The organism is Paenibacillus sp. 1781tsa1 (genome assembly GCF_024159265.1).
In the GTDB taxonomy this organism is placed as follows: domain Bacteria; phylum Bacillota; class Bacilli; order Paenibacillales; family Paenibacillaceae; genus Paenibacillus.
In genome coordinates this window covers 807,397-1,268,769 of the sequence record NZ_JAMYWY010000001.1, presented here as the reverse complement: position 1 = coordinate 1,268,769, position 461,373 = coordinate 807,397, and the positions used below count along the sequence as shown (strand labels likewise).

364 protein-coding genes, 3 rRNA genes, 3 pseudogenes and 1 riboswitch (1 of these 371 only partly in view) are annotated in these 461,373 nt (G+C 46.8%); of the genes and pseudogenes, 96 read left to right on the top strand and 274 right to left on the bottom strand.

Annotated features, from left to right (window positions below; translation table 11 throughout):
- The first annotated feature begins 603 nt into the window (after positions 1 to 603).
- From NKT06_RS05555 to NKT06_RS05540, 4 genes are all read left to right on the top strand, one after another.
- Positions 604 to 2,334: an AraC family transcriptional regulator gene (locus tag NKT06_RS05555; RefSeq protein WP_253431043.1), complete on the top strand. Its 1,731-nt coding sequence runs from the start codon at positions 604 to 606 to the stop codon at positions 2,332 to 2,334.
- A 99-nt stretch (positions 2,335 to 2,433) separates the two neighbouring features.
- A complete protein-coding gene (locus NKT06_RS05550) occupies positions 2,434 to 3,507 on the top strand; it encodes a FecCD family ABC transporter permease (RefSeq protein ID WP_301289862.1) in 1,074 nt (357 codons plus the stop codon).
- Between the two features lie 2 nt (positions 3,508 to 3,509).
- Positions 3,510 to 4,526 (top strand): FecCD family ABC transporter permease, encoded by a 1,017-nt coding sequence (locus tag NKT06_RS05545; protein WP_253431040.1) that lies wholly within the window; start codon positions 3,510 to 3,512, stop codon positions 4,524 to 4,526.
- 66 nt (positions 4,527 to 4,592) lie between these two features.
- Entirely contained in the window at positions 4,593 to 5,540 is a 948-nt protein-coding gene (locus tag NKT06_RS05540) for an iron-hydroxamate ABC transporter substrate-binding protein (protein WP_253431037.1), read from the top strand.
- A gap of 131 nt (positions 5,541 to 5,671) precedes the next feature.
- Here NKT06_RS05540 and NKT06_RS05535 read toward each other — a convergent pair whose 3' ends face one another.
- The 4 genes from NKT06_RS05535 to NKT06_RS05520 form a co-directional block, all read right to left on the bottom strand.
- Positions 5,672 to 6,094, bottom strand: coding sequence for a macro domain-containing protein (locus tag NKT06_RS05535; protein ID WP_253431034.1), 423 nt, complete (start codon positions 6,092 to 6,094; stop codon positions 5,672 to 5,674).
- A gap of 242 nt (positions 6,095 to 6,336) precedes the next feature.
- Positions 6,337 to 7,209: a TIGR02452 family protein gene (locus NKT06_RS05530; RefSeq protein ID WP_253442402.1), complete on the bottom strand. Its 873-nt coding sequence runs from the start codon at positions 7,207 to 7,209 to the stop codon at positions 6,337 to 6,339.
- Between the two features lie 112 nt (positions 7,210 to 7,321).
- A complete protein-coding gene (locus tag NKT06_RS05525) occupies positions 7,322 to 7,807 on the bottom strand; it encodes a riboflavin biosynthesis intermediates N-glycosidase (RefSeq protein WP_253431031.1) in 486 nt (161 codons plus the stop codon).
- A gap of 91 nt (positions 7,808 to 7,898) precedes the next feature.
- Positions 7,899 to 8,837, bottom strand: a complete 939-nt coding sequence (locus NKT06_RS05520; protein WP_253431029.1) for an NUDIX domain-containing protein — start codon at positions 8,835 to 8,837, stop codon at positions 7,899 to 7,901.
- A 214-nt stretch (positions 8,838 to 9,051) separates the two neighbouring features.
- On the opposite strand from NKT06_RS05520, the gene NKT06_RS05515 reads away from it, so the two are divergent.
- The 3 genes from NKT06_RS05515 to NKT06_RS05505 all read left to right on the top strand — a co-directional run bounded on the left by NKT06_RS05515 (position 9,052) and on the right by NKT06_RS05505 (position 13,202).
- Complete coding sequence (locus NKT06_RS05515; RefSeq protein ID WP_253431026.1) at positions 9,052 to 9,486, top strand: MarR family winged helix-turn-helix transcriptional regulator; 435 nt, start codon at positions 9,052 to 9,054, stop codon at positions 9,484 to 9,486.
- 103 nt (positions 9,487 to 9,589) lie between these two features.
- Complete coding sequence (locus NKT06_RS05510) at positions 9,590 to 11,377, top strand: ABC transporter ATP-binding protein (protein ID WP_253431024.1); 1,788 nt, start codon at positions 9,590 to 9,592, stop codon at positions 11,375 to 11,377.
- A complete protein-coding gene (locus tag NKT06_RS05505; protein WP_253431022.1) occupies positions 11,370 to 13,202 on the top strand; it encodes an ABC transporter ATP-binding protein in 1,833 nt (610 codons plus the stop codon). The genes NKT06_RS05510 and NKT06_RS05505 overlap by 8 nt, the downstream gene beginning before the upstream one ends.
- A 765-nt stretch (positions 13,203 to 13,967) precedes the next feature.
- Here the strand turns inward: NKT06_RS05505 and NKT06_RS05500 are convergent.
- Positions 13,968 to 15,539 (bottom strand): ATP-binding protein, encoded by a 1,572-nt coding sequence (locus NKT06_RS05500; protein ID WP_253431019.1) that lies wholly within the window; start codon positions 15,537 to 15,539, stop codon positions 13,968 to 13,970.
- A gap of 258 nt (positions 15,540 to 15,797) precedes the next feature.
- Here NKT06_RS05500 and NKT06_RS05495 point away from each other — a divergent pair, with 258 nt between their 5' ends.
- Complete coding sequence (locus tag NKT06_RS05495) at positions 15,798 to 16,133, top strand: hypothetical protein (protein ID WP_253431016.1); 336 nt, start codon at positions 15,798 to 15,800, stop codon at positions 16,131 to 16,133.
- Between the two features lie 278 nt (positions 16,134 to 16,411).
- Here NKT06_RS05495 and mglC read toward each other — a convergent pair whose 3' ends face one another.
- The 7 genes from mglC to NKT06_RS05460 all read right to left on the bottom strand — a co-directional run bounded on the left by mglC (position 16,412) and on the right by NKT06_RS05460 (position 26,203).
- Positions 16,412 to 17,431, bottom strand: a complete 1,020-nt coding sequence (mglC, locus tag NKT06_RS05490) for a galactose/methyl galactoside ABC transporter permease MglC (protein WP_222215963.1) — start codon at positions 17,429 to 17,431, stop codon at positions 16,412 to 16,414.
- 15 nt (positions 17,432 to 17,446) lie between these two features.
- Positions 17,447 to 18,952 (bottom strand): sugar ABC transporter ATP-binding protein, encoded by a 1,506-nt coding sequence (locus NKT06_RS05485; RefSeq protein ID WP_253431013.1) that lies wholly within the window; start codon positions 18,950 to 18,952, stop codon positions 17,447 to 17,449.
- Between the two features lie 74 nt (positions 18,953 to 19,026).
- Positions 19,027 to 20,088 carry a galactose ABC transporter substrate-binding protein gene (locus NKT06_RS05480; protein WP_036672480.1) on the bottom strand — a complete coding sequence of 354 codons (1,062 nt, stop codon included), beginning with the start codon at positions 20,086 to 20,088 and terminating at the stop codon, positions 19,027 to 19,029.
- A 162-nt stretch (positions 20,089 to 20,250) separates the two neighbouring features.
- Positions 20,251 to 21,423, bottom strand: coding sequence for a substrate-binding domain-containing protein (locus NKT06_RS05475; protein WP_253431010.1), 1,173 nt, complete (start codon positions 21,421 to 21,423; stop codon positions 20,251 to 20,253).
- Complete coding sequence (locus tag NKT06_RS05470; RefSeq protein ID WP_253442401.1) at positions 21,404 to 23,197, bottom strand: cache domain-containing sensor histidine kinase; 1,794 nt, start codon at positions 23,195 to 23,197, stop codon at positions 21,404 to 21,406. The genes NKT06_RS05475 and NKT06_RS05470 overlap by 20 nt, the downstream gene beginning before the upstream one ends.
- A gap of 26 nt (positions 23,198 to 23,223) precedes the next feature.
- Positions 23,224 to 24,963, bottom strand: a complete 1,740-nt coding sequence (locus NKT06_RS05465) for a response regulator transcription factor (RefSeq protein ID WP_253431007.1) — start codon at positions 24,961 to 24,963, stop codon at positions 23,224 to 23,226.
- A 349-nt stretch (positions 24,964 to 25,312) separates the two neighbouring features.
- A complete protein-coding gene (locus tag NKT06_RS05460) occupies positions 25,313 to 26,203 on the bottom strand; it encodes a tyrosine-type recombinase/integrase (RefSeq protein WP_253431003.1) in 891 nt (296 codons plus the stop codon).
- A 168-nt stretch (positions 26,204 to 26,371) separates the two neighbouring features.
- Between NKT06_RS05460 and NKT06_RS05455 the strand changes: the two genes are divergently transcribed.
- The gene (locus tag NKT06_RS05455; protein ID WP_017690333.1) at positions 26,372 to 26,572 is read left to right on the top strand and encodes a cold-shock protein; all 201 of its coding nucleotides are present in this window, start codon (positions 26,372 to 26,374) and stop codon (positions 26,570 to 26,572) included.
- A gap of 100 nt (positions 26,573 to 26,672) precedes the next feature.
- Positions 26,673 to 26,945 (top strand): HU family DNA-binding protein, encoded by a 273-nt coding sequence (locus tag NKT06_RS05450; RefSeq protein WP_169480336.1) that lies wholly within the window; start codon positions 26,673 to 26,675, stop codon positions 26,943 to 26,945.
- A 295-nt stretch (positions 26,946 to 27,240) separates the two neighbouring features.
- Here NKT06_RS05450 and NKT06_RS05445 read toward each other — a convergent pair whose 3' ends face one another.
- The 11 genes from NKT06_RS05445 to NKT06_RS05395 form a co-directional block, all read right to left on the bottom strand.
- Positions 27,241 to 27,885 (bottom strand): Vat family streptogramin A O-acetyltransferase, encoded by a 645-nt coding sequence (locus NKT06_RS05445; protein WP_253430983.1) that lies wholly within the window; start codon positions 27,883 to 27,885, stop codon positions 27,241 to 27,243.
- A 34-nt stretch (positions 27,886 to 27,919) separates the two neighbouring features.
- A complete protein-coding gene (locus tag NKT06_RS05440) occupies positions 27,920 to 29,608 on the bottom strand; it encodes a methyl-accepting chemotaxis protein (protein WP_253430980.1) in 1,689 nt (562 codons plus the stop codon).
- Positions 29,609 to 30,165: 557 nt separating this feature from the next.
- Complete coding sequence (locus NKT06_RS05435; protein WP_253430977.1) at positions 30,166 to 34,497, bottom strand: alpha/beta hydrolase fold domain-containing protein; 4,332 nt, start codon at positions 34,495 to 34,497, stop codon at positions 30,166 to 30,168.
- Between the two features lie 86 nt (positions 34,498 to 34,583).
- On the bottom strand, positions 34,584 to 36,134 hold the full coding sequence (locus tag NKT06_RS05430; RefSeq protein WP_253430974.1) for an extracellular solute-binding protein: 1,551 nt from the start codon (positions 36,132 to 36,134) through the stop codon (positions 34,584 to 34,586).
- A gap of 141 nt (positions 36,135 to 36,275) precedes the next feature.
- Positions 36,276 to 38,684, bottom strand: a complete 2,409-nt coding sequence (locus NKT06_RS05425) for a DUF4962 domain-containing protein (protein ID WP_253430971.1) — start codon at positions 38,682 to 38,684, stop codon at positions 36,276 to 36,278.
- Between the two features lie 34 nt (positions 38,685 to 38,718).
- On the bottom strand, positions 38,719 to 39,486 hold the full coding sequence (locus tag NKT06_RS05420) for an SDR family NAD(P)-dependent oxidoreductase (protein ID WP_253430967.1): 768 nt from the start codon (positions 39,484 to 39,486) through the stop codon (positions 38,719 to 38,721).
- A 36-nt stretch (positions 39,487 to 39,522) separates the two neighbouring features.
- Complete coding sequence (locus NKT06_RS05415; RefSeq protein WP_253430964.1) at positions 39,523 to 41,361, bottom strand: cache domain-containing sensor histidine kinase; 1,839 nt, start codon at positions 41,359 to 41,361, stop codon at positions 39,523 to 39,525.
- On the bottom strand, positions 41,358 to 42,395 hold the full coding sequence (locus NKT06_RS05410) for a response regulator transcription factor (RefSeq protein WP_253430961.1): 1,038 nt from the start codon (positions 42,393 to 42,395) through the stop codon (positions 41,358 to 41,360). Before NKT06_RS05410 ends, NKT06_RS05415 begins: the two co-directional genes overlap by 4 nt.
- Positions 42,396 to 42,437: 42 nt before the next feature.
- On the bottom strand, positions 42,438 to 43,316 hold the full coding sequence (locus NKT06_RS05405) for a carbohydrate ABC transporter permease (protein WP_124117211.1): 879 nt from the start codon (positions 43,314 to 43,316) through the stop codon (positions 42,438 to 42,440).
- A gap of 12 nt (positions 43,317 to 43,328) precedes the next feature.
- Positions 43,329 to 44,246: an ABC transporter permease gene (locus tag NKT06_RS05400; protein WP_253442400.1), complete on the bottom strand. Its 918-nt coding sequence runs from the start codon at positions 44,244 to 44,246 to the stop codon at positions 43,329 to 43,331.
- 56 nt (positions 44,247 to 44,302) lie between these two features.
- On the bottom strand, positions 44,303 to 44,512 hold the full coding sequence (locus NKT06_RS05395) for a tautomerase family protein (RefSeq protein ID WP_253430959.1): 210 nt from the start codon (positions 44,510 to 44,512) through the stop codon (positions 44,303 to 44,305).
- Positions 44,513 to 45,094: 582 nt separating this feature from the next.
- Here NKT06_RS05395 and NKT06_RS05390 point away from each other — a divergent pair.
- On the top strand, positions 45,095 to 46,831 hold the full coding sequence (locus NKT06_RS05390; RefSeq protein WP_253442399.1) for a methyl-accepting chemotaxis protein: 1,737 nt from the start codon (positions 45,095 to 45,097) through the stop codon (positions 46,829 to 46,831).
- Positions 46,832 to 46,958: 127 nt separating this feature from the next.
- Here the strand turns inward: NKT06_RS05390 and NKT06_RS05385 are convergent, their stop codons facing one another.
- Entirely contained in the window at positions 46,959 to 47,327 is a 369-nt protein-coding gene (locus NKT06_RS05385; protein ID WP_253430956.1) for a hypothetical protein, read from the bottom strand.
- Between the two features lie 307 nt (positions 47,328 to 47,634).
- On the opposite strand from NKT06_RS05385, the gene NKT06_RS05380 reads away from it, so the two are divergent.
- Both NKT06_RS05380 and NKT06_RS05375 read left to right on the top strand, forming a co-directional pair.
- Complete coding sequence (locus NKT06_RS05380; RefSeq protein WP_253430953.1) at positions 47,635 to 48,213, top strand: TetR/AcrR family transcriptional regulator; 579 nt, start codon at positions 47,635 to 47,637, stop codon at positions 48,211 to 48,213.
- Positions 48,214 to 48,290: 77 nt separating this feature from the next.
- The gene (locus NKT06_RS05375) at positions 48,291 to 50,477 is read left to right on the top strand and encodes a YhgE/Pip family protein (RefSeq protein WP_253442398.1); all 2,187 of its coding nucleotides are present in this window, start codon (positions 48,291 to 48,293) and stop codon (positions 50,475 to 50,477) included.
- A 128-nt stretch (positions 50,478 to 50,605) separates the two neighbouring features.
- Here NKT06_RS05375 and NKT06_RS05370 read toward each other — a convergent pair whose 3' ends face one another.
- From NKT06_RS05370 to NKT06_RS05345, 6 genes are all read right to left on the bottom strand, one after another.
- Complete coding sequence (locus tag NKT06_RS05370; RefSeq protein WP_253430950.1) at positions 50,606 to 50,947, bottom strand: DUF4190 domain-containing protein; 342 nt, start codon at positions 50,945 to 50,947, stop codon at positions 50,606 to 50,608.
- Between the two features lie 263 nt (positions 50,948 to 51,210).
- Positions 51,211 to 51,966 (bottom strand): amino acid ABC transporter ATP-binding protein, encoded by a 756-nt coding sequence (locus tag NKT06_RS05365; RefSeq protein ID WP_301289845.1) that lies wholly within the window; start codon positions 51,964 to 51,966, stop codon positions 51,211 to 51,213.
- Between the two features lie 33 nt (positions 51,967 to 51,999).
- On the bottom strand, positions 52,000 to 52,659 hold the full coding sequence (locus NKT06_RS05360; RefSeq protein WP_253430947.1) for an amino acid ABC transporter permease: 660 nt from the start codon (positions 52,657 to 52,659) through the stop codon (positions 52,000 to 52,002).
- Between the two features lie 112 nt (positions 52,660 to 52,771).
- On the bottom strand, positions 52,772 to 53,542 hold the full coding sequence (locus NKT06_RS05355) for an amino acid ABC transporter substrate-binding protein (protein ID WP_036672520.1): 771 nt from the start codon (positions 53,540 to 53,542) through the stop codon (positions 52,772 to 52,774).
- 243 nt (positions 53,543 to 53,785) lie between these two features.
- On the bottom strand, positions 53,786 to 55,291 hold the full coding sequence (gene melA, locus NKT06_RS05350) for an alpha-glucosidase/alpha-galactosidase (protein WP_253430944.1): 1,506 nt from the start codon (positions 55,289 to 55,291) through the stop codon (positions 53,786 to 53,788).
- 135 nt (positions 55,292 to 55,426) lie between these two features.
- Positions 55,427 to 56,440: an AraC family transcriptional regulator gene (locus NKT06_RS05345; RefSeq protein WP_253430941.1), complete on the bottom strand. Its 1,014-nt coding sequence runs from the start codon at positions 56,438 to 56,440 to the stop codon at positions 55,427 to 55,429.
- A 180-nt stretch (positions 56,441 to 56,620) separates the two neighbouring features.
- Here NKT06_RS05345 and NKT06_RS05340 point away from each other — a divergent pair, with 180 nt between their 5' ends.
- Positions 56,621 to 57,235 (top strand): histidine phosphatase family protein, encoded by a 615-nt coding sequence (locus NKT06_RS05340; RefSeq protein WP_253430938.1) that lies wholly within the window; start codon positions 56,621 to 56,623, stop codon positions 57,233 to 57,235.
- A 142-nt stretch (positions 57,236 to 57,377) separates the two neighbouring features.
- On the opposite strand, the gene NKT06_RS05335 is transcribed toward NKT06_RS05340, so the two are convergent.
- The 8 genes from NKT06_RS05335 to NKT06_RS05300 all read right to left on the bottom strand — a co-directional run bounded on the left by NKT06_RS05335 (position 57,378) and on the right by NKT06_RS05300 (position 70,281).
- Positions 57,378 to 59,789: a rhamnogalacturonan lyase gene (locus NKT06_RS05335; protein ID WP_301289841.1), complete on the bottom strand. Its 2,412-nt coding sequence runs from the start codon at positions 59,787 to 59,789 to the stop codon at positions 57,378 to 57,380.
- Between the two features lie 735 nt (positions 59,790 to 60,524).
- On the bottom strand, positions 60,525 to 62,966 hold the full coding sequence (locus NKT06_RS05330; protein WP_253430935.1) for a glycoside hydrolase family 6 protein: 2,442 nt from the start codon (positions 62,964 to 62,966) through the stop codon (positions 60,525 to 60,527).
- Positions 62,967 to 63,490: 524 nt separating this feature from the next.
- Positions 63,491 to 64,567, bottom strand: coding sequence for an efflux RND transporter periplasmic adaptor subunit (locus NKT06_RS05325; protein ID WP_253430932.1), 1,077 nt, complete (start codon positions 64,565 to 64,567; stop codon positions 63,491 to 63,493).
- Positions 64,568 to 64,595: 28 nt separating this feature from the next.
- Positions 64,596 to 65,966: an ABC transporter permease gene (locus NKT06_RS05320; RefSeq protein WP_253430929.1), complete on the bottom strand. Its 1,371-nt coding sequence runs from the start codon at positions 65,964 to 65,966 to the stop codon at positions 64,596 to 64,598.
- Positions 65,967 to 65,984: 18 nt separating this feature from the next.
- Positions 65,985 to 66,668 (bottom strand): ABC transporter ATP-binding protein, encoded by a 684-nt coding sequence (locus NKT06_RS05315; protein WP_253430927.1) that lies wholly within the window; start codon positions 66,666 to 66,668, stop codon positions 65,985 to 65,987.
- Between the two features lie 270 nt (positions 66,669 to 66,938).
- Positions 66,939 to 68,108, bottom strand: coding sequence for a hypothetical protein (locus NKT06_RS05310; protein WP_253430924.1), 1,170 nt, complete (start codon positions 68,106 to 68,108; stop codon positions 66,939 to 66,941).
- Positions 68,105 to 69,571 (bottom strand): sensor histidine kinase, encoded by a 1,467-nt coding sequence (locus tag NKT06_RS05305; protein ID WP_253430921.1) that lies wholly within the window; start codon positions 69,569 to 69,571, stop codon positions 68,105 to 68,107. Before NKT06_RS05305 ends, NKT06_RS05310 begins: the two co-directional genes overlap by 4 nt.
- Positions 69,568 to 70,281: a response regulator transcription factor gene (locus NKT06_RS05300; RefSeq protein ID WP_253430918.1), complete on the bottom strand. Its 714-nt coding sequence runs from the start codon at positions 70,279 to 70,281 to the stop codon at positions 69,568 to 69,570. Before NKT06_RS05300 ends, NKT06_RS05305 begins: the two co-directional genes overlap by 4 nt.
- Before the next feature lie 211 nt (positions 70,282 to 70,492).
- On the opposite strand from NKT06_RS05300, the gene NKT06_RS05295 reads away from it, so the two are divergent.
- Both NKT06_RS05295 and NKT06_RS05290 read left to right on the top strand, forming a co-directional pair.
- The gene (locus NKT06_RS05295) at positions 70,493 to 70,969 is read left to right on the top strand and encodes an RNA polymerase sigma factor (RefSeq protein ID WP_253430915.1); all 477 of its coding nucleotides are present in this window, start codon (positions 70,493 to 70,495) and stop codon (positions 70,967 to 70,969) included.
- Between the two features lie 220 nt (positions 70,970 to 71,189).
- Positions 71,190 to 73,976: a DUF5689 domain-containing protein gene (locus NKT06_RS05290; protein WP_483311609.1), complete on the top strand. Its 2,787-nt coding sequence runs from the start codon at positions 71,190 to 71,192 to the stop codon at positions 73,974 to 73,976.
- 1,127 nt (positions 73,977 to 75,103) lie between these two features.
- On the opposite strand, the gene phnE (NKT06_RS05285) is transcribed toward NKT06_RS05290, so the two are convergent.
- From phnE (NKT06_RS05285) to NKT06_RS05270, 4 genes are all read right to left on the bottom strand, one after another.
- Complete coding sequence (gene phnE, locus NKT06_RS05285; RefSeq protein ID WP_253430912.1) at positions 75,104 to 75,910, bottom strand: phosphonate ABC transporter, permease protein PhnE; 807 nt, start codon at positions 75,908 to 75,910, stop codon at positions 75,104 to 75,106.
- Positions 75,907 to 76,758 (bottom strand): phosphonate ABC transporter, permease protein PhnE, encoded by an 852-nt coding sequence (gene phnE / locus NKT06_RS05280; protein ID WP_253430909.1) that lies wholly within the window; start codon positions 76,756 to 76,758, stop codon positions 75,907 to 75,909. The genes phnE (NKT06_RS05285) and phnE (NKT06_RS05280) overlap by 4 nt, the downstream gene beginning before the upstream one ends.
- Complete coding sequence (gene phnC / locus NKT06_RS05275; RefSeq protein WP_253430906.1) at positions 76,755 to 77,552, bottom strand: phosphonate ABC transporter ATP-binding protein; 798 nt, start codon at positions 77,550 to 77,552, stop codon at positions 76,755 to 76,757. Before phnC ends, phnE (NKT06_RS05280) begins: the two co-directional genes overlap by 4 nt.
- 178 nt (positions 77,553 to 77,730) lie before the next feature.
- The gene (locus tag NKT06_RS05270) at positions 77,731 to 78,711 is read right to left on the bottom strand and encodes a phosphate/phosphite/phosphonate ABC transporter substrate-binding protein (RefSeq protein ID WP_253430903.1); all 981 of its coding nucleotides are present in this window, start codon (positions 78,709 to 78,711) and stop codon (positions 77,731 to 77,733) included.
- A 273-nt stretch (positions 78,712 to 78,984) separates the two neighbouring features.
- On the opposite strand from NKT06_RS05270, the gene NKT06_RS05265 reads away from it, so the two are divergent.
- Positions 78,985 to 80,640 (top strand): bifunctional metallophosphatase/5'-nucleotidase, encoded by a 1,656-nt coding sequence (locus tag NKT06_RS05265; protein ID WP_253430900.1) that lies wholly within the window; start codon positions 78,985 to 78,987, stop codon positions 80,638 to 80,640.
- A gap of 94 nt (positions 80,641 to 80,734) precedes the next feature.
- On the opposite strand, the gene NKT06_RS05260 is transcribed toward NKT06_RS05265, so the two are convergent.
- The 4 genes from NKT06_RS05260 to NKT06_RS05245 all read right to left on the bottom strand — a co-directional run bounded on the left by NKT06_RS05260 (position 80,735) and on the right by NKT06_RS05245 (position 83,784).
- Positions 80,735 to 81,049 (bottom strand): hypothetical protein, encoded by a 315-nt coding sequence (locus NKT06_RS05260; protein ID WP_253430897.1) that lies wholly within the window; start codon positions 81,047 to 81,049, stop codon positions 80,735 to 80,737.
- A 122-nt stretch (positions 81,050 to 81,171) separates the two neighbouring features.
- Entirely contained in the window at positions 81,172 to 82,185 is a 1,014-nt protein-coding gene (locus NKT06_RS05255) for a Gfo/Idh/MocA family protein (RefSeq protein ID WP_253430894.1), read from the bottom strand.
- Positions 82,186 to 82,246: 61 nt separating this feature from the next.
- Entirely contained in the window at positions 82,247 to 83,092 is an 846-nt protein-coding gene (locus NKT06_RS05250; RefSeq protein ID WP_253430891.1) for a sugar phosphate isomerase/epimerase family protein, read from the bottom strand.
- 50 nt (positions 83,093 to 83,142) lie between these two features.
- Positions 83,143 to 83,784, bottom strand: coding sequence for a carbohydrate-binding family 9-like protein (locus NKT06_RS05245; RefSeq protein WP_253430888.1), 642 nt, complete (start codon positions 83,782 to 83,784; stop codon positions 83,143 to 83,145).
- Between the two features lie 187 nt (positions 83,785 to 83,971).
- Between NKT06_RS05245 and NKT06_RS05240 the strand changes: the two genes are divergently transcribed.
- A complete protein-coding gene (locus NKT06_RS05240; protein WP_253430885.1) occupies positions 83,972 to 84,877 on the top strand; it encodes an AraC family transcriptional regulator in 906 nt (301 codons plus the stop codon).
- 245 nt (positions 84,878 to 85,122) lie between these two features.
- Entirely contained in the window at positions 85,123 to 85,539 is a 417-nt protein-coding gene (gene arr, locus NKT06_RS05235) for an NAD(+)--rifampin ADP-ribosyltransferase (RefSeq protein WP_253430881.1), read from the top strand.
- A 59-nt stretch (positions 85,540 to 85,598) separates the two neighbouring features.
- Here arr and NKT06_RS05230 read toward each other — a convergent pair whose 3' ends face one another.
- The 5 genes from NKT06_RS05230 to NKT06_RS05210 all read right to left on the bottom strand — a co-directional run bounded on the left by NKT06_RS05230 (position 85,599) and on the right by NKT06_RS05210 (position 91,201).
- On the bottom strand, positions 85,599 to 86,627 hold the full coding sequence (locus NKT06_RS05230) for a LacI family DNA-binding transcriptional regulator (protein WP_253430878.1): 1,029 nt from the start codon (positions 86,625 to 86,627) through the stop codon (positions 85,599 to 85,601).
- Between the two features lie 305 nt (positions 86,628 to 86,932).
- A complete protein-coding gene (locus NKT06_RS05225) occupies positions 86,933 to 88,282 on the bottom strand; it encodes an ABC transporter substrate-binding protein (protein ID WP_253430875.1) in 1,350 nt (449 codons plus the stop codon).
- 70 nt (positions 88,283 to 88,352) lie between these two features.
- Positions 88,353 to 89,186, bottom strand: coding sequence for a carbohydrate ABC transporter permease (locus tag NKT06_RS05220; RefSeq protein ID WP_253430872.1), 834 nt, complete (start codon positions 89,184 to 89,186; stop codon positions 88,353 to 88,355).
- A gap of 12 nt (positions 89,187 to 89,198) precedes the next feature.
- Positions 89,199 to 90,089 (bottom strand): carbohydrate ABC transporter permease, encoded by an 891-nt coding sequence (locus NKT06_RS05215; RefSeq protein WP_253430869.1) that lies wholly within the window; start codon positions 90,087 to 90,089, stop codon positions 89,199 to 89,201.
- Positions 90,090 to 90,100: 11 nt separating this feature from the next.
- The gene (locus tag NKT06_RS05210) at positions 90,101 to 91,201 is read right to left on the bottom strand and encodes a Gfo/Idh/MocA family protein (protein ID WP_253430866.1); all 1,101 of its coding nucleotides are present in this window, start codon (positions 91,199 to 91,201) and stop codon (positions 90,101 to 90,103) included.
- A 638-nt stretch (positions 91,202 to 91,839) separates the two neighbouring features.
- On the opposite strand from NKT06_RS05210, the gene NKT06_RS05205 reads away from it, so the two are divergent.
- A complete protein-coding gene (locus tag NKT06_RS05205) occupies positions 91,840 to 93,831 on the top strand; it encodes a DUF4832 domain-containing protein (protein ID WP_253430863.1) in 1,992 nt (663 codons plus the stop codon).
- A 713-nt stretch (positions 93,832 to 94,544) separates the two neighbouring features.
- Here NKT06_RS05205 and NKT06_RS05200 read toward each other — a convergent pair.
- The 13 genes from NKT06_RS05200 to NKT06_RS05145 form a co-directional block, all read right to left on the bottom strand.
- Positions 94,545 to 96,383, bottom strand: a complete 1,839-nt coding sequence (locus tag NKT06_RS05200; protein ID WP_253430860.1) for an ABC transporter ATP-binding protein — start codon at positions 96,381 to 96,383, stop codon at positions 94,545 to 94,547.
- Entirely contained in the window at positions 96,364 to 98,172 is a 1,809-nt protein-coding gene (locus NKT06_RS05195) for an ABC transporter ATP-binding protein (RefSeq protein ID WP_253430857.1), read from the bottom strand. Before NKT06_RS05195 ends, NKT06_RS05200 begins: the two co-directional genes overlap by 20 nt.
- A gap of 338 nt (positions 98,173 to 98,510) precedes the next feature.
- On the bottom strand, positions 98,511 to 99,149 hold the full coding sequence (locus tag NKT06_RS05190; protein ID WP_253430854.1) for an RraA family protein: 639 nt from the start codon (positions 99,147 to 99,149) through the stop codon (positions 98,511 to 98,513).
- A 22-nt stretch (positions 99,150 to 99,171) separates the two neighbouring features.
- Positions 99,172 to 100,494: an LLM class flavin-dependent oxidoreductase gene (locus NKT06_RS05185; RefSeq protein WP_253430851.1), complete on the bottom strand. Its 1,323-nt coding sequence runs from the start codon at positions 100,492 to 100,494 to the stop codon at positions 99,172 to 99,174.
- The gene (locus NKT06_RS05180; RefSeq protein ID WP_253430848.1) at positions 100,491 to 101,846 is read right to left on the bottom strand and encodes an LLM class flavin-dependent oxidoreductase; all 1,356 of its coding nucleotides are present in this window, start codon (positions 101,844 to 101,846) and stop codon (positions 100,491 to 100,493) included. Before NKT06_RS05180 ends, NKT06_RS05185 begins: the two co-directional genes overlap by 4 nt.
- Before the next feature lie 32 nt (positions 101,847 to 101,878).
- A complete protein-coding gene (locus NKT06_RS05175) occupies positions 101,879 to 102,871 on the bottom strand; it encodes an ABC transporter ATP-binding protein (RefSeq protein WP_367399848.1) in 993 nt (330 codons plus the stop codon).
- Positions 102,868 to 103,851 (bottom strand): ABC transporter ATP-binding protein, encoded by a 984-nt coding sequence (locus tag NKT06_RS05170; RefSeq protein ID WP_253442392.1) that lies wholly within the window; start codon positions 103,849 to 103,851, stop codon positions 102,868 to 102,870. The genes NKT06_RS05175 and NKT06_RS05170 overlap by 4 nt, the downstream gene beginning before the upstream one ends.
- Positions 103,852 to 103,908: 57 nt before the next feature.
- On the bottom strand, positions 103,909 to 104,826 hold the full coding sequence (locus NKT06_RS05165; RefSeq protein WP_253430845.1) for an ABC transporter permease: 918 nt from the start codon (positions 104,824 to 104,826) through the stop codon (positions 103,909 to 103,911).
- Positions 104,827 to 104,860: 34 nt separating this feature from the next.
- Positions 104,861 to 105,148, bottom strand: a complete 288-nt coding sequence (locus tag NKT06_RS31870) for a hypothetical protein (RefSeq protein WP_367399847.1) — start codon at positions 105,146 to 105,148, stop codon at positions 104,861 to 104,863.
- A 51-nt stretch (positions 105,149 to 105,199) separates the two neighbouring features.
- On the bottom strand, positions 105,200 to 106,396 hold the full coding sequence (locus tag NKT06_RS05160; protein WP_367399846.1) for an ABC transporter substrate-binding protein: 1,197 nt from the start codon (positions 106,394 to 106,396) through the stop codon (positions 105,200 to 105,202).
- A gap of 93 nt (positions 106,397 to 106,489) precedes the next feature.
- Complete coding sequence (locus NKT06_RS05155) at positions 106,490 to 107,410, bottom strand: ABC transporter permease (protein WP_253430840.1); 921 nt, start codon at positions 107,408 to 107,410, stop codon at positions 106,490 to 106,492.
- A 4-nt stretch (positions 107,411 to 107,414) separates the two neighbouring features.
- Entirely contained in the window at positions 107,415 to 107,975 is a 561-nt protein-coding gene (locus tag NKT06_RS05150) for an OsmC family protein (RefSeq protein ID WP_253430837.1), read from the bottom strand.
- Between the two features lie 219 nt (positions 107,976 to 108,194).
- The gene (locus NKT06_RS05145; RefSeq protein WP_253430835.1) at positions 108,195 to 109,064 is read right to left on the bottom strand and encodes a LysR family transcriptional regulator; all 870 of its coding nucleotides are present in this window, start codon (positions 109,062 to 109,064) and stop codon (positions 108,195 to 108,197) included.
- Positions 109,065 to 109,292: 228 nt separating this feature from the next.
- Between NKT06_RS05145 and NKT06_RS31865 the strand changes: the two are divergent.
- Together NKT06_RS31865 and NKT06_RS05140 are read left to right on the top strand one after the other, a co-directional pair.
- Positions 109,293 to 109,546 (top strand): annotated as a pseudogene (locus tag NKT06_RS31865) (CotH kinase family protein).
- A 14-nt stretch (positions 109,547 to 109,560) separates the two neighbouring features.
- Positions 109,561 to 109,827: a CotH kinase family protein gene (locus NKT06_RS05140; RefSeq protein WP_253430832.1), complete on the top strand. Its 267-nt coding sequence runs from the start codon at positions 109,561 to 109,563 to the stop codon at positions 109,825 to 109,827.
- A gap of 805 nt (positions 109,828 to 110,632) precedes the next feature.
- Here the strand turns inward: NKT06_RS05140 and NKT06_RS05135 are convergent.
- The 23 genes from NKT06_RS05135 to NKT06_RS05025 form a co-directional block, all read right to left on the bottom strand.
- Positions 110,633 to 111,199, bottom strand: coding sequence for a hypothetical protein (locus tag NKT06_RS05135; RefSeq protein ID WP_253430829.1), 567 nt, complete (start codon positions 111,197 to 111,199; stop codon positions 110,633 to 110,635).
- 138 nt (positions 111,200 to 111,337) lie between these two features.
- Complete coding sequence (locus NKT06_RS05130) at positions 111,338 to 112,441, bottom strand: toxic anion resistance protein (RefSeq protein WP_036606281.1); 1,104 nt, start codon at positions 112,439 to 112,441, stop codon at positions 111,338 to 111,340.
- 11 nt (positions 112,442 to 112,452) lie between these two features.
- The gene (locus NKT06_RS05125) at positions 112,453 to 113,205 is read right to left on the bottom strand and encodes a hypothetical protein (protein WP_253430826.1); all 753 of its coding nucleotides are present in this window, start codon (positions 113,203 to 113,205) and stop codon (positions 112,453 to 112,455) included.
- A gap of 83 nt (positions 113,206 to 113,288) precedes the next feature.
- A complete protein-coding gene (locus NKT06_RS05120; RefSeq protein WP_253430823.1) occupies positions 113,289 to 114,338 on the bottom strand; it encodes an ATP-grasp domain-containing protein in 1,050 nt (349 codons plus the stop codon).
- Positions 114,339 to 115,187: an HAD family hydrolase gene (locus NKT06_RS05115; RefSeq protein WP_253442391.1), complete on the bottom strand. Its 849-nt coding sequence runs from the start codon at positions 115,185 to 115,187 to the stop codon at positions 114,339 to 114,341.
- Complete coding sequence (locus tag NKT06_RS05110) at positions 115,187 to 116,338, bottom strand: cysteine protease StiP family protein (RefSeq protein WP_253430820.1); 1,152 nt, start codon at positions 116,336 to 116,338, stop codon at positions 115,187 to 115,189. The genes NKT06_RS05115 and NKT06_RS05110 overlap by 1 nt, the downstream gene beginning before the upstream one ends.
- Positions 116,335 to 117,768: a phosphoribosyltransferase family protein gene (locus tag NKT06_RS05105; protein ID WP_253430817.1), complete on the bottom strand. Its 1,434-nt coding sequence runs from the start codon at positions 117,766 to 117,768 to the stop codon at positions 116,335 to 116,337. The genes NKT06_RS05110 and NKT06_RS05105 overlap by 4 nt, the downstream gene beginning before the upstream one ends.
- Positions 117,698 to 118,918: an HpcH/HpaI aldolase/citrate lyase family protein gene (locus NKT06_RS05100; protein ID WP_301290277.1), complete on the bottom strand. Its 1,221-nt coding sequence runs from the start codon at positions 118,916 to 118,918 to the stop codon at positions 117,698 to 117,700. The genes NKT06_RS05105 and NKT06_RS05100 overlap by 71 nt, the downstream gene beginning before the upstream one ends.
- Positions 118,919 to 119,033: 115 nt before the next feature.
- On the bottom strand, positions 119,034 to 120,290 hold the full coding sequence (locus NKT06_RS05095) for a TerD family protein (protein ID WP_253430811.1): 1,257 nt from the start codon (positions 120,288 to 120,290) through the stop codon (positions 119,034 to 119,036).
- Between the two features lie 26 nt (positions 120,291 to 120,316).
- Positions 120,317 to 120,898, bottom strand: coding sequence for a TerD family protein (locus NKT06_RS05090; protein ID WP_253430808.1), 582 nt, complete (start codon positions 120,896 to 120,898; stop codon positions 120,317 to 120,319).
- A 93-nt stretch (positions 120,899 to 120,991) separates the two neighbouring features.
- Positions 120,992 to 121,567 (bottom strand): TerD family protein, encoded by a 576-nt coding sequence (locus tag NKT06_RS05085; protein ID WP_091015801.1) that lies wholly within the window; start codon positions 121,565 to 121,567, stop codon positions 120,992 to 120,994.
- Positions 121,568 to 121,656: 89 nt separating this feature from the next.
- The gene (locus NKT06_RS05080) at positions 121,657 to 122,250 is read right to left on the bottom strand and encodes a TerD family protein (protein ID WP_091015803.1); all 594 of its coding nucleotides are present in this window, start codon (positions 122,248 to 122,250) and stop codon (positions 121,657 to 121,659) included.
- 41 nt (positions 122,251 to 122,291) lie between these two features.
- Complete coding sequence (locus NKT06_RS05075) at positions 122,292 to 122,738, bottom strand: tellurite resistance TerB family protein (RefSeq protein WP_253430806.1); 447 nt, start codon at positions 122,736 to 122,738, stop codon at positions 122,292 to 122,294.
- 326 nt (positions 122,739 to 123,064) lie between these two features.
- The gene (locus NKT06_RS05070) at positions 123,065 to 123,955 is read right to left on the bottom strand and encodes a hypothetical protein (protein WP_253430804.1); all 891 of its coding nucleotides are present in this window, start codon (positions 123,953 to 123,955) and stop codon (positions 123,065 to 123,067) included.
- Positions 123,956 to 124,288: 333 nt separating this feature from the next.
- On the bottom strand, positions 124,289 to 125,020 hold the full coding sequence (locus tag NKT06_RS05065; RefSeq protein WP_253430802.1) for a nuclease-related domain-containing protein: 732 nt from the start codon (positions 125,018 to 125,020) through the stop codon (positions 124,289 to 124,291).
- A gap of 276 nt (positions 125,021 to 125,296) precedes the next feature.
- A complete protein-coding gene (locus tag NKT06_RS05060) occupies positions 125,297 to 126,190 on the bottom strand; it encodes an NAD(P)-dependent oxidoreductase (RefSeq protein WP_253430799.1) in 894 nt (297 codons plus the stop codon).
- A gap of 113 nt (positions 126,191 to 126,303) precedes the next feature.
- Positions 126,304 to 128,637 (bottom strand): helix-turn-helix domain-containing protein, encoded by a 2,334-nt coding sequence (locus NKT06_RS05055; RefSeq protein WP_253430797.1) that lies wholly within the window; start codon positions 128,635 to 128,637, stop codon positions 126,304 to 126,306.
- 54 nt (positions 128,638 to 128,691) lie between these two features.
- Positions 128,692 to 130,782 carry an alpha-amylase family protein gene (locus NKT06_RS05050; protein WP_253430795.1) on the bottom strand — a complete coding sequence of 697 codons (2,091 nt, stop codon included), beginning with the start codon at positions 130,780 to 130,782 and terminating at the stop codon, positions 128,692 to 128,694.
- Between the two features lie 10 nt (positions 130,783 to 130,792).
- Entirely contained in the window at positions 130,793 to 131,686 is an 894-nt protein-coding gene (locus NKT06_RS05045) for a type 2 periplasmic-binding domain-containing protein (protein ID WP_253430792.1), read from the bottom strand.
- Positions 131,605 to 132,324 carry an extracellular solute-binding protein gene (locus NKT06_RS05040; RefSeq protein WP_253430789.1) on the bottom strand — a complete coding sequence of 240 codons (720 nt, stop codon included), beginning with the start codon at positions 132,322 to 132,324 and terminating at the stop codon, positions 131,605 to 131,607. Before NKT06_RS05040 ends, NKT06_RS05045 begins: the two co-directional genes overlap by 82 nt.
- 82 nt (positions 132,325 to 132,406) lie before the next feature.
- Positions 132,407 to 133,288: a carbohydrate ABC transporter permease gene (locus tag NKT06_RS05035; protein ID WP_076332971.1), complete on the bottom strand. Its 882-nt coding sequence runs from the start codon at positions 133,286 to 133,288 to the stop codon at positions 132,407 to 132,409.
- Between the two features lie 40 nt (positions 133,289 to 133,328).
- Positions 133,329 to 134,282 (bottom strand): ABC transporter permease, encoded by a 954-nt coding sequence (locus NKT06_RS05030; RefSeq protein ID WP_253430786.1) that lies wholly within the window; start codon positions 134,280 to 134,282, stop codon positions 133,329 to 133,331.
- A 4-nt stretch (positions 134,283 to 134,286) separates the two neighbouring features.
- Positions 134,287 to 136,305 carry an alpha-amylase family protein gene (locus tag NKT06_RS05025; RefSeq protein WP_253430784.1) on the bottom strand — a complete coding sequence of 673 codons (2,019 nt, stop codon included), beginning with the start codon at positions 136,303 to 136,305 and terminating at the stop codon, positions 134,287 to 134,289.
- 278 nt (positions 136,306 to 136,583) lie between these two features.
- Here NKT06_RS05025 and NKT06_RS05020 point away from each other — a divergent pair, with 278 nt between their 5' ends.
- Genes NKT06_RS05020 through NKT06_RS05010 form a run of 3 tightly spaced genes read left to right on the top strand, consistent with a single transcriptional unit; the run spans position 136,584 to position 140,339 of the window.
- Positions 136,584 to 137,705, top strand: a complete 1,122-nt coding sequence (locus NKT06_RS05020) for an endospore germination permease (protein ID WP_253430781.1) — start codon at positions 136,584 to 136,586, stop codon at positions 137,703 to 137,705.
- Positions 137,677 to 139,179 (top strand): spore germination protein, encoded by a 1,503-nt coding sequence (locus tag NKT06_RS05015; RefSeq protein WP_253430779.1) that lies wholly within the window; start codon positions 137,677 to 137,679, stop codon positions 139,177 to 139,179. The genes NKT06_RS05020 and NKT06_RS05015 overlap by 29 nt, the downstream gene beginning before the upstream one ends.
- The gene (locus tag NKT06_RS05010; RefSeq protein ID WP_105600966.1) at positions 139,176 to 140,339 is read left to right on the top strand and encodes a Ger(x)C family spore germination protein; all 1,164 of its coding nucleotides are present in this window, start codon (positions 139,176 to 139,178) and stop codon (positions 140,337 to 140,339) included. The genes NKT06_RS05015 and NKT06_RS05010 overlap by 4 nt, the downstream gene beginning before the upstream one ends.
- Before the next feature lie 126 nt (positions 140,340 to 140,465).
- Here the strand turns inward: NKT06_RS05010 and NKT06_RS05005 are convergent, their stop codons facing one another.
- Entirely contained in the window at positions 140,466 to 140,795 is a 330-nt protein-coding gene (locus NKT06_RS05005; RefSeq protein WP_253430777.1) for a hypothetical protein, read from the bottom strand.
- 128 nt (positions 140,796 to 140,923) lie between these two features.
- Between NKT06_RS05005 and NKT06_RS05000 the strand changes: the two genes are divergently transcribed.
- The gene (locus NKT06_RS05000; protein WP_253430774.1) at positions 140,924 to 141,457 is read left to right on the top strand and encodes a hypothetical protein; all 534 of its coding nucleotides are present in this window, start codon (positions 140,924 to 140,926) and stop codon (positions 141,455 to 141,457) included.
- 152 nt (positions 141,458 to 141,609) lie between these two features.
- Here NKT06_RS05000 and NKT06_RS04995 read toward each other — a convergent pair whose 3' ends face one another.
- From NKT06_RS04995 to NKT06_RS04985, 3 genes are all read right to left on the bottom strand, one after another.
- The gene (locus tag NKT06_RS04995) at positions 141,610 to 141,888 is read right to left on the bottom strand and encodes a hypothetical protein (protein ID WP_253430771.1); all 279 of its coding nucleotides are present in this window, start codon (positions 141,886 to 141,888) and stop codon (positions 141,610 to 141,612) included.
- Positions 141,889 to 141,924: 36 nt separating this feature from the next.
- Positions 141,925 to 142,206, bottom strand: coding sequence for a hypothetical protein (locus tag NKT06_RS04990; protein WP_253430768.1), 282 nt, complete (start codon positions 142,204 to 142,206; stop codon positions 141,925 to 141,927).
- A gap of 228 nt (positions 142,207 to 142,434) precedes the next feature.
- Positions 142,435 to 143,733, bottom strand: coding sequence for a galactokinase (locus tag NKT06_RS04985; protein WP_253430765.1), 1,299 nt, complete (start codon positions 143,731 to 143,733; stop codon positions 142,435 to 142,437).
- A 276-nt stretch (positions 143,734 to 144,009) separates the two neighbouring features.
- On the opposite strand from NKT06_RS04985, the gene NKT06_RS04980 reads away from it, so the two are divergent.
- From NKT06_RS04980 to NKT06_RS04965, 4 genes are all read left to right on the top strand, one after another.
- Complete coding sequence (locus NKT06_RS04980; RefSeq protein WP_253430763.1) at positions 144,010 to 145,266, top strand: MFS transporter; 1,257 nt, start codon at positions 144,010 to 144,012, stop codon at positions 145,264 to 145,266.
- 59 nt (positions 145,267 to 145,325) lie between these two features.
- A complete protein-coding gene (locus NKT06_RS04975) occupies positions 145,326 to 146,252 on the top strand; it encodes a DUF2268 domain-containing putative Zn-dependent protease (protein ID WP_253430760.1) in 927 nt (308 codons plus the stop codon).
- Positions 146,227 to 146,994 carry a MerR family transcriptional regulator gene (locus NKT06_RS04970; RefSeq protein WP_253430757.1) on the top strand — a complete coding sequence of 256 codons (768 nt, stop codon included), beginning with the start codon at positions 146,227 to 146,229 and terminating at the stop codon, positions 146,992 to 146,994. The genes NKT06_RS04975 and NKT06_RS04970 overlap by 26 nt, the downstream gene beginning before the upstream one ends.
- Before the next feature lie 68 nt (positions 146,995 to 147,062).
- A complete protein-coding gene (locus NKT06_RS04965) occupies positions 147,063 to 147,734 on the top strand; it encodes a metal-dependent hydrolase (RefSeq protein ID WP_253430754.1) in 672 nt (223 codons plus the stop codon).
- 70 nt (positions 147,735 to 147,804) lie between these two features.
- Here NKT06_RS04965 and NKT06_RS04960 read toward each other — a convergent pair.
- The 8 genes and pseudogenes from NKT06_RS04960 to NKT06_RS04920 all read right to left on the bottom strand — a co-directional run bounded on the left by NKT06_RS04960 (position 147,805) and on the right by NKT06_RS04920 (position 154,859).
- Positions 147,805 to 148,120: pseudogene (locus tag NKT06_RS04960) on the bottom strand (nucleoside triphosphate pyrophosphohydrolase).
- Between the two features lie 522 nt (positions 148,121 to 148,642).
- Positions 148,643 to 149,155, bottom strand: a complete 513-nt coding sequence (locus NKT06_RS04955; protein WP_253430752.1) for a hypothetical protein — start codon at positions 149,153 to 149,155, stop codon at positions 148,643 to 148,645.
- Between the two features lie 307 nt (positions 149,156 to 149,462).
- Positions 149,463 to 150,062 carry a hypothetical protein gene (locus tag NKT06_RS04950; RefSeq protein WP_253430750.1) on the bottom strand — a complete coding sequence of 200 codons (600 nt, stop codon included), beginning with the start codon at positions 150,060 to 150,062 and terminating at the stop codon, positions 149,463 to 149,465.
- 661 nt (positions 150,063 to 150,723) lie between these two features.
- The gene (locus tag NKT06_RS04945; RefSeq protein WP_253430748.1) at positions 150,724 to 151,209 is read right to left on the bottom strand and encodes a hypothetical protein; all 486 of its coding nucleotides are present in this window, start codon (positions 151,207 to 151,209) and stop codon (positions 150,724 to 150,726) included.
- Positions 151,206 to 152,399 carry a WXG100 family type VII secretion target gene (locus NKT06_RS04940; protein WP_253430746.1) on the bottom strand — a complete coding sequence of 398 codons (1,194 nt, stop codon included), beginning with the start codon at positions 152,397 to 152,399 and terminating at the stop codon, positions 151,206 to 151,208. Before NKT06_RS04940 ends, NKT06_RS04945 begins: the two co-directional genes overlap by 4 nt.
- A gap of 255 nt (positions 152,400 to 152,654) precedes the next feature.
- Positions 152,655 to 152,939: a DUF4183 domain-containing protein gene (locus NKT06_RS04935; protein WP_091034485.1), complete on the bottom strand. Its 285-nt coding sequence runs from the start codon at positions 152,937 to 152,939 to the stop codon at positions 152,655 to 152,657.
- Between the two features lie 82 nt (positions 152,940 to 153,021).
- Positions 153,022 to 154,017 (bottom strand): DUF4183 domain-containing protein, encoded by a 996-nt coding sequence (locus NKT06_RS31640; RefSeq protein WP_301289791.1) that lies wholly within the window; start codon positions 154,015 to 154,017, stop codon positions 153,022 to 153,024.
- A gap of 368 nt (positions 154,018 to 154,385) precedes the next feature.
- Positions 154,386 to 154,859, bottom strand: coding sequence for a DUF4362 domain-containing protein (locus NKT06_RS04920; protein ID WP_253430744.1), 474 nt, complete (start codon positions 154,857 to 154,859; stop codon positions 154,386 to 154,388).
- Between the two features lie 169 nt (positions 154,860 to 155,028).
- On the opposite strand from NKT06_RS04920, the gene NKT06_RS04915 reads away from it, so the two are divergent.
- Complete coding sequence (locus NKT06_RS04915) at positions 155,029 to 155,478, top strand: hypothetical protein (RefSeq protein WP_253430742.1); 450 nt, start codon at positions 155,029 to 155,031, stop codon at positions 155,476 to 155,478.
- Positions 155,479 to 155,584: 106 nt separating this feature from the next.
- On the opposite strand, the gene NKT06_RS04910 is transcribed toward NKT06_RS04915, so the two are convergent.
- From NKT06_RS04910 to NKT06_RS04870, 9 genes are all read right to left on the bottom strand, one after another.
- Positions 155,585 to 159,070 carry a glycoside hydrolase family 2 TIM barrel-domain containing protein gene (locus NKT06_RS04910; RefSeq protein ID WP_253430740.1) on the bottom strand — a complete coding sequence of 1,162 codons (3,486 nt, stop codon included), beginning with the start codon at positions 159,068 to 159,070 and terminating at the stop codon, positions 155,585 to 155,587.
- Between the two features lie 319 nt (positions 159,071 to 159,389).
- Positions 159,390 to 161,237, bottom strand: coding sequence for an IucA/IucC family protein (locus tag NKT06_RS04905; protein ID WP_253430737.1), 1,848 nt, complete (start codon positions 161,235 to 161,237; stop codon positions 159,390 to 159,392).
- On the bottom strand, positions 161,197 to 162,552 hold the full coding sequence (locus tag NKT06_RS04900) for a type III PLP-dependent enzyme (protein ID WP_253430734.1): 1,356 nt from the start codon (positions 162,550 to 162,552) through the stop codon (positions 161,197 to 161,199). The genes NKT06_RS04905 and NKT06_RS04900 overlap by 41 nt, the downstream gene beginning before the upstream one ends.
- On the bottom strand, positions 162,549 to 163,325 hold the full coding sequence (locus NKT06_RS04895) for an HpcH/HpaI aldolase family protein (RefSeq protein ID WP_253430732.1): 777 nt from the start codon (positions 163,323 to 163,325) through the stop codon (positions 162,549 to 162,551). Before NKT06_RS04895 ends, NKT06_RS04900 begins: the two co-directional genes overlap by 4 nt.
- On the bottom strand, positions 163,322 to 165,334 hold the full coding sequence (locus NKT06_RS04890) for an IucA/IucC family protein (RefSeq protein WP_253430720.1): 2,013 nt from the start codon (positions 165,332 to 165,334) through the stop codon (positions 163,322 to 163,324). Before NKT06_RS04890 ends, NKT06_RS04895 begins: the two co-directional genes overlap by 4 nt.
- A complete protein-coding gene (locus NKT06_RS04885; RefSeq protein WP_253442388.1) occupies positions 165,309 to 167,096 on the bottom strand; it encodes an IucA/IucC family protein in 1,788 nt (595 codons plus the stop codon). The genes NKT06_RS04890 and NKT06_RS04885 overlap by 26 nt, the downstream gene beginning before the upstream one ends.
- A complete protein-coding gene (locus tag NKT06_RS04880) occupies positions 167,074 to 168,507 on the bottom strand; it encodes an MFS transporter (RefSeq protein ID WP_253430718.1) in 1,434 nt (477 codons plus the stop codon). Before NKT06_RS04880 ends, NKT06_RS04885 begins: the two co-directional genes overlap by 23 nt.
- Positions 168,501 to 169,856: a diaminobutyrate--2-oxoglutarate transaminase gene (locus tag NKT06_RS04875; protein WP_253430716.1), complete on the bottom strand. Its 1,356-nt coding sequence runs from the start codon at positions 169,854 to 169,856 to the stop codon at positions 168,501 to 168,503. Before NKT06_RS04875 ends, NKT06_RS04880 begins: the two co-directional genes overlap by 7 nt.
- A 170-nt stretch (positions 169,857 to 170,026) precedes the next feature.
- A complete protein-coding gene (locus NKT06_RS04870; protein WP_253430713.1) occupies positions 170,027 to 171,049 on the bottom strand; it encodes an ATP-grasp domain-containing protein in 1,023 nt (340 codons plus the stop codon).
- 898 nt (positions 171,050 to 171,947) lie between these two features.
- Between NKT06_RS04870 and NKT06_RS04865 the strand changes: the two genes are divergently transcribed.
- Together NKT06_RS04865 and NKT06_RS04860 are read left to right on the top strand one after the other, a co-directional pair.
- Positions 171,948 to 172,526, top strand: a complete 579-nt coding sequence (locus NKT06_RS04865; RefSeq protein WP_253430711.1) for a hypothetical protein — start codon at positions 171,948 to 171,950, stop codon at positions 172,524 to 172,526.
- A gap of 267 nt (positions 172,527 to 172,793) precedes the next feature.
- Positions 172,794 to 174,566, top strand: coding sequence for an alpha-glycosidase (locus NKT06_RS04860; protein WP_253430709.1), 1,773 nt, complete (start codon positions 172,794 to 172,796; stop codon positions 174,564 to 174,566).
- Positions 174,567 to 174,931: 365 nt separating this feature from the next.
- On the opposite strand, the gene NKT06_RS04855 is transcribed toward NKT06_RS04860, so the two are convergent.
- Genes NKT06_RS04855 through NKT06_RS04845 form a run of 3 tightly spaced genes read right to left on the bottom strand, consistent with a single transcriptional unit; the run spans position 174,932 to position 179,099 of the window.
- Positions 174,932 to 176,311: an ANL family adenylate-forming protein gene (locus NKT06_RS04855; protein ID WP_253430707.1), complete on the bottom strand. Its 1,380-nt coding sequence runs from the start codon at positions 176,309 to 176,311 to the stop codon at positions 174,932 to 174,934.
- On the bottom strand, positions 176,305 to 177,723 hold the full coding sequence (locus NKT06_RS04850; RefSeq protein WP_253430693.1) for a BtrH N-terminal domain-containing protein: 1,419 nt from the start codon (positions 177,721 to 177,723) through the stop codon (positions 176,305 to 176,307). Before NKT06_RS04850 ends, NKT06_RS04855 begins: the two co-directional genes overlap by 7 nt.
- Positions 177,720 to 179,099 (bottom strand): alpha/beta hydrolase-fold protein, encoded by a 1,380-nt coding sequence (locus NKT06_RS04845; RefSeq protein WP_253430691.1) that lies wholly within the window; start codon positions 179,097 to 179,099, stop codon positions 177,720 to 177,722. Before NKT06_RS04845 ends, NKT06_RS04850 begins: the two co-directional genes overlap by 4 nt.
- Before the next feature lie 446 nt (positions 179,100 to 179,545).
- Here NKT06_RS04845 and NKT06_RS04840 point away from each other — a divergent pair, with 446 nt between their 5' ends.
- Positions 179,546 to 181,702, top strand: coding sequence for an alpha-amylase family glycosyl hydrolase (locus tag NKT06_RS04840; protein ID WP_253430675.1), 2,157 nt, complete (start codon positions 179,546 to 179,548; stop codon positions 181,700 to 181,702).
- Positions 181,703 to 181,799: 97 nt separating this feature from the next.
- Here NKT06_RS04840 and NKT06_RS04835 read toward each other — a convergent pair whose 3' ends face one another.
- The 4 genes from NKT06_RS04835 to NKT06_RS04820 all read right to left on the bottom strand — a co-directional run bounded on the left by NKT06_RS04835 (position 181,800) and on the right by NKT06_RS04820 (position 186,766).
- Positions 181,800 to 183,086 (bottom strand): MFS transporter, encoded by a 1,287-nt coding sequence (locus NKT06_RS04835; RefSeq protein WP_253430657.1) that lies wholly within the window; start codon positions 183,084 to 183,086, stop codon positions 181,800 to 181,802.
- A 150-nt stretch (positions 183,087 to 183,236) separates the two neighbouring features.
- Positions 183,237 to 184,073 carry a sugar ABC transporter permease gene (locus tag NKT06_RS04830; protein WP_091015889.1) on the bottom strand — a complete coding sequence of 279 codons (837 nt, stop codon included), beginning with the start codon at positions 184,071 to 184,073 and terminating at the stop codon, positions 183,237 to 183,239.
- A complete protein-coding gene (locus tag NKT06_RS04825) occupies positions 184,070 to 185,425 on the bottom strand; it encodes a sugar ABC transporter permease (RefSeq protein ID WP_253430654.1) in 1,356 nt (451 codons plus the stop codon). Before NKT06_RS04825 ends, NKT06_RS04830 begins: the two co-directional genes overlap by 4 nt.
- A 54-nt stretch (positions 185,426 to 185,479) precedes the next feature.
- The gene (locus NKT06_RS04820) at positions 185,480 to 186,766 is read right to left on the bottom strand and encodes a sugar ABC transporter substrate-binding protein (RefSeq protein ID WP_091015892.1); all 1,287 of its coding nucleotides are present in this window, start codon (positions 186,764 to 186,766) and stop codon (positions 185,480 to 185,482) included.
- Between the two features lie 445 nt (positions 186,767 to 187,211).
- Between NKT06_RS04820 and NKT06_RS04815 the strand changes: the two genes are divergently transcribed.
- Positions 187,212 to 188,246, top strand: a complete 1,035-nt coding sequence (locus NKT06_RS04815; protein ID WP_253430652.1) for a LacI family DNA-binding transcriptional regulator — start codon at positions 187,212 to 187,214, stop codon at positions 188,244 to 188,246.
- 167 nt (positions 188,247 to 188,413) lie between these two features.
- Here the strand turns inward: NKT06_RS04815 and NKT06_RS04810 are convergent, their stop codons facing one another.
- Positions 188,414 to 189,172: an SDR family oxidoreductase gene (locus tag NKT06_RS04810; RefSeq protein WP_124117309.1), complete on the bottom strand. Its 759-nt coding sequence runs from the start codon at positions 189,170 to 189,172 to the stop codon at positions 188,414 to 188,416.
- Positions 189,173 to 189,364: 192 nt separating this feature from the next.
- Here NKT06_RS04810 and NKT06_RS04805 point away from each other — a divergent pair, with 192 nt between their 5' ends.
- Positions 189,365 to 189,964 carry a TetR/AcrR family transcriptional regulator gene (locus NKT06_RS04805; RefSeq protein ID WP_253430649.1) on the top strand — a complete coding sequence of 200 codons (600 nt, stop codon included), beginning with the start codon at positions 189,365 to 189,367 and terminating at the stop codon, positions 189,962 to 189,964.
- A 249-nt stretch (positions 189,965 to 190,213) separates the two neighbouring features.
- Here the strand turns inward: NKT06_RS04805 and NKT06_RS04800 are convergent, their stop codons facing one another.
- From NKT06_RS04800 to NKT06_RS04775, 6 genes are all read right to left on the bottom strand, one after another.
- Positions 190,214 to 190,981 carry an SH3 domain-containing protein gene (locus NKT06_RS04800; protein ID WP_253430647.1) on the bottom strand — a complete coding sequence of 256 codons (768 nt, stop codon included), beginning with the start codon at positions 190,979 to 190,981 and terminating at the stop codon, positions 190,214 to 190,216.
- Between the two features lie 277 nt (positions 190,982 to 191,258).
- Positions 191,259 to 192,398: a toxic anion resistance protein gene (locus NKT06_RS04795; protein ID WP_017690481.1), complete on the bottom strand. Its 1,140-nt coding sequence runs from the start codon at positions 192,396 to 192,398 to the stop codon at positions 191,259 to 191,261.
- An 18-nt stretch (positions 192,399 to 192,416) separates the two neighbouring features.
- Positions 192,417 to 194,105 (bottom strand): vWA domain-containing protein, encoded by a 1,689-nt coding sequence (locus NKT06_RS04790; RefSeq protein WP_253430645.1) that lies wholly within the window; start codon positions 194,103 to 194,105, stop codon positions 192,417 to 192,419.
- A gap of 12 nt (positions 194,106 to 194,117) precedes the next feature.
- Entirely contained in the window at positions 194,118 to 194,849 is a 732-nt protein-coding gene (locus NKT06_RS04785; protein WP_367399887.1) for a hypothetical protein, read from the bottom strand.
- Between the two features lie 678 nt (positions 194,850 to 195,527).
- On the bottom strand, positions 195,528 to 196,094 hold the full coding sequence (locus tag NKT06_RS04780; RefSeq protein WP_253430640.1) for a Uma2 family endonuclease: 567 nt from the start codon (positions 196,092 to 196,094) through the stop codon (positions 195,528 to 195,530).
- A gap of 80 nt (positions 196,095 to 196,174) precedes the next feature.
- Positions 196,175 to 198,496 (bottom strand): beta-L-arabinofuranosidase domain-containing protein, encoded by a 2,322-nt coding sequence (locus tag NKT06_RS04775; protein WP_253430636.1) that lies wholly within the window; start codon positions 198,494 to 198,496, stop codon positions 196,175 to 196,177.
- A gap of 182 nt (positions 198,497 to 198,678) precedes the next feature.
- On the opposite strand from NKT06_RS04775, the gene NKT06_RS04770 reads away from it, so the two are divergent.
- Positions 198,679 to 199,443, top strand: coding sequence for a helix-turn-helix transcriptional regulator (locus NKT06_RS04770; RefSeq protein WP_253430633.1), 765 nt, complete (start codon positions 198,679 to 198,681; stop codon positions 199,441 to 199,443).
- A gap of 129 nt (positions 199,444 to 199,572) precedes the next feature.
- The gene (locus NKT06_RS04765; protein ID WP_253430630.1) at positions 199,573 to 200,085 is read left to right on the top strand and encodes a GNAT family N-acetyltransferase; all 513 of its coding nucleotides are present in this window, start codon (positions 199,573 to 199,575) and stop codon (positions 200,083 to 200,085) included.
- 187 nt (positions 200,086 to 200,272) lie between these two features.
- Here the strand turns inward: NKT06_RS04765 and NKT06_RS04760 are convergent, their stop codons facing one another.
- Positions 200,273 to 201,316, bottom strand: coding sequence for a 2,3-butanediol dehydrogenase (locus NKT06_RS04760; RefSeq protein ID WP_253430627.1), 1,044 nt, complete (start codon positions 201,314 to 201,316; stop codon positions 200,273 to 200,275).
- Between the two features lie 331 nt (positions 201,317 to 201,647).
- Between NKT06_RS04760 and NKT06_RS04755 the strand changes: the two genes are divergently transcribed.
- A complete protein-coding gene (locus tag NKT06_RS04755; protein ID WP_253430623.1) occupies positions 201,648 to 202,553 on the top strand; it encodes a LysR family transcriptional regulator in 906 nt (301 codons plus the stop codon).
- 172 nt (positions 202,554 to 202,725) lie between these two features.
- Here NKT06_RS04755 and NKT06_RS04750 read toward each other — a convergent pair whose 3' ends face one another.
- The 6 genes from NKT06_RS04750 to NKT06_RS04725 all read right to left on the bottom strand — a co-directional run bounded on the left by NKT06_RS04750 (position 202,726) and on the right by NKT06_RS04725 (position 209,017).
- Positions 202,726 to 204,480 carry a methyl-accepting chemotaxis protein gene (locus tag NKT06_RS04750; protein ID WP_253430620.1) on the bottom strand — a complete coding sequence of 585 codons (1,755 nt, stop codon included), beginning with the start codon at positions 204,478 to 204,480 and terminating at the stop codon, positions 202,726 to 202,728.
- 250 nt (positions 204,481 to 204,730) lie between these two features.
- The gene (locus NKT06_RS04745; protein ID WP_253430617.1) at positions 204,731 to 205,741 is read right to left on the bottom strand and encodes an anti-sigma factor; all 1,011 of its coding nucleotides are present in this window, start codon (positions 205,739 to 205,741) and stop codon (positions 204,731 to 204,733) included.
- Entirely contained in the window at positions 205,738 to 206,229 is a 492-nt protein-coding gene (locus NKT06_RS04740) for an RNA polymerase sigma factor (protein WP_253430614.1), read from the bottom strand. The genes NKT06_RS04745 and NKT06_RS04740 overlap by 4 nt, the downstream gene beginning before the upstream one ends.
- A 395-nt stretch (positions 206,230 to 206,624) precedes the next feature.
- The gene (locus tag NKT06_RS04735) at positions 206,625 to 207,977 is read right to left on the bottom strand and encodes an amino acid permease (protein WP_301289778.1); all 1,353 of its coding nucleotides are present in this window, start codon (positions 207,975 to 207,977) and stop codon (positions 206,625 to 206,627) included.
- Between the two features lie 137 nt (positions 207,978 to 208,114).
- Entirely contained in the window at positions 208,115 to 208,396 is a 282-nt protein-coding gene (locus NKT06_RS04730) for a hypothetical protein (RefSeq protein WP_253430611.1), read from the bottom strand.
- Between the two features lie 165 nt (positions 208,397 to 208,561).
- A complete protein-coding gene (locus NKT06_RS04725) occupies positions 208,562 to 209,017 on the bottom strand; it encodes a GNAT family N-acetyltransferase (protein WP_253430608.1) in 456 nt (151 codons plus the stop codon).
- Positions 209,018 to 209,272: 255 nt separating this feature from the next.
- On the opposite strand from NKT06_RS04725, the gene NKT06_RS04720 reads away from it, so the two are divergent.
- Both NKT06_RS04720 and NKT06_RS04715 read left to right on the top strand, forming a co-directional pair.
- A complete protein-coding gene (locus tag NKT06_RS04720) occupies positions 209,273 to 209,848 on the top strand; it encodes a GNAT family N-acetyltransferase (RefSeq protein ID WP_253430591.1) in 576 nt (191 codons plus the stop codon).
- Complete coding sequence (locus tag NKT06_RS04715; protein WP_253430588.1) at positions 209,845 to 210,192, top strand: DUF1801 domain-containing protein; 348 nt, start codon at positions 209,845 to 209,847, stop codon at positions 210,190 to 210,192. The genes NKT06_RS04720 and NKT06_RS04715 overlap by 4 nt, the downstream gene beginning before the upstream one ends.
- Before the next feature lie 652 nt (positions 210,193 to 210,844).
- On the opposite strand, the gene NKT06_RS04710 is transcribed toward NKT06_RS04715, so the two are convergent.
- From NKT06_RS04710 to NKT06_RS04690, 5 genes are all read right to left on the bottom strand, one after another.
- Positions 210,845 to 212,149: a DUF1963 domain-containing protein gene (locus NKT06_RS04710; protein WP_253430584.1), complete on the bottom strand. Its 1,305-nt coding sequence runs from the start codon at positions 212,147 to 212,149 to the stop codon at positions 210,845 to 210,847.
- 153 nt (positions 212,150 to 212,302) lie between these two features.
- Positions 212,303 to 213,478 (bottom strand): alanyl-tRNA editing protein, encoded by a 1,176-nt coding sequence (locus NKT06_RS04705; protein WP_253430582.1) that lies wholly within the window; start codon positions 213,476 to 213,478, stop codon positions 212,303 to 212,305.
- A 559-nt stretch (positions 213,479 to 214,037) separates the two neighbouring features.
- Positions 214,038 to 215,093 (bottom strand): hypothetical protein, encoded by a 1,056-nt coding sequence (locus NKT06_RS04700; protein WP_253430579.1) that lies wholly within the window; start codon positions 215,091 to 215,093, stop codon positions 214,038 to 214,040.
- 499 nt (positions 215,094 to 215,592) lie between these two features.
- A complete protein-coding gene (dhaK, locus tag NKT06_RS04695; protein ID WP_253430576.1) occupies positions 215,593 to 217,359 on the bottom strand; it encodes a dihydroxyacetone kinase subunit DhaK in 1,767 nt (588 codons plus the stop codon).
- Positions 217,359 to 218,501 carry a glycerol dehydrogenase gene (locus tag NKT06_RS04690; protein ID WP_253430573.1) on the bottom strand — a complete coding sequence of 381 codons (1,143 nt, stop codon included), beginning with the start codon at positions 218,499 to 218,501 and terminating at the stop codon, positions 217,359 to 217,361. The genes dhaK and NKT06_RS04690 overlap by 1 nt, the downstream gene beginning before the upstream one ends.
- Positions 218,502 to 218,806: 305 nt before the next feature.
- Between NKT06_RS04690 and NKT06_RS04685 the strand changes: the two genes are divergently transcribed.
- Positions 218,807 to 219,841 (top strand): PocR ligand-binding domain-containing protein, encoded by a 1,035-nt coding sequence (locus tag NKT06_RS04685; protein ID WP_253430570.1) that lies wholly within the window; start codon positions 218,807 to 218,809, stop codon positions 219,839 to 219,841.
- 107 nt (positions 219,842 to 219,948) lie between these two features.
- Positions 219,949 to 220,938 carry an aldo/keto reductase family protein gene (locus NKT06_RS04680; RefSeq protein ID WP_253430566.1) on the top strand — a complete coding sequence of 330 codons (990 nt, stop codon included), beginning with the start codon at positions 219,949 to 219,951 and terminating at the stop codon, positions 220,936 to 220,938.
- 197 nt (positions 220,939 to 221,135) lie between these two features.
- Here NKT06_RS04680 and NKT06_RS04675 read toward each other — a convergent pair whose 3' ends face one another.
- Genes NKT06_RS04675 through NKT06_RS04660 form a run of 4 tightly spaced genes read right to left on the bottom strand, consistent with a single transcriptional unit; the run spans position 221,136 to position 224,572 of the window.
- Positions 221,136 to 222,023 carry a LysR family transcriptional regulator gene (locus tag NKT06_RS04675; protein ID WP_253430563.1) on the bottom strand — a complete coding sequence of 296 codons (888 nt, stop codon included), beginning with the start codon at positions 222,021 to 222,023 and terminating at the stop codon, positions 221,136 to 221,138.
- A 30-nt stretch (positions 222,024 to 222,053) separates the two neighbouring features.
- Positions 222,054 to 222,515: an SMI1/KNR4 family protein gene (locus NKT06_RS04670; RefSeq protein ID WP_253442384.1), complete on the bottom strand. Its 462-nt coding sequence runs from the start codon at positions 222,513 to 222,515 to the stop codon at positions 222,054 to 222,056.
- 41 nt (positions 222,516 to 222,556) lie between these two features.
- Positions 222,557 to 223,663 carry a threonine aldolase family protein gene (locus NKT06_RS04665; protein ID WP_253430560.1) on the bottom strand — a complete coding sequence of 369 codons (1,107 nt, stop codon included), beginning with the start codon at positions 223,661 to 223,663 and terminating at the stop codon, positions 222,557 to 222,559.
- A 48-nt stretch (positions 223,664 to 223,711) separates the two neighbouring features.
- The gene (locus NKT06_RS04660; protein WP_253430557.1) at positions 223,712 to 224,572 is read right to left on the bottom strand and encodes a LysR family transcriptional regulator; all 861 of its coding nucleotides are present in this window, start codon (positions 224,570 to 224,572) and stop codon (positions 223,712 to 223,714) included.
- 181 nt (positions 224,573 to 224,753) lie between these two features.
- Between NKT06_RS04660 and NKT06_RS04655 the strand changes: the two genes are divergently transcribed.
- The 4 genes from NKT06_RS04655 (at position 224,754) to NKT06_RS04640 (ending at position 227,649) form a co-directional block, all read left to right on the top strand.
- Positions 224,754 to 225,743 carry a quinone oxidoreductase family protein gene (locus NKT06_RS04655; protein WP_253430554.1) on the top strand — a complete coding sequence of 330 codons (990 nt, stop codon included), beginning with the start codon at positions 224,754 to 224,756 and terminating at the stop codon, positions 225,741 to 225,743.
- Positions 225,744 to 226,433: 690 nt separating this feature from the next.
- Positions 226,434 to 226,652: a hypothetical protein gene (locus tag NKT06_RS04650; RefSeq protein ID WP_253430552.1), complete on the top strand. Its 219-nt coding sequence runs from the start codon at positions 226,434 to 226,436 to the stop codon at positions 226,650 to 226,652.
- Positions 226,653 to 226,678: 26 nt separating this feature from the next.
- Positions 226,679 to 227,194: a hypothetical protein gene (locus tag NKT06_RS04645; RefSeq protein ID WP_253430549.1), complete on the top strand. Its 516-nt coding sequence runs from the start codon at positions 226,679 to 226,681 to the stop codon at positions 227,192 to 227,194.
- Positions 227,191 to 227,649: a hypothetical protein gene (locus NKT06_RS04640; RefSeq protein ID WP_253430547.1), complete on the top strand. Its 459-nt coding sequence runs from the start codon at positions 227,191 to 227,193 to the stop codon at positions 227,647 to 227,649. The genes NKT06_RS04645 and NKT06_RS04640 overlap by 4 nt, the downstream gene beginning before the upstream one ends.
- Positions 227,650 to 227,672: 23 nt before the next feature.
- Here the strand turns inward: NKT06_RS04640 and NKT06_RS04635 are convergent, their stop codons facing one another.
- Both NKT06_RS04635 and NKT06_RS04630 read right to left on the bottom strand, forming a co-directional pair.
- Positions 227,673 to 232,016, bottom strand: a complete 4,344-nt coding sequence (locus tag NKT06_RS04635; protein ID WP_253430543.1) for an Ig-like domain-containing protein — start codon at positions 232,014 to 232,016, stop codon at positions 227,673 to 227,675.
- A 36-nt stretch (positions 232,017 to 232,052) separates the two neighbouring features.
- Positions 232,053 to 234,458, bottom strand: a complete 2,406-nt coding sequence (locus NKT06_RS04630; protein WP_253430540.1) for an S-layer homology domain-containing protein — start codon at positions 234,456 to 234,458, stop codon at positions 232,053 to 232,055.
- Between the two features lie 386 nt (positions 234,459 to 234,844).
- Here NKT06_RS04630 and NKT06_RS04625 point away from each other — a divergent pair, with 386 nt between their 5' ends.
- Positions 234,845 to 235,633 (top strand): formate/nitrite transporter family protein, encoded by a 789-nt coding sequence (locus NKT06_RS04625; RefSeq protein WP_017690511.1) that lies wholly within the window; start codon positions 234,845 to 234,847, stop codon positions 235,631 to 235,633.
- Positions 235,634 to 235,898: 265 nt separating this feature from the next.
- Here the strand turns inward: NKT06_RS04625 and NKT06_RS04620 are convergent, their stop codons facing one another.
- The 8 genes from NKT06_RS04620 to NKT06_RS04585 all read right to left on the bottom strand — a co-directional run bounded on the left by NKT06_RS04620 (position 235,899) and on the right by NKT06_RS04585 (position 249,581).
- Complete coding sequence (locus tag NKT06_RS04620; protein ID WP_253430537.1) at positions 235,899 to 236,885, bottom strand: WXG100 family type VII secretion target; 987 nt, start codon at positions 236,883 to 236,885, stop codon at positions 235,899 to 235,901.
- A 46-nt stretch (positions 236,886 to 236,931) separates the two neighbouring features.
- Positions 236,932 to 237,396, bottom strand: a complete 465-nt coding sequence (locus tag NKT06_RS04615) for an acetyltransferase (RefSeq protein WP_483311561.1) — start codon at positions 237,394 to 237,396, stop codon at positions 236,932 to 236,934.
- Between the two features lie 155 nt (positions 237,397 to 237,551).
- Positions 237,552 to 239,117, bottom strand: a complete 1,566-nt coding sequence (locus NKT06_RS04610; protein ID WP_253430531.1) for a glycoside hydrolase family 30 protein — start codon at positions 239,115 to 239,117, stop codon at positions 237,552 to 237,554.
- A 145-nt stretch (positions 239,118 to 239,262) separates the two neighbouring features.
- Positions 239,263 to 241,974, bottom strand: coding sequence for a beta-glucosidase (locus NKT06_RS04605; RefSeq protein ID WP_253430528.1), 2,712 nt, complete (start codon positions 241,972 to 241,974; stop codon positions 239,263 to 239,265).
- 663 nt (positions 241,975 to 242,637) lie between these two features.
- On the bottom strand, positions 242,638 to 247,608 hold the full coding sequence (locus NKT06_RS04600) for a DUF4132 domain-containing protein (protein WP_253430524.1): 4,971 nt from the start codon (positions 247,606 to 247,608) through the stop codon (positions 242,638 to 242,640).
- Positions 247,609 to 247,632: 24 nt separating this feature from the next.
- Positions 247,633 to 248,058 (bottom strand): hypothetical protein, encoded by a 426-nt coding sequence (locus tag NKT06_RS04595; protein WP_301289777.1) that lies wholly within the window; start codon positions 248,056 to 248,058, stop codon positions 247,633 to 247,635.
- Between the two features lie 481 nt (positions 248,059 to 248,539).
- Complete coding sequence (locus NKT06_RS04590; protein ID WP_253430518.1) at positions 248,540 to 249,277, bottom strand: SDR family oxidoreductase; 738 nt, start codon at positions 249,275 to 249,277, stop codon at positions 248,540 to 248,542.
- A gap of 19 nt (positions 249,278 to 249,296) precedes the next feature.
- Positions 249,297 to 249,581: an Atu4866 domain-containing protein gene (locus NKT06_RS04585; RefSeq protein ID WP_253430515.1), complete on the bottom strand. Its 285-nt coding sequence runs from the start codon at positions 249,579 to 249,581 to the stop codon at positions 249,297 to 249,299.
- A gap of 165 nt (positions 249,582 to 249,746) precedes the next feature.
- Between NKT06_RS04585 and NKT06_RS04580 the strand changes: the two genes are divergently transcribed.
- Positions 249,747 to 250,679 (top strand): AraC family transcriptional regulator, encoded by a 933-nt coding sequence (locus NKT06_RS04580; RefSeq protein WP_253430511.1) that lies wholly within the window; start codon positions 249,747 to 249,749, stop codon positions 250,677 to 250,679.
- Between the two features lie 79 nt (positions 250,680 to 250,758).
- Here the strand turns inward: NKT06_RS04580 and NKT06_RS04575 are convergent, their stop codons facing one another.
- The 3 genes from NKT06_RS04575 to nirB form a co-directional block, all read right to left on the bottom strand.
- Positions 250,759 to 251,499, bottom strand: a complete 741-nt coding sequence (locus NKT06_RS04575) for a hypothetical protein (RefSeq protein ID WP_253430508.1) — start codon at positions 251,497 to 251,499, stop codon at positions 250,759 to 250,761.
- 147 nt (positions 251,500 to 251,646) lie between these two features.
- Positions 251,647 to 253,779 carry an assimilatory nitrate reductase catalytic subunit NasC gene (nasC, locus tag NKT06_RS04570; protein WP_253430504.1) on the bottom strand — a complete coding sequence of 711 codons (2,133 nt, stop codon included), beginning with the start codon at positions 253,777 to 253,779 and terminating at the stop codon, positions 251,647 to 251,649.
- Between the two features lie 41 nt (positions 253,780 to 253,820).
- The gene (nirB, locus tag NKT06_RS04565; protein ID WP_253430500.1) at positions 253,821 to 255,989 is read right to left on the bottom strand and encodes a nitrite reductase large subunit NirB; all 2,169 of its coding nucleotides are present in this window, start codon (positions 255,987 to 255,989) and stop codon (positions 253,821 to 253,823) included.
- A gap of 426 nt (positions 255,990 to 256,415) precedes the next feature.
- Here nirB and NKT06_RS04560 point away from each other — a divergent pair, with 426 nt between their 5' ends.
- Positions 256,416 to 257,645 (top strand): nitrate/nitrite transporter, encoded by a 1,230-nt coding sequence (locus NKT06_RS04560; RefSeq protein ID WP_253442383.1) that lies wholly within the window; start codon positions 256,416 to 256,418, stop codon positions 257,643 to 257,645.
- 122 nt (positions 257,646 to 257,767) lie between these two features.
- Here NKT06_RS04560 and fabF read toward each other — a convergent pair whose 3' ends face one another.
- The gene (gene fabF, locus NKT06_RS04555) at positions 257,768 to 259,006 is read right to left on the bottom strand and encodes a beta-ketoacyl-ACP synthase II (RefSeq protein ID WP_253430497.1); all 1,239 of its coding nucleotides are present in this window, start codon (positions 259,004 to 259,006) and stop codon (positions 257,768 to 257,770) included.
- A 138-nt stretch (positions 259,007 to 259,144) separates the two neighbouring features.
- Here fabF and NKT06_RS04550 point away from each other — a divergent pair, with 138 nt between their 5' ends.
- Positions 259,145 to 260,008: a helix-turn-helix transcriptional regulator gene (locus NKT06_RS04550; RefSeq protein ID WP_253430494.1), complete on the top strand. Its 864-nt coding sequence runs from the start codon at positions 259,145 to 259,147 to the stop codon at positions 260,006 to 260,008.
- A 135-nt stretch (positions 260,009 to 260,143) separates the two neighbouring features.
- The gene (locus NKT06_RS04545; protein WP_253430492.1) at positions 260,144 to 260,818 is read left to right on the top strand and encodes a response regulator transcription factor; all 675 of its coding nucleotides are present in this window, start codon (positions 260,144 to 260,146) and stop codon (positions 260,816 to 260,818) included.
- Between the two features lie 21 nt (positions 260,819 to 260,839).
- Here NKT06_RS04545 and NKT06_RS04540 read toward each other — a convergent pair whose 3' ends face one another.
- From NKT06_RS04540 to NKT06_RS04480, 13 genes are all read right to left on the bottom strand, one after another.
- Positions 260,840 to 264,061, bottom strand: coding sequence for a hybrid sensor histidine kinase/response regulator (locus tag NKT06_RS04540; protein ID WP_253430489.1), 3,222 nt, complete (start codon positions 264,059 to 264,061; stop codon positions 260,840 to 260,842).
- Positions 264,062 to 264,255: 194 nt separating this feature from the next.
- Entirely contained in the window at positions 264,256 to 264,561 is a 306-nt protein-coding gene (locus tag NKT06_RS04535; RefSeq protein ID WP_036672654.1) for a PAS domain-containing protein, read from the bottom strand.
- Positions 264,562 to 264,632: 71 nt separating this feature from the next.
- Entirely contained in the window at positions 264,633 to 266,630 is a 1,998-nt protein-coding gene (locus tag NKT06_RS04530) for a methyl-accepting chemotaxis protein (protein WP_483311560.1), read from the bottom strand.
- A 347-nt stretch (positions 266,631 to 266,977) separates the two neighbouring features.
- Entirely contained in the window at positions 266,978 to 267,817 is an 840-nt protein-coding gene (locus tag NKT06_RS04525; protein WP_483311559.1) for a MetQ/NlpA family ABC transporter substrate-binding protein, read from the bottom strand.
- Positions 267,818 to 267,901: 84 nt separating this feature from the next.
- Positions 267,902 to 268,573 carry a methionine ABC transporter permease gene (locus tag NKT06_RS04520; protein WP_253430486.1) on the bottom strand — a complete coding sequence of 224 codons (672 nt, stop codon included), beginning with the start codon at positions 268,571 to 268,573 and terminating at the stop codon, positions 267,902 to 267,904.
- Positions 268,570 to 269,379 (bottom strand): methionine ABC transporter ATP-binding protein, encoded by an 810-nt coding sequence (locus NKT06_RS04515; RefSeq protein ID WP_253430483.1) that lies wholly within the window; start codon positions 269,377 to 269,379, stop codon positions 268,570 to 268,572. The genes NKT06_RS04520 and NKT06_RS04515 overlap by 4 nt, the downstream gene beginning before the upstream one ends.
- 131 nt (positions 269,380 to 269,510) lie before the next feature.
- The gene (locus NKT06_RS31860) at positions 269,511 to 271,814 is read right to left on the bottom strand and encodes an outer membrane protein assembly factor BamB family protein (protein ID WP_253430479.1); all 2,304 of its coding nucleotides are present in this window, start codon (positions 271,812 to 271,814) and stop codon (positions 269,511 to 269,513) included.
- Positions 271,815 to 271,914: 100 nt separating this feature from the next.
- Complete coding sequence (locus tag NKT06_RS04505) at positions 271,915 to 272,709, bottom strand: energy-coupling factor transporter transmembrane component T family protein (RefSeq protein ID WP_253430476.1); 795 nt, start codon at positions 272,707 to 272,709, stop codon at positions 271,915 to 271,917.
- Entirely contained in the window at positions 272,684 to 274,255 is a 1,572-nt protein-coding gene (locus tag NKT06_RS04500) for an ABC transporter ATP-binding protein (protein ID WP_253430472.1), read from the bottom strand. Before NKT06_RS04500 ends, NKT06_RS04505 begins: the two co-directional genes overlap by 26 nt.
- On the bottom strand, positions 274,256 to 274,849 hold the full coding sequence (locus tag NKT06_RS04495) for an ECF transporter S component (protein ID WP_253430469.1): 594 nt from the start codon (positions 274,847 to 274,849) through the stop codon (positions 274,256 to 274,258). It lies immediately after the preceding gene.
- Between the two features lie 564 nt (positions 274,850 to 275,413).
- A complete protein-coding gene (locus NKT06_RS04490) occupies positions 275,414 to 276,082 on the bottom strand; it encodes a pectate lyase (RefSeq protein ID WP_253430466.1) in 669 nt (222 codons plus the stop codon).
- Between the two features lie 346 nt (positions 276,083 to 276,428).
- Positions 276,429 to 277,304, bottom strand: coding sequence for a radical SAM/SPASM domain-containing protein (locus tag NKT06_RS04485; RefSeq protein WP_253430463.1), 876 nt, complete (start codon positions 277,302 to 277,304; stop codon positions 276,429 to 276,431).
- 131 nt (positions 277,305 to 277,435) lie between these two features.
- Positions 277,436 to 278,134 carry an aspartate/glutamate racemase family protein gene (locus NKT06_RS04480; RefSeq protein WP_253430459.1) on the bottom strand — a complete coding sequence of 233 codons (699 nt, stop codon included), beginning with the start codon at positions 278,132 to 278,134 and terminating at the stop codon, positions 277,436 to 277,438.
- Positions 278,135 to 278,420: 286 nt separating this feature from the next.
- Between NKT06_RS04480 and NKT06_RS04475 the strand changes: the two genes are divergently transcribed.
- The 12 genes from NKT06_RS04475 (at position 278,421) to NKT06_RS04420 (ending at position 291,071) form a co-directional block, all read left to right on the top strand.
- The gene (locus NKT06_RS04475) at positions 278,421 to 279,563 is read left to right on the top strand and encodes an iron-containing alcohol dehydrogenase family protein (protein ID WP_253430456.1); all 1,143 of its coding nucleotides are present in this window, start codon (positions 278,421 to 278,423) and stop codon (positions 279,561 to 279,563) included.
- Positions 279,560 to 280,615 (top strand): ABC transporter substrate-binding protein, encoded by a 1,056-nt coding sequence (locus NKT06_RS04470; protein ID WP_253430453.1) that lies wholly within the window; start codon positions 279,560 to 279,562, stop codon positions 280,613 to 280,615. Before NKT06_RS04475 ends, NKT06_RS04470 begins: the two co-directional genes overlap by 4 nt.
- Positions 280,616 to 280,643: 28 nt before the next feature.
- Entirely contained in the window at positions 280,644 to 281,429 is a 786-nt protein-coding gene (locus NKT06_RS04465) for an ABC transporter permease subunit (RefSeq protein ID WP_253430450.1), read from the top strand.
- A 24-nt stretch (positions 281,430 to 281,453) separates the two neighbouring features.
- On the top strand, positions 281,454 to 282,230 hold the full coding sequence (locus tag NKT06_RS04460; protein WP_253430446.1) for an ATP-binding cassette domain-containing protein: 777 nt from the start codon (positions 281,454 to 281,456) through the stop codon (positions 282,228 to 282,230).
- 24 nt (positions 282,231 to 282,254) lie between these two features.
- Complete coding sequence (gene hisC, locus NKT06_RS04455; RefSeq protein ID WP_253430443.1) at positions 282,255 to 283,376, top strand: histidinol-phosphate transaminase; 1,122 nt, start codon at positions 282,255 to 282,257, stop codon at positions 283,374 to 283,376.
- A gap of 108 nt (positions 283,377 to 283,484) precedes the next feature.
- A riboswitch (TPP riboswitch) is annotated at positions 283,485 to 283,587 on the top strand.
- Positions 283,588 to 283,763: 176 nt separating this feature from the next.
- Positions 283,764 to 284,531, top strand: coding sequence for an ABC transporter ATP-binding protein (locus tag NKT06_RS04450; RefSeq protein WP_253430440.1), 768 nt, complete (start codon positions 283,764 to 283,766; stop codon positions 284,529 to 284,531).
- Complete coding sequence (locus tag NKT06_RS04445) at positions 284,518 to 285,330, top strand: ABC transporter permease (protein WP_483311558.1); 813 nt, start codon at positions 284,518 to 284,520, stop codon at positions 285,328 to 285,330. Before NKT06_RS04450 ends, NKT06_RS04445 begins: the two co-directional genes overlap by 14 nt.
- Before the next feature lie 154 nt (positions 285,331 to 285,484).
- Positions 285,485 to 286,558 carry an ABC transporter substrate-binding protein gene (locus tag NKT06_RS04440; protein WP_253430437.1) on the top strand — a complete coding sequence of 358 codons (1,074 nt, stop codon included), beginning with the start codon at positions 285,485 to 285,487 and terminating at the stop codon, positions 286,556 to 286,558.
- Between the two features lie 1,109 nt (positions 286,559 to 287,667).
- Entirely contained in the window at positions 287,668 to 288,480 is an 813-nt protein-coding gene (gene thiM / locus NKT06_RS04435) for a hydroxyethylthiazole kinase (RefSeq protein WP_253430434.1), read from the top strand.
- Entirely contained in the window at positions 288,477 to 289,289 is an 813-nt protein-coding gene (gene thiD / locus NKT06_RS04430; RefSeq protein ID WP_253430431.1) for a bifunctional hydroxymethylpyrimidine kinase/phosphomethylpyrimidine kinase, read from the top strand. Before thiM ends, thiD begins: the two co-directional genes overlap by 4 nt.
- Positions 289,289 to 289,954, top strand: coding sequence for a thiamine phosphate synthase (thiE, locus tag NKT06_RS04425; protein WP_253430428.1), 666 nt, complete (start codon positions 289,289 to 289,291; stop codon positions 289,952 to 289,954). Before thiD ends, thiE begins: the two co-directional genes overlap by 1 nt.
- A 373-nt stretch (positions 289,955 to 290,327) precedes the next feature.
- Positions 290,328 to 291,071 (top strand): MerR family transcriptional regulator, encoded by a 744-nt coding sequence (locus NKT06_RS04420; RefSeq protein ID WP_253430425.1) that lies wholly within the window; start codon positions 290,328 to 290,330, stop codon positions 291,069 to 291,071.
- A 564-nt stretch (positions 291,072 to 291,635) separates the two neighbouring features.
- On the opposite strand, the gene NKT06_RS04415 is transcribed toward NKT06_RS04420, so the two are convergent.
- The 15 genes from NKT06_RS04415 to NKT06_RS04345 form a co-directional block, all read right to left on the bottom strand.
- Positions 291,636 to 292,118: a hypothetical protein gene (locus NKT06_RS04415; protein WP_253430422.1), complete on the bottom strand. Its 483-nt coding sequence runs from the start codon at positions 292,116 to 292,118 to the stop codon at positions 291,636 to 291,638.
- Between the two features lie 218 nt (positions 292,119 to 292,336).
- Positions 292,337 to 292,993: a deoxynucleoside kinase gene (locus NKT06_RS04410; RefSeq protein WP_253430419.1), complete on the bottom strand. Its 657-nt coding sequence runs from the start codon at positions 292,991 to 292,993 to the stop codon at positions 292,337 to 292,339.
- Positions 292,990 to 293,613 (bottom strand): deoxynucleoside kinase, encoded by a 624-nt coding sequence (locus tag NKT06_RS04405; RefSeq protein WP_017690540.1) that lies wholly within the window; start codon positions 293,611 to 293,613, stop codon positions 292,990 to 292,992. The genes NKT06_RS04410 and NKT06_RS04405 overlap by 4 nt, the downstream gene beginning before the upstream one ends.
- A gap of 185 nt (positions 293,614 to 293,798) precedes the next feature.
- A 5S ribosomal RNA gene (gene rrf, locus NKT06_RS04400) occupies positions 293,799 to 293,915 on the bottom strand.
- 80 nt (positions 293,916 to 293,995) lie between these two features.
- Positions 293,996 to 297,043: ribosomal RNA gene (locus tag NKT06_RS04395) — 23S ribosomal RNA — on the bottom strand.
- Between the two features lie 309 nt (positions 297,044 to 297,352).
- A 16S ribosomal RNA gene (locus NKT06_RS04390) occupies positions 297,353 to 298,904 on the bottom strand.
- The 16S, 23S and 5S rRNA genes sit together here, the layout of an rRNA operon.
- A gap of 699 nt (positions 298,905 to 299,603) precedes the next feature.
- Positions 299,604 to 300,779 (bottom strand): YhgE/Pip domain-containing protein, encoded by a 1,176-nt coding sequence (locus tag NKT06_RS04385; protein WP_253430416.1) that lies wholly within the window; start codon positions 300,777 to 300,779, stop codon positions 299,604 to 299,606.
- An 80-nt stretch (positions 300,780 to 300,859) separates the two neighbouring features.
- Entirely contained in the window at positions 300,860 to 301,291 is a 432-nt protein-coding gene (locus NKT06_RS04380) for a MarR family winged helix-turn-helix transcriptional regulator (RefSeq protein ID WP_253430412.1), read from the bottom strand.
- Positions 301,292 to 301,456: 165 nt separating this feature from the next.
- Positions 301,457 to 301,624: a DUF3934 family protein gene (locus tag NKT06_RS04375; RefSeq protein ID WP_076333364.1), complete on the bottom strand. Its 168-nt coding sequence runs from the start codon at positions 301,622 to 301,624 to the stop codon at positions 301,457 to 301,459.
- A gap of 137 nt (positions 301,625 to 301,761) precedes the next feature.
- Positions 301,762 to 302,982: an MFS transporter gene (locus tag NKT06_RS04370; protein WP_253430409.1), complete on the bottom strand. Its 1,221-nt coding sequence runs from the start codon at positions 302,980 to 302,982 to the stop codon at positions 301,762 to 301,764.
- A gap of 32 nt (positions 302,983 to 303,014) precedes the next feature.
- Positions 303,015 to 303,614, bottom strand: a complete 600-nt coding sequence (locus tag NKT06_RS04365) for a TetR/AcrR family transcriptional regulator (RefSeq protein ID WP_253442376.1) — start codon at positions 303,612 to 303,614, stop codon at positions 303,015 to 303,017.
- 125 nt (positions 303,615 to 303,739) lie between these two features.
- Positions 303,740 to 304,888 (bottom strand): S1C family serine protease, encoded by a 1,149-nt coding sequence (locus tag NKT06_RS04360; protein WP_253430406.1) that lies wholly within the window; start codon positions 304,886 to 304,888, stop codon positions 303,740 to 303,742.
- Positions 304,889 to 304,902: 14 nt separating this feature from the next.
- Positions 304,903 to 306,030, bottom strand: a complete 1,128-nt coding sequence (locus NKT06_RS04355; RefSeq protein WP_253430403.1) for an FxLYD domain-containing protein — start codon at positions 306,028 to 306,030, stop codon at positions 304,903 to 304,905.
- Between the two features lie 561 nt (positions 306,031 to 306,591).
- On the bottom strand, positions 306,592 to 306,768 hold the full coding sequence (locus NKT06_RS04350; RefSeq protein WP_253430401.1) for a hypothetical protein: 177 nt from the start codon (positions 306,766 to 306,768) through the stop codon (positions 306,592 to 306,594).
- A 58-nt stretch (positions 306,769 to 306,826) separates the two neighbouring features.
- Positions 306,827 to 307,243, bottom strand: a complete 417-nt coding sequence (locus NKT06_RS04345) for a VOC family protein (RefSeq protein ID WP_253442374.1) — start codon at positions 307,241 to 307,243, stop codon at positions 306,827 to 306,829.
- Between the two features lie 278 nt (positions 307,244 to 307,521).
- Here NKT06_RS04345 and NKT06_RS04340 point away from each other — a divergent pair, with 278 nt between their 5' ends.
- On the top strand, positions 307,522 to 308,292 hold the full coding sequence (locus tag NKT06_RS04340; protein ID WP_253430398.1) for a class I SAM-dependent methyltransferase: 771 nt from the start codon (positions 307,522 to 307,524) through the stop codon (positions 308,290 to 308,292).
- Between the two features lie 69 nt (positions 308,293 to 308,361).
- Here the strand turns inward: NKT06_RS04340 and NKT06_RS04335 are convergent, their stop codons facing one another.
- From NKT06_RS04335 to pbp4, 3 genes are all read right to left on the bottom strand, one after another.
- Entirely contained in the window at positions 308,362 to 308,988 is a 627-nt protein-coding gene (locus NKT06_RS04335; protein ID WP_253430395.1) for an HXXEE domain-containing protein, read from the bottom strand.
- 24 nt (positions 308,989 to 309,012) lie between these two features.
- Complete coding sequence (locus tag NKT06_RS04330; RefSeq protein ID WP_253430392.1) at positions 309,013 to 309,594, bottom strand: TetR/AcrR family transcriptional regulator; 582 nt, start codon at positions 309,592 to 309,594, stop codon at positions 309,013 to 309,015.
- Between the two features lie 329 nt (positions 309,595 to 309,923).
- The gene (gene pbp4 / locus NKT06_RS04325; protein WP_253430387.1) at positions 309,924 to 312,014 is read right to left on the bottom strand and encodes a penicillin-binding protein PBP4(5); all 2,091 of its coding nucleotides are present in this window, start codon (positions 312,012 to 312,014) and stop codon (positions 309,924 to 309,926) included.
- A 177-nt stretch (positions 312,015 to 312,191) separates the two neighbouring features.
- On the opposite strand from pbp4, the gene NKT06_RS04320 reads away from it, so the two are divergent.
- Entirely contained in the window at positions 312,192 to 312,596 is a 405-nt protein-coding gene (locus tag NKT06_RS04320; RefSeq protein WP_074093601.1) for a CBS domain-containing protein, read from the top strand.
- Between the two features lie 100 nt (positions 312,597 to 312,696).
- On the opposite strand, the gene NKT06_RS04315 is transcribed toward NKT06_RS04320, so the two are convergent.
- From NKT06_RS04315 to NKT06_RS04285, 7 genes are all read right to left on the bottom strand, one after another.
- A complete protein-coding gene (locus tag NKT06_RS04315) occupies positions 312,697 to 313,137 on the bottom strand; it encodes a hypothetical protein (protein ID WP_253430384.1) in 441 nt (146 codons plus the stop codon).
- The gene (locus tag NKT06_RS04310) at positions 313,134 to 313,583 is read right to left on the bottom strand and encodes a hypothetical protein (protein ID WP_253430380.1); all 450 of its coding nucleotides are present in this window, start codon (positions 313,581 to 313,583) and stop codon (positions 313,134 to 313,136) included. The genes NKT06_RS04315 and NKT06_RS04310 overlap by 4 nt, the downstream gene beginning before the upstream one ends.
- 220 nt (positions 313,584 to 313,803) lie before the next feature.
- The gene (locus NKT06_RS04305) at positions 313,804 to 314,952 is read right to left on the bottom strand and encodes an effector binding domain-containing protein (RefSeq protein WP_253430377.1); all 1,149 of its coding nucleotides are present in this window, start codon (positions 314,950 to 314,952) and stop codon (positions 313,804 to 313,806) included.
- A gap of 149 nt (positions 314,953 to 315,101) precedes the next feature.
- The gene (locus tag NKT06_RS04300) at positions 315,102 to 316,169 is read right to left on the bottom strand and encodes a hypothetical protein (protein WP_253430374.1); all 1,068 of its coding nucleotides are present in this window, start codon (positions 316,167 to 316,169) and stop codon (positions 315,102 to 315,104) included.
- A complete protein-coding gene (locus NKT06_RS04295) occupies positions 316,166 to 317,041 on the bottom strand; it encodes an ABC transporter ATP-binding protein (RefSeq protein WP_253430371.1) in 876 nt (291 codons plus the stop codon). Before NKT06_RS04295 ends, NKT06_RS04300 begins: the two co-directional genes overlap by 4 nt.
- Positions 317,022 to 317,870 carry a hypothetical protein gene (locus tag NKT06_RS04290; RefSeq protein ID WP_253430367.1) on the bottom strand — a complete coding sequence of 283 codons (849 nt, stop codon included), beginning with the start codon at positions 317,868 to 317,870 and terminating at the stop codon, positions 317,022 to 317,024. The genes NKT06_RS04295 and NKT06_RS04290 overlap by 20 nt, the downstream gene beginning before the upstream one ends.
- Complete coding sequence (locus NKT06_RS04285) at positions 317,845 to 318,417, bottom strand: RNA polymerase sigma factor (protein WP_253430364.1); 573 nt, start codon at positions 318,415 to 318,417, stop codon at positions 317,845 to 317,847. The genes NKT06_RS04290 and NKT06_RS04285 overlap by 26 nt, the downstream gene beginning before the upstream one ends.
- A gap of 241 nt (positions 318,418 to 318,658) precedes the next feature.
- Between NKT06_RS04285 and NKT06_RS04280 the strand changes: the two genes are divergently transcribed.
- Positions 318,659 to 319,261: a hypothetical protein gene (locus NKT06_RS04280; protein WP_253430361.1), complete on the top strand. Its 603-nt coding sequence runs from the start codon at positions 318,659 to 318,661 to the stop codon at positions 319,259 to 319,261.
- Positions 319,262 to 319,547: 286 nt separating this feature from the next.
- Here the strand turns inward: NKT06_RS04280 and NKT06_RS04275 are convergent, their stop codons facing one another.
- The 4 genes from NKT06_RS04275 to NKT06_RS04260 form a co-directional block, all read right to left on the bottom strand.
- On the bottom strand, positions 319,548 to 320,537 hold the full coding sequence (locus NKT06_RS04275) for a phosphotransferase enzyme family protein (protein ID WP_253430359.1): 990 nt from the start codon (positions 320,535 to 320,537) through the stop codon (positions 319,548 to 319,550).
- A gap of 403 nt (positions 320,538 to 320,940) precedes the next feature.
- Complete coding sequence (locus NKT06_RS04270) at positions 320,941 to 321,489, bottom strand: hypothetical protein (protein ID WP_253430356.1); 549 nt, start codon at positions 321,487 to 321,489, stop codon at positions 320,941 to 320,943.
- A gap of 4 nt (positions 321,490 to 321,493) precedes the next feature.
- The gene (locus NKT06_RS04265) at positions 321,494 to 323,077 is read right to left on the bottom strand and encodes a glycosyltransferase family 39 protein (protein ID WP_253430353.1); all 1,584 of its coding nucleotides are present in this window, start codon (positions 323,075 to 323,077) and stop codon (positions 321,494 to 321,496) included.
- 205 nt (positions 323,078 to 323,282) lie between these two features.
- The gene (locus NKT06_RS04260; RefSeq protein WP_253430350.1) at positions 323,283 to 323,486 is read right to left on the bottom strand and encodes a helix-turn-helix domain-containing protein; all 204 of its coding nucleotides are present in this window, start codon (positions 323,484 to 323,486) and stop codon (positions 323,283 to 323,285) included.
- A gap of 142 nt (positions 323,487 to 323,628) precedes the next feature.
- Between NKT06_RS04260 and NKT06_RS04255 the strand changes: the two genes are divergently transcribed.
- The gene (locus NKT06_RS04255) at positions 323,629 to 323,916 is read left to right on the top strand and encodes a DUF6809 family protein (RefSeq protein WP_253430347.1); all 288 of its coding nucleotides are present in this window, start codon (positions 323,629 to 323,631) and stop codon (positions 323,914 to 323,916) included.
- 98 nt (positions 323,917 to 324,014) lie between these two features.
- The gene (locus tag NKT06_RS31855; RefSeq protein ID WP_367399886.1) at positions 324,015 to 324,095 is read left to right on the top strand and encodes a putative holin-like toxin; all 81 of its coding nucleotides are present in this window, start codon (positions 324,015 to 324,017) and stop codon (positions 324,093 to 324,095) included.
- A 182-nt stretch (positions 324,096 to 324,277) separates the two neighbouring features.
- On the opposite strand, the gene NKT06_RS04250 is transcribed toward NKT06_RS31855, so the two are convergent.
- Entirely contained in the window at positions 324,278 to 324,811 is a 534-nt protein-coding gene (locus tag NKT06_RS04250; protein WP_253430345.1) for a cysteine hydrolase family protein, read from the bottom strand.
- A 46-nt stretch (positions 324,812 to 324,857) separates the two neighbouring features.
- A complete protein-coding gene (locus NKT06_RS04245) occupies positions 324,858 to 325,244 on the bottom strand; it encodes an iron chaperone (protein ID WP_253430342.1) in 387 nt (128 codons plus the stop codon).
- Positions 325,245 to 325,428: 184 nt separating this feature from the next.
- On the opposite strand from NKT06_RS04245, the gene NKT06_RS04240 reads away from it, so the two are divergent.
- Both NKT06_RS04240 and NKT06_RS04235 read left to right on the top strand, forming a co-directional pair.
- Positions 325,429 to 325,749 (top strand): ArsR/SmtB family transcription factor, encoded by a 321-nt coding sequence (locus NKT06_RS04240; RefSeq protein WP_017690570.1) that lies wholly within the window; start codon positions 325,429 to 325,431, stop codon positions 325,747 to 325,749.
- Positions 325,750 to 325,848: 99 nt separating this feature from the next.
- A complete protein-coding gene (locus NKT06_RS04235) occupies positions 325,849 to 326,931 on the top strand; it encodes a Rossmann-fold NAD(P)-binding domain-containing protein (RefSeq protein WP_253430339.1) in 1,083 nt (360 codons plus the stop codon).
- 117 nt (positions 326,932 to 327,048) lie between these two features.
- On the opposite strand, the gene NKT06_RS04230 is transcribed toward NKT06_RS04235, so the two are convergent.
- Positions 327,049 to 327,711, bottom strand: coding sequence for a M48 family metallopeptidase (locus NKT06_RS04230; protein WP_253430336.1), 663 nt, complete (start codon positions 327,709 to 327,711; stop codon positions 327,049 to 327,051).
- A gap of 153 nt (positions 327,712 to 327,864) precedes the next feature.
- On the opposite strand from NKT06_RS04230, the gene NKT06_RS04225 reads away from it, so the two are divergent.
- Positions 327,865 to 328,632, top strand: a complete 768-nt coding sequence (locus tag NKT06_RS04225; protein ID WP_253430332.1) for a GNAT family N-acetyltransferase — start codon at positions 327,865 to 327,867, stop codon at positions 328,630 to 328,632.
- A gap of 112 nt (positions 328,633 to 328,744) precedes the next feature.
- Here NKT06_RS04225 and NKT06_RS04220 read toward each other — a convergent pair whose 3' ends face one another.
- On the bottom strand, positions 328,745 to 331,123 hold the full coding sequence (locus NKT06_RS04220; protein ID WP_253430329.1) for a GH36-type glycosyl hydrolase domain-containing protein: 2,379 nt from the start codon (positions 331,121 to 331,123) through the stop codon (positions 328,745 to 328,747).
- 129 nt (positions 331,124 to 331,252) lie between these two features.
- On the bottom strand, positions 331,253 to 331,672 hold the full coding sequence (locus tag NKT06_RS04215; protein ID WP_253430326.1) for an ester cyclase: 420 nt from the start codon (positions 331,670 to 331,672) through the stop codon (positions 331,253 to 331,255).
- Positions 331,673 to 331,976: 304 nt separating this feature from the next.
- On the opposite strand from NKT06_RS04215, the gene NKT06_RS04210 reads away from it, so the two are divergent.
- Positions 331,977 to 334,484, top strand: coding sequence for a transglutaminase domain-containing protein (locus NKT06_RS04210; protein WP_253430323.1), 2,508 nt, complete (start codon positions 331,977 to 331,979; stop codon positions 334,482 to 334,484).
- A gap of 111 nt (positions 334,485 to 334,595) precedes the next feature.
- Here NKT06_RS04210 and NKT06_RS04205 read toward each other — a convergent pair whose 3' ends face one another.
- Together NKT06_RS04205 and NKT06_RS04200 are read right to left on the bottom strand one after the other, a co-directional pair.
- On the bottom strand, positions 334,596 to 335,498 hold the full coding sequence (locus tag NKT06_RS04205; protein WP_124118614.1) for an SDR family oxidoreductase: 903 nt from the start codon (positions 335,496 to 335,498) through the stop codon (positions 334,596 to 334,598).
- Positions 335,499 to 335,993: 495 nt separating this feature from the next.
- A complete protein-coding gene (locus NKT06_RS04200; RefSeq protein ID WP_253430320.1) occupies positions 335,994 to 337,373 on the bottom strand; it encodes an amino acid permease in 1,380 nt (459 codons plus the stop codon).
- Between the two features lie 366 nt (positions 337,374 to 337,739).
- On the opposite strand from NKT06_RS04200, the gene NKT06_RS31850 reads away from it, so the two are divergent.
- A complete protein-coding gene (locus NKT06_RS31850) occupies positions 337,740 to 338,105 on the top strand; it encodes a DUF6713 family protein (RefSeq protein WP_367399845.1) in 366 nt (121 codons plus the stop codon).
- A gap of 62 nt (positions 338,106 to 338,167) precedes the next feature.
- Positions 338,168 to 339,160 carry a DUF4003 family protein gene (locus tag NKT06_RS04195; RefSeq protein ID WP_253430317.1) on the top strand — a complete coding sequence of 331 codons (993 nt, stop codon included), beginning with the start codon at positions 338,168 to 338,170 and terminating at the stop codon, positions 339,158 to 339,160.
- 111 nt (positions 339,161 to 339,271) lie between these two features.
- On the opposite strand, the gene NKT06_RS04190 is transcribed toward NKT06_RS04195, so the two are convergent.
- The 3 genes from NKT06_RS04190 to NKT06_RS04180 form a co-directional block, all read right to left on the bottom strand.
- Positions 339,272 to 340,267, bottom strand: coding sequence for a phosphotransferase (locus NKT06_RS04190; protein WP_253430314.1), 996 nt, complete (start codon positions 340,265 to 340,267; stop codon positions 339,272 to 339,274).
- Positions 340,268 to 340,438: 171 nt separating this feature from the next.
- A complete protein-coding gene (locus NKT06_RS04185) occupies positions 340,439 to 342,214 on the bottom strand; it encodes a SulP family inorganic anion transporter (protein ID WP_253430311.1) in 1,776 nt (591 codons plus the stop codon).
- A 166-nt stretch (positions 342,215 to 342,380) separates the two neighbouring features.
- On the bottom strand, positions 342,381 to 342,710 hold the full coding sequence (locus NKT06_RS04180; RefSeq protein ID WP_017690603.1) for an ArsR/SmtB family transcription factor: 330 nt from the start codon (positions 342,708 to 342,710) through the stop codon (positions 342,381 to 342,383).
- A 132-nt stretch (positions 342,711 to 342,842) separates the two neighbouring features.
- Between NKT06_RS04180 and NKT06_RS04175 the strand changes: the two genes are divergently transcribed.
- Positions 342,843 to 343,565, top strand: coding sequence for a suppressor of fused domain protein (locus NKT06_RS04175; RefSeq protein WP_253430308.1), 723 nt, complete (start codon positions 342,843 to 342,845; stop codon positions 343,563 to 343,565).
- Positions 343,566 to 343,638: 73 nt separating this feature from the next.
- On the opposite strand, the gene NKT06_RS04170 is transcribed toward NKT06_RS04175, so the two are convergent.
- The 9 genes from NKT06_RS04170 to NKT06_RS04130 all read right to left on the bottom strand — a co-directional run bounded on the left by NKT06_RS04170 (position 343,639) and on the right by NKT06_RS04130 (position 356,944).
- The gene (locus NKT06_RS04170; RefSeq protein WP_253430305.1) at positions 343,639 to 345,213 is read right to left on the bottom strand and encodes a glycoside hydrolase family 43 protein; all 1,575 of its coding nucleotides are present in this window, start codon (positions 345,211 to 345,213) and stop codon (positions 343,639 to 343,641) included.
- Positions 345,210 to 346,109, bottom strand: a complete 900-nt coding sequence (locus tag NKT06_RS04165; RefSeq protein ID WP_367399844.1) for a carbohydrate ABC transporter permease — start codon at positions 346,107 to 346,109, stop codon at positions 345,210 to 345,212. Before NKT06_RS04165 ends, NKT06_RS04170 begins: the two co-directional genes overlap by 4 nt.
- Positions 346,110 to 346,124: 15 nt before the next feature.
- Positions 346,125 to 347,099 carry an ABC transporter permease gene (locus NKT06_RS04160; protein WP_253430302.1) on the bottom strand — a complete coding sequence of 325 codons (975 nt, stop codon included), beginning with the start codon at positions 347,097 to 347,099 and terminating at the stop codon, positions 346,125 to 346,127.
- Between the two features lie 137 nt (positions 347,100 to 347,236).
- A complete protein-coding gene (locus tag NKT06_RS04155) occupies positions 347,237 to 348,910 on the bottom strand; it encodes an extracellular solute-binding protein (protein ID WP_253430299.1) in 1,674 nt (557 codons plus the stop codon).
- Positions 348,911 to 349,067: 157 nt separating this feature from the next.
- Entirely contained in the window at positions 349,068 to 350,660 is a 1,593-nt protein-coding gene (locus NKT06_RS04150; protein ID WP_253430297.1) for a response regulator transcription factor, read from the bottom strand.
- An 11-nt stretch (positions 350,661 to 350,671) separates the two neighbouring features.
- A complete protein-coding gene (locus NKT06_RS04145) occupies positions 350,672 to 352,474 on the bottom strand; it encodes a cache domain-containing sensor histidine kinase (RefSeq protein ID WP_253430294.1) in 1,803 nt (600 codons plus the stop codon).
- 194 nt (positions 352,475 to 352,668) lie between these two features.
- Complete coding sequence (locus tag NKT06_RS04140) at positions 352,669 to 353,517, bottom strand: GNAT family N-acetyltransferase (RefSeq protein ID WP_253430291.1); 849 nt, start codon at positions 353,515 to 353,517, stop codon at positions 352,669 to 352,671.
- Positions 353,518 to 353,730: 213 nt separating this feature from the next.
- Entirely contained in the window at positions 353,731 to 355,911 is a 2,181-nt protein-coding gene (gene gnpA / locus NKT06_RS04135; protein ID WP_253430288.1) for a 1,3-beta-galactosyl-N-acetylhexosamine phosphorylase, read from the bottom strand.
- A 13-nt stretch (positions 355,912 to 355,924) separates the two neighbouring features.
- Positions 355,925 to 356,944: a glycoside hydrolase family 88/105 protein gene (locus tag NKT06_RS04130; protein ID WP_253430285.1), complete on the bottom strand. Its 1,020-nt coding sequence runs from the start codon at positions 356,942 to 356,944 to the stop codon at positions 355,925 to 355,927.
- A gap of 171 nt (positions 356,945 to 357,115) precedes the next feature.
- On the opposite strand from NKT06_RS04130, the gene NKT06_RS04125 reads away from it, so the two are divergent.
- Positions 357,116 to 358,063, top strand: a complete 948-nt coding sequence (locus NKT06_RS04125) for an AraC family transcriptional regulator (RefSeq protein ID WP_253430282.1) — start codon at positions 357,116 to 357,118, stop codon at positions 358,061 to 358,063.
- A gap of 111 nt (positions 358,064 to 358,174) precedes the next feature.
- On the opposite strand, the gene NKT06_RS04120 is transcribed toward NKT06_RS04125, so the two are convergent.
- From NKT06_RS04120 to NKT06_RS04110, 3 genes are read right to left on the bottom strand one after another with little or no spacing between them, the layout of a single operon-like run.
- On the bottom strand, positions 358,175 to 365,866 hold the full coding sequence (locus NKT06_RS04120) for an S-layer homology domain-containing protein (RefSeq protein WP_253430279.1): 7,692 nt from the start codon (positions 365,864 to 365,866) through the stop codon (positions 358,175 to 358,177).
- A 21-nt stretch (positions 365,867 to 365,887) separates the two neighbouring features.
- Positions 365,888 to 371,053: a hypothetical protein gene (locus NKT06_RS04115; RefSeq protein WP_253430276.1), complete on the bottom strand. Its 5,166-nt coding sequence runs from the start codon at positions 371,051 to 371,053 to the stop codon at positions 365,888 to 365,890.
- A 23-nt stretch (positions 371,054 to 371,076) separates the two neighbouring features.
- Positions 371,077 to 371,787, bottom strand: coding sequence for a S1 family peptidase (locus NKT06_RS04110; protein ID WP_253430273.1), 711 nt, complete (start codon positions 371,785 to 371,787; stop codon positions 371,077 to 371,079).
- Positions 371,788 to 372,027: 240 nt separating this feature from the next.
- On the opposite strand from NKT06_RS04110, the gene NKT06_RS31845 reads away from it, so the two are divergent.
- Both NKT06_RS31845 and NKT06_RS04100 read left to right on the top strand, forming a co-directional pair.
- Positions 372,028 to 375,159, top strand: a complete 3,132-nt coding sequence (locus NKT06_RS31845; RefSeq protein WP_253430271.1) for an ATP-binding protein — start codon at positions 372,028 to 372,030, stop codon at positions 375,157 to 375,159.
- The gene (locus NKT06_RS04100) at positions 375,156 to 376,274 is read left to right on the top strand and encodes a response regulator (protein WP_253430268.1); all 1,119 of its coding nucleotides are present in this window, start codon (positions 375,156 to 375,158) and stop codon (positions 376,272 to 376,274) included. Before NKT06_RS31845 ends, NKT06_RS04100 begins: the two co-directional genes overlap by 4 nt.
- 118 nt (positions 376,275 to 376,392) lie before the next feature.
- Here the strand turns inward: NKT06_RS04100 and NKT06_RS04095 are convergent, their stop codons facing one another.
- Positions 376,393 to 377,577, bottom strand: coding sequence for a DUF4317 domain-containing protein (locus tag NKT06_RS04095; RefSeq protein ID WP_253430265.1), 1,185 nt, complete (start codon positions 377,575 to 377,577; stop codon positions 376,393 to 376,395).
- Positions 377,578 to 377,803: 226 nt separating this feature from the next.
- Positions 377,804 to 378,511, bottom strand: a complete 708-nt coding sequence (locus NKT06_RS04090; RefSeq protein ID WP_253430262.1) for a DNA alkylation repair protein — start codon at positions 378,509 to 378,511, stop codon at positions 377,804 to 377,806.
- A gap of 514 nt (positions 378,512 to 379,025) precedes the next feature.
- On the opposite strand from NKT06_RS04090, the gene NKT06_RS04085 reads away from it, so the two are divergent.
- Positions 379,026 to 380,189, top strand: a complete 1,164-nt coding sequence (locus tag NKT06_RS04085; protein WP_253430260.1) for a glycoside hydrolase family 27 protein — start codon at positions 379,026 to 379,028, stop codon at positions 380,187 to 380,189.
- A gap of 206 nt (positions 380,190 to 380,395) precedes the next feature.
- Here NKT06_RS04085 and NKT06_RS04080 read toward each other — a convergent pair whose 3' ends face one another.
- Complete coding sequence (locus NKT06_RS04080) at positions 380,396 to 381,205, bottom strand: helix-turn-helix domain-containing protein (protein WP_253430257.1); 810 nt, start codon at positions 381,203 to 381,205, stop codon at positions 380,396 to 380,398.
- A 115-nt stretch (positions 381,206 to 381,320) separates the two neighbouring features.
- On the opposite strand from NKT06_RS04080, the gene NKT06_RS04075 reads away from it, so the two are divergent.
- Entirely contained in the window at positions 381,321 to 382,856 is a 1,536-nt protein-coding gene (locus NKT06_RS04075; protein ID WP_253430254.1) for a carboxylesterase/lipase family protein, read from the top strand.
- 160 nt (positions 382,857 to 383,016) lie between these two features.
- Here NKT06_RS04075 and NKT06_RS04070 read toward each other — a convergent pair whose 3' ends face one another.
- The 12 genes from NKT06_RS04070 to NKT06_RS04015 form a co-directional block, all read right to left on the bottom strand.
- Positions 383,017 to 384,348, bottom strand: a complete 1,332-nt coding sequence (locus tag NKT06_RS04070) for a glycosyltransferase (protein WP_253430251.1) — start codon at positions 384,346 to 384,348, stop codon at positions 383,017 to 383,019.
- Entirely contained in the window at positions 384,311 to 385,354 is a 1,044-nt protein-coding gene (locus NKT06_RS04065; RefSeq protein ID WP_253430246.1) for a glycosyltransferase, read from the bottom strand. Before NKT06_RS04065 ends, NKT06_RS04070 begins: the two co-directional genes overlap by 38 nt.
- 22 nt (positions 385,355 to 385,376) lie before the next feature.
- Complete coding sequence (locus NKT06_RS04060) at positions 385,377 to 387,086, bottom strand: ATP-binding cassette domain-containing protein (protein WP_253430242.1); 1,710 nt, start codon at positions 387,084 to 387,086, stop codon at positions 385,377 to 385,379.
- The gene (locus tag NKT06_RS04055; RefSeq protein WP_253430239.1) at positions 387,086 to 388,852 is read right to left on the bottom strand and encodes an ATP-binding cassette domain-containing protein; all 1,767 of its coding nucleotides are present in this window, start codon (positions 388,850 to 388,852) and stop codon (positions 387,086 to 387,088) included. The genes NKT06_RS04060 and NKT06_RS04055 overlap by 1 nt, the downstream gene beginning before the upstream one ends.
- The gene (locus tag NKT06_RS04050) at positions 388,849 to 390,138 is read right to left on the bottom strand and encodes a hypothetical protein (protein WP_253430236.1); all 1,290 of its coding nucleotides are present in this window, start codon (positions 390,136 to 390,138) and stop codon (positions 388,849 to 388,851) included. Before NKT06_RS04050 ends, NKT06_RS04055 begins: the two co-directional genes overlap by 4 nt.
- Positions 390,139 to 390,220: 82 nt before the next feature.
- Positions 390,221 to 390,463: a 4Fe-4S binding protein gene (locus NKT06_RS04045; protein ID WP_253430233.1), complete on the bottom strand. Its 243-nt coding sequence runs from the start codon at positions 390,461 to 390,463 to the stop codon at positions 390,221 to 390,223.
- Positions 390,451 to 391,191 (bottom strand): S24/S26 family peptidase, encoded by a 741-nt coding sequence (locus NKT06_RS04040; RefSeq protein ID WP_253430230.1) that lies wholly within the window; start codon positions 391,189 to 391,191, stop codon positions 390,451 to 390,453. The genes NKT06_RS04045 and NKT06_RS04040 overlap by 13 nt, the downstream gene beginning before the upstream one ends.
- Positions 391,161 to 391,457 (bottom strand): PqqD family protein, encoded by a 297-nt coding sequence (locus NKT06_RS04035; RefSeq protein ID WP_253430227.1) that lies wholly within the window; start codon positions 391,455 to 391,457, stop codon positions 391,161 to 391,163. Before NKT06_RS04035 ends, NKT06_RS04040 begins: the two co-directional genes overlap by 31 nt.
- Positions 391,429 to 392,787 carry a radical SAM/SPASM domain-containing protein gene (locus NKT06_RS04030; RefSeq protein ID WP_253430225.1) on the bottom strand — a complete coding sequence of 453 codons (1,359 nt, stop codon included), beginning with the start codon at positions 392,785 to 392,787 and terminating at the stop codon, positions 391,429 to 391,431. Before NKT06_RS04030 ends, NKT06_RS04035 begins: the two co-directional genes overlap by 29 nt.
- Before the next feature lie 492 nt (positions 392,788 to 393,279).
- Complete coding sequence (locus NKT06_RS04025; RefSeq protein ID WP_253430222.1) at positions 393,280 to 394,356, bottom strand: glycosyltransferase; 1,077 nt, start codon at positions 394,354 to 394,356, stop codon at positions 393,280 to 393,282.
- A gap of 300 nt (positions 394,357 to 394,656) precedes the next feature.
- On the bottom strand, positions 394,657 to 395,817 hold the full coding sequence (locus tag NKT06_RS04020; RefSeq protein WP_253430219.1) for a cobalamin-independent methionine synthase II family protein: 1,161 nt from the start codon (positions 395,815 to 395,817) through the stop codon (positions 394,657 to 394,659).
- A 167-nt stretch (positions 395,818 to 395,984) separates the two neighbouring features.
- Positions 395,985 to 396,554 (bottom strand): SF0329 family protein, encoded by a 570-nt coding sequence (locus NKT06_RS04015; protein WP_253430216.1) that lies wholly within the window; start codon positions 396,552 to 396,554, stop codon positions 395,985 to 395,987.
- A gap of 300 nt (positions 396,555 to 396,854) precedes the next feature.
- On the opposite strand from NKT06_RS04015, the gene NKT06_RS04010 reads away from it, so the two are divergent.
- Complete coding sequence (locus tag NKT06_RS04010; RefSeq protein WP_253430213.1) at positions 396,855 to 397,910, top strand: ankyrin repeat domain-containing protein; 1,056 nt, start codon at positions 396,855 to 396,857, stop codon at positions 397,908 to 397,910.
- A gap of 406 nt (positions 397,911 to 398,316) precedes the next feature.
- On the opposite strand, the gene NKT06_RS04005 is transcribed toward NKT06_RS04010, so the two are convergent.
- Positions 398,317 to 399,309: a tRNA dihydrouridine synthase gene (locus NKT06_RS04005; RefSeq protein WP_253430209.1), complete on the bottom strand. Its 993-nt coding sequence runs from the start codon at positions 399,307 to 399,309 to the stop codon at positions 398,317 to 398,319.
- Positions 399,310 to 399,700: 391 nt separating this feature from the next.
- Here NKT06_RS04005 and NKT06_RS04000 point away from each other — a divergent pair, with 391 nt between their 5' ends.
- Both NKT06_RS04000 and NKT06_RS03995 read left to right on the top strand, forming a co-directional pair.
- Positions 399,701 to 399,907: a DUF2536 family protein gene (locus NKT06_RS04000; RefSeq protein ID WP_253430206.1), complete on the top strand. Its 207-nt coding sequence runs from the start codon at positions 399,701 to 399,703 to the stop codon at positions 399,905 to 399,907.
- A gap of 261 nt (positions 399,908 to 400,168) precedes the next feature.
- A complete protein-coding gene (locus NKT06_RS03995) occupies positions 400,169 to 401,050 on the top strand; it encodes a GNAT family N-acetyltransferase (RefSeq protein ID WP_253430188.1) in 882 nt (293 codons plus the stop codon).
- Between the two features lie 406 nt (positions 401,051 to 401,456).
- Here NKT06_RS03995 and NKT06_RS03990 read toward each other — a convergent pair whose 3' ends face one another.
- Positions 401,457 to 403,421: an ABC1 kinase family protein gene (locus NKT06_RS03990; protein WP_253430185.1), complete on the bottom strand. Its 1,965-nt coding sequence runs from the start codon at positions 403,419 to 403,421 to the stop codon at positions 401,457 to 401,459.
- Positions 403,422 to 403,725: 304 nt separating this feature from the next.
- Between NKT06_RS03990 and NKT06_RS03985 the strand changes: the two genes are divergently transcribed.
- Positions 403,726 to 405,603, top strand: coding sequence for a leucine-rich repeat domain-containing protein (locus tag NKT06_RS03985; protein ID WP_253430182.1), 1,878 nt, complete (start codon positions 403,726 to 403,728; stop codon positions 405,601 to 405,603).
- A 277-nt stretch (positions 405,604 to 405,880) separates the two neighbouring features.
- On the opposite strand, the gene NKT06_RS03980 is transcribed toward NKT06_RS03985, so the two are convergent.
- Positions 405,881 to 407,554: a GTP-binding protein gene (locus tag NKT06_RS03980; protein ID WP_253430179.1), complete on the bottom strand. Its 1,674-nt coding sequence runs from the start codon at positions 407,552 to 407,554 to the stop codon at positions 405,881 to 405,883.
- Position 407,555: 1 nt separating this feature from the next.
- Positions 407,556 to 408,455 carry a sulfate adenylyltransferase subunit CysD gene (gene cysD / locus NKT06_RS03975; RefSeq protein ID WP_253430176.1) on the bottom strand — a complete coding sequence of 300 codons (900 nt, stop codon included), beginning with the start codon at positions 408,453 to 408,455 and terminating at the stop codon, positions 407,556 to 407,558.
- A 212-nt stretch (positions 408,456 to 408,667) separates the two neighbouring features.
- Here cysD and NKT06_RS03970 point away from each other — a divergent pair, with 212 nt between their 5' ends.
- The gene (locus NKT06_RS03970; RefSeq protein WP_253430173.1) at positions 408,668 to 408,808 is read left to right on the top strand and encodes a protein phosphatase 1 regulatory subunit 42; all 141 of its coding nucleotides are present in this window, start codon (positions 408,668 to 408,670) and stop codon (positions 408,806 to 408,808) included.
- A 139-nt stretch (positions 408,809 to 408,947) separates the two neighbouring features.
- On the opposite strand, the gene NKT06_RS03965 is transcribed toward NKT06_RS03970, so the two are convergent.
- Positions 408,948 to 409,529, bottom strand: coding sequence for a TetR/AcrR family transcriptional regulator (locus NKT06_RS03965; RefSeq protein ID WP_253430170.1), 582 nt, complete (start codon positions 409,527 to 409,529; stop codon positions 408,948 to 408,950).
- 148 nt (positions 409,530 to 409,677) lie between these two features.
- On the opposite strand from NKT06_RS03965, the gene NKT06_RS03960 reads away from it, so the two are divergent.
- Entirely contained in the window at positions 409,678 to 410,619 is a 942-nt protein-coding gene (locus tag NKT06_RS03960; RefSeq protein WP_253430167.1) for a ketopantoate reductase family protein, read from the top strand.
- Between the two features lie 221 nt (positions 410,620 to 410,840).
- On the opposite strand, the gene NKT06_RS03955 is transcribed toward NKT06_RS03960, so the two are convergent.
- The 15 genes from NKT06_RS03955 to NKT06_RS03885 form a co-directional block, all read right to left on the bottom strand.
- The gene (locus NKT06_RS03955) at positions 410,841 to 411,875 is read right to left on the bottom strand and encodes a hypothetical protein (protein ID WP_253430164.1); all 1,035 of its coding nucleotides are present in this window, start codon (positions 411,873 to 411,875) and stop codon (positions 410,841 to 410,843) included.
- Between the two features lie 46 nt (positions 411,876 to 411,921).
- Positions 411,922 to 412,875 carry a class I SAM-dependent methyltransferase gene (locus NKT06_RS03950; RefSeq protein ID WP_253430162.1) on the bottom strand — a complete coding sequence of 318 codons (954 nt, stop codon included), beginning with the start codon at positions 412,873 to 412,875 and terminating at the stop codon, positions 411,922 to 411,924.
- A gap of 2 nt (positions 412,876 to 412,877) precedes the next feature.
- Positions 412,878 to 413,729: an FkbM family methyltransferase gene (locus tag NKT06_RS03945; protein ID WP_253430159.1), complete on the bottom strand. Its 852-nt coding sequence runs from the start codon at positions 413,727 to 413,729 to the stop codon at positions 412,878 to 412,880.
- 40 nt (positions 413,730 to 413,769) lie between these two features.
- Positions 413,770 to 414,582: an ABC transporter permease gene (locus tag NKT06_RS03940; RefSeq protein ID WP_253430156.1), complete on the bottom strand. Its 813-nt coding sequence runs from the start codon at positions 414,580 to 414,582 to the stop codon at positions 413,770 to 413,772.
- A gap of 4 nt (positions 414,583 to 414,586) precedes the next feature.
- Positions 414,587 to 415,396, bottom strand: coding sequence for an ABC transporter permease (locus tag NKT06_RS03935; RefSeq protein WP_253430152.1), 810 nt, complete (start codon positions 415,394 to 415,396; stop codon positions 414,587 to 414,589).
- Positions 415,374 to 416,378 (bottom strand): ABC transporter ATP-binding protein, encoded by a 1,005-nt coding sequence (locus tag NKT06_RS03930; protein WP_253430149.1) that lies wholly within the window; start codon positions 416,376 to 416,378, stop codon positions 415,374 to 415,376. Before NKT06_RS03930 ends, NKT06_RS03935 begins: the two co-directional genes overlap by 23 nt.
- A 32-nt stretch (positions 416,379 to 416,410) precedes the next feature.
- Positions 416,411 to 417,589: a radical SAM/SPASM domain-containing protein gene (locus NKT06_RS03925; protein WP_253430146.1), complete on the bottom strand. Its 1,179-nt coding sequence runs from the start codon at positions 417,587 to 417,589 to the stop codon at positions 416,411 to 416,413.
- 43 nt (positions 417,590 to 417,632) lie between these two features.
- The gene (locus tag NKT06_RS03920; protein WP_253430143.1) at positions 417,633 to 418,727 is read right to left on the bottom strand and encodes a radical SAM protein; all 1,095 of its coding nucleotides are present in this window, start codon (positions 418,725 to 418,727) and stop codon (positions 417,633 to 417,635) included.
- A 27-nt stretch (positions 418,728 to 418,754) separates the two neighbouring features.
- Entirely contained in the window at positions 418,755 to 419,870 is a 1,116-nt protein-coding gene (locus NKT06_RS03915) for a UDP-glucuronosyltransferase (protein WP_253430140.1), read from the bottom strand.
- Positions 419,871 to 419,914: 44 nt separating this feature from the next.
- Complete coding sequence (locus NKT06_RS03910) at positions 419,915 to 421,273, bottom strand: ATP-grasp domain-containing protein (RefSeq protein WP_253430137.1); 1,359 nt, start codon at positions 421,271 to 421,273, stop codon at positions 419,915 to 419,917.
- Positions 421,270 to 421,521 (bottom strand): acyl carrier protein, encoded by a 252-nt coding sequence (locus NKT06_RS03905; protein ID WP_253430134.1) that lies wholly within the window; start codon positions 421,519 to 421,521, stop codon positions 421,270 to 421,272. Before NKT06_RS03905 ends, NKT06_RS03910 begins: the two co-directional genes overlap by 4 nt.
- Positions 421,522 to 421,534: 13 nt before the next feature.
- Complete coding sequence (locus NKT06_RS03900; RefSeq protein WP_367399885.1) at positions 421,535 to 422,464, bottom strand: NAD-dependent epimerase/dehydratase family protein; 930 nt, start codon at positions 422,462 to 422,464, stop codon at positions 421,535 to 421,537.
- A 389-nt stretch (positions 422,465 to 422,853) separates the two neighbouring features.
- Positions 422,854 to 423,909, bottom strand: coding sequence for a hypothetical protein (locus NKT06_RS03895; protein WP_253430131.1), 1,056 nt, complete (start codon positions 423,907 to 423,909; stop codon positions 422,854 to 422,856).
- A gap of 47 nt (positions 423,910 to 423,956) precedes the next feature.
- Positions 423,957 to 425,450 (bottom strand): class I adenylate-forming enzyme family protein, encoded by a 1,494-nt coding sequence (locus NKT06_RS03890; RefSeq protein ID WP_253430129.1) that lies wholly within the window; start codon positions 425,448 to 425,450, stop codon positions 423,957 to 423,959.
- Complete coding sequence (locus tag NKT06_RS03885) at positions 425,447 to 425,689, bottom strand: phosphopantetheine-binding protein (RefSeq protein WP_253430127.1); 243 nt, start codon at positions 425,687 to 425,689, stop codon at positions 425,447 to 425,449. Before NKT06_RS03885 ends, NKT06_RS03890 begins: the two co-directional genes overlap by 4 nt.
- Before the next feature lie 223 nt (positions 425,690 to 425,912).
- Here NKT06_RS03885 and NKT06_RS32000 point away from each other — a divergent pair.
- A pseudogene (locus NKT06_RS32000) lies at positions 425,913 to 426,065 on the top strand (IS256 family transposase); the annotation flags it as partial.
- Between the two features lie 428 nt (positions 426,066 to 426,493).
- Here NKT06_RS32000 and rlmD read toward each other — a convergent pair.
- Positions 426,494 to 428,239, bottom strand: coding sequence for a 23S rRNA (uracil(1939)-C(5))-methyltransferase RlmD (gene rlmD, locus NKT06_RS03880; protein WP_253430123.1), 1,746 nt, complete (start codon positions 428,237 to 428,239; stop codon positions 426,494 to 426,496).
- Positions 428,240 to 428,877: 638 nt separating this feature from the next.
- On the bottom strand, positions 428,878 to 429,759 hold the full coding sequence (locus NKT06_RS03875) for a diacylglycerol kinase (protein WP_074093499.1): 882 nt from the start codon (positions 429,757 to 429,759) through the stop codon (positions 428,878 to 428,880).
- 523 nt (positions 429,760 to 430,282) lie between these two features.
- Here NKT06_RS03875 and NKT06_RS03870 point away from each other — a divergent pair.
- A complete protein-coding gene (locus NKT06_RS03870; RefSeq protein ID WP_253430120.1) occupies positions 430,283 to 430,999 on the top strand; it encodes an NPP1 family protein in 717 nt (238 codons plus the stop codon).
- Between the two features lie 181 nt (positions 431,000 to 431,180).
- Here the strand turns inward: NKT06_RS03870 and NKT06_RS03865 are convergent, their stop codons facing one another.
- Complete coding sequence (locus NKT06_RS03865; protein WP_253430117.1) at positions 431,181 to 431,597, bottom strand: DUF4395 family protein; 417 nt, start codon at positions 431,595 to 431,597, stop codon at positions 431,181 to 431,183.
- 71 nt (positions 431,598 to 431,668) lie between these two features.
- Positions 431,669 to 432,595 (bottom strand): ketopantoate reductase family protein, encoded by a 927-nt coding sequence (locus NKT06_RS03860; protein WP_253430114.1) that lies wholly within the window; start codon positions 432,593 to 432,595, stop codon positions 431,669 to 431,671.
- A 169-nt stretch (positions 432,596 to 432,764) separates the two neighbouring features.
- Here NKT06_RS03860 and NKT06_RS03855 point away from each other — a divergent pair, with 169 nt between their 5' ends.
- A complete protein-coding gene (locus NKT06_RS03855) occupies positions 432,765 to 433,334 on the top strand; it encodes a TetR/AcrR family transcriptional regulator (protein ID WP_253430111.1) in 570 nt (189 codons plus the stop codon).
- A 145-nt stretch (positions 433,335 to 433,479) separates the two neighbouring features.
- Here NKT06_RS03855 and NKT06_RS03850 read toward each other — a convergent pair whose 3' ends face one another.
- Positions 433,480 to 434,265 carry a sirohydrochlorin chelatase gene (locus NKT06_RS03850; RefSeq protein WP_253430108.1) on the bottom strand — a complete coding sequence of 262 codons (786 nt, stop codon included), beginning with the start codon at positions 434,263 to 434,265 and terminating at the stop codon, positions 433,480 to 433,482.
- 1 nt (position 434,266) lies between these two features.
- Entirely contained in the window at positions 434,267 to 434,557 is a 291-nt protein-coding gene (locus NKT06_RS03845) for a YerC/YecD family TrpR-related protein (RefSeq protein ID WP_017690665.1), read from the bottom strand.
- Positions 434,558 to 435,009: 452 nt separating this feature from the next.
- Here NKT06_RS03845 and NKT06_RS03840 point away from each other — a divergent pair, with 452 nt between their 5' ends.
- A complete protein-coding gene (locus NKT06_RS03840; protein ID WP_253430105.1) occupies positions 435,010 to 435,645 on the top strand; it encodes a tyrosine protein kinase in 636 nt (211 codons plus the stop codon).
- A gap of 133 nt (positions 435,646 to 435,778) precedes the next feature.
- A complete protein-coding gene (locus NKT06_RS03835) occupies positions 435,779 to 436,876 on the top strand; it encodes a DNA alkylation repair protein (protein ID WP_253430102.1) in 1,098 nt (365 codons plus the stop codon).
- A 215-nt stretch (positions 436,877 to 437,091) separates the two neighbouring features.
- Here the strand turns inward: NKT06_RS03835 and corA are convergent, their stop codons facing one another.
- From corA to NKT06_RS03815, 4 genes are all read right to left on the bottom strand, one after another.
- Positions 437,092 to 438,051, bottom strand: a complete 960-nt coding sequence (gene corA, locus NKT06_RS03830) for a magnesium/cobalt transporter CorA (RefSeq protein WP_253430100.1) — start codon at positions 438,049 to 438,051, stop codon at positions 437,092 to 437,094.
- A gap of 348 nt (positions 438,052 to 438,399) precedes the next feature.
- On the bottom strand, positions 438,400 to 439,389 hold the full coding sequence (locus NKT06_RS03825) for an inorganic phosphate transporter (protein ID WP_062836232.1): 990 nt from the start codon (positions 439,387 to 439,389) through the stop codon (positions 438,400 to 438,402).
- A 14-nt stretch (positions 439,390 to 439,403) separates the two neighbouring features.
- Complete coding sequence (locus NKT06_RS03820; protein WP_062836231.1) at positions 439,404 to 440,021, bottom strand: DUF47 domain-containing protein; 618 nt, start codon at positions 440,019 to 440,021, stop codon at positions 439,404 to 439,406.
- Positions 440,022 to 440,337: 316 nt separating this feature from the next.
- The gene (locus tag NKT06_RS03815; RefSeq protein WP_253430097.1) at positions 440,338 to 441,414 is read right to left on the bottom strand and encodes a DUF3048 domain-containing protein; all 1,077 of its coding nucleotides are present in this window, start codon (positions 441,412 to 441,414) and stop codon (positions 440,338 to 440,340) included.
- Between the two features lie 337 nt (positions 441,415 to 441,751).
- Here NKT06_RS03815 and NKT06_RS03810 point away from each other — a divergent pair, with 337 nt between their 5' ends.
- Complete coding sequence (locus tag NKT06_RS03810) at positions 441,752 to 442,291, top strand: DoxX family protein (protein ID WP_253430094.1); 540 nt, start codon at positions 441,752 to 441,754, stop codon at positions 442,289 to 442,291.
- Positions 442,292 to 442,446: 155 nt separating this feature from the next.
- A complete protein-coding gene (locus tag NKT06_RS03805) occupies positions 442,447 to 442,659 on the top strand; it encodes a hypothetical protein (RefSeq protein WP_253430091.1) in 213 nt (70 codons plus the stop codon).
- Between the two features lie 166 nt (positions 442,660 to 442,825).
- Here NKT06_RS03805 and NKT06_RS03800 read toward each other — a convergent pair whose 3' ends face one another.
- The 3 genes from NKT06_RS03800 to NKT06_RS03790 all read right to left on the bottom strand — a co-directional run bounded on the left by NKT06_RS03800 (position 442,826) and on the right by NKT06_RS03790 (position 445,033).
- Positions 442,826 to 443,611, bottom strand: coding sequence for a DODA-type extradiol aromatic ring-opening family dioxygenase (locus NKT06_RS03800; RefSeq protein WP_253430088.1), 786 nt, complete (start codon positions 443,609 to 443,611; stop codon positions 442,826 to 442,828).
- 103 nt (positions 443,612 to 443,714) lie between these two features.
- Positions 443,715 to 444,545, bottom strand: coding sequence for an alpha/beta hydrolase (locus NKT06_RS03795; RefSeq protein WP_253430085.1), 831 nt, complete (start codon positions 444,543 to 444,545; stop codon positions 443,715 to 443,717).
- 254 nt (positions 444,546 to 444,799) lie between these two features.
- Positions 444,800 to 445,033, bottom strand: coding sequence for a hypothetical protein (locus NKT06_RS03790; protein WP_133387380.1), 234 nt, complete (start codon positions 445,031 to 445,033; stop codon positions 444,800 to 444,802).
- 412 nt (positions 445,034 to 445,445) lie between these two features.
- Between NKT06_RS03790 and NKT06_RS03785 the strand changes: the two genes are divergently transcribed.
- Positions 445,446 to 446,258: a DUF1129 family protein gene (locus tag NKT06_RS03785; RefSeq protein WP_253430082.1), complete on the top strand. Its 813-nt coding sequence runs from the start codon at positions 445,446 to 445,448 to the stop codon at positions 446,256 to 446,258.
- Between the two features lie 28 nt (positions 446,259 to 446,286).
- On the opposite strand, the gene NKT06_RS03780 is transcribed toward NKT06_RS03785, so the two are convergent.
- Positions 446,287 to 447,186, bottom strand: a complete 900-nt coding sequence (locus tag NKT06_RS03780; protein WP_253430079.1) for an AraC family transcriptional regulator — start codon at positions 447,184 to 447,186, stop codon at positions 446,287 to 446,289.
- A 223-nt stretch (positions 447,187 to 447,409) separates the two neighbouring features.
- Positions 447,410 to 450,580, bottom strand: a complete 3,171-nt coding sequence (locus tag NKT06_RS03775; protein ID WP_253430076.1) for a stalk domain-containing protein — start codon at positions 450,578 to 450,580, stop codon at positions 447,410 to 447,412.
- 316 nt (positions 450,581 to 450,896) lie between these two features.
- On the opposite strand from NKT06_RS03775, the gene NKT06_RS03770 reads away from it, so the two are divergent.
- Positions 450,897 to 451,865, top strand: coding sequence for a hypothetical protein (locus tag NKT06_RS03770; RefSeq protein ID WP_253430073.1), 969 nt, complete (start codon positions 450,897 to 450,899; stop codon positions 451,863 to 451,865).
- Between the two features lie 126 nt (positions 451,866 to 451,991).
- Here the strand turns inward: NKT06_RS03770 and NKT06_RS03765 are convergent, their stop codons facing one another.
- The 8 genes from NKT06_RS03765 to NKT06_RS03730 form a co-directional block, all read right to left on the bottom strand.
- Positions 451,992 to 452,579, bottom strand: coding sequence for a GNAT family N-acetyltransferase (locus NKT06_RS03765; protein ID WP_253430070.1), 588 nt, complete (start codon positions 452,577 to 452,579; stop codon positions 451,992 to 451,994).
- A gap of 50 nt (positions 452,580 to 452,629) precedes the next feature.
- Positions 452,630 to 453,922 (bottom strand): threonine ammonia-lyase IlvA, encoded by a 1,293-nt coding sequence (ilvA, locus tag NKT06_RS03760; RefSeq protein ID WP_253430067.1) that lies wholly within the window; start codon positions 453,920 to 453,922, stop codon positions 452,630 to 452,632.
- Between the two features lie 64 nt (positions 453,923 to 453,986).
- Positions 453,987 to 454,877, bottom strand: a complete 891-nt coding sequence (locus tag NKT06_RS03755; protein ID WP_253430064.1) for an alpha/beta hydrolase — start codon at positions 454,875 to 454,877, stop codon at positions 453,987 to 453,989.
- A gap of 361 nt (positions 454,878 to 455,238) precedes the next feature.
- Complete coding sequence (locus NKT06_RS03750; RefSeq protein ID WP_253430061.1) at positions 455,239 to 457,530, bottom strand: beta-glucosidase family protein; 2,292 nt, start codon at positions 457,528 to 457,530, stop codon at positions 455,239 to 455,241.
- A gap of 332 nt (positions 457,531 to 457,862) precedes the next feature.
- Complete coding sequence (locus NKT06_RS03745; protein ID WP_253442369.1) at positions 457,863 to 458,468, bottom strand: alpha/beta hydrolase; 606 nt, start codon at positions 458,466 to 458,468, stop codon at positions 457,863 to 457,865.
- Between the two features lie 14 nt (positions 458,469 to 458,482).
- Complete coding sequence (locus tag NKT06_RS03740; RefSeq protein WP_301289712.1) at positions 458,483 to 459,433, bottom strand: ring-cleaving dioxygenase; 951 nt, start codon at positions 459,431 to 459,433, stop codon at positions 458,483 to 458,485.
- A 260-nt stretch (positions 459,434 to 459,693) separates the two neighbouring features.
- On the bottom strand, positions 459,694 to 460,776 hold the full coding sequence (locus NKT06_RS03735; protein WP_253430058.1) for a hemolysin family protein: 1,083 nt from the start codon (positions 460,774 to 460,776) through the stop codon (positions 459,694 to 459,696).
- A 240-nt stretch (positions 460,777 to 461,016) separates the two neighbouring features.
- On the bottom strand, positions 461,017 to 461,373 hold the end of the coding sequence (locus tag NKT06_RS03730) for a hemolysin family protein (RefSeq protein ID WP_253430055.1). 981 nt of this gene lie beyond the right edge of the window; the window shows 357 of its 1,338 coding nt (coding positions 982-1,338); its start codon lies off the right edge, out of view; the stop codon is at positions 461,017 to 461,019.

Below are 461,373 nucleotides of genomic sequence, written 5' to 3'. Positions count from 1 at the left end.
CCAACAGGTTATCCCCTTTATTTTACCAAAAAGAAAGGCTTACGTCAGAAAACGATTTCGATTATGTACTCTCATTAGAATTCCAGCTCATCAGGGACTCGAACATCTCTGTGTACATTTCAATTCTCCAGTAGATTTGCTAAGATTATCAGCAGACTTGGGTCAAGAGTTCTTGTCCCTAAGCTGACTTGTAACTAGGGCGTGTCTGAAAACTCCGAAGGAAACAGTCTTTGCTGAATTTTCGTTCCAAGCAAGAAAGGTTTTCCGTAGGCGTGCCGGGGCACGTCAAAGGGAAGTGACGCTGTGTGGGGCGAAAAGGCGGTAAAAGATGCACATCAACGAGTTTGGAGACACGTCCTGGGGACAAACCGGTTACATTATCCATCCCTTCTGATCAACATATCCTATACCCGTCTTACATGTATAAAACATCTAACTATACCGCAAACGTGCTTTTGATAAGGCAGCCAGTAATCATAACATCATGCGAAACGCATCAATAGATGTTCAAGAAAAACGTTCAGGTTCGAGCGAATATAGTCCCGTTCCAGATTCAATCATTACCCAAATAACTTTTCATAAGAGAGGAGGTCGCATAGCACCATGACTACCATCCCTGGTACCGACCACAGCGGCATGAATCCACATCTGTTGCATCAGCAGACAAATGCCAATGCAGAAAAGGAACCCTTAAACCGGGCAAATCTGGATGCATTCCTGGATGATACCTTGATCGAACTTCGTCAGGCAGAACATATAATATCTCGTGGTAAATGGCGCTGGTCCACTACTGAGCTTGCTCATCATACCTTTATATACATGCACAAATTCACAGGCCAACTGATCATGAATGGGACCGAATCCCTCGTGGTTCGCAAATCAGCTTGTCTGTGCACACCAGGAACTGCAATTGAACTGATCGGAGATGCAGACCATGATATTGAACTATATATCATTCACTTCGATCTGTATCGGGCTACGGAGAAGACCAAAGCCAGACGAATCTACGAACGTGAGCTCAGTTCACCTGTGACAGGCTGGATTCAGGGCCCCTTTTACGGTATACAGCGCATTGCCGTACAGCTTACACAACTTAACAACGATAATTCGCAAAAAGACTTGAAAGCACAGCTCTTCCTGACGGAACTGTTACATATGCTCTGGCCTCAAGAAGACCCGACTGACGTAGCGGCTGGGCAGGATGAACCCGAACAGTGGCTCAGGTCCACCCTGCAATACATGCGCGAAAACTATATGAACGAGATCAAGCTGGAAAAGCTGGCTGAACTGGCTGACATGCACCCGTCCTATTACTCACAGCTATTCAAGAGTCGCATGCAAAAGAATCCGATTGAATACATCACGCATCTGCGTATGAACCGGGCCAAGGAATTGCTGCTCACTTCCGATCTGCGTATCCGTGATGTGGCCCGCAAAGTGGGTTACCGTGACGAATTCTATTTCAGCCGACGTTTCCGGAACCATGCTGGTTATGCGCCAACTTCCTATTCGAAGCAAGTCCACCGGAATATCGTGTCACTCTCCTATCCATACACGGATCACCTGATGACACTGGGTATCACGCCATGTGCAGCTCAGATTCAGGGCCACCTGCCTCATATGCCCAAATCGTTGGCACTGCCCTTCCACGCTTATGAACCGTGGGAACAGGGACGTCAGGCATTCCTGGATGTGAATCCTGAATTGATTCTGACCAAGGACAATGCAGCAGCAAAAGCCATGGAGCACATTGGCGATGTCGCCCCTATCATCACGATTCCCTGGAACCAGACAGACGTCTTTGGTCATCTGCATCAGATTGCATCCATTGTGGATCGTACCCAAGCAGCCACAGATTGGCTCGATCGACATGAGCGCAAAGCCGAGCGTGCACGCAAAAAAATCAAGGAATTAGCCGGGGATATTACCGTTGCCGTTGGCACGTTAACGCCTAAAGGTCCACGGATGTACAGCCATCGCAACTTCGGACATGTCTTTTACCGCAGTCTGCAATTGGCCGCTCCTCAGCGCATTCAGACCGAACTGGCTGGCAAACCTGCCGGCGTCGGATTCAACTGGCTGCCCTTCACACCAGGAGAATGGGACGGACTGGAGGCAGATGTGCTGGTGCTGGCGGTTAATTCTATGCATGAAAAGGCAACACTGTTGAAAGAGATGGCTTCGAATCCGCTATGGAACAGCCATCATGCGGTAAAAAACGGACGTGTACATCTCATCGACTGGAACTCATGGGTCGTATATGCTCCATATTCCATCAACATCCAGCTCGATGAAGCGCTCTCTATGTTGACGAACAAACCTTCACTTATGTAATCTAAAAAATGTCCATCTCCAGAATCTTAATTTATGCCATGTACGGGCCTGAATTAAGATTCTATAATGATCACTAATTGATAATGATAATCAATAACAATGAAATGCGTTGTTGGTACCAAAGGAGTGACCCGTATTCAACATCCGGGACTGCCACATCGTCCGTCTAATTCAAAAAAATCTGCAGTGACCGTTGGGCTGACGTTTTTGTCTGCCGTCGCCATACTGCTGCTAAGTATGTTTGTCGCCATCTCTTTAGGTGCCAAAGGGCTAACGCTGGAAACTGTATGGGCTGCCATATTTCAGTACAACCCGGCTTTGACACCACATCAGATTATTCATGAACTACGGCTGCCTCGTGTCCTTGCCGCGGTTATGATCGGCGCTGCCTTTGCCGTTGCAGGAGCTTTAATGCAAGGTATTACGCGTAATCCGCTGGCAGACACGGGCATTCTGGGCATCAATGCTGGAGCCACTTTTGTCGTAGCACTGAGCTTTGCCTTTTGGCCCGGACTGTCATATGGCTGGATCATGGTTTTATCATTCGTGGGGGCTGTTCTGGGCACACTGCTTATCTTCCTGCTTGGCATGGCAGCACCTGGTGGTCTGAATTCCATCAGACTGACCGTTGCCGGGGCCGTTATTGCAGCCATGTTAACCTCGCTCAGCACAGGCGTTGCCATTTATTTTGACCTGAGTCAGGATCTGGCCTTCTGGTATGCTGGTGGGTTTGGCGGAATTGAATGGCGGCATCTCAAGCTGATTCTTCCCGTGCTGCTCGCCACACTCGTACTGATTATGCCACTCGCCCGGCGTGTATCGCTGATGTCACTCGGTGAAGAAGTAGCGATTAATCTCGGGATCAACCTGCGCTGGACGAGGTTTCTCGCCCTCGCAGCGGTTGTTGTGCTGGCTGGTGTGTCCGTGTCGGCAGTGGGCTCGATTGGATTTGTCGGACTCGTCATCCCCCATATCTCACGCAAACTGGTGGGTGTGGATTATCGACTCATCATTCCGATGTCTTCTCTGCTTGGAGCGATATTACTGGTGCTCGCCGATCTGGGCTCACGCATCGTGAACCCGCCCGAGGAGCTCGCCGTAGGCATTATGGTCGCCTTTGTTGGTGTACCGTTCTTCCTCTATCTGGCCCGTAAAGAAAGGAGGGCCTTGTAGCGATGAATTTCAATACACCTTCACGAGGTACACGTTCGATAGTCGTCAGTATCACGCTGATCTGCATCGCCATTGCCGTTATTGTGATCAGCCTGAACACGGGGACCATTCGCCTCTCCCCAGCGGCTGTGTTACAGACCTTGTTTGGTCATGGCAGTTCGGATGATCAGATTGTACTGTTTGATTACCGACTGCCTCGCATCCTGGTCACGGTACTGGCCGGAGCAGGACTTGGTATTGCCGGAGCAGCCTTGCAAGGGATCACCCGCAATCCATTGGCGGACCCAGGCATATTGGGATTGCATGCAGGGGCAGCATTTGGACTAATGGTGTTTGTTAGTCTCTCCTTTACGATGGATGGCTCTGTGGCCTTGCTGATCCCGTTGTTTGCTTTTGCAGGCAGTGTTGCCGCAGCCCTGATCATCATGCTGTTATCTTATGATCGCCATAACGGCGTATCACCTATTAAGCTGATTCTGGTGGGAATCGCGGTAGCGGCCGGGTTCCATGCGTTGACCCTCTACCTATCCCTGCGTCTGGATGAAGACACCTATTCCTTTGCCGCTCGCTGGCTGGCAGGAAGCGTCTGGGGCCGGGACTGGATTCATGTGCAAGCGTTGCTTCCTTGGGTGGTGCTATGTATCTCGTACATTTGGAGTCGATCCAAAACGCTCGATGCCTTCAATCTTGGAGATGCTGCCGCAACCAGCATTGGGACGCCTGTTCGATCCCAGCGTGTTATTTTGCTGCTCTGTTCCGTAGCCTTGTCTGCCGTTAGTGTATCGATGGCTGGTGGCATTGGCTTTATCGGTCTGGCAGCGCCGCATCTGGCGCGTAGACTTGTCGGTCCGATGCATCGGCATCTGATCCCTGCTGCCGGGCTCATCGGTATGGTTATTCTGGTGACCGCCGACACGATCGGTCGCACTATTTTTCAGCCTAATGCCATTCCGGCAGGCGTGGTTGTTGCTGCGATTGGTGCACCTTACTTTTTGTACCTTTTAGTACGAAGCAAGTGATCTTTTTTTTCAAAAAATAAAACAATAAAGACATCCAAGAGATGTTCAAGGAGAATGTGACTACCCATGTTAAAGAAAAACCTTATGCTTGTCATGAGTATCTGTCTGGTGCTTGTGCTCGCTGCCTGTGGAACGGCCAATAATTCATCATCTGCTTCTAGTGGTTCATCCACGGATACTTCAACCAAGAATCAGGACAACAGTGCAAGTTCAGGAGAGCCACGTATTGCCTCCATGTCGATCCATCTGACCAATGATCTGCTGTCTCTCGGAATTACGCCGGTTGGTTCTGTTATCGGTGGCGAAGCCAAAGGCTTCCTGTCCCATGTTGCTGATCGCCTTCAAAATACAACGCCACTTGGTCCGGTTAAAGACCCGGATATGGAAGCTTTGCTTGCCCTGAAACCCGATGTGATCTATCTGGACGAAGAATTCTCCGGTGATGATATTGCCAAATTCGAAAAAATTGCTCCAGTGCATGTCTTCAATCTGGATGACGGTACATGGCGTGATCATCTGAAAGACATTGGCAAACTCGTGAATCGCGAGAAGGAAGCCGAGCAATACATTCAGGACTACGCGACCGAAACAGAAGAAGTGAAATCTCTGATTCATGACACGATTGGTGATGGTACAGTGATGGCAATCCGTGTTACTGCCAAAGAATTACGTGTGTTCAGTACACGCCGTCCCATGGGTCCCATTTTGTATGAGGATCTCGGTCTGACGCCTGCCAAAGGCATCACAGATATCGATTCGACTAAACCGTATCAAGTCGTCTCCCGTGAAATCTTGCCGGACTATGATGCAGATGCGATCTTTGTGGTTGTGAATTCGGATGATGAAGCCCAAACCATGTTTAAGGAGCTGCAAAACAATCCGATCTGGCAAGGTCTGAAGGCAGTCAAAGCCGGTCATGTCTACCCGATTGGTGCACAACCTTGGCTGGATTACTCATCTATCGGTAATAAAATGGCCATGGATGAAGCCAAAGAAATGTTCTCCAAAAAATAACAAAAAACCTCACTTTGAAAGCGGAACAGCGTTCGTATGAATCATACTTACGCTCTATCCCCTCAAAGCTGAGGTTTTTGTGCTTTGGATCTGCCACCAAGCTGCATTTCATCCTCTTCCACTCTGCGTACTCACACTGTACAGACAACAATCTCAACATCCGTATCAGCAAAAGTTGCCTGGATAATTGGACTGACCTTCTCCCACTTCAGTCTGTCCAACCCGCATCCAATCCGGGGCATCGCCAGTTTCGTAATACCTTCCACCACACATACGTCCCGCATGGATTCTACCGCATTCGTCAACGATTGGTACGTTGGCTTATTGGAGAACTTTGCCTTGGTGACCAGATTGAGCGTCCGTCCTACCGGATAACATCGTCCAATCTCAAGCGGCTCTTGATTGGCCTGCTCTTGAAGATTTTCCAAACCGAATCGCTCGCGGAACTGTACCGCAATGCCCTTGCCCATCCTTGCATCAGCTGATATGCAGTGCGCAAGCGAGTATTCATCCCCCAGTTCAAATAAATCCTGTTGTCTCTCATGAAACTGCATGCCATCTCTCTCCTTTAACTTATTTACACTGACACTACGATGACAGAACAACCTTCCAATCGCTGTTATCCCCAGATTTTTCGATTCCCTTTTCCAAAGGAGAAAATCCGGGGAAAGCATCTGCTTCCGATGTAGCTTTCTTTAGAAAGCTTTTAGGCGAACGCTTCGCTTTTTCAGGTTTTTTCTGTCCTCTCCGTTATCGTGCAAAACAATAGTTCAACATATGTAGATCCCTTTTTAATTTAAGCCTCTGCCAAAAAACGTTGAAACGCCTTTAATGTTCTCTGACCTGCTGATCGATCATATACAGCAAATACAATTCGTTCAAAGGCGTCCTTATAAGCCTCTCCCACTAACACATCATGAAAATACTTCGCCACCACTGCCGGTTCGTTACGGAATACGCCGCAACCGTACGCACCCAGAACAATCGTGCGGTGACCGTTGGAAGCAGCCACGTCCAGAATATAACGAATGCGTCCCTTCATCACCGACTCAATCTGTAGATCATCCGCTTCTCCACGCTCTTTCACCACACCCGCATTTACCGCTGGCGCAGTAATGAATGAGGATACATAATATTTGTCCAGCAGACGGTCTTCATCATCACGGATCACTGGAACATCCGGCGAATAGATCATATAATCCGAATAGAGAGCCGATCGCTGTTTGCGATTGTACTCGTACATTTCATCCATCTGGGCGATGCACGGGTATAGTCCTGTCGCTCGGGCCAGACTCTCTTCCTGTGCCTGACTTCCGCCAAGAAAGCCACCGCCAGGATTTTTCGCCGATGCAAAGTTTAGACAGACCACATCTTCTCTTCCTTCAGCTACCGCCAAACGTGAAGCGGCTCCAAGTGTAGTCTCGCCAGTAACTTCAATACGACCCGGTGAAGCCTCAACTCCAGCGGATGGGGCCGCGGGTTGAATTCCAACGTGAGCTTCTGTACGAAGCTTTTCTCTGAGCGCGGACAATGCTGCTGGACGGTACAACACCGAATTTCGGATGGCTTGCTGCACATCGGTACCGATCCCAACCTTGCGATCATACCCATTTACGTAATGCCCTTCATCCAAAATAGCCAACGTCTGCTGTGCGATATTAGCCCGCATGGAACGTGAATTGGAGCCGGCATTCCCAGTTGATCTACCGAGTTTATTATTGTTGTTATAACGCCCACTGCTATTTTTGTTATTGCTGGTATTATTTTTATCCTGTTGTTGGTCACTCATCTGAATCACTTCCTATATCTTCTCTTAGACGGGTCAGAATCTCACCCAGCCAGTTGGTTCCTCGCCATGTTCTTCTATTGCGAATACGCGGGTCTTCCTCCGCCAGTCCCACACCCCAGATGCGATCATCCGGACTTGCTTCCACAAGGGTCGTTCCACGAGTGGCACGCAGCGCGGTTAACAGTTCTTCATTTTGTGTAAATTTAGCCCAATTCCCCTCGTAAACGATGCGCTGGCACTCAGCTTCCCATAACGTCTGGTCGAAACCTGCGACCTGTCTGCCCAGCTTTTTTTGTACCGAAGCAGAGCTTGCCTTCAGAATCTTGTCTGCGATGGTCTGATCCCCAAACAGCAGTGCTTTCTGGTGCATCATGTATTGCTCCGCACTCGTGTAGCGAACCCCGTTCACGGTAAAATCCGCCGGGTGCCACTGTGAGAACGGCGATGCAGTCCGCCAGAAAAACGTAAACTTTTCCATCCATATCCCCTCTTTACTTGCTCCTCATGTATGCAGTGATCGGGCCCCTGGCCTGAATCACTTCGTACATGTTCTTTGATTCTTACCGTTTCTACGGTGTATGCCTCTCTGGGTTCAATCTGTATAAACGTGATGGTCGATGACCGGCACTGCTCGCATAGTCTCCCGTCTCAATGACCCAATCGGCGATTTTGCGCCGGAAAGCAGCAGCCAGCAGCTTTTTGCCACTGATGATCTCATGTACTTTCTGAAGCGCAGTCAATGTGAACGTCTCTGGCATCAGATTAAATGCAATATCCGTATACTCGATCTTGGACCGCAGACGCTCAAGTGCATAATGAATGATTTTGGCATGATCAAATGCAATCCCCTGAACCTCACCCAACGTCACATGATGGCTCCGCACTTTTCCTTCTATCGTTTCTTTCGTCTCAACAATGGCCGACAACTCTTCTGTTCCATTGGTCAAAATCAATTGCAGCCTGCGTTCTGTCACACGTCCACGCTCATGGATATGGCGCTTCTCTTCCAGAAGACGCTGCTCCACACGAAACCAATTGGCCTCACTGGCATCATCACCGGCCTGAAGCTCCAGCTCGCTGCTATCCACCAGCGCCATATAGGAACAGCTGATGACCCGTGTACGCGGATCTCGCTCCACATCTCCCCAGGTGTACAGTTGCTCCAGATAAATATCATCCAGCCCCGTCTCCGTTAACAATTCCCGCCGAGCAGCATCTTCCAATGATTCCTGCATGGAGACAAATCCGCCCGGTAACGCCCACTGTCCCAGATAGGGATGACCGCCTCGCCGGATCAGCAGTAGCTGGAGTTCGGGTTCCGCGAGCTTGCGATAGTTCTCCTGAGCTTCACTGCGGATCGTAAATACCAACATGTCCACGGTGACGGAAGGACGTTCGTAATCACCCGCATTATACGTTTGCAGAAACTGTTGTTCACTGAGATGTGCCTGATCCTGATGCTCCTGGTAATCGGGAGCATTTCCTCCAGAGGAACCTTCGTTAGTCATACGATATAAACCCCATTCTGTTATTAACGTTTTGTTATTAACAATTAGATAATATCAATTTATCACATCGTTTTATCTCAGGTCAATATTTCCAATCCAAAATAAATGATCTGTATTCACTTGACGATATGTCAAATCAAACTTAAAATTTAGTTAGTCGACTAACTAAATGGTGTGTTCAAAAAGTCTAAAGGATATGAATGGAGCGGATGATATGAACCCAGTCCACAATGAGCGGTTAATGGGACAGCTATCCGAGCTCGTGAAACTGAAACGTTACAAGGTTCATGAGAAACTTGTAAACCATCCCGAGTTATACCCGGGGCAGCCCCCTTTGCTGTTCCAGCTTGAACGGGAGGATGGCCAATCCCAGAAAAATCTGGCCGAACAACTTCAGCGGAGCCCCGCAACAGTAACCGTCATGCTCAAGCGCATGGAAACATCCGGTTATGTGAGACGCGAAGCAGACCCGAAGGATCTGCGAAGTCTGCGGGTATACCTGACCGATCAGGGGCGCTCCGCGCTACAAGAATTGAGGATCGTGATTCAGGAGTTGGAACAACAGGCTCAGAAAGATTTTACACCGGAAGAATCCCGGATCATGTCTCTACTTGCACAGCGTATGCTCCAAAACCTGCGTGAATCCTGAGGTGATGTAAACTTTCGACATCGCTAACAACAACTGGCTTGAAGCAGCTAAAGGTATGATGAAATTGATTCACTTATGCAATTAAAACTGAGGTGATTTCCTATTGTGGACGTTAAAACGATTCTTGACGCCGTATAAGTCAGCGGCAATCATCGCCCCACTGCTCATGGTACTTGAGGTAACCATGGACCTGCTCCAGCCCAAACTGATGTCCAGCATCGTGGATGATGGTGTACTTGCAGGGAATCTGTCCCATATCGTAACTACAGGTCTGATCATGCTGCTTGTTGCGTTAATCGGCTGGGTTGGCGGCGCAGGCTGTACACTCTATTCAAGTAAAGCTGCGGTGGGATACGGCACGGATCTGCGCCAGGAACTGTTTGACCATATTCAGACCTTCTCCTTCCGTAATCTGGATACGTTTCAGGAAGGATCTCTGATCACTCGTCTGACTAGTGATATTACCCAGATGCAGACCTTTGTGCAGATGCTGCTGCGGATGTTTATCCGTTCACCAATGCTGATCATCGGTAGTATCATCATGGCGTTTACGATCAGTGTGAAGCTGGCACTCATTCTTATTCTGACTGTACCGGTACTGTTTATTATTTTATTTATCCTGATAAAAGCATCCTATCCGCTGTTCGCCAGTGTTCAGAGCAAGCTTGATCAGGTCAACGCTGTCCTTCAGGAGAATCTTGCCGGTATCCGTGTCGTCAAGGCGTTTGCACGTGCACGTCTGGAGAAAAAGCGGTTCAAGCAATCCAACGAAGATTACACGACAACCGCTGTCAAAGCCTGGCGTATTGTAACGCTGAATGCACCCGTGCTCAGCTTAATGCTCAACGCTACCATTGTAGCGGTACTGTGGTATGGAGGTTTCCAGGTAGTAGGAGGCGATATTGCTGCCGGAGATCTGATTGCTTTTATCAACTATGTCACGGTTGTCCTCTCGTCCCTCACGTCGATCGGCATGATGATGATGAGCTTCTCCCGCGCCAAGGTATCTGCCGCCCGGATCAACGAGGTGTTACATACACAGCCGGATATTCAATCAGGAAGCGATAACTCCAGGAATGTACAGTCACCCCCGTCTACCCGTGACCACCAGAGATCATACCAACCATCTCCTGTCGTGTCGCGCACAGCTGGTCAAGTGGAGTTCAGGGACGTGTCTTTCCGTTATGACGGAGACCATGCACTCTCTGGCATTAACCTAATCGCTCGCCCGGGTGAGAAAGTGGCCCTGATCGGTTCCACAGGTTCAGGCAAAACATCGCTGGTGCAGCTGATTCCCCGTCTGTATGATGCTTCGCAGGGTGAAGTGCTCGTGAATGGAGTGAACGTACGCAACTGGGATCTTCAGGATCTTCGCAGCCGTGTGTCCATTGTGCTCCAGGAATCCATTCTGTTCAGCGGCAGCATCCGGGATAACATATGCTTCGGCCGACCCGGTGCAACGGATGCTGAATTGCGTGCTGCGGCACAGGCTGCGGCTGCGGATGATTTTATTATGAAACTGAAAGACGGGTATGACACGGAACTGGGCCAGCGCGGGGTCAATCTGTCCGGTGGGCAGAAACAACGTATATCCATTGCACGTGCCCTGCTCATGCGACCGGAAGTGCTGATTCTGGATGATAGCACCAGTGCTGTGGATCTGCGTACAGAAGCAAGTATTCAGAAGGCTTTACAGTCCTTAATGAAAGACAGCACCAGCTTTTTGATTGCACAGCGGATCTCCTCCGTGAAGGATGCAGACTGTATATATGTTATCGATGAAGGACAGATCGTTGCCAGGGGCACACATGATGATCTTATGGCTCATTCATCTCACTACCAATCGATCTATTATTCGCAGCAACGGAAGGAGGATGTTCAATTTGGCTAAACCTGCCTCTTCCTCCATACAACAAACGGTCGTGCCTCCCATCGGAAGACCCGGACCTGCGGGCAGAGGACCTGTTCCCAAAGTCAGAGCCAAAAATGCTCGCCACGCCCTAATCCGGGTATGGTCATACATGGGACGTCATCGCAAAGGAGTCATTGCTGCATTAGTGCTGACGGCTCTTGGAACACTGCTCAATCTGGCAGGACCTTACCTTCTCGGCCGCGCCGTTAACGAACATATCGTTCCCAAAGTAACAGCGGGTTTGCTGAAAGAATGTCTCCTCTTGCTGAGTGTTTATGTCCTTGGCTCACTCCTGATGTGGGCTCAATCCTATGTCATGATTGGTGTGTCCCAACTGACCGTTAAAGATCTGCGTCATGCGTTGTTCTCCCGACTGCAAGAGCTGCCTGTTAGCTTTTTTGATAAAAATCAAAGCGGGGATCTGATGAGCCGGGCCACCAATGATATCGATAACGTATCTACAACGCTGAATCAAAGCGTAACCCAATTGATGTCCAGCGCCATCCTGCTCGTTGGCTCTTTGTCCATTATGTTTGCACTCGATGTTCGGCTTACCCTGCTCAGTCTGGTGACCGTACCCTTGATTACCATCGCCACTCGCCTAATCGCGTCAAGAACACGCAAACACTTCACCGCTCAGCAGAAATTACTTGGTGAGCTTAACGGGTTTGCTCAGGAAACCATTGCTGGACAGAAAGTCGTAGCGGCTTATAACCGTCAGGATCAGGCACATCAACATTTCAAGAACCTGAACGAGAAACTTCGCACATCCAGCACCCAGGCCCAGACTGTTTCGGGTTTGGTTGGACCTACGATGAACGTGATGAACAATATTGGTTTTGCCATACTGGCTTCTGTAGGTGGATGGATGGCTTATCATAATCTGACATCCATCGGACTAATCGTCAGTTTTCTCGCATACTCCCGCCAGATTGAGCGGCCGCTGAACGATCTGGCCAATCAGTACAATCTGATTCAGGCTGCAATTGCTGGTGCTGAACGTGTGTTTCACATCATGGATACGCCTGGCGAATATGTGGAGGAACAGAAGAAACAACTGGATCAGATTCAAGGTAAAGTTGTATTTGAGGATGTGTCCTTCGGGTACAGTGCGGAGCGAGACATTCTGAAGAAGGTCAGTTTTACTGCAAAACCTGGCGAGATGATTGCACTTGTTGGACCCACCGGTGCAGGCAAAACGACCATTATCAATCTGTTACCCCGTTTCTACGAGATTACAGGCGGACGGATTACCATCGATGGATGTGACATCTCAGAACTGGAGAAGGATCAACTCCGTCGGCAACTCGGCATTGTACTTCAGGATGCCTACCTGTTCTCGGGTACCATTCGCGACAATCTCGCCTATGGCAAGCCGGACGCAACCGATGAACAGATCAGGCAAGCAGCTATGCTTGCGAATGCACACTCATTCATCCGCAAACTGTCGCAGGGCTACGACACCCCCATCATTTCCGGGGGAAGCAATCTGAGCCAGGGACAACGACAGTTGTTGACCATTGCCCGGGCAATTCTGGCTGATCCGGCCATTCTTATTCTGGATGAGGCAACGAGCAGCATCGATACGCGTACAGAGATGCAGATCCAGGAAGCGATGCGCACATTAATGAAAGATCGTACCAGCTTTGTCATCGCCCACAGACTGAGCACGATTCGTGAAGCGGATCAGATTCTCGTCATTGATGATGGACAGATCGCCGAACGGGGAAGCCATGATGAGCTGATGCAGCAACAAGGATTCTACTATCAGTTACATCAGGGACAGTTGAATAAGTCGAACTAAAACGTGTCTGCGAAGCTACTGCATGCCCAAGCGGATCTTAGCCCGTTCGGAGCATGCAAGTTCGCTGTATCCTGAACGCTGAATGTGCGAGGTCATTTCCTTTGTATGCGAACAAGCGATTAATACGCTACGAGAGCGGATTTTCTCCATTCCACATGAAAAACTCCACTTCGCACCAAACGGGATTGGAGGAATCTCCCGCTTGGTATGGGCCGGAGGAATTTTCCCGCTTGGGGCGGACCGGAGGAGTCTTCCCGCTTGGGGCGGGCCGGAGGAATCTTCCTGCTCGCAGTTGAGCAGAGTATGGGGCGAGCTCTAACGAATCTGAGGCGTCTTATTCAAGCTTTTGAAGCTCCTTCAGAAATCTAAGGAACCAGAGCCACGTTATATCCGAGTAAACAGCCGTTTTCAGCGTTTTTTTCATGTTTTTTTAGGAAATAACGTTTCTGAAGTTTCTTACAAATTAAAGTAAGGACCTAAGGGCCAAATAAGACGTCCTCTGTTCCTTAGAAAATCGACTCCCCCTTCGCCCGGGTCAGCTGGCTTAAACTTCAGACTTTTTAGACGCTGACATCCAGCATCATATCGCTTGCTTTATTTTGATTCACACTCCTAGATAGCTGAAATAAACTGAATCGATGTGGATTCTGCACGTTAGTTTAATCGAAATACTAAACGCCGCACGGGTTTCTTCAGGACCCATGCGGCGTTTTTTTGTTTTGATTAATGACTATTTTGCTGCTGCCCCTGAGTCTGTAATACGCGTTACAGCTCCATGGGCAGATGAAGCGTGAAGGTGGAACCAACCCCCATTTCGCTATGGACGGTAATTTTACCATTGTGATCTTGAACGATTTTCTGGCAGAGTGCAAGCCCCAGTCCCGTACCTTCTTCTTTGGTTGTATAAAAGGGGTTAAAGATTGTGGATAGCGAATTTTCCGGAATGCCGCTACCTGTATCTGTAATGGAGATGAGTACGGCGTCTCCGTCCTGCAACAGATCCATATGAACCTCACCGGGGTCTGTCATCGCTTCAAAAGCGTTACGAATCAGATTAATCAATACCTGCACAATCTTATCCCGATCCATGTTGATCACGACTGGTTCATTAGTCATTTCAAGCGTAATTCGATGCCCACGGGATGCCGCATCTGACTCGGTCAAAGACATCACCCGCTCAAGGCAGTGGCCCAATTGTTCCGGCTTCATGTGATTGGCATGTGGTTTGGAAAACTGTAAAAATTCAGCCGTCAGATCGGTCACTCTCGTCACCTCACCCATAATCACTTCATACCATGGCGCTATATTAAACGCTTGTCCACGTGACAGCTGCAGGAATCCCCGAATTGCGGTAAGCGGGTTTCGAATTTCATGAGCCATTCCCGCGGCCAGTTCACCTACGGCCCTTAGTCTTTCGGAACGAAATACTTCTTCTTCATTTTTCAGCCATTTGCTGCGCTGTTGTTGAAGCAGTCTATCCTCTGCCACCGTCATAAAGTGCTGCAACGAATCCGACATTTCCGGGTACAGAGAGATACTGTAGCTTACCTGGAGTCCTTGCAGCTGAACGGATAGCAAAGACGACATTCGTTCTTCCACATCCTGTATCTCCGGCAAAACGACCGCAAATCGGTCTCCTGCATACCGGGATATGCCATAGGCCTCGGAGAAATGATTGCTAATCATCTGGCCTGTACCTGTGATTACCGTACACCAAGGATCTTCTGAAGCTTTTTTAAAACCGCTAAAGTTATTAACGTTCAAAAGGATAAGCAAAAAAGAGCGTTGTTCTTCTACTGTCTTATTTAGCACCTCCATGTAACCTTCGTAATTCAGCAGTCCGGTAAGCGGATCATGGAGGGTGAGGAACCGATTTTTTTCCCGAAGTCTGCGCTTCTCGGTCTCACTGTTAATCAAAGTATGATATAAAAATATGATGACAACCGAGGTTAACAAATCAAACAGGGATACCAGCAATGTGTACGCATCTATAGGCACATAGGAAAGGCGAATCAACGTATATTCCAACATAAACAGCAGTGAAATGGGCAAGGTCTGCGCTACACGCTGTTTACCCTGGATCATGGAAAGGATGAGCATATAATACAACATGTTGCACCAGTTCAGCTCACTGAAATAATGGAATATTCCAAGAAAAATCCATTGGAACTTTCGCAGTACAGGATATCTTCTCTCCCCATAAATACTTGCTACCAATAAAATCCCCGAAAGCAACATGATTGCCAAATGAGGGGTGAGCCTTAGAACATAAGAGGACAGAATGACAAGCAAACAGCCCAGTGGGAAAATTACCATTTTCATCGTGTAACTTAGCAAATAGCCTCGCCCCCTTTGACATAAAACTCACATCAAACAACTTATGTACATGTATTATATCGATTATGATTAGCTGATGTTGTCGATTAATGGAGGCTGGTCAAATTCGCATGAATGTATAAGTTATGAAGGCAATAGGACATATGATGTAATTGTAATCGTCAAAAGTGAAACAATTCCTCTACGTATGGTCATTATTGTGTTACAATACATTAATGGATTAATTTAGGTTAAATTCTTGGTTATGGAGGATATCACATGACAACACAACGCAAACCACTGGGCTTCGGGACGCTGTCTCTGCTCGTACTGACGATGGGCCTTGCCTTTAACTTTCCATGGGGCAAAGCCAATTTTATGATCAGTCATTACCTTTTCAACTTAATAAACATGCCTATTTATAGCAATGGAACTCAAGGACTTCACATTCCATTTGTAGTAGCAGCCCTCTTCTGGATTCCAGCCTTCCTGATCGCCAAAAAATATCGTGCGCATTTCGGTACCCGGCTATCTTATAACGTCGCCGGATTTATGTTGCTTTTGTGCATGATAGGGCCATTTATCCCCGTTATCGATTGGATGGTCAATGGTTAAACACTTAAAGCCAGCTCTCTATATTACGAGGGCTGGCTTCTTTGCTGCTTTTTCCATATAAGATGAACAAATTGTTTACACGATAACGTAGAGGACAGAAATAACCTGAAGAAGCGGAGCTAAAAGCTTTCTGAAAGAAAGCTACATCGGAAGCATACACCTCGCCTTTATCCCCGGATTTTCACTTCTTTAGAAGGGAATCAAAAAATCCGGGGATAACAGCGATCAGAAGGTTGTTCTGTCATCAGAGTGACTGGTGTAACCTCTTGAGGCTCATCTTATTTTTTCGCCATATACTTACGGATGTCAAAAGCCACCGCAGCAACAATGATCAATCCTTTGATAATCAACTGCCAATACGGACTTACACCGATAAATGTCAGACCGTAGTTAATGACCCCGAAGATCAGCACACCCGCCATAACTCCAGGTACCGTTCCAATACCACCCGCTGTCGATACGCCGCCTACCACACATGCGGCAATCGCATCCAACTCATACATATTACCGTAATTGTTTGTTGCTCCACCCGTTCGGGCTGCCTCAAGCACACCACCCAGGCCATACAACGCACCCGCAATGGCATACAGCGCAACCAGATTGCGTGCTACATGAATTCCGGATACATGCGCTGCCTGAATGTTGCCACCGATGGCATACATGTTTTTGCCGAGACGTGTTTTGTTAAAGATCACCCAGCAGATTAAGGCCACCGCAATAGCAATCAGGACAATATACGGGATGGAATAACCCCCGCCCAGATCAATGTATCCAGAGCCAATGACGGTAAAATCGGGTCTCAATCCTCCGATCGGCTGTGACTGATTGGGTTCCGTATCGAAATAAATGGAGTTCAGTCCATACACGGCAACCATTGTACCCAGCGTTGCAATAAAAGGAGGCACATGTAATTTGGCTACAATAAGTCCATTGACCAATCCCACAAATAAACCCGCAGTAATCCCGACAAGGATCGGCAGACCCACCCATAAGTGGGGCAGATCAGGGAAGAAGCGGTTCGCATACTCATCAATTTGCAGCATCGAAGCCGATACAACAGCCGTCAGCCCGACCACCCTTCCAGCGGACAGATCGACCCCACCCGTGACGAGGATAAAGGCTGCACCGAGTGCAATAATGGCCCGTGTGGAGGATTGCTGTAAGATGTCCCGCAGTGTAGAGAAGGCAAGAAAATTCGGATCGGCAATAGCTATACCAATGATGAGCAGAATCAATACGATAAAGATGGCGCGTTGTGTTACATAATTTTTCACTTGATTGATCATCTGTGTGTTCATCTGTTTCCCTCCTGACTAAGCCATCCGCTGCTGCGCGGCCAGCCTCATAATATCCTGCTCTGTTGCCTCGGCTCCGTCCACGATTCCGGTTAAACGCCCTTCGCTCATCACCATAATGCGATCCGACATACCGAGCAGTTCGGGCATCTCCGAACTAATCATGATAATGCTTTTGCCCTGACGAGCCAGTTCCGTAATAATGGTGTAAATCTCGAACTTGGCCCCTACATCGATTCCACGTGTTGGTTCATCCAGCAACAGAATCTCCGGATCGGTCAGCAACCAGCGGGCCAGCAGAACTTTCTGTTGATTACCGCCAGACAGGTTTCGAATCAGCGTGTTAACTGAAGGCGTTTTGGTTCTGAACTTCTGCGTCTGTTCCCGTGCTTCTTCCCGTCCCTTTTTCTCATCCAGCAAGCCCACGCGATTTTGGTAGCGCCCCAGACTGGCAATGATCGTGTTCTCATACACCGACAATACTGGGAATATCCCTGTAACTCTTCGTTCTTCCGTGAGCAACGCAATATTATGACGCTTCGCTGCTGCGGGGGAGTTAATCTTCACCTTGTGCCCATGAATCGAAATCGTACCTGAAGCGAGTCCGCGTAGCCCGAACAAGGACTCCATCAGTTCTGTCCGCTGTGCTCCAACGAGGCCACCAATGCCGAGCACTTCACCTTTTCGCAGCTCAAAGGATACATCACGAAATGATTTGGACTGGTTGGATGTCAGACCCTCGGCCTTTAATATCACTTTACCAGGTACGTTGGTGCGTTCCGGGAAACGTTCATCCAGATCACGACCCACCATGCGCGTAATAATCAGATCGGTCGTTAAATCCGCAGCATCCCAAGTCCCGACAACGAAGCCATCACGCATGATCGTCACTTCATCCGAGATCGTCAGGATCTCCTCCATCTTGTGGGAAATGTAGATTATGGACACGCCGCGACTGCGCAGTTCATTAATAATGGCGAAGAGCTGATCCACTTCCTTGCCCGTCAGGGAGGAGGTGGGTTCATCCATGACAATAACTTTGGAATTGAACGAGACCGCCTTGGCGATTTCCATCGATTGAATCTTGGAAACAGATAGTGTTCCAGCTTGAGCCTTCGGATCAATATCCAGGTTCAAGTCCTTGAACAGAGCCAGTGTATCGGTATACATCCGTTTCTCGTCCACCAGTATTCCCCTCATTGGAAAACGACCCAGCCAGATATTCTCCATCACCGGACGATGCGGGACCGGATTCAGCTCCTGATGAATCATGGATATGCCTTGCTGAAGTGCCGCTTTGGAATTCGGAATATCTACATCCTTTCCTTCGATGCGTATCGTTCCTTCATCCGGGTGATACATGCCGAACAGACATTTCATAAGTGTGGATTTGCCCGCTCCATTCTCTCCCATCAAGGCGTGAACCGTTCCCGGCTTCACTTTCAATGTGACCTGACTTAGTGCCTGCACACCTGGAAATGCTTTCGAAACTCCATTCATCTCCAGCAAGTAAGGTGACTCCATCTTGGTTCCTCCCTTCCATATGACCGGCAAAAAAGGGACGCTACCCGAATGTCGGACGTCCCTGTCTCGTGCTGTTATTGGGCGTCGGCAATGTTGTCTTTGGTAATCTTTTTGTATGCAATCCAGACGTATTTACCATCGGTAATATCGTATTTGGTATTTTCCTTCGTTGGAGTTTCACCTTTGGCTAGTACGGAAGCCAGTGCCACCGTAGCTGCACCCTGATTCTTGGCATCATTGAGCACCGTGCCTAGCATCGTTCCATCCTGTAGAGCCTGAATGGCTGGAGCTGTTGCATCCACACCTACAACCGGCATCGATTTGCCATCCTTGAAGTAACCGGCTGCTTTCAATGCCTCAATGGCTCCCAGGGCCATGTCATCATTGTTTGCGAGAACGGCTTCAATCTTGTCGCCATGGGATGCCAGGAACGCCTGCATTTTCTCCTGCCCCTTCACGCGGTCCCACATCGCCGTGTCTTCCGCCAGCGCTTCCACTTCAATACCGGCATCCTGGATCGCCTGAACCGAATATTTGGTCCGAAGCTCTGCATCCTGGTGACCCGGTTCCCCTTTCAGCATGACGTATTGCAGCTTGCCATCGCCGTTTTTGTCTGCTTCCGGATGTGCTTTCCAGTAATCCACAATCAGCTGTCCAGAGATCGTACCGGACTCCTCTGCTTTTGCTCCTACGTAGTACACCTTATCCCACTTGTTCATATCTTCAGCTACGGGCTCACGGTTAAGGAATACCACTGGAATGTTCGCTGCCTTGGCCTTGTCAATGATGACACCTGCCGCCGTCCGGTCCACCGGATTCACGGCCATGGCATTGTATTTCTTGGACACAAACAGATCAACCTTTTCGTTCTGGGTTGGCTGTGCATTCTGGCTATCCACGATATCCAGAGTCGCAATGCCTTCCGCTGCTGCGGTCATCGCATTACGCACACCCGTCATGAAAGTATCATCGAATTTGTAGATAGCGACACCAATCTTGGGCGTTTCCGTACCGGCTGCTGTTTGGCCTCCTGTATCTGTTCCCGTACTTCCACCCGCGCTGTCTCCACCGCTGCTACACCCCGCCGCCACAACCATACATGCTGTAATCAACAGTGTCATCCATGTTTTCTTCATATCCTAATGACCTCCCCCAAGTTCATTCGGCTTCACCGATATCTTTATTATGAAAGGGTTTACATTAAATTCGAATACAATATCTTCACCTGTTCTATCGAAATCTTCCTCAAGTTAAAAAACGGCTTAATTTCTTCATCCACCATTCGTTCCAGCATGCGTTCATTGTACAAAAGGAAACAACAGCTTCTGGTTATCCATCCAGAACATATTGTCTGTACTAACCAGCTTCGTCTCAAGTAGAACTCTCGCTTGCACCTGTTGATTGTTCAGCCGCGCAACGGCTTGATTCAATCCCAGATAACCTGCGCTATATCCATTCTGAACGATAAGATGATCAAAGACCCCTTCTTGCAATTGCTCCAGTTGCTGTTGTTCACTGCCGAATCCAACAATCCTTACCTTGTCCGCCGATTTGCGTCGATTCAGTTCATCGGCTGCTCCCAGAGAAGCCGGTTCCTGAAGAGTAATGAAGCCATCCAACTTCTGCTGATCCAGCAATTGCTTCGCAGTCTGCCAACATCCATCCCGTGTATTACATATCGATTTGGTTTCCACTTGAATATTAGGATACTGCACCAGGACTTCCATAACCCCCTGCTCTCTCTGAATCAGACCGGAATTAACGGGATCTGGACCCAATAAAGCAACACGCCCTCGCCCTTCCAACAGCTCTGCCATGGCCTGACCCGCCTGTCTGCCTGCCTCGACATTATCCATGGAGATGATACTGGTTATGCCTTTCACGGGAAATTCATCGTTAAGCACAATGACAGGAACGATGATTCCATCGGAATTCGATGTCTGTGCCTCCTGAATGATATCGCTAAGTGCCTTCTCACTCAGGGGATCAACCATTAGAGCCGATGCACCCTGCTTCAGAGCCAATGCGGCGGCATCCACCTGTGCCTGCTCTCGCACACTGCGAGACAACGTTTGGCTGTTCGGATTTGCCTGTTTGACCTTCATCTGACTACCCACGGAATCCGGAATGGTAGGCGTGTACACATGACCATCGGAAGGGTATGCTTCCACGGTCATCAGCTCTGCCCCACTCTCTTTGGCAGCCGCTTCGGCACCAAGCCGGATGGCTTCCGCAAGTTCGCCAGTTCCAGCTGGTGTAATCAGCGCAATACGTGATGGTAATACCCTAGCCTCCGGACTCGAAAGGCCACAGGCACTGCTTATAAGCAGACAGAAGCTTGCAACTGTCAGAGTTAATAACCGATGTTTCCGAATTCCAGGGAAGTTTGCAGCAATTTTTTTCCAAAATGTACGTACACTCAATCCTTTACCTTCATAGGTATCGTTCCTATTAAATTGGTTGTCTGTCATCAGGCTCGCCCTCCTTCTGCTGCGATTGAATGGGGATCCGAACCCAGACCGTGGTGCCTTCTTCCAGCTCACTTGCAAACTCAAGACCGTAGCCCTCCCCATAATAAAGCCGGATTCGGTCATGTACATTGCGTACCGCTACGCCTGAGCCTGCACCGCTTTTGACCACAGGACGGCCACTTAATAATCCCGACATCTGTTCTTCCGTCATACCAACCCCATTATCTGTAATCCGAAACACCAGCTTGTTGTGCTCCCGATAAACATCGACCTCAATACTTCCTTCGTCCATGTGGTACTCGATGCCATGTACAATGGCGTTCTCAATCAGGGGTTGAAGCACCAGCTTTAATGTCAGGCATTCCAGGAGCGTCTCATCTGCCTTGATGTTAAAGTTGAATTTGCGCTTGAATCTCATCTGTTGAATCGTCAAATAATGCTGCGCATGCTCCAGCTCTTCCCTGATCGTGATAATCGTTTTACCTTGACTGAGACTGATGCGGAACAGGCGCGAAAGAGACGTGATCATCGTGATCACTTCCTCATTGCGGCTCATGCCTACCATGCGCACCACGGAATTCAGCGTATTATACAAAAAATGCGGGTTGATCTGCGCCTGCAAGGCTTCCAGCTCCAGACGACGCTTCTGTTCCTGTTCATGGATGATCTCATCCATCAGGGTTCGGATTTTGTTGACCATCAGGTTGAAGCGACGGGATAGACGTTCCACTTCAAGCGGCCCAGTCGTAGGCAACTCCACGTTGAAATCCCCGCGTTCCACAGCCTTCATCTTACGTTCCATTCGCCGGATCGGACGAGTCAGACTGGAGGAAAGAAACAGCGATACGAGAATGACCAGCACCAGCACAACGATCAATACACGAATGAGATATCCATTGACCTCCTGGCGCGTTGTCATAATCTCATCCAAATAGGCAACACCGACGATTTTCCACCCGATATTGGCAACGGACTTTACGGTATTCAGCCTTTTCTGTCCATCTGCCTCATCTTCATAACTGCCGGAAGCCACCAAAGCCTGTTCGATATTCTCGCTTTTGAGTCCCATATACATCAATTGCTGCTGCGGATGGTACACGATATTGCCCGCGCTCTCATCAATGATATAGACGTATCCCCGTTGCCCCAGACTGACCCGACGGCTCAGTTCATCCATCTGTTTGAAATTGATATCGACCAGCAAGATAACCTGTCGATCCTGACCATTTTTCCGTATCGTTATGCCTTTGCTCATGGAAACGACCCATTTATATGGGCCTGTGTACATGTTCTGAATATGAGGTAACGAGAAACTCAGGTGATCCGGCACACGAAGCGCAGACTGAAACCACCCTTGCTGTGTCACATGGGCACTCGGTTTTAGTTCAGCTGTAGGTCGGTTCTTGAGCAATTTCCCCGTGGAATCGAGCAGAGTAATCGAGATGATATCTTCACGACTGCTGAGCAGTGTGTCGAGCTGTTTGTCCACCAGTTCCCCTTCCCATGTCCCGTCACGCAGCATATGTTCCTCAATGGCACGGTACAGATGAGACATACTGCGCACGTAATCCTCCAGGTTATAACTGACCTGATCCACAATCTGTCTCGTCGTCAGTTCCGCACTTCGCTCGGCAGCCTGCGTGAATTTGTCATGCAGAAGCATTGCCATGATGGTCAGCACCAGAACGATGAAGACGGAGAAAGACCACGTAATAATAAACCGGATACTGCTGACCCTGGACGAACGTAGACGAGTGCGCGCATGAACTCCCATGGATTTCACCCATCCGGCAAAAGATCTCATCGGAGTGAACCTTCACTTGCTGCCTGGGAAGCCTGTTTACGATATTCTTTGGGCGAGACGCCAATATGTTTTTTGAAACAAAAACTGAAGTAATTGGGTTCAGCAAAGCCAACTTGCTCCGCAATCTCAAACGACTTCAGCTCTGTCGAGCGAAGCAGTTCACGCGCTGCCTCCATTCGGATCTGCATCAGGTATTGCAGGAAGGTAAGTTGCACTTCTTTTTTGAAAATGCCGCAAAAATAACCGGAGCTGATATGCAAATGCCCGCACACCTTCTGAATGGACAGGTCCGGGTCGGCATAATGCTCTTTGGTAAAAACTAACGCCTGCTCGACAATATCCTTGTATACATGCTGCCGTCCGCTCGCAATGCGATGTTGTACGAGTAGACAGACCTCCTGTACCTTCTTCTGTGCCTCAGTAAGACCCGGCAATCGGAACAAATCCGCATACAACTGGAACCCTGCACCAAAGATGTCTTCCATCTCTTCTCCTGATGCCTGTGCTGCCTTCCATACTGTTGTTAATACTTCAATTAGATAGAGCTGAATATCACTTCGCCCATGTTCCACTGTAATTTCCCGGAAAATGATCGCAAGTGCTTCCTCCAGCTCCACTTGTGTACCCGCCTTTAGGCAACGTGTCAGCGTCTGCTGCTTCAACTCGTCGAACCGCAGCTTGCCCGCAGTCTGTCGCTCTACATCCGCGATATATATGATAGAATCCGTTCCGGGCACAAGCCGATAATCCAATGCCAACAGGGCATCTTCATAGGCCTGATTCACCTCCGCAAGTGTATCCACAATCTGACCAGATCCCACCGTAGCGGGGATACGTAAGTAGTGATTGATGCTTCGCATCACATTTTCCAAAGCCTTCTGTTGCCGCTTCGCTCCATCTATACCGCCCGAGCGATCCACATAGAGCAGGACAATCGTCTCCTGATGCATAAAGGCATGACCAGCCCCGTGTTCCGCCCAGACCTCTGCCGCAATGTTAAGTGCCGCAAAGCGTTTCAGTTCAGCATCTTCCGATTGACGCAATGAGCTTCCGGGAACGGATACCTCAGACTGATACTGATCCGCTTCCTCAGATGTTGTTAGGTTATGTCGCTGCGGAGGCTCGTTGAATGCTCCCTCAGGTTTCTCCTTTTGCACATCTCCTTCCATGTGCAGTGTCAATACGGACACCCCATAGCGTTTTCCCGTCAGATCCAATCCGCATTGTTTAGCTTTACTATGAATATATGTCGAGGATTTCTGCCGATGGAGCAAGGTCGCCATCAGATCTGCCTGCAATAACGGCAAGCTGGTATGATAGTGCTCACGCAGTTGCTGTACATCTTCACGCTCGGCCACTTCAGCCGCCATCTGGGCGCGCAGTCTTGTGAGCAGTTCGGTGAGATGTCCTGCCGAGAACGGCTTCAATAGATATTCATCCACACTTAACGAGATGGCTTGCCTCGCATAATCAAATTCATCATATCCAGTCAAAATGACTACCTTCACAAGTGGATTTCGCTTCCTCAATCTTTGCGCGAGTTCCAAACCATTCATGAAGGGCATGCTGATATCGGTCACCACAATATCCGGCTCCACCCGCTCCGCCATCTCCAATGCTTCCCGCCCATTCTCAGCCAAACCGACAATCCGCAGATCGAGCGCTTCCCAATCGACCTCTACAACAAGTCCTTCGCGCACATCTTCTTCATCATCCACCAGCAGTACCCGGTACACGTTCGGATTCCTCCTTTTTATGATGGGCCGTATGCCCTAACAACTGATATATGTGTGATATTGTGAATCATTGGATTTCTTATTGCTCACCGAGTTTATGCCAAAAGCTAAGGGCTCATGTTAATCAGTCCCGAGGGTGCCATCATAATATACAATATTATCAGGAATATGTAATCGCTTTCTTTATTAGAGGGTAAGGCAACCCTGTCGGGCAGTGCCTAAGTGAAATATGAAGGATAGTATATGAATGCTAAGGGTAGGTTAAAGTAATACAAACACGGGAATTTCGAAGAGCTTCTAATAAGAGGAGTTTTAATTCTAACTATCATTTTGATCCTTTTTCTTGTTTTCACCGCTGATTCGTACTTAATGCTTTCACATAAATCATTGTCGTATCTGGATTGGTGTGTCCCATCATCTCCGCCAAACGGTGCAGTGGCGTATGCTCTGCCATGGCGTAGCCAAAACGATGACGCAGGTCGTGTGAACTCAGTCCTTCCAGCCCTGCTGCAATCATTACTTTTTTTATCAGATGGCGCAGTGCTCTCTCTGTTAAACGATCGTTTGTCTTCTCCGAAGGAAAAAGGTAAGCACGTTCGGTAGCATGATCAGATAAATACTGATTCAACAATACAATACACTGCATATTCAAAGGGATTTTACGCTGCCGGTTGCGTTTATCGGCTCTCACTGTCAGGTAACCACTTCGTCTACCAAGTTCGATATCATGAGGCGTAAGATTGCATACCTCCATCGTTCGCAAGCCTGTGTGAAACATAAGGGTCAGGATGGTCTGATCACGAAGGGAGTTGCCGTACTCCACTGCCGCGAGGAACGCCTCTTCTTCTTCGGAAGTCATTCGGCGTGGACTAACTTTGTCTTCCGGAATGAATTTTAATGCTTTGGAAGGGTCATGATTGAGTCTGGATTCCAGGACAGCCCATTTGAAAAAACGCTTCAGCGTAATCAGCCTCCGGTTAATGGTGGCAGGCTTCAATAACATAACCTTGTGTGAATCTTCACGATAATTGACTAAAGTAGATGTATCTATGTCTTCAATTCGCAATGTAACCTTTTCCCCGAGCAGGGTGCTTTCCTTGTACCATTCGATAAAGTGCTTCAGATCACTTGCATATTCCTTCACGGTTTTGGGATGCAATTCATCCTCATTGGCAAGCATATGAATGAATTCTTCTATCGTCGGTTCCCGCTGCACCGAAATCCCTGATGACTGATTCATTAGAAATTACCTCCAAATCTTGACTTATATTAGCGGACATGGTATTATAATATTAATCGATACATTAGCGGACATCAAGTCTGTGGTTTAAATGCACCAGGTGAGTGTCAATTTTTAATTATACTCGTCATAATGATCGGCTAAAAACTTATTTTTTGGAGGAATCACATGCAAACAGGTACAGTGAAATGGTTCAACGCGGATAAAGGATTCGGCTTTATCGAAACTGAAGAAGGAACAGACGTATTCGTTCATTTCAGTGCAATTCAAGGTGAAGGTTACAAATCATTGGACGAGGGACAACGCGTTCAATTTGAAGTAACTCAAGGTAACCGTGGACCACAAGCTGAGAACGTTACTAAACTTTAATTATATGAAAGCTGCCTTATTAATAAGGCAGCTTTTTATTTACTCATAGGTTGTACAGCAAAGAATTTCACACCCCAACAATGAAAGCGAGGTATTCCCCATGGATAAAGAACAATTGATCACAGAAGTAGCTAAGGCTGGCGGTTTCTCCAAGAAGAATGCTGAAAAAGCGGTAACCGTTGTACTGGACTCAATTCTTGAAGCTCTCAAAGAAGGTAAAGAAGTTCAACTGGTTGGATTCGGGAAATTTGAAGTACAGAAGCGTGAGGCAAGAACGGGAAGAAGTCGGAGAACAGGCAAAGAAATTCAACTACCTGCAGGTAAAGTTCCTGTATTCACAGCAGGTTTAAGCATGAAAGAAGCTTTAAATTAAACAACGCAACAACCCATTGAAAAGAGGTTTTTATTCAAACACACAATGATAATATGGATTTAAATGTCGTGTTTACTACCGTTGATGATATCATTAACTTTTATTCAGGCAAACAGACAAACACGGATCATGCAGAAGCTCATACTCATTTAAAGCCCCCATCAGTAAAGTCTGATTGTACCCTACGACCACCCACCCGCTAAACTAACATTTCATCTTGGACAACAAGAGGCCCTGATCCGCTCAAAACGGTCCAGGGCCTGATTTGCTTTGGTTAAATACACTTCCTACTGCCCTACTTGCTGTTCAAAAGTCCGCGTAATATCTCTAGATCATATGTAGAGACCAGACGATCCAAATGCGTATCCAGCCATTCTTCATCCTGATCCCACCACTTTAGTTCCAGCAGCAGTGCAATCGTTTCTTCATCAAAACGCTTTTTAACAGTCTTGGCTGGATTACCACCAACAATGGTATAGGGTTCAATGTCCTTCACAACGGTTGAATTGGAGGCAACGATTGCCCCGTCTCCAATCGTGATACCAGGCATGATCGTCACATTCTGTCCAAGCCATACATCGTTCCCCAGTATCGTATCACCCTTATATGGAAGCTGCTCGAGTGTAGGTGTCACGCGCTCCCATCCTCCACCGAAAATGTTAAAAGGATACGTCGTCATGCCCTCCATCCGATGATTCGCGCCATTCATAATGAATGTCACACCTTCCGCAATTGCACAGAACTTGCCAATAACCAGGCGATCACCAATAAAGTCATAATGATGTTGTATCCGGTCATAGAATTGCTCTGGCGGATTGGTGTTATCGCTATAATACGTATAATCACCGATGTCCACATTGGAACGTGGCGGCAGGTTTTGAATGTAACATACGCTGCGGATATTCTCATTTGGGAAAAGTTTTGTTTTATCAGGAGCCATATTGTAGTCCCTCCTTTTCCTTATTGTAACAAATTTAAATCTTAAAAGGACTAAGTGAGGTCTGCAGCTCTGAGGATACATCGGACAAGATAGCCGCAGATGCTTTGATCTGCTCTACCGACTTAAGCTGTTCGTGCACTGAACCCGCTGCCTGTTGTGAATGGTTACTGGCCGTCTGTGCATGGCGAGCGATCTCATGTACGGAAGCCACAATCTGCTCCACGCCTGCGGACATCTCTTCACTCGTTGCCGCCATGTCTTCAATCTCGGTAGCCATATGAAGGTTCGTATCCCGGATCAGACTAAAGTTTTGTTCCGTTTCCCGGGTCAAGCGCAACCCTTCCTGCACGTCGTCTTTCACTCTCGACATCGCCGAAAGGGATTGCTTCATATCTTGTTCCATGGCTTCGACCAGTTGTTCAATACGATCTGAAGAATCGCCTGCTTGTTCAGCAAGTTTACGTACCTCGGTAGATACTACAGCGAATCCCCGACCATGTTCCCCGGCTCTTGCCGCTTCAATGGATGCATTGAGGGCGAGCAGATTCGTCTGATTTGCAATCTCATGAATGGTGGAAACCATCTGGCTAATCTGTGCCGACTTCCCTTCCAGCAGACGAATAACTTCATCCGTTCTGATAACAGAGGATTCAATCGTAGACATCTGCTGAACGGTAAGTTGCACCGCTTCACCTCCGGTTTCTGCCTGTTTACGTGAATACAGTGCCGACTCGGAAATGCTGGAAGCCTTGTCTGCCATGCGTTGTACGCCTATAGCGACTTCTTCCATCGCCTGCAAATTTTCTTCCGTACTGACCGTCTGACGCTCGGCTCCCTGTGCGACTTGTTCAACAGAGGATGCAATCTGCGCCGATTCTTTGGCTGTTTGATCCGCAATCTTCAGGAGCAGCCCGGTCGAATGCTCTGCTTTCTCCGCAGCTTGAAGTCCACCCTGAATGATCATCTGCAGATTGCTTCTCATCTCATTGTATCCCGTGCCCAGCATGCCAATTTCATCTTTGACGTTATCGACTACAGGCTGTGTAAAATCACCTGTGCCCGCCCGCTTAATTGCCACGGATACCCGTTCGATCCTTACTCTCACCCTGCGAACGTACCACAGGATCAGGGTAATTGCGACCAACATTGCGAGCAGGAATACGATCAGGAATGTCTTGAGGAACGAGGAGATAATCACATCAATTAATGATTGAGAAGCACCAACATAGAAAATGCCGATAATCTCCCCAGATGCATTCTTGATGGGTTCATAGGCCGTTTGATATTTCTGACCCACAACCACGGCTTCACCGAAGTATTTTTCCCCTTGCTGCAAAACGGTCTGGGCAACCTCTTCCGATACCTTCGTGCCAACAGCACGCTTCCCATCCACCATAACATTTGTTGCAACACGTTCGTCACCTCGGAAGATCGTTACCGTGTCCCCGGATGCTTGTCCAATCTCATCCACCAGTTCAAAGTTGCCTTCCAATGCAGTATCTCCCTTGAATAACTGACCGTCTTTGATGGCCCAATCTCCTGGATACTTATATGTAATGATATGATTCGCCATCTCCAAATCTCGCTTCGCCTTCTCTGTAGCGAATGTCGTAATCCCCTGTCTCATCTCCATGATTACACTTACCGCCACAGCTGAGGAGAAGACGATAAATATACTGATAACGATCAAACTGATTTTGGTACCGATGCTCATGCTTCGCATGTGTGTGAGCCACCCTTTTCCCTATGTAATTGTGGGGATATTCAAGCCAATTTCGATTCCTTTTCGAATATCACTATAGTCTTATCGGTAGGAGTGTTCACAATATTTATAAAATTTCAGTGACATTTGTCACAGTTATCAAAAATTAAAATCAAAGTTTTTCCGCTTTCTCCGTAATTATGTGAGAATGATCTGCTGGTTGGAAATTAAATATCAATCTGGAACGATAAATTGGATAAGATGAAGCGGATGGGCACGAGATGTAACCATGCTAGAGGACGAACCTTTAATGAATCTTAAATCAATGATTCACAACAAAAAGTAGGCCATCAGGCTACATAAGTTGAACTATAAATGTTACACCTTATCACTCCGATTGCAGTACCATTTTCCGATCGCTCTTATCCCCAGATTTTCATCATTCCCTTTGTTTAAGGGGAAAATCCGGTGATAAAGGCGAACGCTACGCTTCTTCAAATTGGTTCTGCACTCTCCGTTTAGGTGTAAAATTGAGCTTCAACTTATATGTACGCCTGCCAGGCTACTTTTCTGATCCTTTATAACTCGGTAACGGTCACACCTTCTGCTTGGTAGTAGTCCTCATTCACGTTGTTTAGAATGTTAGCCTTTAGCACAATGCCGACTCCGGCAAACAGTCCGATTCCATTCGCGTTACCTTCGATTCGGTTATTTTCAATCAACACATTCTCGGGGTTCCCTTCGCCAATATTGCCAGCTCCAGCATCGCCTTTGTCGCGCTCAAGCCTTACGCCCCAGTATCCACTGGCAGTATTGTTACGAATCACATTGCCGCGAATCACCGTACCCGGTCCATTCAATACTTTGATTCCTGTCGCATCTGCAATCGTGGTTGTATTCTCAATGAGATTATCCTCAATTAGAGTATCAGGGGTACCCATCGTCACCGAAATACCGATCCGGCTGTTCTTGATTGTGTTGTCATGAATGTAGTTTCCTTTGCCAGACTTGCTGTGGTTGCTGGGCGCTGAACCCCCTGTATTGCCAAGCCCAATCCCTGCACCTGTCAGCACATCCGTAATGACATTGCCGGAGATTTCATTCAAATACTCCAGTTCACCATGAAGATCAATGGCATCCAGCTTGGTTCCATTAAATGTATTGCCGCGTAACACGTTATTGTGAGCCACAAACTGAATCAGTGCTCCATGTCTGAGATAAGGACCCTCAAATGCACTGTCCTCCACCACATTCCACAACGTATCATTATCAAAGCCGAGTCGATCGGTCTTGGCCGTTCCCTGAATCGAAATTCCGTAACCTGAACCTCCAGGACCCAGATCTGTTGCATTGCGGAAGGTTGCATGCTTCACAACCACATCGCGGCTGTGCTCAATTCGGATAGCCATTCGTTTGAACTTCTCCACAATTACGCCGTCAATCGTAATGTCATACGATGGTACCTCGCCATAATTGGCGATATGAATCAGACTATCCGGCCCCCCTGCGGAGGGATTATTGGATTGATGATCAGTCGTGTAGCTGCCGGACCAGGATGAAGTTAGGGTCATGTTGGATACGAGAATGCTATTCTGAGCTGATGCCTTCAGAACGGCACTGCCCGTCACCTGATCCAGCGATGTCTGGAGCACGGTTCCTTCACGGCTCTCCCCTCTCAGATTCACCCCGGATTTGAGCATCAGGTTGGTGGTTCCATCCGGCCCGGATAACAAATTGTACACTCCATTGGGTAAAAACACTTCATCACCCTCGTTAGCCTCATCAATGGCGGCCTGTATTGCTGGTCGGTCATCACTCGTGTTGTCGGCAGGATCTGCTCCATATTCGCGTACATCAATTGTACGTCCGGTCATGGCATGTGGAGCATGGACAGCATGTGGTGTGCCATCTGTTTCCGTCAGACCTGGAGCGATAAAGGGCATCGTCCCTTCAGGCGGTTGTGGCACGACGTATGGAATCAGAGCCACAGGTGTCCCTCCCCCTGCAAAAGGGGTATACAGATGCACATCGGTCAGACTTGTGTAAATACTTGCATCGGAATTGCCATGCCCGGTGATCCGTACATAACGTGCAGAAATGTCCGGGATATCAAATGCCTGCATTTCGGTTGTATCCCCACTGCTTTCGCCGTTGAATACCTGGGCCCACTGCTCACCGTCAACAGACGATTCCATCTCAAAAAATGTCTTTCGGACGTCCCCTTTGTAAAAACCAATCCCCACATAACCCACTTGCTGAACCTGACCCAGATCAAATGTGATCCATTGTCCCTCTCCGGCAACAGACCAGCGTGTATAGCTGTTATTGTCGAGAGTATTGGTCGCCAGGTTGCCGTCGCTGCCACTTGCCGTGACGGAAGCCACAGGCAGGGACGATACCGGAACCGCAAGGGTGATCATATCGGTTGATAAAGCACTGCTGATATTGCCCGCCTCATCAATTGCCCTCACTTGAAACGTGTACGATGTTCCACTTGTAAGTTCGCTGTCACGAAATGACTGTTTACCTTGTTCAGCCAGCAGGACTCCATCTCGATAGATCCGATAGGCAGATACAGCCGTATCATCGTTGGCCGCTGGCCATCTCAGTTCCGCAAAATCAGTCCCCCAGTTGCGAATTTCAAGCTCAGCCCCCTGCTCCCATTCGGGTGGCTGTGTGTCACTTCCATCTTCAATCAGTGAGATGACTGCTAACTGTGGACGCGGATTGCTCGTTCCGTTTGCTTCCTTGGTGTATACGTTCACGGAAACACCCGTTGATTCCGCATCCGCGAGCAGAAATGCCACTTTCCCAACATCTGCACGTTCCTTCACATAATCGGTTACATCCACTTCATAGACGGCCGGGCTTCCATTGCGATCTGCCGTAACCTGGAATGTGCCCAGCAGCGAACCTTCGCTCAGACTTTGGACCGGAGCATTCGACCAGGTTAACGAAGATTCGTCCCAGTCTGTTTCATTCAAACCGTACAGAGACAACTTGGTATCGATATTTGATGTGCCTTTCTTGGCAGCAATCCGCAATCGATACCGATCTCCTTCCGGCTCATTTCCGGACATATTAAATTTGAAGTACACATATTTCTTGGTCGATGAAGTGGAAGAGATGCTCAGTAATCCGTTGCTGGAGCCCGTGGCCTGATTGAAATTCAGGTCAGGCTTGCTGCTGTCAATCGCCGCATCGTCGCTTGGCAGCTTACTGGCGATGACCTTTTCAATCAACGGTTTTTCTTCATGCACTTCTTCATCTCCAGGCGAAGTGTTTTCAGGATTGCTTTTGAAAATTATGGGCTCCGTAACGATCCGATTCTTCACATGTTCATCCAGGAAGGCCCACGCCTCTGCATTCGCAGTCTCGGAAGCCGTTCCTGTAAATCCATGGCCCTGACCGGGTACGACTTTCATATCCACAATCGGCACACCCGCAGATTGAAGCTGTCCCGCGAAAGTAACACTGTCGGTATAGGGAATGGTAGCGTCAGCATCACCGTGCCGTATCCAGAACGGTGGATCATCCGGTGAAGCATAGGTGCCCGGCATGGCAAGTCTGGCCTGTTCCGGTACATCGAATGCACGGTGCCCGCCAAGCAGAGCCGTGACCGAGCTATAGTTATTGGCAAATGTCGTCGTAAAATCAGCGGGTCCATACCAGTCGGCGACCGCCTGCACTTTGTCGGAATACTCAGACCATCCGCCGGAACCTTCCAGATCAGGTACATCTACCGTCACCCCTGTATCGAGCTCTACAGTGTCACCAGCGACCATGTCCCCTGTTGTGCCGAGCAATGCAGCCAGATGTCCGCCCGCCGATGATCCCCAGACACCAATACGGCTTGGGTCCAGATTGTACTGCTCTGCATGAGCTCGCAAGTATCGGATAGCAAGCTTTACATCCTGAATCTGGGCAGGGAAAGGTGCCTCCGGTGTCAGCCGGTAGTCCAGAGATACACCGATGTAACCACGTTTGAGTACATAATTGCATATAGAGTTCAATGCCTGCTTCCGATCCCCGTGGTTCCACCCACCTCCGTGAATATAGATCATGACTGGCATCGGTTCAGCTGTCGCTGTCTCGGGAACGGCAATGGATGAATACATCGAGCGCCCACCAGCCGTACCGATCTCCACATCCTCGTATAAAGTTACTCCTTCCGGTGGCGTAAATTCAGTATTCCCCTCTCCAGGTGGTACTGGGGAGGGGGCAGGCGTTATGCCGGGAATAGCCTGACCGTAAATGGCAACATTGTCGATATACATGTTGGCCTGCATGGCATCTCCTGTCCGAAAACGAATTTTAACCGTGCTGTTATTGTTCGCTTCCGAACCCAGCGTCCAGCTTTTTAGCGTATTGCCTTCCTTGTTCTTCAGGTCCGGGGTGCCCGGGGGAAGTTCAAATGTCTCCAGCGTTGCCCAGGATGTACCACCATCCTTCGACCATTCGATAATCACACTTCCACTTATATAGGAGGAAGCACGCGTGTAGTAGCTCAGCCGAATATTTCCGTACCCAGATAAGTTTAGAGGCAGTGCAAGCGCATCGGTTCCGTCCATCTTGATCATATTGGGCAGCGAGGGAGCTGTGGTGGAAGATGACGTCTTGGCCTTGCTTCCTCCTCCCCCTTCCTGGAGCCAGGGAGCTCTCAATGCAATTCCGCCTGTAGAGCCAAAATTGTCCGGATCATCAAAGTTTTCCGCGTAAATCTCCAGCTCCGGGCCCTGCGGCTCCGGGACGTTTTCTCTTTCTTCCTGTGTAGTGTTACGAATAGAACTAGGAACAACATCTTCCATTGCCCGAACTTCATGCATGGGAACGATGGTGCCGTTAATGAGAATCATAGACATGCCAACAAGGACAACGCGCTTTTTCCACGTTTTGAACAAATTATTCACTTGTATCCCCTCCGCACGGTAGTCCAATCTCCTGACGTTATACCTTTGCGATTGCTAATGGTAATCATTACTTATGCCGAACAATTCTAGCGACGCGGTGCGGACACGCCTTCACCCTTATTGAATTTCTCGGTGGCTTCTTTGATTGCCTGATCGCCGCCTTTGGATTTCCATTCCTCTACCACTTTCGGCCAATCGGAGATCGGCTCCTTACCATAAACCATCTTAATCATGTGTGTGAGCAATACCTGAGGAGGTGTATCCGAATTGGGAGCAATATCGGGATTCTGTACAAAAGCTTCCAAACGCGGATCAAAGTTAATGCCATCCCGACCTTCTTTGGCTAAAACCGTATCGTAAATATTCATCAGCTTTCTGCCTTCTTCTGTCAATGATAGGGAGCCTTTGTTGTATGTCGTGTCCTGTACGAACCACAAGAACGATTGACGGTAACGCTCTTCGTCCACGCCAGCGGAATCCGTTGGTGCTGTATATGAAATCACACCATTATCCTCTGTGTAGGTCTCTCCTTCTGTGCCGTACGTGAAGAATTTCTCCGCTTCGTCGGACACCATCCAATTAAAAAAGCGGATAATGGAAGCCGGATCGGCCGCATCCTTATTAATAAAGTAGGCACGTGTCACCGGACCGTACAGATAATACCCTCCCTTTCCGTCCGGGCCGACAGGGGAAGGGATAATCTCGATTTTGGCATCGGGAACCGACGCTTTAATCTGCTTCTCCCACTGGATCAGTTCGTTGGCATTCATGGACCACATGCCCGCTTTTCCAGAGAGGATCGTATTTTTGAATACGGTGGAGTTGATGGTCGCGAACTCTTTGTTAATTAGCCCTTCCTCGTACATCGTCTTATAAACCGTCAGGGCTTGCTGCATATTCTCGTTATCCATGAACTTCGGTACAATCTGGTCACCCTGCTGCTCCATCATGGACAGGAACTGCTGCACATCATAGGCACCAAAGAAGGTATCCGCATATTTAAAATCCTCACGCCCCATATATGGATTCTCCACGCCAAGCTTTTTAAAGGCGCGCAGCACTTCCATTGTCTCCTCCACCGTGGTAGGCACCGGCAATCCGGTTTGATCCAGCAGATCCTTGCGAATCCAGGTTGCCCGGCGGGATGGATTGGATAAATATTCGGGGATGGCATAGATCTGGCCGTCATGGGTGACCTGGTCCCAGGCTTCCTTCGGCACGGCTTTCAGCAAATCTTGCCCATACTGTTGCAGCAGCTCATCGAGCGGCTGGAATACCCCAGCTTCGACTGAGCCGGCCATCTCCTTGCCGTTGACGCCGCCGTCACCCTGCACCACATCAGGAATATCATTGGTCGCAAACATTTGGACCATTTTCTGCTCATATTCCTTATGAGGCACCAGGACAATTTTGAGATCGGTATTGGTCAGATCCTCCAGCTTTTTCACCCATTTATCCTGGTTGATGTCGGGCGACTTCTCCACATACGTATACGCCAGCGTTCGCAGTGACATGGAGAACCTCGTCTTGCCGTCTCCCCCATTCTCACCGGATTTCGCCCCGCTTCCAGTGCTGCATCCCGCCATGACGGTTGCCGCCAGCAATAGCGCCATGCCTGTGACCATCCACTTTTTCATGCTACCCCTCTTTTCATCCTGATTTAGATTTAGGTACCACTCATTGGTGAAGCGCTTTCATATAGATGGTAAAACATCCCCACCGCCTGCAACAATGGGGATGTTTTAGATGAGATTGCGTTTTCTTTAGGTCAGCACTTACTAGTACGTCTTGGATACCTCGATCTTCTTCGTTACACCATTGTCGGTAAAATAAAGATGGATGCCGTGATCCTGGTCATCGATGAAATAAGGGACATACTTCGGCTCCTCAATCTTATATGGTACAAGCAGCGTTACAATGGTATGACTTGTTGCAGGGCGTGTTTCCGCGCTTAGATGATAATGTCTATCCAGCCCTTCATACTCTGCCGGGTCCACCTCTGCGAATTGATTCGTCTGGCTGAGCGACAACTCACCGGAGGAAGCATATACAAACGTCCCTTCAAGCCCCGCCTTAGTACCGTTTAGACGGAAGCTCTGCCCTTTCAGCTGTAACGGGTGTAGTGCATGGAACAGCCATTGGACACTGTCCGGCTTATCCAGATCAATGTGGTCCACAATAACGAAGTACGATGACTGCAGAAAATGAATTTCCCGTACAACACGCTTCACATGCGGTACGGTGCTGGCATAGGCATCGGTCGCCAACGCGCGCACATATCCATCGCCATCCCGCCAATAGGCATCTTCGATCTGTCCAGTTGCGGCCATATTCAGCACCTTGTTGTTCTCGGCATACTGACCTACTCCGCCAATCAGCAGATTATTTTTGGAGCGTGTCTGCCTGCGCCATTCCCGGTGAAAGGAACTTCCATGCGCGATATAATAGCCCGTATCCGCCGCAAGCGGCTCACCGAATGCATGCAGGGTAAAGCTGTTCTGATCCGCATGGCTGTGGCTGATGGAGCCGTAACGGCTCGACTTGAGCAGCAGCATGACATGCTCATCCGGATCGTCCATCCGGTGATGCATCGCTACCCATCCCACATCCCGGAACCATTTGAGCGGCTCGATGTTCACAGGTGACTCTTCCTCCACCTGCGGATAATCGTGGCGATATACCAATTCGTCAAAGTTAAAATCCCACCAGCCGTAGTTATAAAAGGCTCCCTCTGTCCCCGGGTCGGATTGACGTACACGCTCAAAGTACCACTGGTACCAGCGGTTGCCTGTAACACCTGCCAGTTGGCGCACAAGATAGCCTGTTTTCAAATTTACCGGGTCACCCAGCGTAGACTGATCTCCAAAGCTGGCGCGCCGTGCATCAGGCGGGTAAACGTAGAACGGAAAATCCCCGGTACGCTGGAAGAACGGCCGACGGAAAAAGTCGATGCCCGCATAGTTTCGCAGCAGATTCATCGCTTCGGTCACGTAAGCCATACCTGTTGTCCAGTACATCGGACCTTCAGCCCAACCTCCATCACTTCCTCCCCAGGGGGAGTACAGACAGGCATAATAATCGATCGCATAATCCAACCACTCTGCAGCCTGCTGCTCCTCATGCATCATGGCCATACAGCAAGGCACAAGCACGGAAGACAATGAACGAATGGCATGGCTGTCGTAAGGCACATGATGAATCTTTGAGCGGACCATCACATGCTGGGTTACCTGTTCTGTCCGCCGCAGTAAACTGCACCTTACCACATCTTGCTCTTCACTGTTCAACTCATCATGCAGCCAGTCATAACCCCAAGCGAGCGCCGCTGCGACCCGAAAAGCCGCCTCATCGTTATAATCGCGGGAGGTCGTTCCCTCGGTATCCCAAGCCGCCACATGCAACAGCCAGGTTTTCGCCGCTTCAAGCAGCCGTTCGTCTCGAAGCACCCGCCCAGCGATACTCAGATGACGAATGGCATATAACACTTCCTGACAGTCAATGTACATTTGTCTCCACAACGTGGCGACACGTTTGTTCTCCGGGTAAGGCAGCGGTTCACGAATGGGCTCACGGTTTGCCCACGGTTCCACGGAATTTGCCATAAACACATCCCAGCCGCAATACGTGGAATCGGACGCAACGCCATCGGCAAGAGCATTCAGTCCACGCTCACCAAGCCACAGCCGTGGGTGAGACGTGTCTGTGGAAACGTATCGCTGTGCCCGGGAAGGTAGAGGTGTCTCCGGTAATCCCGCTGGGACCATAAACCGCCTCACCTCACTCCATGCCGACATTTCCCCGTGCTTCCTTTGCGAGGGATGCCCTTCGGCTTCACTCCCTTGCTTCCCCTGAGAGACATCCACGTCCGCTTCGCTTCCTTGCTGCACTGAATGATCTATAAGCAGCGCATATCGCCAATAATACTCCCCAGGTTCAAACACCCGATCAGGCGTGAAAAAATTATACGGGAGCGGCGTATAGGTCATCGTCTCTTCTTCCTGAAAAGAAGGGCTCGCCGATACTTGCAGCAGATAGGCATTCTCATCCTCCTGCTGTGCCGCCATCCAGGTAAACCTTGGCGGATTCTCTGCCAGAACGGTATGCTCGTCAGGGGCATAGTCCACATGGAACGGCCCACTAATGGGTTGGTACAACGGTCTTTCTGCAAGCTTCCGTTTCACTTCCATCGTATCGTTCCCTCCTTATCGCAATGATGTAGCCTCAACGCATGTACATTCCGCCATTGATCTCAATCGTTTCTCCGGTTATAAAAGCACCCAGCTCGGAACACAGGTACAGCGCCGCACCTGCGACATCATCGGGAGTCCCTTCCCGTCCAAGGGGGATGCTGCCTACAGCAGAAGTTCGGCCTTCCGCCGAGGTGAACGTAGCATGGAACGCAGTCTGTCCGATGAAGCCCGGTGAAAGGGCATTGACCGTAATCCCGCCAGGAGCCAGTTCTTTGGCAAGTCCTTTGGTTAACGCCATGACAGCCGCCTTGGATGCTGCGTAAATAGCTGCACCCGGCCCGCCACCATTATGAGCCGCTACCGAGGTCAGATTGATAATTCGTCCGCCGCCAGCCGCCTTCATGCCAGGAATGACCGCTTTGGAGACAAAGACGGCGCTCTTCAGATTGACATCCATAATCCGGCTGTAAAGCTCCTCGCTCATCGTTTCAATAGGGCTCCGCTCCACCAGATGCCCCGCATTATTGATCAACAGGTCAATCGGACCGCCGAAACGAAGCGTGATATCCCCAACCATCGATTCTATGGCACCCATATCGGTCACATCGGCCTGAAATGCCGCTGCTTCACCACCAGCATCCCGAATCGCTGCCACGACCTCCTCCGCCCGCTCCATATTATGCAGACCATTCACAGCCACCTTTGCCCCACAGCGAGCCAATGACCCAGCAATAGCAGCGCCAATCCCTCCACTGGAACCTGTTACCAATGCAATTTTGTTCTGCAAGTTAATATTCATGTTTGATCTTCCTCCCTGTTATTGGTTTCAATTACTTTAAATCCGCTTGCTGTGCTGATCCGCCGGAAGTGCCATCGTAATGGTCGTTCCCAAGCCTCGCTCACTCTCAAGCATCAAGCCATATGTTTCTCCAAATACCAGTTGAATCCGTCGATGGACATTCATAAGACCGATGCCTCCGCGATGGTAGACATCATCGGAATCTTCTCCTGCCAGACGATTCAATTCCAGACGGTCACGCAGCTTCTTCAGGCGTTCCTCGTTCATGCCCATGCCGTTATCCTGCACGATGACAAGGAAGCGATCTTCCAGGCGCCGAGCATCGATGCGGATATAATGACCAGGCTCCATGCCTTGCGGAAACGCGTGTTGTAACACATTTTCCACCAGAGGCTGAAGGGTGAGTCGAACCATTTTTTCCAGCAACAGATCCGGTGCAATGATGACCTCCACTTCAAGCTCCCGATCCATGCGATGTTTCATGATGGAAAGGTAGGCCAGCACATGCTTCAGCTCATTGGCAACCGTAATTTCCTCCAGATTAGTCTGAATGGAATAACGGAGCATATGGGCCATCGATTCCACCATCTGTGCAATTTCTTCGGAGTCCTGTACAACGGCGTAACATTTGATCGTCTCCAGCGTGTTGTAGAGAAAATGCGGATTGATCTGCAACTGGAGCGCCTGAAATTCCGCACGGTGTCGTTCCAACGCCTCCTGCTGCAGCTCAATTTCCGACTTCTGGCGGCGCAGCTCCGACTCATATACACTCTCAATCATGTCCGACAAACGGCTGACCATCAGATTATAGCTGCGGATCAGCACACCGATCTCATCGCGCCTTTCCTTCATCTCCACCTTGTTCCAGATTCCCTTCTCCGTCTGTCTCATTCCGTTCATCAGCACCCGAATGGGTTCCACTTGAGATGCTCCGATCCGATACGCCACAACAAGCGCAGCGAGCAATGTCCCTGCACCAACCCATAATGTAGCTGAGCGAATCGTTGCAATCGGCCTTTGAAGCTCCGACAGCGGCACGGAAGCGACAAAGCGCCAGCCCGAATAGGCAGAGAGTTCCGATATAAACAGCCGTTTGGTGCCATCCGTGTTCTGTTCCAGTGATCCTGCCTCCATGTGCATAAGTCTGTCCACGGTGCTGGATGACATCACGGTTTGCGCCTCCTCGGCCCCAGGAAGATAGATCACATTTCCGTTCTGATCCATCACATACTGATATCCCCCTTGACCGAGATCGAGTTCTCCCCAGATGTTGTCAAGCTCAAGCACATTCACTTCCATCGCCAGCACTCCATTTGGTGTATAGGAGGACATCCCCCTGATCCGGCGTGCAATCGTAATGACACTCGAACTCTGTCCACTGCGAATACTGCGGGTGAGCAACGTCGATTCGCCATTCGCAGGGGTTGCAGCGAGCAGCTCCTTATACTGTTGTGCAGCATCGATATCGGGTATGCCCGCTGAATTCTGGTTGTCATCGATGACAACTCGCCCGTTCTCCCCGATAACATACAGGAACTTGATCTGTGGATATAACATAAATACAGGCGGGAACACGTTCCTTTTAATCTGACGGCTGTACTCGTAATAGGCATAACTATCCTCCGAATTCATATCGAGGAAATGCTTCACACTTCCATTTGAGAGGATGGAGTAGGTTGAGCGATCATAATTTTGCAAATAGAGGTCGGTCTGGTACGCCGTATTACGCATCGTTTGAGCGATGTTGTCCGCCAGCTGGTCGTTCATCTCAGTCGAGGCATAGGTGTAGGTAAACAAGCCGATAGCAGACAGGGACAACGTAATCACGATGGCAAAATGAAAGAACAGGCGGATCGACAGGCTTCGCTTCATCATTCAATGCCCAACTTGCTACGGTATTCGGACGGGGTCAGTCCGGTAATCTTCTTGAATGTCTTGGTAAAATGGGGATGATCCGCATACCCCACTTCGTAGGATATATCCGTAATCCGGTTGCCCGGCTGTTCCAGCATGCGTTTGGCCAATTCCATTTTGCTGCGTATCCGGTATTGGATAAAGGTCTGACCCGTGGTCTGCTTAAACAGTTGGCTGAAGTAGGACGGGTTCAGTCCCAACTTGGCGGCAATCTCGTCCAGTGACACTTCCCGGCGCAAATGCTGCTCCAGATAAGCCTTAGCTTCTTCCACCGGATGCTTTCGCTTGCCGCTGCGCTTTTCCTTGATCGTCTTCATTATCGTCTGGATTTCGTTGCCCATAGCCTTGAAGCACTCTTTCGAGGAAGCGCTTTCATTAATCTGACTGGACGTACTCATCGTTCCGTTTCCCCGTGCATTCATTCTGGCTACAATCAATTCCAGCAATTCCTGAAAAAGTTCCGCTGTCTGCTCAGGCATCAGGGCATATGCCGGATAACGATCTGACCATGCTGCGAGCAACTCCGTCACATCGGATTGCCTAAGCTCCCATATCGCCTCTTCCAGACGCATCGCCCAATCGTTCAGCTCCCTCACGGGTACAAGAGAAACCGTAGGCTTATCCTCTTCGGATGCCAGCAATTTGAGCAGCAGTTCATTAAGCTCCTCTCGTCCCACAGGTTTCAGCAAATATCGCTTTACCCCATAATCCATACAGGCTCTTGCATATTCAAAGTCCGAATAACCGGAGACCACAATAATGCGTATCGTACTGCCTTGCTCGGATAAACGACGGCAGAGCTCAATACCATCCATCGTTGGCATGCGGATATCCGTAAACAGGATGTGCGGCCGAAAGTCCTTCACCACCTGGAGAGCTTCTTCCCCATGTGCAGCCTGCCGAATCTCACAGTCGAACAGTCCCGCTTGTTTGATCATCTTCGCCAGACCCATTCGAATCATCGGCTCATCGTCCGTAATCAAGATTCTGAACATCGCCATTCCCCCGTTTCCGTCAGATCTGTATGTTTCTTGTACTTAAGATTTGACGGAGCCGACCATGATTCCTTTTACAAAATGCTTTTGCAAGAAAGGGTAAATGATAATGATCGGCAAGGTGGCGATAATAATGGTTGCCATTTTGATGCCTTCCGGCGATGTATGCGCAAGGGTGCTATAGACGGCAGAACCTGGATCGACGGAAATATCGTCACTTTCAAACAGCTTCTTGAGGGTTACCTGAATCGGCCACCAGGCCGGATCATTCAGATAATAGAGCGCAGTGGAATACGCATTCCAGTGGCCCACGGCATAGAAAATGCCGAGTGATGCCATGGCCGGTTTGGACAAGGGGATGACGATACGCCAGATAATACCGAATTCCCCACAGCCATCGATACGAGCAGCGTCTATTAATTCACCCGGCAACTGTGCGAAGAACGAGCGCATTACAAAGAAATTAAAGGCGTTAATCGCTCCAGGCACAATCAGTACCAGTGGATTGTTGACCAGATGCAGCTCCTTCATCAAGATAAAGTTCGGAATGAGCGGCGCCGAGAATACGACGGTTACCAGGACAAACATGACAACGAGAGAGCGTCCCTTGTACTCTGGACGAGACACAGGATACGCAAGTGATGCCGTTGCAGCGAGATTGACCAGCGTCCCGAACAGCGTCACCCCAACCGATACCGCAAATGCCCGCCAGAACGCAGCATCCCCGAATACATATTCGTAATTGATCCAGGTAAAATCAACAGGCCAGAAGCTAACTTTTCCACCCATGATCGCTTCCGAGCTGCTGAGTGATTGGGCCAGCACATTAATGAAAGGCAGAATCATCGTCAACGAGAGCAGCGTTAGAAAAACGAGATTGCCAATGCGAAATATACGGTAACGGACACTGGGGGTACGCATAGAACTCGCCTCCTAATACAGGCTTTCGCCGGTTGTTTTTTTGCTGAAGAAATTACCGAGTAGAACAAGCATCAAACCCACGACCGACTTGAACAATCCGATGGCCGTTGTATAGCTGTATTGCTGTGAGAGAAGTCCGGCTTTGTAAATATACGTATCGAGAATTTCACCCGATTCCAGATTGAGCGGATTCAGGAATACGAACACACGCTCAAAGCCCAGATCAAGGAACTTCCCAATGTGCAGCAGCAGCAGGATCATAATCGTCGGCAGCAGGGATGGCAGAGTAATCGACCATATTTGCTTCAAACGTCCGGCTCCATCCACCTCTGCCGCCTCATACAGATCGGGATTAATGCCGGCAATGGCAGCCAGGAAAATAATTGTCCCGTACCCGGAGTCACGCCAGATCCCGGAACCGATCAGAATGGAACGAATGTACGAGTCTTCTCCAAGGAAGTAGATCGGTTGCATCCCCAGAAATCCAAGTGCCTTGTTCACCACCCCGGCGTCCATCGAGAAAATACCCATGAAGATTCCGCTAATAACAACCCAGGATAGAAAGTGAGGCATGTATACAATCGTTTGCAGCAATCGTTTAAACACAATCATCCGTACTTCATTCAGCAGAATGGCCAGTAGGATCGGTACCGGGAATGCAATTACCAGATCATATAATCCGAGCAGAAGTGTGTTGTTGAGAATTCGTAGAAAGTCATAATGGCTGAACATCTTCTGGAAATGCTCCAACCCTACCCAATCACTTCCGGTGATGCCTTTGAAAATGTTGTAGTTCTGAAAGGCAATGATGGAGCCAAACAGAGGCACATATTTGAAGAGGAAAAAATACAGGATGCCCGGTACGGAGAGCAGATATAGGATCCGGTATCGCCACAGATAACGTCCTGTATCTCCGAGCCGAGTGCCCAGACCAGACGAGTGAAGTCTGGCTGATCCCCGGCTTGGCGGCGTAATGTCCGCCGGCTTCACGTCTTCTCCCCTCCCTGCTTCTGTGATTGCATGGCTTTAAAATTATCAGGAACGTTCTCGTCCCATGGAATTTCATTGAATTCAACGGAAATATAATCCGGCTCACGGTCGATAATACGCGAGAGTTCGCGTGTGAACACCTCCACAATTTCCTGCTTTTGCTCATCCGTCCTGCCTTCATACAGCCTGATCGTAATTTCTGGCATCCGAGTTAAGCTCCCTTCAATACTTAATGTAAACGCTTTTACAACTTTATCTTAGCGCTCCTGTAGAAGGGCAACAATGGACTGTCTTTTCGTTCTCTTGTGTTTTCTTTAGGTCATGACAAGTAAGCCCAAAAAGCCCCATACGAATGGGGATCTCTTGGAACATAATATTTTATGGATATAAAGTAATTAATTTCATCTATCTCACTAGAACCTTGCATTAACAAACGTAATAATAAAGATCGAAAACGAAAAACACGCCCACAGAACCAGTACCTTAGAACCATTTTTGCACAAAAAGCTAATATTAATATGACTTTATAACGATATATTCTACGAAGTAACTTACCTGGGGGTCCTATAAGTGAAGTAGAACTTGTAACAATGCAAGAAGCACACTGCATCATAAGAGAATGTCACGTAACCGAAGTAAAAATCAGAATTATAGAAGTTGTACGATAACAATTTCCCACTAAATATTCGTTAGATTACATAGCGTATAGCATCCCATCCAGGTATAGTGCATTTTCATATTTGTAGAAGGAGTGAACCATCTTGTTTAATAAGCTTCACTGGAGTACCATGCCTTTCTTTATCAAAAATTTGGTGATTTCATTCGGCAGTATCACGTTGATTGGTGTAATCCTGATTACTGCTGCGTATCAATTGCAGAAAAACATCCTGGTTGAACAGTTGCACGACCAGGCTACCGTCATCACCCAGAAATGGTATGACGATCTCGACACTGCCAAAGTGGCAGAAGCGGCTAAGGAAAAAAGCTACACCGGTCCTGTACAGCAGGAAATGAAAGCTTATCTCGACTCCATCCATGAGTTCTATCCAAACATCGCACAGGCTTACATTTTCGGTTCAGAGCTTGAGCAAGGAAACGGAACGTCCATCATCGCCATTCCAACGAACCTGTTGGAACCATTCCAAGAAGGTAATCTGCCCGCAGGTGCCATGTATCCGCTACCTCAGAATAACGTCGTGGTTCTGGAACAGATGAAAAAGGACGGGAAGCCTGCTTTCAGTGATTTCTACACGGACGAGTACGGAACTTGGACCACTCTGATCTATCCGATTAATAACGCAGATGGCTCCATGTACGCTGCTCTTTACTTCGATGTTGATGCAAGTGCCGTTCCAAAAGGACTTAAGGAATTGCTTACGTACGGATTGATGTTCCTTGTCGGATTCCTAATCCTGTTTATGGTATTGCAATTCATATTGCTGAAAAGAACGTTGCTTCCAATCCGCAACCTGATGAAAGGTATCGAAGAAGTCAGCACGGGTAATCTGGACGTAACTATCGATACCGGGCGAGATGATCTGGGTATCATCAACGAGAAGTTTAATGCGATGATCCATCGATTCAATACAACGATCTATAAAGTACAGAATACTTCGCATCACCTCTCGGAATCTTCCAAACAACTACTGGGCATTTCCGAGAAGAATAATGTTAATATTCAATCCATTAGCCACAACATCCGGGAAATATCCACTGGCCTGGTGTCACAGGACAAAGCCACAGTGGAGAATGCACGCGCCATGACAGAGATGTCAACGGTTGTACAGACCATTGCCAGCAGTTCAGCTGATGTGGCAGATGAAGCACTCAGCATGGAGCAGCGCTCCAGCACGGGTAATGTGGTGATGCAACAAGTCATTGAGCAGATGCGCTTGATCTCGGGTGCAGTGCAAAATACGTCAAACTCCATTCAATCGTTGGAAAACAACTCGAACCAGATTAGTAACATTGTTAATCTGATCACGGAAATTGCCGGACAAACCAACTTGCTGGCACTCAACGCTTCGATCGAGGCTGCCCGCGCAGGCGAAGAAGGAAGAGGTTTTGCCGTCGTTGCAGGCGAGGTACGTAACCTGGCAGAGCAATCCCAGGAATCAGCGAAGCAAATTCGGCAGTTAATTGAAGAAATTCAGCGCGATATCATGCAGTCTTCCGCGGCGATGCAATTGGGTTCCAAGGAAGTCACCAAAGGCTTGGAAGTTACCCAAGAGACTGGCGTATTCTTCGAGAATATTCTGACTGCTACGAATAAAGTTGCAAACCAGATTCAGGATATCTCCAGTTCTACCGAAGAAATCTCGGCAAGCACACAAGAAATGTCTGCCACAGCTGATGAACTGTCTGCCAATGTCAGCAAGGCAGCAAGCAGCAGTAAACAAATTGAGCAGTCCATTGAAGAGCAGGAAGCCTCCATGGCTGCCATTGTGAGTGCCTCCGATGAACTCTCGGTTGTATCCGAGCAGCTGCAAGAACTGATCTCATTCTTTAAAGTACGAGCAGAATAAAAGCCATACGAAACAGCTAACAAGAATTACAACATAGTAAAAAACCAAGGCTCATGAGTGACTAACTCGAAGCCTTGGTTTTTTTGTTGTTAGCAGGATAGGTAGATAGTTTCTCTACTTCCCTTTATCATATAGATGAGAAAGCATATTTAAACAGTCCATAGTATAGAGGTCCAATCGCGACAACTAATGTTATGAACATCCAAACTCTTCTTGTCATCATCGGTAATCCATCCAAAATTTCTTCCCCTTCGTTATCCTTTAAAAGCATCGCGAATAATACATCCCATAACAGAGCAGTCACAGTAATAATTTTCCACCAAGAAGGATTTAAAATAGCTGTTTCCGTAACATATCCTAGCAACCCTATCCATGTAATGACGGATACGACAAAATCTATCTTGCTGAGTTTTGACTTATACTTTCCTTTAATCAGATACGAGAGTGATGCTGTACCAAGCAAACCAAGATAAACCGTCCACAAAACGTGTTCCATAAATATTCCTCATTCTTTACTGAATTTTAAAACTCACTGTTTCTTCTTCATCCCTTAGCTATTATAGCTATTCACCTCTATAACGGATATATCCGACCACTCTCCATATTATAGAAATCCTTGCTCTGTACACCTCACTACTCACTTCTGTTGTCATTTCCGTGTCCACATTATGACAATAATCACATCCACCTGCCTTGTCCAAGTGCTACATTTATTAACGACCAACTGACCGTAATAGTAAATCGGTCACTCAATAAGTTACCTTACCCATTATCCTTTCAACCTACAAGGAGGTGAATATGCCATGAAAACGATAGATCGAAGGCAACAGGTGATGGACTCTGCCGAGAAATCCTTTGCTCTGTTTGGCTACAAGGCCACAACGATGGAGCAGGTTGCGAGACTTGCCAATGTGGGCAAGGGAACGATCTATACTTTTTTCGAAAATAAAGAAGAACTGTTCAGCGAGATTCTGCGCTCGATCATTGCGGATATGAGACAGATTACAGAGCAAACCGTGAAGGAAGAGAACTCCTTTCTGGATAACGTGCATATGAGCATGGATTCTCTGCTGGAGTACCGGGAGGAACATGAGTTGTTGATCAAGCTCTTTCAGGAGGTCAACGAGTTTGGTACGCTGCAAGCCAAGGAAGGTTTGCAGCAAGTGGAGACAGCCATTCTCGAATATCTGGAGCGTCAGGTCAGCCGTGCCATGGAGTTAGAGCAGATTCGCAGAGACGATCCCAAACTGGTTTCTTTTGTCCTGCTGAAGCTGTATGTCACCTTAACCTCAGATTGGAACAAAGCGCATCCTACGCTGCATAAGGATCAGATCAAGGATTTTGTGGGCCTCTTTCTCAAGAATGGCTTATCCCCCACCTAGAGAAAGGCAACCCACTAGATTCAACACATAATAGAGATAGAACAAATGGATGAGCGTAAGGATAGGGAGAGAACATGATGAAATCATTCCACGTATTTGGGCAGGATCTGAAGTCCGCCTTCAAGAAACCAAAAGTATTTATTCCGATTCTCGTTGTACTGTTCATTCCGGTATTGTATAGTAGCCTTTTCCTGAACGCATTCTGGGACCCTTATGGCAAAATGAATGAATTACCTGTAGCCGTGGTCAACACGGATCAGGGTGCAGTCTATAACGATAAATCACTGGAGGTCGGTCAGAATCTCGTCGATGAATTGAAAAAAAGTGATGATTTCAACTGGCAATTCGTCACTCGTGAACAAGCTGAACAAGGCATGAAAGACAACACGTATTATATGACGATTGTGATTCCGGAGGACTTTTCCTCCAAAGCAACAACCCTGATGGATGAGCACCCTGAGCCGGCAGATCTGATCTATGAACCCAATGAAGGATACAACTTCCTCGCGGGTCAGATCGGTGGCACGGCGGTTAAACAAATTCGCTCCAAAGTTGCTGCCAAAGTCACAGAATCGTATACCGAAACGTTATTGGATCAGGTTGAAAAAATCTCTGGCGGTTTGGCGGATGCCGGGGAAGGTGCGGACAAAATCAACGAGGGTGCGACTAAGCTAGATGATGGTGCTGCTACATTAAAAGAGAATCTGTCCAAACTGGCCGCTGGCACCGACAAACTCGAAACGGGCATAGTTTCGTTAAAACAAGGTACGTCCACTCTCTCCCAAGGCACAGGTGATCTTCATACGGGCGCGAGTGCCCTGTCCGATGGATTGTCCCAATTGGCGGCAGCAGGCACGAAGCTTGGAAATGGTGCATTGCAGGCTAAAACGGGTGGAAAACAGTTACAGGCTGGCCTTCAATCCGCTCAAGAAGGTGCAGCTAAGCTCGATGCAGGATTGGCAGCTTCCGAGGAAGGCAGTGCAAAGCTGACGGCTGGGCTGCAAAGTTCTGTTGAGGGCAGTGGCAAAGTTAGCGAGGGTGCCAAAGCGGTTGCACAAGGGCTCGCCCAATTGGCTGAAGCCAGTCCAGAACTGGCCGCAAGTCCTGCTGTGCAGCAACTCCTGGCAGCCAGCCAAGCCGTAGCCGCGGGCAGTGAACAAGTGTATCAGGGCGGACAGCAGTTGGTCGCAGGCAGCCAAAACCTGTACGCTGCACAACAGCAACTGCATCAAGGCAGCAGTCAGTTGGTACAGGGTGAACAACAACTCGTACAAGGTGCTACTCAATTATCTGCCGGACAAGAAAAGCTTGCTACTGGTTTACAGCAATTCAATTCCAAATTATCCGAAGCAGCCGCTGGAGGAGCCAAACTTGCGGATGGTTCAGGTCAATTGAATGCTGGTGCAGGCAAATTGGTTGCGGGTGTAAGCCAGCTCACAGACGGCATCTCAACCCTTGCAGATGGGTCACATAAGCTCGATGACGGTGCTGGTCAGTTAAAAGAAGGTACGCTGAAGTTAACGGACGGCTCTGGCGAACTTGCCACCAAGCTGAATGAAGCGGCTGAGCAGACAGGGAGTGTGAAAAAGACCGATGAACTGGTAACGATGTATGCAGAGCCTGTTCAGGTCGATGAGCATAAATATAATGAGGTACCCAATTATGGTACAGGATTCTCGCCATACTTCCTGTCACTGGGGCTGTTTGTCGGGGCATTGATCGCCACTTTGGTTGTGCCAACACGCGGCAGCACGGTTAGCGAGGCAAGTGGCTGGAATCGTTTTGTGAGTAAAACGCTGGCTTTCACGCTCATGAGTGCTGTGCAATCCCTACTTGCTTCGTGGCTCGTATTGTACGGCTTGGGTCTGGAAGTTCAGAGCGTTCCGTTGTTCCTCTTATTCAGCTTTGTGACCAGTCTAAGCTTCATGTACATCATTCAGGCACTGGTGACTTGGTTGGAAAATCCGGGACGATTCCTCGGAATTCTGATGCTGATCTTCCAGCTTACGACCAGCGCGGGCACTTTCCCGCTCGAACTGATTCCAAACTGGTTGAAGGTGTTTAATCCATGGCTGCCTATGACCTATTCGGTTACGGGGTATAAAGCAGTTATCTCAAGCGGACAGTTCGGCGTGGCTTGGGATCAGATTGGCATACTGTGCATCTTTGCCGTAATTGGTCTTGGAGGAACTCTAACGTACTTCTTGATGCACCGTACCACAGAGAACGAAAACGTGAGCAGTGAAGTTGCACTTCACCTGTAAAAAAAGGAATATAAAAAGCAAAGGCGTGACCGATGCCACACACTCTTCTGGACAACAGAGGTGTTGGCTAAGGTACGCCTTTGCTTTTTTAGTATGAAACAAATCGTGAATCGCCCATTCTTATCATTCTAGTATGTAGAAGACATGTCAGTACTAACGTAAAAGGCGGCTGCAACTAGTAGAACCAAAATGATAATAGCATAAATCGCCGTGCCAATAATTCCACAAACCAGACCGGCAATCGCTAAACCTCTTCCCTGTTCCATACGAAGTTTAATTTCTTTCAGAGAAATTGATGCAAATATGATAGCAAAAATTCCAATCAAAAATCCCAAGTATGGAATAATAACTGACAAAATTCCCAAAACAAGCGCAGCTATAGACTTACTATTGGTTTTTGGTACTACATAAGGTGGTGGTGGAACAGTATCACTATGATATCGATCTACATTATTCTGGCGATAATCCAAAAGTATATCCTCCTTCTTTATTAAGTAATTTCATTATACTTGATTAATAGGAATAATCACCTCCATAATTTGTAAAATAGGCATTGATACTAGTTTTATTTATTTCCCGCATCAGTACACCTAATTGAAGCCTAAGATTACACATTGTACTTCAAGAATATGAAGGTTAGAACCCATTTTTATTTTAAAAAGCAAAAAGAACGCAGTCCCTTATTACTCACAGGATTGCGCTCTTTCAACATTTCTTAGGTTTGAAATGTCTTTTATCCTTCCACTTCCACCCGCTGCAAAAATGTCCGGGTACGTGCAAGCTTTGGATTGCCAAAAATCTCTTCTGGCGGCCCCGCCTCTGCGATCTCCCCGTTATCCATGAAGAATACACGATCCGCAACGTCACGGGCGAAGCCCATCTCATGCGTCACGATCATCATCGTCATATTTTCCTGCGCCAGCTGTTTGATTACACGAAGCACTTCCCCGGTCAGCTCCGGATCGAGTGCCGATGTCGGCTCATCGAACAGGAGAATGTCGGGCTGCATCATGAGTGCGCGGGCAATAGCTACACGCTGTTTCTGTCCACCGGACAGATTGGCCGGATACGCGTCGGCCTTGTCCGACAGTCCGACTTTGCCGAGTAATTCCAGACTGCGATGCCTGATGACACTTGAGCTTTCTTTTTTCAAAGTCTTCGGTGCGAGTTCCAGATTAGCCTGTACGGTCAGATGTGGGAACAGGTTGAAATGCTGGAATACCATACCCATGCGATCCGTCATCTTGCGAATATCTGCTGCACCCGCGTAACGCCCATTATCGACCAATGTCTGATCCTGAATGCGAATCGTTCCACCTGAAATATCCTCCAGATGAATCAGGCTGCGCAGCATTGTACTTTTACCTGAACCCGAGGGCCCGATTACGGCAATCACTTCGCCTGGTTCCACGTTGAAGGATACCTGCTTCAGCACTTCAAGCGTACCGAATGATTTTCTCAACTGATTTACTTCTATTATATGTGTCATATGCAGACAGTCCTTTGATTGATCAGATTTAATTTATTCAAATGAAAACCGCTTCTCTAGCGCCTTGAACAGCAAAGTAAGCACAAGGGTCATGAGCAAATACATAATCGCCGCTACGAAGAACGGAATTAACTGCAAGTCCCGATTTACCGCCGCTTGTGCATAATACAACAGCTCTGGTACAGCAACGGCATAGAGCAGTGCCGTATCCTTGATGAGCGTAATGGACTCATTGGCCGTTGCAGGCAATACTACACGAATCATCTGAGGAATAATGACTTTAGTCATCGTTTGCCACTTTGTTAACCCCAGTACCTTCGCTGCCTCATGTTGACCTTTATCAATGGAAAGCAGTCCGCCCCTGAAAATTTCGGCGAAGTAAGCCGCATAGTTCAGGATGAACGCAATTCCCGCTGCTACAAAGCGATCAAACACCAGATACTCTCCAATCACCGGAAGCAACGGTAAACCGAAGCAGAAGAATAGAATTTGGAGCAGCAGTGGTGTTCCTCGCATCACGTAGACGTAGGTATGAGCAATCCACGCAAGTGGTTTAATTTGGCTTCTCATCGCGAGCGTGACTGCAAATCCAAGCGGCACAGATAACACGATCGCCAGCAAGAACATGAAAATGGTGGTCTGCGCACCCTCTAACATCGGTTTTAAAATGGTCGATAGATAATCCCAACTCATTGTTTTGTCTCCTCTAATCTGTTAACCCCGCATTCCTCTGGGGCATGAATCGCTCCAGCATGGAATACGGGGTCCGTTTTGTTTCAAACTATATATCAGGTGTGTAACCTGCCTATTTCAGAACCTTGTCTTCACCCAACCATTGGGTGGAGATTTTAGCTGCTGTTCCATCTGCATTGAGCTCATCCAGTGCTTTTTGCAGCTGATTCAGAAGCTCTTCATTGCCTTTTTTGATACCTATTCCATATTGTTCAGGTGCAAGAGATTCATCCAGCAGTTTGAATGTTCCCTCTTCCTTGGACATGTAGTACCTCGCGACCACTTCATCAATGATGACCGCATCCAGACGTTTTGTTTTCAAGTCAGTCAGAGCAAGCACGTTATCTTTGAATTCGGAAGCTTTTACTTTATCCTTCAGGGGACTTGCTGCCAGTGCATCTGCCGCTGAGGACAATGCCTGTAATCCCACATTTTTACCATCGAGTTCATCCAGCTTCGTAATTGGAGAGTCTGCCAAGGTAATCGCGACCTGACTGTTTTCCAGATAAGGCTTCGTGAAGAGCACTTTCTCTTTGCGCTCATCCGTAATGGTGTATCCGTTCCAGATCATGTCGATTCGACCACTGTTCAGCTCTGACTCTTTGGAAGACCAGTCGATCGGCTGGAATGTGATTTCTTTACCCATTTTCTCCGCTGCAGCTCGTGCGTAATCAATATCGAAACCAACAATTTCATTTTGCTCGTCCCGGAAACCCATTGGAGCAAACTTGTCGTCAATTCCTACAACAATCGTGTTATCGTCTTTGCTTGCGGAACTGGAACAACCCGCCACAATCAATACACATATACTAATGAATAATAGTAGAATCGCTTTTTTTCTCATCTCTCGAACCCCTCCATGTCTATAACCAAAACCAAAACGCTTTAGTTCGTTACCACGTTATCAGAGATTTATAATAACATAGCATGGGAGAAGAGTCGAGTCTCTTGCCTATTTCATTGGATTCCATGCAGCTTAATTGTCAACAATTTGTGAAAAAGGCCAGCTCTCCGTCTGGAGAATCTGGCCTTTTTCTGTGTTTCTATCTTTCTCTATATTCTTGTAAACTACTATTCACACTCAACACTATTGCTGCACTTTCTCACGATCCTTGCCTTTATCGGATTCACCCGCGTTTTTGTTGGCAGCATCACGATCCTGTTGCATCTCTTCAACGGTTTTCACCTTGAGACGTGCTGCACCTTCATATTCCTTCGTTGGAATAAGATTACCAGCAGCAAGTCTTGCTTCTGCGGCAGCAATCGCATCCCCGTACTGTGGCAGCCACTGAGCCTGTGCAACCAGCATCTCGTCGACCATCTGCCAGATCTCTTTTGGATTACATACGGCACCTACGAGCGGGTCCATCATGAACGCCTGACGAAGTAATTGGTCGTCTCCGTTCACCGCTGCTTCAACCGCAAGACGTTGAACGGAAATACTCACATTACATACCGCCGCCGGGCCAAGTGGCAGATCCCCTACATGCGGCATGGAAATACCGTTGCGATCCACATATCCCGGTGCCTCAATAATCGCATCATCTGGCAGGTTCGAGATGACTCCATTATTAACGGTATTGAAATGTCCACGATAGACACGTCCCGTCTCCAGACCTTCAATAATGTACGAACCGTGCTCCTCCCCCCGTTTTTCGGGAATGAATTGCATCGGTTCATCCTTCATCCAGTTAGGGAAATCCGTCTCGAACCAGTTGCGCCCCTCGGTGCATACCCGCAGATACCCACCTGTCTCTCCGTTGATCCAGTTGCCCAGGTCGATCCATTCGTTAATCTCTTCCGGACGTTTGCGGTACCACGGCACATATTCACTCAGATGACCATTCGATTCTGTACTGTAATATCCGAAGCGGCGCAGCATATCGATCCGCACTTTTTCGGTGCGGCTATACTCGGGATGTTTTTCGAAGGCTTCGAGCAGGTCAACTGTAAGATCTTTGCCTTGATGAGAAGCCTGAATATACCAAGTCTGATGGTTGATGCCGGCACAGATAATATCCACTTCACTCTTTTTCAAGCCAAAAGCTTCCGCTATCTGATGATGACCATGCTGTACGCCATGACACAGTCCGATCGTCCGTACACCGCCGTACTTATTGCAAGCCCATGTGAGCATCGCCATCGGATTGGAATAGTTCAAGAGCAGCACGTCCGGCGCGCTCTGTTCACGAATATCTTTACAGATGTCCAGCATCTCGGCAATTCCGCGTTGTCCATACATAATGCCACCTGCACACAGCGTATCGCCGACACATTGGTCTACCCCATATTTCAGTGGAATATCCACATCCGTTGCAAAAGCTTCCAGTCCCCCAACACGAATCGTACACAGTACATACTTCGCATCTTTTAACGCTTCTTTACGATCCGTTGTCGGCTGAATCTGAATATTCAATCCATTCTCACGGATATCCCGCTGACACAGCTCAGTCACCATGTCCAGATTGTGCTGGCTAATATCGCAAAACGCAATTTCGATGTTGTTAAACTCCGGTACCGTCAGCAAATCCCGCAGCAATCCCCGAGTGAATCCGATACTTCCTGCCCCGATAAACGCCACTTTAAACGACATGTTTATATCCTCCCCTAATCCGAATCTTTCGCTTCGGTTAATGACTCTCTTCATGAAATCATTGTACCAACGCCAATAGGGGAAGCGTTATCAAAATCATGACCTGTTCAAGTTCTTGTTGTCAAAAATCCTAACTTATTCATCCGTCGGATATTGACTGACATGTCGTTCCATCGAGGAGCGAAATTCAACCGGCGTACGGCCTGTATATTTTTTGAATAACATATGAAAATACTGACGACTCCCTACTCCAACATAGTCGGAGATCTTAGAAATCGGAATATTCGTCTGCTGTAGCAGCATCTTGGCCTTCTCCATCCGAAGCATCGTCAGGTAATCGGTTGGTGTGCGCTGCGTGTGCTGACGGAAAATGCGATGCAAATAACCCGGATGCAGATTGACGGCTGCGGCAATGTCCTTCATCTGAATATTTCGATCCATATTATGATGCATGAATTCAATCGTGCGCTTGACATACAACTCCGCCTGATCTGGCGCACTCCGGTTCATTTCCCCACGCAGACGTGCTACACGGACGATCAACTGGATGAACAACGTACGCACCAACATTCCCTGTTCCGGGGACGACAGATTCCGGGCTTCGCGATGTTGTGCTCGATCCTCTCTAGGAATAACGCCTATTGGGACAGACGATCTTCCCTGCTCCAACAGACCACGCTGATCGAGTTCCAGCACCAGACTTTTCATAATGTGATACACCTCTTCCGGGTCAGGCAGTACCAGATATGGCGAGGCATTAGCCAGCAAAGTATGGACTTCTTCCTCTTCCTGTACGAGCTGTCGAATGGACAGCTGACAGGCTGTCGAGCCGGAGAATCCAAACTCCACATTGAGCATCCGGCAAGGCACGCCATCTTCCACCAGTAAACGGTGCGGGACGCCAGCATCGAGCATAATGAACTGCCCTTTTTTCAGAACAGCCTGTTCCGAGCTCCCATCCGGCATCTGTACATCCACCCGGCACATTCCCGAAATAATATACATAATCTCCATGGAATCATGATTGTGATAGGACATACGGTAGTTGTCCCATTGCTTATAATAGTACGCGTAAAAACGCGGACCACAATCCTCTGTTCGCAATGCCTCCTGATACAGGCTTCCTGTCCAGCGCTTCGAGATGCTCATGTCTATACCTCCAGTCCTTCAACGATCGATCTTCACTTTTCTCCATTGTAACAATTATGTAGGTTAGATATAAACGTCCTGACTAAAATGATGATTGTATTTTATAATTAGACAAATATATAATTAGTCTATATTCTAATCGTTTATGATAACTATTTTTACTTAAGGAGGTTTCTATGCATGAGTACCACCTTTCATCTGGTGAGGCACGGCCTCAAAGAACGACGAATCGGTGATGTCCCCCTCACTTCCGAAGGGGCTTTACAAGCCGAAGCCACAGCACTTCATTTTGCCAGAGCTGCCTTTCCTGTTATTAAAATCCTGACCAGCCCACTTCGACGAGCCCAAGAAACCGCCAGCAGGATTGCCTACCATACTCAATCCCCCATAATAGTAGATCCCCGCCTGCGCGAACGTGCCAATTGGGGAGATGGCCCGGATCAGTCATTCGAAGAATTTATTGCCATGTGGGATCGATGTACGTCTGACCCCAATTACATTCCACCTGTGGGAGACTCGGCCAAACAGGCTGGTGAACGTCTGGCCTCTTGCTTAACCGAATTGACTAATGAAGAGCAGGAGAACAGTAACATTATTGTGGTTACACATGGTGGACTCATTACTGATTTTCTGGTGCAAACCTTCACCGAGCGCGAGCTTAACGATTGGCATCCCGATTTTATAGCGATGCAGAATCAGCTTATTCCCGAGTGCTCCATCACCACCTTGATCCATGATCAAGGTAAATACACCATTAAAGCGTTCGCTTCTACCGAGCATCTGGACTCTAACTAACGATGTAGAAGAAAGACATACCACGGATAGATTGAAAAACGCCAAGTGATGTCCACCAATCCTCCTATCCTCATCTAAAAAAGCCCTGAAACCTCCATATGCCGAGACACATGGGAGATTCCAGAGCTTTAAAGCACTTCAATTATTTCCCGCCTTTACCTGGCGTGTAGAACTTGGGCAGCGTTACTTTGGACCAGTCTATATCCGATGCCATGTAGAAGGACGGATAGGAAGGCTGATTGTATCCACTGTTCTGTCCGGCAATGCCCACGCGATACATCGCATCATGCATCAGGGTGTACAGCTTGCGGTCTGTCTTATCGGTACTCAGATAGATACGGATCGCCGAACTGTCGGTGGTTCTCACCAACATCTCTTCCCGCCAATCCCCGAAGATATCAGCTACAAGAGAAGGTGTACCTTTGGTATGATTGTTGGTCAATGTGCCTGTTGCCGTCAGCAACGTGCCACGATTCCAATCCTTGATGGTTGGTGTAACATCAATCGCACCATCTACGATCTGTGTCGTCATATCACCAGACCAACGGATATTCATATTCGTTCCCGGTGCTTGATCACTGATTTTCTGACCCTGTGCTGTCCATAAACCTACAGCCCAAGTCTCCAGTCCACGACGCGTCGGATCAACATCTCCCACCATGCCGCGTCCCGTATCTTTCCCTGTGTATCCACCATAGATTACTTCTCCGGTCTTTGCATCCCGCAAGGAGTAGCCATATGGAGCCCACGGACCACCCTCGTGAACCATGAAGATCTCAAGTCCCGGACGATCCGGGTCGATATCTGCTACATGAAGGGCATCCCCATGACCCAGACGGGCAATCGTTCCCGGTGCAGCACTTTCGGCTGGCATCAGGTCTGTGGAGCTGTACAGTACGCTGCCGTCATGATCAATCGTGGCGGAGCCATAGATGATCTCTTGTTTGCCGTCTCCATCTACATCCGCCACACTGAAATAGTGCGCACCTTGAGTAGTGATGGAGCCATACTCCGGATCTGTACCATCCACGCCATGCGGCCCATCATTGAACGGATTTTTCATCGGTGTCCAGCCGCTGTCCACTTTCCATTCCTTTTTCAGCTTCTTGCCATCCCAGTTGTAGGCGACCATCGTTGAACGTGTATAGTATCCGCGTGCAAAGATTGCAGACGGTTTCTTGCCATCCAGATACGCCACGCCTGCCAGGAAACGGTCCACCCGATTGCCCGGTTCAATCCGTGCCATGGCATAATCGCCCCACATCAGGCCATCATCATGACGCTCGGGTTCGTAGGGGATCGTCTCCAGCTCTTTGCCTGATTTCCCTTCAAATACCGTAACGTACTCCGGTCCGTCCACGATAAAACCCTCAAACTTACGCAACTCATTTCGGTTGCTGCGTTCTACCGCATAGACATCAATGAAGTAATCGGCCAAGCTCTCGGCATCCTGCTGAGATAATGGGTAGTTATACTTTTTCTCCATTCCAAATGCCTCTTCCAATGTCGCAGGCCAGTTGCCCTTCACAACCTCTTCGTGTTTATGCCAGTTTTTGAACATATCCACCACATGATCGTAGTAACCGTCAGCACTTAAACGATAGTCATCCTCGTTCTTCACGCCTGCCTTCTTATCTTCCTTCGGTAAGGTGATATACTTCTCGGATGTCACTTTTCCTTTTTTGTTATATTGGATTATCTTCGTGCCCGGAGCGGTCTTAAACATCATCTCGGCCTTACCATCCCCGTCAAAATCGTAAACCAACATCTGTGTATAATGAGCACCTGCGCGGATATTGACTCCAAGATCGATCCGGTACAGCAATTGTCCGTCCAGAGTGTAAGCATCTACATAGGTTTTACCGGTGTATCCTTTTTGCGATACATCCTTGGCATTGGAAGGGTCCCATTTGACGAAAAACTCATATTGGCCATCCCCGTCCACATCACCCACGCTCATGTCATTGGCGGAATACGTATAGGCTTCGCCGGCAGGCGTCACGCCATCGGCCGGTTTCTGCAATGGAATGTCCACATAGCCGTTCGCCCAAGGTTTGACGGATGCACTGCGTTTGCTCTCCTTACCCTTTTTGTTCACCGCTGCCACTTCATAACGGGAAGAGGATTTACCTGTGCCATCTACATAGTTGGTGCTTTCCGTGACCGTAGCGATCTTTTTGCCATCACGATAGACGTTAAAGTCCGTACCTGTCAGCCCTTTATCGCTATACCCTGTGGCCTCGTCACCAAGTAATCTCCAGCTGAGAAACACACCTTCAGATGTGGATGCAGCCACCACCCCCCGATCCAGATATTCCAGTTGAATCTCTTTCAAGTGACTGCCCCCCTTATGTGATTGCAGGCCACTCTCCGTTGTACTATTTCCATTCGAAGCTTCGGCTCCAGTGATTCCCGCTGTTCCTCCAATAAGCAAAGCTACGCTGAGTGCCGAAGAGAGTACCTTGGCTGCAAGTGGCAACCGTGCCTTCCTGCGACCGGATTGCTGACCTGAAGCCGACCCCTTATGTACCGGCGCTGTTGTTTCTGAGTTCATCCACCTTCACGCTCCTTGAGACAGAATAGATGATGCTGATACACTTCGATGATGATTGAACGTTCGATTACCCGTACAGACCTCTTCAACGAATGATTCCAAACTTTAATGATTGCGCTTACAAAATTAAAAAAGAGAAATCAGCTTGCCCGACTGCCAGAGTGCGGTCCTCCTTTCATTCTCTTTCCAATCTGAGCGAGGTGATCCCGCCCATCCGGTTCTATTATATACATCCTGCCTGCCAGACCCTAGGCAAATATCCGTCCAAAACGATTAATAATCAGTGTTTTTAGGAGTCATTTTGGAAATCAAACCGATGAACGATTCAAGCTGAAGCATGATTCAGGCTCACCGCCCATTTTTCTAACGAATCTCATACACCCTATAAGGGCGTGAAACTTCAACAACGAATCCTAACGAATCTCAGTAACCTTATTTGGACCAAAACGAGTCTAAGAGGATCAAAATCTACCCAAATTAACTAAATAGCGTGTCTACGATTCGTTAGATTTTTCAAATGCATCTATTCAACTAAATAGCGTGTCCTCTGTTCGTTAGAAAAGAAATAGGGCTGTCCCCTGCTCATTTTCATGAACAGAGGACAGCCCAGCCTGATACGCCCGCTCTTACATCCCTAATTCCGGATCTTCAAGCGATTATACATACATTGTTCATGTGAGAACTTCACTTCTCACGACCTTACCTTCATTAGTTACGTTAGTTATAACGTTCCTCTTAAGGCTCAATGCCCCATACCAGGTTTCCACCTTGGTAGAGTGTTACTTTGTTCCAATCCTGATAGGATGTTTTCGTTGGATCGAAGGAGTAATCATTCGTCTCATCAAAGTTGGACCAGTCTGTTTTGTACATACGAAGCTGGATGTCTCCAGTCTGCCCACCAGCCTGAATGCTGCCAGCGCCAGATGTGAAGCTCAGTTCCACATACGAGTCTGTGAAGGTCCGCTGGATATTGGCTCCGCCAACTTGAGCGTAATCAATAGCAGAATCCATTGCAGCCGAGCCTTCTTTGGAGAAGTAATACCGGATCTTCAGATCACTCAGATTCACAGCCGTACTACCCAGATTTTTGATGTTAAAATACGGTTTGATCTGGCTATCTTGAGCATTGGTATCTCCAGCACGATATTGCAGGACAAGGTCACTTGTCGGTACAACGACACTTTGAGGTGTCGCGGAAGCTACAGCGGAATCGGCACTTTGCCCTGCTGTATTCACTGCACTTACCACATAATGATACGTCGTACCGTTCGTGAGGGCAGTGTTCGTGTAGGACGTACCACTCACATTCGCGGCGATCGTTGTGAACGGACCTGACGCACTCAGTGCGCGTTTCACATTATAACTTGTTGCACCTGTAGAAGCGGTCCACGTCAGGCTCACCTGTGCATTGCCTGCAGTTGCTGTGAGCGCAGTCGGTGCAGCTGGCGCCGTTACACCTGCAAACGGTGTAGCTGTTGCTGTGGCAGAGTTGACACTTTCACCTACAGCATTCGTTGCCGTTACTACATAATAATAGGTTGTGCCATTGATCAGACCGGTATTGCTGTAAGACGTTCCACTCACATTGGCAGCAACTGTTGTGAATGGACCTGACGCACTCAGTGCCCTTTTCACGCTATAACTCGTTGCACCTGCAGAAGCAGTCCACGTTAAGGAGACTTGAGCGTTACCGGCAGTAGCTGTCAATGCTGTGGGTGCTGCCGGAGCGGTATTACCGCCCGGAGGATTGCCACCGTTACTTGCAGGCAGCACAGGGAATGAGTTCTTCACCAATGCCACGAATTGATCATGGAACCAGTGACCCGATACCGGAGCATTAGGCAATGCACCTGTTAATACACCATCCCGAGTGGTGAAGGTTGGATCACACATCCGGTCGAAACCTTTGCCTTCGTTATTCGGAATTTCGGAACTGGAGCCATCTGATTCACCCGGAGGTTTCACCCAGACATAAGCATCCAGATGCGCTGGTCCTGGCGCTGCTTTAGGGACTTCCCCTATGCCAGCTCCACTGGCATTACACCAGTTCCCCCGATGCTCCCGGCGATCTACACGTCCGGAATTCACATAATCATTGATGTTGCTGCCCGTAGCCGATGTTGGACGGTCTACCCCACCCCAGCCGTTCCGGCTAGTATCGATCAGGAAACCTGTGCTGCTTGGCCAGCCGGCTTGTACGAAATCGGCATACAGCGCAGCAGTGAAATCGGTTTCGTCAAAATATGGATTCCACTCATAAAACTTGGCCGATTTAATCGGTTGTCCACCGATATTCAGATCCGGGTTGGACAGGTTCGGCTCTCCCAACGGTGTGGTGTTCGCTGTATTCGTAATGAAACCATCTGCACTGCTCAGACCCGCGGCTGTCCCTTGTACAACACTTGTATACAGCGCGACTGCTGCAGAGCGGTTGTTATCCCATCCAAGCCAGCCGGAGTGACCGATATCCAGATAGTTGTACACATTCGGAATGGCGTGCAGCTTGTCCAGTGCATATTTCACACCCGCCTCATAGATACCTGTTGAGCTGGCTTGGCCACAAGCTGGCGTACTCAGATTGGTCACAAGGTTAGGCAGACTGTCCGGTTCAATGACGGCGATAATGCGAATATCCTGATACTTCGGATCTGCGAAGATATCTGCGAGCACATCAATATAATCCGTTTTATATGTCTGCAGTGCTGCCTGTGTTAGTGGAAGTTCACCATTGGATGCAAGTGCATGACAATCCCGTCCAGGCAAGTTATAGATAACGAATGAAGCCGTGATTGGTGTACCAGGTTTCTTTTGGGCCAGAACGGCATCAAGATGTTCCTCTACACTTTTGCGACCAGCGTTGTCTGGGCCACCATAGATTGCAGCAATGCGGTCAACCCATACTGCGGTTGGATACGATTTGACCGTCTCCATCTGGGCCTTCAGCGATGCATCGTTGGTCAGCGCAATGGACGTATCCACGAGAGCCGAATAGTCCTGGTTCAGATAAGCCGTGGCCCCTACAAATGGATTATCCACATGTGCTTCAGCCGCCTGAGTCAAGCCCGGAGACATCCCCGGGAAAATCCCCGCCGCCAGCAGTGTTGCCGCCAACATTTGCTTTACTCCTTTGCGCAGGATCTTCTTACCTCTTGATTTGGTTTTCAATTTAGTCTTCATAGTTCCACCTTTCCTTTAGTTAGATTGGGTTGTACTCATGTCTGATCCTCTGTGTCATTATGATGCTTAGCACGAAGAGAACGTTCGGATGAGTTGGTTGTATCACCTCCAGAAGAAATGGTTGTATAACTGGAATCTTGATCAAACAAATTGTGTGAGGGCGAATCATGTGAATGAGTATAATGTGGTGGGTGAGGTTGAACGTGAGTTAGACATGAAGAAGTGTGGAAAATGGATTAACAGATTACCTGATTTTCCGTTTTGGTAAGCGCTTTCTTTAAACGATTTAAAAAAAGGCCTTCGCCTACCCATCTACAAACATGATGTTCGGTGTCACCTCCTTATGTATGATTATACGACATGTAAATATTACTGTAAATTGAATTATATAAATTTAATTATATTTTTTTCCATAATTCAGGCAGGAATCTGGACACCCCTTGCCCCTAACCACACCAAAGGCTCATCCTGGCATTATGCCACAATGAACCTCTTGTTGATCAAGGTCGAATTCACTCGCTTGTCTAGGGCAGAACGACGATATCTCCCGGTTTTAACCCGCTTACCACTTCCGTCTTGTCCCCCGATTCCATTCCAGCCTTGATGGTCAACGGCTCTGTCAGTCCGTTCCCTTTATCTAACAGGACGTAAGGTTCGGTCTGGTCACGCATGATGGCCAGGCTGGACACAACCGTTACTTTGTCCTTCCGCGTCGTCTCAATATCCCCTTCCAGACTCACGCCTCCATACATCCTGGTATCCGGCTTCAGATCAATGACCACGTCAAACTGGGAAGCCTGCTTGAGGTCTGTATCGGTACTCTTCCGGGCGAACTTGGACACCTTGCTTACCTTCCCGGTGAATTGCAGATCTTTCTGCGCTGTCATTCGTACCTTAACCGGCATGCCCACCTTAAGTCTGAACATCTCTTCTTCACCAACAATCGTCATGAATTTCAGTTTGCTGATATTGGTAATGGACCCGATTAGCTGCCCTTCCGTCACTGCACGTGTCTTGCTGTCCTCTTCATTCATCTGAAATATGCCGGAGGCGGAAGCATACACTACAGATTTGCTAATGACGGCCTGCTTTTTCTGTATCTCCTTCTCCTTGAGGGCCAGCGCTTTTTGATTCAACTCATTCGTCAGACGTTTGCCTTCCCGATCCGCAAATGCCTTCTTGCGCTCCTCTTCCGTCACGCCAAGCGGCTCGCTCATATTCGTCTGATCCAGGCTAACCTGATTCATCTTATTTTCCAACTGGGCTTTCTCCAGATCGCTCTGCAATTGCTCTACTTCCGTTTGTAACGTGGACGTGTCGAGCGTAAACAGGATATCCCCCTTGCTCACCTGCTCACCACTTTTCACATGCCACTGCTTGATGTTGGAAGCATATGGAGCATAGATATCCGTCTGATCGGTATATACGGATTTCCCTTTCACCTGAATCGTTCGCGTCATCGTTTCTTGTGTAACATCAAACGTAATTGGCGGCGGGATCTCAACAGGGGCCTCCGGTTTTGGTTTGTACTTTTCATACAGCCAGTACCCCACACCTGCCAAAAGTACAACCGTGATGATGATTTTAATCCATTTCTTCATGTGCCCAATTTCCCTTTCGCTGATAAAATTACATCGATTTGATCACAGTTAATGCATTGGTCCGCGATGCGCTAATTGCCGGATATATTCCCGATACAACACCGACCAGCACAGCAAACACGATGCCGAGTGGCAGAGCGGATTGCTGAATAACTACGGTCATCGGACCATTGACCTGATCTGCCATCTGACTCGCGAGCAGACTGTTCACCCCGCCGAGGGCAACAAAGGCAATTCCAACACCTGCCAAGCCGCCCATTAATCCAAGCATCGCTGCTTCCGTAATAAACATCTGGCGGATCTGCCACAGATTCGCCCCCAGCACCTTCATCACACCAATCTGCTTACGCCGTTGATGCGTAGACATGATCATCGCTACAACAATGGACAACGACGCCAGTAACATGATAAAACCACCGATGCCCAATGCCGCCTTTTGATACATCGCCAGTTGGCCAGCCATTGCTTCCTCCTGAAAGAGATTGCTCTGTGTATTTAACGTCAGCTTTTGGATCTGTTCTTCAACCTGGGATACATAGCGTTTATCCTCCACCTTGACCAAGGCTGAGTTCAGACGCTTTGCAGCACTACCATCCGCCTGTTGCAATCCAAGCTCATCCTGCAACGCACGTGCTGTGTCCAGCGGCAGATATACTTTTTTGTCGCCCTGAGCACTCATCTCATCCATGTTGGAAGGTTTCGTCAGCTCGCCTGATACACGTACAGAGCCACTCATTTTGGTTTTACTCGCATCCGCATAATCTTCATATCGGAACTGGACACGCTGCTGAACCAACTGATCCTGCTTGGATGACATTTCCGTATACTGCTGCAGGAGCTCATTGTTATATGGATCAGCATTCAACTGCTCGAATAACTTCTGAGTTACTTTTGGGTCCACGAGTCCGAATGCAGCCCCATAACTGGTTACCGCCATACGACCATCCTCCGCCCCACGTCCCTCGGCATATTTATATCCGAACCCGTCGAGAGTCTCCAACTGGGTTCCAATGACCTCAACATAAGTGCTGCGACCATCTGGAAGTACCATTTCGAGCGAATCCAGCTTTAACATGGGTGCCACGGCAACCACATGAGGAAGTCTCTGGATAATCTGAATTTTCTCCAACGTCAGCGCCCCACGTTCAAACTTCGATGTCTGACCACTCCCCTTGCCGTTGCCTGTACGTATGCCTTCATTGGGTGTAATTGTAATCTCATCCATCTTGTAATTGTCGTTTAATGTTTTCTCACTATAGGTCTGTACGGACTGCCCCACACTAAGTGCAATGATCATGGCGGCAGAACCGATGGACAACCCCATCATGCACAGCAGTGTGACCATTTTCCTGCGAATGATCTGTCCCCAGGCCATACGTGCTACATCCCGTATTCTCACATTTCCTCTCCTTTTGCCTCAAACTTCCCTTACAGCCTCTTCAACCAATACTCCATGTTGCAATGTAAGTACGACCTGCATCTGTTCCGCGACTTCTGCTTCATGTGTCACAATAACAAAGGTGGTATTCAACTCCCGGTTCAACTGCTGCAAAATCGCAATAATCTCTTCCTCTGTCTCCGTATCCAGATTTCCCGTCGGCTCATCCGCGAAGATAACCGAGGGTTCGGTAATGAGTGAGCGTGCAATACTAACACGTTGTTGTTGACCGCCTGACAACTGGGAAGGGAACAAGTTTGCTTTTTCACCCAGTCCAACCTGATCCAATAGTTTCAATGCTTTTGCTTTGCGTTTCGAAGGGCTGATGCCCATAAATACCAAGGGTAACTCTACATTTTCCCGGATTGTAAGGTTCGACAGCAGCTCATACGACTGGAAAATAAATCCGATATGACTGCGCCTGAACTCAGCCAGGCGATTCTCACTGAAACGAACAATATCTTGTCCCGCAATGAGAATCCTGCCTTGATCCGGCTTCATTAGCCCCGCCATCAGATTCAGCAGCGTGGACTTGCCTGAACCTGAGCTGCCCAGCAGGGCCACCATCTTGCCTTCTCCAATCGTCAGGTTGATGTCTTGAAGCACCGGCACGATTCCCTGAGCATTGCGAAATGAGTGGGATAATTGATCAACTTGAAGCATTACTGCATGTCTTCCTTTCTACTTGCCAGGTATGTACAGAGGTTGTTCAAAGAGTCCGATTTTCTCGATACGGAAACGGGTCTTCTTTGAACTTGTATGTATGGATTCGCGTAGCACATTCCCTTTTATTATAGGGTGGAGATGTATCCAGGCTGGCCGGAGTTGTATCCAACTTGTAAAATGTCATAACAAAAAGACCTTGTCCGCAGGGAAGCTTTCGCCAGCTCCATCCAGACCAAGGTCTTATCTTCTTATGCGATTCGACTCAGCTTACCAGGCTCTGAAACTAAAGCGGTACATCTCACTTTTATCCATCGTGCTGCCCACTGCAAATAGTTCATCACCATTCCAACTGAGTTTGATGAAGCTATCAATATTACGGTAGATCACCGTATCTGACGAAAGTTTGCTGTCATTCAGATAGGCAATATGCAATTCATTCTTCTGATTCTGATTATCCATTGGCATAAAATAAGCAATTCGCGATTGATCCGCATCCAGTTCGAAGCTCCAGATGGACCCTTTCATGACCAGATCATATCGCTTCTGTTCTGCGCGATATCGATATAACCCCTGCACCTTATTCATCGTTCCCTGGATAAGCATGTCACCATTTTTCAGTAACTTGTACTGTTGAATGTCTTCCATTGCCGCATATGCCTTCACTTCATGCTCGTCCTCAAGCGACACACGATATATGGCATAGTTTTCTTTTAGCATCACCAGCACATACAGCTGCTTCAGATCTTCACTGACCTCAAAGGCATCCATCACGATAAACGTATCACTCGAACCTGTTCCTTTTGCTTTTCCTTGTCCTGCAAACCTGCTCATCAGCTCTTCATACGTGTAGATGGTCTGACTCGTTCCCTGCCTCAGATCGACTTGTTTAAATAAGAGATCATCTTGACCGATGTAGGATTCATTCCCTGTAAACACTCTGTAATACGAGTTATCGTTCGGAAGTTTGCGACGTTCCCCGCTCTGAATCATATACTCATACGTTATCTTCTGCGCTTGACCCGCCCGATATTGGGAGTATATCAACTTTTTGTGATCCGGACTGATGACTACACCGTATTCCGTATTCGTTGCAATATTTTTCACTTCATTATCATCCAGATGTAGGAGAGACAGCCGCAGTCCAGAATAGGAAGGTTCCGGTTGATTTAATATAATTGTATTTCGGTCTACCACTTCAAAATCATAGATTGCGAAGTCATTCGGAATCTTGGTTGCCGACTCGACTTGAATCGTACTGCTGGGCGGCGGCGCCAGACGGCTGTTGAATTGCTCGCTTGGCATAATCACCGTTCTTGGTTTGAGATTCCCCATACTGAACAGGCTGCCGATTCCGAAAATTCCACTGACAAATGCGATTAACAGCCCCGACAACATCAATTTGTCACGGTGCTTTCGCCAGAATCCGGGATGTCTCATGCGTTCATTTCCCCCGGAAGACTGATATTTACTTGTGTCCCTTGCCGCATGATGCTCTTCATCTCCACTGTTCCTCCATGACGCTCCACGATGTTCTTCACAATAGACAAGCCCAGCCCGGCGCTGCCCTTCTCGGCTCTGTTGATTCCTTTATCCTGGTAAAAGGGTTCAAATACATGCTGGAGCGCTTCAGCTCCGATTCCTTCCCCCTGATCACGGATCACAATAGCGATGGTCTCACCTAACCGGAAGGATTGTACTTCAATGATTGAATTGACATCACTGTATTTGACCGAATTATCCAGAACGTTGAGGAATACCTCCTTCAGCTTGTCCCGATCTCCCTGTAGATACTGATGTTCCTCCAGCTCATAGTGAATGCCTATATTGTACTTGCCCGCCTTAATCGACATGTCTTCACAAGCTTCACGAATGATATCCGATACATCGATACGTTCGAATCGGTACGCCTGAATGACCGCAGAGGAGACCGAGACCTCCAGAATATCCGCAACCATCGTGTTGAGACGCTGGCTTTCCTTGATAATATAATTCATGCCTTTGTCAAAAAAATCCTGATCGGTAAATCCGTTATCCCGCAAAATCTGGGCGTATCCCAGGATGGTCGTTAGTGGTGTCTTCAATTCATGTGTCACATTGTCAAAAAAGACTTTGCTTCGCGCCTGTACTTGATTCACTTCGTCCCGCTCCCGCTCAATCACATCAATCTGCTCCCGCACACGATCAATCATAATGGTGAAGCTTGAAGCCAGTTCACCAATCTCATCCTTGGTGGTTATCTGAATGTCTGCATTCAGACTCCCCTGAGCCACTTCCGCAGAACGTTTCGTGAGTACACGGATAGGTTGGGTGATTTTCCGGGAAATAAAGATGGATGCGATAAATACAAACACAAAAATCACCGCTGCGAACAATTTGATCGTATTTTGAAAACGCAGGTTGCGTTTGAACAAATCCGTGTAATCCTTCTCCATCTGCACAATCCCGATCAATTGTTGATCCATCTGAAGCGGAAAGGACAGACTGGAGGTGACCCGACCTTTATCCACAACTGTGGTATACGCGATCTTGGATTGTATGGCCGCCTCCACATCAGGATGGTCAGACCGCTTAGCGACATTAACTTCACTGCCAGCAGATCCGTATGGCGAAGCATCGGGGCGATATACGGTAATCTTCCCGCCAACGGCTGAACCAATCTGCTCCGCAAGCTCGCGGCTTCCTGCTTCGAGCGAGTCTCTGCTCATACGTTTGTTATGAATCAGGAAGTACTGATTCAGCGCGATATCCAGATTTTTCTTCGATTGCACCATGTCCTCATGCACTTCCCGGTACATATTCTCCTGTGCCACCTTATTGGACAGAATCAGCAGAACGGAGAATCCGATAAAGACGATAACCGAGAAGAGCACCACCATTTTGAACTGGATTGTCCACTTCATGTCTGCACCTGAATATTCAGCTTATACCCTACACCAAATACGGTCTCGATCATCGAAATGCCCTGCACACCACTATCCAATTTCTTGCGAATCCGTTGTATATGAATATCCACCGTTCGGGTATCCCCTGCAAAATCAAATCCCCATACTTTGTCCAACAGTTCAGAACGTGTATGTACCTTACGATGATGAGTCACGAGAAATAACAACAGGTCATATTCCTTATTGGTGAGTCCTGCGCGTTCCCCGTCTTTCCACACTTCCCGTTCATCCTTGCGAATCTCAATATGCTTGCCAAGCCTTACCACTTCATAGGACTGATTCTCCAGCGTCTCGCTGATGAGATCAATCCGGCGAAAGATCGCCCGAATGCGTGCCACCACCTCACGGATATCAAAAGGCTTCGTGATATAATCATCCGCCCCAAGCTCCATGCCAAGTACCTTGTCCAGCATGTCAGACTTCGCAGTGATCATGATGACGGGTATCTTGGAGTTCACAGATAGTTGTCTACATACGTCAAAACCGCTCATATCTGGCAGCATCAAATCCAGCAGGATCAGATCTGGCTTCGAATCCCGAAGCAGATTCAAACCCTCTTTACCCGTAGCTGCTTCCTTGATCTCAAATCCTTCCTTACGTAACGAATAGGACAAAATATCGCGAATGGACTCCTCGTCCTCAATAATTAAAATCTCTTTTGGTCTCATGATACCCTCGTAATCTCCCTGCTCTATGAATTTCATCTGTCTATATTTTGTATCCCAAGCCTTGTACTTGAATAGAGGGAAGCACGAAATGTTACAACTCCGATACAACTCTGAACCGTTTGGAAACAACCTCCCGATATACTTGGATCATAAGAGACTCATACCAGACCGGACCCAAGCCTGATCTGTATCCAAGGGGGATTCACATCATATGAACACTGCACAAATCAACGATGCTTATGTCAACTATAAATCAGAAATCACACGGTATCTATCCCATATCGTCAAACAGCCGCAAGACGCAGAAGATCTGGCTCAGGATTGTTTCATTCGACTGATGAATGTGACCGTGGATATTCCTGAAGATCGGCTCCTCTATTATCTCAAACGAATTGCTCGAAACCTTGCCATGGACAGTTTCCGGAGGCGAACCCGTACACTTAAACGTGACAGCCGTCTGGAGGCACCTACCCATCACCTCGATACACCCCACCTTGAAATTAATGAAGGTGTCAACGATCTGGTTTCCCATATCAACAACACGGAACACCGTAAAATATTAGAACTTCGCGTCATCCACGGATACTCCATTAAGGAAACGGCAGAGCTGGTGAATCGCAGTGAAGGCATGATTAAATCCTCTGTCTTCCATGCCGTCAATCGAATTCGGGCCAAAGTCATCTCATAGAGATGGCTTTTTATTTATGCAAAATCAACAGTGACGCCGGATGGGAGTGTTAAGACAGGATCGAAATACCTATCGATATGTCAAAAGACCCAATTTTACAAATATCGAGTTAATTTTTACAAATTGTTATGACTATGTGAGATTTTCATGTGGTAGAATATGGACGAACTCATGAATCAACTAATATTTGGGAGGGATTTGGTTGGGTAAATTAACAGGTATGCGCGGAGTATTTCTAAAATCACTCCTCGCATTGTCCATGGCTTTGCCGCTTCAGATCGGATTATGGAACGGAGATGCATCGGTTCATGCGGAAGGACCGACAGACCCGGCACCATTCATCCAAGCGAAGGTTGTGAACCAAAATGCAGGCAAGAAAGTATTGTTCGACAACTCACACGGCCAGACGGCTGGAGCAGCAGACTGGGTCATCGATGGAGGTTTCTCTGACTTCGGGAATGCACTCGCGAATGACGGTTATTATGTCAAAGAACTTCGCAAGACGACTCCATTTACCTATGATGATCTGAAAGAGTATAACGTATTCGTTATTGCAGAGCCTCAAATTCCTTTCAAAACATCCGAACAAGCAGCACTCAAACAATATGTTGAAACAGGCGGCAGCATCTTCTTTGTTGGAGATCACTATAATGCCGACCGTAATAAAAACCGCTGGGATGGCTCTGAAGTCATCAACGGCTATCGTCGGGGAGCATTCGAAGATCCAGCCAAAGGCATGAGCACAGATGAGCGTAATTCTGAAGCAATGCAAAATATAACAAGCTCGGACTGGTTGTCCGATAACTTTGGCGTACGATTCCGCTATAACGCACTTGGCGATATCAATGCTAATATCGTTGTACCGGCAGATCAAGCCTTCGGCATCACAGCAGGCGTGTCGGCTGTAGCCATGCATGCCGGCTCAACACTCGCAATCACTGATCCGGAAAAAGCAAAAGGCATTGTGTACCTGCCAAAAACCAACGCAAAATGGAACAACGCGGTGGACCAAGGCGTATACAACGGCGGCGGGATCGAAGAAGGTCCTTACGTAGCCGTATCCAAGCTGGGCGCAGGTAAGGCTGCCTTCATCGGTGACTCCTCTCCAGTAGAAGATGCATCGCCTAAATACTTGCGTGAAGAGACTAGCACACGCAAAACAACTTATGACGGTTTCAAAGAAGTCGATGATGCCGTATTGCTCGTGAACACGGTGAACTGGCTTGCTACACAAGAGAACTACACGGACTTCACTCAAGTGAACGGACTTGAACTCGACACAGCTACAGCGCTGTTGCCATTTGAAGAGCCGGCTGCTTCCACAGAACCACAGGCTGAACCTTGGGCCGCACCTGCTGCCGGATACAAGTGGTACGATCGTTCCACGTTCAAGGCTGGTTCTTACGGCGGCCCTGCATCCAGTGCAAATGCTGCTTACAGCTTCGTGAAACAGGATACGCTTCCGAATGCAGAAGACTTCCAGATTCGTGTCGTTGTGGAGAACATGGCTCCAAACACAACCGTATCCGGTTATAGTGCCGGTATCTATCTGACTGGCGGAACACAGGTAGCCATGATTCAGAATGAAAGTGGTACTTGGCCGACATCGTACGGCTACAGCTCCACATTCAGTGTAACCTCGGACAGCCAAGGTCGCGGGATCAAAGATCTGAATGTCCGTATCAAACCGGGTACAACTGGCGCTGCGAGCTTGCGTCTGCGTCTGAACGGCAGTAACCTGATCACCAATGCCGTGACTGTTGGCAATGTGCCAGCAGAACAGCTCCCGGAAGAAGAAGGACCGATTCCAGCAGCTATTACCGTTGCTGAAGCACGCACCAAAGCTGTTGGTACAACCGTAACCATCGAAGGTGTTGTGACGACAGAACCGGGTGCATTCGGTGGACAAGCCTTCTATCTTCAAGATGAAACTGCCGGAATCTACGTGTTCCAGCACACAAGCGGTTTCCATGCAGGTGACAAGGTGAAAGTAACGGCTGCAACAACTATCTATAACAGCGAGTTCGAGCTTACCGACATCGTTGCGATTGAGAAAACGGGTACGGCTTCCGTACCTGCTCCAATCGAAGTTACAGCCATTACAGATGCGAACCAAGGACAACTCGTTCAGTTGAAAAATGTAACCATTGAGAATATCATCAGTGCTACGCCTGTTGGATCTTTTGAATTCGACGCCGTAGCAGCAGATGGAACAAGCACACATATTCGTGTAGATACACGTACAGGTGTAACGGAGACTTCCTTCCCTTATGCTGCTGGTGACAAAATCGATATCACAGGTGTTTCTGCTATTTTCAAAGACGTATATCAATTGAAACCAAGAAACTTGAATGATTTTGTACCTGCTGAGGAGCAAGGTGGAGGCGAACAGCCTTCCACTCCAGCTGCGGGAGTGCCGGGTAAACCGGTGCTTTCTTCTGATAATGGATATACGACTGGTCTGTTCGAAGGTTCGTATAACGTAAGCATGAACCTCTGGTGGGGTGAAAATGGTTCCGAATACAAACTGTATGAGAACGGTGTTCTGATCGATACGCAGAAGTTGACTGCGGCTACACCTTCTTCACAGTTTGCTAAAACGGCCATTACAGGTAAAACCAACGGTACGTATACTTACGTTGCCGAGCTGACCAATGACAAAGGCACAACACGCAGTGACGTGCTGACGGTACAAGTAACCAATGCCGCTCCAGGCAAAGCGAACTTGTCCCAAAACAACTGGGATGGTGACGGCAACTACAACGTATCCATGAACCTCTGGTGGGGTACGAACGCGACCGAATACCGTCTCTATGAAAATGATGTATTGATTGATACACAAGCATTAAAAGCTGCTACACCTGCTTCTCAAAGTGCTACAACGGAATTGTCGGGTCGCGCTAACGGAACATATACGTACCGTGCTGAGCTGATCAACGCCGCAGGCGTGACCAGCACCGAGACGATTACGGTTCAAGTAACCAAAGCGTTGCCTTTGGCTAGCTAAGTCTCAGCTAAGAAGCCTGACGTTTAACCATGCAACTAAAAAACCGAAACCAACATTGCCTGCTTCACAGGGCAACATGGTTTCGGTTTTTTTTAGTTGAGCAGAGGAACATCGGAATACTTTGACTTATACGGTACCAATTCACTCATGACGCTAAAGTGACTTGTTACTTATGAATCTCAGGGGCTGACGCTCTTGGGATCGCGGGCTTCTCGGCTCATTGACTCGCGCGCTTATGTATTGGGAATTTCACGTGATACCCTTACCCCTTAACGTCGCTAACGAATCTGACAGATCTTATTCAGCCATTTTGGCCGAATTCTAAGATCTAACGAACCTCAGTGTCGCTATGTAACTATATTCCCGCTCCTAGAGGGTTAATTCAGGTTAGACGCAACAAATAGCGTCACTACGATTCGTTAGAATACCAGTGACGCCTTATGTTACCAAATAAGGACTCTCAAGTTCGTTAGACCAGCTCCTGCGACGCTACTTTGGTTACATATTGTTAATGCAATGCAGAGCGTGGGTTCATTTCAAACGTTCAGGCTCATATCCATTTCTTCCAACCTAGAATACTGTTCCATACAGCAGCATAAACAGCCACGGCGATAACACTGATAACAAAAATCCAGTTTATTTGGGGATACGGATAACTTCTTCCCGTGAAAACGATTAGGATTGCACTAAGTCCAATATTCTCTATGTTATGCTTTTTAAACTTCTGAAAGATCATTCTGTAGAATAATAGGAGTACGATAAACCCAATCCATATATATTGAAATAATTCCATAGGTCACCTTCCTTTTTAAAAACTGATTACTTGTAATGGTTATCTATGAGGAATATTGATTAATATCCTTAATTCCCTTTATATAGGAATCTATTAATACTACATGTAATTGGAAATTAATTCAATCCTCGGTCTGCATATTCTTTGAACATCCCTGTTGAATAATGGTTAGCACAGCAATAAGAACACTCTATTGTTGATTTGCAGACACAAAAAAAGACTATCCCTAGCCATAGTTCTGGCAGCGAATAGCCCTCTCTTCTTACTCTCTTCTTACTCTCTTCTTACTCTCTTCTTACTCTATCATCTAATATATTCGCAGCCACACATTAACTTACACCAGCTTCTTACGAATATACCCCGAGATCAAGTCGATTATTGTGATCATCACGATAATACCCAGCAGGATTATACCTACTCGCGGCCAGTTCCGTGTGCTAAGTGCAAAGATCAACGGGGTACCTATACCCCCTGCTCCGATTACCCCCAGTATGGTTGCGGAACGAACATTAATCTCGAAACGATACAACGTATAGTTCAGGAATCCAGGCATCACCTGCGGCAGAATGGCAAACCACAACTGCTGCATACGATTGGCTCCGGAGGCAAGCAGCGCCTCAGATGGGCCATAGTCGATATTCTCGACTTCATCTGCGTACAGTTTACCCAACATGCCGATGGAGTGTAATCCAAGGGCGAGAACCCCGGCAAACGATCCGGGACCTACTGCCTTAATGAACAACAAGGCCATGATAATCTCAGGGAACGTGCGGATAAAGCTGAGTACCATTTTACCTGCACCCGAGATGGAACGATGCCCACTCATATTACGGGCAGACCAGAAGGCAAACGGAATACAGAGTACAGCCGAGATCACGGTACCCAGCACGGAAATCGCCAGCGTATCCAGCAGTCCGCGCAGCAGGTCTTCTCCCTCAGGCAAATATACAAACGCCCAGTCCGGTGAGAAAATCCCAGCTACAATGGCCTTCATAATCTGACCAGCAGTTTCCTTAAAGCCAGTAAACGGTACACCGGCAAGAGCCCAGACATACACAAGGATCAGCAGTAACACAATGACCCAGCGAAGCGGGTTCTTCCGTGGTTTAGGCCGGATGCGGCTTGTTTCATTTTTCATCATAGCAATTTCTCCCGCAACTTAGTACTTACATAATCAATGATCAGGACGATGACGAGGGTAAACAGAATGATTACGCTGGTCTTGTCATACTCCAGGAATCCAAGTGTGGCCTCATAGTAGAGTCCAATTCCTCCGGCTCCTACCAGTCCGAGAATGGCAGCAGCACGTATATTGATTTCGAAGGCATACAGCACATAGGATGTGAACTGGGCTGCCAGTTGCGGCACCACGCCATATACAATGAGCTGAATCCGGTTCATACCAACAGCTGTCATCGCTTCCAGCGGCCCCTGATCAATGGTTTCCAGCGTCTCATAGGTCAACTTCGCAATCAGACCTACCGAGAACACAGCCAGTGCCAAGATTCCGGGGATGGGTCCCAGACCAAACACAGCGACAAACAAAGCAGCAAGCAGCAGATCCGGCACAGTCCGTATCAGGTTCAGCAGAAAGCGCGCCGGATAATAGATCCAGCGACTCGGCATCAGGTTACCTGCACAGATGATCGAGATCGGAATCGCAATAATGGCACCAATGGTTGTCCCAATCAAGGCCATTCGAATTGTTTCCAGCATGCCTTGCACGATATTATCAAAGTAACTCCACCGGGGTGGGAACATCTCCTTCAGCAGATCCAGCATATTGGGGAAACCTTCAAACAACTCCGTGAAACTGGCGTCCGTCTGTTTGGCACTGGCCCACAGAAGGAGCAGAATGATCACTAAGGTGAGCAGATGTTTCGTACGTCCAGGTGGTTTCGGGCGATTCACAACCTGAGCCGGGCTGGAACCAGGTTCCTTCCCCACTCCACCTGCATTCTGAAGTGGAACGTTGGACTGCCCCTTCATACCACAACTTCTCCCTGCTCATGCACAGCCTGCTTGTCCAGCAATTCATCAGCCAGAATCGGTCTGCCGTATATTTCTGCAAAGCGATCATCCGTTGCCTCTTCCACCGGGCCGTCGAATACAACCTCGCCTGCTCGCAATCCGACAATCCGGGTCGCATATTCTCTGGCCAGATCAATAAAGTGAAGGTTAACGATAGTCGTAATCCCAAGCTCCTGATTGATGCGTTTCAAGTCATCCATAACCTGCTTTGTTGTAAGCGGGTCTAGTGAAGCAACCGGTTCGTCGGCCAGAATGATTTTTGCTTCCTGTGCAAGTACACGGGCAATAGCCACACGCTGCTGTTGTCCACCCGACAGCTGATCTGCACGGGAATAGGCTTTCTCCGAGATATTTACGCGATCCAGAGCCCCAAATGCCAATTCAATATCCTCTTTTGGAAAACGACCCAGAATGGTACGCATGGTGGAATGGTATCCAACCCGCCCAGCGAGCACGTTACGTAGTACACTGGACCGTTTCACGAGATTGAAGCTCTGGAAAATCATGCCGATGTCACGTCTGATCATGCGTAGCCGTTTGCCTTGCGCTTTCGTGATGGAACTTCCGTTAATCAGAATCTCGCCCTCACTAATGTCGTGCAGCCGATTAATGGATCGCAGGAGAGTTGATTTACCCGCACCCGACAGACCCACTACAGCAATGAATTCCCCCTGCTTAAATTTTAGATTAATATTATCCAGGCCCTTGGTGCCGTTAGCGTAAGTTTTGGTAACGTTATGAAGCTCAATCATGGCAATAATCCTTCTTTCATTCATAATGATCAACCATATCTAAGTCCTTGCTATAATGGCACAAGCCAGCGCAGCGTAGATCACGCTGAACTGGCCTGTCCATTGCTACGATTAAGCTGTTCCCATCCAAGAAAGCGACTACAAAGTGAACAGATCCCGAACTACTTTTGGATCAGAATTATTCACCTTTCACTTTTTCGCCATACTGACGAACGATCTCAAACTTGCTATCATCGGACTCTACATAACCTTCATGCGTATAGATTTCTTTGATGATTTGGTGACCTTCAGTATCTTTACCGATATCGATGAAGGCTTGTTTGATCTTTGCAGTCCAATCTGCATTCATGTCTGTACGAACGGCAATGGTATCGTTAGGAATAGGCTCAGTGAACGCCAGTACACGTGTATCTTCAAATACAGTCGGATAGTCTTTGGCTACCGTGTTGCGGGCATCTTGGAAAATCGCTGCTGCATCAACGTCACCGTTCAATACAGCGATAACACCTTGGTCATGACCTTTCAACGTTACAGGTGTTACATCTTTTAATGGATCAATTCCTCTGTCGAGCAACAGACCTGCTGGCCATACATAACCTGCGGAAGACGTTACGTTTTGGTAAGCGACTTTTTTACCTTTAAGGTCCTCGATGGATTGAATCGGCGAATCTTTTTTCACAATGAACATGGATTTATATGAATCTGCCAGTTGCTCTGTTGGAGCTCCAGTCTCATCATTTACACCAAAACGTTGTGCTTGCAGAATAACTTGTGCAGCGCCTTTTTCTTTAGCCAGTACATAAGCTGTCGGAGGCAAGAAACCTACGTCTACTTTGTTGGAAGCCATCGCTTCAATGATGGTGTTGTAGTCAGTCGATACGCTGACCTTTACCGGAATGCCCAGTTTGTCACCAAGCAGCTTCTCCAGCGGTTTCGCTTTGGCTTCAAGCGTGTCTGCATTCTGGGAAGGTACGAATTGAACCGTCAGTTCCGTTGGCACATAACCTTCGACAGGCTTCTCTGTCTCTGCCGTCGCCGTACCGGAAGCATTGGAACTCGTATTTTCCCCGTTAGCCGAACCAGTTGTACTACTAGACCCACAAGCACTCAGAAACAGAACCAAAAGCAACAATGGTAAAAATAAAGCAGACTTCTTCAAACGAACACCCTCCAAAGAGTTTCTATTTTTCAGTACTTGTCTACTATAATTGCCAAATATTTGCGCGATGTGAAACGAAATTTGGAGTTTTGTAAAGTTTCCTGTCAGGCTGTCAGCGCGACTTGTATCTGTTAAAATAGGCTCATTATGGTTGAAGATATGGGAAGAACATCGGAGATAACGGCGTATATTTCGGTTCTTCAGGCTATTCGGTTTTCTCCGTTTTATCGTAATTCCATATATCTGAACTTATATATTAGAGGAGATTGTAAAATGACATCCATACACCCTACGGCAAGCTTCGATATTCTGTATACCAGTGATCTGCACGGGGCGATTCGCCCCATTCATTACAATACCAATGCGTACCGCCCGGCTGGGCTTGCCTTGCTGGCTTCCCTGATTCGTAAGGAACGCGAACGTTCACCTGAACTGATGCTAGTGGATAATGGAGATCTACTGCAAGGATCACCCTTGGCCTCTTATGCAGCTTCGAAAGGAACTGCTGAGGGTCGCCATCCTTTTATTACTGTACTGAATGAACTCGGTTATGATGCTGCGGTAATGGGTAACCACGAGTTTAACTATGGTCAGGAGCTGCTGCGCGGTGCCGTTGATGCCTCCAACTTCCCATGGCTGTCAGCCAATATTGTTCATGCTGAGCACGACAGAGCCACTGGATCAGAACCTTGGACAGATCTTCCACCAGGTGCAGGTCTGCCAGCCTTCGGCCCTCCCTATCTGATCAAGACCCTCTCCTCCGGGGTCCGCATTGCACTCTTGGGCGCAACGACACACTACATCCCGAACTGGGAGCATCCGAAGAATATTGAAGGTCTACAGTTCCTTGATGCCTTGGAGAACATTCGTACATGGGTTGGCTATATTCGTGAACATGAACGACCAGATGTAATGGTTGTCAGTTATCATGGCGGGTTTGAGAGTGATCTGGAAACAGGAGAGCCTGCCGAACGTTTAACTGGAGAAAATCAAGGCTATGCCATCTGTCGGGACATCGAAGGCATCGATGTGTTACTTACCGGACATCAGCATCGTCAGCTTACCGCTAATATTCATGGCGTTACCGTCATTCAGCCAGGATTTAGCGGAAATGGTGCGGGGCATGTATCCATTCAATTGGAACAATCATCGGGTGGCAAATGGCAGATTATAGATAAGAAGGCACGATTGTTGCTTCTGGATGAACATAATGAAGTTGAGCCTGATGCAACCGTCATGAAGCTTACGGATGAACTGGAAGCTGAAGCACAGGCATGGCTGGATCAACCGATTGGCGAGGTGGCTGGGGATTTGTCCATCTCCAATGCAACGGCCCTGCGGCTTAAGGCGCATCCTTTTATTGATTTTGTACATCAGGTGCAGATGGAAGCCACTGGAGCGCAGCTCTCCAATACCGCCATGCTGAGTGAAGAAGCACGAGGATTCCGGAGTCACATCACTGTTCGAGACGTATTATCCAACTTCATCTACCCTAATACACTGACCGTATTGGAACTGAGTGGTCAGGATGTCCGGGAGGCGTTGGAACAAACGGCTCGTTACTTTGAAGTAAATGCCTCTGGCGAGGTGGCAGTCAATCCGGCTTATATGGAACCGAAACCCCAGCATTATAATTACGATATGTGGGCTGGCCTGGAATACGAGTTGGATATCTCCAAACCCGTAGGCAGTCGAGTTGTGAAGCTGGAACATGAAGGCAAGCCAATGGACATGGATGGCATGTACTCGGTAGTAATGAATAGTTACCGCGCTGCTGGCGGCGGGGATTATGCGATGTATCCGGGCAAAAAGGTACTGCATGAAGGCGCCACGGATATGGCTACATTGGTGGAGGATTACATCCGCAGACACCAACCGTTAACGGTGGAGCATGCGAATAACTGGCAGGTTGTTGGCGGGCAGAATTAAAACGAGGGGCTCGAATGAGGCGACGAGTCATTACACTGATGCTTAAAAGGGGCGTCCCGTCATATTCATGACAGGGACAGCCCCTTCTTCATTTTTACGATATGGTACTAGAAATAATTACAATGGTCACAAGTGGAACCAACCAAATTAAAAACAGATTTGCAGTCACAATGGCCCACTTGAATTTATAAACATGGTAGAAAATCCAGCAGACAAACGATGCTAACACACCGATTGGATACGTCGCTAACAGATTCGCAGTGATATCTTCCAACCCAACCTGTTCACTCGATTGACTGTTGGCATACGTATACAGACTCATCAACAGAAAAAATGGATAAGGTAAAAGCGTAATCGCGTATGCGCCATTGAAAAGAATAAGCCAATGTGCAACTTTTTGATTTTTCAAAACAGACGGCAGCCTCCCGGAAAAACAATCTCATCCCAGTATATCCACGTTGTGACATACCGTCATGGTTGTATTTTCCAGAAAATTAACGATATCAAGCTGTAGAACTTCTCAATCCGCTCCTACTTTACTGTAACCAAGGTGCCACGCTCATCTGCTGAACGTATCTCGGCTTCAATTAACTCAAGCGTGCCTGTTGCACTCTCTGGTGTACATACAGATACAGGCGTGCCCGCTTGAACAGACTGGATAAAATATTTAAGTTGGTGATAATATCCCGAGTCGGGTGACAGCTCAGCGACAAAGCCGGGAGCATCGTTCGGATTTACTTTCAGCTCACCATTCTCAAAGACCAGATTCCCCTGCTCCAAATTAACCCGATACGTCATGGAGAAACCGTAGTCTCCCCCCAGCGTCCAGTCGGCTTGGGCATTCAGCACTTTTCCATCAGGGTACACATAATTGGTAGACACGGTATCATAGCCGCTTCCCGGAATAACATTACGAGCGAGCGTGGATACTTGATCCGGTTTGCCAAACACCCAGTGAATAATATCCGCATCATGAATGTGCATATCTAATATGCAGCCCCCGCTTTTCTCCCCATCCAGGAACCACTCTTGAGGCAAACCCGAACCGCGGAAGAAATAACCTGCGTTGACCGCTCCATAACGACCATCTTCTACTACGGATTTTAGATAGGCATAGGCTGGCCAGAAGCGTAAACATTGCCCAATCATCAGTGTTTTTCCTGTCGCTTTGGCGGCTTCTGCCATCTTCCAGCCTTCCGCCGAATGGCGCGCAACCGGTTTCTCACACAGTACATGATAACCTTTCTCCAGCAAGGAACATGTTAATTCAGCATGCAATGGTGTGGGCAGCGTAATATCAATGATATCCAGTTCCTCTTGCTCCAGCATCGCGTCGATATTGTCGTACAAACGATAAGGTGTGAGATCATATACCTCTTGCTCTGTTGCCATATTACCGGCTGCTTTACCGTGCTTCAATTCCTCTATTCTCAGATCGCAGATGGCTACCAATTCCACGGGTTCCCCTTCAGAGGCAAGGCGTACATAGTTGTCAAAATGCATACGTCCCATAAACCCAAAACCGATCAATCCCACTTTTAACATATTTCTACCTCCCATATCAAAATAGAATGAACACTCCAATAAACGTTGTTATCCGAATTTATTACTGAGAACGCCCAAGAATGGCATCCATCGCTTTGGATGTATTGAATATGATCTGCTTCGAATGATGAGCGTAAGGCGGAATCATCTCCGCAGTCACGTAGTTGTCGTAACCAATAGCCTGTAATGCCTGCATCACCGCCGGATAATTCACATCTCCAGCCAGCAAATCCACAAATCCATGAAGCCCTCCCGCTTGACGACGGTAATCCTTGAAGTGCACCTTTTTGATCCGATGACCCAGAATGCGAACCCACTGCTCCGGGTAACCGTTCTGTACGACATTGCCCACATCGAAATACGAACCTATATACTCTGAGCCAAAAGAATCAATAAAGGCACGCAGTTCTAACGGTGATACCAAAAACTTGTTCCATACGTTCTCAATGCCAATGGATACGCCTGCACTTTTCGCATACGGCAGCAGGTGCGCAAGGGCTTCTTGCGCCCGTTCGTAAGCAACTTCATAATCCGTCACTTCACTGTCTGGAACGAAATCCACACCAACCGCACCCGGAATGACCAGAATGGTATCCACACCAAATGTCGCGGCAAGCTCCAACTGTTTTTTACACACATCCAGTGCTTTCGTGCGAATCTCCGGGCGGGCGCTCGTCATCGGGTAATCCCAGTACAACCCGGTTGCAAGTCCCGCGATTTCGAGTTCAGCTTCCTCCAGACGTCCCTGAATATCACGAACCTCCTGATCTGTGGCAGACAGACTCAGTTCACCTTCTCCATTAAGCGATAGTTCAATCCCCTCAAAGCCAGCTTGCTTCGCCGTCTGAATACAATCCGTAATAGAGGCATCTCCTGGAAACGACCATATATTAATCCCTTTTTTCATCCGAATACCCTCCTTCAAAATATACAAACCTGTTCTTCAGTGATGCACAGCTATCCCAATTGAAAATAACCAAACCGGGCAGGCAAATGAAAGTTTACAGCCCCCGTGGGCTGCCATGCCTGATACTCCCGATCTCCCTGCACATTCTCATCAATACGGTACACGTTGACCCTCCAGCACACCCCTTTAGTCAGGGGGGGCTGGAAGTTACTGGCAGGAATATGGATCAGATACACCCGATGGCCCTGAAGATCCACCTCTACAGACGTTTGCAACCCCTCCAGCTGCCAGGTTACATCTGCCTGGAATGCTGAACCTTCGTCGTTATTATGAATGAGTGCATCAAATATCACGTTGTGCGGACTGATCTCAAGTTCCATGTAGTTCCTGCCATCACCCTGTTCATCAATGAACAGTTCAACTACATCCTGCTCATACAATGGCTGATTCCTTTCCGTGAAATCAGATACGACGTGATCATCCTGGCATACAAAGCGAATATGCAAGTATTCGGGACTCCAGCCAAAACGAACTTCTGTAGATTGATGAGGTGGTCTGCCTGTTACCGTGTCCACCAGTTCCACTGGAACACATCGCTCCCAATCCGCAGCCGTGAGAAATCCATTCTGTGCAACGGACCTGAGTCGTTCGCAGCGATAACTCGTGCTCCGTTCCACCGGGAGAGAGTTCATGTCCATCCTCTCCTTTTTTAGCTTAATCCGTGATGTTGTCTCTCTCGTAAGAACATGTGATAATACATATATTATAAATAAATTACGTGATTATTTATTTAGGAGATAAAGAGATTATTTGCACAATTCCGTTCAGTTTTCATTAGATCTATTTGGCCCAATCTCATTGAAAAAGGAGATGGAACTTATGTCTCTGCAACAAGCGATATATCCTCTGCAACGAACCGTCACTTACAAGGAATGGTCCCCCAACGTGCATTATGCTCAATTCCAGAGCCTTCCTCCCGGAAAGCTGGCAAAGCGGCGTTTGTATGATTTTGAACTTCTGTACGTCTCTCAAGGCGAAGCTGCAACTTATATGAACAATAAACACTATATTCTGAAGGCAGGTCAGCTAATCTTGCTGCCTGCCGGTGTCTATCATCAGAATGAGGTGGTTTCCAGCCCGGAAGCACGTTTCATTGGCATTCATTTTGATTTCTTCAACGAATTGACCATTCAGACCGAGGCCGATATGGTTGTGAACGAAGAGACTGTTCTGCATCATAAATTCGCAGTGGAAGCTTGCGCAGAAGGCATGACGCCGCTATCCTTCAACCCGACCTATACCCCTTCTCCAGCTACCGTGCAGCTTATGGAACAATTGGTACATGAATTTACGATGCGCCCACCGGGATATGAACTGGTATGCAAAGCCTTGATGCTTCAGATATTGACCCATCTGCTGCGTTCATCCTGGCGAAGCTCCCCACGCCATGATTCGGTACACGGAGAGAAGCTGCTTGAAGTCATGAAACATATAGAGGGCGCCCCTTCCAATCCGTGGACCAATTCGGGCATCGCCAAACAATTAAACCTGAGTGTGGATCACATGGCCAAATTGTTCAAACAGATTGCGGGCATGCCGCCCAATGAATACATTCAATCCATCCGTCTGAGCGAGGCACGTAAGTTGCTGCGGGAAACCGATCATTCCATTGAGGCGGTCGGTGTACAAAGCGGTTACCCGGACATTCATTATTTCAGCCGCATGTTCCGCAAATATGAAGGCATTTCCCCCCGGGAATACCGGAAGTTGTCCAGAATGCTGTAAAAAAAGGAGCAGACTGCCAATGTGCAGTCTGCTCCTTGCTTTTTGAAATATCGCTAACAACATAAATAGTTCATTTTTCCGTGCCAAACCATACCCTTTAATTCAGCCTATATATGTAATTTCCGCTCAATATCATTCTCTCTACTTCTATTGTAACGTTATTTTCATGTTTTTTATAGACTGTTTTTTTGGCGATTCCTACACTATACTGCTAAATACAAATCTAAAAAAAGAGGTGCATCCGTATGAATGACCCAAAAAATCTCTTAGATCATGGACCCTTTTTTCATGGCACTAAAGCAGAACTGAACATTGGAGATTTATTGGAACCGCAATACCTATCCAACTACCAAGATAAAAAATCTAACCATATTTACTTTACGGGAACATTAAATGCTGCCAAGTGGGGTGCTGAATTAGCAAAAACGAATGCCAAAGAAAGAATTTACATTGTTGAACCATTAGGAGATTTTGAAAATGATCCTAACTTAACGGATCAACGATTCCCCGGCAACCCAACACGCTCATATCGATCTAAATCACCTCTAAAAATAGTAGCGGAATTAGCTTCATGGGAAAGACACTCCGATGAAGAGATCAATCATATGCTCTCCTCTTTAAAGAAATTAAGTGAAGAAGGGAAAAATGTGATCTACGATTAATCTCTTAAACCAAAAGTCCCCTTCGTCCAACTTGGACAAGGGAACCCTTTGGTTGAAAGCTATTCCATTTTGCCATTGGAAGATTGGCGGAATATGCAGCGGTACGGAACGATCATTTTGACAGCCACATCATATTGATGATCCAGATAATCGAGCAGCTGCTTAACCGCGAACATGCCCATCTCCAGCTTGGGTACATGGATGGTCGATAATGGCGGAGAGGTGAATTCGGATATTTCAATATTATCCACCCCGAAAAAGGCGATATCCTCCGGGATGCGGAGTCCCTGTTCTGTTGCAGCGCGCATGGCTGCAATGGCCATCATATCACTGGCGGCAAAAATGGCTGTAGGTCTATTCGCATTATTGGTAAATGCCTGCTTGGTCAATTCATAACTCAGTGAAACATCCCATTTCACATCAATGACCCAGTGATCATCAATCGTTAATCCCGCACCATTCATCGCACGTTGGTAACCAAGGAAACGTTTTTCCTCACGAAAATCATTCTTGTACTCCGCACCGCCAATGTAGGCAATGATCCGATGTCCTTGCTCAATCAGATGATTCGTGGCCTCTCTCGCCGCCTCTTCACGGTCATAACCAACGACTGGAATGTCCGGGTCCGTAATGTCCACTCCAACAACAGTCCGTACATTGGCTTTGAGCCAGCGATAAGCTTCCGGGTCAATTCGTTCCACTACAATCATGCCATCAATCCGATGTTCCTTCACCAGAGATTGCAATTGTACGGTATCTCCATCGTTCTCGATGCTATACACAAATTCCAGCCGCATGCCCGCTTCAGCAAGCTGCTTCTCAATACCTTCCATAATGACTGAAAAATAAGGACTGTTGTATTTGTTCTGCGGAATGGCGACCACACAACCAATTGCATAAGCCGTTTTAGGTTCAATCTTCTTTTTCTTGGCCGGACGCTGTGAGCGATAACCCAGCTCCTCAGCGGTGTCCCAGATCTTTTTGCGGGTTTCATCGCTGACCGATCGATTGACATCGTTCTTCATCACGCGCGAAACGGTAGAGATCGATACACCAACCCGGTCTGCAATATCCTTCAATTTTGCCATGTGAAGTCCCCACCTTTCCTCTAACTATGTATTTAAACCCCATTCGTATTGGGGCAATTTCATCTCTGAAAACACAAATTTGCGGCAAATATAATTCTATATTTCTACTGACCAGAAGTCAATGCGATACGATGCATCGACCAACAAGACACCCCCTTCATTTCCTTGCCAACCGCCCCCTACAACAAAGAACACAGTCTCTGTAACATAATAACGGCAGTCAGGGAGCTTGCTGTCCCCCATAACTGCCGCAATTTTAACCCTTTTTAACAAAACATATGACGCATTTTCACCTCTTTATCTGCTTATTGCATCTTGGAGGCCAAATCCTTAAGCGCTGCGTTCAGATCACCATCTCCGGCAAGCGGAAGTTTGAGTGATTGCTCGCCGTATGTCCAGACCAGATCGGTTTTCTTGGTTGTAAATGGGGATACAATGCCATACTGCTGCGCATCCAGGAAGATTTTATTATCTTCACCTACAGTGGCGATATAAGCATCCGCTGCGGCCTTGTTAGCCGGAATGGAATATCCTTGCTTTGCAAGTTCAGTCTGTCCATCCGGACCCGCAAGCCAGGCAAGCAGCTTGTATGCTGCCTCTTCATGTTTGGTGTTGGAACTGATCGCAAGACCTGCCGGCTGAACAACGGTTTGGTTGGTTTTGAATTTTGGCAAATAGGAGATACCATAATCTACGCCAGCCTCCTGGTAGTTGGTTGTATTCCAGCTGCCACCCGGATTCATGGCTACTTTGGAAGTCGTAATCGCAAGATTCACCTGTCCACCTAAACCTTCAATCTGTGCAGGTGTGGTGTTGATCTTTTTATTTTTGGTCAAATCTATAAAATAGTTCAGCACTTCCATCGCTTCAGGTGTCTCAAGCGCAAGGGAACCATCATCATTCACCAGCTTCGCACCATTGGACCACAGTTCCGGCTCCAGAAACCAATCCATCGTTGATCCTGGTGAAATGGACAAGCCCCACTGCTTGATGTTTCCGGCATCAAAACCCGCTTCGTCTGCGCTTTTCCCGTTCTTATCCAGCGTCAGCTTGGTTGCAATATCGGTAATTTCATCCCATGTGGGCTCAAGCGAAGGAACGGGAGCATCATGAGGATTCGTGGTTTCATTCTCAAAGATCGCTTTGTTGTAATACCATACGATGACGTTGGCATCGATCGGTAAGGATACTTGTTTACCCTGATACTGGTGGAGACCCAGCAGACTTTTGTCCACATTGTTCAGATCAAACTGATTTTCCGCCAGCAAGCCATCCAATTCCTTGAAAATACCCAGTTCGGCGTATTTCTCCACGTATGCATAACTTGTTTTGAACACGTCCGGAAGTGTACCCCCCGCCGCATTCGCTGTCAGTCCGTCCCAGTAACTGCCCCAATCCTTGCCTTCCAATTTGACCTCAATATTGCTATTGGCCTTCATGAACTGATCCAGCAGTTCCTGTGTACGATGAAGCTCTTCTGCCGTCCCCCATTGTGAGTACGTGATGGTTACCGGCTCGCCTGAGCCTTCACTGCTTCCGGAATCTCCAGAGTTGGCATTTTCCGACGATCCTCCATTCGCACATCCACTGATGATCACCATTGTTGCAAGTACAAGTGCCCACACATTGAATAACCGTTTGCTCTTCGCTCTCATATACACAGCTCCCCTTTAAGTTATATCAATAAGTCCTGTTCACCCGAAAAACGGAAAGCAGGCAGCCTCTCTACCCTTTGGTGCCCGTGAGCACCACCCCCTCAACGATATAACGTTGTGCAAACAGATATAGCAGGCCAATCGGAACAATACTGATGAATGCTCCCGCCGCAAGTGCCGGCAGATCCTGGCTCGTCTGACCAATCAGGAGCTGCAAACCTACGCTCAGGGTGAACATTTCTGCATTTTTGATATACAGGAAGGGCCCCAGAAAATCGAGCCAGGAATTCACAAAGGCAAAAATGATGGTTGTCATAATAATGGGTTTGGACAGCGGCATAATTACTCGTGCATATACCGTCCAGCGATTGCCGCCATCCAGATATGTAGCTTCATCCAGCTCCTGGGGAATGGTCATGAAGAATTGACGAAACAGGAAGATATAATAGGCGCCTCCGAGCCAGGCCGGCACAATGAGCGGCAACCAGGTGTCAATCCAGTTTAACTTGGAAAATAGGACGTACGAGGGAATCATCATAATGGATGGGGGAATCATCAACGTAACGAGTACAACCGGGAACAACATATTCCGGTATCTATTTGCAAAGCGAGAGAAACCGTAAGCGACAAGTGAACTGGACACCACCGCTCCCGCTGCAACAAAAAAGGAAATGAACAATGAGTTTTGAATCCACTGCCACATCATCGGCTGTACAGCGAACAACCGTTCAAAGGCTTCCAGACTGAATGTGTCTGGCAGGATGGTTGGAGGTACCTTATACGTTTCCGCTTTGGTTTTCAGCATGGTCGAGAGCATCCATACAAGAGGCCCTGCGAATAGCATTAACGCTGCGATTAGCAACGTATATTGGGACGTTTTTACCGCTATTTTTCGGCTATTCATGTAACTCTCCTCCTATCGTTCTCCCTCGTAATACACAAAGCGGTTCGATAATTTCATCAGGATCAGGGTGACAAGTGAGATCACGGCGAACAGGAAAATGGACTGTGTCATCGCCATGCTGAATTTCAGATCGGTAAAGGCCGACTTGTAGATATTGTAGACAAATGTATAGGCGGAGTAGTTTGGACCACCCTTGGATAACAGGAGTGCTTCCGTAAACATCTGAAAGTTATACATGGTCTGAATAATGATGACAAACAGAATGGAAGGACTGATCATCGGTAGCGTAATCTGGAAAAATCGGCGAACCCCGCTGGCACCATCGATGGCTGCCGCTTCATACAAATGTCTGGGTACATTCTTCAGTGCAGCCAGGAAGATCAGTACCCCACTGCCGGAGATCCAGACCTGAAGCATGATGATGACCGGCTTAATCGTATGTTCTCCGCCAATCCAGTCCACTTTGCCTATACCAAGTGCGCCAAGTCCAGCGTTCAAGATGCCAAATTCGGAGTTGAATACCAGCCGCCAGATTATGACCGTTGCCACAATCGGCACCAGGGTCGGCAAATAGAAGAAGGTGCGGAACAAGGCAATTCCTTTGACATTAAAATTAAGTAGCATCGCCAGACCAAGCATGCCTGCTGTTACAATCGGAACACCAAATACTACAAAATACATCGTGTTCAGCAGACTTTTCAAGAAGACGGGATCGTCCATCATGTGTGTAAAATTATCGATCCCGACAAAGTTAAAGTTAGTCGCTCCAGGAAGTCTGGCATCCGTAAAGGCATAGAATACCGAGGTTCCAAAAGGAATCAGAAAAAAGGTGATAAATCCAATGATCCAAGGCAAAATGAAGAGAAAGAACAGCAGCGTGTCATATTTTCTCAACCTGTTCATGATGACACCCCTCAGCCTGAAATTTCTTCTAAATAGACATACCGTTCTTCCAAAATGGATTTCTCTGCCGCCAGGGCAATAAGCAACGCGTTACGACCAACCTGTGCACTCGCAAAAGGCTGCTTGCCTTCCTGTACACATTTCAGAAAATCAATACGCTGAGTCTGTCCGCCCGTATGACCGCCCATAATGGAATCCGACGTCACATCAATCTCCAGATGATCTTTCGTCCAGTCTTTCCCACCAACGATATCAATCGTCTTGTCATTCCGAGCCACCATCTGACCGCCGTTCTCTCCGATCAGGCCAATCTCAAGCCCTTCTCCCATCAGATTGCGCGGTTTCAGATACATGCACAGGCCCAGATTGGCCTTGCTGCCGTTATCATAATCAATGGTGATAAAGGCATGGTCGACGATGGAGGTATCCGAGATTTCTTTTGTCGGATAGTGACTGTATGAATTCTGAATCCGATTGCGCTCTCCTTGTTTCATGACATGCTGGCCTCCAGAGGCAAACACGCGGACAGGCTTCGCCTGGATCATCCAGTTGAAAATATCGAAGTGATGACAATCCTTCTCTACAATCGCTCCCCCGGACTTGGTTTTGTCATAGAACCAATCCGCAGGTGGGAACGGGTCTCGGAATTCTTTGCACCACATCAATTTCACATCACCAAGACGGCCGTTCTCCAATTCCTTCTCCATTCGGCGATACAGATTCGAATACCGATAAACCAATCCGATCTGCAATACCCGTCCCGAGGCTTCCGCCGCTTCTATAATGGCATCACAGTCCTCAATGGTATGGGCGACCGGTTTCTCCAGAAATACATGCTTGCCAGCTTCCAAAAAAGCGACCGCTACTTCACGATGCAGATAGTTCGGCACACTGATGACCACCGCATCCAAATCTTCCTTGGCAAGCAGTTCATGATAATCACTAACTATAGTGGGGTTACTGTTTTTAAGTTCAGCCAGTGTACGTGCCACATTGGCCTCATTCATATCACAGATATAACGAACCTCACTCTCTTCGAGCAAATCAAAACCAATGCAATGATGTGACCCCATGTCTCCTACACCGATAAAAGCCATTTTTATCTTCTCCATGCTTACACTCTCCGTTGCTCGTAAATTTGCGGCAAATGCCCTGACACCAATTCGATGTAAAGAAATCTAACAAGACGATGACTATGTAACGATAGTAAAATAGTTTTATTTGCTTGTCAATTGGTTTTGGCTAATTTTTTAATTATTTTGCCGCAACATATTTTTAAGATTTTTTGTATACAAATAAACTATTTACATCTAGATTCATCGTAACTTAAGCGTTTACATTTTTACTTCTATGTCATATAATTTAATGTAATTCTATTTTTGTTGCGGCAAAAATAACATTAAACTTATAAAAATTTCTGTTCATTTTTCAATGGGACACTCTTATTTTCAATAGAAAACTCAATAAATTCTGGAAAAAAATCTGTTGAATCTCCTTTATTCATCACCTATAATGCAATTTAGGCGCAGAATTCAAGAACTAATATCACATTTTATATTTGCCGCAAACTGATTTCCTCATCTTTTCAGTTGTTTATCCTCACTTACTACCATGATTCTTACATACAACGTCATTATCGTGCCGCTCCATGCGGATTCGAAAGGAGTTGAGTTTCCTTAACTTTCCCTCATGACATGCAGGTGTGACAGAACGAGTTATCATCCATTATCCATTATTCAGGAGGTATACCATGACAAGATTATTTGATCGAAGTAAGAGGAGTTTTGGACTGTTTTTGGCTTTTGTCCTCATGATAACCTTGCTTTTGCCTACGGAAGCCTTACCCAAAGCCTCTGCTGCAACCATCACCATTGATGGCAATGTGAGCGACTGGAGCAGCGTTAGTGCTCTCACGACCAATAGTGGCACAGCCCAGACGCTCAAAGTAACGAATGATGGGACCAACCTCTATCTCCTCGTTCAAGGCTCAGGTCTGAGTACGGCGATGGGCAACTTCTGGATTAACACCGATAACAATACTTCAACCGGTTACCAGGCTGCGGGCTGGGGGACTACAGGTGTGGAGTGGCTCCTTGAAAATACGGGATTATACCGTTATGGCGGCAGCGGGACCGACTGGAGCTGGAATTTCAACAGCACATTAACCAGCTCACAATTCTACCGTAGCTCCTCCATCATCGAAGTTGCTATTCCTCTCTCGACACTGCAAATCAGTGCAGGCAGTACAGTGCGAGTCGGGTATATCGATAACAGCTCGGATACATCCAGACTGCCCGCAGCTGGACAAACACTGCCCGCTTATCTCCTGACCTCGTCTGGATCGGGTGGGGGTACGGGGAACAATACCGTGGTGAATCCTGTAGAGCTCGACAGCCCACTCAACAATCCATTCAAAGGCTGGGCGCCTTCGGCCAAGAGCACGACATATGCACAGCCACACAGGCTCGTATATGCCGGCGTAACCTGGAAGGAGTTAGAGTCCACCAAAGGCACATATGATTTTAGTGCAATTGAAGCCACCAATAATTTTGCTTACTGGAAAAGTAAAGGCGTCAAAGTGGTGTTTCGCTTCATTCTGGACAGCCCGACAGGACAGGCTCATCGGGATATTCCCGACTGGCTCTACAATGACATGGTTGCCCGTGGAGAATCACCCGGAACCGTATACAACGATACAACCGGAGGCATGGGTACAGGCAACAACATGGGCTTCTCTCCCAACTACAACTCCACTTATCTGCAAGAACGGCACAAGTTAGCGATTGAAGCTATTGCAGCAAGGTACAATACCAATGATCGTCCAGTTGCTTTTGTCCAGATCGGTTCCCTCGGACACTGGGGCGAGTTCCATACGTGGCCTTATGTTGGACCCAATGGTGAAACCAATTACACAGGCGCTTTCCCTACCAATGACATCTCGAACAAGTATGTTCAGCATTACATTGATGCCTTTGCTGGCAAAGAGGACAAAATGCAGGTTCTGATCCGCCGCAGTATCGCCTTGGCGAAAACCAACAATAAAGGCATGGTCATGGGCATGTTCAACGATGTGTTTGGACACAAAGACAGCTTCGATGCGGATTGGGGTTGGTACACGGGCACCCAGAATGGCTATTGGGATGACATCGGCCAGCAGCAACCAGGACACCCGAACTTCTGGGAAACCCGAATCTCTGGTGGTGAATTTTACGGAGGTGCTTCCGGCATGCTTGCGGCATTAACCACCGGTAGCGGCTTCACGGAAACGCTGCGTCAAACGGAGCTCAGTAAACCAAGCTGGCTGGGACCGAATTCTCCTGCTTCGCTTCCTCTGAATCATGCATTACAGGCCAATATTGATGCACTCAAGAAACGAATGGGTTACCACTTTGTCGTGAAGGAAATATCGCATCCATCCACCATTAGCGGAAGCACGTTTACCACAACGATTAAAGTGGAAAATAAAGGCGTACAGCATTTCCCGTTTGCTTGGCCGGTTGAGATTCAACTCCGCAGCGGTAATACCGTTGTTGCGAAGAAAACTACAAACGTTAATCTGACCACATGGAAAACGGGTACCTACACCTTGACCGACTCCATTTCTGTCTCCGGTCTTGCTGCTGGCACCTATGATATCGCGATTGCGATCATCGATCCATCAACCACTCAGCCTGGCGTGGACTTCGCCAATACGAATAAGCTGACGGACGGAGCATTTAAGCTGAGCAGTGTAACAAAGTAATGTCAGGTTCAGATGCCGCGTTGTATAATGCGATGCATTTGTCAGTACATTTGTCAGTGCACTCGTCGGTGCATTCGTCAGTGCATTCGCCATTGTACGTGTAAATTACAAGAGCAGGAAAGAAGGCATAACCCTCATGCCCTCCTTCCTGCTCTTCCTTTGATTGCACGAGTGACCAACTCCCCGATGGCTCGCAGCTCGCTTTCCTTCAATTCCCCCTTTTAGCTACTACAATTATTTCCTCAGTTTCAGCATCCGGCAAGGGCAACTCGCAGGTAGGTCCGAACGCTAACGAATATGAGGCTCCTTATTCGAGGGTTTTGGGCATGATCTCAAAATGTAACGAACACCATAAACCTTATATTCAAATTTTCAGGCTAGCATCAGCTTCAAATACGCTCCTTCAGGTCAATAACATCTCTGTGGTTCGTTAGAATCTCACAACCTTTGAATTTCGCCAAATAGCGTCTGGCATGTTCGTTAAAGTTGTCGCACATATAAAAAAAAGGATTGGGGCCCCGTCCGGGTCTCCAATCCTTTTGTCAATATTGAGCCTTGTCCACGTTAACGTCCTCACCAGAATAAAAGGTACTGCTGAAGTCATTTCCAAACTTGAGCGCAAAGGGATCGTCAGCAGGACCAATTCCTGTGTTCCTTCGTTACGTTGCCTTCACTTAGCCCTTACTTCACCTTATTGCGCTTTATTTATTGCCCTATTGCGCCTTCTTACGCAACTGGCTGTAATACAGCTCGCTGTAGAAACCACCTTGTTCCAGCAGCGCGTCATGCGAGCCTTGCTCCAGCAGATGCCCATCCTTCAGCACCAGAATTCGGTCGGCCTGACGGATCGTGTTCAGCCTGTGAGCAATGACAAAGCTGGTTCGTCCCTGCATGAGACGTTGCAGCCCTTCCTGAATTTTGATCTCTGTGACGGTATCAATACTGCTCGTCGCTTCGTCCAGTACGAGTATAGATGGATCTGCCAAGATTGCCCGGGCAATGGCGAGTAATTGTTTCTGCCCCTGACTAATGCCGCTCCCATCAGCCTGGAGCACTTTGTCGTACCCGTCCTTCATTCGCACAATGAAGGAATGGGCATTCGCCAGCCGGGAGGCTGCTTCCACCTCTTCATCCGTTGCGTCCAGACGGCCAAACCGAATATTTTCCCGGATCGTACCCTGAAACAGGAATGAATCCTGAAGCACAAACGCCATATGAGACCGCAGATTCTCACGCCGAATGGTGGTCATATCGCGACCATCTACCGTCAATGTGCCACCTGTCGGATCATAGAAACGGGATAACAGCTGAATCAATGTTGTTTTCCCCGCTCCGGTCGGACCTACAAGAGCGATCATCTCACCCGGTTTGGCTTCAAAGCTGATGTCATGCAAAATGTTACGTCCTTCATCGTATCCAAAGGATACCTTGTCGAAACGAACGGCTCCCTCCACCTTATCCAGAGATACCGCTGCCCCTTCGTCCTTCGCTTCCTCATCTTCGTCCAGCACCTCGAATACGCGCTCAGCTCCCGCAATTGCGGACAATAACGTATTCCACTGGTTCGCCAGATCATTCAGGGGACGGGTGAATTGACGGGCATATTCCACAAAGATAATAATCACCCCGACTGTAACCGAACCCTGAATCGCCAGAATACCACCGATGCCCGCCACAATCGCAAAGCTCAGGTTGTTCAATCCATTCATCAGTTTTGGAATAAATCCGGAGATCGTCTGTGCCCAAAAACCGGAAATCCGGATGCGGGTATTCCGTTCCTCAAAACCGCGAATCACCCGCTCCTCTTGGGAGAATGCCTTAATGATCTTTTGCCCGGATAAAGTCTCTTCAATATAACCGTTAAGTTCACCCAGATTGCGCTGCCGCTCCTTGAAGAGTGGTCCCGTTCTGCGCGTAATCCAACGCATACCAATGGCCATCAACGGCACAACGATAAAGGTAAGCAGTGTCAATAGCGGGCTGAGCCACAGCATAACGCCAAATGTCCCAAGTAGTGTTAATACACTCGAAAAAATCTGGATGGCTGAGCTGTTCAGCGTACCGCTGACATTCTCGATATCATTGGTCACTCGACTCATAATCTCCCCCTGCTGTCGTTTACCGAAGAATGGAATCGGCAGCTTGTGCAGATGGGAGAACAGATCATACCGCATGCGGAACACAGTTTCCTGTGCAATCTCAATCATCCATATGTTTTGTAACCAGGATGTAAGAGAGAACAAGACGTACACTGCGGTTAATCCAATCAGAAACCGCGTCCAGCTTGCGCCGGCTTCCCCCGCGATGAAATCATCCACGGCCACCCCTACCATGTAGGGGCCAAGCAAAGCAAGTGCGGAGCTAGCTAACACCATCAACAGTACCATGGACAGCTTAACTTTGCGCCGTGCCAGATAGGTCCAGATCCGACCTAGCGTACCGGACCAGTTCTTCGCCCGTGCCTTGGGCTTGCGACCACTGCCTGATCGTAACGTCTCCGGATCAATCGGCGGTGGTGGCTGACGGAAAGGCTCAATGAATGCTTTGAACATGCTGTGCACCCTCCCCGTATTGTGATTCATGAATTCGACGATACAGCTCTGACGATTCCATCAGGTCTTCATGTTTCCCTTGCCCAATGAGTTGTCCATCATCAAGCAGCAGAATCAGGTCCGCCGAAGTGGTCGAACTGATCTTCTGGGTGATGATAAACGTGGTACACGACAATTCTTCCAATGCATCCAACAATCTGCCTTCTGTGGCCACATCAAGTGCGCTCGTGCTATCGTCCAAAATCAGAATTCTTGGTCTACGTACCAGCGCTCGTGCAATGGAAAGTCGCTGCTTCTGTCCACCGGAGAGATTCACTCCCCGTTGACCCAGCAATGTATCATAACCGTTTGGTAAATTCTCAATCGTTTCATGGATCTGCGCGCGCTTCGCGGCTTCCACGATCTCATCCAAGGTAGCATCTTCCTGACCCCAGGCAATATTCTCCCGTATGGAACCGGTAAACAGGACAACCTCCTGAGGAACATAACCAATCGCACCACGCAGCATGGACAGATCCAGCTCTGATGCATCGGCACCATCAATCCGTACCTTTCCTTGATCCTCTGTGTATAACCGGGGAATAAGCTGCACCAGCGAGGATTTGCCTGAGCCCGTTGCACCCATAATAGCAATACGCTCCCCCGCTTTTGCAGTGAATGTGATGTTATCCAGTACTGTAATTTCACTATTCGGATAACTGAAGCCTACACTGCGGAATTCCACTGCACCCTTCACATTACGCTGTTTTTTCGCCGGGTATACAGATTGCGGAAAATGTGAAGATTTCACAGATCCAGTAGATGATGCAGACGTTGATAACGACTTCGTCTGTTCAGTCTCCGACGTGTCCTCTGTATTGAACACTTCATTCAGCCGTTGCGCCGAAGCGCTTGCTCTCGAGAAGGTTACCAGAATCCATGACAACGCAGACATGGCACCAATGGTGCGAAGCAGGTAGTTAATCACAGCGACCACTTCACCTACAGTTGCATTACCGGAAGCGATGTCGACTCTTCCAAACCAGAGCACGGCGATAATACAACCGTTCATCATCAGCAGCATGAACGGCATCGTGGTCTCCGTCAGGCGCAGCGCGGAGATTGTGCCTTTCATCAGCTTGCCGCTGAATCCGGCAAAGCGTTCGATCTCATGGCCCATCCGCACGAAGACGCGGATTAGCCGAATGCCTGTCAGATTCTCCTGGATGACTCCATTGACGGCATCCAGTCTGCGCTGCACATTGCGGAACAGCAACGCTGCCTTTTTAATCATCCACACCACAACAATGAGCAGTATCGGCACCATGACAACCAGCAGCAAACCCAACCTCGGATTCACGATTACTGCCATAATCATGCTGCCAATGACCACCAGCGGTACACGTGTCATGAAGCGCAGACTCATGAAGACGGTGTCCTGTACCTGGGTCACATCCCCCGTTAAACGGGTAATCAGGGACGATGTCGCGAACCGGTTAAAGACGGCATAAGAGAACGTTTGCACTTTGTCATACAACTTCTCGCGCAGATCGTATCCAAACCCCAGGCTTGCATGGGATGCAAAGAACGAACTGGCAATTCCGGCAGCAAAAGCCACGACAGCACTGCCAACCAGCACACCGCCCCACAACCAGACGACAGACAGGTTTCCCTGCTGAATACCGTTATCAATGATCTTGGAGATCAGATAAGGCTGAGCCAGCTCCACCGCAAGCTCAATTAACATCATGACCAGGGCTGCAATCGCGGCAACTCGGTACTTCTTCAAGTAGTACAACAGCTTGATCATAAGCATTCCTCCGGCTCGGAGCATCGTTCAGGCGATCCTACACCACGTTCTTACCATCAGCTCCGTTATTCTCTTTCTTTAAATCTATGTAAAATTTCACGTATACAATACGCTTATTATATCGTATTTTGAATCATCAAATCGCTAATATCTTACTTTCCTTCTTATTATTAACCTGAAATGGACAGGGTGCCATGCATATTTTCCCTTAGTTTGCCCAAATACAAAATACAGAACGCCCTGACCAGGGAGAAAAAAGCAAAAAAGCCGCCGATTGGCGACCTTTTAAGCAATTACGTTTAGTTCTCAGACAGCTAATAGCTGCTGTATTAACATTATTAATTGGATTGAGGAATTGCCCCCAACAAGTTATCTATATACATTTTCGCCAAGATTTTATCCCTTTGGATGCCGCTACTGCGTTCTTCGTCCTGAATTAACTTCTTCCTGGCAGCCTTTGCGACATCATGTACTTGTTCACTAGGAACGGCCACAACGCCGTCGATGTCTCCAATGATCCAGTCACCGGGCCGGATATTTGTCCCTCCTGCCGAGACCGGAACATTCGTATGCCCACCCCCGTACTTATTGGATGATGCCGTTGTTGTGCCTCGGCTGAAAACGGGAAAATTCAGGTTGCGAATCCCTTCAATATCCCGGATGACGCCGTCAACGATCATCCCCTGAAGTCCGAAGGTTTGGGCCAGCCCTGCAACGAAGTCCCCTGCAACAGCCCGGCGAGTATCGCCCTGAGCTGCAATCACCAGCACGTCACCTGGCTGGGCTTCCCGAATTCCCTGCAGAACGGTAAGATTATCTCCTGCGGGAATACTCACCGTAAAGGCCCTCCCAACGATCCTGTGTTGGGGATCGATCGGTTTGATTGCATAATCCAGATTGGTCAATCCCCCTAATACATCTGAAATACAGGTCGTTGGCAATCCAAGGAAAATGTTCTTTACCTCGATATCAGACATGATTCTTCTCTCCTCAAATAATTTATGGGGTGGGAACAATGGAATGGCGGTTTTGGGGCACAGGTAAACCGAGATGTTCCCGAAGCGTGCTGCCTTCGTATTCGGTTCGGAATAATCCGCGATTCTGTAGCTCCGGTATAACTCCCTGAACAAAGTCATCAAACCCGTCTGGCAGAAAAGGAGGCATGATATTGAAGCCGTCCGCAGCATAACCTTCAAACCATTTCTGGATATGGTCAGCCAACTGGTTTGCAGTGCCCACCACAATGCGGTGCCCGCGTGCTCCCGCAACCTCACGGTACAGCTGACGCAGGGTAAGTCCTTTTTCCCTGGCAAGCTTCATTAGGAGTTGAGGTCTGCTCTTGCGACCATCTGACTCTGGAATATCCGGTATTGGATCATCAAGGGAGTAACTGCTAAGATCATATTGGAAACGTTCCTCCAACGTCGCATAGGCTCGGGAATCATCGATGAAATGCTGAAGTTCCTCATACTTTTCCTTGGCTTCCTTTTCCGTGTTGCCGATGACGGGGAACAAACCGGGAAGAATATGCAGGTGTTCCGGAGAGCGGCCATACTTCCGAAGACCTCCCTTAAGGCTAGCGTAAAATGCTTGGGCATCTGCATACGACTGTTGCGCTGTAAACACTACTTCTCCAATCCGCGCAGCCAGCTCTTGCCCTGGTCCCGATGACCCCGCCTGAATGATGACGGGATGACCTTGCCGACTCTGGGTCACACTTAATGGACCTTTAACAGCAAAATACTTGCCTGTATGATTCAACTCGTGCACTTTGCTTTGGTCGATATACTCACCTGTCTCCTTGTTTACAATGTAAGGGTCCTGTTCCCAACTGTCCCAAAGTCCCTTAACGACCTCGACGAATTCAGCCGCACGATCATAACGCAAGTGGTGCTCCAGATGCGCTGTGTTAGAGAAATTTTGGGCTGCTTCCGGGGTAGACGTAGTCACTACATTCCACGCTACCCGGCCCCCGCTCAGCTTGTCCACCGACGCGATAAGGCGGGCGAGATTGAACGGATCGTAATACGTCGTGGAAGCCGTAACGGCCAAACCAATCTGCTGGGTTACCGTAGACAGCGCCGCCAATAGTGTAATCGGCTCAAAACGCGTCACAACGGAGGCCGGACTGCTTGCGGAAGTCGTAAGTCCATCCGCGAAAAAGATCATATCCAGCTTTGCCTGCTCCGCCTTTTGCGCAACCTGCTTGATCAAATCAAAATTTTCGCTTCCGGATTGCGCCTTAGGGTGACGCCAGCCCGCCACATGATGGCCCGCACCTTGCACGAATAACCCCAGCTTCAGTTTTCTTCCCCTGCTCATATCAACTGCACCCCCTTATCCCGCTTACTTCGAACCGAAAACGAATTGGCCGGACGGGCAAGTCCGAGATTCTCTCGAAGCGTATTTCCGCGATACTCCGTGTGAAACAATCCTCTGCGCTGCAGCTCAGGAATTACCAATCTGGCAAAATCCTCAAGGCCTGAAGGGAGTGCCTGCGGCCGGATGACAAAGCCATCACATGCCCCGTTAGTGAACCACTCTTCCATTTCGTCTGCCACCTGCTCAGCCGTACCGGCAAAAGTGCGGTGCCCATTGCCTCCAGACACCCTTTCGATCAGCTGACGGATAGTAAGGTTTTCGGATTCGATCATATTTTTCATCAACTCAAACCGGCTACGGTTTTCATTAATGGTTGCAGGATCGGGAAGCTCAGGCACAGGCCCGTCAAGCGGATAAGAAGACAGATCCACCTTCAGCCGCTTGGAGAGCCGGTACAATCCCAGTTCAGGAATAATGGACTCCCGCAGCTCGGCCTCTTTTTCTTTTGCTTCCGATTCGGTTGCGCCCACGACTACGCTAAATCCCGGAACGATCTTTACATCATCCGGATGGCGTCCGTATTTTTCTACCCGTGACTTGACGTCGGCATAAAATGCCTGGGCGTCTGCCAATGTCTGCTGGGCTGTGTATATCAATTCTCCGATACGCGCCGCCAGCTCCTTGCCATCCTCCGAAGAACCTGCCTGGGCCAAAACCGGGTATCCCTGCGGTGGACGCGGCAGATTCAAGGGACCTTCCACCGAGAAAATTTCACTTTGATGCCTCACCGCATGAATACGCTCCACATCCGCATACAAGCCCCGAGCCTTGTCAAACTTGAGCGCATCGTCTTCCCAGCTGTCCCATAGTTTGGTGGTTAACTGAACAAACTCCAAGGCACGCTGGTAACGCTCGTTGTGCTCATAATTTTCTTTACGGCCAAAATTAAGATGTGTGTTCCCAATCCCCGTTGTCACGATATTCCAGCCCGCCCGGCCGCCGCTTAGATGGTCCAGGGAAGCGAACAGTCTGGCCGTGTGATAAGGCTCTGTATAAGAAGTGGATACCGTTGCTACAAGACCGATTCGTTCAGTAACCCCTGCCAATGCGGATAAAAGGGTATACGGTTCCAGACGACTAAGTGCCTGATGTTTCATATTCTCTCCAAGTTCGTAGGCGTCGGCCAAAAATACGGTGTGGAATTTGGCCTGCTCAGCGATCAGGGCCATTTTTTTGTACAGCGAAAATGAAGTGACGCCTTCTGGCTCAGCCGAAGGCAATCTCCAAGCCGTTTCGTGAAAGCCTGTGCTATTCATGAAAAAATTCAATATCATCTGGCGGTTCCTGTTCATTGGTTTGCCTCACCTCAGCTTTCATATAATGTTTATAAAGGAAAGTGACACGATACCATGTGACCTGCTGTGAGTTCACTGAGTTCAGGGGACTGATTCCGGCAAATTTCCTGCGCTATCGGACATCTTGTATGAAATCTGCAGCCTCGGGGTGGGTTCGATGGGCTTGGGACATCCCCCTGCAGCACGATTCGCTGCTTTTTATCCCTTGGATGCGATACAGGTATCGCTGACAGCAGGGATTGGGTGTATGGATGCCTTGGGTGGCTGAACAAATCATTTTTGTCAGCCATCTCTACAATTTTGCCAAGATACATGACTGCGATTTTATCGCTGACAAATTTGACGGAGGCTAAACCGTGAGCAATAAAAATAAATGTGATCCCTTGCTCTCTCCGAAGCTGCCTGAGCAAGTTAAGGATCTGTGCCTGAATCGATGCATCCAGTGCTGATACAGCTTCATCGCATACGATGAGCTTGGGTCTTAATGCCAGCGCTCTGGCAATGCTGATTCGTTGCCGTTGTCCACCGCTGAATTCATGTGGATACCGATCCAAGTGATGCTTAGCCAGACCAACCGTTTCCATCAATTCCGCAACTCTGATTCCTAAAGACTCTCCCTTTGGCAGACCATGGATACGAAACGGCTCTGCAATAATATCCCTGACCTTAAGCCTTGGATTCAATGAAGAATAGGGGTCCTGAAAAATTAATTGCAAGTCTGAACGTATGCTGCCAAGCTTCTTCTCGCTCATGCCCGTTAGCCTTTGGTCCGCAAACCATACTTCTCCTTCCGTCGGCTCCTCTAATTGAAGTATCAGCTGCCCCAACGTCGATTTGCCACAACCCGATTCTCCTACAATGCCAAGCGTTTCTCCCTTGTGCACAACGAAGCTGAGGTCGTCAACGGCCTGAATGTGCCCCTTCTTTGCACCCATCCATCCCGTTCTGTAGGGATAATATTTTTTCAGTCCCTGTACCTTCAATAATGGTTCTTTATGATTTTCGAGCAATGCACTTTTCACCTTATCCCTCCCTGAGTCAGCGGATAAAAGCATCTCGCCTTATGACCTGCCTCAATCCACTCAAGTTCCGGTTTCTCTGTTCCGCACCTGCTTGTTGCGAACGAGCATCTAGACTGAAAGGCGCATCCGGGGGGAAGCTCCTGCAGGTTTGGAACCGTGCCCTTGATGGAAAAGAGCTCTTCCTGATCGATATGAATCTGGGGCAGCGACTTTAACAGGCCGGAAGTATAAGGATGAAGCGGACGATCGAACAGATCCTCAACCCGTGCCTCTTCTACAATTTCCCCTGCATACATTACGATGACCCGATCCGCCATTTCAGCAACGATCCCAAGATCATGCGTTATGAGGATCACACCCGTATTCAGCTTGTTGCTCAGGTCTTTGATCACTTCAAGAATCTGAGCCTGAACGGTAACATCCAAAGCTGTTGTAGGTTCATCTGCGATGAGCAGACTTGGATTACAGGATAATGCGGATGCGATCATCACTCGCTGCCTCATTCCTCCGGATAGCTGATGGGGAAAATAGTGATATGCCTTTTCCGGGTGTGCAATGCCAACAATTTTTAATAATTCGATGCTCCTAGCCTTGGCCTCGCTTCGCTTCAACCCCGTATGCGTCCGGAGTGACTCTGCAATTTGGCTGCCAATCGTAAATACAGGATTGAGCGAAGTCATCGGTTCCTGAAAGATCATGGAAATTTCGCTGCCACGAATTTTCCTCATTTCCCTTTTGCTCAAGGTAAGGAGATTGCGCCCTTTTAACTTGATTTCACCGGTAACCACTTTGCTTGGTGAATCAAGAAGCCCGATAATCGACAGTGAGGTTACACTTTTGCCTGAACCCGATTCACCGACAATACAAAGTGTTTCACCTCTCCCTATTTCAAAAGAAACCCGGTTGACTGCAGGAATGACCCCCTCCCTGGTTCTGAAAGAGGTTTGGAGATCCTTCACTTTCAGCAGCATTTCGGGCATAGACATAGACACATCACCTCGAATCTGAATTTTTGACGAGCCACTCCGCCAAACAGCCTATTTCAATTTAGGGTCTAGCCAGTCACGTAACCAATCTCCGACAAAAATGATCGCCAGTACCGTGATGGTAATGGCCAGTCCCGGAAGTGTAGCTACCCACCAGCTTGTAGCCAGGTATTGCCTCCCGTCGCTGAGCATGCCTCCCCATGATACGGCTGGCGGCTGAATGCCCAATCCAAGAAAGCTCAAAGCGGCTTCCGATATAATGACTCTGCCTACATTAATCGTAGCAATGACAATAATAGAGGAACTAATATTGGGCAGGATATGAACCCCTATAATTCGAAGTGTTTTGGCACCACTAACGCGGGCGGCACGTACATAATCACGCTCTCGTACACTCAGTACCTCACTTCGGACCAATCGGGTATAGCTCACCCAGCCTGTGATCCCGATGACAAAGATTAGAGTCCCTATCCCTTCCCCAAGTACGAACATGAACAGCATCATGAACAAAATAGTAGGAATGGCGACAAAAGCATCTGTCACTCGCATAATGATTGCATCAATCCACGAACCGTAGTACCCAGCCAAAAGACCAAGCACGATACCGATGAGTCCTGATATGATTACGGCACTAAAACCGACAATTAGTGAGACCTGTGATCCATATAAAATCCGACTCCAAATATCACGGCCCAGCCCATCGGTACCTAGGACGTATTCCCAAGTTCCGCCTTCTGCCCAAGCAGGGGGAAGAAGCTTTTGTGCAATATTTGCCTTTGACGCGTCATGTGGCGCAATATAAGGTGCAGCGAGTGATAGCAATATGATTATCAGAAGCAGGACCAGGCCCACAACCCCGGTCTTACTCTGGAACAAGTTCCTCCAGTTACCTCTACGTTGTAGCGGTTCCTCATGGGATGAGTGAGCCGGCATAACCAGTGAAGCTTCTGTCTGAATGGATTTTGCCATATCCATCCCCTCCAATCCCTCTTTACGTTGTTACCTATTCTTTCAGGGTAATGTCTTCTGCGAAGAACATCTCATCCGCACGTGGAGTAAAGTCTATCCTGTTGCCCACTCCATAATTGAATTTATTCTGATACAGAAAGATTCTCGGACGCTCTTCCGCCAGAATGGATTGCACCTTCTGGTACTGAACTTCCCTTTTTTGGTCGTCCAGATTCACAGAGGCTTCGGTCAGGAGTTCATCGACTTCAGGATTGTTATAGTCCGTTTGTCCTTTAGCGTTATCCGATTTGAACACTTCCAATTGAAGCGGGGCCTCGAACATGGAATTGCCTTTGCCTTGCAGGGCCAGTTCCTTAAACGTGTTGGAATTGTCTCACTGCTTGTACTGCGTCTGCTCCAGAATTTCAAGATTCACTTTAAAATTAGCCTCTGTCAGATAGGCGGCGATGGCCTCTGCGACCTCTTTGGTGCTAGTCGGACTGCTGAGCGTCAGCTCAACTCCGTTTGGATAACCTGCCTCAACAAGCAATTGCTTGGCACGATCCGGATCGTAAAGATTGGTGTTAAACAGGTCCGGATTGAATCCCAAAATACCAGGTCCGATTGCTTCTTGAGTTGGGACTCCCGCGCCTTCGAGCACACTGTCTACCAATGTTTGTTTGTCGATTGCAAGCTCAATCGCTTCCCTGACCTTAGGATCTGCGGTGACAGTTCCAGGGGTCTGACGCACCAGCAGGCTTTGGACTCTGGCACTCTCCAGATCCGTATAATAAGTCTTGCCACTGTCCTTGACCCGCTGGATATCTCCCGGAGGAATAATCACAGCGATATCAACCGAACCCGTAAGCAGCTCGGATATACGTGTTGTGGATTCGGGTATTGTACGGAAAATAACCCTGTCCCATTTTGGCTCTCCAGCGTAGTAGTTTTCGTTTTTGACAAGTTCAACCCGGTCATCCTTAATCCACCGATCAAACTTGTAGGGTCCTGTCCCCACCGGAGCCGCATTGAAACCTTCAATGCCTTTTTCCTGAAAATATTTGGCTGGCAAGATGCCGGAACTTATTCGACTCAACCTTGATAGCATGATGGGGTCAGGCTCTTTCGTTATAATATCAACGGTATAATCATCCTTGATCTCAACCCGGTCAATGATATTGTACGAGGGATAATCGATTAGGGATTTGTCGCGTGCTGCCCGTTCAAGGGTGAATTTCACATCTTCTGCGGTGAACGGGTCTCCATTATGGAATATAACCCCTTCTCTCAGAATAAAGTGCCATGTCAGATCATCCGTTCTTTCCCAAGAAACGGCGAGACCCGGCAGCTTCTTTTTGGGGTCGGAAGCATCTTTTTTGACAAGGTACTCAAACAGATTGACATGAATGGATTCGGTTTGTGTGTTGCCATGATCGTGGACATCAAACGTGACATTATCAATGGTATTGCCGATGGTTAGCACTTTTTCGTCGCCAGACGAGCCGGTGCTTACTGAAGCAGCGTTATTACACCCGGTGATAACTAAAAGAAATACGAGCAGGGTTAGTGGCCATTTATACAAACGTTGCATCGGTTTAATCCGCCTTTCTCTGATGAGTGATCCAAAAAATCAAATATATACCAAGTTTTATTACAGGTTAAGTAGGATTAATGACGTCGGACATTAGGAGCTGTATTTAATCCGTGGATCCAATAGCTTGTACACGATGTCTGTAAGCAGATTAATCAAGATTACGATAAATGCAATAATGAATACGGCAGCCTGTATGATCGCCATATCATGCGTGTTGATCGCTTGGACAATAAGCAGGCCCATGCCTGGCCATGAAAAAACCGTTTCGGTGACCAGCGATCCACTGACCAGATTGGTCAGCTGCAATCCAGATATCGTCACGACCGGAATCAGGGCATTCCTCAGAGCATGTTTACCCAAGACTACCATTTCCCGGAGCCCCTTGCTTCGCGCCGTCCGGATATAATCCTGACCGATAATTTCAAGAAAGCTTGAACGAATCATCCGAGTCATCTCGGCGGCAATGCCAGTGCCCAGTGTGAGCGCAGGTAGAATCAAGTGTGAGAAGCCGCCTCTTCCCGACACGGGCGTCCATTCCAGTTTGACGGAGACAAGCAGGATCAGCATGATCCCTACCCAAAAGTTAGGCATCGCCTTGCCAAGAACGGATATGCCCGAGATCAACAGATCCATAAACGAGTTGCGTTTGACCGCCGACCATATGCCAAGAGGGATAGAAATACAGCAGGCTACGACCATCGATGCCGTCGCCAGTTCGAAGCTGGCAGGTAATCTCTCCAATACGATAGGCAGGGCGGCTTGACCGTAACGGAATGAGTCACCGAAGTCCCCTCGCAGCAAATTGGATACAAATATGGAATACTGTACATATAAAGGCCGATCCAGACCCAAGGCAGCCCTCAGAACCTGCCTGTCTTCAGCCGTGGCTGTATCTGGAAGCATCATAGCTACGGGATCACCTGTGACATGAACGAGTATAAATACAATCATTGTAATAATGAAGAGAACCGGTACAATCTGAAGCAAGGATCGAACGATATATTTGGCCATTCTTTTAATTCCCTTGTTCTGATGCTACTCCTTGAAGACCGGAGACAGTATTTAACACAACCTCGCCTGTAATGGTCTGAGGATTAAGCAAAAGATTGTATATAGGACATACTCGCTCAACCGTTTCATGAAGTTCCTTGATTTTCTCGGGGCTCTCGTCAGAGGTGATGTGAATTTTGTAATGAATATTGTGCGGATAGATAGGGACATTTTCATACCCTTCTTGTCCTGCCAGGGGATGTTCCTGTCCATGGACCTCGATCTCGAGGGATTCCAGCGAAATGCCGAGCTTGGCAGCCTGGATCAATGTGATGTGAGTCATGCAGCTGCCCAGAACACCCAGTTGAATTTCCGGCGATGCCGGGCCAAGACTATATCCGGCAAAATTTTCGGGACTGTCGCTAATGATCTGAAAATCTCTGATCCGAATCTCGCGGATTCCACTTCTACCTGCCGCGCGTACCTTGGCGGAATAGTTTCTTGGCTCCGGGTTGGCTAGTGCCTGTTGATGTAACGCCTGTGCGGCTTCTCTTTTCTGTGCAAGGTACTCATTCAACGTTGCCATAATTTCCATCTCCCTTAGATATTTGTGTCAGATTCACATCAAATCGCAGAACAGCATTAAAATTGAATTAACCTATGTGTTTAGTTGGTTTTTCAACTGATTTATCCATTCTTGTGACGACGTTTACTGGAAATGTAGCTGTAATTCACTTTAACCGAATGCGTGAGATAAATAAAATAAGAAATCGCTATGCTTAACCATTACAAATCCCTATGATACCTATAGGGATTTGTTGAAATCGAAATTTTTCAGAAATTGCACAAAAGCATTGACCTGATTAAGCTGCATAAATTCCTGGTGATAAAACATATATGTCCGACGGATGATGGGTTCCCCCTTCCTGTTCTTGATATGAATTTTCATCAGTTTCTCTCCGTTGAAGTACATGCTTGGCATGATGGCATATCCCAATCCATTCATCACCATCTCCCTGGCTGAGTCTGCATGGTCGACCTCCATGCCTATTCTGGGAGGTACGGAATAATGGTCGGACCACCAATTATCGATTTCAGATTTAAGAACCTGATCTGTCCTGTAATCAATCCGAGGCCGATGTGGCAGTTCTTCAAGAGTGAACGCTTCCTTGGACACTACACATAACGTGTCCTGAAACAGAAAATGTTTTTCACCGTTCCATGTATAATCCCCCCGAATGAGACCGATATGGATATCTTGATTCAATATCAGGTTATGAATGGTTTTACTGCGTGCAGTAATGACCTTATACTCAACCTCCGGATATAGTTCCTTGAACATCTGCAGCATCCGAGGGAGCTTGTTCTTGGTAAAAAAATAGCCGACGCCAAGTCTCAGTGTCCCGGTAACCTGGTCATTCAGCTTAAGTAAATCATCCTTGATATGTTGATATCTTTTGAGCATTTCATCAGCTGCTTTTGCCATATATTCACCATGGGGAGTAAAATCTACGCCTCTTCTTCCCCTTTGTACAATCGTGATTTCAAATTCTCTCTCGATTTGCTGAATCCTTCCTGTTAGCGCTGGTTGTGACATGAACAGATTCTGCGCAGTCTTTGTAATATTACGATGCTTGTACAATTCTTGCAGAATTCTCCAATCCCGTTCTTCCACTTCATTCCCCCCTGTCAATACAAACTATTCCAATTAATTAACTCTGATTTTAAATTATATTATATTACTTTAATTTGTTTGTATAGAAATTTTGCTGAACGCCCGTGGACGATTCAGTGAAATGTCCATTAACGGGAAAAACAACAAGTTGGCTATGTCAAAAAATCATTTGAGATTCGCACGGCCAGCAGGACGTACCATTTTAATGCGGAGTATGATGATCCTTCGTTGCTGCGCAATGCACTTTCGTTTCGCTTTTTTGAGTCGATTCGTGTACCCGCTCCGTCTTCCCAACAGTACTCTATCTGAATGGGCAGCTTCAGGGTGTATACCTGCGGATCGAAGGTGTGAAATCCTTCTTTTTTCGCCAAAGGAAAATCCCTGTGCGCAGCATCTTCTATGCGGTGAATGATCATGCTGGTTTTACGATAAATTCAGATACCTCTGCTGAAGCACCGATCTATTGTCCGGGTATAGCTTAATTCGGGGTAAGGATGTGGATCGCACAAGGCTGCGTAATTTTATTCAGCAGTTGAACACAAAGTCCAGGCTGGAATTGTTTCGTTTTTTACAATCGAGAATGGATACGGACAATTATTTACGCTGGTTAAGTGAAGCTGTGCTTACAGGGAACTTTGATAGATTTCATCAGAATTACACATGGTATGAGAAAATCAAGAGCGGTATGTCCTCCCCGGTATCGAATCCGGATTGGAAACGGCCTGCCGTCCATCTGCATCGTGCTGTTCACAAACGTCTCTGACCATATATTGGACGTTAACTGTTGATATTCGGTTGGAGACAAGCTGATATGGTAGACAGGAAGAGCCATTTCCATCCGCCTTTCGAGTACCTGTAAGATTCGCCCGCAGACTCGTACACCATCCTATGCAGAAGCACAGAAAGTCGTACGGCGAATACACAGTCCTGTACATGTCACATCCAACTTCACTTGTCATAATGCGGAATAATCGAGTTATTAATCTATAAATATACATACATTCTAATAGATTATAGCCAAATTAATATAAATATAGTTAACTGGCTAGTCCCTTCAAAAGGCATGTCACTTATGCTTAAACTACAGGCAGACATGAATGACGAATGGAAGGGATCAGAATCACATCCACCATTTTTGTCCATCTGAACTTATATCATGGAAGGGGTAAAACTTAAAACACTATGTCTATGAATGGTCAAGGAATAAGAAGTTTGTTGGGGAGAGAGAGCAAAATTAACCGGGGAGGACCTGATTCAGTACAAGGTACGTACGGACGTACGCTGGGACTATATGGAAATGAGCTGTAAAGAAGGGATCGTCTACGTTAATGAATCACATGTCAAAAGCATGATAGGTGAACTTGTTGTACTCAACCTCGGTTGCAAGCCTTACCGAGCAGGGTTATTAAAGAATGCAGACAGCCACTTGCTTGCATTGGTAGAAGCAGATGAGACTTCTTTAATGATGCATACCGATCATATCCAAACCATTCACCTCCCTTGAGTATCCGAAGAACACAAAGGTTCATCTGCCTATGGCTGATGAACCTTTTTTTCAACTTTACATCCTACCATCTTCTGCGTCCACGATCTCCCCTATTGTGATCCTTCAACTCACCAAGACGATCGTATGTCTCTTTATATATCCGTATCACGGCTTGAACTTTAATAAAATCAGCATCTTCCGGTCCAAGTCCCTCCATAAACATTCTCTGAATGATCTGTTGGAAGAATTGCACTCTGGCCTCAACCTGTTCTTGCTCAAGCTGTAATATGTCTTCGAAACTGTGGTTCCCTATGTAATCCATCAACTCATCATCATGTCTGGAATAATCTGCGTTTCTCCGATCTGCTACCCATTCATCCGGCTCATTGGACTGGAGATTAACACTCGTACGCAGCTGAGATAGGATAATTTTCTCTTTGGCCAACATGACATGAAAGTCCTTGTTACGGAGCAGTTCAGACACAATCAGACTGCACATTTCACGATTTTGGATCAGTATGCCGTCAAATGGATGAAGCGTCCAATTCCCGTTGGCATAATACAGGTTAAAGTTAAAGAACTGACTGCCATATTTGTATTGAATATTAATTTTGGTCTCATCAATAATCTCGAATGAAAAGTCCAGCATGTTCAGCAAGCTCCTTCGCACAACCCCAGATTTTACCTTCATTCTATCAAATAAATGAAACAAAGAGACGCACTCAGCGTCCCTCGTAGAAAATAAAACCATGTAGCAATCTCGATACGATATGCAGCGAGTCCTACCCTAATCTAGGAAAGATCCTAAAGCACTGGAATCCGGTTTGTTTTTCTCCGGAATGGCAGCAGCTTTCGGCCCTTCCAGACCCAGTCGATCACTCATTTTGGCGTTAAGTGTTGTCATCTTGTTGGTATAGTCATTACAGCTCTCGATGATACGGCGATTCGACTGCTCGGACAGATCCAGCGCAGACATCAGATCACCCATCGCCTGATTGACCGCTTCAAGAGACATGGCCGGTTTGGACAACAACTCATTCGTTTTCTCTGTTGTTGTTTTCAGCAATCTGGCGTTTTCCTTGAATTGATCTTCAATTGTCTTATTGGTCGCTTCCACAGCAGAGATGACCTTCTCCTGATCATTAAGTGCCATCGCAATCATGGCCGAAACGGTGATCAGATTTGCTGTTTTATCAATGGCATTATTCACTGAATCAATCAGCTTGTCATTGTTGTCATTAATGATGTCGGTAGCTGCAATCGCCTGGTTGTACAGCATAATCATCTCTGTCATGGATTGGGTACGTGTAACCACCTTACGCAATCCACGCTCCAGATGCGCTTTACGATTCTCGTTCTCAGGCTTGGCGATCTCGGTTTCAAACAATGCTTTCAATTGATTACCAAAGGAGATTTTGGTCTGCAGATTGTAGATCTCCTGAATGGAAGAACGTTTCAGCTGACGCATGTTCACGATGCTTTCTTCCAGGTTGTCCTTACCGTCCCGCAACCCGTTAATAATCGCATCAATGTTCGTACGAACGGATTGATACCGGTACACGTAGTTTTTCAGCGGGCTCTTGCGTAACAATTTCCCCACAAAACTCACATTTTTACTCTGCTGCAGACTCTCGCATTCATCACGGAGCTTCAGGATCATGTTTGATACCTCTGCCCGATTCCCGGACATCAGTTCATTGACTGGGCGATCAAGCAACTTGAGGGTCTGTCCTGCTCTCTCTTGTGTTTTCACACCCAATTTACCGATATCATCCATTAAGGTATCCAGGTGAGCCGGATCACTTTGGGACACTTTCTGAATAAGCTGCGTTGCTTCCTGGTTAATCCGTTGCTCATCTTCCTGCTTCAACTGAGCCCATTCCGTTGCCATGCCAATCCCTCCTATAATTCAGAGCTGTTATACCGTTGATGTATTAGTTCCGCTTTGTTCTGAAGCTCCATTAAGTCTTTATGTTCAATCGTTGATACAATATCCGATATCTTGGAATCCACGTCTCGAAGGCCATTCAGAAGCATACGGCGATTGTTCCGTTTGGCTTCTCCGCTCAATCGTAGAAATGGATTAATAAAACCGTTCAGGTCTTTTAAAATCAGTCTGCGCACCGTATGGTTAATATCCCCGTTGTTTAGCTCCTGAAGGGAAGGAATTACACGCTGCAGACGGGCAAACAAAGCCAGTGATTTCTCCACGATCTCATTATCCAGCTCGTTCTTCTGACCTTCGGAGATAATCATGTCCTCCAGAACTTCCAGGTATTCAATCACCGGATCAAATACAGGATCTGGTTCGGTCCGGGAAGGCTTTGCTTGTTCTGAGCCCGCATGTTGTGCGGGAGTGGAGCTCGAATGAGGCTGTACCAGAGAAGCTTCTCTTGCCCCTGTTGGCACTGCGCTCGGTGCTTGTCCACCATTCAAGCGGGATGGTTCATTTCCGATATCTGTTATGGGTACATGGGCTGATGACGAACCCTCCACCTGTGTGCGTGGCGTGGAACGTGAAGGAATCAATCCCCCGACCACAGTTGCCAGTGCCGGAATTGCCCACGTGATGACATCCGGTAGAAAGGGACTCGTGATCGCCGCGAGACCATAACCGACCAATGCGCCTATACCTATCTTCGTTTTCCGTAACATTACTTGTCCTCCTGCCTTAACAACACTTATCCGTATTGTAAAAAAACCATCCAGAAGGTGTCAATGTTGAGGGAATTTCTCAGCTAGACGTGGTGTACTCCGCTTACCTTCTGAACGTCGATTATATATGGCTGCTCGATATGACTTCCCAATATGCCAAACTTCGGATGAAGGGGTCCAATATCATGGCCAAGTGCAGACTTAACCGCCAGATACGGGAAGTTCACGCCCGACAGACAAGACATGTGCAACCCACCCGACATACGCGGATTGATCTCCAGCAGCTTCGGTGTATCCTTGCGATACTTCATCTGTATATTAAAATTATAAGGAATCCGATATACCTCTGCCACATTACGGGCAATTGCCAGCAGTTCCTCGTTTTCTTCGAGCAAACGCAAACGTCCTCTTTCTTTTCTACGCGGAATGGCCGTTATAAGTTTCCCATTGCTATCCGAAAGACAATCTATGCTGTATTCATATCCTTCCAGTACCTCCATCACCATGACATTTTGAAAGGACGGAGCAGAAGAGAACGCACGCAGGGCATCTTCATATGAAATCGAGTTCAGCGCATATCCGAACAACTCCTGCAACGGATCACGCTCATTGTTGATCACACGGAATCCCATGCCGCCCTCACCATTACATGGTTTGAAGCATACATCATGTCCACGTGCACGCAACGCCTCATAGGCTTGCTGGAATTGAGCAGCATTACTGACCGTGAAATAATCCGGAATCTCCATAATGCCCTTCTCACGTACCGATTCATAGAACCGGTCTTTTTCCATCAATTGTTCCAGCAATTCCGTGTCCGAGCATACGATAACCCGTGTACCGATCTCTTCAAACAGGGAGATATGTCTGCTGATGTCCAGCATGTTCCAGCGCGGAATAAAGACATCAATCTGATGACGACGGCAAAAGTCGAGGCAAAAATCTACATATTCCCGGCCCGTTACACGCGGTTCAACTTCTGCAACATCACAGCCCTGTAATGCCATGTGTCCCGGATCAGGATGCGTGCCGTATATTTCAAATTCCAACCCATCCTCATTGTCCCGAATTGCATTCATATAATGATACGTTACAGAGAACCAACGGTTGAAGTAAATCTTCATTTTTTTCATTTATACGGTCTCCCTTATCTCGGCATGGTGTCTCTGGATCTGTTGATCGTTATGAATACGGTGAACGTAATCGAGAATCTCATCTGCTGCAAATGCACCAAATTGTTCCGTAAATTGATACGGTACTTGCTCAGGCACACGCTGTCTCTCCACATGCAACTCTCCGTGAGATGGAGCAATGGCATGCTGCGCAAAGTCCAGCAAACAGCGATCCAGCAAGGAATCGCCCGAAGCAATCACAGGCACATCGCCAATGCGTTGCCTAATATGCTCCACTGCAGCTCGTTTGTTTACGGCCGAAGGCACCAGATAGAGCTTCCGACCCTGAATCGAACTCTCCCATCCAAGCGTCTCTAACACCCGAATCTTGTCGGCAATACGCTCCATTGGAAGCTTGTCACGTTCGATCAACAATGCATAGAACAGCTCATCACACAATCGCTGGTTAATCACCCATTCCGGGCTCAGTACATCGTCAAATAAATCCAGGATCTCTTCGGGAGCAGCTGCCTGCTGACGAAGCAAAGAACGAATATGCAAGTTCCATTCATCGTCTACCTGACCGTCAACAATGATGTTTCCCCCATTACTCGTCACCGCATATTTCGGAATACATTCCGTCTGAAAAATATGAATGCGCCGGTACTGCTCCACTGTACGTGTAGTCACAGGCATAAATACAATGTCTTGTGGCAAAGACTGCAATCGCTCCAGTGCATATGCTGACATAAAAGCGGACAACTTGCCGTTAATCCACTCTGCGGGAACAAGTCCCGGTGTATCTTCGGGAATACGGAGCGCACGACGGGAGTACACCAGCGTCTGGTCCAGATCACTTGCGTAGATCATCATTCTCCGCCACCTCCCAGGGATTGAATAATGCCGCAACAGGAATAGGTTAGTCCCGGATATACCTCAACCGGCACATTTCTGTCTCTGGCGAGCATCATGATATGTTGTAAATCCGGATTGTCCAGTCGATCCACAAGAATTTTCCAGGGGACCCGGCGCAACAGAACTCGGGTTGTTTCCCCGATTCCCGGTTTGATCAGATTGATGTTCGCAATACCAAAGGATTGCTGGATGGACTCGATATCCTGCCAGCCTTTCCAGGTGATTTCCGAAGTATCGGTAGCATTGTCGTCCGAGCGAGTCTCCACTTGGTCCATCATCTGCGGAAAATGCTGAGCGATAGTATCCACGTATTGGGTCGACACATCCGCAGAGGACCATTCGCGATACCATTTGGCTCCGTGAAAATCTGCCGGCCCAATCAGATCATCTCGAAGTACTGTACGGCTCACCAGTCCCGAGACGGTGGAATTCAGACAAGCGCTAGGAATGAGATAATCTTCCCTCGTCCCAAACGTGCCTGAACATTGCCCCGGATCGGCCAACACGGCAAGATCATCATCAAGACTTACACCATAAGTCCGTTCCATTTGATCACAGGACTCTTTCAGCACTTTGCGAATAGCCCCTTTGCCGGTCCAACCGTCTACAAATTGAATGGCAGTTTCCAGACCATGCTGCTGTAAAATATATAAAATTGCGTTCTCGTCCATACCCTTGCCACGAATAATCGAAATGCTATAATGCGGAATCGTCACCTTGTATTTCAATTCAATATAACGCTTGATCAGGATGCCCACAGGCGTTCCGGCTCGAGCCAGAGATACCAGAACAAGATTCAGTCCTCTGCGCTCTACAATCTTCTCAGCCACAATAGCGGTATGACGCGCGATTCTTGCAGCGGATTGTTCCAGTGTCTGATGGAACAGCTCGATGTATTCTGCTGTGGGCTGGTATTCCACGGGCAGCATCTCCGAATAATGAACCCCGGATTGGATCGCTTGCTCCCGTTCACCCGTTCCCTTTTCCAGATCCACATGGCTGATATCCTTCAGTAGGAAAACAACGTCCGATGCATCATAACTGCCCATCCGCTCGGGAGACGGAATCTCACGTTGTCTGATTAGCTCCAGTGTAGTTAAGTTCATTGCTCGTTGTCCCCTGTCTTCTCTGGCAAGCCGCAATATACGATATGGATGTGTCCACATCCCAACTGCCCCAGTACCTTCAACATCGGTTCCATTCGTTCTTCGGACATCTGTCTCTCCAGCAGAACAAAAATCTCGTCATATTGTCCCGGAGCGATGTTATAGATAAAGTTACGAACGGATGCGTCTTCAGGTGAGGCATATCCAGCACCACTAACAACAGCATATCCGGGAGCCGGATGTGTATGGATTGGACTGCGGGTAGTGGATTGATAGAACACGCCTTCTCCCATCTCGGCGGCAATACGCATCGGAATATACATGAACTCCCCTGTTCCCATCACCAACGTCCGTTCTCCCGTACGCTGCGACTGAAGTCGTTCTGCAATCCGGCTAATCTCCTGACGTAATACGCCATTATGCCGGGATTGCATACCAAACCTGCCCGTAAGCTGGACGTAGCTCGCTGTGCTACGTTTACCTTCGCCATCCTCCGAAGTAGCATGAAGTTGATCAAAGGCATCGGCAACAGTAGATATCTGAAACGTTACGGCATGTTGGGGCAGCTTCTCATCTTGCTGTGTTGCTTCCAACTGCGGAGTCCCCGCCACTTCAATGCGGCCCTTCAACAGGCTTAACGGAGTAATTGTAATTCCCAGCTCAGCTTCCAGCTCGGCAAAACGGAGCTCGTCTGCTTCCGTGCGCCAATCCAGCAATGAAGCAATCACATATTGCTTCCGGGGATAGCTGGCCTGGATATCCCGAATGATATTCAACGTTGTTTTGCCCGTCGTAATCTCATCGTCCACCAGCACAATCGGGCCCTCTCCTGCAAAGGCTTCATGATCCAACGCATAACAACGATGAGACATCGCGTGGGAATGCTCTTCTTCAAATTGAATATCCGGATGCATCGCTGGCACATATTCACGAGTGGTATGAATGTAGGAAGCATGATCAGCAAACATCTCGTACATGCTGTGGCCCAACGCTGTAGCTGTCTCCGCAAAACCAACAAAACGAATTATTTCCGGTAAACTCAACTTTTCTTGCAACAGCATGTTGTACACTTGCCGGGCTTGCTGGGGATCAATAAGCCCCTTGACCATCTCACGTTTCCACTCGGCCACCTGAACTTTCGTCTCTTCCGTCTCCTCAGTCAGGTGCTCATATAACAGAACAGCCAATGCCGCCCCGCTCAGAAGCGAGGTATACGGGTTAACCGGGATGTGCTTGCCCAGCAGTTTGCTTACAAACAAAAATGAACGTTTCTTATTGATTCGTGCAGCCATTGAAAATAGTGATTCCAGTGGAAGTTGCAACGGGTTATGTGTAACCTGAACATTCAGACTGAATTGATCAAGAATTGGGAACGTAGTTTTGTTGTTGTTCATGTTTGGGCAAGAGCCCGACAAAATGCTGCTGTTCATGTAACACCCCATATATTTGTGATCGGATTAGAATGCGATTTGCCCAGCTCAAGTGGGGTTTAATCTCATTCATTTTGTTGTAGTAATTACTTTTGAACACACCCAGGCTACCGTCATTGCGGGCTATGATGTCTTGGGCATCCGAATATTCCTCATGTGTAACAACGTACATCGCTTGTACAGGCTTGATATGAGAAGGATGAATGATCGTTTTGCCTACAATTCCATTTTCCTTGTCCATCATGACTTCACGCATCAATCCATCCATTGTGTTCGTAATATATTTCATTCTCAGATGCAGCCCGGATTTGCCGAGAGTTTCTTCGAATGGTGTCTGTCGTAATTGAGGTTTGAACACGCGCTCCCGCTGGCTAAAATATTCCCAGACAGGACCTGAGATCACGTACGGCTTGTCCATCCTACCGAATAGATTGATGATATCCGAGATGCAGTCACGGATCGTGGCGATATCGTATATGGTCAATTCTGGACTTCGGCGTAGTCCAAACAGGCTGGAGAAATCGGTTGCACCAATGCGTACATTGAGCACATATTCCTCATTTTCATCGAGGATGTTTCGAAGGTCCAGCAAGGTCTCCCATCTTGTTTCCCGATAGATTATAGAAGCAGTCTCCAGGATAGGCATTCCATAGAGAACGGGAACATGATCCGGTTTCCGTTGATTATACTTGCGGATCTGGTCAAAATAGGCCCTTCCATTACCCACACAAAACTTGGGCAACGCCAAACCTGTCAGCATGGATACCAGTGCTCCCAACGTATCCATCAGACGTTCCAACTGTTGTGGTGAACGTACACGGGCAAACAGAAGAGGCATTCGATCCTGACTGAGCATGCCTGTCTCCATATAAGTCATCAGTTGAGTTAGATGCTGCACCAGACACTGCTCGGCAAACTCTACTTGGTCGTCACCCACAGCGTCCTCCAGATCAATAATAATAGTCGTCAGACCTTCATGCTTACCATTCATAATGTCGTCCGCGATATGAGTGCGCGTCGCGGGCATATATAAAGCAGCCCCAACAGCATATGCCAGTAAATCTTTGGAAGTCCGGTGATTGAACGAGACGGGTGAAGAGAAAAATAAAGTATCTTCTTCTTCCAGACTCAAAAAATTGAAATATTTCAGGATTGTCTCCTCCTCGCACCTTTGGCAATAGCCAATCTGCATGAATTGATTCAAGCTGTCGGGGCATAAAAACCAATCCCTCCTAATCTGGAGGGATTGATTAAAATACGAATGATTACTTTCTTCCCGCTACCCACTGCATTCCCCAATCATGAGCCTCGTCCAACGCCTGATGCCCATTATAGAACTGCACGATTCGTTCAATGCTGAATGTCTCATTGTTCACATTGCGTAACATCGCGATCCCACACATGCCAAGCGGGCTCCCGTATTCATTCATTCGGACAATGATATCCGGGCCGTCCTTCTGCTGGATAGTTACCACACCGTCTACTTGAGACCAGTTGGCCACACCACCATAAATATAGGTAAAGACCAGAATGCGCTCAATTTCCGAGATACGGGCACCATTAATCCGCAGATTCTCTCCCGTCTTAACAGATCCCGTCCGGTCATCCCCATCTAGTGCAATATAAGGGAAACGGTTCAGTGAACCAAACGTCTGTCCCAAGGCCTGAATCACATCTCGTGTACCATCCTTCATCTCGAAAAGGCAACCCAAGTCCAGATCCACACTCTTGCTGCGACCAAATAAACCTTTGCTGCCCTGCTGATTCCAGTTCAGGTTAATTAGGATTTCACCAAGTCCCCCCGCATTTTTCTTGAGGTTAATGGTGTCTCCCTTCTTCTTCAATTCAATTTTGCTGAAATTGATCGAATTCACAGGAGAAGGTGTCGGCTCTGGTACGGGTACCGGGGGCGGTGGAGTCGGTGCAGCTATCGGAGGAACGGTTGATGTGGTTGGCGCAGGGTCTGATCCGCCATCTACATCCACACCAAAGTTAGCGCATAGTGCATTCAAACCACCTGCAAAACCCGACCCTATGGCATTGAACTTCCATTCTCCGTTATGGCGATACAATTCACCGATGACAATCGCGGTCTCCACTGTAAAACCGCTGCCCAGATCATATCTCATCACTTCCTGACCTGTAGCTGCATTGGCAAACCGTAGAAAACCACGCTGAACCTGTCCAAAATGATGGCGCCGCGCTTCACCGTCATGAATCGTCAAGCTGAAGGCGATTTTCTCAATTCGAGCAGGGATTTTGCCAAGATCGATGGCGAACTGTTTCTTCTCGCCACCAACCTGGCCACCATCCATATAGGTGATGAACGAGGTGGAAGGCTGGTTATAGAAGATAAAGTCCTCATCTCCAGCCACTTTATTGTCTGAACCCAGAAGAAATGCTGATGTATCCAGCTCCACACCGGAAGCTGCTTCCCAACCAATGCCTACCGTTAGACGGGACAAGCCCGGGTTGGTTTTGGTCAGATCACTCTTCTGGCCCTTCACGACAGAAATCGCCATTGCAGACTCACCTTTCTTATGCCAAGTTATTGTGCATCCAGTCCGTAATTTTTGCATAGAGCAGAAAGTCCGCCCGTAAAACCGCTACCGACCGCCTGGAATTTCCAGTCCGCACCTGCACGGTAAAACTCACAGAACACCACAGCTGTTTCTGTAGAGTAGTCTTCTCCGAGGTCGAACCGAAGCACTTCCCGATCACTTGCAGCATCAACAACACGAACAAAAGCATTGGAGACTTGTCCAAAATTCTGCCCTCGTCCATCTCCATCATAGATCGTTACCGTAATCCCGATCCGGTGAATATGCGCAGGGATTTTGCTGAAGTCAACAACTACTTGCTCGTCATCGCCGTCACCCTCACCCGTACGGTTGTCACCGGTATGTGTTACTGATCCTGCACCACCGCTTGGATTGTTGTAAAAAACAAAGTCATCCGCACCTTTGGCTTTTCCATCTTCGTACAACAAAAAAGCCGAAGCATCCAGGTCAAAATCGACTCCACCACTATATTTGTTCGTGTCCCAACCTAAACCAACTACCACACGGGTAAGGCCCGGATTCGTCTTAGTCAGGTCAATACGTTGTCCTTTGGCAAGACTGATCGTCATTTGTTTTTCCACCTTTCCAAGATATGTGATTAAATAAAAAGGAGAACCGTCCAGGAGACGGTTCTTCCCATCCTGTAAGTCGTACTGTACGTCCTATTGCAAACCGTAATCGCGTGTCAATCCAACCAATCCATCCTGGTAACCACTACCGATGGCACTGAACTTCCACTCGCCGTTATGACGATACAACTCGCCAACAACTACACCCGTTTCAATGGAGAAGTCTTCTCCCAGGTCGAAACGAATCAGTTCTTCGTTGTTTGCTTCATTAACGATTCGCACATAAGCACGGGAGACTTGTCCGAAATTCTGGCTACGTTCCGTAGCTTCGTAGATCGTAATGGAGAATGCAATTTTTTCTACATTAGCGGGTACGTTAGGCAGGTCGATATTGATCTGCTCATCATCACCATCGCCATCTCCTGTACGGTTGTCACCTGTGTGAACTACAGAACCATTTTCATTTTGTGGATTGTTGAAGAAGATGAAGTTTTTCTCGCCTTCTACTTTACCGTTGGCATTGGCACAGAATACCGATACATCCAGGTCAAAATCTTTTCCGCCATCGTATTTATTGGTATCCCAGCCCAAGCCTACTGTGATTTTTGTCAATCCTGGGTTCGTTTTAGTCAAATCAATTTTTTGACCTTTAGACAGATTAATTGCCATCGTATAATCATCCTCGCTAATTAAATGTATTGTAGTTATCGTGACATATGAAGATCAGGATTATTGTCGATTTAGGTTAAATCTTGTACTTAGGAGTACCTGCGAGCGAGTTCATTGATATGTACCGCATGGGAACCCTCTCCAATTGCCGAGAATTTCCATTCGCCTCCATGACGATACAATTCACCACAGATCAACGCGGTTGACCCTGTGTAGTTATCGGATAGATTGAATTTCACCAGCTCACTGGAGTTTTTACCATCCAGAATACGAATATAAGCCTTCTCAATCATGCCAAAATCTTGCTTGCGATTGACACAATCGTAGATATTAACAACGATTAATACTTTATGAACATCAGCAGGAATACGGGACAGATCCATTTTGATCTGTTCATCGTCACCGTCTCCCTGTCCTGTTAAATTGTCACCTGAGTGGATAACCGAACCACATGCACTTTGCTTGTTGTGGAAACAAACCAGGTTGGAGTCCTTAACCAACTTGCCTTCTTCATTCAACATGATCGCCGATGCATCACAATCGATATCCGCTTGTTTCTTTCTTCCGAAGAATCCTTTGGCAGTTACCGGGTCCCAACCGAGACCAGCAATCACCTGCGTAAGTCCTGCATTGCCTTTGGTTAAATCAATCTTCTGTCCTTTGACCAAATTAATGCTTGCCACTGATTTTCACCTCCCTTCACATGTAAAAATATCTACGCTACTTAGAGATTGAATTCACCCGGATTCAGTCCAAGTACATTGCAAATCTCGGCAACAACTCTTTTCTCCTGATCATCAAAGTTGCCGTCCGCTGAACCAATTGCACTGCATACACCCACAATAACGCGTCCCACATCCGGCTTGGCTTTGAATTTCCCAATAGCTTTCAGCGCTTCCTGCTTCCCGATCTCCGGAGAAAACTCAAAGTTCGCCACGTAATGATTGAAGCGTGTAATCACTTCTCCCATGTCGAATACTTTTAATTCCTGGCTCAGTTTAATATAGCCGGCCATCTTGTTTTTCTCGGCTTCGTCAATGGAGCCATCCGCAAAAGCAACCAGTGCACAGCCTGCAACTACCGCGTCCATAAAATCTTTATTTTTAAACTTTTTGACTTGCTCTTCAAGTCCTTGTTTTGTTGAATTCAACCAGCTTTTAAATGAACTCATACTCAACCTCCAATAGTTTCATACATGGTGTTCCTTACACGTTTTCATGGTTTTCAGTAATTTTCATTCCTACATCATGATTGAATATAAGTTAAATTATTCCTTAACTATACTCTGAAATACGGCAATATTCTACATTAAAAAACAATTAATACCTTATGATACGCATCGTTCTGGATTTAGTTTCAAGCGAATTTCCAGAATCTTCTCTGTACTTCTATCCCCTTCATATACAACACATAGAACCCTGGCCGCCGAACGTTACGGCAGTCAGGGTTCTATGTAAGACATCGGCATTTACATGATTCATTCCATTGGTACCAATTCTATTTTCCGTAAATCTCCTCTACACGTTCTTCCTCATTCGTAGACAACAGGACGTTAAGCAATCCCATAGCATTATTGGCATCCGTTCTCGTCGTCTTATACATCTCGGCAAACGCTGCTTCATCCTGCTTCGGGTCCATCTCAGCAAGCTTGCCCCACGAAGTACGCGCTTTGTCATATAAGGTGGTCAACGTGATGTCATAGGGGTGCTGTGCAACAGGTGCCATGGATTCAAATTTTGCGGTCACTCTGAAGAAATCCATAGAATCCTGGAATGATGTACTGCTGTAATCCTTATTTTTCATGGCATCTTCAGTGATAAGCAGGCCCTCACGAGCGATAAACAGTGTTTTTACCATGGCACGCTCCAGATTGGTTGCTTCTTCCCAGGTTACATAAGACTCTTCAGGCGCTTGCACCGTTGTGAAAAAGGGAAAAGCATCATCAATCAACCGCTGTGAATCGGAATGAATGGGCACCTCTGCGTTCATGTCCACAACGGCATCACTATAGTTGGCCACATTAATGTTTTTGGAATCCTTCTCACTGACCCGACGCACTGGATGATCCGTAAGCGGGATACGGATATAACCGAGCTTATCGGCATACGTCTGCTTCAACTCTTCCAATGTGGAGTCTTTTCCAATCTTGCCATCATCAGTGGAAGAAGATTCTTCCGTAGCTGAGCCTTTCTGCTCACTACCTTTCGATCCGGAGGCTGCGGTTTCTGTCACGTCAGCATTCGGGCTGCTTGTCTCTGACGAAGCGACTTCTGTACCCGAGGCAGACTCCGGTGATGCTGTCTCTTTTGCTCCACCACCACAAGCTGTCAGAATCGCTGCCAAACCAAGCATCACTGTGAATGTTTTTATCGTATAATTCCATTTCATCGTATAATCTTCCCCTATCCTATGTATATTCCTGAGAAGCATTAACCTCTGCTTCAAGGCTTGAACACTCACTTACAAAAATATCTTTTCAGATAACATGCGCGATACACAATTAGACATGGTTTACATTTTATCACAAGTTAAAAATGGGGTGTATACGACGATATACCTGTGTCTAAAGCCTATTAGTATTGTTCAAAGTTCTGCTTTGGGTTACAAAGGATGCCTGCGGCATCATCCGTGGCGAGTAATAATTCTTTCGAACGGATTACCACAGAAAATCAGAAACATAAAAACACTGCCGCCAGATGGCAACAGTGTTCATGAAAATAATTATTTGATCCCTTTGGCCTTCTCCATATGCTCTGACCGAATCTGAGGATCGGTGGAATTGACCGATGATAACAGAGCGTAGATCGCCTGGATATCCTTCTCTTGAAATACGGTTTCGGGAACCTCTGTCTCAAGTCGTTCTGTCTTGCGCTGAATCGTTTCCACCAATTCATGATCGTAGATGATCAGTTCATCCGAGTTCACATACCTCACAGCAGGATCAACACTGATGCGGCAACGGTTCGTGAAGGTCACCATGGAAACGAGACGTACTCTTTTGTAGTCTCCGAGGTGTGCATGGATGGCTTCCACATGTGCACGATGCTGCATGAGTGGATTGTACATTTTGACCCGGCTGCTGCTGACCGACCAATTGGCCTCTCTTCTTCCGCCGCGAATCTCACCTGTCGTCAAATTTCGGGTTTCGATCACGAAGATTGCCCGAGGACCGATTACGACATGATCAATCTGCGAATAACCGGAGCGTGACTTCGGATTGGTAACGAGTAAGTCGTTCAGCACTTTATATTGACTTGGAAGACCTATCAGCTGATCTGCTGTACTAGGCTCCTCCGGCTGGCGTGTCCAATCCCCTTCCGCTTTTTTCTTCCGCTTACTTCGGACCATACGCGGGGGGATGGTTGTCGTCGCTGGTAACGCTGAAGCGGAGGCTGTAATCTGGTTCGCAAGCTCTGGTTGTGTCTTGAACAGAGACAGGATTTTCTTGAACATGGGCAAGCTCCGTTCTATTATAGTGTGGGTTACGGGTGACCATTACAGGAGGAATAACATCCTTTGACACATTCATTATGTAAACTTCTATTACTTATGTCGGATAAAGCGGGGTAAAAATAAAGGGAAAACGATCAAAATCTCTCCAATACGCAAAGTACATATGAACAATTAACCAATTCCGTGACTTTAGACGCATAAACAAGCCGAAAAATTGAAAAAAACAGCGTAACCCTTTCCTGAATAGAAAAAGAATACGCTGCTGTTCTCTTGATGTTAAGCCTGAAGATAATAGGTGTAGAGCACCTGTGTCCCCTTCTCTTCCAGACCATTATTCGCGATTTCCTGATACAATGATTCGGCCAGAGCCAGCCCAGGCGTTCTCATACCCATCGCTTTTGCAGACTCCAGTGCAATTCCCATGTCTTTGATAAAATGTTTCACATAGAATCCAGGCTCATAATCGCCTGCGATCATACGCGGACCGAGATTGCTGAGCGACCAGCTTCCGGCTGCACCGGTAGCAATGCTTTTCAGCACGGTCTCCGCGTCCAGACCAGACGTCTTGGCATAGGCGAGTGCTTCGCATACGCCCATCATGCCAGAGGCAATGGCAATCTGGTTGCACATTTTGGTATGCTGCCCAGCTCCCGGCTTGCCTTGCAGCACAATGTTGCTGCCCATCTGCTCAAACAATGGACGCACCGCTTCAAATGCCGCCGAGCTACCGCCGACCATAATGGACAGCTTGGCATTCTGCGCTCCGATATCGCCGCCCGACACAGGCGCGTCCAGTGCATGCAGTCCTTTGGCTTCAGCAGCTTCAAAGATCCGCGCAGCCAGAAGCGGACTGGATGTTGTCATATCAATCAGATATGACCCCGGTTTGGCATTGGCCACGAGACCATCCTCACCGAGATAAATCTCCTCTACATCCTTGGGATACCCCACCATCGTGATGATGACATCACACGCAGCTGCCAGTTTGCCTGGCGTATCATGCCATACGGCACCTTCTTTTACCAATGCTTCCGCCTTGGCAGCAGTTCGCGTGTACACATGCAGCGGATATCCCGCTTGCTGGATGTGTCCAGCCATGCTTTTACCCATCACACCTGTACCAATAAAGCCAACTTTCGTCTCTCCAGGTGCCATCGTCGTATTTGTCATCGCAGGTTTCCTCCCTATTTCTCTAAGTTTCGTAAGTTGCTTCTTCTGAGATAGATAGCTATATCTGTATGTTAAAGCTTTCGTACCCCGCCGTCTATCTTTTGTCTCCAAATCTAGCGAACTGACATGCGGTATTGGTTCGGGGACATATGAACGAAACGTTGAAACGCACGGTTCAAATTACGTTCAGAATAGCCGACCCTTTCCGCAATTTCCGTAATGGTACAATCGGTGTCCTTTAGCAGCTGCTTTGCTTTTTGCACTTTCATATTCATCAGATATTCGATAAAGGATACTCCCATCTCCTTCTTGAAAAGCCTGCTCAGATAGGATGGGCTGACATTCACGAGATTCGCACACTCCGAGAGGGATTGTACCCCTTCAGGCTGAAGGTTAAGGTGCTCGCACACACGTTGCACAATATGACGGGATGAATGTGTACGGAGATCCTGACTGATCTCTATGCATAGCGGAAACAACACACCAATAAACCAATCATGCATCTCTCGTGACGTCTGATTCTCCTGCAACTGATCGAACAGATTCCCACCAAGACGTTCAAGCATGCCTGGCCCTTTGGTTTCCATATATTGAATAATGGCCGACAACAGCATGTGGTAGCCCTGGATCATGATTGTGTACGATTCGGAACCACGAACCCTTCTGGAAAACCTGTGAAGTACATCTTCAGCTTCGGAAAGGGTACCATTCCATAATGCCTCCATCATCTCCGTCTCCATCTCTCGCGGATACATAAACACCGGATTTCGCTCGATCGCTACAATATCTTCGTAGAACAGGACATTCTCCGCATCGTCCAATAGTCGGTATTGCAGCGCAAGCTGTGCTTCCCTGAACGACTCTGCTACAGTTTCAAGTTGAACTGACCGGCCCACACCAACCGTAGCCGAGAAGGATAGGTACTGATTCAGAGCGTCATGAATATCCTCTGCATAGCGACATACCCTCTGCCTTATATCAACAGAAGACATCTCTGCATCAAAGTGTAATATCGCTACCGAGTCACTATCATTTTTATCCACCACGTATCCTTTAAGATCATCATTCTGACTGAGAAGTTCATCCATTACATTTTTCAAAGCAAAAACAATGACGGGACCTTCACTTGGTAAAAAACGTTTCTTTTTCACCAGATTCTCTACTTTCACCACCAGCACAATGTACTGTCCTTCGGTTGAAATACCATGTCTGGCGCATTCCTCAGCCAACGGAGTTCCTCTCCATGAACCATTGAATTGCAAGAGCTTCTGAAAGAACCGATCACGCAAATCAGGTTGTATGCCCTCAATATAACGGTTAAGCTTCTCCGTCTGGTCGTTGAGATAACTCAGTGAAGACCTGATATATTCAATTTCATTCCCTTTGGGGGCTGATTCCTGGCCATTTCTGCGCAGATGTTCTCCGTAACGCAACAACTGTTGAATTGGATTATAGGCAAGTCGCGAGCTGAACCAGGTAAGCAGTAATCCAACAAATACAAAGATGGACACACAGATCAGGATTAATACGCGAATCCAGTTCAACTGGGCAATCATCTCCCGCTCGGGCAACTGGGACACATAGGTTCTTCCCATTGATGCTCCCACATAAGCCACAAGTTCATTACCCTGCTTCCCCTTCAGTACGTCATGCCCTGACCTTTCCCTCCCCTCCAGATACGCAATCTGCTGTAATATGGCATCATCAGATGCCGCTGCACCAATCGCCTTGGGTCCGTCTGTATGCAAAATAATTCGTTGATCTGAATTCAAGATCGCCAGGGACTGATCTTCCAGACTGACAGAATAACTTCGCAGCAGACTTCGCAATGCCTGTTCTTTCATCTGCAGAATGATCACACCACTCGGTGGCCCCTGACCCATGATTGGCAGTTGTCTAACATAGGAGATATAACCCGCCTCTCCGGACCCAGGCAGATACATCCATCCTGCCCCTTGGCTTCCTTCAAGCGCGACCTTCATATCCTGCTTCTCTCGGTAATCTACCAACGGGACCAATCCATAGTAATGGGATAAAACCATATCCGTTCTGCCGTCAAAATAGATCATTTCTTCAATCAGATTATTGGTGTTTTTGTGTAGTTGAAACAACTCCAGCAGATCCAGATGCAGAAAGTAATCGCTCTCATAATTGGCATTCCCCAGTGCGTTACGCATTAAGGGACCACTGGCGAGCTGCATTGATTCATGCTCAATATTGGTCAGAATATTCTCGACCCGGTCTTTGAGCAAATTAAGAGAGGCCATGTTGTTATCCTGAAACTGCCCGGTCAACTTGATCATGGAGAAATGATAATACGCACTTCCGGCAAGCACTACCGGAATGACCACCGACATGCAACCCAGCCAGATCAGCCTTTTCAAATACCCATTCGTTGCGAACCAGCGATCCAATATGGATTGGACGGTATGCATGATACGTCTCATGGAATCACCCCCGTGTGCTGCCTTATGCTCATTACCCTCAACTATTAGGGTTCATTATATCAAGAGCGGTATGCGGATACACTCCCAAACCTCAAGTCTGGGAACGTTTATTTTCAACTCACCTTCAACCCATTCCGTTTTCAGAAGATTTCCGGTAATTAAAGCTTCTGCTTCTCCTGCAGGACTCCCCTCACCAGAGCCCACCGTAATCTCAATATCGTGGAGCGGAAGGACGGAAGACAATGGTCTGCGTCCTGCTCCGTTGACCAGATGTATAAGCAGCTCGTCGTCTTTGCGAAAAACCGTTAATTGTAGTCCCGGAATGGCTGTAACAGATACCAGTGCCTTTCCATCCAGTAGAAGGGCCACGGCATTAGCGAAGAGTCTGAAATGTTCCTCCAACTTAAATTCCTGGATTAGACTGCTAAGTGAAAAGGGTAAATAACACGCCTTCCCCCCTCCAAGTGTACGAAGCAGTGCCAGCGGCAGATCCGTCTGTTTTACAGCCAGTGAAGCCCGTTCAGGAGGTGCGCCGACACTTTCCAAGGGAGAAAATGGAGGTACCAGCGTTGCCAGTACCTGTACATTTGTATCGATCGGTTGGCAGTACATTACCTTGCCGCGATGGGGGATAAGTTCGGTTTCTTCCAGTTCACGCTGCAATGGGTTCGTTCCCTTAGGTGTGTCTTTGCCTACAGATGCCGAAGATTCGAAGCGCAAGTAAGAAGCGAATAAATACTCACTCTCCTGTATTTCCCCGGTAATACCGAACAGATCAGCCAAAACGGACCTAGTCTGCTTTTCTTCCATGGGCAAATGTCCTTCTGCAAACACACTCCCCCCTTGACTTACATATTCATGTAACGATTTGGCAAAATCAGGCGGATACGTGCATCCTTCAGGCAAAATAATGACTTGGTACCGATGCAGATCCACGCTTGCCAACTGTTCCGGCAGAATCACATTAAACGGAATTTGCTTATGAATTAGCGCTTCAGCCAAACCTTCCGCAGATCGGTCTGCATTCCAGAGTAATGCTACCTGACATATCGGCTGTGCACCGTCCATATAAGAAGCCAGTTTTGCGGCATCCGTGTTGACTTCCCTCACCGTACGCAAGATCCGCTTATCCGTAATCGTATCCGGAATTCCGGTCAGGGAGTGCCAGAGTTGGCCACCATTGGCCGGAATCTGTGAGAGCCAGAATCGGTACTCGGCTGGTGGGAGCCCCGTGTGGCGCCAGTCCATCCCCGGACAGGAATGAATGATGCCGAAGGGATCCGGACGTCCGGGAACGGAGCGCCCTACTTTGATACTGAGCGCAGGCTGCCAAAATTCCGGTATGCGCGTATGTCCCAGTGACAGGACATCCTGTGGCTCTGTGCAGAGCATATCCGTAATGGATACCCTTTTCTCCAGATGATCCCGGTGCAGGTTATAATATAGAATCATCGGTACCTCTGGACGGATCTCCTTGATCTCGTGATACATCCGTCCCAGATTATCATCGAAGCACTGTGCAGCAAAATCAGGCTCGAGTTCGGCAGACGTTCCAGGCAGATCCGCACCATACAAACTTCTGTATTTCTCCTGACATGTGGAGCATTGGCAGAAGACATATCCGGGGGCGTTGAAGAAAACACCGTCGATCTCATAACGTTCCAACGCCTCCCGAATGACTGGAACAGCCAATTCCTCATTCCGATAACCCCCGTTAATGCAGGTCGACATGAGAAGCGGCCAAGCACCCGGGCGTGTAGCCCCAATAATATCCGGTTGCCCTCCTTCCCTACGTACAAACCATTGGGGCCGCTGCAGATAGACGGAGTCCTCTGCCTTGCTGAAATCAAAGCGGGCGATGAATCGAATCCCCCGCTTATGACAGCTATCAATCAACTCCCGCAGCAGATCACGATCTTGGGGCAAATACTCATTATGCACATGAAATTTCACTTGGGATGAATACCAGGCATAGATCCCACCGGTATTGAACACCATTGCATTGGCGCCCATCTCCATGATCTGATCCGCAAGCTTTTCGGGATTAATCTTGGCCGTATCCTTAACCTGCATATTGGGCTGGATGATGCGTAGAGGTTGCCGCCACCATGGACGATGTTCCTGCTCGGTTATTGGGCTCTTCATCGCTTCTCCTCTATTCTGTTATGGTTGGTTGATTGAATTGATCATACGCTTTGGCCATTTCCTGGTACGCCTGCTTGATGTCAGGCTGATTATTCAATTGGTCCACGTAGGCTCTGAACTGTTCCACACTGGTTTGGCCGACAATTGTCCGGGTTAGCATGGAGCTGTACTCGTCTGAATATTTGGGCCACGTCTCTCTCCATGCTTCGGATGTGATGACTCGGTAGAAATCAATCTTGCCTATCTCATCAAAATTCTCGACTTCCTTAATTTTGGCATCATTATAAGCCTTATCGCCAGAAGCGCTGATGACCTTGCCCCACTTGGCGTAAGCGAGCACGCCTGCCCCTTTGCTGGTCGTATTTACTTCCTTAACTCCCTGTTCGGTCAGAACTTTCTGTCCGTCCTGTTCCGTATAATGAACACCTTCAATTCCATAGTAGGAGAAATCCGTCATTTCCTGAGAAGCCGTCATGTCAAAATACTTCAGAAGCTGCTTCACCTTTTCTTCCGGGACCTTTTTCGAAATGTAGAACCCACCCGCTACGCCTGTCTCTAACCCGACAGCAGCGTCTCCATTTGGACCCGTCAGAGATAGATTCAGAATCTTCGCATCCGGTTGGCCGGATTTCTTCATGGCCTGCTCCCATTCGTGATCCCACCAGATTGGACGTCCATAGGAAGCGGCCCGATTGGTCTTGAAGAGTTCCTCAGCCTGGCTTTCTTTCATGACGGCATACTCTTTCGATAACAATCCATCCGCATATAGTTCACGGAACCACTCGATCATCTCGATATACTGAGGTGTTAGGCCAGGACTCATTAATCCGCCGTCTTTATCATAGGTAGGATTATAAGCTCCGAATCCCGCCTGGAACGTTGCTGGTGGATTGTTGATGAACAATAAGCCGACGGTATCCTTTTTCCCATTACCATCCATGTCACTATCCACGAGCTTTTCAAGACTTCCCTATACTCTTCGAATGTCTTGGGAATTGGCAGGTTCAGCTTCTTCAGCCAGTCCTCCCGAATCTTCAGTCCGCCATCAATACGAGAACGGGAGCGCGGAACCGCGTAGATTCCACCATCCACTGTCAGATATTTCAGAGCATCAGGCGCCAGATTCTCCTTGAGATTCGGATATTCGCTAAGGTCACCAAGGAAAGGTGTCAGATCCCAGAAGGCACCATTCTGAATGGCCGTAATCAGCGTTGGACGAATCTGATTCTGGTAGGCCACCACTTCGGGCAGATCACCCGACGCGAGCAGCAGATCCAGCTTCGTATCCAGATCCCCCGACGGTACCCATTCGATGTCCAACTTGGCGTTCGTTCGTTTCTCCCATTCGGTCCAATATTCATTGTCCATATCGGGAATCTCATTGTATAAACCTGCAAACATCTTGATATTCAGTGTCTCATCTCCCCCAGATTCCCCTGTACCTGGATTAGTGGCTTCTCCCGACCCATTGCACCCGGCAAGCATGAAAACGGTCAAAAGAATGCAGAGCCAAGCCGTCCATCGTTTATTGAGCTTTTGCATTGTTATTTTCCTCCCCTAAAATCCTTTAGTAAGCGTTTGCATATTTATTTAATAAACATTTCGTTTATTCGCTTTGTAACCGTCACCCTTTGACCGAACCAATCATGACCCCTTTGGCAAAGTGCTTCTGCAAAAATGGATATACGATCAGGATCGGTACCATCGCCAGTACAATGGAAGCCATTCGAATGGTCTCCTGCGGCACAACACTTTCGTCACTGGCTCCCGCCTGAGCCACGGCGACTGAATTCGAATCGATTACAAGGGTTTTGATGAGTAATTGAAGCGTCCATTTGCTAGAATCGGATAGATAGATGAGTGCATTAAAATAGGCGTTCCAGTGTCCCACTGCAAAGAACAGTGTAAACGTCGCGATGGCTGGCATCGATAACGGGATTATGATGCGGATGAAGGCCGTCAGGTCACTGCATCCGTCAATCTGTGCCGCATCCTCCAATTCGGAGGGCAGCGATTCGAGAAAGCTTTTAATCACAATCAGGCTCCATGCATTCGTCAGTCCAGGCAGAATCATGGACCAATAGGAGTTCAACAGTCCCAATTCCTTAACAAGCAAGTAGTTGGGAATAATGCCAGCACTGAAGACCAAGGTGAAAATGACCAGCCCCATGATCCACTTATGACCGGGCAACGATTTCTTCGTTAAACCATAGGCCATCGTGAAAGATACGATAATATTCAGTATGGTGCCAACCACTGTAATAAACAACGTGCTTTTGAAAGCGTTCAGGAAGCTATTCGTTGATAAAATGTAACGATACGACTCCAGCGACCATTTCTCCGGAAAAAGATAAAACTTCAGTGGCACATACACTTTCGGATCGGTAAACGATACGCTGAACACGTACAGAAACGGGAAAATGCAGGCTAGCGAGATCAAGGCAACCAGGCTGTAATTGATCCAGTCAAAGAGTGTCAGACCTTTTTTCTGCACAACAAAGCTCATTTCTTATCCTCCTGTCCAAAAAGAACAACGACCCTCCGGGTTAATAGATTCCCTCGTGTCCAAGTCTTTTCACAATTTTGTTGGCAGCCACAATCAGAAACAATCCGACCAGACCTTTGAACAGTCCTACGGTAACTCCGATGCTGATCTTGCCTTGCAAAATGCCATACGTGTAGGAATACGTATCAAATACCTCCCCTACCGAGCGCACCAAGGGGTTCATCATCAGCAGGATCTGTTCAAAACCGGTATCCGCCATGCTCCCAAGGCGTAGAATGAGCAAAATGATAATGGTTGGCCGAATGGCTGGCAAGGTAATATGCCAGATCTGCCGGAAACGTCCGGCGCCATCCACAACCGCTGCTTCGTAACGCTGAGGATCGACCCCCGCCATCGCCGCAAGGAAAATGATTGTCCCCCAACCGGCTTCCTTCCACATGCTTTGGGCGGTAAGTAAACCCCAAAAATAATTCGGTTCGGATAAAAACGAAATCGTGTCTTTCCCACTCTGCGCAATCAGTTTGTTCACAATACCAACGTCGGTGGAGAGCAGGAAAAACGTCATGCTTGCAACAACAACCCATGACAGAAAATGCGGTAAATATACAATGGATTGATTGATGCGTTTGAACGTCTCATGCCGGATTTCATTCAGCATCAGCGCCATCAGGATCGGCAGTGGAAAATGAAACACCAGCGCGATTAGATTAATGGCGAGTGTATTGCGCAGCATGATATAAAAGTTGGAACTGCCAAACAGTTCATTGAAATGCTTAAAACCCACCCATTCACTGCTCGTAAATCCAAGGAATGGATTGTAATCCTGAAAGGCGAGAAGCAGTCCCCATAGAGGAACAACTTTGAATATTAAGAAATACAACAGCCCTGGTAGAATAAGTAAATATATCATCCGGTGTTTGTACATGCGCGATAGCAGACCGCCGGTTTGCAACTTGCCCGTCGAGCGATTTAACGTCTTTAGCTGAGTGTTCATCCGTCTAAGTCACCCCTCTCTTCGAAGCATGATCCACGTCAATAACAATGGCCTCATATCGTGCCAACATAGGGAGGTTAATCCTTGTTACACTTCCCTCTTGCTTGATGGGAACAGCCTTGGACGAACAGAGGGAGTATGCATGTACGGATGCGCCGATGTGGTTAAGTTCAATTGCAAGGTCATACAACGGTAACGCTTCCATATATGTCGTGCCATTAAAACCAGACAAGTTCAATAGTTGAACCAACAGGTTGCCATCTTCCATTCGATTCAGAAACAGCTCTACACTGGCTGGAAGGTCATTTCTCAATGAGCGTTCTCCAATGAAACGATTGAGTATATCCGTCACTGCATATTTGTGATCATCAAAACCGTGTCTGTAATACAACGTACCTGGATTCCAACTGTAATAAATGGCTGCCCCACGATCTACATATTGGGTGATCCCCAATCCGTAGCTCTCTCCCAACTGATGACCATAGGCCCGCTCCGGTGGACCAAAAGAGGCTGGTTCGATATAAGGCATACTTCGCTCTGTATGCGATGGATTGATGAACTGCATCCGCGAAAAACCGCCGCTGACCGTAATCCACTCCCTATCCTTCAGACTGGGAAAGAGATCGTTGTCCCCTACATGCAAGTAGGCAGCAGGCAGCATATCTACATCCCCTGAGTGGACAGCCCCAAACCATTCCTGCAAACATTCCACATCATTCTTGAAGGCATTGCCTGTAGCAAGCAGCGCTACTCCCTGACTTTGCACTTCATTTAATGCTTCTAATGTTAGTGGCTCAGGACGTTGCAACCCGGGCAAGATGACTACTTTCACTGCGGCGAGTTTATGCGCCATGGCTGCAATCTGTTCTTCCACGATGACATCAAACAGGATATGGGCTTCTTTTAACATTTTGAAAAGTCCTAGATATTCGATTCCCGCCCCAGCCGCTGACGGTTTGATCAAAATGACTTCTGCCATGGAAGCGAGATGTCCATAGATATGTTCATGGTCTGCATGATAGCGGAAGATACGCTGTGCCACGGCAAAGTTCCTTCGATCCGGATATCCCTCAAATGCGCCAATAATACAGAAGTCCAGCCCTGATCCGTTCGCGATATTCTGCAGTAACCGCACTTCGGTCTCATACGGCGAAACACCTGTGAACCGATAGGTCAGGTCGATGGCATTGATGCTGCAATTGCTGATCAACTTGTTATCCCAACTCTGTACGACAGAAGCTACATTTTCTGAAGCGGAGTACTGCCATAAAGGCAAAGCACGGGTAAGTGATGTGTTGGATTCCTTGCGAATGATATCGACCTGATGAGGATGGTAGGTGCTTATTGCCACATGAGGCCAGCGGGATTTGACCAAGTCATGGATTTTGCTCAGAATCTCTCTCGAAGTAAACTCCTGAAACTGAAGATACGCTGCATGCAGCTCATGCTCAGGCCCTGTATAGTCCAGTAGCTCACTCTCGCAGATCTCTTTGAAACGACGCTGACAATTGTCACAATAACAAGGACCATAATAGTTACCGCTGTAATCCCAGTGCTGATAACCAAACATATTGAAGAAAATACCGTCCACTGGATACTTCTCCAATACTTCCGTAATGGTTTCGAGTGATTTTTCCTGCTGATACGCACCGTTCAGACATGTATGCACAATGCCATAATAATTCACTTCTTGTCCTTCACGGTCACGATAGAACCATTCCGGGTTTGATTCAAACAAAGATTCATGGGCTTTGCTGAAATCAAAACGGGCAACAAACTTCATATCCAGCTCATGTGCCTTGGTGATGGCTTCCTCTAGTACATCCGTATGAAGATAAGGTGTGACGTATTGGTGCTCCAATGTGGAAGGATAGAAGGCAAAGATGCCTCCCGCATTCATCATCAACACATTGGCTTGAAACTCCTGAAGTTCTTTCATCAACAGGTCCACATTCATCCCCGCATCGATCTCACGAAGATTGTTCTGAATCAGGCGAAGCCGGTTCGAAGACCACCAGTTCATTCGCATCGTCCTCCTCTTGTCTCCGATGTACTTTAACCGTATACCTTGGATGACAGGCACAGTAGGGACATTTTTTGCAGAAATCGGTTAGGAAATATATGTCTGTTCTATAAGAGGAGATGTACAGCATTAAGGCATACATACCAGATATGGCAGACAATAATTGTCCGGTTGTTGCTTCTGCTGAATATTTTGATTCAAAAAAACTGAAAAAGGAATCAACTTCCTGTATGCTGTACAACCTAACGGAAACTTCCTTCATTGGAAAGGAGATTTCCATGAGTCGTGAAAAAGGTCAAATTACCATCTGGTTGTCCTTTTCCATCCTTTTATTAAGTGCAGGGCTCGTTTGCCATGTTTTGTCTGTTCCAGCGATACTCGAAGCTGGCGGCAGAGACGGCTGGTTGTCTGTCGTAGCCGCCGCTCCATTGTTCATGTTGTTTCTGTGTATGATGTATATCATCATTCGGCGGGTACGTGGTCAACGATTAACGGATTGGATTACCCGAGAATTCGGAGCCATTCCCTCCTGGACCTTTCGGGTCTCTGCTTCCATTCTGCTATTCACACTTGGCACACATACGTTGTACGAGACAACTAACTGGACCGTATCCACATATCTTCAATTCACGCCTCCTTATGTGTTGGCCGGTGGAGGAGCACTGGTTGCTGCGTGGGCGGCAGCCAAAGGCATACGCTCCATTGCGATGACTTCCAGTCTTCTACTGCCCTTTGTAGTTCTGCTCGGATATTTTGTAATGTCTGCCAATATGAAATATAAAGACTACAGTCTGCTGTTCCCGATTATGGAGAACGGGATGGGCCCCGTCTGGCGGGGCATGATCTATTCTCTTGCCGGACTTATGGAAATCTGGATTCTCATGCTGTTCCAACATGAAGTCAAAGGTAAAATTCGGTGGTGGTACGTTCTAATCCTCGGCTTGTTCATGCTTAGTATGGCGATTGGACCAACCATCGGAGCCATCGTAGAATTCGGTCCCGAAGAAGCAGCAAAACAACGGAACAGTCCCTATGAGCAATGGAAACTTGTGAATATAGGCAAGCTGCTGCAACACGTTGATTTTTTGTCCATCTATCAGTGGCTTAGTGGCTCCTTCGCAAGGGTGGCTATATCCATGTATCTCATCGTTGATCTGCTGAATTTTCGCAGGCCAAAAAAACGATATATCGCTATTCTCACCATCACCATCATGATGAGCCTCATGGCGATGCAATGGTGGCGCATTGATTACGTGGATTATTATGTAGACCATATTCAGTTCCCGGTCATGCTCGCCTATGTCTCAGTCGTTACAGTGATACTAACCATTGCTTCACTAATCCACAAAAAGGACAAGGAGGTTCCCGCTCATGCCGATCTCAACTCAGCCCAAGAATAATCCTACCGTTGAACCCTTTCGAATGAACGAGCATAACCTCAACACCTTTTTTGCCGGATCTGACGACGTCATCATTAATAGTCACATGATCGGGGAATCTCAGATGCAGATTCTTATGGTCTATTGCAGTGGTATGGTGGACAGTGAAGCGATCTATGATATTATTCTCCCGGAACTCAAACGTACGTATGAGCATACACATTTTGTCCATACGTCCGACATTGAAAAGTCCATCAGCCTCCAGTGGACCCGGATGGACCTGCAAGATCCGGCATTCGGAACGGAGCTGATGTCTCTTCGCGTTTTTGAAGGTCATATGTTGATCAGTATCCCTTCCCTGCAAGCCATGTGGAGTATTGATATATCTAACATTCCTACTCGGACACCGGAGGAATCCACCACCGAAGTTTCGATACGCGGGGCAAGGGATGGGTTCATTGAACCGCTTGCCGTGAATGTTGCCTTGATACGCATACGTCTACGCACAAACCAGCTGGCCTGTAACATCGAAATGATCGGTTCACGTTCTGCAACCAAGGTAGCCCTGATGTATATCAAGAATATTGCCAATCCGGAGCTGATCGAAGACGTCCAGGATCGGTTGCGCAAGATAGAAACTGAACGCATCCTGACTGCCAATGAACTGGAAGAATTGCTGTCCCCTTCGAAGATTACTTTGTTTCCCGTGACCCATTATACGGGCAGGCCTGACTTTGCGGCGGAATGTCTGCTGAACGGACGCTTTATCCTGATTGTGGACGGCAATCCCAGCGCCATTATTGGGCCAGTCAATCTGTTTCTTTTGCTCAAATCACCGGAAGATGCCAGCTTTCCCTTCTTAGCTGTCAACGTAGGGCGGATGCTGCGCTTTCTGGGTCTGATGATCACCGTGTTCCTGCCCGGATTCTATATTGCGCTGACATCCTTTCATATGGATCAGATTCCCTTTCCTCTAGTCGCCACGATATCGGTTGGACGGATGGGACTTCCTATGGAATCCGGAGTGGAGATGTTTCTCATTATGCTGCTGATGGAGCTATTCCGTGAGGCAGGGGTACGTTTGCCAAGTGCCATCGGCCAGACACTGACTGTCGTTGGAGGTCTGATTATCGGAGATTCGGCCATTCGTGCCGGGATGGTCTCTCCACTCATGATCGTCATCATCGCAGTCACTGTTGTAGCTGGAGCGACCATTGTAAACCAGGTCATGACCAGTTCCGTACTGATCCTGCGCTTCCTTTGTTTTGTCCTGGGGGCATCCCTCGGCATCTTTGGGTTCATCCTGTCATTGATTCTGTTCCTCATCTACTTGACCGATCTCAAATCATTTGGCATTCCGTATCTCACGCCGTTAACACCGCTTCATTTCAAACAAGCGATAGCTTCATTATTCAAACTGCCAAAAGGCCTGGGTAAACGCAGACCCGTCTATCTCGAAACCCAAGAACCCCGCAAGAAAGGGAACGGAAGATGAAGCGTTTGTTGCGGAGATGTACGCTGGGTCTGTTAAGCCTATCGATGTGTGTGATGACAAGCGGATGCTGGAGTGCTTTTGAGATTCAACAGGTAGACTACGCCAAAGCCTTTGGCATTGATTACAAAGACGGGATGTATCACCTGTATGTACAAACGCTTGATTTTGCAAGTGTCGCCAAAAGTGAAAGTTCAACCAAAAGTGCAGATACCCCACCTGTATGGGTCGGACATGCCGAAGGGAAAACCATGAGTCTGGCGCTGAACGAACTGTTCCGCACAGCTCAATTACACATGGCTTGGGGGCATGTGACAGCCATCGTCATGGCAGAAGGGGTGCTGACCAGCAAACATATCAAAGAAGTGTTCGATATGCTGGGACGGTTCCCAGAATCCCGTTATACGACCTGGGTCTACGGAACCCGCGAACCACTGGAGAAAATTCTCAGTGCAACGTCCATCTATAATATGTCGCCGCTGGATAGCATTCTTCATAATCCGCTCCCGACTTATATGGAAGAATCATTGTATCCGCCCGTGCTTAGCTTCAAGCTCATTGCAACGCATAATGATCCGGCTACCACGACGTATCTGCCCAGTATTGCATTGAACAATTCCCAATGGGCCGAGAACGAGAAGAAAAAGGATTTATTTCTAATCGAGGGGGCCTTTTTCGAAAAGACAGGCGTTGACTTTGAATACCTTCCACGCAGTCAGCTTCCCGGTTATCACTGGCTGATCAAGGACATGCGACGTGCTCCCTTGCTTGTGCAGAAGGATGGAACGATCTATGGGGCACTCAGTGTAGGTTTACCGAAGATCAAAATCAAACCTGTCATTCAGGGTGAAGAGGTCAAGTTCAATATTGATGCCCAATACCTAACTGCCCTGTATGAATATCTGGTGCCCACCTCTTATGAGGAGATGATCCAGATTAGTGAAGTGAAGTTGCGGGAACAGATTATGCAGACCTATCGTCACGGCCTTGAGCGTGGTGTGGATATTTACGGCCTTCAGGAGAAACTGTATCGCAAAAATCCGAAGCTGTGGCGCAAATTATCAAACAATGGTAGCAAGATGATGCTTACCGAAGACTCGATCCAGGATCTGAAAATCCATCTCACCATCCCGTATACAGGGAAATATAAACGGAAAGTCTAGTAAAAATGAGAAACACCCCTTGCCCGTATGAAACGACGGTTAAGGGGTGTTTGTGTTTTTACTTTTTAATAAGAGAAAATCTATCAGCAGCCAAAATTACAGATACCCTAATCTCCCCTCATTTCTTTAAAAACCAAATGTTAATCCTAAGTATTCGACTATAATCCACGAAGCAGGCCAAAGTAGTGGAACATGAACAACCCAGTATGGTGCTTTGTATCGTCCGTTCTCGTAACTAATCCCACAATAGAAAATTGCAAATAATACGCCCAAAGGATATGTAAAAAGAATTTTACCCAATAAATCACGAGAAGTATCGTATGTATGTGGAAACGGTGCAGCAAGAGACATACCCAGTCCGAAAAGAACTATAGGCCAAATTAACAAACTAATCCCATACAAAACTAAAAATAACAATAAATAATTGAACAACTTCTCATTCTTTCTCTTACTCATGTGCCCTCCTGATTTTCTTATCGTATCACTTAACTTAAGTAAGCTCACTACCTTTCGCTTTATTTACATGCATAATTACCAATTTACGGCTCATACTACCATAAGTAAAATATCGAAGGAGTGACAGCATGAGGTTAAATAATATCATCGCCGTTGGAGCTGTGTTAACTTGCTCAACTCTGTTATGGGGCTGTGGTAATGGCACCGCGAATAATGCATCCCAGCAACAGAATGACACCGTTCAATCGGAGAGTTGGAGCGATCCCAAACGACTGGAAGCTTCTCATCTCGAAGCGCTTGAGCGTATGGAGAAGGATCATATCCACCGAATGGTTTCCCTTAGTGCAAGTACAGATGGAGACAAAGTAATGACCATGCTTGAACGGTCTAGCCAAAAGCTGGAGGAGATGAGACCGCTCGCTGAAATGCTCCAGCATGAAGGACATCCCGCATTATTACAGCGAATTCAGGACATGTCAGGTGATATCCAAGGCTCCAAATCGGTCATTGCAGAGATGAAGAATTTGCCTCAGGATGGTAAAATTAAGATTCAATCCGAGAATTCCGACTCCCTGCATCACATCAGTAGCTTCCGCGATTACCACCAGTACATTCAGGGAAACGTACAATCTTTGAACAAGAATACTCCTGATTTACACTAAACAGTATCGGTTCTGTTTACCCAAGTGACTCATCCTGGTAAAAAAAATCATGGCTCTTTTGTCAGATCAGTTGCAATTCGTTACATGCTACAGGTTAGACAGCGACGAGTAATCCTGACCAACTCCCCTCACTGTCTAACCTTACTCTTCTGCTACTCACTCGCACCCAGATACGTCAGTAACGCCACAAGCGTCATCACAATAAAGATGTGAACCCATACGTTGGCCGCTCCATACGACATGTTGAAAAACCCCAAATAGCTAAAAGAATCGCCTCCGTAACTACCCATTTGGAATATGAGTAGCATGCACAGCAGAATACTGAACACGACCACGGTCAGCGCTCCGGCTTTTAACCTTCTATCCTCATCCATGCGAAAAATTAACAAAGTTCCAAATACGATCGCAATAAAAAACACAATAAATAACATACCTGAACGATCTCTCCTTATCTCTCTAGTTGTCAACTACTCTACCCATAGAGACACCCAGATGAACATGCTAAATAACAAGACTGGCGCAAGTGCACCTGTGGCTAGGATGATCCAAAGTGTCGCGGGTTTGATCCTTTGGCAGTATGCATCGACTTTGCGCATCCGGTCTTTGCGCCATTTGGCGAACCTGAGCTGTCTGACCATCCGACTCAGAACTTTTTGCCGCTGCTCACCCTCTTCGAATTCATCGATCGCACGCCGCAACTCCTCATATAATTGAGCCTCTTCCTGCCCAGCTACTGTAGGTGTAATCATCTGATCCTTCCTCCCATGAGAACATTATTGAGATACAGCCTCTCACTTATTTGAACCATCATCAATACGCCTGTATTCTAGTCACTACATTCCTAACTAAACCATTACTTAAATAACACATTACAGACCTTCAAGGTTTGAAGTTTTTTCAAAAATGGAATAACCCAAAAAGCCCGGGCATGGCCCGGACTTCGTTGAATCATATTAGAACTATTAATCTGACTACGTTTAGCCCGCGTTAGCGATTAATGCATTCAGGCATACCGCACCCTGCGCACGCACATTAACGACGATAATCGGCGTTTCCAGCATGTCGTGCATCCAGGACATATACTCTTCTACTTTTTCGTTTGGAAGGATCGTCAGAATAACCCCTGCGAATCCACCACCATGAATACGACAAGCGCCATCACCCAGGTTTTGCAGATAATTCTCGGTCAGTGCCAGCGCGATGCCAATCTCCTGTTCCTTCACAGCACCACTCTGATATACATTCTGCAGCCACTTCCATGACGAGTTACCGGACGCTGTAATCAGTTTCAAGAAATCAGCAAAACGTCCATCACGCAACGCCTGAACCTGACCATCCACACGATTATTTTCCTCCAGGAAATGAAGCGCACGCAGTACAGCACGATCCCCAGCCGCTTCACGAACCTTCTTGAGGTTGGTGTAGATTGCGTCTGCTGTAATTTCCCGAACATACTCATTGCCCAGCGCCTGAGCAACCGCTCTCATCTCATTGGGCACAGCCGCGTAATCTTCGGTTAGATCCGCATGGTTGCCACCTGTATTCACAATGACCAATGAGTACCCATTCTGTTGGAAATCCCACTGAACTGGCTCGATAACCGGCTGTGCAGGATTTTCGAAATCAATGGCAATCAGTCCGCCGTACGCACAAGCCATCTGATCCAGCAGACCGGAAGGTTTATTCCAATAATGGTTCTCTGCATACTGACCGATTTTGGCCAAAGTCACAACGTCCATTGCTCCATCATTATAAAAGTGATTCAAAATCGTACAGATCAGCATCTCGAATGACGCCGAAGAACTCACCCCTGATGCCGAGAACACGTTACTTGACAGGTACGCCTGGAAGCCACCTACCTTATATCCGAATTCTCCAAATCCTGCAGCCATACCGCGAATCAATGCTGTTGTGCCATCGTCTTCCGTATTTGGCGTGAGGTCCGTGAGATCGATTACATATTTCTTGTCATAACCTTCTGAGTAAAAGGTAATAACCGACTCCGCAGTTGGTGCTGCCACTGCAATCGTATCCAGCGTGATGCTGCCCGCCAGCACTTTACCATGGTTATGATCCGTGTGGTTGCCGCCAATCTCACTGCGTCCTGACGCGCTGAACAGCTTGCTTCCTTCTTGTGCGCCAAAGCACTCTTCGAACGTGGCGTTCAACTTCGTGTAACGTGCAGTCTGTTCCGCTACTTGTGACTGTCCATACATCTGGGCAAGCAACGCTTGGCCCTCCGTGGATTGGATCAGATTCAATGGTTGTGTCGTCATTAATAATCCTCCTATGGATGTGCAGCTTTTATTTTTGAGCTGTTGGTGAACATCGTTGTCGCATCTGTTTCATGCCTTATTCCTCTCCCATTATCTCAGCTTCACAGCGGAAAAGGTAGGGTAGAATTGAAAGTTTGTAAGCGTTTTGTGAAGTTATTTATTGTAAAAATAGGATTGAAAACCATTTTGCAATAACTTACATTGGTATGGAGTAAAAACACATTATTTCCCATTCTTATTATAGCTATGCTTTACATTTTATTGGTGGAGGGAACGATGAAAATCAAGTCGAACTATACCAAGTTATTTGGTGCATTTTCTCTTACATTTTTGGGTGATGGACTTACACTTGCTGCGGTTCCTTGGCTCATCTCCACACTTACAAGCGATACGCTGTATGCCTCTGTCACCATGACGGCACTTCGTTTACCCTGGCTACTATTCAGTCTGCCTGTAGGTGTCCTCATCGACCGTTACTCACGCAAACATATGCTGATTGGGGCAGGCTTTACTCGAATGATCCTTCTGCTTGGACTGACGTTATGCATCTGGGGAGGATGGGTGAGTATTCCGATTCTGGCACTGTTCATGTTTGGGATTGGCCTGAGCCGAGTTGTATTCGACAGTACAGTGCAGACGGTCATCCCTCAACTGGTAGATGAAAGTAAATTGGAGAAAGCGAATGGGCAGTTCACCGCCGGACAGTTAATCACAAGTGATATTCTTGGCGTTGCTCTGGGAGGGTTTATCATAACCCTGCATATTGTTTTTCCTTTTGCCATAGACGCCGTAACGGCTGTTATTGCTCTGCTCTTTTTGATCAGTTTGAAGGGAAACTTCTACCCAGGGGATACGGAAACAACCAAGAAGGAAGTTCGTCCGATGAAAAATTGGAAACGCGAGATGTGGTCCGGTATTCAATATGTCTATCATGATCGTTTTCTCCGCGGATTAGCCATTCTATCTGTCACCATTACGCTGATGTATTCGATCATTCTGGCTACTCAGATCTTTTTTGTACGCGATGTGCTTCAGTTGGATGCTTTTGCATTCGGTATTCTCATCTCCATTGCAACAATCGGCAGCATCGTGGGAAGCCAGGCTGTTGCTTATATGCGTAAGAAATGGAGTACAAAACAATTGATTATCTCCTCCATTTTGTGCATGGGAATCATCTACGGTGTGGTGGGTCTAACTACAAATGCATATATGGTAGGCGGACTGTACTTCTGTGCTGCATTTTTCATTATTGTCTACAATGTTACCCGTTCCTCCATCCTGCAACGTTCCGTTCCTAATGAGATGCTTGGCAGGGTTGGAAGTGTGTTTCGCTTTTTGTCCTTTGGCATTAGTGCCGTTGGTACGCTTCTCGGCGGATTATTGGTGCGGGTTAGTGAAACGACATTTGATCGCGTATTCTCGCTGCAACTCCCTTATCTCTTGCTAAGCTTGATCTATATCCTGTCTGGTCTGATATTCGCAATGAAGATCAAGAATCATTCTGAGAGCCAGCAGCGTAACATCAACGCTTGACTGTAACGTAAGGTCATACTTGATAATGATCTCAAGCTTACATGAAGGAGAGATTAAGGATGAAGATTACCGCGTTACGCTCAGATCAAATCTATGAGGAGATCATCCAGGCTGCACACGATGAGAAATTGGAGTTATACCGCGAGCGAATGATGGGTCCCTTTATGAACAAATGGAACATACAACAGATCCCGTTTCGATCTCAAGAGCCTAATGGCTTCGACGTGATCATGATGAATAATTTTATGAATATCGCTCCCGCAGATATCACACCTGAGATTAACGAATCGTTAGCTGCGATCTCGTCTGAATCATTTTGGCAACAGTGTCATGAAGCTGTTCGTACGAGCCTATCCACCTTTATAGAGCACGGAATTGAGCTATCGGTCTCCGAATATCTATATACGATTTTATTGGGTAATAAGAACAGCCCTTCACTGACCATGAACGAAGGTATCAGCGGAGACGGTGGAATCCCCGGTTACATTATTGCGAACCTAATCCCGAGTAGATATACTCTACCTCGTATGCAATCCGTTTTAGCCCATGAATGCAATCATAACGTGAGGTATCAATATATCCAGTGGAATCCACAGATTACGCTTGGCGAGATGGTTGTTAGCGAGGGGCTGGCCGAGAGCTTTGCGACAGCCCTGTATGGAGAAGAACTGCTAGGACCCTGGGTAGCCAAAACGGATATGGAGACTTTGAATAACGTTATCAAGCCGAAAATGAAAGATCAGCTGCATGTCACTGGTTTTGACCAAATTAATCCGTATCTATACGGCGATGAACTTGCCACACTGCAAAATTTCACCCCCGTAGGTATGCCCTATGCGGCTGGTTATGCCTGCGGTTATCACCTAATCCAATATTATCTGACCAAAACAGGTACACCGATTACCGAAGCAACCATCACTCCGGCAAGTGTTATCCTTGCTGAAACAAAGGACTTTTGGAATGAAGACACCCTATTTCACCGTTAAAGATATTATTCAGATCACAGGCATCACCAAACGCGCATTACATTATTACGATAAAAGAGATCTATTAAAACCGAGCAAAGTCGAGGACAATGGCTATCGGTATTACGATCAAGAGGCACTCGGGAATCTGCAAATGATTCTGTTGTTCAAAGAAATGAATTTCCCATTGAAAGAAATTGCAGCCATGATGCAACTTTCCAAAGAAGAACAAAAAGATATCCTAAGAGAGCATCGTAGTACACTCGTTCAACGTAAACAAAAGCTTGAAACCATCATCGACCAGCTGGACGAGTATGTGGATGGGACGGATATCTCTCATCTTAATCTATTTGATGACTCTTCCATCCTGTCCATTCAAGAACAGTATGAATCTGAGGCAAAGTTTGTCTATGGAGATACCAAGAAATATCAGGAATTTGAAGCTAATGTGAGCGAGCTGTCTGTGGAAGAGCAAGAAAAAGCCTACCAGCAGTTCTCGATCAACATGGAGCAGGTATTTCGGGAAATGGCGAAGCATCAGGATCGGTCCCCTGCTTCTCGTGAGGTACAAGCGTTAGTGCGTAAATGGAAGAGTTGTCTGGAGCAGTTTATGGTCTGTGATATTGAGATTCTGAGGTGTATTGCTGAAGCCTATACGACGAATCGTCGCTATGCGGGTTATTTTGATCAGTTTGGTAGTGAGGAATTTTTGAGGTTTTTGTATCAAGCGATTGTGGTTTATGTGGATGGTGGGGAAAAGTGATTTAGTGTGAATTGAGAATTCATCACTAAAAGAAATAAATGTATGAACCAGGCTCAGGAGGTAACTTGATGCAAATGTTTCTTCATATGGCTATACACTTGATTACGGGTGGAACGATTCTATTAATTTTTCTAAATAAGCGGTTATCTCTTACTAAAGACTATATAATTACTTTTGTTTTGGGATCTATTATTGCTATCACTCCTGACATCACTAAGTATTTTGGTGATATATTGTTACATTCTCTTGCTACGGCCCCCTTAATTGGAGCTGCATATGGCTGGATCATCTATAAAACCTTAAACGTTCGGTTCTTCTGGGCATGGATAAGTACGATGGCCACATTATTCATTGGGCATCTTCTTATAGACCTTCTTGGTAATGGAATTAATCTGTTCTATCCTTTTATGAACCAAGAACAGAATTTCGCGATCTTGGGATCAAATAATGAACTCATCATTTCTGCGTTGTTAACCATTGCCACTACAATCACATTAATTTACAAAAAAGTTAAACCACTTGCAATAGTCTCATTAGTATTAGCAGCTTCATTTGTTGTAAGTTTAGGAATTTCTAATGCAATAATAAGTTATTCTTTGCAACAACGTTACTCCTTTAATGATCCACAATATATTATCGTCTATCCGGATAACACCCCATTTCACTGGAACTATTACGTAAGAATTGATGAACTCACTATTATTTCCGGCAAGGGGAGCTATTTCACAGTGACAAAATAATCCCGGACGCATGATGCATCCGGGTGATCAGTTCATCTGCCAAGTGATCTGTAATGAGTTGCGTTTAACATTAAGCTTCGTCCACATCGATCAGATACACCCGTTCCTGGAATCCACCACGCTCCTCAGCTTTGCCAGCTCTCAGCTTATCCAACTGTTTCGCATTCGCACCATGCACCTCCGCCAGCGCCCGGATCACTTCGAGCATGTCTACCAATTCTTCCAGAGCTTCCTGCACTCAAATACTCATCCGATTCTTCTTGCAGCTTCGTTCTTAGCTCTTGCTTATACTCCTCCGGGTCCAGAATGCGTGTACGACATTCCTTACCACTGGATGTGATAATATGCGAAATCTTGTCCCGCACCAATTTTTTATATGTAGGCATGTGGTAAAACATCCTTTCTGCTGTGAGAGCTTTCGAGCCTCGATCCAGAATCCTCCTGTTGCCATTGTACAAGTACAAGTTGCTATGTGGATGAAAGGGTTGATTTAGTAGAAAATGATCAACAAACACACTAACGGGCACGACGTCAACAAGGCCGCTGTCAAACTGATCTGTGCCGCGACTCGTCCTCCGGTAAACTCTTGCCGTGAAAAGAACATCCAGATCGAGAGGTACGTAGCGCCTAGTGGGAATGAAATAATCCCGCTAAACGTACTCGGTTCCATATACCCAGTCATCATGCTTTTACCAATTAGGATTAGAGTAACCAATTCCAATATAGATAATATGAAAAACGCGATAGCAATTACTCTTTTCAAAATGTACACCTACTTTCCAGATGCAAAGCATAGAGCATCCTTTTTAATCTCTGCATCATTTATCCTTTATTTGGATGATTCCATCTTGTAAGCGTAACACAGATAAATCAAACATTTAACCCAAATAATTAATTAAGAAAACATCTTACTCTGATGAATCATCCTTCAATCGAGTGGCTAACTCATCCAATATCTCTTCTGTTCGTTGAAGAAGCTTTTCGATGTTGTTTAGTTGTATTGGTTGGTCATACGGGTAATCTGCTAGGGAAAAAATATGTTGTATCGTGCCGATGAACAAAGCGATATCCAATCCGGGTTCAGTGTCCGTATGCACTATAGGCAAGATTTCATTCATGGTGAGTTCCTTGGGTGGATGTACTGCATGATACTTATAGATATATAGCGCCTTGATCATAGAGGCTAGAGCCCAATCGCATAGAATCAAGCAGGCTTTAAACTGATGGTGATTACGCATGATGGCTGCAAGTTTGAGGTGATACATAGGATGGTGGTGATAGTCCAATATTGTAGTATGTAGCATGTGGTAAGCAGGAGCATGATTGGACTCGGCTGGCATGAAGTTATCATGGTCTTGCAAACGTGGGGTAAAATCTACTTGGTGATTACAATGTGCTTCTATGGACCAATTTCTTGCCATTGTCATCCCTCCAAAGAGTTAATACCAGTTATACACATCCGGGTCCAGCGCCGAAATTTCCTGTCTGGTGATAGTGTTGATAAGCTGTTCATATATGCCTTGTTTCATGAATGTACCTCGTGTGGGTGTAGGATGGTTGTGGATCGTTCTCTATGTATATGGTGAGCTAAATAGTTGGCATAGGTAAGTTATTACTTCTATTCTATTATCTTCCATCATGGGGAAAATTTCATTAGTTGTTTTGATACAAAAAAGGAGTTCTCCCTATGACAGGATCGCCCCTTTTTGAATATCATCGTATTATGCCTTACAAACCATCTGAATACATCAACTTATCAATGTCTAAGTTATTTGTCCGATCTGAGTACAGGATGCGCAAACGTGGTTGTCCTTGGTATCGATCTAGATAAAGCGCAACTTCTGTTCGCTTATTATTGATTACCCACCGTGATTTAAACATAATGTTCCCCATACTCAGGTCCAATGCGTCATCGTTCGTTAGACCAGACTCTGCACCAATGATGTATTTATCAGTCGAATTGGTAGGTTTACCGTATTTGTCTTCCAAGGCATCTTTGATGCCATAGTATGTGTTCATTTTATCTCTAGAAGTCGAAAGCGTGTTCCCCTTCACTTCGTAGATAGTACGAACCAGTTTGTTCTTGTAGAACAAGTAAGATAACTCTGCAGATGTTGAGGAGACCGACGAACTGTATGTAAGGTATGAAAAATGGTTAACACTTCCTGATTCAATCAGTTTGTCCTTTTCTAGTTTCTTGATTTGTTTAGTGTTCATGCCCCACTTTACATTGCGAAAGTCTGCTTTCGAAGCAGCAGATGCGGAAAGTGGTAAGATCGCGATCGCTACCATGACCAAAGCAATGAACATTAGAGAAATTTTCCTCATACGTCAACTCCTTATTGTATTTTTCATAATTATAGCACGGAATTATTTGTTTGGATAAAACAGCAAATAGCACTTCTACTTACGAGCTGGTAGAAGTGCCTGAATCTTAATTATTGTGCTTAAGTTAAATGTTTTTGGATCTATATAGCACCAATCATTATTGTAGGATGCCTTTATCTTTTTCATATCATCCAAATTGTAAAACCAATCTTCTTCAATCCATACTCTTGCATCGGGAAACTCGCTCTGAAAAGCAAAAAGGAATTTAAATAACAGATCCTCATTATCATCAAAGTCATCAGAAACTACTGCTTTAAAATATTCATTTTACGTATCATCCCATTCATAAGTAACGGTTTGAAATTCATAAGGTTCATCATATACACTAAAGCTAAGGGTCCTTGAATAATTCTCCTTAAATGGCGTGTCGCTTATATATAGTCGAGTATATTTTAATGTACCTTCGCTATCGTAAGTTTCTTCATCATTTCAAAGAATAGTTTCTCTTTTATACATATATTATTAATAGTACTCAATAAATCACTTGCTGACGTGCTTTCTCCACGTTTAAATAATAAAAACGATGACATTCCCATTATTTCAATACCCCTCGACTATGTCTAATCCCTAGTAAAACCTCGTTATTTTCAAATATATAAAATTAGACAATTTTTTTACTGCACCAGTTCGGATCATATGGCATCTGACTTAATTTCAAGATATCGTCAGCTGTGTAATACCACTCAGCATCATCAAACCATAAGTAATCTTCCCTATTATGTTGAAAATACTCTACTACAAACCTATAAATAAACTCATATTCATGATTAATATTTACAATATCCACTGCCCAAAAGTAATCTGTTGAATGGGTGAGCCACGTAAAACTATCATATGAATCTTCGACAACTTTATTAACGTTAAAAGTGAAGTATCTGATCGTTTCTTCATCATCAGTATTTGAAAGGGTCTCCTCATTTACTTCAGATAGTGTGCCTTCTGCAGATTGAAAGTTGTTATCTGGATCAAGATCAACTGATAAATGAAAACAATACATATTCGCTCTCTGTGCTGCATGCTTAAAGTTCTCAAGAGTCTGCTCCGGAGAATAATTTGTGATTTTTTTTAGAATGACTACTGAACTCATTTACTGATAACCTCCTTCAATTCCTCTAATGAGCTAATTAATTTTATATTCCGATCTTTTAATTTTTCAACTAAATCAGACTGAGTTTTATTTTTCACAGTTACATCTTCAATGTAATATATAACTTCTCGATTGTCATAGTTAAAATAATTTTTATTTGATGGATTGATCAACTTATCCAGTTGCTTTTCATCTAAGGCACTTAAAGACTTCTTAACTTCAATAATATGCGATTCTGTCAGAATATCGATATCGCCTGCTTTTAATTTATTTTGCAATTTCAACTCTATACCTGTACCTTCTAATCTACCAGTCTCTCTTATAGTTTCTGCCACTCGCCCCTCTAAAATATCACCAGGTTTTGAGCTTCTTAAATTTTTTTCGATAATTGCATCTATGTCCTTAGGACCTTGATTAGTCCAAGATATTTCATTTCCAAATGAATTTGTGTATGTGGTTTTAGTGCCATCCGTTCTTAACCTTCCATCATGGTTCAGACTATTTCCCTCACTCTTCTCCTTCTTACCTTCCACTGCTCCACCCGATTCATTGTGATCCTTCGAGTGCAAGGCTTTGCCAAAGAGAAAATAGGAGAAAGCTTGGCCTAACATGGCACCTTTATAATAACCCGACTTATCCTCATCGATCTGCTTCTTCTGCTCTTCTACAAATTGCTCTATATCAGATCTCGCCGTTCCCGTACCCCAAGCGGTATCCCATGCAAACTGAATACCCCGCCCAACGTCCACAACTTTGCCCACTGTCATGGCATATGCCACACTGCTTAATGTACTGAACGGGTTAGAGAAGAAAGCTTCTGCCGTCTGGCCCATTCCCGTTATTGTTTCTCCTACTGATTTATCAAGCAACCCTACAGCGAAATTTCGCTTTAGTTCCTCTGGAATGTACAGCGCAACCTCACCTGAGCCGTCCGTTGTTCTAAAGTTTTTTGCGATAAACGTAAACTCTTTCTGGATTTCGTCCAACAGCCCGAGTGTAGTCGGGAACACTTCTTTTGCCTGCATAAAATCCCAGAAGAAACGCTCTCCGGTCACACCCGACCAATCGGATTGCAACATATAGATGGATTTCTCAAGTTCCCAGACCATTCGCTCCAATTCCTGTTTCTTCTGCTGGACCAATCGAGCTTTCTCGTCCAACACATCGGGATGTACCTGAATACGTTGCATCCTATCTTCACCGCCAACCTGACCATAGTTTATGTACCTAAATTTTAACAAGTGAGAGTGAGGATTGGAATCAAACGGAAGGATCATTTCCTCAGAGGTTATCCGGTAGTTGGGCAATATCCTTGGGTAACCATTTTTGCACATTCATGCATGAATAAATACCGTTATGTCGACGAGAGTCTTGTACAAAAAGAACGACTTCTACCCTCAGATAGAAGTCGCACAAGATAACGATACAGTAGGATTAAATCTTCTTTAAGACACTACAAATTGTACAACAATTGGTGTCCCATCATTTAATGCATCTCCACCGGGAATTGTAATTGTAGTAGTCGTAGCCGAGGATGTATCTGCTGTTTGCATAAGACCATTAATATAAAGATTGTAGTAGTTGTAGGTGCCTGGGAATGCAGTTGCAGCTACACCCGCATCATTTGTAAAAGCGGTCGCAGCAATCGCAAACGTTGCTCCAGTCCCGGTTCCATCACCAATGGTTGCAGCAAATCTCAAACTGTTCTGAAATGGTGTCACGAGTGGCATGTTTCTCACCTCCTACCTGACATAGTATATGTGGTAGATTCGAGCGCAGTGAGGGCAAAGGAACCAGGTTTTAAAACCATTTTTAACCATTTATGATATTGGTTGTTATTATAATAACCTCGATAATAATAGGTGTCCCTGCAAAGATCACACCGCTTTGTGACGAAAACAACAACCTCTCCGCACTTACACTGTATGAGTTTCCTGGTTGGACGATCCCGTTGATATAAAGATTGTTGAAACTAGTAAGTCCAACCCCGGCAAATTCGGTTATGCTGCCGCCCTCGTCATTTGTGAATTCTGTGGCAGGAATTGTAACTGAGGCCGACAAATCCAGATCGGTGTCAGGAAAATAGAAGTAACGGTTTGCCGTAGGGATGATTTCAATTCCGGGTATGGTACCCGGCGGACCTTGCTCACCTGGAGGCCCCGTTGGTCCTTGCGCTCCGGGAGTTCCCGGTTGGCCCGGTTCACCCTGAGGGCCTGCTGGGCCTTGCGCTCCGGGGAGCCCCGGTTGGCCCGGCTCACCCTGAGGGCCTGCGGGACCCTGTGCTCCGGGGAGCCCCGGTTGACCCCGTTCACCTTGAGGGCCTGCGGGGCCTTGCGCTCCGGGAGCTCCCGGTTGACCCGGTTCACCCTGAGGACCAGGGAGACCCTGCGCTCCGGGAACTCCCTGTTGACCCGGCCCGCCGTGAGGGCCTGCGGGACCCTGTGCTCCGTGAACTCCAGGTTGCCCCGGCTCGCCGTAAGATCCCGCGGTGCCTTGGGCACCTGCAACACCTTGCGTTCCAGGGAGAATCACAGTCTTCAACTCATGTTGTCTCAATGGAGTGAGCAGTGGGCCAGGCTCACAACATACCTGGTTGTTGCCTCCCCCTCTCGGTAATGCAATGACTTTTTTGTCACGGGCCATTTTCTGCGATCTTACTGGACGCTTCAGGGAGCGGTACTTTCTTCGGCACACTTTACGAATCATCTTATATTTCCGTTTTCGTGGAATTTTGGTTTTGTATTTTAATCTAGCACGTCTGAGCCTTAATTTGTTGAGGGTAGCTGTCCTCTTGTTCAGATTCTTCAAAATAGTCACTCTCCTTAGGCCGATGCACATAGTGTGTATGCCCTATGTATATGTCAGTGGCACATTCGGAGAGTGTGCGAATAACTATGATGAAAGCCCATTAGCTCAAAAGACAACAGCCACTGCCATTAATTCTTTGCCTTGCCCATATGCTCCACGAACCTGGAACCGGTAATTCCGGCAGCGCCTTTGGAGGTAAGCATCAGCACACCGGGCAGCACCCGCACCTGGGGAATGGACAGATCAGCTCCATAACCTGAGTCATGAACATCGCCGGTTCAGGTAGACCGAACCTATCATTTTATGGATAATGCACAGTGAGCTGCACCGAAATTGCCAATCGTATATTCCATGGCCCCGAAGGTTCATTACAACTTAGGCATCATAAAAGGGTTCTCTTGCTTCTCGCAACCAGTTAACACGTAAAACACATTCCCTTCCTCACTCTTCATCGTCACGATCCCTTTGCAGGTGTCAGTCTTCACTCCCTGTTTGGAGCCATAAGCATCCCTTGAGTTATCGTAAGTCGATTGAATAGCTGAGCCATCGTATATCAATTCCTGGATAATAGCCCCACCTTCAATGGTATACATCGTTACACGAACCTGATCCTGCTGTTTTTTCTTCACATTTTTCATAAATGTATTCCACGTATCTCCGTTCCGCATGCCTCCATGAAGCACAACCACATCCCCGCTCTGCTCCGCTTGCTCTGGATTATGGGGCTCAATAATTTCTGGAAAAGCTTGCGTAATCCCGGAAGCATCCGTTGTTGGATCATTTGTCTGACAGGCAGTTAACAGCATTAAAGCTAACGATAGGATAAGCATACTTTTTCTCATTCCATCACCTCATGTATGAAACGTTTCAATACTATCCTTTGTTGCATGATTATGCTTAATTTGTCATTTATCTGTAACTCCCTCGTTGTCCCAAACGTTTAGAATCATAGAAATGTATAAACAGGAACGAAAATTTTAGTGATTTATCATTCAACAGGGGGTTAATTTAATGACGTTAAAAACAATGCTTGGTGTAGCACTGGCTCTATCTGTACTCATATCCACCCATTCAGCCAATACAGCGGCTCTAGCTTCAACGAACGAACCGCAGTCAAACGGATTAGCCCATGAAATGGAGCGCTCCTTCCCAACATCTACATCTATTCTGCTCATTGCCCCAACTCAACATGAAGGTCGTTCCGCATACAACGGCAGCTTCACAATGGTTGCTTCGAACGGGACACATGCCAACATATCGATTGAAAACAACAGCAACCACACGGTATATGTGAAGATGTATGTCAATGAAGTAAGTGAACCTATGGAGACATCTATCAGCAGAAATAGGGATAAAACGATTAGTTTGCTTGCATTACAAGACACGAATATTAAATTGTACATTTATAGCCGGATAGGTCATCACTTAGATCTCTCAGTTGAAGCAGAGCAGTTTCATTGATGTTTTCTCTCACACCTACATACAAGAAAAACCCTTCACACAAGCGATTCAGATCCACGTTTCCATGAACTGATGCCTGCTTGAAGGGGTTTTACTTCCATCATACTTACTTATCGAAACGGAACCAGTCGAAGTCAAACTGACTTCCCGGCAAGAAGATAAAGATTACCTTTTGCACACCTGTCACTTGCTCAAGCTCAAACACCCGCTCCTCATATCCACTCGACTGTGTAAACTCAACCAACTGGTTGCTCTGTCCGTCTGCACCTGCGAAGCGAATATGAATCGTATTTTTATCAATCGGTGAATGACCGTAGATCACGAGCTTTGATGTACCTTCTGCCGTAAAGTCCATGTTTTCGAACTCCAGTGACACGTTGTTACCGATACCTTCAACACGGTCACCCTCAATTTTAAACGTATCTCCGTAGAGATGATCACAGGATGCAGCCGCATTTTGTTCAAAGGCCCGACTCTGGCGCTCAAAAGAGAACCCTTTAATATGAATCTTCTGCTTCAACACAAAACAGATCGACGTAATCCCACTCAAGCGTTTGGACAGCTGATACGTCTCTTCCTGGTACACATTCCATTTGGATTCCTTGTCATATACCACATCCGCGATCATTGTACTGCCCTCTTCGTCAGGCATGCCTTCCCAGATCTGAATAAAGTACTCTTCGCTCGACAATGCAAAGATCGGAATGGTGATCGTATCGGAACCATAGGGTCCGAAGTCAATATTACGGAAGCCTACATGCGTCTCCCCGTCGCGACTTGTCGCTACCCCACGTTCGTTGCCGTTACCTACATCACCTTTGGTGTAATCGTACAGTCCGCCCGTGATGAAGCCGTATGGATCTTTGTAGGCAGTACCGAGACCATCTGCTTTGAACTCCAACTGGGAGATGAGTTTCGTTTTATCCGTACCATTCGTACTGGTAGCGCGAAGTCGGAACGCCCCGTCACCTATAGCCGATACTTTCACCATATGTTGATTCTCTCCATTGCCATCCGTTCCCGCAGGAATGACTTCCACCTTGGCAATGTTGGATTCGATGCCGCCATCATTTACAGCAGCCCACTCGATGTCCCGATAGGACGTGTTCTCCGGATACAGCTTGACCGTTACGACCAGCTCCGGGTTGGCCGGATCGAGAAGCTGTCCTGATTCGCTAATGATCTCGATTTTCCGCAAAGGAATCTCCTGAGCGCTGCCCGTCAGCACCGGACGTTCTTCATTGACCATGAAGACTGATTGCACTTGTTTCTGACCATCGACATCCGTCGCATCCACAACCTGGACTTTATACTCAGCTGCGGCACCTTCCAATCCTTCGGAAGATACTTCGATCCGTACCGTTCCAGCCTCATCCGTTGCCCCGATAATGGCCATCAGTTTGCCGCTAAACAACCTTCTGCTGAGTCCTTTATATGGATCATAATCGGTGCTGTCCCCGTTATCCAGACCCAATAATCGCCCGGCACCGGACACCTGAACCTGCACGCGGTTGTTCGCATTGTGCACCGGATTAACCGCTTCATCTTCCACCGTAATTTCCACGAAAATGAGATCAGTACCGCTCGCCTGTAAATGCTCCCGATCCGCCTGCAGACGAATTTTCTTCGCATCCGTAAAGGAGCGCTGTACATCGGTTGCAATCACAACACCGTTCTCATCATAAGCGATCGCTTTCAGCTCACCCTCTTCATAGGGGACTTTCCACCAGCCGGATAGCTGTGTTCCATGGGCGTGATCAATATCGTAGGTGCCAATCGTCTCACCGTTGAGTTGCAGCTCAATCTTCGGCGCGTTGCTGCACACGCGTACATCAATGATCTGACCCGGATTGAAATCCCAGTAAGGGAACAGGTGAACCATCGGATTTTTCTTATAATCGGTCCATGCTGCCTGGTAGATGTAATATGCGTCTTTCGGGAACGTTGCCGTGTCTAGCTGTCCAAAATACGAATTCTTCGTATGATACGGTGTCGGTTCGCCAATATAGTCGAATCCGGTCCACAGGAACTGCCCCAATGAATACGGACGATCCCGCTCAGCCAAAATGCAATATTCAGCCGACTTCGCGCCCCAACTTGTCGTACTGTTCCCAAGCGCCGAGCACTGCTCGTCATCATCGGCCAGAATCGGCTGTTCGAACGGGAAGTGATAGATGCCTCGGCTTTGTACCACTGATGAGGTCTCACTGCCATAGATGATCCAGTCCGGGTGTTCTGCATGATGCTGATCATAGTATTTTTCCGCATAGTTGTAGCCTGCCAGCTTCACGATATCCGCACATTTCTGTGCATTTTCCCATGGCATGTAGTTCGAACCGATGGTCACGCCCGCATTGCCTTTTGGATCAAATTCCATTACATAATCCATCAGCATCCGAGTCACTTCCTGGCCGCGTTCATCCGCATGGGTATCATAGATTTCATTCCCGATGCTCCACATGATCAGACTGACGTGGTTACGGTCGCGTTTCACCCAGCTTTTCACGTCCGTATGCGCCCACTCCGGGAAGAACCTCGCATAGTCATATGGTGTTTTGGCACGTTCCCACATATCGAATGCTTCAGACACAACCAGCATACCCATCTCATCCGCGAGTTCCATGAACTCTTTGGCAGGCATATTATGCGCGGTGCGGATGGCGTTAACACCCATTTCTTTGAGCAAAACGAATCTTCTACGCAATGCCGTCAGGTTAAACGCAGCTCCCAGTGCCCCGAGATCGTGGTGTTCGCACACACCGTTCATCTTCGTGTGGACCCCGTTCAGATAGAAACCTTCACTCGGATCAAGTTTAACGTCCTTGAATCCAATACGTTGGGATAACGATTCGATGATCTCCTCGCTCTGACCTTCCGAGATCAGTCTCAGTTCGGTGACCAGCTCATACAGATGCGGGGCATCCGGGCTCCACAGGTTTGGATTCTCCACACTAAACTGTTGGCTATCTGTCGATGCAGACGCATTCTCACCTGCCGAAGTCGTAACATTCGCTTGGGTGGATGCCACCACTTGACCTTCATACCGGATCGTATGCACCAGCTCTGCCTGCTGATTCTGCTCCAGGTTCAGTTCCGTGTCCACTTCCACCTGCCAGCCATCCGGCTGCTTCTGAATCGATACATACGTTCCATCCGTCACAATATGGTTGCGGTCCCTCGTCTTCAGCCACACGTTACGATAGATTCCGGCCCCGGAATACCATCTGCTATTCGGGCTTTGATGCACCACTTTGACCACAATCTCATTGTCGCCTTCCACCAGTGCATTTGAGATCTCATGTTCAAAAGCAGAATAGCCATACTTCCACTCCCCAACCAGCTGCCCGTTCACATACACCGAAGAATCCATGTATACGCCATCAAAACAAAGCAATAGCTGCTGCTCATCCTTCGTGTAATGGAATGTCTTGCGGTACCATCCGATGCTGTCTTCATACAGTTCAAGCGTATTATATATCAGCCAATCATGGGGAAGCTCCACAGGTTCAAATACCAGACCCGCAGGTTCCGTAACATCCAGCTTGCTTTTCGCAAATTGCCATCCATCATTAAAAAGCCTCTTCTGATTCATGGTAGATTCTCACTTTCTTCAAGTAAATTATGATTACGGTTACAACAGTAGCTGTCGTTTTTTCCGAAAACCTTTTCGGTAATACACAACTATGACTATACCACATAACCCGATTATACCATCAGTCTCTTTCCTGTACCTCCATTCCATAAGATTTTTTAGCCAGATTGATGAACGTTTTATTCCCTCCAAGCACTGTAACTTTCGATGACTACATACCAAAAAGGCAACCCGTCAACCGGGTCACCTTCTCTGTTCTACATCTATCCCTTATCCCGCCACGCTTCTCTCTACACCCCTATACTAAATACTCAACCTCTTATCCCTTATAAAAAGGGTTCCACCCTATGCCTTTGCCCGATGGCATCGCACCTGGCACCCCGTCTGCTTCAAGCAGCGGACGGACAACCAACTTAACGGGCCACGCCTTGTTCTCGAATATCGTATGAGCAAGCGCGGCCCGGTCAGATTCGGGAAGCTGCACCTGCGTCAGCGCTTCCTTCCAAGCCTGCTCCGTGATCTCCCATAACTTCGTTTCCGGGATGTGATACACCTCGCTAAGTGCCTCCATGATCGCAGCCAGATTCACCTGCGTTCCCAAAGACTGCACATAAAAGATCAGCTTCTGGATCGTCTCGTTATAGAGGCTGTTCGAGTATCCCGGGCGAATATGATAAGCAGGATCTGCAATGCCATGTTTGTCCAGATAAGGCTGATGCAGACGCACGGAATCATGGTCGCGGAACAAGAGACCCTTTACCTGATTATCCTTTAACACCAGACAACAGTTCTGACCATGAATCTCAGGCACAACACCCACCTTGAACAGACGCATCACGATATCATAGAACGTAGTAGCTACGCTGGTATAGAATTCGAGGACATTCGCGCTACTCAGGTTATCCCCCAGAATCTCCGTTAATAGATGATGTCCATCCAGATTCACACCAAGTGCTGCCATGGGGATGACTTTGTAGGATTCATCCAACAATTCAGGAGGATACAAACGAATCTGTGCAGCCAGATGCCGGGGATAATCATCGAACAGTCCCATGGATTCTGGCATGAAGCCCCACCAGTTCTGCTCTTCACACATGTACACCTTGTCCTTTAACGTCTCGTCACAAGCAACGGCCTGTCTTAACATCTGTTCTCCAGCAAGACCATTCAACAGTTTGACTACCGGAAGATAACGAGCAGCCCCCAGTGACAGCACACTAACCGGTAACTTAAGCATCCTCGTGGATTCGGTTGACGGAGCCATCGAGCGCAGAGAGGATGTTGCCTGTACGTCGCCTACTTCTACATCCAATATGACAATACTGCCTGCCTTGATCTCTTCCGTGAAGCGAGGCAGAATCACATGATGCAATTGCCACGGATGAACAGGCATCGGCAGATATTCGTAGAGCGTGATCCCTTTTCGGGCAAACTCGGCTTCCACCACTCCGCGCTGAACATCGTCTAACACATCCAAAATGGACAGTCCATCTTCGCAACCTTGCTGCACGGCATCCAGCCGTATAGCCACCCAGCGCAACGGAATCGCCTTCCCGAATTCCGCTGCATACTGTGTTACATCTTCTCCATTGAACCCCACTTTGGCTTTGGATGATGGGTGAAATGGACGATCCCGCAATGCAGCAACACGTTCACCTTTGATAAACCACTCATAAGCAGACACCGGAACGTTGGCGGACAGGTACTGGACTTGTTCCCAGCCCAGAGCATACTGCTCTACAGCAATATCCAGACTAGCCAAGAACTCCGCCACTCCGGGTTGCCTATATTCTTCATCTGACAAAGCCCTCTGTAACACCGCACGTCCAACCTCTGCCGCAGAATCAAGGAGAACCCAGCTTCCATCTGCTTTCTCCTCGTAGATCGGTGAACCCTGAACCCACTGAGTCCCCTGTCTCACTCCTGTCTCAACCAGACACAGTACACCTTGCGTATGCAATCTGACATGAGAAGAACCATTCTGTACGTGCTCTTCGCCGTAATATCCCTTGTACAATCGTCTGAACGGTGCAGGTGCTGCGGTAAAATGAATGAACGAATAATCCTCCAGTGGGAGTAATTGCTCGGCCAAAAATGAATTCATCAGATCCGCCTTAATCCGGCGTTCAGCGGCTTGCAGACTGGAACGCTTCATCAGTGTTGACATGATTATTGTCCTCCGTTAGATAATGGAATGCCGGGTGCGGATGACCCAGAAAATCATGATGCGAGATGGTCCAGCAATAAGCTCCAGACTTTTCAAATAAAACAATGTCTCCCACACGCAAAAGTGCTACCTCCGCATCGGAATGCATGCGATCCTTGGGTGTGCATAGCTCCCCTACAATATGAACGCGACAATCCGTCACCTCTGGCCTGGCAAATGAATGCTTCCAACGCTCCGTTGTCATAATCTGAAACGGGTGGTTATGTCCCCATGAAGCAGGCAGACGATGATGATGCGTACCTCCCCTTAACACAGCAAAATGCTGATCATGAGAAGTTTTGATATCCGTAACTTCTGCTGCGTAATACCCGTGGTCTGCCACCAAAAGTCGGCCCGATTCAAAATACAACTCGCCTCCACGTGAAGCAAGGCGTTGTCTGGCTTCACTTTGCTCCAGCAGGGAAGTGAATAAGGGCCAGTCAAATCCCGGACTACCATCATACGTCACACCGAATCCTCCTCCTGCATTCACCACTTCCACAGGAAGACCATACTGGTGCTGCCACTGCTCTACCTTTTGCAAATACAGCTCAATCATCTCGGCGTGCAGCCTGGCGTCCATATTGTTGGACAAAGAGTGAAAATGGAACCCACTCAACCGAACCACACCCGCGCCTTCCACACGAATAAGTTCGATCGCTTCTTCCACCGACTCTTCATCGATTCCAAAAGGACTTGGCCCACCGCCCATGACAATCTTCGTCCGAGGTAACGTACTGCTTCGCAGATTAATTCGGAGCAGAATGCGAACCTCATGAGCTTGACCACGGTCATGCTCACTGTGGTGTTCATACGCGTCCTCCTGTGCCTGCTTCTGTCCTCGCATCTGCTTGCCTTCGTGCGCCTGCGCCTGATCCATCGCTCGCACTTTCGCAATAGCAATGATGCGCCGCAGCTCCAGCAGACTTTCCACATGGATGTAACTCACGCCATGCTCGATCGCCAACCGCAGTTCGCTCTCCTTCTTGCCTGGACCCCCGAACAGAATCGGAACCTCTCGACTTACAGCCCTTACCTTGAGCAGTTCTCCAATGGAAGCCACTTCAAAGCCCTTTACCAATGGAAGCAACGCCTCAATGATGCGTGGATCTGGATTCGCCTTGATAGCGTAGAACAACTGTGTATTCCTAGGCATGCTGCCCAGCATCTGACGTACCTGTTCCTGAATGCCAGCCAGATCATAGATATACGCACATACCGGGTCTTCCATCCCTCGTTGAAGTTCATCGATCGCCTGCCATACACTTGGTTTCATATCTGCCCACCCGCATTCCTGTAGTCATTCCGTTTTTGGATATATGCCCGAAATGCCGTATTCCGATCATCACCCAGCACGTATATATGTACTCCCCGCTCAGCCCAGAGCGCCATGTCTTCCACGCCTCTCGTGACTGTAGCATAAGGTACTTCGCACTCCTGCGCTGTAGCATGCAATTCATCCAGCGCACGTCTCACATCCGGGTGCTCGGTCTGCCATGGCACGCCGAGGGATTGCGACAGATCCGCCGCCCCTTCCAATACAAAACTCACCTGAGGATGAGACAGAATCTGTGCACTTTGCCGAACGCCCTCTGCACTTTCAATCATGGGGACAATCATCACTTGTTCGTTAGCTTCCCCAATGTATCCCGTAAGCGGATATTTTCCGAATACACCAGGACGACCACTATTCAGACTCCGCATGCCAACCGGATGATAGTAGGCGTATCGAACCGCTTCTTCCACCTGCTCCAGTTGCTCGACATGCGGAATAACGATGCCCTGTGCGCCACAGTCCAGCACTTTAAGAATCTCCGCTCGCTCTACCTTCGAGATACGTACCAGCGGAGTTAGACCTACCAGTTCCGCCGCCCGGATCAATTCCTCTACCGAATCCATCGATGTTGCGGCATGTTCCAGATCAATAATGACAAAGTCATATTCAGCATGTCCGATCATCTCGATGATGACTGGATGTGGTATGGATACAAAAAGGCCATACACCGGCTGTTTGCGTGCAATTTTTTCCTTCAACGTATTAATTCTCATTCGATAATTCCCTTTAATTCGAGCGTTCCCTGTGATTCCAGTGCATCCTTCGATACCTTGAGCGGATTGCTCGCCTTACGGAAATACAACTCCCCATCCCCATACAGACGGCGCTTGGTCATCTCTTCGATCAGTGCATCTTCGGCAAAAAGGTCAAATGCCACAAACCGTTCTGCGTATTCCGGGTGCTGCTTCTGATAATCTACAATTACACCTGCGCACAGCTGCCAGAAGGCTTCCTCGGACAACCCGAACTGCTCCAAAGCAAGTGCAATATCCGTCATGCAGATAAAGAAGAATGCGTCATACGTATAGTCCCGGACTTCCGACACATCTCCCGCATAGATGAAGGAATACCGATTGAACTTGCGATGAGTTTCCGGCTCGGGGTTCAACTTCGGTGCCCGTTCCGGGTGCAACAGTTGATCTGGTACATAGCGAACACCATCATGCAGATCCTTGATCATGATTCGTTTCGGCAGATCGTCTTCCAGTACCAAAATGATATTCTGAGCATGAGATTCCAGTGCAATCCCGTGTGCATAGAGCAGATGGATAATCGGCAGTGTAACTGTGCGAACAAGGGCCTCGCTCCACTTTTCCACACCATGTCGTTCGACAGCATTCTGGATAAATGGAACACCATCCGGTTGTACCAACATCAGCGCATTCAGCGGCCACGCCGTCTCACCTTGCTTCAGGTGTACCGATACATTCTCCCGCCAGATGGCTCCGAGTGTGCCGTAGGCCCGTCCATACTGCGTTGCAGGTAACTGCTCATAACGGAACGACAGTCCCATGATTTCTTTTAAAATGCCAAACTGCGCCCGCTGCAACAGCTCATCTTCACGAACGAGATTATCCAGCCAATCGCTGATCAACGGTGCGTTCTGGGTTGTATGCTGTGCCAGAATACGTGTGCTCGACGTGTTGGTAATACTGAGAGCCAGCTTAATGTAAGGAGCTTCCGAGTTCACCCGGTTCGACAGCGAACGGATTGACTGCTGTGCACGATAGGGCGAAGACGATGGCCCGAGATATACAATATCTCCATCCATCAGTTGACGGGCATATACCGACTCCAATTGGTGCTCCCATTGCCATGGATGAACCGGAATGAACACATATGAATCATCCGCGTCAGAACCTATTTCCCCATCAGCTTTGCTACCTTCTCTGCCCGGGCTACGGACTGTTTCACCTTTTTCAAGAACTGCCCCATGAAGCTTCGCTAGGCTTGTCTCTCCAACGCCCTCACGAACTTCGGTACTGCTCCCCAACTGATCTACACCCACCACATATAAGTTGACCGTCTCACCTATGCCCGTTCGATCTTCTTGTTGCAGGATCTGTTGAAATCGCTGCATATCCTCCGCTGTCAGATGTTGCCTTACCAATTCTTCAGAACTATAGCCCGCGGATACAGCGGTCTGAGCAAGTTCTTTTTTCACAGCCACCCAGATTAATGCAACTTCAGAGTTAAACTCAGGGCCATAGGCCAGATTGTCTTTCAGAGAAAACCCCAACCGCGACTTATAACTCGGGTGATACAGATGACCGTCGGTCATGTGACTTTCGAGCGCATCATAATGCCGATCTTCTAACGGAATGTTCAAGGGCAATATCGCCCGGCACTGGCTGTCTTTTGCCATCGTTTCGAGCAGTTCCTGAATAAAAGCCGTCACATTTGCACCCTTCAATGCGTTCAGCACGATTTCCTCCAAAAACAGATCCAGATCGGTGCAGAGTACGCCTTCCCTTTGAATCGAACCCTTCTTCACCTTCACCCGGCCAAATGAAAACTTCCGCTCCGCTTCACACTTGTACACTACAGAATCGCCAGAAGATGTAAGGCCGCTGGTTCGCCACTCACTCCCATGTACATCACTGTCCAAAATGCCTTCGAACCACATTGCCTCCAACGTCTGACGCATGATCCGTTCCTGTACATTCACGTATATCGCTTCTGTCCTGCCGCCTGCTTCAGCCCTGTATCCCACAACTCCCACGCACTTCACTCCCTATTCGTTTCATTGGATTGCTCACCGGCACGTAGGCCGGAGTCTGGCTGATCCCTCTTAGACAACTCACCAGATTTTGTTTGGCCAGGAATGCTTCCGTCGTTAGCAGATGTTGCACATATTCATTGCCCGTTTGTTCCAGTTCCTCCACAAGTGCATCACGTACCTGCTTCCAGAAATGCTCCTCCGGGACGTTCACATCTCGCGCCAGGACATGAATCAGAGACCCCAGATGATTGACGATAAAATAGTACGATGTCCGCGCCCAGGCTTTCTCTCGCGAGTAAAATAATAAATCGGACGCAGCATGATCCTGCTCACTTATAAGTTCCTCATCCACACTGACCCCTTCCAGATCGCGGACGATAAAACCCACAGGCATGCCATCCTTTAAGGTCACAAGGGTATTCTGCAAATGGGCTTCAAAATGAATGCCTTTCTCACCCGTCGCCCTTACAATCGGTAGCAGCGAACATGCCAGATAACGATCCAGCCAACGCTCAGCTATGTCACGTCCACCACCCAGCATCGTCACCAACCTGGAACGCAACCCCGGAAGTGGTGCCTCAACCAGACTGGATAGTACATACGTATTGGCAGGGTCGAACTCAATGGGTCGATAAGCTATCGTAAACAGACTCGTTAACTCTTCATCTTCAAAAGCACAAGTCGCTACACCTGTCTCATACGCAATATAGGTATTCGGTTCAGCACCGAAGCAGTCATGCTGGCTGACGTATTTGGAGGCATCCAGTGTTCTGCGCATCTGCTCAGCACTATTGGTGCGAATCATGTTGGTAATCTGCATGTTCAGTGACAACTTGATATTACAGTTCCATGCCGGAACATAGACCGTACGGACCGAAGACGTTGGATAGACGGTTGGCCCCGCACTGCCAAGCAGAATTAATTTTTCATCTTGAAAATAGTGCTGTATCTCGGCCAACCGTGATATGTATGCGTATTGCCATGGATGGACGGGCAGCAGCCCATACATTTCACTCTTTTCTTTTAAAATCGGCTGCACATGGCTCCGCAAGAGTTCATGCAAATCCATCATTGCCTCGTCATCCACCCATTCTTGCATATAGACATCCTGCCTCACGGCGATATAACAGAGTTGAAACGATGTGCGCAGCTCCGGACTGTACTTCTGAACTTCCTGCTCGCTGAAGCCTTTGGAATTCTTCGGAAAAGGGTGAAACGGATGACCAACCAACAGTGACTGTTCCGATGTCCGATAGTCACGGATGTCGAGACCGGCTGCTTGTTCGATATACAACGTAAGGTTACCCACACTGTTATCTACCTTTTGTGCAAAATCTCTGGCATACGCCACCTCGACACGATTCGTACTCTCACCCAATGGCTGTGCAATATCCACCTTAACCGAGCTCTTCATTTCCACCGCACTCTTCAACATTCCATGTTGACCCGAATTCGCTCCCTGTTCCCCATCTCCAATTAGCTCAGATGTGATCCAGCGAACCAGATTGCGATAATGCACCGTTTCCCCGCCAGATTCCATGCTGAGGTATTCATGCTCCCCCATCGCAGAGTAATAGGATAGTTGTCCTGTCACCTTCACCCCGCTGGCTTGAAAAGCAACGGCGTACGTCAGCGTATTCGGATTGATTCGAATATCGTCTGCCTTCTCTAACGCAAGCTCACGGATGTAACAGTTCAGCAGAAGCTTGCACGAATGTTCATGGGCCTGCTGCTCAGCCTCAGACCGGAGCTTGTTTTCCATCTCGAACAATGATGCCAACCTTCTTTCGGGTTATAAGTAAGACCAGGGGAAGTGTAAGCAGTATGGCGCAGCCAAGGCCGATACAGATCTCTTTGAGCGCTCCCCATTTTGCCATCTCCATAGACGTTCCTGCCCCGGCAAGCCATTGCCAGCGCATATCGTAATACAGGGTCATACCCATCACCGCAAACGAAGAAGCCAGCCGCTCAATCGTGGTCGATAACACCGACCCTTCGTGCATGTCTTCGTCCGGTAATGCTTGCAGACCAATCGCAGAGATACTCATGCCTGACAGGCCAACGCCAATTCCACGGCACGCCATGAGCATACCGATGATCCAGATCGATGCTCCCATGGGCAGAAAGGCAAACGACAAGATCGATATCGACACCAGCAACGTGCCCCATGCAATAAAATGGATGGACCGACCGCGATCCAGCAGACTGCCTCCGATCCACATGAACAGACTTGTGCAGATCGACAAGGGTATGAACAACGCACCGGACAAGGCCGGCGACAGGTGGAAAACATCCTGGAACAATAATGGCAATGCAAAGATCACACCAAACATGACACAATCCTGAATGGTCGAGATCAGCACGGTCAGTGGAAAGACGGCATTACGCCGCAGCAACTGGTAACGTATCAGTGGTTCCTTGCGACCGTTCTCGGTCTGGACAAAACGAATAAGTAACACCATACCAAGCGAAATCAGCAGCCAAGGTACCCATACCGCTACCACAGGACTCGCATACAACTGTACGCCCAGACTAAGGGCACCTACCGCGCAGATCAGCAGTATGACACTGGTTGGATGCCATCGTTTCCTACGGGCGGGAATATAAGTCTGAATGACTCGACCGCACCCGATGAACGAGAATACAGCCAGCGGCACATTCAGCCAGAACAGCATTTCAAGCCGTCCATACTGAATGATGAAGCCGCCCAGCGTTGGCCCAGCCGCAGGAGCCAGCATAAGCAGCAAGCCCCACGCTCCTGTAATTCGTCCCCTTACCTCCGGTCCGTAGACATCAAACAACAAAACAAGCGATAACGGAATCATCAGTCCCGCGGCAACCCCATGCATGAAACGGACAAGCAGCAATACCTCAATAGAGTGATAAAATAGTGCACCTGCCACCGAGAACAATCCGTATAAACTGATGCCCAACATATACGTCTGCTTACGGCCCAATCGGTCTACGATTAAGGAAGCCAGCGGCATCGTTAACGTCATGGCCAGCATGTAGAGGGCGATGATCCATCCGCCTGCTGTCGTAGAGATCTGATAATATTGCACAAAATAAGGCAGCAGCAGGTTGAATGCACTGTTGGTCAGTACCAGCGAAAAAGCACCAAGCAGAATCGCGAGTAATACGGCGTGCCTCTTCATCAGGGACAGCTTCAGCATGCAGCCGTTGCTAAGGCAATCGCTTCAGCTACCGATTTCTCAAAGATCGCCAGGATCGCGCCCGATTCTTGCTCCGTAATATTCAGTGGCGGCAGAAAACGAACAACCGCTGAATGACGCCCGCCCAGTTCCACAATTAAACCATTCTTGAAACATTCACGTTGAATAGACTCAGCAAGTGCACCATTAGGCAGATAATGTCCCAGACGATCCTTGCGTCCTGCCGGATTAACCACCTCAACGCCAATCATCAACCCTCTGCCACGCACATCACCAATCTCAGCATGTCGCTCTTTCAATGCATTCAGTTGATTCATGAACTGCTCACTGCGCAGATGTACGTTTTGTAGAACATTCTGTTCCCGGATATAACGAAGTGTGGCAAGTCCCGCAGCCATGGCCAGCTGATTGCCACGGAACGTTCCCGTGTGTGCACCAGGCTGCCATTGGTCCAGCTCTTCCTTATAGATGACGACAGACATGGGCAGACTTCCGCCAACTGCTTTGGAGCAGATGATTACATCGGGTATAATTCCGGCATGTTCAAATGAAAACATACGGCCTGTGCGTCCGATGCCTGTCTGCACTTCGTCGATAATGAGTGGAATGCTTCGCTCTGCTGTGATTCGGCGCAGCTCCTTCAGCCATTCAATGTCTGCCGGAATCGCCCCTCCTTCGCCCTGCACCGTCTCCACAATGACTCCGCACGGTGCGGCAATACCACTCTCGCAATCATCGAGCAAGTTCTCGATATACTGTGCACTTAACCGGGCCGTCATGCCCTCACCAACACCAAATGGGCAGCGGTATTCATAAGGAAACGGCAGGAAATGTACATCGGGCAGCAGGCTTTGCAGATGTTGTTTCTTGCTCAGGTTGCCACTCATCGACATGGTTGCTTGGGTCGAACCGTGATAACCGCCTTGAAAGGCAAGAATGGACCTGCCACCTGTAGCATGTTTAACCAGCTTAATGGCTGCTTCTACGGCATCCGCTCCGGTTGGACCACAGAACTGGATTTTGGCCTTGTTCTGCATCTCTGCTGGAAGAATGGAGAACAGTTCTTGCATATATGAAAGCTTCAGCGGCGTTGCCAAATCCAGTGTATGTAGCGGAATCTGTTGATCCAGGACATCGCGAATGGCGTTGACCACCGTGTCATGGTTATGCCCCAGCGCCAATGTTCCTGCACCAGCCAGGCAATCGTAGAATACGCGGCCTTCCGTATCCGTAACCTTCACCCCATGGGCTTTGCTAATTACAAGCGGGAAATGTCTGGGGTACGATCTTGCATTGGATTCCTTCTCATTTTGCATCTTCAGATATTCCGTCTGCACTTCTACTGACATAGCCCTTTAACGCTCCTTATGATCGATTCAGGCTGAACCTGCTGCCTGTGATTCTTGTTCTGCACTATTCATATATGGCAAGGTGTCTTGGTTCAAAAACAGGTAAGGTCCGAAGTTCAGATGATGGTACCGTCATCTGATATCCTTTATATATTGTCATCTATACGTTGTTATAAGTTATACGACTTATGTTCACTTTGTTCCTGACACAAGTACTCCAAATATAACCGAACCACATCACGAGTTGTCCCCCCATGGGGAAAGACGTGGTGTGTCAGATCTGGCAAGGCGTTCACTTCCAGAATGCCCCCCTCTTCTCTGGAGATCGGCGTGCGGATATCACGACAACGAACATCGACCCCTGCTACATCAATCTGGAGAGTTTTGGCCGCCTGAATGATCATTCGCGCATTCACGGGATGAATGTTTTCGGTACAATCCTTGTAGAATTCACTGATTTTTCCGGCGGCTGAGTTACGGAGATCATATAGCTCGATTTCTTCACCAGCAGCAGGAACTTCATCCAGAGCTGTCCCTTGTACATACAATACCTCCAGCAGTCGTTCCGTTTCTGCATCCACCTGGGGAAACGCTTCATACTCGCCAATGGACGTCATCTTCATTCGTTCCTGATTCAACTGCTCAATTAATGCTCGAACGGTTGAAGTTCCGTCTCCCTCGACATAGACAGGTCGATACTCATTTACAGCCGCCACTTCACCGTTAATGATTAACACTCTGTAATCAATTCCGGTTATATATTGCTGCAACATAATACTGCTACCGTGGACACTCGCAAGATGAATGGCTGCCTCCAGTTCCTCTTCGGTACGCACATCCAGCGTTACTCCCACGCTGCTGCTCGCATCCAGCGGCTTCACCACAATGGAGCCGTATCTATTCAGAAAATCTGCTGCATCACTCCCCATCTCCGAGATTACGATAAAGGAAGGTACAGGCATGCCCTGTTCATGCAGCAGCATATTACATGCCTGCTTGTTCTTCGCGAGCAGTCCGGCGATTAATGGCAGACGATGGGATCTGGTTTTGTTAATGATGATCTGCTTGTCCCCTACAGACAGCTTCAGAAAATCTTCGCATCCCTCGAGAAGTGGCTCACAGGTGATCCCCATTTCCCTGGCTTTGCTTATAATGAGTCGGTTTTGCAGATTATGAATCCCTTTCGGAAACACTGAAAATCCTCCTCGATCGAATGAAGGTACTCGCTCATACGTTCATCAATATTTATTGTGATTTATATTGATAATGATTATCAATATCATACAAAATCTATTTTATGGCAATTCGTTCTTTGTTGTCAATAATAAACTTTTAAGGAAAAATAAGATTGAATTTAACATGAGTTTATGTAGGCGTGGTTTTGTTACATCGAATAACAGGTACAATAAAATGCGGCAATCTCTGGATCAGATAAAACCAAGAGTTTGCCTGTTCCTGTTATCTGCATTGAACGTAGAAGCGTTGACGAGGAGGGTTAGAAATAGGGATATAGCTTGAATCATTCGTCGAATCAATTGAAGTAATCATGGAACACGTAGTGAAATACTTAATGGTTTAAATTGAGACAGGTCGGACAGTGGACCGACCGGAACTCCATCTGGAAAACCTTCTGGACCATGTCCTGTGTAACGGGATCTTCCGGTTTCCCTTCTGCGTAGATGGACTTGTTGTGAACAGCCACAATGTGATGTAACCCGTCTCCCTTTTTTCTACAAATGATATTGAATCTCATTATCAACTGAATTGTAATAGAGATGAAATCATTATACAAGCATTTATTTGGAAAAAATTTTCATTCTACTTCAAACCATATCACCTCCGAAATCAACGATACAATCCAATTCCACATCAACCATATATGTATTTTTTTTCCTTCTTACTTAACATACAAAATTCTCTTCTTACTTTTAGCTTCATCTAGTGCATGTCCTTTTTGCTGGTGAAACATTATTCATTCATATGTATTCAACCAAAGGTTTTACTGTAAAACAATTCCTGTAATTTCTTGTCGCACTATGTTAGATTATCCATTGGAATAAAATCACATCTATAGACAGGGGATATTAACACGTGAAGAAATCATGGGTATTATCAATCATTATGAGTTTTGTTTTGCTAGGCGGGGTGTTCGCACCTGCAGGGTCCTATGCAGCTGCGGATAACTCAACCACTACATATTCGGAAGACGAATACTATGAAGAAGTTGATACGTCCGAACAAGAACCGATTCCTACAGTCGAAGAAGAAGATTTCCTGAACTACCTGGATCAGTTGGATACCGCGTCGGTATATGAGGAGAAAGCCTTCAATGCTTTGGGAGGTGGATTTTACATTACATCATCCAATCGCAAGTCCGTTTATCTGAAACTGACCAACACAGCAGTTCCTAACTACACCAAATATGTATCCAAGCTGAAGCTGATTAAACCGCAAAATGCGGAATTGCAAAAAATCCATGCCAACCTGATCAAAGGTAGCTATACACAGCTGGAAGGATTCCAGCTCGCTAAAAAAGCGGTCTCCAAAACAACGGTAAACAGTGCTGTCCTGAAACAAGCCAATGCGAAAATTGATGCCGGCAAGAAAAATATCGAGAAGTTTCACAAAGAACTGTCTGCTTATGCCAATAAACTTGGATTTGATTTTTAAAAAACAGCAACTTCAGGTATGCGGAGATACTCATCCCCCCCCCCTTACCTGGGATATGAAGTGAAAAGATCCTACGTTTCGAATAATTTTTTTGAAATTTAAGGAAGAAAAGTGTTTTCTTTTGCTGAGTTAGTTCGTATAATAGCACTATAATCAAAAGGCTATGCTGCCGAAAGGTACAACCTCGTGAACAATTGAGGTTGTGCCTTTTTTGCGTTTATGGCCGCATTGATCTGAAATCTCATCATCTAACTAGGAGTGATTTACATGATTCTTGAAGCCATTTACCATCGCCCCAAACTCAATTGGTCCTATGCTTATGACCGCTCAACCATGCATTTGCGGCTTCGTTCCAAACGTGGTGATCTGGATGCGGTGATTGCTATCACCGGGGATAAATATGCCTGGGATCGAACGATTACGCACACCCCCATGCGCATCTTTGCCCGGGATGAAATGTTCGACTACTGGGAAGCCGAGACTTCACCTCCCTATCGCAGATTACGGTATGGCTTCCAATTGATTCAGGGAGAGGAATCGGTCTGGATGACGGAGCGCGGATTCGAGCAGGCCCTGCCTGATCATCCACTGGAGTTTTTTGATTTTCCATTTATGAATCCGGTCGACATTTTTGAACCGCCTGCCTGGGTTAAGGACGCTGTGTTTTATCAGATTTTCCCTGAACGTTATGCCAATGGCGATCCATCTATCAGTCCCACCAATGCTGAACCCTGGGGAGGGGAACCCACACCTGTGAACTTCTTCGGCGGGGACCTGCAAGGTGTGCTTGATCATCTGGATCATATCAGCCAGCTGGGCATCAATGCCATCTATTTCTGTCCGCTGTTCGAGGCCACCACGAATCACAAATACAATACAGGCGATTACATGAAGGTTGATCCTCACTTTGGAACCAATGAACAGTTCAAGGCGTTCGTGGAGGCCTGTCATCAGCGCGGCATACGTGTCGTTTTGGATGCGGTATTCAATCATTCCGGCAGAGAGTTCCCTCCTTTTGTCGATGTCATGAAGAATGGAGCTGCTTCCCCCTACGCAGACTGGTTCTATATCAAAGACTGGCCGCCACGTGTGGAGGATGGCATTCCGACTTATGATACCTTTGCCTTTGAACCGCTTATGCCAAAGCTGAACACGGAGCACCCTGACGTGAAGGCATATCTGCTGGAGGTAGGACGCTTCTGGATCGAGGAGATGGACATTGACGGATGGAGGCTCGATGTAGCCAACGAAGTGGATCATCAGTTCTGGCGCGAATTCCGTCAGACGGTAAAAGCTATCAAACCTGATGCTTATTTGCTCGGTGAGATCTGGCATGATTCGCTCATGTGGCTTCAGGGAGACCAATTCGATGCTGTGATGAATTATCCGTTTACCAATTCGGTATTGGACTACACCGTGAACGGAAAACTCGATGGACTCGGATTTGCCAATGAGATCGGCAAACTGCTTGCAGCCTATTCACAAACGGTTACTGAAACTGCCTTCAATCTGCTCGGTAGTCATGATACACCCAGACTGCTGACCTTGTGTGATGGAGACGAGCGCAAGATGAAACTTGCCGTTACGTTGCTGCTTACGTATCCAGGTGTGCCATGTATCTATTATGGAGACGAAGTCGGGCTAGATGGTGGATATGATCCAGGTTGCCGCAAGTGTATGGAATGGGATGAAACCAAGCAGAACCGTGAACTTCTGGAATTCTTCACCCATACGATTGCCCTTCGCAAACAGCACCCGGCGCTGCGCAGCACGGAACTGAAGATTGTATATGCAAAAGCCGGGGATCCTTGTCTTGCCATCGAGCGATTGGATTCGCATACGGGTGAGCGCATACTTCTTGTGCTGAATGCGGGAGATGAGCCATGTACTCTTGAACTCCCCCTGGCAGATCGTAATGTTTGGCGAAATCTGTACACATCAAACGAAGTGGAATCCCGGCAAAATAAACTGACCCTCGATCTGGAAGCTTACGGCTTCTCCTTACTGCAAATGGAGGTCAAACAACCTGCGGAGGCCTGATACGAATACAGCTAACAAGGGAATATAACTCCAAAGAGGCTGTCTCCTAGGTCATATTGTCGACCAGGGACAGCCTCTTCTGTATCTTATACGTCTTGTATGTCTTGTGCATCTTATACGTCATATCCTAACGAACCCAGCACACTTTATTCGCTTCATTATACGCGGGCTAAATGCCTAACGAATCAGAGAGAGCTTATTTTGTCCAATAAGTCGATTTTCGAGAGCAGATGCCGTGTTTTCGATACAATAACGTTACTGAGATTCGTTAGGTTTTACTTTTCTTGATTATCCCCTTAATACGACGTTTGAGGTTCGTTAGCGGTAGCGATTCAATTGAGATAAAACTCATTGGTGGCAGCGACCTATTTCCCAGCCGAGGCGAAGGTTGTCGAAGTCATCGGTTTACGTATTTTCTTCATTCTCGAACTTACGAGTTCTCCCTGTGTAATTACGATTTTTTGCGGAATCTTGTATGAAGGCAGCTTGTCCCGACAATATTCCCAGATGGACCGCCGCAGATCGGTTAGAGTACATTCTGTAGCCAGCCGGATAGTCACTTTCACTCTCTGACCCGTGATACCACTCGATTCTCCCGAAACTACCGCCGCTTCAATACATTCCATCTCTTCCAGAACACCCTCGACCTCGGCAGGATATACCTTCCGTCCCCCTATGTTAATAATCTCCGAACGGCGGCCCAAAATGCGAATGTACCCCTGCTCCAATACAGCTTCATCTCCGGTTCGCAGCCATCCATCCTCCGTAAAGGGTGATGGTGCATTCAGATATCCGATCATCGCTGTTGCTGTATGAATCTGCAATTCTCCTTCCACCACCCGGTACTTAACCTCTTCATCTTGAATGGAGAATAGCAGAGAACCTGGTTCTTTGGAGCGGGTTGGCAGAATACCAAGTTCAGACATGCCATAGGCCTGTATCGTCCTGATCTGTGGAAATCTCCGGTTCCAGGCTGCCAGTACGGACTCAGGCATCACTTCCGATCCGTATGATACAACCTCGAGACTGGACAAGTCATACCCTTCATCGTTTCTGCCGAGCAGCAACAGATTCATGAATGTTGGGGAGACGGGCAGCGCCTGCACACGAAACTTCTCAATCGTCCGGCACACTTCTTCGGGAGATCGATCCGCAATGATACACAGACATCCCCCACTGGACAGGGATTGCAGCATTGTATTCACACCGCCGATATGATCAAACATCATGAATGGAATCGTTCGCAAGGTCCGAACCTGCCGCCGAAAACGATGTAACAGCCGATCTGCACGATGCACAGTCGCTTTACTCACTCCGGTTGATCCGGATGAAAAGAGTACCAGGCCTCCTACACCCTCCTGTGCCAGCGAGGATAACAACACAGGAACCTCTCCAGAAGATTCACACGTTTGCCGAATGCACAACTTGCCTTCTTCAACACCCAACCGCCATTTCACCTGTGCCAGTTCGATGTATTCCTGTCGTTTGGCTTCAACCAGGTATCGATCCATGGGGAGCACGATACACCCTTGTCCAAGCAAAGCAACCAATGCTGCCGCTGCATATGGGGAATAGTCTTCCTCCAGTGTTACAAGTTGCTCAGTCAGCCCTTCTGCTATAATCCACTCACCCATGATGCCAACCTGTTCCAGCAGCCACTGATAGCTGTACTCCTGATCCTTCCAGATCAGTGCAGGATGCTGTCCCTGTTCCGCGAATCGTTCAAGCAAGAATTGGTTCAACATTTTGCTTCCTCCTCACTGGCAGGCGAATATTGTTGTGCGAGATAATCAACAAGTGATCCTACCGTCTGATAGGGACTTTCCGGCATGGAAGCAGCGGCTATCTCCGCCAGAGCAGCTCCTATTCCCGTACCCCAACGATCTTCGATTCCCTGCTCCACCACAGCAAGCAATGACACGAGTTCCAGCGAATCCAGTTGCCCATTTCGTCCGTATAGTGGAGCGTTACCGCCTTCACCAAGCGGAATCGATGTATTATGGTATGCATTTAACTCCCGGCAACTATCCAGCACGATACGAAGCAAAACCTCCCTGTGTTTTTGTTCAATCATTGGCACGGTCTGACGCGGGAAGCAATTTGCCTGAGGCATGGACTGTCGAAGCGACTCATACCAGTGCCATTCATCCGTGACCAACATTTTAATGACACCTGTCAGCTGTACTTTCCAGTGCTCGCGGTTCTTCATCCGGCTGACCTGCAGCATGTTGTAGGCCTTCTCCCACCGTACAATGATGTCGCTGAATTTTCTTGCATATTGATCAAGTGGAGAACCTAGCCATAAAGCAGACTCCTGAAGAAGATCTCGAAGAAAATACCGGCTCCATCGCATATCGAACAACAGACCCGAAATTAACATTTCATTGGCTTGATCCCCTTCTTTCGTCCCATGTAACGTATCCAGGAGCTGCAGAGACACCGCATGTCCAAAATAATAATTCCGCTCTCCTTGTGTAATCGTCCGGCCCGTCAGAAATTCTTCAATCTGCGTTGTTAACGCCTGGGTCAACATGTCTCGGTACCCGGCAGAGTCCAGCTGCACAGTTGCCCGAATGTCCATGGTGCCAAACGTTCGGAGTTCTTCTTTGCGCTTCGCCTGAGCAAGCTCGGGTATGCATTGGTTCCCTTTCCAGAAATCATGAAAGGCCTTTTGAGTAACCTTCCCCTTGTACTTGGAGGGCACGGGATCATAGACGTGCACATGCTCATCTTCCAGACCATACACGGCAATCCAATGATCTACCAGATGCATTCGGGAGCCTTGCTTCACGTGTTTGCGAATGTATTCGGGATTATGATAATCCAAACAATAAGGCAGATGATAACTGGTTCCTGTAGCCAAAAAAAGCCCACCTTCGCCGATATGCTGCCTGATCTGCGCCTTGCCTTCCTCGAAGCTGTCCAGCTCCCGCTGACCATACATCTCCCAGATCGGCTCTACATAATCCAGTTTGTGAAAATAAGGCTTCACCAGTCCGTTATCCCCGCACGATGGAAGGCTGTACAACCGACTTGCCGCCAGCAGTGCAAGACTTGTGGTGGATCCTTGCTGATGGAGCACTTCATGAATCAGAGGAAAATTGCAGGGATAATAATAGGGAATGTCCAGCACTGGAGCGAATGAAGGAATAATCATTTTGGGCCTCCTGTTCCCGTTTTGGCCGACGTACTGCCCCAGGATTGGATTAGATAATGCACAGACATATCATCTGTCGCTCGAAATACCCGATTGGCAACAGGTTTGCCATCCACATCGGTCTCGAAACGACGGAAACCGCGAGTAAACCGGAAGGAAAATCCACTATCACGCGGAACTCGGTAACAACCTTCATATCGACCTATACCGGAACGGACAAGCTTCATGCCCATCCCACCATATATCGTTTCCTCCTGCCCTTCCTCCGAGGCTACCTCTGCATGAATACAGACCTCCACATGAGTGGACAATTCAGGAACGACAGTGTAGATGCGTGTAGCAGACAGTCCCCCCATAGTCAGCGTGATGGATGCACTTCCAATACCGACAGGCACCAGTTCTCCACTCGAACGAACCTGGATTACATCCGGGTCACTTGACGTATAAGTCCCACCCAACAGACTCTGAACCCATCCGCTCTCGTAGTGCATTTGTGCATTGATACACACGGTCATTCCACCCTGTAGTCCGATGTCATCCCTGCCAAGCAGTTTGAGCGAGGTGGGTTTACCAACGTGGCCGAACATGTATAGTAACGGGAGATGAACGCGTGCTCCCCAGTCACCTTCCTGATGACAGGCACCCGGCTGTTCCAGAAATGCCAATTCCTCATCCGATCTGACTCCGCGTTCAAGTAATTGATGAGCTACCCTTCTGACCTGGGAAGGCAGAAACAGACCTTCCGTGTCTCCAATATCCATCCACATCCGAACGTCGGGTACCTCTTCTGGCAAGCGATACATGTTTTCTTCCAACAGCCCGCTTTCCGATGTTTCGTCCAGCTGCACATCCACATAGAATGGCGACATCATGATCAGTTTTCCGAAAACATCCGGATTTCGCATCCCCATGTGCAACGTACAAAGTGCCGCGGCAGATGAACCCAATAGCCCTGTATTGGACTTGTCCGGCAACGTCCGGTACCGATGATCGATGATCGGCTTGAGTTCATGAATAATAAAATGCTCATAGGCGATGCCTGAGCAACCCACACTCACGGCCTCTCTCTCTGGTGCGATGAAGTGATAGAATTCGTTGTGTGTGACTGGACGGACATGCGTAATGCCGACAATTATCAGTGATTCAATCTGCCCGGAAGAAATAAGACCGTCTGCTGCCTGATCCATATTCCATGTTTCATTGCCTGGCCCGGATGGACCAAAAGCCCGCTGCCCTGCATGAACGTACAGAACTGGATAATGCCGAGCTGTCTGCTCATGGTAACCGGGCGGGAGATACACAAAAATGTTGCGGATATTGCCCAGCCGTGACGCCTGAATGCCTTCCAAACATTCGATGACAGAATGGGTACTCAACGATCATCAACCGCCTCTCTTCTCCCGATTCGACTGCATAATACAAATAACCCCGCCTCAGAAGAGACGGGGTTGTCCCAGAACACACATAAGTGTCCCGGGATACATAGCCCTTATATTGTGAATCTGCGAATAGTTTAATGCGCGAACGTGCTTTTGTAAACATAAAAATAGAAAATAAATGCTCTCAAAAAAGTTATTGACATAAGATCCAATATTTCTTACGATAACGTTGTGATCATAACTCGAGGGCCATGCTTTTAAACCAGAGCGGTTTAGGACAACCCCGGTAACTCCCGAAGGAGATGCCGGGGTTGTTGGCGTGTCAAAAGGAGGGAAGTCTTCAATCCACTGCGTATCATTCCGTTGTATTGAAAGCGCTATTATTCAAGAGCCAGGTTGGTTGTTTATTTAAACTACTACATTCACGAGAAGGGTGGATTACTATGTTTCAAATGGCCAAACGCGTACTCCTCAGCACAACTCTGACACTCAGTTTACTTGCAGGAGGCGCACTCCCCTATCTGCCTGCTTCCGCGATCTATGCCGATGCGGATACCGCAGTTACCAACAAGCAGAACTTTAGTACAGACGTCATCTATCAGATCTTTACCGACCGCTTCCTGGACGGCAATCCTTCCAACAATCCCACCGGAGCTGCCTACGATGCCACTTGTAGTAACCTTAAGTTGTATTGCGGAGGCGACTGGCAGGGCCTCATCAACAAAATCAACGATAACTATTTCAGTGATCTGGGCGTTACGGCATTGTGGATTTCCCAGCCGGTTGAGAATATCTTCGCCACGATCAATTATGGCGGCGTAATCAACACAGCGTATCATGGCTACTGGGCACGTGATTTCAAGAAGACCAATCCGTATTTTGGAACGATGGCTGACTTTCAAAATCTGATTACAACCGCTCATGCCAAAGGCATCAAGATCGTAATTGACTTTGCACCGAACCATACGTCTCCAGCCATGGAAACCGATACGTCCTTTGCTGAGAATGGCAAGTTGTACGATAATGGTAATCTTGTTGGCGGATACACAAATGATACAAATGGATATTTCCATCACAACGGCGGCTCCGATTTTTCCTCCCTGGAGAATGGTATCTATAAAAACCTCTATGACCTGGCTGACTTGAATCACAATAACAGTACCATTGACCAATATTTCAAAGATGCGATCAAGCTATGGCTCGATATGGGCGTGGACGGTATTCGCGTGGATGCAGTGAAACATATGCCTCTCGGCTGGCAAAAGAGCTGGATGTCCTCCATCTATGCACATAAACCTGTATTCACCTTCGGTGAATGGTTCCTGGGATCTGCTGCATCTGATGCGGATAACACGGAATTTGCCAACGAATCCGGGATGAGCCTGCTTGATTTCCGCTTTAACTCTGCCGTACGTAACGTCTTCCGGGATAACACATCCAACATGTATGCGCTCGATTCGATGATTACAGGCACAGCGGCAGATTACAATCAGGTGAATGACCAAGTTACGTTTATTGACAACCATGATATGGATCGCTTCAAAACAAGTGCTGTGAATAACCGTCGTCTGGAACAGGCGCTGGCCTTCACGCTGACTTCACGCGGCGTACCTGCCATCTATTATGGTACCGAACAGTATCTGACAGGTAACGGGGACCCCGATAATCGGGCCAAAATGCCTTCTTTCTCCAAAACAACAACGGCCTTTAACGTGATCAGCAAGCTGGCCCCTCTTCGCAAATCCAATCCGGCCATTGCCTACGGCTCCACGCAGCAACGCTGGATCAATAATGATGTGTATATCTATGAGCGCAAATTCGGTAAAAGTGTAGCTGTTGTTGCGGTGAACCGTAATCTCTCCACACCAGCGAGCATTGCCAATCTAAGCACTTCACTGCCAACAGGCAACTACACCGATGTACTTGTTGGCGCACTGAACGGTAATAACATCACTTCCACCAATGGTACCATCTCTTCATTCACCCTGGCAGCCGGAGCAACCGCGGTCTGGCAGTATACAACAAGCGAAACAACACCAACGATTGGACATGTAGGTCCGGTGATGGGCAAACCGGGTAATGTTGTTACCATTAGCGGACGTGGATTTGGCTCCACCAAAGGTACCGTATACTTCGGTACAACAGCTGTTACTGGTGCAGCCATTACATCCTGGGAAGATACACAGATCAAAGTGACGATCCCAGCTGTTGCTGCAGGCAATTATGCTGTAAAAGTAGCTACGAATGGCGTCAACAGCAATGCGTATAACAACTTCACCATCCTTACGGGTGATCAGGTCACTGTACGATTCGTCATTAACAACGCTTCCACCACACTGGGTCAGAACATCTATCTGACAGGTAATGTGGCAGAACTCGGCAACTGGAGTACGGGCACAACAGCTATTGGACCTGCATTCAATCAAGTTATCCATGCCTACCCAACTTGGTACTATGATGTGAGCGTGCCCGCTGGAAAACAACTGGAGTTCAAATTCTTCAAGAAAAATGGGGCAACCATTACGTGGGAAGGTGGTTCCAACCACACGTTCACCACACCAACCAGCGGTACAGTGACTGTAAATGTAAACTGGCAATAGAATATTCTGTCCACAAGTTAACCCGGAGTAGTTACGCTAACACAGCGTGTGCTCCGGGTTTTGCTGTACCTTGCCAGGCTGCTTGGATTGCTTAATGTCATTGATAGGTTCGGATCGCCTTCAAGGTTGTAGCGGCCAGAACACCTGTCGCCAGCAGCAGTATGCCCACGCCTTGCAGCACAGAAGCTGCCCCCCACTGATCTGCCAATACCGAGACAACAGTCAATCCCAGAATAGGCGCTGTACTGGTGATTGTTCCAACGACACCATAGACCCTTCCTTGCAGCTCGTCTGGAACGGCTGTCCTCAGCATAATCTGGGTGAGCATCGTACAGCAGGCGAACATCGCACCTCCGCCCACGATTAAAGGCAACGCCATGATTGGCGAGGATACATTCGCTAAAAAAATATAGAGTGGGCCTAGTACAATCAGACCGATAAATACCCATCTCCCCCTTCTCTTCAATCGTTTCCCCGAAGCAATCAGCAGTGCAGAGCCAATCATATATCCAAGCGGAATACAGGTTTCAATTAATCCAAACTGTACCGGATTCGCCTCCCACACCTTAACTGCCATCACTTGAACCAGCATCATGGCCGATATGAAAAACAAGATTAACACCGGATTGAGCAATACGATGGATCGAATCAGACGATTCCGATAGATGTAGCCAAACGAACTGCGCCATTCCTGAACAAACGTGGTCTGCTGACTAACAGATCGCTGTACCTCAGGAAAGCGGCCCGCCATCAGCACACAGACTGCGGACAACAGAAAGGTTGCCCCCGTAATTAATATGGCGACGAATCCTCCAAATGCAGCCACAGCCACTCCCGCAGCGGCTAGTCCGCTGATTCGGGCAAGATTATCCACCATATGAATGGTTCCGGTGGCTTGTTGAATATGTTCTCTGCCAACCATACTTGCTACAGAGGCGTGGAATGCAGGGGCCTGAAACAGGCTTGAAAACATGGACAGCGAGAGTAACAAGAGCACCACTGGGAAGGGTGCATGCCAACCGAATAAGCTAATCGCAATCAGCACAGCCATTACGCCGCGGAAAACATCCGAGGTCAGCATCAGCTTCCTGCGATCCAATCGATCTGCAACCGTACCCGCCACCGATCCAAATAAAAAACTGACGACCATATTACAGATCTGTACGGCCGCCATGCTCTTTGCACTCCCTGTGGTCTGTAACACCCACAGACTGATCGCAATCCCATTGAAGCAATCTCCAAAGACCGAGATGCCATAGCCGTACAATATCCTGCGAAAGGTAACATTACGCCAAAGTGTTCGCGGGGTCTTAGCATTTTGCAATGCAGCTTGTCCACTTTTATATCCCATCATCTCGGGCTCACTGGACGGGTTCATGCCCATACATCACGTTCCTCCCTTATCATCATTCAAGCCCATACGGAACCAGGCACTTCCGCAGTTCTGTCACTCGACAAAGACATGACATTACGGAAGTGCCTGGTTGGGATGTGCCGCAGATATCGCGGCTGACTATGTTGTTATGGCACAGAATTAACCTTTGGAAGCGCCTGCCGTCAGCCCTTGAACAAGGAATCGCTGCAGGAAAACAAACAGCAGGGTGATTGGAATGGCGATCAGTACCGCCCCCGCAGCAAACATCGTAAAGTTACTGTCTTGATAACGGTTGACCAGATCCCACATGCCCACCGCCAGCGTCCAGTTTTCCTTCGTCCGCAATACCAGCCGGGCGAAGATAAAGTCCATCCACGCACCAGTAAAACTGGTTAGTGCCACATAGGTCAGCATTGGCTTGGATAAGGGCAGGATGATGCTGGTAAATACCCGCAGGTGACTCGCACCATCCATGCGAGCAGCTTCATCCAAACTGCGCGGGATGGTATCAAAGAAACCTTTGACGATAAAGCCGCCCAGCACCGCTCCTGAAGAATAGACCAGGATAAGCGCAGCGTGGGTGTCGAGCAATTTAACTTGCAGCAAAATGATATAGATCGCAATCATGCTCATAAAGCTTGGGAACATGCCAAGAATCAGCATGGTGGAGAGAATGGTTTTACGTCCACGGAAGCGGAAGCGGGACAGTGCGTACATCCCGAGTGTCACCATCAACGTGGAGAAGATCATCGTGAAAAAGGCGATTTTCAGCGTATTCATATACCATCTGCCGTACATAAAGGACGGGTTATTGAACAGTTCCCCGTAATGGGTAAGCGTGAATGCTTCGGGCCACAATCGTTCACTGAACAATGCCGCACCAGGTCTCAGGGAAGAGAGAAAGATCCAGAGTACCGGGTAGATGGAGACAATAGCGATAATCACCAATAACACATAACTCAGGGCCAGACGCAGCGGATTATTACGTGTCTTCATTGAATCATGTCCTCCTCCTTGAATGATTTGGAGCGGCGGAAGTTCCAGATGGAGAATGAAGCGATGATGAGGAAGATAATAATCCCTACCGCTGAAGCCATATTGAACTTGTTATTGTCGAGCGTGAGCTTGTAGAGCCAGGTGACCAACAGGTCCGTCGCCCCTGCGTACTGATAATCTCCGCGTAGCGGATTTCCGTTCGTCAGCAGGAAGATGACATTGAAGTTGTTGAAGTTTCCGGCGAACTGCATGATAAGTACCGGAGTTGTCGCAAAAAGAATGAACGGCATCGTAATAATTCGGAATTTCTGAAATGCGGATGCTCCATCCACTTCGGCAGCCTCGTAGAGATCACGAGGGATGGCTGTCAATACACCCAGAATCAGTACCATACTGACGGGAATACCAATCCACATGTTGACAACAATGACGGTGACTTTGGCCCAGAACGGATCTGTCAGCCAGGGCAATCCCTCCAGCCCAAACGCTCTCATGTAGGTATTGATTGGTCCAAACTGGCCATTAAACAGATTACGCATGAGCAGCAAAGAAATGATCTGCGGAATCGCATAAGGCAGGATAAAAATCGTACGCCACAACTTCTTGAAGCGTATGCCCCGCTGTTCTATCAATAGTGCCACAAGCACACCGCCAAAATAGGTGGTGACTGTCGCCAGAATGGCCCAGATGACCGTCCAGGTCAGCACGCCGTAGAATGTCTGGCTCCAGGACTTCAACTGAATCAGATCACTGAACGTCTTGAAGCCCACCCAGTCCACGAGTTTGGCCGGCGGAATATGATCCGGGGCCGAGTAGTTGGTAAATGCAATCGTGATCGTAAATAGAATGGGCATAACGGTGAAGAAAAGAATGCCCAGTGCCGGAATGGACAGAAACAGGTAGGGAAAGTTTTTGTCCATCATGTTTCGAAGCGAAGCCGCTGCCCCCAGGGTCTTCTTCCCTTCCTCCCTGGCGACTCCCGTAACGTAAGCATCCCGAATATTCAGGATGTAGATCAGAATGAACACAAAAAACACCAGTAGTACGATAATGCCATCCAACAGTAAAAAGATGGAATGGTCTCCCCTTTGAAGTACGGTGGACCCATTCACTTTGACAAAACGCTGTGTATTTTCCCCCAGTGTCCATATGCCCCATACAGCCTGTGACAGACGAGGAAGCAGGTACGCAAGCCCTGCTCCCTCCAGTAACAATAGACAAATTCCCTTAATCCACTGTCGATTGTACAGCTGTCCAAGACCTTGCAGTATGATGGAACATATAGCCGCTGTCATCCGGTGTTGTCTTTCCCTGTTCGGTCCAACGGGCACCGGGACATGCTGCTGTTGCATTTGCTCTCTCCTCCCCGCCTCTTGTATGCATATCTTTGCATTTGTCGTTCGTCCCTATTGGACGGTAGCAAGGCTTTCCTGGATTTGTTTCACGGCATTGTCCAGCGATGCCTTCACGTCCTTATCGGTATCCCATATATCTGTAATCGCAGACGTGATCGGTCCCCATACGCTGTCCATGGCAGGAAGCGAAGGCATTGGAGTAGAGTTGTTGAACTGTTCCAGGAACGCCTTATTGATCGGGTCCTCCTGCACCTTCGAATCAGCAGCCACGTTTTTGTTCGCAGGGAGTGTACCGTTTAGATCAAAGTTCTCCATCTGAGCCTCTTCATTGGAAAGGAACGCTGCCAAAAGCTTCGACGCATTCGGGTATTGTGTAAATGCATTTACATAATAGGCTTTAACACCTGAGAAGGAGGTCATCGGTTTGCCATCAATTGCCGGAAGCGGAGCAACGCCAAAATCAATACCGGCATTGCGATAATCGGCAATGGTCCACGGACCGTTAATGTCCATAGCCAGCTTGCCGCTGGAGAATAATCCTTTTTTGATATCATAGTTCACGTCACCCATCTTGAGCGGCAGTACTTCCGACTTCAGCTTCTGCAAGAACTGTCCACCCTTCAGGGCTCCTTCGTTATTCAGACCGAGGTCCGCGCTATCCATCCCGTTGTCCCCAAAAATATAACCGCCCTGGGAAGCCAGGAATGCATAGTTATAGTAAAATTGCTGCAATTCCCACATCAGCGCATATTGATTGGACTTCACGTTATTGAACGTCTTGGCGAAGCTGATAATCTCATCAAAGTTTTTCGGAGCTTCTGGATACAATGCTTTGTTGTAAAAGAGAGCATAGGTCTCCACGCTGTACGGATAGCCGTACAAGATATCCTTGAACGTCACCGCCTTCAGTGCATTGTCGCTGGTGTTCTCTACGGTCTCTGCTTCGAATATGTCATTGGGCAGAATAAGTCCCGCCTCTGAAGCGCTACCAATCTTATCATGTGGGAAAACAACGACATCCGCGGCGAGACCCGCCGGGCCATCCGTCGTTAGTTTGGTTACCTGATCGGTTGGAGGTAATTCCTCCATTTTGACCGTTACCCCATACTTCTCTTCGAATTTTTTGGCTCTTTGCTCAATAAAACTGCTTTGATTTTTGTCCTCCCAGATTACTAGGGTTGCCCCTTCTTCCGGTTGAAGGTTCTCGGCTGTCAGCTCTACCACTTCCTCCGGATTCTCACCTGCCGTAGTTGGAGATGGACTTCCGCCTCCAGCCCCGCACGCAGCCAGTGTAAAAGCCATCATGACGGACAATGTTGCCCCTTGCCATTTTCTCATCTAAAATGTCCCCTTCCCTCTGCTTGGTCCAACAATGTTCGCGCTTTTCACCCTTTTGTCTGCGTATGTTGTCAGGTTTTGCATTCCATGTTCACTTTTGTACAAACGTTTGCTCAAATGGAAGACAAGATGACTCCTCCGTTCAATATGCAGGGGGAAACTAGTCAAGAAGTATGTAATTCCACAGATGTAAGCGCTACAATAACAATCACATCATACAACACTGCACTTTCTTTGCACAAACGTTTGCACAAGCCATATTTGCTCAATTTTAACCAATTTACCTCTTTTACCTACAGGAATTTCCTGTTTCCTTGTTCAGACTCTTTCTTCCTTTATTTTACTTCCTGTGAATCTCATATTTGGCAGTTAGCAATTGATTTATCGTATCCTTTGGATTACCATAGGAGAATATTTATACGATTGTTCAGAAGGGATTTTTTACATGATTACGATCAAGGATATTGCCAGATTGGCGGGTGTTTCCCCTTCTACAGTGTCACGGGTGATTTCCAACCATCCCAGAATCAGCACCAAGACGTCTCTCAAAGTGAAGCAAATCATGAAAGAATTAAACTACCATCCGAACATCATGGCGAAGAGCCTGGTTTCCAAAACGACACATACCCTTGGCATTATGCTTCCGCGTCCTGCTGAAGAGTTGTTTCAGAATTACTTTTTCGGGGAATTGCTGCGGGGTATTATTACACATGCCACCCGTATGAATTATGAATTGCTGCTAACCACTGAAACTTCATCAGACAATGAACTGCACGCGATCTCCCGTCTTGTTCATGGTCGCAGAGTGGATGGCATTCTGTTGCTTGGGTCCAAAAGAGACGATCCCATTATTTCATTTTTGGAAGCGGAAAAGTTTCCTTTTGTGTTAATCGGTCGCAGTGAAGCTCATCCCAATGCCCCCATGGTGGATAACGATAATGTGCAGACTGCTTATGATGCGACACATCATCTGATCGCCCAAGGGCATGCGCGAATCGGATTTGTCAGCGGCCCCCCGGACATTACGTTATCGCATGATCGCATGTTAGGCTACCAAAAGGCGCTTGCCCAAGCCGGGCTGGATGCCGATAGTGACTGGATTGTGGAAGGCGAATTTCTACAGGAAAGTGGATTCAGGGCGATGTCGCTGTTCATGTCCTTGCCGAACAGACCCACCGCAATCGTGGTCATTGATGACAATGTGGCCTTTGGGGTACTGAGAGCTCTTGCCGAGCTTCATTATCTGGTGCCTGAGGATATCAGCGTGGTCAGTTTTAACAATATTGCTTTATCGGAGCTGGCTTCACCACCATTAAGCTCTATAGACATTGGAACCTATCAGCTGGGATATACAGCCGTTCAGGTCTTGTTGAAAATTCTAAGTGGGGAACCACAGCCTCATAATCCGGTCATTATTCCCCATCGTCTGATCGTGCGTGAATCCTCACTATTTTCCAAACCAAAGCCACCCTCAGATTGATTCATTTCGAGCATCCGTGTAGTAATGCAAACGTTTGTCCTATACGGGATATGGCGCTGTGGTCCACTGTTTTCGGAGTAGCACAAAAAAGAAGCCGCATATGATTATGCGGCCTCCTGACTGTTCGCACTATTTTGGTACTCCATGCTCGACTGCGCTTGAACGGATTAATAAGAGCTCCAGCCTGCATCAGCTGTAACAACGGTTCCGTTCACGAAGCTGGACTCGTCCGACCCAAGGAACAAGGCCACCTTGGCGATCTCTTCACTCGTCCCAATGCGTGGGTTGATTGCCATGCCCAGCTGTTGCCGCCCTGCACCGTATGGGCTAATACCAGCCATGGATGCGCTGATGTTGGTTGCCACGGCACCTGGAGCGATAGCATTACAACGAATGCCTTGCTCAGCATACATATACCCTGTATTTTTAGTGAAGCCCACGACCGCATGTTTGGAAGCCGTATAGGCTGCTCCTGCACGTCCGCCGTGCAATCCACCTGCCGAAGCAATGTTCACGATGACGCCTTTTTGTTTTTCCAGGAAGATCGGCAATACTTTACGTGTTGTCCGCATCACACTGGTTGTGTTCACAGCGAACAATCTCTCCCACTTCTCATCTGTTATATCCGCTGCAGGCTCCATACCATCCATAATGCCCGCGTTGTTAATCAGAATATCTACTGTACCGTATGTGCTCACCGTCGTATCGATCAGATTCTGCACATCTTCTTCTTTGGCTACATTGGCCAGAACCACAATCGCTTCCCCGCCCTGTGCCTTAATATCATGAACTACCGCCTGTGCGGATTCCTCGTTAATATCCGATACGACTACTTTCGCACCCTCCTGGGCGTACAACGTGGCAATCGCTTTCCCCATACCTGAACCAGCACCTGTAACAACTGCCACTTTATCTTGAAGTTTCATTACATGTATCCTCCTTTGTGTATTCGTCTACAATAAGTTAACAAACAAATGTTCATTAACTCTTAACCTTAGTATAATAAGTCATAGCGTTTCACTTCAATCAGTAAAAGCTTGTCCAGTTGTACGTTAAACAACACTAATAAGCCTGAATGTACTTTAACTAATAAAGTGAACTAGTGAGGAGGAAAACAGATGTCTGAAACTCCGAATTCGATGGATCGAAGAATCAAGAAATCAAAAGCTGCACTGAAGGATGCACTCATCCAGCTGATGCAAAAACATCCCTTTAAAGAAATTTACATCACGGATATTGTCCAGCGCGCCGATCTGAATAGAGGTACTTTCTACAGACATTATCAGTACAAAGAAGACCTGTTCAACGAAATCATCGATGATGTGATTCAGGATCTGGTGACTTCTTTTCGCAAACCTTATCAGGATATGGAAGAGTTCGAGGTTAATCTTATGCCATCTTCGGCAATCACCATATTTGAACATGTGCATCAGCATGCACAATTCTACACACTGGTTGTGAAATCTGAAGCTTCCTCCAACTTTCAGCGCATGATCTGTGATGTTCTTCGGGATCTTTCCTTACAGGATCTGAACCACATCTTCCCACAGCACATTAACCCGGAACTGTTGGCAAGTTACCAATCTCATGCGATATTTGGCATGATTATGGAGTGGATCAGACAGGATTTCAAGCACAGCCCCGATTACATGGCCGAGGAGTTGTTCAAGATCATTCATTACAAGCCTGACAACACTTTAAAGCGTTCCTCTGTATAGAAGTCTCCTTCTTAGTCGTTGATCCATATTGTTAAAATAAAAAGAACGGTTGAATCGGCAGGTTACCCTGCATTCAACCGTAAGTTCGCGGATGTGTCTTCCATCTACGTATTTCTCATATCCTATTGAGTCAATTCAGCAGAGAAACTGGTGCTCCTCAGGCTCTGGTTCATTAAGACTGTTTAAATGTAGCAAAATGCTAATATGTATCTCTTGTAAAGTTGGTATATAAAACTCCTAGTCTCCCGTCTACCAAGTGATTACTTTGCCACTAATCCATCCGTACTTCCCACTACTTGTCCATACTTCGTACCACGTACGACCATCCGATGGATCATAAACGGATCCGCCCCAGTGTTCCAATTGATCTCCTTTGTCCACAACGGCAACAGCAGATCCGTTGATCGAAGGTATATCTCGCATATTGGCATGGGCCACCGATACGGTCACGAACTGCGCTTTAGATGTGGAATACGCATTTCCTTCGTAATAACGGCCATCCGATTGCTTCACCACTTTACTGCTCACCCATCCGATGCTTCCATCCGAAATACTTACCTGATACCAGGTGCGACCGTCCGAGGGGTCAAAATTTTTGCGGTGCAAATATACAGCTTCATCGTCTTGGTATAGGATCCCTACTGATCTTGCATTGATACTAGGTGCAACGCGCAGATTTATTTCTGAAGACGTTGGCTTCAGATAATCAATACTTTGTTCTGCTGACGTCTCAGCCACAGCGTAGCTTGCTTCTTCCTTAGGCTTCTCTACTGCTATTCCCTGAGCCGTATCTTCTTGAACCTTGTTAACTTCCGTTTGAGCTTCACTCTTCGAGTCAACCGCTAGCTCTACCTGCTCTCCGCCTTGAACTACATCTGACTGTACAACTGGTTTGGTTGTCTCCTGTAATTCTTGGCTCTTCCCTTCTTCCTTAATGGTAATCTCAATCCCGCCACAACCGCTCAATACAATAGACGCCCCCAGCAGTATGGCAAAAACCTTCTGACCCTTCATCATATCCCTCTATTTCCTGTATATAGTTAGTCCAACTCCCCGACTACAAGACTCTTTAATTTTAATTCAATTGGCTATAATTGTATATGGAGATTCCATCAACGGTTGGATTAAAGCACTAAGCAGCTGCCCATCAGCAAGAGGTAGATCGGAATGATTCTGTTCCTCGAATTTTCATTACCAGGGAGCAATGCCATGTATTAAGCAAAACTTATATCTAAAAAAGACTCCCGAGGGAGTCTTTTCCGGCAGATTATGTCCTTGAGTTTAATCTGCTCATTTACAGCCCCAGCTTCTGCCCTTTCTCCAACCGTTGAATTTGCTGCTCTCCGGTATCCGCAAGTTCACGGAACTGGTTAATCGTCTCGCGCATTCTTGGCAGAGCTTCCTGCTTATAGAGACTGATGGAGTCGAGTGCAGACAGCACATCGGTGAATGCCTGTTTCATCGTATCCACGGAAATGCTGGCTTCATATGCCTGCTTCTGGATGGCAATCCCCTGATCCTTGAGCATCTTGGATGTTCCGGCAATCAGATCATTGGTTGTCTGGTTCAGCAATTCAATTTTCTGCAATACAATCTTCTGATTATACAAAGCACTTGCTACCGTAACGGCAATTTTCAATGCCGAGATCGTTACATTCTTCGCACGGTCCACGCCTCGGATTAGTTCCTTATTATTGCGGATGACTACTTCAATTGCCATGATGCCCTGCTGATTCACAACCAACATCTGTTGCAGGTCCATGACCCGCTGACGGAGCGGGAACAACACTTCTTCCGTAATAAACCGGACTTTTTCAGGGTCCTCATTGCGGACCTTGGCGGCTTCAATCTGCGCATCGATGGACTCATCCATGAGTACGCCAAGCTGAATTTCCTTTTGTAATCGTTTGGTGAGTTCTCTCAGGTTCTGTTGCTCAATCTCCAGCGTTGTATTATCGTTCCGGAGTGTGGACCTGCCTTTATCCAAAGAGGTTACGATGTCAGCAATGACTGCGTCAGCCTTCTGGTATTTCAGGAAATAGGCGCGAAGCGGATTGAACAATTTCCCGAGGAAGCCGGTCTTGGCAAAGTCGACCACACTCGGGTCGAGATCCTTCAGTTGCATATGCAGCTCAGTCAAGCCTTTGGCAACCTGACCGCCCTCGTCTCCCGTCTTGGACAGATGTCCAACGGAGACTTGAAGCAAAGCGTTTTTCTCAGAAGAGGATCTCATCGTGTTCATACCAAAGCCATCAATGGATTGCAGAATCTCTTTGCGTTTCTCCAGGGATTCGAGATCCAGTGTCATAATCATCTCTACGTTGGCATTGGCCACTTGTTGAAGCTCCGCGACCTCGGCGGGCACGGGTTTCACCTCTTCTTCAATCACCTTCTGAATTTCCTTCTGGCTCGGTATTTCCATTGAAAATGACATCTATATTCCCCCTTTAGATTACATCTGTACGTTAAACAGGTTACCGATCTTGTACACGACATCGTCGGTATCGGCATTGATGCTTGCCGCTTCGTTAATGCTGGAGATGCTCTCCAGAGCCTTGATGTCCGCGTTGTATCCGATCGTATAGATTGGCACTTTGTACGTCTCGACCAGTTCTCGAATATCCTTCAGAGTGTGACCTTCATTGGTCTCGCCATCACTCAGGACAAAGATCAGCGGCTTCACGTTTGGATTAGCAGCCATGTAATCTTCCAGCATCTTCATCGCTACCACGATCCCGTCAAAGGTCGCCGTCCCTCCGCCAGCTTGCAGACTATCCACTGTTCCGACAAACATGGACTGTTGGTTCGTATCATACTTGGCAATCGGCAGATTCACGGTTACCCCGCTGGAGTAAGAAACCAAGCCAATACTGTTGTCTGTGCCCAGATACTTCTGACCTTTGCGCAAAGACTCCTTCAGTCGGTTAAGCGGTTCGCCGTCCATACTTCCGGACACGTCTGTCACGAACACGGCAGCAATAGGTTTACTGCCATTCTTCTTCTCTTTCCATACTTTCTGTGCAGACAACAACGTGCCGCCATCCACGGTGGCCAGTTCGGATTTGTAATCCTGCAACCCGTTGAAACCAAACTCTTCCGCTGATTGTTGATACTTCGCCTGAGTAACGAATTCCGCAAACTTCTGGATAATCTCCTGTTTGTTCTGCGGCAATTGTCCCAATGCATACAGCGGACTGTCATGTCTCACGCCAAAAGGTGTAAAGACGTATCCACTCTTCAGATCAGCGGTATTCACATACGTCTGGTATTCGAGTACAAAGGCATCCAGTCTGCCTGACTTGGCAGCTTCCCGCATCTGAATGGTTGTCGAGGCCGTAAACGGTACATTCGTCTGGAATTTCTCAAATCCCTCAATCGCCTTCTCGCCCAGCGGATTGGCACTATCATACGTATTCAGTGCAGTCACCAGGAAGTTCAGTCCGGTGGAGCTGGCAAATGGATCGGTATATCCCATCGCGAGTTCATTGTTGGCAATCGCTTCGGTTACGGTTTTTACATTAACAGAGCCATAGGTATCAACCAGTGCATCATACTTGGCTTTAGAAATGACAATACCAGGAACATTCCCAACCAATCGCTTGGAGACCATCTCTGTCTTCACCCCACTGGCCTCAACCATCTCGCCCCACAGTTCATTGGAAGGTGTGAATGCATCCGGTATATACTTGCCCGACTTGATATAATCGGTAGCCGTTCCGGAGGCAATGTTGCGAATTTTGACCGATACCGGTTTTCCACCAACGCTGATATTCGCTTTGTTGAACTCCTCGCCCACCTCAGTTAACCAGCCGTCTACCCCGCTGCCCGACTTCTCCGTGGAAGAGAAGATTTCGACGTAATCATTCGTTGTATTCTCTACGGCAATTGCGAATTTGGAGATATCCGGCAGTGACTCCGCCACATCGACCGGATCGAGATCAATCTGTCCTTTGACCGGCTCCGCCGTCGCTGGTGCAATGTCCGCGTACAGTTTGCCCAGCTCCTTACCTGCATTCTCTGTGCTCACCTGTGTGGTCGACTTGCCAAAGTTCGACGTCAGTGTAATCCCTGCATAGACCAGACCAAATACGAGTACCAGCATCACAATCGATATGAAAAAAAACTTTCCCTTCTTGGCCATACGAGCAACCCCTCACTGTCTGTATAATTTGGTGTGCTTGATTAACTGATCAATCTCCTGCATACAAGGCATCTGTTCAATATCTCCGGCTTCAAAGCTGTCGAGGCGTGAAATCTCCAGTAACAACTGATCCAGCTTGAGCAAAATTTCCTCATTGGTGTGTAATGCATTCTTCACATAAGACAGATAATCGTTGTATACCTTGGTTTTTTCCTGAAAAAGTTTCTGGGGTAGGGTTGAGGATTTGGATTTCATCATGTTGGCATAGTCAGCTTCATCGAATACATTCAACCGGTTCAGCACACTGCGAATGTTCAGGTATAACAACTTCTCCACTTCCAGCGTCACCGATGCGAATTTTTTGTAGCTCAGTTCTCCGGGATCAAACCGCTGATGAAGCACATTCAGGAGTGTTTCTTTCTTCTTTTTCATCCGGCTAAGTTGGGACAGCCCTAGCGTAATATCTTCTTCAAGGACTTTGATGCGTCTATAAAAAGATAAAGCTTCCACGTAATCTTCATGCGTTTCGATATGCTTTACGGGCAGGACTATCGGCTGTCTGAACAGCAAGGTGTAACTCCCATATAAAAGTGCCATTGCACTACCGAACAACAGGGTAACGGATAGCGCAGTTGTGAATGCACCCTCCCCGAAATTCAGCCCAATAAAGCCGGGTGAGAATGCCAGAACATCCACAGCCACAATACCGAGGATCAATCCCAGCAATTTTATGTACTTGATCATGTTCAATCATCCGACCTCCTTTCATGTTATATATTGAAGCTTTATGTCGTTATTTTCCTGTTCAACTTATTCTTATTGTACATGATGTTAACGCTCTCAGGTGGATAACATTGGATATTTGGACACTCAATAATATACGTGGTTTGGGCTTATCCCATTTCATATTTTCAGGGACAACGTAGAACTTGGCAGGAAATTTGGTGGTCAATCCATTAAAAGTGAGTTTTACGAGACAGCAGATTGTGGAGAAGAAATGTTATCCGGTAATACGTGGAAAATAGCTAGGCGTGTCATTTTTTATATAAGACTTGTCTGAAAAGAGCAACGTAAAAAGGACGAATCGGAGATCATCCGCTTTCGTCCCTTATGCATTGGTTCTTCATTTTTGGTGTTCTTATATAAAATCTTGATGCCGTATTCTACAGCTAACGAACTGAAGTGACGCTATTCGGTGCATTTCAGCTCATCTGAAAATGTAACGAACCTGAGAAACGTTATATTCGCGTATTAGGTGTAAAAACGTTGTTTATCGCCTATTTCGAATGAAATAGCGTCGCTGAGATTCGTTACATTTTCCACCACATCAATATTGCCCATATAAGACGTATGCAGTTCGTTAGAAATTAGAAAACAACCGCCTTATTACTTCTTCTGTAACAGACAGGTTGACGCTTCGCACTACCTGAACTTGAAAAGCGAATCCATCGGGATTACCAGTTCGGGATATATAACTGATTGAATTGTTTCCTGCTCTGTATACAGATGACGGGTCTGGTAACTGCCATCCTCCAGCGTGTACACATGGACGGTTTGATTGCCGGGGTCAACAATCCAGTATTCATTCACACCATATTTCTGATACAAGTTAAATTTTTCGTTAAAATCCTTTAACGCAGTCGAGGGCGATAACACCTCGATAATTAATGAAGGTGCACCGTGACAGCCATTTTTAGATATCTGGTCTTTGGAGCAAACCACCGATAAATCAGGCTGTACAACTTGATCTGGCAGGTCATATTGTTCATTTTCGCTAAAATACACATCAAAAGGGGCAACAAACACAAAACATTTCCGATTCTGAAAAAAAGTCCGCAAAGAGAAGTGCAGCTCACCCACAATAAACTGGTGCAATGAAGTGGGTGCTGGAGACATATTAAAAGCTTTGCCGTTAATTAATTCCCATGCCCCCTCCCAAGTTAACCAATCCTGAAAGTTATAAGTACCTTTATTATCGGGTTTTGCCACACTTCCAACCTCCTCTTCCCAACTAACCGTAATTTATTTTCATTATAACATTGTGTTTGCGCCTTTTCACACCATGCCCTTTATACAAAGAGTGATGCCGGTTTGCTTCGCGTGGTGCGTACCTCGACAACTTTCCCGGCACAGCCATTGTCGCCTTCCGCCTGGAACATGACCTTAACGCTGTCTTTACCTGATGTAACCGCCTCAGGAATATTATAGGTCACATAGAACACTTCGCCGATTTTGTTCATATGAATTCGCTGCTCGCCAATGATTGCTCCATCCACGGTAATGGTGAATTGTCTCTCATATAACGTACCTTCCCGCCCAAACGGGGAATGATCTCCGCCCCAATAGGCCACACATAGGTAATTGGTTACGCCGCGATCCACTGCCAGTTGGTAACTGAAGTAAGCCCCGCTGATGCCAAAAGCCTCTCGCCACATATGCAACTTCTTACGGCCATCTGTGGTTGAACCGTTGTGGTGCTCACCACGGCAGTTGCTATCCAGTTGATGTCCAATCTCATCCTGCTGACCGTCAGCCTGAACCCTGTCGATCGTAATATCGTTCAACTCTTTCTCCAGCGCATCACCTTCATCGTTAAACGGCCAATACACGGTATAAAATTCATGATGCACATCATAGAACGGAATAAGCTTCACGGCTTCGCCTGTGGAAGTCACATCCTTGCTAAGTTCAAATGTTAACGTGTCTGCATCTACGACCTTGATCCACTCTCGCACATCCTCCTGCTCCGTCCAGATCACAGGTACAGGTGCGGTCTTGGGATTCAATGCCGTTTCGTCCACAATCGTGTCCTCTGGAAGTCCCTCATTTCCCAGTGCACCGGCGAGTACAATCGGGCCGTACAGGAATGCCACTTTGTGGGTATCATCCCGGGAGGTGTACTGGCGAAGCGACATCGGCAGGGTGATTGTGATGACATCGCCCGCAGACCATGTGCGGTCGATGGACAGGTAGCCGGGTTCCATCCGTGTATTCGGATGTTCCGTATCACCGTTAACCGTTGCCGTCATTGGCTCTTGCAGCCATGAGGGCACGCGTAATCTTAGATGAGCCGAGGCGTTGCCTCCGGTGATCGTCAGGGTTACCTTTTCCGAATAAGGAAAGGCGGTTTCAAGCTTCAATGATATTCCCTGAGCGGTCCAGTCCAGCTGGGAAGCGATATACAGGTTGACGTACAGGTCCTGTTCATCCTCAAAATAGATCGCCTCGGCATATTTGCCCGGGTTCTCCATACCTGATCCTGTGCAGCACCACCAGGCGGTGTCGTGAGTACCATAGATTTTGTAGTGGCCTTGCAGCGTTGATGCAAAATACGTTTTGTTCCCCGTATCCGGGTCCTGCGTGCCGAGGATGTGATTATAGATGGCGTTTTCATAATAGTCCATGTACCCGCTATCGTGATTCCAGGCGAAGAGTTGCTTCGTTAGATGCAACATGTTGTGAGTACAGCAGCTCTCTCCTGTTTTGATACCAAGACTCTCCATGCCCTTTGCTTCATAATGCTCCGAAATGCTCGTCGCTCCAAATACGTAGGAACGATGATGCACCGTCGTGTCCCAGAAAAACTCTGCTGCTGTCCGATAACTCTCACGGGTATGGTCCTGATTGTAGATTTCGGCAGCACCGATCACTTTGGGAATCTGCGTATTGGCGTGTTTACCTTGAAGATCGTCCTGCTTATGTTCTAAGGGTCTCAGGATCAATTGATGAGTAAACTTATTGGCGATCTCAAGGTATAAGGCTTTGCCCGTGATCCCATACAAGTGTGCAAATACTTCATTCATGCCCCCGTGTTCACTTTGAAGCATCGTCTGCATCTGTTCTTCTGTCATCGGGAGCAAACCTTCAACCGCCCAGTCTGCAAATCGAGTAACCACCTCAAGTGCCTGTCCGTTGCCAGTGAGTTTATACGCATCAATCAGGCCGCGATAGATTTTGTGCACACTGTACCAGGGAACCCAATATTCACCGATATTGAATCCACCGATATTCTCTGCTCGAAAAGCCATGTGGAAAGGTTCTTCGGACAAACCACCGATATACCCGCTCCCCGTGGTCTGCTGGATTTTCGCTAGTTCGGTGACAGCATAATCCAGTCTTTCTTTTAATGTCATATTCCCGGTTGCCTGATACGTCACAGCCAGGGCAGACAGATAATGTCCGAGGGAATGTCCGCTGATCGTACGTGCCTCCCAACCCGCGTAGCGTTCTTTTCGGGCAGGTAAACCATGAGCCTCGAAGCAAGGAGCCAGGAATCGATCAATATCCAGCGATAACAGGTAACGCTCCCCCACCTCTTGTGATGTTTGGAACACACCGTTTAACAGCTCTACATGTTCTGGTCCCAGAAATCCTTTTTTCGTATCAATCATGACACTCACTCCTTCTCGGGATGTAATAGATATCCATTCATTCTTGAGGGGTAAAATCCGTTTTATTAGCTACAAGACCAATACTCATCAATCTACTGTAGAGCTTGAATATCCCCATATTATCAAATAAAATATAATTACATCAGACTCATAATCCAAGAAAAGGTGGATTAATCCGTCCTATGCAAAAGCCACTGGAACATTACCTGTGCGGCAAGTTTATATCCGACGGCAACTGGAGCCACATGAGACGCAGCATGCCTGTTCATGAGATCATTTTGATGCTGGAAGGTGAGATGTACATCGCGGAAGAAGAGGAACAATATGTAGTTCGTGCCAACGATCTGTTGTTTCTGCGCGCTGGTCGCACCCACTATGGCTACCGCATCAGCGATGCCCCCGTCAGCTTCTACTGGGTTCACTATGATGCCATCCAGCCAGAATTCGACCAATTTAGGACACATGCCACCATTCAGGTACCTTCCATGGCCAATCAGTTATTTAAGCAGCTGCTGCATGTGTCATCCTTCTCACCGGAGGAAGCCGACGCTGCACTGCTATTGTTGTTCAGAGAACTGGAGCGTAATATAGAGGCCGATTATCGCCCGCACAATGCAATTGTGGACCATATCTGCAAGTGGGTCGATATTCATCTGCATACAAACATTACGGTGAGTCAGATTGCGGAGAATTTTAATTTTAACAAAGACTACATTTCCAAAATGGTGAAGCGCGAGAAAGGCACTGGACTCAAAACCTATATCCTCACCGAACGTATTCGCCGGGCGAAACAGCTGCTGCTGAACACCAATGCCAGTGTAAAAGAAATTGCCGGACAGTGCGGCTTCTCCGATTACAAGCTATTCCTGCGCATGTTCAAGCAATACGAAGGCAATACGCCAACCGAATATCGCAATCATCTGTATTCCACACAGCTCAATCGCTGATGCGCTATGATCTATAGAAATGACTGAGTGAACTATAGAAAATTTGAATCAATCGGATGGAATCCGTTATGGTAAAATGCAAGAAAACGATATTCCATACTTAACCCATAAGAGAAGAGGAATTAAAAGATGACAACGGCTGCCGTTACGATTCTTCCTGCCACAGAAACAGACCATCCAGAGATCGTAGATATCCTTGTTGCAAGTTATGCCGAGTATCGGGAGACATTTGAGCAAAATGAACGTTGGGAGGCTTACTTAAAAGACATTAGAGAGTCAGTGGTTAATCCGTACCTGACACAATTGTGGGTTGCCAAAATTGATGATCAGATTGTGGGTACCGTCCAATTGTTCGAAACAGCGCATAAGGCCTATCCAAACTTTGAATTGCCCATTGATTATCCATTTATTCGACTATTAGGTGTTGATCCCAAATGGAGAGGTCATGGGATCGCCAGAGAACTGCTCCAGCAATGCGTGGAATCTGCCAAAGACATGGGCAAAAATACGGTGTATTTATATACAGGCGGTCAGATGGTCAATGCCATCCGTTTATATGAGCGTTTCGGATTTACAGAGGATGAGGAATTCAGCTCCGAGAGTAGCGGGGGTAAGGCGATCTGCTACCGCTATGATTCCTAGTTTTGGGTGTTAGCTTAGCGAACCGCGATCAGCAGAATTGATTCATAAAGAGTAGCTAGTGAACGATGCGTGTTCTACTTGAATAACGTGAAAAAGACCATTCATGCGGATGAACGGTCCTTTTCACGATTTATAATTACATCAATTATGTTTTATATGAAAATCTATCTTCTTTAGCGAAAAGTCTTTAGCCGCCAATCTCCACCAAAATCTTCGCATGGCTCTTGTCGCTCATCAACAGCTCCAGCCCTTCCTCTACGATGTCGTCCAGTTTGATTTTCTTGGTGATGACCTGTTTCACATCAAGCGATCCTTCCGCAATCAATGAAATCACTTCAGGGAAAATGTGGCGATAGGCCAGCGTTGCTGTCAGATTCGCTTCCTTCACCAGAAGATCGAAGAAGTTCACTTGAAGCGGGTTCGGAATTGCTGCGATGACAACAACTTCTCCACCTTTTTTGACAACCGCAATGGCGCTATCCATCGTTGGTTGCACACCTGCTGCTTCATAAGCCACATCGATGCCGCCCGATTGCTGCAAAATCACTTCGGTTGCATTGACTTTGGCACTGTTTACCGGAATCGCCCCCAGCTTGGCTGCCAAGGCCAAACGCTCCTCAAATACATCAACGGCATAGATTTCAGAAGCTCCTGCTGCTTTGGCAGACAGAATGGTCAATAATCCAATTGGACCGGCTCCGTACACGGCTACTTTGTTACCCACTTTCAGTTTGCTGTGTCGAACCGCATGAAACGCTACTGCTGTAGGCTCAACGAGCGCGCCTTCTTCAAAAGTTACGTTATCCGGGATGGGATGAACCATGTAGGATTCAACAACAACATACTCCGCAAAACCGCCATCACCATTCAGTCCAACGAATCCAAATTGAGTACATTGGTTGTAACGACCCTGGATACAGTATTCGCATTTTCCACAGTGGTACAATGGCTCTACCACAACTCGCTGTCCCAAACTGATACCGCTTACATTACTCCCCAATTCACTCACGGTCCCTGCAAATTCATGACCCAATGTCAGCGGCGCTTTCTGTCCTGAGAGCGGATGATTCTCGCCTTCTTGAATCCCCACACCATGATGATAGGCATGCAAGTCACTGCCGCAGATCCCTGCATATTCCACTTTGATTTTGACCTGACCCGCTTGAGCAACCGGAACCTCGCGATCTTCAACACGAACATCTTTATGGGCATACCATACTGCTGCTTTCATGAAGTTCATCCCCTTTATATGATTGTCTATATAAGTTGAACTAGAACTATTACACCTGATCACGCTGATGCAGTACCATCTTTCGATCGCTCTTATCCCCAGATTTTCTTCATTCTCTTGATCCAAGGGAAAAATCCGGTGATAAAGGTGCACGCTCTGCTTCTTCAGATTGGTTCTGCACTCTGCGTTTCTGGTGTAAACGTTAAGGTCTACTTATATAGTAAAGAACTATAATGCTTGTCTATATATTATATCGCTGTTCATGTATTATTCATATTTATAGATACTAATGTTAACATTAGTTGTATTAATGGTAAACGGAGATGAACTCATGAATCTGGAACAGCTCGAATATGTCGTTGAAATTGCAAAAACGCAATCATTCTCCGCCGCCTCGGAGCACCTGCATGTCACACAATCGGCGATCAGCCAATCGGTTCATCGTCTGGAGAAAGAATTGGGTATCATCCTGTTCGAACGCTCGCGGCAGGGAACTCATCCCACTCCCGAAGGCAAACAATTCATTGCCAAGGCACTGGACATTTTGCAGCGGATTGATGAATTGAAATCCCTGAACGCAGAAACCTCCTCTCTTAGCGGAGAGCTTCATGTGGCTACTTTTCCAAGTGTCATGCCCTATCTTGTCCAATCTGCTGCAGATATGAAGCGTGAGCACCCGCAACTTAACATCTCGATTGAAGAGAAAGGGTCCATGGAAATTATCGAGGATATTCGGAGTAACAAAACCCATCTGGGCTTTATCGCGATCTATGCCAAACAATTGCGGGAATTCGATGGACTTCACTTCAGTCCCATGTACTCGGGCAAGCTGGTAGTTGGTACTCATCACCTGTCTGAACTTGCCAAGCACAGCCGTGTTTCACCTGATCAATTAAAAGAACACAAGCTGGCACTCTATCGAGATGGTTTCATTGAAGACTTCATCAGGGAATTCACCTATGATCATGGGTCTCTGTCCATTCTGTTCAAAACAAATAATTCAGAAGCCATCAACATGGTGTTACGAAACGATATTGCCGCCACGATTGGTCACGACTTTTCCTTTTACCAAAATCCATTATGGAAGGAAGGTCTAGTGAAGATGGTAGAGATCGTTGGAATCGATCAACCGAAAATGCAAATTGGCTTCGTGCAGACGGAATCCAAGGAGGCCGCTGTAGCCGCAGAACGATTCGCCCGACGCTTCAGACAGGCGATAGAGCTGGATCATCTATAAAAGTGATATGAAAAGCAAAAAGTGCTTCACGCCTCTGAAGGAAGTTTGGGATACACACCAACTTCTCCGGGAACGGAGCACTTTTTTTGCATTACATCGTTACACTGGCTTACAATAAACCCGGCTCTTTTCTGACTACCTCTTGGATTACTATTGGTATACCTTATTCAAACTATACTTTCACTTTACGCACGGCTTCGCTCATCTCGTTGGTCTGCTGCTCCAGCATGGTAGAAGTCTGCGCCACCCTGTTGAACATGGCCGACTGTTCACGCATCAAGCGATAGATTTTATCCGAATGATCCGAGACCCCGGCTGAGATCTGCGAGATCGTATTGACGGAGGCTGCGGCCTCTTCCGATCCTGCCGAGATTTCCTCTGCCGCAGCGGAGACTTCTTGAATGCGACGAGTCACTAGTTGGAATGCATCAACCACATGAGCGAAAGCTTGCTCCGCTTCTACGGTAATCGTAACACCTTGTCCAATCTCCTGTGCGGTAACCCCCATCTGTGACCCAATCTGCTGTGATTCTTGTTGAATGCGAAGCAGCAAGTCGGAGATCCGTTCCATAGATGTGCTTGAGGCCTCAGCAAGCTTGCGAACTTCATCCGCCACAACCGCAAAACCTCTGCCATGTTCGCCTGCATGAGCTGCTTCAATGGATGCATTAAGCGCAAGCAGCTTCGTCTGACTCGCAAAATCACGAACCGTGTGCAGGGCACCACCAATCTCCTGGGAATAGTTGTTCAGCACCTGAACCATCGCTACAACTTCACCTGAGACATGGGAGATGCTCTCCATCTGTGTTTTCATCATTGTCATGCTCTGTTTACCGGACTCTGCTGTAGCTAGGGCACTTGTTGCTGCATCAGATACTATCATGGAAGATTCGGAAATGTCCGTTATGCCTTTGGCAATCTCTTCCATTGCATTCGCACTATCGCTCGCACCCTGCTTCTGCGTATGCGCCCCTTGCCTAATCTGTTCGACAGACTGGTCAACCGTCTTGCTCATCTCAAGCATCTCGTCGGTACTGCGATTAAATTGTTTGGTTGAGTCTGATAAAATATTGGTGGTTACTGCCACGCCTTCAACCATGTTACTCACGATCTTATTCAAGTTGCCGGACATATGTATCATCGCTTGATATGTGGTTCCAATCTCATCTTTGCTTTTCAGATTATACGACGTCAAAATTTGGTTGGCTTCTGCAAGCTCACCCTGCGCCATTTTTTCCACACTCGCCTTCAGCGGTTGAAGTGGTCGCAGTCCCCTTACGATAAACCACATGACAACGGCAATACCTATAAGAGTAATTAGTAGCAATAAGGCATAGAAGGGAATACTCGATTTCATGATATCCGATTCAATGCTTCCGATCACCGATACCGCCGTATCGATACCAATTACACCTGTTACAGCGCCATTACTATCGAGCATCGGAGCGTAAGAGGAAATATAGTTGCCATACTCCTCATTGTTAATGATTGAAGAACTGGCTGGTTGCCCCAGCAACAGCTTCTGCACAGCCTCCTGAGGGATATCCGTTACTTCATTAATCGGTGAGGCTTTATCCGCATCCTTCATACCATCCACCATAATAAGCGGGGTACCTTTGTCATCTATTTTGACGAAATAGACATACATTGCACCAATACTTACGCGAAAATCATCCAGTTCATCACGAATCTTCAAGAATGCGTCATTCTCTTTGGGATCCTTGGCAAACTCGGCATAAGATGCTGTATCCAGCTGATTCACATAACTCTGAGCAATTTGGATATTGTAACTCGAAATGGCCTCCTGTGCAGCCAGTTTCATATTGGCCACCTGTAACAGCATGCTGCCAACAGCTATAACCGTCATGGCCAGTGTAACGACTGCAACAATGCGTACAACCAAACGTTTTCTAAAAAAACCGATCATCCGCTCCTCTTCCTCTCCCGTGAACCCAAGCCTTTTTGACTAGGCGCTACCCAAAAAACGCATGCTTGAAGCACTAAGTATGGGAAAATAGTAAACGAATATGTCGAATTAGGCAAGAAAATATTGGGTTAACATAAAAACGCTATCATGGCTATGGTAGGAACAAAAGTACAATACAAAAACACCGGCAGTCTTATACTGACGATGTTTTTGTATTGTACTTTACCGTTAACTCCAGTGAAGCTCACTCTTAAAATGGGTCTACCACAGCCCCCAAAGTTACACCTCTCACATAAGGCTGCCCACTTAACGCTTGAAGTTCTTTTGTTGTACCTGTAACCACTACCCCTATAATACGAATATCACTTTCATCAGGTCTGGCCTTATCTTTTTTTAAATAATTGTATATCCGATTGAAATCGTACTGATATTGTCCTTTCAGTTGGACCCCCTGTTCCAAAGCTTCCAAGAAAGTTTTCTCACTCACTTCAGTTGAATCGGGATCCGAATTGCCGAAGCCTTTGACCCAATCTTCCGGGTCCGGTGTTGCGTAACTCTTATTCCCATTGCCATCAGTGTAGGGATCATAAAATGATTTGTTGTCATACGTATCCACCCAATACCAAGTCTGGGTTAACTCGGCAGGAAGCAGCTGCTTCACTTCTTTTAAAGAGTAATCCTTGTCAAAGGAAACTGCCATTTCTACAAGCTTGTCTTGAGGCATTTCTTGAAGTAATGGAAGATCATTAAGAATTTTCCCGTTATAATTTACTTTGGGAATGTAAAACAACATTTCTCTCTGCCCATTTAATCCATTGTAGCTACGTGTATACTCATAACCTTGTTCTTTCATGGTCTCATCCTGTAACGAAATAGATGGTGACGTATCCCCTCCAAAAGAGCTAAAATTAATAAATGGAAACACTTGATAATTTATTTTTTTATCCGCCCAAGGGATCGGTACGCCCTCTATGACTTTAACGGTATAATACTGAAAGCTGCCGTTAAGGAAACCACTGTAATTGACCTGTCCTGTCTGCTTTTCATCGGGTCCACTAATTAGATTCATAATCTGCTCACTATGGTCTGCACGACTGTAACTCCAGTTTGTAAGATACTGATTACCCAGCATTACTCCAAAAAACGCAATTAAAGATACTAGAAGGGAAATCATAACAGTACGAATCGTCGTTGTCCGCTTAGCCTTCCTGACCATCTTGCTTATATTTACTGAATCACTCTCTTTATGTTGTTCGTTCATTTTATCTCACTCCTATACTTCTTTTTAAACTGCTGTCTCCCCTGGTATAACGACGATTTAACGTGTTCGATCCGCATGCCGAGCAAATTCGCTATTTCTTGGTACGAAAACTCCATCTCATACTTCATGATTAGAAGCTGCCTATGCAGTGGAGCAAGCTGACTGAGAACAGCCTCTACTTCCTCTTTCTTTTCCTGTTGCAACAGACCATCTTCAGGCAGTTTAGAATCCGGTATTTCCATCATATCGATTGGAACCATAGTCCATTTTTTTCGACGGCAAAGATCATAATACCGGTTAATAGCCACTTTATACAGCCAGGCACTTAGCTTTTCATTTTCGATTGAGTCTATATATAGAAACGCTTTATACACAGTTTCCTGCACTATATCCTCTGCATCGGCTGGACAAGCACCAAGTCTAATCAAATAATGCCGGATTTCAGTTAGCTTTGGCTGTAACAGTTCATTGATTTGTCCGGCGTCCATGCTTCACCACCTTTCATAGGTATAACGAACAGGCATCCGAAATGTTAAAAGTTCCGAGAAAAATTTCTTAAACTGGCATTCTTCTTTATGCGTTCTGATGAAACGGCTACACATCTATACAAAGAAAAACCCTGACATACGCGTCAGAGTTTAGTCAACTATTATAAGATTTATCTAATTAACCACCTTTAACTATAATAGAGTTTATATACTTTTACCTTCAAAATGAAACACTGATCTATGTATTATATTTACGTCTCAGTTCGACAGATATAGCGAAAAAAGTTTTTCCATTTCCGTAAATAAGATCGTTCCTTTAGTGCATACAAAAAAACACCCCGGCGCCCGCGCCGAGATGTCATGTTATTCTTTATCTGCAATACTACCCATTCATATTAAACTGTCCGTCCGTTCATCTTTCTGAATCGAATCAGAGACCAGATGATCAGCACCGCGAGCACAGCAAGACAGATGCTAATGCTAAAACGGTTACCTTCATCGAACACAAACATCACCGCAATCACACTGAGACATAGTACCACGACTCCGGTGATGTAAGGGAAACCCCAAACTTTGAAGGTCGGTTGAACCGGATATCTCTTCCGCAATTTCAACTGTGATGAGGCAATACAGATCCACACAAGGATTACGACAAACCCCGGAACTGCGAGTAATACACGGAACAGCTGATCCTGTGCGAACAGGCCAAGCAAGGAACCTCCGAGCAAAACTACTGAGCACACCAGAAGTGTGTTAACAGGGCTACCGTTGCGGTTTGTCTTTGACAATGCCTTCGGAGCTTCCCCGCCCACTGCCATGGAGTGCATCATCCGGGATGCACCATAGATCCCTGAATTCGCAGCCGACAGAACTGCCGTTACCAAAATAAAGTTCATTATGTGTGCTGCTCCCGGCAGTCCCGTAGAGGCAAGCACCTGTACAAATGGACTGCTCTCCGGCCCGATCTCATTCCATGGGATGAGACCACAGATGATGAGGATCGGCAAGGTGAAGAACAGAATAATTCTGAGCATGAAATTGCCCACGATTTTGGGCATAACTTTTTCTGCATTCTCCGTCTCGGTCAGGGTCAGACCAATCAGCTCCGATCCCCCATAAGAGAACATGACCACAAGCAGTGCCGAGAAGATCGAAGACCATCCGTTCGGGAAGAACCCGCCTGCTTGCGTGTAATTTTGCAGATATGGAGTGTTATCACTTGGGATAATGCCAAAGATCAACCCTGCACCCAGGAAGATAAAAATAATGATCATGGCAATTTTGATCCCGGCCAGCCAAAACTCGAATTCCCCGAACACACCTACACTGAGCAGATTAACCAGTATAATGAACGCCGCACAAGCCAGACTCAGCATCCACAGCGGTACTTCCGTGAACCAATACTGCAAAAAACTCCCGGCGGCAATCACCTCGATGACACATACTGATAACCATAGAAAGCAATACATCCATCCCATAACAAAGGATACTCGGCTACCAAATGCCTCCTGCACAAAGTCTTTCATATTTTTGTTCTTGTACACCGTAGCCATCTCCGCCATCGCGGCCATAACAACCAGCAGCAATAATCCGGCAAAAATGTACGTGACAATAACGCCCGGACCTGCGAGTCCAATCGTCTCTGCGCTGCCTTTGAAAATTCCTGTTCCAATGACACCACCCATAGCCATAAAACTGATGTGTCTTGGTTTAAGTTTCTTTTGTAGTGTTCCTTCTGTCTGAGCCAATTCAAGTCCTCCTGATGTAAAAAACGTCTGTAATGCTGTCTTGTTTCATAGACATAATGTCCAGTATACCCTATTGTCCATCAATCAGCCCAGAAGTTCCTTATGGCCAATTCATCCCAAGCATATATGGACATAACCTATCTTTTATACCCCGTAATTGCACGAAGCAATCTGTGTACAATCCAGCAGATCAAACTGTACCCTGCCCCATAGATGAACCAAGCGTCCAGGTTGCCTCTCCATGTGGACAGATCACTCGCGATATACAACAAAGGCAGCATAAAAGAGATTATCATCGCTCCCCAAAGTCTAAACCCTTTGGCAAAATAACTGCATACGCCAAGCACCATAGCAATGACTGGACATAACACCAAGACAGCAAACAGCGGATTCATAGGATCAAACCACCAATAAATCATGGACAACTCCCTCCACATTCTTCGTAACAAGGCCAAGTTGCTTTATTGCTGTATTATTGAGTTTATTCTACTCTTTTTCCAACTTTTAAAATGTACGATATGTTGTAAAATAAAGAAACCAGTGTCCTGTAAAAAACAGAATACTGGTTTCTCATGCGAATCGATTCAGATTGTTTTGGTCATAAACGTGCTGTTCGGATCCAATATATAATCCGCGAATGGTTCGCAATATTCGAATCCAAAGTCTTCATACAACTTACGTGCCGGGATAAACGAATCCATTGAGCCTGTCTCCAGACTGATTCGCTTATAACCACGTTCTACAGCAACGCCCATAATATGGGCCAAAATCTTCCTTGCTACACCTTTTCTCAAGTGAGCCGAAGCAGTACGCATCGATTTCAATTCGGCATGTTCTGAATTCAGTTCTTTGATAGCCCCGCAACCGAGCAAGTCGTTCCCTTCCCAAGCACACCAGAATGTAATTTCGGGCTTCTTGAGTCCTTCCAGATTCAACGCATGAATACTCTCCGGAGGTGAATCTGCTGCCATCCCTTGCAAGTGCTCTGCAATTAAAGCCTTAACTTGTACTCCACTTAAATCATCCAATCTGATCTCCAAAATGTAACACTCCCACCGACATTTTTATTTGTTTTATCACTGAATGTATATCAATCATTTCATCTTACTACCGTGTTAGGTTTCATGACAAGAGGATACTTATACGCATTGAAATGTTCTATTGTGATTCACCTATAATTTCCAGTATGATGAGGCTATCAGATGCCAAAGGGGCGAGGTCTATTGCGAAATATACATAGAGTTAAACGTGAAACCAAGGTGAGGCAATCTTAACCTATTTTAAAGGAGAACCCTATGACACTAACTACGGACAACCTGTTTTATAGCAAACGATTAAAGATGACGCCACCACGCTCTGAAGACGTGCAGACCATGCTGCAATGGAACGAAGACCCGGAGTACCTTCGGAATGTGGATACTGATCTGGCCATTCCCTATTCGGAGAAACAGTTGGAGGATGAGGGCGAAACGAAGAACAAGGAAGTTTACTTCAGACTGCGCACGCATGAAGAGGATATGCTGATTGGTTTTGTCGTCATTCATAGCATTGAATGGAACAACCGCTGCGGACAGCTTGCCATTGGCATCGGACTTGCTGAACATCGCAACAAGGGATATGGCACGGAAGCGTTGAATCTTATTTTACGATATGCATTCCATGAAATGAATCTGGACCGGGTTGGCCTCGATGTCATCGCCTACAATGCCAAAGCGATTCGCTCCTATGAGAAGGTTGGTTTTCAGTTGGAAGGTCGGGCACGTTCAGCTGTATATCGTGATGGCAAACGTTACGACCGCTTAATGATGGGAATCCTAAGACCAGAATGGGAAACACACAATCAGATCCATACGGAGGGTGAACAAGCATGACCAAGAATGCAGACGTTACTGCCTTTATTGAACAGATTCAGATCCCCTGGCAAGTACAGGTCGCTAAACAATTGCGAGAAATGGTGCATGATACCATCCCAGACGTGCAGGAACGTGTGCAATACAAGAAACCTCATTTTTTGAAAAATGGAAAGTACGTTGCGGTCATCTCTCCATCCAAACAAGCCATGTCCTTCACCATCTTTCATGCAGCCGGACTGGATCTACCCGATGGCATATTTGAAGGCCCGGAAGAACGAAAAACGATCAAGCTCAAGGAAAAAGATACGCCGGATTATGAGTGGTTGGCTGGTTTGTTAAAGCAGGCATCTGCGGACTTGTAGACGGATGTAGTGAAGAGACGCATACGAAGCAGTAGTAACTCAGGTGGTACTATGGGGGCGTAATGAACGGGTCGTGTGTATGGGGTAAGTTTAGGTTCGGGTTCGGGTTCGGGTTCGGGTTCGGGTTCGGGTTCGGGTTCGGGTTCGGGTTCGGGTTCGGGTTCGGGTTCGGGTTTGGGTTTGGGCCAAGCGCTAACGAATCGGATACACCTTATGTCGTAGTTATACAGGCATATGAAATTCTAACGAATCTCAGCAGTCTTATTACAGACAAAACCTCTGATTTGCTTCGAAAAAACCTGACATATGAAGCAATAACGTGGCTACGATTCGTTAGAATTCTACCGAGCTGCTAATTCGCCCAATAAGACGTGCCAGGTTCGTTAGATTGTGTGCGTACGACAAAGCTGCCTAAGCATGTATAAAAAACAACCCATTCTCACTCTGCTGGCTAAATAACTAACATAACCGGCTAACTGTAGCAGATATCCCCCATGCATCCTGCGCAGGGCAAGCAAAGAGGCATCCCATGAAGTTCAAGAACTTACGGGATGCCTCATATAGTCTCATAGTATGATTGCTACTGTCATCACAACCTACTCGGTCCTGTAGTACTATAGATAAGTTAATGAGCTTATTATAGCTTCCACCATCAAGATTGCTGGTACGATACGGCGGTCATCTGACACGGCTCACATATGAACATGTAATACATGCCCTCACCATATTCCTCAACCTCACCCCAATCCAGTTGTGCGACAGCCTTCATTCTCGCGGAACAGCATGGACATGGTGGATACTCCGCATCCTGAACCCAACCCGGATGGCCTCCGATCTGAGATAGCGATGGCTCCATCCCCCACTCACTGGCATGGAAGGCATGACGCGATGTATTCGCAATCCTAAACTGCCGGCCAACATCTGGTGCAAGTTTACCATATTCGTCCAGATCAATCTCGTCCATTCCTACAGGCATGACGTTATGTGAACTCCATAACGGTTCCCCGGCTGCGTCCAGCTCCATGTAAACCACACCATAACTGCTGCATATCACGCAAGTCTGGATCTGAAGTCGCTCCGCATGCCAAGACACATCCCGCAGTGCCGGATGCTTAACATCCAGATTAATTAAGGTCGTTAACGCACCACCACACCATGGACAGCAATTGGTGCTCCGGGTCAGCATCGAGAGTGAATTTCCGGTTATTGCCACGTTAGTTGCTTCATTTTCTGTTACTTTATAGAGTGAATAACTTGGGGTGGTGAATAACGCTCTACGCTGCCCGTCTTTCGTAAGCTCCCATCCAGCTTCAGTGGTGTAATGCTCAGGTGCCACGTACAATTCGCTCGACCAAGATGGCGGAGATTTTCTCCATTGCAGGAACTGCTGCACGACAACATTATCCCCGATATGGGCCAGTATGAGCAATATGTGGTTCCGATTCTCATGATCGGTATTCACCTGCTGCAAGAGCCGATCTCGCACTGCTTCCGAGGCACTCTTATACAAAATCGCAGGATAATAGATCTCCTGTTCCAGCAGCTCAGGAATTTCGTTGGTCAACGATATATCATGGTAACAAACGAGGTAGATCAGGATGTCTTTGCCAGTATCTTCATCACCTGCATGAATCCGTTGCATTGCATAATCCTTCATCTGATCTTGTTGCTCTACAGACAAGGAGAGATATACTTGTTCCTCGGATTGTTCATAGGGTACATAACGAATTAGAGGATCGCGAACCTGAGGTTCATACATGATTTTCAATACTTCGACCGGGTCTGTGATATCTGCATACAAGTTCACGTCACGTCGATTCGCTTCAATGTATCTCTGGCGCTCCTCGCGCTCCATCTCCTGCTTGCAAGGCATGCAAACCCCACCTGTTCTGGCAGCCGTTGCTGGCAAAATGGTATTTGCACACCCCTCCCGTAGACACGGAATTCGTTCTGTCATCTTCCAACCTCCTTCAACGATCGGCAATCGTTCAACTCATATAACCCATGTGCTCGATATCCATGGAAAACACGCCACAATGTGACGTGCTTGTCCCATGCTCCATATGTCGTCAATGCTGCCTATCTCGTATTTCGTATCTGCAAAACACAATCAGTGATGTCCCAACTGGTCCTTGGTGAATTCGTAAAAGGCAAGCGCATCTTCACTGCTGGCAAAGCCTGCCTGAGCCATCTTTTCACTGCCGCCACCTTTGCCATTGTAGGCTCCAAGATTGCCTTTGAAGAAAGGTCCACAAGCCCATTCAGGTGGCTGTCCGTTCTGTGCCAGAACAACTTTGGCCTCGGAGATACTGGCAAAGAGTACAAGCCCCTCATGGTCTGCCGTCAGCTTGGTAGCCAGGCTCTGCATGTCCTTGAGCGATTTGTCTTCAAAGATCTGAGCAATCACTAACCCTTCGCGAGCAGCTAGAAGTTGCTTCGCATAATAGGCATCATTCGTTGTTTTCACTGCATTCAGCTCGGTTTGCAGCTGTTTTTGCTCCAGTTCCATTTTCTCAATACGCTCCAATAATTCGTCCTTGCTGGTCTTTAATTTAACCATGATGCTATTGAGCACATGTTGAACGGATGTGAATTCATTCAGCGCTCTTGTTCCACATTTGAAATAAATGCGAGTGCCGCCCTTCACTTTTTCGGTTTTCAACAGTTTGATGATGCCGATCTCACCTGTCGCCAACACATGAGTTCCGCCGCAGGCGTTATACTCCACACCCTCGATCTCGACGATACGAATGTCCTCTGTTACCGTAGGCTGCTTCACCAGTGGCAATTGGGCAGCCTCATCTGTTGTAACCCAGGACGTGTTGATGCGAGCATTACGATAGATCTGACGATTCACTTCTTGTTCAATGGCGGTCAATTGATCCGCTCCCAACTCAGCAGCCACATCAATCGTGTCATACTCCGTACCGAGATGGAAACTGAGCGTCATCGCTTCAGCCATTTTCAACGTTACTGCAGATAACAAATGCTGTCCCGTGTGCTGCTGCATATGATCGAATCTTCGTTCCCAATCCAGCTCACAATGTACCTCGTTCTGTTCAGGTGCGCGTTCCAGCTTATGCCACACTGCTCCATCTTCGATGTTCACATCCAGAACAGTGATGCCGCCAATTCGACCCAGATCACAAGGTTGTCCGCCCCCATGCGGGTAAAAAGCCGTCTCCGCCAGCGTGACATATACACCGTCTTCCTTGTCCACTTTACCTGTAATTGTTGTATGCCACTCTCTTGTATAAGCAGAGTCATAATAGATTTTTTGCGTCATTGAATCATCCAGATCCCTTCTCGTTCATATAGATACCACATCTGTTGCCCGTTTGACATGTAGCATTACGCTCCATGGAAATCCTTATATCTGTTCTCAAGCTTACACTATTTTACATTATCAAGCCAATAGCACTAGAGTAACAGAGATAGACCTCAAACGCCTACTCAGCATGCTGAGCGTTGTTCTATCCATTGTCTAAAATCCTCTTCCATTGCTACAGAGCTAAATTTTCAATTCACTTCCATAATTAGCCCAACCTCAGGTCAAGATCAAGGAAGTGCAGTCTTAGGGTTGGAAGCGGGCTATACCCGTTTTAAACATGGCTATGTATTGGTGATTCAAGCGTGCAGAGGAATAGGACATTCGGAAGGAAATTGGAGGCTCATTAGTTGATGCGAAGGGAAGCTAAGTCCGATTTCTCTGCCCCCCTTTAGTTGTAGCTAATAAATCGCTATCTGTGGATTGTCAACATTAAATCAGACAACTTTTTAAAGGCTTTTGGCGATACTAAACACGCGTCACAGATCCCTATTACTCATACCCATCTCTGTATACATTATAGATAATAATGACTCAGGAGCTTTTCATGGATCTCCACACTTTCCAACTGTGAAATTAAGTCGCTTAATGCATTCTCTTCTAGATTTTTGATTTTTTTCATTTTTTCCATTATAGAAGTTATAATAGTGGGGTTTTCATTTTTGTTATATATTATAGCCAAATTCCTTAAAATTTTTGAATCCGATTCAATTTCAGAATATATTCTTATAAGCTCGTCAGCATCGTCTAAATAATGATGTTCCTTCAAATAATTTAATCGATCCAACATCACACGCTTATGCTCCCACATGGTATGAAAGATTCGAAAATCAATCTTTTCCCTTAATGCACTAACTTGATCACTTAAATATTGAATTATATGATCATAGATGGATAATCCAAAGATCCAATTAGAAGGAGTGCTCATAGAACGATAATGATAAGATGAATTGAGACTAAACCTTAGCTCCTTCAAAGATCTAATAATTAATTTTAGATCAAAGTGATAGTTATGCTCTGGGTTATAAGATAATAAACATACATATTCTCTATTTTTAGTTTTATCACAATTGTTAAAAGCTACTAGAAACTCTTCAAAGCCTACCTCATAATCTCCGAATATAGCATCTGAATTATAGCCTGATACATAAAATTTTAATGTCTCTCTGTTATAACCGAAAATTAACATTTCATGCGGAAAAGCATATTTTTTATATGCCTTTTTATGGGCAATATAACTTTCATCCACATACAAATGAATATATTGATTTTGATCAATAGAATCACAAATAAAGCTGATGACGCCCCCCATATATTTTTCCAAAAAGCGTTGGTTGATCTTTTGATAGTTAATGAGAGGACAACTCATAAAGAAATCATACCAAGGCAAGTTAGATGTATAAAACGAAAAGAATTTCCCTTCTGGAAAGTTCCCAGCACAAATCAATTGAATATAATTACTGTAAAACCATGCTTCAGATTGTTTATGCTGCATTGCAATTGAGAGTGGATAGGCATTACATAGGTAGCCATGTACAGAAGGTCTTATCATTGGCAGTTTTATATCACTCATAACTTCTACCTCCGTATTATTTTTTCTCAAAAACTATAGGCTACATCCGAACGCCCCGTATAAGCATTCTAAGCTTCCTCCGTCAGATACGGATGAGAGAAACCCGAACGCTTGTGCAGACTCCATACTCCTATAAGTATATGAATAATCACCTGTAATTTCCAGATAGAGTTTATTATAGAAGTTTTCAATAAGCGCATTTAGGTTGACTATATACTCTATACAACGAGGGAGCTGTCTCAAAAGGAATTCAGCCTCGCTCCAATTGCTAACGAACCTAACACACCTTAAAAATTCAGTAAATCGACAAAATAGCGTCTCTTTGATTAATTAGATCTTAGATCTGGGCCAATGGGAGCGAATAGCGTGTGTCAGGTTCATTACAACCAAAAAAAAACACATCAAAAAGGATGTGCCCTGTCATATTCATGACATATGGGACATCCTCTTCGTAGAGAAAACATTTTATAATTTTACAGTTGCGAGTTTGCCGACAGCTTTACTTCATCGACTCGGATAACTCTGTGAAAATAACACCCAGCGCATACGCGCCAGCATCTGGGTAGCCCAGACTACGATCACCTACGGTACCCGCGCGTCCCATACGTGCTACGATGTCTTCGGTTTTCTTCGCACCTTCAACGGCTGCTGCTGCACCTTTGGCAAATGCGGTTTTGAAGTCATCGCCAGACTCTGCACTTTGTGTCCAGGAATCGGCACACGGAACGAGTGCATCGATCAAGGTCTTGTCGCCTACAACGGCACCACGCCCGAATGAGCGCTCTCCAGTAGACTGAATCCCTTGCACGGCTGCATGGATCATCTCAGCGAACTCAGCAACGTTTAATTGCTGTTTATCCCCTACAGCTTTGCCAGCCGCACGGAATGCCGAACCCCAGATTGGGCCGGATGCGCCGCCACAATATTCCATGATGACTAACGAACATGCATCCAGGAACGATCCGATGTCTTTTTTATCTTCGTTAATGATGTGATTCCATTCGCGTTTCAACTGGCGGAAGCCTTTTGCCACACTCATACCAAAATCGCCATCACCGGCATGTGAATCCAGTTCACAGAACGGTACCTCGTTCTTGATGATGATCTCACCCATCTTATCGATCAGATAGACGACATTGTCCAGTGAGAATTGGTTGCCTTGAATTACCGCAGCAGATGCATCCGTCTCCACTTCGTAAGATACGGGAGCGTCTTCACCTACAACAGCTTCCAACGCTTCGGAATATGCCACTTGTGCTACCGGAGGACCGGATACTTTGAATGCAGGTGTATCACTTTCCTTGAACAGCAGCGTCTTCAGTTCATCATCCAGTTTCAGAACCGTAACCGATGCACCCGCCATATCGATACTTGTCATATAGTTGCCTACAAAGGTAGTAGCGACCTTCAGACCTGCATGTCCTGCAAGCTCACGCTGAACGGAATTGTTAAGCAGGTACAGTTCTTGCAGTGGCGTTGCACCAAAACCATTCACAAGCACTGCAATCTCAGCAGAAGCCGTATCCAGCTTCATATCGGCAAGCAATGCTTCAACCATACGTCCTGCCAATTCATCAGCCGATACGATTTTTTCCCGACGGATACCTGGCTCACCATGGATACCTACGCCGAATTCCATCTCATCTTCAGCAATTTCGAATGTAGGCGTGCCTTTGGCTGGCACGGTACAGGATGTGAATCCAAAACCAATACTGCGAACGTTCTGAGCAGCTTTCTCGGCAACGGATTTCACCTCTGCCAGACTGCGGCCTTCTTCGGCTGCTGCTCCGGCAATCTTGTGAACCAGTACAGTTCCGGCAACGCCGCGACGTCCAACGGTATACAGGCTGTCTTGTACAGCAATGTCATCCTCAACACGAACATACTGTACGTCGATGCCATCTTCCTCAGCCAGATGCGCTGCATTCTTGAAGTTCATCATGTCGCCGCTGTAGTTCTTGATGATCAGAAGTGTACCCTTATTGCTGGCTGTTGCCTTGATCGCTTGGTACACCTGGATTTGGGAAGGAGATGCGAATACATCTCCACATACCGCTGCATCCAGCATCCCTTTACCTACATAACCAGCGTGAGCCGGTTCATGTCCGCTGCCTCCGCCACTGATCAAGCTGACTTTATCGGCCTGAATCTCTCTGCGTTTAATCACTTTATATTTTTTAAGAAATTCAAGCTCCGGGTGCGCAAGCGCAATCCCGTTACACATTTCCATAACAACATGTTCGGCTTGGTTAATGATTTTCTTCATTATTTTGCCTCCCGGTGAGCTGCTTTGTACTCCCGTCCCATACGGTCAGCCGCTGCAATGGCAGCAGCCACTTCAGGAACGGTGATTGGGAAAGGCATCGCGTGAATGGATTCTTCCGGAATACAAGCGATCTCTGCCACTTTCAACAGCTCTTCCTGACTAATCTTGTCTACACCGATGTCCGCCAAGCTAATAGGCAGTCCCACTTCAAGACAGAAGTCCATAACTTCATGCAACTCTTCGGTTGGTGCATTTTCAAGGACCAGTTGTGCAATCGTACCGAAGGATACTTTTTCACCGTGGAAGAAGTGATGTGTGCCTTCCAGAACTGTCAAGCCGTTGTGGATCGCATGTGCTGCGGCCAGACCGCCACTTTCGAATCCAAGACCTGACAACAGAATGTTCGTCTCAACGATGTTTTCCAGCGCTTGTGTCACGACGTTGCTATCACTCGCTACTTTTGCTTTTGCACCGTCAGTCAGCAGCATTTCATAACACAGTTTTGCCAGTGCAAGTGCCGCATTGGTACCTACTGCAGATGGTGTATACCCTTCGCGGGAACCCATTGGCAGACTTGCGTTTACACGGGAATAGGATTTCGCTGTTGCTCTTGCTTCGAAGTATGTAGAGAGTGCATCTCCCATACCGGATACGAGAAAACGTGTTGGTGCATTAGCAATGACCGTTGTATCAACGAGTACCACACTTGGGCTTTGTTTGAAGTATGCATAGTCATCGAAAGAACCATCCGGTGTGTACAATACAGCGGAGTGACTTGTCGGTGCGTCTGTTGCCGCAATCGTTGGGCAGATAATCAGTGCTTCGCCTTCAGCTACACATTTCGCAGCATCGATCGCTTTACCGCCACCAAGACCGATGGTAGAGTCACATCCTTTTTCCTTCGCGATTGCTTGCAGACGAGCAACTTCCTCACGGGAACATTCCCCTTTAAAACCGCTTTCAACAAACGTGATATTGAATTTCTCAGCTGTTGCATCAAGCTTTGCTTTGACACGCTGTACATCATCCGGATGTGCAATCAGCAAGGCCGATTCTCCGAAGGATTTAACAAAGTACCCCAGGTTCAACAACTCGTCTTCGCCTTGTACATATTTGGTTGGGCTGATAAATGCTTTTCTCATAATAATATATGCCTCCTAATGATATGAATTGGTGAAGTGATTACATCAAATTTTAATTTCTTACAATTGACCTTAATATAACCCATGAGCAGCAGGTTTACAGTGGACTTTGATAACAAATTATTATAATTTTCAATCGTAATTTTTTGCTTTTTGGTGCAATCATGGTATGTTATTGTCATGAGATGGTTGAATTTTGACCTTCCATTATACATTACCCGTCATCATTACATCTTAATATGTACAACTTGCTAACTTTTAACGGCCTAAATTATGAATCAGGTTAGCTATGGAGGTTTCATCTTATGATTAAAGAATATCTGCATATCAACAAAATACTCGACCTTAATAAATGGAAGCGTCTACAAGATTCTCTCGCAACAGTAACCAAACTGGCGATCCTTACCGTGGATTATAAAGGCATTCCCGTAACCAGTCACAGCAGCTGTCAGGCCTTCTGCCAGAACGTACGCAAAGATCCCGAGCTGCTCCCCTACTGCCAAAAATGTGATTCGCGCGGCGGTCTGGAAGCCGTTCGGTTGAATGAGCCTTATGTGTATTTGTGCCATTTCAATATCATTGATATCGCAATTCCGATCACGATCGATGGCAAATATATCGGCGCCGTCATGGCAGGACAAGTGAAACTTGCCGACCCGGAAAAAGGCCGCGACCTGGAGCAGATTGTCACGTCCAAAAACGTTCCCATGCATGCGGCCAAGCTGGAGGAATTAAAAGACGATTACGCCCAGCTGCCTGTGATGACCTATGAAGAGATTGTGAAAATCTCCAACATGTTATCCCTGCTCTGCAACTACATTGTGGAAGAAGCACTCAACAAAAATCTATTAGTTGAAATGTTCGAGAAAGCTTCAGGCAATCAGGAGTCGTTAAACCTCTCCACCATTCTGCCTGGGTACTCCATTCGTAATATCGAGTCGATCAAAAAAGAGATGACCAATGCGATTGCAGATGCCTATCTTAAGAACAGCCCAAGTGATGCGGAAAGCTCCAGTCCGGTGCTTCAACCTGCTTTTGAATACATTCATAGTCACAAAAGCGAACAAGTTTCGCTCAAACAAATGGCTGATCTATGCCACCTGAGTCCGAGTTATTTCAGCAGGCTGTTTGCCAAGGAAACCGGCGAGAACTTCACAACCTACCTGGCAAAACTCAAAATTAAGTGGGCCAAGCAATTGCTGGAGGTCACCGACATGCCTGTCTCACAGATCAGTGATGAGCTGGGATTTAATGAATCGGGATATTTTATTAAAATATTCAAAAAGTTTGAGGAAATCACGCCTGCCCTCTATCGTAAATACATCCAGGAGAACATGTAGATTCACTGATATCTTTTTCATATCAAAGATGGGGTTAAAAGATATTTCACCTATTAATCTGCCATTGCTACAATGGAGTCCAGATCACATAGGGAGGCGGCATTGAAATGGAGTATCGCAAGTTAGGAAACAGTGGATTAACCGTCAGTGAGATTTCACTAGGCAACTGGATTACGCACGGAGCGCAAGTGCATGATGGAGTAGCAGAAGCTTGTGTACGCGCCGCTTTGGATGCAGGCATTACCACATTTGATACGGCAGACGTGTACTCGAATACGAAGGCAGAAACCGTCTTGGGACAGGCTCTTAAGGATATACGAAGAGAAAGTATTGAACTATGCACCAAAGTCTGTCACCCAACCGGCACAGGTCATAATGACCGCGGACTTTCACGTAAACACATCATGGAAGCCTGCAATGGTTCATTACGGCGGCTACAGACGGATTATATCGATGTCTATTACGCTCACCGTTATGATTACAACACTCCGCTGGAAGAGACGTTTCTGGCATTCTCCGATCTGGTGCGTCAGGGCAAGGTTCACTACATCGGGGTGAGTGAATGGAACGCGGATCAGATTGCAAGAGGAGCCGCTTGGGCGCGGGAACTTCATGTACCCTTCATTGCAAGTCAGCCCCAATATTCAATGTTATGGCGTGTGATTGAGCAGGAAGTGGTACCTGCAAGCGACCAAGCAGGACTTGGACAGATTACATGGTCTCCTCTGGCTCAGGGTATACTATCAGGCAAATATGCGCCTAACGCAGCGTTGCCCACCGGATCACGTGCAGCAGCTGAGGCAGGAGCGCCCTTTTTCAATAAACTTGCTGGTCAGTGGTTACGTGAAAATGTTCTTACCGCTGTGCAACAGCTTGTTCCACTCGCTAGAAAGACTGGTCTAACTCTTCCTCAACTCTCTGTGGCGTGGGTTCTACAACATTCGTATGTCAGTTCCGTCATTATCGGTGCATCCCGGCCCGAGCAGGTATTGGAAAATGTAAAAGCTTCTGGTGTGAAATTGGACTCTGTCATCATGACTCGTATTGACGAAATATTGAATCCATTGATTGAGCGTGATCCAGCCAAGACGGGATAGTTTCTTTTTTACTACTCACAACATTCTAAGTTGAACTAATCATTTACACGATAACGGAGAGGACAGAAAAAACCTGAAAAAGCGGAGCGTTCGCCTTTATCACCAGATTTTCCCCTTAAGAAAAGGGATCGAAAAAATCTGGGGGTAACAGCGATTGGAAGGTTGTTCTGTCATCGAAGTGTAAGTGTAAATAACCTTTAGTGCAACTCATATTCCCTATCAACAATGCTCATAAAGCGGGATATCACTTCCTGATTCATATCCGTCCGCCATGCCGTGTACAACGGTACGGAGGGCGGATTTTCTTGTAAAGGAAGAAAGACTACACCCTTTCGCTGGAACACATCCACCGAGGAGGGAACAATGGAAATACCCATGCCCGCTGCAACGAGATTTACAATCGTATACATCTGGATCGCTTCCTGTGTAATTCTAGGATCTACGCCATGCTCCCTGCAATAATCCAGAACGAGACGATGGAACGGAGAACCCAGATGCCTTGGGAATAAAATAAAATCTTCATCCGCCAGTTCTCGAATTGAAACTTGAGTCTGAGAAGCCATCGGGTGATGATCTGGCAAAACGGCAATCAACGTTTCCATCTGACAGGGACGGAAAGAGACATGAAGAGTGTCTTCCTGATATCGCAAAAATCCAATATGGATCTGTCCGTCCTCCAGTGCCTGCAATTGTTGGGACGAAGTCATCTCACGCAGCGTCAATTCAATCTGAGGATACGCAGCGCGAAATTTCCTAAGGACATCCACCATGATCCCGCCCGAAGCGGAATCCACGAAGGCTACGGATATATGCCCAATAATCCCTTGATCTGCCTTTTGTGTAAGCTGAATGGATCGTTCGAGTTGGGCCATGATGAGTCTAGCCTGTTCCAGAAAGATGGCACCTGCTGGCGTCAAACGAACCATTTTTCTCGTGCGCTCCAATAATTTTACGCCTAGCTCTTCCTCCAGATTTTGAATCTGCTGGCTCAGGGGTGGCTGTGTCATGTTTAATTTCTCCGCTGCACGGTGAAAATGAAGCTCCTCCGCCACGGTGATAAAATATCTTAACTTACGAATATCCATAGGTCTGTTGCGCTTCCTTCCGTCTCCCTGTTAATTCATCTGTTCCTGTACCCAGATCGCGGACTCCGTCAACTGCGTCATTAAATCATTAAAGTCTACTGCAATCTCTCGAATTGGCGTATCTCCTGCATCATGGATCAACATTAGGATCTTGCCCGAAGTCTGATCCAATATAGCCATACTGCCTTCGCCAAATCCACCAATCGGGAACGGATTGAGGTCATCCGACAGCTGGTACTCTTTCTTAACTTCACGGTAGACTTCCAGAAACTCGGGATATGCCCAATCCAGTTCTTTTGCTGAATACAAGGCAGGATCGCCGAAATTACATGCCCCGAATTCAAGCAAAAGTGCACGGTACGCTACGGGCAATTGCACGTTATACTTTTGCTCAAAATTCTCAATGCTCTGTTGCGGTTCGGGCGTGCACCCTTCTCCCATAGTCGTATTGTAAGCTTTCACCAAAAGATCACGAATCGGTTCTAATTCCATCGACTTCACTTGAACTCCCCCTTTACATTAGAATCCGCTTGTTATCTCACCTGTGTACGCAACTCTTGATCCAGCCATTCCAGTGCTGCACGCAGCTTATCCTGGGGAATATTCTCATAACGATCACCCGTGGACAATTCAAAGGCACAGCTGTTCCCACTCGTTTTGTTCAGATATGAAGTCATTCCTATGCCAAACCGCTGAGCCATTTGCACAAGGATTGGTTCAACTTCGGCAGCACCAAGCGCAAAATGTACATGGAACATATTGGATACCGGGACTTCGGGCAATGTATGTATCCCGTGACACGCATTCAATAGAGATGCCAGTTCTTTAGCCTGCTCATAATAAAGCTCCATTTTGCCAATCCGTTCATTGAAATAATACTGGGAACTCAGAATATACGGATACAGGCCGATCAGATCACCGCCGTGCCGCCGTTTCCATACTTTCGACTCTTGCATTACATCCGTGTCTCCTGCCAATATGGCCCCCGCAATGCCCCCGATCCCTTTGTAAAAAGACACATACACCGTATCAAACAGACTGCAAATCTCCGCAGGCGTTTTCTCGTAATAGGGAGTAATCTCAAACAGACGTGCTCCGTCCAAGTGCAGCTTAATCCCGCGTTCACGGCAATAGGCCGAGATTGCTTCCAGTTCTTCATACGCTGGCAATTGCCCGCCAATCTCGCGTTGTGGCAGTTCCAACAGCAGGCAGGCAATATCCTGATCAAGCGCTTGTACATCTTGCAAACGAATCAACCGATCCTTGTCCGCCAGTAAAATCGATTCAATCTGATGTAACTCTTTCAATCCATCTTCCTCATGGATTTCCAGATGGCATAGAGGGTGATAGGCTACTCGTTTTATCCCTTTGCGATCACACCAGATCCGTAATGCAATCTGCTGCGCCATCGTTCCACTTGGGAAAAACACTGCCGATTCCTTGCCGAGAACGTCCGCCATCTGTTGCTGAAATTCTTCGATGATGGGGCCGTTGCCGTAGTGGTCACTGAAGGTCTCCCCATCGATCTGCTCCAGTACGTTCTGAAGCACCTTCACTTGGCGACTGCCATGACCGCCCACAATAAAATCTACCTGATTAAATGCATCCGCCAATGTTAACGTAGTATCCTCCAACGCCATTCACTCCTTTAATAATGCTTGTTCAAAAGCTTACTTTTTCAACAACCTCTATAGTTCGGGTTCTGTAATGATCTGTACCAGAGCGCTTAGCGCACTTGATATATGTTCACCACGGGAATACACAAATCCTACTTCCAACCGGGAATAGGGATCTGGCAAAGACATCACCGTGATCTCGCCCCTTAATTCTGCTTTGGTAACTGAAGACCGCGGCAACAATGATACACCGAGCCCAGCAGATACCCCATTCAGAATCGTGTCCAGTGTTCCATATTCCATAATGCTCAGTGAGTGGATACCCTGATCTTTCAAAAAGGATTCCGCCTGAGTGCGATGTGTGCATCCGATCTCAAAAAACAACATCGGCCTGGACAATAACTCGTGTATCTCATGCACTCCAGGTTCGGCGATCAACACCATTTCCTCGTCATACATCTTCATATAGTTCAGATCAGGATGATCGATTGGGCCATATATTAACGCCCCATGCAATTCATGTTGGATTACCTTCTGATTCAGTTCATGGGTCCCACCCGTGACAAGCGAGTGTTGTACCTCCGGGTAACATGAACTGTATTCAGCCAGGAGCGGCGTGAGGAAAGTGGAAGCTGCTGTCTCAATGGCACCCAGACGAAGCATGCCGGAAGGCGGATTCCCCACTTGTGTGGCCTGCTCTGCTTCATATAATAATTGCAAAATTCGATCCGCATACACAAGTAGATTCTCTCCCGCTGGTGTAAGAGACATCCCCCGATTGGAACGATGAAACAGCGGTACTTGTAGCTGTGTCTCCAACTGTTTGATTCGTGTGGTCACATTAGATTGTACATAATTGAGTGCGAGTGCAGCTTTACTGATACTACCTTCGCGGGCAACCGCCTGAAATATTTTCAAATCACCTGCATCCATACCCTGATCACCTGCTCGTCGTTATATCAGAATTCTTCATCATCTAATTCATGCAAAGTGCTTATCTATTATTTTCAATGATACTGACAATCATTTTTGTTCATTTTACGTGAATCTGCCCTATCTGTACAATGAGGCTCAGTAGTGAAATCTGGCTAAATAGACAGGAGGAATATTAAATATGAAAGCTATGATCCATTCGGGCCAGAGCGGCCTTGCTGGTCTTCAATATACAGAGTCAATCTCTCGGGCACCAGAAGCCGGGGAAGTGCAGATTCAATTAAAATCCGCTGGTATCAACCATCGGGATCTATTTATCATGGCAGGACGCGGAACCCAGGACACCCCGCTCATTCCTGGTTCCGATGGGGCAGGTATTATCGTAGAGATTGGCGAAGGTGTAAGTGGACTCGAGATAGGGGATGAAGTCATTATCCATCCTACGCTCGGTTGGGAAGTTGCGAATAACGTACCGATCGTGCCCGATATTGTTGGTGGTCCTACGGATGGAACGCTGGCTCAATATATTACGTTGCCTGCTGAAAATGCCCTGCCTAAGCCAGCCCACCTATCCTGGGAGGAAGCAGGTGTGCTTCCCCTTTCAGCGCTGACGGCCTATCGCGCCTTGTTTACTCGCGGCGTATTAAAGCAAGGTGAACATGTCCTCATTCCCGGTATTGGCGGTGGTGTAGCGACTTATGCCCTGCTCATGGCAGTAGCGGCTGGTGCTAAGGTGACTGTCACCTCCAGAAGTGAAGCCAAAAGAAATGAGGCACTGCGCTTGGGTGCTACCCATGCACTGGATAGTCATGCCGATTGGAATTTGCAGAACGATCTGGAACCTGTGGACATCATCTTGGATAGCATCGGACAAGCCATGTTCCCGAAATATTTTGATATAATCAGACCAGGTGCACGTATCGTGATGTATGGTGCAAGCTCGGGGGATGATGTGACCCTACCAATTCGCTCTATCTTCTTCCCGCAGATCAGTCTAATCGGCACCTCTATGGGCAGCCGTGAGGAGTTTATCCAGATGCTGCGATGGGTGGAGCAGCATGATATACATCCTGTAATCGATAGCGTATATCCGTTGCAGGATGTAGCGAAGGCATTCGAACGCATGGAAAAAGGCGCGCAGTTTGGTAATCTGGCTATACGTATGGAGTGATGCTAGATAAATTGAACTAGAAAATAGTTACACTGCACACTCTGATGACAGAACAACCTTCCGATCGCTGTTATCCCCAGATTTATTTGATTCCTTTTATAATGGGGAAATTCGGGGATAGCGTATGCTTCTGATGTAGCTTTCTTGCAGAAAGCTTGCAGGCGAACGCTCCGCTTCTTCTGGTCCCTTCTGTCCTCTCTTATTAGAACGAATTGAACTGAATTGAATTGGATTGGATTGGATTTGATTGGATCGAATTGAATTGGAGCAAAGCCCAATACAAGACTAGGGTGTGTCTTCAAACTCAGGAAAGCTATACGATGATGGGCTTCAGCATCTAAAACGTCTTGAAGTCCAAGCTGATTACTCCTGTCGAATGGGTCCGTTGATTTTCTAAAGAACTCAGGACGTCTTATTCAGCCTTTAAGTCCGCTTTCTAAATTGTAAGAAACTTCAGACACGTTATTTCCCAAAAATCACAGGCTATAACGCTGCAAACGGCTGTTTATTCGAATATAGTGTGTCTCAGGTTCCTTAGATTTCCGCGGGCGCTCCCCAGCCTTGAATAAGACGTCTCAGATTCGTTAGCGCTCGTTAGCCTCTTCAACACTCTCTAACGCTTTTTTATCGTTCTCTCTTTAACGCTTGCTCTGGTTGGTTCATGCTATAAATCATTCAGGAGGTATCGATATGGACAATCGATTACATTTGGTAGAATTGGTTCGCAAACTGATGGACTCTGAAGGAACGGAAGCCGAGTTGGATGACATGTTGACGGAGCTACAGCAGCAGGTGCCTCACGCAGAGATCAGTAACCTGATTTACTGGGATGATCGAGACCTGACGCCTGAACAGATTGTAGAGGAAGCGTTGGCAGCTCGTCCGATCATTCTTCCGCCCCCATCTTAATATTCTTCAGGAGGTGAATGATACAAATGACTGATATGAATCATAACAACAATGAATACCCTGATTTTAACGAAATCAGTGGTGAAGAGAAACTCCAGGCACTTCGTGATCTGATCGAACTAACCGATAACCAATTTACACATCAAGTTCTATCTATCGGTATGGATACACATGAAGAAGATCTCATCCGCATCGAAGCATGGCGTGCTTTGGGCATGGCCGGGTCTTCCTCACTATTGGATGAAATTCGTCATGCTGCCGCACAACTTGTTCGAGACTCAGAAGAAGATGAGGATGTACAGAATTATGCTTTACAGACTCTCGCCTTGTTACCTGCTACCGAAGCTGAGATTACGTTGGCTCAGGACGTGCTGGAGGGGAATGCCTACATTTTACTTCAAGGTGCAGCTTTTGCTATTCTGACTGCTCACAAACATATCCCAAGGGCTATCCTTGCGTTGGAATCGCTCCAATCTCATCCGCATTTCGGCACTTTCGCCAAGCGAGAACTGCATTCCATCTCAGGAAGTGATGATCTATGAATCAGGACCATGAACCATTTTTACCAGGGGCATCAGAAGCATCAGGAGAGCACGCTACGAAGGCTGTTTACCTAACTCAAGGTGAGATGCAAGCCATCCAGAAGGCTATTCTGTTGCTCAAGTTTGAATCTGAAGAGACGGCCTCCTTGCTCTATGCGGGCAGTCCGCTACTGAACAGTGTGTTGGAAAAGGTACGGGATGTCAGCTCATTTGGTGAGTACGCCAAAGAACTTCACTCTCGTCCAAACGAACATGCAGAGCAATTTATCCGTGCGAAGCTGGAACGTTCTTATGCAGAAGAATCAGCACTTGTGAACGAACGGTGGCGCAGAAGAACGAAATTCTTAGATCCTGCATGTATCCGTATCCTGTTAAATGAAAAAATCCCCCATACTCTCTTTCAGAGCACGGAGGATTTTTATTTCGTTATTGAGACGTACCATCTGTTAGACTGAACGTCATTGTAGCAAATACAAGTCTACGGTGTATGTTTGTCCACGTACTGTAGAGTTCCTTTAGGAAACTCATTCCATTCACCAGTTAATGAGAACTGTTGTGAACCTGTATATATCCCCCGTTTTCGAATAAACGTCCCGCCAGCAGGCATGAATTGCTCATGTGAAGTTGGATCACCTAGGACATCTACGATTCGTCCATCTTTTCTCAGAACGAACGCAACGACGTTATACTCATACGGATTATACAATTCCAACTCATCATTGTAGTACCAAGCTGGCGTTATATCGAAAAAATCGTAAAAAGTATAATTGATGTTTAAATAAGGTAACCCCGAAGTAACATCTAATATGTTTTTGGTTGTCACTTTCATTGTGGATGTCTTTTTCAACCACTGATGAACTTCCAATTGATACCCGGTTGCTTTATGTGACGGATCACCGTCACCTGTGTAATAAAGTTGAACAACACTGCGGCCATTCCCTGCATCTGCATACTGAGAGAAGAACAACTCTGACGTGCCCTGATTTTTCGAGTTCACCTGAACGACCACGGCCCTACCGTCATTCCCTATGATCCAGAATAATAATGGAGATACACTCAAAGGGATCTGGGGAGAATTAATCGTATCCGGTCCTGTAAACGTTGAATCTGGCGTACCGCTATATACTTTAAAACTCGTCTGCCCAGGGAACCAATTGGACGCTGTAAGAATCAGAGGATCTATGACACCGGACTTCGTGTTGATCTGCATGACCCCACCGTTAACTAGAGAAGCAGTCCGAACGTTGAAGGTGTAATCTACCTGTCCACCTTTTCCATCCTTCGCTGTTATGGTTAAAGGAGCAACTACATTCCCAGTCCCCGGTTTTAGTATGATCTGGTTACCATTAATGCTTGCATTCACCGCTTCATTTGAGCTATTGCTTATCGTGAATTGCAACGCATCTCCATCGGGATCACTGAATAGTTGGCTCAGGTCAAACGTGCGCTCATTCGTTACATTAGGTGTCAAAACTTGTTCGTAAATGCTACTTACTACCTCAGGGGCCAAGTTAGGGCCAGCAGGCTCGCCTTGTATAGTCACGCCAAAGAAAGCTTGTTCGCTACGCCCTTTCTGGTCATATACCGTTAACGTCACTGTTGTATTTCCTTCAGCAACTGGAGCAACAGCTATCTGTGAACCATTGGCAGAGACTGTCGCAATATTGGTATCTGCTGAGGAAGCATCCACCGTTAACGTGGCTGTATCAAAATTCATCAGGTACGATGTCAGGTCAAGATTCAGAGCAGACCAAGGCCATGTTACCGTTTGATCCGGAATTGAACTGATATTTCCAGATTCAAGAACTTCAATATCAATATAGGCTGTCGCTTCTTTTCCATACATATCTTTTGCTTTGATGTTAGCTTGGAATTTACCAACCTGTCTCGGATGAATAATCAGCTTGTTTTCTTGAATAACCATCTCTGCGATCAGGAGATTGTTGAAATCAAGCGGTGTATGAAACTCTAATGCATCTCCATCGGGATCATTAAAATATTCCGAGAGATTAATGACCGCATCTTCCTTGCCTACAAACAACGTTTGAGCAGGCAGATTCTGAGTAAGCACCGGAGAAGCATTAGGCTTAGGATTAATCCTTATCTGAAATGCGGTTGAAATGGAACCACCTTTTCCATCCTCTACTGAATAATAAATGATGTATTCTCCAAATTCTAGAGCGGTAAAGCTCAGTACACCCGCTTCCTCCTCAACAATTAAATCAGGATTAGAGGAGTATGCACTGAATGTAAGTGGGTCACCATCCGGATCTGTATAATAATCATTTAAGTCCACCGAGGGGATAGGATCTGTCGGGAAACCCAGATATGCTTCAACCCATCCTGGTGAGTTTCCTACCGGATTATGATTTGGCACTAGTAGAATATCGATGTCAAAGAAATCCTCAGTGATTCCTCCGTTACCGTCATTCACTGTGTAAGATATCGTATACGTACCATTTTGAAGTGATGTTAACTTCAGTTCACCCGCATTCTCCTCTACTGTTACCCCGTCTGGATTGGATGAAGTTGCTGTATACGTCAAAGGATCCCCATCTGGATCAGTATATACCTCGTTCAATTTCACTACAGGGATGTCATCTCCCAGGTATACCTCTATTTTCGATGGAGCTTCCCCGACAGGCGCACGATTGAGTGGTGGCAGAACAACAACTTTCATGTCGAGTTCAGTAATTCCCGTACTGCCATCATCTGCAATTTGCCCATCATCCACCTTGATTTTAAGAATAACTTCCCCCGCCTTTTTAGGCGTTAACCTTAATACAGATTCAGCATAGTTCGATTTTACGATTTCTGTGTCCACGATTTCCGGGGCACTGTTCGTTACACTGTATAGCAATTCCGATTCATATTTCTCATCATCCATAACATAGACCATGAGATCCACATCCTTGCTACCTGACTCAGCTATCAATTCCTGATCAGGAATTGGCGATGCAATAGGAGGTCTATTCACGTAGACTTCGAATGTGGATCTCAGCCTTTTACCACGACCATCATTGGAAGTCACCGTTATGGTAGCCGTGCCATCCCCCAAGGGAACAATATCTAATTGCGATCCATTTAGGATAACCTTTGCAACGGCAAGTTTGGATGAACTGACCGTATAAGTGACCAAGTCACCATCCGGATCAGTCACATAGTTGTTTAGGTTTAACGTTGCTCCTTGCCCATTCTGCGTATACTTGCGATTTTCAAATGGTTTCAGTAGTTCAGGAGCACGATTGGCAACAACAGGAGATGTTTCGCCTCCACTCCCCCCACTTGCTCCCCCTGACGAAGGAGATACCGTATTGGAAGATGCCGTTCCTGTATTTCCACTCACAACTGAAGACGAGACTCCGGCAGCCAAGGAAATATCTGAAACTTTCACATTCCCCGCCACATTAATCTGCGTGGAAGGGTTATTCACTTGAAGCTGCTGAATGGTGCCTGCTGCATTAATGTTGACAGCGCCTGTCCCATCCACATTGAGTTGCTGTAAAGTGACGTTACCGTTAAGTTGCAGAGACTTGGATGTATTCACATGAACTGTATCAATGGCTCCTTGTAGCTCCACTTTGCTTGCACCTTCGAGAATATTTAATAACGGGAGATTAGCCGCTTTCTCGATATCGAGCATACTGTCTGATCTAACGTTAACTTCTTGAGTACGGGTATTCCCTGTTAATGCCACATGTACATCGCTTTTATCTACACCCACAATGTTGAGAATGGAATTTTCAAATACAACCGTATTACTATCGCCGCCATAAACGAAGACAGACTGTGCCACATTGATATCTTTGGCAAAAAAATCATGTTTCACCTCGGGGGCAATCGTCAGCTTGCCCTTGACTGTAAGTCCTTCCACTGAAACAAAGTCTGCTTTCGTGGTTAGATCCCCATGAATTACAGCGTCTCCGCCATCCAATAGCAGATTGCCGCTAAATTCAGCTTTTCCTGGGCCCGCCTCTTGACCACCTGTTCTAATTTCCAACCCGTTAATTTCAGTGAGCGTATGATTTGAACTCTTGAACTGTATTCCAGCCTGAGCCAGTACAGCCTTATTACGATTATTCAGAAGGCCTGCCACTTGTTCAGAGATCTGATAGATAACACCGTTGATCTGAATCTGCTTTCCTTCGATTGACTGAATGACAGACAAGCGGGTTTCCGGGAACATGGCCGAGAGCAGCATGCCTATGGCTTCGCCCCGAACAAGCCCTTGTTTAACTTTATTCTCTCCCTGATATTCGCTTAGAAGTTCAGCCTTCTCAGCAGTTCGAATATATGGAGCAGCCCACGTACTCGCTCCTTTCCAATCTGAAGGAAGGGGATCCCCCTGAACTTCTTGTTTAGCCAAAGCCGTGGCTCTTACCAGGACTGTCACCAGTTCCTGTCCAGTGATCTGGGCCTGTGGACGGAAACGCCCTGTTGCATCTCCTTGCAAAATCCCCGCCTTCTTGACCGCCTGAATGGAAGGTGCTGACCAGCTAGTAGATTTCACATCCGTAAAAGATGCTGAGACTGACTTGTCCAGTGTGAGACCCAGAGCTTGAGCAAGAACAGCTGCCAGTTCCTGACGGGTGATTGGATCAGCTGCACGAACGTTTCCATCTGGATCTCCCTTGATGAATCCCATGGATACGGCCCTATTCATAACATCGTTTAACTTATTATTGTTATGATGAGCTGAGGATATGCCAGGCACAGACATAGTCTGCTCCTCTGACTTAACATGTTGTGCAGATACGGGTACAGTGTTGGAAAGAAGCAACGCAATCAAAGCGAGCTGCACAGTCCTTCTTATTTTTGGCATAGAGGTTCTCCTTCATGATGTGGGATATTTCAAAAATTAAGGAATGGAAGGTGAGGATGTGAAGTTACCCAGACCGTTATAATAGTTCTCTCCTTGTTGGATCCACCGTGCCCCGTCATAATGTGCATCACCATGAACATTACCTGACGTTCTTGTTAAAGATTGCGCAGGCTTCAAGATGGCTGTATCCATAGGTTCTCCATCGCTAATCTGATAGAGTATCAAAGTGATGTCTTTGGGTTGATCAATATCAAAATTAAAGGACATATAATAAATCTCGTCCTCATTAATCGGGAAATCTGTAGAGTCATCGGCAATGACCATCGTTTTATAAGGTGCAATGATAGTTCCGGAAGCAAACGTAATCGGATCGTCTATATCACTACGTTTAATCTCAAATTGACTAAGTTCAATTGGCTTGGACGTTGGATTATACAGTTCGATCGCCTGAGTATTGCCTTCTCCCCAGACCACCTCGGAAATAAACAGGCTCTTTCCTGCATCCGGGTCCTCCACCTTAACCGTAAATGTCGTCTCAACATCTTTACCAGCAGGATCAGTAGCCTTAACGGTAACAGTTGCGGAACCAATAACGTTCTTGAGATCTAAAGTCAATATATCTCCTTGGGCACTCACTTCTACCACAGCTGGATCAGAAGATTGTGCTGTATACGTTAGAATGTCGCCATCCATATCTGTGAACACATCAGCCAAATCAACCGTCTTACTCACGGTACCCAGTTCAACTCCAACAGTTGGCAGTGTTTTTACCACCTCAGGAGCATGGTTCATTGGTGGTTGTGGAATGATGATTGGTGGAAATGGCGGAATTGGCGGTAAAGGTGGAAATGGTGGTGGAATTAAGACCGGTTTGACCACATAAGTGAATGAAGCCGATACACTTCCTCCTTTTCCATCTGCAGCTTTCAACGTAACCGTTGTTTGGCCTGTAGCAACGCCCACAATTTTTAATTTTGAACCCTGAATATCCGCTGTAGCGATTTTAGGATCGATCTCCGTAATCTCATAGCTCAGCTCATCCTCATCCGCATCAGTAAATACAGCACCGAGATCAATCTCTTGCATGCCTTCTCCGAGATATACCATCATGTCAGAAATGCTAGACTGAACAACAGGCGGTTGATTCTCGGGAGACGGAGGTACAATAACCGGCGGCTCAGGTTCTGGAGTCGGAGTCGGTGTAGGAGTTGGTGTCGCTGATCCTGAGCCAGAATTGGAGTTGCTTGCCACGGTATTGCTGGATGGTGCGGTTAGTGGCGGTGCACTACGAATGATCTGTGAGGTTACACCGCCTTTTGGAAGAATAACTGTATTTGTTTTTACACTTGCCGGTAATTGAATAATGGATTTTACGTCTTTTAACACAACTTCCTTCCACGTTCCACTTCCTAGAACAGTGACTTTGTCAGTCGTATCTACGGTTACGGCATCGATATCTCCATCAATTGTTATCGCACTTACGCCTGGCTTTAATACAACCTTGGACAAATTATCGGCCTTGAGAGCAACATGATTCGAAGAGACTGTGACCACACCTTGATAGGAGGTACCGACCAAATTCAATTTCACGTAATTTTGTAGCGTGCCTGCTTGGGTGATCTGGATTTCTGATAAGGCAGACAGGTTACGTGTTCGTGCATCATAAGTAATTACTGCGTTCTGCAATGCTTCTTTGTTCTCGTCATTCAAAATTCTTTGCAATTCCTGACTGATCACAAAAGGACGTCCATCCACATAAGCAATATCTCCGTCCAGTGCAGTCAAAGAGGCTGTCCGCTCACCCGTCTGGAAAACATCAACGAGAACTTTTGCTATATCTTGCCGCTCCACCAAAGCCTTGGATTCGAATTTCCCCTCATCGGAATCCAATAACCCCAGTTTCAACGCCGTATGTACCTGTTCTTTAGCCCAACCACTTATCATAGATTCATCTGCAAGTGTCTGCTGTTGGCCTCCCTTTGCTCCTTGTGTTCCTGTAACTCTTACCAAAATGGAAGCAAGCTCTTCACGACGAATCGGATCGTTAGCACGGAAATTACCTGTTGTATCACTGGTCATCCATCCCTCTTGACGAATTGCTTCAATATAAGGAGCGGCCCAATCTGAATGGTTAAGCCCAGTGTTGGAAGTCTTATCAGTCTCTAATTGTGATGCTTTGGCCAACAACACAGCCATTTCTCTCCGAGTCAAAGGCTTGTCCGGGTGAAATGATCCATCTGGATAACCCGAGATCAACCCTTTCTCTACTGCTTCCTTTACCGCTTGAAGAGAGGACGATCGTATATCGTTCTGATCTGTAAAAACCGATGATACGGAGACTGTTGCTTCTCCGGTTTGCTCTGCTGCGTTGACAAATTGAGTTCCCCACAGCATGCCTACTACCAGTGAAGTCAGCAACACTTTTTTCCAATCCTGATTCATATTTGTTCCTCCCAATAAAACTTCGTTTTCCGCACAAATTTTATCAAGATACTCTGAACAATTTCTGAACAAAACAACTAGTAAAAAAACCAGATAAAAGAAGATTATATCAATGTAACCCATACAAATTTCACTTAACATGGGGATACATTGTTCTGTATAAATTTCAGAATTACGGAACGAGAAAAATATGCAAATAACTATTCAAAAAATGCAAACAATATGAACCCATATTATAAGTTTACATCCAAAATAAACTTAAACTGATTAAAGATATTCTTTTTCTGAAAAAGCGTGTTACTATCTCAAAAATCGTTATAATAAAAGGAACTTGGTGAGATTTGTAAGTTAATGCAATCATTCAACTTAACTACTGGAGGAGAATTATGGAAACGGAAGCTCTACGGAACGTGGAACAACTAGCTCTGAAGAAACACAAGATTTACAAACAAAGCTTAATCAGGTACCTTGCACGCTCCATGCTGGCCAGTATGTTTATCGGATTCGGCGTCATCGTGGCGTTTAAGACAGGTAACTTCTTTTATATGGAGCAGTCCCCATTTACCTATCCGATGGCAGCCATTACGTTTGGCGCGGCCATCATCCTGATCGCTTACGGTGGCGGTGACCTGTTCACGGGCAATACGTTCTATTACACGTACGCTGCGCTGCGCAAGAAGCTGCGCTGGTTCGAAGTCATCAAGCTGTGGATTGCGAGTTATAGCGGTAATCTGATGGGCGCAGCCGTGTTTGCCCTGTTAATCTACCTGACCGGATTATTCGACTCGTCCCAGGTGAACGGTTTTTTGTTAAGCGTGGTGGAACATAAGATGGAAGTTCCAACGATGCAGCTCTTTTTCCGGGGAATCCTGTGTAACTGGCTTGTATGTATGGCGTTCTTTGTGCCGATGTTCATGAAGGAGAATGGAGCCAAAATGTTTGCCATGATGCTCTTTGTGTTCTGCTTCTTCATCTCGGGATATGAGCACAGCATCGCCAATATGTGTACGTTCGCGATTGCACTTGTGCTGAATCACCCGGGGACGATCTCATTTGAAGGTGTGCTTCACAACCTGGTGCCCGTGACCTTGGGTAATCTGGTGGGTGGTGTACTGCTGATGGGCTTCATGTATTATGCGGTGAACAAACCGTTTCTGGATGAAGAGACACATTAATCTCTGGCAAAAAAAAGATTCCCTTCCGGCCCGGTCCTTCAACCGTGGCTAATCGGTAAGGAGAATCCAAAACACCCCGGCAACCTTCCCATCTCAGGGAGAAGGTTGCCGGGGTGTTTCTCTATGGACAGGCTTACGGATATGCCGCCTGCCCTCCACACGCATAGCCATGTGATACACAACCACATGGCTCCATGCGGTGGGTCGGCAAGCAGGCCGCAACCAGGTACTCCTGCGTTGCCTGCTTGCCGACCCCATCCGTGGCTTAATAGTAATCCCGCCACGGAGTATATTCAATATCGTTGTCGCCGCGTGTGACCACGATCATATTTTCCATTTTGCCCGTATCCTTATTGGTACGGTAGATCATCGTACGTGTCTCGCCTTCCTCCGGCACGGAGAACAGGAATTTATCCGCGACGAAGGATGAACCTAGTCCTGTCGCATGTTCCGTAAAGGCAGAGCCCGTCTTGCTTGTGAGCAGCAGACCAATGCCGTAGGCTGTAGCCGTTTGGGCTGCTTTGCCAAAGAGATGCTCGCCTTGACTGGTGGTGTGCGTTTGCTCCGAATACTTATACTTTTCCGTATCCTTGCTATAGTCCACCACATTGCCCTGTTTATCCAGACTGATGGTGGTCGTTTCGCCCTTGTCGCTTTTCACCTGATACGTACCTACGATGGAATCCTCGGTTATTTTTACCGTCTTGCCAGTGTTGGGGTCAGTCTGATAGATTACATCTTCATACTGAAGCCGAATGATGTTCATGCTGGCCTGAATCTGCTGCGCCAGTTCTTCGTCACCCATCTCTTTGGCTTTCTTCAGCATTTCCTCATAGTTCTGGTATTTCTCGGCATCCTTCTCATCCCATTCATCCATGTTCTTTGGTGGACCTGGCGTTTTGTCCAGATCATCGCCTTTATTTTTGCCCATGGTTGATAGCGCCCGCGCTGCGGTCAGCGCCGTCATGATTGCCTGGCTCACCGCCTCTTCATCTGTCGTGCGGAAACGCTCGGCAATCTTCTTAAGCTCTGACTGAATGGACAGAACCAGTTCCAGAACAGATTTCATCGTGCCTTGAGCCGTTGAATAATCGTTATAAAAACGCTCACGCTCCATGCCATCCCAGTTGCTGCGCATGAAACTCATCTTGCCGTCCAATGTGGACATGAAGCCCGATAATTGCTGATGTGCCTGAGCGAACTGCCCACTGACCGTCTCCAGTTGTTCCGGTGTCACCTTGATCTGTGTCATCCTGCACACTCCTCATCCTGGTCATTTATAACTCATGGTCTATCCATTACAACGATCTATCGGCCTGTTCCTGTTTGATCTCTAGATGCAAAAGCGGAAACGGATTACCAGAACCGTCCAATTCGGAACGCCCCATCTGGATAAATCCCATTTTTTCATAAAATCGGGCTGCCCCACTATTCTGTTCATTGACATCCACCTTGAGGTGACGGCCTTTGATTTTGAAGGCATGGTCTATTAGAAGACGTCCTAGACCCTGTCCGTGTTGGCTCGGATCTACAAATAACATCTCGATAAAGTTATCATGCAAACCAATAAAACCCACGGGTTGTTGCTCTGTATTCAGTACTTCCCAAACCTCGACTTGCCGGTGCTGCAACACATCACTCACCACTTTTTTGTAGAACTGAATGTGATGCTCTTCCAAAAATGTATGTGTTGCCCGCACAGCACTCTCCCAGATTCCAACCAACTTGTCATGATCCTGTTCCCGATATGCAACGACTAACATGTCCAACGTATTCTCCTTTTCTATTAAAAGTAAAAAGGTTATGTAAAAGCCCGATCCTAGGATCGGACTTGTTTAATACATCATATTTGAAATAACTCTACGTTTATTTTACCATGTCCATCATTCAATCTGTACCCATAATTTCCAATCTTGTGTCAACGTTCTACCCCCGTTTTTGGCTTCCAACGGAAGGTTGCTGCCGACTGGGAAGGCAGTATATATTGAAACGTATCTCCGTCCATGACTACATCTAAGGAAACTTCTGCCTCGCCCGTGTTGGCTGCAACCAGCACCATCGTTCCATCCGGATTGCGGAAGGTTACGTTCTCGAGCTGGCCCTGTTCTTGCGTAGAAGCAACTCTTACGGCTCCCGGACGTACATAACGGCTGATGTGGCCCAACGCATAATACTCGACATTTCTAGTGATTTCATCACTGTAAGGGTCAATCGTCACAACCCCACGGCAGTTCTCACAGCCCCCGTTCGTGGGCCCCCCTTGCGGATCGAGTGCAATGTTCCAGAGCAGTACATTCTTCGCCCAGTTGCGAGGTGCACCAATGATGAGATTGGACATCTGCCAGCTCAGATTCTCGCCAAAATCAGGACTCCACTCCCCACCACTACATTCGGTAAAATAGATATGTTTGTCCGGGTAGCGGTCATGCACTTCCGACATGGCAGATGGATCACCCGCATAACAGTGAAAAGCAGATCCATCGATATAGGCAGCAGCCTGCTCATCACCCAGCACCTTGCCGGTATATTCGACTGCCTGATCCCAGTTATGATCATACGCGATGATTCGCGTGTCCAGTCCCGCATCCTGTTGCGCCGGGCCGAGATAATCCCGAATGAACATGGCTTGTTCTTCGGCGCCCATACTCATACTCGGATATTTATCCGAGGTGAACTCCGGTTCATTTTGCAACGTCATCCCGTAGATAGGAATGCCCTTTGCCTGATAAGCTTTGATATATTTCACAAAATATCTCGCGTACGCTTCATACACCCGGGGATTGTTGTAATCCAGATACCAGCCGTTCGTCGTCTTCTCCCCATATTTCATCCATGCAGGGGCCGTCCACGGTGTGCCCAATACTTTAAGATCCGGTTTCAACCTAGCTACACGCTCCAGCATATTCACAACGTCCCGATCTGTATCAATCGAAAAGTGTTCCATCTCATAATCCGTGCCGGACTCGATATCATCATAGGTATAGCTCGAAGCCTGACCTGATTCATCCACTGAATAATCGGAAGCACCAATCGTATGACGCACCATATCCATGTTTAGCCCTTCTGTTGTAAACAGTTCCTTCAGTAATTGTTCTTGCTTTTCCTCTGGAAGCTGATTAATCAGATGTACCGATGAACCTGTCATCGCTGCGCCAAATCCATCCATGGTCTGATACGTCTTGTCCGGGTCAATCTGTATGGTGAACTCCGACGGAGATGTGTCTGACTCCTGCGTTGAAGCAACTGAAGAGCCTGGGTCTGCATCAGTCTGTTCTGTAATTGGAATGGGCTTCTGTGGTGTAAGCAGATTTTGCTGATCTCCTGTGGTTAACCAAACTTCGGCCGCTCTCTGCTTGTCCACAACTGGTGGCGGAGCGGGTTGTTCACTTCGGTTGAAAATAAGCCAGATTCCTACACCGACACAACAAACAGCGATTAACAGGATGATCCATCGTTTGGGGTGCTCTCGCCAGCCTATGTTCATCACACTTCACTCTCCTTCCATTATGGAAAAAGCCGCGGCCACTAGGCCACGACTCAACTCCTAATATATATGAATTAGAACAAACTGCATTTGACGCAAATAACTTCACAGGAAGAACAACCTTTTGATCTCCCTGACTTCACTTTTATTTACCGGACTTGCTTCCGATATTCACACTGCCTGTCAGACGGATATCATCCGATGCACTGCCGACATACACCTGAACTTTACCCTTAGGCATTACCCATTCATGGGATGTTTCATCCCAATAGGATAGTGCACTGCGATCCAATTGAATGTTGACCCGTTGCTGCTTGCCTGCCTTCAGATCAACCTTTGCCCAACCAGCAAGTTGCTTCTCTGGCGTCTCCACTTTGGTTGGCAGATTGCCAACATAGACCTGTACGACTTCTGCACCGGAAACTTTACCTGTATTGCGCAGGTTCAGGGATACTTCTACGGTTGCTTTGTCGCCTTTGCCTGTGTTTTTCACATGCAGATTACGATAATTAAAATCGGTATAAGACAGTCCATGTCCAAAGGCAAACGCCGGTGTCATGCCTTCTTTGTCATATCCTTTGTACCCTACAAAGATACCTTCGGAGTAGTTACCCACCCCATTTACACCCGGAAATTGTTCCGCAGTGGATACCGGGGTCTGGGAATCATCCGATGGAAACGTCACCGGCAATTTACCGGATGGATTTACATCACCGAACAGAACACGTGCCACGGCATTACCTTGTTCCTGACCTGCATACCAAGCCTGAACGATGGATGGCACTTCTTTTTGCCAGGAATCCATCTCAACAGCACGACCACTCATTTGCACCACGATCGTTTTTGGATTGGCTGCCGCTACCTTGCGGATCAACTGCTCCTGGTTATTCGGCAGTTCTAGGTCGGAACGGTCGACGTAACCTTCACTGTCATACGTACGAGTTACCACGACGGCAACATCGGATTTTTTCGCCAGCTCAACTGCTTTTTGCATTTTGATATCCACAGCGTCTTCTGGAGCTTCCCAGCCAAAACGAACCTGTGCACCCATATCATGATTGGTCTGTACCGGGAAATCCGTACGATACTCAATTCGAATATTGTGGGACTCGCCTTTTTTAAACGTGATTTCTTTCTTTGTTGTACTCAATGTTTCACCTTGATTGTCTACGAGCAGCTTATCATCCACATACAGTTTCGCAGAACCGAGACTAGTCAGGGACAGTTTATATTCACCCGTTTGAGGGGCTGTGATCGCCCCTGTCCAACGAGCGGACATTTTGGCATTGAATTTGGTTGGTGTCACTGGAAGCTTGGAAGATTGTGCATTAAAACCTTCATAGTTGTAGAATCCAAGATTCATGTTGACCTGATTGTCTGTACGGACCAGAGAAGGGTTACCCTCCATATCTTTATTGGTCCAGTATTCAGCACGCAGACCATATTCCGCACGATCTGTACCATAGTCTCTTTCACTTTTTTTAGCATCCGCTGGCGATAAAAGAGTGGAAGGTACGGCAGACGGTCCATTAAATGCATCTCCTGCGGAGATTGGATCGGTTCCAGCTGCATATTTTACATCCACACCGTTACCGGCACGGTTACGAATGCCTTGCAGTGGACTTACCGTATACGTCGGGTTAACCAGACTGCTACCACCACCAGCAGCTGATGCGTTATCTGCATCCGGTCCGATGACCGCGATGGATTTCACGTTTTTCTTGTTAAGTGGCAGCGTATTATCGTTGTTTTGCAAAAGAACCATGCTCTCTTCTGCAATTTCACGTGCTTGTTTGCCGTCTTTCTTGGCATTGATTTGTGTATTCGTTACAGGATTATCGAACAGCCCTTTATCGAACATTTGAAGCAAAATGCGTCTAACCTTTTCATCAATAGTTTGCTCGCTGACTTCGCCTTTGTTCACGGCTTCCAGCAATTTGTCTCCCCATTTGCCATACGGCTCTCCAGGTGTCTCCAGATCCAGACCCGCATTGGCGGATTTGGCTGTGCTGAAGTTTGCACCGTAGTCACTCATGACGAACCCTTCGAAGCCAAACTGATCCTTAAGGACATCAGTCAGCATCTCCTTGTTCTCACAAGCGTATGTACCGTTCACCTGGTTAAATGAACACATTGCGGAACCGAGATCCGCCTTTTCAACCATCGCCTGGAACGGACGTGCATAGACTTCCTGAATGGCACGTTCGCTGGCTGTTGCATTGGTGGTGAAACGCTCCGTCTCCTGGTTGTTCAGGATGTAGTGTTTCGCTGTAGCGATAACCGGATTACTTTGAATCCCGTTTACATACGCTGCACCCATGCCGGAAGCCAGCAATGGATCTTCCCCGAGCGATTCAAAGTTCCGGGAACCCCATGGTGTACGTGCAATATCCAGCCCAGGGCCGAGAACTACATTATGTGTTGTATCATGTGCTTCCTGACCAATCAGATCGCCATATTTCTTGGCCAGATTAGTGTCCCAGGAAGCGGCTAGCGCAATTGGTGCAGGCAGTGCCGTAGACTTTTTGTCCTGCACATCCGGGTTGGCCACACGTACCCCTGCAGGTCCATCTGCCATCTGTAATGCCGGAATACCGAGGCGCTCCAATCCATCATTATAGAAACCATAATAGTTATTGACTTTACCGGTTACGAATCCAACTTTCTCCTCCAGCGTCATTTCCTTGAGCAGCAGCTCGGTGCGTTCCTCCGCAGATAAGGATTTGTTCATCCAAGGCCGATTGGCCCCAGATTCCGCCTCCGCGGCGAAGGCGTGCAGCGGCATAGCCGCAACCGCCACGATGATTAATAACATAAACCATCGTTTGAGGAAAATCAGATTGAGTCTTCTGTTCATGTTGTAAGCTCTCCTTCTCTCTTGATCATTTTTCTTGTGCACATATTGAATACATGTATACAAGGGAATGCAAACTGGCTTGATCCCAGTCTTTCAAGCATTCAGGTCGTCCTGCACATGGCTTCGGAAACTGCAGCCTGCAAGCAAGACAGCAGATTTCGCTTCCTAACGATAGCCGACATGATCGTGAATTACATCCCCTTAAATTTGGTAAATGACCGATTATATCGAGTCTAGTCCTTTGGAATCATCTCTCTTTGAATTCAGATAACATAACAAGAAAACGAATTATTTACATTTCCGTAACTACTTTCGAACAAATTCTTTACTTTTAAAAACAGTCGGTTCGACCCACTCCCGATCAACTAATTAATGTAATTAATTAGTTGATTAAGGAATATGTCGACACACTCTGGGTCCTAAGTCTATTTGAAAACGGAACCAATCCGGTCCGTTGAAATATCCAAAAATATAAAAGCAACTGAGGTCCCTTTTAACAGGTTCTTCAGCTGCCTTTATGTTGGAATTGCTCCATATTGTTCACTTTCCGTCCATGATTCTTGTTCTACACTTGTTATATTGAGATTCGGAGTTACATTGAAAATCGGAGTAACAAATAGAAAAACCGCCCCGTGGGGCGGTTCACTTCTATTTCACTAACTTCTAGTTCTGTAACTGTGCAAGAATCTGCGGGTCCTTGATCTTTTTATCTTCGGCGAGCAACATCACCTTGGACAAAATCTCAGCTGTTCTCGGATCTTCATCCAGGAATGGCAGGAAGATTCGGCCCCGATGCTGACTGTGCACTGGTACGATATGAAGGGCACCTGTGGCTTGTTTGAATACATTGCCGCTACCCAGATGAACAGCATACTCACCCAATTCACCATCAATTCGTGCGTAATTCCCGTCCAGACGCACATTATCGATCTTCAGCAGACGCAACGACTCGTTCACAATGACATGGCGCATCTCGATTGTTGTCAGGCTGGCTTCCGGATCAACGCCTCCCACATGTGCAACACTGACCACCAGATCGATATCACGCATAACTTCCGAGAAGAACGTCAGCGGCACATCTTGCAACGGTACAGGTTTGTAGCTCTTGCGATCGTAGAACTGCACCGTCTCCAAGGTAGGTGCCTCGGTATCTGCTGGTGAGAACCAATCTGCCATGGCATAGAGATTCGCGATCAGATTGTGCTCGTAACTTACCTTCTGCAGACCTTCCTCATAACTGACAGTCCATTGGCGTCCTTTAAGCAGAGCTACTGCTTTTTTCGGTTGAATCTGATACCCGGCATATCGACGAGACACCGTACCATTAGCCAATTCGTCCTCGTTAGGAAGATATAATTCACGGAATACCTGCTTGAACGGCTGACGCTCCTGACGGGTGAACAGATCCCGTTGGAATTCACTCCAGCTTCCGCTCTGATACAGATGAAGCGGATGAGCAATCAACAGTTGATCTTGTTCCGATAGTGCATGGGTCGTACCCTCCGGTCCTGGAGCAACCAAACCATTGGACGATACATCGAATCGTCCCGTCTTGTCACCTGACTGGAATATAAGCGTTCTTACCAGCGGATATATAACCGGATTATGCATCAGACTGGTAATTTCCTCACGTGTAAAGGATGTTCCAGCAGTCATCGAACGTTCCAGCTCCTGCCGTGCCCGGCGATACTGATCCACCAGATCCGATTTGAGCTCTTTCAGTTCAGCGATATATCCATCTTTTTTGAACCGGGCAGGTACAGATTTGAGTGTCTTGCCTTTGCTAACGATAACCATCTCGGGTTGGCCTTCCTCATCGATGACCAATTGTGCTGTCGTGTCAGCATCCAATGCATGAGGTTCAAAGAAGGATTTCATCTCATCCAACTTACGTGCTTCCATGTCCCACATCAGCCGCGTAACATCAGCATAACCTGCATTACGAGCGAGATTGCCCAGTGCAATCTGTGATGCTACACCTTCACTGGCACGGCGTTGTGCACCGAATTGCTTGCTCTGCAACAGAAACTTCTGAATGAAGTCGTATCGCTCACGTAGATCCTGTTCCCGATTAGCCGCGAATGGGATCAGGCTGTAGGTTAACAAATGATCCTTGTTTCGCTTGTCTGACACGGAATCACGCATATCGTCCAATCGAAGCTTGCCCAGTGCAGCATCTGCGAACAATTGGGATCTGCGGTGGTTAGCTCCCCCAGAAATATACTTGGCGCAATCGTATAACAGATTGAACCGTTCCTCACCGACAGCAGCATAGGCTTCTTCAAACCAAGCGATATCAAACGCACCTTCATTAAAGTCCTGTGGTGAGATTGGAGAATAGTGGGCCACGATGGTTTCTTTCTCAGCAGTAAAGCGTTCATTGATATGGGCATGGAAGTACCAGGCTGCACTGCGAAGACCTTCCCATCCCAGATGTTTCGCAACAATCTCCATCCACTGCGGGGCGTACATGGCTGCTTCCAGCAATTTTTTCTCATTTACCGGATATTTCTGGAGCAATTCTCCAAGACGCTTCTCATCTTCTCCATCCCGTGGATGACAATTTTGAATTAGATAGCTAAACGTCTCTTTACGTGTTGTGTTGTCCCCATAACTGTAGATATATCCACGGACAAAGGTATCCTGATCCATCGCCGAGACCAGATGTACCCAGTGTTCCATGCCTTCAATTCGTTCCAGTTTCATGGCAAGTGTACTTACTTCCGTAGAGAGTTCTCCCCGGGTCAGCTCGATCTCCAGAATCCGATTAACGACCGTATCCCGTAAATGAATCAGCTTGGGATCACTTGCGATCACCTCTGTACGAGTGGATGTTAAGTCCCGAATAAACATCAGACGATTCCCACCGACCAGAACCTGTCGGTATATCTCCTGTTCATCAATCAAGTTCAACTGGTACGCACGCAGAAAATCTTCAAGTGACAGTAAAGACAGCGGATGACTACTCTCTACAAGACTGGTGAACTGGTAAGCTGTCTGGAAGAAACGTTTGAAGCTGTTATCGTCATGGATTTTGCCACGAACCACATAATTCCAAGGTCCAGTCAGAATATGAAGTATGCCTGACTCTTTCTCGAGTCGATCAGCAGGCATACTCGCGATGATGGAGGCCCAGGTTTTCTCAGCTATTTCAAACGTGTCGATCGGATCGCTATCCAGAAATGCCGCCGATATCAGTGCCACTACCTGATCCTTATACGTTAACGAATCCAGCATCTGCTGCAGCTTTTCGATGTCATCCAGAGGATAGGTCTGTTCAGCAAACGTCTTGCGCCAGCCTTCCAATAACGGAATCTTTTGCAGTTCTTCATAGCCATACTGATCATGGAAGTAACTGTAATGGTCGCTCAATTTGCCATTGAAATCCCGCAGCTGTATAACCATATACAACTGCATTAACTCCATACTGCTAAACTCGCCATGTTGAATATAATTCTCCCATACGTCATGAAGCGGAAACTGCTGCATCTGCTTCATTTCATTGCGCTCTCCATACGGAACCTTGGAGCGAAGACTCGCTCCAACTAACAATGTTTCTTTATAGCCAGCGTAGTACTCCACTTCATACTCATAATCCCTGTGTTCATGCACCAATTCGTTGAGTCCCTCCAGAAAAGGTCTGGTCTTATCCAGAGAGAGTGTAAAGATATCCTTCGGATTATGGCCCTTGAGGTCACGCTTCTCATCCAGCAATGGCTCACGTCGCTTCGGATCAAATAAACCAAATCCATTAGAAACTGTGTAACGACTCCCCTGATCGGTCAGCTTATCCAGCAGTTTCTGTTCCTTGGCAGTCGGTGTCTCAATAAGCTGCGCCAATGGCTGTAATGCCTCCTGCTGATCTGCCCGCTCCGGATCTGCCGCAATCTCGGTCAATAATTCTAGCGCACCCAAGCGCTGCAGTTCACTCTTGGCCTGCAAAAGTCGCTTCAGCGAGACCGCCAATTGGTCCACGGGTTGCAGTAACAATACATGAATGACCTTCTGACGAAGTGAGCCTGTTTTGAGCTTCATCAACGCCTCCATCTGGTTCATCTCTTCAACCGTCAACGTGAGCAACTTCGCCTTGGCGAGTGCACTCTCCCGGTTACTCATACTTTTATCAGACAGACTCTCAAACACAAACTGTCTTTGCACCTCATTCTCAGGATGCTGAACAAACTGGGACAATAGTTCTCCGCGCAGTTCCGGGCTTAGGCTGTCCTTGATTGCAATGACTTCGCCAATCCATTCCGGGTCCATATCATAAGCGGCCAGATATAACATTTTTTTGACTACATCATCCATATCAATCCGGTAGTGAACATACTCAAGTACACCCGATGGTCCACCTGACCCGCCTTTTGGAATGACAGCCAGCATCTGTTTGAACCGGTCAAAGTCCTGACGCCGCAAGCCCTTATCTTCAAGAGCAGGCAATGGCCACACGTAGACGCTACGCTGATTCTCACCATTCTCGAAACTCCAGTTATACATATACATGGCGTCATAGTTGGTCACAATCCAGTGCATCAACTCGGCATCCTGCGCTTCCAGATACCGACGTGCAATGTCAAATCGAAGCTCTCGGTTCTGGCTGTTAGCCAGTACATATTGGGCAACGATCTTCTGATATAATTGGCCTTGATCCATAATCTCGATGATCTTGCTCTTCAAATCATTCTCTTCGATGACTGCTGTCGCCCACAGGCTGATAAAGAGCTTGTTCGCATTCGCTTCCTGCTGCCAGGCTTCGCGTACTTCTGGTTGTACCAGCGCCTCATGGGCCTGTTCAATGAGCTGTGCAGCAACACGCTGATTGGCTGCTTCTATGCCGATTCCTGTCCAGACAGCGAGCGCTCTTACCACAGAACTGAAACGAATCAGGTTGTTGTCGATAATGATTTTTAATATGTAAATATAGGCTTCCAGTGTTCCTTCATCCATCCGCTCCACAATGCTTTGGCGCAGACCTTCCTGCAACCTTGCTGCAACCAGCAGCTCACCTACCATCTGATAGGCTTCCACCTGATCACTCATGAATATGCCTTTGATCATTTCATGGGTTAACAATGCATTCTGATTGTCACCATATATAATCTCGTGCAGTGCCTGGTTCATATCTCCACCCTGATGATCCAGTTCATACGCGATACAATCCGCCAGGACCCAACGGATCTCATGGAGATAATCCAGCTTGTACTCACGAAGTGACACATATTCTTCCAGGGAAAAATTATTCATTTCCATCCGGAACAATCCCATCAGTTTACGGATGACCTGTTCTACACGCTGCTCCGGATCGGATGTGCGGAAGGGCCTGCGTTCATAGTTGTTACTGTATGGGAAACGAGTCGCACGCTCTGCAATATAACGGAATCGCGCAACCAATGACTCACTCGCCAGATGCTGGAGCACATCCAATAGTGGCTGGAATAATGGCTTCTGCGTTTCTGCAGCCAACCTTCCAAGCAACTTTTCTGTATTCAGCAACATCTTTTCGTCTCCACGCAAATACGTGGACCCGGCGATCTCCACAACATAACCTGCCAACTCAAGCTGTCCCCCTGTTAACGACTTGGCTCTTTCCTGCAATTCATCCATATACACCTGCACTTGATCTTCCTGATTCATCCTGTTCTCCTCCTTCATCACTCTCTACCACAGACGTCCGGCAAGCATTGTAAATCGGATAAACACCACGGTGTCGCCGTCTTGTATCAAAATTGACTTGTCCAGTTCCTGCAATTCTTCATCGTTGAGAAACACTTTGTACAATCCATCCTCATAGGCAGTTATAGCTGTCTCCATCGCACCATTCAGATCAGGAACACCCTCATTGTATACTGCGCCAAACCCGACTTTCCCCGCCGCTCCCTGCGCCTCAATATCATCCGGCATCAGGTAGGCGAGCAATTCTGCCTGTTGCTTCTTGTCCTGAAGAGCTTTTACTTGCAGAGTCACCATATTTTCAATGAGCTGCCTTAGCGTATGAGTTGTTTCCGGAAGTTCGGCAGCTTGCTTGGCAAGTACCGGCTTGCGCTTACCCAGACTTTTTACCGTTATCCATATGTTCACTGTCATGCCCCCTCTGTCCTGCCTATTTGAAGAAGCTTCCATAAGCCCCGATATCTATACCACGATGCGTAATAACCTAAACTCACAATGACGATCTATCTCAAAATAAAATCAAAAATACGTACATATGTACCCCTAATGAACATCATAACTAAAATTCAATCCATATTCATGAGCCAATCCTCATGTTTACGTGGAACCACGGAACTATGAACTACTTGCGTACATATACGCAAAAACCAGCTAATACACTCTTCCTGAATTGCTCCCATGTTAAATTTTCCTATCTTCCTGTTGAATACTGGATCAGATCCAAGAGTATAGACAGCATAAATCCATGATGTGTTCCTTCCTTATGTGAGATTATAATTGTAGCGCTAGTGGTTAGCTACCCTAGAATATGAACCAAGTTGTTTATTAGGTACAAAAAGACGCCCCCAACCATGCATAGGGTTGGGGGCATCTTTTTGAGTCTTACAGCGAGGTTTTAAGCTATGCTTGCAGTGGGTCTCACCACGATTTCATTCACATCCACCTCAGCCGGCTGGTTGATCGCGTATAGAATGCTTTGAGCAATAGCCGTGGCTGGAATGGATATACTCCGATAATCTTTCATGAACTCCCGTGCTTCATCATCAGAGATCGATTCGGCAAGTTCGGATTCAGTCACACCTGGCGATACAAGGGTCACGCGGATATCTGAGCCTGCCTCCTGTCGCAGACCCTCCGAGATCGCACGGACAGCGTACTTGGTTGCACAATATACTGCGGCTGTAGGTGTCACGGCATAAGCTCCGATGGAAGCGATATTAATAAACTGGCCGAAACCCTGTTCTTTCATAACGGGCAGCCCAGCTGCAATGCCGTGTAGAACCCCCCGAATGTTAACATCAATCATACGGTTCCACTCGTCCACTTTTAGTGCTTCAAGGGATGATAGTGGCATAACTCCGGCATTATTAACAATCACATCCAAGCGTCCATAACGACTGAGCGCAAGCTCTACGATCGTTTGCATGTCTTCCAGCTGTGTAACATCAAGGGCATGATATTCTACTGAACCACCTTCCGAGCGAATGGAGGAAGCCAGCACCTCTAGACGATCCACTCGTCTTGCACCGATAACTACATGTGCCCCCTGCTCTGCTAACAGACGCGCTGTTGCCTCCCCAATTCCGCTGCTTGCACCCGTGATCACAACGACTTTCCCTTTTACATTAAACATATCGACTTCTCTCCCCTGTTTAGGTATTTGATTGTGCATCTTCTCTGTACAAGACCATGCCTGCATGATAAAGCACGCCTTCCTTAAAGTCTCCATCCGCAGTAAAGCCAGTATCATCCACATATTCAATATGGTCTCCATCGACTACATATCGACCTTGATACGCACTTTGCCTATCTCCCCGTGCTTCATCATAACGACCGGAAGGGAGCAGTTCATGTCGGATGTACCCGTCCTTCGTCACCCACATTCCTACATACGGGTGTTCCACTTCTTGTCTGTCTTCTGATCTACTACCTGCCATATTTCCACAACACTCCTTTCTGTTGCCAACAGATTCAATTGCTTAATTTCATTATGTAGCGGATCAGTCTCTGCACGATAGAAGAATCCCACAGTATTCTTGCCTATTCGTCCAACGCAACTTAAAATGGTTATATGAGCATCAGGAAAGGAGGGCCTGCAATCCATGCTATCCAAAACGGAACAGGATACAGCTATTATTCAGCAGCAACAGGAATTGGCCCGCTTAATCGGTCGTTTCACCCAAGAGGACGGGATTCATATAACAGCAATTCCTTCGCTTGCTTTGATCCGTGCTTCCCAGGTTTCAGAGCCCATTCATACCGTGCACGAACCCGCCTTGTGCATTGTGGCCCAAGGTTCCAAACTCGTTATTCTCGGACAAGAGAGCTACACCTATGACTCTTCACAGTATCTGGTCGCTTCCATAAACTTGCCTATTTCAGGACAAGTGGTACAGGCAACGACAGAACACCCTTATCTCTGCTTACGACTTGATTTTGATTCGGGGCAGGTTTTTGATCTTATTCAAGATTCTCCTTCCACACAAACCAAACCCAACAACTCAACACGTCGTGGGTTGTTTGTAAGCTCAAACAAATCTCCCCTTCTGGAAGCCGTAATCCGATTGGTCAGATTGCTGGATACACCTGAAGATATCCCTGCACTTGCACCTCTTATGACTCGTGAGATTCTATATCGCCTGATTCAGGATGAACACGGGCATTCCATCAGGCAGTTTGCAGTCCAAAACAGTCATGCACAGCACATCGCCCAAGTCATTGAAGTAATCCACTCCGAATATGCCCATCCACTGCGAATCGAGCAACTGGCTTCCATGATTAACATGAGTATGTCCTCATTGCATTATCATTTCAAAGCCGTTACTGCCATGAGCCCACTGCAATATCAAAAACAGATTCGATTGCAGGAGGCCAGGCGAATGTTACTTGCAGGTTCAACCGATGCGGCAGATGCAGCATTCCAGGTTGGGTACGAGAGCCCTTCCCAGTTCAGTCGGGAGTACGCCCGGATGTATGGCCTTCCTCCCAAAAGTGATATCAAGCGCCTTCGCCATGCACTCCAGATCGAGGGCTAAATTCAAGCAAAAAACCAGCTCTCAACAAATATGAGGGCTGGCTTTCTTGTAATTGTACTTGTTGATGAAATAGAAAATCTTAAGACCCTCCAAACACCTTATCTTCAATGACCGGCGCCGGTATTTCTTTAATCTCAATCGATTCTTCCGGAGCAAAGCTCTGGATCTTCATCGGAATAGAATCCAGATACTTGTACTCTTCGGTCTTGGTTGAGCTAGTTACAATTTCACCGTTTTTGTCTTTCTGATAAATCACACGTTGCGTCGGTAAACCCGTATTTACATCAATGGTTACAACTTCCTTGTGGAGTGCGTCTTCAGAAACAGCCTTATGCTCATTACGCTCTGCAGCAGAACGGGAGTTTGTTCCCGCAGCTTCCAGTACGGTCCAATCCTGACTCTGTAATTCTTCTTTAGCATTCTCCAACAGCGAGATCTGTAGCAACTTCTCATTTTCAGCAGCTATGTTGTCCGGCATGGTCCAAGTATTCCCAACCAATTTTCCCGTCTCAAAATCTCGACCATACGAAGTAATTTTCTTACCACCATCTTCAATAATCAATTTGTAATGAAGCTGGTTATCACGGTATTCCTCAGTAACTTCTGTCAAATTCACACGATCCCGATAGCGAACGATATATGATCCGTCGTCAAACGATTCCTTAATATAATCCACCTTACCCTGGATCGCCTTAAGTGCTGCGGTTTCAACATCGCTTTGAGCACTAATTATAGACGGTTTGTTCAAGTACATGTAGCCACATACAGATGCAGCTACCAGTGGTATGGTGAGTATTGAAACCAATGTTTTTTTCTTCAAAGGTTTGCCCACCTCTTATTTAGTCAGTATATATTCTTAACGCTTTATTCTGCTTTTAAGTTCCAGTCATTTTACATATCCGTTCTCGAAGTTAGCATTAGAGCAGCTTATGACTCCTGGAAACCAGTAATCTGAAACGTGTATGAATCATTTGGCTAATCGTAATGGTCGAATGTTTACTGCCGCCGTCTTGAATCCGGGCATACGGCAGAACGGGTCCAGTTCCGGTCGGGTTGCCCGATTCACATTCTGAACACCACCCCAATGCATCGGCACAAACAACGTATCCTCCCGAATGGAATCCTTGATGCGCGAGCGAACCCTGAAGCTTCCGTACACCGATTGTATCTCTACCCACTCTCCATCGTGAATACGATGACGGGCAGCGGTAACCGGATGAAGCTCAACGAAGTTCTCCAATTCACGAGCTGCCAGTGCCGGACTACGATGCGTCTGCACCCCTGTAAGATAATGAGGAAGCACACGTCCGTTGGTAAGAATTAAGGGGAATTCCTGCGATATATCATTCCAGCCCAGGCTTGACTCACATGTGAAAGCCGCTTTGCCATCGGGATGTGCGAATCGATCACCAAATAACAAGCCTTCTCCTTGCTCTTCAAGGGAAGAACACGGCCAGTATACACCCTTTTCGTTACGCAAACGTTCATAGGTAATGCCATAGTAATCAGCCACTCCACCACGGCTCGCCAACCGAAGCTCATTAAAGATATTCTCGGCACAGTCATAATCAAAGTAAGAAACTTTACCCAATTTCGCGGCAATCCGGCATAATATCTCCCAATCATCGAGCGTTTCGCCTGGTGCAGGTCGTCCCTTTTCACGGAGCAGAACACGCCCCTCCAGATTGGTGAGTGTACCTTCATTCTCCATATAAGAGGTAACCGGAAGAACCAGATCAGCCATTCGTGCAGTCTCGGACAGAAACATATCTGCCACGATCAGAAAGTCCAGCTTATGCAAACCTTCTTCCACCAAACGTACATTAGGATTGGATACAACCGGATTGGAGCCCATGACAAGCAAAGCCCGAATCTCCTGGTCATGAACTTTCTCCATCATCTCGTAGGCCGAGACTCCTTTACCCGGTAAACTTGCAGGGTCCACGCCCCAGATCGATGCCACATAGGCACGATCGGCTTCATTTTCAATCGATCGATAGCCCGGCAGCTGGTCAGCCTTCTGCCCATGCTCCCGTCCGCCCTGCCCGTTTCCCTGACCGGTGATAGCACCATATCCACAGCCTTCTCGGCCAATTTTGCCAGTCGCTAATACCAGGTTGAGAAAGTGCCTGACGGCCATATGCCCATCCGTCTGCTGCTCCACACCACGCGCTGTCATGATCATACCTGTCTCTGCCTCACCATAGGCCAGCGCCGCCTGACGAATCAGGGCCAGATCAACTCCGCATTCTTGTGCAGACTGTTCGAGTTGAAGATCGGCCAACCCTTGTATTAATTGCTCGTATCCACGCGTTCGTTCGCCTATAAAATGAGGGTCCACCAATCCGGCATCCATCATTATTTTCAACATGGTATCCGCCAACAAAGCATCCATTCCAGGCTTTACCTGCAAGTGAAGATCGGCGATCGCCGCAGTTGCCGTTTTGCGGGGATCAATAACAATGAGAAAGGCCCCATTCTCCTTCGCCTGATTAAAGTATGGCAAGAGTGTAGGTTGGCATTCTGCGATATTGGTTCCCGCAAGTATAATACAGCCCGATTTCGGTATATCGGACAGGCGGAACGTCAGTCCACGGTCCATCCCGAATACTTTACTTCCGGCAGAAGCGGCAGCTGACATACAGAACCGTCCATTATAGTCGATATATTTCGTCCCCAAAGCAACCCTGGCGAACTTGCCAAGCAGGTAGGCTGTCTCATTCGTTAAAGATCCGCCTCCGTATACTCCGACCGTATCTGCTCCGTATGATTCTTTCATGTTCTGAAACCGCTCTGCTATGGTCTGAATAGCCTCCTCCCAGGAACAGGGTTCAAGCTCACCATTGCGACGAATCAGCGGATGCATTAATCGGTGACCACTTAGCGCATGCTGATGAGCATTCATACCCTTCACACACAACCTGCCCTCAGAGGCTTCATTCGGAACGCCTTGGACCGTATATTCCGCTCGGCTCTGGCCTGCAACAGGTGCAGCTAGCTCTTCAACTGTCATCTTGCATTGCACACTGCAATATGGACATTGTGTTTCTTTTACATACAGCTTGGATACCGCCATTTCCGAAGTTATCGATAATTCCATTTTCCCATCCCTGCCTTTCAGCTGTAATCGACCGATCCGTTTCAGACGGTGCTCTGCACCGCGGAAGATTCAAGAGATTGCTTCATCGGGGATGCTGAAGCCGCATCCCGCTCATGATGATGAATCGCAACAAGTTCCTTCTGTAGTTGGTCGTCCAGCAGCGTTTCCCGAATCGACATGAATCCCAATCGCTCGGTCCATGCCCATAACGGTTCATCATACCAGGCGGTTTGGCGATACCATTGAAGACAGGCTGATGCAAGCATAGCCGCTTGCCACTCCGTTTCTGCCACTCCGAGCAAACGACCTTGCTTGACCGGATGCTCTGCATGACCTCCTGCGTAAATCTCCCATCCAGCTGGTGAAGCCAGCAAACCAATATCCTGAACCAGTGCGCCAACTAATGATCCCGGCCCTGGTGCAACCCCAATATTCACGGATGACGGCATCACTGCACCGATCCAACTGGCACGAAGCTGTGCAGCCAACCTACTCACATCTCTGGCATAGGATGACGAAGGGATATGATTATCCCAGCGCACCTGAACCTCGGAGTGACCTTCGATCTCTGGAGCAACTATCGTTCCACCGAATACCTGCAAGTAATAGTGGATCACTGGACGACATACCGCGCACCCAAGTTCGGACCTCCAACCCAGTTGCTTCAGGATCAAGGGTAGGTCTGTCTCCCGATCAACAATGTCATCCAGCATTTCCTTCAGTTCTGAATGCCCAAGCTCCGTACAACTGCATACAGGCAATGGAGCAAATTTATCTGCTGTGGCTACTACTCCAGTACCCCCGTTATTTTTCAGGTTATGCGTATGTTTCAACAGTGCAGCCACCATCGGGCGACAGCCACCGCATGAACCCGATGCCTTGGTCTGCTCCTTCACCTGATCTGCCGTTTCCAGTCCCTGTTCCTGAATTGCCTTCATAATAGCTGCTTTGGTCACATTGTTGCAGGCACATACCGTCTCCTGAGCCGATAATGCGGCAGCAGCCCTCTCAGCCGGGTCCGGCGCCCCTTCACGCGGAGCCAATTCCGCCACATCCGCACCTCGTTTCACAAGTCCAAGCAACAACGTTCCTTCGGTTGTATCTCCAAATAAGATGGCTCCGCGCACTTTGCCAGCCTGCATCAGTACCTTTTTGTATGTGCCTTGAATGCCATCCAGATATTGAATTGCGGTCTGTACGCCTTCACCACTAATCTCGCCGGCAGAGAAAACATCAACTCCCGATACCTTCAACTGTGAGTAGGGTATAGATCCTTTGTATTCAGACGTTTTCTGTCCACAGAGCGTACGTGCGAGCACCTTCCCCTGTTCGTATAAGGGGGCCACCAGACCATAACTAATTCCCCGATGTTCGGCACATTCTCCAACTGCGTATATATCCGGTACACTGGTGCGCATATAGTCATCTACCATAATTGCCCGATTCGTGGCAATTCCACTTCGTCTGGCGAGGTCCACATTTGGCCGAATTCCTACAGCGACAATGACAACCTGTGCTTCAAGCTTGGAACCATCTGTGAACAGCAGTCCCTGCGCCTGTGATCGTCCGGTAATTTTCTGCGTATTTTTGGACAAAAGAAAGGACATGCCCTGGTCTTCAAGCTGCTCCTGAAGCATCGCGGCCGCTTTCTGATCCAACTGCCGGTTCATAATATAAGGTGCATTATGGACTACCACAGCTTCCATACCCAGATGCAGCAATCCACGTGCAGCCTCCAGTCCAAGCAATCCACCCCCAATAACGGCGGCCTTGCGATATTCTCTGGAATATTCAGACATACGCATACAATCATCAATGGTCCGGAAGGACATGACCCGCTCTTTATCCATTCCCGGGATCGGTGGGATAAAAGGTGAAGACCCTGTCGCCAGAATAAGGACATCATATGTTTCTCTTAGGCCGGATGCAGTCTCTATATATTTTCCACGGGTATCAATGCGGTGTACCGTTTCACCTGTACATAGTCGTATATGATGCTCTTCATACCAAGTCCAATCATTGATAATGATATTCTGTAACGAATGCTCACCCTGCAATACTTTCAATAACATGATCCGATTGTAGTTGGGACGGGGTTCATTGCCGTAAATTACAATCTCATACGTATCAGGCTCCAGTGCGATAATCTCTTCAACACACTTCACTCCAGCCATGCCATTCCCGATAATCACCAGTTTGCTTCTGCTCATGGGCTGCCCCCCCTATCTCTCTCACCTGAAAATAAACAGAAAAATCCCTTCTCCATAATTCGGAAAAGGGCACCGTTGCCTCCGGAATCCACACGCCTTTGTGTGGATTCATATTAGATTCAGATTAAGGGAATCCCAATCTAATGTCAACTAAATTAACATTAAAAATGCGAATAACGATTGAAAAATGAATTATTTAAAATTCCATGTAATTTTTGTTGACATATATATTTTCTCTTGATTATAATTTGAATCAAAATCACAGTGCTGTGATCAACTCAGATGCGGGAACACAATGACGTGTACCGCCTGTCGGCAACGGGGCCGCAAATCGTTCAGATCTGGACGAATTGCGGCCTTTTTCTGCCTCAACACGCACATAGAAAATCACGAAGTTCTCAATTGGATAAGGAGCGATGATGGATGATGGAGAGCAAAAGTTTTTGGAAAAGCGGGCATAAGCCCACCCTTTTCGGGGCGTTTCTGTATTTTGACATCAGTTTTATGATATGGGGAATGCTGGGTCCACTCGCAGTTGTCATTGCATTGGACTATCCGATGACTCCGCTGGAAAAGGCCAATCTGGTCGCATTGCCTATTCTCGGCGGCTCCATCCTGCGCCTTGTGCTTGGCTTCATGTCTGATTATATCGGTCCAAAACTAACCGCACAGATCGGGATGCTCGTCACCCTGGTTCCCTTATTACTCGGCTGGTTATGGGTTGACTCCTTAAGCCAACTGTACGTGGTGGCACTCTTGCTGGGTGTGGCAGGCGCCTCCTTCGCCGCTGCGCTACCGCTGGCGGGCCAATGGTATGGCAAAGAGCATCAGGGTCTCGCCATGGGTATTGCCGGGGCGGGTAACAGCGGAACCGTACTCGCGACGTTGTTTGCCAATCGCTTGGCTACGCATTTTGGCAGCTGGGAAGTTGTGTTCGGACTTGCTATGATACCGATCGCTCTCGTATTTATTCTCTTTTCTCTCTTTGCCAAGAATAGCCCTAATCGGCCTGAACCCAAGAAATTGTCCCAATATGGAAGTCTGCTTAAACAAAAAGATGCTTGGGTATTCTGTGCCTTCTATTGTGTGACCTTTGGTGGCTTCGTTGGATTATGTAACTATCTCACCATCTTCTTCAACACCCAGTATGGACTTTCACCTGTTCGAGCCGCAGATATTACCACCTTCTGTGTAATCGCAGGCAGTTTCTTCCGACCTGTAGGAGGTTATCTGGCGGACAAAATTGGTGGAACCCGCATGCTGACTTTCCTTTATACAGGAGCCTGCATCATGTTGATCGGGGTATCCTTCATGCCACCGCTTCCTGTTGTAGTCGTCATGCTGTTCCTCGGTATGATGTGTCTGGGAGCCGGAAATGGATCCGTGTTTCAGCTGGTTCCGCAACGTTTCGGCAACGAGATTGGCCTGATGACAGGTATTGTAGGTGCAGCTGGCGGATTGGGCGGGTATGCACTGCCACTGATTCTCGGTCAACTGTATAGCAGCTATCAATCCTATACACCAGGCTTTGTCATCCTTAGCCTGATTGTAGCGGCTTCTCTGATCCTTGTTCTCTTCATGCAATCCCGATGGCGTATGAGCTGGTTGAATCGGGGCAGCACAGGCCTGGCGGAATCAACGTCTCTCTCTTCGTAAGGCGTGCAATCACTCGCCCGTTAATCATGGTACAGTGGTACGAATAATCCATATGAATAATCTAAGGAACAGCGTGGCCCTATCAGGCTGCGCTGTTCCTTTGATTACGGCTATTCTTTTACTTAAGATGAATATTTTTGAAGAACAATAACCGCATTATGACCGCCAAAACCAAAGGAATTAGACATCCCAATCCGCAACTCTGCTCTTCTTGCCTCGTTTGGTACGTAATCCAGATCACACTCAGGGTCCCTCTGCTCCTGATTAATGGTTGGAGGAATGATGCCATGCCGCAGACTTTGAATAAGTGAGATCGCCTCCGCACCGCCTGCTGCACCAAGCATATGTCCCGTCATGGACTTATTCGCTGTAACCGGAATATCATAGGCAGCTTCCCCAAAAAGTTGCTTAATCGCTCTCGTCTCAGAGAGGTCACCCGCCTCCGTACTGGTGGCATGAGCATTAATTACATCCATGTCTTCAGGTCCAATCTGAGCTTCTTTCAGTGCTGCTCTCATCGCCAGATATGCCCCTCGTCCTTCCGGGTGGGTAGCTACCATATGATACGCATCTGAACTGGCTCCATATCCAATCACTTCGGCAAGAATATTCGCCCCTCTTCCCAGTGCATGAGATAGTGACTCAACAACCAGAATTCCAGCGCCCTCCGCCATGACAAAACCGTCTCTCCCCGCATCAAATGGACGGCTTGCTGCTTGGAACGCTTCATTTCTTGTTGACAACGCTGTCGCATTACCGAAGCTTGCCAGTGACACTTCGGTTACAGCCGCTTCTGTCCCGCCAGCAATAATAACATCGGCTCCGCCATGACGAATGCAACGGAAAGCCTCTCCAATGGCTGTATTGCCAATGGAACAAGCGGTTACTGGCGACAATGTCGGCCCCCAGCAACCGAACCTCATACTGACCATAGCTGCAGCCATATTGGATATCATCATAGGTACCAGGGTTGGGCTGACTCTCGCAGGTCCCCGATCGGACAGGACCTTGCCTTGTTCCATTAATGTCTGGATGCCGCCTATGCCTGAACCAATATATACACCTACCCTTTCACGATCCAATTCATCCATTACAAGACCCGATTGTGATACAGCCTGATCCGCAGCAGCAACAGCAAATTGAACGAATCGATCCATACGCCTTGCTTCCTTGCGTCCAAATTGCTCTTCACCATCAAAATCACGGACCACACCAGCGATTCTGGTTTTATACGAAGCTGTATCAAAATGTTCTATTGTTGATATTCCTGATCTACCCTCAATTAATCCATTCCAGAATGTATGTACATCATTTCCCAAAGGAGAGATGACTCCCATACCTGTAATCACGACTCGTTCCATGCCCATCCTCCTTTAGCGCTGTTGTCTTTCTTAATCTTACGCTATGCCACTAATAGTGCACTTTTGAATATCCTATTACAAGTTGTCAATTATAATAGTATAATGACTACCATGATAACGAGGATTGAAGGTGATGGATTGAACTACGATGTCAGGTTACAGGCATTGTCAACTTTTCTAAAAACACAGCGTTCCAAAATTTCTCCCGAATCGGTCGGTTTACCCACTGGAAGTCGGCGCAGAACGCCTGGTCTAAGGAGAGAAGAGGTTTCCCAACTGGCAGGAGTGAGCACAACATGGTATACCTGGCTTGAACAAGGTCGAGATATTCAGGTATCCCACTCGGTTTTGGACAACATCGCTTCAGCACTAAGGCTTACTGCGGATGAGCGAAAATATCTGTTTTCGCTGGCCATGGAACATCACTCGGAACTGCCAACACTGGAAGAAGAACCTGTTCAACTTCACCCTTCTTTGCAGAAAATTTTGCAAGAACTTCATCACTGCCCTACCGTGATCTCGGATCGGCGTTGTTACATTGTTGGCTGGAATGATGCAGCCCGGCATGTTTTTATGGATTTTGAACAGATTGCCCCCGAACAGCGGAATATGATCAGTCTATTATTTGATCGAAAGGAGTTTCGCAGGCTCGCCGTGAACTGGGAGGATTTTGTTAGCGGATTTCTGGCGATTTTTCGTGCTTATTATGGTCAGTATGTCGATGATGAATGGTATAATTTATTTTTGGATGACATGATGAACAGACATCACGATTTTCATACTCTTTGGAAACAAAGCAGCGTCAGCAGTGCCCCGGACGTATTAATCGAATTCAGGCATTCCAAAGCAGGCAAAATGTTGTTTGATCTGACTTCGTTGCAGGTTCAGGGTAGTTCCGATCTGCGTTGCAGTGTCTACACCCCTGCGCCAGAGACCGCTACCGAGCGCAAACTGATGCGCCTGATCGAGCGTGAAGCTGATCCACATCTTGGCGAGCAATAAATCGGATTCTCTCACCTCCTTGGAGTTATGTTAGAGTCTTGACATCCTCATGTAGCCTGTTTTAAATATCAGGTATATGAAGTTAATCCATGGATCTTAATCCTTCTACAAGAAGGAGGTTCAGAAAGGAATATCATGACGAAAGTGCTTATCATAGAGGACGACAACATGTTAGGCGATACATTATCCTTGTATTTACAAGGTGAGGGTTATGATGTTACCCGTGTCGATAACGCAAGAGATGGTCTTCTACAGCTTCAAGCGCGGCCTGATATCCTGCTTCTTGATTTGCTGCTCCCTGATTCGGGAAATATGAATCCTTGTTCTCTCATGCGCCAACATACGGCAATCCCCATCATTGTCATCTCTTCGTTAACCGAAGTTTCTGAACGAATTCGATCATTAACAGATGGGGCTGATGACTATGTATGTAAACCTTTCAGCATGCAGGAACTGAAAGCACGTATTGAGGCTGTATTGCGTCGTTACTCCATATTGAACAGCTCTGTGGTCACTGAACAGGAACCCGGAATATCTCTCGATCTGGCGCGAAGAACCGTTCTGTTGAATAACCGGCGAGTGGAGATGACATTTTCCGAATTTGAGATCATGAAGCTGTTTATCCTCAATCCTGGCAAGGTCTTCAGCCGGTATGCCCTGATTGAAGCCATTCGTGGTATTGATGCCTGCATTAATGATCGCACCATCGATGTGCACATTACCAAGCTTCGTAAAAAAATTGAGGACAATCCGAAAAACCCCCAATACATTCAAACCATCTGGGGGGTCGGATATAAGTTCACACCTTAAAATAATACATCTTTATTCAAGTCACCATGGCAGAGACCCGGTAATTTGATCAATCTCCTGTTGCACCTTCTCTAATACCGAGTTGAGTGCCTCTTCTTCAAGTAATGGACCGGATAAGAGCATCTCCAGCTGGAGAACCGCACACATCAGGTCCACTGCATGCAGATTCGCAGCTACGCCTCGAAGAGAATGAACGTTACGGATTACATCAGTGATCTGCTGTTGCTGAAGCTGAATCGTCAATTTTTTCTGAAACGAGCCATATTCCGTCCTGAATTTCGTGAGCGCATATTGCAGAATGTGCGGCTTGCCGTCCATCTGTCTAATGGCCTTATCTGAATCAATTCCATTGATCTCCCTTATGCCTTTTAGATCAATCCATATCGCCAGAATGTCTGCGATCTGTTGTTCATGTATGGGCTTAATCAGGATTGCATTCATGCCCACTTCAAGATACAGTTCATGCTCCCTTTTTAAACCATTCGCTGTAAGCGCAATAATGGGTGTACGGTCATATTTCCTCATCTTGCGAATGTGTCGCGCAGCATCCATTCCATTCATATCGGGCATATAGAGATCCATCAGAATCAGTTCCCATGCTTGTTCGTGCAATTTCTTCAAAACCTCTGTGCCACTGTTTGCCAGCGTGACCTTGAATCCGATATGTTCCAAAATGGCCCGAATAGCCAGTTGATTGATTTCATGGTCTTCAGCTATCAGAATGTGCCCTTTCAAGTTACGCGAATAGAATTCGTCGCCTTCAATCATCCCCTTGTTCTCCAGTGGCCCTTCACCCTGAAGTGCAAGTAACACTTCGAACAATCCCAGACGTGTAATCGGTTTGATCATCATGAGATCAGGGCGAAAGGATCTCTCCTTCCACAGGGCATTTTCACTAAAGGCATGAGTATAACCCACCATCTGATATTTGGTTCGATTCAATCGCTTCACCAATTTGTTCCAAAGTGAACTATGTTGTGTGTGCTCTGCATCCATATTCACCATAAACAATATTGAACTTATCCCCTGTGCATCAGATACACACCAATCACTTTCCAGCATATGGTTCAACGAAGGATACAGCTTCGGCTTCATCCCGAATGAGTGGAGTATCTGCTTCAAACTTGCACCCATTCGTTCATCTTCTTCAACGATAACCACATCATCCGCACAATATAGAAGAGGGTACGTTTGCAGGAAGGAACTTTCTTCTTCCGAATCTGCAAGTTCAAATATCAAGTCGAATGAGAACCGACTATACTTTCCCAGCACACTATCCACCTGCAAGCTTCCTCCCAAGGAGGTCACCAGAAGGTAACAGATGACCAGCCCAAGACCTGAACCACCATAGGTTCGATACGTGGAAGGTTCCGCTTGAGTAAACGGGACAAAAAGCCGTTCCAATTGTTCGGGTGACATTCCAATTCCCGTGTCCTCTACCTCAAAACGGACCTGAACTCGCTCCGCCTCCAATGAAAGCACCTCTGCCTGCAACGTTACATATCCATGCTCCGTAAACTTAATCGCATTACTCAGCAGATTCAATAACACCTGTTCAAGTCGGAAGGGATCACCAATCACCGTTAACGGCAGATCGGGATCGGTTGTAAAGATCACTTCGATATCTTTGTTCCCGATAGCCACACCGATCTGATCTGCCACGCGTTTGATCACATCCTCTGGTGAAAAAGAAACCTTCTCCAAAATCAGCTTTCCTGCCTCAATTTTCGAAAAATCAAGAATATCATTTACGAGGGCAAGCAAGGTTTGGGAGGACGCATTAATTTTACTCAAATAATCCTTTTGTTGTGGAGATAGATCTGTTCGTTGAAGCAACAACGAAAAGCTGATAATTCCGCTCAGTGGGGTACGAATCTCGTGGCTCATGAATGCGAGAAACTCACTCTTCGCCTGGCTTGCTTTGTCGGCCTTAACACGTCTATAGTGATCCGAAATATCCTGAATGACTGCCTTAATTTTCTCACTCGAGTTTAGTACTTTAACAGGGTATAGGTGAACCCGAACATGCTGCTCATGACCTTCTCCAACAATGAAACTCAGTTCCGTATCCTGGGCTATATTATGATGTAAGGCTTTGTGGAAAATGAACAACCAGTTATCCAGCTGCTCAATGAACAACAATTCTTCAAGCTGACGCCCAATCACTTCCTGCCTACCGAGTCCGAGCACATCCAGAAATTTCTGATTAACTGACACAATACACCTGTTGCTGTCCATACCGACGAACCAGTCTGCCGACACGCGCTCAAGAGTTCGATATCGCTCCTCACTCTCTTGAATTCTTCGTTTAACTGCTCTGTGTTCCGTAATATCGAGTCCATATCCTATGACATACTTCACCATACCTTCTTCTCGCAGCGGACGAAGCTTCACCAGTGAATAGTAACCTCCATGCTCAATCTCGTAAAAGAAAGACTCCCCTTTCCAGGCCCGGTCGAACTGCTTTCGCAGGAACTCTATCTTCTCTTGAGGTAAAATGTTCAACGTACCCAACGTGTAATCTTGCTTTAGACTACTCATATCCAGGCCCAGTCGGGAGAGCATCTCTCCTTCAAGCAGAAGGTACTCGAATTTTCCGTTCTGTTTTCCGATTTTAAAAGTAAAACCCGGCTGCATACGAAGCATCTCCAGCATTTCCTGATCCCTCTGAACGACCAATCTCCTATATCGATGATTTTGGTTCAGATAATACAGGAATAATATAACGGACAGGAGGCAGATACATTGAAAAAGGAGAACCTGCCCCATCATTAGCAGAGAAGGATTATATGTCTTTAGTACAAAAAACTCATACATCGTTATCAGCAATAACGCTCCGGACAACCACTTCTGCATAAATCCCCGGATATACTTAAAGATCAGGCATATGGCTACAACAAATAACAACTCTGTCAATGCATACTGCCAGTTTTCCAACAAGGAATTACGCCCCATATTAATCCGAAAAATCCACATGAATGCAAAAGTAACAAATGCAGAGCCAGTCCCACCAAAATAAGCGGCGAGCAGATACACACTTGCCCGGAAATTCAACAATGTACCATCATCAAACACAATAGAGAAATAATAAAGCGCCGTGCCCAACATGCTCAGTGTAATACCAATAATGATCCGAGTCGTGATCGATATTGAACGGGTAGCATTGGTTTGGTTCAGATAGTGATGAATCAGGAAAACAAAGATCAAAATTAGCGTGAAATTTAACACAAGATCGCGTAGCAAATGGTCACCGTCCACATTACGACTTCAGGATTTCATGCATTCAATGAATGTTGTCAGATTCACGGTCGCAGTTCCCCAGTACACAAATCATAGTATGCCAGGCTCCCTTATTCAATTGACGATATTGACCATTTTTTTGAAAATAATTACTACTTTCAGCTAACATACCCTTATCACCAAACAACGATTTTTTTTCATGAAAATTCATCATTAAATATGCTGATATAAAAAAGAGAATCATCCAAATGAACCGATGTAATCGTAACTTGGGCTTCCCACACTTCCTGATCGGCCTTCATCAGTTTGGCTACACCGGACCAGGTCTGATTTCCTCTCCAGTGGGTATCCATTAGCAATCGGGCAGGCTGACCTATGGTGCTCTCCCGTGAGAATCCTGTTTTGGTTACATAAACGGAATTCACATCTAGAATCACACCCTCCTCATCTGTAATCATGACCGCATCCGTTAGCAGTAAGAAGGCTTTGAGTTCTAGTTGCATGGCTGTCCACTCCCTCTAATGAAACATGATGTGATGTTGTTCCTGTGTGATGTTCTCTTCTACGATCCCGTTTAATACTTAAACTGTCTAATCAGGCGCTGCAGATCTTCAGCCATGGTAGACAAGCCACGAGCCGAGGCAGAAATCTGCTCCATCGCTGCCAGTTGCTCTTCTGAAGAAGCGGCCACTTCTTCGGAAGTTGCAGCATTGCCTGACGCGATGCCTGCCAACTCATTGGATACAGCAGATACTTCCTGTACACCTGCTGTAATCTCTTGTGACGTAGCTGCAATCTCTTCAATCTGAGGTGTCGTTTCGCGCATACTATCCAGAATGCGTTCAAACTTCCGAATCGCTTCTGTAGAGATTTCCATGCCCTCTCCAACCTCTGAAGTCACCTTCTCCATCATGCGAACGGAAGCAGCCATATCTTCCTGTACCGCCGTAGTCAGCACGGTGATTTCATTGACGGACTGCCCGGATTGCTCTGCCAACTTGCGAACCTCTGCTGCTACAACGGCGAATCCATTGCCATGTGTACCTGCACGAGCAGCTTCAATGGATGCGTTCAGCGCGAGCAGGTTTGTCTGTTTGGCTATATTTCCGATTAACTCCGTGATTGCTGAAATTTGGTGTGATCGTTCATATAACGCCTGAATCAATTGGTTTGTCTGTTCTACCGTCTCTTGAATCGATTGCATCTGACTCACCGTCTGCTTGACGGTGTTGCCACCTTCTTCTGCTTGTACAGTTGTATGTTTCGCCAAATCAGCGACATGTATGGAACGTTCGGCGATTCTTGTAATCCCAATCGTAATTTCAATCATGGCCTGATGGTTATGTTCAATACCTTCGGTCTGTTTCTCCGCACCACTCGCAATTTCCTGAATGGCTCGCGCGACCTGCTCGCTGGCTGCGCTGGTTGATTCCGCACTCTGAGTCATTTCATCCGAAGAGATGACTACCTGACTGGCGCTGTTCTCCACATTTTGAATTAACACACGCAGGTTGCTCTGCATTTTGCCAAAAGCATCACTCAGTTCACCAATCTCATCATAGCTTGTACTTGTTATGGTCTGGGTTAGATCCCCTTCACTCACCTGAATCGCCTGATCCTTCAACTGACGAATCGGTTTAACAATCGATCGCATCACCAGCCAGATGATCAAAATTCCGATGACAAGACAGGAAACGATCACCATAATTGTTCGATTCAGAATAGGCGCAGCCGCATCCTCTACTTCAGAAGAGAACATGGTACCTGCAACCTTCCATCCCGTGGATGCATTCGTGGCGTAATACATGACCTTATCAACCTGATCAAAGGTATAGTTGAAGTTACCGGATTCATTCGTATACACTTGTGTCCAAAAATCTTCTGTTGCATCTGTTCCAGGTTGCATCGTCGGATGATAGATATACTTTTCGCTGGCATCCAGCAGAATCAGATGTCCCTTTTCTCCTACTTTAATTCCGCTAACCAATTGACTAATGTCCGCCAGATTGAGATCCAATTGGACCACACCAGATTGGTCTTCCAGTGCCTTGGCGATGGTGATGGTGATCTTGTTTGTCTCGGCAGAAATATAAGGGTCTGTAACAATGACCTGCTCTGGATTTCCCATTGCTTCGGTATACCATGGTCTTACTCGGGGATCGTAATCCTTGGGCATCTCTGCATCAGAGGACATCAGATACACACCGGCTTCTGTGCCCACACCTATGGTGATGATATCTGTATTCTGCGCAGCATACCCCTTCAATTCGTTCACAACCCGAACCTCGGCATCTTCCTGTCTTAATTCCTCTGCAAGTGTTTTTGCATAGTACTCAATATGATTCCGTTTGGTATTAATTGAAAGATCAATCGTCGCACTGGCAAGATTCACGTTTTCCATCGCACTATGTAAAATTTGCTTCTCTACTTCATCTTTCGCACTGTTATACGATAAGATTCCAATACTTAACGAAGGAATGGCCAGGAATGCAATAAAGGACACCACCAACTTTGTCTTAAAGTTCTTATGCATCTTGTTGAACCAGGTCGGTTTGCTATTTTTTTGGGACAAATTTCTCTACCTCTTCCAGATTAATTTTAGATTTACTTGATCTAGCTCTTGTAAAGCTCTCATAGATTGTAAACCATCTTTTTAAAAAACTAGGTCTCACTTCTTGTAAAAAACACTTTTTACACTAAAAAACTCGAACAAATCTCTTCATTTATAATCCTAAAGAACTATTTTCAAACAAATTATACGAAAAAACTATTAAATAAAGTATTCCGGGGATATGACCAAATTGTTAACTTTTTAAATACTTGTTAATAAGCACGCGATGACAACAAAGATGACAAAAAAAAAGATCCAAGCGTTATCGCTCAGATCTTATGACTATTCCCATTGGACCAACGTATTCTCTATTTAAATGCCGGGATCGCGATATCTGCATATTTCTCTTCGAAGAAGGCTTTGACCTCTGGACCCGCCATACGTTTAGCCAGCTTCTGGATTGCTTCGGAGTCCTTATTATCCTCACGGGCAACCAGGGTGATGGCAAAATGGGAATCATCCTTCTCGGTTAACAGTGCATCCTTTTTCGGTGTAAGACCGAGCGGACTGGCATATGCAGGTGTCATAGCTACCAGATCAGCGTCATCCATCATGCGAGCAAGCATCAACAAGTCCACTTCCTCAAACTTGAAGTTCTTCGTATTCTCGGTGATATCTGCCTGTGTGGCGTTAAAACCTACGCCTTCTTTCAGCTTAATCAATCCGTTCTGCTCCAGCATCACAAGAGAGCGACCAATGTTGGAAGGATCGTTCGCAATTGCGATCGTTGCACCTTCTGGCAATTCCTCAATCGTTTTGTACTTTTTGGAGTAGCCGCCATAGATGGCATTATAGATGGGCTGCACGGCCACCAGGTTCGCATTGTTTGCTTCATTATATTGGTTCATGTAAGGCACGTGCTGGAAGAAGTTTGCATCCACTTCCTTGTTCGCGAGTGCCGTATTCGGTTGAACGTTATCCGACAACACAACAACTTCCAGATTGACGCCATCTTCCTTCAAGAGTGGTTTAACAATATCCAGTACGTCTGTCATCGGCGGAATCAATGTGGCCACTTTCAGCGTAACTTCTTGTGCAGCTTGTGTATCTTCTTTTGTTCCTTCAGCCGCAGGTGTTTCTTCTTTTTTGCCACAAGCAGCTACGACCAGCATTACTGCAAGCAACATAAGCATCATTTTTGCTTTCATTTTATGTCTACCCCTCATCATATAATCTGTATTGGTCTTACTTGTTACTGCACTTTCTTCCATCATGTACCGTGTCCACTACCCTCAGGATCTGCGATCCAGCCAGTGGGACAATCTGCTGCCTGTAAATTGGATCATCTGTACCAGGATAATCATAATGATGATCGTAAATACCATAATCTCCGTTTCGAAGCGCTGATAACCGTAGCGAATGGCAAAATCACCAACCCCGCCGCCACCTACAATGCCCATGACTGTCGAGTAGGAGATGAAGCTAATCGTAGCTGTTGTGAGTCCCAGTACAAGGCCAGATCGTGCCTCCACGTACAGGAATTTCACCACAAGCTGCATTGTCGATGCCCCCATGGATGCAGCAGCTTCAACCACTCCCTTCGGTACATCCAGCAATGCTTGTTCCACCAGTCTGGCGTAGTAGGCAATCGCAATGATCGAGAGTGGAACGGTTGCCGCCAGTGTACCGATGGACGTTCCAACAATGATTCGTGTGAATGGAATCATGAATACAACCAGCAGTAAGAACGGAAACGAACGAATGATGTTGACGACACTGCCAAGTACAAAGGACAACGTTTGATTCTGATACCGTTGTCCTCTCCGGAATAAGTACAGAAGTGTACCCAGAGGTAATCCAATCAGAACAGCTGCCACAATGGAGATACCCACCATGACAAAAGTCTCTCCGATCGCCTGCCATATTTCATGCTGATACTTGAGCACAGATTCAGGTAACCTCATGATTTGTCCTCCTGGTCTGCCTGACGGAACAAAGACGAACCTGCCATACCGTATTCATCACCCGCAAGCAAGGATGTCAGCAGATCCGGCTGCGGAGCGGGGATACTGCTTACTTCCGCTTCAGTCAACGTTCGTACGAGTCGCCCATCCTTCATAACGGATATCCTGTGACATAGCCTACGAGCCACTTCCATCTCATGCGTCACTACAACAATGGTCACGCCCAGCGTTTCATTGATATGACGAAGCACATCCAGTATGCCATTCGTGGTCTGTGGATCAAGCGACGAAGTCGGTTCATCACAGAGCAGCACATCTGGACGACTGGCTAGTGCTCGTGCAATCGCCACACGTTGCTTCTGTCCTCCGCTAAGCTGAGCAGGATATTGATCTGCCTTGTCTTCCAGTCCAACAAATCTCAGTACCTCAAGTCCACGTTCGACTCGCTGTGTACGGGACATACCCGCCAGTTCCAGCGGCATACAGACATTGCCACTCACCGTTCGATTACTGACCAGATTGAAGTGCTGAAAGATCATGCCAATGGACCTTCGTGCCAGACGCAGAGTGCGCTCATTCATCTGGGTCAGGTGCTGCCCATTCACAACAACCTCACCATCATCCGGCTTTTCCAGACCATTGAGCATCCGCAGAAGCGTGGATTTACCTGCGCCACTCGAACCTATGATGCCGTGAATTTCGCCTTGTCCCACTTCGAGCGACACCGAGCTTAAAGCTTCGAATCCCTGATCTGCACGGGAACCGCGCTCGTTATAACGTTTGCTTACACCATATAATGAGATCATGGAGAGTCCTCCCGTGAATGATCATGCATGGTTCTTCAAGAACACATGAAGAAAGCCCGCACAGCCGATAACCGGAGCGCGAGCAATCCTGTTCATTTATAATAAATCAACATCCCTTATGAGACAAGCTTTTAAGGTGAGATTGCCTCCTGCAGGCGGCTGGCTTCATATACACGAAAACGTCCGTTGGACGAACCCACGTACACTTCATTGCCGATCCGGTTGATCATTCCATTCTTCGCATCCCGGTCGCGATGCTCCGGGTTTCCCATCACAACGTCATGTACACGACCTAACAATGCTCCATTGTTTTTATTCAATATCAACCAGTTCTCGTCCATGGGCAGCAGCAACTGATCATCAATGACCAGATAACTTCCCTGATTCGTTGGATACCTTAGAGTGGCAATCGTATCTTTGGCATTCCAGCGCGTCTCCCCCGTATCATAATTCAAAGCCGCGGGGTAACCATTTTTAATCACATACAACAGATCTTCTTCAACCAGTCCTCGTTCAATCTTGCCCTTGAGCTTCCACCGTGTTTTGCCTGTCTTGGCATCGAACAGGGTGGTTGTAAAATCTTCATACTCTCCGTAATGATTGCCGTTTTTGTTCTCACGGATCAACAACATGCCATCTTTCAGCTCCTCCAATCTCTGTCCTACCCGAGCAGGGAATTGGGCAAGCTTTTTCCCCGTGTTCAGATCAAGCAGCAGCCACTGATTGTCTAACGATAGCCATCTTTCAGCATTTCTGGTTGCAAAGGGATCAAGACGTTCAATTCCATCAAAATATGGATCATTCCCAAGTTGTTCTATGGTGGATCGTTTGCCCTTTAAGCTCCATACGATTCGCCCAGATTGCGGATCGGCTGCAATCAGCTTATTCTTATCCCAATACAACACATAAGGATCATCTGCACTCTTGTTCAACAATTCATAACCCTTAGTCAGTTTTCGCTTCCACAATGTTTTTCCGTTTGAGCTGTCCAGTACCGTTAACCAACTATTGCTTGAACTCTCAACAACCGGGCTATCCACGACCACAACGTTTTTCGCAGCGGTGATGCCATTTAGTCTAAAATTTTGCTTAGGGGTGTACGTCCATGTGACCTTTCCGTTCTTCAAGTTCAGATGACGAATACGATCCACGTAATTTTTCTTGTCAGGGTCATAGTCGTTGTAGATTGTAACGTATTGGCGTGCGGTATCCACCTCTGCCTGCTGTCTTCCAAAACCCCCATTGATCCCCCATAATTTCTGGCCCGTATGACGATCAAGGGCATATATGGAACCTTCGTAGTAGCCCCCGCTAAACCCACCGTCATCCCCTTTCATCAGGAGTACATCATCCGTGGCTGTTTTTAAAAAAGTGTAGTTAATATCCCCCCGGTTAGTCCATACCGGTTTCCATGGGATGGTCATCGGTAGCGTTGTGCCATAGATTTTTGTTGTGAACCCATATTCATCCGCCCGACTGATGTTCCAATCAGAAACGACATTATTTCGATCATTCTGTGGCAGATTCCAGCGAGTTCTGATCAGCTTGCCATTCTTGTTGAATGTGACCAAAAATTGCCCATCTTCCCGCTCATATCTCCAGGTCTGTCCAATACTCATTGAATACCCCGTATCATTTAAATTGCCTGAACTCTCTCTCCAATCAGGCTCACCTAACCACTCAGCCACTTGTTTGGAGGTAGTTGTCTGGTTCAGCTTAATATCCGTCAAATGACGAATAACCGAAGTCGACAGTGCTGTATCCTGTTGGAACCAACCATCTGTCACATTTTTCCGCTGCTCTATAGCCTGTGCTTTAATCCAGAAGAGTCCTGGCCGATACGTGAAGGATTCCTTATTCCAGATTCGTGGGGCAATGGAGACCCCATACCATCCTTTCCACTTTGCAACAATAACAGCCTGACCTGTTAGCGCTTTCTCAAAAGACCAGGTTATAGAACTTTCTGGAGCCAAATACAGCTTGCTGCCTGATTGGAGCTCGAAACTTTGGGGAGCCGTTTCCGTCATGCTTCTGCTCTCCTTCAATGCATACCATCTTGGCAACCAGAAGTCTCCATGATCGGATGACTTAAGCTGCATCCACTCGCCTCGAACCGATGCCAACGTATACTTTTCGTTTTTTGTTGTATAGTATTCAATTCCCATTTGGTCAGCAGCCACACTGCCGTCCCTCCTGTTTTGGAACAGGGGGATGTCATTCATGAGTGTAACGGGGTCTCCTTGTTTGTAGGTCAACTGTGTTGATAAGCCTTGGGGACTTGCCCCCAAAGCTTGTAGCGTTGTAACCGAAGCTTGTCCTCCAAACGCTACCTTTTGGGAATCCAGCAGCATCCATCCCGTCAACAGTACAGCTGATAATCCAGTCATGGTAATCCACTTGTAACCCAATCTCTGCCAGTCAGGACCCGTCTTCACTCTCGTTCATCCCCATCCATTAGAAGTTATTTCCATATAGACGCTGCAAACAGGAAAAAGTTACCGTTTACCTCAATATATTTCTCTCTATCTCCCAGTATTACCTTACATCCAGCATCGTAGCATGATAAGGAAAGGTAAGCCCAATGTAATAAGCAGCTGTTAAGGTGAGGATATAATAAAATACAAACCACAGATCAGCTCGGGAATAGCCAATCTGAATGTAATACGTTCGGCTCGCCCCATCCGTGAATCCCTTCGCTTCCATCGCCACCGCCATTCGCTGTGCACGACGAATACTCTGTGCCAGCAGCGGAATAGCGTAACGCTTGAGTGTACCATACACGTTCCAGCGAGAACCGCGCTGCCGTGTTCCACGAATACGAATAGCGTAACGGAGCGTCTGGAATTCATCCAGCAAAATGGGGATCATGCGCATCGCGGCCAGAAAGCTATAGGCATATTTTGCAGGAAGCTTCCACTGCTGCATCAGGGAATAAAACAACCGTACCGGCTTGGTCGTAAGACCAAATAGTAACCCAGCCGCCGCCATGCTCAGGGAGCGAAAACCCAAGTGTAGACCGCGATAGAAGCTTTCTTCGGTGATGTGAATCAGCCCCCACTTATACCATGTGGTCTCACCCTTGCCAAACATCATCATACCCATAGACGTGGAGATAAACACCAGAATGAATGGTGATGCGTACAGCATCAATCTATACCACGGATGACCTGTCCAGCACAGTAACAGCATCATCGCCAACGCAACATTGGCCATTACATTCAGATTGTGAATGAGGATAACGATGACAAACATCATCGTCAGAATGATCATCTTTAATCCCGGATTGACATTATGAAGCCAGGTTTCACGGTGAGGAAACGACAGTTGCATCAGATAACCTCCCCTTATCCACCGACCAGATTCGGGTGCAATGTCTTTTTACAATTTCATGATCATGGGTAACCATAACAATGGCTGTTCCCTCTCTCCGCAATTGCTCCAGTTGTGCTAACATGGCGAACGTATTGCGGGCATCCTGTCCAAAAGTAGGTTCATCCAACAGCAGTATTCGTTGCTCTCTCACCAGTGCAGAGGCAACGCTCAAACGTCGTTTCTGCCCCATCGATAATTGGTAGGGATGGCGCTCCGACAGGTCGATTAGTCCAAATTGATTCAGCATATGATCCGTCCTGGCAAGTCTTTCTTCCGCTGTAAGGCTGCCCCCCAGCAATGAGAATTCCACTTCTTCCGCGACGGTGTTAGTCACAAATTGAAACTCCGGGTTCTGAAATACAAACGCGATTTGATCTGCAAGCTGCTCCGTTTTGCCAGAAGGCTGACCTTCAACCTCATAATGACCTGTTGTTTTCAGGATATTCATCAGAGATAACAACAATGAACTCTTGCCAGCTCCATTGGCTCCGACAATCCCAATCCAATCCCCAGGCCATACTTTGGCATGTTCCACCTGAATAAAGGGTGTTTTCCCACGAAATCCGGTGAATTGCTGCAATTCCAGTGCAGGCCTATAGGCGGGTGATACAGGGGATACGGATGAGACGTGAGCTAGGGGGAATTTACTCGTTGCATCGGATAAGCCAGACGATTGCTGTGCTTCCAAGTTTGAGATGCCCTGATTCTCACACGCTTGAGGCTCTCCAGAAGTACTTCCCTCCTCTTCCTTAGTTGGCTGCTCTCGCTCCTCCCATATGCCTGGATACCAGATTCCATAATCCTTCAGCTTGCCTCGTTCATCCGTGAATACCTGCTGCGCTGGCCCATCCGCCACAATCTTTCCTTCAGGTGACAACACAATGATGCGGTCGACCATATCCACAATCTCGTTAATTTTGTGTTCAACAATGATGATTGTTTTGTCACTGGCGATCCGTTTAACGGTATCCCACACTTGGGAGGTACCCTCATCATCCAAAAGTGCAGTGGGTTCATCCAAAAACAATACCTCCGGGTCCATGGCAAGCATCGAAGCAATCGCGAGACGCTGCTTCATCCCCTGAGACATGGACTGGATCAATATACGATTCTGTTCAAAGGATAACCCCACTTGTTTCAGATAATATTCAATCAGCGCAGGCATCTTTTCACGCGGAATATTTCGGTTTTCCAGAACAAATGCGATCTCTTCATCCGTAAAGGACATACAGAACTGGGTATCCGGATCTTGAAAGACCACTCCTGCTTTGGCGGGAACCTGAATATCATCACATTTCATCGGAATCTCAACCGAACGTGGAATTAAACCGCTCAGAATTTGCAATAACGTTGATTTACCGGAGCCGCTAGGGCCAAGCAACAGCACTTTCTCCCCTTGACGCACAGAAAGAGACAAGCCTTGGAATACCAAGGCTTTCTCTCCCGGGAACTTGCATCTTAGATTCGTCACACTTACCGCTTGCGAATTCCCCTCTCCGCTCATCTAATCCAGCGCCTCATAATCCTGTTTGGATACCGGTCTGAGGGAGCGTGTTACACCGGTCAGTTCCAATGCTTTTGCGAGATAATAAGCAAACACTCCTGCAATCAGGATGCTTCCGATGAAGCGGAATCCGATAAATAACGTATAATTCCAGGCTGAGAGTGAATCGATATAGCCGTACTGATAATCCAGCATAAGCGAAGCCGCTGCGGCTCCTATGGCTGCAAGACAAGTGACAAACAGATTGGTTTTTCGATACAGGAATGCGGCGAAGAATATCTCGGCTCCCAACCCTTGCAACAAACCATATACAAGTGTGGACATGCCCCATTCACTGCCCAGAAAAGCACTTACCGTTGAAGCCGCAACCTCGGCTAGAATAGCCACGCCTGGTTTACGAATGATGACAAAAGCAAACGTGCCGGCCATAAACCACATGCCATAGATCATCTGCTCCGCATGAACACCGAAGGGTTTCATCAAGTCATATGTAGGTCCCCATATCTTGTAAATCACCCCAAACACCACTGCGATCACAATGGTTACCAGAATATCTGTTAGTTTCAAACGTTTGCTGCCTGTTGTTATTGCCATGTTCTCTACGTCCTTCCTTTGTTCCCTGTGGGGGTTCTAAAAATAAACGAAAAAGCCTCCCCGGTTCCGGGAAGGCCTAACACGCAGTATACAATCCTCACAATGATGTAATGGATGGATGTCGAAAATACGGAATATCAACCAGCACCCCTCCGCCCTGGCATATACACCACCACAGTTCAAAAAGGTCTGTTGTTCATCCACGTTCATTCCCACAATTCACCCTTACATATTGCAAATTCATGTTCTCTACGCTGGCATTACCCAGATCAGATGTACGGTCAGCGGCACAAGGCCACTCTCTCAGCCCAACTTCATTGAGCTCCCGGTTCACTTATTTCATTGCTTCTAATGTACATCAGATGGGTATTTGTGGCAATGCCCAGAAAAATCATGCTTCATTAATCAGCAGAACTATACTATGACATCTGCATTACAAAGAGCGTCCCTCAAAGTCAGTGTGGCAATGACCCTGGGACGCTCATTTTGGCGTTATATTTCAACTTACTTCCAATCACAAGTGGAGCTTATACTTTTAACAACTCCAATGATTCAATCTCCTGTTTAATATTGCGTATTACCAGATTGACTGGTCTTACCTGAAGCAAATCCCTTGAACAGGGTTGGCACTTTGGAATAGCGGGTATTCGTAATTTTCCCTTGAGATACACTGCTGTCTGTACGCATAATAGCATCTTTCACATTGGAAATGTTGGAGTTATCCAACGTCATGTTAACCGCAAAGGTAGTTCCACCATTTTGACGTACCAGCTTGCCGATATCATCTGCACGGAAATTTTTGATGTTAATCGTTCCGGCTGCATTGATCTGGAACACTTTATCATAGGCCTTGTACGCCGCCCCGCCAGTAATGTTGACCGTTCCCGCCGACTTCAATGTGAGTGCATCCTCACCCACATCCTCCCAGACTACATTCGATATACTACAGTTACCATAACAGTGAACACCATCGGCAGCAGGGTATCCGATATTTACATTTTTGAGCGTAGCCCCTGCCTCCAGACGAAATACCGGTTTCTGATTCTCTGCTTGAGACCCATCCCCCAGTGTGGAAGGATTGGCTACAAATGTTTTGCCTTGACCGTCATAAGTTGTGCCCGCTGGAACAATAATCGTTGAATTAACAACTGTAGGCGCAGCAGCAGCCGGAACCGCACCAAATATGGAAGCAACCAAACCAGCGGACAACAACAACGTCAACATTTTTTTCATTACTTTATTCCTCCCTTATTCTCTCGTTATTTGGTATTGTACAAGCCTGAGCTTGTCCTGGAAGTTCGTCAGAGGTGCACCTCTGTCCGACCCACAACCTAATCCTACCAAATAAGGAAGGTAACTAGAATAATCATTAGATCAGATATATCATGACACCGCACAATCCCTGTCATATCGGCATTTTTTGCAAGTTAGATCCTTCAAACAATATGCTGATATCAACCTCTGGTATGCTCATATGTAACATAAGTCTCTCTAACTTTAATCCCAGTAACAAAGAAAGATCACGACATTGTCTCCAAATGTGTGATCTGAATGGCTCCTAGCTTGCTTATATAAGATGTCAGGCTCCAAATCTCTGACGATAACCGCACTTTCGACACAACTCTTCCACAGCTTCCCGCTTGGAGAAGCCATATACCAGATTGTTCGCTCGCTCACCCTCAATAATCTCGGAGAATGACTTCTCGTGCACATTACCCAGGTTAATCACACCCTCGCCATCGAGACAGCATGGAACCACCGTTCCATCTACAAGCACAGCTGCCTGACTACGCAATGCATGGCAGAAGCCCTTGCCGTCATCTTCAGGTGCATCCAGACTTGGCCACTGGAACTCGTGGTCCTGATTCAGGTATACATTCGGGGCAATTTTGACCCCGCTGCCTGGAACCACTTTCTCCTCAATGCGGAAGTCCAGATTGAACTCACGTTCCAGCACTTCAAGGGTCTCCCGATTTCGATTCATCTGAGCATTCGTAAAGTTATCCTGCGTCAGATTCCACAGTCGGAATGAGATGATGACATTGTGCTTAACGGCCTCGTGTACAAAAGACAAAATATGACGCAGGTATCCGTCACGGTCTGTTGAACCTTCATGCCCATCGAAGCTGTGCAGGGAGAAATTCATCTGCCTCAGCGCCGGTTTGCCAAGCAATTTATGCTGAGTCTTGGGCAGCAGTGTACCATTCGTTGTAATGTTCACCTTGAGTCCCTTCTCGTGTGCGGAATCAAGCAGCAGATCTATTTTGGGATGCAACAAGGGTTCGCCTTTGACATGTAGATAAATATGGTTGGTATGTGGTTTAACTTGTTCCAGTATATTGTTGAAGACTTCAGGGTCAATGAATCCTTTGGCACGCTGCGTCTGCGGACAGAAGCTGCAAGCCAGATTGCAGATACTCGTGATCTCAATATATACTTTTTTGAACGTTTTCAACTCGGGTCCCCATTCTGCCTAGGAGGGAGAACAATCCCACCTGCATTTTGTGATCCGGCCTATACGGGCCATCCCTATTATATCGGGTTCATGAGCCAAGGTAAATCAGAGAACGGGTTTATCTGGTTGTGTCAAAATGATTTGGCTAGTGCCAAATGAACAGATTCAATCGCATGAATACGTGTTGTATCAAATAATGGAACTTCTGAATCCTCTACTTTTACTAATAATCCAATTTCGGTGCAACCTAATATGATTCCCTCTGCTCCATCATCAACTAGCCTTTGGATCACCTTTTTATAATAATCCCTTGATAAGGGCTCAATTTTCCCTAAACATAATTCCTCATATATTATTTTATTGATAACTTTTCGATCCTCTTCATTCGGTATCAAAACCTTAATACCATTAAATTCAATTCGTTTTTTATAAAAGTCTTGTTCCATCGTATATTTTGTGCCGAGTAAACCAACCGTACTTATTTGGGACTTATGAATTTGATTTGCTGTTGAATCAGCAATATGTACAATGGGTAAACGTACTTTTTCTTCAATATGTTTAATGACTTTATGCATCGTATTTGTACATATTACGATCATTTCTGCTCCTGCCTTTTCCAAAGACTGAGCAGCATTCCCTAATAGTTCACCAGCACTTTCCCAATCACCTTCAGCTTGATAACGCTCGATCTCTTCAAAATCCACGCTATATAAAATGCACTTGGCTGAATGCAATCCTCCCAATTTATTTTTCACTTCTTCATTAATAATTCGATAATATTCTAACGATGACTCCCAGCTCATTCCACCAATAAGACCAATCGTTTTCATATACACTCCCCTTTCCATTTAATACATCCCAAAAGCAGCATATAGAAATTTAATAGACATTGTACCGTATTCTTACATCTTAAATAAATCTGCCTCCGTAAGCAAAGTAAAGAGTCGATTGCCCCTTGTTCCCCCGTTCTATAGTCACTTATAGATTCTTTCAATCGAAGTATAGGATGTATTGATTGTCTGGGTTATTGTGGTTGCTGAGACGCGATGCTAGAATTTAAACAATTTAAAACCAAGTTAAAAAGTAAGAATAATAAGTTATAAAGGGAGTGTATCGATGATTACTGTTAAAGCACCCGCAGTATATGTACACGAGGCTAACATTCTTGAGCAAAGTGGTTCGCGGATTGCACAGCTTGGGCAGCATGTTCTCATCATCGCCGGTGAGGCTGCATTAAAAGCCGTAAAGCCTTACCTTCTTCCTTCACTGGAAGAGCATAAGATCAAGTTCCATGTGCAATTGTTTCACGGTGAGGTTACAACAGGTCAGATTGATGCTTTTACGCAGCAAGCTTTCGATCTGGATGTTGATCTGATTATTGGCGTCGGTGGCGGTAAAGTGCTCGATCTGTCCAAAGCGGTAGCCGAGCAAGCCCAATTGCCCATTGTAACGGTCCCAACGATTGCCGCAACATGTGCCGCCTGGTCCGCCTTAACCGTGCTCTATGATGAACAGGGCCAATCTGCAGGCTATCGTCCCCTGCGCCGTTCGCCTGATCTCGTTCTGGCTGATCCTCATATTCTGGCGAGTGCACCAAGACGATATTTGGCCGCTGGAATCGGTGACACGCTCGTAAAATGGCATGAGTTCGTCGTTAATCTAAGTGGCAACGCCACCAGCCTCACTCTCCGAAACAGTGTCAGCACTGCCAAGCTTGCGCTCGATATTCTTGAAGCGCACGCCATCGATGTCTATGAATCCACCGATACAACCGGTAGTACACCCCAATTCCGTGATGTTGCCGATGCCATTATTGTGCTCGCCGGCCTTGTGGGCAGCATTGGCGATGGATCACTTCATGCCGCGATTGCTCATGGACTGCATGATAGCCTCACCAAATTACCCGAAACACACGCTTCGCTACATGGAGAAAAGGTAACCTTTGGACTGTTCACCCAGTGGATTCTTGAAGGCAAAGCAGGGGATGAGCTTCATGAGCTGCTCACTCTGCTACATAAGCTGAATCTGCCAATCACTCTTGCCCAGCTCGGCATACAACAACATCCTCGGGAAGCTGCTGCGCGCATTGCAGCAGGACTACAGCTGCGGGAAGGCAGTGCGGCACATCTCTCCTTCGGAGTTAGCACAGCGCAGGTAACCGAAGCCATTCTTCAGGCAGACCGTGTCGGCCAAACATTCATAGAATCCAGTCAGTCCAGTGAAAACAGTACATACACCAAGGAGGTTTCCTCCCTATGATTCGTCCAAACCGCCATTACACTCTCCCCTTAACTGCCTTTCTGAGCGCGCTTCTGTTGTTGGTGATTTCCGGCTGCTCTACCGGAACTGACAATCAGGCCGCCGGTACAGGCGCAACACCGACAGCGGCATCAGCCGCTTCCAATAATGACGTTACCATTCGGGTTGGTCAGACCGGATGGGGCAATCTCGAACTGGGGCTGAAAGCAGCCGGACTCAATGACACCCCCTATAAAGTCACTTATAACGTTTTTCAGGGAGGTAACCTGATCCTTGAAGCGATGGCTGCCAATCAACTGGACTTTGGTGTGACCAGTGAAATCCCACCCATTTTTGCATCTCAGGCTGCCAATGGTGGAAGCTTCAAAATTATTGCAGTACAACAAGGCAGCACCTTAAATCAGGAGGTTGTTGTTCCCAAAGGTTCATCGATTAAATCGGTTGCCGATCTGAAGGGCAAAAAAGTGGCTTTCGTCAAAAACACAACGGCCCACTATTTCCTGCTCAAAATGCTGGAGGAAGCCGGGTTAACCTGGAGTGACATCAGTCCGGTCGAACTTACAACAGCAGATGGACTCAGCGCCCTAATTAGCGGGAAAGTGGACGCCCTTGCCAGTTACGGCAATGCCATCATCTCTGCACATCAGAATGAAGCAACAACGCTCGCTAGCGCCAGAGATATCTTGTCAGGCAGCTTCCTTGTAGCCGCCTCCGATCAGGCCATTGCGAATGAGGAACAGAAAAAGGCCCTTGCCGATTATCTGGAGCGAATCAACAAATTCAATGATTGGGCTCGTGCCAATAAGGACGCATGGGCTCAAATTACTGCAGACAATACTCACCAGCCGTTGGAGCAAGCCCTTAAAACCTACACGGATGGAGAAGCACAACGTACAACACGTATCGTTGCCATTTCTGACGAAGCCATCAAGTCCGAACAGGACGTAGCGGATACGTTTCAGCAAGCGGGGATTTTTGACCAGGCAGTCGATGTGAGCACATTCTGGAGTGATGTACTTCAAGATCAGCTTCCAGCTCCAACTAGCCAATAAACGAAAGAAGCAAGGAGGTAGGCATAACGTGCGGTCCAACACCTTTAACCGGGCATGGTTTAACCAATTCATTCCTTTTGTTGTACCACTACTCATTCTGGCTCTATGGCAATGGCTTACTGCATCCGGAGTTGTTGCAGCCAATATTTTGCCCCGTCCCGCTCAGGTACTGGAGGCCTTCATTCGTTTGCTTCGAAACGGTGAGTTATTAAACAATATCAGTATTAGCGCCAAGCGGGCTTTGGGAGGATTCCTCATTGGTGGGGGGCTGGGTTTCCTGCTGGGGGTACTGAACGGCATCTCCTCCCTTGCGGAAAAGATCGCCGATTCCTCGGTGCAGATGATCCGCAATATTCCACATCTGTCCTTGATCCCTCTCGTTATTGTGTGGTTCGGGATCGGAGAAGAAGCCAAATTATTTCTCGTTTCCCTGGGGGTGTTCTTTCCGGTATATCTGAATACGTTCCATGGCATACGTTCGGTCGATCCCGGTCTGATTGAAATGGGCAAAGTATATGGACTCAGCCGTTGGTCCCTCTATAAGGACATTATCCTGCCTGGTGCATTGCCTTCCATTCTGGTGGGCATTCGCTATGCACTTGGCATCATGTGGCTGACACTCATCGTAGCCGAGACGGTTGCGGCGGATGCCGGGATTGGATACATGGCGATGAACGCGCGGGAATTCATGCAAATGGACGTAATTGTCTTAAGTATTCTGCTATATGCCCTGCTGGGCAAGTTGTCCGATACCATCGCCAAATGGCTGGAACGGCGCTGGCTGCGCTGGAACCCGGCTTTATCCCGCAAGTAAAGCCAAAGGAGCGTGAATGAATCCATGAGCACAAGTCAGATCAGCCCCTTTCTTCAAGTGCATGGGGTCCAGAAATCGTATGATCAGCGCACGATTCTATCCGACATCAACGTCAGTGTAAGACAAGGGGAGTTTGTAGCCATCGTTGGACGAAGCGGCTGTGGCAAAAGTACGCTGCTGCGTCTGATCGCCGGGCTGGAACCCCCCTCTTCCGGAAGCATTATGCTGGGTAACAGAAAGCTTGGCACTACAGCACCTGAGACACGATTTCTGTTTCAGGAAGCCCGGCTGCTGCCTTGGAAATCCGTGCTCGACAATGTACGGCTGGGCATCCCCGACAAGAACAAGGAGGATGCACGCCAGTCGCTTCGCAATGTAGGACTTGGAGAGCGTGAAGGTGACTGGCCAGGAGTATTATCAGGCGGGCAAAAACAACGTGTCGCCTTGGCACGGGCACTCGCAAGTCATCCGCGATTATTGCTGCTGGATGAACCGCTCGGTGCATTGGATGCATTGACCCGTATTGAGATGCAGCAATTAATCGAACGCTTGTGGGTAGAAGAAGGTCTGACTGTCATTCTGGTCACGCATGATGTCAGTGAGGCGGTCGCGCTGGCTGACAGGGTGCTGTTAATTGAGGACGGTCATATAACGATGGATACCCGAATTACGCTGGAGCGGCCACGCGTTCGGGACAGCGGGTTTGCTCATTTTGAAAATCTGATTCTGAATCGGTTGTTGACTCCTCCACAAGAAACAGCACAGCAGATTGCCCAGAAACAGATATCATTCTCGATCTAATTCCACTGGAAAGAAGGTATGATCATGCAATCCCTCTCACCTGTTCCCTCTCCTCCTGTCAAAGACCTGTTAAATCAAATTCCAGCCTATACACCTGCCAAATCCATGGAACAGATTCGGCGGGAGTTGGGATTGGAAAGTGTCGATCGACTCGCAGCGAACGAGAATCCGTTTGGATCTTCTCCCCTTGCAGCCGAAGCGGTCAGATCGCTGGGCTCCGATCTTTTGGCACAATACCCCGATGGTTCCAGCCAACTGCTGCGTGATAAACTTGCGGAACGTCTGGGTGTTCGTACCTCCCAACTGGTATTTGGCAGTGGATCATTCGAGCTCCTGACTCTGACCGCCCAAGCATATCTTAATCCCGGCGAGGAATCACTCATTCCGGTCCCCTCCTTTAATTGGTATAAGGGTGCTACGCTGCTGGCAGGCGGGGTCATTCATGAAGTACCTTTGGTCAACCATTCGCTGGACCTGGAGCAATTCCGGCAACGGATTAATGCTTCTACCCGAATTATTTGGCTTTGCAATCCGAATAATCCGACCGGAACCATTTTCACGGCAGATGCCTTACTTGGTTTACTCGAACATGTTCCCTCCCATGTCGTGGTTGTCCTGGACGAAGCGTATTATGAATTCGCGGAAAGTGAAGATTATCCTGATACGGTTAAGCTGCTGGAGCAGTACAATAATCTGATTATTTTACGGACCTTCTCCAAAATATATGGACTTGCCGGCCTACGAATCGGATATGGCATCGGGAATGAAAGTATCATTGAAGGCATTAACCGGGTCAAGCTGCCCATCAGTCTGACAGCCACATCCCAAGCCGCTGCTTCGGCCAGTCTGGATGATCATGAATTTGTCTCTCATTGCCTGGATTACAATCGTCAGGGACGGGAAACGTTAATGCAATCCTTTGATCAGTGGAACTTACCCTACATCCCTTCCGAAACGAATTTCATCATGGTTGATCTGCTGCAGGATAGTGGCCCGATTACCCAAGAATTGTTGAACAGAGGCATCTCTGTCCGCGGCGGTACCGAATTCGGTATGCCTACCTGGCTTCGGATTACGATTGGCACGCCTGAGCAGATTGTCCGTCTGATCGGTCAGCTTGATTCGCTGTTACATTCAAGCGGTTAGAATCCTGGGTTACTTTTCTAACTTACAGTACTCACATTCTTTCCAAGCACCCCCTTTACATTCCACTTGCATGTGATATATGCTGAACACACAACTGCATATCTTGAACTTTTGCACTAGGGGAGCCTTGCGGCTGAGACGAATATGACTATTCGGACCCTTTGAACCTGATCTGGATCATACCAGCGGAGGGAAGTGGAGCGGCCTCTCAGTAAGCGGATTTTTTCATGTTGATGATGAAATTTAATGTGAATTGAACTTACAGACCCACTCATTTCTCCGGAAATGGGTGGGTCTTTTTCGCGTTCTGCGGGCAGATCAGAAGGTGTAATTAAAGATTCCGCAGTTTGAAGTTGAATTTGGAATAACAAGGGGGAACAGAACGAGATGGATAATAACATAACCATTCACAACATGAGCTACGCTTTCCCGGGAAAAAGGGATTCCCCCGTGCTCTCCAATGTGTCGATGCGTGTAGCCAACGGCGAATTCGTCTCGCTCATCGGCTCCAGCGGCTCCGGTAAAAGCACCCTTTTCAAGCTGCTGGCAGGCCTGCTTGAGCCAACCCATGGAACCATAGAAATTCCTTGGGTCCCTGAAGGAAAGCGACTGGGGCAGGTGGCCTATATGCCACAAAAGGACCTCCTGTTATCCTGGCGAACCGTCATGGAGAATTGCATGCTCCCCGCTGAACTTGCTCCAGAGCGGCAGGATAAGGGAAGAATTCGCGCGGACATTCTGGCAGGGCTCGACAGATTTGGCTTATCCGGCTACGCGCATGCTTACCCGGACGAGCTGTCGGGTGGCATGCGCCAGCGTGTCGCGCTGCTTCGTACTTTGCTGACAGGTGGCCAACTCATGCTGCTGGATGAACCATTCGGTGCACTCGATGCCTTAACCAAACGGGAGATGCATCGCTGGCTGCTGGAGCTCTGGGAAGGCCTGGGTAAAACCGTGTTGTTCATTACACATGACATTGAAGAGGCCCTGCTTCTCAGTGATCGGATTATCCTGTTAACTCCTGGGCGCCAAGGCCAACAGCTACAGGATTTGACGGTACCTTTGCCACGTCCAAGACATTCGGACATGATCTACGAACCGGCGCTCGTTCAGATGAGACGACGACTGGAGGAACAATTGCATGCGAGAAGGTAACTTGGGAGACTGCATGAAGGATAACGTAAGGCGTTGGCTTGCCCGTTATGGTCTGTTTCTTTGGCTCATGCTCTTGCTGCTTGTCTTCTGGGAGTGGATTGTACGTATGGGATGGGTACCCTCCTTCATCATTCCAGCCCCAACGGCGATTGCCAGCTCCCTGTATGAGCATCGCTACCTCCTGCTGGCCACACATCTGCCTGCTACCTTGATGGAGGTTGTCGTTGGTTTTGGCTTGTCCATTGGTGCAGGAATTGCACTTGCAACGGGAATGCATATGAATCGGTCGATTGAAAAAGCGTTATATCCCTTCATCGTAATCAGTCAGACGATCCCGCTGATTGCCCTGTCCCCCGTCTTCATCCTATGGTTTGGCTACACGCTGTGGAGCAAAGTCGCGGTGGTATTCCTAATCGCCTTCTTCCCCATTGTGGTGAGTACCTATGATGGCCTGCGCCAGGGTGATCCAGAGCAGCGTGAACTGCTGCTCACCATGGGGGCCAGCAAGTGGGATATTTTTTGCAAACTCCAGGTTCCACTGGCACTTCCCTCTTTTTTCTCGGGACTAAAGATGTCTGTGGTGTACTGCGTGGTTGGTGCAACGATTGGCGAATGGCTCGGTGGCAGCAAAGGTCTCGGATACTTCAGCCGCCGCATGTCCAGCAACATGAACACGGACGCGATGTTCGCCGCTATTGTGCTGTTATCCCTGCTCGGGATCGTTTTGTTTGTACTGATTGCCTGGCTGGAAAAACGGTTTAACACACCCCGTCATGGAGGCAAAAGAAAGACCGGATAATCTTTGAGAGTGAACCCGATTTAATGATAGGAAGTATGATTTCCAAACACTTTTTTCACATATCAGCAGTTATGTTTCAGTCATCACGTTGTCCGTTAACATCCTGCTGTTCATTTCCTACAAACCTTAAACAATGAAATGAGGAACTTCCATTATGAATAACAAAGGTATACACTCCCTGCTTCCCATCATGCTCGTAATCCTGTTGCTGATTGTTAGCGGATGTAGCCCCGCAGGCACCAACCAAAATACGCCAACAACAGATTCCGCAACCAACGCACAGCAAATAGATCCGTCTACACCAGAACCAGCATCAGACACCAAAGATAAACTGTCCATCATGCTCGACTGGTACCCGAATGCAGTACATTCCTTCATCTATGTTGCTCAGGAAAAAGGGTACTTTGCAGACCAAGGTCTGGATATCGAAATTCAGATGCCTGCGGATACCAATGATTCACTCAAACTTGTTGCTGCCGGTAAAATTGATCTGGCTCTAAGCTACCAGCCCCAAATCTTGCTCGCGCGTGGCGAGAACATTCCTGTACGTTCGATTGCTGCTGTTGTTCGGCACCCGCTTGTTCATCTGTTGACCGAAGCCAATGACAACGTGAGTTCACCCAAAGATCTTGACGGAAAAACTGTCGGTTATTCTTCGATTCCGCTGTATGAAGCGATGGTACGTACGATGATCAGCCACGATGGTGGCAACCCGGATAACATGAATCTGGTCGACGTTGGATTCGATCTGATTCCTTCACTGGCTTCCGGACAGGCGGATGCGATTATGGGTGGTTTTATTAACCATGAACAATTGATTTTGGAGAAAGAAGGCCATGCCATGAAATCGATTAACCCTGTCGACTATGGTGTGCCTGATTATTATGAATTGGTCCTGACCGCAAGTGAAGCTGGCATTCAAGCAAAAAAACAACAGCTTACCCGGTTCGTCAAAGCGATTCAGGAAGGACAAAAATATGTGACTGAGCATCCACAGGAAGCCTTGAATATTCTGCTTGCTCATGAGAATGAAACGTCTCCGCTTGACCCGGAGATCGAAACCAAAAGCCTCGCTATTCTACTGCCACTCATGAATGAAGAAGGTCAACCGTTTGGTCGGCAGGAAATGGAATCGTGGGAGAATGTACGTGCATGGCTCGTTGCAACTGAATTGATTCCTGAATCGGTGAAAGCCGAGGATGCGTTTATTAATCTGCAAGGACAGTAAGTAAAGTAGAGACACGGGAATGAAGGGAAAGGAAAGTGACTAAAAGAATGGGAGTTGAACGTGAGAGGAATGAATAGAAAGTTAGAAAGCGCGTGGGCATTAGGGGCAACAAGGTTTGCGAAATGTAAAAGGTTTCCGAAAGGAAATTGGCTGGAGCAAGCTTTGGAGCATCAGAATTTTTAGCAATCCTAAGTGGCTTGATGTACATTAGGGGGCTTGTTGGTATGCATTTGGGTGGCTTGTTGGTATGCGTTTGGATGACATGATATGCGATCGGGTACCTTGTATGCGTCCGGGCGGCTTGGTGCTATGCATTTGGTCATGTACATTAGCGCACATCTTCAAATCTACCGTGAGCTGAATCCCACCTTAATGTGTTCGGAGTAGGGCATGCGGCGAGCGCTAACGAATCTGAGACGTCTTATTCAAGGATTCAAAGCAGTCTCAGAAATCTAAGGAATCTGAGACACGTTATATCAGAATAAACAGCCGTTTGCAGCGTTTTAATCAAGGAATTCTGGGAAATAACGTGTCTGATGTTCCTTACATTTCAAAAGTAGGATTTGACAGCCAAATAAGATGTCCTGGGTTCTTTAGAAACACCGTCTGACCAAACGCAAGGAATTCGCCAAAAGAGCTGCCAGCTTGGTCTTGGTCTTTAAGACTCTATTTGAACGCTTACGTTCATCACCGTATCGCTTGCCTGAGTTTGGAAACAGGCCCTGGCTCCACTTTCTTTATTCTTTCTTTATTCTTTCTTTATTCTTTATTTTGTACTGTTTCGTTTTCATATTGTTGCGTTTTTGTGCAGCAGCATTTCTGTCCATTTACATTTTATATGTATGCAACCATTAGCTGTTTAAATCAAGGACAGACATAGAGCAAGAAGATTCAGTTTGTCTATATCCAGTTACAAAAATTCATTTTAGTGAGTTTATAAAATTGATTTATATTTACGTTTCTATTTTACCGCTGCTTTCATACCTCTTGCTGTCATTACACTCTGCGCCATACTCAGGCAAGGAGACTCATATTCTATTATTCTGCTGAATGACTCTGCATATCGGATTTCTGCCGGTGGGGTTACTTCAAAACAAGGAGGAAATTATATGTCTTATCTGGAACGTGTTCGTACGCAAAATCCGCTGGTACACAATATCACCAACCTTGTCGTTGCTCCATTCACAGCCAATGGTTTGCTTGCACTTGGTGCGTCCCCTTTTATGGCCTATGCTCATGAAGAAGTCGCTGATGTTGCCAAGATGTCCGGAGCCGTGGTACTCAACATTGGCACACTCGATGATAAAATCGTTCAGGCCATCCGTCTGGCAGGCCAATCGGCTAATGCGCATCATGTGCCTGTGGTGCTTGATCCCGTCGGCGCAGGGGCAACCACCTATCGTACAGAAACCGTTCAGATGCTCGTTCGTGAGCTTCGTCTCACGGTACTGCGCGGCAATGTAGCGGAAGTCGCCAATGTCATTGGTGAAAGCTGGAGTATCAAAGGTGTCGATGCAGGATCAGGTGAAGGTAACCGGATTGGAATTGCGGAGCGGGCAGCACAACATCTTGGCTGTGTCGTGGTCATCACGGGAAAAGAAGATATCATTACCGATGGACAATCCACATTTCTCACAAGTAATGGTCATGCCTTGCTCACTCAGGTCACGGGTGCTGGCTGTCTGCTAAGTTCGGTGATTGGTGCTTTTACTGCCATCGCGGAATCGGAAGCCGATCTTCTAGACAGTGTTGTTGAAGCACTCACTTTTTATGGCGTAGCGGCTGAACTGGCGGCAGAGAAGACGGCTCATCAGGGGCCGGGCAGCTTCCAGATTGAATTGTTGAATCAACTGGCACAAGTAACACCCGACCTTTTGGCAGAACGCGCACAGATCCGTCTGATCCGTGGAGGTGTAGTATGAGCATTGCTCAAGCGCTAACCATTGCAGGTTCCGATAATGGAGGCGGTGCAGGAATTCAGGCCGATTTGAAAACATTTCAGGAGCTTGGCGTATACGGCATGACCGTCATCACCGCTATTGCTGCTCAAAATACAACAGGTGTACAAGGCGTATTCCCCATCCCTTACGATGGCATATCCCAGCAATTGGACTCGACGGGCGAAGACTTTCAGCCAACTGCGGCGAAGACCGGCATGTTATATAGTGCCGAGATAATCAAGCTAGTCGCTGAGAAATGGCAGCACTACCGTTGGTCTAATCTGGTCATCGATCCTGTGATGGTCGCCAAAGGGGGCGCCCCCCTGCTCCAGCAGGAAGCTGTACAGGCGCTAGTTACAGAGCTGTTGCCCCATGCCCTAATCACAACACCTAATATTCCGGAAGCCGAACTGCTTACCGGAATGTCCATCACGAATCTAAGTCAGCGGGAAGAAGCCGCGAGACGGATTGTACAGATGGGCTCAACGTATGCTTTGGTCAAAGGTGGTCATGATGAAGGAAGTGGCATGATCGTGGATGTGCTCTACGATGGGCAGTCTTTTCATTATCTGGAGAATGTTCGTGTGGTAACACGTCATACACACGGAACGGGATGTACATACTCTGCTGCGATCACCGCAGAGTTAGCCAAGGGTTCACCCGTTCTGGCTGCTGTCACGACCGCGCGAGCATTCATTCAGGCAGCCATTGAAGATGAGCTGGGGATTGGGGCCGGACATGGGCCAACGAATCATTTTGCGTATCAGCGCAGACAGCGAGGTGAGCAGTGATGCGCCCTTGGGATGCAGAAGCGGTACAACGCGCGATGCAGGTGTATTTGGTCATGGGCAGCGTCAATACGACGCAAGACCCTGTCGAGGTGCTGCGCCAAGCCATTGCTGGCGGCATTACGCTGTTCCAGTTCCGTGAAAAGGGAACTGGCGCCCTGGTCGGCGAAGCTCGCATGACGCTTGCGATGCGGCTTCGCGAGGTGTGCAGCCAGCACGAGGTCCCGTTCATCGTGAACGATGATGTGGAGCTGGCTGTAGCGGTGGAGGCCGACGGCGTGCATGTCGGCCAGGATGATGCGGACGCGGCGCTGGTACGCGCCCGCATTGGCGATGGGCGGATGCTTGGCGTATCCGCCCACGCTGTGGATGAGGCGCGCCGTGCCGTGCAGGCGGGCGCCGACTATCTTGGCGTCGGGCCCATGTACCCGACGCGCTCCAAAGCGGATGCCCACGCTGTGCTGGGCCCCGCAGGGGTGACGGAACTGCGCGCCGCAGGCATCGCAGTTCCGATTGTGGGTATCGGCGGCATTACGCCCGATACCACGGCCGCCGTGATGGCGGCTGGAGCCGACGGCGTAGCCGTCATCTCCGCCATCGCGGGCGCGGCCGATGTGCGCGCAGCGGCTGCGCAGTTCGCTACGGCAGTGCGCGGGATGCAGGCGTAGCCCTGCTCCCCTGTACTGCCAGCCCGTGGGCTGCACCGAATACATGGTGCAGCCCATAACCGCTCGCTCTCCTCTCCATAACAGAGGAGAATCACAACACCCCTGCGGCGCGGCAGCAACCCATGTCTTCGACATCAAAGCACAGCCGCCGCCCCTACAATGACTGAATAATACAATTATTTCGTGATACCTATTCACATATAGTCATATCTACTCACATTCCAATCAGCTCTAGTCACATCTAGCCACATCCAGTCACCAATCCATGATCAAGATGCAGCTTCCTTGCTCGCATCTTGTTTTTTTCATTTTCAACTGTTGACTCTCACGTAACGTGACACTGTACAATCAGTGTTGTAAGGAGGTTTCACTCATGGCCATGAAGGTAAAAGAAGTTGCCGAACTTGCCTCAATCAGTGTGCGCACACTGCATCATTATGATGAAATCGGGCTATTAACCCCGGACGAAGTAACTGCTGCCGGGTATCGATTATATTCAGATGCCAACCTGGAACGATTGCAGCAGATATTATTTTTTAAGGAACTCGACTTCTCTCTGAAGGAGATCAAAAACATTATAACCAACCCCTCCTTCAATCCGGAAGAAGCACTAAATATGCATCGACTTATACTGCTGGAGAAGCGCCAACGCTTGGACCAGATGATTGCTACCATTGATAAAACAGTCCTACACGTGAGAGGAGAAATTATAATGACAGCCAAAGAACATTTTGAAGGATTTGATTTTAGCCGGAATCCGTATGAACAGGAAGCGCGTGAACGGTGGGGAGACCATGCTGTCGACCAGGCAAATCAGAAGCTGCACAGTAAATCAACCACGGAGCAGAAGGCTCTATCCGATCAAATGAATGAAATCTACAAACATCTGGCTTCACTTCGTCACACAGAACCAGCATCTGCGGAGGCACAGGCTGGCATCAAAGAGTGGTACACTTGGCTAAACCAAATGGGAAGCTACTCACCTGAAGCCTTTAGAGGACTTGGTCAGATGTACGTGGACGATGAACGCTTCACGCGTAATATTGATCAGTTCGGCGATGGTCTGGCAGTATTTATGAGAGATGCTATGGCTGTATTTGCTGACCAAAACAAATAATATAGCCCTGTATTCAACCACATACAGTATTATTCAACTCTCATTGCCGTCAAATAAGCGCTGTAAACGATCGTCTGTAACTTAGACCTCTGTCCTATAGTGGTAAACGTAATCTCTCGTCGTCAGCTTTATTTTCTATAAATGAGATCAGGATATTGTAACCTTCGTTCTGTGGTGACCGTATTGTTCTTGTTAACCTTATGAACATTCTGGGTATATGGTAGGGTTACGTAGTAAATAAATTGAATCGACCCGAATTGTTGCAACAGTGATGAGTCATATCCAGCCTACTTCCTAGTAAATACATAAAAGGGACGTCCGCCTTCTCAAGCGTTACGTCCCTTTTATGTATCCAAGTAACTCAGCCGCAATGTGAACAAGCCTAACGGCTGCTCACTCTGAGTACTTTATAAATATTTTTCTAAAGTAGATGCTCTTTACTACGTTTTCTTCTGCTCCCAGTCCTTCGATATAACCTTTTCACCAGATGCTTAGGATGATGAGCATGAAGTTTTTTCTGTCAAACGTTCTTCATTATGCTGCCAGCGTCCAACGACTATCCGATTAAGCTCTTGGTGCGTGATCCGATGAAGAGACATCCGAGGCTAGACTGGTTCTCGCCATCCGGCCAGGAATCTGCCATGCAGATACAATCGCAAGCACAATGAATAACAAATCAATGGGTTGACTGAAATAGTCTTGGAAGGTTTCTGCAAACGCGCTGATCATCTCGCTATCAAACACGAGTTCCATCACACTTACATCCCCAAATAGTTCGGAAGTAAAATAAACCACCGTCAGATATTTCCCCAGCAAAATGCCAACGAGCGCAAACAGTACGGCAATAATCTTATGTACTGTCGCAATCTGTTTATTGGAGAACAACACAACGGCGTAGCCCGTGAGCGCTCCAATCAAAATCGCAATTAATCCTACCTCATACTCGGTCATTGCGGCAATAGCCGCCCACACGATGCCCCCCAGAATGGCTGCAATTAAGCCACCAATGATCGGCATACCGATTTTAACTCCTTGTTTCTCTTCCACGTTGTCTTTCCCTCCTGAGTCATGCATATGCTTCTTTTCCAGAATTCACCTTTCCTATGAAACCACAAAAAGACCTATTATTCAACATTTTTCTACTGATGGCCATAAAAAACATCCCTTCCAACAGCATAATAGCCGTAGAAGGGATGTTGTCCGTATCTATATTTTAGATATAACCACTGTAACCCAGAAAACTACATAGGGAAACTCGCTCTATCTTATCTTTGCGTTTCCTTAGTAGGCTGAATGACAGCTGCAATCTGTGCCAAAATGGCATCCACCGATGCCGGATCATGCACATCATACTCATCAATATTCAGACGCAGCACAGGGCAAGCCGTAAACTGATCAATCCACACGGAATAGCGCTCATGCATGTGTTCCCAGTACGAACGGTCTGTCTGAATCTCCATCTCGCGTCCACGTTCCGTAATTCGGTTTAAAATCGAAGGCAGACTGCCTTCCAGATAGATCAGCACATCTGGATGTGGGAAATACGGTGTCATCACCATTGCTTCAAACAAACTGCTGTATGTCTCGAAATCAGTAGCAGACATGGTTCCTTGATCTGCATGCATTTGCGCGAAAATGCCCGTATCTTCATAGATGGAACGATCCTGTACGAACCCCCCACCCAGTTCAAAAATCTTCTTCTGTTCCTTGAAGCGCTCTGCCAGGAAATAAATCTGCAGATGGAAGCTCCAACGCTCGAAGTCATGATAGAACTTCTCCAAATATGGATTATGATCGACTTGCTCTAGAGAAGTCTTGAAATTCAAACGCTGTGCAAGCGCAGCTGTTAACGTGGATTTGCCCACTCCAACCGTACCTGCTACCGTAATTAATGCATTCGTTGGAATGCCATAGTTATTCATATAATATACTCCTTTACCTGATTAACAATTTGCCTGAAGTGTTCAGGATGTTCCACAAAGTCGAGTTGCTCTGCATTGACCTTAATGATTACTGGCGGATTTGAGCTATTCGCAAGATAGTCCATACCTGTTTTGTAATCAGCAATCAGTTGTTCCATATATGCCGGGTCCATGTCCTGCTCAAATGAGCGTCCACGCTTGTTAATGCGGTACATCAACGTATCGAGTTCAGCTTCAATATAAAGCACCAGATTGGGCTTTGGCAGATCATCTGTTAACAGATGATAGATTTGACGGTATTTATCCCGTTTCGTTCCTTTTAAGGTACGATCGGCAAAAATCATATTTTTATAAATATGGTAGTCCGAAATGACTGGGGTATTCTGCTCTACATAATGAGCACCCGTGTCTTCCAATTGTTTAAACCGATTACACAGAAAGAACATTTCCAATTGGAAGCTCCACTCGTCGATATCCTGATAAAAGGAAGCCAAAAATGGATTCTCTTCTACAATTTCTTTAACTAACGGAAGATTCAATTCATGGGAAAGCATCGTTGCCAGCGTTGTTTTCCCCGCTCCAATCGGACCTTCCACGGCAATAAACGGGGCTGATTTCATCGTGTTCACTGTTCCTCCTCGTACTTATGCGTGTTTCCGTTTTCTATATAGACCTCACCTATTGTATCACAGCTTTAAGGATTGGAATGCCAGTATTTTATGTATATAACAAGTCAAATCTGAACGAATGAATTACATTAAAACAAAAAAGACACACTCGATATCATCAAGTGTGTCTTTCGATTGCTTGGCGGCGTCCTACTCTCCCAGGACCCTGCGGTCCAAGTACCATCGGCGCTAGAGGGCTTAACGGTCGTGTTCGGGATGGGTACGTGTGGAACCCCTCCGCCATCGCCACCAAACGCATAGCTAAGCTTTCTTTTCAGAGATCGTTCTCTGAAAACTAGATTCGAAACGAAAGTGTGCGAATTGAACTTGCAAATTGGATAAGCCCTCGACCGATTAGTACTGGTCAGCTCCATGCATTGCTGCACTTCCACCCCCAGCCTATCTACCTCGTCGTCTTCAAGGGGTCTTACATACTGGGAAATCTCATCTTGAGGGGGGCTTCACGCTTAGATGCTTTCAGCGTTTATCCCGTCCGTACATAGCTACCCAGCGGTGCTCCTGGCGGAACAACTGGTACACCAGCGGTACGTCCATCCCGGTCCTCTCGTACTAAGGACAGCTCCTCTCAAATTTCCTACGCCCACGACAGATAGGGACCGAACTGTCTCACGACGTTCTGAACCCAGCTCGCGTACCGCTTTAATGGGCGAACAGCCCAACCCTTGGGACCTACTTCAGCCCCAGGATGCGATGAGCCGACATCGAGGTGCCAAACCTCCCCGTCGATGTGGACTCTTGGGGGAGATAAGCCTGTTATCCCCAGGGTAGCTTTTATCCGTTGAGCGATGGCCCTTCCATGCGGTACCACCGGATCACTAAGCCCGACTTTCGTCCCTGCTCGACTTGTAGGTCTCGCAGTCAAGCTCCCTTATGCCTTTGCACTCTTCGAATGATTTCCAACCATTCTGAGGGAACCTTTGGGCGCCTCCGTTACTCTTTAGGAGGCGACCGCCCCAGTCAAACTGCCCACCTGACACTGTCCCCGCACCGGATTACGGTACCAGGTTAGAACCTAGATACGATCAGGGTGGTATCCCAACGTTGCCTCCACAGAAGCTTGCGCTCCTGCTTCAAAGGCTCCCACCTATCCTGTACAGATCGTACCCAAATTCAATATCAAGCTGCAGTAAAGCTCCATGGGGTCTTTCCGTCTTGTCGCGGGTAACCTGCATCTTCACAGGTATTAAAATTTCACCGGATCTCTCGTTGAGACAGCGCCCAAGTCGTTACGCCATTCGTGCGGGTCAGAATTTACCTGACAAGGAATTTCGCTACCTTAGGACCGTTATAGTTACGGCCGCCGTTTACTGGGGCTTCGGTTCACAGCTTCGGATTGCTCCTAACCACTCCCCTTAACCTTCCAGCACCGGGCAGGCGTCAGCCCGTATACTTCGCCTTACGGCTTCGCACAGACCTGTGTTTTTGCTAAACAGTCGCTTGGGCCTTTTCACTGCGGCCCCCTCGTGCTATTCACACTACCGGGGCACCCCTTCTCCCGAAGTTACGGGGTCATTTTGCCGAGTTCCTTAACGAGAGTTCTTCCGCGCGCCTTAGAATACTCTTCTCGCCTACCTGTGTCGGTTTGCGGTACGGGCACCTTCACCTGGCTAGAGGCTTTTCTTGGCAGTGTGAGATCATGACCTTCGCTACTATAATTTTCGCTCCCCATCACAGCTCAGCCTTACAATGTGCGGATTTGCCTACACATCAGCCTCACTGCTTAGACGGACATCCATCAGTCCGCGTCACTACCCTACTGCGTCCCCCCATTGCTCATAACGGCTTACGGTGGTACAGGAATTTCGACCTGTTGTCCTTCGACTACGCCTTTCGGCCTCGCCTTAGGTCCCGACTTACCCTGAGCGGACGAGCCTTCCTCAGGAACCCTTAGGCTTTCGGCGGATCAGATTCTCACTGATCTTTTCGTTACTCATACCGGCATTCTCACTTGTATAATGTCCAGCGCTCCTTACGGTACACCTTCAACCCTTATACAACGCTCCCCTACCCCTGGATCGACTTCACTCCAGCTTCGAAGCCCTGTGTTTATCCCCTGGGAAGCATTTGGTCATCCAAGATAGAACCTCTTGTCAGACAAAAATGTCCTTGTGGTAAACACCGCCTCAAAGAAGCAGTGAAGTCGATCCAAGCCATAGCTTCGGTGGTGTGTTTAGCCCCGTTACATTTTCGGCGCAGAGTCACTCGACCAGTGAGCTATTACGCACTCTTTCAATGGTGGCTGCTTCTAAGCCAACATCCTGGTTGTCTGTGCAACTCCACATCCTTTCCCACTTAACACACACTTGGGGACCTTAGCTGATGGTCTGGGCTGTTTCCCTTTTGACAATGGATCTTAGCACTCACTGTCTGACTCCCGGAAGTAAGTCTATGGCATTCGGAGTTTGACTGAGCTTGGTAACCCTTGCGGGCCCCGCACCCAATCAGTGCTCTACCTCCACGACTCTGTTTTCCGAGGCTAGCCCTAAAGCTATTTCGGGGAGAACCAGCTATCTCCGAGTTCGATTGGAATTTCTCCGCTACCCCCACCTCATCCCCGCACTTTTCAACGTGCGTGGGTTCGGGCCTCCAGTGCGTGTTACCGCACCTTCACCCTGGACAGGGGTAGATCACCCGGTTTCGGGTCTACGTCCACGTACTACATCGCCCTATTCAGACTCGCTTTCGCTGCGGCTCCGGCTCTTCACCTTAACCTTGCACGGGAACGTAACTCGCCGGTTCATTCTACAAAAGGCACGCCATCACCCCTAAAACGGGCTCTGACTTTTTGTAAGCACACGGTTTCAGGTTCTATTTCACTCCCCTTCCGGGGTGCTTTTCACCTTTCCCTCACGGTACTGCTTCACTATCGGTCGCTAGGAAGTATTTAGCCTTGGCAGATGGTCCTGCCGGATTCATACGGGGTTTCACGTGCCCCGCACTACTCGGGATCCGTCTCGGAGGGAACAGACTTTCAATTACAGGGCTTTTACCTTCTTTGGCGGGCCTTTCCAGACCTCTTCGCTTAACCGGTTCCTTTGTAACTCCATGTGAGACGTCCCACAACCCCAAAGAGCAAGCTCTCTGGTTTGGGCTTCTCCGCGTTCGCTCGCCGCTACTGACGGAATCACTATTGTTTTCTCTTCCTCAGGGTACTTAGATGTTTCAGTTCCCCTGGTATGCCTCTACATAACCTATGTATTCAGTTATGAGTAACTGGAAATTACCCCAGCTGGGTTTCCCCATTCGGACACCCCCGGATCAAAGCTTGCTTACAGCTCCCCGAGGCAGTTTCGTTGTTCGCCACGTCCTTCATCGGCTCCTAGCGCCTAGGCATCCTCCGTGTGCTCTTAGTAGCTTAACCATATTGCTCCGGTTTTGACTGCTCGCTTCCCTTGTTTTGCTTGCGCAAAGCCAAAAGTCACTCCCATCCAATACCATCGCAAAAGCAATTAAGTACCAATTTATTAAACTTGTTATACACAAGTTCAGCTAAAAAGGAATGTTCTAATTCGCATTTACTTTCGTTTCGATATCTAGTTTTCAAAGAACAAGCTCCATGCAAAAGCAAGCTGTTTGAGAGTTTGAGCTCTCAAAACTGAGCAACGAGTGAGTGGTTTGCAGCTAAGCTGCGTATTTGAATGTTTCCGTTACAGGAAACGATTCTCCATAGAAAGGAGGTGATCCAGCCGCACCTTCCGATACGGCTACCTTGTTACGACTTCACCCCAATCATCTATCCCACCTTCGGCGGCTGGCTCCTTGCGGTTACCCCACCGACTTCGGGTGTTATAAACTCTCGTGGTGTGACGGGCGGTGTGTACAAGACCCGGGAACGTATTCACCGCGGCATGCTGATCCGCGATTACTAGCAATTCCGACTTCATGCAGGCGAGTTGCAGCCTGCAATCCGAACTGAGACCGGCTTTTTAGGATTCGTTCCACCTCGCGGCTTCACAGCCCGTTGTACCGGCCATTGTAGTACGTGTGTAGCCCAGGTCATAAGGGGCATGATGATTTGACGTCATCCCCACCTTCCTCCGGTTTGTCACCGGCAGTCACCTTAGAGTGCCCATCCGAAATGCTGGCAACTAAGATCAAGGGTTGCGCTCGTTGCGGGACTTAACCCAACATCTCACGACACGAGCTGACGACAACCATGCACCACCTGTCTCCTCTGTCCCGAAGGAAAGGTACATCTCTGTACCGGTCAGAGGGATGTCAAGACCTGGTAAGGTTCTTCGCGTTGCTTCGAATTAAACCACATACTCCACTGCTTGTGCGGGTCCCCGTCAATTCCTTTGAGTTTCAGTCTTGCGACCGTACTCCCCAGGCGGAGTGCTTAATGTGTTAACTTCGGCACCAAGGGTATCGAAACCCCTAACACCTAGCACTCATCGTTTACGGCGTGGACTACCAGGGTATCTAATCCTGTTTGCTCCCCACGCTTTCGCGCCTCAGCGTCAGTTACAGCCCAGAGAGTCGCCTTCGCCACTGGTGTTCCTCCACATATCTACGCATTTCACCGCTACACGTGGAATTCCACTCTCCTCTTCTGCACTCAAGTCACCCAGTTTCCAGTGCGATCCGGGGTTGAGCCCCGGGATTAAACACCAGACTTAAATGACCGCCTGCGCGCGCTTTACGCCCAATAATTCCGGACAACGCTTGCCCCCTACGTATTACCGCGGCTGCTGGCACGTAGTTAGCCGGGGCTTTCTTCTCAGGTACCGTCACCTTGAGAGCAGTTACTCTCCCAAGCGTTCTTCCCTGGCAACAGAGCTTTACGATCCGAAAACCTTCATCACTCACGCGGCATTGCTCCGTCAGGCTTTCGCCCATTGCGGAAGATTCCCTACTGCTGCCTCCCGTAGGAGTCTGGGCCGTGTCTCAGTCCCAGTGTGGCCGATCACCCTCTCAGGTCGGCTACGCATCGTCGCCTTGGTGAGCCGTTACCCCACCAACTAGCTAATGCGCCGCAGGCCCATCCCCAAGTGACAGATTGCTCCGTCTTTCCAGTTCTCTTCAGGCGAAGAAAACAATTATTCGGTATTAGCTACCGTTTCCGGTAGTTGTCCCAAACTTGAGGGCAGGTTGCCTACGTGTTACTCACCCGTCCGCCGCTAACCATCAGAGAAGCAAGCTTCTCTTCAAGTCCGCTCGACTTGCATGTATTAGGCATGCCGCCAGCGTTCGTCCTGAGCCAGGATCAAACTCTCCAATAAAGTATTGAAAAGAGCGATAAGCTCATTTTGAATCTGACGAGATTAAAATCTCATTTGTGCTCCAGTCGATTCAAGCCAAGGCTTGTTTCAAACTTTCGCGTTCATTCTGCAAGCAGAATGTTTACTCACTCGTTGTTCAGTTTTCAAAGATCAAACTTGTTTCGCTACCGAATGACTTTCTCTTCAGCAACTCTTATATAATATCATGTCCGAACCAACTTTGCAAGCTCTTTTTTTTAAGTTTCTTTCGAAGCTTATTTCATTCGCTTGCCGCACCGTGTAAACTGTGTTTTCTTGGCCGGATTAATAATATATCACGTACAGATATTAATTACAACACTTAATTTAATTAAATTCATTTACTACAAATCAACTACTTTCACTGCGTTGCTCTCATCTATCTCAGTTGTATAGTTTTATAGTCTAAGTCCATTCATACAACGTAATACATGTCTAATTGTTTTTAGAACTAATAGGATTAGATATTCTAGGATATATTTTAGCTTCATTAATATGCTAATATGCTCAATTTAGGTTGTCCTTTTATCAAGGTCATGCAAGATTACTCGGAGGCACTGTAAGTTACCACGAGCATAAGTAGAGGTATTATAGAAGATACACAAAAAAAGTGATGCACGCATATAACTATACGTGAACCACTTTCTTGTGTGTTATTACATTATATATAGAAGGAAACTCTTAATGTTGTGCCTGTGCTGATGCTGGAGGCGTCATCGTCATTTGTCCATTACCAGCTTTTTGCATGCCAACTCGTAGAAGCGTAATTCCCCACGTTATAACCGCGATCAGCAGAAGATGAATCATGAATCCACCCACAGCTTCCCCACTATAGATCAAACGCATAAATCCCTGTACTCCATTGGAGGCGGGCAGAAAGTTTCCAATATGACGGTAAAATGGCGCCAGCATCTCGGCTGGAATGATATTTCCTGCTGTCATCAACTGGAGTGGAACCATCGCTACATTAAATAGAGGACCTGCATTGCCAAACAGGGCAAAACTCATCTGTGTAAAACAGATACAAGCCAGACTCACCAGCACATGATACAGATACAACGCGCCGAAGGAGCTCGCCACATCCGTGAACTGAAGAGCCACTGTATCTACAATCAGGGGAACAATCACAGCTATACACAATAACAGCATTTGCCGTCCCCAGAAGATTTCCCACTTGGAATGGGTACGCTTCATGATATTTGACGTAATATTGAACTGAATGTTCATAGTCATCGCAGCAATGTAGGTGATAAAACCCAGGATCATAGGAAGCATCGATGTAGCAAAATCACTTACACTGTTCGTTTTATTAATTTCAGCCTTCACAGGCCCTTCATTCATCTTTGCCATCGCTTGTCCGATAGCTGCACTCAGCTCATCGTTGTTAATAGTATCCTGGTTAAGGGTCACTTGAACCTTGGACTCCAAAATCCCTTGACCCATTTGTGCAGTCATTCCAGTCGCTGCGTGTTCCACAATGGATTTGGCTACATCAGCATTTCCCTGATTAATATAGAAGGACAAACTCGCCTCTGTACCGCCTTCAATCTGGTCAGTGAATCCTTCCGGAATAACAATAACCATCGCATAGTTACCTGCATTCATCTCTTTCTCGGCTTCCTGTGAAGAATTCAGCACATTGACATGGAAAGGCGCGAGCGATTCAATCTGCTTCTGTACCTCTGTACCTTGCGTCCCATCTTCGTTCACCAAAGCAACTTGAAGTTGATCTACTCTCTCCGTGGCTTGATGATAACCCGTCATCCAGATCACAACAAATAACAGTGGAACAATCAATGAGAATACCAACCCGATTTTTGTCTGTGGCACTTTAAGAAAATCTTTGAAGCTTTTCATTCGTTCACGACTCCCATTAGTTAAAATCAAAATAATTGCACTACATATATATGCACATGCACATATTAGGTCAAAAAAATTTATTTCATCTTCTCATAGATGCGATTCATCACATTCATGAATGCTCCAAGCTCTTCAGGGGAACATTCGGCGAGTGCCTCTTGCTCTTGCTGTTTTGCCTTTGGTGTCAGAACGTTATTCATCTCCAGTCCTTCCGCCGTCAAACAAAGCAAAACTGCTCTCCGGTCCTGTGGATCTTCTTCCCTCGTCACCAGACCTTTGCGAATCAACTTGTCTATAATTTTCCCCACAGTTGTCTGGTCCCGAACTGTTAATTCAGCCAGTTTCTTCTGTGATATATGGCTTCCAGCCTTGCTCAATTCATTCAGAACTGCAAATTGTTCCGGAGTAATATCCTGCTCACTCAGATTTCTGGTTGTTGTTTTTTTATATGCCAGATACGTACGTGACAGAATCAGTCCAAGTGGATTTTCATCCATATTTACAGGCATGCTGATGCTCCTCCCTCCATATAGTAGCACTACCATCTAATTTGCGTAAGCTCTATATTATTACCAGATCTACACTACTGTCAATTTAATTTTTTATATCTCCAAACAAAAAGAGACCCACCCGTTAGTCAGGCAGCTCTCTCCTCTGGCATCGTCAAGCCACACTTACTCGGGCTTGCCACTTGAAGTTTCGGTATCGTCCTTCTTCTTCGTACCTTTACTTTTATAAGGCTTCGGGGTACTCTTTGCCCGGTTAGCAGCGGCTTGCCAACGGTTCCAGCCTTTTTTACCCGTGCCACGGCCGGTGCCGCCTTTTCCTTTTGCTTTGCTCATGTTATCACTCCAATAATCCTGTATATGCTTAAAAATGACCGTCCTCGGTAACTTATTATGCAACCCAGCCCATCTAATTCACTTCCAGCATTTCTTATTATACCAAAAAACGATGCTACTACGTCTTTTCCGTACAATTACATCTCAGCCTTCGGTTGTTTCACCGTTTTGCCTCCTCGGAGTACCCGTAGGGATAACAGGAAACAGATCGCCAGGACGGCAGCTGCTGAAACATAAGGATAGTTAATATTCACATCGAACAGTGCTCCAGCTACGATCGGACCTGCGATATTCCCCAAACTGGTATACGCCGAGTTCAATCCAGCCACAAAGCCCTGTTGTTCTTGTGCAAGTTTGGACATCTGTGTGCTGATTGCCGGACGCAAAATATCCATCCCCAGAAAGACGATAAACGTTACGACAAGAATGAGCCAGTACGTGTGCACAAACAAGGTCAATAGTACAAATACGGCTACAAATAACAGACAGACCGAAATGACCATCTTTTCACCAAACCGATTAAGCAACCAACCGATCAGGGATACTTGCACAACCGCACCCGCGATGGAACCAAATGTAATAATGAATGCAATGTCTTTCGTGGTGAAACCAAACTTGTGATCCACAAACAGTGAAAATACGGTCTCATAGTTCGCCAGACCAAATGCCATAACAAACACAATAATCAAGCTAAAGAAGTAGGGTTCACGGTACGAATTCAGTAATTGAGATATCATACCCGGAGCTTTGACATTCGCCTCGCCAGCCGCAGGTTTACTTTGTTCTCCTGTGCTTCGGGTAGATTCAGGCAAAATAATTAATGTAATGATGGATGCGAGCAAACCGGCAACCCCTGCGGCGTAGAACGGAATTCGAATGCCAAAGTCAGCAATGTATCCACCAATTCCCGGTCCGATGATAAATCCGGTTGTAATGGCTGCATTAATCAAGCCCATACCTTTGCCGCGTTCTTCCTCCGTAGTAATATCCGCAGTGTATGCCATAACTGCCGGGAAGATCATCGCTGCTCCAATCCCACCAAGCATACGGGCTGCGAAGAGCAGCACCGGTGCATTAACCACACCAAACATAAACTCCGATACGGCAAAGATTAGCATACCGCCAACGATAATTTTTTTACGTCCCCACGTATCCGACCAACGACCCGCTAGCGGGGAGAACAGAAACTGTGTGAAGGAGAATGCCGCGACCAGCAATCCAACTGTGAATCCGGTGATATGGAGAAGATCCATATACGCAGGCATGATCGGCACAACCAGACCAATACCCGTAAAAACAAGAAAAATATTAAACATTAACAGCAGCAGTGCGCCCCTGTTCCGTGTTAGTAATGCCATGATTCCATCCTCCGTAGTTGTCAAAATGTTGCTTAAGCTTTATCTTTTGCAATCCCGTGCAAGAATACACTGGCAGCCTGGCGGTATAACGCAAGAGCCTGTTCAGGCTCCATGCCCCGTGACATCTGACTTAGACCAATAATGGTACTTTCCAAGATCAGTGCGAGATGATCTACATTGTCTGCTTTGAACTCACCACTCTCAATCCCTTGTTCTATCATTTGTTTGTTGAATTGTAGATGCCGCTCAAACATTAAGGAGATCCGCTCCTCAATATCATTTTCTTTCTTTTCCCCTGTGAAGAACTCATCAGCCGCTTTCGTCAGTGGGTGATTCATATCATCCATGACGAGTTGTTCAGCCAAACCATAAATCTTCTCCGTGGAGGTGCGATAGAGATGTTCTTTGGCCGCCCAACTCTCTTCCCACTCCCGATCCCACTCATCGATTAGATAGAGGAACAGGCCTTCTTTGCTTTTAAAATGGTAATATATATTGCCTTTGCTGCTGCCCGTCGCAGCTACAATATCCTCAATAGACGTTGCTTTGTAGCCTTTTTGTACAAAAAGGGCTTTGGAAGCATCCGCAAGTTTTTTCTTGGTCTGCTCGGTTTGAAGTTGCTTTTTATTCATATTCATTCCATTTCACTCCGTCTCATGCATACTGAACATTCGTTCTGTATTTTAACAGATGCATTGAATATAAGCAATGAAAAAGGAGACTTGGCACATAAGCCAACTCTCCTTTTTGATTTATTTTATGTTATTTTCTTACCTTTACCATGCAATATTTTCAATTGACCATTCTCAGAAGCAACCTGATAGGTAACCTTATACTTCGTCGTTACATATTCGCCATCTCTGCGTTCATCGGCTGTAATCACTGCAGTCACTTCCATTCCGTCATTGCCCTTGTCTATAGAAGAGACCTCTCCAATCGTCACATAACTGGTATTGAGGTAACCCTCACGAAACTTGGCATAACTTGTGCCGCTCTGCCATTCACTTCCGAGCAACGCATAAGCTGTAACATAGTCACTTAGATTCAGACTGTTGTAAAACTCGGTCACCAGCCCTTCTGCTTCCGCAGAAGCAGAGGTCGATTCCGATCCAATCCCCCCCGCCGTCTGAACCGCCGTTGTGCTGGATGGCTTCTTGGACCAGGCTTGCACCTGCTTCAGCACGCTGGTGATAGGGATACTGAATCCGATCCCGCCCTCCTGTTCCACAACGGCTGAGTTAATACCAAGCACTTCGCCCGTCTCTGCGTTGATTAAAGGTCCACCACTGTTGCCATGGGTAATCGGCGCCGAGATCTGATATAGATTGCTGTAAATGTAAGGCGCAATTTCGAAGCTGCGTCCAACACCGCTGATAATGCCTGTAGTTACCGTGTTCTCTAATCCCAGCGGGCTTCCCAGAGCTAGGATTTCATCTCCAGTCTCGGCTTTAGATTTGGCGATAGCCAGAGGTTTCACCTTTTTCAATTCAGGTACTCGAACGACAGCAATATCTGTTTCTTCCCCGATTCCGATTACGGTTCCTTTATATTTTTCATGGTTCAAAGTCCGAATGGTTACTTCCTTCGCACCCTCTACCACATGCGCATTGGTTACGACATCTCCCAGATCATTGTAGAGAAAGCCAGAGCCCAATCCGTTGCTGCTCTCAATTGTAACTACTTTCTTCTGACTTTCTTCAATTATTTGTTTGCGTGTCTTCTTCACGGGTTGCTTGGAAGCTGTCGTGGCTGCCGCGTTTTCCGTTTCCTTCACGGCAACAACTGCAAGTCTGGGCCCATCCTGCAACTGATCTGCTGAATGCTCGTGTATCCAGAACACGCCTCCTGCTCCAGCCCCAATGATAATGGCACTGGCTATGATCGTACTCCATGTTCGTTTGGCCATTCCAACCTGTCCTCCTATTCGAGATACCACGTTGCATTCACAACAGAGATTTCCGCTTCCTCGTACACACCATAATAATAGGTTTCAAAGAAACCTTCTTCCCCCACATCCAGCCAGCTTGGATACACATCTGCATAAGTTTGGCCCAGGTATACACCGTCTATATCATAAATATCAATCAAAACTGTGACGGAAGAGATTGGACGAGTTGCGTTATTGATTAATGAACCGCTAATATAGAGATCCCCGTACATATCAAGCGTTGCAACAACATTCACGACACTCACTGCCGCCGTTCGATTCATCAAATCTTCTTCTGCAGCCTGTTGCTCTGCCAGTTGAATGCGATCCGCTTCCGCTTTTTCAAATGCCTTTTTTTCACTGAGCACCCGTTCACGATACGAAGTCAGTTTTTCATTTTCCGGCGCATAAGACAACCCCTGGTCGACCGTTTGTAAAGCAGTTGTGAAATTCTTTTGCTTTACTTGCTGTTCCGCCTCTTTATAACTTATGCTTGCGAGCTTGTCGACAATTTGCTTCTCTACCGTTTCAGCTTCCTTACCTTTCAAGTTTGATACGGTATCCAACTTCTCGGCTAGTGCCTCTATTGTTGTCAAACTGTCGATTTCCTTTTTCACCTTCAATACGGCCAGCGTTACCTTTCTGTTATTTAACACGGCACGCACTTTGGAGAAAACAGGTTCTTCCCGCTCCATCAGTGTTTTGGCTACAGCCTGAATGGTCTTATCTCCTGCTGACAGCTTTCCAGTCTTCAGACTTGTCGATGCCTCATCCAACTGATTCATCAAGTTGAACGCCTTCGCCGTAATTTGCCGATCCTGTATTAGTGCATCATAATTCGGTCGTTTCGTTAGAGCACTGTCCAGCAGTTGAAGGGCCTCTTTATATTTCCCCTCTAGTGCAGCCTGTTCCGCCTGTTGATGCAGAGATTTCACCTCCGCATTAATACCCATCTCCTGCTTGTAGTAGAACGTTAGTAAAGCCCCCATCACGGCTGCAAGTAGCAGTGGAATGATCCAACTAAATGCGCGGCCTTGACCGGTGTTGCCCTGTCTGGGTGCAGCCTGTTGCTGCCGGGATAATAATTCGGCTGTTTCCCCTGTTTTTTTATCCAAACCCACGGCTGTTTCCGCCCAGATCTGTTCCTCTGTGGAGCTTGCATCTTTCAGTTTTGTGTTACACTTTCTGCACGTACTATCCCCAGGACTACTTTTGGTCCCACATATGTGACAATACATCTTAATCCCTCCATCAAAAAAGAAACGTATGTATACTTACCTTCTAACTTTCTAACTTTCTAACTTTCTAGTACATGAGCTTATGGCATCTTTCGATACAAAACGTCAACATGAATCGACACTTATCATATAGCAAAAAGGTAAAATACACCATATGTTATCCGGATAAATTCGGTGCGTGTTTCCATAAAGCATAAAGGAGATACCGACACGCGGTATCTCCTCCTGTTCAGCCCTGCTGCCCTGCGCGCACCCGGATGTTGCCCAGTTCGTTGACATTGATCGCAAATGCATTGCCGCCCTGTCCAACCGAAGCTTGGCTGACTGTCTTGCCTGGAATTTCAAACGGCTCTTGTCCACGTCCACCCGGTTAACCTGTTTTGCTTTCTTTCTGCGTGTACTCATTATTCATCCCCCTCCCCACTTCTCTTATCTGCTGCCAGACTAACGTTTGCGAGAAGAACGGCGACCTTTCTGTTTCATGATCTGCACGTTGACTGCATTACTTGCAAGTACTTTCCCTGAGTCGGCATACCCCTTCCCCGTTTGATTAATCTGGATTACGATATATTGCTTTTTACCAATACGATAGCGATAACTTTTCACGTTTGAACGAATCATAATGGATGCAAAAAAACCTTCCTATTATACTAGGAAGGTTCTACTTATTTTCATTTTGTCACGCCGAAGGAAAAGCGCTTAGATCCATATAGGAGACTTCCCACAGATGATCGTCCAGATCCTGAAAACTCCATCCGTACATGAATCCGTGATCCTGCGGTTCGTTGGATGGCTTCGCTCCTGCATCAAGGGCAGCTTGTACAATCGTATCTACCTGATCACGGCTATCTACAGAGAGGGCAACGATGACTTCGGTTGTATCGGCGGCATTGGAGATTTTTTTCGAGATGAAGGATTGGAAACGTTCCTCCACCAGAAGCATGGCATAAATATTCTCCCCAATAATCATACAAGTAGCAGACTCGTCCGTAAAATTGGCGTCAAACTCAAATCCTACTTTGGTAAAAAATTCAACGGATTTCTTCAAATCTTGAACAGGTAAATTGACAAAAATCTGCTTTGCACGAATAGCCACCATGGATCACCTCGAACTCATAGAATAGATTCCACCTCAAAATAACACCTCGCGAATACGCTGTCAATTGAATATAATGAAGACATTCCAACTTGTGAGGTGACACGGATGTTGCTCCGTATTGTTCGAAGTACATAGTTGTCGGGCTGGGTCAAAACGCGTACCAGCTATCAAGGGACACGTCTGTCCATTTGATCCCATTCGACAATTTACAATAGAACGATTCGGCACAACTCTCTTGTCCTGTTCAAACAAACTCACATTGGAGGAATATGAAAATGAAAAACAACATAGATTACGCTGACTTTTATGAACGCGTAGGCCGGACGAATGGCTGGAACTTCAGCTCCATGAACGTTGTCTCGGAGAAGATCGGATGGAATTTCTATGAGGAAGTTGTTCGCCATACACGATCGTCCGATCTGTTACTCGATATTGGAACAGGCGGTGGAGAAGCTGTTCTGTCCATTGCAGAAGAAGCCTTGTTATTGGTGGGAATTGATCTCGCTCAAGGAATGATTGGAATTGCACAACAGAATCTTCTGGCTGCGGAAGCTCATTCCGCGGGAACTCATTCCAATGTACGCTTTCTTCAAATGGACGCAGAAAAACTGGATTTTCCTGATTCTTTCTTTAATGTGGTATCTTCCAGACACTCACGGTTCTCTGCTTCAGAAGTATTCAGGGTACTTACTGAGGGTGGATTTTTTCTAACTCAGCAGGTCAGCGAACACGATAAATCCAACATTTCAGAAGTTTTCGGCCGTGGGCAGAGCCTTGGCATTCAACCTGGTAGTTTGATGGAACGTTACAAGCATGAACTTCACGAAGCTGGATTCCATGACATTCAGTCCCGTGAATATGATGCGATTGAGTATTACTCCACACCTGATGATTTGCTGTTTCTGCTCACCCATGCACCGATTATTCCCGGTTTTGGAGAAACAGCCTCTGACCTTGAGCGATTCCAGCAGTTTGTGGAAACATATCGATGCGATCAAGGCATTCGCACCAACTCGGCCCGTTTTATGTTAACTGCCCGGAAATAAGCAGAAGTCCAAAAATAATAATGTCCAGGGCTATCCCGTCACATGAACTGGGATAGCCCTTTTATACATTTATTTTTTGTTACGGGGAGCTAATTCCCTTGGTGAAAAAATATGGATGGAGTTTTTATTTTTTAGCCACGTATTTCCTTTTACAATGAAGATATAGACTGCGATGGCAAAATAAATCACACCCACGATCCAGTCTGTTACGGTTATTAACTGATACTCATGCACGTAGCGGATATACCAGATCCCAATTGGCAAATGTAGAAATAACGCGGTAAACAACCCTGGGTTATAGATGGTTTTTGCTTTTACGTTCAAGACAAGCCCATGGAAAATAATCTGGAAAAAGCCCATCAAAACAGGAGCCAGCCCCAGCCACACCACCGAAGGGAACATAACAGGGATCAAGTAAAAGAGATAGGCAATAAAAACATTAATTATCATTGCAGACTGTTTATTTAACGGATATCTCTCTGGTGAATCACTTTTAAATAAGACCGTATTAAATACGCCTGGAAAGTAACCCGGCCAACGATACTCTTCAAACTGATGAAGGAGGATCGCTACGAAGCTGAACCATAAAATACTGTTGATCCGCGGAATCGTTTCCCAATCCACTGCAACATAAATACATACAAGAAGTCCAATGACCAATCCTAAGTCCTGCCAATATTTTCGTAACACATTCATTCCATTCACCTCAATTCAAGGGTTTTAATGAAAGTATCTGTCAAAGAGTAAGTCAATTTGTTCCTCTATAGGAACAATCTTCACGGAAGCTCCGGATTCCAGAATCGGGCTCATAAGTGCCGGGAGAAAAAGCGCTCCAAATATCTGTACCGTCATTGTCATCAGTTTCTCGGGCTGTTGTTCGTCCGTTATTTCTTTTAGAACACTCTTAATCTTCAGAAAACCGAGTAAGTTTAAAAAGGCCCCATATTCATGTTGGGATGCGAAAACAGTCTTACCCATAAGGATAATTCTGGAGAGCAACTCTGGATATTCGAGGATAACTTGCAAATAATCCAGTAAAAATCGCTTTAATCTAACTCGTGCTGGTAATGAATGGTCATCAAGTATACCAAAGGTATGCTCAAAGCTGTTCAATATCAACTTAACGGAATCGTTGATCAAGTTTTCTTTGGAACCAAAATAATAATTAACTAATGCAACATTGGTGCTTGAGGCTTCAGCAATTTTTTTTATCGTTATACCTTCAAAACCTTCTCTCTTGGTTAACTCCAGTGTGGCAAGCAAAATCCTCTCTTTGGTCTCCACTTTTTTGTCAGTTTCCATAGTATCCTCCCCGAATCCTTTGTCTGAAATCAGATAAACGATGAGCATGTATTTGATCGTCAATTCATTTTTTAAACAACGATTTAAACGTCATTTAAAATGCGGTTTAAACTTATTATATCCATTATTTCTCTTATTGCAAGTCTGGTTTTGACGTCAATGGCGGACTAAGCGCAGAGTTATTACTGGACAACAAAAAAACTCATACCCTGATTCTGTAGAATGATAGTTGCTACACTATCATTCACAAGGAGAATCAGTCCATGAGTTAATCACATCTCAGTATAATGAATTCTTCAACCCGCTTTTAAATAACTGTAACTGTTGGTTTACTGTTCCGTCAATTTAAGCTTCTCCAAGAACGGCTTCAAGCGATCCACCACATAATGGCTGCCGCCGCGGCCGTTAACTTCCTCAATCACCGCTGCCACCAGAAAAGATGGTGATTCAGTATCAAAGGTGACGAAGAAGCCATTCTCCAGCCCTTGCTGACCCTTCTTCGCTTTCAGTTCTGCCGTGCCGGTCTTACCTGCAAGACTGCCAGCAACAGAGCTCAATGTGTGTGCCGTACCGCCTTGGCGAGATACGACTTCTCTCAAAGCGTCTTTGACCGTATTTGCCACATCCGGTGTAATGATCACCTCGGGGTCAGATGTTTCTTTGCCAACAATCAGAACAGGCTTCACCAGCTTTCCTTCATTCAAAAACGGCGTAAAGGCAGCAGCGAGATGAATTGGCGACATTAACATTTCACCCTGTCCATAGGATGTGTCAGCCAGCAGCACCTCGGAGGAAAGATCTTTGTGAGCCTCATTCGCATATTGACTTGGCTTCAGGTACAGTTCATCCAACCCGAAATTGTCATCAAACCCGAACTTTTGAATCCCGTCGATGAACTTTGCACTGCCCATCTCGGTTGCTTCCATCGCAAAATAAATATTATCGGAATACACCAGAGCATCGACCATATTAACAGGACTCAGACTTTTCACCCGTTTGACGTAATATCCGCCCCAACTGTCGTCCTTACGCCACTGCAAACCGGAAATCTCATGAGTTTTGTCTGCTGTCGTTACCTTCTCCATTAGGCCTGCTGCCGCAGTTATCGCTTTGAAGGTTGATCCTGGTGCATATCGTGTAGTAACTCTATTGATAAAAGGAAGCTTCTCATTCGCCGAGTAAGCATCCCACTCTGCCTGTGTAAGTCCTGTAACCATCTTGTTCGGGTTATAGGAAGGTGCGCTCACCAACGCCAGCAAGTTGCCGTCCGTCGGATTCATCAGAACCATCGCACCGGCGTCTCCACCACTGGACAATGTCTGATACAATTTCTTCTGTTGTTTGGAGCTAATCGTCAGTTGAACATTCTGTCCATCTACAGCATCCTTGCGAATAAGCTCAGAACGGGAGTTACCGGACTCATCCGTAATTTCAATCAAACCACCACGTTCACCACGCAGCTGCTTCTCCATGGACTGCTCCAAACCCGCTTTGCCAATCCAATCCTCTGCGCGATAATAGCCTTCTGTATCCTTATCCAGATCTTCCTTGGTGGCTTTGCGCACGTAACCAATCAGGTGCGCAGCCGCATCACCGAGTGGATAATAACGGATTTCCTTGCTCTGCATCGTAACCCCGCTTAACGATTCTGGCACGTCAAATTCCTCTGTTGAACCAATCGGGACAAAGTACTCCGGCTTCACCCATGTCTGTGCAAGCGCCTTGTGAATGGCATCTTCCGAAACCTGATAATGACTTGCGATTCGGGTAATCATCTGGTCCGGGTTATCACCAAGTTTCTCAGGTACAATGCCCCATTCGTTCATCGTGCCCTTGGTAGCCAGTGGCAAGCCATCACGATCTACAATGTCTCCACGATCCGGGAACAGTGTCCTCACTCGCACCTTACTGCCCTTTACCATGTCATTCAGGATCAGCGATGGCTGCCAGTTAATTTGCCAGTTTTTGCCCCCATCCTCAAGCTCCTGCCGAACCAGTTTCAATGTATGCGTCTCACTGACTTCTCCCAAAAAAGTTGTCAGTTGTAGGTTGTAATCCACCTCATACGTATCCGGGTTTTGTTTCTCTGCATCGGTCTTACTGCCATCGGAAGCCGTTTCGGCAACATCCACAGGCTTAATCTCCGCCTTGACGGTGGATACTTCCATGCCCGAATAGATCGCATTGTATTTTTCAACAAATTGTTCCTTGTTCATGCCGGACTCTTGCAACGAAGCAGACGTCATCAAGGTATACAGCTGGTCAAACTCTTTTTTCTGCAGATGCTCTATGTACTGATTCACGGTAGTCTGGGGCTTGGCTTCTGCTTCTTTGTTATTCTGCATGTATAGATACATTCCGATTCCACCTGCAAATAAGATGGGCAGCAGTCCGTACATTAATTTACGTTTGGATTTCATGGTTACATCACCTCTAATATACACTATAGATTTCCAGCGCCTTTTAAACAATGAAACAAATCTGACGAATTTATCATTAAAAATAGCCGAAAGCTCACATAATATGTTTAAATAAGGATAGTGAGATTACATACTAAAGCTTTTTTGCTATGCAAAAGGCTGAAAAGGAGCCCGATGATGGAAATCAGCTATTTTTTACTCCCCAAAGCCGAAGTGGCCTATATCAAGTCTACCGCTTCCATGAAAGATGCTATTGAGCAATTGGAATCGCACCACTACACCGCCATTCCCGTGATTGACCAGGATGGAAAATATGTTGCTACCCTGTCCGAAGGCGATTTGTTATGGAAAATGCGAAATACACCCGGATTGACTTTTGATACGATGGATCAGGTTCAAGTCCATGAGATTAACAATCGGGTATATAATGAATGTGTATTCATTGAGGCTGAAATGGAGGATATGCTGACACTTGCAGCAGACCAAAATTTTGTGCCTGTGGTGGATGTCGATCGTGTCTTCCTCGGTATTATCCGTCGTAAGGATATTATTGAGTACTATACGCGTAACATTTCGGATTAGATGAAGTCGAACATTCCGTAATAATTGAAAGGGTACTCCTGTGGTCATGTTTGGCCAAACCGGGGTACCCTTTTCGTTGCACGGTATCGTTGGAATCACTTTACTTGCGCTTAGCCCGCTCTTTCTTATAATAACTCAACACGTCCTTCGGGCTGCCCTGGAATGCACGCTCTTTGCCAAACTCATACGCCTGGTGCAAATACGAATATGCCTCGTCATACTGTTCAAGCCTCATGCAAATCATGCCGAGTTCGATCAATGGACTCGTACTTCTATCCGTACTCCGCGTATGTAACGATATCTCAGCCCACGGCTTCGCCAGTTCATATTGCTTCAGATCGATATGTGCATTCGCATGACAGGATGCGATCCAGCTTGCAATCTCCCATTCCATCTTCGGATCGGGCAACATGCTCCATGCCTGATCATAATAGATGAGGGCTTGTTCATGCTGCTGCGTCTCATCCAGTACATTACCGGCTTCTACGGTCTCAATAATTTGTCGCTCCAGTTCGGCATGTTCCGGTGTTAGCTCTTTCATTGCACCGTCTCCTCCTCCAGGACGAAATACCACTCCAGAAAAGCATTGAAATCGGCCCACTGCGGCTTACTCTCGCCATTGAGAAACCGTTCGATGGATTCGCCCAGTTCCACCAGCACCACTTCTCCCGTCCGGCGGTTGTAGAAAAATCCACCTTCACCTTCAAAACTGTCCAGTGGAATATACGCCTCGGGAAGTCCCAGTGTAAGCTGTGCTACATTCATGTCTTCCATATATACGGTGTTCTCCATAAACCAGCAGATCTGATACAACTCCTGATGCCTGCTGTAAAAAGTCGGTCCGTCCTCTGCATGTAAATAAAATTGTGCAAAATCCGACTGAAGATCAATTTCAAGCTTCCGTAATGCTTCTTCGTACGCTGCTGGAACATCTTCATGCCACCAGCCTTGCTCCTGGCAATGATCAATGACTTTATTGGATAACATCGTAGACCTCCTAATTTAATGTTACTCAAAATACCTGTTCAAAAAGATTGGTTTTCAGTACCGAGAAGATGGGATGAAGCTAGAAATGGAGTAGCGGAGCGCAGGAAACCTACGTGAGCAACCACAATGTTTCCGAAGGAAACAACCTTCGTAAGCCTCTCGCTTATTTCGGCTGAATTCCATAGTCGATGCTGATGATGCCATTAGGCATCCTTCGTAATCAAAAGCGGACTTTTTGAACAACTACAGGTATCCAGATTTGGGGAGGTGTGCGGTGACCTTTGTACACTTCAAGTTCCGGAATACCTGCATGCTTATATGTAGTGGAAGGAAACCACTCTGTCATAATATAATGCCACAATCGTTGTATCGCCTCCGGCTCTAATGCATCCGCCTCGAATACAACCCAATGGGACGCGGGCAGTTCTATAGACATCAAACCTTCAGGCACTTCACCTGAGTGAGAGGTAGCAATCCAGTACTCCATTTGATTGTCCTGCAGCTCTCTTTGATCTACACAGATGCCCACCAGACCGGGAATAGCTCCGTTATTGAACCCGTTTAAACGTTCCTCAATCCCATCTGCCAAAGCATCCTGCCACATCTTGGGGATTCCTCTTAAATTCTCACCATCCACACAAGAAAATGTTCGTTTGATTCCCACAAAGGTAAGCGGCTGGTGTTCGATTACATGTTCGTTCACATTCATTCGATGGACTCCTCTCTGAGAGCGATATGGGGCACGGTTCTCCATGACCCATTCATGAAAATATTGGTGGGCGCTGCTGGCATCCGGAGCCGTAAAAAGATACGTTCCCTCCACCTCTCGGCGACTCAACCTGAAATCTGCAAGATCCCGATCCTCTTCTTCATTCAAAACAATTCGATACGTCCCCTCTTCCTCTCGGAAGGCAAGGGAGTGTACATTCGTATGTTGTTTATAATAGCCCAATTGCAAAATGGTTGGTTGCTCTTCTGCCATTTCGCCTGTGAAAACCGGATTGGGAAACTCCTCATCGAAACTGGCTTCATCTGGTGCGATACCTTTATAGAAGCCATTGACTACATTGCCTAGCAGATTCACAATCTGATGTGCGTAGACATATGGAAACTGTATAATCTCATACACATCACGATCCAACTGATGCCATTGCAGATACTCTATGATTTTGGAATATGTAAAGCTAACGGCACTGGAAATTTCTCGATCCAACGGCTGATTGGCAGTAAGACGAGTCAGTTCCATAATACTGTTCACGTATTGCCAGAATAGTCCCTGATCGAAACGTGCCTCCTCATGCAGCATATACAAAAAGGTGCTCTCTTCTGCACCTGCATTTCGCATCAGTATCTGAAGTGCTTGTTCCATATATGATATATACCTCCGATATGTCCTACAGTTACTGTATCAAAAGAGTAGGTAGATTGGAAATAGTGCCAGTATTTCCTGCAAATAAAAAAAGCCCGCAGTAACTGCGAACCTTATTTCTTAAAAAAAGGAATGACTCATAGCTTCACTCAAGAAAACATTTCCCTGCTGTGGAATAAACGATATGTGGCAAGTATAGTCGAAACAGTAATGAAAGCCATCACAACGATATATAAGGTTAAATAAGACATATTCAGTCCAAATAAAGAATAGTTTATTGGTGTCTGATAAAGCCCTGTTACCCGTATCATAGTACTTATTGAAAATTTTTCGACCCAATTTAATGACCCGGAATTTAAATTTAATACGTCAAAGGTCAAGTATGGCAGACCTACTATCACAGTATTCACAATTGTAGCTATAAAGGATGTGGAACTGAGGACAGATACCAACAAAACAATAGATGCAAAGACCAAGCTGCCTGCCATATGAGTAAACAATTGAACTAAATAATATTGAAAAGCAGTAAAAGTATACGGTGAGAACTCATAATCAAAGCTGTAAACATACATGCCCACGCTCTGTATGGAAGTATTCGCCCCAGTCAGATTACCAAACCTTAACCAATATAAAACCAAGTTTACCCCAGTAAATAAAACGACACACATCACAACGTACAATATGGAAGCAATGCATTTTGCTGATACGAGCTTGCTTTTGCCTCTTTTACTGCTACGCAGTAATGATGCTGTACCTAGTACATATTCTTCAGTAAATACTGGAGCCAACCCTAGCAGAACCATAATCATCATAAAAACTACACCGAATTGATCAATGTATTCCAGTAAGTAGCCCCAAGGTTTATTATAATAGATTTCGGATACATTCACTGTTCGCTCCATGACGTTGCCACGATCATCATATCGTGTGCTGTTCTTGATCGTTTCTGGAGAAAAAAACACAATATCGTAAAATGCACCATATTGGTATCTACCTTCGGGACTATCCCAAATGGAATCATATTGATTATGTGCGACTTTTACCTTCTCTGTTGTAACAGGACCTTCATAAGGTTTGTAGAAGGCGGAACCATCCATTATCCCAGGATGCCTCCAAAATGAGTATACGACTAGAAAAACAATCAAAATAGACACTGCTATACCAATGCTTTTACGCGTTATAATTTTATAAAACTCGAATTGAGTTAAACGAATCAAGACTTCGTCTCCTCTCCGAAATAGTGCATATATACATCCTCAAGCCGAGGTGATTCTGGTACAGCTTGCGGTACAGGCTGTTCTTTTGAGAGAATTCGGGCTACGATTCCATCTGACTCATAAGACAGACCACTTACTTTGAAATGAGAGGTAAGATCAGCAAGTTGCTGCGAATTCAATTTCGCTTTCCATACGGTATTTTTCATCCGGCTCATAATCTCTTCCGGAGTATTATGGGCGATGAGCTGCCCTTCATTCATCAGGATCATCTCCTTACATGAGAACTCCAAATCAGAAATGATATGCGTAGATAACATTACAATACGATCTCTTCCCAGCTCACCGATAATGTTACGAAATCGAATGCGCTCTTTGGGGTCCAATCCAGCTGTAGGTTCGTCAAGAATCAAAATTTGTGGATCATTCAGCAAAGCTTGGGCAATTCCCAATCGCTGCTTCATTCCTTCGGAGAATGTGCGGATTTTATGTTGGGCTTGATTTTCAAGGCCCACCATTACTAACGTTTCCTGCACACGTGCTGAAGCTTGATTAATACCAATCCCTTTCAAAGAGCACATATACATGAGAAATTTGTAAGCACTGAATCGGTTATAAAATCCAAATCGTTGCGGCATGTAGCCCAACAAACTTCGATAACGTTCTCCCATGTTTTGGATAGGCCGCCCGTTCAACAAAATTTGTCCAGATGTGGGTTTGGAAATGTCTACAATCATGCGAAGCAATGTTGTCTTCCCTGCTCCATTCGGTCCAAGGAGGCCATAAACACCACCACTGGATAGTTCCAGTGAGACTTCTTTTACCGCCAACTTGTTCCTGTATTTCTTAGATACGTTATCCATGGTCAGTATCAAAGGAGTAACCTCTTTCTGTCTTTAATGTATATTTCCTTGCCATCTCATAGATCTGACTGATTAATAGTAGAACTCCGCATAGAGCCATCGCTATAACTACTGCGGGCTGAATTGATTGAAGTAGAGTCTTCAATTCCGGATTACTTAGTACAAGCCAAACCAGTGCGAACCATACAATTAGAAAGATACTGACGGCTGTCCCGCCTCTGACACGCATTGCGAGCCATAGACTTGTACCTGCTGCGATCATAAGCTGTGTATACGCAAGACCGATAGCACTCCATGATAAGGAAACACCTGTTTCGCTTGATATAAGTAAATTAAGCAAAAAAACAAACGCCATATTCCCAGTGAGCACTACGATTAGACGGGTAAGCATCAGTTGCTGTGCCGTAATTTTGCAGGTCAGTTCAATTTCCATTAATCCTTGATCTCGACCTTTGAAAACTTCTAGTAAACCAAGTACAAATGGGACAGGAACTATAAAGAGTACACTCATGTACGGGTCTGTCGTACTGTGGGTACCTAGCCAATAGCCGAACAACAAGAGCATTGAACAGACTAACCAGTAAGATTTGTGGAAGACAGCAACCTCACTATAAACTAACTGGAACAATTCCTTAACTGAATTCCCAGATGATGTTTGTTTTAGGTAAGCATTCCTGTGATCTAACATATATGTATCCAGTATTCTAATTGTCTTGTCAATCTCCATCTCGGATGGAAATTCGACCGGATACTCATCCAGATATGAAGCTATTTCGTTGTACTCTTCTATTTCCAACTCTGCTACAAGATTCGATTCATCTCCGTTTCCTCTGCTTTTCATCCCGTTCACCTCCGATAATAATCTCCTTTAATTTCGTTATCCCCAATCGAATGCGTGACTTCACGGTAGATTCATTGGTTCCCGTAAGCTCAGCAACTTCCCTTATTTTCAATCCATTGTAATAGTTTAGAATGACTGCGTCTCGCTGGTGATCAGGCAAACTTAATACTGCCCGCCTGACTTGCTCGTTCTGATATCGCTTATGAAAAATATTCCAAACAATCTGTTGTTCACTGGCAGGGAACGCATCCTCAGTTAATTCACTCTCTCTTTGTTGCTGCTTAAATTCCCGCCCACGATAATAATCTCTACAATGGTTCACTGCAATCTTCAGTAGCCAGTGACTGAATTGTCCTGTGTTCTGATACTTGTTCAGGGAATTCATCATTTTTACAAATACCTCTTGTGTGAGATCATAAGCAGTATGGTACTCTCCAGTTTTCCGGTAAACATAAGCAAATATCGACTTATAATGCCGTTTCACCAGTACTTCCATTGCAGCTCGGCTACCTTCACGAATCTCTTGAATAAGCTCTTCATCATTCAACGCTCCCTCACCCCCTCTACAAACAATTAACGAAATTTGGATTGTAAAAGATCAAAAATATAGAAGTATATTTTTTTGAATATAACAAAATCTCAAAAAAAGAGGTATTAATACGCTTACTCTAATCCAAATTTTCTCAGGAGTGTATGAACCACTGGCTCCATCTTCCATTTCCTTATTATGGTGCAACTTTCTCTTCACTCGTTCGTCTAACTACTGACCAACACCGAAGGAGATGACTATGCGAATATCTTGCAGCCCCGGTTTTCCTGGAAGCATGATCGGATCAATTGATCTTCAGCCATCGAAGTATTACAGCCCACCTTCCATGAACAGTAAGATCACTGATCATGTTGACCCCGAACTCATTACCATTCCCTATGAGGAAGATCCGAATTTCGGATCACACTTTGACGCCTTGAAGGTCATGAACGGAACTTATAAAGATGAAATGCATGTGAGCTATGATGTGGAATTTACAATTGATGTAGATAAGAAAGGTTATATTACGCAATTTGAACATACGTTCCAGCTGGAACGTTATCTGGATCTGATTCGCACACAGTCCTATAAAGTAATCAAGACAAACTGGCGTGGACAAACATTTCATGTGATGACATACAGTTACCTGGAGGAAGTCATTTATCCGAAGAATGTTCTGTTTAAATGTAACCTCGCAGAAGACGTGTTTGTTGTAGCTGAACTTGTCTCCAATCGCTCCGATGGAAACGCATCTGAGCACAGTATCAGAGATCTTCACTTCCGTGCATTAATCTCAGCACGAGATGATCTGTATCCATTAGATTATATGTGTGAGCCTGATTTCGACCTGAGTCTCGACTAACCAAGTAGATACATATGTAGAAAGAGCATAAGCTGCCCCGAATCAGCGGGGGACCCGTGCTCTTTTTTTTCACAAAATGAATCACCAATGTCACTTATTTAAACGTCCTTGCTTGGCATTATGCTCTCCATACCTGCCTCTAAGCAAAATCAGAAAACCAGCTTGGGAATTCTACATTCGATTTCCCAAGCTGGTTTGTTTGTTATGAGAACTGATTCTAGTATGAGACATGACATATGTTCAATGAGTATTGTACTGGGGGGATATCACTGTTTACGTTTAGGCATTACATCGGATGACCAAATTGCTCTGCCTTTTCTGTCATTATCCTCGCTAACCTCGCTCTTAGTCCGCTCATCCATTCCGGTTCATGTGACCACTGCTCTGCAACAGATCGAAGCATACGCACATAGCCGTACAAGTTGGCAAAACGGCGACAAGCGGGGAACATCCTCTCCAGATCATACCGTTCTCCTGCCTCGGACCAGTAACCATTCAGGAACAATTGCTTCTTCTGCTCCCATTGTTCAGGCTCGATCTCCTCACGTAAACTATCCAAGCTACGCTCCACATCCATCGCGTACCAGTGATACATGGAATCATCAAAATCAATGGCATAACAAGAGTTACTACCTTCGTCATAGAAAACATTATCCAGTTCAAAATCGTAGTGGATGAGTCCGAAATTATGCTTGTTCATCGGCCAGTTCACAAAATACGTTCGGAGAAACTCCACCTCGTTCAAAGCAGCCGTTTCGGCAGGAAAATCCTTCAGAACCTCCTGCATCCAATTCAATACATCCGTATAGGTCCAGCGCCGCTTCTCCTCCTGCTCAGGCTTGAATATACGCGATAACTGGTGCAGCTCACCTAATGCCTGACCATAGCTGTACAGGATAGAGTCATTCAATTGAACGCTCCCTAACTGTGAACCGGGCACTCTCTTGAATACGGAAGCGTAGTACGTCCCCCATGGCGTGTGAGCTTCTACGATTTCTTTCCCTGTGTGGGAAGGTACGGCCTCCATAGCTCCATAATGATTCGCTCGAAGATAACGGAGGAACTCCAGTTCAGCGCCAAGGTTGACTTGATTTTTCTCCTCTACCGGGGCAAAACGAAGCAATCGAACTTCCCCCTGCTCTCTGAACGGGTACACGGCATTGGAGGAGATGCGATAATACTGAAACATGTCCAGCGATTCGGGATCGTAGTTCCAATTCTTTAGAATCATCTCGGCAAGGTCATTATGATGAAATAAATATTTTAATGTTAACATGGGCATTTCTCCTTTTTAATCGGTTCATGAGCATTGCTTGTAGCCATCGAATACCTATTTTTGCGCGCAAAAAGCCGCAGGCTATGCCTGCGGCTTTTAAAAATTCTGAGTGTATGAGAAATTTGCACAAGCAAATAAACCTCGCATACACCAGAAAAACTGAGCAGTTATATCCCTATATGTCGGCAGAACTCAGATCGGACTGGGAAACAAGATGTTTCCACCCTGCATCTGATGGTCTGCCGGAATTATTCAGTTTATGCTTACCTTCATTGTAGTAATAGAACATAGCATCTTAGACCGTCGTTTCATGACGCTCACTCCCTTCAAAAAACAGCTGTTTCCATAATAACCCATAAGCTAAGTGTAAGCAATTACGAAATGACGATAATCCCATCATCTTTTACTGGACAACCATCACTCGTTCCACCGTCTCGGTGTTGTCCTTATACCACACCATCACGATGTTTTCTTTTTGAAGATCAGACACTTGAATGGACGAATTCCCATTTGGGCTGGCATTGCCCGAACGCCGCATTCCCATGCCCTCAGTAATAGTAACGTCATCTGTTATATTCAATTTCAATTCCATTCCGGTATCCTTCCATTCCATGCTTGGGGATGAGCTGTCCTGCATTTCAAGTAACGCCAGCGTAACTGTGTTTCCATTCACAGAGATGACTCTACCCGTAATGTCGGCATTCATCGTCCCCTGCGTCATGTCGGGACTGCCTGTTCGATCATTCATGCCCGGGGTACCCCTTCCACCTCTTGGTGTTCCTCCGTTCATGCCCAGACCGCCACCATTTGGCATGCCAAACCCGTTCATACCTTGCACAGAACCGGTGTTGGTAATATTCTGGGCGGTTATAACATCGCAAGCCGTCAGCATAACCAAACATCCCAGCAGCAGAAGTAGCGTAACCGATGTAAAATATTTATTTTTTCGCATATGATCACCTTTTTCTCAAGGAAAATTTCTCCAAGGTACCTTTACGATGGAATATGAAGTCATACGTGTCTTTGAACCCCATATAGGACAGCACAACCAACACCGGATATACAGGGTAGATGTATCTGGACTTAATCTCCCACAGAATATAAAATCCGATGAATCCGAGAATGACCAGGATTAATGAGACTTCATCATACCGTTTACGACGGATTCCACCGAGCAACCGGATGAAAATAAAACAATACATGAGGAAATTCATCACATATACGATCCAGAGCAAACCTGTCCGATAAGCCGAGTCCCCCTGCATCAGTTCTGTTATTGCATTGGTATAACTATAGGACCCTGCGATTCCGCCTCCCCTTCCTCTTCCAGCACCCAAGGAACTTTCATTGCCGATTCCGTATCGGTCCATCTGGTACGTTCCTTCGGTCCAGGTCCATATGATCTTTTTGTAATACATCTGCACCAAGTCACTTGCACTTGCTTCGGACAGTTTATTGCTAATCTCTTGTTTGAACAAATCTGCGCTTTCAGCCTTATTGTAGTTGGCCTGCCTCTGATAGATCTGATAACTCTCCATATTGTCCCAGAAACCAAAGCGCTCCAGATTAATCCCCATATTCAGCCACATATAGACTGGCGCGGCATTCTCTCCCACAGGTTCGCTCACTGCACCGGAGGATTGAAGAACCGCATTCTGAGTCCAGGTTGGTACATTAAACAACATACCCAGCACACCGATGGAAATGATGACTTTCTTCATTCCGATGCTCCGCATATTCAGCAGGATCGTTATGATGGCAGCGAATAGCACAATAACGCCGATGCTTCGAAAGTAATTGCCTATCGCGAGAAAAATGGCGGCAAGGACGATTGTTTTCCAAGACTTTTCTCGTACAAAACGAATTAAGAAGTATAGGCATGATGTCAGAAATGCTGTGGCAATCACATCGTTATAGATCAAGTTGTTCAGGAACAAGGACGGCAGGTACGTCGCTGCAAAGATCAAAACACCGTAATCACGTTCAGTGGATCTGTCATTCACTTGTTTATAAATAAGGTAAATCATGAACGTCGTTAATGTTGAAAACAAAATATTAAATAGTTTGATGACCAGATAGTTGTCCGGGAACAGGTACAGCAATGTCTTCAGGTACAGCACAATCGAGTAGTTAAACGGGAACATGTGCAGATAACCGCCCGTCTCAAATGACGAGTAGTCTTGGTCGTACAGCATATTCATGGCGAGTGAGAGAACGGTCTGTGAATCATCGGTGGGCACTCTCGGAAATACGAAAATGATGATGATCTGAATGGCCAGTGAACTGAGCAGCACAATCGGAATGACAACCTTCGGGCTGTATTTGTTCAGCTTCAGACACAGAGCGTATAACCCGACACCAGAACCAAGGAGCAAAAGAATGACTGGGAGAAAAACACTCCACTGCTGCATGCCCAAAATGGGATTGTCCCCATACAAGGCGTAGTTGTACTGTGCCCGAACCAACAAGGACGAAGCAATAAACACCGCAACAAACACGAGCAAAATGAGATAAAACGACTTATGCAGCATCTTAGACATGCCAAAACTCCTTTTCCATTACAGGATTCCGTGAGTATTATAATCGCTCTGGCTGAAAAATCGCTGAAAGGAAGTAACGCTTGCAATCGGTACAGATCGGCATATGTATACAGACAGAAAAAGACCGTCCCTCCGATAAGGTAACGGTCTATATGTCCATTTCTTGAGAAGTACAGGGCCTTTAGCTAATTGTTGAAGATCACTTCTAGTCCTTAATAAACTCAATGATATCCTGGATCTCACAATCCAAAGCCTCACATATTCGATTCAGCGTATCGAACTTCACACCATCGGTTTCTTCATTATATAATTTGGCAATCCCATTTCTATGTAATCCGGTTAGTCGGGATAAATCAGCAATATTAATTCTTTTCTCACCCATAATACGAGATAAATGAACCTTGATCATACGAATTCTCCTCCAAACTAAAATGCACACTGTGATGTTGACAAAGCACACTACAAGTTGTATATTCAAATAAACATAATGCACACTGTAGTATTCAAATGGAAACTTAATATCTACAAATACTCAAAAAGAGGTGTACATAGTGAAAGAATCCTTGGAATCTTTAGCAGAACCGTTAATCCGAACGCGCTTAGAGTTATTATACAACAATTTGTCTCACACGCAGCCTGATTATACCCAACTATCTAAAGAATCTGATCAATACTTTCAGAATATTCGCCAAGCTTTACCGGAGCAACTGAATCAGATCCTTTTTCTATATGAAGATACTCAACTCTCTATGCAAACACTTCTGGAAAGAGAGATTTATTTACAAGGGTTTCGGGATGCCCTTCAGCTAATGAACGAGTTACATATAAACAGCTTCTAACAACTTGGCTTCTTACAAAATATGCTATAATCAACAAAGCAATAGAATAGGCTTAAAAGGGTCGGTCGGCTACCTTGCCACGAAGGGAGGAATGCCTTGTGACAGTATTTGAAGCAATTATGTTGATGCTTACCTTTGGTTTGCTCATCGTTGCTATTCTGTCCAATACACACAAATAGACCGCCCCCCTCGCAAAAGGATGCGGTCTATTGTTGATCATCTTTCTAAGCGAAGCCCACCGCCCTTAAAAGCGGCTATTGCTCGGAGGAGTCGTGTTACCAGCACGGCTCTCTTTGCATTTTACGTCTAATCTGCTCTTATTATACCATACTCAAATCTCTGGCGTCACATGTAAACCACGCTAGATACGATACATTTCTTTATACTCATCCACATATAAAACTTCAATACAATTCGACCAATTCAAAATCGAACCGACAAAATCCTGAATGTCCAGACCCGGCATCTCATACGTCTCCGCTGTGTTCACCGAACCTGTTGCGTCCTCAATCAAGGTTACCTTAAACCCTTCGTGTTCCGCAGTAATTGCCGTAAACAGACAACAATATTCCATGTTGAATCCAACAATAAATACATGTTCTACCTGATGATCTTGTAGCCAAGTTCTTAGCTCCGGATTGCTGAAGGCACTTGGTTTGCTTTTCTCCATAACGGAATACTGACCCGTACCCATTATAATTTCCAGGTTCGCAGTATTCGTATAGAATAGTGAAGAGCCCTCCTGATCGTAATCTACATGTTTCATGTATATGATTGGCTCATGTTGCTGTTCAAAATCAGCGATAACCGCTTCGATCTTGCCCAACTGAACTGTGAAATCCTTCAATGATGTAATACCATACTGCACATCCAACACGATTAGGGCTTTGTTCATCTGCACTTCCCCCTCAGTAGGCTAACAAGTTTTTATCCATTATTACCTACTTCTTCCGTTTCTTCTCCAGCGCAATTTCCACATTTTCTTTCACCCGAAACTCCACAATCCGGCGGATCAGATTCTCCGGCAATGGCTGATCTAGCGGAAACTGGACAGATCCCTTAGCCCCTTTGTACTTGGAGAGTTCCTCCTTGAAAGCCAGAATCCCACTGGGAGCAGGGTAAAATCCAATATGATGCTGGTATGCAGCAAAATGAACCAGATTCCCATGCTGTGCATACGTGGGCATCTTGTAACTGATCTTCTCTTCGGCGTGAGGAGCCGACTCGCGAATAAGCTGTCTTAACGCCTGTAATCTCACCTGTACATCGGGTGCAAACTCCGAGATATATTCATCTACCAGCACCGAATAATGGTTACTCTCAGCCATCTTGGACTCCTTCCACCACGGATACAGCAATGGTTTCGTGGTACGGGCATATTTGCTTATATTGTACTTCAAATGGACAAGCGGAACAGCTATTTTCCTGCAACTTAGAATGTTAAATTTGATTTTTAAGTGAACTAAGCCTTATAATACGTTTAAACAATTAAACATTATAACGGAGTGAGCCATGAACGAATCGATGGGTAACCAAAAAGTTATTGATATTTTCGAGAATCTAAGTCCTTATCTTCAAGGTTTGGGAGACCCCGTTCGCCAGCGAATCATATCGCTGCTCATTGATCAAGAGAGCATGAACGTATCACAGATTGCAGAGCATGTCCCCATGTCACGCCCTACAGTCTCTCATCACTTGAAAATATTACGTCAATCCGGGCTGTTATCGGTTCAGAAAAAAGGTACGGAGATGTATTACAAGCTGGAGTTCAACGATGCGATCGAATTGCTCAAACAGCTCGTTCATCTCGTGGAAGTGGAATGTCAGAGCTAGCGCGTACCGCGCTGGTGAACCGCATTCCTTTTCTTCACCCTTATATGTTCAATAGTTTAAACATATAAGTACATAAACATATCAACGGAGGTTTATCGAATGAATAGAAAAAGAGTTCTCATCGCTGGAGGCTATGGTGCTGTAGGTGCACAGCTTGCTCGCATTTTGCATGACAGGCATCCTGATCTGGAATTGGTACTGGGAGGCCGTTCTGCGGGTAAAGCAGCACCTTTTCCATCCAATCGTGTCCAAACGGTTGTTGTTGATACCAATGCAGACGATCCACTGATTCACGCAGGAGAGAATATATCGTTAATCATTAATGCAGTGAACGATCTGGATGATCGGCTACTCGTATCGGCAGTGCGGAGAAAAATTCCACTTATCGATGTAACACGCTGGACTGAGGTGTTCAATCAAGCGATCCGTACAATAGAGCAGGAAGAGCTTCATGCTCCTGTAGTGCTATCCTCTGGATGGATGGCAGGAACAGCTTCTTTATTTGCCATGATACTTTCTAACTCTCTGCAACATGTCGAATTAAACATTCATGCCCTATGGTCGCTGCGGGATAAGGCCGGCCCTGATTCGGCAGCTTTCATGGACCGGATGAGTATTCCTTTTAAGGTCACCGAATCCAACACGAACCGACTCGTCTACCCCATGACAGATCCGATTAAAGTTCATTTCCCGAACGGGTATACGACCCCATGTTACAGATTGGATACACCCGATCACGTCACTTTGCCTCATACCAGCAATATCGATTCCGCCAGCTTCCGCATTTCATTCGATAGTAAAGTATCTACCTATGCACTCGCCGGATTGGTCAAAACCGGAGTATGGAAGATGATCAGTGGTGAACGTTTCCAGCCATTCCGGCGGAAATTGCTCTATAATCCGGGAACCGGGAGTGAACATCATCTGGTCATTCAACTGAAAGGACTGGATGCGAAAGGTAACCTGGTTGAACGAACGATGACGGTCTCTGACCCACTCGGTCAAACTCATATGACTGCACTCGGCGCTGCGGTGCAAGCCGAGAAGATACTGATGATGCCAGCGGATGAGCCTATGGCTCCAGGCGTCTATTATCCTGAGCATCTATTCGATGATCGAATGGACATGGATGCGGTTACTCATTTTTTCACACAATACGGCGTTCAATTATCTTATTCCTAATATCCAGACACAACAAAAATCCGCGAAGCCACTCACTGCAAACAGTGGGACCTTTGCGGATTTTACGAATAACAATGGAGGGGAGTAGGGTATCCAAGTAGAAACTTGGACCTGAAATTATAGTGTCATGGCTCGACCATTGCGCATCAGATAATCTTCTTTCGCTTTGTAATCCGGCATGATGCTGCCGATCCGTCGCCAGAAAGAGCGATCATGATTCATGTGGTGAATATGGCAAAGTTCATGAATGATGACATAATCCATCACTTCCAGTGGTGCCATCGCCAGGCGATAATTGAACGTAAGCTTTTTGTCCCAGCTGCAACTTCCCCATTTCGTTGGGGAGTCTACAATCTCTATCGACTTCGGCTTCACCTTCAACTCCTGCTGATAACGTCCGATGCGCTCCCCAATCATGCGTTTACACTCGGCAAAATAAAACTTCTTCAGATTCGCTCGTAGCTCCTCTTCTGTAAGCCCCTCTACAGAAATTAATTCATGCAGTGCATGCTCCTTGCCAAAAAGCAGGAACTTCCCTTTGCCCTCATCTTCATATTCCTTGGCTTGAGGACCGTCGAGCGCCCGCTGCATCAGAGCGGATTTCTTCAAAATTACATCTCCATGCTGCTCCACAAGTTGCCGGATCATGTCTTCACTGGTACCATTGGGTGCTTTGATTGTTACCATATAAGGTAAGTCCATCGTGATGGACACTTTCTTGCGTTTGCCATATTCGATATGACAGTTAATGTTATGGCCTTGCATCTCTATCGTTAACATAATGTGCTCCGCTTCTGAAGTTATTCATTCAACCAAATCAAATTGTATACCATCTCCGACCATAATGCATACTGTTCGGCGATATATATGTTTATATTGTATTTTTATACATTATTATGTATTATTATTTAATCATAAAATCGGAGGTTAGACATGATACATACAACGGATACAAAACACAGAACCATTGAAGAACTATCCCTTAACCACTGGCAACCTTTGTCCACCTTACTGTATGACGGCTGGGTACTCCGTTTTGCCAAAGGATACACCAAACGTGCCAACTCCGTTCAACCTATCCACTACTCCACTCTGGATGTGCATGAAAAGATTGAGGAATGTGAGCGTATCTATGCTTCCAATCAGTTAAATACGATTTTCAAAATCACGCCGTTTATTCAGCCAGATCATCTCGACCAGCTTTTGCAGGACAAAGGATATACTGTTGTGGATCTGACTCGTATCCAGATTCGGAGCCTAGATGACATCAAAGAACCTGTGCACCAAGCTGTACAGATTGACGAACAGTTGACCACAGCGTGGCTGGATCACTTTTGCCGATTGAACAAGGTGAATGATCTGCAACGGGAAACGACGAAACTTATGTTGAACAATATCCGGACAAAGACAGGTTTCATCTCGCTGTTAATTGACGGGCAAGTCGTCGCTTGTGGATTTGGTGTAATTGAACGTGGCTATATGGGATTGTATGACATCATTACAGACGCTAACTTTCGCAATCAGGGACTTGCTGAACAGATGATCCTGCACCTCCTGCATTGGGCAAAAGAGAATGGTGCTACGTCTAGTTATCTGCAAGTGGTTGCAAATAATGCACCTGCCTTGAAGCTTTACGCCAAGCTGGGTTATTCGGAGATATACAGCTATTGGTACAGAGTTAAAGAATGGAACGAGTCCTGATCAAGCTGAAAGCAAAAACTGCCCTCCTCCTATAAAGGAAAGGCAGTTTTTCATTCGGCTTCGTAATTGTTCAAAATTCATCGCAGCATACCACAGGTACTCCGTACTCTTTCTACCTAGGCAGCTTCACCAGCACCTCATATTTCACGTCAGCTTGGATATTCTTGATGATGTCACCTTCTATACGTTCACCGTCAACGTACACTTCAATCGTCTGGACAGTTGCATCCTTCTTCATGTTCACGTTCAACTCAGCCCCGCGGAACAACCGCGTGACCGACGCCTCGTTCCAATCTTCAGGAAGTTGCGGACGAACCTGAAGCCCTTGTGCGTGACCTTGCAGGCCAAACAATCCATCGATCAGGCAACGATACACCCAAGGCACTGTGCCGGTGTTGAACAGATGACTGGAGCGCCCGGCTGTACGTGGAAATTGCCGATAAGCTCCGCGATAATAATTCGGGATAAATACAGGCAGTTGACCCCGTTGGAGAATATCCTCGGCATTGGGCCCCGGAATCATTTTACGCAGCAAACGATACGCCTTCTCCTTCTCACCCACCAGGTACAACGCATAGATATAGAAAGCTGCCGCGTGGTTGTACACTGCACCATTCTCTGCACTTCCCGGATGTTTCTGCGTGACACGGCCTACATCTTCCCGCATCGCTGTGAAAGACGGCGCGAGCTTCTCGACACCATATGGCGTCTCCAATTGCTCCTCTACCGCGCGGATTAACTTCTCCTGTTTCTCCTGGTCGGCAGCACCGCTCATGAGTGCCCAGCTCTGAGGATTGATATAGATGCGTCCTTCCACGTCCTTGCTCACACCGAACACTACATTATCATCCGTAATGCCTCGTGCATACCAGTCCCCATCCCACAGGTACTCATTCGCTGTCGCATTCGTCTGATTGGCTTCCTGACGGAATTCCTCTGCAACCTCGGCATGCCCAGCCTGTTCAGCAAGATCTGCCCAAACATTAAAAGCATATGCCGTCGCAATGGTCAGCCAGCCGGATACGCCTTTGCCTTTGTATCCCACCATGTTCATCGGATCACACCAGTCACCCTGATTGATATAGTTCAACCCACGTGCATCCCGCTCATGGATCAACCAACGCATCGCAAGATTCATATGTTCCATTACGGAAAGCTTCTGTTCACTGTCTGTAAAAGCAACCTGTTCCTCCAGAATGCTATAGTCATTTGTTTCATCCAGATAAGTCTTCATACAGACCGGAAGCCAGATACAGTGATCGGTATGAGGAATCTGGTTAATATATTTCAATTCTGCGTCCGGGTGCAAAATAATTCCGTCCGGCATGGCGCCGCTAATATGCTGTTGTGACAATGCAGTCAGGAACGCAGCCCGCGCAATCTGCGGCTGAATGTAACTCATCCCCATGTTATCCTGCAGATAATTCCGGGTCTGTGGATCGGTCGACAGACGGTTTGTTTTCCCGTGATAATACATCTGACGAGGCAGCCAGTGATTCACGACATTATCCAGCCATCCATCCGATGTCTGGATCTGAATGTTTCCCTGCCCTTCCGCAATATAATCCGCATACTCCTGCTCGGCAGCCGCAAAACCATCCTGTCCTTCCTCATTCTGCTTCACAAAATAATGCTGACGGATGCCCTCAATCTCTGCCTCATCATGAGCCGGGCCAAAGATAAATCGGTAGGCTTGCTCAGCACCAGCTTCCAGTTCTACTCTGTATTGCAATACGGCCACAGGTGTCTCATATCGCGCATCTCCACCAGTGAGTGTCTCTGACTGAAGTCCAGAAGGATGATGAAGTCCGCCTTCGCCTTCAAAGCTCTCTTGATTCACTTCCCACGCGGTCGGTTGGTGATCTGCAAGCAGATAGGTTTTATCGCTGTAGGTTTTGATTTTGCTATAATCCTGATATTTCTGATACGGCGTAACCGCCGAGCAGACGATGCCCTGCAAATCTTCCACATATGAACCGGACTGGTTCATCCATGACATATAACCGACCGTAAAATACGGGTAGATACTCAGCTTGCGTTTTCTCGAAGACAGATTCGTCACCTTCACACGCCACAGTTCCATGACATCTTCCTTAGGCAGACGCAGGGACATCTCAATGCAAATGTCGTCCTGAATCACTTTCCAATGAATATCGTGTTTGCCTACAGCGAACGTATAGCTATCCGCCTGCTTGCGAACCGGTTCATACGGTGCAGAGAAGATTTCGCCACTGACTTCATCTTTAATGTAAACAAACCTTCCCGGATGGTGGGCATAGTATGGCTGCTCCGGTTGCATAAATGTCTTCGCTTCCAGGTTGGGCGCGTACGAATATTTGGCAGGTTCGGGCTGCATGAATTGGGCCACAGCGTACCCCCGGCAATTCACATGAATCATCATCTTTTCATTCCAAAGAAATCCGGATGCCTTCGGTAAACTTGTCGGGCTTGTCAGTTCAACATATTGATTATCTTCCGTTGCTTTAATCATCTCTGATCCTCGCTTTCAGATTATGGAGTTAAAAAACAGAAAACGTTTTAGGTAACTTGTATACAACTTGGTCCATTATAACACGGGAACGCTTACAAAGAATTAAAAACTAAAAAAGAGCTGAGAAACTCAGCCCTGATTACGCTCCAATTGTTTTTCGATGCCCAATCTGTCAATCTGAATCCAATATTCTGCAATGCGTTCGTTTGCCACCCGGTATACCGCACTTGCAATTTCAATCACCGGGAGGTTGGTTGGACTGTATCCGTCCACTTCGCCAATATGGGTACCTGTTTGTCTCCAGCGTACATAAACTTTATCACCTTGCGTCAGCAACTCTTGAATTTCGAGTGAAAATTCCCCGTATGCTTCAATCATCTCTCGCACATGATCCGCATAATCGGAAGGTGTTCGGGTGACCGTGACCTCATCTTCGGATATCACTTGATGAGCCAGTACTTGTTCCGCCATCACGCTGCTTGCATAATTGGGATTCCGCCCTGATCGGACTTCTTCAAAAAAGCTTTTGACAATCTGTTCTGCTGTCATACGCCAATCCAGCCTCCTCAATTATTCTTCTGTTATATATATAAATATGTAGTAACTCTTGTATTTTAACATGGTCCCCCCGCTACGGAATTACAACTGTTCTATTGTTCTACAGGACTTAAAACCTACCTCTCACCTTGACAATGAGTCAATATGACCATAAACTAGCAAAGGATGTCAGGAAATTAATAGGAGGTTTAGCTGTTAAGAGGTTCGAGTATGGGTTTTAACCATATCTGATAATCTTTCGGTGTGTAGAACGTAGTCATTAGAGTCACTCAGAAAAACAAGAAAGCGGTGTATCATGAAACGTCTATTTTTCATTATGTTTGCGCTCACCCTGTTACTGGCTGGATGCCAGAGTAATGAACAGGAAAGCAGTCCGTCCGAGAATAATCCTACCGAAGTCGTAGAAGGTTCTACCATTTTAAGTTTGAAGCAGAAATACGGCTCCGAATCGGAACAAGCGATCATGCCGATGTACAACGTAGCTCAGGATGAAGAATTTACGTTCAAGTTTAAAGCAGATTTACGGAAAAATAACCTGTCAGCTAGTGACATTATTAGTGTACATACCGATATTAAAGCACTTAAAGCAAGCGATGTACATGCCCTTCGCGATACCAATGGCAACAACGTTTCCATTAAACCTCTTGGGTGGGGCGTTTTAACCTCAGATTCCATGAAGAACAAGGATCAAGGTTCTTGGGGCGGTGCCCCCATTTATTACATTCGTCTGAATTATGATCCGGATGCTGAGAAGCTAACCCTGCTCGATCACCCCATCATTATTCCGTTTACAGTGAAATCGGAGTTGCCTGTGCCCAACCTAAGATACGAGATTGATAAAGACAGACGGTTAACGTTGGTCTGGGACAAGGTTGAGGGTGCAACCGAGTATAAAGTTTATGAACGTTCTGACCTAACCAACTTTGATACCAATGTACCTCTAACTGGCGCAGAGGACGCTTTCAGTAATAGTCTACCTTTAGATATTGCGTTAACAACAGAGACGTCTTTCAATGATTTTATGAAAGACGGAAAAGGCGGGCTCGGCACTTATAATGAAATGATAACTACCACTCAGAACCATGGTATACGAGGAGAATATTACGTTACTGCAATCGGTGGAGACAAAGAATCTAATTTTAGCAGAGGTGTTCCTACAGCTCCGCTTGCTTCCCAGTTACCAACAGCTTTGAAAGAACAATTGTATAGGGAGAAATTAAAGAATATAGATGCACTTCCTCAAAAAACGACAGTGGAATACAACGACGGCTCTTTAGCCCGGGAAACCATTGTCTATGATACCAAAAGCGTAGAGATTTCAGAGTTTAATGAAACGAATATTCCTTTTCACGTTAAAGGAACAGCTCTGAAAAGTTACGTACGTGTAGAAAATGTGACCCAAGCAGACCTGGACAGACTCACTCAGCAAACCGTAGCCGAGTCCAGCAACGGACTGGTGGAACCAAAGAACAACACACCTTACGTCCCTGCACCTGATGTGCCAACGATCATCAACAATCAAGATGCACCTGAGTCTGCAACGGAAACAAAAGAACCGGTAGCGGAAACTCCAACTACAGAGTCCACAACCGATACTGAGACTTCAGAGAATGCAGCTGAACCGATATCCACCGAGGCTTCTAATGATACTTCTGAGAGTGCTTCCGAGGAAACTTCTAATGAAGCCCCTGCTCCAGCTCCTGAAGCTGAAGAAGACAATCTGGTAGATGAGCAAAAGTCCAATACACAGCAAAATGTAGAACAAGGTGATCAGGAAACCGTGCCTCAGCCTGCTACAGGCGATGCAATGATCAATGCAGATTCCGCATTGGAAGAAGTTTTAGCCAAAAACATGATTGCGGCGCAAGATAAAATTTCGTTGAAGGCTTTCCCCGAAGCTCAGAATTTCACGACACTCTCGGACGTTGTCCTGAAAGTGATGTACCAGAATCCATTGATTCTTGGTGTGGAAGGTTTCGAATACAACTATAGTACACTTACCCTTTCCATTCATTATAATGAATCGGCTAGTGGTATCCAGAAGAAGCAAGATGAGATTATTGCCAAAGCAAACGAAGTTGTAGCTTCCATCATTAAGGATGGCATGAACGAAGATGAGAAACGTAAGGCCATCTACGATTATCTGAACGATAACGCAAAGTATGATGATGCAGCGCTGGAAAATGCGGAGCAGAACAACTTTAAAAATGTCGATCCGCAGTTCAATGACTCGTTTACCACATACGGTATTCTGGTCAAAGGTGTCGGGGTATGTGCCAGTTATGCCTCCGTTTACAAATTGCTCTCCGATCTCTCGGGACTGGAAAGCATCGTTGTAACGGGCGCTTCCAGTGGCGTTCCACATGCATGGAATAAGGTCAAAATCGGGAACGAATGGTTCCATGTGGATGCCACCAACAACCTGACGAACTCCGGCATCCCCTACTTCTTGTATAATGCCAACGATGAGACTGCTGCCAGCCAGAAAACGATAGCGGATAAGGATTATTGGCTTGATTCCGAACTCGCAATGTTCGATGGCGAGAGCGATGCCAATGATTATTATGTGCTGAATGATCTTGAAGTCGCGTCTATTAATGAGTACAAAACCAAGGCTGAGAGTGAACTTAAAAAAGGAGAGAACCGGGTCATCCTCCGTTTTGCCTCACCAGTTGACTCTGATGAGCTGATGACAGCTACTGGCGAAGCCCTAGCTGCAGTCGATGAAGCTCTTCTGAACACGGCGCAATTGGCCACGCTCGGCAGTTATGCCATTCTGGACCCGAAACCAGAACAGAAATAATTTTATAATTATAAAAAAATAATTAACAACAAAGAACTCCATTCACCTTCATCGGGAATGGAGTTCTTTGTCTCACTGGCCTATGATTCAAAAGCTTTTTATAACCAACGTTTACGGACTAACCGTACCGCCATTCGCATTCAGTGTTTCGCCGCTCACATAGCTGGATTCCTGGCTTGCCAGGAACACAAATGCCGGAGCCATCTCGGCAGGCTGTCCTGCACGACCAAGCGGTGTGTTGGAACCAAACTCGGCCAGCTTCTCGACTGGTTGTCCACCCACAACCTGGAGCGGTGTCCATACCGGGCCCGGTGCAACAACGTTGACACGAATTCCTTTGCTACCCACCTGTTGTGCCAGCGCTTTGCTGAACGTGTTAATGGACGCCTTTGTTGTCGCATAATCCAGCAGAATTGGCGAAGGTTTGTACGCCTGAATCGATGATGTATTGATAATGGAGCTACCCGGTTTCATGTGTTTTACAGCTGCTTTGCAGAGCCAGAACATGGAATAGACATTTGTTTTGAACGTTGCATCGAATTGCTCGGTAGTCAGATCCGCAATCTGCTCTACAAATTGCTGTTTACCTGCCACGTTAGCGAGGATATCAATCCCGCCAAGCTCTTTTACCGCAGATTCAATGAGTTCCTCACAGTATTTCTCATCCTTCAAGTCACCTGGCATCGTGATCGCTTTACGCCCGGCTTCCTCAATCAACTTCACAACTTCTTGTGCATCTGCTTCCTCTTCTGGCAAATAAGCCAGAACGACATCTGCACCTTCACGGGCAAACGCAATCGCAGCTGCCCGTCCAATTCCGCTATCAGCTCCGGTCACAACTGCTTTGCGTCCTGTTAAACGTCCGCTACCTTTATAACTTTTTTCACCCGCATCAGGAACAGGAGTCATCTCACGCTGGAGTCCCGGCTCATCCTGTTGCTGTTTCCACTCCGGTGTAGCTTTCGGATATTGTGTCGTTGGATCTTGCATGGTGTGCTGGTCTTGATTAGCCATGTTCAATTCCTCCTCGGTTATTTACACCCTTTAAATTGAACGCGATGATTCTACACTGGTCACTATGCGGGCAGAGCAACCTTCCGATCGCTGTTATCCCCAGATTTTTTCTATCCCTAATTAACGGGAAATCCGGTGATAAAGGCGAACGTTTCACTTCTCCAGGTTTTCTCTGACCTCTACGTTATTGTGTAGAAATAAGTTCAATTTAAAATAGAGTGTGTAAATTTAAAGTTTATTTTTATATTGTTTTCATAAAAGTTTCACTCTTTTCTTTGTAACCGAGATTGGCCAAATTTAAACTGGACCTGCCCCATTTTCGTTGGCAACTGTCTGGCATTGAATCTCCGGAGATTTGAGAGTTTATAATCAAGCATGAATTTTCAGATAAAAAAATGCACTCCCTGAATGACGCTGAATCACCCGCAGGTTCTCCAATCATTTCAAGGAATGCACATATAATATTACGATATAAGTTGATTACTGATTATTAGACTAGCGATCTTCGCCGCCATCTATCCGTTGTCTTTTTCCGATGCCAAATGCGAAATATCCAGCCACCACGATGGCCATGAACGTAGCTCCAACGATCAGAGGCAAGCGCGTATCCGGGTTAAACGCCATACCGATAATGACGAGGATCAGATACACAATAATAATGTAATTGCTGATGGGGAACCATTTGGACTTGAAGTTATGGTCCGCCATCTCGTTGCCCCAACGCTTTCTGAATCTGAACTGACTGAACGCCAGCGCGAACCATGGAACCATGCCCGGAAGCACACTTGCACTGTAGATGTACAGGAATAGTTTGGAGTCTGGCATCAGATAGTTCAGTACAACTCCGATTAACAACAAGGAGATCGTAATGACGATACTGTTGCGGGGAACCCCACCTTTGGACAGCTTTTTGAAAAAGGCAGGTGCCTGCCCATTCTCAGCCAGCGTGTATAACATCCGTCCTGCACTGTAGATTCCACTGTTACATCCCGACATGGCCGCCGTGAGCACCACAAAGTTGATGATTCCCGCTGCAGCAACAATTCCGACCTTGGCAAAGGTGAGCACAAACGGACTTCCCGTCTCGCCCACTTCATTCCAAGGGTACAATGTCACGATGACAAATATGGCACCGACGTAGAATATAAGAATACGCCACACGATATTTTTGATCGCTTTACGCAAAGTGTGTTTCGGATTCTCCGCTTCGCCTGCCGTAATACCGACCATCTCCACTCCCTGATACGCAGCCGTGACGATACACAGCGCGAAGAGGAAACCTTTGATGCCTCCAGGGAAGAAGCCACCATGACTGAACAGATTCGACAGACCAATGGCCTGCCCCCCATTCCCCCAGCCGAAGAAGATGAGCCCCGTTCCGATCACGATCATGGCCACAATAGCCGTTACTTTGATCATCGCAAACCAGAATTCAAATTCCCCATAGAACTTCACAGCCGCCAGATTCGCCGCCGCAATGATGAGCACCCCGGCAAGTGCCGGCAGCCACTGCGGAATGTCCGGGAACCAATACCCGACATAGATGCCAATTGCCGTAACTTCCGCCATTCCAACCGTAACCCACAGGAACCAATAACTCCAGGCAGTCAGGAATCCGGCAAGCGGACTAATATATTTGTGGGCAAATGTTGCAAACGAACCCGTGACCGGCTCCTGAATCAACATTTCCCCCATAATGCGCATGACAAAAAAGATAATGATACCGGCCAGTAAATAAGCCAGCAGCACGGATGGACCTGCCCATTTGATCGTACTCGCCGATCCCATGAACAAACCAACGCCGATTGTACCTCCGAGTGCAATCAGCTCTACATGGCGGGGCTTTAGCCCTCTAGATAGTTGCTTTGATTCCAAACGATTCTCCCCTTTTCTGGTGTACAGCTTCCTGATGTAATTTTAAATTTCATATTCACATTAACGCAATGCAGAATTGCTTCACCAAATTGTACGAGATGTGCCGCAGAAATACAACAAGGAATGTGAGGAAACGGATTCACAACACATATAGGTATAGGATAACCGCTTAATGAATATGGCAGACAACTGATTCAACAATTCATCGCAGCGTTGTGTAATCATAGCGACAGATTTCCTTTTTCCCTGACTTTACAGGGAGATCACTGGAACCCCGATGGGCAGCTCACGTATTGTATCTTTGGGTCTTATGCGTCTTGTCGTTATTGATCTGCTTGTATAAAATTGAAAAATAGGAGGCTTCACATGCCTGACTTCTTACTGGTCTTATTTTTGTTTAACCTTTCTCTATTCCTGCTTCATGAAATGGATGCGATCAGGCGGTCCGAGTGGAAATTGTTTATTGTATTAAAAGATATGAAAGATGATAAAGCCTACAGGTATTTCACCTGGATTCACTTGCCAATGTACACCATCATTCTCTCTCTGCTCTTTAGCTCGTATCAAACGATTACATTTTGGGTGCTGGACATCTTTTTCATCATACATACCGTATTGCACTTCTTTTTCGAGAAGCACCCTCACAATGAATTTAAAAATGGATTCTCCAGATCATTCATATATCCTATGGGAATAATTGCTTTAATTCATTTAATATTCTTAATCATCTAATCTCTTAACAACGGCGGGATGAAAGACTGACAATGATATTTTCTTAAAATGGAGGTATGAATATGCAACAACATCATGCAGAACGAGTTGAATTATTCGTTTCCAACACGCAGATCATCAAGAAGTCGTTCAAATGGCAACATGGAATGATTCACCGTCTGGCCGCCTTGCTCTATGCAGCGGAGAATAAAGTTGCTGATGCAGAAGCTATTCGCCAAAGCCAAGAGTTGATTAAACAAAACACAAAACTTTTCTCTGCATTCAGAGGTAATTCTGCCATTAGCATTGCTACCATGCTCTCCCTTACAACGGATGAGGACACAAAGCTGGCAGATACCCTACATGTCTATGATTTGATGAAAGAGATCAAATTCCGCACCTCGGATTATCTCGTTATTGCCGCCTATCAGATCGCAACTCAGGTATCACCCGATCAGTTTCAACCTACGGTGGAGCGAACCAAGTCATTTTATGACGGCATGAAAGCAGAGCATCGCTTCCTTACTGGACAGGATGACTACATTTTCGCTGCCATGTTAGCCCTTTCCGATCTCGACGTGCATACTGGTGTCGCACGAATGGAACAACTCTACGGGGAATTAAAACCAGAGTTCTCTTCCAGAAACAGTGTGCAGGCGTTAACACAGGTACTGGTTCTTGGAGAGGATACCCCGGATGCAGGGAATCGTGTGATTGCCTTAAATGAAGCTTTTCGTCAAAGGGATCTCCGAATGGATAAAACGTACACATTACCTTCTCTCGGGTTACTTTCCCTACTGCCTTCGGACAGAGATACATTAGTGGATGAAGTCGCGGAAACAAATGAGTGGTTACGGACTCAAAAAGGTTTCGGTGCCTGGTCGATTGATAAACAGGAGTTGCTCCTGTTCTCATCCGCGTTGATAGCCATTCAATATGTGGAGAATCTGCGAAACGGTATGCTAACGACAGCAATCTCAACCAGCATCACGAATATTATCATCGCTCAACAAGCAGCGATGACCGCAGCTGCCGCAGCATCGGCTGCTGCCGCTTCCTCATCATCTTCCAACTAACCAGGACCAGGTTGCCTTGAATATAAGTTGAAAAAGACCCTCCCGAGTTCAAGTTCACTCGGAAGGGTCTTAAAGCATTCAAGCTACACCTAAAATAATGTTCATTATTCGCTATGATACAATCCCCATATCCCGAAACTCTTCCAGAAAGTCATTCAGCCAATCCTCGCCATAATCCAGCGCACCCATATCACTCTCGATAAAAGCAACATCCAGACCCATCACCCAGAACCTTCGAGCGATAATAAAGAGATCAACCGCCTGTTCGTCTGCATCCGTAAACTTCCGAACCGACCGGTATCCTTTCATCAACGCATCCCATAGTCTTTGTTTCTGCCCTGAATCACCAGACTGCCGTTTCCGAATTTTCACTTGGGCCAGATCATAGGCACGCCAGCCTTTGGCAGCCCACTCGAAATCGTAATGGATAAACGAATGCTCCTGTTGAAACGCATTGTTATTCCCATGCATATCGCCATGACACAGTCCAAAGTCCAGGCCTTGTCTGGAAGCGGCGACGATGCGTTCTTTTAATGCTGTTGCAAACGTATGGAGAAATGCTGCTGCTTCATGGTTCTCACCGATATACTGGATGATTCTTTCTAAGGGTTCGTCGATGAGAAATTTCAAATCAAGCTCATATCGTGGCAACTCCACGTCCAACTGATCCATAGCCTTATGCATTTCAGCGGCAGATTGACCAAAGGCGTAACAAGACTCCTCATCCTCCAAGTTGTTCTCCGTACCATCAATATACCGAAACATCACAGCAACCCGCTTGCCTTCTGCCGCCTCCAGCACCGTATATCCAGTGTCATCTTTCTTCTGAATATATTCTCCAATGTCGGTGTGTTCCGCAGAAGTTAGAACGTTCTTCAGTTGAGCTAATAACGATAGCTCATACTGAACATCTGCCTCCGAAATTTCAGTGCGGTAGATACGAAGAATATACATCCCACTGGACGTGCGAACTCGGTAGGTATCATTCAATCCTCTAAGCCAAAACAAACATTCTTCCCATGTTCCAATGTCATACTGATTGCTCAAAGCAGACTCCAGATACCTGGGGTTAAGCACTGAACGTAAAGCAGTCGGTTGATTGGACATATGTATACTCCTTCAGTTTATATGATTATTTCTCATCTGATGAATGATGTAACCGTATTCACCTCTCAACCTATAACATAGTCTATTTTTCATTAATTTTCCAGAATATATATTTCAAACTGGTTGGTGCATCAACTTTGGAATTCCAAAGTTTCCTCTCTCTTGCGTGGATTATACAGAACTGCTTGCATTGACCCGCTTCCCAGATTTCAGCAGGCTATTACGCTCTGGATCGGTTCCAGCGTTCGACAATACAGCACATTCACGAAAGGCAAAATGTTTGCACCCCTTACACTTCTCCTCGTTCAAATGCTGTAACGCATAATTAATGGCTTCCCCAGTATGTTCAAACCGATGTGCAGAATTTAAACGCTCTAACAGACCCGTTCGTTTCAACATCTCAAGTGGCTGCTCCTGTATGCCCGATAACAATACAATCCCGCCCGACCGTTCAAAATGCTTGATTAAACTCGCCAGGTTAGCCTCACCTGTTGTATCCATAAAAGGCACCTTGCCCATGCGCAACAGCAGAGTGTCTGGTCGCCGATGAATTGAATTCATGACCGACTTTTCGAACATATCTGCCGCACCAAAAAATAAAGGTCCTTCAATCGTATATAAGCTGATCTGCGGACAGTCATGTCCTTCCCGGACCATATGGGCCATGACTTTCTCATGTTTATGCTCGGGATCGGGCAGTACTTTGGCAACCTTCAACATCTCACTCATCCGCTTAACGAATAAAACGACAGCCAGAATCAACCCCACCTCTACAGCCGTCGTTAAACTTGTAAATATGGTAAGCAAAAAGGTAATCAGCAGAACGAGTGAATCGCTCGTTTTGGTCTTCATGACATGCATGAAGGATCTCCGTTCACTCATATTCCAGGCAACCAGCATGAGAACGGGAGCCATACTGGCAAGAGGAATATGGGATGCATATGGCGCAAAGAGAACAAGTACCAGCAAAACCACTACACCGTGAATCACACCAGACCATGGCGATACTGCGCCGGATTTGATATTCGTTGCCGTACGTGCAATCGCTCCTGTTGCAGGAATCCCCCCGAATAGCGGCGTCACCATATTAGCAATCCCCTGCCCAATCAACTCCCGATTGCTGTTATGTCGGCTTCCGGTCATGCCATCGGCAACAACAGCTGACAGCAACGATTCAATGCCACCCAGCATGGCGATGACAAACGCGGGTTGCAGCAAATTCACGATACGCTCCCAAGTGATCTCAGGCACATGAAACTGAGGCAAGGAGTTAGGTATGGCGCCAAAGGACGAACCAATCGTGGCCACCTGCCCTTCAAAAAAGAACGCCGCGACTATCGTCGAAAGAACCAGCCCCACCAGTGATGCAGGCACCTTTGGTGCAAACTTGGGCACAAGCAGAAGAACAGCCAGACAGATTCCAGCTGTAAGCACACTGTATATATTAACTGTCGAGATATGCATCCCGATTTCTTTCATATTGGACCAGAAATCCTCGTGTTTCTCGATGCCTCGAAGTCCCAGAAAGTTGGTAATCTGTCCGCTAAAAATAATGACGGCGATACCTGCCGTGAAACCGATCGTCACCGGCCTAGGAATAAACTTGATTAATGCCCCAAGCTTGAATACGCCCATAAGCACAAGCATCAGGCCAGCCATCATTCCGGCGATCAGCAGATTCTCATATCCATACTGCATCACAATGGCGAAGAGGATCGGAATGAATGCCCCCGTTGGCCCGCCAATCTGGAACTTGGACCCACCCAGCAAAGAAATGAGAATCCCTGCGATTACTGTGGTATATAATCCATACTCCGGTTTGACCCCAGAAGCAATGGCAAAGGCCATACCGAGTGGAATCGCAATAATACCTACGATCAGCCCCGATAACAGATCCTTGCGAAAAGCGGCAGCATTGTAACCTGCATATCTCCCCATCCATCTCATGTACAAAAACCTTCTTTTCTCCATATATTTAAATATTTGAATATAAACAAAAGACTACTCCCCTGCACACATCCTGTCAATCGGATTGCACACAATTCCCACAGGAGACTAACACAAAAAAACAAGAACCTCCGGTGACTACACCCAGTTGCTCTTGTTTATTGTGTCAGGACTCTTTACGAATATCTTCCAGCATGGAAATCGCATCGACCAGATGATTGTCAAAAATCTGTTTGGTAACTGCCAGCAGGTCCTTAATCAGCGGATCACGCAGCGAATAGGTGACAGTTGTCCCTTCTTTGATTCCATGGACAACGTTTTTGCTGCGCAGTACAGCCAGTTGTTGTGAAACAGCAGAGCCTTCCGATCCCAGAATGCTTTGCAGTTCATTCACGTTCTTGGCTCCTTCACTCAGCAGCTCCAGAATCTGAATCCGCATCGGGTGCGCCAACGCTTTGAAAAAATCCGCTTTAAACTGTTGTATGCTCTGATTCATACCCTTTGCTCCTTCAATCGAACTCATCAACATGTTCATATCATACCATAGAACGAGGTTCAGACTTCAATTCACATGGTATGATTAAGATGAAAAAGCAAGTACATAATACTGTGCAAGGGAGCTGTAAGCATGTCCAAATCATCCGAATATTCACCCTCCGGCGTTCCTATCCTTCGTCATAAGGATAAGAATCGTGAGTGGCAGTCTACTTCTTATGCCAAAGACGAGTGGCTGGAGCAAATCGAGAAACATGCTGACCAATATCTCGGTGAAGCCGAGTCTGTATTCCATGAGTTGCTATCGGACAAGGTTCATATCGATGTTCATGTGATTCGTCCAACACCAGAACGAAATTATTACACATTGTACACCACAGGCATGAGCGCCTTGCCTATGAACACGCCTGAAGATGCACAGGACTATGAGTACGCAGAGCTGATGATTTGTTTGCCGCCGGATTGGCCTCTATTAGAGGAGCAACTGGAGCAGTCGGACAACTACTGGCCAATCCGCTGGTTAAAAACGATGGCTCGCTTGCCGCATGACTACGATACCTGGCTAAGTTGGGGGCATACGGTGCCGAATGGTGATCCGGCAATGCCATTTTCCAATAACACAGACATGTGTGCCTTTATCGTGCTGCCTCCGCTTGAGGCCGATGAGGATTTCCTAACGCTCGACATGGAAGACGGACAGACTGTGCACTTCTACGCAATCCTCCCCATTTACCTGGAGGAGCTTGAGCACAAGTTAGAATATGGTTTGGACGCTCTGCTAGACCGATTCGAAGATCATCATGTGAACGAAATTTTGGATGTAAACCGGGTCAATACCTGCGGGGATGTTTCATAATAAGATAAACGGACTAGAAAAAAGCTCAACCCTTAGCATCTGCTGCTGGATTGAGCTTCCCTTTTTATTTACGTTAGTACGAACCATATTCAAACCAGTCAAAGTCAGCTGCCTGGTCAGACAATTTACCATTACTGCTGCTGAACATGCCAATACAGCACCCAACAAAACCGCCAGCCACTTCCGTGCTCAAGCTGGTCGTATCCACTCGGTCTGCAACTAGATGGTACTCACTTCCATCTGTGCAGTAATAGAAGCTGAGCTGCTGTCCAAGTGCAGCCATCTTCATGGATACCCGTGGAACATCCCCTTCCAACACAACTTGAGCAACCTGTGATTCCTCTCCGCCAAACCATGTCATGACACGCAGCACCTGCTGCTCTCCTTCAAGTGCACGTTCAATCCGCACATGATACTGGTCATTCTGAATAACGACCAGACCCGCCGTCTCATGCTCTTGCTGCGGCACAAATTCCATCGCCGTTGCTACTACATAATCCATATGTCTCTGACGCACACAGACAAAGCTGGAGTTCTTGAGTTCCTTCAATGTTTGTGGTTTCAGCTTCAAACGCAGATAACCTTTGCGTTCAGTCAAGGAATACAGGTCTTCCTGAGGATTGCGTAAAAACATCCATTGCAAGCCCAAATGATCGGTATCAAAGTTTTCACAGCGCAAATCCGGTGCCACTGGTGCTGCTGGCAGATTCAGCGTACCCTGCTCCTCCAGGATTCCGCGGCCCTCATTGACAACAGGCCATCCGTCCTCCCAAACGACAGAAGCAAGAAACGTCTCCCGTCCCAGATTGCTAAAGCTCCCCCCATATGGGCGCGAAGCAAGCATAACCATGAACCATTGACCGTTAGCAGCCTGCACCAAGTCAGCATGTCCTACATTAACAATAGGGTAGCGCTTGCCCAGATGGCGATGCGTAATGATTGGATTATTCGGATTCCCGACGTACCCTTCGGTTAAACTTTGGCTACGCGCAACGGTCACGGCATGGTTTGGCCCTGTGCCTCCCTCTGCAATCAATAAATAGTAATATTCATCGATCTTATACAGATGCGGTCCTTCAGGCCAAATCACATCAACCATGGCCCCACGCCAGAGCACGTAACTGTCCCCTACCAGTTTCATGGTGGTCAGATCAAGCTCCCTAAGCCAAACTTCCCAGTTCCCGTTATAACGAACTCCGTTAGAACAAGGACGTGTACCCAGGTAATACGCTTTGCCGTCATCGAAGAAAATCGTAGGGTCTATTCCTTCTGCGCCTTCGATAAAATAAGGATCAGACCATGGCCCAGCCGGGTCGGTAGCGGTTACAACAAAATTGCCGCCATGTGATACGTTGGTTGTAATCATATAGAAGGTACCTTCATGATACCGAAGCGTTGGAGCGAATATTCCTTGTGAATGTCCTGCTCCCTGAAGATTTAATTGCGAAGGGCGATCCAGTACATTGCCAATCTGTTTCCAATGTGCAAGATCACGGCTCTGAAAGATCGGAACCCCAGGAAAATAGGCAAATGTCGAGGTCACCAAATAAAAATCTTCACCCACCCGACAGACGGACGGATCTGGATAAAACCCGGGCATGATCGGATTGTTAAACGTGCATTGTTCGCTTTGATTTGCATTTTTCATTCTTTTACCCCTCCAATGGTGAGTCCAGTGACAAAGTATTTTTGCAAGAACGGATACAGTAAAACGATCGGCATTGCCGTCACAACCGTGATCGCTGCCCGAATGGAGACAGGAGTTACCATGTTGGTTACATTTTTGTATGAATCCACGTTAACCGTTCCGCCCTGTGAGGTCGCAGAGGATAATAATTTCATCAGCTCATACTGCAAAGTGGTCAAATTCCGATTACCCGCCGTGTACAACATGGAGTCAAACCAGGAGTTCCATTGACCTACAGCAATAAACAGAGCGACTGTAGCCAGCACCGGCTTGGACAGCGGAAGCACGATGCGCATGAAAATCCGAAAATCTCCGGCTCCATCCATTTTCGCGGATTCTATCAATCCCTCCGAGAGTCCCTGAATGTAGGTACGAATGACGATCATGTTGAACACCCCGATCAATCCGGGAATAATGTATACCCAGAAGCTGTTTAGCAGCCCCACTTGTTTGATCAGCATGTATCCCGGAATTAAGCCTCCGCTGAAATACATCGTTACTACGAACAGCGTCGTGACCAATTTGTTAAACATATACTCCTTGCGGCTCAGCACATAGGCCAACATCGCGGTACAGAACAGTTGCACAACTGTTCCAACCACGGTTCGGGCAACCGAAACAAATGCAGCTTGTGTCAGATTCGGATTCTGGAATACGGAGACGTAATTTTGCAGCGTCCATTCCCTCGGCCAGAGATAGATCCCTCCGCGGATCGTATCCAACCCATTATTGAAAGATACGGCAATGGTGTTTAAAAAAGGATATAACGTAACAACCATGACAAGCAACATAAATATGCCATTCATGATGGAAAAAATTGAATCACCCAAGCTTCGTCTTCTACGAAATCGCTTCACAGTTCTGCCCCCTTATCATATCAACCGCTCTTCACCAAGAGACTTGGCAATCCCGTTGGCGATAAATATGAGCACGAGACTGACCACACTTTTGAAAATGCCTGCGGCGGTGGCAAGTGAGTAGTTGCCGAGATTAATTCCGTATTTCAAAACAAAAATGTCGATTGTCTCGGACACATCCTGCACAAGTCCATTTCCAAGCAAGTATTGAATCTCAAAACCTGCGTTCAGTACGTTACCAACGTTGATGATAAGCAGGATAATGATGGTCGGTTTGATGCTTGGAAGCGTGACATTGAACATTTTGCGAAAGCGGCCAGCTCCGTCAATGGAAGCTGCTTCATACAAGCTCGGATTAATGGACGCCATGGCCGCCAGATATATAATCGTGCCCCAGCCAATTTCCTTCCACATGCTGGACAGACCTACAATCCCCCAGAAGTATTTTGGTTCCGCAAAAAAATTGATTGGTGCATCAATCAGACCCAATTTTGTCAGCAGCACATTCACAATACCTGTTTCCGTTGATAATACATTCGCAACAATACCTGTTACGATGATCCACGACAGGAAATGTGGGAGGTAGGAAACCGTCTGTACCACACGTTTGAACAATATCATTCGCAGTTCATTCAATAAGAGCGCCAGACCAATCGAACCGACAAATCCCAGAAACAGACTGATCAGGCTCATCGCCAGCGTATTGCGAATGACACGTAAAAATGTAGGGTCTGTGAATAACGTTCGAAAATGATCCACTCCCACCCAATCCTGCTCCATAAAACCAATGCCCGGTCTATAATTCTGAAATGCCATCAACCAGCCCCATAATGGTCCATACGCAAAAATAGCGATAAACGCAATAAACGGAAATGACATCCACATTAATTGTCGCTGACTTTTCATTCTGGACAGGTTATACCCGATCCAGCTTGTTCCCGCGGGGATATGACTGGTTTTTAACGAAGGCTGCAACTCCTTTTTTGCCATGTTTTTTCTCTCCTTGCTTACGAGTTTATCTATATCACCCAGTCTGGGTGAATCGATTCCTTTCCTATCCAATCTCCCGAATCTAGCGTGTAAGAAAGGCTACGGGGTTCCCCATAGCCTTTCTGTCTGATAGGCCTTTATCCCCACAGTTCCATACGTCTGCGAACTTCTTCCGTCAGCGCATCTTCATACGCTTTAATATCTGCACTCTCCTTGAGCGTGGCTTGATACTCTTCCCAAGCCTTATCAAATTCGGCTGGTGAAGTCATAATCACCTTTGGCAGCCATTTGCGTTTAACATCGTCCATCTTCTGTCTGGCAATGGTCTCCGGTTTATTCGGTTCGAAATTATAGGTATAGATCGGGAACCACGGTTCATTTTCCTCCGCAGGCTCCAGGAAGTCGGTAAACTTCGTATATCCATAAGCCTTGAGCACTTTTTTATCGATGTCATTCAATGTAGCAAGGTACTCCTCTGGCTGCTCCTTAGGATCAAGAGCATTCTTCCCATCAGCGGTCATGCCTTCATGATGCGGGAAATAGACCAATGGGCTTCCCGTATTCGCAAGCACCCAGTCCGGATCTTTGGAATTCGCACGTTGCTCTTCATTTCTGGAGAACACGCCTTTGTCATCCACCTGGTAATCCACGCCTTCCTGTCCCCAGGTTCTCAATACCTCTATCTCAGGGTCCAGCAAATCATTAATATATTGAAGTGCCCCTTCAATATCCTCGCAGCTCTTAGTAATGGCCAAGCCACCATTTACGTTAAGGATTGGATTGTTCTGATAACGTCCTTTGACATCCTCGGAGAGTGTGATGGACAACGGTACATAGGTTTTGTCATACAATTTTTGCTTCACGAGTGATGCCTCGGCATCAAGGAACTGCCATCCTTGATCCACCATACCCAGCACACGTCCGGTTGAAATTTTGGATATATATTGATCATAGTTTGCTGTAAAGGTTTCGTTATCGACCAGGCCTTGATGATATGCTTCATTGATCTTCTTGAAATATGCTTTCGCTTCGGGAATAGTATTATAGTTTTTGGCCGTCAGCGTTTCTTTATCAACGATGGCTGCGCCTTCGTTCGGATAACCAGCCATGAAGAGCGGAGGGTTCTCCAGTGCGAAATAACGCCAGTCATAAGAGATAATCTCGAATCCAATGGTTGGCTGACCATCAACGGTCGGATGCGCTGCTTTGTACCGTTCAATCAAGTCAAAGTATTGGTCAAGTGTTTTGATGGTCGGATAATTATCCCATTCCAGTACGGCCTTCTGAATCCAGAACGCTTCTCCATCATGGGTTACTTTCATCGACTTTTCTTGTATATTGCCGAACTGAGGAATGAAGTAGATATGTCCATCCGTCGTATTTTTCATCTTCTTCCAGTCTTCACCCAGGTAATTTTTGATGTTTGGATATTTATCGATGTAATCCTCAAGTGGTACTAGCGCCCCTGCCGCTACCAGTTGCTGAGTACCATCACTCCCATCGATAAAGTCGGGATATTCGCCGCCTGCAATGAGCACACCAATTCGTTCTTTGGCTGTTTGGCCCGTAAGCCAGTCCATCGTAACTCTGACGCCTGTTTTCTCCTCAATAGCTTTTAACACCCGATTATCGTCAGGCGCAATTTTCCCAGGTACGGCAAAAAAGGCTGAAAATTGTTTCAATTCCCTTCCATCTGCTGTTGTTTCCCCTTTCGAGGACGATCCCGGTGTACATCCAGCGAGTGCAATGACCAGTATCAAAGCTAGCAGAGCACTATACTTGATTCTTTTTCTAACATCCTTTTTCATCATGACCCCTCCATCGATTATATTGACAGAAGCTTTTTGGAAAGCGCTTTCCAAAGGCTGACTTAAAATTATCATGCTTCCATGCCCCTCTCAACGGGATAAACTATAGACGGAATCCCACTAATTCCAGTATCTGCGAAAAAAATATCCCGCCGCTCCGTCAAGGAGTGCAGGATGTTGAATCAAGAGAGTACGCAGCATGGGCACTTTTACGATATTGTGCAGGCGTCTCCCCCATGAGTTTCTCGAACCGGCTAATAAAATAATCGGAGTCCCGATATCCCACCATTGTTGCAATCTCGTATACTCTTTGATCTGTTCTGCGCAACAGCCGCGCGGCCTCCTCTATTCGCAATTGATTCAAATAATCACTGAAGCTGATCGAGTAATGCTTTTTGAAAATCTGTCCCAGATATGCGCTGTTCATGTAGAACTGCTCTCCCAGCAGCTTCAGGCTGATATTCTCTCTGTAATGCTCGTGAATGAAGGCCTCAATTTTGGCTAATATGCCCATCCCTTTCGACTTTTGCTGCTCCTTCAGCTCCTCTGCGCACATAAGCGAGAACTCACATAAATGTTCAATGTTTTCCTCCATGGATAACATCGCGTAGTTCACCTTCAGAAAAGCCGATTCCATCAGCCCGGAATCTGGAGTGACCGTATCGTTATTCACAAGATCCAGCAAATTGTATGCCAAATAGTGCAAGTGGATTCGGACAATAGCAGGCTCGATTCGCTCATCCAGAAAATATTGAAAAATGGCCTTTGCATGGCTGTATAGCTCATCCGTCTGCTGTTCCTCGATAGACTTGACGAGCCCATCAAACAATTGTTTTTCGAATTGACCAGGCCGATTAACAAATAAGTTCGTATCCATAAGCTCGAAATAATAAATGGGCCCACACGTGGTGAAGAAACGTAAGCTTTTCATTATGCCGCAGGATTGATAAGACTCATGCAGCGCCTCCAACCCCTGTACTTCCTTCCCGACATAACAAGCAACCACCGCCCCTTGATCGCGGCTCAGCTCGGTATGTAGTTGGGTCAAATAGTGCTCCAAGGCCGCTGCCTTACGTTTCACCATCGAATCCGTAACAATGAGCAGAATCGCATTTTTATCACCTGTGAACGGCTTCAAAATTTGCCCCGGTAAGGGCTCACCCACCCATGCCTCAACCCGAGCGCACCAATCCGTTCCCTGTTCTGGAACGCCTTCCACCTCAATCAGAATGCAACGCATTGTTCCAGCATCTTGATAGTGGGACTGCAGACTCGTAACAGCCTCCTCCTCAGCCACCCCAAGCAAGATTGACTGCATATGCTGGGCCATAATCATTTGATCCTTTTTTTGCTGATAACGCTTCTCTTCTGTCCGTGCGTGAAATGCCTCCCTAAACTCCTCAAGCACCTGTATCAGTTCTGTCTTCACGATAGGCTTGAGAATGTAGTCATTCACCTGATATTTAATTGCCTGCTTGGCATATCCAAACTCATAGAATCCACTAAGCAGAATCAGCTTGATATCACCGTTATATTGCTCATACAAGGTTTGAGCAAGCTGCATGCCGTCCATTTCCGGCATCTTGATGTCGGAAATGACCAGATCAGGCTGCACAGCGCGTATGGCTTCCAATGCCTGCTTGCCATTGGAAGCCTGACCACAAATCTGGAAACCGTAAGACTGCCAATCAATTAACAATTGAAGTCCTTGGCGAATAAATGGCTCATCGTCCACAATCAGCACGTTGATCATATCCTCGCTCCTTATTCTTGGGATGCCAGCATAAGAGGAATTTGAATGCCAATCGTTGTGCCCTTCCCCTTTTCACTGAATATGTGCACCTGAACGAAATCATCAAAATACATCCGCAGCCGAATATATGCATTCATCATGCCAATGCTGCTAAGCTCGCTCATCCGATCCATACTCGGGTCTTGCATCATTTTGCGGAGCGAGGACAGCTTGTCCTGATCCATACCGACGCCGGTGTCTCGAATGGAAATGTAGAGCGCATTACTTCGAATTTCGAATAATACCTCCACGACCCCATCATTTGCTGTCCCTTCAATGCCATGGATACAAGCATTCTCCACAAAGGTGAGAACGGTTAGTTTGGGTATCATCATCGCAGCAATGGATTCGTCAGTGATCCTGATTGCAAATTGCAGCTTTTCGCCAAAGCGATACTGCTGAATACTCAGATAACTTTCCACGAAATTGATTTCTTGTGCGATGGTAATCAGATCGTCGCCCCAATTGATCGTCTGACGCAGCAGCAGTGCCAGTCTATGAATGACATCGGAGGTCTCAAGCTCTTGCTTGATTAAACTCCGCATACGGATCGTTTCAAGCGTGTTGAACATGAAATGGGGATTCACCTGACTCTGAAGGGCTTTCAGCTCCGCCTGCTTCTTGGAGAGCTCAAGGGCTTGCCGCTCCACTTGACCCTTAAACACAATTTCAATCAAGTTCTTGATCTTGATGACCATCATGTTATAACTATGGGTCAGGCTACCGATCTCGTCCTTGCCCACAGGTCCCGATATCACTTCAAATTTCTCATGCTTCACTTGATCCAGGTGCTTCGCTATCCGATCAACTCTGATGACCAGTGATCTGGATATCAACCAGATCAGCAGTGTGGGCACCAACAGATTAAGAATGATCAGCAACGTCAAATTAAGCTTGGAATTAACAATCTCCGACAGAACGTCCAATTTCTCCGCGCTGACGAAAATCTGCCAATCCTCGGATACGACGGGAATCGATTGCATGGATTGAACAGGATCAATTGGACTGTTCGCAATCAGATTAAATGGCTGGCGCGTCTGATTCATTTCGGAATCGTTCGAGAAAATGACCCTGCCATCCGAAACGACATATACCTTCCCGTTCGCTCCCTCATTTTTAAGCGATTTGTTGATGAAAGAATAGTCCAGATCAACCTTTAACACCTTTTCAACCTGCTGCTCCCCAAAGTAATCCAGCTTGCGAATAATGCTGACTTTGCGTCCTCCCTGATTTTGCGACATCTCTGCCTGCTGCTTGTCAAAATACGAATAGATCATGATATGGTCGCTTGTGTTCATCAGCGCTTGATACCAATCACTTTTCTTCACCTCATCATCCAGCTTAATGAAGTTTCCTCCATTGACGAAGGTATCATTTCCAACATAAAACGTAACTTGGTTCACCTGCTGGTAGCTGTAATAGTACCTGACCAGATTGTTGTTGCTAAGCATATCATAGTAGGCAGAGTAATAGTCTTCCTGATCGCGATACTTGGACTCCATGAACCGGTTCAGCGTTCCATCGGTATAGAGAAAATTGGACACATACAAGCTATTGTCTATACTGTTTCGCAGGTTGAACTTGATCCTTTGCTGCATTTCATTGAATCGGCTATGCTCCTTCTCCTCAATGTTACCTTTGATGCTTAGGTAAAACACGGTATTTGTGACCAGAACCGGAACCAGCACACAAAAAATGAACAATATGTACAACTTCGTTTTGAGGCTCCAATCATCCAGAAACTGAATGCGCTTACAGTGCATCTTGCGGCTCATGTCTTATCGTTGTCTCCTCTTACATTGACATCCACATTATTATAACGAGTAAGGGAATGATTGGATACTCCAATCCAGGAATTCGGGAGGCCTATAATTCAACCTCCCGATCGATTGCCCAACAGGACAGATACGAATATCTCACATATTTTCGTATGAACCCGATTTGATCCTACGTCGAGACGACGATCACGTTATAATTTCAGGAGCATTTCATACTGGCCAACATGATACGTAAAACCTGATTTGACCAGGAGGAAATCTCCCATCGGTTTGAGATGAGATTCCACATTGAGGACACTGATTATTGGCGATTCTGTGCGCTTGACCATCTCTGTCAGGATGCTGCTTGCAATACCTTTGCCCCGGTAATTTGGGTTCACTGCAAGCTGTGGAATATCACCTGTTTTTTGATCTATAATGCCATAGCCAACAATTTTGTCATCCTGACGTGCAACTACATAGCTAAAAACTTCTGGTACAGCGTAGATGGAATCTATTGAATTTTGCCAGGAGGGCTCCACATCCCAAAATTCCTTAAACTGCTCCAAATCAATTCTCTCCACACATTCCACCGCGCAGGTCGTTTTCGGTATGAATTTATCTTTTTCCAGCTGGAAACATGAGAATTCCCTTTGAATTTTGAAGTTTTGTTTACTATAAAGCTGAGCTGCAGATTCGTTGGATTGGATGACTTCCAGCAGATATTGCGCTATATTTTTTTCTTTTAGCAGTTTTCGAATATTCAAGAGCAGATGGCTTGTAACGCCCTGCCGTCTGCATTCTTGTACAACGCCTGTCCCAAGGTCATATGCAGTTGCCTTTCCATTCCAGCTTCGAAGTCCATTGATAACAAATCCGACCATTATCCCATCCTTAAAGGCTCCCATAGATATTTCGGGGTGATACCCTCTTCGTTGGAGCATTTGTTGAAACTTCCAAAAGGGCAGATCCATTTTAACCTGATAGTCGGAGAACGCATCTACAAACGCTTGGTGAAGTGTTTCCGTGCTTATCTTGTCCAACATTTTATAACTGTACATTAGGGCACTCTCTCCTTTGAAAGGATGAAAACAATAATATATTAGGGCTCATGATCCCTATCCTTATTTAAATATTCTACTAAATAGTGTTAACATGATACAGTAATATCCGTACTATACAATCTGCTTCCTTGAGAGTTTTCAGACACGCCCTAATCACTAAATAGACCGCTCCCTGGTTAAGGGATACGGTCTATTTAATCATTATTTATTCTATGGGGATACCGATTTGGTTAAACCAATTTTGGTGATCACCGTATCATACGGCTCCAATTCCATGGTCTGTTTCCCATGCTCTGTATGGATTGTCGTGGACTGAACCTGATCGCTATTATTGATCACAACCAATATGTTGCTTTCAGGGTAGTAAGCGCACTCGGTATACAAGTTATCCGTGATGTAAAATGTTTCATGGGATTCATTGCCCGCAAATCGAATCAAATTCAGAAGTAGTCTTGTATTTTCCCAGCTGAATTCGAAGGAAGGTAAATAGATCCCTTTTCCTTTTCCAAAAGCATGTGTGGACAGTGTGATCTGACCATCCGTTTCACTCACTACAGCTGCTGATCCATCAGTAAGATAAATGTTATTTTTCGGAAGTATGTTGGCCCCCTCAGGCACCAAACCATCCTCATCATTAACCTCATACGACCATTTTCCATGAACAACTCTTGCACCTGTATCCTCATCTACCCCAAGCACATGTGCCATTCTGAAAAAGCTGTCGTACCCGTGGGTCGCTGAGGGCTGGTTGATCCCCATAAATGTACCGCCTTCGTACACCCACTGGGTCAGGATGTCTACACATTGGTGGTCTTTCCAGTGTGCTCCACCACTCCAAGCAGAACCAGCGGAACCCGCATTAATGACGACATTCACATCCTTCAGTACGCCTTGACGAATATCTTCAAAATCAATGAAATTTACCTCGATCGGCAACCCGGATAAGGCCTCATTCACATGAATCAGATCATGCATATGCGTCTCATGAAAATGACCGGACAAGGTCCACGATCTTAACTTGCCCCAGCTATGCAGCACGGCTACCTTTGTTTTGATCTGATAAGGTTTTCCAGCCTGATGTAGCTCTTTCATTTCCCTGAATTCATGGGCAATCTTCTCGATGTAATCCACAAAATCAGGGTAAGGCTCAACCAGATGCAAATACCCACCTAGTCCTATCCGGTCGATCGACTCACGCAGCAGCGCACGCCGGATATTTATCCAATATTTCTTTGCATCAAGGGTAGGATCTCCGCCTTCCTTGAAGGTAGGAAGCCCGCCTAAACCAACGGGGAACAAGTAGGGATGCAAGCGAATCTCATGGGTATCCACCTTAACCCCAGAGCACATTCTTGCCTCATAACCGGAGAATACACATTTGATCATGCCGTCGAATCCGAACTCATGAAAGCGATCATTGTACGGCTCCATGCCTACCCAGCTGTCATCATAGAAGACATACGCCAGCTTGTCATGCTTGTGCACAATATCAATTAATTTCTTGCCGAATTCAATCACAAAATCATTGATAAAGGCCATCCAATCCAGCTTTCGCTGATCCGCAGGCATATGAGTGACCTGATATTTACCACCATTCACAAAGTCCTCGGCTGAGAGTGAATACCCATATTTCTGAGCAAACAGATCCAGGGCTCTCGAACTTACCGTGAAATCGTATGAACCCCAATCCGAGAACAGATGGCGATTCCGCTCATCACTGCCCCAGATCCAGGCGAAGTTATAAAATAGCGATGTAAAACGTACAACCGTTGTTTCTGGATGGTTTTGGCACCAATTTTCCATCCATTCCAGCAGATAGGTTTGCGTTTCCGTATAGATTGGGTCAATCTGCATCAGATGCTCTTTATCCCAGTTATTCGTCGTATGATTGTACATGGAGATCTCTTCCCAGATCCGATAGACCATGAAACTTACCGTGTATTTATGCCAGGGAGCAACGCCAGTAATCACTACATTGCCAGATTCCCTTTCATAATTCCATTGTGCTCTTGGTACCTCTTCTCCAGTCGTTCGATCATATACCTGCCAATACTTAAACGCTTCTTTGGAATCATTCACCCTGAATTGCTCAGCGAAGAAGTCCTCCATCAGATAGATAGATACATAATCTTGTACAGCGACCTTCGGATTCGTAATGAGAAAACATTGCTGCAGCTTATCCTGATTACGGGATGCCCAATCATTATGATCCCGAATAATGCAAATGGTTGAATAGATGCCATATCCGGCATTAATAATCTCGTCAGACAATTTCGTACCGTCACTGTCACGGATCACATCGGCACCCCAGCGATCAGCAAGTTCCAGCGTCAGTGCCTCATAACCGGATTCTCCCGGCAATGTAAAAGAGCCTTTGGTTGGTTTGGACAATTGGGTTCCCTCCCTATCTCAACATATCGGACAGAAAAGCAAGTGCCAGGCCCTGACCCCAGCCCTGAATCCAGTCTTTAGGAATATTGCGATAGCCATCCCGATCCTTCATCACCGCCGTACCGCCAGATACACCAAGCACGCGTCCATCTTCGCTAATGTTGTTCAGGATGCCCTCCAGTGCCTTTTGCACGTATTTGGTATGCAGTGGATTACCGTTATTGATCATTGCCGCTGCAATACCAGCGGAAGCCGACACCTCTTCATACGAATCTTCGTCATCCAAAACCGTACGCCACAAGCCATTCTCGGTCTGCACCAGCTTGAGAGCCGCCAACTGATCGCGAAGGGCACACTCTACATCCATACATTGCGGATACAGATACCAGTCTTTCAGTTGCGGTTTCACCTGAGACATTGTATAGGCGCCCCAAGCGTTCGCTCTCCCCCAGTAAAATCCGGACATATGATCCTTGTTGATATTGTTATAGCCGTGATACCACAGACTGCTGCTCGGATCTTGAAGGTACTTGATATGCCAGTAATACTGATTCAGCGCATCTTGAATCATGGCTTCATCCTTTAATTTGCTACCTACGCGGAGCAGGAAAAATGCCGCCATAAACAAGGTGTCCGCCCAAGCCTGTTCCGGAAAATCATTGGACACGGATACTGTATGCTGAAGCACATGGTCTCCAAAGCGAAGCGCATGGTTTTGGAGATAATCGACTTTGCTGAGGACAATATCCCAATATTTCTGATCCCCGGTTTCTTCATATAAAGTGATGAGCACATGACCCATGGCACATGTATTTACAGTCCAACTTGGCAGACCCAGCTCGATGTATTCGTCCGCCCATTTCACCAGCCTGTCCAGGATTTCTTGGTTGCCTGTCGTTTGATAGGCTCTGGATACACCATAATAGGCCACACCGCCGGGCCAATCCCATGTTAGATCCATATCCAGTGTTTTCTTGGTAACATTCTCGATTACGTGCAGAATCTGTTCTCGGTCATATTTCACTTGAAGCATTGTTATTCCCCTCTCCCTGTGCACACGCCCCCAAGTGCACCCTGAGAGGTGTCCGTCCATTTTTGTAAACGCTTTACTTATTCCATTGTACGCAGTAAAATAGTCTCAATCTAAGCATATTCACAACAAAACTGCGCAATTTCAATTATTTATACATGGGAGCCTGCAAAAATGCCCAAACCGAAGAAACCTGTCATTGAATATCGTCATTACAGCCTGCCCATTGATTTCCCTGTTCTGTTACTCAGTGGAGACCGCTGGAGAATATCCGATATCAAGAGTGAGCATCTTCATTTCCATAACCACATGGAGATTGGCATCTGTTATTCAGATGAGGGAATCATGGAGATTAAGGGGGAATCTGTGCCTTTTCGGGCAGGCGACGTCACGTTCATTCCCCGCTACCTTCCGCATACCACATACAGTTCACCGAATAAAGCCAGCCTGTGGGCTTATATCTTTTTTTCACCGGAAGAACTCTTCCGCCATTCACTCAAAACAGCCCAAAGTCACATTGAACCGAATCTATGGGCGATTCAGGGAACCAATTGCATTCTGAATAAGGAACAGCATCCCAAAATTCACACACTCGCAACATCAGTCGTAGAAGAGATTAAGCAGCAGTCCCCCTATTATCGGGAGAGCGCGTACGGCTTGTTGATGTCTCTGTATATCGAACTGCTTCGACTTCATGCAAGCAACGAGAGCTGGTCAGCGCAGAATCAGGACCGGGAACGTGACCTCCAAGGTGACTTGGTCATCTCACCCGTGCTGGAGTTTATCACCAAAAATTACATGATGCCTGTGACCATCGATTACCTCGCTGATCTATGTCATCTGAGTACAACGCATTTTCGCCGCAAGTTCCATGAAATTATGGGAACCACACCGCTTGATTTTCTGAACAGTACCCGAATTGAAGAGGCATGCAAGCGATTGAAAAGCACGGAGGCCTCCATTCTGTCCATCTCCGAGCAAGTTGGCTTCCGCTCCATCTCCAGCTTTAACCGTTGCTTCGCCAAACTGATGGGAGAATCACCCAAAGCCTGGCGCAAAGCAGCTCATACGGAAGCACAGTCTGCAAAAGCGTCGATACTGGAATATACGGGATGGGTATAAATTCATGCTTAACATATTGAAATAACTTCCTCCTAAAAAAGGTACAAAAAAGCCCGAAAGTCGTGATGACTTTCGGGCTTTTTCCAGTTCAAAACAACAACTTCTTCATGTTTACAGCAAATCCAGCTCCACAAGCAATCTGCGGACAAGAGTCGCCATCTCGGCACGAGTTACCGGAGCTTTGGGCTCAAGTGTCGTTGCCGATTTGCCTTGAATCAGACCCAGCTTCACTGCTTGTGCGGCACTGTCTTTGGCCCAATCAGACAACGTTGATGTATCGGTATAACCTTCAAGGCTATTAGCTGCACTACTCGCAGCTGGCGCAGTATGTCCTGCCATCTCGTATGCACGGATCAGCATGACCATCACTTGCTCGCGAGTCATGGCATCCTGTGGACCGAAACGGTTACCGCTGTAGCCCGTCATCAAGCCGTAGGCAGTTGCAGTCTGCACCACATCGTTGTACCAATCCGCTGACTTAACATCTGCGAATGGTGAACTTGCACCTTTGTCTGGCTTCAGTCCAAAGGCCCTCACCATCAATGCAGCAAGCTCTGCCCGAGTCATGCTGCGCGAAGGCTCATAGCGGGCAGATGACACGCCATTTACAACCAGACGCGATGCCAGATCGTGAACAGCTTCGCTTGCCCAGTGACTCTTCATGTCGCTAAACGAAGCGATATATCGGATCGGCAAGTATACGCTGTTGGTCATACTGCTAACGATGGCAACCATCCGGCCTTCCCGCACCTCGAAGCGTGTAGGCACATGCCGCAAGCTTCCATCAGTATCAAGAACAACCACGGTCGATACGGAACGCTCGTCCTCTCCGACGGGCAAATAAAGCTCTTTCGTGGTCATTTTCAAAAGCTTATCGATCGCGACTGACTTGGTACCATCACTCGCCGTCATGTTGAAGGCAACCGGGGTTCCTCTTGGGATCGTGCGTCCTTCATTAGCAAGCTTTGCAGCAAGCTGTTCGTATGCCTGATCCGGTTTGCCTACATTCAAGCTTACTTTGATATCCTCGGCCTTTTGCGCCGGGAACGCTGCTTCGAGTGCCTTCAGATCGATGGCATTCCAATCCAAACGGTAGCTGCCCCAATCGCTTTCCAAATCCAACGAAATGTTTTTGGCAGCGAGTTGTTTAATAAGTTCAGCATCCAGTTCGAAGCGCAGTTGCTCTAGTTGGCCCGCAACATGCAGACCGATTCGCTGTCCTTGCTTGGCTGCATCAAGCAGCGCTTCCCGAACAGGATGAGCAACCACAGTTGGACCACTTACGCCTGGTGTGACATCGACCAACAACAATCCTTCCTTCTGTACTCCATCTAGTTCCAGCGGTATCTTCATGTCTTTACCTCCAACGGCACTATCGATGGCTACGCCACCCACCGTCAATGGACCTACAGGCACGTTCGATGCCGGCGGTTTGCTGCCGCCTGAGCTTGGCTCGCTTGGTTCCACGCTTGAAGAAATTCGCTCATTCACCTTCACGGCAGCAGAGGAGGCTGTTGCAAGTTTCGGCTCACTGATTGTACGTTTGGCGATAACAACCCACTCGCCTGGTTTTGCTTTGATAATTTTGTCGGAAGGCAGCGTGTTCCATCCACTGATATCCTGTTCAAACGTTGGCAGCATGGCTTGGGATTTGTCCACAAAGATGCGGTACGCTAGTTCACTTCCAACCATGTTACCTTTGTGTCCGGCAGCGCTGATCGAGACACGTGTCTCTCCCTTTTTGCCCGTTCCGATTGTGGATGCTTTCATCGTATCCATGTAATCCGGTGGCGCAGCTCCCGTCTTCGGTGCAACAACGGATACGATATCCGTCGTGCTAAGCTCCGTACCTTGCCATGCATAATCGGCCTGGATTAAAGCAGCTCCAACACGTTTTCCGTCAAGAAGTCCATCATCTTGAACGGCTGCATTCGCTTCACCCATAACCACACTGTAGGTGATGCTCTCGTTGTCTACCAGTTCACGAGTCCCATCCGTATACTCCACATAAGTCTGAACCGCAGCTTGTTCTCCACCAGCAACAAGTTCTTCCGGCATAACCAGTTTTAGTCTGCGCGGCAGCTTGAAGTCGCCGTTCAGTACCTCGACAACGGCAGAGTTCACATTGCCTGCCGCGTCCTCGGTTTTAATTCGGAGACGGGTCTTCATGCGGTTCGTATCAATCGGCACCTCATGCTTAAAGACTCCATTCTCGTCCGGTTTGAACTGTGCCAATTCTTGATCACTATCGGCATCCGTTACGGTAACTTGGGCATCGGTCATTGTTGTGCCCTCTACGAGCGCAACACCTCCCTGTGCCCGATCCCCTTGTGAAGGCGAATCCAGATAGATCATCGGAGCCGTCGTATCAATCGTAATGTACAGCATCGTGACTGACGTATCCCCTGTGCTGGTATTCCGAGCTTTGAGCTGGACGGCGTATACACCATCTACCTCAAAGTTGAACTTCAACTTGTCTGATGTTGCAAGGTTCGTCGTGCCGAGCGAACCATCGTCCGTCGAAGCCTCTACAACCACGTTTGGCTGATTCGAAGTCACATTCACGGTCACCTGATTCGAACTTGTAACAACCTCGTATTTGTTGTTGACCACTTGTTTGTTATCGAGCGAAAGCACTGGCCCTGTAGGGGCAGGAAGCAGCTTCGACCCACTATACGTTGTAGTGGATAGTCGAAGATTCGTTTGCTCGTCCGAAGCCGGTTTGCGTGCAACCGTAACGCCGATGCGATACGATTTGCCCGGCTCCAGTCCGGAATGGCGTGACTCTGTATCCTCCATGGCAATCGTACCGTCTGTATTGCGCAGCACTTTGCCGTCTGCACCCAGCTTCGGTGTTCCCAGTTTATTCCATCCACCAACGGTCACATGATACTTGCCGTCCTTGAGCGTAGCTTTCAAGTCGGATTCACTATATCCTTCCTCGCCGAACGGGTCATACAGATGTCCTTGCTCATCCGATGCGGTCAGGATATAAGTGAACTCCTCCGCTTCTTCTTCTGCTGTTTTGGTGATCGCCGGGAAGGCGACCTCGAACTGCCCGTTACCGATACTTCTCGTATCCACTACTGGCACGGCGTTCGGAGCAAACGGATCTACAAGAGTATACCCTTCCTGTGATGATAAGACAGAGAATGCCATATCCGTTTTCAGTTCCGTACGCAGATAATATGTCCCTTGTTGCAGCAAACCACGAAGATCTGCTCCGCCGAGGTATGCAATCTTCTTCACGTCAAAGGTCATCTCGCCGGATGCACGACCGTCTACACCAATATCGGCGCTTTCGATCTCTATGCCTTTGGCAATCATGATCCCCGGATCAACGGATTCATCCGGTGTAGGCGTTGCCTGTAAACGGTCCGAAGACAGATACAGATCAACCGTATCTCCAGGCGAAGCGTTGTCCACGGTCCAAGTTGCTGTGAATTGGTCCGCATCCTGTGTATCTACTGCAAGTTCAGTCGAGGACAGTTCCGGAAGTACCGGAATGTTCATCAGTTTGGATTTGACCGATTGACTGGACGTCAGCGTCCAGCTTCCCGTTTTTGCATCTTCCTGTGGAATGGCTACATAGATCCGACGGATATCCGTTCCCTGAAGCTCTTCTTTTTTGGTGACTGCTGAACCGTCGCTCTTCAGATCACCCTCTTTAGGTGCTTTGATAATCTGCTCGAATGCGGTTGCGTTCTTGTCGGTTGCTTCTCCGTACACGATATCGTACGTGCTTCCGTCGTCACGCTTCAGAGTCAGGTTAGGTCTGGTTGTTGTAAAATACTCTAATTCAAGGAGTGCATCCCCTGTCACTCCACTCATCGGGATCACATGCGTTTTCCCTCCATTGGACGTACGAATGCCGCCAATGCCGAGGTTTTGCGAGCTATCCTCGATCATATCAATGCCGTCCCCAACGGCGGTATACCGAATCTCGTAACGCTCAGGTTCCTCATTCTCCCACGAGGTCGCAAGCGTCTCGATTCCCGTTCCGATCTGTAACAGGCGCGGACCCTGTTCTGGATCATTAATCGACAGGTGTGCGAGTGCCTCGTTATCCAATGCCGATCCATCGGTCATGAATGAGATGCCGCCGCCCCAGTAATATTTGATGCCCAGGGTGAGGAATAACAAGGAAATCCCTGCCCACAGTTCATCGTTATTCACGCCTGCACGGGTTCCAAATCCTAAACCGCCGACAACTGGCACGGAACTTGGTATCTGTATTTTGGAGCTAACCATACCTTCAAAATCGACTCGTCCCTTCTCCAGGTTCTCGCCGATAAAGAGGCTGGCGCTGCCCACGATGATATCCCATCCACCGACATCAATCTGTGCCCTGGCTCGGATAAACATCGGGCTGGCCCATTGGGTCTGAACAAGGGCTTCCGTCAACATCGGGATGACTTTGCTGCCTTCACCAAAGCCGAGTTTACCCACCACTTTGAATCCGGTAGCTTTGAGTGTCAGGTCTACACTACCTGAGAAAACAGCTGGCTTCTGTCCCAGCTCCATGTCGATGCCTGCCTCCAGCGTCAGGGGCAAGCGCTCGGTACCACCGGCAATCGTCATCGCAAGTTCACGGATGGCCCCGCGAAGACTTGAGATTTTGGTAGCCGGATTGATCATGATGCCCGGATCAGGAAGGTCCGATCCAAAAGCAATAACGTCCGGAATAATCCGTCCGTCGGGAACCCGTTTGAAGGCAAGTTCCGCACTAATAGAGAACAAGTTCTCCAGTTTGGCCTCGAAGTTAACACCATACGAATTCATGACACCGTATTTATTCGGGTCTTTATAATGCGTAACATTGATACCGCCTTTTACACTATCCTCGGAGTCCGGTTTGAACAAACCAATTCTATTATCCAATTCAAACGCCAGTGAAGAATCGATGCCCACGAAGCCCGATTGGTTGAACATGACGTTGCTTACTTCCCCATTTACAATGAACATCTTCATGGCACCACCGAAAGACACACCATCCTGCCGAAGCACGAAGTCATTGAGTTTCAATCCAAAGCCATTCAGCGAGAAGGTCGGTGTTGAAAACAACGTATGTTTATTAAAGTACACATAGGAGACAAGTAGATTGCGGTATGGATTGAGCGCATCGCCCAGCATACCATTCGCCCATGTCAGGGTGCCGTTCAAGGTAGGGTCTTCTGGATTCCGTCCTTCTTCCCATGCCTGCTCTTCATCCGTCAGCTTCGATTCCGTGCCGAGTGACTTATCGAATCCGTTATAGAAATCAACAGTCCACTCGCCCGAATGGAACACGAATCCACTGTTCGCCACGCTTAGCGTACCGTCTCCCCCTACAAAGAGGGCCTGCAAGAACGGCGTATCCGTATTTGCCCTCAAATCTTTGGCGAGCGGGAAATTCCCTGTTGAGATGGTGAGGTCTTTCCCGCTGTAAGCTACACTCTTGTTGAGAATTGCAGGTTCTGTGTCCGATTGAACCGTGTATTGGGCGTTTGCCCCCGTACCGGACTGCACGATCTTACCGCGTACTTCCAGAACAACCTCCTGCTCGATATCATCATCAAGTCCTTTTTTGAATGTTTCGAATGCTGCTTCATTTTCGAATGTTTGGACCGCATATACCGGAGAAGCTGATGCGTCGATAGCTCCGGCTATATCCAGGGCGGGGTCCAGCTTGCGTGAAGCGGCTACCATTTCCTGCTTGGCAGCAGTGAGCCTCGCCCGATCCTGATCCAGTTTTGTTTTGAACTGCGCGTCCGTCAGGTTACCGTACGTCCATGGCAGCACGCTGGCAAACGTCGCTTTCTCACCAGCACCTGCATTTAGATCTAATTTAGTTTTATATACAGCGAGAATACCCGCTTTGCGAACCATGTTCTCTTCGTTTTCGGTTATTGCAAAGGTCTGGTCTGTCTTAAAGCTCAGCGCTTCGGCCAGCTCGGGGATCGATTTATCCCGATAGTCCACCTGCACGGCATATTCACCCAGCGGCAAGATTGCGTCGTTCAGCACTTCGAGCGTTGTACCGTCCACCTTCACCTTTTCACCACCGCGATACACCAGCTTCAAATCTCCCGCGAACCCGTTGCCAAGCGGCTGGGACGTTACGGATCGGGTCACCGGCACTTTGTAACGATCCCCGTTCTTCACGTTCACCAGATACATGTCAAAGTTAGCAGCAGTAGATGTTGCTTCATTTCCGACATTATATGCAGCAATATTGGACACATTTAGCGTGATGTACTTCTCGTCCTTGCTGTACGCTTCCTCCGGTGACATAGCGTAGACCAACGTCTTTCTTAACTCGCCAACCGGTGGCAGGAAAATAAAACCTGCTCTCGACGATTCATATACTGCACGAATCTCCGATTCCGGGAGCCCTTCGCTCTCGCTAACCGCCGTCTCCAGTTTCTTCTCTGTCTCCGGGCTGCTCACCGTCACCATGTACTGGCGCGTTGAAGGCCAGGCTTTGCCTGTACCCTTTACCCGCCATTTGGCAGCGACAACTTCGCCCGGTTTATACGGAATGAACTCAATGCCCTGTGCCGCTTGTTCCGGTGGAACATCTTTGCGGAAGGTGAGCTTCTGACTCGTTGTATTGAGTTCCTTACCATCTTCATCTACGAAGCTTAACCCATTCTCCAGTGTCAAAGTCACATCAATCTGGCTATGGTTCATGCTGAACATCTCCAGGTTTTCGATCTCCGTGTTCACTTCGAACACGCCGTCATTGACATAACCTGTCTCTTCTTCATTCGTCTCCAGCTTCTGGGTTGGATCAAGGAAACGAACATCGAATACCTTCTCCGGGGATACAATTTCCCCCAAACCGTACACCAGTTCATACGAGTGCTGGCCGCCAGCCTGAATGGTATCAGGTTCCCAGTAGAAAGCTACGGCCGTATCGGCTGTGCCGTAATCATTCGTATCCTGCGTAAAGTCGAGATTCTCGTTCGGTTCATACTCCCATTTCGTTCCAGCGAGATTGGCCCAATGCCCAACCACCATTTCATCAACGATATTAATGCCGCCTTCGAACAAGTTGTTAAATCCATAGGCAATTACATTCGTCGCCAGCGGATTGCTCAGATCAAGCTTGTCCCGCATCACCCAGTAAGGAGGCAATTTATGCAGATTGTAAGCCTGTTCGTCCACGTTTTTGTCATATCCGAGCTTCTCTGGCTCATGAACCAGCTTTCGCTCCACGGTCAGTGGAACGGAATAATTCTGCCCGATCTGGAAGGCCGGGCCGTCATTGCCACCAACCGACGTGTCCAGCAACACGCGTGACCCGATCTCTACCTTGGCATTTGTCGTGTTGTCCACCAGATATTGAACACGCGCATTACCACCCTGATCCTTGTCTTCCTTCAACAGCAAAGTGATCACTTGGCTAATGCGAATGCCTTGCACGGTCCATACGGTAACCAGACTCTGGGTACCGTCACTTCCCGTAACGACCTTCGGAGGCGTAACCTCCGAGGTCCAGTTTGGTGCCATTTTGTAAGGATTACCGAAGATCAGATCCGTTCCGTTAATGCGGAATGTTGTGAACGACGTCTCCGGGTTATCTCCACCAAAGATCATATCCACGCCGTTATCCTTTTTGCGGATCGGCTGGCCATCTTCTGTCCGAATACTGAAGCGCCCACTTGCATTGTCCACTGTTACCTTGATAAATCCGTTCTTAATGGATGTCGTTCCCGCTGAGGAAACGGCCGCTGCCGCGATGTGAAGCGGCAAGACGCTGATCAGCATGACCATGGCCATCAACGTTGCGATTATCCGAATGATTTTGTTTCGTCGCATGGGTGAACCCCTTCCGTTTCTCTAATTGGCCCGATTAACAAGCAGCGTGGAGTATACGCGTTCGCGCTCCTGATTCTGCACAATGATTGTGTACCAGCCTGCTTTGGGCAGTGTTACCTTGAAATCTTTGCTGATCAGTTCCTTATAGGTCACTCGGGTGGCGATGTATTTCATCTGTCCTTCGCGTACCAGACCCGGGAAATAATATATGTCGTACGTGCCCAGTTCGTTCTCCAGCTTGGTTCCTCCTGCAGTCTCGATCGTTCGGAAATTGCTCACATTAAACGTGATGGTACCTGTATTCACAATTGCTGTTTCGGATTCGGTATCCGAGAGCGGAATGCCGTTGGCTGTAACGAACATACCGCCCGTGGAACGAACGAATACCGTTTGCAGCGCATAGCCTGCATTGCCGAGTTGGTCCTTCGCGGTGTAACGAATCGTGTGTTTGCCCGTCACCGTGAGATTCAGTGGTTTCTCCACGTATTGTCCGCCTTCCAGCACGTATTCCGCAGCCGTCACCTGAATCTGCTCCGCAGATGTGAGAGTATCGCTCACTGTGTATCCGCCCAGATCGGTGACCAGATCGAAGCCTGGTTTGTTTTGCAGAACCGTTGTGGAAGCTTTGTTCAGATGGATCGTTGGTGCAGTATTATCGAGACCCGCAATCGTAAAGTTGACCTGTTTCTTGTTACCAAGTACGTCTGAAAGTAAAATCGAATGCTCGCCATTGCTGGCGTAGTCGGCGCTAAAACTCGCTACCGGGGTTGCCCCGGCATAGATCGTATTGCCTTCTACTACAGAAGATGGCATCACAAGACCTACACGCACTTTGCCTTTGGAGTAAGCCTGATCGCCGATCTGTACGAGCTTGCTGTCATCGATAATCTGTCCGTCGTTGTCTACCCGAACCATAGTGATCTCTTCTACAGCCGGGATCGATCCTACCAGAGTTGTAATCGCTTCGGACTCCAGCTTCGCATTATTCCCAGCGGCATCTGCCAGCGAGAAGCGAACCTTGCTACCTGAAGTCAGGACCATGGAAGACTGGTTCGTTCCCGCACTATTGGAGACGACCTGATAATCCTGAACTTGTCCCTGTTTTGGCAGCACTTGCGCCACGATCAGATTAGACGCAATCACATTACTTGTTGTCGGTGCTGCGAAATGGGTGAATTCTCCGTTCGCATTGTATCCGTCACCCGCACTATCCACTACAGCAGTACCGTTACCGTAACGGATTAACGCTTTGAGATCGGGATGATTGTAGTGCATGACAATATCTGCTTCCGGCGGTGTGTTATCAATGTTGCTTACCGTTGCCGTCACACTGCCTGTAAAACCAACTGCATCTTCGTATTCAAACGTAAATTCTCCGTTCTCCCGGAACGTTCTGGAGGATGTCGGCAGGTTCGTGATACGGATCGGTTCACTCGATTGCAGACTTACTTTAACTGTGCCGTTCGTTGCCGCAATTGTGGAATACTTCACGTTCACCATTGGCGGCGTATCATCGAAGTTGGAGACCACAATGAACACGGTTGCTGTATCGCTGCCATCCTTCACGGTGAAGGAGTAGCTTCCGTTGCGGTATATTTTGAATCGTTTGTTCGCCTCCAGCGTTTCCGGTATTTCCGGATTGCTGTTCGTTGGCTTCACGGTCTTGCCATCAACGAGGTCGAACAGGATCTCTTGTCCTTCGTTCTGCCCACCATCTTCTACCTTCTCGCCTCCGCGAACCGGCATGATCTGCTCCAGTGAAGCAAGCCCATAAGCCTGGGCATCCTGAAGCTGAATCTCAGGTGTTACGATATCGCTGATATTGTCATAGTAGCCTTTGAACTTGACCCGAACCTGTGATTTGAGCTGCCCCGAATCGTTCGTATCAACAGGTACACCGACATAGTTCGTGTACGGCAGCCAAGTGCTCCAATTGTCTCCACCGTTGGTGGAAACGGAATAGAAGTACCCTTCCTGTGCCGGCACATCCACCGTCAGTTCCATGATGGCGGTGTACCCGTCATCTCCTGGACCTTCCGTCCGAATCAAACGCGCGCTTCCGACAGGAGGTTCACTGCTCAGATAGAACACGGAGAATAGACCACTTGTGTGGTAAAGCTTACTGTTACCCAAGCTATCGCTGGCATGGACGTACAGACGGTAATTACCATTGTCCTTTTTGTTGTCTACCTGCAATGTGATCAAACGATCCGCAGGCGACACGCTCCAGCCCTTGCCTTCCGGATCTGGTTCCTGTTCGTTTTGCCCGTCAACCACCTTGATCCATTGGTAACGAATGTTCTTGGCTGCAACACCGTTAAAGTCCACCAACGTGTCAGACACATCAATCTGTACCGTCTGCTCTGGCATCGGATACAGGTATCCCTGCGAACCGAATTTCGTGACAGGTGGCAGATGGTCGAATTTGTACTCCTGATAATAGTAGTAATAACGTCCGGTATCCTGCTGTTTGATGCGTACGTGGGCGTACCAGGTCCCGTTCAACGTTTTGTCGGCAGGGAAGCTGTAGCGCTCGGCGGGAACATCCCCCAGCTTTGTTTCCTTCGGTTCATCCTCAAAAGCAACCCATTTGCTGTTGCCCACAGGACGTTCAGAGCTTTCACTGTATTGATATTCAATCGTATCGATCGGTACACCGGCTACGGTGAAGTCGGGTCCGTCATTGATCGCATAAGTGCCCGGATAGGCTTTGAACTTGGTTGAGATGACAAGCACATCGACCGCTTTGGAATCGGCAGTAGCTGAATGGCCTGCCACATCCTCGGCTTTGGCATACAGTTCGTATTGTCCACCTTTGGAGATCGCTGGATCATTCAATGTTGATATCTCAGCTTCACCTTGTGCGTTCAGCTCGGCATCCTGCCACCCGGAAGCGACAGGTGTCTTGCCCACGGCCACGAACTGGTATTGCACCTTGTTATTTTTAATAGAAGAAGTCGGATCAGCGGCCTTAACCGTAATCTTCACATTGTCGGAGTTATTGTCCACGATATTCGCAACCTCGATGGTTGGATCGTCATTGTCAATCTTCAACAGGCCGACATGGTACGACCAATTGGAATCATCCTGTTTGAAATCGGCCAAAGGCCACTGTACTATGTTGCCGTAATCGGACAGATTCGGCAGAATGCTTGAGCGATAATATTCCTCCAACTCAGCAGGTGTCGCATCCGGATGTTGGGCAAGGTAAGCTGCACGTTCGTTACTACCTTTGTCATATTGCATCCGCTGACGAGCCGAGTCCCAGCTCATGTCCGCAGTCCATGTATGCAAATACCAGTTCCCGTTCAAACCTGTGCCGTCATCCGGCAGTTCTACCTTCACGCCATTCTGCCCGGCAGACAGTACAACGTCCTGGAAACCAGATGTATACAACTCTTCAGAAGGCTGCTTCTGCGTCAGAGAATACCGTTTCACTGCGGCAAAATTGTCGTTTTGCCCGGCGAAGGGATCATTCGGACTCTGGTTCAGCACATAATAAACGAGCCCTGAACCACTGCCTGGACGGAACAATCCTTTGCTCGTCTGACCGTTCAAGTCCGGATCGAATGCATTGATCGTGAATGATCCATTTCCTACGTATTGTCCTTCGGGAATAATCTCTCCGTCCTGATTTTCATAGACAAAATTCACTTCAGGTGCCGTATTGTCCACCGACAATCCAGCCCAATCAATCTTCTTAACCGGCTCAGTGAGCACGTTACCGGCATAATCCGTCAGCGCTTTCCCGTCACCAGGATTGCTGGCATGCTCCAAGGCAGCTGTCTCCAGCAACGACGTTTCGATACTCTTGCCTTCCGGCACCATCATACGGAACGTCCATGTATTCGTGTTCTGGCCGCCGACATATGCGGCGGTTAAGCCATTGGCAAACTTGAGTCGTGTATCCTCGGTCGGGGTAAACGCGCTGATCACCTGTTCGTTGAGGTACACGGTAAAATCAACAACGTCGCTCTTGTTCAGTACAAGTCCCGTTAGTACTTCAGGCTGTACGCCATTGCGGGATGCCGAGTACTGCGGTACGCGCGCGTCGATAATGGTACGGAACGTGCCGCCCGGGTTGGCATTATCGGCAAAAGGAACTGTCCCGATGCCATTAAATGCTGCAACGGGATTACCTGCACCATCAATGAAGCCAGCCGCATTCATTCGTTCCAGCAATGTTGGTCGGTCCTCCTCGGAGGGCGCGATCAGACGCTTTGGATCAATCGGAATGTTGCCTGTACTGTCATTCAATGCAGCCTGATAACGAAAGTTGAATGTGGAGCGTGCATGACTGTTCAAATCTAGTCCACCCTGCGCAAAGTCACTGTATCCGCTATCAGCGCTCGTTAGATAATAAACGGACGGATCGAAGCCGTCTCCACCCGGATTACTGAACAGTTCCGTACGCATGAAGCTGAATTTGCCATCAATCCGGTCAGAGGCATTCTCTGCAGAATCTGGAAAAACCGGCTCGCTGAAGTTCAGCGCCAGGTTAAGGTTACTTCCTTGCTTCAGGAACAATTCATTCTTTTGTACTGCCGGATCGTCATTGAATCGAACTGCCCCGGTATGGGTCAGTGTATTGCCGTTGTATGTAGGAGGTGTGATGTCGGCGAAATACAGTTCAATGTCACTTGCACTTTCAATAACTCCTCCTCCAATGTCTATCTCGATCGTATCGTTGGGACCAAAAGTGATCCATGATGAGTTCACTGAACTTTTGGTGGTAACGCTGAATTTAGAAACACCATTGATATTTACAGAGACTACGCCACTGAAACCAAACATAGTCTCCATAGAGCCAATCTTAAAGAGCATTCTGGCCTGTCCACCTTCGGCCAATCGTCGAAGTGATGGATTCGCAGCAACCGAAATCTTGGCGACCAACTGACCAGGTAAGCTCATTTTGAGATAGCTTGCATTCAGTACATCTACATTGCTCTTCTTCGTTGAAGTTCCCGGGGCGCCAGCGGCAAATATGCCAAAGCTGTTCGCCTCAAACTTTTTGATGTTATTGTTCCAGGAGGACATATCTTCCCGATTAATGATCTTACCTCCGCCGTTCGGAATATAAATATCCGTATACTCCGCAGCTGCGGAAACGGTCGGCAGTTGTGGCCAGCTCACAGACGTCAACGTCAGCAAAGCGGCAAGCAGGCAGAGTGATAACTTTTTGAACATGCAGAGATTCCCCTTTTTTCCCGTTATGTATTGGACTTCTTCATCAGCTTGCGAATATCTTCGATCGTTACACAGATATGAATGCCATTCATTGTCCGGAACGAACCGGAGATCAATCCGATCACGCGACCCTCTTCGTTCAACAAAGGACCACCCGACATGCCTGCGGACACCTGCGCGGAAGTCAGCAGGCGAATAACATCGTTCACCTCAGCGGTTGGTGCATTCACGATGCCCTCCGTAATGATCTTGCCATCCTTCAGCGGATATCCGATTGCGAACGATCGTTGCCCATATCTTGCAGGCTGCTTGTCCCCTGACAGAGTAAGTGCCGGACGTTTCGTGCTATCCTGCACAGACAGCATAGCTACATCGGTATCCGTGTCAGCACTCAGAACCTTAATCTTTTGGATGGAACCATCTTCAAATACCGCTTCGAAAGACACCCCGTCCTTCACAACATGGGCTGCTGTAAGTGCATGACTATTCCCGATTAGAAAACCGGTACCTACCGTTTTGAGCGTCCCGTCCTTGCGATACGCTTTCAAGTAAAAGACAGCTTGCGCCGCCGACTGGTACACTTTCTCAGCTCCCGATACAGCAACTTTTTCAGTTCCGGCCGCTTTTGCGACAGATGAACCCGTATATCCATTCAGACACGCCACAGCAATCAGTACGGCCAGCATGCCAATCATCCGCCGCCGCAAACGCCAAGATGTGATGTTTCTCTCCATTCACTCAACTCCATCAGCCCATAGTCATGCAAAGATAGGTCTTTCGATGCTATTTCTGTACCCGTTCGACATATCTTGCTTCCGCATTATAATGGATCACAATAAACAAACAATAAACAGAAAAAATTGTCGAAATATGATTGCACCCCCCAGAGATATTCGCTACAATGCCGATAGAATACAAGAGATTTTGTCCGCATCTACCAATGGATCGAACAACCTCTAAAGGAGCAGCATTTCGTGTTATTAAAAATTTCAGGCGTTGTCCTGACTGTTGTAGTCGCTGTTACCGTACTGCTCCTGTCAACAATTAGAGAACCCCAATCTGCGGCTCTTCATGCCCGTCAAGGTGTTATGGACCTATCGGACTGGAACCCGCAACAAGACGAGCGGATCAAGCTGGACGGTGAGTGGGAATTTTACTGGAACAAGCTGCTTCCTGTTGAATCTGCAACTCCGAATCAGGTTGGTCCAACAAAAGCACCCGATGCATATGCAAAGGTTCCCGGTTCATGGAATCGAATTAAAATGGACGGCGAACGACTGCCAACCCACGGCTTCGCCACGTATCGACTGGTGCTCCGAAATGTACCTTTTGAGGGAACGTTGGCTATCAAAAAAATGAACATTCGTTTTGCCAGCGAAATCTATATCAATGGCAACAAGCTACTGGAAGACGGACATGCCGTGGAGAAATCAGCGGGATATCGACCAGGAAACTCCCCCCAGATCGGCTTTTTCCCTTATCATGGCGGTGACATTGAGATTCTGATCCGGGTGGCTAATTATGATTACACGGACGCTGGCATTCCGGGGCCACTCTTTTTCGGCGAACAAGCAGCCATGCTGAAAAAACATCAAATCAGCACAGCCGTTGAATTCGGCACGCTTGCTGTACTGGCGACCATTTCGATCATATTCCTCATCAGTTACCTGGGGTCTGCGCTCTACCGAAACAGAGACGATTCCCTGTTGCTGCTTGGTCTAATCTGTCTGCTGTATGCACTCTATAACGGCATGATCAGCGAACGCGTGTTATCCATGGTGAACACCGAAATTTCCTTTAGCACGCTCTATAAATTAAAAGATTTCTGCTCCGTTGCATGTCTGGGTCTGCTGACCTTTTACTTCTATCGATTCAAAACAGGCATCCTGTCCGGTCTGCTTACAACGGTAATCCTGGTTATCTTCGGAGCTTATTTATGCATGGTCGCGCTCCTGCCTATTTCCATCTATGGGCTGGCTGCGCCTTACGTTGTCGTTATGTACACGTTGATGCTGCTCTGGTTGTTATATCAATGCGCATCACAGTTTCTGACGAGTGAGAAGGGTGATCGGCTGTCCACTTTTCTGTGGTACGCGGCTCTCTTAAGCATCATGCTGTATTGTCTGGACATTAATCTCTTCTCGATCTCGCTCAAGGAAAACATGAATATCGGGCAGGCTTCCATTGTCCTGTTCAGCATCCTGATGCTGTTTCTGGCGGTACTTCGGTTCTTCGAGGCTTATCGTACAGTCCGTGCGCTCAAAGATCAGTTGCTCTTGCTGGATAAGGTTAAAGATGACTTCCTGTCGAACACCTCGCATGAGCTCAAAACACCGCTGAATGCCATTGTGAACATCAGTGAGAGCCTGCTCAAAGGTGCCGAAGGTCCGCTTACCGACGAACAGGCGCATAACCTGGCGATTGTGACGGGAAGCGGCAGACGATTAACCTATTTGGTCGATGAATTGCTGGATTATTCAAAAATGAAACATGGCGACATCCCGCTCCACCGATCTTCAACCGATCTGTACTCGTTTGTCGAATCGGTCATGCGTATGCACTCCTTCCTGCTTGGCGCGAAAAAGGTGGAACTCATGAACCACATCCCGGCGCATTTCCCGCCGATCTATGCCGACGGCAACCGATTGATTCAAATTTTGCATAATCTGATCGGTAATGCCGTCAAGTTCACGGAACATGGTACGGTTAGCATCCGTGCTGCCGTTGTTCAAGGCAAAGCGGAAATCCGCATAATGGACACCGGTCGTGGCATCGGCAAGGACAAGCTGGAGCATATCTTCCTGCCGTTCGAGCAGGAAGCAGATACGGGGCCAGTCGTTGCTGGAGGCACCGGTCTTGGACTAAGCATTACACGCAAGCTGGTAGAGCTGCATGGAGGAACCATTTATGCGGAATCGGTACCTGGCATGGGGGCCACGTTCATCCTGACTTTTCCACTGGCAGATGGCAAAGGTGAGAAACGATCCAACGTCAAGCCAATTACCATAGCTCCAACAAGTCATGGTAATCAGCTACTTAGGTTCGAAGAACCAACGATTGTGGAAGGGCATCTCAACGAATGGATCATCGTTGTGGACGACGACTCGGCTAATTTACAGACCATAGTGAATCTCTTGAAGTTGGAAGGCTACAGTTATGCGGTAACCTCACGTTCCCCTTCTGTACTGGAACTGCTCGACCAGCTTCCTGCCGTGCATCTGGTCATTGCCGACATTATGATGCCGGACATGTCGGGTTACGAATTGCTGGAACGGATCAGGGAACGCTACTCTCCTTCCGAGCTTCCCGTGCTTATGCTGACGGCGAGTAATAAAGCCAATCAGTTGAAGCTGGCCTTGGAGAAAGGTGCCAATGATTTCGTATCAAAACCATTTGAATCAGAGGAATTGCTGGCACGAATCGGCAGTTTGACCCGGATGAAAACGTCTGTTCAAGCCGCGCGAGATGCCGAGATCTCCTTTTTGCGGTCACAGATGAACCCGCACTTTCTGTATAACGCTCTGAATGCTATTGCCGAATTGTGTGTGGATGCGCCGAATCGGGCAGAACAATTGATTTTGCAATTATCGAGTTACTTAAGGCGCAGTGTGCACTTCAAACATCTGGACTCCAAAACCAGCCTGATGAACGAACTGGAGATGATCGAAGCATACGTTGCCATTGAGCAGGCACGCTTTGGCTCACGGCTGGAGGTCATTATCGATGTGGATGCGGACGTGAACCGAAACATGGACATTCCGCCCCTCACGTTGCAACCCCTGATTGAAAACGCCATTCGGCACGGACTGATGTCCAGCATTCGCGGTGGTCGCGTCATGTTGTCCATTCGTAATCTGAATGATACGGAAACACGTTTCTCTATCGAGGACAACGGAATCGGCATAACCAAGCAAAGAATGGAGGAAATTCGGCAATCTACGGACGGCAGTAATGGCGTGGGAATATGGAATATCTCCAGCCGGTTGAACCTGCTGTATGGCAGACACCTTCAGATGGAAAGTCTGGACGGCGAGGGAACGCGCATTACATTTGATCTTCCTAATCAACGTATAAGCACAGATGGGAACGGGGGTTATGAAACATGATAAAAGTCATTATCGTGGATGACGAGGATCTGTCGCTCAAGCGACTGAATCGTATTTTGACAGAAAGCGGAGAAGTTGAAGTATGTCGTGCGTTTCACGATCCGGAGGAAGCCTGTGAATATGCGGGAGAAAATAGCTTCGATGCAGCATTTCTGGACATAACGATGCCTCGCATTTCGGGTATGCACCTCATTGGTGAATTGCGTAAACATCACCCTTCGCTTCCCATCGTGCTGGTGACCGGATATGAGGAATATGCGGTGCAGGCCTTCGACAAAGAGGTGATCGATTACGTTATCAAGCCGGTCACGGCAGAGCGACTGAACCGCAGCATCAAGCGGTTGCAGGACAAGCTTCACAAGTCCGTGACAACGCCTGAGCCAGCGGTACCTGAACCCAAATTGAACGTTCGTCTGTTCGGTGAATTTACCGTGTTCGGTGGAGCCGGAGTAGACAGCCCCATCAAGCTTAGAACGCCCAAAACGGAAGAGTTACTCGCCTTCTTGCTGTATACCAAATCGACCACCCGCGATGCGCTGGCCGATACGTTGTGGAAGGACCTCAGTCCGCAGAAGGCCTGGACGAACATCAATTCCACACTTTACTACGTACGACGTGCGATCGGGGACAACAGTGACGTACCAATTATTCTCAAGGACCGAAATGGCATCCGTATCGACCGGGAAGCGATCAACTGTGATCTGTACGAGTTCGAGGTTTTGTTCCGGCAAATGCGTCAGGCCTCGGTACATCGCCCCGAGCTCTTCGAGCGGATGGACACGTTGTATACGGGTGAACTCCTGAAAGGAAGGCACTATGAGTGGGCTTTCGCTTGGTCCAGACAGCTGGAACTGGATTTCATTATGACGATGGAAACTGCTGCCCACTATCACGCGAAGGCAGGCGAGCCGTTACGGGCGCTGTATTATTTTGAACGGATCCTCCAGATTGATTCAATTCGAGAAGATATTCATCGTGAGATCATCCTGTTGTATCTATCCCTTGGACGAAGAACCGAAGCGCAGCGACAGTATCTGGTTCTGGAGGAATTGCTCAAAGAGGAACTTGGCTCCAGTCCGGCAGCGGATATCAAACATCTGCTGCTGCAGTCATGAAAATATTAAGAAAGCCCAAGCTTTGGCATAATGCCTAGGCTTGGGCTTTTTGCAATAGATGGTCGTTCATTCGTTCATTCGTACTTGTCCGATGATTTTACTTCATCATGGTCTACAATCAATCCTCATTTATAAGTTTTTCGGTATTAAGTGTAAATCCTTCAATCACAACATCTTCGTCCACTTCAATCATGATGCAACGTCTGCCTTGATAGTTCACCTGCTTCACATATCTCAGGTCTTGCGGGCTAACCGAAATCGTAGCAACCTTGGTCTCAATCTTAATGGATTTGGACGTAAACTTTGGCATAACACTGGTTGCTTTCATCTCATAATTCTTGTTGTCCACGATCGTTTCGAAGGCACGTTCCACTTTCTCCGTCGTCAGATCTTCCACACCACTTGCGGTCAGTACACGTTCCAGATCTTTATAATCCAGCTTCGGAGGTTCTTCCTCATGGGACTCTTCATTTATTTCGATAACGCGGTTGATCTCCTCATATACCTGTGCAATGGTGGCTGAATCGAGCTGTTCACCGGCCACTTCCTTGACGATATCTTCGAAGATCGCCCGTTCTTCCAATGCGGTTACGGATCTCTCGCCATTCAATACATTTTCAACAAAATGTGGGTCCGGGAAATTGGATTTCCCTGTGCAATATAGAACACGATTCACATCGGAGTAGTTGTCTGTCACGCTCGGGTACAGGAATCCTTGCTCTGGCGTGCTTAATTTGATAATCGGATCGACAATAATGTTGTATTTGAATTCTCTCTCCACGTAATCGAACAAGAGCGTTTTCCGCTGCTTCTCCGTGGAGTTCACGCTACACAGAATGAACGGATGGGCGAACACCTCATTCTTCTCGCTCTCTTCCGTGGCTTCGTTTCTAGCTTTGGTCGGCAGATAATACTGTCCACGCACAAACGTAGCTACCATGTCTCGCTCATACTTGGCATCCACCAGCATTCGATCCACGAGCAACAGCATAAGATCCTGCCATTCGTCCGGATCACCTGTTACCAGAGCCTGGTGAAGCAGTACCTGAGCCGGGTCCTCCGCCGCTTCCTGGAACTTCAACTCAAACAGCTTCTGATCCAGATCGCCTGTCAGCAACTTTTTGAAATTGCCCATGTACAGCTCCTGTTTCTCTCTGTCCACCAGTTCGAACGGGTGACGCTCCCAGTGATAGACCTCGTTGGTTTCCTTCGTAATATAGACATTGAGAATATCGTAAATATTCAGTAGATCGTGATCGAGTTTAAACTGCTTGCGTATATGCGCGACTTCTTTTTTATTCATATTGGATTCGGCAACTCCTTAGATATGTTTCTGGCTTTATTAGTATAAAGGATCGACAGAGAATTTGTTGACTAACTTGTTGCTTGACGGTTGCTAGATTTCAGTTACATATGCACGTGATATTCACAACAACACAAAAAGGGAGACACTCTTTACATGCATGCGAGCACCTCCTGTATGTGTTACATCCCTGATGTTCTAGTCTATCACATTACAGCGATTGCGATTAACATCTTACATATTTACGTTTGAACCCTGTCCGCCCTTTTTCCACTGCCTTTTGGATATTCTCGGAGGCATTCAGCAGCTTGCTCTTTGGCATGTCCTTATTCACTTCGACAGGTCCCACAGCCTTGGCCGTCTCCACCGCCTGTTCGTGCAGCGGTTGATAGGATGTTGCAACGGTATACAGGAAGTTGTTCATCGAATATTTCGTTCGTTCCGGAGATTCGTGAATCGTCTTTTTCACCTGTTCCAGCATCTCCGACAGTTTATTCTCAGAAAACTCACTATCCTTTCGACTGCCGAGCAACCAACAGTAACAGCTCCATCCTGCTGACATTTTCAGCTCGTCTCCGCTCGCGATCCACTTATCCGAAACTTCTTGAGCAATATCCGTCTCTGCCAATGTGACGGCAACGATGAAGTCAGAGATCATGTAAAAATAAGCAGCATCGATCCAACGGTCAAAATCAGCTTCCGTCATCGCTTGAGGATCGGCAATCACGCCAGCAAAATACATCGCATCATAATTCCCCGTCGCATATAGTTGCTCTGCCAAAGGTTGATCCTTTTTGATCCGCTTCGCCATTGGTTTCATCGCCCCGGTTGCCACGCCAAATAGCGGTTCATGCGCACCGTTGGAGATGTAGATTTTTTTCGTTCGTTCTTTACCCAGTGCTTCCAGCTCTTGCATCACTTCATCTAGATTCATTTCGTGACACTCCCCATCCTATAATTTATATATCTGATCATATCAACAGAAACTTATGTCTAACGAACAACCGATGGAAAATTACACATTAACCTATTCGAACCATTCTGCCATCTGCATAATCGTTCTATTGAGATTGTTACCTTTCGCATGATGAATTGCCACTGGAGTATTTTTCCTGAAAGAACAGAATACTATTCAGATTTTCCTGTTGCTCTGCCAACCTGTTTGAGCATTATTACCGATCATAGCATCCATAGCATCATTTCGTACAGATTCTCGAAAAGATAGATATAACTTCTGAGCAGACAGACATTTTTCCTTTCTTATGCTTCTACCGAACACTTCTGAATACCTGTCCAAAGTCTGATTTGAAGTGATCATTCCTCTCAGCACATCAGAGCAACATATGTCCATGTCCAAGCAACGTTAAGCTATGGTAGGAAACGTCGCTCATCGTTTATGTTCAGTTTAGTATTGTTAACGAAACTGAGAAGAGGAAGGATGCGAAATCATGAGCAACAATCAAGTGTTAGGCTTTGCCCCTGCTCTGGGCTGGAATTCGTGGAATACCTTTACGTGGGATATTAACGAACAATTAATTCGGGATGTCGCTGATGTATTCGTATCGGAAGGTTATCTGGCCGCTGGCTATGAGTATATCGTAATCGATGATTGCTGGAGCCTGAAGGAACGGGATGCGAGCGGCAATCTGGAGGCTGACCCGGAGAAATTCCCCAGTGGAATGAAAGCGCTCTCTGACTATATCCATAGCAAAGGACTAAAGTTCGGCATGTATTCATGCGTGGGTACGCATACTTGTGCCGGGTATCCAGGCAGCTTTGAGCATGAATTCCAGGATGCCGCCCTTTTTGCCGAATGGGGCGTTGATTATTTGAAGTATGATTACTGCTTCAAGCCGCGACATATCTCAGGCGAGCTGCTGTACAAACGGATGAGCCTGGCGCTCAAAAACTGCGGACGCGATATCCTGTTCTCCGCTTGTAACTGGGGAGCCGACGACGTATACGACTGGATTCGGGAATCGGGTGCCCACATGTACCGCTCCACTGGCGATATCCGCGACAACTGGGACTCAGTGAAGGAACTTGCCCTGTCTCAATTGGGGAAACAAAGCTACACCGGCTCCTTCTGCCATAACGACATGGATATGCTAATCGTTGGTATGTACGGTGGAAGCAACAATGATTATATTGGCAGCATCGGCGGATGCAATGACATCGAATATAAAACCCACTTCTCCCTCTGGTCCATGATGGGTTCCCCATTAATGATCGGATGCGACGTGCGCAAGGCTAACCAGATCACCAAAGATATTCTCCTGAATCCTGACCTGCTTGCCATCAACCAGGATGTAGAAGCTCGCGGCGCTTACCGTATTAAACCAGAGCCGCAATGGTTTCACACAGACGATGTATTTATGCTGGTGAAGGTACTCACAGATGGTGATCTGGCTATTGGCTTCTTCAACCTCAGCGACAGCCAGCGGGAGTTGTCTTTGCAATTTTGGGATATGGGTCTGCCTTACGCTGCCGGTTATGCTCTGTCACTGTACGACTGCTGGGAACATGAAGAGATTGGCGTGTTCCGTGAACGCTTCGCTCCCGTTGTCGCAGCACATGATTGCCTCATCGTCCGGGCCAAACTGGTGAAATAGATGGCTCAACATCGCCTGTGCACTTCCTGTCAGGTTCCGCTCTCTTCCGACGATGTTGGCATCTACCTCAAATTGATCTCGCGCTCCGCCCAGCAATTTCTATGTATTGATTGTCTTGGAGTGAAGCTGAACAGTGGACGCGAACCTATTGAGAAGCTGATACGTTATTTTCGAGAGTCTGGGAACTGTGCCCTGTTCCGTTAACGTTATGCCTCGGTCTGGTGCAGCATCATGTATGCTGTTGGCGTATGTGAAGTTAATTTTTTGAATACTTTGGAAAAATATAACGGATCATTGTAGCCGACTGAGTAGGCTACCGATTGAATCGGTAGACCTGATGTCTTCAGCAACTCACAGGCGCGCTGGATTCGGCAGGAGGTAATATACTCCAGAACAGACTTGCCGGTTGCTCCCTTAAACAGACGAAACAAATAGCTGCGCTCCAGATTAACTGCCTTTACAATCTCCGTGACGGTCAGTGTCGGCTTCCAGTAGTTCTGCTCGATGTACTTTCTCGCCAGCCAGACATAATCCTTGGCGTCCACCTGCGGCTCCTTCGGATAATGCTCCATATAGTAGGAGAGCAACAGACGCAAACGCGCATCAGCCCGCAGCAATTCATAGGATGATGCACCTGCGTTCCAGGCAAGGTGAAAAAAAGGCTCCAGTGTCTCCGGTGAAATCGTCACCACGGGTTGTGCCTCTGAAAGCTGCGTCAGCCCCAGCAACCGCCCGGCATCCTCACCGCTAAACTCCACCCAGACGTACTCCCATGGATCTTGCGGGTCTGGATAATAATAAATCTCCTTTTGCGGAAATATGATAAAGCTTTCCCCCGTAACTAACCGAAAATCGCGGCCCCCCGTCTCCAGCGTCCCTTGACCGCGGATAATATAGTGCAGCGCATAAACGTCACGCACGCCTGGCCCCCATTGATGAGAATTAGCTGGCTTGTGACCACCGCTGATAAAGTACAAATTACTGGCTCTATTGCTCTCATGCCAAATCGGATTCAACCCTGATTCCCCCTTTCTATAGCAGCCTTGTTCTGGCGTTCGGTTTATCTTATATATCGTGATCAGATGGTCAGGTATCGTTATGCATGCTTAATCCAGAGAGGAGAATGTTGTGATGCTTAGAATGGTTACGGTAGAACATGGACAAGTGCAAGGATTGCCCGCGGCGGACCCGCGGATTACCAGCTTTAAAGGAATTCCCTTTGCTGCACCTCCTGTAGGTGAGAACCGCTGGCGTGCTCCGCAGCCGCAGTCGAACTGGGAAGGCATACTGCAAGCTTTTGATTTTGCCCCTATCTCCATGCAAGCCCCAACAGTCATCGATGATAACAATATCTATACCCGCGAATGGGCCGTTGACCCCGATCTGCCCATGGACGAGGATTGTCTGTATCTAAATGTCTGGACACCCGCCAAGCGCACGGACGAGAAGTTACCTGTCTTTGTCTGGTACTTTGGCGGGGGCTTACAAGTCGGCCATACGGCCGAAATGGAATTTGACGGCGAGCGAATCGCTCGTAGAGGTATTGTCGTCGTGACGATTAATTATCGGCTGAATGCCTTTGGTTTCCTGTGTCATCCCGAGATTAGCGCCGAATCCCCCCATGCACCCGCCAACTTCGGTCATCTCGATCAGCAAGCGGGCACGCAGTGGGTCAAACGCAACATTGCCGCCTTTGGCGGTAATCCAGACCAGATCACGATCGGTGGACAGTCGGCAGGCGGGGGAAGTGTACTCAGCCAAATGACCTCTCCGCAAAATAAAGGTTTGTTCCAGCGAGCCGTCATCATGAGCGGTATGGCTACAGAGTTGTACCCGAAGGTCCGCGTGCCTTCTATCCGTTCCACACTGCGGGATGCAGAGCAGGCCGGGGTTGCATTTTTCGACTTCCTGGGCGTATCCTCCCTGGCTGAGGCGAGACAACTGGATGCTGAATTTCTCCGTGACAAAGCACTCGAATATAAAAGCTTCTGGGGAACCGTCATCGACGAACAATTCTGCGCAGGCGATTCGTTTACTCGTTTTGTTCAGCAGGAGCGCGAGGCGATCCCCGTAATGCTGGGGCATACGTCTTCCGAATTCTGGACCCGTCCCGCCGCAGCCAATCTGGAAGAACTGAAACAGATGGCTGCGGAGCTGTTCGGCGAGGATGCTCCTGCCTTTTTGCAGCTATGTGAGGCTGATACCGGCCAATTCGAGCATGCCCTGCAACAGGCATCGGTCCGCATGATCCAACATGCCATTCTGCTCGCCATCCGCGCGAACAGCGGTCATGCGTCTGAAACGCCTCTCTATTATTATAACTTCGACGCCGAGATTCCGGGATGGGACCAGCCGGGAACATTCCACTCCGTCGATCTGTGGTTCTTCTTCGAGACACTGGCCAAATGCTGGCGGCCTTTCACTGGAAAACATTATGATCTGGCCCGCCAGATGTGCAATTATTTGTCCAATTTTATTGCTACAGGTGACCCGAACGGTTCAGATTCCACCGGAAAACGGATGCCTCATTGGATTCCTTGTACTACGGAACAGCCGTATCTCATGGAATTTGGCGATCAGTCTCAATTACAACAGATTAACCCTGGACCTGTGCTTGAATTTGTAATTGAGCAGTATTTCAAAAAGCAGCACGAACTCTCTGTATAAAATATACCGAATTACTTGTCCAAACACACAGGTTACAAGAAAGAACCCTGCACATCTACAACCTGCAGGGCTCTTTCTTGTATACATTCATCAGCTTCCATATAGCAAATCGGCTGCACGAAGGCTGATCGCAATAGACAAGCAGGGATATAAGAAATAACTAAGTCGTCATAGCAAGACGTGTTATATCATATACACCCGTCTTGCCAATGCGTCTGATTGGTTCTGCATTAAAGCCAGTCGGTAACTGTTCGCCAACAATAGGCAACATTTCAAGACTTAGACCCGTTGTGTCCAGGAGATAGACTTGCTTAGCGATGCGTAGCAGTTCATCCAGCAGGACGATCAGCAGGGTCAGCGGAATAACTTTCCAGACATCCGTAATCAAGGCCATTTGATAGTAATCATCCTCACAAAAATTGACAAAACCTGCTTTGTAGTCGGTGTGAACAGCAGGTCGCTCCGTTCGAATGAGTTCAGCATTCTGCTGATTACACGCAAATACATCCGTAATGCTCAACCTGTCGATGAACGGAGAGGACATGTATCCTACTGCTAATCGTCTACCTTCTTGGTTAGAATCAATGTCGCTTGGTTCAATGTAATCATAATCTTGGGGAAGATATTGATCAGCTACATTAAACTGCGCAAGCAACATTTCATAATTTAAAGTCTCGTTTACATAAGACAGCTCAACGGGAAGCTCCTGATGCAGCCTGACAAAATGTAAATGATTCTTCCGGCTCGTCATCTGCACAGGATTGAATTGTTCATGAGGCAGATGGAGGGCTCGGAGCGAAGGGTCCGCACGGAAATGCACGCCTGCTTTCCACAACCGGTAACCCAATTCCAGATCTTCGTGCCCCCAACCTTGAAAAGATTCATCAAATCCACCAATGTCTCTCAATATACGGGTCTCCACTGAAACCATACTTGTCCAAAAAAACGACCACGGAGCAGAACTTCGATCCAGGTCATTTTCGTAAAAGTCGAACCGCATTTGTCTGGAATCCGGATAGGTCTTCAGCATTGGATTACGCAGGCAAGCCTCCGGATGTTCCGACAAAGCAATCGATTGCAGATATCTAGCGATTGGATGTTGATCATCCTTTTGATTCATGCCATGAACCGTACCTAAGCCCACCGTACCTTTATATCGACTATGAAAATCAATGATATTACGAATGAGATCGGCACCGATCAACACCCCAGTATCCAGATATACACATATCTCATGCTTGGCAAGGTGCAGTCCCATATTACGCGCAGTTCCTGCCCGAAATCCCAGATCCGTTTGATAACAATATCTCAAATCCAGGTACGATTCAAAAGAACAGGCAACCTTTTGCGTATCATCACTTGAGCCATCGTCACAGACAATCACTTCAAATAAGGACTTATCGGCCTCTTGATGCTGCAAACATAACAAGGTCCGCTCCAGCAAATCTGATCGATTATATGTAGGAATTATGACCGTAACTCCCATTCCCATACCCCACACCTCCTCTCACTTTTGAGTGAAAAGTTTCAAGAACACAGGATACCAAATGATCCACTGCGGTTCCATCGTATGCATAGGTTTGAAGCCGGTCCTGACCACTCAGAATTTGATAGGCATAAGAAGCAATTAAGTCGGAGTCCATATCGGCTTCCTGAAGCCACCGGATGTAACCTCTCTCCCCCATTTGTTTGGCGTACACGATATTGCTCGGGTTTACTTCCTCTCTCCGAGGAATCGCAATGGCCGGAACACCTAGTGAGGCGAGCTCCCATAATGTCGTATGCCCGCCCCGGCACACAACAAGCGAGCTGCTTTTCACTTCGTCTATAAAGGAGCCCGGGTCTGCTATAAAATGTGTTGACTCATCGCCCAGTCGTTGCAATGATCTCGTTAGAGTTCCGCTGTACACAAGCTTGACATAAGCTTGTTCATCCTTTAATGCCGCTATAACTTTTGTAAAAAAAGGAACATCCACAATGGTCGCTGAGCCTGACGTAATGACAATCTTTTTCTCCCTGGTACAGGTCGCTGCCGGAACTTCGACCACAGGGCCGACAAAACGGATTTTGTCCTGAATGGAGACTGGTATCGGGAACATCCAGTGCTCCTGTATATCCACAATAGCAATTCGATCAGCCATCTGTAGAAAATCTAGCGTTTCCTGTTCATCTTCAAGCCAATTCGTAATGAAACAGGTTGGAATTCCCAGACTTCTTCCCATTGGAAGTACAAGCAGCTCCTCATCTACAACAATGCCGTCCGGTTGTGTGCGACGTATCAAGTCCAGCAGTTTGAACATTCGCTCGGCACTGCTACCGGCTGACGGCAGCTCCAAATCAATCAGATCACCCGAATATACCAATCGTAAATATTGGAATCCGGAGGAATAGGATGCGATGATCACCTCGTGATTTAACTGCATAAGTCGCTTGGCGACAAGCAAATCCCGCTTCGCATGCCCGAACCCGTTCCCTCGCGATATGATTAATATTTTCATAGGTACTTCCCCTTTCCGGGCTTCACCCGACGGATGCCACACTCCCCTGCTTGCGTAACAAAGCAACCTGCGCTCCGTACATTTCACGAAATACGCCATCCTCCTCCAGTAATTGCAAGGGGGCTCCTTCCTGGACAATCTGTCCGTTAGCCATGACATAGACCTTGTCACAGTGCATGACTGTGCTGACCCGGTGTGCAATCAGCAGAGTCGCTTTTCCCTGAGCCACAAATTGTTTAATGCTTCTGACGACACTTTCCTCTATCATCGGGTCCATTGCAGCCGTAGGTTCATCCAGTACCAGCATGGTTTTGGTATTCGCCATCGCCCGGGCAACCGCCACACGCTGCCACTGCCCTCCTGAAAGTTCGGTTCCGTCTGAATATCCCGCACCCAGCCGTTTGTCTCCACTTTGCTCGATGATGTCTTGTACAAGCAGCTGTGCAGTATCGCTCCAATCACGATGCAGCCCGATGTTCTGCTGAGCAGTCAACGGAAATCTGGCGAAATCAGCATAAGCAACGGCGACCGATTGCAACCTGCTAGTACTCAAGCTCGGCTCCCCGTCTACCCACACTTCGCCTTCCTCCGGCTCAAGCAGGCCGCATATAATATTACACAGCGTTGTTTTCCCTGCTCCGTTCTCACCCACCAACCCGACAAGTTCACCTGTTCGGAAATGCATGCTCACTTCGGTAAGCACAGGTTTGTCGCTATTTGGATAGGTGAAGCTGACTCCCGATAATATAATTTCCCTGTCCGCTTCCTGTGATGAAGCTTCGGCATTGTCTGGAACATCGGTTGACAGAAACCGGGTGAGGTTGGATGCAACGAGCAGTTCACTGGTAAACAATCGAAGCTCAAGTACAAAAGCATTGGCCTTGCCAAGCAATTCATCAATGAGTTGAAAAGCAATAATCAAACCGCCGATGGAGGAACTGGCTGTCAGAATCGATACCATGTAAGCTACAGAGATGAGAAGAAGCTGACCAATCTGCATCAGTCCAGTTGTTTTTTGGGATGTCAGAAGAAAGGATTGGTTGGTCTTGCTAATTTCAGTAAATGTATTCCTCCAGAGGTTCACGATATAAGGCGAATACCCAAACAACTTGCGTTCTTTACCCAGTTGAACATCCATGATTGTACTTCGGTAATAATTTTCACGGATACGCTGACCTGATAGCTGATTCTCGACGTTAAACATCTGCCGGCCGAGTTTGTATTGTTTGAACACAACAAAGGCAAACGTCACAATCATCACCACACATCCGATCTTTGTGACAAACCATAAAGCTGTGCCCAAACTGATCAGCATGACTCCTGCACTGAGTACATCCAGGCCTAATGTAAGGATTCGGTGCCCCCGGTCCAAACCGTTCGCCGCCTTCTCAGCCGATTCGGAGAACGATGGATTCAAGAGCTTTTGATATGGCACTTCGTTATATCGATCAACATATAAATCTTTCGCCGACCGCCCTATATGAATACGCAGCCCCTCCAACGCTACCCCATACAACGAGTCCATGACCTTTTCTCCAATAGTTGCAGCCGCAAACCAGGCCATCAGCATGATCATCCGCTCAACATTAACACCGGAAATAACCTGCTGGACCGCATATCCAAACAGGAATATTCGCAGTGCAGGCAATATACCAGTCAAGAACGTCACGGACAAAGCGAACAAAAACCATGGAATGATCTTTCGTTTGTTTTTGACTCGAATCAGCCACATTAGGCAACGCCCCCTTCTCCCTCTTCCTTCGGTGCTTCCATAAAAGAGGAAGAAGCTTTCCACATCGCTTGATAAGGCTCACAGGTCTCCAATAATTGCTCATGAGTTCCGTAATCCCTAATCTCGCCCTGATCCAGCATGAGAACCGTATCGGCAAAAACGCAGCCCACCAGACGGTGAACGACAAATAACACCGTATAGCCCTGTAGTCTGTTAGTAATGGATTCCAGAATGCTTAATTCATTGGAAGGGTCCAATTTCGACGTTGGTTCATCCATAATAACGACAGATCCAACACGGTAGATCGCTCTGAACATGCTTCTTGCTAATGCTAACCTCTGCCACTGCCCCTCCGACAGATCCGATCCACCGACTTCTGGCCATAGCTCTGTTTGCTTTCCTTGGGGTAACTTATCTACAAAATGGGCATTGGTCAGTTGTAGCGCTTCGGCAATGCCTTCCGTGTGATCCTTGCGGTTAATATCGCCCAGATAGACATTCTCTGCAACGGATAATTTATAACGTCCATAATCTTGCAGGCAATAACCCCCTACAGCCTCCGACTCTACTGAACCATGGTCCGGCTTCAAGAGCCCAGCAAGCATAAGCATCAACGTGCTCTTGCCGGAACCGTTAGCACCTACGATGGCAACTTTGGCCCCGCGGGGAATATCAAACGTAATGTTATTTAATACATTGCGATTCCCGTCATAACTGAACATTAACTGGCGAACAGATAACGCATGGGAAGATATCGCAAGCTCTTCATTATGGATGGACATATCTGCTTCTGTCTTGGCCTGTTGATCTTGTGGCTGCTCCATTAGTTCGGCCAAAAACATCTTTCGACCAAGCCAGTGCTTACCCTGACTCAGGACCATGCTGAGCAGTTGTTCAAGATGCAGACCGCCAATGAGTAACGCCGCAACTTCTCCGGGATTCAGGGTACCTCGCCATAGTTTCCATAATCCCACGAGCAATACAACTGATGTGACTACACCGCTGCCAAGTTGACCCATCAGCCTGTAACAACCTGCCCGGATTGTTTGCTTCATCGATAATTGTGCAATCCGGTTTTCCTCTGTCCGCCACTTTCCCTTTATCCAGCCTGCTATCCCATAAACACGCATTTCTTTGGCGGATTTGAACGTCGTTAGCATATCCAGAAACGTACCTTCAAGCCTTGATATTTCCGAGATATCCTGAAGAAAGGTAGACTCCGACACGGCAGCTTTTTTCATCAAAAACACATTTAGTGCTGTTCCACCCAGGATCAGAATGGGAGCCCACCAGGCAACCTCCAACAAAATCCAGGTCAAGGAAAATCCCGTCACGATGACCTGAAGCAATGCGGATAAACCATCCAGTCCTCCATGATAGATGGAACTGACCGATTCCGATGTGCTCGAAATCCGATTTCGAGTTGCTGCAAGCAGCATGTCATTTTCTGTTCTGCGATTCACGTTATCGAACAAACGAGTAGACAAATTATGATAGACATGATCTTTCACTCTTCTCAAAAAATAGGGCTGTACAACGTTCAGCAGAATCGCAACCGTGCCTGCCCCTGCAATAATTCCTATGTAAGCTAATGAAGCGTTGCGGTCACCATTAGCCAATTGGTTAACTGAATGCTTGATCGCCCATATCATAAAACCAGGCCATACCCCGAGAGCTAGAATAAGGGATAGTAAAATCCAGATGGCCCGATCCCCAGCCCGGATAATCATCCATATTTGGACAAATCCGGCGTGTATACGGCTCATAATATTCTCCTTCCCGAGGCAGAATCTACGAAAGCGATCGGTGTATGAATCTGTGATAAATCAGATGTCTCTATGAAATAGCCCGTATCAGAGCGGGCAGAGGGACACAACATGACAAATCTCCATGATTCGCCAAGCTCCACATCGATGAGCAGACATAGCGTCTTCGTGGTATCGAATTGTTCCAGACCTGTCATATGCTCATAGTCCAAAACAGCACCATCGTGACTTTTCCGCATACGGTGCCGGGAACAGATTTCTTCGGCTTTGACGGAATTCCACGGTAAAACCAGAAATGGCGTCACTTCGCTTCGTCCGTTCTCCATATCTGAATCGACGATATCATAATAGTCTCCAATCCACCGGGTACTCGCCAGAAGCGCGAACGGGTCCTGAATGGAGACTCGGGACTTCATTTGGATGGTATGCACGACCGTTGAAGGTATTTCTTGCTTGGTCTCTTCCAGATTTGGTGGTGGCCAGTTGGTATTGAGATGATCTATATATTGAATCAGATGGTCGCCAAAACCGACTTTACCGGAATATTGCGAAAGTGCCCAGCGATAGATCAATCGATCTTCTTCATGAAATACAAAATCCAAATTGGTACTGAAAAAATGATCAACTTCAGTAAGAATGACTACGGATACCAAGTTGATCAGGTGTGGCTTCAATCCTTCCTTTATTTCACCGTATTCACCAGCATGTGCATCCAGCCACTCTTTGACGAGATAATGAATGCCACCTCTGGCGAAAAAGGACTCGGTCAAATTAAACTGATTCCATAGATGAAGCGGCGGTGCACCAAAAGCCAAATGTACGGATGTAGACATCGCTTTGCTAAGGCTGGCCCCGAATCGTCCAATCTGCGGAGGCGGCATAGTTGATAGAGGGTAAAGCTTCAGCTCTACGACTTCGGCAATGTTGTAATTTTGGATCAGAGGGGCGATATATTCCTTAATGGCTTCACATTGGGTAGCCAAATGATTTTCATATTCAGCTACAACGTTATAATCCCTACTTTCGACAGATGCACTTAATATTCGTTTCAACAATTTCACTTCCGGCCCATTCTCTACAGCCAGCATATCTCTCAGGAACAAACTGCCCCAGTGTCGATAAACGTTCGAACGAAGTCCCCGATTACGGATTAGATTTAACAGCGCTGGCGGATAATTTCGTTCCTCTGGAACAATCCATAATCGATCTTGCCTTAACTCGTTAATCGCTCTGCAAAGTTCTGATAACAGTGGATATCTCCCAACCCGTACATGAAGTGTCGGCATCACATTCCGACTTCCCTTCCAGTCTGATACTACATGTCAACGCAAGTATCATCCCGCTTGCGCTGACACATGCAAGTTATGACTAAGTGAGAAAAAACAAACGGTTCTCCTCGATACTGTGTTTCCACTGCTTTGGCACTGCACTCTCAGGGAAAATTGCTGCCACAGGGCAGGCCAGATCGCAGAGGCCACAATCGGTACAGATGGATGGATTAATATAATATTGTTTGGCATCCGGAGAGGTCTGGATCGCTTCCTCGGGACAAGCCACAAGACATTTAGCCAGACGCTCATCTGCGCATGTGGCGGTGATTACCCATGACATAATGTTGTCCTCCTCATATGAAAACCTATAATCGCCGCTACACTTACTTCTGCATTCAAGTCATCCCAATACCTGACTGCCGTTCTTGCCACGAAACTCGCATCACTCAAACCAATGATGCCATTAGGTGCATCCGCTTCTCTGCCGACATCGTAGCCAACAAAAACGACCAACTTGTCTGCAGTATGCGGCAGATCAGACAGATGCTCTCTCGCACCGGCATGAATAGCAATAGATGTCCATCCCTTCTCCCGCAAGCTCATCAGGAGATTGACCGGATTTTCTTCGATGACAATATCCACAGCAAAAGCATGAGATAGAACTTCTCTGGTTGTTATATCAAGTGCATTAGGATGTACCACCACTTTTAATTGAGAGGATGGCAAGCGTGAATTCAGCGGATTTTGGTATGGCTGCTGATCTTCCGGGATATCGAGTTTACCCAAAACATCACATCGGTGTAAGGGAGTATCCGATATGTGATTGCGGTCACCTGCAGTAATCACATAATCATGCTCCAGACTAAGGATGCGATGAGCCAAAATTCGGTTCACCGGATCACGAACCAACACCACGTCACCTTCGTTTAATTCGCCCGGGGGATAGACAGAGATGCGCTGTCCGTGAACAAGCAAGGGATGCATACAGTTACCTTCGATCAATATGGAGATCGGCTTCCCGTGCTGCAATGCACGGATCAGGAAATCCTGTCTGCGGGTACCATGCATTCTTTCAGAACTCCTATTTTGGATAATGCCGTTACGAAATCCCGGATATCGTCTTCGACATGGTCATCATCACCGATATTGAATTTTTGCTTGGTATGCTGGCACATCTCATCAAGGGATTGTGGTGAATCCGCAAGCATGTTCCAAACGGCTTTACTAACATCATCCTCCAGGACGTATACTTCTCCAGAATCTGAAAGAATGAACACCCCTTCAATATTTTCATCGAAAAACACGTCATCGGCTATTTGAAACCACGGGTTCATTCGTTTTACCTCCTGTCAGTTTGAAATAAGCGACCATTTTTCTGCGAATTCCGCGCCGGATGCCTGAGCAATCTTGTGAGAAGGTTCCATCCGCATCGCCTGTTGCTCCCCAATGGAAAGCACGACAGCCGCCACCACAAGATTCACGGAATGTGCACTTCATGCACTCTGGCAACGTGTGAACCGTTCTGTTACGCGAACGCTCGAACACCTCGGAAGTCTCCCATATTTCCCTGAGCGATTTCTCTCGAATCGATCCGGCGTGAAACATCGGGGAGTGCATCAATTTGCAAGGGAACACATTGCCCTTGGCATCAATAGAAAACTCACTCGTACCATGGCCACAATGTCTTCTACGTTCATATTGCTTCACATTTAAGGCATGACAATCTTCATGGGCATCATCCATTTCAATATCCAGCATACGGTCGGATATACGGCGGCGTTCAGCAAAACTGAGCCCTTGCATACGTTCGTCCCCGCGACCCAAAGTCGCAAGAGGCACAATATTCAAGCGAATGGACCGTTCGGTGGCGAACTCCAGTAAAGGATCAATGGAATCCCGGTTGTGCTTAGTCACCGTTTGATTGATTTTCAGTTTGACTCCAGCTTCAAGGAGAAGGTCGATGGCCTTACGCGCCCGATCCCAGGTGTTTTTACCTCGGTTCGCTTCATGCTCCTCTTTGTCCAAAGAATCAAAACTGATCGTGAACAAATCAATCACCTTGGCAATTTCATTAACTTTTTCACGGCTGTTAATCAATGTTCCGTTACTGATGACGTTCACACGAAGTCCAACTTCCTTGCTATAAGTCATGAGCTCCATAATATCCTTGCGGATAAAAGCCTCCCCGCCTGTAAACACGATCGTACTGGTTCCCAGATCTTTGATCTGTCTGATCATATCCTTGGCTTCTTCGGTGTTCATATCTCCATTCATCGAACGCTCCGGGCTGCTATCCGCATAACAATAAATGCAACTTAGATTACATTTGTATGTCGTTACAAAATAGATGGCGGTAGGTGCAACTTTGCCCATTCCCTGCTTCTGCAACGTATCCAGAACGTTGTATTCTTCAGGTTTCTCCCCTTGATAAGCCACACGATACATCAGCATCTTTCGTGCGATCCGCTTCACATCTTGAGCGTTCACACCCGAATCCATTAATTCAGAAACGGTCTTGCCACCATATATCAATTCGGATGCAATCTCATATTCGCTTGGTGAATACACAACCCAACAGTTGAGTTGAACGTTATGTACGACATAGTTTCCGTCTTCGTAATACACCGCGACGTATGGAATATGCAATCGTTCGTCTATTTGCATGAACAAGCCTCCAGTGATTAAGATAAGAGGCCGGTAAACAGGCCTCTTCTTGCGTCCATGAAGAATAAATGATTAGCAGGATGATCCATAACCGCCGCCAACTGAAAATGCACAGCCACAGCCGCAGCTTGCTGCTTGAGCAATAGCCGCGGATTCCAATTTACGAAATGTCGGTTTTTTATAATTTTTCATACTCTCACCTCCTCTCATAAAACTGTAAGCGCTTGCAATTAGAGAACAAAAAAAGGTTTATAGAGGAAGTAGCAAGAGAAAATCTAGGTAGAAGAATATACTGAATGGAGACTTGTCCTGCACATTGCTTGTAATTTCAAGTCTAGTTGAGAAAAAAGGAGGAGCGTAGGAGGTAGTTCTAGGGAGTGTAATTCAAGGCGTTTCATACAGTGTATTTAATTGCATAAAATTGAATTTTTTTCTAGAATACTGCCATTTACTTCTTAAGTCAACTGTTTTTTTGAATACTTTGTGAACAATTCATTCGTGCTGTATTGCCCTTTTCATCGCGATATCCAATAACGCTTGTTCAAACTGCTCTGCTATGCTCTGGACGGCATATTTTCTCACTGATTCTCGGCATGCTTCCGGGGACGGAGAAGGTTGTCCACTGTCCATAATCCTGCCCAAAATAGACGTCAGTTGCTCCAAATCATTCGGTTCATAGAGCCAACCATTGCTGGAGTTCACGATCTCTCTCGGACCATATTTGCAATTACTGGAAACAACAGGAATGCCTCTGGAAAGTGCTTCAATCAGCACCAACCCAAATGGTTCTGTATCCGATGTCAGGAGTAAAGATGTCACGCAGGGCACTGTATCCCAGGGCTTTTGCTGCCATCCATGCCATATGATGCGCTCCTGTATTCCCAATTGATGAGACAATTCTAGTAACGGTTCGTATTCTTTCCCGTCTCCAATGATATGCAGCTCGAAATGATTCTTTTGCAGGGGGGATAACGCCTTTATGATGTGGTCTACATTCTTCACCTCGGCCAGTCTTCCAACATACAAGAATACAGGGTGAGATGGTCTCGTCACATACGTTACGTTATCGAATTTCACAGGATTATAGACCAACTTGTTTTGTTTTTCGGGAAAAACACATTGCAGATCCTTCAGATTTCCTTCACTGATCGCCAGATGTCCATCAGCAGCCCGTAAATCTTCGAAGAATCTATAATAAAAATCCAGATTGAAGTGCAACCAGCTTACTACGGGTACTTGCACATTTAACCGTTCAACCGCCATTGAAGCGGCTTTGACCCCAGTGGGTCCTGTGGATACGATAATATCCATTGGTAACAGATCTTTCATGACATTGGCCAAGGCAGCCGAGTAGATATTTAACAGAACATTCCGCGGGATAAGATCACTCATTTTTTGAGACAAAACTCTGGCATTGATACCCTCTTCCCAAGTGCTATCTTCCGATTTACCCTTTAAGATCACGATGACATTATGCCTCTGTTTGAGCTCATGATAGATTAACGAAAGAGCTGTTTCCATTCCACCTCGACCACTGAGCAAAATATCCACTACAAATATGATGTTCAATACCGGATGCCCCCTTGAGTTTTCAACGTTGTGACAAGGATGATCAGTCCCATTTACTAACAATTTCCACCATATCCTAGCACTTCTCCGCTTTAAAGTAAATAATTTCCTTTAAGACCTGTAAGCTCATCCTCAATGCTGTCTCAAACGCTCTTACTCTTCTTCTCCGAACCAATGCAAAGACGGCACAGAGTAGATTTTGTACCGTCTTTGTTGTCTCATCCAAAAAAAAGATGACTCGCAAGCCTATTAACGGCCCTACGAGTCATCCCTTTTAATTCAAAATGGTATGATTACAATTTAGTTGTTCCAGTATTGCTTGGCAATCTTCTGACCCTGATCGATCTTCGCCCATTGCTGCGCTTCGCTTAATTCGTTACCTCCATCGCAGGATGCAAAACCGCATTGATGAGACAGCAGCAGTCGATCCTTATCGATGATTTTGGATGCTTCGTCCAGCAAACGGACAACACGCGCTTCATCATCGAGTGTACTCGTTTTGGAGGAAAGCAATCCTAATACAATCTCCGTTTCCGGTCTATCCTTGAACACTTCCAGAGCTTCGATCGAACCCGCACGATCATCATCCCACTCCAGGAAGAAACGATCATATTTCAATTGCTTCAGGAACAGATTAGCGATTTTCACATACGATCCACCGCCCATGTTGCGGGAATCATAATTACCGCGGCAGTTATGTGTCCACATTTTCAAACCAAGGCTATGACCGAAGTCAATCACGGTATTGTTAATATCAATAAATTCAGAAGCGAGACCCTGTACTTCATCTTGATTAATATGCTCCCCTGTAAATGGAGAGTTCGGGTTGTCGTCTGCAAACAGTTCCCACAAGCAATCATCAAATTGCAGGATTTTGCCGCCTATTGCAGCGAATTCCTCCACGAATTCCTTATACGCAATCACAAGGCCCTCTTTGAGCTCCTGTTTGTTCTGATAAACGGAATCTGTACCGCCAATGTTATCCGACCAGGAAAGCTCACCGAAAATATGGGAAGGCGATGGTACACAAAGTTTCGTTTGCTGGTCACCCGCCGTGTCTTGCAGTTGTTTGAACAATTGAATGAAATGATGATTTTTTCCGCTTAATTTGTCAGTGATGCGCAGTCCAATATCTTTGCGTGTTTCATATTTCGATGTTCCGTCCACATCTCTGAAGAAATAGCCGTGATCCGCGATGTAACGCTTCACGCCACCAAATCCCCATACAAAGTCCAGATGCCACATCGATTTGGAAAATTCGCCATCGGTAACAACGGACAAGTTATGTTCGATTTCCTTAGCTACAACTTGTTTGATAGCCTCCGTCTCACACTTCTCATATCCTTCGTAGTTTTCATAGAACGGATATTGGATATCATCATTATGTTCAATTTGCGTTTTATATTTCAGCAGCTCATCCGGCCGCAATAAACTTCCTACGATCTGGAACTTATCAGTCATGTAAAAACCCCCTCGTTGTATACGATTATCATATCACGCCGAGAGCAGTTAGAAGGGATACTTAAAAACCATAACTGGTTATAGTTAAAAGCTATATCTAATTGTTAGGCAGATTTCAGTGAAACCGTCACAGCCACAGTGTACCTCTATCCATGTGTTATTAAATTTCACACCGTACGACGACGCAGTTCATAGAAATATTGCACCGCTGGATGCTTTAATTTGACCTGCTCAGATATGTACAGAATCCTCTTTTTGCCAACTCGTCTGTCCATTAAAGCCAGAATATTATACAAAATATCATTGCTCTCCAGATTATCTTCTATAGAAGTCGATAGATATGTGGTAGCTGCAACGGTAAAATTCGATTTACTGAGTGCAGCCTGTGCCGCCATAAGCGCTTTGGCATGTACGGAGATTTTTCTGCTCCTTGCCATGATTTGCAATCGATCCTCGGGAATATTGCCTTTGGACTCTTGCCGGATAGTTTCAATCTCGTCATCGCTCACTGGAATAAGAATGTTAGGATCGTTCTTGATCTCCTGTTCCGTCTGATACCAACGGATCGGCGTTGCAGTATCACTCATATTCAGGATGTTCTTTTGATCTACAGTAATGTAACAATTGCCTGATTTATCAGGGGCATAGCGATAGCTGGTTGCACGGTAACCCACTTTTCCAACTAACGCGGGACTAAGAAAACTCTCTAATTGTTGCTTCAGTTTACTCCAGGACATAGATCCTCCTATTATCAAAAGCCTACCGCACGAATTGCGGCGATCATTTTATATACTTTTCAATCCATCAACCCTATGGAAACTCATCTAAAATTATAACATAGCCAAACAAAGCAAGGTCCCCTATTCGATTTGAAAACAGGTTCAATTCCTCTGTTTGTTGTATCCGCTAATTAAATCTAGTAATTGGTCTTATATTCTCCCATATGATAAACTTGCAGAAAATATCTGCTTTCTATCCATCTATCATTGCCTATCATTACGACAATACGATGTCATTCACAAGGAGAGGTTTTTTTAATGACTAAGAAGAAAACAACATTACCTGCTCATATGGAAAAACTCGTTAAAGATAATGATATCGCTACCGTAAAAGAGGTTTTCGAACAATGCGAATGGGATGCCCGTGGGGGCTACAGCAAAGGTACGGCTCTCAGCTTTCGGCATATTTCGGATGAATTGGTTCGCTGGCTGGTAGAACAAGGGGCAGATATCAATGCACGTGACAAATATCAACGCACGCCTCTACATGCCCATGCCTCACACTGGTCTGGAAATGTACCCCTGTTCCTCGAATTAGGTGCGGATCTGGATGCTGTGGACTACCAAAATGAAACACCTTTACATGCAGCGGTCAGTGGTTATAGAACCCAAGTGGTTCAAGCGTTGGTAAACCAAGGCGCTACGATTAACGTAGAAAATAAACAGGGAAATACGCCATTAGCTAAGGGGTTAGTCAATTGCAGGAATAGCGATATAGTTAATCTGGCAGAGATTGCCGCAATTCTGCTGCATGCCGGAGCATCGCTCACCCCGGATATGAAAGAATCGGTGAAGCGGATCGGTAAGGATTTTGAATTCGTCCGTGAGAAGTTCAATAAGGACAAGGTCGATGAAGTTTCAGACGCGCTGATCAAACTGTACCAGTTATTTAATGTTGAGCCGATAGCGAATCGGATCATGCACGATGGGACCACCCCCATTCAGGTAAAGGCAGCCACCTGGCCCAAGCAACACCAAGAGCTGTGGGAATATCTTATCCCGGCCCAGGGACATGCGCAAACGGTGCAGGGAGAGGTTATTCGCATCACAGGGCGCGTGTCTCATGAAGTATTGGATAATGGCGGAGGAAACTGGGATGCAGAGTATCGCAAGATGCTAGATGCACTGATTCATCACCTGAACACTGGTGTTCCACTCGCCCCGGCACTTCTCCAAGAAGCATCAGACTTGGTCAACAGGCTTCGCAATGGATACGATTTTGATGCGCCTGCCAGATTATCCGAGTTGGCGGTATTATGGGTATTAGCGAATCCTCAGCCGATCGCCATGGCCCAACCGGAGTACACGCGTTAATGTTCCAAGGATAGACGACTGTGAAATTCTTGAATCATGTTAGTGGACAGATTGTAATGAAGTTTTTACGGGTAAAGTATTAAGGCTAAAATAGAATTACAAGAACAGCTAAAAAAGAAGCGGAGTTGTTCCCGCTTCTTTTTTAGCTGTTGTTTTCTTATAATCGTCATTACATCATAACTACTAATCTTTCCTGACTAAGTGCGAGTAATACTCGGCATGACTTGAGAGCCTACCGTGGATGAAGTTGCTAATATATCGGGATACCCTCATTATTTTCAACTTCGGAAGCACTTCGACATAACGTAACTCTTCAATCTCTGTTAGTTTGTTGACCAGAGTATAACGCTTGCCCACACCAAAACTAACTTTACGCATCGTCCGTTCTTTCTCCGAACTCGGAAACTTAAATCCCACGTTCCTCCGCCTCATCTTGATCCTTAATTCCAAATTCATGAAGCAGCGTACGAACTTCACCTGTTGACTTGGCGTTCATTAAGCTATTTCTGAGCTCACTTGCCCCTCGAAATCCGCGGACATAGACTTTAAAGAAACGGGCAAGCGCACTGAACGAACGTTGCACCTGTCCTGAATATTGATCATGAAGATCCAAATGCAGCCGCAACAGATCAAGCAATTCCTCACTGCTGTGTTCCTTCGGCTCCTTCTCAAACGCAAACGGATTCTGGAAAATACCCCGTCCAATCATAATGCCGTCCACACCATATTGCTCCACAAGTTTGAGTCCTGTCTCACGGTCCGGGATATCCCCGTTAATGGTCAGCAGTGTATTCGGCGCGATCTCATCTCGCAGTTTTTTGATCTCCGGAATCAGTTCCCAGTGAGCGTCTACCTTGCTCATTTCTTCTCTCGTCCGCAAGTGAATGGACAGATTAACAATGTCCTGTTGCAAAATATGAGTTAACCAGTCGCGCCATTCGACGACCTCAGTAAATCCAAGACGCGTTTTTACACTGACCGGCAGCCCCCCGGCTTTCGCCGCCTGAATAATCTCCGCCGCAAGGGCTGGCCGGCAGATCAAGCCGCTTCCTTTTCCATTCTCCGCAACATTCGCTACAGGACAGCCCATATTAATATCGATACCTTTAAAGCCTTCCTTTGCCATACCGATACTCATCTCACGAAAGAATTCCGGTTTATCTCCCCAGATATGAGCCACAATCGGCTGTTCATCCGCTGTAAACGTCAAACGCCCACGCACACTCTTGTGCCCCTCCGGGTGACAATAACTCTCCGTGTTCGCAAATTCCGTAAAAAATACATCTGGTCGCCCTGCTTCACTCACCACATGACGAAACACAACATCCGTCACATCCTCCATCGGTGCCAATATAAAAAATGGTCGTGGCAATTCACGCCAAAAGTTTTCCTTTGTCATCTCAAAAGCTCCTCTATACATACCAGGACAGTCTATGTCCTCATTAATAATAAAAATAGTAAAACTCGTAACTCTTGAATCTGCTTGCCTATCGTTTACATTATAATTAACATTAACAGTTTTCGTTGCAATTCATATTATGGTTTCCTTGCTTCTTCACTTATACCATGCAAATGAACTTCCTTCAAACATCAGTATCTGTTAGCACTTCCATTAGACCTTCAGATTATTGAAAGTTCGATGATCTCGAAATTGTCCTTTCCCGATTTTATCACGTCTTTATTAGATTTTCAGCCCGATTACTCTTGCCGAACTGGAAAAGCTCCTCTAAAATGAAGCTCGGCAGGCTTTTAACCTGCAAATTATAATTTGGAGGGGGCCTGAATCAAATATGGAAATTTCACTGGATATGATCAAAGACAAAGTCGAATGCTTGCAGGCTTATGACTTCCGTGAACTGGAACGAGCCATCGAAGAACGAATCGGAATGAACAAAGCATTAATGCTGCGGGTGAAGCAAGTTCAACATCAAGTGACGTACCACCCAATTCTCAACAAGATGTTATATAGTGCAGTCGTGCATTTTGCCGTAGAGTAATGGACCAAGATTTTGAATAGTGAAAAACAGTTCACTGACGCAATTGTATTTAAACTTATCCTATGTAGCATGCAAAAAAGAAGACGCGAATTCGCTCGCGTCTCTTTTCATACCAAACTCCACTTTCTCTTGTTACAACTCCTGCTTAACCAACAACAACTTATAAGCAGAATTGTCACCTGTAATCATATTTTACATAGTTAAATACGGGATCGTACCACTATACAAAAAGTCACTTTTGAGAATTAAGGGGAGAATACCATGCAAGAATTAATATTTATGAAGAATTATAAAAACAATGAAGTACTACGCAACAGTTTTTTCGAGCTTGCTGTCAACACGTTTGAGATCAACTTTGAAGATTGGTATCAACAAGGATACTGGGGCGAGGGTTACATCCCTTATTCATATGTCGATGGGGACCAGGTGATTGCCAACGTTTCTATTAACATCCTTGAGCTCATCATTCACGGTGAGAAGAAAAAAGCGATTCAAATCGGCACGGTGATGACACATCCTGATTATCGGGGGAAAGGACTCTCTACACGTTTAATGAATAAAGTTTTAGAGGAATACGAGAACAAGTATGATTACATGTACCTTTTCGCCAATGAATCGGTGCTTGATTTTTACCCCAAGTTTGGGTTTAAGCCTGTGGAAGAACATCTTTTTTCAATGAATTATACGGCAAAAAAATCACTCAAACCTGCTAAGCTTCGGAAACTCGATATTACTAACGCGGATGATTTACATCTTATTCAAAAATTCGCATCGGAAAGATTGCCCGTTTCTCGGCATTTCGCAACCGCCCAGACTCAAGGCATACTCCTGTTTTACTGCCTGAATGTGTTCAGTAACGATATTTATCACTTGGAAGATGAAAGCGCCATCGTGATCTATCAAAAAGAAGAAAATCGTATTGAGCTCTTCGACGTTGTTAGCTTAAACGATATAAATATGAAATATATCTTGGATAAGATTGCAGATGAGGATACGGAGACAATAACCTTTCATTTCACACCAGATGCAACAGAACATCTCGTTTTAAAAAGTACCCTTACCAATGACGGCTTATTTGTAAGAACTCCTGGTGATCATCTCTACCCTGTACAAGTTAAACATCCCATTACTTCGATCGCTTAATGACTTATTTAATCATGCCTCGCTCGGTTCGGGAGTTCCAGATGAACTCGGATTAACGCGCGGCCGTCAATCTCGTAATCGGGCATCAGTGTCATTACTGTTTACGAGGTCGTCCTCCGGCCGCAACACGAATTCCTGTTTTGTTCACCAAGCAACATAATATGAAAGCCTCCGAGGCACTGCACAAGCGGAATGGAGCCTTCTGTAGGCTCCGATTGATTGACGGTTGCCTGCTTATGTTTAGCGATACGTGTCAGTGTACTCTGCAATCGACCATTCGTTTAAAACTTTAGCAGATAATCCGTCGATTCGATCTCGAATTACGTATACTGGCACAGTGCGACCTACCCTTAAAAAAAGTAAATGATTGTTTCTCCATACCTGATCTGACTGATCTATCTTTACACTACATCTTAGGCTTCAAATGTTTAATTACAGATACGCTCAAAATGGTCATCCCTACACCAAAGCCTGATATGGATAATGGACCAAGTAGAAATCGCATGATTTCGCTCTGTACTACAAAGCTTGCGAGCATAACAACCATACAGATCACCGTGAAAATCCCCACCGTTAACGTGCCTATAACATCATTCAATGAATGATTTTGCTCACGAGCAATCGTAATTTTATTTTCCTTCAGAATAGGCAGTTCCAATAATCTAGGAAGGTAGTCCGTAATCTGGTCCTTGACCTTGCTTATGCGCTCCTTAACCATCTGCCCTTTATCCATATGGCTGGCGTAGGACTGGCTTGCTGCGGATAAAGAATAGGTATCATCTACAGATGACAACGTACCATCCAGCGTAATGATTGCCCTAAACGCACCAGCAATGGTCGGTTTTAAGGACATCCCCATATCCGTGATCAGGGTCATCATACGTTTCATCATGACACTTGTCGGGTCTGGCGAGAAAGATGCTTCTGCTAACAAACGATTAAGGCGTTGTTCAATCAGCTTATGATCCAGTAAATCTCCTTCCTCACAGACTCGCGTTAAGCCAAGGGCCATCTCTTTCGTATCTTTAGTGCTGTAACCCATCAGGAAACTTAGCATGCCTTCTCGTTCCTCATCCGTTAGATATCCCACTGAACCAAAGTCGATCAAAGCAACTTCTCCATCAGAAGTAAGCATGATGTTGCCAGGATGGGGGTCCGCATGAAAGATACCAATCATCAGAATTTGATCCAAAAATGCGTGCATCACCCTCACCGAAACGTCGTTTGTCACCGCTTTTGTGAAGCTGGTTCCTTCGATATATTCCATGGTGAGCACCTGTTTCGTTGAGAACTCGGCGTAGATTTTAGGAACACGGATCTGAATATCATGTTCCTGGAAGGCTTTTCGTAACAGATTCGTATTTAAGGCCTCGATATCAAAATCGGTTTCTTCAAGCAAATTCTGTTTGAATCCTTCGGCCAAATGGATTAACCCAAGCCTCTTGATTTTGATAGAGCGTTCGGACAGCCATGTGACAAACTGGATCAAAATATCCAAATCCACTGTCATCTTCTGCTTCACGTCAGGTCTTAGAATTTTAACAACAACCTTCTCGCCCGTTAACTTTAGCTTTGCCAGATGAACCTGTCCGATCGAAGCCGCAGCAATCGGCTCCATCCCAAAGGATTCATAGGTTTCATCCATATTTCCGATTCTAGTGTCAATGATTGTTTTCAGTTCATCTTGGCTCAGCGGTTTAACCTGATCATGCAGACTGGAGAACGCTTGAATATAGTTGGCAGGCAGCATGTCTTTTTTGGTCGATAACACTTGAGCAAACTTAACAAACACGCCGCCCATGTTATCCAAAACCTCAGCAATCGCAAAGGGCAATTTGGCATGATCCTGCTGAATCAAATGAGCCAAACCTTTACGTGAGATAATCCAGAACAAACGCATCATCCGTCTGAAAGCAAGAACCTTATTCCAGATATAGAGGAACGGATTGGTGGCTTGCAACATTTTAAAATTGAACAAGCTGAGGAGCATGTAGATATAACAGGCAATAAATACAACTAATAAAGGGTAGTACATAAACATAACTCTAAGAATCTCGGCATCCGGTGGAGCTGCGGTTTGATTGAAGTATGTAAACGAGAGCACCAGTGTTACTATGGACGTACTGAATAATACCGCCAAGATTAGCCTAAGCTGATTGCTTTTTAAAGTGCTGATATTTCCGATTATAAAATAAACCAAAAACGATGCCACTAAAATACCGCTTAGGTAAAATTGCTCCAGAGCCTGAAGCAGCGTACTCACTACCAGCGAACTGACTAACGAGATTAGAACTTTATGTTTTCTATTGAAGAACGAAGTCAGCAACATGAATACAGCGAAGCACACGAGCAATGTAATAAAAAAGAACATCTTACATCCCACCTGTTATGTAATGGTATCGTTTGATTTTCCTCTCCTCAATATAACATACTCATCCTCGCGTTCAATAAACATAAATAAACCGTCCCGGTAAAGGCTGCGGCTCGCTTGATGATGTCTAATGCCTCCCCCAGCCATACTTACAAAAGATCAAAAAGGAGCAGGATTTCCTTGCCCCTCCGCTATGTGAAACTTCTTTCTCTCATCAAACGTAAATTCACAAGGTATAATGAAGTCAGATCACCGTTTAGCATGATCTTATGAACATCATAATGAAATGAAGGAGAGGACATTCGTGGCGTTTATCCCGTTAAACTGTCCCAATTGCAACGGAAGAATTGAATACAAAGAGGGTGAGATTTTAAAGTGTCCCTATTGTGAGACAGAGCTTTTATTGAAGCAAAATCATGTCTATTACGTAGACCAGACCATTAATCATTACCACGGGACAGTTCCTGAGGCCACGCCGAAGCCGTCCGTCTCCGTCTCCGTCCCCCTAAGGCTGTTATTGGTACTGCTGCTTGTCATATCAGGCGCCATCGGTACATATTTTTATTATAGCAACAGCTCCACCTATTCAAAAACAGAAGCCAATCTGCCTGTACGAAAGATGCCCGAAAGCGAGGTTCTTCTTTCCTTTTTGCGAGATATCTTCGATAAAGGATCTGCCCTGCCGACAGAGGAGGAATTGGCTTGCCTTCGCTATTTAACTGTAGAGTATTCGGAGAATGATCAGTGGACGTTTACATATAGCCTCTCCGATCCCTTCAGCGATGAACAGGCTGAGAAAATCACATATGTTACTCAGGACAAGAAACTGAATAGCCAGGAGATCGATCAGCGAGATTTTGAAGCCTTTACGGGACTGACGGCATTGGACCTGACGAATACCTATGAAATCTCCCAGACGGATCAAACCACTTTGGCCCATATGTCCGGATTAAAAAGTTATGGAGGCGCTTTTAACGAATCCTTTAGTACATTTTCGGGCTACTTTGGCGACAAGACTAAAATAACGGAGCTTTCCACTCAGCTTCGCAGCAATCAGGAACTGGCCATGCTGCTGGAGTTTCCTAATCTGAGCTCTTTATCCATTACCTATGTGGATGAGTCCGTAACGGATTTCTTTCTGTTGAACAAGCTGCCGCTCAAGTCCCTGTCGCTCACCTTTGTCGATGAACTGGGATGGTTGTCCTCCATGACCGGGCTGTCATCCTTATCCATACAGTACAGTGAAACCACAGACCTGCAGCCGCTGTACGCCTTGACCCAGCTTCAGGAGCTTCAGTTGTCCTTCTTAACGAATGTAAAGTCCATCGACTTTGTACAAAATATGCCTGCTCTACAGACGCTAGATATCGAAAACGTAAACTTCTCAAGCCTGGAGCCCTTGGCCGGCAAAAACTCCATTACTACACTACGTCTGGCTTCTCTAAGTCAGCTTAGTTCGGTAAAGGCCATAAACAGTCTGCCCTCTCTGCGGGAATTAACGTTGTCCGGTTACTACGAGAAAGCAGAAGCGCTGACATTGCCTAATGCGGGGCGAGTGGAAATTCCAAGCTCCTTTCTCACCGGTCTAAAGGCACCGGCTGCAACCAGTCTGACGCTCCGTGGCGGAAGCGGTGAATTGAACTTGGCTGCGCTGGGGAAATTCCCGAAACTGGAGCAACTCTCCCTCTGGGAGATCGATGAAGTCACCCGTCTTGGTGCCCTGGACGGCTTGTCCAGCCTAGAGACCCTGAACATTTACGACTCGTCACTATATAAGGAGAGCGATGCTTTATTTCGTTTGAAGCGGGTGAAATCTCTCATGTGCTCCGAGTGTAGGCTGAATTTTGAGCAAAAATCGGCCGCAGAGAACAGCGTGCTTGAACATTTGACCTTAGAGCAACCATATTTCAGCATAAACAATACCTCTGTTACTGAAGTTGACCAAATGATGCCTTACTTTGCCAAACTGTCCGCTCTGCGTTCCTTCACTCTGCAAGACAGCAATTTGGCTTCTCTCGAATTCATGCGCAACTGGCAGGCCATAGAAGAGCTTCATCTCGAGAACAATGCCATTTCCAATATCGAGACCCTAAGCCAGCTGCCTGATCTGCAAAAGGTATATCTCTCCGGTAATTCCGTCCAAAACAAGTCCGTGCTTGGTACGGGTGTGCATGTGTATTAATTACCGTTTGGGATGATGGGAGTTTTAGACTACTGTAGTTAGTGGATGGTATCGGAACAAAGACAAAAAGGGGTTCCCCTTATGCAGTTCTTCCTGCATGGGGGAACCCTTTCGGTGTTTTAAGTCAAGTCAGAAGCCTTCAATATTCTTTGGACGATAGCTGCAACCTCAGCACGGGTGATGTTGGCATCCAGAGATCAGTCTCCCCATATAAAGGGATCTTGACGAAACAAACAAGCGGCTGCCTAATCGGCAACCGCTTTATCGGACATGCTTATTAAATGTCGTAGTTATTCGAAGGACTGTGATCGATAACGGATTGCACGACTCGTTTAACCACGGATTTCGCGGCATCCTGGATGGACATTCCGCCGATCTCGTCCGCGTTAACTTCGATAAATCCTTTGCCCCCGATGATCTCTCGAGCTGTCTCAAGTTCGCCCGCACTGATAGAATCATGGGATACCAGTGAGATCAGGCCGGCGTCGTTCAACACCTTTGCCATCTCCGCCGTTCCGCGGAGCGTTTCTCCACTGACGCTCTCAAGCAGCATCGTATGGTAACCGGATGACATTAGTCGCTTCTCCACTTCCTTGGCGAGAGCTACCGTATCCGAGCCAGCAAACCATACCGTCAGTGGAGATTGTCCTTTCTGCTGGGCGCGAACATCTCTCGTGATCCCCGTATCCAGCGTGGAAAATCGGCTTTCTCCCTTCAGAGCTTGATCGATGACTCCGCAAGCAGACGTCATGTTGGTGACACGATCAATGAGGATAAAACCTCCAATGCTCTTATTGTGTTCAAAGGAATCGAAGACGATCTGATCCGACAGCGTGAATTCACACTTGGCCAATTCGTTCTTAACAATTTGATCGGCCGGAACGGTATGGCCCGTGTTAATGTCAATTTTATGGGTAATCGCCGTTACAGTGCCTGGAAGAGTCTTCGTTCCGACCTTTACCCAATAATGCTTGCCCGGAGTCAGGACGGAATCGTCCATCCACAGGATTGTAGAAGCGAAGCTGTCAGCTTCTTGGACTTGATTGTCCATCGTGAGCACGCAACCCCGCGAGACATCAACTTCGCGGTCCAGTTGTATCGTAACCGGTTGGCCAGCATAAGCCGAATCTTGAGCTTGGTCCGTCACCAAAATCCGCTTAACCTTGGCTTTCTCCCGACTTGGCAGAGTCATGAGTTCGTCTCCGACCGAGATCTTTCCAGCCTCGATCTGGCCCTGGAACCCACGGAACGTATGGTCCGGTCTGCTTACACGCTGAACTGGCATCATGAAAGGCTTCGTATCATCGGTAGTATGAACATCTATACTTTCCAAATACGGCAATAATGCTAACCCCTCGTACCAGGGTGCATTCGGCGACTGGGTTGTAATGTTGTCCCCTTCCGTAGCAGACACGGGAATGACCTGAATGCTCTTGATTTGGAATTCGGCAGTCGTTTGGATGAACTCTTCCTTGATTGCCTCGAACGTCCTCTGATCGAAGCCGACCAGATCCATCTTGTTCACAGCCAATACGAGATGCTTGATCCCCATCAGGGCGCAGATCCGGGCATGGCGTTTGGTCTGGGTAATGATGCCTTTGGTAGCGTCCACCAGAATGATGGCTAGATCGGCAAAGGAAGCGCCTACAGCCATGTTGCGCGTATACTCTTCGTGTCCCGGTGTGTCCGCCACGATGAAGGAACGATGAGACGTCGTAAAATAACGATATGCCACATCAATGGTAATCCCTTGTTCGCGTTCGGCCAGCAAACCATCCAGGAGCAGCGAGTAGTCGATTTTGCCGCCTCGGCTTCCCAATCGACTATCGAGCTCAAGCGCGCGTTCTTGATCGGCAAACAGCAGCTTGGCTTCATAGAGCATATGTCCGATCAGCGTGGACTTGCCATCATCCACACTTCCGCAGGTAATGAATTTAAGTAGACTCTTCATGTTAGAAATAGCCCTCCCGTTTGCGTCGTTCCATGCTTCCCGCCGCTTCTTGATCGATAACCCGACTGGTCCGTTCGGAAGATAACGCACCCAATGTCTCCTCAATGATCTCATCCAGCGTAACAGCATCGGACTCGACACCGCCCGTGAGCGGGTAACAACCCAACGTGCGGAAGCGAATCTTCTTCATCTCTACCTTCTCACCAGGCTCAAGCTTTATCCGCTCGTCATCCACCATGATGATATGCCCGTCACGATTAACGATCGGTCTTACGTCGGCGGAGTAAAGCGGAACGATATCGATGTTCTCCCGACGAATGTATTGCCAGATATCCTTCTCAGTCCAGTTGGACAGCGGAAAGACTCGAATGCTCTCTCCCTTGTTGATTCGCGTGTTGAACAGCTTCCACATCTCCGGACGTTGGTTCTTAGGGTCCCACGAGTGATTCTTGTTCCGGAACGAGAAAATCCGCTCCTTCGCACGCGACTTCTCCTCATCACGTCTTCCGCCACCGAACGCAACCGTGAATCCGTATTTGTCCAATCCCTGCTTCAGGGCTGTGGTTTTCATAATGTCGGTATATGCGGAGCCATGGTCGAAGGGGTTAATTCCTTGTTGAATAGCCTCTTCATTTGAGTGCACGATCATCTCGATACCAAATTCCTTCGCCTTTCGGTCGCGGAACTCAATCATTTCCTTGAATTTCCAGGTTGTATCGATATGCATGAATGGGAACGGCGGCTTCTCGGGGTAGAAAGCCTTTAGGGCCAAATGCAGCATGACCGAGCTGTCCTTGCCGACGGAATACAACATGACCGGTTTCTCGCACTCCGCTGCTACTTCTCTGATAATGTATATCGCTTCAGCCTCAAGTTGATCCAGATGTGTTAATTCTTGCATGGCAAGGCGGCCTCCTTTTTAATCCTCACTAAAACCATCGTATTTATAAACTTATCCTATCAGATTCCATCTTTATTGCAAAGTGGAAAAAAGCAAAATTTATGATGTCTATGTGTTGGATCGACAATATTCAGCATTGAGTAGCCGTTCCCTCCTATAAAAATTGCCTGAGAGAATGATTTGTGCTGAGCTGCAAATGGAATCGGAGGGACATGGAAGAACTTCATCTCGAGAACAATGCCATTTCCAATATTGAAACCCTAAGCCAGCTGCCTAATCTGCAAAAGGTATATCTATCCGGTAATTCCGTACAAAACAAATCCGTGCTTGGTGCGAATGTGCACGTATATTAATTATCGCCGGGATGATGGGGGAGTTTTAGACTACTATAATTAATGGATGGTATTTTAATGAAGACAAGAAGGGGTTCGAGAATTATGTATACATTCTCGAACCCCTTTTGTTTATGTTTAGCTTTACTAACCATCATCGCTACACTCCAGAGCGTTGCGGATTGACCGTGCCAAAGATATGATACGGTGTTATCCCCTTTGAAAATAGACTATCGATCAGCTTGATCAATTCCTCCGACGATAGATCTTTGTCTCTGTGTATCCAAAGACGAAACATAGATATTAATGTAGATATGTAAAACTCGATGATGTATGGTGCCAAGACATCATCTGTTGAAAAATCCATAATCAATCGTTCAAAGGGAATTTCTCTTTTCAAGCGTTCCACAAAATGAACAGAACCATATTCGCCCAATACAGCTTTAAGAACTGAAATTTCCTCTGCATTTTCCAAGCATTGAAGTGCATCTTGAATAGTATGTGTAGAAAACTCTCTGCCTGCCATTTCCTCCTTAATGGATTTCAAAATCCGCTCTTCAACGCAGTCCAACAAATCATAGATATCTGTAAAGTATTGATAAAATGTACTCCGATTATATCCTGATTGGTTAGCAATCTCTTGAATGGATATCTTTTCGATTGGTTTTCGGCAATATAAATCACAGAATACATTTATAAATGTCTGCCTTGTTTTGTCCGTAATTTCAGGTTGCTTATTCATTGTTAACCTCCATTTTCTGTTGAATTGATTATACGACAAATATTAAAAATCTGATGGTTGATGACCAAATAGTGAATCTATACAATAACATTATACAACACGTTGTTGGATCATCAACAAAGATGAATATGGATATTAGGAGGCTAAGATGAGAATTTTATTTTTCGGTAGAGGTGTAATATCGACCCAATACGCTTGGGCTTTAGAGAAGGCAGGGCATACCGTTGAGTTTTACGTTAGAAAAGGGAGGAAAGAAACGTTTGGAAGTCATATAGCGCTTGAAATGTGGGACGCACGAAGAGGAAAACAGTTCATCCAAGAAAGCTGGAAAATCAAGCTGCATGAGGAGATAAGCCCAAATTACGATCTCATTATTGCGAGTGTCAATACGGAGCAACTTCCCGAAGCAGCAAGAATACTTTCGACTACTGCTGGTAACACCCCGATCCTAATATTCAATAATATTTGGCAGGATTTAAAATCATCAATCTTGCCCCTGTCTATGAACAATGTTGTCTTTGGGTTCCCAGGAGCAGGAGGCGGCATTGAGGACAATAAGCTTAGGGGCGGCTTTTTAAAAATGATATTTCTGGAAAAACCACGGGTTGGCACGGAACAGATAAACAACAAGGTCAAAGAACTATTTGAAAGCGCCAATTTTAAAATCAATTGGATCAAGGATATGCAAAGCTGGTTATGGAATCACTATGCCATGAATGCGGCGATGGAGACCGAGGTGCTCAAACGGGGAAATTTCCCAGCAATCTTGAATCACAGTGACTCATTCGCAAATGTCGGCAACAGTATGCGGGAAATGAAGCCTGTTCTTAAAGCAAGAGGCGCCAAGATGGACGCGATTACTCTACTGTTAACCAAGATCCCACCGGCACTTCTCGGCATGCTGTTTAACAAGGTTATTTTTGCAAAGGGCAGCTTACCACGACTTTTCATTGAATACAATAATAGTAAGTCCAGTTTTGCTGTACTTGAAGTTGTGAGAGAAGCCCAAAAGTTAGGTATACCTTTGCCTCGTCTTACCTCGGCATTAGAAAACACTGAACAACACACAGCTATTATTAAAAACGGATAAACTGGATATTTCAGACTAACATCAACTCTACTATGATTATATAAACCATCGAACAACTCACCATTGAGGGGCTATAAAGACTGATAGAAGCAGAGCCATCCTTGAAAAGGGCGGCTCTTTAATTATGGTTTCTCTGTCCACGGCGGTTTTCATACGATGAAAAGACACATGCACAGTATATCTGTTGATGCGACTCATTTCTAGCTATATTAGATGTGATTTCACCTGAAAGCCTTTAACATTAAAAATAATTGATTATTAAAATGCATTTCATTCGTATATATTTTTGTAAATAAACCAATGCACTTGTCTATGATTTCCCCAGTGAACTTTTGGGACATGATAGCTTTATTCGAATAGATCCTTACTGTCTTCCAGTCATGAATAATTTGGTCCAATAACGGGTCAAGCGTATGTTTTGCATTGATATGATCAATGTTGTACTTATAGAGAGTATTTAACCTATATTTCTCAGAACATTTTCTATAAATCGTACTGCTCAGTGTTTCTATAATCGTTTCATTTTTTATAATGAGCTCGTAATTTTCTGAGAGCAACAGTATATTATTCAAACTTTCCGTTATTTCATTTTGATACCTGCACATATTTTCTACGAATGTATTGATGGTTGTGTGTGCTGAATTCTTATTGTTCAAGATCTCATGATTACCGGGGGACACTAGCGCATATTCCCAAAAGTAGTCTGGCATCTTTACGTGTTCCGAAGTCATGCATGACCATTTAAATTCTGAAAATGGCAGAGCATATTGTCTGTATTCTGTAATATCATCAACCGTATATATCTCCTCGTTCGTCAGATTGAAGCCATAGACAAAAACAGGGTGCAGTCCATGTTTTTGTCTATAGTAAAAGTCTCTACCGCGTTGATAAAATAAATCAATAAATATGGAAATCGGATGACCACTAGAAATGGAGTTTATGATCTCATCTTGTAACGTATCTAGTGCAGGGGATTTTTTACGAATAGAGATCCCCATTTCCTCAAGGATCTGATCTCCCTCCTCAAGATCCAACACCTCTAACTTGAAATATCCTCTTGTTTGTATTTTTTGTTTATCAAATCTATAAATAGTAATGACATTATTCAAAATCGACAGCTCATCTTTTTTAAAATACCTGGCAAGCGTTAATAACAAATTGTAGCCGCAATTAAAATAAGGAAAATTATGATGAGGAAACATTTTCGTCATGCCGTCGAAGGGCTGAAAGGTGTCCAGGGAAATAATTTCTTCCATAAAATATTTCTCCTAACCTAAAATTATTGTTGATATCACGGCTATATTACCTCTTAACAAGGTTCATCATACGGTATTGCCGCGTTCCAGCCTTCATCTCTTCATATTTCTTCGAGCCGGGCAATGCGATGAATTCATGGATATCTCCAATATTCGTGCTTGAATTGGCGTTATTCGCAATTCCTTGTGTGCCAGTACGCTGCTTCGCACTCTCATCACATGATAGAAGAACATTCGAAGTCACATCCTGATTGCGGATTACAGACAGGCCTGCTTCCTCTAACAGCCTGACGTTTTGCGCTACTTGATCTCCCAGCATCAGCTCCGTATACAGAAATACGCCGCCAACTCTCATGATCCGGTATACTTCTTCATAGAATCGTGATCGGTTCGGATAGGCATGTGCGGATTCTATATTTAACACCACATCGAAGCTCTCGTCAGCAAACGGTATATTCTCCGCATCGCCGACGAGATACAAAGATTCACCCAATCGGGATTTGGCATTGCAAAAGGCAATATTCGCCGGGCAGATGTCGAGACCGACAATAGACAGCGGCTTGAAATATTTAGACAGAGCCGCTATGTTCCCTCCCCTGCCGCATCCGATGTCGATCACCTGCCGCTCCCGAATCGCCGTCTTGCCCACTGTCTCAAGCAGCAGCTTGACCGAGTTTCTATTCCATGCATCGCCCGGCTCGAGCACCGCATGTTGCTCATTCTCGTGCGGGACGTAACCATAGTTCAAGAAGGTGGCGAATCGGCCTATACCGGACAGCGCAAGGGAGTGCGAAATCTCGCTATAATCCCGAATTTCAGCCTCTTTTCGGTTCCATTCGGAAGGGTGGACAACCTGTTCTCGCCGGTCGAGCATCGATAAGTAACGATCATCGTTCGTATATACCGCATCGCAGCTGCAGCATTGCAGAACTGCTTCCGACTGCTCCAGCTCGCCCTTGCAGCTGGAGCATACCAACCTTGCATGCAGATGCTGTAACATGACTATCGCCCAGCCGACGTATGCATTTGATTCAACGCGTACACATTATAGTAATTTGGGATATTCAAATCTTCGTAATAATCGATCACGGCATAGAAGCCGTTGGTTTGGAAGATGTTCTCGAGCCTGCTGATCTGCTCTCCGTCCAGTCCGTGTACCTCCATTACAATTTGCCTGATTTTGCCCCAATCTTCCGGCTCTATGCCATCCAGCACCTCGAACTCACTTTTTTCCACATCGATTTTGAGCAGATCAATTTGGTTCAGACCGTAAAAGCGGATCATTTCAGAGATCGTAGTTAGCTGGCAACGATAGATTTGTTCATTCAGAAGCTTCGGCGACATAAGATGATCGACAAAGCGGTTTAGCATTCGCGGGTCAGCGAAATTATCTTCGTAATGGTTGATTAACCCGTATCGGAGATCTTGATCGTGGTTCTCCCTGTATTTGATCTGGACAGAGTCCGTGGACATCGTAGGAAAATAGGCAAACTCCGCTTCCTTGATCTCATTGGAAAGCCCGACATTAACCGTCGTTACGCGAGGCAGCGAACTCGTATTCATCTTCAAGAGATTAAAAGTCGGCGGCAGTGGCTCAAAAGCATATACCCTGCAGTCGCTCTTGCTGCTGACATATAGGCTGAACATGCCGATATTAGCCCCAACGTCCATGACCGTGCCTTGATCCGGGAGTGTAATACCGTGCTTGAAATACATCTCCTTGTGGAAAATCTCGTTGTAGAGGAACTCGGTCTCGCCTTCGTTGTTTTGATAGATTTCGATCCCGTTGTGCAGCCGTTTCTTTTCGATAGCCTTTGTCTGCAACGGATGGCTCTCATGCTCCGTCCTGCTCATTCGATTCACCTTCTCAACAATTTGTTTTTTGGGCATTTCTCTAACTGCTGGCGCTTTCATAGCGTTTGACGGCCAGCTTCCAGAACAGCCTGACCACTATAAGCGATATAACGGGAGCTACAAAAATCCATATCCCAAGGAACAAGTCCAATCGATCGATCAAATAAACCGACGGCATGTTGGTGATGAACAAGATCGGCACAACATACAGCCCTATTCTCCGCAGCCATTTGGGGTATATGTACATCGGCATATTGTTTAAATCCCAACATTTGTCGAGTATTTCGAAGATCGAACCGGACTTCACCGTCCAGAAGGCAAGAATTTGCGGAAGTAGAAGCACCGAATAGGTCACGATCGTGCTACTCAAGATCACGCCGATATATCCGGCCACGTGGATAAAGCTTGGCTCGATGTCAAGACGCCGCCAAGCCAGTACGATCATCGTGATCCCGGCGATCAGGTTCGGGATCGGAAACGCGAAGTTAACGTGCCGAAATGAAATCATGAACTGCAGCGAAAGCGGCTTCGTCATATACAAGTCCAGCGTCCCGTTGCGGATATGGCCGGCGAATCTATAAAAGTTATCCATAAACAGTCCTGTATAGATCGCGATCATAATCGTATAGGTCCCGGTGAAGATCATCATCTGGTCAGGAGAAATGCCATTGATTTCGATCCCAAGCTGGAAAACGAACAAGATATAGATCAGCTTGGAAAACAGAAATACAGTCTCCATGATCAAACCGGAGTAGAAATTCGCTTTGTATTCCATGTAACCGACCAAGCTGTTCTTTGCGAAAATAAAGAACATACGTACATGCTTCCGAAACTCCGTCAAGCTGATACTCACAGATCTAACCTCCAACGGCTACATATTTCCTCATCCCGGAATCCCACGACAACTTCGAAATTATCATAAGCGCAATTACCCAGACCACCTGTAAGAGAAGCCCGCGCACGATTTCATGAATCGCCATGCTCCCATTGATGATGTTAACCGGGAAGAATACGACATATTGAAACGGTAAGTAGCTGGAGATTCTGGCAAACGTATCTCCGAAAATATTAAGCGGAAAGATGGCACCACTGAGCAGATAGACGCCTTGGTTGAACGCGATATAAACGCCCCAAACCTCGGTAATGATGAACGCGAGAGCACTAATCGAATAAAAAAGCAGGAAGTTGATGAGCAGTCCGAACAGAATGCTGACCAGGAACATAACGATCTGCACCCCTCTAAGGTGAAACCCCCAAATCTGAGTAAAAACGATCATCAGTATGACGAATAAGACAAGGACGACCCCGATCTGAACCGTTTTCCCACCGAAAAAATTGCATATCCGATAGCTGAAATAATGAATGGGCTGAGCGATAAATTTGCTCAGTCCACCCGTCTTGATATCATTCGCGATTTCCCCTTCGAAGCCGGCAGAAACCAGCTTGGAGACAACGCCAGACAACACGGAATAAATGATGATCTGTGAATAAGTATAGCCGTTAATAATCTCTTGCGGCGAACTGCGAAACACGGCCGTCCAGAGGAAGCATTGGACGAGAATGATGAAGCCGCCGCTGATAATACTCATAAAGAAATCGGTCCGATACTCCATCGCATTCTGAAGCGCAAGAATGTACGTCCTTTTATACTTCTGCAAGGCTTTCATGTTTGACCCCATCTTTCTGATACAAGCTTTCGATGCCTCGCTCGACAGGTATATCTTCCACTGTGAAATCGAGGATCGGGAACCGGTCCAGCATCATCTTGGAAAGCCGCTGAAGGTCATGCTTATCGATCTCCATGACGGCATTCATGCCGTCATGTTCCATAATAGCGCCATAGTCGCTTAGCTCTTGCCTCGGCACTTCGTCCGTAAATTGCAGCTTGATGATCTTTTTTGCATGAAACAATTCGTTCACACGCCGAAGATCGCCATCGTATACGATCTTCCCTTGATTGATGATGATCGTTCGTTTGCATAAATCCTCAATATCCGCCATGTAGTGGCTTGTCAGAATGACCGTTGCTTTCGTCTGCTGGTTATAATACTTCAGGAACTCCCGAATGCGCTTCTGCGAAATCAGATCGAGTCCGATTGTAGGCTCATCCAGGAAAATCACCTTAGGCCGGTGGATGAGCGACGCAATTAGCTCCATCTTCATCCGTTCCCCCAGCGAAAGCCTGCGCACCTGAATATTGAGCAGATCTTTAACGCCAAGCATCTCCGTAAGCTCTTCCAGGACAAGGTTGTAGGGCTTATCCTCGACCTCATAAATGCATTTGTTCAGGTACAACGATTCGTTCGCCGGTAAATCCCACCACAACTGCGATTTCTGCCCCATCACGATCGAGAACTGCATCTTGAATTCTTTTTTTCGCTCCCAAGGGACATAGCCTAATACCGTCGCTTGCCCGCTTGTCGGATACAAGATGCCGGACAGCATCTTAAGCGTAGTCGTTTTGCCGGAACCGTTCGGGCCTAAGAACCCGACCATCTCGCCTTGCTCAATTACAAGTGATATTTCGCTAACCGCTTCTTTGGTCAGTGATTTCCGCTTCACTAAGTTTTTTAGCGATTTTTTGAACCCCAATTCTTTTTCGTAGTAATTGAAGCTTTTGGATAAGCGTTCCACTTGGATAATACTCACTGGTTCACCTCATTTATGCTCATGTAGAATAGTTAAACACCGTGCAAATGCAAGACACTGCACTTGGAACATGCCGGTGTCAGTCGTTCATCCATCATTTCCCTTATCCTTCTGTAGGTCATGCCGTGCCATAATTCCTGTACGGACGCTTCATTTAAATTGCCGATCTCGAACTCCTTGAAAAATTTGCACGCAACAATCGTTCCATCGGGCGTAATGTCCATCCGGTTCGAGAGAGCCAGGCACTTCTTGTTCATCGTGCCTTTACTCCTCACCTCTTTGCCGAGCACGAAATCTTCAATCTGGTCATAATCCAGATTCGGCTGGTAGCGTAAACGCATTTTCCAGACCCGATTATTCACCCGGTCCAACTCGCTCATCAAAGCAGGGATACGCTGCGGATCGAGCTTGTAGTTAAAGGCGTGCCAGCTTCGTTCGCCCTTGTGCTCGCTCGCCGGAAGGAAGTCGAACTTCTGGTCAAAGTAATCATCCATTCCCTGCGTGCACTCGTCCGAGATGTACCACGGGAAGCAAACCATGACCATATCTACACCGACGCCCTCCAGAAAGTCCAACAAATCGTAAAGCTTGTCGGTCATCCCATCGTTAACGACGGTATGGATCGTAATTTTGCCCCTGAATCGGTTTTCCTTGCGCAGCTCGACTAGCATCCGAATAGCATCGATCGCCTTGTTGAATACCCCTTTGCCGCGAAGCGCATCATTCTCTTCTTCGAATCCATCAAGTGCAATGAGCAGCTCCAGGTTGTCGGAGATTCTCAGCAAGGTGTCCAGCTTTCGCTCGATCAGCATCGCGTTTGTGCAGATTGTCGTCTCACGAGGATGGGCTTCAAGCAAATCGGCCAAACGGTCGAAATGGCTGTATACGAGCGGCTCGCCGCCCCAGATATAAAGTCTCGACTTGGCTGGTTCCGTCTCGAGGATCAGCTTCTCCAGCAGCCCGTAGTCGAGCTGTTCCCGCTGCTGCTCCGGTGTCATAAAGTGATGGTAGCCAGTGTCGTTCCATTGATAGCAATGCTTGCAGCGCAAGTTGCATTGGTTCGTCAGTTTAATCCCGACCGACTCTGGCAACGGTGTCGCGTAACCCGCTATTTTCTCCATGTTCCGCTTGGTTTCCACCGTATTCTTGATCGTACGTTTCAATATTTGCAAATCCTTTGGGGAACGTTTAATCTCTGATTTCGGATTCATATCAACACCACCCCTCTTAAACCTATTAGGTCATTCACATGAATCAATAGATATAATACCTTGAACAAGCTGTACAAATAGGAAGCATATTTTTTTTCATATACGCGCGATAATCTTTGTACTTGTCACTACTCCAGATATCCAGCAAACTCTCTTCGTTCACGTTGCCAAAGGTCAGATCATAGAAAGCATGGCAGGGCGAAACGTCGCCCCTTGCTGTAATCTCTGCATAAACCCATGGAAGGGAGCAGCGATTTCGTTTATCAGCCATCTGATGGAATTGCCCCGAGAAATAGTTGCTCAAATTTTGCTCATCTATCGTTTTCGGATAGGTGATCACATGAATGCTGTTTTTCAAGCAATACGCTTTAACATTATTGAGCTGTCTCGTCAATTCCGGAATATCGATCTGGCTGAACGAACTGGTGTCCCGCCACACCATCCCCTTGGCATAAGGAGCTTCATGCACGTCGAATTTGTCACTAAGAACCTCCACATATTGGGCATACTGCTCTTCCGTTGCGTAGAGCTGCACTTCCATGCTGATATGGTCCAACATCGACAAGTCGATATGCTTAAAGAAAAATTCCTCAACGTACATATAGTTCAAGGGCGTAATGATAAAGGATACACCCATTTTCGGAAATTGCTTGCCCTTGCTTTCCCGAAGCTCATAAAGCTTCTCGATCCCCTTGATTACTTTCTTGAATACGCCTTTGCCTCTCTGCTTATCGTTGATTTCCTCAGGGCCGTCGAGAGACATCCAGATCTTATTTGGAGCAGTCTCGACAAGCATCTCGGCATGCTGCTCAAGCAATGTGCCGTTCGTGGGGAAATCTGCTTTACTTCCATAGTGATTGATCATGGCGAGAATGTCGCCCAGCCAAGGGTACATCAGTGGCTCGCCACCGAAGAAATCGTAATATGGCTTGCCCGGGCTGCACTCGACGATGATCTTTTTAATGAGATCCGGATCCAGATGCGCTAACGTTTTTTTGCTTTTGTACGGCCCTTCGAGTCCCCACTCATAGCACATCTTGCATCGTAAATTACATTCCTCCAACAGCTGCATGACGATCCATCTCGGATAGCTTGTCTTTATCTTATCTTGGACGACACTCAATTTGTTTACGCTCATCGCATAACCCCTTTTGCCATTGAAATATTACCCCTTCGTTAACGCGACTCTCGCACAATAATGATCCACATAATTCGTTCGTTCTCCGGGTCTGTTCATGATCGCTTGATGCATCTCCTTAAGGACCTCTACGGAAAAATCCATCTCCCGCCACTTCTCGTAGCGGATTCCGAACCCCAGAGACTCCCACAATTCCAAATTGCTAAGCTCGTGACTTCCGAACGGCTCCAGCAAAATAAGAGGGGTACCGGATGCAAGCGAGTCGATTAATGTGCCCGCTCCCGGCTTGGCCACGATAGCCATCGCCTCCGAAGCGATATCGAATAACCAATGATGATCAACCTCAGCGGCGTATGACTTCGTGCCTTCTCCCGTTATTTCGATGTATGGCGGAAACTCGTGCAGGCCGTTCGCACTCTTCACCCATGCACACCATTCCGGATCATTCATCCAATATCGGTGATCGGGATCGGGCTTCGCTTCCTTCCAATCGTAAGCTACGATATCAAGCCCGTAGTTATGGCCGGCAAGCTCTGGAATTGTACTTTGATATGTGCCCATCCCCCAGCCGCCGCCATGAACAACAAGCCGCCGCTTCCTTGAGTCGAAGGGCAGTGGCGTATGATGAAGAACCGGGATTTCGCATCGAATCTCCATCTTGTCGGTGTCATAGAGACAAGCATTGTAATAATACTCGTCATAGCTAGGATGAAACTTCTTCAAGCTCTTCCAAGACGGGGCCAGATCTGAATCGACGTAGAGCAGGTCTACATGAATTTGATTCGGCAGCATCTTCTCCCTATACAAATCCAGAATATAGATCCAGTGTCCGGATAACGATATGAATTCGTACCGGTCTTCCGCTTTCCACGCCTCCAGCAATAGCTCGACCTGGGTATAATCAATGCTGTCGCGTATATCCATCGGCATTCGGGCCGATAAATTGGCAAGTGCGAAATTATTGTGGTAAGCCTTTCTGCTGTCTACAATATGATCCATCTTGTCTTGCTCCAAATAGCTTTCGAACACGAGCACTTCCGTCGCGATATCCCTTTTCTCGAAATCACTTGCAGCTAACAGGCCGGGAATATAGAAACCCAGACCGAAACCCGAGCATAGAATCGTCACTTTCCGCTCACCCATAAAATTTCTTCCTCCATTCATGGCTTCAAGCGCTTCGGACTGCATCAGCGGGCGATCTTGAAGGATAACGACGACAGCACCTCCTTAACCTTAGCGGTCAATCGTTCGTTATTCCATTCCCCCTCGATCAACGAATAATATAATCTGCCTTTCACCTGCTTATTGCGGATCCCCTTGCACTCACTGACGACTTTGTTAATAAGGAGCGTATTCGCGCTTAACGGTAAAATACCGAATCCTCGATCAGGCTTATATAGAACACCCTCGCGGTCCAGCGATTCAAGCAATTGATCGAATGATACATCGCATGCAAACTGTAAAGTCGCATGCGTCATGCTCCCGGCCGTGTCGTGCTTCTTCAGGTAGCGGTCAATGTAATGCTTGATCAGACTCATCGATCTTCTTGCATTCACCTCAACAATCGGAACGATACGGCCGTCTGTCAACAGCATAGAATCGACGCATACGTCGCCGTGATAACCCGACCGATAAAGCTCGCGAGCAGCCCGTTTCATTACATCAAAATACTTCGCTTCCTGCAGCATATGAAGCAACCTATCGTCTGCTGTATAGGAGCCTTGGTAAGCGAAATTCTGATTGATCAACTGCTGCACTGAAATATGTCGATAAGTACCGTCCGGATCGATGTGGAATTGGCAAGAAAAATCCAATTCCTTGCGGAGGAACGGCTCAACAATAAACCGAACCGTTTTTCCCTTGCTACACTGATTGGCGACATAGGATGTGACTCGCCGCAAAATCGCTTCCGACTCAATCAGCAAATTGCCTTTCCCGGATACCCCAAACTCATCTTTGATCAGGAAGGGTCCTTGATTCAGCAAATTCAAGCCGCTTGTCAGCAGGTCTTCGGGAGAATAGACCGTCTGGCTGTCACACTGAAGATCAAGGCGACGATTCAATTCGGTTGAATACAGCTTCGAATTGACAGTCTGAACCGTATCGACAGCTGGAAAATCCTGTTTCAGCCCGTAACGCGCTGCAGTATGATCCGCCCCCGGAATGACGGCAAAGGGCGACAATCGGGCGCCGTCCAGCATGTAAATATCCATGTCACCCATTCGATCGGCTGATGTGAGCAGGTCGAAGATATTGGCGGTTCTGCCTGCGCTTCCTACATCAGGACTCTCGAGATCGGTTGAATTGGAAATAAATTCAAATCCGATCTCATGCAAATACGCTTTATGGCAAACGTTCATTCGATAGCGAGTAATGAGCCTATCCTGCGCCTCGCAAAATGGGAAGAGCAGCTCATCCATGGCCATCACGATATTCTCCATTTCAGGATCATGAAACGACGGCAGTTTGGCTAGATTAGGGTCGCGCCAGAAGCGTTCCGCATCAAATGTCCCGATAATGAGCTCGAACTTGCGTCTATCGTTCATACAGGCGTTGTCTTCTGCAGCTCCGAGATATAATTGCAGAAGGTCGTTACCGACTCCATAAGATTGAAGTCGAATTGTTCAAAATCGATTTCAATACCGAAACGCTCTTCCACATTTAATACAAAAGTAATTAGCTGTAAAGAGTCCAATCCCCCGTCTTCCATGATGTTGGAATGCTCGTTCAAACTGTTTGCCAGCTCAGCGTCATCCTTGATTTCGCTTATCATCGCTATGATCTGTTCTTGCATAGGTACCTCCCGTTTAATGGATATATTGACCCTGGTAATAATGGATCGTTCTAGCGAGTGCATCATGCAAACTGATCGCCGGTTCCCAGTCCATAATCGTCCTTGAAATGGTAATATCCGGCTTCCTTCTCCTTGGATCGTCTTCCGGCAGCGGGAGAAACTCTAACTGCGCGTTGGACTTCATTAGCTCCTTCAATATTTGGGCGACTTCAAGTATGGTGACTTCCTCCGGATTCCCCAAATTGACTGGCTGTTCATACGTGGTGCTCAGCAGTCTCACAATCCCTTCCAGCAAATCGTCGATATACTGAAAGCTTCTCGTCTGTCTGCCGTCGCCATAAATCGTAAGGTTTTGCTTGGACATGATTTCATTAATGAAATTGGTAATCACGCGTCCGTCATGTAAATCCATCTTCGGTCCGAATGTATTGAAGATCCGAATGACCCTTACCGGTATACCGTATTTCCTGTTCATCCCGTAGGTAATCGCCTCTGCATACCGCTTCGCTTCGTTGTAGCAGCTTCTTGCTCCAACCGAATTCACGTTGCCATAGTAGCTTTCCGGCTGAGGGTGAACAGTTGGGTTACCGTAGATCTCGCTTGTTGAAGCCAAGAAGAACGCAGCCTGCTTTTCTTTGGCCAGATACAGCAGATGCATCGTCCCTTCGCTGTTGACCCTCATCGTTTCGATCGGATAGGACAAATATTTGGGCGGACTGGCAGGACTGGCAAAATGCATCACCCAATCGACAGGGCCTTCAATTGAGAGCGGATAAATGACGTCATGCTCGATAAACTTGAAATTTGGCGACCGTAAGAGATTGTCTATGTTGACAGTAGACCCGGTCAGAAAATTATCGACGCCGATAACGGTATGGCCTTCCCGCAGCAGCCTCTCGGCGAGGTTGGAACCGATGAAGCCTGCGACTCCTGTTAATACAATGAATATTATGATCCTCCCCCTTGCTTAAGGTTTGTGAAACCACGATTAATTCAATCGAAACAGGTTTGGTTCTATGCATGAGTCACAAGATGTTGGGTTAAATACCAGGAGAGATTCTTGAGGTGAGTGGATCCGTTGTGGTTGTGCCGGAAAAAGCGCTTGAAGCAATGCGGATCGTTGAAAGACAAGAAGGCAATAGGCTGTCAGCAAACGTTTGTTGTAATACAAGAGCAACGGTTTGGCTTACTCAACACGCTGTCTCCCAACGATTATAATCCCGGCATCACTCCTTCCATAAATATGCCCGGATCACCACGGGCTTCGCGCTAAGGCTTCTATTCGGGTGCAAGAAGAGATATCCACAACTGACATCATCTGCTCCCTCAACATTACTGAATAGCTACCTTCTTCAGCCATCGTTCAAGGAATATGGATTCTTCATTTTCTATATTCGTAATCAGCGTTTGTAAACTTTCGGAAATACTTGTATCCTTTGTCAAATTATATTTAATCGCTAGATTCACAAGGATTTTTGCTTTAAGTTCAATAGCTGTGAATTCATCTATATGCTCTTGATTTAATTCAATTAAATGCCGATTATCGTACAAGTACTTGAATCTTAGTGTCATCATCTTCTTATGATCATAAAGTAAATGAAAGGGTCTTATATCAAGCATAGCCTTATGTTCCGATGTCTCTTTCACATAATTATATAGAGTTGTGTATATTTGCATGCCGAAGTCAAGATTATGCCTGTCGCCCCCGTAGTTAAACATCTCCCAATACTCCGGCGTTTTCTTAGTGAAATAATTTCTTATCGAATTCACTAGGGTATCTGCACTGAATTTATCCTGATATTGATCATTGAATGTATACAGGTAAACCATTTCTCTCAGATAATCATGATTCGTTGTTAGATGATTCTTGTCGAACGCAAGATTGAAATCAGTAAATGATATCTCAGCCTGACTATACACCCCGTTCTTAAAAAAATCGGAAACATACAATCTCTCTCTATCCAAATCATAGCCGTAAACAAATATGTCATGATGCAATTGAAGTTTATTGTAGCGATCGCTTAGGGGCACGTAGAAATAATTGATCATGGTATGGACATAGTTATTAGCATTAATATTTTCTACAATAAAATGAATAACAGAGTCCCATTTCATAGTTACCATATCTCTATGTATCTTTTGAGTAGTAATCCATTTGCACCCATCCGATGGGCGTAGCTCATAAGTCAGAGGGAAATAAAAATCTCCCCAATGGTGTTTATAATCTTTGTTAATAAATAATTGAATATAATTGCTATATATCCATGGGTGTGCGCACTCGTAATGGGTAAGGATCGACAAGAGATGAGCATGTTGCGTATAGGTTGTAATCATCGGATAACTGACCGGCAATATTTTTCTGCCCAATGTTTGAGTTGAATTCTTCAACCTTCGTTCACCCCTGGTTATTTGGTTAAATGCTTAAGGATTCCGAATCAGTATATCTCATTTAGCAATAAGCGCTTCGTACTTGCTCTGTCCAGTTTTCCTGTCTTTGTTTTTGGAATGTTATCTACAATCCTCCATTGTCTAGGCACTTTATACGATGACAAATGCAATTTGCAATGTCGTGTCAGCGCATCTATATCAACCAGGCAATTATTAAAGACTTTCAGAAATGCGATGGGTACTTCACCTAACAGGTCATCGTGTACACCAACAACCATGACCTCCTCCACTTCTTTCAAGCCGTACAAAAATTCCTCGATTTCTTCTGGATAGATATTGATACCGCCGGATATAATGATATTCTTCTTTCGGCCTGTGAGTATAAGACATCCTGATTCATTCCAATATCCCAAATCTCCTGTCTTTAACCAACCCTCAACAATGGTAGCGTTCGTTAACTCCGGGTTTTTGTAATAACCGAGCATCACATTCGGGCCCTTGACCCAAATTTCTCCGATAGCTGCTCCTTCAACCTCATTCTCTTCTTCGTCGACAAGACGAATAGAAACGTCATTTATGGGTGATCCACAGGATAAGCTGCGCTCTCCCCGTTCCATCATGCTCACCCGCGGAGAAGCTTCGGTCAATCCATAGGTTTGAATAATGTCCGAGTGAGGAAATACAGTCTGAAGATGGTCTACTAATTTCGCGGGAATCGCCGCACCGCTAATTACAATAAATTCAATTGAATCAAAGGCACTCCAGTTCTTTGTCTGATGGAAATCGGAAACAAAGTGCATCAATTGCGTAGGCACCGCTGAGAATCCCGTGACCGCCTTATTCTGAAACAGTTTAAACGCTGTGCGCGGCAGCAAGGGCAAGCTGATCAGTTTAATTCGGGTTCCATATAACATGCAAGAAATCAATTGCGTGACAATCGTAGAACTGAAATGAACGGGCATCGTTACAAGAAACGAATCTTGATCCGTATACCCCACCTTTCCGCCATGTGCCAACGCATTCGTTAATACATTCCAATGGGACAACATAACGATTTTAGATTTTCCGGTTGTGCCTGATGTAGGAAGGAGAATCGCACATTGATTGGGATCGGACTGATTGGTTAACGAGATCGATTCGAACGAAGGCATTGGTTCTTGCGATATATCCTGAGCGGTAACCCAAGGAATGTCGCAATTTAAATGCGCAGGCTGTGCAGATTTGCTGATAACCAATTTGGCGTCACTGGCATTTAAAATATTTTCAATTTCAGTATTGGATGCCGAATAAGGAACCGGTATTAATACATAACCGCAGAATTGAATGCCAAGGGCCGCAAAAATGAACAAGGGCTCATTATTTGTGTATAATGCAAGATGACTTCCGGACTCAAGCCCAAAATTCTTGTGGATATATAAAGCAATCAAATAAGCTTCTGTCATCACCTCTGCGTAAGTCCATTGCTGGTTTAGATCTTCAAGGATAATATGATCTTGGCGATCAGAGGCCTCCAGAAATAGACGCTGAATGATCGTCATCATAGCGTTTTCTCAGTCAAATAATTAAGAATTAATCCAGCCGTGGAGAACTTCTCAAATAACAGATCTTCATCAGGGATCGAGATGTTAAACTTCGATTCCACTAAAACAATAAGCTTGACGAAGCCTACTGAATCGATCCCTTGGTCCAACAAACGGGTATCGTGATCTTCCGGATACTCGATGTCCAGCTCAGCAAAAATTTCGTTTCTCAAGATCAATTCTATTGAATTAGACATCATGTTTCCCCCGTTAGATAATCTTTAGAAAAAGGCCGATTAAAGAGGATACTATATGTGATAAGCAAGTGAGAGTATTGTGAAGAAGAATAAGTTCATAACGATGTACAAGGTGAATTTGCACTGAAAGAGTTGTTTGCATAGTTGTATGCAGAGATTCTGCAATTCATGCTGGAGGCGGAGTATGACACGATGCAGGGCATAAAAAGCTTGACGCGAGGATACAACGACGGAAATAATTGAGGGTTCCTTCGTCAACATCGCAAAGCCTAAAGAAAAAAGCATTTTCCCAAGCAATGAAGCGTTGCTGAAAATGCTCTACAAAACTACGATGAATGTCACTCGTAAATGGACAGTGCGTGTACAAAACCGGGACTAAGTACACCATCAACTCTCCATTTTCTTCCTTGATGGGGGAAAACTATATTGCGTAAAATTTTGCTGAGAGAGCGTTTACACTAGTTGATTTACAGTAATAAGTGCCTGATATATTAAATATAATTACATATATGCCAATTGTCAACAATTTTGAAAAGCCCGTTGATGCCCTCTGGAATTCCATTCGTCATCTGGTTGTTTCTAGTATTAAAGGTACAAAAAAGACACGGAAGAACAACTCCGTGCCTATATAAAGCAATTATCCCGCTTCAACGAACTTCAAATTGAAGGTCAACAAGTCTTTAAGCAGGCACTTCAAAGACTTATTCAAAAAATCGAAGTGATTAAAGACGGTTCAATCAAAGCCATACATTACATATTTCCCGTCCTCAATCCATAAGGAAGTTGGAACAACGAGAGGCGTAGGAATTAGTCCTGCCCCTTCCATTTGAGCATCGCCACCGACTCCACATGCACCGTATGCGGGAACATATCCACTGGCGTCACCTCAACCGTCCGATAGCCACCATCCTCCAGCACACGCAGATCACGTGCCAGCGTACTCGGATTACAGCTCACATACACCACACGTTCCGGCTTCATCTCCAGAATCGTATCCAGCAAACGTGGATCACAGCCCTTGCGCGGTGGATCAACTACGATCACATCAGCCTCGATGCCTTGTTCTTTCCAGCGCGGGATAACGTCCTCGGATGCGCCAACTTCAAACTTCACGTTACGCATCTCGTTCAAGAGCGCATTGCTGCGAGCATCCTCAATCGCTTCAGGCACAATCTCTACCCCATACACCTGATCCGCATGTTGCGCGAGGAAAAGAGAGATCGTACCGATGCCACAATAGGCATCAATTACGGTTTCTTTGCCGGTCAGTCCGGCATACTCTACCGTTTTGCCATACAGGACTTCCGTCTGCACTGGATTCACCTGGTAGAACGAACGTGCCGAGATGGCAAACTGCACATCACCAATATAATCATAGATTACATCACGGCCCCAGAGGACACGGGTCTCATCGCCAAAGATAACGTTGGTCTGTTTCTTGTTCACGTTCTGACAGATGCTCGCCACATGCGGAATGGCTTCACGGATACTGCCAATCCATTCGTCTTTGTACGGAATGTCTCGACCATTCGTAACCAGAACAAGCATCATCTCGCCTGTACGGAACGCCTTCTTCACGACCACATGGCGCAGCAGACCGCGGCCTGTCTCTTCGTTGTACGCGCTGATTCCAAAATGGCTGCCGATTTCCTTAACCTTCGCAACCACTTCGTCATTATGCTCATGCTGAATGAGACAGCTCTCCATATCAATGATCCGATGGCTTCCTTTAGCGTAAAATCCTCCTACCAATCCACCCTCGGCTGCACCGATCGGTACCTGTGCCTTGTTGCGATAGCGCCACGGCTCGTCCATGCCCATGGTAGGCAGTACGCGAATGCCCTGCTCCGTATCTTCTTCGTTCATGACACCTTCAAGACGAAGGCGAATGCGATTGCTGCCGATCATTTGCAATTCAGAAGTAGCCAGTTCAGTTGTCTGATTCGCATCACCAACTGAAGCGTCATCCTGCACATTGGATGCCAACGTCTCTGCATCCTCCACCATCACGTTCAACTTGCCAATCCGCTGCAAATTATCGACTACCAATTGGCGTTTCCACGCAAGCTGTCCGGCATAGCTCATATGCTGGATCTGGCAGCCTCCGCACTGATCGTAGATCGGGCATGGCGCGGACACACGATCCGGGCTGGCCTTCACGATCTCCAGCAGTTTGGCGTAGCCGTACTGCTTCTTGGTTTTCATCACGCGAACACGTACGGTTTCACCTGGAAGTGCACCCTGCACGAAGAGCGTGTATCCATTCGCGCGACCTACGCCCTCACCGTCATGGTTCATACCAATGATGTCGATGACAGTCTCTTCATTTTTACTAACGGGTAGTCCTTCGATTGGTGCAGATTCACGCGCTCTCCCCTTTGGACGAACGGCAGAAAGAGATGCGCCTTGTGGCCGCACCTCTTTTCCTTGCTGACGTGGTGATGGACGAGATGATTGACTTGGCTGACGGGACGCTGAAGCGTTCCCTTGCCCCTGAGAGGCAGCCGAATTCCGGCGGTTTTTTCCACGACCGCTGCGGTTCGTATTAGACAACGTACATTCACTTCTTTCTTCTTATATAGTACCCTGCCTGTGCAGGCGAGGGAAAAATCTCATTTTTCATTTTGTTCCTGATTCTAACGAATCTGGCTACCTTATTCACATCAAAAATAACGTTCCGAATTTCTAATGAACTTCAGAAACGTTATTTCAACCTCAGATGGTCTTTTACGACCTTATTAGATCATTTCCTCCAAAATAACGACGTTGAGATTCGTTAGATTCGTAGCTCCGGCGATTTCGCCACTTTTAAGGCTTTCTGAGTTCGTTAGCCGCCAACACTCGACCAAACTGCTATATTCAGCACGGCATATCACATTGCAATACCATCAAACAAGAACAGCACTTTTAACTTTCACCGTTCAATATTCGTTGTTCGCTGTCACGTTAACTCAATCACCACAATGTACCTCTATCAGCTAAACACATGGTGACCACATGAGATTATACGCGATCCCACCCTACACGGCAACTGGAAAATCCACTTCCATCTCGCCTTATCGCAGAGCTCAATCCAACTCTCCTCAACAGTTATGAAATACTGTGCAACCACTGCTGCAACATCATAGCTTTTCTGAAGCGATCAACATTGCTTTTCGCAAGCAACCCACATTGCCCCGGCCCCCGCATTCTTAACGATACAATTGCAGATGATGCTTGAGGTTCGTAAATGTAGCTGGCAGCGTGCCGCCCAACTCTCCATCTAGGTTCAGTTGCACATAACCCGGCGAGGTAACTTCCATATGACTCGTCTGGAAATGAACCACTTTCTTGTCGTTCAGATGCTCCCCACGCAGCGCGAGCGTTACGAGGCGGATCATGTCAGCCAGATTACATTTGCGGACACCGATCACATCGAACAGACCATCATCAATGGTGGCACCTGGAGCCAGCTTTTCAAAGCCCCCGACCGAATTGGTATTGGCGATGAGGAATAACATGAATTCATCATGGATCTCTTCCTGACCGTCGGCACGAATAATCAGCTCCTGTGGAGACAGGCTCGCCATTTTCTCAATACCCTTCATATAATAGGCCAGTTGCCCAATCATCGTTTTCAGACGACTCGGTACTTCATAGGTCAGTTCAGTTAATGAGCCGCCACCGGCGATGTTGATAAAATACTTATCATTCGCTTTGCCCAGATCGAGTGGACGAAGTTGCTGGTTAATGACCAGATCCACGTAATCTTCCCACTGTCTCGGAATACCCAGTGCACGTGCAAAATCATTCGTCGTTCCCAAAGGAAACACACCCAGCGGAGGACGGTTCTCCCGCTCGGCCATACCGTTAATCACTTCGTACAACGTGCCATCGCCACCAGCAGCAATAATCATGTCATATCCGCGCTCAATCGCAAGTTCAGCTTCCCGGGTTGCGTCACCTTCACCCGTTGTTGCATGACAAGAAGCTTCAATACCACCTTGATCCAAACGTTGCAAAATATCAGCCAGACGTTTCTTCATTTCTTCCCGGCCTGAGGTCGGATTATATATTAAGCGAGCTTTTTTCATCTCATACGCCACCTATTCCACATTATCCATGAGTCTAAACGACCTCATATTCTTACGTTGCATCAGTCCACAAAAGGGCATATTTTTTACACAATAATGAACTTCCGTTCATTCTGCTCTAATCTTTCGTCTTACCTATATCTATGCATCAGGAATTCCGTCTCATTCCAAAGCCTTTAACTCCTATCATATCATCAAATGTAAAGATGTCCTAGCCTCTAATCCATAAGTATATTTTTTCATATAGGTACCTACTAATCCATCCATTACCCAGTAAACCTCATGCACCAGTCCTGAATCTTTCCCACTACCTTTTATGTAAAATAGTTTCATTATTCAACCATTCTGCCCGCTTGGGCAGGAATTAGTCTTCGGTTTCGATACCTTCATCTGATATGACAAGGATATGCTACAAATTTACAAATCTTAAGATGAAAAGATAAATAATATAAACCTTTTTCCAATATAGTCTTAGTGCACCCTCAACTTAACACCACATCATACCCTTAAAGGAGAATTATGAATGAAAAAAATCGTGTTAATACTACTGGTTTTTCTTATGGCATGCATTCCTTGGGTCACCGTTGTTGAAGCAGCAGAAATTAACCATGATCAGGTTATCGGATTTCAGGAAATCTCCCCAGTTACCGTGACACAACAAGCAGCCAAGCGTTTTCAGCCTTTTCTGAAAGTCTATCATGGTTGTGTACCTTTCCCCGCAGTGGATCAACAGGGCAATACCAGTGCTGGCTTGAATACGTCCGGGTCATCGAATGGAAACTGTAGCTCAAGTACAGGACAGATCTATTCCCGCTCCGCCTGGCACAATGGGGTGTGGGCCATCATGTATTCGTGGTATTTTCCCAAAGACTCCCCTTCCTCCGGACTTGGCCATCGTCATGATTGGGAAGGTATCGTCGTGTGGGTAGATAATCCGGCAGTAGCCAATCCCCAGATCCTCTCCATCGCCTATTCCGGTCACGGACAGTTCACCAACGTCACACCGAGCAATACCAATACACAAGGTAACCGTCCGTTGATTTCCTATAATAGTACCTGGCCGCTGAACCATGAACTTGGCGTTACCAACACCGTTGGGGGATTACAACCTTTAATCGGATGGGACGACCTGACTTCTGCGGCACGAAATGCGCTCAATACTACAGACTTTGGCAGTGCCAACGTACCTTTTAACGATAACAATTTCACGAACAATCTGAACAAGGCATGGTTTAGGTAAAAAAATCCCCTTCAAGTGAACAGTTCACTTGAAGGGGATTTCATGATGAAGTGATCGTATCACGATCGCTATAGGTTCAGCTGAAAACTTGCCGCAAGAAAACTCCTCGGAATATGGCTCTCTTTACTCGAAGTATCGGGCGTTCTGGTCATCGTATCACTCCGTCTCGCTTCAGCCAGCCTCAAAATCCGATTTTTCTGCCTGCGCGCAGCTGTTTGTACCAGAAATACACCGTGCAGCCCACACAATAGCCCACCAGGGCGGCACTTGCAGCTGCAAGAAGCATTACAGCAAATAAATAACCTGCGACCGTCCAGCCGAGTGAGGAGGAAATGAGTGCCAGAGACAGGAAGAGCACGGCCAGAATATTGTTGAATCGCTGCAGCTCCACCGCCTGAGTCTCTGTCCCTTTACCAGTCAACACAACTTTCCCAATTTGCACAAACAGATTAAGCTTGCCACCGGAAGCCAGGCCAACCACCTGAATGCTCCACAGCGCGCCCAGGACTACCAGTGGATTGAACACAAACGAAAGTAAAACAAACAATACAATACCGACCTGATTCGCTTTCACATAGCGCATGGGCACTTCCCGCATCAGAATATCACCTTATTCCTATTTCATTAGTTGGTTTTATTGTAGTCGGTATTGTGTCAATGAGCAACACTTCATTTCAGCGGAGTAAAATCTCTTTTCAGTACGTCCCAATGGGGAGTCGGGATGCCTGTTGTCTTTTTCCAATCGTTAAATGCATTATTTAATGCCTCAATCTCTCCAAAAGAACCCGCAATCAGCTTATGAATTGGAAGCACACTATAGATCTTCAACAGAAGGTACAACATCCGTTGATGCTTGCGAATCAGTTTAGCCTGCATCTCCGGTATTATCTTTATGCCCATAGCCTCAAGCACGCTGGAGCCCTCATCCATCGCCCCAATCATAAGTTGAATTTGTTTTCTGTTCCCGTCCAACTTGATCAACTCACGTTTCTCATTAAAGCTCACCGCATTCAGCATCAGAATGGGGATAATATGACTTTTCAGCCAGGCATCAATATCGCTTAGAACATTCAACTTGTATTTTACATGTTGGAAAGCTTGATCCAGCAAAGGTTTAAAGCCTATCTCTCCGTCTAGACTGCCAATCACCATTTGTCCGCTGCCTCCACCGATCGATAACATCCGGTCCTTTTCCCGCTTCCCTCCACTCACCTGGAATCCAAACGCGACCTGTTTTGCCACCCTGCTGTTTTCCTCCAAAAAATTTTGCATGCTTCGCGCATCTGCGTTGTTTCCCACAATCACAATATTGCTGCTCTGATTGTTTGCCAGAATAGGTAACACAGAAGGAAAATCATTATATTTCATGACAACAAAAATCAGATCGTAATGGTCATCCACTTCCAACGTTCTGGCTACCCGAACCTGATCAACTGTCGTTTTGAATTGAAACATATGCCGGATGACGATTCCATCCTTCTCCAGCTCCTCTGCTCGCTTCCCTCTAGCTAGAACAGTGACATCATTGCCACCGCGCACCAGTACGTGTGCCAGTTGACTCCCTAGAACCCCCGCACCATACACTAATATTTTCATTAGGTTATCCCTCAATTTCATATTTTATAAATAATCGTTGTTTTATCAACATTTGTTGATAAAATAAGAGTAACAAAGCACCTACTGTGCTTCAATCGTTAAAATATCCGTTTTTGTTGAATAATCAACGAATGATTCCTTATTGTTGAAAACCATCATAGGAGGGGCCATGGACAGACGAGTACTCAAGACACGAAAGGCGATAATTGAAGCTTTTGTGGGGTTACTGGAGGAACAGGATTTTGAGCAAATTACGATAAACGATATTGCTGATCGGGCTAATGTAAACCGGGGAACCATCTATTTGCATTACGCTGACAAATTCGACCTGTTGGATCAATGCATTGAGACCTATTTGCAGCAGTTGTTGGATGCTTGTATGATCGAAAGCTCTACTGCAACACCCGTTACGGCCAAGGATGCGCTGCTTCGAACCTTCCGTTATCTGGAACAGCATGCCTCTACCTATACTACACTTCTAACCAAAAAAGGTATTCCGGCATTCCGTAGCAAGTTGATGGGATTGTTGGTCCAGGGAGTGGAGGAACAGATGGATGCCTGTGGCATTCAGGAGGGTATGAAAAAAGAGATTACCATACAGTTTCTTGCTTCCGCTGCAGTCGGTCTCCTGGAGTGGTGGATTATGAATTCCATGCCTTACCCGGCTGAGGAGATCGTTGACCAATTAATAGGTTTACTGGAGCTGCATCTCAGTTTGCACGCACCCATTAATGGATAGCCCAATCTCTATCAAGTGATCTACAACAAACAAAAACCACGTCCTTCGACGTGGTTTGATTGTTTATGAAGCTATGGAGTTCAAATCAATTGATGCGACATTACTGCGAGCGATGTGATCACACACCTATGCCAAAGCGATCACTTCAAGAAGAAGCTTCAACCTCATTACATCTATCCAGCAAAATCTGGATCTGGCGCTCCAGCCACTGCCCAAGCAATGGATGTGGCAGCAGTGTCTCACCACTATACTTATAATTCAGTTCCTGCAGCCGGTCCGGGATTACGTTCCTCGTGAAGTAACCGGCACTCAAAAACAGCGGCGCCACAATGACTCGGTTCCCCCGCTCTTCGCTCCAGTACTTCACTTTGTTATACACACTCTCCGGATTCAGCAACGCATAATCCGTATGGGCTACACCACTAACTTCCTGCACAAGCTCTGCTAGGGAAGAAATTCCGGCTTCCCAACGCTCGCGAAAACCATCATGAATACTCCCATGCCCTACAAGCAGAATCGTTTCCTCCTCCGGTTGCTGCGACAGCAATCGGACTTTGTCCCACACCATCACGGCAATATCCGGATCGTTATCCACTGGATAACCGAAGTGAACCCGAGCCTTCACATGGAACGGTTCCAGATCCGTTTCGCGATCAGGTGTTTCCTTTGCACCAATGGCATATTCAATTTCATCCACATGTGTACTCCCGGACGAAACAAATAGAGGTACGACCAGAATATCGGTTACGCCTTGTGCTTCCAGTCGGTCGATACCGTCCTGAATCAGGCGTCCTTCCACAAGTTCAAGAAAACCGGCTTCAACGGGTAATGGAATAGGCAGATTCAACCGGGAGATCGCGTCATCGACAGATTCCACCCAGGTCTGCTCCTGAGAACCGTGACTGATGATGAGTACACCCGGCTTCTTCATGTTAGCGTCCCAGGCGTTCCAGCGTCATTTTATAACCATCATTGCCGTAATTCAGGCAGCGTTTGACACGTGAAATTGTAGCTGTACTTGCACCTGTCTCTGCTTCGATCTGGTTATACGTATTGCCTTTACCCAACATACGAGCCACTTCCAGCCGCTGGGACATGGATTGGATCTCGTTTACTGTGCAGAGGTCATCAAAGAAAACATAACACTCTTCAATATCTTTTAGCGTCAAAATAGCCTCAAATAGTTGTTCAATGCTTTTATCATTTAGCTTTTTCAGCTGCATTTCATCATCATCCCCTAGCGGTTACTGTGTACCTACATTGTACTCACACTGAGTTGGTATTTCAAGCGTTACCGATTTCACGCACTACAGAATAAAAATACATGTTACCGCTTACAAAAGGTACTATTGTCCTCCCCTCGCGCACATCAGATGAAATTACCGCGTTAATTCCCAGTTTTCACCTGCATATATCCGATTACTTATGTAGGATTTCAACCCGCTTAAATGTGACAATTTTGTGTCTAAACTGCATTTTCTCTTTGGGAACCTGCCATCATGCCATGCGCCCAAATCCGCAAATATCCCGTTTTCCGGGATACCCGCCTACGCCGTCTCTCCGCGAATGACATACAGTATAACAAAAGGGAGTTCCACTACCGTATATGATGTACATCTGTCATGAAACATGTGGAACGCAATTCCGAAATCCAATAGAAGGAACGTGATCGTTCATGCCACAGCATTATTATCATCGCCAGCCAGCACAAGGGCAGCGTCCGTCTTCTCATGCACGTCGGCAGGCACATACTTCTGCCTATATGCCACCCGGTGTGATTCCGCGGTCTCTAAATGAAACTCAGATTCAACCGATGTACCCTGGAGTAGAGCCCCATTACCCGGGCTTCGGTGAAGTCGAAGCTTCTGCAGTCGTACCCTATGGGCAAGGTGTGGCCGGAGGGAACTTATACGGAGGTGCAGCTCAGGTTGTTGCCCCAGCTCCGGTACCGGCACCTGCTACGGGCAGTTCCGGTTTTTCATTAGCCAACATCGGTGAGTTAAAAGGAATGATCGACCGCTTCGGCGGTATTGATGGAATCATGAGTGGAATAGGCAAAATGCAAAAGGTCGTTGGTGGTATCCAGCAGATGGCACCGATGATGAAACTCGTTATGGGCATTCTGCCTTTTGGAAAAGGTAAATCGAATAACAGCGCAGCTGATGCAGATTATGAAGAATATACGCCGCCCCGGAGACGGAAACGTAAGCGGACGAATAAACAAACGAGTACTCCACGTCGCCGCAACACGACTCCAGTCCGCCGCAAATCCAATTCCACGAAGCGCCGTCCCAAAAGTCGCAAACGTTAAATTCATCCAGGCACCCCCATACAGAAGGTGGGTGCCTTAACACCGTTCATCAACACACAAATAAATTTAAGGAACTTATGTTCTTATTTCTGTAATTTGAGGTATACTGGATAGTAACTAAAGGAGGCGGACCATGGAACTTATCAAAGACAAATATACGCCCGCATTAATCGATCGGACCGGCGAACTATTGCATCAATTCTACCCAGAGCTGGATACACAGCTATTTCATGAATTGGTTTTCGCTGAAGGCTGGGAACATTTGGAATTCAAAGGGCGGATTCGCCGAATCACACTGGCGTTGACCGAAGTGCTGCCCGACAATTATGAGGAAGCATTACATATTATCGAACAAGCCGCTCCGAATATGAGAGGCGTTGAATATCTGTTTGTACCGGATTTTATCGAAGTGAACGGACTTGACCCAGAGGATTACGAGTTATCCATGAAGTATCTGGCCCTCTTCACACCCTATTCCAGCTCCGAGTTCGCGGTACGCCCGTTTATTAAACAATATCCAATCCAAACGATGAAACATATGATGGCGTGGGCAGATAGCGACAATGAGCATATCCGCAGACTTGCCAGTGAGGGAAGCCGACCACGTTTGCCATGGGGTGCCAAACTACAGAACTTTATCACTGATCCAACACCTGTACTTCCGATTCTGCACGCATTGAAACAGGACGAGTCCCTCTATGTGCGCAAAAGTGTTGCCAATCATCTGAATGACATATCCAAAGACCACCCCGAACTTGTCCTGGATCTGGCCACCACCTGGTATGGACAACATGCCCACACAGATTGGATTGTCCGGCATGCCAGCAGGTCCTTACTGAAGAAAGGACATCCCAAAGCACTAAGTCTTTTTGGTTATAACGAGCAGGATTCCATTCACATTGAGCAGCTTCAGCTTGTACAAGATACGATTGCCATTGGCGAGGATCTTCATTTTTCATTTGATGTTGTTAATGAGAGTGGTGAGTCACAGATGCTGCGAATTGAATATGAGATGGGTTATATGAAGGCAAACGGCAAGCAGGCTCCCAAACGATTCAAATGCTCCGATAAAATGTACGCGGCAGGCAGAACCAAGGTTGCCACCAAACAATCATTTAAAATCATTACAACGAGAAAATACTATGCTGGACTACATACGTTAACGATTGTAGTGAATGGTATAGCGGCAGCAACGACTTCTTTTGTCCTTGAAGTGCAGGAACAGGGATAATTCGCAAGTTATACACAACTCATTCCAGCGACAACTTATTCACATGTGGATAGAATATTTCTAGTATATCTATAGCAGCATCAGAAAGGCCATCTGGCAAACATCATCTCCTACAGTTATTTCTGTCCGAGATCATGGCCAGTGGCCTTTTGCATATATAGTTCAAACTGCAAGTCCCCTAACACACCCTCACCGCTGTCCAAATGTAACATGTTCTACTTAAACCATCCACGCTTCACAAACCAGGCCACCATACTTCCGCCAAGCACAAACATCAACAGCAGCACCGCCCCATACCCAAACTTCCATTGAAGTTCAGGCATATAGGCAAAGTTCATGCCATAAATACCCGCGATCAGCGTAAGCGGCATAAATACAGTCGTAATCACTGTGAGTGTCTTCATAATCTGATTCATTCGGTTAGAGTTTAGGGAAATATAACTATCCCGCAGGTCGGCCGTCATCTCCCGATCGGCTTCGATCATGTCTGTCAGCTTCAATAAATGGTCATAGATATCAGTAAAATAAGCTGTATGTTCGCCTGTTCGCTGCACATGCTGGGAGTTCACCACTCGATAGAGCAGATCCCGCATCGGTACAACCGTTCGTCTGAGCTTCAACAATCGGCTACGCAGGTCAAACACCTGGTTCATCAGGTCTTCAACGGACTCTTGTCCACCCCGGTTCTCCAGTTCAGCCAGTTCATCCTCAATGGCAAATAGGGATGGAAAATAATGATCGACCAGCTTGTCCATCACCGTATACGCCGCTGCCACTGGACCTCGCGCCCAGATCGTACGCTCATGTGCATGGTGCAATAATCGATCCCATGCTTCATCCACTTCCTCCAATACGCCATGATGAAAAGACACAAGAAAGTTCGCTCCGAGAAACAAGTCAACCTCCTCGGCTTCCAGTGTGGACGGGTTCAGTGCATGCAATACAAGAAACTGCAAATGTTCATAATAATCAAGCTTTGGCCGCTGCAACACATGCAGACAGTCCTCAATAGCTAAGGGATGAAAATGAAAATATGTATCCAGCAAACGGCTCTCTTCTTCCGTTGGCTGGTTAAAATCCGCCCATACCCAGGCGTAATCGTTCAGATCCAGCTGTGTAAGCGGTACGTTCACGGAGACTTGATGTTCTCGTGTAATGGCGAGTGTACGAATCATAAATCAGACCACGTCCTTGTCTTGTATCTTTAAGTCATTGTACAACGTTAACCATAGGCACGTCTCCCACGTCCCAAAATATCCACAGATGCTTTCAAACTCGACAACAAAAAAAGCCAACCCTGTTGGCTTCTCTCATTTCCCTATCCACAGTTCCCTGTATCCACAGGAATATCTTCTTTTGGTTTATCATTCCACGGATGGCTATCCACATATCCAGCCTGTCCACACGTTCATGCACAGGCGTCTCTTGATTTTGGTTGTATAATTGTCCACATATCCCGATATTCACACAGTTATGAACAGTTTGTCTGTTAACCCCGAATTCGTACGGGATCACTTCTCTTTTTAGAAAATAATCCAGTACAACAATCCTGCCAGTCCAGCAGTAATTGGAATTGTAATGAACCACGTAATAATGATACGTCCAGCAAGTCCCCATTTCACAGCAGAGAAACGTTTTGCGGAACCCACACCCAGAATAGCCGATGTGATCGCGTGCGTTGTACTAACTGGAAGGTGAAGCAACGTTGCTGTGAAAATAACGGAAGCAGCTGACAGATCGGCGGCGAATCCGTTAATCGGTTCAATTTTGAAGATTTTGGTACCCATTGTTTTGATGATTTTCCAACCACCAATGGATGTACCCAGAGCCATCGCGGTTGCTGCTGAGATTTTAACCCACAGCGGCACTTCCAGATGATCTTGTACACCTGCTGCAACCAAAGCAAACGTAATAATACCCATCGCTTTCTGTGCATCATTCGTACCGTGTGTGAAAGCTTGCAGTGCTGCCGTGAAAATCTGTACCGTACGGAAACCTTTATTCACGTTATGCGGACTGCGTTTGGCAAAAATGTATTTGAGAATCGTCATGACCACATAACCGATGGCAAATGCGATTAGAGGTGATAATAGCAAACCTCCGACAATATCAATGAACCCGCTCCACTTCACTTTGTCGGAACCTGCGCCAACGAGTACGGCACCTGCAAGGGCTCCGATCAGTGCGTGTGATGAAGAAGACGGAATACCAAACCACCATGTAACCAGGTTCCAGATAATCGCAGCGATCAAGGTGACTATGACGACCTCGATCCCGTTATCCAGCGTGGTGGGGTCGGTTACACTCCCCCCAATCGTCTTCGCAACGCCTGTAAACATCATCGCACCGACAAAGTTCATTACCGCTGCCAAAAGGATCGCGCGACGTGGCGTCAGTGCCCGTGTCGATACTGAAGTGGCGATGGCATTGGCCGTGTCGTGAAAACCGTTGATGAAGTCAAACGCCAGTGCAAGGAAGACGACTATACCTAATACCCAAATCGTTGTTTCCATTATTCTCTGGCTCCTTAAGAATTACGCATGATGATGGATTCGAGCACATTTGCTACGTGTTCACAAGCATCCGTTGTTGTCTCAAGACGTTCGTAAATTTCCTTACGTTTGATCAATTCAATCGGATCAGGAACGGTAGCGAAAAGGTTCTTGATACACATGCGCAGCACTTCGTCGCCCTGGTTTTCCAGATCGTTCAATCGAATCGTGTACTCGCGAATCGCCAGCAATTTTTTCTGAGACAGCAAATGAATAGCCTTCTGAATTTCGTAAGCCGATTGGCGCAAAATTTCAGCAAATTGCACGATATATTCGTCAGGATCCGTCAGTTGGTACATATAGAAACGGGAAGCCGTTGCTTCGAGTCCGTCCAATACGTCATCAAGTGTTGTTGTCAGCTCCATAATATCATCGCGTTCGATCGGCGTGATAAACGTTTTGTTGAGTTCCGTAATGATTGTGTGCACATAGTCATCACATTGGGACTCGTACTTCTTCATTTCATTGGCAAAAAGAGTCACATCCTGAAGGTTGGAAACATGCTGGGAGAAATAATCTGCCGCTTGAACAACCGTATCTGCCATGTTCTCCAGTGTCTCAAAAAATATATCCTTCTTCTTCTTAAGCTTCATAGCTCTATCCCCTTTACGAGAAAAATTGCCGATAACCGATGAAACATGAAATGACAACCTTTGATATCTTATCATATTTGTTTCATGGTTTGTACAAAAGGTGTGATCCTTTTTTATATTCTTATCACATTAATCTGAAATGAATCTTAATTATTTGGAATAATGGTAAATTCAAGTCAAGATTTTACACTGCGTTTACAATTCGACATCCAAATACAGAACCGACACGATTCTACTTTTCACGCTAAGGTACAATATCATGCCTTTTCAACAACAAAATGAATACATGTTTCATCGTTTTCTTTCATTACATCCTTTATTGCTGCACAGCCAGCTTCACATGACTGGAGAATTCCGGTTGATTGGGAACAATGCTGATAAAGGTTTTACCCGGCACAAGAGCCACTTCACTACCATCCTGAACAAACCGGATAATATCCCCCTGCTTCTTCACCCACTGCCCACGAATCATCTTACCGTTCTGAAACAACATGGCTTCCCCACCCTGTTCCAAATTAACGGACAACCGCCCTACACTATCGAGCACCTTGTGATCTGCACCTGCCACAATGATGTTCGCTGCGCCAAGTTGAGTCCCATTATCCAGATCCTGATCTGCCTTACCATTCACCATTCTCATATATCGTCCGCTAACTTCATCATAATCATACGTCACCCGGTAACTATCCAATAAATAATGGATATCGAATTGCTTCACTGTCTCTCCTGCGGATGTCGCGCCTTCTTCGTTATAGATGTATACGGGAGATTTAAACTCATGGCTATAGCCCTTGATGTCCGCCCCTTCTCTGAGCTTGTCCGCTGAAGTATACAGATTATGTGGGGCTTTACGATCCTTGGAACGCCAGAAATAAGGTCCACCATTCGATATTTCATCCATATGCTGTTTCTGCTGCCTTTGCAAAATGGAATACGCCTCCGGACTGCCTCCGGCATGAACAAGTACCCCATCATAACTTTCGCCGAGCTCAATCAGATATGGACGTATACTGCGAACAGGTCCAACCGTCTCCGCACCGCCTTCACTCTGGAAAATGGCTATGAAACGGGTAATGCCTCCCTCTGCGAGGACTTCAAGAATGATATCGGCTGAACTTAGACCCGATTGGGGCCGAGCCGCTGGTGCATTATTAATCATGACGGCGAGTGGTCGACGCGTAATCGCTTCATCTACAGGCAGACCTGTAAGAGGTGCTGTATAGAGAGACGTGTTGGATTCCTCCACAGTCTGTTCTTCTTGTACAGGTGCAGGTGTCGGTTCTGGCTGAAGTGGCATCTGCGCTACATCCTGGTTTTGGCAAGCAACAAGACTTAATGAGAGGATAAACAGGGATGCAGCCGATGCTGCTTTGTTCCATTTCAAAAACTTCAATATAGGACCTCCTGAACGATATGGCCTGGTTCTAAGTTGTGATATATGTCTCATGTGGGCAACCATTTCACGTATTTCTTTCCATTTAATCACACCCCATCCGATTTGTCTGCGCCCTGAAGGCCTTGATACAGCGTGAAATTCACATTTGAAACAGCGAATAGCGAGAAAAATATGTCCTAAATGTGAACTTCTCAAACCTTACTTAAAATTTGAACTAGATTGTGATTTTAATCACAAACAAAACGACTTTTGGACTATACAATAAAGACATCAAAGGTGATCACTTAGAAAAACAAAAACAACACACACTAGATTCCATGAAGGAGTGGTTCATATGTTCAGCTTCAACCAATGGCTTAGAGAAAACAAAGTAGCAATGTGGATTTTGACAGTACTTCGGGTGTATATCGGTTATGATTGGATGACTCACGGATGGAGCAAATTGACTGGCGGATTCCAAGCTGGCGGATTCCTCGCCGGGGCAGTCGGTAAAGCAACGGGTGAAAACCCAACAGTTCAAGCATGGTGGGGAACGTTCCTAGAGAAATTCGCTGTACCAAACGCAGGATTGTTCGACTTCATCATTCCGCTTGGTGAATTCCTTGTAGGTGTAGGACTCATTCTCGGATGCTTCACAACACTGGCTGCGCTGATGGCTCTCGTGATGAACTTCGCGTTCCTCTTCTCGGGTACAGTAAGCACGAACGCTCAACTGGTTCTGATGCAAATCTTCCTGGTTGTTGCTGGTGCAAATGCAGGTAAAATCGGTCTGGATCACTGGGTACTGCCTTACCTTCGCGGATTGATCACTCGCAACAAAGGTAATCACCCAAAAGACACACCAACAATTAGCCCAACTCACAAAACAGCTTAAACAATAATCAACAACGCTGCCGCCCTGCTTTCCATCCCCCGGAGAGCAGGGCTTTTTACTTTTCAAGATTAGCCTGAATGTCCTGGCTGACTTGCCCATCCATAGAAAATCATATTATGATGAGCATAAAGTTGAACTTCAAAGGAGTACACGATATGCCGACCCAGCGACGTCTTGAGACCGATGCAGACTTCCAGGAAGCCATGAATATGAAGTATAAGGTTCGAGTTTTCAAAGATAATCACCAGATTGACTCGGGTGGCATTATTATCCGTTTTGACAGCAATACCATAGTTGTACAATCCAGTGTCAGTGAACTTGCTTATCATTCGCGTACAGACTGTGAATTGTTCGAAATCCGCAAATAAAGATCTATTGTATGAATATGTCCTCGTATTAAAAGAAGGTTCCTTTAGCCCATCCAGGGTGTACAGGAACCTTCTTTTGTTTATATATTGTAATTGTATACATTAACACATGTTGTCCGTACCCAACTGGCTTCAAACACCTATTCAGGCTGTTGTCTGTTCCAAGTTACACGCCGTCTCCAAACTGCCAGCAGTTCAAACTGAGCGTTCCATAAGGGTAAGATTGGAATAGACGCTTCGCTGATCGGGACATATCTGCTGTACCCATCGCGTAGAACAAAGGCGCAAGGTGTTCTGTACCATACGACGGCACTGCCGTACGTGCATGAGGGGCTTTTTTCTCATATTGAAACAGTTCTCTTGTGTTCCACTGCTCCAAGCGCTCCCCGATCCAGTTATCAAATTCCACCGCCCACGCTTGCGGTTCATCCGTATTGCCCAGCAATCGTAAATTGTGAACCGTTCCACCACTACCAATGATCAGCACATCATCATGACGCAGCTGTTCCAGTATTCGGCCTATATCATACTGTTCCTGCGGCGTACGCAGCGAGTCTACAGATACAGCGATTACGGGGATATTAGCCTCAGGATACATATGGAGCAACGGTACCCATACGCCATGATCCAGCCCTCGACCTCGAATTGGCTGATGCGCCAGATTGCTGCGGGTGAACAAAGCACATATCTCGTTCGCTAGATCTGGCTGCCCGGATGCAGGGTATTCCATCGTATACATCGTAGAAGGAAATCCATAAAAATCATGCAAGGTCTGATGTGTATCATCCATCGTCACGGACGGTTCAGGACTATCCCAATGCGCCGTAAATACGACAATGGCTTTCGGAGCCGGCAGCCTGTCTCCAAGCTGGTTCAAGAAGTGAGTGTAGTCATTGCTCTCCACCGCCAGAGCGGGAGAACCATGCGCAATGAAAAGTGCGGGTAATGTCATTGCTGCCAACCTCCAGACACGGATAGGATGCTTACTCTTCTATTTTACCCCTAAGAAGGCGCTTTTCCAAGCGGACATCCCCAAACCGTTGCAATCCTGCCATTTATATCATCCAGTGCTGCCAATCCTGCTCAATCTTCTGACGTTCGCCCAGCCACTCTCTGGTACGTGTAATTAGCTGTTCCCGTTCTTTACCTGAAGAGAAGGTGTGATCGCCCTGGAAGATAATTTCCTTGTCGCAACGTCCTTCCTGACGCATCCAGAATACCTTTTGATACAGGAATGCGTAGTCTACAGGAATAATCTCATCTGACGTACCATGCACGACGAGAACATCACCGTTAAACTTGACTGCTTCCTGGAATGGCTGATGTTCAGCGAGAGACTCGAAGAACGTCGGTGTGAATTTGTATCCGAGATAGTCAGCTGCACCTAGTTTCACGCCTTCATCGTATACTTCGCGTCCCGTAATCTTCACGATATCATTGAATGGATAACCCACGGAGGACCACATCACCAGATTCTTGACACGTTTGTCGCGCACAGCCGTTAGTAATGCAACGGCACCACCCAGACTATGACCAATCAGCGTTACGCGTGTAGGATCTACATCACTGCAATTGACCGCGTAATCCAGCACCGAGCGTGTCTGCAGCACCATGGACTCCAGTCCCTCCGCTCCATACTCCCCACTGCTCTCTCCGCAACCGATATAATCGAAACGCAGGACGAGATATCCGTCTTCAGCCAGCTCACGGGCAGTCTTTACAAACAAACGATCCACGCCGATTCGACTACCAACGAAGCCGTGGCAGATGACTGCCAGAGGCACTCGCTGCTGACTCTTCTCCTCATTGATATCTTTCACAACCGGATAATGAATCGTGGCTGTTAATTCTTCCTGTCCATGACGAATACTGATCTGACGTTCCATACCGATTTCCCCTTTCCACGCTTAGCCTGTTAAGTTCATTTATTAAATATATATAATCCGATAAGTTTAGTGTGTATTAAGATGTTATTCATATATTATCATCCCGTAACCCGCAAGTCAACGTAAGTAAGAACCCTTTCTACGTCGACTGCTAGTCTACATTTTATCGGATGGTAAGCGCAAAAAAATGAGCCATGCTGATGACAGCTGGCCCGGATATCTTTTGAGTATTTAAACCACGTGTTGCAGGATCGTTATTCGTAGCTTCTGCGGAACATCTCGTGGGTCTCCACCCGTCCATTCCACTCATGCTCATGACCCGAATCACTATTGTCCCAGAAACTTCTTCCCCTCAAATTGCCATCTGTCAGTTCTTCTGCATACTCCGTGTCCTCCAAATTTTCCTCAAAGGATACAACCTCGTCCACAACTCCACGGGAGTTGCTGTTCAATAGCAGCTTACGCGTTAAATCTGTTTGTTTGTCCATCACAAGCACACTCCAATCTTGGATTTCTGTTGGAAATGCTACTATTGTGATGGAATCGGCTGCTCTTTATGCATACTTCACACAATCGTTAGATCTGTGAGGTGTGAGGGTATTTTTTCACATGAATGGGGGAAAATAAACGAACAATCATTGGCAGCATATGCCTCGGAATCCTTCTGCCGAAAGGAATGAATTCATGGAACATTTACTGGAATGGATTCAACATCACGGTAAACTGGTACTGTTATGCACCTGTGTCATTCTGGCCTGTGTGGGGATCTGGGCCAACCATGAGCAGCTTTTTAATAAGGAATGACTTTGCGAAACGAGAGCCCTTCCCGTATACTAAAATACCGTCAGGGTCTTCAGATCATTGGAAGATCAGAACGTGTGTAGACAGGGGGAGCAATCATTGGGGATTTCCTATAAGAAACTGAAAGAAATACAGAATCGGCAAATAACCGAGATGAGTCGTATGACACCTGAACATGTGAAGTTGTATGACGAGATCAGCACCATTGCGCGTCATGCGCCAGCGGACGAGAGAACACAGGAAGAATGGATTCTCTCCGCAGGAAAAGCAATCGTACAGGCTCAGCGGGATAACAAACCCGCTCGCGAGCTATACGGACCTGATCTGGAACAAGACATCCATGCACAGCTCGGGATAACAGATACAGCACCGAAGAAAACGGCTGCCGCTGAGGTCGATACATCCAGTCCAACCTTTGGTAATAGTCCAGCAGCTTCATCGAAAAAGAAAGACAACGTTGCAGAACCACAACCAACGGAGAATGCTGAACCAGCGAAACGGACACCCAAGTGGTATGCCATGATCGCTTGGGCGGCAATATCTTTTGTCATGTTAATCCAAGGTTGTGCGGGACTGTTCGTGGGTTGGACTGGCGGGGATACGGAACCGTTCCAACACATCAGTCTATTCTCCTTAATCGTAGCGGCCGTTGGCGGAATCGCATTGGTGGAGATGCTCCGCCGCCTTGCTGAGCGTCCAGATGATGAAGGAGCCGACAGAAACAAGATACCTAAGGTCAATATTCGGGGGATCGTCATCTACATCGTAGTTGTGATACTCGTGCTGTTTGTCGGGTATCCGCTCCGTGATAAACTTCCGGTATTCGCACTAGCTCCATGGGTGAGTACAGTGATCGGCATTGTGGGGCTTGCAACGTTAAGACCTTTATTCGGTCAAAAGAAAACAGCATAACACGCGTTATATCATCAATTAAGGGACCTCACGAATTCGTGAGGTCTTTTTCCATTTGGAGCTGGTGCCGATGTTTGATTCCTTTGCCTGGTGTTTCTCCAAACTCCCGCTTGAACATCCGGATAAAATAGTTCACTTCCATGCCGATGTTCTCTGCCGCCTCTCGCACGCTTGCACTTGGATGCTTGTTCAACCAGTCCGAAGCCTTCTGCAACCGCAATCGCTGCATATATTGATGTCCTGTCACGCCATAATGATGATGGAACAATCGATTGAGATGCTGCACCGAATAACCCACTGCGTCAGCGACATGCCTCAATAACAGGTCATCCTGATAATGTGTATGCATCAATGCCACTGCCCGGATGAGTGCCTCCTTGCCCATATCGGACTCCCGATTCGAACGTGTTACAGCCTGTTCCTTAGATGGTCCAACACTTCCAATATCGACAGCAGATGGAGTTTTGGATTGTGCTATATCCAAAATGAGCTGGTAGATCAGGGTTGATGTGTTCCACATCTCTGTTGCTCCTTGATCCAGTGCGTGCCAGAGATCTGCTAACCGCGACCAGATGATGTCAAAACCGGAGATGGGATACGGCTCGTTCTGAAGCAAACCCGCGCTATGAAGTATCGATCCAGCAGATGCACCGCCAATACCGATATAACCCAGTTCTCCTTTGGATTTGGAACGAGGCACATACTCATGCGCAATCCCAGGTTCCACGATGAATACCTGTCCTGCTCCCATGGTCCATGTCCCTTTTCCCGGAATCCTGAACTGCCCCTCACCGCCGCCTGACAAAAACAACTGATACACCGGAAATCCATCCGGTCTATGCAGAACTTTCTCTTCCTGCGTGCCCACACAATACAGGTACAGCGGCAACCGGGAATCCGGCTGGCCCGTCAAACGAAACGCAAGCATTCCATCATTCCTTTCGGCTCATAGGCTTCTAGCTTATTCCTTCTATTATCCATCGGGTTGTCCTGTTCCAGCAATGGTCTTAGGAACCTTTTTGGCGACAAGATTTTCAATTATTAAGTGAGGCAGTTGCGCTAGGATAATAGAAAAACCTCCCTTTTCAAATGAAAAGGGAGGTTGACTAGTTAAACAGTAATTCATAGTTTGAAACACGTGAGCCACAAATTTATGGTGATGTTGTATTATTTGGATCTACCACTGGGGTATCAGAAGCTGGACTACCTGTTGCTGGCTGCTGAGCAGCTGCCAATTGCACTGAGGCAGGAGCGGATAAAGCGTTAATCGTCGCTTGCTGTTGATCCGCAACAGACAAGACATACACTTGATAAGACGTTCCAGCAACAATTGCATCGCCATCTGTATCTTTCGAAAGGGTCAGTGCCAAATCTCCTTTAGATCCTTTTGCAAAAATTTGGAAGCGATCAGTATCGTTTACACCGTTTGCCACAGAAGGAGTAAACGTAGAGCCGTTTTTCACAACAAAAACTTTATATTGGGAAATTCCTTGTTCAGTTACATTCGGAGTAAGATTAATTTTTATTGCAGGTCCTTGAGCTCCAGTTGCATCGGTTGCAGTAAGGCTTGCGGCCTTCACTTCAACTGGTTGCTGCTGTTTCGCATTCACACTAAAGATTTTCGAAGCCACGGAGAGACTAGACTCACGTGTGTTGCTGTCAGACACTGATACAACAACGACCCGATAGGTTTTGCTAGAGTCAATTGGAGTTCCGTTAACATCTGATGTAAATGCAAAAGGCTGTACGTTCGTACTTGACTCATTCTTAGGTAAATTGAGGTAGTTACCCAATGATAAAACAGACTTAGCTGAATTTAAATTAAATGAATTGATCTGTCCTGATGGCACTATCATTATTGCATAGTTGGATATTCCAGTGACGTTAAGAGGCTTAGCAAAAGTAACCAGAATATCAGTTGCATCCCCCGATGCCTGCGCTGCTGCCTTCACAGTTACGTCCACATTGCTCGCCATCGCTACAGCAGTATTCGAAGTCAGTGTGATTGCGCCGGAAGGCGATGACAATGCATTCGCCAGAGAAGCATTGTTATTCACAGCCATCACATATACTTGGTAGGCCACATCATTACGAATCAGTTCACCGTCCACAGATCTGGAACTACTTGTTAAAGTAACAGTCTGATTAGCTCCCGTTTTACTGACGGTTCTGTAATACGCGCTGCTCAATGCATTCGCTGTGTTCAGATTAAACGTGCTACCCGCCTTCACTACAAACACCCGATAATGATTTACATTTGTCTCATCCGCAGATTTATTAAACGTCACACGCAGATCACTACCATTTCCAGCATCCCCAATATCAGATGGCACCACACCGCTCGGAGCTGTTACAGCCGCATTCTGTGTCAGCGTAATCTGCGAAGAGTAACCAGACAACGCATTCTGACTGGAGTTTCCGTTGTTATTCACCGACAGCACGAATACCCGATAAGCAATGTTATTGGTAATGGTATAACCATTGGTATCTACCGCATAGTTCGGAAGCGTAACGGACAGGTTGCCACCCGTTTTGTTCACCTGCGTATAGTTGTTCGACGCATTAGCTGCGCTTAGTGTGAAGCTGCCCACATTAGCGGAACGAACGACATATACACGGTAGGCAGAGATTCTGGATTCATCCGCAGCTTTGTTGAAAGACACCCGCAGATCACGGCCATCACCGTAGTCACCAATATCCGCAACAGCCAGGTTGCTAATCACTCCCGCGTTACCGTTCGTTGTAAGTCTCAGCACAGTGGAGGAAGCTGACAGCGCATTGGTGTATCCATTTTGCTGATTGCCCACTGCCATCACGTAGATGCGATAATCTTGCAGATTCGTTACGTTATAACCACTTGTATCCTTCATGGATGAAGGCAATGTCGTTGTAATGTTGTTGCCTGTTTTGTTCACCGTATAGTACAGACTGGAGGACAGATTGCTTGCTGTCGTCAGATTGAAACTGCTGGCTACCGAGTTACGCACCACGAAGATGCGATAGTTCGCTACCTTGGACTCATCCGATGAACGGTTGAAACTCACTTGAATGTCACGACCATCTCCATAATCCGAGTTGTCTCTTACCTGCGTAATTACCGGAGACGTTGCTGTGTTCACGGACAATGTAAGTGAAGAGGATGCTGCGGACAGCTTGCTGTCTGTTGTTGTATTTGTGCTTACGGACAGGATGTACACTACATACGCTGTACCGCTCTTGATCAAATCGCCGGACGTATCCCGAGTCGAAGAAGTCAACTGACTTTTGACCGCAGCGGCGTTGCCTTTGTATATGATCGTGGAGTTTGCACTGGACACTTTGTTCGCTGCAGCCAGATTAAACGCAGAAGAGTCCTTCGCTTTAACAACAAAAGCACGATAATACGTAATGTTCGATGTTGTGCTCGGCTGCGTGAAGTTAATCTCCAGATCGCGGCCATCGCCATAGTCACTAATATCTGCGGCACGCAGACTTGTAACTGCCTGTACTGTGGATTTCACAATATTGAGCTTCAATGCCTGGGAAGACCAGTTCAATGCATTTTTATAATTATTGCTGCTGTTACCAACAGTCAGTACATACAGGCGGTACGTTTCATTGCTGTTAAGCAAATCCCCGTTCACGTCACGCGTCTGTGCATTAAGCGTCAGTTTCGGGTTGCTGCCATTCGGTGTTACAGATGTATAGTTTGCAGAAGGTACGGCCGATGCTGCCGACTCCGTGAAGGTATTCACATCGCGTGTTTTCACCAACATAATCCGGTAAGCAGAGACCGCCTTCTCCGAAGTTGGACGTGTGAAGCTCACGGTCAGGTCACGACCATCCCCGTTACTTCCAGATACCGAACCATAGATGTTCCATGCAGCATATTGTGTCTCATCCACTGGTGGCGTTGCCGTTGTCTTGATATCTACACGTTGATTGCGCGAGTTCCAGAATACTTTCTCCCCAAAAGCTTCACTGACGAAACGAATCGGAACCATCGTGTTGCCCTTAATCGTGTTTGCAGGTACATCCAGCGAGATCGCTTCCCCGTTGATGTATGCCGTTTTGGAACCAAGGGTCAGAGTAACTTCCTGATCGTCGCGAGTTGCAACAATCGTTTTGGTTCTGTTGGTGTACGATACCTTCGCATCCAATCCTTCAAATATCGACCGAAGCGGAACCAGTACACGTCCACCTTTCATCACAGGTGCCTGAGCAGATGATAACTCTGCATCATTAATATATATGCTGATCCTCGCAGCTGCATCCATAACCGACGTTGGAAGTGCGGACATCAGCATGGCCGATACAGCCAGCGCTGACATTACCTTCTTCACTTGTTTTCCTCCCGCTTTCCTCATATCCCATATCCCCATTCTCGCATGTAGTTAACATCGAAATAGATTCGTTGTCCTTTTCAATAATTCCTGTATTTACCTATGCACAACTAAGACGTTCCGATCAGCTCAAAGGTTTCCAGTTGTACAAAAAATATTTTCGCAGAAATCTTCCTCTATCTTCCACCCTCCAAAAGTTAAAAATAACAGAAGAATTTGTCACTATTCCGCAACCACATCCTGCCCCAATTACGTTAATGTATAGTGACTAGTGAACAACGGCTATCATTTTCTTAACTACGGGAGGTTCATATCTATGACATCATCGTTTCAATCTGCCAAACGTACAGGCATGCGTACCTTCATTACAGCCACCGCCGTCCTCATGCTGCTCCAATCGGCTGTAATTCCATTATCCGGAGTTGCTTCTGCCGCTTCTTCCAGTACAGATTCCAAAGTCACAACTGCCAGTTCAACAACCATATATCAAACATTTCAGTCCATGCTCTACAAAAAGAACGGCTTGCCTGCCGCAGATACTTATCTCGAATCTCATATCAAAAAAGTAACAAAACATCACGCCACCCTGATGGTGCTGCAATTGGAGAATGCTCGCCTGAAGGCACTGAGTGCCATGACGGACCGCCTGCTCGTTCCTAACGTTCAGGACAAAATGATCAAGGCTTACAAGATGAACGATAGCTTCACCAAACTCATGGAGCGTACCCAGGACTCCGATCTGCGTGCACTGCTAAAAGAAGCCCGTGACAGCGGCTACCGCCTCGTCATGCTCGAAGGCTCTCTCTATCCCATCATGAATTATGCGGCATTCGTGAAATATACCTCTGTCATTAAAGAGGATATCTCAAGCTACATCCATATCATGACAAAGGAAACGAAAAACTTGCCTGCGGATGACGGTGCTCTTGTCATTGGCTATCAGGAAATTCTCCTTCGAGCACTCAGTCAGGAAAAATTCCTGGAGCTGCATCCGAAATCGAATCGGGCCAAGCAGGTGCATAATCTGTTAAACAGTTATACCCTGTATACTTTTTATGGACTGAACAATACACCGCTGTTTGATTATGACACGAACAAAATGGTACCAAACGCTCAAAGAGGATACAACGGCGTCTTGCAACGCCTTGCATCCGTCGATAGCGAATTCCTCACCAAGCTGGATGCCTTTATGGACGTGGTTAAGGAATCGAAATATGAGAAAACGGCTGAAGTCGAGAAATGGCTGGAGCAGCATGTGCCGGTCAGTGATTATGCAAACTATTAAGTTAATCCGCTCCTTCCCAAATTAACATTCAGGCCTACATTTAGGCTAAGTTACAACATATCATTACGACAAAAAAACCGCCGCAGGAGGATCTCCCCTGTAGCGGTTTTTTCTTGGTTCCTTGCTCTATTGAATCGGTTTGACCATATGATTATACTCATGTCCTCCGATGACAATGACATCGTCTTTGACATATCCCTGCCGTTCATAGAGCATTAGCGCACGGCCGTTGTCCTGTTCTACAATCAGGGATACCTGGGAGTGCCCCAGATCCCTGCCCTGCTGCTCAAAAGCAGCCATCAGTGCCCGGCCGATGCCCTGCCCCTGATAAGCTTCACTTACCGAGAGAGTATCCAGATAATACTCACCCGGGCGGGTTTCTTTAACCAAAGTATACTTCTCATCCCGACTTCGTCCAGGGCGATTCAGAATCGGCTGGTCCAGAAGATCCGCTTCACCGCCATCATAGGCTACAAGAATTCCTGCGATCAGTCCATCCTGCTCCATCACTGTCACATGACGATAGCTAATCCGATTGTCTTCCTGTACATAGAACGCCTGCAAAATCTGCATTGCCTTCTCATGATCCGCCTCACCCGCAAGCGCGTAAGCAATATCTCCTATCGCCTGAACTAACAATGGAATGACCTGATCAGCATCTTCTATCCGCGCAGGTCTGATTAGAGGAGATGTTTCTTGGTGATCTGATTGCATACTTCATTTCACCTCCGACTGCATGTCTGACTGCCTTGTTGAATAATTCATCAGATTAACATGTTGAACAGATTCAAATTTTTGTTCAGCTCGGTATAGGCGATACCTTTGCGATTCATACGTTCAATCAGGGGATGGTAATCTTCCTTGTACATGAGCTCAATGCCCACCAGGGCAGGGCCATTTTCCTTATCATGCTTTTTCGTATATTCAAACCGGGTGATATCATCATTCTTCCCTAGAACTTCCTCCAGGAATTCACGTAAAGCTCCTGCACGCTGTGGGAAATTAACCATAAAATAATACTTCAGACCTTCGTAGATGAGAGAACGTTCTTTGATCTCCTGCATCCGATCAATATCGTTGTTCCCGCCACTAATGACGCAGACCACCGTCTTGCCCACAATTTGCTCACGATACTGCTCCAGCGCCGCAACAGCCAACGAACCGGCAGGCTCGACCACGATCGCATTTTCATTATAGAGCTCCAGAATGGTTGTGCAGGCTTTGCCTTCCGGCACTTTCACAATGTCATCAAGTATACTGCTGCAGATATCATAGGTAAGGTCACCAACCCGTTTCACCGCTGCGCCATCCACGAATTTATCAATATCATCCAGCGTCACAACCTGTTTGCGGAACATCGCCTCACTCATGGAAGCTGCACCAAGTGGCTCAACTCCAATGATGCGTGTCTCTGGACTCACGGTCTTCATGTAGGTTCCCACGCCGGCTGCCAGTCCTCCGCCACCAATCGTCACGAACACATAGTCGGCATTCTCATCGAGACTTTCCATGATTTCCATCGCTACCGTACCATTACCTGCAATAATCTTCGGTTGATCAAAAGGATGGATGAACGTCATGCCCTGTTCGTCACATGCACGCATCGCTTCTGCATAGGCATCATCATACGTATCCCCGATCAGCACCACTTCAACGTTACTGCCACCAAAACGTCTTACCTGCTTCACCTTTTGGTTCGGGGTTGTACTCGGCATGAAGATTTTCCCATTAATCCCAAGGGCATTACAGCTAAAAGCGACACCCTGAGCATGGTTGCCCGCACTTGCACAGACAATACCCTTCTCCATCTCGGCTGGTGTCAGACTGCGAATCATATTATAGGCACCCCGAATTTTGAACGAGCGCACCACTTGAAGGTCTTCCCTTTTCAGATACACATTACAGTTATATTTGGCCGACAATACAGCGTCCCGCTGCAACGGCGTTCTTACAATGACCTCACGCAGCACATGATGTGCGCGCACGATATCTTCCATGCCAACACTGGCACGACCGGGATTTGTGGTTCCCGTTGGTTCTTGTTCAACTGGTTTCATTTTCTTCTCCACACTCCGCTTATATGGTCTAGCAATGTCGCGCACTGCTTTTCTTTGTATTGTATCACTTTTGATCTGTTCTTGCGCCTAAGCTCACTTCATTTATCATTCGTACAATTTCATCGATAATGACTTGAGGGTCTGTATATATAACCATATGTCCCGATTGATTCGCCCCAATCCATCTCGCATTGGATAACTGGCTCACCGTCTGGCGATGCGCCGTGATGAGAGCAGGTCTGATTTTCCCCTCTCCCTTGCCCGGTTTCGTACCCGAGATCACGCTGACTTCCAGATTACCCAGAGCCGGAGGATGTTCCAGCAGCGCTGCCATGTCATTCAGAAATGTTCTGCCCTCCGCAAGCATCGTGCTGGCTGCGTGTACAGTGAAATCCTCTTTGAGATGATCCGCCGCCACATCGTCAGGCTGAATGCTTCCAGCTTTGCTACCGAGCAACTTATATAAGCCTGTACGCGCCATAATTGGAATAATGAAACCATTGATGGCAAAGCTCTTTTTAGTAAGTTTGGAGAAATACATATCGCAATGCTCGTCTGATGGATCTACCAGAATAATGCCTCGTAATCTAGAGGGATTTGCAGCTGCCGCAGCCCGTACAATCGGACCTCCCCAGCTATGTCCCACAAGAATGAATGGGCCCGGGCCCAGTGCTGTCAGCAATTCCCCAAGGTCCTCTGCAATGCGTTCAAGGCTGCGGGGAGCCGAGTCGACATCACTTCGTCCTGCCCCTGCCCTGTCATACACGACAGCACGTGCATGCTCAGCAACGGCGGGTGCAACCAACCCCCAGGCTGATCTGGAGGCGCCCATACCGGACTCAAATACAACCGTAAGTTCTCCTGTTCCCCTGGACATATAATGTAGTTTGCGACCATCGCGGGTCTGAACAAACGCACTTGAACCAAACGTATGTGAGCTAGGGTTACGATTCATGTTCCCCTCCTGAATACATGCATAGTCATCTTTCACCGAATCTAATTGAAAATGATTATCAATTACTTCATTATAGAATAATCCATCCTTTACGACAACCATGTTGCTTCAGCAAGTTACAGCAGCCCTGTCACCTCTGTCACGTTGCAAGGATCACCTCACATCCCGCCGTCCCGTTAACCCTCCTTTTCCCTTATGCAAAAAGAAAACCCGATCCATCATCGGATCGGGTAACAGTACCAGCCACTATGCGGCTGGTCCTCACATACACCTTCTTGTGGCTTCGTGCGCAGTTCCTGCACGGATTGCAGAGTCACTCCATCCAAGGATGAACGAATATTCGGTCTATAGCTGCTGCGCTTTATCCCCGAATACCATGATCCTTCTTGTTTAGCTGCTCCAGAAGCTCATTCATCGCTTCCTCCGTCATGGCCCCACCGCTAAACGCAACCAGTGCACGCAGCGGCATATATTTCATCATTGCATCCATCATATCTGCATGATCACCCGCATCATCACCGCCAAATCCACTGGCCTCCTGGAATTGCTGCAAAGCCTGTTCCAATAGCTTCTTATGCGCCGGATCACGCTGGATATCACCCAATGTGCTATTACGCGTATAAGTGGGAAGGAATGTCGCTGTAGACTCGACATTCACCCGTGTATGCACATGAATGTCCCGAGAGGAGCTGCCCACCTGAATCTCGAACTCTCCTGTCTCCACATGCCAGTCCTTGATATCTACATTGTAATAGGCGAATGAACGCTTATTTAGTGTAAAACTCACTAATTTTGACTCTCCAGGTTCAAGCGCTACTTTGGCAAAAGCCTTCAGTTCTTTGACCGGACGAATAACTGTGCTCTCTACGTCGCTAACATACAGCTGTACAATCTCCTTGCCCGCTCTGTCTCCGGTATTAGTGACCCGAACTTGCACATTCACCTCATCATGATCAGTCAGTTCCGTGCGGTCTACCTTCAGGTCAGCATATTCAAATGTTGTATAACTTAGTCCATAACCAAACGGGAACAGGGGCTCCAGTTCTTTTTTGTCATAATAGCGATATCCAACAAAGATGCCTTCCCGATAATCGACACGATCGCCTTCGCCCGGAAAATTCAGATAAGATGGATTATGGCTCAGCTTGGCTGGGAACGTCTCCGCCAGTTTACCGGACGGATTCACCTCACCATACAACAGATCTGCGATCGCTCCACCAACCGCCTGTCCACCAAGATACGCTTCAAGCACAGCTTGTACTTGCGGCAGCCAAGGCATCTCCACTGGAGATCCGTTGCTCAGCACAACGACCATACGGGATTGAACCTTCGCAATCTCTTCAATCAGTCGAATATGATTGTCAGGCAGACGCAGATGGACACGATCATACCCTTCGGATTCATAACGATCTGGCAATCCAACAAACACAACAGCGGTATCCGCCGACTGCGCTGCCTGAACAGCCTCATGCATTAATGTCTCATCCACATCATCCGCTTCAAGCCGATAACCTGGGGCATACGAGAAGGTTACACCTTCGCCAGCCACCTGGGTCATCTCTTCCACAATATCATCCACTTTGGTCGGATTAATGTGTGAACTGCCGCCGCCCTGGAAGCGAGGTTTACGCGCAAATGCTCCGATTAACGCCACTTCGCCTTCACGGCCCAGCGGCAGGAGACCTTCTTCATTTTTCAACAAAACCATACTCTCGGCTGCCACCTTGCGCGCAAGTTGGTGATGCTCATCCTTGTTATATGTAGCCCCTTCTTTCTTTTGATCAACGGCATTGAAGATCAGCGTAAGCAGACGCTCCACCGCCCGATCCAGCTTGTCCAGCGGCAGTTGTCCGCTCTCTACGGCATCGATTACTTTACGCTCACCGATTCCACCGCTTGTTGGCATCTCCAGTTCCAGTCCTGCTGCAAGGGCGTCTGCACGTTCATTGACCGCACCCCAGTCTGATACCACAAGACCTTCGTGACCCCATTCGTCTTTCAGGATGTCGGTAAGCAACCATTCATTCTCACCAGCATACGTACCGTTCACCTTATTGTAGGAACACATCACCGTCCACGGCTGTCCATCCTTCACCGCACCTTCGAAGCTCGCCAGATAGATCTCACGTAGCGTCCGTTCATCCACCACCGCATCAATCGACATGCGTCGTTCTTCCTGATTATTGACTGCAAAGTGTTTGAGAGACGTACCCACACCCTGACTCTGCACACCTTGAATATGACCGGTAGCCATCTGCGTAGATAACAACGGATCTTCGGAAAAGTATTCAAAATTACGCCCGCCCAGCGGGGAACGTTTAATATTCACACCCGGACCAAGCAATACCGCTACATCCTCGGCCTGACATTCCTCACCCAGGGCCACCCCGACCTGACGCGCCAGCTCCTTGTCCCATGAACTAGCCAGTCCTGCCGCAGACGGAAAACAGGTTGCAGGTACGCTCGACGTAAGTCCTAGATGATCTGCACTCCCATCCTGCTTGCGCAGCCCGTGAGGTCCGTCCGTCACCATGATGGATGGGATGCCAAGACGCTCCACCCCTTTCAGATGCCAAAAGTCCAGTCCCGAGCACATACCCGCTTTTTCCTCCAGTGTCATCCGCTGTACCAGTTCCTTGATGTTACGTTCCACATTAACCCCTCCAGTTCATGATGTTGATACAATTTACACTGCACTCCGATGACAGAACACTTCGTTCTTCTTTTTTCTGTCTTCTCCGTTGTCATGTAAATCTTTAGTTGGATTTAAGTAATATAACAAGAATACATCTTCAACTATTGATTATTCAAATGTTTACCCCGTTCGTCACGCTTACATAACAGCAACTCTTCGTTTGCTTCACAAGCCAAAATAAAATAAAAAAACAGCCCGATTTCATTTTCCATCAGGGCTGTTTTTAACTGCTTTAGCTTCACGATACCTAGGACTAAATATACCAATCACTCAATAAGGAGACCCCTATCTTACGCCTGCGTCTTAAACCAAGCTGCCGCGGCTTCTGCCTCGGTACGAGTCAACTGATGACCCTGGCGCTCCCAATACGTGTTTACATCCGCACCTGCACCACTGAGCAGCGAAGCAAGTTCCTCAGTTTCACGTCTGGGTACAATCGGATCGTTCTCGCCTGCACCAATGAACACAGGCAGACCTTTCAGATCCGGCAATTCCAGTCCGCGCAGCGGTACCATTGGATGATGCAGAATTGCACCTTTGAATACATCCGCTTGATGGAAGATCAAGCTTGCCGCAATGTTGGCACCGTTAGAGTAACCCAGTGCATACACGTTGGACCGATCGAAACCGTATTCCGCCGCAGCTGCATCTACAAAAGATCCCAACTCTGCCGTACGAGCAATCAGATCTTCTTCATCAAAAATACCTTCCGCCAAGCGGCGGAAGAAACGGGGCATCCCGTTCTCCGATACGTTACCTCGCACCCCAAGTATGCCAGCTCCTGGCGCGATCATCTCCGCAAGACCGATCAGATCGTTCTCGGTTCCCCCTGTGCCATGAAGCAACAGGATTGTTGGAGCATCCGGCTGAGCACCTGCTTTATAGATATGTTTCATTGTATTGGTTGTGGTCATGATTTGGACTCTCCTTTCCATTCACGTACTTCAATTCGTGGCAACAATTGTTCAATCTGTTCGCGCTGTGGTTCATACCATTCAGGCAACATCAGTTTCTCACCCATGCTCTCTGCTGGTTCATCCCGTGCAAATCCCGGAGGATCCGTAGCCAATTCGAACAGTATGCCTCCCGGCTCCCGGAAATACACAGCGTTGAAGTATTGACGGTCAATGACTGGTGTTGGATGATACCCGGATTGTTCAAGATCCTGCTGAATTTGTTCATGCTCCGCGTAGTCTTTGGCACGCCATGCAATATGGTGAACTGTTCCGGCTCCACCAATCCCGCGTTGGATGCCTGTGGACTGAATGTCAATGATCTGGCCAATATCGCCGCTTGCCTGGAGACGAAGGAGTCCGTTCTCTTCACCAACTTGCTCCAGACCCAGTTTGCTTACCAAGACGTCCATGGTTTTTTCAGGAACGTGGCTGAACAATACAGCTCCGCCAAATCCTTTGATGGCATGCTCCGGTGTCACACCGTTGAAACTCCAGTTGCTTGGCTGACCACCTTCGCGCTCAACCAGTTCAAGCAACAGGCCACCTTTATCGAAGAAACGAATGTACTGCTCACCGAATCTGGTTTTATCTTCATACGGAATGTCGAAGGAAGTAAGACGTTCTTTCCAGAAAGGCAAGCTTCCTACAGGTACCGCATATACGGTAACTCCAGTCTGACCTGAACCAATAACACCTCTTCTTGAATTCTGCTGTGGGAAAAAGGTGATGATTGTGCCCGGTGCACCCTGCTCATTCCCATAATACAAGTGATACACGTCTGGTGCATCAAAGTTAATTGTTTTTTTCACCAATCTGAGCGCCAACACGCCTGCGTAAAAATCAACGTTTTTCTGTGCATCGTCTACAAAAGCTGTAATGTGATGAATTCCTGTAGTTCTGAACATAATCTCCACTCCCTTGGATTTAGTATTTAGTCGTATCATAGGTTGTTTTTGCATCTTTTATTTATTTTGTTTTTGTTATTTATCTTTAAGTTAAGATTCTTTAAATTTATATTAATCCATTGGACTGCAATATGCAAGCATTTATTTTAAAATTAAGATTAAAACCAAAAAAACAGGCCCCGAGCACCTCGGGAACCTGCTTATCGTTATAACAATTACGTTGTTTCACCAATCCTGTAATATCTTTGTATCACTGCTTCTTAAACCAATTTCATTCTTTTTGGTGGATTCACCAAATCTTTGTGCTCGTATTCGTCCTTGATATCTCCAACAATCTCTTCAAGGATATCCTCCATCGTAACCATACCTACCGTAGCACCTGCCTCGTTTTTCACGGTTGCAATGTGTACGCGGCTTTGCTGCATCTGGATCAGCACATCCTTGATGGGAGAACGCTCGGAGAAACTCGGCGTATGATGGACATATGTCTCCATATTGAAGGCGCGGCCTGCCGCCACACTCGTCAGCATTTCTTTCGTGTTGATGAAACCAACAAAATGCGCCTGATCTCCATTTGCAATAACAGGATATCTCGTGTATTCGTGTCGATTCAGCGTCTCAATGATCTGATCAAGCGGCATTTCTTTATTCAACGTAACGATTTTATCTCTTGGAATCATGATCTCCTGAAGCAAACGCTCATCAAAAGCAAATATGTTCTTCAGATAATCCAGCTCCGTCTGGTTGATCTCGCCACTCTCATAGCTCTGTGCCATAATCAGCTTCAGCTCTTCTTCCGAGTGAACGGTATCATGCCCGGCAGGTTTTACTCCAAAAATACCAAGCAACAGACGAGCAGCTCCATTCAGCGCGTAGATGAAAGGATTCATGATTTTACCGAACCAGTACAGAGGTGGTGCCAGCAACAGCGTCATTCTCTCTGCAAACTGAATCGCCAGTGTTTTCGGTGCCAATTCACCAATAACCACGTGCAGGAACGTAATAATCGCGAGAGCAATACCATAGGAAAGCACGGTAGACAACGCCGCCGGCACTTCCATGCGCTCAAATAACGGGTGCAGCATTTTCTCAACGGTAGGTTCACCCAGGGCTCCCAATACCAGAGCCGTGATGGTAATCCCCAATTGACATGCCGACAGATAATAATCCAGGTTGTGCGCCACTTTTTTGGCCAGTACTGCCTTTTTGTTACCTTCCGAGATCAATTGATCGATTCGGGACATCCGTACTTTAAGAATTGCAAATTCGGCTCCAACGAAAAAGGCTGTCAGACCTATAAATACGGCTACTAAAAATAAATTCAAGGCTATTATTCCGTCCAATGATTTCCCTCAGATTGAGGGATTCACCTCCAAGTAAAATTTATATTAAGGTTGCACGAGTGACGTTCCGGTGACGGCTCGTTCTTCCAATCGCCATTGCCTCCCAATTTCGCTGATTGTTGTTTTCAGTGGTTTAAAATTGGTTTGCAAACGCGAACGCTGCGCTTCTTCAGAATCGATTCCGTCCCCTACACTGCTACGTTATCGCAAAAATTAAATTTTAAAAAAATTTCCGCAACATCACGCCAAATCGCTTGCAGCTTCCTCAACTTCAGCGCCGCTCACTCGTTCCAGAAGAACTTGCTTGATGTGATAGTTCTCGGCGTCCACCACGGTCCAGACATAATCCCCGTGTTCTACCGTGTCGCCTTTTTCCACACCTACACCCTTCTGGTACTGAATCCATCCGGCCACCGTATCCATCTCTTCATTTCCTTCAAAGCTAAGCCCGAACTGCCGTTCCACTTCATCCAAAAGTACCCGACCATTAATGAGATATTGATTCTCTCCGGTCTCCTGGATATCAGCCACCTCATCGGCATCGAATTCATCACGAATCTCACCGACCAGCTCCTCCAGAATATCCTCCATCGTAAT

Coding starts and splice junctions, on each gene's coding strand:
- NKT06_RS05555 (WP_253431043.1), top strand. CDS start 604: ATGACTACCATCCCTGGTACCGACCACAGCGGCATGAATCCACATCTG.
- NKT06_RS05550 (WP_301289862.1), top strand. CDS start 2,434: ATGAAATGCGTTGTTGGTACCAAAGGAGTGACCCGTATTCAACATCCG.
- NKT06_RS05545 (WP_253431040.1), top strand. CDS start 3,510: ATGAATTTCAATACACCTTCACGAGGTACACGTTCGATAGTCGTCAGT.
- NKT06_RS05540 (WP_253431037.1), top strand. CDS start 4,593: ATGTTAAAGAAAAACCTTATGCTTGTCATGAGTATCTGTCTGGTGCTT.
- NKT06_RS05535 (WP_253431034.1), bottom strand. CDS start 6,094: ATGCAGTTTCATGAGAGACAACAGGATTTATTTGAACTGGGGGATGAA.
- NKT06_RS05530 (WP_253442402.1), bottom strand. CDS start 7,209: ATGCGGGCTAATATCGCACAGCAGACGTTGGCTATTTTGGATGAAGGG.
- NKT06_RS05525 (WP_253431031.1), bottom strand. CDS start 7,807: ATGGAAAAGTTTACGTTTTTCTGGCGGACTGCATCGCCGTTCTCACAG.
- NKT06_RS05520 (WP_253431029.1), bottom strand. CDS start 8,837: ATGACTAACGAAGGTTCCTCTGGAGGAAATGCTCCCGATTACCAGGAG.
- NKT06_RS05515 (WP_253431026.1), top strand. CDS start 9,052: ATGAACCCAGTCCACAATGAGCGGTTAATGGGACAGCTATCCGAGCTC.
- NKT06_RS05495 (WP_253431016.1), top strand. CDS start 15,798: ATGACAACACAACGCAAACCACTGGGCTTCGGGACGCTGTCTCTGCTC.
- mglC (WP_222215963.1), bottom strand. CDS start 17,431: ATGAACACACAGATGATCAATCAAGTGAAAAATTATGTAACACAACGC.
- NKT06_RS05485 (WP_253431013.1), bottom strand. CDS start 18,952: ATGGAGTCACCTTACTTGCTGGAGATGAATGGAGTTTCGAAAGCATTT.
- NKT06_RS05480 (WP_036672480.1), bottom strand. CDS start 20,088: ATGAAGAAAACATGGATGACACTGTTGATTACAGCATGTATGGTTGTG.
- NKT06_RS05475 (WP_253431010.1), bottom strand. CDS start 21,423: ATGACAGACAACCAATTTAATAGGAACGATACCTATGAAGGTAAAGGA.
- NKT06_RS05470 (WP_253442401.1), bottom strand. CDS start 23,197: ATGGGAGTTCATGCGCGCACTCGTCTACGTTCGTCCAGGGTCAGCAGT.
- NKT06_RS05460 (WP_253431003.1), bottom strand. CDS start 26,203: ATGAATCAGTCATCAGGGATTTCGGTGCAGCGGGAACCGACGATAGAA.
- NKT06_RS05455 (WP_017690333.1), top strand. CDS start 26,372: ATGCAAACAGGTACAGTGAAATGGTTCAACGCGGATAAAGGATTCGGC.
- NKT06_RS05450 (WP_169480336.1), top strand. CDS start 26,673: ATGGATAAAGAACAATTGATCACAGAAGTAGCTAAGGCTGGCGGTTTC.
- NKT06_RS05445 (WP_253430983.1), bottom strand. CDS start 27,885: ATGGCTCCTGATAAAACAAAACTTTTCCCAAATGAGAATATCCGCAGC.
- NKT06_RS05440 (WP_253430980.1), bottom strand. CDS start 29,608: ATGCGAAGCATGAGCATCGGTACCAAAATCAGTTTGATCGTTATCAGT.
- NKT06_RS05430 (WP_253430974.1), bottom strand. CDS start 36,134: ATGAAAAAGTGGATGGTCACAGGCATGGCGCTATTGCTGGCGGCAACC.
- NKT06_RS05425 (WP_253430971.1), bottom strand. CDS start 38,684: ATGGAAGTGAAACGGAAGCTTGCAGAAAGACCGTTGTACCAACCCATT.
- NKT06_RS05420 (WP_253430967.1), bottom strand. CDS start 39,486: ATGAATATTAACTTGCAGAACAAAATTGCATTGGTAACAGGTTCCAGT.
- NKT06_RS05415 (WP_253430964.1), bottom strand. CDS start 41,361: ATGATGAAGCGAAGCCTGTCGATCCGCCTGTTCTTTCATTTTGCCATC.
- NKT06_RS05410 (WP_253430961.1), bottom strand. CDS start 42,395: ATGTTCAGAATCTTGATTACGGACGATGAGCCGATGATTCGAATGGGT.
- NKT06_RS05405 (WP_124117211.1), bottom strand. CDS start 43,316: ATGCGTACCCCCAGTGTCCGTTACCGTATATTTCGCATTGGCAATCTC.
- NKT06_RS05395 (WP_253430959.1), bottom strand. CDS start 44,512: ATGCCAGAAATTACGATCAGGCTGTATGAAGGCAGGACGGATGAGCAA.
- NKT06_RS05390 (WP_253442399.1), top strand. CDS start 45,095: ATGCCTTTCTTTATCAAAAATTTGGTGATTTCATTCGGCAGTATCACG.
- NKT06_RS05385 (WP_253430956.1), bottom strand. CDS start 47,327: ATGGAACACGTTTTGTGGACGGTTTATCTTGGTTTGCTTGGTACAGCA.
- NKT06_RS05380 (WP_253430953.1), top strand. CDS start 47,635: ATGAAAACGATAGATCGAAGGCAACAGGTGATGGACTCTGCCGAGAAA.
- NKT06_RS05375 (WP_253442398.1), top strand. CDS start 48,291: ATGAAATCATTCCACGTATTTGGGCAGGATCTGAAGTCCGCCTTCAAG.
- NKT06_RS05365 (WP_301289845.1), bottom strand. CDS start 51,966: ATGACACATATAATAGAAGTAAATCAGTTGAGAAAATCATTCGGTACG.
- NKT06_RS05360 (WP_253430947.1), bottom strand. CDS start 52,659: ATGAGTTGGGATTATCTATCGACCATTTTAAAACCGATGTTAGAGGGT.
- NKT06_RS05355 (WP_036672520.1), bottom strand. CDS start 53,542: ATGAGAAAAAAAGCGATTCTACTATTATTCATTAGTATATGTGTATTG.
- melA (WP_253430944.1), bottom strand. CDS start 55,291: ATGTCGTTTAAAGTGGCGTTTATCGGGGCAGGAAGTATCGGATTCACT.
- NKT06_RS05345 (WP_253430941.1), bottom strand. CDS start 56,440: ATGAGCATCTCGAAGCGCTGGACAGGAAGCCTGTATCAGGAGGCATTG.
- NKT06_RS05340 (WP_253430938.1), top strand. CDS start 56,621: ATGAGTACCACCTTTCATCTGGTGAGGCACGGCCTCAAAGAACGACGA.
- NKT06_RS05335 (WP_301289841.1), bottom strand. CDS start 59,789: ATGAACTCAGAAACAACAGCGCCGGTACATAAGGGGTCGGCTTCAGGT.
- NKT06_RS05330 (WP_253430935.1), bottom strand. CDS start 62,966: ATGAAGACTAAATTGAAAACCAAATCAAGAGGTAAGAAGATCCTGCGC.
- NKT06_RS05325 (WP_253430932.1), bottom strand. CDS start 64,567: ATGAAGAAATGGATTAAAATCATCATCACGGTTGTACTTTTGGCAGGT.
- NKT06_RS05315 (WP_253430927.1), bottom strand. CDS start 66,668: ATGCTTCAAGTTGATCAATTATCCCACTCATTTCGCAATGCTCAGGGA.
- NKT06_RS05310 (WP_253430924.1), bottom strand. CDS start 68,108: ATGAGACATCCCGGATTCTGGCGAAAGCACCGTGACAAATTGATGTTG.
- NKT06_RS05305 (WP_253430921.1), bottom strand. CDS start 69,571: ATGAAGTGGACAATCCAGTTCAAAATGGTGGTGCTCTTCTCGGTTATC.
- NKT06_RS05300 (WP_253430918.1), bottom strand. CDS start 70,281: ATGAGACCAAAAGAGATTTTAATTATTGAGGACGAGGAGTCCATTCGC.
- NKT06_RS05295 (WP_253430915.1), top strand. CDS start 70,493: ATGAACACTGCACAAATCAACGATGCTTATGTCAACTATAAATCAGAA.
- NKT06_RS05290 (WP_483311609.1), top strand. CDS start 71,190: ATGCGCGGAGTATTTCTAAAATCACTCCTCGCATTGTCCATGGCTTTG.
- phnE (WP_253430912.1), bottom strand. CDS start 75,910: ATGATGAAAAATGAAACAAGCCGCATCCGGCCTAAACCACGGAAGAAC.
- phnE (WP_253430909.1), bottom strand. CDS start 76,758: ATGAAGGGGCAGTCCAACGTTCCACTTCAGAATGCAGGTGGAGTGGGG.
- phnC (WP_253430906.1), bottom strand. CDS start 77,552: ATGATTGAGCTTCATAACGTTACCAAAACTTACGCTAACGGCACCAAG.
- NKT06_RS05265 (WP_253430900.1), top strand. CDS start 78,985: ATGACATCCATACACCCTACGGCAAGCTTCGATATTCTGTATACCAGT.
- NKT06_RS05255 (WP_253430894.1), bottom strand. CDS start 82,185: ATGTTAAAAGTGGGATTGATCGGTTTTGGGTTTATGGGACGTATGCAT.
- NKT06_RS05250 (WP_253430891.1), bottom strand. CDS start 83,092: ATGAAAAAAGGGATTAATATATGGTCGTTTCCAGGAGATGCCTCTATT.
- NKT06_RS05245 (WP_253430888.1), bottom strand. CDS start 83,784: ATGAACTCTCTCCCGGTGGAACGGAGCACGAGTTATCGCTGCGAACGA.
- NKT06_RS05240 (WP_253430885.1), top strand. CDS start 83,972: ATGTCTCTGCAACAAGCGATATATCCTCTGCAACGAACCGTCACTTAC.
- arr (WP_253430881.1), top strand. CDS start 85,123: ATGAATGACCCAAAAAATCTCTTAGATCATGGACCCTTTTTTCATGGC.
- NKT06_RS05230 (WP_253430878.1), bottom strand. CDS start 86,627: ATGGCAAAATTGAAGGATATTGCAGACCGGGTTGGTGTATCGATCTCT.
- NKT06_RS05225 (WP_253430875.1), bottom strand. CDS start 88,282: ATGAGAGCGAAGAGCAAACGGTTATTCAATGTGTGGGCACTTGTACTT.
- NKT06_RS05220 (WP_253430872.1), bottom strand. CDS start 89,186: ATGAATAGCCGAAAAATAGCGGTAAAAACGTCCCAATATACGTTGCTA.
- NKT06_RS05215 (WP_253430869.1), bottom strand. CDS start 90,089: ATGAACAGGTTGAGAAAATATGACACGCTGCTGTTCTTTCTCTTCATT.
- NKT06_RS05210 (WP_253430866.1), bottom strand. CDS start 91,201: ATGGAGAAGATAAAAATGGCTTTTATCGGTGTAGGAGACATGGGGTCA.
- NKT06_RS05205 (WP_253430863.1), top strand. CDS start 91,840: ATGACAAGATTATTTGATCGAAGTAAGAGGAGTTTTGGACTGTTTTTG.
- NKT06_RS05200 (WP_253430860.1), bottom strand. CDS start 96,383: ATGTTCAAAGCATTCATTGAGCCTTTCCGTCAGCCACCACCGCCGATT.
- NKT06_RS05195 (WP_253430857.1), bottom strand. CDS start 98,172: ATGATCAAGCTGTTGTACTACTTGAAGAAGTACCGAGTTGCCGCGATT.
- NKT06_RS05190 (WP_253430854.1), bottom strand. CDS start 99,149: ATGTCTGATATCGAGGTAAAGAACATTTTCCTTGGATTGCCAACGACC.
- NKT06_RS05185 (WP_253430851.1), bottom strand. CDS start 100,494: ATGAGCAGGGGAAGAAAACTGAAGCTGGGGTTATTCGTGCAAGGTGCG.
- NKT06_RS05180 (WP_253430848.1), bottom strand. CDS start 101,846: ATGAACAGGAACCGCCAGATGATATTGAATTTTTTCATGAATAGCACA.
- NKT06_RS05170 (WP_253442392.1), bottom strand. CDS start 103,851: ATGCCCGAAATGCTGCTGAAAGTGAAGGATCTCCAAACCTCTTTCAGA.
- NKT06_RS05165 (WP_253430845.1), bottom strand. CDS start 104,826: ATGGCAAAATCCATTCAGACAGAAGCTTCACTGGTTATGCCGGCTCAC.
- NKT06_RS31870 (WP_367399847.1), bottom strand. CDS start 105,148: ATGTTCGAGGCCCCGCTTCAATTGGAAGTGTTCAAATCGGATAACGCT.
- NKT06_RS05160 (WP_367399846.1), bottom strand. CDS start 106,396: ATGCAACGTTTGTATAAATGGCCACTAACCCTGCTCGTATTTCTTTTA.
- NKT06_RS05155 (WP_253430840.1), bottom strand. CDS start 107,410: ATGGCCAAATATATCGTTCGATCCTTGCTTCAGATTGTACCGGTTCTC.
- NKT06_RS05150 (WP_253430837.1), bottom strand. CDS start 107,975: ATGGCAACGTTGAATGAGTACCTTGCACAGAAAAGAGAAGCCGCACAG.
- NKT06_RS05135 (WP_253430829.1), bottom strand. CDS start 111,199: ATGCTGGACTTTTCATTCGAGATTATTGATGAGACCAAAATTAATATT.
- NKT06_RS05130 (WP_036606281.1), bottom strand. CDS start 112,441: ATGGCAACGGAATGGGCTCAGTTGAAGCAGGAAGATGAGCAACGGATT.
- NKT06_RS05125 (WP_253430826.1), bottom strand. CDS start 113,205: ATGTTACGGAAAACGAAGATAGGTATAGGCGCATTGGTCGGTTATGGT.
- NKT06_RS05120 (WP_253430823.1), bottom strand. CDS start 114,338: ATGAAAAAAATGAAGATTTACTTCAACCGTTGGTTCTCTGTAACGTAT.
- NKT06_RS05115 (WP_253442391.1), bottom strand. CDS start 115,187: ATGATCTACGCAAGTGATCTGGACCAGACGCTGGTGTACTCCCGTCGT.
- NKT06_RS05110 (WP_253430820.1), bottom strand. CDS start 116,338: ATGAACTTAACTACACTGGAGCTAATCAGACAACGTGAGATTCCGTCT.
- NKT06_RS05105 (WP_253430817.1), bottom strand. CDS start 117,768: ATGAACAGCAGCATTTTGTCGGGCTCTTGCCCAAACATGAACAACAAC.
- NKT06_RS05095 (WP_253430811.1), bottom strand. CDS start 120,290: ATGGCGATTTCTGTCGTGAAGGGCCAGAAGAGTGATCTGACCAAAACC.
- NKT06_RS05090 (WP_253430808.1), bottom strand. CDS start 120,898: ATGACGATCAGTCTTGCCAAAGGACAACGTATTGACCTGACTAAGACG.
- NKT06_RS05085 (WP_091015801.1), bottom strand. CDS start 121,567: ATGGCAATTAATCTGTCTAAAGGTCAAAAAATTGATTTGACTAAAACG.
- NKT06_RS05075 (WP_253430806.1), bottom strand. CDS start 122,738: ATGAGTTCATTTAAAAGCTGGTTGAATTCAACAAAACAAGGACTTGAA.
- NKT06_RS05070 (WP_253430804.1), bottom strand. CDS start 123,955: ATGAAATGGAATTATACGATAAAAACATTCACAGTGATGCTTGGTTTG.
- NKT06_RS05065 (WP_253430802.1), bottom strand. CDS start 125,020: ATGTTCAAGAAAATCCTGTCTCTGTTCAAGACACAACCAGAGCTTGCG.
- NKT06_RS05060 (WP_253430799.1), bottom strand. CDS start 126,190: ATGACAAATACGACGATGGCACCTGGAGAGACGAAAGTTGGCTTTATT.
- NKT06_RS05055 (WP_253430797.1), bottom strand. CDS start 128,637: ATGAGACGTATCATGCATACCGTCCAATCCATATTGGATCGCTGGTTC.
- NKT06_RS05050 (WP_253430795.1), bottom strand. CDS start 130,782: ATGAAGAGCCCAATAACCGAGCAGGAACATCGTCCATGGTGGCGGCAA.
- NKT06_RS05040 (WP_253430789.1), bottom strand. CDS start 132,324: ATGCAAAAGCTCAATAAACGATGGACGGCTTGGCTCTGCATTCTTTTG.
- NKT06_RS05035 (WP_076332971.1), bottom strand. CDS start 133,288: ATGAGCTTTGTTGTGCAGAAAAAAGGTCTGACACTCTTTGACTGGATC.
- NKT06_RS05030 (WP_253430786.1), bottom strand. CDS start 134,282: ATGAACACTCAGCTAAAGACGTTAAATCGCTCGACGGGCAAGTTGCAA.
- NKT06_RS05025 (WP_253430784.1), bottom strand. CDS start 136,305: ATGAACTGGTGGTCTTCGAACCGGCTTCGCCTGATTCAGAACAATCTT.
- NKT06_RS05020 (WP_253430781.1), top strand. CDS start 136,584: ATGAGTCGTGAAAAAGGTCAAATTACCATCTGGTTGTCCTTTTCCATC.
- NKT06_RS05015 (WP_253430779.1), top strand. CDS start 137,677: ATGCCGATCTCAACTCAGCCCAAGAATAATCCTACCGTTGAACCCTTT.
- NKT06_RS05010 (WP_105600966.1), top strand. CDS start 139,176: ATGAAGCGTTTGTTGCGGAGATGTACGCTGGGTCTGTTAAGCCTATCG.
- NKT06_RS05005 (WP_253430777.1), bottom strand. CDS start 140,795: ATGAGTAAGAGAAAGAATGAGAAGTTGTTCAATTATTTATTGTTATTT.
- NKT06_RS05000 (WP_253430774.1), top strand. CDS start 140,924: ATGAGGTTAAATAATATCATCGCCGTTGGAGCTGTGTTAACTTGCTCA.
- NKT06_RS04995 (WP_253430771.1), bottom strand. CDS start 141,888: ATGTTATTTATTGTGTTTTTTATTGCGATCGTATTTGGAACTTTGTTA.
- NKT06_RS04990 (WP_253430768.1), bottom strand. CDS start 142,206: ATGATTACACCTACAGTAGCTGGGCAGGAAGAGGCTCAATTATATGAG.
- NKT06_RS04985 (WP_253430765.1), bottom strand. CDS start 143,733: ATGACGACACAACCATTGAATCTGATCCAATCCACGGAGGGCCAAGCG.
- NKT06_RS04980 (WP_253430763.1), top strand. CDS start 144,010: ATGAAAATCAAGTCGAACTATACCAAGTTATTTGGTGCATTTTCTCTT.
- NKT06_RS04975 (WP_253430760.1), top strand. CDS start 145,326: ATGAAGATTACCGCGTTACGCTCAGATCAAATCTATGAGGAGATCATC.
- NKT06_RS04970 (WP_253430757.1), top strand. CDS start 146,227: ATGAAGACACCCTATTTCACCGTTAAAGATATTATTCAGATCACAGGC.
- NKT06_RS04965 (WP_253430754.1), top strand. CDS start 147,063: ATGCAAATGTTTCTTCATATGGCTATACACTTGATTACGGGTGGAACG.
- NKT06_RS04955 (WP_253430752.1), bottom strand. CDS start 149,155: ATGGCAAGAAATTGGTCCATAGAAGCACATTGTAATCACCAAGTAGAT.
- NKT06_RS04950 (WP_253430750.1), bottom strand. CDS start 150,062: ATGAGGAAAATTTCTCTAATGTTCATTGCTTTGGTCATGGTAGCGATC.
- NKT06_RS04945 (WP_253430748.1), bottom strand. CDS start 151,209: ATGAGTTCAGTAGTCATTCTAAAAAAAATCACAAATTATTCTCCGGAG.
- NKT06_RS04940 (WP_253430746.1), bottom strand. CDS start 152,399: ATGCAACGTATTCAGGTACATCCCGATGTGTTGGACGAGAAAGCTCGA.
- NKT06_RS04935 (WP_091034485.1), bottom strand. CDS start 152,939: ATGCCACTCGTGACACCATTTCAGAACAGTTTGAGATTTGCTGCAACC.
- NKT06_RS04920 (WP_253430744.1), bottom strand. CDS start 154,859: ATGAGAAAAAGTATGCTTATCCTATCGTTAGCTTTAATGCTGTTAACT.
- NKT06_RS04915 (WP_253430742.1), top strand. CDS start 155,029: ATGACGTTAAAAACAATGCTTGGTGTAGCACTGGCTCTATCTGTACTC.
- NKT06_RS04910 (WP_253430740.1), bottom strand. CDS start 159,070: ATGAATCAGAAGAGGCTTTTTAATGATGGATGGCAATTTGCGAAAAGC.
- NKT06_RS04905 (WP_253430737.1), bottom strand. CDS start 161,237: ATGTCAACACTGATGAAGCGTTCCAGTCTGCAAGCCGCTGAACGCCGG.
- NKT06_RS04900 (WP_253430734.1), bottom strand. CDS start 162,552: ATGAAACCAAGTGTATGGCAGGCGATCGATGAACTTCAACGAGGGATG.
- NKT06_RS04895 (WP_253430732.1), bottom strand. CDS start 163,325: ATGAGAATTAATACGTTGAAGGAAAAAATTGCACGCAAACAGCCGGTG.
- NKT06_RS04885 (WP_253442388.1), bottom strand. CDS start 167,096: ATGGAAAACAAGCTCCGGTCTGAGGCTGAGCAGCAGGCCCATGAACAT.
- NKT06_RS04880 (WP_253430718.1), bottom strand. CDS start 168,507: ATGCTGAAGCTGTCCCTGATGAAGAGGCACGCCGTATTACTCGCGATT.
- NKT06_RS04875 (WP_253430716.1), bottom strand. CDS start 169,856: ATGTCAGTAGAAGTGCAGACGGAATATCTGAAGATGCAAAATGAGAAG.
- NKT06_RS04860 (WP_253430709.1), top strand. CDS start 172,794: ATGATTCTTGAAGCCATTTACCATCGCCCCAAACTCAATTGGTCCTAT.
- NKT06_RS04855 (WP_253430707.1), bottom strand. CDS start 176,311: ATGTTGAACCAATTCTTGCTTGAACGATTCGCGGAACAGGGACAGCAT.
- NKT06_RS04850 (WP_253430693.1), bottom strand. CDS start 177,723: ATGATTATTCCTTCATTCGCTCCAGTGCTGGACATTCCCTATTATTAT.
- NKT06_RS04840 (WP_253430675.1), top strand. CDS start 179,546: ATGTTTCAAATGGCCAAACGCGTACTCCTCAGCACAACTCTGACACTC.
- NKT06_RS04835 (WP_253430657.1), bottom strand. CDS start 183,086: ATGGGCATGAACCCGTCCAGTGAGCCCGAGATGATGGGATATAAAAGT.
- NKT06_RS04830 (WP_091015889.1), bottom strand. CDS start 184,073: ATGAAGACACGTAATAATCCGCTGCGTCTGGCCCTGAGTTATGTGTTA.
- NKT06_RS04825 (WP_253430654.1), bottom strand. CDS start 185,425: ATGCAACAGCAGCATGTCCCGGTGCCCGTTGGACCGAACAGGGAAAGA.
- NKT06_RS04820 (WP_091015892.1), bottom strand. CDS start 186,766: ATGAGAAAATGGCAAGGGGCAACATTGTCCGTCATGATGGCTTTTACA.
- NKT06_RS04815 (WP_253430652.1), top strand. CDS start 187,212: ATGATTACGATCAAGGATATTGCCAGATTGGCGGGTGTTTCCCCTTCT.
- NKT06_RS04810 (WP_124117309.1), bottom strand. CDS start 189,172: ATGAAACTTCAAGATAAAGTGGCAGTTGTTACAGGTGCTGGTTCAGGT.
- NKT06_RS04805 (WP_253430649.1), top strand. CDS start 189,365: ATGTCTGAAACTCCGAATTCGATGGATCGAAGAATCAAGAAATCAAAA.
- NKT06_RS04800 (WP_253430647.1), bottom strand. CDS start 190,981: ATGATGAAGGGTCAGAAGGTTTTTGCCATACTGCTGGGGGCGTCTATT.
- NKT06_RS04795 (WP_017690481.1), bottom strand. CDS start 192,398: ATGTCATTTTCAATGGAAATACCGAGCCAGAAGGAAATTCAGAAGGTG.
- NKT06_RS04790 (WP_253430645.1), bottom strand. CDS start 194,105: ATGGCCAAGAAGGGAAAGTTTTTTTTCATATCGATTGTGATGCTGGTA.
- NKT06_RS04785 (WP_367399887.1), bottom strand. CDS start 194,849: ATGATCAAGTACATAAAATTGCTGGGATTGATCCTCGGTATTGTGGCT.
- NKT06_RS04775 (WP_253430636.1), bottom strand. CDS start 198,496: ATGATTGATACGAAAAAAGGATTTCTGGGACCAGAACATGTAGAGCTG.
- NKT06_RS04770 (WP_253430633.1), top strand. CDS start 198,679: ATGCAAAAGCCACTGGAACATTACCTGTGCGGCAAGTTTATATCCGAC.
- NKT06_RS04765 (WP_253430630.1), top strand. CDS start 199,573: ATGACAACGGCTGCCGTTACGATTCTTCCTGCCACAGAAACAGACCAT.
- NKT06_RS04760 (WP_253430627.1), bottom strand. CDS start 201,316: ATGAAAGCAGCAGTATGGTATGCCCATAAAGATGTTCGTGTTGAAGAT.
- NKT06_RS04755 (WP_253430623.1), top strand. CDS start 201,648: ATGAATCTGGAACAGCTCGAATATGTCGTTGAAATTGCAAAAACGCAA.
- NKT06_RS04750 (WP_253430620.1), bottom strand. CDS start 204,480: ATGATCGGTTTTTTTAGAAAACGTTTGGTTGTACGCATTGTTGCAGTC.
- NKT06_RS04745 (WP_253430617.1), bottom strand. CDS start 205,741: ATGAACGAACAACATAAAGAGAGTGATTCAGTAAATATAAGCAAGATG.
- NKT06_RS04740 (WP_253430614.1), bottom strand. CDS start 206,229: ATGGACGCCGGACAAATCAATGAACTGTTACAGCCAAAGCTAACTGAA.
- NKT06_RS04730 (WP_253430611.1), bottom strand. CDS start 208,396: ATGATTTATTGGTGGTTTGATCCTATGAATCCGCTGTTTGCTGTCTTG.
- NKT06_RS04720 (WP_253430591.1), top strand. CDS start 209,273: ATGACACTAACTACGGACAACCTGTTTTATAGCAAACGATTAAAGATG.
- NKT06_RS04715 (WP_253430588.1), top strand. CDS start 209,845: ATGACCAAGAATGCAGACGTTACTGCCTTTATTGAACAGATTCAGATC.
- NKT06_RS04710 (WP_253430584.1), bottom strand. CDS start 212,149: ATGACAGAACGAATTCCGTGTCTACGGGAGGGGTGTGCAAATACCATT.
- NKT06_RS04705 (WP_253430582.1), bottom strand. CDS start 213,478: ATGACGCAAAAAATCTATTATGACTCTGCTTATACAAGAGAGTGGCAT.
- NKT06_RS04700 (WP_253430579.1), bottom strand. CDS start 215,093: ATGAGTGATATAAAACTGCCAATGATAAGACCTTCTGTACATGGCTAC.
- dhaK (WP_253430576.1), bottom strand. CDS start 217,359: ATGAAGAAAATCATTAACCAAGCCGAACATGTTGTTATGGAAATGTGT.
- NKT06_RS04690 (WP_253430573.1), bottom strand. CDS start 218,501: ATGAGAAAAGCATTTATCAGCCCAACCAAATATGTACAAGGCGAAGAC.
- NKT06_RS04685 (WP_253430570.1), top strand. CDS start 218,807: ATGATTAAAGAATATCTGCATATCAACAAAATACTCGACCTTAATAAA.
- NKT06_RS04680 (WP_253430566.1), top strand. CDS start 219,949: ATGGAGTATCGCAAGTTAGGAAACAGTGGATTAACCGTCAGTGAGATT.
- NKT06_RS04675 (WP_253430563.1), bottom strand. CDS start 222,023: ATGGATATTCGTAAGTTAAGATATTTTATCACCGTGGCGGAGGAGCTT.
- NKT06_RS04670 (WP_253442384.1), bottom strand. CDS start 222,515: ATGGAATTAGAACCGATTCGTGATCTTTTGGTGAAAGCTTACAATACG.
- NKT06_RS04665 (WP_253430560.1), bottom strand. CDS start 223,663: ATGGCGTTGGAGGATACTACGTTAACATTGGCGGATGCATTTAATCAG.
- NKT06_RS04660 (WP_253430557.1), bottom strand. CDS start 224,572: ATGGATGCAGGTGATTTGAAAATATTTCAGGCGGTTGCCCGCGAAGGT.
- NKT06_RS04655 (WP_253430554.1), top strand. CDS start 224,754: ATGAAAGCTATGATCCATTCGGGCCAGAGCGGCCTTGCTGGTCTTCAA.
- NKT06_RS04650 (WP_253430552.1), top strand. CDS start 226,434: ATGGACAATCGATTACATTTGGTAGAATTGGTTCGCAAACTGATGGAC.
- NKT06_RS04645 (WP_253430549.1), top strand. CDS start 226,679: ATGACTGATATGAATCATAACAACAATGAATACCCTGATTTTAACGAA.
- NKT06_RS04640 (WP_253430547.1), top strand. CDS start 227,191: ATGAATCAGGACCATGAACCATTTTTACCAGGGGCATCAGAAGCATCA.
- NKT06_RS04635 (WP_253430543.1), bottom strand. CDS start 232,016: ATGCCAAAAATAAGAAGGACTGTGCAGCTCGCTTTGATTGCGTTGCTT.
- NKT06_RS04630 (WP_253430540.1), bottom strand. CDS start 234,458: ATGAATCAGGATTGGAAAAAAGTGTTGCTGACTTCACTGGTAGTAGGC.
- NKT06_RS04625 (WP_017690511.1), top strand. CDS start 234,845: ATGGAAACGGAAGCTCTACGGAACGTGGAACAACTAGCTCTGAAGAAA.
- NKT06_RS04620 (WP_253430537.1), bottom strand. CDS start 236,885: ATGACACAGATCAAGGTGACACCGGAACAACTGGAGACGGTCAGTGGG.
- NKT06_RS04615 (WP_483311561.1), bottom strand. CDS start 237,396: ATGTTAGTCGTTGCATATCGGGAACAGGATCATGACAAGTTGGTTGGA.
- NKT06_RS04610 (WP_253430531.1), bottom strand. CDS start 239,117: ATGAACATAGGCTGGCGAGAGCACCCCAAACGATGGATCATCCTGTTA.
- NKT06_RS04605 (WP_253430528.1), bottom strand. CDS start 241,974: ATGAACAGAAGACTCAATCTGATTTTCCTCAAACGATGGTTTATGTTA.
- NKT06_RS04600 (WP_253430524.1), bottom strand. CDS start 247,608: ATGAATCAGGAAGATCAAGTGCAGGTGTATATGGATGAATTGCAGGAA.
- NKT06_RS04595 (WP_301289777.1), bottom strand. CDS start 248,058: ATGACAGTGAACATATGGATAACGGTAAAAAGTCTGGGTAAGCGCAAG.
- NKT06_RS04590 (WP_253430518.1), bottom strand. CDS start 249,277: ATGTTTAATGTAAAAGGGAAAGTCGTTGTGATCACGGGTGCAAGCAGC.
- NKT06_RS04585 (WP_253430515.1), bottom strand. CDS start 249,581: ATGGCAGGTAGTAGATCAGAAGACAGACAAGAAGTGGAACACCCGTAT.
- NKT06_RS04580 (WP_253430511.1), top strand. CDS start 249,747: ATGCTATCCAAAACGGAACAGGATACAGCTATTATTCAGCAGCAACAG.
- nasC (WP_253430504.1), bottom strand. CDS start 253,779: ATGGAATTATCGATAACTTCGGAAATGGCGGTATCCAAGCTGTATGTA.
- nirB (WP_253430500.1), bottom strand. CDS start 255,989: ATGAGCAGAAGCAAACTGGTGATTATCGGGAATGGCATGGCTGGAGTG.
- NKT06_RS04560 (WP_253442383.1), top strand. CDS start 256,416: ATGGAGAGCAAAAGTTTTTGGAAAAGCGGGCATAAGCCCACCCTTTTC.
- fabF (WP_253430497.1), bottom strand. CDS start 259,006: ATGGAACGAGTCGTGATTACAGGTATGGGAGTCATCTCTCCTTTGGGA.
- NKT06_RS04545 (WP_253430492.1), top strand. CDS start 260,144: ATGACGAAAGTGCTTATCATAGAGGACGACAACATGTTAGGCGATACA.
- NKT06_RS04535 (WP_036672654.1), bottom strand. CDS start 264,561: ATGCAACTAGAACTCAAAGCCTTCTTACTGCTAACGGATGCGGTCATG.
- NKT06_RS04525 (WP_483311559.1), bottom strand. CDS start 267,817: ATGAAAGCAAAAATGATGCTTATGTTGCTTGCAGTAATGCTGGTCGTA.
- NKT06_RS04520 (WP_253430486.1), bottom strand. CDS start 268,573: ATGAGGTTACCTGAATCTGTGCTCAAGTATCAGCATGAAATATGGCAG.
- NKT06_RS04515 (WP_253430483.1), bottom strand. CDS start 269,379: ATGATCTCATTATATGGTGTAAGCAAACGTTATAACGAGCGCGGTTCC.
- NKT06_RS04505 (WP_253430476.1), bottom strand. CDS start 272,709: ATGCAACTGTCGTTTCCTCACCGTGAAACCTGGCTTCATAATGTCAAT.
- NKT06_RS04500 (WP_253430472.1), bottom strand. CDS start 274,255: ATGAGCGGAGAGGGGAATTCGCAAGCGGTAAGTGTGACGAATCTAAGA.
- NKT06_RS04495 (WP_253430469.1), bottom strand. CDS start 274,849: ATGGCAATAACAACAGGCAGCAAACGTTTGAAACTAACAGATATTCTG.
- NKT06_RS04490 (WP_253430466.1), bottom strand. CDS start 276,082: ATGAAAAAAATGTTGACGTTGTTGTTGTCCGCTGGTTTGGTTGCTTCC.
- NKT06_RS04480 (WP_253430459.1), bottom strand. CDS start 278,134: ATGAAAACGATTGGTCTTATTGGTGGAATGAGCTGGGAGTCATCGTTA.
- NKT06_RS04475 (WP_253430456.1), top strand. CDS start 278,421: ATGATTACTGTTAAAGCACCCGCAGTATATGTACACGAGGCTAACATT.
- NKT06_RS04470 (WP_253430453.1), top strand. CDS start 279,560: ATGATTCGTCCAAACCGCCATTACACTCTCCCCTTAACTGCCTTTCTG.
- NKT06_RS04460 (WP_253430446.1), top strand. CDS start 281,454: ATGAGCACAAGTCAGATCAGCCCCTTTCTTCAAGTGCATGGGGTCCAG.
- hisC (WP_253430443.1), top strand. CDS start 282,255: ATGCAATCCCTCTCACCTGTTCCCTCTCCTCCTGTCAAAGACCTGTTA.
- NKT06_RS04450 (WP_253430440.1), top strand. CDS start 283,764: ATGGATAATAACATAACCATTCACAACATGAGCTACGCTTTCCCGGGA.
- NKT06_RS04445 (WP_483311558.1), top strand. CDS start 284,518: ATGCGAGAAGGTAACTTGGGAGACTGCATGAAGGATAACGTAAGGCGT.
- NKT06_RS04440 (WP_253430437.1), top strand. CDS start 285,485: ATGAATAACAAAGGTATACACTCCCTGCTTCCCATCATGCTCGTAATC.
- thiM (WP_253430434.1), top strand. CDS start 287,668: ATGTCTTATCTGGAACGTGTTCGTACGCAAAATCCGCTGGTACACAAT.
- thiD (WP_253430431.1), top strand. CDS start 288,477: ATGAGCATTGCTCAAGCGCTAACCATTGCAGGTTCCGATAATGGAGGC.
- thiE (WP_253430428.1), top strand. CDS start 289,289: ATGCGCCCTTGGGATGCAGAAGCGGTACAACGCGCGATGCAGGTGTAT.
- NKT06_RS04420 (WP_253430425.1), top strand. CDS start 290,328: ATGGCCATGAAGGTAAAAGAAGTTGCCGAACTTGCCTCAATCAGTGTG.
- NKT06_RS04410 (WP_253430419.1), bottom strand. CDS start 292,993: ATGAATAACTATGGCATTCCAACGAATGCATTAATTACGGTAGCAGGT.
- NKT06_RS04405 (WP_017690540.1), bottom strand. CDS start 293,613: ATGAAATCAGCCCCGTTTATTGCCGTGGAAGGTCCGATTGGAGCGGGG.
- NKT06_RS04385 (WP_253430416.1), bottom strand. CDS start 300,779: ATGAAAAGCTTCAAAGATTTTCTTAAAGTGCCACAGACAAAAATCGGG.
- NKT06_RS04380 (WP_253430412.1), bottom strand. CDS start 301,291: ATGCCTGTAAATATGGATGAAAATCCACTTGGACTGATTCTGTCACGT.
- NKT06_RS04375 (WP_076333364.1), bottom strand. CDS start 301,624: ATGAGCAAAGCAAAAGGAAAAGGCGGCACCGGCCGTGGCACGGGTAAA.
- NKT06_RS04370 (WP_253430409.1), bottom strand. CDS start 302,982: ATGGCATTACTAACACGGAACAGGGGCGCACTGCTGCTGTTAATGTTT.
- NKT06_RS04365 (WP_253442376.1), bottom strand. CDS start 303,614: ATGAATAAAAAGCAACTTCAAACCGAGCAGACCAAGAAAAAACTTGCG.
- NKT06_RS04360 (WP_253430406.1), bottom strand. CDS start 304,888: ATGGCCAAACGAACATGGAGTACGATCATAGCCAGTGCCATTATCATT.
- NKT06_RS04350 (WP_253430401.1), bottom strand. CDS start 306,768: ATGATTCGTTCAAACGTGAAAAGTTATCGCTATCGTATTGGTAAAAAG.
- NKT06_RS04340 (WP_253430398.1), top strand. CDS start 307,522: ATGAAAAACAACATAGATTACGCTGACTTTTATGAACGCGTAGGCCGG.
- NKT06_RS04335 (WP_253430395.1), bottom strand. CDS start 308,988: ATGAATGTGTTACGAAAATATTGGCAGGACTTAGGATTGGTCATTGGA.
- NKT06_RS04330 (WP_253430392.1), bottom strand. CDS start 309,594: ATGGAAACTGACAAAAAAGTGGAGACCAAAGAGAGGATTTTGCTTGCC.
- pbp4 (WP_253430387.1), bottom strand. CDS start 312,014: ATGAAATCCAAACGTAAATTAATGTACGGACTGCTGCCCATCTTATTT.
- NKT06_RS04320 (WP_074093601.1), top strand. CDS start 312,192: ATGGAAATCAGCTATTTTTTACTCCCCAAAGCCGAAGTGGCCTATATC.
- NKT06_RS04315 (WP_253430384.1), bottom strand. CDS start 313,137: ATGAAAGAGCTAACACCGGAACATGCCGAACTGGAGCGACAAATTATT.
- NKT06_RS04310 (WP_253430380.1), bottom strand. CDS start 313,583: ATGTTATCCAATAAAGTCATTGATCATTGCCAGGAGCAAGGCTGGTGG.
- NKT06_RS04305 (WP_253430377.1), bottom strand. CDS start 314,952: ATGGAACAAGCACTTCAGATACTGATGCGAAATGCAGGTGCAGAAGAG.
- NKT06_RS04290 (WP_253430367.1), bottom strand. CDS start 317,870: ATGAAAAGCAGAGGAAACGGAGATGAATCGAATCTTGTAGCAGAGTTG.
- NKT06_RS04280 (WP_253430361.1), top strand. CDS start 318,659: ATGCGAATATCTTGCAGCCCCGGTTTTCCTGGAAGCATGATCGGATCA.
- NKT06_RS04275 (WP_253430359.1), bottom strand. CDS start 320,537: ATGTTAACATTAAAATATTTATTTCATCATAATGACCTTGCCGAGATG.
- NKT06_RS04270 (WP_253430356.1), bottom strand. CDS start 321,489: ATGCGAAAAAATAAATATTTTACATCGGTTACGCTACTTCTGCTGCTG.
- NKT06_RS04265 (WP_253430353.1), bottom strand. CDS start 323,077: ATGTCTAAGATGCTGCATAAGTCGTTTTATCTCATTTTGCTCGTGTTT.
- NKT06_RS04260 (WP_253430350.1), bottom strand. CDS start 323,486: ATGATCAAGGTTCATTTATCTCGTATTATGGGTGAGAAAAGAATTAAT.
- NKT06_RS04250 (WP_253430345.1), bottom strand. CDS start 324,811: ATGAACAAAGCCCTAATCGTGTTGGATGTGCAGTATGGTATTACATCA.
- NKT06_RS04245 (WP_253430342.1), bottom strand. CDS start 325,244: ATGGCTGAGAGTAACCATTATTCGGTGCTGGTAGATGAATATATCTCG.
- NKT06_RS04240 (WP_017690570.1), top strand. CDS start 325,429: ATGAACGAATCGATGGGTAACCAAAAAGTTATTGATATTTTCGAGAAT.
- NKT06_RS04235 (WP_253430339.1), top strand. CDS start 325,849: ATGAATAGAAAAAGAGTTCTCATCGCTGGAGGCTATGGTGCTGTAGGT.
- NKT06_RS04230 (WP_253430336.1), bottom strand. CDS start 327,711: ATGTTAACGATAGAGATGCAAGGCCATAACATTAACTGTCATATCGAA.
- NKT06_RS04225 (WP_253430332.1), top strand. CDS start 327,865: ATGATACATACAACGGATACAAAACACAGAACCATTGAAGAACTATCC.
- NKT06_RS04220 (WP_253430329.1), bottom strand. CDS start 331,123: ATGATTAAAGCAACGGAAGATAATCAATATGTTGAACTGACAAGCCCG.
- NKT06_RS04215 (WP_253430326.1), bottom strand. CDS start 331,672: ATGACAGCAGAACAGATTGTCAAAAGCTTTTTTGAAGAAGTCCGATCA.
- NKT06_RS04210 (WP_253430323.1), top strand. CDS start 331,977: ATGAAACGTCTATTTTTCATTATGTTTGCGCTCACCCTGTTACTGGCT.
- NKT06_RS04205 (WP_124118614.1), bottom strand. CDS start 335,498: ATGGCTAATCAAGACCAGCACACCATGCAAGATCCAACGACACAATAT.
- NKT06_RS31850 (WP_367399845.1), top strand. CDS start 337,740: ATGCCTGACTTCTTACTGGTCTTATTTTTGTTTAACCTTTCTCTATTC.
- NKT06_RS04195 (WP_253430317.1), top strand. CDS start 338,168: ATGCAACAACATCATGCAGAACGAGTTGAATTATTCGTTTCCAACACG.
- NKT06_RS04190 (WP_253430314.1), bottom strand. CDS start 340,267: ATGTCCAATCAACCGACTGCTTTACGTTCAGTGCTTAACCCCAGGTAT.
- NKT06_RS04185 (WP_253430311.1), bottom strand. CDS start 342,214: ATGAGATGGATGGGGAGATATGCAGGTTACAATGCTGCCGCTTTTCGC.
- NKT06_RS04180 (WP_017690603.1), bottom strand. CDS start 342,710: ATGAATCAGAGCATACAACAGTTTAAAGCGGATTTTTTCAAAGCGTTG.
- NKT06_RS04175 (WP_253430308.1), top strand. CDS start 342,843: ATGTCCAAATCATCCGAATATTCACCCTCCGGCGTTCCTATCCTTCGT.
- NKT06_RS04170 (WP_253430305.1), bottom strand. CDS start 345,213: ATGAAAAATGCAAATCAAAGCGAACAATGCACGTTTAACAATCCGATC.
- NKT06_RS04160 (WP_253430302.1), bottom strand. CDS start 347,099: ATGGCAAAAAAGGAGTTGCAGCCTTCGTTAAAAACCAGTCATATCCCC.
- NKT06_RS04155 (WP_253430299.1), bottom strand. CDS start 348,910: ATGATGAAAAAGGATGTTAGAAAAAGAATCAAGTATAGTGCTCTGCTA.
- NKT06_RS04150 (WP_253430297.1), bottom strand. CDS start 350,660: ATGATCAACGTGCTGATTGTGGACGATGAGCCATTTATTCGCCAAGGA.
- NKT06_RS04145 (WP_253430294.1), bottom strand. CDS start 352,474: ATGAGCCGCAAGATGCACTGTAAGCGCATTCAGTTTCTGGATGATTGG.
- NKT06_RS04140 (WP_253430291.1), bottom strand. CDS start 353,517: ATGTACAGTTATAAAATGTTGGACAAGATAAGCACGGAAACACTTCAC.
- NKT06_RS04130 (WP_253430285.1), bottom strand. CDS start 356,944: ATGCTTCAAGTGAAATATGACCGAGAACAGATTCTGCACGTAATCGAG.
- NKT06_RS04125 (WP_253430282.1), top strand. CDS start 357,116: ATGCCCAAACCGAAGAAACCTGTCATTGAATATCGTCATTACAGCCTG.
- NKT06_RS04120 (WP_253430279.1), bottom strand. CDS start 365,866: ATGCGACGAAACAAAATCATTCGGATAATCGCAACGTTGATGGCCATG.
- NKT06_RS04115 (WP_253430276.1), bottom strand. CDS start 371,053: ATGTTCAAAAAGTTATCACTCTGCCTGCTTGCCGCTTTGCTGACGTTG.
- NKT06_RS04110 (WP_253430273.1), bottom strand. CDS start 371,787: ATGGAGAGAAACATCACATCTTGGCGTTTGCGGCGGCGGATGATTGGC.
- NKT06_RS04100 (WP_253430268.1), top strand. CDS start 375,156: ATGATAAAAGTCATTATCGTGGATGACGAGGATCTGTCGCTCAAGCGA.
- NKT06_RS04095 (WP_253430265.1), bottom strand. CDS start 377,577: ATGAATAAAAAAGAAGTCGCGCATATACGCAAGCAGTTTAAACTCGAT.
- NKT06_RS04090 (WP_253430262.1), bottom strand. CDS start 378,511: ATGAATCTAGATGAAGTGATGCAAGAGCTGGAAGCACTGGGTAAAGAA.
- NKT06_RS04085 (WP_253430260.1), top strand. CDS start 379,026: ATGAGCAACAATCAAGTGTTAGGCTTTGCCCCTGCTCTGGGCTGGAAT.
- NKT06_RS04075 (WP_253430254.1), top strand. CDS start 381,321: ATGCTTAGAATGGTTACGGTAGAACATGGACAAGTGCAAGGATTGCCC.
- NKT06_RS04070 (WP_253430251.1), bottom strand. CDS start 384,348: ATGGGAATGGGAGTTACGGTCATAATTCCTACATATAATCGATCAGAT.
- NKT06_RS04065 (WP_253430246.1), bottom strand. CDS start 385,354: ATGAAAATATTAATCATATCGCGAGGGAACGGGTTCGGGCATGCGAAG.
- NKT06_RS04060 (WP_253430242.1), bottom strand. CDS start 387,086: ATGTGGCTGATTCGAGTCAAAAACAAACGAAAGATCATTCCATGGTTT.
- NKT06_RS04055 (WP_253430239.1), bottom strand. CDS start 388,852: ATGAGCCGTATACACGCCGGATTTGTCCAAATATGGATGATTATCCGG.
- NKT06_RS04050 (WP_253430236.1), bottom strand. CDS start 390,138: ATGCCGACACTTCATGTACGGGTTGGGAGATATCCACTGTTATCAGAA.
- NKT06_RS04045 (WP_253430233.1), bottom strand. CDS start 390,463: ATGTCATGGGTAATCACCGCCACATGCGCAGATGAGCGTCTGGCTAAA.
- NKT06_RS04040 (WP_253430230.1), bottom strand. CDS start 391,191: ATGCATGGTACCCGCAGACAGGATTTCCTGATCCGTGCATTGCAGCAC.
- NKT06_RS04035 (WP_253430227.1), bottom strand. CDS start 391,457: ATGAACCCGTGGTTTCAAATAGCCGATGACGTGTTTTTCGATGAAAAT.
- NKT06_RS04030 (WP_253430225.1), bottom strand. CDS start 392,787: ATGCAAATAGACGAACGATTGCATATTCCATACGTCGCGGTGTATTAC.
- NKT06_RS04020 (WP_253430219.1), bottom strand. CDS start 395,817: ATGACTGATAAGTTCCAGATCGTAGGAAGTTTATTGCGGCCGGATGAG.
- NKT06_RS04015 (WP_253430216.1), bottom strand. CDS start 396,554: ATGTCCTGGAGTAAACTGAAGCAACAATTAGAGAGTTTTCTTAGTCCC.
- NKT06_RS04010 (WP_253430213.1), top strand. CDS start 396,855: ATGACTAAGAAGAAAACAACATTACCTGCTCATATGGAAAAACTCGTT.
- NKT06_RS04005 (WP_253430209.1), bottom strand. CDS start 399,309: ATGACAAAGGAAAACTTTTGGCGTGAATTGCCACGACCATTTTTTATA.
- NKT06_RS04000 (WP_253430206.1), top strand. CDS start 399,701: ATGGAAATTTCACTGGATATGATCAAAGACAAAGTCGAATGCTTGCAG.
- NKT06_RS03995 (WP_253430188.1), top strand. CDS start 400,169: ATGCAAGAATTAATATTTATGAAGAATTATAAAAACAATGAAGTACTA.
- NKT06_RS03990 (WP_253430185.1), bottom strand. CDS start 403,421: ATGTTCTTTTTTATTACATTGCTCGTGTGCTTCGCTGTATTCATGTTG.
- NKT06_RS03980 (WP_253430179.1), bottom strand. CDS start 407,554: ATGAAGAGTCTACTTAAATTCATTACCTGCGGAAGTGTGGATGATGGC.
- cysD (WP_253430176.1), bottom strand. CDS start 408,455: ATGCAAGAATTAACACATCTGGATCAACTTGAGGCTGAAGCGATATAC.
- NKT06_RS03970 (WP_253430173.1), top strand. CDS start 408,668: ATGGAAGAACTTCATCTCGAGAACAATGCCATTTCCAATATTGAAACC.
- NKT06_RS03965 (WP_253430170.1), bottom strand. CDS start 409,529: ATGAATAAGCAACCTGAAATTACGGACAAAACAAGGCAGACATTTATA.
- NKT06_RS03960 (WP_253430167.1), top strand. CDS start 409,678: ATGAGAATTTTATTTTTCGGTAGAGGTGTAATATCGACCCAATACGCT.
- NKT06_RS03955 (WP_253430164.1), bottom strand. CDS start 411,875: ATGGAAGAAATTATTTCCCTGGACACCTTTCAGCCCTTCGACGGCATG.
- NKT06_RS03950 (WP_253430162.1), bottom strand. CDS start 412,875: ATGTTACAGCATCTGCATGCAAGGTTGGTATGCTCCAGCTGCAAGGGC.
- NKT06_RS03945 (WP_253430159.1), bottom strand. CDS start 413,729: ATGAGCAGGACGGAGCATGAGAGCCATCCGTTGCAGACAAAGGCTATC.
- NKT06_RS03935 (WP_253430152.1), bottom strand. CDS start 415,396: ATGAAAGCCTTGCAGAAGTATAAAAGGACGTACATTCTTGCGCTTCAG.
- NKT06_RS03925 (WP_253430146.1), bottom strand. CDS start 417,589: ATGAATCCGAAATCAGAGATTAAACGTTCCCCAAAGGATTTGCAAATA.
- NKT06_RS03920 (WP_253430143.1), bottom strand. CDS start 418,727: ATGAGCGTAAACAAATTGAGTGTCGTCCAAGATAAGATAAAGACAAGC.
- NKT06_RS03915 (WP_253430140.1), bottom strand. CDS start 419,870: ATGGGTGAGCGGAAAGTGACGATTCTATGCTCGGGTTTCGGTCTGGGT.
- NKT06_RS03910 (WP_253430137.1), bottom strand. CDS start 421,273: ATGAACGATAGACGCAAGTTCGAGCTCATTATCGGGACATTTGATGCG.
- NKT06_RS03905 (WP_253430134.1), bottom strand. CDS start 421,521: ATGCAAGAACAGATCATAGCGATGATAAGCGAAATCAAGGATGACGCT.
- NKT06_RS03890 (WP_253430129.1), bottom strand. CDS start 425,450: ATGATGACGATCATTCAGCGTCTATTTCTGGAGGCCTCTGATCGCCAA.
- NKT06_RS03885 (WP_253430127.1), bottom strand. CDS start 425,689: ATGATGTCTAATTCAATAGAATTGATCTTGAGAAACGAAATTTTTGCT.
- NKT06_RS03875 (WP_074093499.1), bottom strand. CDS start 429,759: ATGAAAAAAGCTCGCTTAATATATAATCCGACCTCAGGCCGGGAAGAA.
- NKT06_RS03870 (WP_253430120.1), top strand. CDS start 430,283: ATGAAAAAAATCGTGTTAATACTACTGGTTTTTCTTATGGCATGCATT.
- NKT06_RS03865 (WP_253430117.1), bottom strand. CDS start 431,597: ATGCGGGAAGTGCCCATGCGCTATGTGAAAGCGAATCAGGTCGGTATT.
- NKT06_RS03860 (WP_253430114.1), bottom strand. CDS start 432,595: ATGAAAATATTAGTGTATGGTGCGGGGGTTCTAGGGAGTCAACTGGCA.
- NKT06_RS03855 (WP_253430111.1), top strand. CDS start 432,765: ATGGACAGACGAGTACTCAAGACACGAAAGGCGATAATTGAAGCTTTT.
- NKT06_RS03850 (WP_253430108.1), bottom strand. CDS start 434,265: ATGAAGAAGCCGGGTGTACTCATCATCAGTCACGGTTCTCAGGAGCAG.
- NKT06_RS03845 (WP_017690665.1), bottom strand. CDS start 434,557: ATGCAGCTGAAAAAGCTAAATGATAAAAGCATTGAACAACTATTTGAG.
- NKT06_RS03840 (WP_253430105.1), top strand. CDS start 435,010: ATGCCACAGCATTATTATCATCGCCAGCCAGCACAAGGGCAGCGTCCG.
- NKT06_RS03835 (WP_253430102.1), top strand. CDS start 435,779: ATGGAACTTATCAAAGACAAATATACGCCCGCATTAATCGATCGGACC.
- corA (WP_253430100.1), bottom strand. CDS start 438,051: ATGATTCGTACACTCGCCATTACACGAGAACATCAAGTCTCCGTGAAC.
- NKT06_RS03825 (WP_062836232.1), bottom strand. CDS start 439,389: ATGGAAACAACGATTTGGGTATTAGGTATAGTCGTCTTCCTTGCACTG.
- NKT06_RS03820 (WP_062836231.1), bottom strand. CDS start 440,021: ATGAAGCTTAAGAAGAAGAAGGATATATTTTTTGAGACACTGGAGAAC.
- NKT06_RS03810 (WP_253430094.1), top strand. CDS start 441,752: ATGTTCAGCTTCAACCAATGGCTTAGAGAAAACAAAGTAGCAATGTGG.
- NKT06_RS03805 (WP_253430091.1), top strand. CDS start 442,447: ATGCCGACCCAGCGACGTCTTGAGACCGATGCAGACTTCCAGGAAGCC.
- NKT06_RS03800 (WP_253430088.1), bottom strand. CDS start 443,611: ATGACATTACCCGCACTTTTCATTGCGCATGGTTCTCCCGCTCTGGCG.
- NKT06_RS03795 (WP_253430085.1), bottom strand. CDS start 444,545: ATGGAACGTCAGATCAGTATTCGTCATGGACAGGAAGAATTAACAGCC.
- NKT06_RS03790 (WP_133387380.1), bottom strand. CDS start 445,033: ATGGACAAACAAACAGATTTAACGCGTAAGCTGCTATTGAACAGCAAC.
- NKT06_RS03780 (WP_253430079.1), bottom strand. CDS start 447,186: ATGCTTGCGTTTCGTTTGACGGGCCAGCCGGATTCCCGGTTGCCGCTG.
- NKT06_RS03770 (WP_253430073.1), top strand. CDS start 450,897: ATGACATCATCGTTTCAATCTGCCAAACGTACAGGCATGCGTACCTTC.
- NKT06_RS03765 (WP_253430070.1), bottom strand. CDS start 452,579: ATGCAATCAGATCACCAAGAAACATCTCCTCTAATCAGACCTGCGCGG.
- ilvA (WP_253430067.1), bottom strand. CDS start 453,922: ATGAAACCAGTTGAACAAGAACCAACGGGAACCACAAATCCCGGTCGT.
- NKT06_RS03755 (WP_253430064.1), bottom strand. CDS start 454,877: ATGAATCGTAACCCTAGCTCACATACGTTTGGTTCAAGTGCGTTTGTT.
- NKT06_RS03745 (WP_253442369.1), bottom strand. CDS start 458,468: ATGAAACATATCTATAAAGCAGGTGCTCAGCCGGATGCTCCAACAATC.
- NKT06_RS03740 (WP_301289712.1), bottom strand. CDS start 459,433: ATGTTCAGAACTACAGGAATTCATCACATTACAGCTTTTGTAGACGAT.